General features: G+C 67.7%; 412 protein-coding genes, 3 tRNA genes, 2 other RNA genes, 3 pseudogenes and 1 riboswitch (1 of these 421 only partly in view). Of the genes and pseudogenes, 227 read left to right on the plus strand and 193 right to left on the minus strand.

The genetic code is table 11. From position 1 onward, the window contains the following. Window positions 1-91: 91 nt before the first annotated feature. Both pdxY and EDC22_RS00010 read right to left on the minus strand, forming a co-directional pair. Window positions 92-940, minus strand: a complete 849-nt coding sequence (gene pdxY, locus EDC22_RS00005; protein WP_132804564.1) for a pyridoxal kinase — start codon at window positions 938-940, stop codon at window positions 92-94. A 13-nt stretch (window positions 941-953) separates the two neighbouring features. Further along, on the minus strand, window positions 954-2,123 hold the full coding sequence (locus tag EDC22_RS00010; RefSeq protein WP_132804565.1) for an NAD(P)/FAD-dependent oxidoreductase: 1,170 nt from the start codon (window positions 2,121-2,123) through the stop codon (window positions 954-956). A gap of 152 nt (window positions 2,124-2,275) precedes the next feature. On the opposite strand from EDC22_RS00010, the gene EDC22_RS00015 reads away from it, so the two are divergent. The 8 genes from EDC22_RS00015 to EDC22_RS00050 all read left to right on the plus strand — a co-directional run bounded on the left by EDC22_RS00015 (window position 2,276) and on the right by EDC22_RS00050 (window position 8,997). Next, the gene (locus tag EDC22_RS00015; protein WP_132804566.1) at window positions 2,276-3,163 is read left to right on the plus strand and encodes an HpcH/HpaI aldolase/citrate lyase family protein; all 888 of its coding nucleotides are present in this window, start codon (window positions 2,276-2,278) and stop codon (window positions 3,161-3,163) included. Continuing rightward, on the plus strand, window positions 3,160-3,363 hold the full coding sequence (locus tag EDC22_RS00020) for a DUF1737 domain-containing protein (protein ID WP_132804567.1): 204 nt from the start codon (window positions 3,160-3,162) through the stop codon (window positions 3,361-3,363). Before EDC22_RS00015 ends, EDC22_RS00020 begins: the two co-directional genes overlap by 4 nt. Window positions 3,364-3,482: 119 nt before the next feature. Then, on the plus strand, window positions 3,483-4,535 hold the full coding sequence (locus tag EDC22_RS00025; protein WP_132804568.1) for a MaoC family dehydratase: 1,053 nt from the start codon (window positions 3,483-3,485) through the stop codon (window positions 4,533-4,535). 140 nt (window positions 4,536-4,675) lie between these two features. Then, window positions 4,676-5,074 carry a succinate dehydrogenase, cytochrome b556 subunit gene (sdhC, locus tag EDC22_RS00030; RefSeq protein WP_132804569.1) on the plus strand — a complete coding sequence of 133 codons (399 nt, stop codon included), beginning with the start codon at window positions 4,676-4,678 and terminating at the stop codon, window positions 5,072-5,074. Between the two features lie 7 nt (window positions 5,075-5,081). Beyond that, the gene (gene sdhD, locus EDC22_RS00035; protein WP_245499549.1) at window positions 5,082-5,468 is read left to right on the plus strand and encodes a succinate dehydrogenase, hydrophobic membrane anchor protein; all 387 of its coding nucleotides are present in this window, start codon (window positions 5,082-5,084) and stop codon (window positions 5,466-5,468) included. A gap of 1 nt (window position 5,469) precedes the next feature. Further along, on the plus strand, window positions 5,470-7,317 hold the full coding sequence (sdhA, locus tag EDC22_RS00040) for a succinate dehydrogenase flavoprotein subunit (protein WP_207903649.1): 1,848 nt from the start codon (window positions 5,470-5,472) through the stop codon (window positions 7,315-7,317). 16 nt (window positions 7,318-7,333) lie between these two features. Continuing rightward, window positions 7,334-8,194, plus strand: a complete 861-nt coding sequence (locus EDC22_RS00045; protein ID WP_132804570.1) for an FkbM family methyltransferase — start codon at window positions 7,334-7,336, stop codon at window positions 8,192-8,194. Between the two features lie 23 nt (window positions 8,195-8,217). Further along, window positions 8,218-8,997 carry a succinate dehydrogenase iron-sulfur subunit gene (locus EDC22_RS00050; RefSeq protein ID WP_132804571.1) on the plus strand — a complete coding sequence of 260 codons (780 nt, stop codon included), beginning with the start codon at window positions 8,218-8,220 and terminating at the stop codon, window positions 8,995-8,997. A 159-nt stretch (window positions 8,998-9,156) separates the two neighbouring features. Here the strand turns inward: EDC22_RS00050 and EDC22_RS00055 are convergent, their stop codons facing one another. The 3 genes from EDC22_RS00055 to EDC22_RS17835 form a co-directional block, all read right to left on the minus strand. Next, window positions 9,157-9,792, minus strand: coding sequence for a glutathione S-transferase family protein (locus EDC22_RS00055; protein WP_132804572.1), 636 nt, complete (start codon window positions 9,790-9,792; stop codon window positions 9,157-9,159). Between the two features lie 38 nt (window positions 9,793-9,830). Then, entirely contained in the window at window positions 9,831-10,358 is a 528-nt protein-coding gene (locus EDC22_RS00060) for a protease inhibitor Inh/omp19 family protein (protein ID WP_132804573.1), read from the minus strand. A 91-nt stretch (window positions 10,359-10,449) separates the two neighbouring features. Next, window positions 10,450-10,614, minus strand: a complete 165-nt coding sequence (locus tag EDC22_RS17835) for a hypothetical protein (RefSeq protein WP_165926731.1) — start codon at window positions 10,612-10,614, stop codon at window positions 10,450-10,452. A gap of 291 nt (window positions 10,615-10,905) precedes the next feature. Between EDC22_RS17835 and EDC22_RS00065 the strand changes: the two genes are divergently transcribed. After that, on the plus strand, window positions 10,906-11,490 hold the full coding sequence (locus tag EDC22_RS00065) for a GNAT family N-acetyltransferase (RefSeq protein ID WP_132804574.1): 585 nt from the start codon (window positions 10,906-10,908) through the stop codon (window positions 11,488-11,490). A gap of 153 nt (window positions 11,491-11,643) precedes the next feature. Here EDC22_RS00065 and EDC22_RS00070 read toward each other — a convergent pair whose 3' ends face one another. Both EDC22_RS00070 and EDC22_RS00075 read right to left on the minus strand, forming a co-directional pair. Next, a complete protein-coding gene (locus EDC22_RS00070) occupies window positions 11,644-12,531 on the minus strand; it encodes a phosphatase PAP2 family protein (RefSeq protein ID WP_132804575.1) in 888 nt (295 codons plus the stop codon). Next, complete coding sequence (locus EDC22_RS00075; protein ID WP_132804576.1) at window positions 12,528-12,800, minus strand: VOC family protein; 273 nt, start codon at window positions 12,798-12,800, stop codon at window positions 12,528-12,530. Before EDC22_RS00075 ends, EDC22_RS00070 begins: the two co-directional genes overlap by 4 nt. 150 nt (window positions 12,801-12,950) lie before the next feature. Here EDC22_RS00075 and EDC22_RS00080 point away from each other — a divergent pair, with 150 nt between their 5' ends. After that, window positions 12,951-14,735, plus strand: a complete 1,785-nt coding sequence (locus tag EDC22_RS00080) for an SRPBCC family protein (RefSeq protein ID WP_132804577.1) — start codon at window positions 12,951-12,953, stop codon at window positions 14,733-14,735. A gap of 298 nt (window positions 14,736-15,033) precedes the next feature. Then, entirely contained in the window at window positions 15,034-16,209 is a 1,176-nt protein-coding gene (locus tag EDC22_RS00085; RefSeq protein WP_132805078.1) for a type III PLP-dependent enzyme domain-containing protein, read from the plus strand. A gap of 445 nt (window positions 16,210-16,654) precedes the next feature. On the opposite strand, the gene EDC22_RS00095 is transcribed toward EDC22_RS00085, so the two are convergent. Together EDC22_RS00095 and EDC22_RS00100 are read right to left on the minus strand one after the other, a co-directional pair. Then, window positions 16,655-16,870 carry a cold-shock protein gene (locus EDC22_RS00095; protein WP_132804579.1) on the minus strand — a complete coding sequence of 72 codons (216 nt, stop codon included), beginning with the start codon at window positions 16,868-16,870 and terminating at the stop codon, window positions 16,655-16,657. Window positions 16,871-17,105: 235 nt separating this feature from the next. Continuing rightward, a complete protein-coding gene (locus EDC22_RS00100; RefSeq protein WP_165926760.1) occupies window positions 17,106-17,456 on the minus strand; it encodes a cupin domain-containing protein in 351 nt (116 codons plus the stop codon). A gap of 175 nt (window positions 17,457-17,631) precedes the next feature. Between EDC22_RS00100 and EDC22_RS00105 the strand changes: the two genes are divergently transcribed. Further along, the gene (locus EDC22_RS00105; RefSeq protein ID WP_132804581.1) at window positions 17,632-18,294 is read left to right on the plus strand and encodes an MBL fold metallo-hydrolase; all 663 of its coding nucleotides are present in this window, start codon (window positions 17,632-17,634) and stop codon (window positions 18,292-18,294) included. Between the two features lie 18 nt (window positions 18,295-18,312). On the opposite strand, the gene EDC22_RS00110 is transcribed toward EDC22_RS00105, so the two are convergent. Genes EDC22_RS00110 through EDC22_RS00120 form a run of 3 tightly spaced genes read right to left on the minus strand, consistent with a single transcriptional unit; the run spans window position 18,313 to window position 22,022 of the window. Beyond that, window positions 18,313-18,801 carry a MaoC family dehydratase gene (locus EDC22_RS00110; RefSeq protein ID WP_245499552.1) on the minus strand — a complete coding sequence of 163 codons (489 nt, stop codon included), beginning with the start codon at window positions 18,799-18,801 and terminating at the stop codon, window positions 18,313-18,315. 60 nt (window positions 18,802-18,861) lie between these two features. Then, complete coding sequence (locus EDC22_RS00115; protein WP_132804582.1) at window positions 18,862-19,977, minus strand: NADH:flavin oxidoreductase/NADH oxidase; 1,116 nt, start codon at window positions 19,975-19,977, stop codon at window positions 18,862-18,864. A gap of 53 nt (window positions 19,978-20,030) precedes the next feature. Further along, a complete protein-coding gene (locus tag EDC22_RS00120) occupies window positions 20,031-22,022 on the minus strand; it encodes a M3 family metallopeptidase (RefSeq protein ID WP_245499592.1) in 1,992 nt (663 codons plus the stop codon). A gap of 235 nt (window positions 22,023-22,257) precedes the next feature. Between EDC22_RS00120 and EDC22_RS00125 the strand changes: the two genes are divergently transcribed. Beyond that, window positions 22,258-24,369, plus strand: a complete 2,112-nt coding sequence (locus EDC22_RS00125; protein WP_132804584.1) for a 3-hydroxyacyl-CoA dehydrogenase NAD-binding domain-containing protein — start codon at window positions 22,258-22,260, stop codon at window positions 24,367-24,369. Between the two features lie 144 nt (window positions 24,370-24,513). Here the strand turns inward: EDC22_RS00125 and EDC22_RS00130 are convergent. Beyond that, window positions 24,514-25,218: pseudogene (locus EDC22_RS00130) on the minus strand (zinc-binding dehydrogenase); the annotation flags it as partial. A gap of 178 nt (window positions 25,219-25,396) precedes the next feature. Then, window positions 25,397-26,260, minus strand: coding sequence for a pentapeptide repeat-containing protein (locus EDC22_RS00135; RefSeq protein WP_165926732.1), 864 nt, complete (start codon window positions 26,258-26,260; stop codon window positions 25,397-25,399). 255 nt (window positions 26,261-26,515) lie between these two features. Between EDC22_RS00135 and EDC22_RS00140 the strand changes: the two genes are divergently transcribed. From EDC22_RS00140 to EDC22_RS00150, 3 genes are all read left to right on the plus strand, one after another. Continuing rightward, on the plus strand, window positions 26,516-27,532 hold the full coding sequence (locus tag EDC22_RS00140; protein ID WP_132804587.1) for an acyltransferase family protein: 1,017 nt from the start codon (window positions 26,516-26,518) through the stop codon (window positions 27,530-27,532). Between the two features lie 68 nt (window positions 27,533-27,600). Further along, on the plus strand, window positions 27,601-30,639 hold the full coding sequence (gene polA, locus EDC22_RS00145) for a DNA polymerase I (RefSeq protein ID WP_132804588.1): 3,039 nt from the start codon (window positions 27,601-27,603) through the stop codon (window positions 30,637-30,639). Window positions 30,640-31,021: 382 nt separating this feature from the next. After that, window positions 31,022-32,137, plus strand: a complete 1,116-nt coding sequence (locus EDC22_RS00150; protein ID WP_245499554.1) for a TRAP transporter substrate-binding protein — start codon at window positions 31,022-31,024, stop codon at window positions 32,135-32,137. A gap of 30 nt (window positions 32,138-32,167) precedes the next feature. Here the strand turns inward: EDC22_RS00150 and EDC22_RS00155 are convergent, their stop codons facing one another. Further along, a complete protein-coding gene (locus EDC22_RS00155) occupies window positions 32,168-33,556 on the minus strand; it encodes a leucyl aminopeptidase family protein (protein ID WP_132804589.1) in 1,389 nt (462 codons plus the stop codon). A gap of 284 nt (window positions 33,557-33,840) precedes the next feature. Here EDC22_RS00155 and EDC22_RS00160 point away from each other — a divergent pair, with 284 nt between their 5' ends. Beyond that, complete coding sequence (locus EDC22_RS00160) at window positions 33,841-34,620, plus strand: tetratricopeptide repeat protein (protein ID WP_132804590.1); 780 nt, start codon at window positions 33,841-33,843, stop codon at window positions 34,618-34,620. Between the two features lie 158 nt (window positions 34,621-34,778). Here the strand turns inward: EDC22_RS00160 and EDC22_RS00165 are convergent, their stop codons facing one another. Genes EDC22_RS00165 through EDC22_RS00180 form a run of 4 tightly spaced genes read right to left on the minus strand, consistent with a single transcriptional unit; the run spans window position 34,779 to window position 38,307 of the window. Next, window positions 34,779-35,498 carry a GntR family transcriptional regulator gene (locus EDC22_RS00165; RefSeq protein ID WP_132804591.1) on the minus strand — a complete coding sequence of 240 codons (720 nt, stop codon included), beginning with the start codon at window positions 35,496-35,498 and terminating at the stop codon, window positions 34,779-34,781. A gap of 50 nt (window positions 35,499-35,548) precedes the next feature. After that, window positions 35,549-36,832, minus strand: a complete 1,284-nt coding sequence (locus EDC22_RS00170; protein WP_245499555.1) for a TRAP transporter large permease — start codon at window positions 36,830-36,832, stop codon at window positions 35,549-35,551. Continuing rightward, window positions 36,829-37,281, minus strand: a complete 453-nt coding sequence (locus tag EDC22_RS00175) for a TRAP transporter small permease (RefSeq protein ID WP_132804592.1) — start codon at window positions 37,279-37,281, stop codon at window positions 36,829-36,831. Before EDC22_RS00175 ends, EDC22_RS00170 begins: the two co-directional genes overlap by 4 nt. Window positions 37,282-37,326: 45 nt before the next feature. Then, window positions 37,327-38,307 carry a C4-dicarboxylate TRAP transporter substrate-binding protein gene (locus tag EDC22_RS00180; protein ID WP_132804593.1) on the minus strand — a complete coding sequence of 327 codons (981 nt, stop codon included), beginning with the start codon at window positions 38,305-38,307 and terminating at the stop codon, window positions 37,327-37,329. A gap of 183 nt (window positions 38,308-38,490) precedes the next feature. Here EDC22_RS00180 and EDC22_RS00185 point away from each other — a divergent pair, with 183 nt between their 5' ends. The 3 genes from EDC22_RS00185 to EDC22_RS00195 are packed head-to-tail and all read left to right on the plus strand — an operon-like array spanning window position 38,491 to window position 41,896. Continuing rightward, complete coding sequence (locus tag EDC22_RS00185) at window positions 38,491-39,369, plus strand: SMP-30/gluconolactonase/LRE family protein (RefSeq protein WP_132804594.1); 879 nt, start codon at window positions 38,491-38,493, stop codon at window positions 39,367-39,369. 40 nt (window positions 39,370-39,409) lie between these two features. After that, window positions 39,410-41,143: an L-arabinonate dehydratase gene (gene araD / locus EDC22_RS00190; RefSeq protein ID WP_132804595.1), complete on the plus strand. Its 1,734-nt coding sequence runs from the start codon at window positions 39,410-39,412 to the stop codon at window positions 41,141-41,143. Between the two features lie 36 nt (window positions 41,144-41,179). Then, the gene (locus EDC22_RS00195) at window positions 41,180-41,896 is read left to right on the plus strand and encodes a ribonuclease activity regulator RraA (protein WP_132804596.1); all 717 of its coding nucleotides are present in this window, start codon (window positions 41,180-41,182) and stop codon (window positions 41,894-41,896) included. Window positions 41,897-42,097: 201 nt separating this feature from the next. Here the strand turns inward: EDC22_RS00195 and EDC22_RS00200 are convergent, their stop codons facing one another. The 3 genes from EDC22_RS00200 to EDC22_RS00210 are packed head-to-tail and all read right to left on the minus strand — an operon-like array spanning window position 42,098 to window position 43,919. Next, window positions 42,098-42,691, minus strand: coding sequence for a cysteine hydrolase family protein (locus EDC22_RS00200; protein WP_165926733.1), 594 nt, complete (start codon window positions 42,689-42,691; stop codon window positions 42,098-42,100). Between the two features lie 14 nt (window positions 42,692-42,705). Further along, window positions 42,706-43,341, minus strand: coding sequence for a GNAT family N-acetyltransferase (locus EDC22_RS00205; RefSeq protein ID WP_245499556.1), 636 nt, complete (start codon window positions 43,339-43,341; stop codon window positions 42,706-42,708). A gap of 14 nt (window positions 43,342-43,355) precedes the next feature. Then, a complete protein-coding gene (locus EDC22_RS00210; RefSeq protein WP_132804598.1) occupies window positions 43,356-43,919 on the minus strand; it encodes a hypothetical protein in 564 nt (187 codons plus the stop codon). Between the two features lie 142 nt (window positions 43,920-44,061). On the opposite strand from EDC22_RS00210, the gene EDC22_RS00215 reads away from it, so the two are divergent. Next, window positions 44,062-45,126: a LysR family transcriptional regulator gene (locus tag EDC22_RS00215; RefSeq protein WP_132804599.1), complete on the plus strand. Its 1,065-nt coding sequence runs from the start codon at window positions 44,062-44,064 to the stop codon at window positions 45,124-45,126. Window positions 45,127-45,299: 173 nt separating this feature from the next. Continuing rightward, window positions 45,300-45,920, plus strand: coding sequence for a L,D-transpeptidase (locus tag EDC22_RS00220; RefSeq protein ID WP_132804600.1), 621 nt, complete (start codon window positions 45,300-45,302; stop codon window positions 45,918-45,920). 78 nt (window positions 45,921-45,998) lie between these two features. On the opposite strand, the gene EDC22_RS00225 is transcribed toward EDC22_RS00220, so the two are convergent. The 5 genes from EDC22_RS00225 to putA form a co-directional block, all read right to left on the minus strand. Beyond that, window positions 45,999-47,117 (minus strand): DUF1513 domain-containing protein, encoded by a 1,119-nt coding sequence (locus EDC22_RS00225; RefSeq protein ID WP_132804601.1) that lies wholly within the window; start codon window positions 47,115-47,117, stop codon window positions 45,999-46,001. Further along, window positions 47,098-48,183 (minus strand): imelysin family protein, encoded by a 1,086-nt coding sequence (locus tag EDC22_RS00230; protein ID WP_132804602.1) that lies wholly within the window; start codon window positions 48,181-48,183, stop codon window positions 47,098-47,100. The genes EDC22_RS00225 and EDC22_RS00230 overlap by 20 nt, the downstream gene beginning before the upstream one ends. Beyond that, window positions 48,184-49,707, minus strand: a complete 1,524-nt coding sequence (locus EDC22_RS00235; RefSeq protein ID WP_132805083.1) for a di-heme oxidoreductase family protein — start codon at window positions 49,705-49,707, stop codon at window positions 48,184-48,186. It abuts the gene before it with no gap. A gap of 58 nt (window positions 49,708-49,765) precedes the next feature. After that, window positions 49,766-51,031: an imelysin family protein gene (locus tag EDC22_RS00240; RefSeq protein WP_132804603.1), complete on the minus strand. Its 1,266-nt coding sequence runs from the start codon at window positions 51,029-51,031 to the stop codon at window positions 49,766-49,768. 144 nt (window positions 51,032-51,175) lie between these two features. After that, entirely contained in the window at window positions 51,176-54,331 is a 3,156-nt protein-coding gene (gene putA / locus EDC22_RS00245; protein WP_132804604.1) for a bifunctional proline dehydrogenase/L-glutamate gamma-semialdehyde dehydrogenase PutA, read from the minus strand. A gap of 84 nt (window positions 54,332-54,415) precedes the next feature. Between putA and EDC22_RS00250 the strand changes: the two genes are divergently transcribed. Together EDC22_RS00250 and EDC22_RS00255 are read left to right on the plus strand one after the other, a co-directional pair. Further along, complete coding sequence (locus EDC22_RS00250) at window positions 54,416-54,907, plus strand: Lrp/AsnC ligand binding domain-containing protein (protein WP_132804605.1); 492 nt, start codon at window positions 54,416-54,418, stop codon at window positions 54,905-54,907. A 41-nt stretch (window positions 54,908-54,948) separates the two neighbouring features. Further along, window positions 54,949-55,143 carry a hypothetical protein gene (locus EDC22_RS00255; RefSeq protein WP_132804606.1) on the plus strand — a complete coding sequence of 65 codons (195 nt, stop codon included), beginning with the start codon at window positions 54,949-54,951 and terminating at the stop codon, window positions 55,141-55,143. Here EDC22_RS00255 and EDC22_RS00260 read toward each other — a convergent pair. Continuing rightward, on the minus strand, window positions 55,140-55,646 hold the full coding sequence (locus EDC22_RS00260) for a CYTH domain-containing protein (protein ID WP_132804607.1): 507 nt from the start codon (window positions 55,644-55,646) through the stop codon (window positions 55,140-55,142). The two genes, EDC22_RS00255 and EDC22_RS00260, sit on opposite strands and share 4 nt — an antisense overlap. Window positions 55,647-55,978: 332 nt before the next feature. Further along, the gene (gene ppk2 / locus EDC22_RS00265; RefSeq protein ID WP_132804608.1) at window positions 55,979-56,851 is read right to left on the minus strand and encodes a polyphosphate kinase 2; all 873 of its coding nucleotides are present in this window, start codon (window positions 56,849-56,851) and stop codon (window positions 55,979-55,981) included. 143 nt (window positions 56,852-56,994) lie between these two features. Here ppk2 and EDC22_RS00270 point away from each other — a divergent pair, with 143 nt between their 5' ends. The 7 genes from EDC22_RS00270 to phoB all read left to right on the plus strand — a co-directional run bounded on the left by EDC22_RS00270 (window position 56,995) and on the right by phoB (window position 64,621). Beyond that, window positions 56,995-58,308: an ATP-binding protein gene (locus EDC22_RS00270; protein ID WP_245499558.1), complete on the plus strand. Its 1,314-nt coding sequence runs from the start codon at window positions 56,995-56,997 to the stop codon at window positions 58,306-58,308. A gap of 187 nt (window positions 58,309-58,495) precedes the next feature. Further along, a complete protein-coding gene (locus EDC22_RS00275; RefSeq protein ID WP_207903651.1) occupies window positions 58,496-59,545 on the plus strand; it encodes a PstS family phosphate ABC transporter substrate-binding protein in 1,050 nt (349 codons plus the stop codon). 85 nt (window positions 59,546-59,630) lie between these two features. After that, complete coding sequence (gene pstC, locus EDC22_RS00280) at window positions 59,631-61,010, plus strand: phosphate ABC transporter permease subunit PstC (RefSeq protein WP_245499559.1); 1,380 nt, start codon at window positions 59,631-59,633, stop codon at window positions 61,008-61,010. Beyond that, window positions 61,007-62,299 carry a phosphate ABC transporter permease PstA gene (gene pstA, locus EDC22_RS00285; protein ID WP_132804609.1) on the plus strand — a complete coding sequence of 431 codons (1,293 nt, stop codon included), beginning with the start codon at window positions 61,007-61,009 and terminating at the stop codon, window positions 62,297-62,299. Before pstC ends, pstA begins: the two co-directional genes overlap by 4 nt. Before the next feature lie 40 nt (window positions 62,300-62,339). Beyond that, entirely contained in the window at window positions 62,340-63,146 is an 807-nt protein-coding gene (gene pstB, locus EDC22_RS00290; RefSeq protein WP_132805087.1) for a phosphate ABC transporter ATP-binding protein PstB, read from the plus strand. Between the two features lie 37 nt (window positions 63,147-63,183). Beyond that, a complete protein-coding gene (gene phoU / locus EDC22_RS00295; protein ID WP_132804610.1) occupies window positions 63,184-63,906 on the plus strand; it encodes a phosphate signaling complex protein PhoU in 723 nt (240 codons plus the stop codon). A 10-nt stretch (window positions 63,907-63,916) separates the two neighbouring features. Continuing rightward, window positions 63,917-64,621, plus strand: a complete 705-nt coding sequence (phoB, locus tag EDC22_RS00300) for a phosphate regulon transcriptional regulator PhoB (RefSeq protein WP_132804611.1) — start codon at window positions 63,917-63,919, stop codon at window positions 64,619-64,621. A gap of 189 nt (window positions 64,622-64,810) precedes the next feature. On the opposite strand, the gene EDC22_RS00305 is transcribed toward phoB, so the two are convergent. Beyond that, on the minus strand, window positions 64,811-65,329 hold the full coding sequence (locus EDC22_RS00305; protein WP_132804612.1) for a GcrA family cell cycle regulator: 519 nt from the start codon (window positions 65,327-65,329) through the stop codon (window positions 64,811-64,813). A 325-nt stretch (window positions 65,330-65,654) separates the two neighbouring features. Here EDC22_RS00305 and EDC22_RS00310 point away from each other — a divergent pair, with 325 nt between their 5' ends. Genes EDC22_RS00310 through EDC22_RS00320 form a run of 3 tightly spaced genes read left to right on the plus strand, consistent with a single transcriptional unit; the run spans window position 65,655 to window position 68,811 of the window. Further along, window positions 65,655-66,905 (plus strand): aspartate aminotransferase family protein, encoded by a 1,251-nt coding sequence (locus EDC22_RS00310; protein WP_132804613.1) that lies wholly within the window; start codon window positions 65,655-65,657, stop codon window positions 66,903-66,905. After that, entirely contained in the window at window positions 66,902-67,822 is a 921-nt protein-coding gene (argF, locus tag EDC22_RS00315) for an ornithine carbamoyltransferase (RefSeq protein WP_132804614.1), read from the plus strand. The genes EDC22_RS00310 and argF overlap by 4 nt, the downstream gene beginning before the upstream one ends. After that, the gene (locus EDC22_RS00320) at window positions 67,819-68,811 is read left to right on the plus strand and encodes an Hsp33 family molecular chaperone (RefSeq protein ID WP_425385499.1); all 993 of its coding nucleotides are present in this window, start codon (window positions 67,819-67,821) and stop codon (window positions 68,809-68,811) included. Before argF ends, EDC22_RS00320 begins: the two co-directional genes overlap by 4 nt. A 237-nt stretch (window positions 68,812-69,048) precedes the next feature. Here the strand turns inward: EDC22_RS00320 and argE are convergent, their stop codons facing one another. Continuing rightward, entirely contained in the window at window positions 69,049-70,188 is a 1,140-nt protein-coding gene (argE, locus tag EDC22_RS00325) for an acetylornithine deacetylase (RefSeq protein WP_132805088.1), read from the minus strand. A 236-nt stretch (window positions 70,189-70,424) separates the two neighbouring features. Between argE and EDC22_RS00330 the strand changes: the two genes are divergently transcribed. Continuing rightward, entirely contained in the window at window positions 70,425-71,741 is a 1,317-nt protein-coding gene (locus EDC22_RS00330) for an efflux RND transporter periplasmic adaptor subunit (RefSeq protein WP_132804616.1), read from the plus strand. Next, window positions 71,734-74,859, plus strand: a complete 3,126-nt coding sequence (locus EDC22_RS00335) for an efflux RND transporter permease subunit (protein ID WP_132804617.1) — start codon at window positions 71,734-71,736, stop codon at window positions 74,857-74,859. Before EDC22_RS00330 ends, EDC22_RS00335 begins: the two co-directional genes overlap by 8 nt. A gap of 7 nt (window positions 74,860-74,866) precedes the next feature. Here EDC22_RS00335 and EDC22_RS00340 read toward each other — a convergent pair whose 3' ends face one another. The 3 genes from EDC22_RS00340 to EDC22_RS00350 are packed head-to-tail and all read right to left on the minus strand — an operon-like array spanning window position 74,867 to window position 77,959. Continuing rightward, a complete protein-coding gene (locus EDC22_RS00340) occupies window positions 74,867-76,315 on the minus strand; it encodes a TrkH family potassium uptake protein (RefSeq protein ID WP_132804618.1) in 1,449 nt (482 codons plus the stop codon). 30 nt (window positions 76,316-76,345) lie between these two features. After that, window positions 76,346-76,738, minus strand: coding sequence for a Co2+/Mg2+ efflux protein ApaG (gene apaG, locus EDC22_RS00345; protein ID WP_132804619.1), 393 nt, complete (start codon window positions 76,736-76,738; stop codon window positions 76,346-76,348). A gap of 9 nt (window positions 76,739-76,747) precedes the next feature. After that, a complete protein-coding gene (locus tag EDC22_RS00350) occupies window positions 76,748-77,959 on the minus strand; it encodes an O-succinylhomoserine sulfhydrylase (protein ID WP_425385494.1) in 1,212 nt (403 codons plus the stop codon). Window positions 77,960-78,023: 64 nt separating this feature from the next. After that, window positions 78,024-78,102, minus strand: a riboswitch (SAM riboswitch). 78 nt (window positions 78,103-78,180) lie between these two features. Here EDC22_RS00350 and EDC22_RS00355 point away from each other — a divergent pair. Next, entirely contained in the window at window positions 78,181-79,296 is a 1,116-nt protein-coding gene (locus EDC22_RS00355; protein WP_281048243.1) for a 2'-deoxycytidine 5'-triphosphate deaminase, read from the plus strand. Between the two features lie 70 nt (window positions 79,297-79,366). On the opposite strand, the gene EDC22_RS00360 is transcribed toward EDC22_RS00355, so the two are convergent. Then, on the minus strand, window positions 79,367-79,981 hold the full coding sequence (locus tag EDC22_RS00360; RefSeq protein ID WP_132804621.1) for a TetR/AcrR family transcriptional regulator: 615 nt from the start codon (window positions 79,979-79,981) through the stop codon (window positions 79,367-79,369). A gap of 149 nt (window positions 79,982-80,130) precedes the next feature. Between EDC22_RS00360 and EDC22_RS00365 the strand changes: the two genes are divergently transcribed. Both EDC22_RS00365 and EDC22_RS00370 read left to right on the plus strand, forming a co-directional pair. Next, on the plus strand, window positions 80,131-80,760 hold the full coding sequence (locus EDC22_RS00365; protein ID WP_132804622.1) for an FMN-dependent NADH-azoreductase: 630 nt from the start codon (window positions 80,131-80,133) through the stop codon (window positions 80,758-80,760). Window positions 80,761-80,882: 122 nt separating this feature from the next. Further along, window positions 80,883-81,938, plus strand: coding sequence for a ligase-associated DNA damage response exonuclease (locus EDC22_RS00370; protein WP_132804623.1), 1,056 nt, complete (start codon window positions 80,883-80,885; stop codon window positions 81,936-81,938). Here the strand turns inward: EDC22_RS00370 and EDC22_RS00375 are convergent. Then, a complete protein-coding gene (locus tag EDC22_RS00375) occupies window positions 81,931-82,626 on the minus strand; it encodes a DUF938 domain-containing protein (protein ID WP_245499562.1) in 696 nt (231 codons plus the stop codon). The genes EDC22_RS00370 and EDC22_RS00375 overlap by 8 nt on opposite strands. Window positions 82,627-82,720: 94 nt before the next feature. Here EDC22_RS00375 and EDC22_RS00380 point away from each other — a divergent pair, with 94 nt between their 5' ends. From EDC22_RS00380 to EDC22_RS00395, 4 genes are all read left to right on the plus strand, one after another. Then, window positions 82,721-83,104 (plus strand): nuclear transport factor 2 family protein, encoded by a 384-nt coding sequence (locus tag EDC22_RS00380; protein WP_132804624.1) that lies wholly within the window; start codon window positions 82,721-82,723, stop codon window positions 83,102-83,104. 20 nt (window positions 83,105-83,124) lie between these two features. Continuing rightward, window positions 83,125-84,762, plus strand: a complete 1,638-nt coding sequence (locus EDC22_RS00385; protein ID WP_132804625.1) for a cisplatin damage response ATP-dependent DNA ligase — start codon at window positions 83,125-83,127, stop codon at window positions 84,760-84,762. A gap of 119 nt (window positions 84,763-84,881) precedes the next feature. Then, window positions 84,882-85,157 (plus strand): DUF6460 domain-containing protein, encoded by a 276-nt coding sequence (locus EDC22_RS00390; RefSeq protein WP_132804626.1) that lies wholly within the window; start codon window positions 84,882-84,884, stop codon window positions 85,155-85,157. A gap of 108 nt (window positions 85,158-85,265) precedes the next feature. Continuing rightward, entirely contained in the window at window positions 85,266-86,591 is a 1,326-nt protein-coding gene (locus EDC22_RS00395; protein ID WP_132804627.1) for an MATE family efflux transporter, read from the plus strand. Window positions 86,592-86,618: 27 nt separating this feature from the next. On the opposite strand, the gene arsC is transcribed toward EDC22_RS00395, so the two are convergent. The 3 genes from arsC to EDC22_RS00410 are packed head-to-tail and all read right to left on the minus strand — an operon-like array spanning window position 86,619 to window position 88,383. Further along, window positions 86,619-86,966: an arsenate reductase (glutaredoxin) gene (gene arsC / locus EDC22_RS00400; RefSeq protein WP_132804628.1), complete on the minus strand. Its 348-nt coding sequence runs from the start codon at window positions 86,964-86,966 to the stop codon at window positions 86,619-86,621. Next, complete coding sequence (locus EDC22_RS00405) at window positions 86,963-88,069, minus strand: quinone-dependent dihydroorotate dehydrogenase (RefSeq protein ID WP_425385500.1); 1,107 nt, start codon at window positions 88,067-88,069, stop codon at window positions 86,963-86,965. Before EDC22_RS00405 ends, arsC begins: the two co-directional genes overlap by 4 nt. Then, entirely contained in the window at window positions 88,069-88,383 is a 315-nt protein-coding gene (locus EDC22_RS00410) for a DUF952 domain-containing protein (protein WP_132804630.1), read from the minus strand. Before EDC22_RS00410 ends, EDC22_RS00405 begins: the two co-directional genes overlap by 1 nt. Before the next feature lie 198 nt (window positions 88,384-88,581). Here EDC22_RS00410 and EDC22_RS00415 point away from each other — a divergent pair, with 198 nt between their 5' ends. Both EDC22_RS00415 and EDC22_RS00420 read left to right on the plus strand, forming a co-directional pair. After that, window positions 88,582-89,223 (plus strand): LexA family transcriptional regulator, encoded by a 642-nt coding sequence (locus EDC22_RS00415; protein ID WP_132804631.1) that lies wholly within the window; start codon window positions 88,582-88,584, stop codon window positions 89,221-89,223. Window positions 89,224-89,317: 94 nt separating this feature from the next. Then, window positions 89,318-90,343: a thermonuclease family protein gene (locus EDC22_RS00420; RefSeq protein WP_132804632.1), complete on the plus strand. Its 1,026-nt coding sequence runs from the start codon at window positions 89,318-89,320 to the stop codon at window positions 90,341-90,343. Window positions 90,344-90,350: 7 nt separating this feature from the next. Here EDC22_RS00420 and EDC22_RS00425 read toward each other — a convergent pair whose 3' ends face one another. After that, the gene (locus tag EDC22_RS00425; RefSeq protein ID WP_132804633.1) at window positions 90,351-91,976 is read right to left on the minus strand and encodes a lysine--tRNA ligase; all 1,626 of its coding nucleotides are present in this window, start codon (window positions 91,974-91,976) and stop codon (window positions 90,351-90,353) included. Window positions 91,977-92,163: 187 nt separating this feature from the next. Here EDC22_RS00425 and EDC22_RS00430 point away from each other — a divergent pair, with 187 nt between their 5' ends. Continuing rightward, the gene (locus EDC22_RS00430; protein WP_245499563.1) at window positions 92,164-92,577 is read left to right on the plus strand and encodes a tellurite resistance TerB family protein; all 414 of its coding nucleotides are present in this window, start codon (window positions 92,164-92,166) and stop codon (window positions 92,575-92,577) included. A gap of 237 nt (window positions 92,578-92,814) precedes the next feature. Here EDC22_RS00430 and ggt read toward each other — a convergent pair whose 3' ends face one another. Continuing rightward, the gene (ggt, locus tag EDC22_RS00435; RefSeq protein WP_342635136.1) at window positions 92,815-94,548 is read right to left on the minus strand and encodes a gamma-glutamyltransferase; all 1,734 of its coding nucleotides are present in this window, start codon (window positions 94,546-94,548) and stop codon (window positions 92,815-92,817) included. 159 nt (window positions 94,549-94,707) lie between these two features. Between ggt and EDC22_RS00440 the strand changes: the two genes are divergently transcribed. The 3 genes from EDC22_RS00440 (at window position 94,708) to EDC22_RS00450 (ending at window position 98,357) form a co-directional block, all read left to right on the plus strand. Beyond that, on the plus strand, window positions 94,708-96,099 hold the full coding sequence (locus EDC22_RS00440) for a patatin-like phospholipase family protein (RefSeq protein ID WP_132804635.1): 1,392 nt from the start codon (window positions 94,708-94,710) through the stop codon (window positions 96,097-96,099). 69 nt (window positions 96,100-96,168) lie between these two features. Beyond that, window positions 96,169-97,533 (plus strand): aspartate aminotransferase family protein, encoded by a 1,365-nt coding sequence (locus tag EDC22_RS00445; protein ID WP_132804636.1) that lies wholly within the window; start codon window positions 96,169-96,171, stop codon window positions 97,531-97,533. Continuing rightward, window positions 97,530-98,357 (plus strand): beta-keto acid cleavage family enzyme, encoded by an 828-nt coding sequence (locus EDC22_RS00450; RefSeq protein WP_132804637.1) that lies wholly within the window; start codon window positions 97,530-97,532, stop codon window positions 98,355-98,357. The genes EDC22_RS00445 and EDC22_RS00450 overlap by 4 nt, the downstream gene beginning before the upstream one ends. A gap of 10 nt (window positions 98,358-98,367) precedes the next feature. On the opposite strand, the gene EDC22_RS00455 is transcribed toward EDC22_RS00450, so the two are convergent. After that, complete coding sequence (locus tag EDC22_RS00455) at window positions 98,368-99,477, minus strand: Glu/Leu/Phe/Val family dehydrogenase (protein ID WP_245499564.1); 1,110 nt, start codon at window positions 99,475-99,477, stop codon at window positions 98,368-98,370. Between the two features lie 255 nt (window positions 99,478-99,732). Here EDC22_RS00455 and EDC22_RS00460 point away from each other — a divergent pair, with 255 nt between their 5' ends. The 3 genes from EDC22_RS00460 (at window position 99,733) to EDC22_RS00470 (ending at window position 102,060) form a co-directional block, all read left to right on the plus strand. Then, the gene (locus EDC22_RS00460) at window positions 99,733-100,248 is read left to right on the plus strand and encodes a L,D-transpeptidase (protein WP_132804638.1); all 516 of its coding nucleotides are present in this window, start codon (window positions 99,733-99,735) and stop codon (window positions 100,246-100,248) included. A 76-nt stretch (window positions 100,249-100,324) separates the two neighbouring features. Then, window positions 100,325-101,014: a DUF1007 family protein gene (locus EDC22_RS00465; protein WP_165926734.1), complete on the plus strand. Its 690-nt coding sequence runs from the start codon at window positions 100,325-100,327 to the stop codon at window positions 101,012-101,014. Then, window positions 101,011-102,060 carry a nickel/cobalt transporter gene (locus EDC22_RS00470; protein WP_132804640.1) on the plus strand — a complete coding sequence of 350 codons (1,050 nt, stop codon included), beginning with the start codon at window positions 101,011-101,013 and terminating at the stop codon, window positions 102,058-102,060. The genes EDC22_RS00465 and EDC22_RS00470 overlap by 4 nt, the downstream gene beginning before the upstream one ends. A gap of 22 nt (window positions 102,061-102,082) precedes the next feature. Here the strand turns inward: EDC22_RS00470 and EDC22_RS00475 are convergent, their stop codons facing one another. Genes EDC22_RS00475 through nthA form a run of 3 tightly spaced genes read right to left on the minus strand, consistent with a single transcriptional unit; the run spans window position 102,083 to window position 103,744 of the window. Then, window positions 102,083-102,448 (minus strand): nitrile hydratase accessory protein, encoded by a 366-nt coding sequence (locus EDC22_RS00475; protein ID WP_245499565.1) that lies wholly within the window; start codon window positions 102,446-102,448, stop codon window positions 102,083-102,085. Further along, entirely contained in the window at window positions 102,435-103,094 is a 660-nt protein-coding gene (gene nthB, locus EDC22_RS00480; RefSeq protein WP_132804641.1) for a nitrile hydratase subunit beta, read from the minus strand. Before nthB ends, EDC22_RS00475 begins: the two co-directional genes overlap by 14 nt. Further along, on the minus strand, window positions 103,091-103,744 hold the full coding sequence (gene nthA, locus EDC22_RS00485) for a nitrile hydratase subunit alpha (RefSeq protein WP_132804642.1): 654 nt from the start codon (window positions 103,742-103,744) through the stop codon (window positions 103,091-103,093). The genes nthB and nthA overlap by 4 nt, the downstream gene beginning before the upstream one ends. A gap of 87 nt (window positions 103,745-103,831) precedes the next feature. On the opposite strand from nthA, the gene EDC22_RS00490 reads away from it, so the two are divergent. After that, window positions 103,832-104,506 carry a haloacid dehalogenase type II gene (locus EDC22_RS00490; RefSeq protein ID WP_132804643.1) on the plus strand — a complete coding sequence of 225 codons (675 nt, stop codon included), beginning with the start codon at window positions 103,832-103,834 and terminating at the stop codon, window positions 104,504-104,506. On the opposite strand, the gene EDC22_RS00495 is transcribed toward EDC22_RS00490, so the two are convergent. Further along, a complete protein-coding gene (locus tag EDC22_RS00495; RefSeq protein ID WP_207903655.1) occupies window positions 104,503-105,288 on the minus strand; it encodes a gamma-glutamyl-gamma-aminobutyrate hydrolase family protein in 786 nt (261 codons plus the stop codon). The genes EDC22_RS00490 and EDC22_RS00495 overlap by 4 nt on opposite strands. A 288-nt stretch (window positions 105,289-105,576) precedes the next feature. On the opposite strand from EDC22_RS00495, the pseudogene EDC22_RS00500 reads away from it, so the two are divergent. The 18 genes and pseudogenes from EDC22_RS00500 (at window position 105,577) to EDC22_RS00585 (ending at window position 128,058) form a co-directional block, all read left to right on the plus strand. Further along, a pseudogene (locus EDC22_RS00500) lies at window positions 105,577-106,677 on the plus strand (TRAP transporter substrate-binding protein). A 132-nt stretch (window positions 106,678-106,809) separates the two neighbouring features. Beyond that, window positions 106,810-107,340: a TRAP transporter small permease subunit gene (locus EDC22_RS00505; RefSeq protein WP_132804644.1), complete on the plus strand. Its 531-nt coding sequence runs from the start codon at window positions 106,810-106,812 to the stop codon at window positions 107,338-107,340. A gap of 1 nt (window position 107,341) precedes the next feature. Then, window positions 107,342-108,931 carry a TRAP transporter large permease gene (locus EDC22_RS00510; protein WP_132804645.1) on the plus strand — a complete coding sequence of 530 codons (1,590 nt, stop codon included), beginning with the start codon at window positions 107,342-107,344 and terminating at the stop codon, window positions 108,929-108,931. Next, window positions 108,928-109,704 carry an SDR family NAD(P)-dependent oxidoreductase gene (locus tag EDC22_RS00515; protein ID WP_245499566.1) on the plus strand — a complete coding sequence of 259 codons (777 nt, stop codon included), beginning with the start codon at window positions 108,928-108,930 and terminating at the stop codon, window positions 109,702-109,704. The genes EDC22_RS00510 and EDC22_RS00515 overlap by 4 nt, the downstream gene beginning before the upstream one ends. Window positions 109,705-109,780: 76 nt before the next feature. Beyond that, window positions 109,781-109,972, plus strand: coding sequence for a DUF3008 family protein (locus tag EDC22_RS00520; protein ID WP_132804646.1), 192 nt, complete (start codon window positions 109,781-109,783; stop codon window positions 109,970-109,972). A gap of 107 nt (window positions 109,973-110,079) precedes the next feature. Next, window positions 110,080-111,123 (plus strand): agmatine deiminase family protein, encoded by a 1,044-nt coding sequence (locus tag EDC22_RS00525; protein WP_132804647.1) that lies wholly within the window; start codon window positions 110,080-110,082, stop codon window positions 111,121-111,123. After that, window positions 111,120-112,283 (plus strand): YbfB/YjiJ family MFS transporter, encoded by a 1,164-nt coding sequence (locus EDC22_RS00530; protein WP_132804648.1) that lies wholly within the window; start codon window positions 111,120-111,122, stop codon window positions 112,281-112,283. Before EDC22_RS00525 ends, EDC22_RS00530 begins: the two co-directional genes overlap by 4 nt. A 22-nt stretch (window positions 112,284-112,305) precedes the next feature. Further along, entirely contained in the window at window positions 112,306-113,175 is an 870-nt protein-coding gene (aguB, locus tag EDC22_RS00535; protein WP_132804649.1) for an N-carbamoylputrescine amidase, read from the plus strand. 187 nt (window positions 113,176-113,362) lie between these two features. Further along, complete coding sequence (locus EDC22_RS00540) at window positions 113,363-116,866, plus strand: indolepyruvate ferredoxin oxidoreductase family protein (RefSeq protein ID WP_281048256.1); 3,504 nt, start codon at window positions 113,363-113,365, stop codon at window positions 116,864-116,866. Window positions 116,867-116,976: 110 nt separating this feature from the next. Next, on the plus strand, window positions 116,977-117,651 hold the full coding sequence (locus EDC22_RS00545) for a Crp/Fnr family transcriptional regulator (RefSeq protein WP_132804651.1): 675 nt from the start codon (window positions 116,977-116,979) through the stop codon (window positions 117,649-117,651). 383 nt (window positions 117,652-118,034) lie between these two features. Beyond that, a complete protein-coding gene (locus EDC22_RS00550; protein ID WP_132804652.1) occupies window positions 118,035-120,014 on the plus strand; it encodes an AMP-dependent synthetase/ligase in 1,980 nt (659 codons plus the stop codon). Then, complete coding sequence (locus tag EDC22_RS00555; protein WP_132804653.1) at window positions 120,011-120,805, plus strand: ABC transporter ATP-binding protein; 795 nt, start codon at window positions 120,011-120,013, stop codon at window positions 120,803-120,805. The genes EDC22_RS00550 and EDC22_RS00555 overlap by 4 nt, the downstream gene beginning before the upstream one ends. 12 nt (window positions 120,806-120,817) lie before the next feature. Beyond that, complete coding sequence (locus EDC22_RS00560) at window positions 120,818-121,774, plus strand: branched-chain amino acid ABC transporter permease (protein ID WP_132804654.1); 957 nt, start codon at window positions 120,818-120,820, stop codon at window positions 121,772-121,774. An 11-nt stretch (window positions 121,775-121,785) separates the two neighbouring features. Next, on the plus strand, window positions 121,786-122,865 hold the full coding sequence (locus tag EDC22_RS00565) for a branched-chain amino acid ABC transporter permease (RefSeq protein WP_132804655.1): 1,080 nt from the start codon (window positions 121,786-121,788) through the stop codon (window positions 122,863-122,865). A gap of 124 nt (window positions 122,866-122,989) precedes the next feature. Beyond that, entirely contained in the window at window positions 122,990-124,309 is a 1,320-nt protein-coding gene (locus tag EDC22_RS00570) for an ABC transporter substrate-binding protein (protein WP_132804656.1), read from the plus strand. Window positions 124,310-124,377: 68 nt separating this feature from the next. Further along, the gene (locus tag EDC22_RS00575; RefSeq protein ID WP_132804657.1) at window positions 124,378-125,226 is read left to right on the plus strand and encodes an ABC transporter ATP-binding protein; all 849 of its coding nucleotides are present in this window, start codon (window positions 124,378-124,380) and stop codon (window positions 125,224-125,226) included. 176 nt (window positions 125,227-125,402) lie between these two features. Beyond that, window positions 125,403-126,638 (plus strand): phenylacetate--CoA ligase family protein, encoded by a 1,236-nt coding sequence (locus EDC22_RS00580; protein ID WP_132804658.1) that lies wholly within the window; start codon window positions 125,403-125,405, stop codon window positions 126,636-126,638. Window positions 126,639-126,894: 256 nt separating this feature from the next. Continuing rightward, window positions 126,895-128,058 carry a hypothetical protein gene (locus tag EDC22_RS00585; protein WP_132804659.1) on the plus strand — a complete coding sequence of 388 codons (1,164 nt, stop codon included), beginning with the start codon at window positions 126,895-126,897 and terminating at the stop codon, window positions 128,056-128,058. 59 nt (window positions 128,059-128,117) lie between these two features. On the opposite strand, the gene EDC22_RS00590 is transcribed toward EDC22_RS00585, so the two are convergent. Beyond that, entirely contained in the window at window positions 128,118-129,632 is a 1,515-nt protein-coding gene (locus EDC22_RS00590) for a bifunctional metallophosphatase/5'-nucleotidase (RefSeq protein ID WP_245499567.1), read from the minus strand. 141 nt (window positions 129,633-129,773) lie between these two features. Between EDC22_RS00590 and hemH the strand changes: the two genes are divergently transcribed. The 3 genes from hemH (at window position 129,774) to EDC22_RS00605 (ending at window position 132,451) form a co-directional block, all read left to right on the plus strand. Next, window positions 129,774-130,838: a ferrochelatase gene (gene hemH / locus EDC22_RS00595; RefSeq protein ID WP_132804660.1), complete on the plus strand. Its 1,065-nt coding sequence runs from the start codon at window positions 129,774-129,776 to the stop codon at window positions 130,836-130,838. 104 nt (window positions 130,839-130,942) lie between these two features. Next, on the plus strand, window positions 130,943-131,974 hold the full coding sequence (locus tag EDC22_RS00600) for an SPFH domain-containing protein (RefSeq protein WP_132804661.1): 1,032 nt from the start codon (window positions 130,943-130,945) through the stop codon (window positions 131,972-131,974). Between the two features lie 27 nt (window positions 131,975-132,001). Further along, window positions 132,002-132,451 carry an NfeD family protein gene (locus EDC22_RS00605; protein WP_132804662.1) on the plus strand — a complete coding sequence of 150 codons (450 nt, stop codon included), beginning with the start codon at window positions 132,002-132,004 and terminating at the stop codon, window positions 132,449-132,451. 98 nt (window positions 132,452-132,549) lie between these two features. Here the strand turns inward: EDC22_RS00605 and EDC22_RS00610 are convergent, their stop codons facing one another. The 3 genes from EDC22_RS00610 to EDC22_RS00620 form a co-directional block, all read right to left on the minus strand. Beyond that, window positions 132,550-133,407, minus strand: coding sequence for an OmpA/MotB family protein (locus EDC22_RS00610; RefSeq protein WP_132804663.1), 858 nt, complete (start codon window positions 133,405-133,407; stop codon window positions 132,550-132,552). A 7-nt stretch (window positions 133,408-133,414) separates the two neighbouring features. After that, a complete protein-coding gene (locus EDC22_RS00615) occupies window positions 133,415-134,185 on the minus strand; it encodes a motility protein A (RefSeq protein WP_132804664.1) in 771 nt (256 codons plus the stop codon). 102 nt (window positions 134,186-134,287) lie between these two features. Then, window positions 134,288-135,301, minus strand: coding sequence for a KpsF/GutQ family sugar-phosphate isomerase (locus EDC22_RS00620; RefSeq protein WP_132804665.1), 1,014 nt, complete (start codon window positions 135,299-135,301; stop codon window positions 134,288-134,290). 196 nt (window positions 135,302-135,497) lie between these two features. On the opposite strand from EDC22_RS00620, the gene EDC22_RS00625 reads away from it, so the two are divergent. Next, the gene (locus tag EDC22_RS00625) at window positions 135,498-136,883 is read left to right on the plus strand and encodes an outer membrane beta-barrel protein (RefSeq protein WP_132804666.1); all 1,386 of its coding nucleotides are present in this window, start codon (window positions 135,498-135,500) and stop codon (window positions 136,881-136,883) included. Window positions 136,884-136,888: 5 nt separating this feature from the next. Here the strand turns inward: EDC22_RS00625 and galU are convergent, their stop codons facing one another. Next, window positions 136,889-137,773 carry a UTP--glucose-1-phosphate uridylyltransferase GalU gene (gene galU / locus EDC22_RS00630; protein WP_132804667.1) on the minus strand — a complete coding sequence of 295 codons (885 nt, stop codon included), beginning with the start codon at window positions 137,771-137,773 and terminating at the stop codon, window positions 136,889-136,891. Between the two features lie 109 nt (window positions 137,774-137,882). On the opposite strand from galU, the gene galE reads away from it, so the two are divergent. Together galE and EDC22_RS00640 are read left to right on the plus strand one after the other, a co-directional pair. After that, window positions 137,883-138,875, plus strand: coding sequence for a UDP-glucose 4-epimerase GalE (gene galE / locus EDC22_RS00635; RefSeq protein WP_132804668.1), 993 nt, complete (start codon window positions 137,883-137,885; stop codon window positions 138,873-138,875). Window positions 138,876-139,000: 125 nt separating this feature from the next. Then, window positions 139,001-140,314 (plus strand): SGNH/GDSL hydrolase family protein, encoded by a 1,314-nt coding sequence (locus tag EDC22_RS00640; RefSeq protein WP_132804669.1) that lies wholly within the window; start codon window positions 139,001-139,003, stop codon window positions 140,312-140,314. A gap of 328 nt (window positions 140,315-140,642) precedes the next feature. On the opposite strand, the gene EDC22_RS00645 is transcribed toward EDC22_RS00640, so the two are convergent. Both EDC22_RS00645 and gltB read right to left on the minus strand, forming a co-directional pair. Continuing rightward, the gene (locus EDC22_RS00645; protein ID WP_132804670.1) at window positions 140,643-142,067 is read right to left on the minus strand and encodes a glutamate synthase subunit beta; all 1,425 of its coding nucleotides are present in this window, start codon (window positions 142,065-142,067) and stop codon (window positions 140,643-140,645) included. 10 nt (window positions 142,068-142,077) lie between these two features. Then, window positions 142,078-146,694: pseudogene (gene gltB / locus EDC22_RS00650) on the minus strand (glutamate synthase large subunit); the annotation flags it as partial. A gap of 570 nt (window positions 146,695-147,264) precedes the next feature. Here gltB and EDC22_RS00655 point away from each other — a divergent pair. From EDC22_RS00655 to EDC22_RS00675, 5 genes are all read left to right on the plus strand, one after another. Next, a complete protein-coding gene (locus EDC22_RS00655) occupies window positions 147,265-147,570 on the plus strand; it encodes a BufA1 family periplasmic bufferin-type metallophore (protein WP_132804672.1) in 306 nt (101 codons plus the stop codon). 30 nt (window positions 147,571-147,600) lie between these two features. Then, window positions 147,601-148,512: an MNIO family bufferin maturase gene (gene bufB, locus EDC22_RS00660; RefSeq protein WP_425385495.1), complete on the plus strand. Its 912-nt coding sequence runs from the start codon at window positions 147,601-147,603 to the stop codon at window positions 148,510-148,512. Continuing rightward, window positions 148,496-149,284, plus strand: a complete 789-nt coding sequence (locus EDC22_RS00665) for an HvfC/BufC N-terminal domain-containing protein (RefSeq protein ID WP_132804673.1) — start codon at window positions 148,496-148,498, stop codon at window positions 149,282-149,284. The genes bufB and EDC22_RS00665 overlap by 17 nt, the downstream gene beginning before the upstream one ends. 14 nt (window positions 149,285-149,298) lie before the next feature. Then, window positions 149,299-149,865 carry a DoxX family protein gene (locus EDC22_RS00670; RefSeq protein WP_132804674.1) on the plus strand — a complete coding sequence of 189 codons (567 nt, stop codon included), beginning with the start codon at window positions 149,299-149,301 and terminating at the stop codon, window positions 149,863-149,865. An 87-nt stretch (window positions 149,866-149,952) separates the two neighbouring features. Beyond that, complete coding sequence (locus EDC22_RS00675) at window positions 149,953-151,011, plus strand: threonine aldolase family protein (RefSeq protein WP_132804675.1); 1,059 nt, start codon at window positions 149,953-149,955, stop codon at window positions 151,009-151,011. 143 nt (window positions 151,012-151,154) lie between these two features. Here the strand turns inward: EDC22_RS00675 and EDC22_RS00680 are convergent, their stop codons facing one another. After that, a complete protein-coding gene (locus EDC22_RS00680) occupies window positions 151,155-151,622 on the minus strand; it encodes an Hsp20 family protein (RefSeq protein WP_132804676.1) in 468 nt (155 codons plus the stop codon). Between the two features lie 409 nt (window positions 151,623-152,031). Here EDC22_RS00680 and EDC22_RS00685 point away from each other — a divergent pair, with 409 nt between their 5' ends. Continuing rightward, window positions 152,032-152,982, plus strand: coding sequence for an alpha/beta fold hydrolase (locus EDC22_RS00685; RefSeq protein WP_132804677.1), 951 nt, complete (start codon window positions 152,032-152,034; stop codon window positions 152,980-152,982). Between the two features lie 21 nt (window positions 152,983-153,003). Here EDC22_RS00685 and hisN read toward each other — a convergent pair whose 3' ends face one another. After that, a complete protein-coding gene (hisN, locus tag EDC22_RS00690) occupies window positions 153,004-153,792 on the minus strand; it encodes a histidinol-phosphatase (protein ID WP_132804678.1) in 789 nt (262 codons plus the stop codon). A gap of 105 nt (window positions 153,793-153,897) precedes the next feature. Between hisN and EDC22_RS00695 the strand changes: the two genes are divergently transcribed. Then, on the plus strand, window positions 153,898-155,196 hold the full coding sequence (locus EDC22_RS00695; RefSeq protein WP_132804679.1) for an MFS transporter: 1,299 nt from the start codon (window positions 153,898-153,900) through the stop codon (window positions 155,194-155,196). A gap of 329 nt (window positions 155,197-155,525) precedes the next feature. Here the strand turns inward: EDC22_RS00695 and EDC22_RS00700 are convergent, their stop codons facing one another. Next, a complete protein-coding gene (locus EDC22_RS00700) occupies window positions 155,526-156,419 on the minus strand; it encodes an N-formylglutamate amidohydrolase (RefSeq protein WP_132804680.1) in 894 nt (297 codons plus the stop codon). Window positions 156,420-156,602: 183 nt separating this feature from the next. Between EDC22_RS00700 and cpdR the strand changes: the two genes are divergently transcribed. Then, window positions 156,603-156,962 carry a cell cycle two-component system response regulator CpdR gene (gene cpdR / locus EDC22_RS00705; protein WP_132804681.1) on the plus strand — a complete coding sequence of 120 codons (360 nt, stop codon included), beginning with the start codon at window positions 156,603-156,605 and terminating at the stop codon, window positions 156,960-156,962. A gap of 84 nt (window positions 156,963-157,046) precedes the next feature. On the opposite strand, the gene EDC22_RS00710 is transcribed toward cpdR, so the two are convergent. The 7 genes from EDC22_RS00710 to EDC22_RS00740 are packed head-to-tail and all read right to left on the minus strand — an operon-like array spanning window position 157,047 to window position 163,175. Beyond that, window positions 157,047-157,994 carry a lipid A biosynthesis lauroyl acyltransferase gene (locus tag EDC22_RS00710; protein ID WP_245499568.1) on the minus strand — a complete coding sequence of 316 codons (948 nt, stop codon included), beginning with the start codon at window positions 157,992-157,994 and terminating at the stop codon, window positions 157,047-157,049. A gap of 37 nt (window positions 157,995-158,031) precedes the next feature. Further along, window positions 158,032-159,054, minus strand: coding sequence for a zinc-binding dehydrogenase (locus tag EDC22_RS00715; RefSeq protein ID WP_132804683.1), 1,023 nt, complete (start codon window positions 159,052-159,054; stop codon window positions 158,032-158,034). Between the two features lie 30 nt (window positions 159,055-159,084). Next, complete coding sequence (locus EDC22_RS00720; protein WP_132804684.1) at window positions 159,085-159,858, minus strand: SDR family oxidoreductase; 774 nt, start codon at window positions 159,856-159,858, stop codon at window positions 159,085-159,087. Further along, a complete protein-coding gene (locus EDC22_RS00725) occupies window positions 159,858-161,144 on the minus strand; it encodes a beta-ketoacyl-ACP synthase (RefSeq protein ID WP_132804685.1) in 1,287 nt (428 codons plus the stop codon). Before EDC22_RS00725 ends, EDC22_RS00720 begins: the two co-directional genes overlap by 1 nt. A gap of 40 nt (window positions 161,145-161,184) precedes the next feature. Further along, window positions 161,185-162,408, minus strand: a complete 1,224-nt coding sequence (locus EDC22_RS00730; RefSeq protein WP_132804686.1) for a beta-ketoacyl-ACP synthase — start codon at window positions 162,406-162,408, stop codon at window positions 161,185-161,187. After that, window positions 162,405-162,872, minus strand: a complete 468-nt coding sequence (locus EDC22_RS00735; protein ID WP_132804687.1) for a 3-hydroxyacyl-ACP dehydratase FabZ family protein — start codon at window positions 162,870-162,872, stop codon at window positions 162,405-162,407. Before EDC22_RS00735 ends, EDC22_RS00730 begins: the two co-directional genes overlap by 4 nt. Before the next feature lie 21 nt (window positions 162,873-162,893). Continuing rightward, window positions 162,894-163,175: an acyl carrier protein gene (locus EDC22_RS00740; RefSeq protein ID WP_132804688.1), complete on the minus strand. Its 282-nt coding sequence runs from the start codon at window positions 163,173-163,175 to the stop codon at window positions 162,894-162,896. A gap of 216 nt (window positions 163,176-163,391) precedes the next feature. On the opposite strand from EDC22_RS00740, the gene EDC22_RS00745 reads away from it, so the two are divergent. From EDC22_RS00745 to EDC22_RS00765, 5 genes are all read left to right on the plus strand, one after another. Then, window positions 163,392-163,466, plus strand: a tRNA-Val gene (locus EDC22_RS00745). Window positions 163,467-163,579: 113 nt separating this feature from the next. Further along, a complete protein-coding gene (locus EDC22_RS00750) occupies window positions 163,580-164,017 on the plus strand; it encodes a YqaA family protein (RefSeq protein WP_425385501.1) in 438 nt (145 codons plus the stop codon). Window positions 164,018-164,209: 192 nt separating this feature from the next. Then, on the plus strand, window positions 164,210-164,335 hold the full coding sequence (ykgO, locus tag EDC22_RS00755; RefSeq protein WP_132804690.1) for a type B 50S ribosomal protein L36: 126 nt from the start codon (window positions 164,210-164,212) through the stop codon (window positions 164,333-164,335). Window positions 164,336-164,488: 153 nt separating this feature from the next. Then, window positions 164,489-165,064, plus strand: a complete 576-nt coding sequence (locus EDC22_RS00760) for a tetratricopeptide repeat protein (protein WP_165926735.1) — start codon at window positions 164,489-164,491, stop codon at window positions 165,062-165,064. 78 nt (window positions 165,065-165,142) lie between these two features. Then, complete coding sequence (locus tag EDC22_RS00765) at window positions 165,143-166,156, plus strand: alpha/beta fold hydrolase (protein ID WP_132804692.1); 1,014 nt, start codon at window positions 165,143-165,145, stop codon at window positions 166,154-166,156. Here the strand turns inward: EDC22_RS00765 and pyk are convergent. The 4 genes from pyk to EDC22_RS00785 form a co-directional block, all read right to left on the minus strand. After that, window positions 166,143-167,579 (minus strand): pyruvate kinase, encoded by a 1,437-nt coding sequence (gene pyk / locus EDC22_RS00770; protein ID WP_132804693.1) that lies wholly within the window; start codon window positions 167,577-167,579, stop codon window positions 166,143-166,145. The genes EDC22_RS00765 and pyk overlap by 14 nt on opposite strands. Window positions 167,580-167,738: 159 nt before the next feature. Next, a complete protein-coding gene (locus EDC22_RS00775; protein WP_132804694.1) occupies window positions 167,739-168,218 on the minus strand; it encodes a DUF1036 domain-containing protein in 480 nt (159 codons plus the stop codon). Window positions 168,219-168,261: 43 nt separating this feature from the next. Continuing rightward, complete coding sequence (locus tag EDC22_RS00780) at window positions 168,262-169,560, minus strand: glycerate kinase type-2 family protein (protein ID WP_132804695.1); 1,299 nt, start codon at window positions 169,558-169,560, stop codon at window positions 168,262-168,264. Beyond that, window positions 169,557-170,477: a DMT family transporter gene (locus EDC22_RS00785; protein ID WP_245499569.1), complete on the minus strand. Its 921-nt coding sequence runs from the start codon at window positions 170,475-170,477 to the stop codon at window positions 169,557-169,559. The genes EDC22_RS00780 and EDC22_RS00785 overlap by 4 nt, the downstream gene beginning before the upstream one ends. Before the next feature lie 116 nt (window positions 170,478-170,593). Between EDC22_RS00785 and EDC22_RS00790 the strand changes: the two genes are divergently transcribed. From EDC22_RS00790 to EDC22_RS00800, 3 genes are read left to right on the plus strand one after another with little or no spacing between them, the layout of a single operon-like run. After that, complete coding sequence (locus EDC22_RS00790; RefSeq protein WP_132804696.1) at window positions 170,594-171,421, plus strand: N-formylglutamate amidohydrolase; 828 nt, start codon at window positions 170,594-170,596, stop codon at window positions 171,419-171,421. Between the two features lie 22 nt (window positions 171,422-171,443). After that, window positions 171,444-171,761, plus strand: coding sequence for a DUF1244 domain-containing protein (locus tag EDC22_RS00795; RefSeq protein ID WP_132804697.1), 318 nt, complete (start codon window positions 171,444-171,446; stop codon window positions 171,759-171,761). A 41-nt stretch (window positions 171,762-171,802) separates the two neighbouring features. After that, complete coding sequence (locus EDC22_RS00800; RefSeq protein ID WP_132804698.1) at window positions 171,803-172,057, plus strand: DUF2312 domain-containing protein; 255 nt, start codon at window positions 171,803-171,805, stop codon at window positions 172,055-172,057. Between the two features lie 121 nt (window positions 172,058-172,178). On the opposite strand, the gene mepK is transcribed toward EDC22_RS00800, so the two are convergent. The 3 genes from mepK to EDC22_RS00815 form a co-directional block, all read right to left on the minus strand. Next, the gene (mepK, locus tag EDC22_RS00805) at window positions 172,179-173,843 is read right to left on the minus strand and encodes a peptidoglycan L,D-endopeptidase MepK (protein ID WP_132804699.1); all 1,665 of its coding nucleotides are present in this window, start codon (window positions 173,841-173,843) and stop codon (window positions 172,179-172,181) included. A gap of 210 nt (window positions 173,844-174,053) precedes the next feature. Then, a complete protein-coding gene (locus EDC22_RS00810) occupies window positions 174,054-176,039 on the minus strand; it encodes a L,D-transpeptidase family protein (protein ID WP_132804700.1) in 1,986 nt (661 codons plus the stop codon). Window positions 176,040-176,157: 118 nt separating this feature from the next. Next, the gene (locus EDC22_RS00815) at window positions 176,158-177,666 is read right to left on the minus strand and encodes a sigma-54-dependent transcriptional regulator (RefSeq protein WP_132804701.1); all 1,509 of its coding nucleotides are present in this window, start codon (window positions 177,664-177,666) and stop codon (window positions 176,158-176,160) included. A gap of 216 nt (window positions 177,667-177,882) precedes the next feature. Here EDC22_RS00815 and EDC22_RS00820 point away from each other — a divergent pair, with 216 nt between their 5' ends. The 12 genes from EDC22_RS00820 to EDC22_RS00870 all read left to right on the plus strand — a co-directional run bounded on the left by EDC22_RS00820 (window position 177,883) and on the right by EDC22_RS00870 (window position 189,527). Then, entirely contained in the window at window positions 177,883-179,715 is a 1,833-nt protein-coding gene (locus EDC22_RS00820; protein WP_245499570.1) for a M3 family oligoendopeptidase, read from the plus strand. A 3-nt stretch (window positions 179,716-179,718) separates the two neighbouring features. Further along, the gene (locus EDC22_RS17840; protein WP_165926736.1) at window positions 179,719-179,895 is read left to right on the plus strand and encodes a hypothetical protein; all 177 of its coding nucleotides are present in this window, start codon (window positions 179,719-179,721) and stop codon (window positions 179,893-179,895) included. Window positions 179,896-179,912: 17 nt separating this feature from the next. Continuing rightward, the gene (locus EDC22_RS00825; protein WP_132804703.1) at window positions 179,913-180,821 is read left to right on the plus strand and encodes a heme-dependent oxidative N-demethylase family protein; all 909 of its coding nucleotides are present in this window, start codon (window positions 179,913-179,915) and stop codon (window positions 180,819-180,821) included. A gap of 33 nt (window positions 180,822-180,854) precedes the next feature. Then, window positions 180,855-182,231 carry an ABC1 kinase family protein gene (locus EDC22_RS00830; RefSeq protein ID WP_132804704.1) on the plus strand — a complete coding sequence of 459 codons (1,377 nt, stop codon included), beginning with the start codon at window positions 180,855-180,857 and terminating at the stop codon, window positions 182,229-182,231. Window positions 182,232-182,419: 188 nt separating this feature from the next. Then, complete coding sequence (locus EDC22_RS00835; protein WP_132804705.1) at window positions 182,420-183,046, plus strand: trimeric intracellular cation channel family protein; 627 nt, start codon at window positions 182,420-182,422, stop codon at window positions 183,044-183,046. A 242-nt stretch (window positions 183,047-183,288) separates the two neighbouring features. Continuing rightward, window positions 183,289-183,498, plus strand: coding sequence for a cold-shock protein (locus EDC22_RS00840; RefSeq protein WP_132804706.1), 210 nt, complete (start codon window positions 183,289-183,291; stop codon window positions 183,496-183,498). Between the two features lie 306 nt (window positions 183,499-183,804). Continuing rightward, window positions 183,805-184,077, plus strand: a complete 273-nt coding sequence (locus EDC22_RS00845) for an aa3-type cytochrome c oxidase subunit IV (RefSeq protein ID WP_132804707.1) — start codon at window positions 183,805-183,807, stop codon at window positions 184,075-184,077. 78 nt (window positions 184,078-184,155) lie between these two features. Further along, window positions 184,156-185,295, plus strand: coding sequence for a Re/Si-specific NAD(P)(+) transhydrogenase subunit alpha (locus EDC22_RS00850; protein ID WP_132804708.1), 1,140 nt, complete (start codon window positions 184,156-184,158; stop codon window positions 185,293-185,295). A 6-nt stretch (window positions 185,296-185,301) separates the two neighbouring features. Further along, window positions 185,302-185,748, plus strand: coding sequence for an NAD(P) transhydrogenase subunit alpha part 2 (locus EDC22_RS00855; RefSeq protein ID WP_132804709.1), 447 nt, complete (start codon window positions 185,302-185,304; stop codon window positions 185,746-185,748). A gap of 10 nt (window positions 185,749-185,758) precedes the next feature. Then, window positions 185,759-187,153: an NAD(P)(+) transhydrogenase (Re/Si-specific) subunit beta gene (locus EDC22_RS00860; RefSeq protein WP_132804710.1), complete on the plus strand. Its 1,395-nt coding sequence runs from the start codon at window positions 185,759-185,761 to the stop codon at window positions 187,151-187,153. Window positions 187,154-187,346: 193 nt separating this feature from the next. Continuing rightward, complete coding sequence (locus EDC22_RS00865; RefSeq protein WP_132804711.1) at window positions 187,347-188,627, plus strand: beta-1,3-glucanase family protein; 1,281 nt, start codon at window positions 187,347-187,349, stop codon at window positions 188,625-188,627. A 54-nt stretch (window positions 188,628-188,681) separates the two neighbouring features. Next, window positions 188,682-189,527 (plus strand): hypothetical protein, encoded by an 846-nt coding sequence (locus EDC22_RS00870; RefSeq protein WP_132804712.1) that lies wholly within the window; start codon window positions 188,682-188,684, stop codon window positions 189,525-189,527. Window positions 189,528-189,540: 13 nt separating this feature from the next. On the opposite strand, the gene EDC22_RS00875 is transcribed toward EDC22_RS00870, so the two are convergent. Beyond that, window positions 189,541-189,912: a cell division protein ZapA gene (locus EDC22_RS00875; protein WP_132804713.1), complete on the minus strand. Its 372-nt coding sequence runs from the start codon at window positions 189,910-189,912 to the stop codon at window positions 189,541-189,543. A gap of 39 nt (window positions 189,913-189,951) precedes the next feature. After that, window positions 189,952-190,236, minus strand: coding sequence for a DUF4164 family protein (locus EDC22_RS00880; RefSeq protein WP_132804714.1), 285 nt, complete (start codon window positions 190,234-190,236; stop codon window positions 189,952-189,954). A gap of 424 nt (window positions 190,237-190,660) precedes the next feature. Between EDC22_RS00880 and tkt the strand changes: the two genes are divergently transcribed. The 4 genes from tkt to EDC22_RS00900 are packed head-to-tail and all read left to right on the plus strand — an operon-like array spanning window position 190,661 to window position 196,025. Next, a complete protein-coding gene (gene tkt, locus EDC22_RS00885; protein ID WP_132804715.1) occupies window positions 190,661-192,679 on the plus strand; it encodes a transketolase in 2,019 nt (672 codons plus the stop codon). 50 nt (window positions 192,680-192,729) lie between these two features. After that, entirely contained in the window at window positions 192,730-193,740 is a 1,011-nt protein-coding gene (gene gap, locus EDC22_RS00890) for a type I glyceraldehyde-3-phosphate dehydrogenase (protein WP_132804716.1), read from the plus strand. Window positions 193,741-193,747: 7 nt separating this feature from the next. Then, window positions 193,748-194,956 carry a phosphoglycerate kinase gene (locus EDC22_RS00895; RefSeq protein WP_132804717.1) on the plus strand — a complete coding sequence of 403 codons (1,209 nt, stop codon included), beginning with the start codon at window positions 193,748-193,750 and terminating at the stop codon, window positions 194,954-194,956. Between the two features lie 43 nt (window positions 194,957-194,999). Next, window positions 195,000-196,025 (plus strand): class I fructose-bisphosphate aldolase, encoded by a 1,026-nt coding sequence (locus tag EDC22_RS00900; RefSeq protein WP_132804718.1) that lies wholly within the window; start codon window positions 195,000-195,002, stop codon window positions 196,023-196,025. A 199-nt stretch (window positions 196,026-196,224) separates the two neighbouring features. Here EDC22_RS00900 and EDC22_RS00905 read toward each other — a convergent pair whose 3' ends face one another. The 7 genes from EDC22_RS00905 to EDC22_RS00935 form a co-directional block, all read right to left on the minus strand. After that, window positions 196,225-197,253, minus strand: a complete 1,029-nt coding sequence (locus EDC22_RS00905; RefSeq protein WP_132804719.1) for a peptidoglycan -binding protein — start codon at window positions 197,251-197,253, stop codon at window positions 196,225-196,227. Between the two features lie 30 nt (window positions 197,254-197,283). Further along, a complete protein-coding gene (locus EDC22_RS00910) occupies window positions 197,284-198,336 on the minus strand; it encodes a flagellar motor protein MotA (RefSeq protein WP_207903657.1) in 1,053 nt (350 codons plus the stop codon). 109 nt (window positions 198,337-198,445) lie between these two features. Then, window positions 198,446-199,234, minus strand: coding sequence for an inositol monophosphatase family protein (locus EDC22_RS00915; protein WP_132804720.1), 789 nt, complete (start codon window positions 199,232-199,234; stop codon window positions 198,446-198,448). A 9-nt stretch (window positions 199,235-199,243) separates the two neighbouring features. Further along, the gene (gene efp / locus EDC22_RS00920) at window positions 199,244-199,807 is read right to left on the minus strand and encodes an elongation factor P (RefSeq protein ID WP_132804721.1); all 564 of its coding nucleotides are present in this window, start codon (window positions 199,805-199,807) and stop codon (window positions 199,244-199,246) included. 134 nt (window positions 199,808-199,941) lie between these two features. Further along, on the minus strand, window positions 199,942-200,862 hold the full coding sequence (locus tag EDC22_RS00925; RefSeq protein ID WP_132804722.1) for a tetratricopeptide repeat protein: 921 nt from the start codon (window positions 200,860-200,862) through the stop codon (window positions 199,942-199,944). Next, complete coding sequence (locus tag EDC22_RS00930; protein WP_165926737.1) at window positions 200,859-201,494, minus strand: thiamine phosphate synthase; 636 nt, start codon at window positions 201,492-201,494, stop codon at window positions 200,859-200,861. The genes EDC22_RS00925 and EDC22_RS00930 overlap by 4 nt, the downstream gene beginning before the upstream one ends. A gap of 79 nt (window positions 201,495-201,573) precedes the next feature. Then, window positions 201,574-203,427, minus strand: coding sequence for an ABC transporter transmembrane domain-containing protein (locus EDC22_RS00935; protein WP_132804724.1), 1,854 nt, complete (start codon window positions 203,425-203,427; stop codon window positions 201,574-201,576). 183 nt (window positions 203,428-203,610) lie between these two features. Between EDC22_RS00935 and rpmE the strand changes: the two genes are divergently transcribed. Continuing rightward, window positions 203,611-203,829: a 50S ribosomal protein L31 gene (gene rpmE, locus EDC22_RS00940; protein WP_132804725.1), complete on the plus strand. Its 219-nt coding sequence runs from the start codon at window positions 203,611-203,613 to the stop codon at window positions 203,827-203,829. Window positions 203,830-203,967: 138 nt separating this feature from the next. Here the strand turns inward: rpmE and rcdA are convergent, their stop codons facing one another. Together rcdA and EDC22_RS00950 are read right to left on the minus strand one after the other, a co-directional pair. Next, on the minus strand, window positions 203,968-204,510 hold the full coding sequence (gene rcdA, locus EDC22_RS00945) for a protease adaptor protein RcdA (RefSeq protein ID WP_132804726.1): 543 nt from the start codon (window positions 204,508-204,510) through the stop codon (window positions 203,968-203,970). A 341-nt stretch (window positions 204,511-204,851) separates the two neighbouring features. Continuing rightward, on the minus strand, window positions 204,852-205,043 hold the full coding sequence (locus EDC22_RS00950) for a DUF1192 domain-containing protein (protein WP_132804727.1): 192 nt from the start codon (window positions 205,041-205,043) through the stop codon (window positions 204,852-204,854). A 107-nt stretch (window positions 205,044-205,150) separates the two neighbouring features. On the opposite strand from EDC22_RS00950, the gene EDC22_RS00955 reads away from it, so the two are divergent. Further along, complete coding sequence (locus EDC22_RS00955; RefSeq protein WP_132804728.1) at window positions 205,151-206,155, plus strand: NAD(P)H-quinone oxidoreductase; 1,005 nt, start codon at window positions 205,151-205,153, stop codon at window positions 206,153-206,155. Window positions 206,156-206,387: 232 nt separating this feature from the next. Further along, window positions 206,388-207,071 carry a DUF1013 domain-containing protein gene (locus EDC22_RS00960; protein ID WP_132804729.1) on the plus strand — a complete coding sequence of 228 codons (684 nt, stop codon included), beginning with the start codon at window positions 206,388-206,390 and terminating at the stop codon, window positions 207,069-207,071. Between the two features lie 282 nt (window positions 207,072-207,353). On the opposite strand, the gene EDC22_RS00965 is transcribed toward EDC22_RS00960, so the two are convergent. Continuing rightward, entirely contained in the window at window positions 207,354-209,267 is a 1,914-nt protein-coding gene (locus EDC22_RS00965) for a propionyl-CoA synthetase (RefSeq protein ID WP_132804730.1), read from the minus strand. Window positions 209,268-209,434: 167 nt separating this feature from the next. Here EDC22_RS00965 and EDC22_RS00970 point away from each other — a divergent pair, with 167 nt between their 5' ends. Next, window positions 209,435-210,190 (plus strand): sulfite exporter TauE/SafE family protein, encoded by a 756-nt coding sequence (locus EDC22_RS00970; protein WP_132804731.1) that lies wholly within the window; start codon window positions 209,435-209,437, stop codon window positions 210,188-210,190. A gap of 123 nt (window positions 210,191-210,313) precedes the next feature. On the opposite strand, the gene EDC22_RS00975 is transcribed toward EDC22_RS00970, so the two are convergent. Further along, window positions 210,314-210,571, minus strand: a complete 258-nt coding sequence (locus tag EDC22_RS00975; RefSeq protein WP_132804732.1) for a hypothetical protein — start codon at window positions 210,569-210,571, stop codon at window positions 210,314-210,316. Window positions 210,572-210,597: 26 nt separating this feature from the next. Between EDC22_RS00975 and EDC22_RS00980 the strand changes: the two genes are divergently transcribed. Then, window positions 210,598-212,220, plus strand: coding sequence for an acyl-CoA synthetase (locus EDC22_RS00980; RefSeq protein ID WP_132804733.1), 1,623 nt, complete (start codon window positions 210,598-210,600; stop codon window positions 212,218-212,220). A gap of 18 nt (window positions 212,221-212,238) precedes the next feature. On the opposite strand, the gene EDC22_RS00985 is transcribed toward EDC22_RS00980, so the two are convergent. Both EDC22_RS00985 and EDC22_RS00990 read right to left on the minus strand, forming a co-directional pair. Further along, the gene (locus tag EDC22_RS00985; protein ID WP_342635137.1) at window positions 212,239-212,892 is read right to left on the minus strand and encodes a MarC family protein; all 654 of its coding nucleotides are present in this window, start codon (window positions 212,890-212,892) and stop codon (window positions 212,239-212,241) included. A 240-nt stretch (window positions 212,893-213,132) separates the two neighbouring features. Further along, window positions 213,133-213,315 (minus strand): DUF465 domain-containing protein, encoded by a 183-nt coding sequence (locus EDC22_RS00990; RefSeq protein WP_132804735.1) that lies wholly within the window; start codon window positions 213,313-213,315, stop codon window positions 213,133-213,135. 214 nt (window positions 213,316-213,529) lie between these two features. Between EDC22_RS00990 and EDC22_RS00995 the strand changes: the two genes are divergently transcribed. From EDC22_RS00995 to EDC22_RS01045, 11 genes are all read left to right on the plus strand, one after another. Further along, the gene (locus EDC22_RS00995) at window positions 213,530-213,736 is read left to right on the plus strand and encodes a YdcH family protein (RefSeq protein ID WP_132804736.1); all 207 of its coding nucleotides are present in this window, start codon (window positions 213,530-213,532) and stop codon (window positions 213,734-213,736) included. 130 nt (window positions 213,737-213,866) lie between these two features. Continuing rightward, on the plus strand, window positions 213,867-214,361 hold the full coding sequence (purE, locus tag EDC22_RS01000) for a 5-(carboxyamino)imidazole ribonucleotide mutase (RefSeq protein ID WP_132804737.1): 495 nt from the start codon (window positions 213,867-213,869) through the stop codon (window positions 214,359-214,361). A 102-nt stretch (window positions 214,362-214,463) separates the two neighbouring features. After that, on the plus strand, window positions 214,464-215,867 hold the full coding sequence (locus tag EDC22_RS01005; protein WP_132804738.1) for a hypothetical protein: 1,404 nt from the start codon (window positions 214,464-214,466) through the stop codon (window positions 215,865-215,867). A 4-nt stretch (window positions 215,868-215,871) separates the two neighbouring features. Further along, a complete protein-coding gene (locus EDC22_RS01010) occupies window positions 215,872-216,714 on the plus strand; it encodes a COG3904 family protein (protein WP_245499571.1) in 843 nt (280 codons plus the stop codon). Window positions 216,715-216,834: 120 nt separating this feature from the next. After that, window positions 216,835-217,965 carry a 5-(carboxyamino)imidazole ribonucleotide synthase gene (locus EDC22_RS01015; RefSeq protein WP_132804739.1) on the plus strand — a complete coding sequence of 377 codons (1,131 nt, stop codon included), beginning with the start codon at window positions 216,835-216,837 and terminating at the stop codon, window positions 217,963-217,965. A 134-nt stretch (window positions 217,966-218,099) separates the two neighbouring features. Beyond that, window positions 218,100-218,324, plus strand: coding sequence for a 30S ribosomal protein S21 (gene rpsU, locus EDC22_RS01020; protein WP_132804740.1), 225 nt, complete (start codon window positions 218,100-218,102; stop codon window positions 218,322-218,324). 97 nt (window positions 218,325-218,421) lie between these two features. Further along, window positions 218,422-219,324 carry a tetratricopeptide repeat protein gene (locus EDC22_RS01025; protein ID WP_132804741.1) on the plus strand — a complete coding sequence of 301 codons (903 nt, stop codon included), beginning with the start codon at window positions 218,422-218,424 and terminating at the stop codon, window positions 219,322-219,324. A 69-nt stretch (window positions 219,325-219,393) separates the two neighbouring features. Further along, window positions 219,394-219,554, plus strand: a non-coding RNA gene (ssrS, locus tag EDC22_RS01030) — 6S RNA. 42 nt (window positions 219,555-219,596) lie between these two features. Beyond that, window positions 219,597-220,205 (plus strand): 5-formyltetrahydrofolate cyclo-ligase, encoded by a 609-nt coding sequence (locus tag EDC22_RS01035; protein ID WP_245499572.1) that lies wholly within the window; start codon window positions 219,597-219,599, stop codon window positions 220,203-220,205. Further along, window positions 220,183-220,998: a TIGR00282 family metallophosphoesterase gene (locus EDC22_RS01040; protein WP_132804742.1), complete on the plus strand. Its 816-nt coding sequence runs from the start codon at window positions 220,183-220,185 to the stop codon at window positions 220,996-220,998. Before EDC22_RS01035 ends, EDC22_RS01040 begins: the two co-directional genes overlap by 23 nt. Before the next feature lie 113 nt (window positions 220,999-221,111). Further along, window positions 221,112-221,861 carry a YebC/PmpR family DNA-binding transcriptional regulator gene (locus EDC22_RS01045; protein WP_132804743.1) on the plus strand — a complete coding sequence of 250 codons (750 nt, stop codon included), beginning with the start codon at window positions 221,112-221,114 and terminating at the stop codon, window positions 221,859-221,861. Between the two features lie 266 nt (window positions 221,862-222,127). Here the strand turns inward: EDC22_RS01045 and tolB are convergent, their stop codons facing one another. The 8 genes from tolB to ruvC form a co-directional block, all read right to left on the minus strand. Then, complete coding sequence (gene tolB / locus EDC22_RS01050) at window positions 222,128-223,429, minus strand: Tol-Pal system beta propeller repeat protein TolB (protein WP_132804744.1); 1,302 nt, start codon at window positions 223,427-223,429, stop codon at window positions 222,128-222,130. Between the two features lie 47 nt (window positions 223,430-223,476). Beyond that, window positions 223,477-224,382 (minus strand): cell envelope integrity TolA family protein, encoded by a 906-nt coding sequence (locus EDC22_RS01055; protein ID WP_132804745.1) that lies wholly within the window; start codon window positions 224,380-224,382, stop codon window positions 223,477-223,479. Between the two features lie 9 nt (window positions 224,383-224,391). Then, window positions 224,392-224,838: a protein TolR gene (gene tolR / locus EDC22_RS01060; protein WP_132804746.1), complete on the minus strand. Its 447-nt coding sequence runs from the start codon at window positions 224,836-224,838 to the stop codon at window positions 224,392-224,394. A gap of 3 nt (window positions 224,839-224,841) precedes the next feature. Continuing rightward, window positions 224,842-225,546 (minus strand): protein TolQ, encoded by a 705-nt coding sequence (gene tolQ / locus EDC22_RS01065; RefSeq protein WP_132804747.1) that lies wholly within the window; start codon window positions 225,544-225,546, stop codon window positions 224,842-224,844. 208 nt (window positions 225,547-225,754) lie between these two features. Continuing rightward, on the minus strand, window positions 225,755-226,234 hold the full coding sequence (gene ybgC, locus EDC22_RS01070; protein ID WP_132804748.1) for a tol-pal system-associated acyl-CoA thioesterase: 480 nt from the start codon (window positions 226,232-226,234) through the stop codon (window positions 225,755-225,757). Window positions 226,235-226,377: 143 nt separating this feature from the next. Next, window positions 226,378-227,418, minus strand: coding sequence for a Holliday junction branch migration DNA helicase RuvB (gene ruvB, locus EDC22_RS01075; protein WP_132804749.1), 1,041 nt, complete (start codon window positions 227,416-227,418; stop codon window positions 226,378-226,380). Beyond that, window positions 227,415-228,029 (minus strand): Holliday junction branch migration protein RuvA, encoded by a 615-nt coding sequence (ruvA, locus tag EDC22_RS01080; RefSeq protein WP_132804750.1) that lies wholly within the window; start codon window positions 228,027-228,029, stop codon window positions 227,415-227,417. The genes ruvB and ruvA overlap by 4 nt, the downstream gene beginning before the upstream one ends. 243 nt (window positions 228,030-228,272) lie before the next feature. Continuing rightward, complete coding sequence (ruvC, locus tag EDC22_RS01085; protein ID WP_132804751.1) at window positions 228,273-228,785, minus strand: crossover junction endodeoxyribonuclease RuvC; 513 nt, start codon at window positions 228,783-228,785, stop codon at window positions 228,273-228,275. Window positions 228,786-228,884: 99 nt separating this feature from the next. Here ruvC and EDC22_RS01090 point away from each other — a divergent pair, with 99 nt between their 5' ends. The 5 genes from EDC22_RS01090 to ftsH all read left to right on the plus strand — a co-directional run bounded on the left by EDC22_RS01090 (window position 228,885) and on the right by ftsH (window position 234,838). Next, window positions 228,885-229,628 carry a TSUP family transporter gene (locus tag EDC22_RS01090; protein ID WP_132804752.1) on the plus strand — a complete coding sequence of 248 codons (744 nt, stop codon included), beginning with the start codon at window positions 228,885-228,887 and terminating at the stop codon, window positions 229,626-229,628. Between the two features lie 217 nt (window positions 229,629-229,845). Then, complete coding sequence (gene pal, locus EDC22_RS01095) at window positions 229,846-230,334, plus strand: peptidoglycan-associated lipoprotein Pal (protein ID WP_132804753.1); 489 nt, start codon at window positions 229,846-229,848, stop codon at window positions 230,332-230,334. A gap of 162 nt (window positions 230,335-230,496) precedes the next feature. After that, window positions 230,497-231,414 carry a tol-pal system protein YbgF gene (ybgF, locus tag EDC22_RS01100; protein ID WP_132804754.1) on the plus strand — a complete coding sequence of 306 codons (918 nt, stop codon included), beginning with the start codon at window positions 230,497-230,499 and terminating at the stop codon, window positions 231,412-231,414. Next, window positions 231,404-232,738: a tRNA lysidine(34) synthetase TilS gene (gene tilS, locus EDC22_RS01105; RefSeq protein ID WP_165926738.1), complete on the plus strand. Its 1,335-nt coding sequence runs from the start codon at window positions 231,404-231,406 to the stop codon at window positions 232,736-232,738. The genes ybgF and tilS overlap by 11 nt, the downstream gene beginning before the upstream one ends. Window positions 232,739-232,906: 168 nt before the next feature. Then, window positions 232,907-234,838 (plus strand): ATP-dependent zinc metalloprotease FtsH, encoded by a 1,932-nt coding sequence (gene ftsH, locus EDC22_RS01110; protein WP_132804756.1) that lies wholly within the window; start codon window positions 232,907-232,909, stop codon window positions 234,836-234,838. Window positions 234,839-235,012: 174 nt separating this feature from the next. Here ftsH and EDC22_RS01115 read toward each other — a convergent pair whose 3' ends face one another. Beyond that, complete coding sequence (locus EDC22_RS01115; RefSeq protein ID WP_132804757.1) at window positions 235,013-235,585, minus strand: response regulator; 573 nt, start codon at window positions 235,583-235,585, stop codon at window positions 235,013-235,015. 377 nt (window positions 235,586-235,962) lie between these two features. Between EDC22_RS01115 and glmM the strand changes: the two genes are divergently transcribed. Then, on the plus strand, window positions 235,963-237,306 hold the full coding sequence (gene glmM / locus EDC22_RS01120) for a phosphoglucosamine mutase (protein WP_132804758.1): 1,344 nt from the start codon (window positions 235,963-235,965) through the stop codon (window positions 237,304-237,306). A 7-nt stretch (window positions 237,307-237,313) separates the two neighbouring features. On the opposite strand, the gene EDC22_RS01125 is transcribed toward glmM, so the two are convergent. After that, window positions 237,314-238,477, minus strand: coding sequence for an aminotransferase class V-fold PLP-dependent enzyme (locus tag EDC22_RS01125; RefSeq protein WP_132804759.1), 1,164 nt, complete (start codon window positions 238,475-238,477; stop codon window positions 237,314-237,316). Window positions 238,478-238,680: 203 nt separating this feature from the next. Here EDC22_RS01125 and EDC22_RS01130 point away from each other — a divergent pair, with 203 nt between their 5' ends. Next, on the plus strand, window positions 238,681-239,460 hold the full coding sequence (locus EDC22_RS01130; RefSeq protein ID WP_132804760.1) for an outer membrane protein: 780 nt from the start codon (window positions 238,681-238,683) through the stop codon (window positions 239,458-239,460). Window positions 239,461-239,814: 354 nt separating this feature from the next. On the opposite strand, the gene EDC22_RS01135 is transcribed toward EDC22_RS01130, so the two are convergent. The 3 genes from EDC22_RS01135 to EDC22_RS01145 are packed head-to-tail and all read right to left on the minus strand — an operon-like array spanning window position 239,815 to window position 241,053. Continuing rightward, complete coding sequence (locus tag EDC22_RS01135) at window positions 239,815-240,231, minus strand: GFA family protein (RefSeq protein ID WP_132804761.1); 417 nt, start codon at window positions 240,229-240,231, stop codon at window positions 239,815-239,817. A 40-nt stretch (window positions 240,232-240,271) separates the two neighbouring features. Continuing rightward, window positions 240,272-240,736 (minus strand): SRPBCC family protein, encoded by a 465-nt coding sequence (locus EDC22_RS01140; protein WP_132804762.1) that lies wholly within the window; start codon window positions 240,734-240,736, stop codon window positions 240,272-240,274. Next, the gene (locus EDC22_RS01145) at window positions 240,733-241,053 is read right to left on the minus strand and encodes an ArsR/SmtB family transcription factor (protein WP_132805102.1); all 321 of its coding nucleotides are present in this window, start codon (window positions 241,051-241,053) and stop codon (window positions 240,733-240,735) included. The genes EDC22_RS01140 and EDC22_RS01145 overlap by 4 nt, the downstream gene beginning before the upstream one ends. A gap of 185 nt (window positions 241,054-241,238) precedes the next feature. Between EDC22_RS01145 and EDC22_RS01150 the strand changes: the two genes are divergently transcribed. The 6 genes from EDC22_RS01150 to EDC22_RS01175 all read left to right on the plus strand — a co-directional run bounded on the left by EDC22_RS01150 (window position 241,239) and on the right by EDC22_RS01175 (window position 248,005). After that, entirely contained in the window at window positions 241,239-241,910 is a 672-nt protein-coding gene (locus tag EDC22_RS01150) for a glutathione S-transferase family protein (RefSeq protein WP_132804763.1), read from the plus strand. 279 nt (window positions 241,911-242,189) lie between these two features. Next, window positions 242,190-242,942 carry an outer membrane protein gene (locus tag EDC22_RS01155; RefSeq protein ID WP_132804764.1) on the plus strand — a complete coding sequence of 251 codons (753 nt, stop codon included), beginning with the start codon at window positions 242,190-242,192 and terminating at the stop codon, window positions 242,940-242,942. A 347-nt stretch (window positions 242,943-243,289) separates the two neighbouring features. Beyond that, a complete protein-coding gene (locus EDC22_RS01160; RefSeq protein WP_132804765.1) occupies window positions 243,290-244,273 on the plus strand; it encodes a calcium/sodium antiporter in 984 nt (327 codons plus the stop codon). 285 nt (window positions 244,274-244,558) lie between these two features. Beyond that, window positions 244,559-245,734, plus strand: coding sequence for a phosphoserine transaminase (locus EDC22_RS01165; RefSeq protein ID WP_132804766.1), 1,176 nt, complete (start codon window positions 244,559-244,561; stop codon window positions 245,732-245,734). A 180-nt stretch (window positions 245,735-245,914) separates the two neighbouring features. Then, complete coding sequence (serA, locus tag EDC22_RS01170) at window positions 245,915-247,501, plus strand: phosphoglycerate dehydrogenase (protein WP_132804767.1); 1,587 nt, start codon at window positions 245,915-245,917, stop codon at window positions 247,499-247,501. A 126-nt stretch (window positions 247,502-247,627) separates the two neighbouring features. Further along, complete coding sequence (locus tag EDC22_RS01175; RefSeq protein WP_165926739.1) at window positions 247,628-248,005, plus strand: hypothetical protein; 378 nt, start codon at window positions 247,628-247,630, stop codon at window positions 248,003-248,005. 221 nt (window positions 248,006-248,226) lie between these two features. Here EDC22_RS01175 and EDC22_RS01180 read toward each other — a convergent pair whose 3' ends face one another. The 3 genes from EDC22_RS01180 to EDC22_RS01190 all read right to left on the minus strand — a co-directional run bounded on the left by EDC22_RS01180 (window position 248,227) and on the right by EDC22_RS01190 (window position 249,792). Continuing rightward, window positions 248,227-248,832: an SCO family protein gene (locus EDC22_RS01180; RefSeq protein WP_132804768.1), complete on the minus strand. Its 606-nt coding sequence runs from the start codon at window positions 248,830-248,832 to the stop codon at window positions 248,227-248,229. Window positions 248,833-248,850: 18 nt separating this feature from the next. Further along, complete coding sequence (locus EDC22_RS01185) at window positions 248,851-249,321, minus strand: copper chaperone PCu(A)C (protein WP_132804769.1); 471 nt, start codon at window positions 249,319-249,321, stop codon at window positions 248,851-248,853. A gap of 75 nt (window positions 249,322-249,396) precedes the next feature. Further along, a complete protein-coding gene (locus EDC22_RS01190; protein ID WP_132804770.1) occupies window positions 249,397-249,792 on the minus strand; it encodes a hypothetical protein in 396 nt (131 codons plus the stop codon). 201 nt (window positions 249,793-249,993) lie between these two features. Between EDC22_RS01190 and EDC22_RS01195 the strand changes: the two genes are divergently transcribed. Both EDC22_RS01195 and EDC22_RS01200 read left to right on the plus strand, forming a co-directional pair. After that, window positions 249,994-251,148: a zinc-binding dehydrogenase gene (locus tag EDC22_RS01195; RefSeq protein ID WP_132804771.1), complete on the plus strand. Its 1,155-nt coding sequence runs from the start codon at window positions 249,994-249,996 to the stop codon at window positions 251,146-251,148. After that, on the plus strand, window positions 251,145-251,906 hold the full coding sequence (locus EDC22_RS01200) for a sulfotransferase-like domain-containing protein (protein ID WP_132804772.1): 762 nt from the start codon (window positions 251,145-251,147) through the stop codon (window positions 251,904-251,906). Before EDC22_RS01195 ends, EDC22_RS01200 begins: the two co-directional genes overlap by 4 nt. A gap of 12 nt (window positions 251,907-251,918) precedes the next feature. Here EDC22_RS01200 and fliJ read toward each other — a convergent pair whose 3' ends face one another. After that, a complete protein-coding gene (gene fliJ, locus EDC22_RS01205; protein WP_132804773.1) occupies window positions 251,919-252,332 on the minus strand; it encodes a flagellar export protein FliJ in 414 nt (137 codons plus the stop codon). Then, window positions 252,329-253,681, minus strand: a complete 1,353-nt coding sequence (gene fliI / locus EDC22_RS01210; protein ID WP_132804774.1) for a flagellar protein export ATPase FliI — start codon at window positions 253,679-253,681, stop codon at window positions 252,329-252,331. Before fliI ends, fliJ begins: the two co-directional genes overlap by 4 nt. A 365-nt stretch (window positions 253,682-254,046) precedes the next feature. On the opposite strand from fliI, the gene ctrA reads away from it, so the two are divergent. Beyond that, on the plus strand, window positions 254,047-254,730 hold the full coding sequence (gene ctrA, locus EDC22_RS01215) for a response regulator transcription factor CtrA (protein WP_132804775.1): 684 nt from the start codon (window positions 254,047-254,049) through the stop codon (window positions 254,728-254,730). Between the two features lie 241 nt (window positions 254,731-254,971). On the opposite strand, the gene EDC22_RS01220 is transcribed toward ctrA, so the two are convergent. The 6 genes from EDC22_RS01220 to chpT form a co-directional block, all read right to left on the minus strand. Beyond that, on the minus strand, window positions 254,972-255,835 hold the full coding sequence (locus tag EDC22_RS01220; protein WP_132804776.1) for a CheR family methyltransferase: 864 nt from the start codon (window positions 255,833-255,835) through the stop codon (window positions 254,972-254,974). Next, window positions 255,832-256,899 carry a protein-glutamate methylesterase/protein-glutamine glutaminase gene (locus tag EDC22_RS01225; RefSeq protein WP_132804777.1) on the minus strand — a complete coding sequence of 356 codons (1,068 nt, stop codon included), beginning with the start codon at window positions 256,897-256,899 and terminating at the stop codon, window positions 255,832-255,834. Before EDC22_RS01225 ends, EDC22_RS01220 begins: the two co-directional genes overlap by 4 nt. A 163-nt stretch (window positions 256,900-257,062) precedes the next feature. Further along, window positions 257,063-257,428, minus strand: coding sequence for a response regulator (locus tag EDC22_RS01230; RefSeq protein ID WP_132804778.1), 366 nt, complete (start codon window positions 257,426-257,428; stop codon window positions 257,063-257,065). Between the two features lie 59 nt (window positions 257,429-257,487). Continuing rightward, window positions 257,488-258,015 (minus strand): chemotaxis protein CheW, encoded by a 528-nt coding sequence (locus EDC22_RS01235; protein ID WP_132804779.1) that lies wholly within the window; start codon window positions 258,013-258,015, stop codon window positions 257,488-257,490. Next, complete coding sequence (locus EDC22_RS01240) at window positions 258,012-260,780, minus strand: hybrid sensor histidine kinase/response regulator (protein ID WP_132804780.1); 2,769 nt, start codon at window positions 260,778-260,780, stop codon at window positions 258,012-258,014. The genes EDC22_RS01235 and EDC22_RS01240 overlap by 4 nt, the downstream gene beginning before the upstream one ends. Window positions 260,781-260,932: 152 nt before the next feature. Then, on the minus strand, window positions 260,933-261,610 hold the full coding sequence (chpT, locus tag EDC22_RS01245) for a histidine phosphotransferase ChpT (RefSeq protein ID WP_132804781.1): 678 nt from the start codon (window positions 261,608-261,610) through the stop codon (window positions 260,933-260,935). Between the two features lie 276 nt (window positions 261,611-261,886). Between chpT and cysQ the strand changes: the two genes are divergently transcribed. Further along, window positions 261,887-262,702, plus strand: a complete 816-nt coding sequence (gene cysQ / locus EDC22_RS01250) for a 3'(2'),5'-bisphosphate nucleotidase CysQ (protein ID WP_132804782.1) — start codon at window positions 261,887-261,889, stop codon at window positions 262,700-262,702. Window positions 262,703-262,709: 7 nt separating this feature from the next. Here cysQ and EDC22_RS01255 read toward each other — a convergent pair whose 3' ends face one another. Continuing rightward, window positions 262,710-263,312 carry a YHS domain-containing (seleno)protein gene (locus EDC22_RS01255; protein WP_132804783.1) on the minus strand — a complete coding sequence of 201 codons (603 nt, stop codon included), beginning with the start codon at window positions 263,310-263,312 and terminating at the stop codon, window positions 262,710-262,712. Between EDC22_RS01255 and EDC22_RS01260 the strand changes: the two genes are divergently transcribed. Beyond that, window positions 263,284-263,871: a DUF1134 domain-containing protein gene (locus EDC22_RS01260; protein WP_132804784.1), complete on the plus strand. Its 588-nt coding sequence runs from the start codon at window positions 263,284-263,286 to the stop codon at window positions 263,869-263,871. The genes EDC22_RS01255 and EDC22_RS01260 overlap by 29 nt on opposite strands. 118 nt (window positions 263,872-263,989) lie before the next feature. Then, on the plus strand, window positions 263,990-265,180 hold the full coding sequence (locus tag EDC22_RS01265; protein ID WP_132804785.1) for a coiled-coil domain-containing protein: 1,191 nt from the start codon (window positions 263,990-263,992) through the stop codon (window positions 265,178-265,180). A 27-nt stretch (window positions 265,181-265,207) separates the two neighbouring features. Here EDC22_RS01265 and EDC22_RS01270 read toward each other — a convergent pair whose 3' ends face one another. The 4 genes from EDC22_RS01270 to EDC22_RS01285 all read right to left on the minus strand — a co-directional run bounded on the left by EDC22_RS01270 (window position 265,208) and on the right by EDC22_RS01285 (window position 268,944). Continuing rightward, window positions 265,208-267,493 (minus strand): putative bifunctional diguanylate cyclase/phosphodiesterase, encoded by a 2,286-nt coding sequence (locus tag EDC22_RS01270; protein ID WP_165926740.1) that lies wholly within the window; start codon window positions 267,491-267,493, stop codon window positions 265,208-265,210. A 128-nt stretch (window positions 267,494-267,621) separates the two neighbouring features. After that, the gene (locus EDC22_RS01275; protein ID WP_245499573.1) at window positions 267,622-268,320 is read right to left on the minus strand and encodes a 2OG-Fe(II) oxygenase; all 699 of its coding nucleotides are present in this window, start codon (window positions 268,318-268,320) and stop codon (window positions 267,622-267,624) included. Window positions 268,321-268,412: 92 nt separating this feature from the next. Further along, a tRNA-Glu gene (locus EDC22_RS01280) sits at window positions 268,413-268,488 on the minus strand. 141 nt (window positions 268,489-268,629) lie between these two features. Then, entirely contained in the window at window positions 268,630-268,944 is a 315-nt protein-coding gene (locus tag EDC22_RS01285; RefSeq protein ID WP_132804787.1) for a hypothetical protein, read from the minus strand. 58 nt (window positions 268,945-269,002) lie between these two features. On the opposite strand from EDC22_RS01285, the gene EDC22_RS01290 reads away from it, so the two are divergent. Next, window positions 269,003-270,001, plus strand: coding sequence for an RluA family pseudouridine synthase (locus tag EDC22_RS01290; protein WP_132804788.1), 999 nt, complete (start codon window positions 269,003-269,005; stop codon window positions 269,999-270,001). Between the two features lie 129 nt (window positions 270,002-270,130). Beyond that, the gene (gene rpoH, locus EDC22_RS01295; protein WP_132804789.1) at window positions 270,131-271,021 is read left to right on the plus strand and encodes an RNA polymerase sigma factor RpoH; all 891 of its coding nucleotides are present in this window, start codon (window positions 270,131-270,133) and stop codon (window positions 271,019-271,021) included. Between the two features lie 55 nt (window positions 271,022-271,076). On the opposite strand, the gene EDC22_RS01300 is transcribed toward rpoH, so the two are convergent. The 4 genes from EDC22_RS01300 to EDC22_RS01310 are packed head-to-tail and all read right to left on the minus strand — an operon-like array spanning window position 271,077 to window position 275,636. Then, window positions 271,077-271,883 carry a carbon-nitrogen hydrolase family protein gene (locus EDC22_RS01300; RefSeq protein ID WP_132804790.1) on the minus strand — a complete coding sequence of 269 codons (807 nt, stop codon included), beginning with the start codon at window positions 271,881-271,883 and terminating at the stop codon, window positions 271,077-271,079. Next, window positions 271,880-274,507 (minus strand): bifunctional lysylphosphatidylglycerol flippase/synthetase MprF, encoded by a 2,628-nt coding sequence (mprF, locus tag EDC22_RS01305; RefSeq protein WP_132804791.1) that lies wholly within the window; start codon window positions 274,505-274,507, stop codon window positions 271,880-271,882. The genes EDC22_RS01300 and mprF overlap by 4 nt, the downstream gene beginning before the upstream one ends. A 17-nt stretch (window positions 274,508-274,524) precedes the next feature. Further along, on the minus strand, window positions 274,525-274,692 hold the full coding sequence (locus EDC22_RS17845; RefSeq protein WP_165926741.1) for a GNAT family N-acetyltransferase: 168 nt from the start codon (window positions 274,690-274,692) through the stop codon (window positions 274,525-274,527). A gap of 17 nt (window positions 274,693-274,709) precedes the next feature. Further along, window positions 274,710-275,636 (minus strand): aminotransferase class IV, encoded by a 927-nt coding sequence (locus EDC22_RS01310; protein WP_132804792.1) that lies wholly within the window; start codon window positions 275,634-275,636, stop codon window positions 274,710-274,712. A 366-nt stretch (window positions 275,637-276,002) separates the two neighbouring features. Between EDC22_RS01310 and EDC22_RS01315 the strand changes: the two genes are divergently transcribed. After that, entirely contained in the window at window positions 276,003-277,301 is a 1,299-nt protein-coding gene (locus EDC22_RS01315) for an aspartate aminotransferase family protein (protein ID WP_132804793.1), read from the plus strand. Window positions 277,302-277,388: 87 nt separating this feature from the next. Here the strand turns inward: EDC22_RS01315 and EDC22_RS01320 are convergent, their stop codons facing one another. After that, window positions 277,389-277,991 carry a GNAT family N-acetyltransferase gene (locus EDC22_RS01320; RefSeq protein ID WP_132804794.1) on the minus strand — a complete coding sequence of 201 codons (603 nt, stop codon included), beginning with the start codon at window positions 277,989-277,991 and terminating at the stop codon, window positions 277,389-277,391. A gap of 137 nt (window positions 277,992-278,128) precedes the next feature. Between EDC22_RS01320 and EDC22_RS01325 the strand changes: the two genes are divergently transcribed. Beyond that, window positions 278,129-279,973 (plus strand): adenylate/guanylate cyclase domain-containing protein, encoded by a 1,845-nt coding sequence (locus EDC22_RS01325; RefSeq protein ID WP_132804795.1) that lies wholly within the window; start codon window positions 278,129-278,131, stop codon window positions 279,971-279,973. Between the two features lie 4 nt (window positions 279,974-279,977). Here the strand turns inward: EDC22_RS01325 and EDC22_RS01330 are convergent, their stop codons facing one another. The 10 genes from EDC22_RS01330 to EDC22_RS01375 all read right to left on the minus strand — a co-directional run bounded on the left by EDC22_RS01330 (window position 279,978) and on the right by EDC22_RS01375 (window position 290,965). Next, window positions 279,978-280,769, minus strand: coding sequence for a MipA/OmpV family protein (locus tag EDC22_RS01330; RefSeq protein ID WP_132804796.1), 792 nt, complete (start codon window positions 280,767-280,769; stop codon window positions 279,978-279,980). A gap of 112 nt (window positions 280,770-280,881) precedes the next feature. Next, window positions 280,882-283,011 carry a flagellar biosynthesis protein FlhA gene (gene flhA / locus EDC22_RS01335; RefSeq protein ID WP_132804797.1) on the minus strand — a complete coding sequence of 710 codons (2,130 nt, stop codon included), beginning with the start codon at window positions 283,009-283,011 and terminating at the stop codon, window positions 280,882-280,884. A 110-nt stretch (window positions 283,012-283,121) separates the two neighbouring features. Then, window positions 283,122-284,498 (minus strand): sigma-54-dependent transcriptional regulator FlbD, encoded by a 1,377-nt coding sequence (gene flbD, locus EDC22_RS01340; protein WP_132804798.1) that lies wholly within the window; start codon window positions 284,496-284,498, stop codon window positions 283,122-283,124. 34 nt (window positions 284,499-284,532) lie between these two features. Further along, window positions 284,533-284,880: a flagellar motor switch protein FliN gene (gene fliN, locus EDC22_RS01345; protein ID WP_132804799.1), complete on the minus strand. Its 348-nt coding sequence runs from the start codon at window positions 284,878-284,880 to the stop codon at window positions 284,533-284,535. Beyond that, a complete protein-coding gene (locus EDC22_RS01350) occupies window positions 284,877-285,539 on the minus strand; it encodes a FliH/SctL family protein (protein WP_132804800.1) in 663 nt (220 codons plus the stop codon). The genes fliN and EDC22_RS01350 overlap by 4 nt, the downstream gene beginning before the upstream one ends. Before the next feature lie 13 nt (window positions 285,540-285,552). Beyond that, the gene (gene fliG / locus EDC22_RS01355) at window positions 285,553-286,596 is read right to left on the minus strand and encodes a flagellar motor switch protein FliG (protein ID WP_132804801.1); all 1,044 of its coding nucleotides are present in this window, start codon (window positions 286,594-286,596) and stop codon (window positions 285,553-285,555) included. Beyond that, window positions 286,593-288,236: a flagellar basal-body MS-ring/collar protein FliF gene (gene fliF, locus EDC22_RS01360; RefSeq protein WP_132804802.1), complete on the minus strand. Its 1,644-nt coding sequence runs from the start codon at window positions 288,234-288,236 to the stop codon at window positions 286,593-286,595. Before fliF ends, fliG begins: the two co-directional genes overlap by 4 nt. 325 nt (window positions 288,237-288,561) lie before the next feature. After that, a complete protein-coding gene (sciP, locus tag EDC22_RS01365) occupies window positions 288,562-288,837 on the minus strand; it encodes a CtrA inhibitor SciP (protein WP_132804803.1) in 276 nt (91 codons plus the stop codon). A 148-nt stretch (window positions 288,838-288,985) separates the two neighbouring features. After that, on the minus strand, window positions 288,986-289,639 hold the full coding sequence (locus tag EDC22_RS01370; RefSeq protein ID WP_132804804.1) for a flagellar hook assembly protein FlgD: 654 nt from the start codon (window positions 289,637-289,639) through the stop codon (window positions 288,986-288,988). A gap of 9 nt (window positions 289,640-289,648) precedes the next feature. Then, a complete protein-coding gene (locus tag EDC22_RS01375) occupies window positions 289,649-290,965 on the minus strand; it encodes a flagellar hook-length control protein FliK (protein ID WP_132804805.1) in 1,317 nt (438 codons plus the stop codon). A 545-nt stretch (window positions 290,966-291,510) separates the two neighbouring features. Here EDC22_RS01375 and mnmA point away from each other — a divergent pair. Both mnmA and EDC22_RS01385 read left to right on the plus strand, forming a co-directional pair. Then, window positions 291,511-292,704 (plus strand): tRNA 2-thiouridine(34) synthase MnmA, encoded by a 1,194-nt coding sequence (gene mnmA / locus EDC22_RS01380; protein WP_132804806.1) that lies wholly within the window; start codon window positions 291,511-291,513, stop codon window positions 292,702-292,704. 107 nt (window positions 292,705-292,811) lie between these two features. Next, a tRNA-Met gene (locus EDC22_RS01385) sits at window positions 292,812-292,888 on the plus strand. A gap of 340 nt (window positions 292,889-293,228) precedes the next feature. Here EDC22_RS01385 and EDC22_RS01390 read toward each other — a convergent pair. The 4 genes from EDC22_RS01390 to EDC22_RS01405 form a co-directional block, all read right to left on the minus strand. Then, window positions 293,229-294,269: a uroporphyrinogen decarboxylase family protein gene (locus EDC22_RS01390; RefSeq protein ID WP_132804807.1), complete on the minus strand. Its 1,041-nt coding sequence runs from the start codon at window positions 294,267-294,269 to the stop codon at window positions 293,229-293,231. A 45-nt stretch (window positions 294,270-294,314) separates the two neighbouring features. Next, window positions 294,315-295,682: an amidohydrolase family protein gene (locus EDC22_RS01395; RefSeq protein ID WP_245499574.1), complete on the minus strand. Its 1,368-nt coding sequence runs from the start codon at window positions 295,680-295,682 to the stop codon at window positions 294,315-294,317. A gap of 314 nt (window positions 295,683-295,996) precedes the next feature. Then, window positions 295,997-296,812, minus strand: coding sequence for an IclR family transcriptional regulator domain-containing protein (locus EDC22_RS01400; RefSeq protein ID WP_132804809.1), 816 nt, complete (start codon window positions 296,810-296,812; stop codon window positions 295,997-295,999). Between the two features lie 14 nt (window positions 296,813-296,826). After that, window positions 296,827-297,684, minus strand: coding sequence for a dioxygenase family protein (locus EDC22_RS01405; RefSeq protein WP_132804810.1), 858 nt, complete (start codon window positions 297,682-297,684; stop codon window positions 296,827-296,829). A gap of 173 nt (window positions 297,685-297,857) precedes the next feature. On the opposite strand from EDC22_RS01405, the gene EDC22_RS01410 reads away from it, so the two are divergent. From EDC22_RS01410 to EDC22_RS01435, 6 genes are all read left to right on the plus strand, one after another. Further along, window positions 297,858-298,670: a citryl-CoA lyase gene (locus EDC22_RS01410; protein ID WP_132804811.1), complete on the plus strand. Its 813-nt coding sequence runs from the start codon at window positions 297,858-297,860 to the stop codon at window positions 298,668-298,670. A 10-nt stretch (window positions 298,671-298,680) separates the two neighbouring features. After that, a complete protein-coding gene (locus EDC22_RS01415; protein WP_132804812.1) occupies window positions 298,681-299,826 on the plus strand; it encodes a CaiB/BaiF CoA transferase family protein in 1,146 nt (381 codons plus the stop codon). A gap of 92 nt (window positions 299,827-299,918) precedes the next feature. Beyond that, the gene (locus tag EDC22_RS01420) at window positions 299,919-300,998 is read left to right on the plus strand and encodes a C4-dicarboxylate TRAP transporter substrate-binding protein (protein WP_132804813.1); all 1,080 of its coding nucleotides are present in this window, start codon (window positions 299,919-299,921) and stop codon (window positions 300,996-300,998) included. A 24-nt stretch (window positions 300,999-301,022) separates the two neighbouring features. Further along, a complete protein-coding gene (locus EDC22_RS01425; RefSeq protein WP_132804814.1) occupies window positions 301,023-301,589 on the plus strand; it encodes a TRAP transporter small permease subunit in 567 nt (188 codons plus the stop codon). Beyond that, a complete protein-coding gene (locus EDC22_RS01430; RefSeq protein ID WP_132804815.1) occupies window positions 301,586-302,899 on the plus strand; it encodes a TRAP transporter large permease in 1,314 nt (437 codons plus the stop codon). The genes EDC22_RS01425 and EDC22_RS01430 overlap by 4 nt, the downstream gene beginning before the upstream one ends. 14 nt (window positions 302,900-302,913) lie before the next feature. Beyond that, entirely contained in the window at window positions 302,914-303,444 is a 531-nt protein-coding gene (locus EDC22_RS01435; RefSeq protein ID WP_281048257.1) for an NADPH-dependent FMN reductase, read from the plus strand. Between the two features lie 24 nt (window positions 303,445-303,468). On the opposite strand, the gene EDC22_RS01440 is transcribed toward EDC22_RS01435, so the two are convergent. Continuing rightward, a complete protein-coding gene (locus tag EDC22_RS01440; protein ID WP_207903662.1) occupies window positions 303,469-304,527 on the minus strand; it encodes a GntR family transcriptional regulator in 1,059 nt (352 codons plus the stop codon). 321 nt (window positions 304,528-304,848) lie between these two features. On the opposite strand from EDC22_RS01440, the gene EDC22_RS01445 reads away from it, so the two are divergent. Then, on the plus strand, window positions 304,849-305,931 hold the full coding sequence (locus EDC22_RS01445) for an Ldh family oxidoreductase (RefSeq protein ID WP_132804817.1): 1,083 nt from the start codon (window positions 304,849-304,851) through the stop codon (window positions 305,929-305,931). 189 nt (window positions 305,932-306,120) lie between these two features. On the opposite strand, the gene EDC22_RS01450 is transcribed toward EDC22_RS01445, so the two are convergent. The 17 genes from EDC22_RS01450 to EDC22_RS01530 all read right to left on the minus strand — a co-directional run bounded on the left by EDC22_RS01450 (window position 306,121) and on the right by EDC22_RS01530 (window position 325,851). Further along, window positions 306,121-306,900, minus strand: a complete 780-nt coding sequence (locus EDC22_RS01450; RefSeq protein WP_132804818.1) for an SDR family NAD(P)-dependent oxidoreductase — start codon at window positions 306,898-306,900, stop codon at window positions 306,121-306,123. A gap of 1 nt (window position 306,901) precedes the next feature. Continuing rightward, a complete protein-coding gene (locus tag EDC22_RS01455) occupies window positions 306,902-307,378 on the minus strand; it encodes a MaoC family dehydratase (RefSeq protein WP_132804819.1) in 477 nt (158 codons plus the stop codon). Between the two features lie 2 nt (window positions 307,379-307,380). Further along, window positions 307,381-309,378 carry an acetyl/propionyl/methylcrotonyl-CoA carboxylase subunit alpha gene (locus EDC22_RS01460; protein ID WP_132804820.1) on the minus strand — a complete coding sequence of 666 codons (1,998 nt, stop codon included), beginning with the start codon at window positions 309,376-309,378 and terminating at the stop codon, window positions 307,381-307,383. A gap of 7 nt (window positions 309,379-309,385) precedes the next feature. Further along, window positions 309,386-310,987 (minus strand): carboxyl transferase domain-containing protein, encoded by a 1,602-nt coding sequence (locus EDC22_RS01465; RefSeq protein ID WP_132804821.1) that lies wholly within the window; start codon window positions 310,985-310,987, stop codon window positions 309,386-309,388. Window positions 310,988-311,044: 57 nt separating this feature from the next. Next, the gene (locus tag EDC22_RS01470; RefSeq protein WP_132804822.1) at window positions 311,045-311,842 is read right to left on the minus strand and encodes an ABC transporter ATP-binding protein; all 798 of its coding nucleotides are present in this window, start codon (window positions 311,840-311,842) and stop codon (window positions 311,045-311,047) included. Window positions 311,843-311,869: 27 nt separating this feature from the next. Then, window positions 311,870-313,063: an ABC transporter substrate-binding protein gene (locus EDC22_RS01475; protein ID WP_132804823.1), complete on the minus strand. Its 1,194-nt coding sequence runs from the start codon at window positions 313,061-313,063 to the stop codon at window positions 311,870-311,872. 57 nt (window positions 313,064-313,120) lie between these two features. Continuing rightward, window positions 313,121-314,173 carry a branched-chain amino acid ABC transporter permease gene (locus EDC22_RS01480; protein WP_132804824.1) on the minus strand — a complete coding sequence of 351 codons (1,053 nt, stop codon included), beginning with the start codon at window positions 314,171-314,173 and terminating at the stop codon, window positions 313,121-313,123. Between the two features lie 3 nt (window positions 314,174-314,176). Then, window positions 314,177-315,076, minus strand: coding sequence for a branched-chain amino acid ABC transporter permease (locus EDC22_RS01485; protein ID WP_132804825.1), 900 nt, complete (start codon window positions 315,074-315,076; stop codon window positions 314,177-314,179). After that, on the minus strand, window positions 315,073-317,025 hold the full coding sequence (locus EDC22_RS01490) for an AMP-dependent synthetase/ligase (RefSeq protein WP_132804826.1): 1,953 nt from the start codon (window positions 317,023-317,025) through the stop codon (window positions 315,073-315,075). The genes EDC22_RS01485 and EDC22_RS01490 overlap by 4 nt, the downstream gene beginning before the upstream one ends. Then, window positions 317,022-317,813, minus strand: a complete 792-nt coding sequence (locus EDC22_RS01495) for an ABC transporter ATP-binding protein (RefSeq protein WP_132804827.1) — start codon at window positions 317,811-317,813, stop codon at window positions 317,022-317,024. The genes EDC22_RS01490 and EDC22_RS01495 overlap by 4 nt, the downstream gene beginning before the upstream one ends. 68 nt (window positions 317,814-317,881) lie before the next feature. After that, window positions 317,882-319,045, minus strand: coding sequence for an acyl-CoA dehydrogenase family protein (locus EDC22_RS01500; RefSeq protein ID WP_132804828.1), 1,164 nt, complete (start codon window positions 319,043-319,045; stop codon window positions 317,882-317,884). Between the two features lie 16 nt (window positions 319,046-319,061). Further along, entirely contained in the window at window positions 319,062-319,733 is a 672-nt protein-coding gene (locus EDC22_RS01505) for a TetR/AcrR family transcriptional regulator (RefSeq protein WP_132804829.1), read from the minus strand. Window positions 319,734-320,083: 350 nt separating this feature from the next. Continuing rightward, the gene (locus tag EDC22_RS01510) at window positions 320,084-321,997 is read right to left on the minus strand and encodes a CHASE2 domain-containing protein (protein WP_132804830.1); all 1,914 of its coding nucleotides are present in this window, start codon (window positions 321,995-321,997) and stop codon (window positions 320,084-320,086) included. A gap of 10 nt (window positions 321,998-322,007) precedes the next feature. After that, the gene (locus tag EDC22_RS01515; protein ID WP_132804831.1) at window positions 322,008-322,649 is read right to left on the minus strand and encodes a FecR family protein; all 642 of its coding nucleotides are present in this window, start codon (window positions 322,647-322,649) and stop codon (window positions 322,008-322,010) included. A 128-nt stretch (window positions 322,650-322,777) separates the two neighbouring features. After that, window positions 322,778-323,662 (minus strand): NAD(P)-dependent oxidoreductase, encoded by an 885-nt coding sequence (locus tag EDC22_RS01520; RefSeq protein WP_132804832.1) that lies wholly within the window; start codon window positions 323,660-323,662, stop codon window positions 322,778-322,780. Further along, complete coding sequence (gene ilvD, locus EDC22_RS01525; RefSeq protein ID WP_132804833.1) at window positions 323,659-325,386, minus strand: dihydroxy-acid dehydratase; 1,728 nt, start codon at window positions 325,384-325,386, stop codon at window positions 323,659-323,661. Before ilvD ends, EDC22_RS01520 begins: the two co-directional genes overlap by 4 nt. An 87-nt stretch (window positions 325,387-325,473) precedes the next feature. Next, a complete protein-coding gene (locus EDC22_RS01530; protein WP_132804834.1) occupies window positions 325,474-325,851 on the minus strand; it encodes an ArsR/SmtB family transcription factor in 378 nt (125 codons plus the stop codon). A gap of 238 nt (window positions 325,852-326,089) precedes the next feature. Here EDC22_RS01530 and EDC22_RS01535 point away from each other — a divergent pair, with 238 nt between their 5' ends. Then, entirely contained in the window at window positions 326,090-327,019 is a 930-nt protein-coding gene (locus EDC22_RS01535; RefSeq protein WP_132804835.1) for a 3-hydroxyacyl-CoA dehydrogenase family protein, read from the plus strand. A gap of 439 nt (window positions 327,020-327,458) precedes the next feature. Here the strand turns inward: EDC22_RS01535 and EDC22_RS01545 are convergent, their stop codons facing one another. Both EDC22_RS01545 and EDC22_RS01550 read right to left on the minus strand, forming a co-directional pair. Further along, window positions 327,459-327,932, minus strand: a complete 474-nt coding sequence (locus EDC22_RS01545; RefSeq protein ID WP_132804837.1) for a protoglobin domain-containing protein — start codon at window positions 327,930-327,932, stop codon at window positions 327,459-327,461. Between the two features lie 44 nt (window positions 327,933-327,976). Then, on the minus strand, window positions 327,977-329,308 hold the full coding sequence (locus tag EDC22_RS01550) for a globin-coupled sensor protein (protein ID WP_165926742.1): 1,332 nt from the start codon (window positions 329,306-329,308) through the stop codon (window positions 327,977-327,979). A 612-nt stretch (window positions 329,309-329,920) separates the two neighbouring features. Here EDC22_RS01550 and EDC22_RS01555 point away from each other — a divergent pair. After that, window positions 329,921-330,562, plus strand: coding sequence for a Crp/Fnr family transcriptional regulator (locus EDC22_RS01555; RefSeq protein WP_165926743.1), 642 nt, complete (start codon window positions 329,921-329,923; stop codon window positions 330,560-330,562). 64 nt (window positions 330,563-330,626) lie between these two features. On the opposite strand, the gene EDC22_RS01560 is transcribed toward EDC22_RS01555, so the two are convergent. From EDC22_RS01560 to EDC22_RS01570, 3 genes are all read right to left on the minus strand, one after another. Then, window positions 330,627-331,112, minus strand: coding sequence for a Ros/MucR family transcriptional regulator (locus EDC22_RS01560; protein ID WP_132805106.1), 486 nt, complete (start codon window positions 331,110-331,112; stop codon window positions 330,627-330,629). A gap of 216 nt (window positions 331,113-331,328) precedes the next feature. Further along, entirely contained in the window at window positions 331,329-332,018 is a 690-nt protein-coding gene (locus EDC22_RS01565) for a fumarylacetoacetate hydrolase family protein (protein WP_132804840.1), read from the minus strand. A gap of 81 nt (window positions 332,019-332,099) precedes the next feature. Next, a complete protein-coding gene (locus EDC22_RS01570) occupies window positions 332,100-333,554 on the minus strand; it encodes a hypothetical protein (RefSeq protein WP_132804841.1) in 1,455 nt (484 codons plus the stop codon). Between the two features lie 538 nt (window positions 333,555-334,092). Here EDC22_RS01570 and hmgA point away from each other — a divergent pair. The 11 genes from hmgA to EDC22_RS01625 all read left to right on the plus strand — a co-directional run bounded on the left by hmgA (window position 334,093) and on the right by EDC22_RS01625 (window position 347,564). Beyond that, window positions 334,093-335,400, plus strand: a complete 1,308-nt coding sequence (hmgA, locus tag EDC22_RS01575) for a homogentisate 1,2-dioxygenase (protein ID WP_132804842.1) — start codon at window positions 334,093-334,095, stop codon at window positions 335,398-335,400. A gap of 139 nt (window positions 335,401-335,539) precedes the next feature. Then, window positions 335,540-336,811: a fumarylacetoacetase gene (gene fahA / locus EDC22_RS01580; protein WP_132804843.1), complete on the plus strand. Its 1,272-nt coding sequence runs from the start codon at window positions 335,540-335,542 to the stop codon at window positions 336,809-336,811. Between the two features lie 39 nt (window positions 336,812-336,850). Next, window positions 336,851-337,801, plus strand: coding sequence for an MBL fold metallo-hydrolase (locus EDC22_RS01585; RefSeq protein ID WP_132804844.1), 951 nt, complete (start codon window positions 336,851-336,853; stop codon window positions 337,799-337,801). Between the two features lie 141 nt (window positions 337,802-337,942). Then, window positions 337,943-338,668 (plus strand): transcriptional regulator NanR, encoded by a 726-nt coding sequence (gene nanR / locus EDC22_RS01590; protein WP_132804845.1) that lies wholly within the window; start codon window positions 337,943-337,945, stop codon window positions 338,666-338,668. 116 nt (window positions 338,669-338,784) lie between these two features. Further along, window positions 338,785-339,720, plus strand: coding sequence for an HpcH/HpaI aldolase family protein (locus tag EDC22_RS01595; protein ID WP_132804846.1), 936 nt, complete (start codon window positions 338,785-338,787; stop codon window positions 339,718-339,720). Window positions 339,721-339,730: 10 nt separating this feature from the next. Next, on the plus strand, window positions 339,731-340,777 hold the full coding sequence (locus EDC22_RS01600; protein ID WP_132804847.1) for an NAD(P)-dependent oxidoreductase: 1,047 nt from the start codon (window positions 339,731-339,733) through the stop codon (window positions 340,775-340,777). A 69-nt stretch (window positions 340,778-340,846) separates the two neighbouring features. Further along, window positions 340,847-342,292, plus strand: coding sequence for an ABC transporter substrate-binding protein (locus EDC22_RS01605; RefSeq protein WP_132804848.1), 1,446 nt, complete (start codon window positions 340,847-340,849; stop codon window positions 342,290-342,292). A gap of 95 nt (window positions 342,293-342,387) precedes the next feature. Continuing rightward, on the plus strand, window positions 342,388-343,299 hold the full coding sequence (locus EDC22_RS01610; RefSeq protein WP_132804849.1) for a carbohydrate ABC transporter permease: 912 nt from the start codon (window positions 342,388-342,390) through the stop codon (window positions 343,297-343,299). Next, the gene (locus tag EDC22_RS01615) at window positions 343,296-344,123 is read left to right on the plus strand and encodes a carbohydrate ABC transporter permease (RefSeq protein ID WP_132804850.1); all 828 of its coding nucleotides are present in this window, start codon (window positions 343,296-343,298) and stop codon (window positions 344,121-344,123) included. The genes EDC22_RS01610 and EDC22_RS01615 overlap by 4 nt, the downstream gene beginning before the upstream one ends. A gap of 176 nt (window positions 344,124-344,299) precedes the next feature. Further along, complete coding sequence (locus EDC22_RS01620; protein WP_132804851.1) at window positions 344,300-345,409, plus strand: ABC transporter ATP-binding protein; 1,110 nt, start codon at window positions 344,300-344,302, stop codon at window positions 345,407-345,409. 175 nt (window positions 345,410-345,584) lie between these two features. Continuing rightward, window positions 345,585-347,564 carry a D-apionate lactonase family protein gene (locus EDC22_RS01625; RefSeq protein WP_132804852.1) on the plus strand — a complete coding sequence of 660 codons (1,980 nt, stop codon included), beginning with the start codon at window positions 345,585-345,587 and terminating at the stop codon, window positions 347,562-347,564. Window positions 347,565-347,747: 183 nt separating this feature from the next. Here EDC22_RS01625 and EDC22_RS01630 read toward each other — a convergent pair whose 3' ends face one another. Further along, window positions 347,748-348,431 carry a GntR family transcriptional regulator gene (locus EDC22_RS01630; protein ID WP_132804853.1) on the minus strand — a complete coding sequence of 228 codons (684 nt, stop codon included), beginning with the start codon at window positions 348,429-348,431 and terminating at the stop codon, window positions 347,748-347,750. A gap of 145 nt (window positions 348,432-348,576) precedes the next feature. Between EDC22_RS01630 and EDC22_RS01635 the strand changes: the two genes are divergently transcribed. From EDC22_RS01635 to EDC22_RS01655, 5 genes are all read left to right on the plus strand, one after another. Beyond that, complete coding sequence (locus EDC22_RS01635; RefSeq protein WP_132804854.1) at window positions 348,577-349,794, plus strand: winged helix-turn-helix domain-containing protein; 1,218 nt, start codon at window positions 348,577-348,579, stop codon at window positions 349,792-349,794. 161 nt (window positions 349,795-349,955) lie between these two features. Then, the gene (gene msrB, locus EDC22_RS01640; protein WP_425385496.1) at window positions 349,956-350,429 is read left to right on the plus strand and encodes a peptide-methionine (R)-S-oxide reductase MsrB; all 474 of its coding nucleotides are present in this window, start codon (window positions 349,956-349,958) and stop codon (window positions 350,427-350,429) included. Between the two features lie 5 nt (window positions 350,430-350,434). Then, on the plus strand, window positions 350,435-351,022 hold the full coding sequence (gene msrA / locus EDC22_RS01645; protein ID WP_132804855.1) for a peptide-methionine (S)-S-oxide reductase MsrA: 588 nt from the start codon (window positions 350,435-350,437) through the stop codon (window positions 351,020-351,022). A 159-nt stretch (window positions 351,023-351,181) separates the two neighbouring features. After that, on the plus strand, window positions 351,182-352,183 hold the full coding sequence (dusA, locus tag EDC22_RS01650; protein ID WP_132804856.1) for a tRNA dihydrouridine(20/20a) synthase DusA: 1,002 nt from the start codon (window positions 351,182-351,184) through the stop codon (window positions 352,181-352,183). Between the two features lie 25 nt (window positions 352,184-352,208). Continuing rightward, a complete protein-coding gene (locus tag EDC22_RS01655; protein WP_132804857.1) occupies window positions 352,209-353,036 on the plus strand; it encodes a sulfite exporter TauE/SafE family protein in 828 nt (275 codons plus the stop codon). A gap of 74 nt (window positions 353,037-353,110) precedes the next feature. Here EDC22_RS01655 and EDC22_RS01660 read toward each other — a convergent pair whose 3' ends face one another. Next, window positions 353,111-353,509: a MerR family transcriptional regulator gene (locus EDC22_RS01660; protein WP_132805108.1), complete on the minus strand. Its 399-nt coding sequence runs from the start codon at window positions 353,507-353,509 to the stop codon at window positions 353,111-353,113. Between the two features lie 359 nt (window positions 353,510-353,868). Further along, the gene (locus EDC22_RS01665) at window positions 353,869-354,912 is read right to left on the minus strand and encodes an AraC family transcriptional regulator (protein ID WP_165926745.1); all 1,044 of its coding nucleotides are present in this window, start codon (window positions 354,910-354,912) and stop codon (window positions 353,869-353,871) included. Between the two features lie 144 nt (window positions 354,913-355,056). On the opposite strand from EDC22_RS01665, the gene EDC22_RS01670 reads away from it, so the two are divergent. Then, entirely contained in the window at window positions 355,057-355,554 is a 498-nt protein-coding gene (locus EDC22_RS01670) for a PAS domain-containing protein (RefSeq protein ID WP_165926746.1), read from the plus strand. Window positions 355,555-355,573: 19 nt separating this feature from the next. On the opposite strand, the gene EDC22_RS01675 is transcribed toward EDC22_RS01670, so the two are convergent. The 3 genes from EDC22_RS01675 to EDC22_RS01685 form a co-directional block, all read right to left on the minus strand. Then, on the minus strand, window positions 355,574-357,073 hold the full coding sequence (locus EDC22_RS01675) for a phosphomannomutase/phosphoglucomutase (RefSeq protein ID WP_132804860.1): 1,500 nt from the start codon (window positions 357,071-357,073) through the stop codon (window positions 355,574-355,576). 133 nt (window positions 357,074-357,206) lie between these two features. Then, window positions 357,207-357,923: a retropepsin-like aspartic protease family protein gene (locus tag EDC22_RS01680; protein ID WP_132804861.1), complete on the minus strand. Its 717-nt coding sequence runs from the start codon at window positions 357,921-357,923 to the stop codon at window positions 357,207-357,209. Between the two features lie 71 nt (window positions 357,924-357,994). After that, a complete protein-coding gene (locus EDC22_RS01685) occupies window positions 357,995-359,524 on the minus strand; it encodes a sensor histidine kinase (RefSeq protein WP_132804862.1) in 1,530 nt (509 codons plus the stop codon). Between the two features lie 126 nt (window positions 359,525-359,650). Here EDC22_RS01685 and EDC22_RS01690 point away from each other — a divergent pair, with 126 nt between their 5' ends. From EDC22_RS01690 to EDC22_RS01710, 5 genes are all read left to right on the plus strand, one after another. Then, a complete protein-coding gene (locus EDC22_RS01690; protein WP_132804863.1) occupies window positions 359,651-360,166 on the plus strand; it encodes a thermonuclease family protein in 516 nt (171 codons plus the stop codon). A 59-nt stretch (window positions 360,167-360,225) separates the two neighbouring features. After that, on the plus strand, window positions 360,226-360,837 hold the full coding sequence (locus tag EDC22_RS01695) for a glutathione S-transferase family protein (RefSeq protein ID WP_132804864.1): 612 nt from the start codon (window positions 360,226-360,228) through the stop codon (window positions 360,835-360,837). Further along, the gene (locus EDC22_RS01700; RefSeq protein ID WP_132804865.1) at window positions 360,834-361,580 is read left to right on the plus strand and encodes an MBL fold metallo-hydrolase; all 747 of its coding nucleotides are present in this window, start codon (window positions 360,834-360,836) and stop codon (window positions 361,578-361,580) included. Before EDC22_RS01695 ends, EDC22_RS01700 begins: the two co-directional genes overlap by 4 nt. Before the next feature lie 9 nt (window positions 361,581-361,589). Beyond that, window positions 361,590-362,210 (plus strand): uracil-DNA glycosylase family protein, encoded by a 621-nt coding sequence (locus EDC22_RS01705; protein ID WP_132804866.1) that lies wholly within the window; start codon window positions 361,590-361,592, stop codon window positions 362,208-362,210. A 350-nt stretch (window positions 362,211-362,560) separates the two neighbouring features. Then, window positions 362,561-363,031 carry an Lrp/AsnC family transcriptional regulator gene (locus EDC22_RS01710; RefSeq protein ID WP_132804867.1) on the plus strand — a complete coding sequence of 157 codons (471 nt, stop codon included), beginning with the start codon at window positions 362,561-362,563 and terminating at the stop codon, window positions 363,029-363,031. A gap of 238 nt (window positions 363,032-363,269) precedes the next feature. Here EDC22_RS01710 and EDC22_RS01715 read toward each other — a convergent pair whose 3' ends face one another. Further along, window positions 363,270-364,139 (minus strand): NAD(P)-dependent oxidoreductase, encoded by an 870-nt coding sequence (locus EDC22_RS01715; protein WP_132804868.1) that lies wholly within the window; start codon window positions 364,137-364,139, stop codon window positions 363,270-363,272. Window positions 364,140-364,359: 220 nt separating this feature from the next. Between EDC22_RS01715 and EDC22_RS01720 the strand changes: the two genes are divergently transcribed. Both EDC22_RS01720 and EDC22_RS01725 read left to right on the plus strand, forming a co-directional pair. Further along, window positions 364,360-365,055 (plus strand): TetR/AcrR family transcriptional regulator, encoded by a 696-nt coding sequence (locus tag EDC22_RS01720; RefSeq protein WP_132804869.1) that lies wholly within the window; start codon window positions 364,360-364,362, stop codon window positions 365,053-365,055. A gap of 105 nt (window positions 365,056-365,160) precedes the next feature. Further along, window positions 365,161-365,676, plus strand: a complete 516-nt coding sequence (locus EDC22_RS01725) for a DUF2852 domain-containing protein (RefSeq protein ID WP_132804870.1) — start codon at window positions 365,161-365,163, stop codon at window positions 365,674-365,676. A 162-nt stretch (window positions 365,677-365,838) separates the two neighbouring features. On the opposite strand, the gene EDC22_RS18040 is transcribed toward EDC22_RS01725, so the two are convergent. After that, window positions 365,839-369,783, minus strand: a complete 3,945-nt coding sequence (locus EDC22_RS18040) for a hydantoinase B/oxoprolinase family protein (protein ID WP_425385497.1) — start codon at window positions 369,781-369,783, stop codon at window positions 365,839-365,841. A 64-nt stretch (window positions 369,784-369,847) separates the two neighbouring features. On the opposite strand from EDC22_RS18040, the gene EDC22_RS01735 reads away from it, so the two are divergent. Beyond that, on the plus strand, window positions 369,848-370,387 hold the full coding sequence (locus tag EDC22_RS01735; protein ID WP_165926747.1) for a winged helix DNA-binding protein: 540 nt from the start codon (window positions 369,848-369,850) through the stop codon (window positions 370,385-370,387). 9 nt (window positions 370,388-370,396) lie between these two features. Here the strand turns inward: EDC22_RS01735 and EDC22_RS01740 are convergent, their stop codons facing one another. Then, window positions 370,397-371,530, minus strand: a complete 1,134-nt coding sequence (locus EDC22_RS01740) for a calcium:cation antiporter (protein WP_132804872.1) — start codon at window positions 371,528-371,530, stop codon at window positions 370,397-370,399. 132 nt (window positions 371,531-371,662) lie between these two features. Between EDC22_RS01740 and EDC22_RS01745 the strand changes: the two genes are divergently transcribed. The 29 genes from EDC22_RS01745 to EDC22_RS01885 all read left to right on the plus strand — a co-directional run bounded on the left by EDC22_RS01745 (window position 371,663) and on the right by EDC22_RS01885 (window position 403,536). Continuing rightward, window positions 371,663-372,376, plus strand: coding sequence for a J domain-containing protein (locus tag EDC22_RS01745; RefSeq protein ID WP_132804873.1), 714 nt, complete (start codon window positions 371,663-371,665; stop codon window positions 372,374-372,376). Then, entirely contained in the window at window positions 372,373-373,302 is a 930-nt protein-coding gene (locus tag EDC22_RS01750) for a DMT family transporter (protein WP_132804874.1), read from the plus strand. The genes EDC22_RS01745 and EDC22_RS01750 overlap by 4 nt, the downstream gene beginning before the upstream one ends. A gap of 14 nt (window positions 373,303-373,316) precedes the next feature. Next, on the plus strand, window positions 373,317-374,057 hold the full coding sequence (locus EDC22_RS01755) for an N-acetylmuramoyl-L-alanine amidase (RefSeq protein WP_245499577.1): 741 nt from the start codon (window positions 373,317-373,319) through the stop codon (window positions 374,055-374,057). A gap of 248 nt (window positions 374,058-374,305) precedes the next feature. After that, entirely contained in the window at window positions 374,306-375,061 is a 756-nt protein-coding gene (locus tag EDC22_RS01760) for a lytic transglycosylase domain-containing protein (protein ID WP_245499578.1), read from the plus strand. A 68-nt stretch (window positions 375,062-375,129) separates the two neighbouring features. Next, an RNA gene (rnpB, locus tag EDC22_RS01765) (RNase P RNA component class A) lies at window positions 375,130-375,508 on the plus strand. Between the two features lie 386 nt (window positions 375,509-375,894). Then, window positions 375,895-376,380 carry a division/cell wall cluster transcriptional repressor MraZ gene (mraZ, locus tag EDC22_RS01770; RefSeq protein WP_132804875.1) on the plus strand — a complete coding sequence of 162 codons (486 nt, stop codon included), beginning with the start codon at window positions 375,895-375,897 and terminating at the stop codon, window positions 376,378-376,380. Further along, window positions 376,377-377,429 (plus strand): 16S rRNA (cytosine(1402)-N(4))-methyltransferase RsmH, encoded by a 1,053-nt coding sequence (gene rsmH / locus EDC22_RS01775; RefSeq protein ID WP_207903665.1) that lies wholly within the window; start codon window positions 376,377-376,379, stop codon window positions 377,427-377,429. The genes mraZ and rsmH overlap by 4 nt, the downstream gene beginning before the upstream one ends. Beyond that, the gene (ftsL, locus tag EDC22_RS01780) at window positions 377,426-377,773 is read left to right on the plus strand and encodes a cell division protein FtsL (RefSeq protein ID WP_132804876.1); all 348 of its coding nucleotides are present in this window, start codon (window positions 377,426-377,428) and stop codon (window positions 377,771-377,773) included. Before rsmH ends, ftsL begins: the two co-directional genes overlap by 4 nt. Next, a complete protein-coding gene (locus tag EDC22_RS01785) occupies window positions 377,770-379,500 on the plus strand; it encodes a peptidoglycan D,D-transpeptidase FtsI family protein (protein ID WP_132804877.1) in 1,731 nt (576 codons plus the stop codon). Before ftsL ends, EDC22_RS01785 begins: the two co-directional genes overlap by 4 nt. 54 nt (window positions 379,501-379,554) lie before the next feature. Then, window positions 379,555-381,009: a UDP-N-acetylmuramoyl-L-alanyl-D-glutamate--2,6-diaminopimelate ligase gene (locus EDC22_RS01790; RefSeq protein WP_132804878.1), complete on the plus strand. Its 1,455-nt coding sequence runs from the start codon at window positions 379,555-379,557 to the stop codon at window positions 381,007-381,009. Beyond that, window positions 381,006-382,427, plus strand: coding sequence for a UDP-N-acetylmuramoylalanyl-D-glutamyl-2,6-diaminopimelate--D-alanyl-D-alanine ligase (locus EDC22_RS01795; RefSeq protein WP_132804879.1), 1,422 nt, complete (start codon window positions 381,006-381,008; stop codon window positions 382,425-382,427). The genes EDC22_RS01790 and EDC22_RS01795 overlap by 4 nt, the downstream gene beginning before the upstream one ends. 34 nt (window positions 382,428-382,461) lie before the next feature. Beyond that, window positions 382,462-383,544, plus strand: coding sequence for a phospho-N-acetylmuramoyl-pentapeptide-transferase (gene mraY / locus EDC22_RS01800; protein WP_132804880.1), 1,083 nt, complete (start codon window positions 382,462-382,464; stop codon window positions 383,542-383,544). Between the two features lie 4 nt (window positions 383,545-383,548). Then, entirely contained in the window at window positions 383,549-384,949 is a 1,401-nt protein-coding gene (gene murD, locus EDC22_RS01805; RefSeq protein ID WP_132804881.1) for a UDP-N-acetylmuramoyl-L-alanine--D-glutamate ligase, read from the plus strand. Beyond that, complete coding sequence (gene ftsW / locus EDC22_RS01810; protein WP_132804882.1) at window positions 384,949-386,100, plus strand: putative lipid II flippase FtsW; 1,152 nt, start codon at window positions 384,949-384,951, stop codon at window positions 386,098-386,100. The genes murD and ftsW overlap by 1 nt, the downstream gene beginning before the upstream one ends. Further along, entirely contained in the window at window positions 386,100-387,263 is a 1,164-nt protein-coding gene (gene murG / locus EDC22_RS01815) for an undecaprenyldiphospho-muramoylpentapeptide beta-N-acetylglucosaminyltransferase (RefSeq protein ID WP_132804883.1), read from the plus strand. The genes ftsW and murG overlap by 1 nt, the downstream gene beginning before the upstream one ends. Next, window positions 387,260-388,699: a UDP-N-acetylmuramate--L-alanine ligase gene (gene murC / locus EDC22_RS01820; RefSeq protein ID WP_132804884.1), complete on the plus strand. Its 1,440-nt coding sequence runs from the start codon at window positions 387,260-387,262 to the stop codon at window positions 388,697-388,699. Before murG ends, murC begins: the two co-directional genes overlap by 4 nt. After that, window positions 388,696-389,616, plus strand: a complete 921-nt coding sequence (murB, locus tag EDC22_RS01825) for a UDP-N-acetylmuramate dehydrogenase (protein ID WP_132804885.1) — start codon at window positions 388,696-388,698, stop codon at window positions 389,614-389,616. The genes murC and murB overlap by 4 nt, the downstream gene beginning before the upstream one ends. Window positions 389,617-389,753: 137 nt before the next feature. Continuing rightward, window positions 389,754-390,674: a D-alanine--D-alanine ligase gene (locus EDC22_RS01830; protein ID WP_132804886.1), complete on the plus strand. Its 921-nt coding sequence runs from the start codon at window positions 389,754-389,756 to the stop codon at window positions 390,672-390,674. Continuing rightward, window positions 390,662-391,618 carry a cell division protein FtsQ/DivIB gene (locus EDC22_RS01835; RefSeq protein WP_165926748.1) on the plus strand — a complete coding sequence of 319 codons (957 nt, stop codon included), beginning with the start codon at window positions 390,662-390,664 and terminating at the stop codon, window positions 391,616-391,618. Before EDC22_RS01830 ends, EDC22_RS01835 begins: the two co-directional genes overlap by 13 nt. Further along, a complete protein-coding gene (gene ftsA, locus EDC22_RS01840) occupies window positions 391,615-392,931 on the plus strand; it encodes a cell division protein FtsA (protein ID WP_132804888.1) in 1,317 nt (438 codons plus the stop codon). Before EDC22_RS01835 ends, ftsA begins: the two co-directional genes overlap by 4 nt. A gap of 93 nt (window positions 392,932-393,024) precedes the next feature. Beyond that, complete coding sequence (gene ftsZ / locus EDC22_RS01845; RefSeq protein ID WP_132804889.1) at window positions 393,025-394,740, plus strand: cell division protein FtsZ; 1,716 nt, start codon at window positions 393,025-393,027, stop codon at window positions 394,738-394,740. Between the two features lie 317 nt (window positions 394,741-395,057). After that, window positions 395,058-396,002, plus strand: coding sequence for a UDP-3-O-acyl-N-acetylglucosamine deacetylase (lpxC, locus tag EDC22_RS01850; protein ID WP_132804890.1), 945 nt, complete (start codon window positions 395,058-395,060; stop codon window positions 396,000-396,002). A 184-nt stretch (window positions 396,003-396,186) separates the two neighbouring features. Next, window positions 396,187-397,005 (plus strand): outer membrane protein assembly factor BamD, encoded by an 819-nt coding sequence (locus EDC22_RS01855; protein ID WP_132804891.1) that lies wholly within the window; start codon window positions 396,187-396,189, stop codon window positions 397,003-397,005. A 7-nt stretch (window positions 397,006-397,012) separates the two neighbouring features. After that, the gene (gene recN / locus EDC22_RS01860) at window positions 397,013-398,683 is read left to right on the plus strand and encodes a DNA repair protein RecN (RefSeq protein ID WP_132804892.1); all 1,671 of its coding nucleotides are present in this window, start codon (window positions 397,013-397,015) and stop codon (window positions 398,681-398,683) included. Further along, on the plus strand, window positions 398,680-400,809 hold the full coding sequence (ligA, locus tag EDC22_RS01865) for an NAD-dependent DNA ligase LigA (protein ID WP_132804893.1): 2,130 nt from the start codon (window positions 398,680-398,682) through the stop codon (window positions 400,807-400,809). Before recN ends, ligA begins: the two co-directional genes overlap by 4 nt. Before the next feature lie 186 nt (window positions 400,810-400,995). Then, window positions 400,996-401,436, plus strand: coding sequence for a DUF3828 domain-containing protein (locus tag EDC22_RS01870; RefSeq protein ID WP_165926749.1), 441 nt, complete (start codon window positions 400,996-400,998; stop codon window positions 401,434-401,436). Between the two features lie 186 nt (window positions 401,437-401,622). Continuing rightward, window positions 401,623-402,522, plus strand: coding sequence for an AraC family transcriptional regulator (locus EDC22_RS01875; protein ID WP_132804895.1), 900 nt, complete (start codon window positions 401,623-401,625; stop codon window positions 402,520-402,522). A gap of 37 nt (window positions 402,523-402,559) precedes the next feature. Further along, entirely contained in the window at window positions 402,560-403,237 is a 678-nt protein-coding gene (locus EDC22_RS01880; protein WP_165926730.1) for an AzlC family ABC transporter permease, read from the plus strand. Continuing rightward, window positions 403,234-403,536 (plus strand): AzlD family protein, encoded by a 303-nt coding sequence (locus EDC22_RS01885; RefSeq protein WP_132804897.1) that lies wholly within the window; start codon window positions 403,234-403,236, stop codon window positions 403,534-403,536. The genes EDC22_RS01880 and EDC22_RS01885 overlap by 4 nt, the downstream gene beginning before the upstream one ends. 50 nt (window positions 403,537-403,586) lie before the next feature. On the opposite strand, the gene EDC22_RS01890 is transcribed toward EDC22_RS01885, so the two are convergent. After that, a complete protein-coding gene (locus tag EDC22_RS01890) occupies window positions 403,587-405,410 on the minus strand; it encodes an aminopeptidase P family protein (protein ID WP_132804898.1) in 1,824 nt (607 codons plus the stop codon). A gap of 248 nt (window positions 405,411-405,658) precedes the next feature. Between EDC22_RS01890 and EDC22_RS01895 the strand changes: the two genes are divergently transcribed. Continuing rightward, window positions 405,659-405,886, plus strand: a complete 228-nt coding sequence (locus EDC22_RS01895) for a hypothetical protein (protein ID WP_132804899.1) — start codon at window positions 405,659-405,661, stop codon at window positions 405,884-405,886. Window positions 405,887-406,032: 146 nt separating this feature from the next. On the opposite strand, the gene EDC22_RS01900 is transcribed toward EDC22_RS01895, so the two are convergent. Continuing rightward, on the minus strand, window positions 406,033-406,959 hold the full coding sequence (locus EDC22_RS01900) for a 50S ribosomal protein L11 methyltransferase (RefSeq protein WP_132804900.1): 927 nt from the start codon (window positions 406,957-406,959) through the stop codon (window positions 406,033-406,035). Window positions 406,960-407,036: 77 nt separating this feature from the next. On the opposite strand from EDC22_RS01900, the gene EDC22_RS01905 reads away from it, so the two are divergent. Further along, window positions 407,037-407,543 (plus strand): paraquat-inducible protein A, encoded by a 507-nt coding sequence (locus tag EDC22_RS01905; RefSeq protein ID WP_165926750.1) that lies wholly within the window; start codon window positions 407,037-407,039, stop codon window positions 407,541-407,543. Window positions 407,544-407,621: 78 nt separating this feature from the next. On the opposite strand, the gene rpsD is transcribed toward EDC22_RS01905, so the two are convergent. After that, the gene (gene rpsD, locus EDC22_RS01910; RefSeq protein WP_132804902.1) at window positions 407,622-408,239 is read right to left on the minus strand and encodes a 30S ribosomal protein S4; all 618 of its coding nucleotides are present in this window, start codon (window positions 408,237-408,239) and stop codon (window positions 407,622-407,624) included. 478 nt (window positions 408,240-408,717) lie between these two features. Here rpsD and EDC22_RS01915 point away from each other — a divergent pair, with 478 nt between their 5' ends. Next, on the plus strand, window positions 408,718-409,341 hold the full coding sequence (locus EDC22_RS01915; RefSeq protein ID WP_132804903.1) for a DUF1345 domain-containing protein: 624 nt from the start codon (window positions 408,718-408,720) through the stop codon (window positions 409,339-409,341). A 234-nt stretch (window positions 409,342-409,575) separates the two neighbouring features. On the opposite strand, the gene murI is transcribed toward EDC22_RS01915, so the two are convergent. Both murI and EDC22_RS01925 read right to left on the minus strand, forming a co-directional pair. Beyond that, window positions 409,576-410,385 (minus strand): glutamate racemase, encoded by an 810-nt coding sequence (gene murI / locus EDC22_RS01920; RefSeq protein WP_132804904.1) that lies wholly within the window; start codon window positions 410,383-410,385, stop codon window positions 409,576-409,578. 4 nt (window positions 410,386-410,389) lie between these two features. Then, the gene (locus tag EDC22_RS01925) at window positions 410,390-411,139 is read right to left on the minus strand and encodes an RNA methyltransferase (RefSeq protein WP_245499579.1); all 750 of its coding nucleotides are present in this window, start codon (window positions 411,137-411,139) and stop codon (window positions 410,390-410,392) included. Window positions 411,140-411,511: 372 nt separating this feature from the next. Here EDC22_RS01925 and EDC22_RS01930 point away from each other — a divergent pair, with 372 nt between their 5' ends. Further along, entirely contained in the window at window positions 411,512-412,723 is a 1,212-nt protein-coding gene (locus EDC22_RS01930) for an NADP-dependent isocitrate dehydrogenase (RefSeq protein ID WP_132804906.1), read from the plus strand. Between the two features lie 291 nt (window positions 412,724-413,014). Here EDC22_RS01930 and EDC22_RS01935 read toward each other — a convergent pair whose 3' ends face one another. Together EDC22_RS01935 and EDC22_RS01940 are read right to left on the minus strand one after the other, a co-directional pair. Beyond that, window positions 413,015-414,163 (minus strand): cyclic nucleotide-gated ion channel, encoded by a 1,149-nt coding sequence (locus tag EDC22_RS01935; RefSeq protein ID WP_132804907.1) that lies wholly within the window; start codon window positions 414,161-414,163, stop codon window positions 413,015-413,017. A 77-nt stretch (window positions 414,164-414,240) separates the two neighbouring features. Beyond that, on the minus strand, window positions 414,241-415,989 hold the full coding sequence (locus tag EDC22_RS01940; RefSeq protein WP_132804908.1) for a cation:proton antiporter: 1,749 nt from the start codon (window positions 415,987-415,989) through the stop codon (window positions 414,241-414,243). Between the two features lie 174 nt (window positions 415,990-416,163). Here EDC22_RS01940 and EDC22_RS17850 point away from each other — a divergent pair, with 174 nt between their 5' ends. Further along, window positions 416,164-416,340 carry a hypothetical protein gene (locus EDC22_RS17850; RefSeq protein ID WP_165926751.1) on the plus strand — a complete coding sequence of 59 codons (177 nt, stop codon included), beginning with the start codon at window positions 416,164-416,166 and terminating at the stop codon, window positions 416,338-416,340. 61 nt (window positions 416,341-416,401) lie between these two features. Here EDC22_RS17850 and EDC22_RS01945 read toward each other — a convergent pair whose 3' ends face one another. After that, the gene (locus EDC22_RS01945) at window positions 416,402-417,793 is read right to left on the minus strand and encodes a sensor histidine kinase (protein WP_207903666.1); all 1,392 of its coding nucleotides are present in this window, start codon (window positions 417,791-417,793) and stop codon (window positions 416,402-416,404) included. A gap of 306 nt (window positions 417,794-418,099) precedes the next feature. On the opposite strand from EDC22_RS01945, the gene EDC22_RS01950 reads away from it, so the two are divergent. Next, window positions 418,100-418,876: a Crp/Fnr family transcriptional regulator gene (locus tag EDC22_RS01950; RefSeq protein WP_132804909.1), complete on the plus strand. Its 777-nt coding sequence runs from the start codon at window positions 418,100-418,102 to the stop codon at window positions 418,874-418,876. Window positions 418,877-418,925: 49 nt separating this feature from the next. Here the strand turns inward: EDC22_RS01950 and alaS are convergent, their stop codons facing one another. From alaS to flgB, 9 genes are all read right to left on the minus strand, one after another. Further along, a complete protein-coding gene (gene alaS / locus EDC22_RS01955; RefSeq protein WP_132804910.1) occupies window positions 418,926-421,628 on the minus strand; it encodes an alanine--tRNA ligase in 2,703 nt (900 codons plus the stop codon). Window positions 421,629-421,789: 161 nt separating this feature from the next. Continuing rightward, window positions 421,790-422,869, minus strand: coding sequence for a recombinase RecA (recA, locus tag EDC22_RS01960; protein ID WP_132804911.1), 1,080 nt, complete (start codon window positions 422,867-422,869; stop codon window positions 421,790-421,792). Window positions 422,870-423,214: 345 nt separating this feature from the next. After that, entirely contained in the window at window positions 423,215-425,737 is a 2,523-nt protein-coding gene (gene cckA, locus EDC22_RS01965) for a cell cycle histidine kinase CckA (RefSeq protein WP_132804912.1), read from the minus strand. 55 nt (window positions 425,738-425,792) lie between these two features. Beyond that, the gene (gene flhB, locus EDC22_RS01970) at window positions 425,793-426,875 is read right to left on the minus strand and encodes a flagellar biosynthesis protein FlhB (protein WP_132804913.1); all 1,083 of its coding nucleotides are present in this window, start codon (window positions 426,873-426,875) and stop codon (window positions 425,793-425,795) included. Window positions 426,876-426,884: 9 nt separating this feature from the next. Beyond that, window positions 426,885-427,646 carry a flagellar biosynthetic protein FliR gene (gene fliR, locus EDC22_RS01975; protein WP_132804914.1) on the minus strand — a complete coding sequence of 254 codons (762 nt, stop codon included), beginning with the start codon at window positions 427,644-427,646 and terminating at the stop codon, window positions 426,885-426,887. 13 nt (window positions 427,647-427,659) lie between these two features. Further along, window positions 427,660-427,923: a flagellar biosynthesis protein FliQ gene (gene fliQ, locus EDC22_RS01980; RefSeq protein ID WP_132804915.1), complete on the minus strand. Its 264-nt coding sequence runs from the start codon at window positions 427,921-427,923 to the stop codon at window positions 427,660-427,662. A gap of 30 nt (window positions 427,924-427,953) precedes the next feature. Continuing rightward, entirely contained in the window at window positions 427,954-428,337 is a 384-nt protein-coding gene (gene fliE, locus EDC22_RS01985) for a flagellar hook-basal body complex protein FliE (RefSeq protein ID WP_132804916.1), read from the minus strand. A 23-nt stretch (window positions 428,338-428,360) separates the two neighbouring features. Further along, window positions 428,361-428,771: a flagellar basal body rod protein FlgC gene (flgC, locus tag EDC22_RS01990; RefSeq protein WP_132804917.1), complete on the minus strand. Its 411-nt coding sequence runs from the start codon at window positions 428,769-428,771 to the stop codon at window positions 428,361-428,363. An 11-nt stretch (window positions 428,772-428,782) separates the two neighbouring features. Further along, complete coding sequence (gene flgB, locus EDC22_RS01995; RefSeq protein ID WP_132805114.1) at window positions 428,783-429,142, minus strand: flagellar basal body rod protein FlgB; 360 nt, start codon at window positions 429,140-429,142, stop codon at window positions 428,783-428,785. Window positions 429,143-429,446: 304 nt separating this feature from the next. Here flgB and EDC22_RS02000 point away from each other — a divergent pair, with 304 nt between their 5' ends. Further along, entirely contained in the window at window positions 429,447-430,793 is a 1,347-nt protein-coding gene (locus EDC22_RS02000; protein ID WP_132804918.1) for a flagellar biosynthetic protein FliO, read from the plus strand. 1 nt (window position 430,794) lies between these two features. Next, a complete protein-coding gene (gene fliP / locus EDC22_RS02005) occupies window positions 430,795-431,562 on the plus strand; it encodes a flagellar type III secretion system pore protein FliP (protein WP_132804919.1) in 768 nt (255 codons plus the stop codon). A 153-nt stretch (window positions 431,563-431,715) separates the two neighbouring features. On the opposite strand, the gene EDC22_RS02010 is transcribed toward fliP, so the two are convergent. Further along, window positions 431,716-434,055, minus strand: coding sequence for an ATP-dependent helicase (locus EDC22_RS02010; RefSeq protein ID WP_132804920.1), 2,340 nt, complete (start codon window positions 434,053-434,055; stop codon window positions 431,716-431,718). Between the two features lie 152 nt (window positions 434,056-434,207). On the opposite strand from EDC22_RS02010, the gene ade reads away from it, so the two are divergent. After that, entirely contained in the window at window positions 434,208-436,001 is a 1,794-nt protein-coding gene (ade, locus tag EDC22_RS02015; RefSeq protein WP_132804921.1) for an adenine deaminase, read from the plus strand. A gap of 358 nt (window positions 436,002-436,359) precedes the next feature. On the opposite strand, the gene EDC22_RS02020 is transcribed toward ade, so the two are convergent. The 3 genes from EDC22_RS02020 to EDC22_RS02030 all read right to left on the minus strand — a co-directional run bounded on the left by EDC22_RS02020 (window position 436,360) and on the right by EDC22_RS02030 (window position 438,772). Then, window positions 436,360-437,052 (minus strand): ABC transporter permease, encoded by a 693-nt coding sequence (locus EDC22_RS02020; protein WP_132804922.1) that lies wholly within the window; start codon window positions 437,050-437,052, stop codon window positions 436,360-436,362. Further along, window positions 437,049-437,762: an ABC transporter permease gene (locus EDC22_RS02025; RefSeq protein WP_132804923.1), complete on the minus strand. Its 714-nt coding sequence runs from the start codon at window positions 437,760-437,762 to the stop codon at window positions 437,049-437,051. The genes EDC22_RS02020 and EDC22_RS02025 overlap by 4 nt, the downstream gene beginning before the upstream one ends. Before the next feature lie 233 nt (window positions 437,763-437,995). Next, entirely contained in the window at window positions 437,996-438,772 is a 777-nt protein-coding gene (locus tag EDC22_RS02030) for an ABC transporter substrate-binding protein (protein ID WP_132804924.1), read from the minus strand. Window positions 438,773-438,979: 207 nt separating this feature from the next. Between EDC22_RS02030 and EDC22_RS02035 the strand changes: the two genes are divergently transcribed. After that, complete coding sequence (locus EDC22_RS02035) at window positions 438,980-439,969, plus strand: MBL fold metallo-hydrolase (protein WP_132804925.1); 990 nt, start codon at window positions 438,980-438,982, stop codon at window positions 439,967-439,969. A 98-nt stretch (window positions 439,970-440,067) separates the two neighbouring features. Here EDC22_RS02035 and mobB read toward each other — a convergent pair whose 3' ends face one another. Next, the gene (mobB, locus tag EDC22_RS02040) at window positions 440,068-440,625 is read right to left on the minus strand and encodes a molybdopterin-guanine dinucleotide biosynthesis protein B (RefSeq protein ID WP_132804926.1); all 558 of its coding nucleotides are present in this window, start codon (window positions 440,623-440,625) and stop codon (window positions 440,068-440,070) included. Beyond that, the gene (gene mobA / locus EDC22_RS02045; protein ID WP_245499581.1) at window positions 440,622-441,305 is read right to left on the minus strand and encodes a molybdenum cofactor guanylyltransferase MobA; all 684 of its coding nucleotides are present in this window, start codon (window positions 441,303-441,305) and stop codon (window positions 440,622-440,624) included. Before mobA ends, mobB begins: the two co-directional genes overlap by 4 nt. A 159-nt stretch (window positions 441,306-441,464) precedes the next feature. Here mobA and apbC point away from each other — a divergent pair, with 159 nt between their 5' ends. Beyond that, window positions 441,465-442,625: an iron-sulfur cluster carrier protein ApbC gene (gene apbC, locus EDC22_RS02050; protein WP_132804927.1), complete on the plus strand. Its 1,161-nt coding sequence runs from the start codon at window positions 441,465-441,467 to the stop codon at window positions 442,623-442,625. 13 nt (window positions 442,626-442,638) lie between these two features. Here the strand turns inward: apbC and EDC22_RS02055 are convergent, their stop codons facing one another. Further along, the gene (locus EDC22_RS02055; protein WP_132804928.1) at window positions 442,639-443,841 is read right to left on the minus strand and encodes a lytic murein transglycosylase; all 1,203 of its coding nucleotides are present in this window, start codon (window positions 443,839-443,841) and stop codon (window positions 442,639-442,641) included. Window positions 443,842-444,363: 522 nt separating this feature from the next. On the opposite strand from EDC22_RS02055, the gene EDC22_RS02060 reads away from it, so the two are divergent. The 3 genes from EDC22_RS02060 to EDC22_RS02070 all read left to right on the plus strand — a co-directional run bounded on the left by EDC22_RS02060 (window position 444,364) and on the right by EDC22_RS02070 (window position 446,982). After that, window positions 444,364-445,308 carry a trypsin-like serine peptidase gene (locus EDC22_RS02060; protein WP_207903667.1) on the plus strand — a complete coding sequence of 315 codons (945 nt, stop codon included), beginning with the start codon at window positions 444,364-444,366 and terminating at the stop codon, window positions 445,306-445,308. A gap of 187 nt (window positions 445,309-445,495) precedes the next feature. After that, on the plus strand, window positions 445,496-446,467 hold the full coding sequence (locus tag EDC22_RS02065; protein WP_132804929.1) for a trypsin-like peptidase domain-containing protein: 972 nt from the start codon (window positions 445,496-445,498) through the stop codon (window positions 446,465-446,467). 128 nt (window positions 446,468-446,595) lie between these two features. Continuing rightward, window positions 446,596-446,982 (plus strand): carboxypeptidase-like regulatory domain-containing protein, encoded by a 387-nt coding sequence (locus EDC22_RS02070; protein ID WP_132804930.1) that lies wholly within the window; start codon window positions 446,596-446,598, stop codon window positions 446,980-446,982. Window positions 446,983-447,204: 222 nt separating this feature from the next. On the opposite strand, the gene EDC22_RS02075 is transcribed toward EDC22_RS02070, so the two are convergent. The 4 genes from EDC22_RS02075 to EDC22_RS02090 form a co-directional block, all read right to left on the minus strand. Continuing rightward, complete coding sequence (locus tag EDC22_RS02075) at window positions 447,205-448,485, minus strand: TRAP transporter large permease (protein WP_132804931.1); 1,281 nt, start codon at window positions 448,483-448,485, stop codon at window positions 447,205-447,207. Between the two features lie 3 nt (window positions 448,486-448,488). Further along, a complete protein-coding gene (locus EDC22_RS02080; protein WP_132804932.1) occupies window positions 448,489-449,046 on the minus strand; it encodes a TRAP transporter small permease in 558 nt (185 codons plus the stop codon). Between the two features lie 69 nt (window positions 449,047-449,115). Beyond that, a complete protein-coding gene (locus EDC22_RS02085; RefSeq protein WP_132804933.1) occupies window positions 449,116-450,105 on the minus strand; it encodes a sialic acid TRAP transporter substrate-binding protein SiaP in 990 nt (329 codons plus the stop codon). A gap of 170 nt (window positions 450,106-450,275) precedes the next feature. Beyond that, a protein-coding gene (locus tag EDC22_RS02090; protein WP_132804934.1) for a DUF423 domain-containing protein crosses the window boundary here: on the minus strand, window positions 450,276-450,564 show its 3' portion. It continues 86 nt past the right edge of the window; the window shows 289 of its 375 coding nt (coding positions 87-375); its start codon lies off the right edge, out of view — the gene reads right to left on this strand; its stop codon occupies window positions 450,276-450,278.

The raw sequence follows: 450,564 nt of genomic DNA on the forward strand, positions 1-450,564 counted from the left end.
CCGACACGGCGCGGGCGGCATAGGCCACACATCCCGACGCCGCCCGCGCCATGTCGGATCGCGAAAACCGCTTGCGCAACGTGACGGCATCTCACAGCTCCGAGACCTCCGCCTGGCCGAGCGGCCGGATGAACCGCGACTGCGCGGCGACGATCGCCGGCTCGTCGTCGCCCAGCCGACGTGTCGTTTCCAGCACGTCGTGGACGATCGCGGCGGCCGTTGCCGTGGCAGGGACGACATGATCGCCGTTGACAAGGCCGGAGAGGATCAAGCCCGCCATCAGGTCGCCGGTGCCATGAACATGGACATCGATCTTCGGGGTCTCGATACGGGTGACGCTGTCGGGCGTAACCACGAGGTTCGCCATTCTGTCCGGCCGACGGGGCGGAGCGGACGTGACGACGACGACCGGCGGGCCGAGCCGCCGCGCCAGATGGACGATCTCGGCGTCGCCCAGTTGCGGCGCCCGTCCGGTCCGGTCCGCGTCCATCAGTGCCACCAGCTCCGTCACGTTGGGGGTGACGATGTCGGCGATCGGCAGCAGATGGGTCCGGATGTCCTCGAGGATCTGCGCGGCAACGTAGAGCCGGCCAGCATCGCCGGCAACCGGGTCGAGCAGCAGCGGCAGTCCCGGCGTCATCGCGCGCGCCTGCGCGACGATGTCCGCCGCCGCGACCGCCTGCGCCGGATCGGCCAGATAACCGACCAGCACCGCATCGACAGGATGCGGGCGGGGCGAGCCGAGACCGTCGCGCCCGATGGCGGCAAGGTCGGTGATCGCGCTGCGGGCCGGCGCGGGCGCATGGCCGGGATGATGGGCGAGGACGACCGTCGGCAGCGACACCACCTCATGCCCGCGGCGCATCAGCGGGAAGGTCGTCGCCGCATTGCCGACGTGGCCACGGCAAACCCACGAGGATATGGTGAGGATCCGGCTCATCGCCCTCGGGCCTTCAGATCACCGCCAGCTCGCGCACGGGGCGTGCCTCGGCGATCCGCCCGTAGCCGAACACCGACAGATCGAGGGTCACGAAGCCGCCGTTGACAATGAGCTCGGCCACGGCGCGCCCGGCGCCGGGCGCCTGCTGCAGGCCATGGCCTGAGAAGCCGTTGGCGAAGATCAGGTTGGGAATGTCAGGATGAGGTCCGATCACCGCATTCTGGTCTAGCGCGTTGTAATCATAGTGGCCGGCCCAGGCGCGTTCCAGCCGAATCGCTTCAAAGGCCGGAACGCGCGTCGCCAGTGCGGGCCAGATCGTCTCCTCGAACAGCGCGTAGTCGACCTCGAGATCGTTCGTTTCAGGATCCTGGTCCTGCGGCGGCGATATTCCGGTGATGTAGACGTCGCCTTCGGGCCGCACCCAGACGCCGGACGTGTCGACGAGCAGTGGCATTCGCCCGACCGGCTCGCGGCAGCGGAACACGAAGACCGAGCGTTTGCGCGGACCGACCGGCAGAGTCGTTCCGGCGAGCGCGGCAATTGCGCCGGCCTGCGGACCTGCCGCATTGACAAGCGTTCCGCAGCCGATTGCGGTCCCGTCGGCAAGGACGACACCGGCGATCCGACCGTTCGAGCGATCTATGCCTACGACCTCCGCCTCGATATAGGACGCTCCTGTGGATCGGGCGCCGCGTCGCAGAAGGTGCAGGAGCGCATGGGCGTCGAACCAGCCTTCGCCGGAGCGACCGAGCGAGCCGAGCGCAACGCCCTCGGGCGACAGCCACGGGAACCGCCGCACCAGCTCGTCCGGTTCGAGCAGGACCACATCGGCGCCCTCCGACGTCTGCACGGCATGATTCGCCGCCATGATCGCGCGTCCAGCAGGGGAGGCGAGCAGCAGATAGCCCTCCTCGCGGAAGCCGATGTCGGCATCCTCGCCGAACCGGTTGCGAATCGAGCGCAGGAATTCCAGCCCGAACCGGGAGAGGCGGATGTTCTCGGGCGTAGAGAACTGCTGGCGGATCGAGGCGGCCGACAGGGTGGTGGCCGAGCGCGCGTATGTGGCATCGCGCTCGATGACGGCGACGGAGCCCCTGAAGTCCAGTTCGCCCTTCAGGAACCAAGCAATGGCGCTGCCGATGATGGCACCGCCGACGATCACCACATCATATCTGTCAGCCATATCTGTCAGTCGTCTCGAAAGCGCCGCGTCCGGTCGGCCGGCGCCGCGAGGTCAGGTCGGCCTCGTCTGGCCCGGCACATGCGACGGACGGTGGCACAAGCCGGATTGCCGGGCTAGTGTGCGCCGCGAAAAGGTGGAATGCGGAGGCAACAATGCACAAGCCGATCCGGCCGCGGCGCAGTGTCCTGTACATGCCCGGCTCGAATGCGCGGGCACTCGAGAAGGCTCGCTCGATCCCGGCAGACGCCCTGATCCTCGATCTGGAGGATGCGGTGGCGCCGGATCAGAAGGCGACAGCTCGAATCCAGGTCGCCGAGGCGGTCAAGGCCGGCGGCTATGGCGGCCGCGAGCTAGTCATCCGGATCAACGCACTCGATACCCCGTGGGGGGCGCATGATCTGACGACGGCGGTCAATGCGAGGCCGGATGCGATCCTCGTGCCGAAGGTCGAGACGGTCACCGACCTGCGGGAGGTGGCCATCAAGGTGCGTGCCGGCGGACATCCGATTGCGATCTGGGCGATGATCGAGACGCCGCGGGCGCTGTTGCGGATCAACGAGATCGCCGCCTGCGCCAACAATCCGGAAATTCCGCTGACCGTCTTCGTCATGGGCACCAACGATCTCGCCAAGGAGACCCGCGCCCGTCTCGTCCCGGGCCGCGCGCCGATGCTGCCCTGGCTGACGACCACCATCCTCGCGGCGCGCGCCTGCGGCATCGACGTGATCGACGGCGTCTTCAACGACTTTCGCGACATGGCGGGGTTCCGTGCCGAATGCGAGCAGGGCCGCGATCTCGGCATGGACGGCAAGACGCTGATCCATCCCGACCAGGTTGCGATCGCCAACGAGCTGTTCGGGCCCTCGCCGGAGGAGGTGGAGCGCGCCCGCGCGATCATTGCCGCCTTCGCCCTGCCGGAGAACGCCGGCAAGGGTGCGATCTCGCTCGACGGGCGGATGGTCGAATTGCTGCATGCCGAAATGGCCAGGCGCACCGTCGCACTGGCCGAAGCCATCAGGAAGCTGGAAGCCGCCGCATGATTCTCTATCGCTACCTTACCGGACCCGACGATTCGACCTTCTGCAAGCGGGTCTCCGCCGCCCTCAACAATGGCTGGAAGCTCTCCGGCAATCCGACGCTGACCTTCGACCCGACCCAGGACCGCGTCATCTGCGGTCAGGCGATCATCAAGGAGGTGCCGGGCGAGTGGTCGGAGGACATCACCCTGTCGGACTATTGAGGGCGCTGCAACCGCCACGTCGCCCCGATCCCGGACAACCGCTTGCGCGCCGTCCGGGATGATGAGGGTGACAGTCGGCGCCGCCACCAGCCAGTGACGACAGACAGGATCGAGATATCATGTTGAGAGCCAGCACCGGCAACTTCTTCGAGGACTTCGAAGTCGGGCAGCGGATCCGCCACGCCACCCCGCGGACCGTGACGGCGGGCGACGTCGCGCTCTACACCGCCCTCTACGGCTCGCGCTTCGCCGTGCAGTCCTCCGATGCCTTCGCCAGGGCGATCGGCTATCCGCACGCACCGGTCGATGACCTCCTGGTGTTCCACGTGGTGTTCGGCAAGACCGTGCCGGACATCTCGCTCAATGCCGTCGCCAATCTCGGCTATGCCGGCTGCCGCTTCCTGCATGCGGTCTATCCCGGCGACACACTGTCGGCGGTCTCGGAGGTAATCGGCCTCAAGGAGAACTCCAATCGCCAGACCGGCGTCGTCTATGTGCGCAGCCAGGGCTTCAACCAGCACGGCACCGTGGTGCTCGACTATGTGCGCTGGGTGATGGTCCGCAAGCGTGATGCGGACGCGCCAACTCCTGCGGCGGTTGTGCCGGAGGTCCCCGCCGCCCTCGCGCCGGACACGCTCGGGGACGCGGCACCCTATCTGTCCATCGGCGACTGGGACTTCGGTCTGTCCGGTAGTTCCCGCCGGTTCGCCGATTACCGCATCGGCGAACGGATCGACCATATCGACGGCATGACGGTCGAGGAGGCAGAGCACCAGCTTGCCACCCGCCTCTACCAGAACACCGCCAGGGTTCACTTCAACCAGCACAGCGAGGGACAGGGCCGCTTCGGTCGGCGGCTGATCTATGGCGGACACGTCATCAGCCTTGCCCGCGCGCTGTCCTTCAATGGACTGCAGAATGCCTTCCATGTCGCCGCCATCAACGGCGGGCGCCATGTCGGGCCGCTGTTCGCCGGCGAGACGGTCTATTGCTGGTCGGAGGTGATGGACATGGGCGAACTGCCCGGCCGCGACGATCTCGGCGCGCTCAGGCTGCGGACGGTTGCCACCAAGGACCGGCCCTGCGCGGATTTCCCCTTCACCGACGCCGACAACCGCTACGACCCGGCCGTAGTCCTCGACCTCGACTACTGGGTGCTGGTGCCGAGATAGCGGTGCGCAGGCCGCATGGCGACTGGCCGAGGCCCGCAACGGATACCCGCATGGACGCATTGCCTGAGGCGGTTGCGGGCTATAGAAGGCGGTGCTAGGCAACCGCCGTCCGACACGGCGGCGTACCGAAGCGGATGACCATGGCAGACGCGAATATCCGGGCCGCGCGGCCCCTATCTCCCCATCTCCAGATTTTCCGTCCCATCATCACGATGATGATGTCGATCTTCCACCGGATCACCGGGGCGGCGCTGTATTTCGGCATGGCGCTGTTCGCGATCTGGCTGGTGGCGGCCGCGAGCGGGGCGGACGCCTTCGACACGGTGAACGGCCTGTTGGGCTCGATCCTAGGGCAGATCGTGCTGTTCGGCTTCACCTGGGCGCTGATCCATCACATGCTCGGCGGCCTGCGCCACTTCGTCTGGGACTGCGGCCACGGTTTCGCGCTGAAGACGGCGAACGCGATGGCCTGGGCGACGCTGATCGGCTCGATCTCGCTGACGGTCGTGATCTGGATCGTCGGATATCTGGTGAAGTGAGGCGCAGATGAGCGCGAACATGCAAACCCCGCTGCGCCGCGTGCGCGGCCTCGGCTCGGCCCGTGACGGGACGGACCATTTCTGGAAGCAGCGTCTCACCGCGCTCGCCAACGTGCCGCTGGTGATCTTCTTCGTGCTGCTTGTCGTTATCCTCGCGGGTGAGACCTATCCGACGGTCGTCGCGACGCTGGGCTCGCCGGTCGTCGCGATCCTGCTGCTGCTGGCACTGCTGTCGGTAACGCTGCACATGCGGCTCGGCATGCAGGTGATCATCGAGGACTATGTGCACGCCGAAGGGCCGAAGGTGCTGCTGCTGATGCTCAACACGTTCTTCTGCGTCCTCGTCGGCGTCGCCGGTGCCTTCGCCCTTCTCAAGCTCGCCTTCGGAGGCTGACATGGCTGACACTGGCAAGAATGGCGGAAACGACGGCGGACCCGGCGCGCCGATGATCAACGGCCGCGCCTATCCGTTCATCGACCACACCTATGACGTCGTGGTGGTGGGCGCCGGTGGCTCGGGCCTGCGTGCGACGCTCGGCTGCGCCGAGGCGGGACTGAAGACAGCCTGCATCACCAAGGTGTTCCCGACGCGCAGCCATACCGTTGCAGCCCAGGGCGGCATCGCCGCCTCGCTCGGCAACATGGGGCCGGACGACTGGCGTTGGCACATGTACGACACGGTGAAGGGCTCCGACTGGCTCGGTGACCAGGACGCGATCGAGTATCTGTGTCGCCATGCGCCGGCGGCCGTCTACGAGCTCGAGCATTACGGCCTGCCGTTCTCGCGCACCGAGGACGGCAGGATCTATCAGCGCCCGTTCGGCGGCATGACCACCCATTACGGCAAGGGTACCGCACAGCGCACCTGCGCCGCCGCCGACCGTACCGGCCATGCCATGCTACACACGCTCTACGGCCAGTCGCTGCGCCATGCGAGCGAGTTCTTCATCGAATACTTTGCCATCGACCTGATCATGGAGGATGGCGCCTGCCGGGGCGTCGTCGCCCTGTGCATGGATGACGGCACGCTGCACCGCTTCCGTGCCCATCGCACCATCCTGGCGACGGGTGGCTACGGTCGCGCCTATTTCTCCTGCACCTCGGCCCATACCTGCACCGGCGACGGCAACGCCATGGTGCTCAGGGCTGGCCTGCCGCTGCAGGACATGGAGTTCGTCCAGTTCCACCCGACCGGCATCTACGGCGCCGGCTGCCTGATTACCGAGGGCGCGCGCGGCGAAGGCGGCTATCTGGTCAACTCGGAGGGTGAGCGGTTCATGGAGCGCTATGCTCCACACGCCAAGGATCTTGCCTCGCGCGACGTGGTCTCGCGCGCCATGACCATCGAGATTCGCGAGGGCCGCGGGGTGGGCAAGAACAAGGATCACATCTTCCTGCACCTCGACCATCTCGATCCGGCGGTACTGGCCGAGCGGTTGCCGGGCATCTCGGAATCGGCGCGCATCTTCGCCGGCGTCGATGTCACCCGCGAGCCGATCCCGGTGCTGCCGACCGTCCATTACAACATGGGCGGCATCCCGACGAACTATCACGGCGAGGTGCTGACCAAGATCGGCGACGACCCCGACGCGATCGTGCCCGGCCTGATGGCGGTCGGCGAGGCAGCCTGTGTCTCGGTGCACGGCGCCAACCGGCTCGGCTCGAATTCGCTGATCGACCTCGTGGTGTTCGGTCGCGCGGTCGGGCTGCGCTGCGCTGCAACGGTCGAACGCGGCGAGCGGCACCGCGACCTGCCGAAGGACGCCGGCCAAAATGCGCTGGAACGGCTCGACCGCTTCCGCTACGCCTCCGGCGGCACGCCGACCGCCCAGCTGCGACTGCGGATGCAGAAGGTCATGCAGACCAACTGCGCAGTATTCCGCACCGGCGAGGTTCTCGAGGAGGGCAAGCAGCTGATCCACGAGGTGTGGGCGGCCGGCGACGATATCCGCGTTACAGACCGCTCGCTGATCTGGAACACCGACCTGATCGAGACGCTCGAATACGACAATCTCATCGCGCAGGCGGTGGTGACGATGGAGGGCGCGGCGAACCGCACCGAGAGCCGCGGCGCCCATGCCCGCGAGGACTTCCCCGATCGCGACGACCGCAACTGGATGAAGCACACGCTGGCCTGGGCGGACCCGCATAGCCGGACGGTGCGGATCGATTACCGGCCGGTTCATACCTACACCATGTCGAACGACATCCAGTACATCGAGCCGAAGGCGCGGGTGTACTGAAGGGGGAGCCGGAAGCGTGGCGATCCTCGCGGTGGCGACCGGCCGACCGGACGCGCCGAGCGACTTCGGCAACCGCCGTTCCGGTGCGATGCAGCGTGCCCTCTGGCGTCTCGCCGATGACCGCCGGTTCGGGCCGCTCACGCGCGCCCGGCTGCGCATGCTGGTCGGCCGTCTCGCACCCGGCCCGTTCGACATCGAGGCAGAGGCGATCCGGTTGCGGGCCTATCCCGCCGAGAACCATTCGGATCGTGTGGCCGTTGCCCGCGGCCGGCTGCCCGATCGCGACGAGCGGGCGGCGATCGCGCCCTATCTGCCCGAGGGCGGCGTGTTCGTCGATGTCGGGGCCAATGTCGGGCTGTACAGCCTGTGGGCCGCTCTGCGCGTGGGACCGTCGGGCACGGTGCTCGCGATCGAGCCGCATCCGCAGACGGCGGAGCGTCTTGCGTTCAACATCGCGGCGAACGGTCTAGCCAATGTCCGTCTGCTCACGACCGGCATCGGTGCGGTAGCAGGAACCGCCCGACTGCATTCGAGCGCCGGCGGCAATGTCGGCCAGTCCTCGCTGCTCGAGGATGTCGCGTTCCGGCCGGATGGCGCCTACGAGATCGCCGTCCATCCACTGCTCACGGCGATCCGCGAGGCGGGGCTGACGCACCTCGATGTTCTCAAGGTCGATGTCGAGGGCTACGAGGACCGGGTGATCGTTCCCTTCCTCCGCGACGCCCCGCAGACGCTGCTGCCGCGTGCGGTGCTGGTGGAGACCGATGTCGCCGGATGTTGGGCGTCCGACTGCCTTGCCGCATTGCAAGCGCGGGGGTATGACGCCGTATTGAACACGGCAGCCAACGCCGTCCTCGCCCGAACCGGTCCAGCTTGAAGCATTCCCCGACAGGAGCCGACATGGTCCAGCTCACGCTTCCCAAGAACTCGCAGATCACCGAGGGCAAGGTCTGGGACAAGCCGGAAGGGGCGAAGAATACCCGCGAGTTCCGGGTCTATCGATGGAATCCCGAGGACGGCGTCAATCCGCACATCGATGTCTTCTACGTCGATCTCGACGACTGCGGGCCGATGGTGCTCGATGCGCTGCTGTGGATCAAGAACACCGTCGATCCGACCCTGACACTGCGCCGGTCCTGCCGGGAGGGCGTGTGCGGCTCCTGCGCGATGAACATCGACGGGATGAACACGCTCGCCTGCACCAAGGGCATGGACGAGATCGACGGTCCGGTGAAGGTCTATCCGCTGCCGCACATGCCGGTCATCAAGGACCTGGTGCCGGACCTGACCAACTTCTACGCCCAGCTCCGCTCGATCGAGCCCTGGCTCAAGACGGTGACGCCGGAGCCGGAGAAGGAATGGCGTCAGAGCCACGAGGACCGGGCGAAGCTCGATGGCCTCTACGAGTGCATCCTGTGCGCCTGCTGCTCGACCTCGTGCCCCTCCTACTGGTGGAACGGCGACCGCTATCTCGGACCGGCAGTGCTGCTGCAGTCCTATCGCTGGATCGTCGACAGCCGCGACGAGGCGACCGGCGAGCGGCTCGACAATCTCGAGGATCCGTTCCGCCTGTATCGCTGCCACACAATTATGAATTGCGCACAGACCTGCCCGAAGGGGCTCAATCCGGCCAAGGCCATCGCCGAGATCAAGAAGAAGATGGTCGAACGGCGCATCTAGCGGTGAATTCCCAGAAGGTTGTTCATCCGGCTCTGACCAAGGATGCTGAGGGTGTCGAAGCCTTGCATGTCTCGGAGAGAAGCCGGATGAACGTCCATCAGGATGCCCGACTGACGCCGAAGGGTGGGGAGGCCATGGTGCGGCGCGCGGCCGCCGGCCTCAGGCGCCCGGCAGCGGGTGTCCCGGCATCAGGTCATAGGGATGTCGCCAGCCCGGCAGTTCCCTGATGCGACCGAGCCACTGGTCGATCGTCGGATAGGCCTCGGCGAAATTGACGCCGATCTCGTCTTCGAAGAACAGATAGCCGCACAGCGACAGGTCGGCGATGGTGGCGCGCCGGCCGAGCAGCCAGTTGTTTTCGGCCAGGTGTGCCGCGAGCACGGAGAAGGCATTGGACATCCGGCCGCGGAAGAATTCGAGCACGGCGGGGTCGGGCTCCTTAACGAAGGTGCGCAGGAACCGGTAGGTCGCCGTATAGCTGGTCAGCTTGTGGTTGTCGAACAGCAGCCAGCGCAGCACATCGCGCCGTTCGGCGTCGTTGTGCCAGCCGAACTTGCCGGTCCTTTCCGCCAGATAGTCGAGGATGACGCCGGATTGGCTGAGCGTGACGTCGCCGTGCACCAGCACAGGCACCTCGCCCATGATGTTGAGGCGCCGGTATTCCGGCGTGCGCGTCTCGCCGTTGAAGAAATCGACGAAGCGCGATCCCCAGTCGCAGCCGGTCAGTTCCAGCATCAGCGCTGCCTTGTAGGCATTGCCGGACTGGGCGAAGCAGTAGAGATGGTATTCGGCCATGGCGCCCTCCCGGGCCGCGCGCCCCCGTGGGCGCGGTGTCAGCGGTTCATGGACACGGCGCCGCCCAGCTCGAGGCGGCCGTCGTAGCGGGTTGCGCCGGACTTCGCGAGGCGCGCGACCGGGTTGCCCTCGTTGTCCTTCAGCACGACCAGATTGCCCTCGATGTTCCAGGCTCCGACGCTCGTCAGTTCCGGCGAACTGCAGCCGCGCGTCGACGCGCGATAGCCGCCCGTCCAACTGGTCAGGGTCACGAACAGCTGGCAGTTGTCGCCGGGGCCTGTCAGGCCCCACTGCCCGAGAACCGCCTCCTGGGTCGGCGCTTCCTGCGCCGGCGGCAAGGCTGCGATCTGCGGCGGCGCAGCTGGCTGCTCCTGCACCTGTGGCAGCGGCTCCATCTGCTGTGGCGGCGGCATGGTCGGCTGGGCCGGCGGCAGAGGCTCAGCGAGCACCGCGCCGGTCGGTGCCGGCGGCAGCGGCTGCACGCGTTGCGACGTGCTGCTGCACGCGGTGACAGCCTGAAGAACAAGCCCGATGGCAGCCCACGTCGCCGCGATGCTGAGGCGCATTTCGCATTTCCCGCCGCAAGTCTCGACCGCGCCGAACCTACCCGGCATGACAGTTCACCACAAGCCCGAGCAGGGGCCGCGCCGGTCCCGGCTATTCCGGCAGCGCGTCGGGGGTCATGTCGGTCGGGCCGAGGCCGCCCGGCAGCGACTGCTGTGTGGCCGCCTCGCTGGGAGGCGGCGGGCTGCTGCCGTTGCACGCGGCAAGCGCGAGCATCGCGAGCGTCGCGGCGCACAGGCTGAAGATCCGATGGTTCATCCAACTATCCCTCGTGTCCAGGACGGAGGCGACGGCGCTGACGCCGGTCGGCCGACGGGTACGACCACGCGCACCTGCCCGAACTGACCGGCCCGGCTGGCCTGTCGCTGCCCGTGTCGGGGCCTTGTAGCGCCGGGGCGTTTCCGGAGTGTCAACACCAAGGGCGGGGCAAACCGCACCGGAAGGCCGCTCGCTGTGCATTTGTGCATTGCAACAGGCACACTTGAACATCGCTTGTGCGCCGCACAAATTCCTCTCGTTTCGGATCGGATCCCCCGAGGAGTCTGCGCCATGTCGCATTCTGCACCGCGGGAGGGCGTCATCCGGAGGGTCTTGGCCACGGAGCGGCAGGATTTCCGTGACCATCTGCTGCGCCTCGGGCGCGAAAGCCGCCGGACCAGGTTCGGCGGCAGCGTGTCGGACGCCTATGTCGCGGCGCATGCGGAGCGCGTTTTCGAGGGCGACGCTCTCGTCTATGGCTGGTTCCTCGACGGAATCATCCGTGCCGCTGCCGAGCTGCACCCGATCGGCCATCGGTTGAAAGCGACCGCCGAAGCGGCATTCAGCGTAGAGGAGCCCTGGCAGGACGGCGGCGTCGGGTCGGCGCTGCTCGGCCGGATCATGCGCTCGGCCCGCAATCGCGGCATCAGCCGGCTGGTGCTGAGCTGCCTGCCGGACAATGTGCGCATGCAGCGAATCGCCAACAAGCACGGTGCCCGGCTGGAATGGCAGGAGGGCGATGTAATCGGCTCGATCAATCCGCCGCTGCCGACGCCCTTGTCGATGTGGCGCGAGCTCCTTGACGAAAGCCACGGGTTCCTGACGGTCCTGTTCGATCCGCTGCGCCCGTCGCGGCCGCTCGAAGCCGCCGAGTAGCGGCCGGGAGATGCGGAAGCGGGCGGGCAGCCAGCCGGCGTGCAGGAGAGCGGGATGCCGAGACCGGCGATCACATCCATCATCAGTGCGCTGCGCGCCGCAACTCGGTCGGCTGTGCTGGCGAGGCGTTCCGTGACGGCCTCGTTGAGCAACTCAGTCCCGTGAATTCAAGGAAAGCCGGCTGTATTCGAGAACGGCAATCCCGGCGAGAACCCAGAAGCCGCCGACCAGGAAGCCGGCCGCGACATCACTGGCGTGATGGACGCTCAGATAGATTCGGCTGAAGCCGATCGCGGCGATCAGGATCGCCACCCAGTAGATCACCGCGAAGCGGCGGTGGCCGGTCGGCAGGCCGCGGGCGATCACATAGGCGATGATGCCGTAGACAGCCATCGCCCCGGTCGCGTGGCCGGAGGGGAAGGAGGGCGACCAGGCGACCACGTCAAGCTCGAAGTCCGGACGTCCCCTGTCGATCAGGAACTTGCCGGTCCATGTGGTCACCTGCGAGCCCGCCACGGTCACCCACACCGCGTGGATGCCCGCGGCTGGCCCGCGCGCCCACAGGAAGCCCGTCGCAACGATGGCGGCCGCCGTCAGGGTGGCCATGTCGCCGAGTTCGGTGATCCAGGTGAACACTGTGATCAGGTAGGGATTGCGATAGCTGGCGACGAACGCGGCGATGGCATCGTCGGCGGCGTCGATCTCGTAGGATTCGAGAACCTCCTCGACGAGGCCGGCGAACAGCAGCGCCAGGTAGACGGCCGCAGCCACCAGCAGTGTCAGGGCGAGACCGTCGAATCGGCGCGGCTCGACCCGGCGCTGCAGCCAGGACCACAGCCGCGGGAAGCGACGGGCCAGCCGCGCGCGGAGCGGCCGGGTCGGTCGCGCAAGACCACGGCCGGCGGCATAGGCGCGGACTGCCAGACGCCTGCCATGGCCGACGAGCCGCCATCCCAGCCAGTGCCCGAACAGGGCCGCGCACACGGCACCGCCCAGGACCAGCGCGGCGTCAAGGTTCGACAGTCCTTCCGGTGCGGTCATCTGGGGCGGCGGCAGTCGGCGTCGATGTCGCGTCCGTCCGGATCGAGGTCGAACGCTGGATGGTCGAACGCGGGATGGTCGTCGGGACGATCATGCGGCCGTTGGCGCGCGGCACCGTTGTCACGGCCGCTCGCTGCCAAGGCCAGCGCATGGACGGCATCGACCAGCGACCGGTTTGCAGCCGCGCCCGCAACCGGCGCCACGGCGCGCCCGCAGACTCGCCCTGAGCGGCCGGTGTCGGCGGCGACGAGTCCGATGTGGTCGATCATTGCGCGTCCCTTTGCCTCAGCGGCGCCAGCACGCCTGAGACTAGCCTGCCGGACGCAGGAGCGGGAGTGCCTGCCATAATGGTCTGCATTCTTGTCAAATGAACATTCGATCAATAGAATGACTGTTCAATAGACGGATGGGAAACTGCCATGCTCGACACGCCCGGCCAGCACGCCCGCACGCGTCTTTCGCAGGACGCGCGCCGGGAACAGCTCATCGATGCGGCGATCCGCGCCATCGCCGAAAATGGCCTGTCCAACGTCACCCTCAACAAGGTGGCGCGCCGCGCGGGCCTGACCGCCGGCATGGTCAATTTCCATTTCCAGTCCAAGCAGGAGCTGCTGCATGCCACTCTGGCGCGCATCGCCAGCGAATACCGCGAGGCGTGCGAGGCGGCCGTCGCGGCCGCCGGCACGTCGCCCGCCGCCGGGCTGATGGCGCTGGTGCGGGCAAGCTTCGATCCGCGTATTGCCAGCACGGAGAAACTTGCCGTCTGGTATGCCTTCTGGGGCGAAAGCCGGGCGCTTGACGACTACATGTCGATCTGTGGCGCCTCCGACCAGGCCTTCTACGAATCCGCCCGGGAGCTGATCGAGGCGCTGGCAGCGCAGATGTCGGCGACGGTGCACGCACGGGCCGCAGCCCTCGGTTTCTGCGGAATCATCGACGCTCTGTCGCAGGAGGCACTGGTGCAGCGAGATCGGTTCGACCGCGCCGAGGCGATCGAGACCTGCCGCCGCTATCTCGAGAACCTGTTCCCCGGCGCGTTCGGCGCGATCGAGCCGCTGTCCGCCGCGACACCGGCCGAGCCCGCGAGCGCGGAGGAGCAGGACTATCTCGACCGGCTGACGCTGCCGGCCTGGACCTACTGCGACCGTGACTTCAGCGCCCGGGAGGTGGCCCGGCTGCACCTGCCGGCCTGGCAGCTTGTCTGCCACATCAGCGAGATGCCGAAGCCAGGAGACTACGTGACGCTGAACGTGCTCGGCAGGCAGGCCGTCGCGATCCGCGGCGAGGATGGCGAAATCCGCGCCTTCCACAATGTCTGCCGGCATCGCGGGCACCCGGTGGCGCAAGGCCGCAGCGGCAATAGCGGCGGCATGCTGCGCTGCCCCTATCACGCCTGGTGCTACGACAACCGCGGCGTACTGAAGGGCATCGCCGCCTCACGGACCTTCCCCAAGCTCGACCGGAATACGCTGGGGCTGTTTCCGGTCGAATGCGAGGTGTTTCTCGGCTTCGTGTTCGTGCGCTTCGCTCCGGGCGGTCCCTCGGTCGCGGAGCGGTATGCCCCCTATCTCGAGGAGCTTGCCCCGTACCGCATCGAGGAGATGCAGCCGATCGCCGACTACTGGGAAGGCGCGGTGGAGGCCGACTGGAAGAACGTCTGGGACAACTACCTTGAAGACTATCACTTTCCGACCGGGCATCCCGGCCTGTCGGCCCTGATGGGCAAGGAGTACGACCGCGAGCCGGATTATCGGACCCGCACCATCCGCCTCAGCCATCGCCTGCGCGATAAGGTCGAGGGGTCGTGGGCAACCCGCATGTATTCCAAGGTGCTGCCGCCATGCGACCACCTGCCCGAGGGCCAGCGTCGGCGCTGGACCTATTTCTACTTGTTCCCCGCAGTGTCCTTGGAGACCTACCCGGATCTCGTGGATGTCTTCCATATCGTTCCGCTCGGTCCGGGCCGCTCCCTGCTGCGGTGGCGCGCCTATGGCCTGCCCGGCGCCGACCGCGCCCTGCGTGCGGCGCAGTGGCTCAACCAGCGGATCAACTATGCCGTCCATGACGAGGACAATGCGCTGATCGAGGCCGTGCAGCGGAACCTGGCGGGCGGCGTCTACCAGCGCGGCGTACTCTCCGACAAGGAGATCAACGTCAAGGCGTTTCACGACTGGATCCGCGAGGCGATGCCAGAGGCCCGCTAGGATCGCGCCGGTCGATGGTGCGGCCGGCCCGCCGTCGGGCGCGACAACCGGCCGCCGCAGGCGCAGCTGATGCCTCCTCGCGCGCGGAAAACCGACTGCGACCGGTCCGAACATTCCGCTCCGAGGGTTCTGGCGAGAGGCCCGGCGTGCTATCTCTCGGGCCGCACGACGGCCGGGCCGATCGGCTCCGACTGTCATGTGCCGGTCTTCCTCCGCTCCGGCAGGGGTCCCGTCCAGCGAGGTCGCGTTCATGGAGGCCACCGCACGCCCGCACCCCGGAGCTGCATTCGACACCGGCCTGCGCCGCTTTCCGAATGCGCGGGCGGTGGCGCTGGAGCTGTGGCCGGACGAGCCAGTCTACTGCTTCCGGCCGCAGGTGCTGGCCGCCGATGCCGAGGCGTTCCGCGCTGCCTATCCGGGTCGCACCGCCTATGCAGTCAAGACCAACCCGCATCCGCTGGTGCTCAACACGCTGGCGCGGATCGGCATCGATGCCTTCGACGTCGCCTCGCCGGCAGAATTCCGCATGGCCCGTCAGGCAGCGCCCGCTGCCGACCTCCTGTACATGCATCCGGTGAAGGCGGCGACCGCCATCCGCGAAGCGCTCACGGCCTATCGCATCCGCCACTTCTCGCTCGACCATGAAGGCGAAGCAGCGAAGATCCTGCGCGAGGCCCGGGGCGCGGGGGTGCCGGTCAGCGAGCTGACATTGTTCGTCAGACTGGCGACCAGAGGCCACGCGGCCTACAACCTGTCGCGCAAGTTCGGCGCGGCGCCCGGCCATGCGGTGGAACTGCTGCAGCGGGTGGCGCGGCTCGGCGCGCAGGCGGGTCTGTGTTTCCATGTCGGCAGCCAGGTCGAGGAGCCCGACGCCTATGAGCGCGCGCTGAAGAGCGCGCAATGGGTGCGTCAGCGCGCCGGTGTGCCGGTGGCTGCCCTCGATATCGGCGGCGGCTTTCCCGCCCGCTATGGCCACGACCGCCGACGCCCGGCACCGGCGGTGCCACCGCTCGCCCGGCTGATGCCGCGGATCGTCAAGGCCATCGAACGCTACGGCTTCGCCGACCTGCCGCTGGTCGCCGAGCCGGGCCGGGCGCTGGTCGCCCGCTCGCTGTCGGTGCTGGTCCGGGTGCTGCTGCGCAAGGGGCAACGGCTCTACATCAACGATGGCGTCTGGGGGAGCCTGTCCGATGCCTGGACCGGCAAGCTGACGCTGCCGGTGCATCTGATCCCGGAACCCGATCGGGCGCGGCCGGCAGGCGATCCCCGCAAGCACGCCGCCTTCCGGATCATGGGTGCCACCTGCGACTCCGTCGACATCCTGTCACGGCCGTTCTGGTTGCCGGAGACCGTTGCCGCCGGCGACTGGATCGAGGTCGGCCATATCGGTGCCTACTCGCTGTCGCTGCGCACCGACTTCAACGGGCTCTACCCCGATACCTTCGTCGAGGTGGAGAGCCCGTTCCGCAGCTGACCACCCCGTTTCCGGCTGGCCGCGCTCAGGAACGGCGGTCGCCCGACCGCCCCGCCGTCACCGGGCTCAGCCGCGACATCGGACAGGGGATCTCCGACATCGCCCAGGATGTGTTGTTTAAGTACGTGCCGCACGTGGCGACCCGACCGCGGATGCATGCCGTCTGGCCGATCAGGTAGGCGCGTCCATCGACCCGGCAGTAGCATTCCCCTCCGGCGGCATCAACCGGCATCCCGGCAGGCTGTCCCTGTCCGGCCCGCGCAGCGGGGGCGCCGGCGGTTTCGGCACCTGCCGCGCCGGCGAGCACGATACCCACCGTTGCGGCGACAGTGGCCGCAACCAGGTTTGCGCAGACGCGCCGTGCAGCCCGATCAGCTATCCCATGGTGCCTAGCCTAGCACGATCGGGCGCACTCGCGCAGCGAAAACGCCGCGGCGGTGCGCGATCAGCCGGCGACCTGCAGTTCGACCGCCTTGGGCCCCTTGCCGCGCTTGTCGGGCTGTGTCTCGTAGGAGATACGCATGCCCTGGTCCAGCGCCGGAATGCCGGAACGCTGCACGTCGGATACGTGGACGAACACGTCGCTACCGCCACCATCCGGCGAAATGAATCCGTAACCCTTGGATTGATTGAAGAATTTTACCGTGCCGGTCTGGCGCATGGAGGTACCTCTTCCGATTCCGCTCGGCCCGCAAGCCTGTCCGGGGGCCAGTTGTCCAGAGGCGAACGAGCAGAACGCAATCGGAAACGAACTTCCACATGCTGGCAATCAGGTCCGGAATGTAGTTTCATTTCCGGCAATCCGTCCGGCCACCTCTGCGTCAAAGGATGCCCAAGCCTCAGGACTTGGCAAGCGAAATTGAGATGACAGGTGGCTGTCGATTCGATTGGCGAGGTCAGGGCAAGCGGATCACGTAAACCTTGCGTGTGGTTTCCACCACTTCCCATGTGCCCACGAAGCCGGGACGGATGACCAGGTGGTCGCCCGGTCCGAAGGTCTGCGGCGCGCCGCCGTCGGCCTGGACGACGGAGCGACCTGACAGGATCGAGCAGAACTCCCACTCCTCGTAAGCGATCCGCCATTTGCCCGGCGTCGCCTCCCAGAGGCCGCTGAAGACCTTGCCGTCCGGCGTTTCCTCGAGGTTCCAGGTGGTGAAGCGCGGCGATCCGGACAGCACCCGTTCGGGTGGCGGTGCACCGTGGTCCGGCGTCACGGCGGCAAGGTCGAAGCGCAAGAGGTGTTCGATCATCGGTCCGGTCCTCGGCGGAGTGGCGGGCCATGATATGCCGCGCAGCGAGGTCCGTCGCCCTCTGCCTGCGCTGCGACGGGGCGATCAGGATTCCTGCCGGCTTCCGTCCGGACGCCGGATCGGCTAGGCATGGCCGGGAACCGCTGTTGCGATCCTTCGGTCGGGAGATCCCATGACAGGCGACACAACCTCGACGCTGCGGGCAGCCATCGTGCCGGTGACGCCGTTCCAGCAGAACTGCACGCTGCTGTTCGACGAGGCCAGCAGGCGTGGTGTCGTTGTCGATCCGGGCGGCGATCTCGACCGGATCGACGAGGCGATCGCCAAACTTGGCCTAACCATCGAGGGCATCCTTCTCACCCACGGCCACATCGACCACGCCGCAGGCGCCGACGAACTGCGCGAGCGGCTCGGCGTGACGATCACCGGACCGCACCGGGCCGACCGAATGTTGCTTGCGAACCTGTCGGCGCAGGGTGCCATGTATGGGATTATCGGTGCCCGCGACGTGGAGCCGGACCGCTGGCTCGAGGAGGGCGACACGGTGACGGTGGCGGGTCGTACCTTGGAGGTGCTGCACTGCCCCGGCCACAGCCCCGGCTCGGTGGTCTACTTTGATCGCGCGGCGCGGTTCGCGCTGGTCGGCGATGTGCTGTTCCGCGGTTCGGTCGGGCGCACCGATCTGCCCGGCGGCAGCTTCGAGCAGCTCTCCGAGGCGATCCACCGGAAGCTGTTTCCGCTCGGCGACGACGTCGTGTTCCTGTGCGGGCACGGACCCGGCGGTACGCTGGGCGAGGAGCGCCGCAGCAACCCGTTCGTCGGCATGGGCGCCTGAGCGGACGCCCGTCGCCGCTCAGCGCGCGGCGGCGGCCGCTTCTACCGCCGCGCGGGTGTACAGCATGTGCAGGCAGGCGAAGGTGAGGACCGTCTCGCCGCGCTGGTTCAGCGTTTCGTGGCGCGTGGTGACGACGCCCCTGTCCGGCTTCGACCGCGACGGCGTTACCGCCGCGATCTGAAGCCGCGAGGTCAGGGTGTCGTCGGGATGGACCGGTTTCACCCAGCGGATCTCGTTCATGCCCGGCGAGCCGATGATGGCGCGAGGCCACAGGCCTAGGTCGAAGAAAAGCCGCATCGACACGCTCAGCGTGTGAAGGCCGGACGCGATCAGGCCGCCAAAGGCGGAAGCGCGCGCCGCGTCCGGATCGAGGTGGAAGTATTGCGGATCGAACTGGCGGGCGAACGCGATGATGTCACCCTCGTTGATTGTCATGGCGCCGGTCTCGAAGCTCATGCCGGGGGCAAGGTCGTCGAGGCAGTAGTCGCCGGCGCGGCTCATGGTCATCGCTTTCCTGACGGATGGGGTACGGGACACCCGGGCATCCGGGTGCGTGATGGTGTCCGGCTATTCCGCTGCCTCGCGCAGCATCTGCCGGCCCGGCCAGGCGGCGGCCGACGTCCGGGCATATTGCGTCGGCAGCGCGATGTCGGCTCCGAGCGCTTCGGCGGCGCGCCAACCCCAACGCGGATCAAACAGCATCGCGCGGCCGATCGCCACCATGTCGGCCTTGCCGTCGGCGAGGATCGTCTCGGCCTGATGCGGATCGACGATCAGGCCGACCGCTCGGGTGGCAATTCCCGTCTCGGCCTTTACCTTGGCAGCGAACGGCACCTGATATCCGGGCGAGATCGGCACGCGGATCGTGGTGGTGATGCCGCCAGAGGACACACAGACATAATCGAGTCCGATCGCCTTCAGCCGGCGGACGAGCGCCACTGCGTCATCGGGCGTGATGCCCTCCTCGGACCAGTCGCTGCCGGTGATGCGCGCACCCAGCGCGATCCCCGGCCCTACGGCTTCGCGCACGGCCTCGGCCACCGACAGCGGGAAGGCCATGCGGCGCTCCGCATCGCCGCCCCAGTCGTCGTCTCGCCGGTTGGCGATCGGTGACAGGAAGGAGTGCATCAGGTAGCCGTGCGCCATGTGCAGCTCGATCATGTCGAAGCCGATCCGCTCAGCCCGGCGCGCGGCCTTGACGAACGCCTTGCGGATGCGGGCGATGCCGGCCGCGTCGAGCGGCTCGGGAACGTGCCAGCCCGGACCGATCGGCAGGGGCGAGGCGGCATAGGTCTGCCACGGATCCTCGCCGGCCGCGAGCGCGTTGCCGCCTTCCCACGGCCGCTGGGAGGAGGCCTTGCGCCCGGCATGGGCGAGCTGGATGCCGAATTTCGTCCCCGGCAGCGCCACCGAGCGGGCGGCGGCGATCACCCGGCGAAGCGCATATTCGTTCGCGTCGGAATAAAGTCCGACACACCCATGGGTGATGCGTCCGAGACGTTCGACCGCCGTTGCCTCGACGACCACCAGGCCCGCGCCCGACATGGCGAGCGTCATCAGGTGCTGCAGGTGCCAGTCATTCACCGAGCCGTCGTCGGCCGAGTACTGGCACATCGGCGGAACGACGATGCGGTTCGGCAGCATGACGGGACCGACCTTCAGTTCGCTGAACAGCACGGACATCGCGAGCCTCACGGCGGTGGCAGGATCAGCGGCGATATAGACCGGTTGCCGCGTCAGGCCAACCCGCGCTTTTCCAGCAGCGCCTGCGGACTCGGTGCCCGGCCGCGGAAGGCCCGGTAGGCTTCTGCCGGCTCCTTGCGGAAGCCGGCGGCGTAGACGTGGTCGCGCAGCCGGCGGGCGGTTGCCGGATCGAACACGTCACCCGCCTCCTCGAAGGCGCGGAAGCCGTCCGCATCGAGCACTTCCGACCACATGTAGCTGTAGTAGCCGGCTGCGTAGCCATCGCCGGAGAAGATGTGGGCAAAGTGCGGCGGACGGTGGCGCATCACGATCGCCTTCGGCATGCCGATGCGTGCGAGGCTCTCCGTCTCGAACCGGCCGATATCCAGTCCGGAAACCTCGCCGAGCAGGTGGAGCTCCATGTCGACGAGCGCCGAGGCGACATACTCCACCGTCGCGAAGCCCTGGTTGAAGGTGCGGGCGGCCTTGAGTCGCTCCAGCATCTGAGCCGGCATCGGCTCGCCCGACCGGTAGTGAACGGCGAAGCGTTCGAGAATCTCCGGTCGTTCGAGCCAGTGTTCGTAGAGCTGCGAGGGGAATTCGACGAAATCGCGTGAGACATTGGTTCCGGCGAGCAGCGGATAGGTGACATCCGACATCAAGCCGTGCAGCGCGTGGCCGAACTCGTGGAACAGGGTGCGGGCGTCGTCGAAGGAGAGCAGCGTCGGCTGTCCATCGCCGGCCTTGGCGAAGTTCATCACGTTTACGATGATCGGCCGGATGTCTCCGGCAAGCTTCTCCTGACCGCGGAACCCGCTCATCCAGGCACCGCTGCGCTTCGAGGGTCTGGCGAAATAGTCGCCGAGAAAGAGGCCGACATGGCCCCCGTCGGCGTCACGTACCTCCCAGACGCGCACATCCGGGTGGTAGCGGGGCAGGTCGGGCCGTTCCGTGAAGCTGAGGCCGAACAGCCGGTTCGCGGTATGGAAGGCCGCCTCGATGACCTTGTCGAGCTGCAGGTAGGGCTTCAGCCGGCCCTCGTCGAGATCGAACTCGGCGGCGCGCAGCTTCTCGGCGTAGTAGCGCCAGTCCCAGGCAGCGATCTCGAAATTGCCGCCCTCGGCGGTGGCAAGGGCCTGAAGCCGTGCCTGCTCGGCCTCTGCCCGCGCGCGAGCTGGCGTCCATACCGTGCGCAACAGGTCGAGCGCCGCCTCCGGCGTGCCGGCCATGGAGTCCGCCAGCCTGAAATGGGCGAAGCTGTTGTAGCCGAGCAGCTTCGCCCGCTCCGCCCGCAACGCCACCATCTCGGCGATGATGGCGCGATTGTCGGTTTCGCCGCCGCTCTCGCCGCGCCCGGTCCAGGCGCGGAACGCCTGCTCGCGCAGGTCGCGCCGCGCCGAATACTGCAGGAACGGCTCGATACTCGAGCGCGACAGGGTGATGACGTAGCGGCCGGGATGTCCGCGTTCTCCGGCTGCCTGGGCGGCGGCCGAGCGCAGTTCGTCGGGCAGACCGGCGAGATCGGCCTCGTCCAGCACCATTTCCCACGACTTCTCATCGGCCAGCACATTCTGAGCGAACTGCGTACCGAGGCTTGCCAGCCGTTCGGCAATCTTGCGGAGGCGCGCCTTGCTGGCCTCCGGCAGTGCGGCGCCGTTGCGGGTGAAGGCGAGGTGATACCGCTCCAGCACGCGCCGCGCCTCGGCATCGAGATCGAGCGAGCCGGCATCCGCCGCGAGCCTGTCGATCCGCCGGAACAGATCCTCGTTCAGGAACATGGCGGTGCGATGGCGCGCCATCAGCGGCGCGAGCTCGCGCTCCACCGCCTGGAGTTCGTCGTTGGTGTCGGCGCCAGCGAGGTTGTAGAAGACGGCGGCCGCCTGGCGAAGGGCGCGGCCGCTCAGTTCGAGCGCAGCGATAGTGTTGGCGAAGGTCGGTGGCTCGGGATTGCCCGCAATCGCCGCGATCTCGGCGTCGTGTGCGGCGAGAGCGGCCTTCAGCGCCGGGGCGAAATGTGCCGTCCGGATCCGGTCGAAGGGCGGCATGCCGAATGGCGTGTCCCAGGTCTCAAGCAGGGGATTCGTGGCGATGTCGTGGCTGGTCAAGGCGGTGCTCCAGTCGGGCTCTGATCGGTTGGCTGTCTCCATATAGGCGCGAACGGTGAGAGTCCCGAGCGGCGCGGCATTCAAACGCGCGTTGCAGAACGGCTTGCCTCAGCGCGGCGCTCGGCTATGAATGCCGGCCATCCGCGACAGGTCGGGCAAGACAGGGGAGACGTTCATGAGTTCCGTCGTCGACGTGCGCAGGGACGGCGACATCGCCGTCGTAACCATCGACAATCCGCCGGTGAATGCGCTCGGCCATGCGGTCCGCAGCGGTCTTCATGCGGCGATGCGGGAGCTGCGCGACGACGCCTCGGTCAAGGCCGTGGTGCTCGCCGGCGCGGGGCGCACCTTCCCCGCCGGGGCCGACATCACCGAGTTCGGCAACCCGCTGCAGCCGCCGGGTCTCGGCGAGGTGATCGAACAGATCGAGGCAATGCCGAAGCCGGTGATCGCCGCCCTGCACGGGACGCCGCTCGGCGGCGGCTTCGAGCTGGCGCTTGGCTGTCATTGGCGCGTCGCGGCGAAGGGCACCCGGCCGGGGCTGCCGGAGGTCAAGCTCGGCATTCTGCCCGGAGCGGGCGGAACCCAGCGCTTGCCGCGCCTGATCGGCCCGGTGGAGGCGCTGCCGATCATCGTCGGTGGCGAGCCGATCCCGGCCGAACGGGCCTTGCAGCTCGGAGCGATCGACGAGATCGCCGAGGGAGACGTGATCGAGGCAGCGATCGCCTTCGCGCGCAGGGTCCTTGCGGAGAAGCGACCGATCGTGCGCGTCAGCGAGCGCGAGGACAAGATCGCCGCGGCGCGCGCCGACCGGTCCGCCTTCGAGGCGGCTGCGGCGGAGGCCACCGCGCGGACCAGGGGGCTCGAGGCGCCGGTTGCCTGCGCAAAGGCGGTCGGATTCGCCATCGACCTGCCGTTTGCGGAAGGGCTGAAGCGGGAGCACGCGCTCTTCCTCGACCTCGTCAAGAGCGACCAGTCGAAGGCGCAGCGCCATCTGTTCTTCGCCGAGCGCGAGGCGGCCAAGGTTGCCGACATGCCGAAGGACACGAAGCCGCGGCCGGTTGTGCGCGCCGCCGTGATCGGCGCCGGCACGATGGGCGGCGGCATCTCGATGTGCTTCGCCAATGCCGGCATTCCGGTGACGATCGTCGACGCCACCGAGGAGGCTCTCCAGCGCGGCCTCGGCACCATCGAGAAGAACTACGGAATCTCGGTGTCGCGCGGCCGCATGAGCGCTGACGACCTGACGGCGCGCATGGGGCTGATCTCCGGCACCACCGACATGACCGCCGTCGCCGACGCCGATATCATCATCGAGGCGGTGTTCGAGGAGATGGAGGTCAAGCGCGACATCTTCGGCAGGCTCGACAGGATCGCCAAGCCCTCGGCGGTGCTGGCCACCAACACGTCCTATCTCGACGTCAACGAGATCGCGCGGGCCACGGGCCGGCCGGGCTCGGTGCTGGGCATGCACTTCTTCAGCCCGGCCAATGTCATGAAGCTGCTCGAGATCGTTCGCGGCAAGGCGACCGAGCCCGAGGTCCTGGCGACCGCGATCGACGTCGCGCGCAAGCTGAAGAAGGTTCCGGTGGTCGTCGGGGTCTGCTTCGGCTTCGTCGGCAACCGGATGCTGCGGGCGCGGTCGCTGGAGTCCGAGCGCTTACTGCTCGAAGGGGCAAGCCCGGCCCAGGTCGACAGGGCGCTGACCGATTTCGGCTTCCCGATGGGTCCCTTCGCGATGATCGACCTCGCCGGCCTCGACATCGGCTGGCGCATCCGAAAGGCGATGGGGCCGACTGCTGACGGCGGTCCGGCCCCGATCGCCGATCAGCTGTGCGAGATGGGCCGCTTCGGCCAGAAGACCGGCCGCGGCTTCTACATCTACGAGAAGGGCGCGCGTGGCGGGACGCCGGATCCTGAGGTTGCTGCGCTGATCGAGAGGACGGCGGCCGACATGGGCATCGTCCGGCGCGAGATCAGCGACGAGGAGATCGTCGAGCGGCTGATATACCCCATGATCAGCGAGGGTGCGAAGATCCTCGACGAGGGGATCGCCCAGCGGCCGGGCGACATCGACATCGTCTGGGTCAATGGCTACGGCTTCCCGGTGCGGCTCGGGGGACCGATGCACTGGGCGGACACGGTCGGTCTGGCGCATATCCGCGACCGGCTGCGGCACTGGGCGCAGTTCAATCCTGCGCTTCAGCCGGCGCCGCTGCTCGAGCGCCTCGCGGATGAAGGCCGCGGCTTTGCCTCGCTGCGCACGGGCAGGGACAAGGCAGCCTGAGCGGGTCGCAGCTTCGCCATGCAGGCGCGTGCGACGGGCCGCGCCTGCCGATCGCATCTTGCGGACGGCCGCGAGGCCGATCCGGGATCGGCAGAGGTGCCACTGGCGTCGCCTGTGGCGCAGGCCGGGGGCTGCTTGCGGGTCTCACGGCGTGATCGCGACCTTCAGCACGCCGTCGCGCTGGTTGGCGAACAGGTCGTAGGCGGCCTCGATGTCGTCGAGCCGGAAGCGATGGGTGAGCAGCGGCCGGGTGTCGAGGCGGCCCGAGGCGATCACCTCCATCAGCCGACGCATCCGCTCCTTGCCGCCCGGGCAGGGCGTGGTGACGATGGTATGGTCGCCGAGCACTGCGAGGAACGGCCCGAGCGGGATCTTGAGATCGCCGGAATAGATGCCGAGCGAAGACAGCGTTCCGCCCGGCCGCAGCACTCTCAGCGCCGCCTCGGAGGTCTCCTGCCGGCCGAGCGCCTCGATCGCCACGTCGACGCCTCGGCCGTCGGTCAGCCGCATGATCTCGTCGACGGGATCGACCCTGGTGAAGTCGAGGACGTGATCGGCTCCCATCCGGCGGGCGATCTCCATGCGGCCCGCGACGGCATCGACGCCGATGATCATCGTCGCACCCATCAACCGTGCGCCCGCGGTCGCGCACAGACCGATCGGCCCCTGCGCGAACACCGCCACCGTGTCGCCGATCTTGACGCGGCCGCTCTCGGCGCCCGCAAATCCGGTCGACATGATGTCCGGGCACATCGGCACCTGTTCGTGACCGATCGTCAGGCCCCTTGCGACGGGGTACTCGCCCTTGAGGATATGAACATCGGTTCCGCAGATGGTCGTGGTGGTGATGCTGGCTGGCGGCGCGGTCAACGGCAAGCGCGTGCACGGTGACTGGCCGGGACTTGCGCCGGCGCGCCTGTACGAGGGCAGCGACCTCAGGGCGACGACTGATCTGCGCGCCGTGTTCAAGGGCATCTTGGAGGATCATATCGGTGTGCCGAGGCGCCTGCTCGACATGACGGTCCGGTCATTCGCCGGCAGGCGCCGCGCTGCGGCAGGGAGCAATGGTCAGGCCCGGCGGCAGCCGAGTATCGGCATCACCGCAGGCGGTCGACAGACGGCTCTGGCGCAATCCCTTCGTCCCCGTCAGATCGGCACCGGAAAGGTTGGTGCGCTGCAGCGTCGTCTGGTCGAGATTGGCGCCGGCGAGGTCGGCGCCGGTCAGATTGGCGTGCGACAAGCGCGCGCCTCTGAGGTCGGCGTCAACGAACCGTGCGCCCTGGGCCTGTATCCTGTCGAGATCGGCCTGCGGCAATCGCGCACCGGTGAAGTCGGCGCCCGCTGCACGGGCGCGTTCGAGCCTCGCGCCGTCGAGCTTGGCGTTCCGGAAGACCGCGCCGGTCAGCACGCTGCGCTTGAGACCGGTATTGCGCAGGTCCGCGTCGCTGAAATCGGCGCCGGACAGATCGGCGCGGTCGAGGTCGGCATTGCGGATGTCGGCGTCGCGAAACACGGCGCCGGTGGCCCGACCCTTCTCGAGATCGGAGGCGAGCATCAGCGCGCCGGTGAAGTTCGCCCCGGCGACGTCGGCCTCCTCCATCTCGGCCCGCTGCAGATCGGCCTTGGCGAAATCCGCGTCGGGGAGACGCGCATACTTCAGGTCGGCGTCGCGCAGCACGCTGCGGGCGAGGCGGGCCTGCGGCAGATCGAGCTCGCGCAGGCTGGCAAAGCGCAGGTCGCATTGTTCACAGACACCTTCGACCCTCAGGCGCTCGATCATGGGGCCGGCGTCGGTGCGTTCACCTGTCTGGTCAGCCCAATCCGACCAGTAGAGCAATCCCCCTGCGATGACCACGAGCAGGAGGAACCCGATCAGGACGATCTTCTTCATGTCGCCATCCTGTTGCACGCGCGGCCGGCCGGTGGGCCGGGCGATGCCGGGATGCCTGCGAGAACATCCCGGCAGCGGACTATGCTGCGCCCGACGCTGCTGCGCCAGTGTCTGCATGGCCGCTGCGGTCATCGGGAGCGCGCCGGGCGCGGCGCGATATGCGGTGGTCGGCACGGCATGGCCTTGGCGCGGCACATGCACGGCGGGACGTGGCAACGCAAGAGCGTGCCGAACCGGAGCAAGGTGACCGTCCCGATGCGCTACACCGTTCCATCGCGGGTCGACTGGGTGGATATCGCCAAGGGCATCTGCATCATCCTGGTGGTGCTGATGCATTCGACGCTGGGCGTGGAGAAGGCCGTCGGGGCGGACGGCTGGCTGCACGGTCTGGTGGCCTTCGCCCGGCCGTTCCGGATCCCCGCCTTCTTCCTGATCGCCGGACTGTTCCTGGCTCGCCGCATCGACCAGCCCTGGCGGGCGTATGCCGACAGCAAGGTCCTGCACTTCGCCTATTTCTACGTGCTGTGGCTGGTGATCCAGTGCCTGGTCAAGTGCGGATTGGAGGCCGAGCGTTGGGATCTCGTGCCGCTGCACATGCTCGAGGGGCTGGTGCAGCCCTATGGCACGCTTTGGTTCATCTACATGCTGCCCGTCTTCTTCGTCGCGACCCGGCTGCTGCGCGACGTCCCGGCTCCCGTCGTGCTGGTCGGGGCAGCGATGCTGCAGATCGCACCGATCGAAACCGGGTGGCTTCCCGTTGACGAATTCGCCGACCGGTTCGTGTTCTTCTATGCGGGCCATGCGCTGGCGCCGTTCATCTTCCGGTTCGCCGAGACGGTGCGCAGCGACCATCGGCCGGCGGCAGCCGCGTTGTTGGTCTGGGCGGTGATCAACGGGATCGCCGTCTGGGCCGGTGTGGCGGGGCTGCCGGGCGTGGCGCTGGCGCTCGGGGCAGCAGGTGCCGCAGCGGTCGTCGCCGCTTCGGTGCTGCTGGTGCCGACCATCGCCGCCGTGCCGCTGCGCTATTGCGGCGCGCACTCGATCGTCATCTATCTGGCCTTCGTGCTGCCGATGGCGGCGACGCGAATCGCTCTGGTCACAACCGGCCTCGTGCCCGATGTCGGCACCATGTCGCTGATCGTCACCGTCGTCGCGGTCACGGGGCCGCTGATGCTGGAACGGATCGTGCGCGGCACCCGCCTCGACCTGCTGTTCGTGCGTCCGGCCTGGGCGCGGCTGGGAGATCGCCGGACTCTGGTGGCGGCTGAGTAGCGAGGTAGCGGAATAGCGGACGGCGAAGGGGGTCGCCAAGCCGGCCGGCTCGCGGCATAGTCGCGGCCATGCCAGAGACCCAACCCAACGCCCAGCCACAGCCGATCGGGCCCGGAGACCACCTGTTCCTGGTGGACGGATCGTCCTTCGTGTTCCGCGCCTTCTTCCAGTCGATGAACCAGGCTGCGAAGTACAACTATCGCTCCGATGGCCTGCCGACCGGCGCGGTGCGGCTGTTCTGCACCAAGCTGTACCAGTTCATCCGCGAAGGGGCGGTCGGCATCCGGCCGACGCATCTGGCCATCGTCTTCGACAAGTCCGAAGAGACGTTCCGCAAGGACCTCTATGCGGACTACAAGGCGAACCGGAAGGAGCCGCCGCCCGATCTGGTGCCGCAGTTCCCGCTCATGCGCGCGGCGGTGAGGGCATTCGGGCTCGAGCCGATCGAGAAGGCGGGATACGAGGCCGACGATCTGATCGCCACCTATGCCTGTCAGGCGGCGGCGGCCGGGGCGGACGTCCTGATCATCTCGGCCGACAAGGACCTGATGCAGATCGTCACGCCGCGCATCCAGTTCTACGATTTCGAATCCGGGACCAGGGGCAAGCCCGGCTATCGGCCCGAGCGCAAGATCGACGTCGCCGGCGTGATCGACTACTTCGGCGTTCCGCCGGACAAGGTTACCGACGTGCAGGCGCTGGTCGGTGACGCCTCCGACAACGTGCCCGGCGTTCCCGGAATCGGTATCAAGACCGCCGCGCAGCTGATCGCCGAATTCGGTGACCTCGAGACGCTGCTGGCGCGCGCCGGTGAGATCAAGCAGCCGAAGCGGCGGGAGAACCTGATCGCCCATGCCGACCAGGCGCGGATGTCGAAGGCGCTCGTGACCCTCGACTGCCATGTCCCGCTGGATGTCGATCTGGCAGCCTTGCGCATGCCCGAGATCGACGCCACCCGTCTCGTCGCCTTCCTCAAGGCGATGGAATTCACCACGCTGACCAGGCGGGTGGCCGAGGCCTACGGCATCGACATGGACGCCGTCGCGCCGGATCCCGACTATGCGGCGGGCGCCTACCGGTTCGAGATTGGGCGGAAGGGTTCTGGCGAGACCGGCACCGACGCGGACGCCGAGGCGGGGGCGGCGCCGGCGCCGGGCGGCGAGGAACCCGCCGGCGCGACGCCGCCCGGCACCGAGGCCGCGCCAGGGACGCCGGCGGCGGCGGCGGAGCGGCTGATCGCCGAGGCGCGGGCTGCGGCCTGGGACCGCTCCGCCTACGAGATCCTGCGCACGCGTACAGACCTCGAGCACTGGATCGGCATGGCGCGCGAGGCGGGAGTGGTCGCCGTCGACACCGAGACGACCAGCCTCGATTCGATGCGGGCCGAGCTCGTCGGCGTCTCGCTCGCCGTGGCGCCCGGCCGGGCCGCCTATGTGCCGCTCGGCCACACGGGCGGCGACGACCTCCTGGGCGGCGGGCTGCTGGCGGACCAGATCCCGTTGGCAGACGCGCTCGCCGCGCTGAAGCCGCTGCTCGAGGACCCGTCGATCCTCAAGATCGGGCAGAACATCAAATATGACATGATCGTGTTCGCCCGGCACGGCGTCGCAGTCGGGCCCATCGACGACACGATGCTGCTGTCCTACGCGCTGGACGGGGGCGTCAGCGGCGGCCACGGCATGGACGAACTCGCCCGCCGCTGGCTGAACCACACCTGCATCAGCTACGACGAGGTGACCGGCACCGGAAAGGCGCGGATCGGCTTCGAGCGTGTGGCGATCGACAAGGCGGCCGATTACGCGGCGGAGGATGCCGACGTGACGCTGCGCCTGTGGCGGGTGCTGAAGGCGCGACTGGTCGCCGAGCGCATGGTCACGGTCTACGAGACGCTCGAGCGTCCGATGGTCGGCGTCCTTGCCCGCATGGAACAGCGCGGCATCTCGATCGACCGGCAGATCCTGTCGCGGCTGTCGGGCGAGTTCGCGCAGGCGATGGCGGGACTGGAAGCGGAGATCCACGAGCTTGCCGGCGAGACGTTCAACCTCGGTTCGCCCAAGCAGCTTGGCGATATCCTGTTCGGCAAGATGGGGCTGCCGGGTGCCAGGAAGACCAAGACCGGCGCCTGGGCGACCGGCGCCGACATCCTCGAGGAACTGGCGGATGCGGGCCACGAGCTGCCCCGCAAGATTCTCGAATGGCGCCAGCTCTCCAAGCTGAAGTCCACCTATACCGACCTGCTGCCGGGCTTCGTGCACCCGCAGACCGGACGGGTCCACACCGACTTCGCGCTGGCGGCGACCACGACGGGCCGGTTGTCCTCGTCGGATCCCAACCTGCAGAACATCCCGGTCCGCACCGAGGCGGGCCGCAAGATCCGCCGCGCCTTCGTCGCTGCGCCAGGCTACCGGCTGGTCTCGGCCGACTACAGCCAGATCGAGCTGAGGGTGCTTGCCCACATTGCCGACATTCCGCAGCTTAAGCAGGCCTTCGCCGAGGGGCTCGACATCCACGCGCTGACCGCATCGGAGATGTTCGGCGTCCCGGTGGAGGGCATGGACCCGATGGTGCGGCGCCGCGCCAAGGCGATCAATTTCGGCATCATCTACGGCATCTCCGCCTTTGGTCTGGCCAACCAGCTCGGCATCTCCCGGGACGAGGCGCGCGACTACATCGCGCGATATTTCGAGCGATTCCCCGGTATCCGCGACTACATGGAGGCGATGAAGGCGCAGGCGCGCGACAAGGGCTTCGTCACCACCTTGTTCGGGCGCAAGTGCCACTATCCACTGAGCGAAGCGCGCTCGTCGGCGGAGCGCAGCTTCATGGAGCGCCAGGCGATCAACGCGCCGATCCAGGGCTCGGCCGCCGACATCATCCGTCGGGCAATGGTCCGCATCGAGGACCAACTCGATGCTGCGGGCGCCGAGGCGCGGATGCTCCTTCAGGTCCACGACGAACTGGTGTTCGAGGTGCCGGAGGACGGCGTCGAGGCCGCCCTGCCGGTGATCGTCCGGACGATGGAGACGGCGGCCGAACCGGCCGTTTCGCTGTCGGTGCCGCTCAAGGTCGACGCGCGGGCCGCCGGCAACTGGGAGGAGGCGCACTGAGGTGCGCCTGCCCGCTCGCCCGCCGGACAGTGTCTGCGCGCCGTGAGCCAGACCTCTGGCGATCTCGGGTTGCCGCGCGATGAACCGCGACAGCGTGCGGGCAGGCGTGCAGGCGTCGATGCAGGCATACCGCGTCTGGTCCGGGAAGCCGGCACTGGAAGGGGCCTCGGCCGTCGATGTGACTGAGGCTGCGTGGGGCAGGGCGCAGCGCCGTGGTCAAGCGGCGGCGCAGACAGGGCGCGGGTGCGCCGGCAGGACCAGGGCAGGCGGCTTCACCTCTGCGTTCGCGCAGCACGGCCATGCACCGCCTTGCGTTGATCGGTGCGGGAGCGCGGCTAGAGTAAGGGGGGCACGTCGCGTGCAAACAAGGGAGGAAATGCCGATGAGCGAACGGTCGACCTCGATTCCGTCCATGGATCGTCGCAGGGTCCTGGGTCTGGCCGGGGCCGGCGCGGCCGCGACTCTGACTGCCCCGGCCGTCGTGCGCGCCCAGGAACGGATCACCTGGACGATGCCGATCGCCTGGCCGAAGAACACGCCCGGCGTCGGCGTCAATGCGCAGCGCGTCGCCGACATGATCGGCGAGATGTCGGGCGGGCGACTGACCGTCAACCTGTTCGGTGCGGGCGAACTGGTGCCGCCGTTCGAGGTGTTCGACGCGGTGTCGCAGGGCACCGCCCAGATCGGGCACGGGACCGCCTATTTCTGGCAGGGCAAGAACCCGGCATTCCACTTTTTCACGGGCGTTCCTTTCGGACTGACGGCGCAGGAGCATGCCGGCTGGCTCTATTTCGGCGGGGCGCAGGAGCTGTGGAACCGTGCCTACGAGCCGTTCGGCGTGATCCCGTTCTACGCAGGGTCGTCGGGACCGCAGGCCGGCGGCTGGTTCGGCAAGGAGATCAACAGCCTCGACGATCTCAAGGGCTTCAAGATGCGGATCGCGGGGCTCGGCGGCGAGGTGATGCGCCGGCTGGGGGTGAATGTCGTGCTGCTGCCGCCGGGCGAGATCTTCGCGGCGCTGCAGGGCGGCACCATCGACGCGGCGGAGTGGATCGGGCCGTGGAACGATCTTGCCTTCGGTCTCTACAAGGTGGTCAAGTATTACTACATGCCGGCCTTCCACGAGACGGGGCCGGCCCTGGAGGTGATCGTCAACAAGGCAGCCTACGAGGCGCTTCCGGACGATCTGAAGGCGATTGTCCGACGTGCGGCGATGGCGGCTGCCGACCAGACCTTCGCCGATTTCACCTATCACAATGCCGAGTCGTTCGGCCCGATCCTCGAGCAGGCGGGCGTGCAGTTGCGGACCTGGCCGGACGACGTGGTGATGGCGCTGGCCAAGGAATCCGAAAAGGTGCTCGCCGAGCTCGGCAATGCCAACGCGCTGGCGAAGGAGATCTACGACTCCTTCGTCGCCTATCGCCGCAAGGCCGCCGCCTACGCCAAGGCGAGCGATCAGCGGATGCTGGAGATGCGTTCGATGGCGCTCGGAGTGTAGCGAACCGTTGCCCGCGGGGCCGCGGCCGCCTCAAGCGCCGAAGCGGTCGCGGATCATCGCGTACAGCGCACGGATCGTCTGCGCCTCGCCGCCCTCGGGCCGGGCGGGGCGGCTGGACTGGTTCCAGCAATAGGCGTCGAGATGCGCCCACGCTGTGCCGTCTCCGACGAAACGGCACAGGAAAATCGCCGCCGTGATCGCGCCGGCGAAGGGTGAGGCGCCGGCGTTATTGATGTCCGCCACCTTCGAATCGATCATAGACCCATAGGGGCGCCACAGCGGCAGCCGCCAAACCGGGTCGGCGACAGAGTCGCCGGCGCGCGCAATGGCCGCGGCGAGCCGATCGTCCGGACTGAACAGCGCCGGCAGATCGGGGCCGAGCGCGACCCGCGCGGCGCCGGTAAGGGTGGCGATGTCGATGACAAGCTCGGGCGACTCCTCGCAGGCGAGGCTCAGCGCGTCGGCGAGCACGAGACGGCCCTCCGCGTCGGTATTGCCGATCTCGACGGTCGTGCCGTTGCGACCGCGCAGCACGTCGCCCGGCCGGAAGGCATTGGCACCGATCGCGTTCTCCACCGCAGGGATCAGTACGCGCAGACGGACCTCGAGGCCCGCCGACATGATCATCGCGGCAAGGCCGAGCACGCAGGCGGCGCCGCCCATGTCCTTCTTCATCAACAGCATCGCCGCCGACGGCTTGATGTCGAGCCCGCCGGTGTCGAAGCAGACTCCCTTGCCGACGAGCGTCAGCTTCGGCGCGGTGGCCGCGCCCCAGGTCAGGTCGATGAGCCGCGGCGCCCTGTCGCTGGCACGGCCGACCGCATGGATCATCGGCAGCCGCGCCTCGAGCAGGGCGTCGCCGGTCGTCACCTCGATCGTCGCACCATGGCGGACGGCGAGCGCACGTGCGGCGGCCTCGAGTTCGGCCGGTCCCATGTCGTTGGCCGGTGTGTTGATCAGGTCGCGGGCAAGGTGGACTCCGGCCGCGATCCGCTCGATCTCGGCCGCATCGACACCGTCCGGAGCCACGAGCGAAACCCGCCCGGCGGTTGCCTTGCGATAGGTATCGAAGCGATAGGCACCGAGCAGCACCGCCAGCGCGGCGAGGGCGGCATCGTCGGGCGCGTTGGCGAACCGGTAGGTGCCGGCCGGCAGCTGGTCGACGAGCTTGCCAGGCAGCAGCGGCGTGCGCTCGATGTCGCCCGGCTTGCCGAGGCCGAAGAGGACGAGGCCGAGGCCGCCGTCGGTATCCGGCAGGAGCGCCACGCGGCCAGCCTTCGGCTCGAAGCCGCTTGCCCTCGCGAAGGCCCGCTGGGTCTCGGTCAGCTCCGCGAGACAGGCGTCGATGGCACCGGCATCGACAAAGCGGATCGGCACGGCGCGATCGGCCTCGGTCGGGGGCAGCAGGCGGTCGGTCATCGGCGGCTCCGGATCGGGAATCGTCTTCGGCCCGGACCCTAGAGCAAATCCGCGAGAGGTGGAAACCGGTTCTCGGTCAGGAATTGCGACGAAACAGGGGGTTAGGGAAGATCATCGGGCTTGCGGGACACTGACGGGCTCAGGGCAACCGACCCCACGACGACAGCCGGGTCTGGCGCCCGCAAGCCGCCGGCGCGGTGACTTAACCGACTGTTAGGGTTACCGGAGTATTGACGGCACGACAGGTCGGGTGATGCCCGGGCAGGTAGCGGACAAGGGTGTAGATGTCGGTGCGCGCGTATCGTTCGATGTTCACCTCGGTCGCGGTGCTGGCCGCGGCGCTGGCAGTTGCCGGCTGCAAGACGACTGGCGAGCACACCGGCTCGATCGGCAGGACGGCGCTTGCTACGGCGGAGCCGTCGCCCGAGCTGAAGCGGGCCGCCGAGCTGCAGAAGCGGTACGAACGCAATCCGAAGGACCCCGAAGCGGCACTTGCCTTAAGCGACAGCCTGAAGGCGCTCGGGCGCGACGCCGATGCGCTCGCGGTACTCAAGTCCGCGGCCGATGCCAATCCGTCCAACGCCAAGGTGCTCGCCGCCTATGGGCGCACCTCGCTGAAGCTGGGCAATGCCGGCGAGGCCAATGTCGTGCTGCAGAAGGCGCAGGCTGCCGGGGCGCAGGATGCCAAGGTGCTGTCGGCGCAGGGGGCTGCCCTCGACCAGCTCGGCAAGAACGAGGAGGCGCGCCAGCTCTATGCCCGCGCCCTCGCGCTGGCGCCGGACGATCCTGCGATCCTCAGCAATCTCGGTCTGTCCTATGCCCTGTCGAACCGCATCGGAGACGCCGAGGCGACGCTGCGCCGGGCCGCTGCGGCGCCCGGCGCGGATGCCCGGGTGCGACAGAATCTCGCTCTGGTGTTGGGCCTGCAGGGCAAGTTCGAGGAGGCAGAACGGATCGCGCGCCAGGATCTGCCACCCGAGGACGTCCAGGCCAACATGGCCTATCTGCGCAGCATGATGAGCAGCCCCGCCCGCTGGCAGAAGATCAAGGCGATGAACGGCTGAAGGCGGTTCACGCAGAAACCCTGTCGCCGCCGACGCCGCCCGTCGTCCGCGACGGGACATCCGGCATCATTCCGGACGGCGCAAGGCCGATCCGCGATGGGGCGGGCATCGCAGGCGTGCCGGCTCTGCCATCGCGCTGCTCGTCTCCGGGAAGCATCCTAGGCGAACAGGTCCGGATTGGCCTCGACGATCTGTGGCAGCCGCTCGATCGAACCGGACAGGTGGTGGCGCATGGCGCTCGCGGCGGCGTCCGGGTCGCCGGCCTCGATCGCAGCGACCACGGCGCGATGGCCGGCGAGCACGGACGCAAGCTTCTCGCGGCGCGGCAGATCGAGCGACCGCAGCCGGGCGAGATTGCCGCAGCGAGCGGTGATGTGCCGGTGCAGATTGGACTGTCCGACGCCCTCGAACAGCGCCTCGTGGAAGGCCTCGTCAAGCTGCTTGAACAGGGCGACCTGCTCGACGTCGTCGGCGAGCGCCTCCTGCATCTTCACCAGCCCCTTGACCTTGAGGATCGTCGCCGGATCGCCGATCTCGGCGAGCCGCCGGGCGACGTCGCGTTCGACCGCGGTGCGCAGGAAGTGCTCCTCGCGGATGCGGGCGATGCCGATCCGGGTGACGACCGTGCGCGACTGGGGGAAGGACACCACCAACCCGTCCTGCTCCAGCCGCAGAATCGCCTCGCGAACCGGCGACTGGCTGACGCCGAAGGCATCGGCGAGATCACCGCGCGACAGCGTGGTGTCGGGCGGAAGCTCGATGGCCACGATACGGCGCCGGATCTCCTCGTAGACGCGGGCAGAGGCCGGCACGTGCGAGGTCCGGACCGTTTCGTTCGTGAAGGGCAGGGCTCCGGGCCGGTGGGTGGTCTCGTTCATCTGATCCCGTTCGGCGGGCCGGCGGCGGGGTCGGCTGGTGATCATGGCGATTACATCAAGCTGCGCGGAAGATACAGCGCCAGCTCAGGAAATGCCGCGAGAATCACGAAGAACAGGATCATCGCCATGAAGAAGGGCAGAGATGCCCGAGAGAAGGTGCCAACCTTGCAGCCGAGCGCGCCGCAGACGGTGAACATGATCACGCCGACCGGCGGGGTCACGCCGCCGAAGTTGATGAGGGTGACGATCAGGATGCCCATGTGGATCGGATCATAGCCGGCGCCGACCAGCACCGGCATGACGATCGGGGTAACCAGCAGGATGTTGGCGGCGCCCTCCAGGAACATGCCGCTGATGATCAGAAGGATGATCACCAGGACGAGGATGAACACCGGATCGGAGGTCAGCGTCGTTACCAGCTCGGTGATCTGCTGCGGGCCGCGCTCGAGGGTGACGGCATAGCCGAGCACGGCGGCCATCATGATCAGCAGCATTACCATCCCGAGGTCGCTGACGGATCCGCGGAACGCCTCGTAGGTCCGGGCCCAGTCCAGTTCCCGGTAGACCACGGTACCGATGAACAGCGCATAGGCGACGAGGAATACGCCGGCTTCGGTGGCAGTGAAGAAGCCGAAGCGGAAGCCGACGATGAGGATCACCGGAAAGAGCAGCGACCAGACGCTGTCGAGGAAGCTGCGTGCAAGCTCCCGGCCCGAGGGAATCCGGTCGAGATCCGGCGCGTAGCCATGGCGTCTTGCGACGATCCAGGTGGTCAGCATCAGCACGCCAGTCAGCGCGATGCCCGGGAGGATGCCGGCCAGGAACAACCGGCCGATAGACACCTCGTTGATGAAGCCGAACAGAATGAGCCCGATGCTCGGGGGGATGGTCGCGGTGATGATCGAGCCGAAGGCGAGAATCGCCGCAGTATGGCCCTTCGAATAGCCCTGTTCGAGCATGCCGGGTCCGAGTACGCGGGATTCCATCGCCGCGTCGGCGACCGCCGAGCCGGAGATGCCGCCCATCATGAAGCTCAGCATGATCGACACCTGGGCGAGACCGCCCGCCATCCAGCCGGTCAGCAGGCGCGAGAAGCGGATCAGCCGCTCGGTGATGCCGGTCGCATTCATCAGGTTGCCGGCCAGGATGAAGAACGGCACCGCGAGCAGCGGGAAATTCTGCGTCGCGGTGACCATCTTCTGCAGCACCACCGTGGGCGGCATGGTACCGGTCATCGTGAAGACCGGAATGGCCGCAAGCGCCAGCGCGAAGGCGACCGGCAGGCCGATGACCAGGAAGGCGACGAACAGGCCGCCGATCAGAAGCAGCATCATGTCGTGCTCCGCCCGCGAATGGCCGCATAGAGCTGCACCAGCAGGGTCCGCAGCATCAGGACCAGCCCGAATGGCATCGCAGCGTGGATGTAGGAGGCGGGCATCTGGGTCGCGCCCACAAGGCTGCGATGCATCAGGGCCGTGTTGCGGAGCGAATGGAACAGCAGGAAGCCGAGCAGGCCGATCATCACCAGCAGATTGGCGATCGCCAGGATGCGTGCGGCGGCGGGTGATAGCCGGTCGAGCACCATCGACAGGCCGAAGTGGCGGTCCTGCTGGAGTGCAAGGTCTGCGGCGAGCATCACCAGCCAGACGAACATCAGCTGGGCAATCTCCACCGACCAGATGATCGGCGCGCCATAGGCCCGGGTTATCGCGGCAACGCCGACCAGGAGCACGATTGCCGCGAGCAGAAGGGCGGCGCAGGCAAATTCGACGCGCTGATACATCCGACCGCCCGGGTCCGCCCGTTGTCGCCTCCGTTCCCGGATATCCTATCGGCCGAGCACCGTCCTGACGATCTCCGCCTCCCTGGTGAGATCGAGCGTCTCATAGACGCCGGCAGCGGCCGCCTTGAATGGCGCAAGATCGACGTCGGCGACCGTGACGCCGGACGCGGCGATGTCCCCAAGTGCCTTCTCGCCAAGTTCAATGGTAAGGGCAGAGGCATAGCGACCGTTCTCGACGGCGAGATCGCGGATGATCTTCTGGTTGTCGGGCGAGATCTGGTCCCAGGCATCCTTGCCGACCACCAGCGCGGTGACGAGCTGGATGTGTCCGGTCTTGGTGACATTGCTGACGACTTCGTACAGCTTGGCGCCCCAGATGGCGGTCGGCTGGGCCTCGGCGGCGTCCAGTGTTCCGAGCTGCAAGGCGGAATAGACCTCGCCCCACGGCATCGGTGTCGGCTCAGCGCCCATCGCCCGGATCGTCTCGATCCACACCGGAGCACCAATGGTGCGCATCCTGAGCCCCTTCAGATCCTCCGGCGAGGCGACCGGCTTCTTGGTCAGCGTGTGGCGCGGGCCCTGGTACCAGTTGGAGGCAAGCATGACCAGGTTGGCCTTTTCGGCCAGCTCGTTGCCCCAGGCGATGTATTCCTCTGAGAGGGCGAACTTGTCGGCGTCGTCATACGTGTCGAACAGGAACGGTGCCGACATGATGGCAAGCGAGGGAACGAAGCTCGACAGGCGTGCCACGTCGGTGACGGTGCCGACATTGGCGCCGGCACGCGCCTGATCGAGCATTTCGGTCGTGTCGCCGAGCTGCGAGTTGTGGAAGACCTCGATGATCACCTCGCCGTTCGTGGCCTTCTCGACATCCGTCTTGAACTTCTCGAGGCCCTGTCCCATCGGGTCGGTGGGCGCAAGCACCGTGCCGATGCGCAGCGTCGTGGCAGCGGACGCAGGCGCGGCGAGGCCGATGGCGGCCGCGATGGCGGTGCATGCGAAGAGGGTCTTCAAACTGATGGTCATGCGTCTTCTCCCCGGAATGTGCGGCCGCAGCCCACTAACTGATATTTTAGTTGTATTGAGATACTACGTAGGCTAGCTGTAGTCTGTCAATGCGGAATCTGGCGGCAGCGGGTGCAGCGGCCCGGCCGGCGCGCCGGTCGAACCGCGCGCAACAGACGGGTGGACAGGGGGGATGCGGTCGGCATGACGGGCAATCTGCACTTCGAGGTCGTGTCGTCCGTGCGCGCCGCGCTCGGCGAGAGCCCCGTCTGGTGCGACCGCGGGACGGGCGTCTGGTGGGTCGACATCGACGGACACGCGCTGTTGCGCAGCCGCTGTCCGGGCGGGGAGACCGACAGATGGACGACACCGGAGACTCCGGGTTTCGTGGTTCTGACCGAAGCCGGATCTCCCGCTGTGGGCATGGAGAGCGGCATCTTCCTGTTCGACCCGGATACCGGCGGTTTCGAGCGGGTGGTGCCGCAGGGCACTGCCGGTCTGCGGTTCAACGACGCCACGGTCGATGCCGAAGGGGTTCTGTGGGCCGGTACCATGGCGATCGCCGATGCTGCTCCGGTCGGCACCGTGTACCGGATCGCGGCCGATGCCGTCGCCGCGCCGGTGCTGGACGGGTTCATCACGCCCAACGGTCTCGCCGTCGATGCCAGCCGCCGACGGCTCTATGTGTCGGACTCCCATCCCTCCGTGCAGACGGTTTGGACCTGCGATCTCGATGCGACCGGGCGACCCGGCCCGCCTGTGCCGTTCGTCGCGATGCACGCCATGGCCGGGCGTCCGGACGGCGCCTCGCTCGACCGGGACGGCAACTACTGGATCGCCGCCGTCGGCGGCGGCGTCGTTTACGTGTTCACGCCCGACGGCGCGCATCTCGATACCGTTGCCACGCCGTTCGCGGCACCGACCAAGATTGCCTTCGGTGGCCCGGATGCGGCGCTTGCCCTGCTCACCTCGAAGGGTGGGCCAGCGCCGGAGGGGGCGCTCGCCGTCGCCAGGCTGAGCGGAACGCCCTGGTCGGGGTGTGCACCGGCCCGCTGGCGGCTGAACGGCGGCAGGTCGGCATGAGCGTCGGGCAGGCGGGCATCGACGGGAGGAAGGCCAGGTCATGACGAGAAAGACGCCAGGCGAACTGCGCAGCGCTCGATGGTTCGCCCCCGACGATCTCAGATCGTTCGGCCATCGGTCGCGGCTGATGCAGATGGGGCTTGGCCCCGAGGACTGGGCGGGCCGTCCGGTGATCGCCATCATCAACACCTGGTCGGAAGCGCAACCTTGCCACATGCACTTCCGCGAGCGCGCCGCCGACATCAAGCGGGGTGTTCTGCAGGCCGGCGGCCTGCCGATGGAATTGCCGGCGCTGTCACTGTCGGAGAGCCTGGTGAAGCCGACCACCATGCTCTACCGCAACATGCTGGCGATGGAGACCGAGGAGCTGCTGCGATGCCACCCGATCGACGGCGTGGTGCTGATGGGCGGCTGCGACAAGACCACGCCGGCGCTGATCATGGGCGCAATCAGCGCCGGCCTGCCGATGATCTTCTTTCCCGCCGGGCCGATGTTGCGCGGCAACTTCCGCGGACAGTCTCTCGGCTCGGGATCGGATGCCTGGAAGTACTGGGACGAGCGTCGCGCCGGCAATCTCGGCGCGGAGGACTGGGCAGGGCTGGAGGGCGGCATCGCCCGGTCCTACGGCCACTGCATGACCATGGGCACCGCGAGCACGATGACCGCCATCGCCGAGGCGATTGGATTGACGTTGCCGGGCGCCAGTTCGATTCCCGCAGCCGATTCGGCCCACACGCGGCTCGCCAGCGCCTGCGGTCGGCGCATCGTCGAGATGGTCTGGGAGGACCTGCGGCCGGCGCGGATCGTCACCGCGGCGTCGGTCCGCAATGCGGCGACCGTTGCGATGGCGACCGGCTGCTCGACCAATGCCGTCATCCACCTGATTGCGATGGCGCGACGGGCAGGTGTCGCCTTGACGCTCGACGACCTCGACGGCATCGGCCGCACGACGCCGGTCATCGCAAACATCCGCCCGAGCGGCAGCCGCTACCTGATGGAAGACTTCTACTATGCCGGCGGCCTGAGGGCGCTGATGAACCGGCTCGGCGACAGGCTCGACCCCACCCCGCTGACGGTGTCGGGGCGGCCGATCGGGGAGACGATCGCCGGCGCCGAGGTCTACAATGACGACGTCATTCGCAGTCTCGACGATCCCGTCTATCCCGAAGGGGCGCTGGCGGTGCTCAAGGGCAATCTCGCGCCCGACGGCTGTGTCATCAAGCCATGCGCCTGCGATCCGGGGCTGTTGCGCAACGAGGGCCGTGCGCTGGTGTTCGACAGCTATCCCGAGATGAAGGCGGCGGTGGAGGACCCGGACCTCGACGTTGAGCCGACGGACGTGCTGGTGCTGCGCAATGCCGGCCCGCAGGGAGGGCCGGGGATGCCGGAATGGGGCATGCTACCGATCCCGACACGGCTGCTGCGGCGCAATATCCGCGACATGATCCGCATCTCGGATGCCCGGATGAGCGGGACGTCCTACGGCGCCTGCATCCTGCATGTGGCGCCAGAAGCATTCATCGGCGGCCCGCTCTGTCTGCTCAGGACCGGCGACATCGTGCGGGTCGATGTGCCGGCGAGATCGATCGACATGCTGGTCACGGAGGAGGAACTGGCCCGCCGCCGCGCTGCGTGGACGCCTCCTGAACCCTACTATCCGCGCGGCTACGGCCAGATGTTCGCCCGGCACGTGTCGCAGGCCAACGAAGGGTGCGATTTCGATTTTCTCGAGACCCGGCCCGGGGCGGACATCCCCGAGCCCGACATCTACTGACTGAGATCCTGATCCGATCCTGAACGGGACCCCGACATGACGCTCAAGCCTGAGACCCGCGCCCGCCTCGCAGGCGTCTCCTGTGCCACGCTGACCACGGCGCTGTTCAAGCGCGGCCTGCGCAACGTCTTCCTGCAGGATGTACGCCCCGTGGCGCCAAAGGGGCGCAACATGGTCGGGCCGGCCTTCACGCTGCGCTATATTCCGGCGCGGGAGGACCTCAACACGCTTGCCGTGTTCGAGGATCCGAATCATCCGCAGCGCCGGGCCGTCGAGACCTGTCCGGCGGGCCACGTGCTCGTGATGGACAGCCGCCGCGATCCGCGCGCGGCGTCGGCGGGCGACATCCTGGTGCGACGCCTCATGGTCCGCGGCGTTGCCGGCGTGGTGACCGACGGCGGCTTCCGGGACAGCCCGACGATCGCGCGGCTCGACATTCCCGCCTATCACAATCGCCCGTCGGCACCGACCAACCTGATCCAGCATCAGGCAATCGAGATCGACGGGCCGATCGGCTGCGGCGGGGTGGCGGTCTTCCCCGGCGATGTCGTGGTCGGCGACGACGAGGGGGTGGTGATCATTCCGGCGGCGATCGCCGACGAGATCGCGGTCGAGGCCGAGCAGATGACGCTGTTCGAGGATTTCGTCGCCAGCCGCGTCGATGCCGGCCAGTCGATCATCGGGCTCTACCCGCCGACCCGGCCCGAGACCCGCACGGCCTTCGAGGCCTGGAAGCGCGATCGCGGCCTCTGAGCGCGGCACTGCCGCCGCGCCCATGGTTGTTCAGGCACGCGCTGCGCGACGCGGGCGCCTTGCACCGCCGCCGGACGCAAGTCGGGCCGGGCCGCATCGGGCCGCCCCAAAAAGCCCCCGGCTCCGGACGAGGTCCGCCGGAGCCCGCTGGCTCCTGCGGGCCCCTCTCCGAAGCCGGGCGCAGTTGGGCCTGGCGGCACCCTATACAGCCAGGCTCGGCTTGCGTCCGGCGAACCGGGCAACGATCTCAGCGGTCGTCGCCACCTCGCAAAGCAATCCGGCGATCGCTGTCGCCACGTCGTGCACCTGTCCCTCAGACTGCTCGCCGAGTCCGCGGCTGGCGCTGGCATCTGCCACCAGCAGGGCACGGTGTCCGCGGTGATGAGCGTCGAACAAGGTGGCGAGGCAGTTGGTCTCGCAGGTCAGTCCGGCCAGCACGAAATCCGGCCTCGACAGCGACTCCAGCAAGGCGGCGAAGGATTCGTTCGCATAGCAGGAGGGCTGAGACCGCTCGAACACCATCTCGTGCGGCCACGGCCGGAATTCCTCGATCCATTCGGCGAACGGCGTCGCCCGGTTGAAGAACGGCTCGCGCTTGAGCAGACGGAAGTGAGCGATCGGGAATCCGCGCTTGCGGGCGAATTCGAGCAGCCGCATGCAATTGCCCGTCCAGGGCTGGCGATGCCGCAGTGCATGGGCCCGACCGTCGACGACATATTCCCGCTGCAGGTCGACGAACAGGAACAGCGGGGTCCCGAAATCGTCGGAGACGCGGGGAAAGCGAATGACGCTCATCGGGCCCTCCTCGGTCAGGCTGCTTCTCTGCCGTGCATCGGCGAGGTGACGGGACGGGCGACCGAGCGCTCGAGTACGCCCGGCTTGTGCCATTCGCCCTCGGGACGGATCAGCTCGTACGGGTCGCTGTCGAGGGTCAGCGGATCAGGGTGCGGTTCGACCTCGAGCAGCATCTCCGTATAGGAGTAGTCGGAGAAGACGAGCTTGCGGTTGTCGCCCATCGGCCTGGCGCCGAACCGGCTCCAGAACTTCACCAGCCGGTCCTGTGCATGGCCGTAGATCTGCGTGTAGCCCTTCTTGCGGGCGAGTTCGATGCCCGCCCAGACGATGTCGAAGGACAGGCGCGAATTGCGGAACTCGTGGCGCACCGCCAGGCGCTCGAGCTTGGCGAAGGAGGCGAAGAAGCGGGCGCGCAGGCAGGCGGCCGGTTCGTCTCCCATGTAGCCGATCAGATGCGTGGCGCTGAAGTCGTTGCCGTCGAACTCCTCCAGGTAGGGGCAGGTCTGCTCGCTCATGAACACTGCCGCGCGGATCGCCACCACCTTCATCATGTCGTCCAGCGTCCGGGCGACCTTGATGCCGTAGGGTTTGCGCGGGGCCTCGGGGTCGGCGTCCGATTGGCCATAGCTTGCATAGATGGGCGGTTTCATCCGAAGTCTCCCTGTTATTCGGTGTCCACCAGCCCGCTACCCCGGTTGGCGATGCGAACGTAGCGATGCAGGTCCGGAAAGCCCGAATGGACCGGCCGGAAGCCGAGATTGGCCATCAACCGGGCGCCCGGTACGGTCGTCGGAGGGGCGTAGAGGTTGGCGGTGGCATAGCGGTCCGCCTGGAGGAAGCGGCTGATCGCGCAGATGCCCGCAGAGGCCATGCCGGGCGCCACCACGGCCCACTTGTAGATCGCCGCTGGCGCCTCGCCGGTGCGCACCGTGAGGCTTGGATCGGGATAGCCGGTGTTGAACTCGCCGAGCAGCAGGGCCTCGAGGCCCTCCGCACTCAGATGCAGCATCGCGTAGACCCCGCGGGTCCGCCCTTCCGAACGGAACACCCAGGCGCTCTCGCTGTTGCGCGTGATCACGCGTGCCACCGCTTCCACGGCCGAGGCCAGCACCGGGATCTGACTGGTCGCGAAGTCGAGCAGGGCCGGGATCTCGTCGTGTCCCACCGGCGCGACCACCAGCCCGGGCCGGCTGATGCGCACCAGGTGATCGAACTCACGCCGCTGCATATTTGCACCGTCGTGATGTTCGGGCCCGATCGGCAGCCTCACGGGGCGAAGCATCGTTTACTCCAGCGGAAGCTATTGTAATTATGGTAGTATACGCGTGAGTACGCGGAAGCAGAAAATGTCGCAGAGGGATGATGCAAAAATGGAGCACCTGCTGCGGGACGCCGCGTTGCGAAACGTCTCCTGGGACGACGTGCGCATTTTCCTGATCTGTGCCGAGACACGCAGCTTCCGCAAGGCTGCAACGATACTCAAGGTAAGTTCGTCGACAGTGGTACGCCGCATCGACCGGCTCGAGCACAGCCTTGGCATCCTGCTGTTCCGGCGGATTCCCGACGGGGTGGTGCTGACCGAGGAGGCGCGCGCTATCGTCGATCATGCCAAGCGCATGGAGCTGGCGATCTACGACGTCTTCCGGCGGGTCGAGCCGCAGGATGCGACGACCCTCGGCGTGGTGCGCGTTTCGATCACCGAGGGTCTCGGAACCTATTGGGTGATGCCGCGCCTGGTACAGTTCCAGAGGCAGTTTCCGTTCCTGATCATAGACCTGCGCTGTGCGATGGAGAGTGCCGACGTGCTGCGCATGGAGGCCGACATCGCGATCCAGTTCGTGCGGCCAACCGCCCCCGAGCTCATCGTCAGCAAGCTCGGGCGACTGCATGTCTATCCGTTTGCAGCGCCGAGCTACTCGGAAATATACGGTCTGCCGAGGTCGGTGGAGGAGATGGCGCGACACCGGCTCGTAGACCAGGCGGCGCCGCAGCTCGACAGCGGCGCCTGGGCGCGGCTGCTGGGAGTCGAGGACGTCGAAGGAATCGTCTCGCTGAGGACCAATTCCAGCGCGGCGCTGCTCTATGCGGTCGAGAAAGGCGCCGGGATCGGCGCGCTGCCAAGCTATGCGCCCCTGCTCGGCGCGCCGGTCGTGCCGGTCGATATCGGCGTCCATCATTCGATGGACATCTGGATGACCTATCATCCTTCCGCGCAGCGGTTGAAGCGTGTCGGTCTTGTCACCGACTGGATCAGGAAGATCTTCGATCCCAAGGCGCATCCCTGGTTCCGCGACGAATTCATCCATCCGGACGCGCTCGGCGCCGCGCTGACCGCGGACGTGTCGGAGAACATCGGCGTCGGGTTCGCGGCCGCCGCCCCGCTCGCGGGCGAGGCGACCCGTTGGACGGGTCTGCCGATGCGGCGCAGTCGCTGACATTCCCGACAACCCCTGACATCGCCGGCGACGGGCGGGCAAGGCGCCGCGGATGGCTTCGACCGACCCTGCCAATCGACCGGATCTGTTGCCTTCAGGGCACTTTGCGGTGCAGCGACCGGTGGTATCAAATTGCCGAATCGGGCATCGCTCAGGCGATTCAGGGGTGGAACATGGACATTGGGACTGTCGAGGTATCCAGAGCTCATGCCGGTCTCGTGAACCGGCGGACGCTACTGCTCGGCGGACTGTCGCTGTCGCTGGCGGGCTGCACGGCCGAGACCATGGAAAGCTGGTCCTCCTATGCGTCGGCGGAGGGATCGCTCGATCCCAAGTTCCGGCGCACCCGTGTCCAGTACGCCACGCGCGAGAAGCCGGGCACCATCGTCGTCGATACCTCGAACCGGTATCTCTACGTCGTGGAGGAGGGCGGCATGGCGACCCGCTACGGCGTCGGTGTCGGCCGGGCCGGTTTCGCGTGGAGCGGCCGGGCGGTGGTTGGCCGCAAGGAGGAATGGCCCGTCTGGACGCCGCCGCCGCGGATGATCGCCCGCCAGCCCGAGCTGCGGAAATATGCCGGCGGCATGCCCGGTGGTCCGGACAATCCGCTCGGTGCGCGCGCGCTCTACCTCTATCGCGGCGGCCGTGACACGCTCTATCGTCTGCACGGCACCAACCAGCCGGCTTCGATCGGCCAGGCAATGTCGAGCGGCTGCATCAGGTTGCTGAATTCCGATATCGAGCACCTCTACGACCGCACGAAGATCGGAACGCCGGTGGTGGTGCTGGCCTGAGACGCGAGCCGCCTGACCCCCGGGGCGTTCGCGTCGGCTCACGCGGCGGCTGGTCTGCGGCCGTGACGCGCGCACGGATCAGCCGGCTGCAACCCGCCTGAGATGATTGTCCCAGCTCAGCGTCTGCGACGCGGACAGGATGCTGTCCGCCGCGCCGTCCGCGCCGGCCTCGATCAGGCGGCCGTCGCCCGAGGAGACGAGGAAGCCGCCGGGCCGCCGTGCCGGGGCGACGCCGCAGCCGTCGGCGATCTCGGTCGTCCCGAGGCAGTCGCCCGTTGCCGCGTCCCAATAGGCGACGATGCCGCCGCGCGGGCTCGACGTGGCGACGATGGTTCCGGAGGCGTCCACGGCGACGCTGCCGATGTAGTTCCGGAGGCGCCGCAGCACGTCGGGTGGTCCGGCGAACATCTCGATGGCATGGCCGCGGCGATGGCGGCCGACCAGCGGCGGCCGGTCGGCGTCGGAACCGTGATACTGGCCTCCGACCCAGACATGGCCGGCGGCGTCGACCGCCAGGTGGTGGAAGGCCAGCTTGTGCAGCGCTGGGTCAAGCCGGGCAAGCTCCAGCAGGTCTCCGGTCGCCGCGTCCACATAGGCGAGGGCCGGCGCCATCTCGTCGAGGTTGAGCGGCAGCTTGCCGTAGTCGGGATGCAGCAGCAGCCCGCCGTTGGCAATGCACAGCGTCCGACCGTCCGGCAGCAGCACAACCTCGTGCGGGTCCAGGCCGCCGCTGTCGAATTCGCCGATCCGCCGCAGCCCGTCCGCCGGATCATACAGGCCGAGCACGCCGCGTCCGCCAACATAGTCGTTCTCGGTGGCGACCAGCAGCCGGCCGCGGTCGGCGAAGGTGCCGTGACCGAAGAAGTGCCGGTCCTGCGCGGCGGCAACCGCCTGCAGCGGCGTCCGGCCGGTCAGATCGAACGCGACGGCGAAGCGCCCGGGCTGGCGCGCGAAGGCCACCGCGCCGGAGCCGTCCGGCCGCACCGCGAAGGAATGGCCGCGGTCACCGAGCGGTACCACCAGAACGTCGCGTCCGCGGCCATCGACCACCGCCACCTCGAACCGGCCGGCTGCCTTGCGCGCCGCGAGATAGCTCGGTGCCTCCGGTCCCTCCACGCCCCAGGCAGCTGCCGTCGACAGGCCCGCCGAGGCTGCCATCGCCAGGAACAGGCGCCGATCAATCGCCGTCGAGTGCATTGAAGCCGACCCTTGTCCCGAGCGCCGGGGCGAGCTGCTCGTTGACCGTATTGCGGATGCTGTTGAGAGCGATCACCGTATAGATCATCGCGGCCCGGTCGGGTCCGCCGGACACCGACTCGCCGACCGGTTCACGCAGGGTCTCGAGCGATTCGCGCGCCTTGCGCAGTTCGAGATCAATCGAACCGTCGATCCAGCGGCGCTCCGCGTCCAGCATCCGCGGAACGCCGATCGCGCCGTAGAAGGATGCGATCGCCCGCACATTGGTGGCAATCAGCTGCAGGGTCAGCCCGCTCCGCCACAGCGGGGCAAGCTTCGGATTGGCTGTCTCCGGCTCGCGCCCGAGGAATGGCGCGATCATTGCCTCCGAGAGGAACTGCAGCGCGGTCGTCATCGCCTTGAGACTCTCGGCGACGACCTCTTCGGCCGTCCGGTAGACCGCGCTTTGCGGACCGGGATGCGCGAACTCGCGGGCCGTGTCGGAGCCGGCCGCCCAGGCAGCGCGGATGTCCTCGGCTGTCTGGCTGAGATTGACGGCGATTGCCGCTGCGAAGCCGCACCGGAAGCGACCGGCCGGCTCGCCGGTCAGCAATGCGTCGGACCCAGTTCCGAACAGCACGAACTCCAGGGCGGGCAGGCCCTGCACGGCGACACTCTTGCCGCGCAAGGTTGCAGCGTCGAGAACGTCGGTGGAGCCCTTCGCCAGTATCTGCTCGAGCTGGCGGATCGTGACACCGCGAGGGTCCGGCCAGAAGAAGATCCGTTCGTAGCGGTTCTCCTCCACCAGCGGTCCGAAGCGCAGCACGGAGACCCGCGCCCAGGCGCCAACGGCATCGCCGAAGCGCTGCCGGGCGACCTCCAGCCGGGCCGCGCTCGGCTCGCGGCAGAGCAACTCGACGGCGCCGGAGACCGCGGCGGTCGCCGCGGCGAATTGCTGCGTGGCGGGCTGGATGTAGCGTTCGATGAGGCGATTGCCTATGTCGGACGTCTCATCGGCATGCGCCGCGCCGCCGCAGAGCAGGCAGGATGCGGTGACCAGCACGACCGAGATGACGTGACGAAGCACTTAGAGCGACTCCAGGAAACGGACCAGCGCGGCCCGATCGTCCGGCGACATTCTGACAACGGCATCCCTGGCGGCCCGCGCCTCGCCGTCGTGCCAGAGCACAGCCTCGAGCAAGGTCCTGGCGCGGCCATCGTGCAAGAAGCCCGCCTCCGGGCTCACAATATGGGTCAGGCCGATTCCCCACAATGGCGGCGTGCGCCACTCTCGGCCGGTCGCATCGCCTTCCGGGCGGCCGTCTGCCAACGATTCGCCCATGTCGTGCAGCAACAGGTCGGTGTAGGGCCAGATGAGCTGGAAGCGGTGAGCCGCGCGCGCCGCGTCGCGGCGGGTGACGTATTTCGGCCGGTGGCAGGCGGCACAGCCGGCCGCGTGGAACATTTCCTTGCCGCGCAGCACCTGCGGATCGTCGAGGTCGCGCCGTTCGGGCACCGCCAGATTGGCGGCGTAGAACACGACCAGATCGAACAGCTCGGCGGGCACCTCGTCATCGCCCAGATGGCGCTGGATGCCGGTCGGCATCGCCCGGCAAGCGGCCTGTGCCTCGGTGCAGTCGCCGTAGGGATCCGGTACGGCCGGGCTCGACAGTCCCATGTCGCCTGCGAAGGCGTGCGCGGACTGGCTGCGCACCGTCGGCTGGATCGCCTTCCAGCCGAATCGGCCGAGCACCACCTCGCCGGTCTCGGAGTCCCGCACCCAGTTCGGGCGGCCGGAAATGCCGTCGCCGTCCAGATCGTCGGGATCGGCGGCGGCGAGGATGTCGGACTCGGCAATCGCCTCCAGCAGTCCGAGGCCCAGCATCTGCTGGGCCACCCGCGGCGAGGTCATCACGTCCGCGCGCATCGGGCCGTAGCCGAGATCGGTCAACTCGAAGCGCGGCCTGCGCAGCATCACCGTCTCACCGCCCGACAGTGCTACCGGATGCTCATCCCAGGTCGTGCGTATGCGTGCCTCGGCCGGTATGCCCGGAACGGCGAAGTCCTGGAGCTGGGTTCCATAGACCGGTTCGGGAATGACGAGGGCGCGGCGCTCGGCGAGCATCGCCGTCTCGACGGCATCGAGCGGGGGTACGGACAGGCGGATCAGCATCGTCACCGCATCGTCGTCCGGTCCGTCCGGCGCATGACCGCGTCCATCCTTGAGGTGGCAGCCCTGGCAGGAACGGGCATTGAACAGCGGGCCGAGTCCGTCCGAGGCGAGGGTGGAGGAGGGCGCCGACACCCAGTCCTTGCGGAACAGGCCGTTGCCGACCTGGAACGCCTGCCGCTCTTCGAACGACAGATTGGCGGAGGGATGCGAGAAGATGTCCCGGTTGAGCATCTTGCGCACCGTCGCTGCGCCCGCGGGCATCCGCTCGAACGGCTCTGGCGCGGCGAAATCGGTGGCCGGCGCGGTGACCTTGCGTACCCGCGCGGCATCCTGCGGAGTCAGGTCGTCACGCTCCGCGGATGCGATCGCCGTCGCCGCGACGATCCCCGCCGCGACGATGGAGAGGGTGGCCAAGGCCGCAGCGACATGCCGGTGCATGGTCACGGGGTGTCGTCCATTGAGGCGGGCGTCGGCGACCGGCCGGCCCGCCTGCAATTCATTGGAACACGGCTTGCGGATTGTCGAGACTGTCGGAACCCTCGATCTCCACACCTGAGATATCGAGTGCGGCGATGATGCGCTCGATCGTGCGCGTCTGGTCGATCAGCGCGTCGATGGCCGCCTGGACAATGGCGTTGCCCTCCGCATTTCCCTCGCCGATCAGCTGGTCGTAGGCTTCGCCAGCATCGGCGCGATCGCGGATCACCTGCATCGCTGCCAGCGTGGCGTCGAGCTTGCTGCGCATCTCCGCGTCGAGCGCCGGATCGACCGCCTGCACCAGATCGGAGAGACTCGGACCCTCGACCATCGAGCCGTCGATCCGCTCGTAACGCCCCAGATAGACGTTCCGTATCCCGAGGACGTCGTAATAGTGCGAGTTGTGGGTGTTGTCGGAGAAGCAGTCGTGCTCCTCCTCCGGATCGTGCAGCATGAGGCCGAGCTTCATGCGCTCGCCGGCGAGCTCGCCGTAGGAGAGCGAACCCAGGCCGGTCAGGATTGCCGCGAGCCCGTCCCTGGGGTCACCGTCGAGGAGGGTTGCGCGTGCTTCACCACCCTCCTGCCAGTTGCCGACCATCTCGGTCAGGTCGCTGACCAGCAACTGGGACACCGCGCTCAGATAGTCGCCACGGCGCTCGCAGTTGCCGCCGGTGCAGGCGGTCCTGTCGTAATCGGTGTGGGGACGCTGGCCAGCACCCGGTCCGGTACCGTTCAGATCCTGGCCCCACAACAGGAATTCGATGGCGTGATAGCCGCTCGCGACGTTCGCCTCGATACCGCCGATCTCCTGCAGAGTCTGGGAAATGAGCTGCGGGGTGATGTCGGTGGCGTCGACGACGCGACCACCCACCGTGATCGACGGATTGGCGATGATATTGGCCGCGTAATATGCATTGGTATCGGATTCCGTGCCGTAGGAGGCGTCGACATAGTCGATCAGTCCTTCGTCGAGCGGCCAGGCATTCACCCGGCCCTCCCAGTCGTCGACAATCGGATTGCCGAAGCGGAAGGCCTCGGTCTGCTGGTAGGGCACGCGGGCGGCGATCCAGGCCTGCCTTGCCGCGGCGAGGCTGTCCTGCGATGGCGAGGCGAGCAGGTGCTGTACCGCGTCGTCCAGTGTCTTGGCGGTTTCGAGCGAATCCTCGTAGCCGGCGAGCGCGATGTCCGCATAGGTCTCCAGGACTTCCCGTATGTCGGCGGCGGCTGGCAGCGCGGCGAGGCTCCACAGCCCCCCGGCGACGAGCGTGATCGGAATCGGTCGCATGGCGTATCCTCGACGATGGTCGCGAAATGCTGAAGGATAAAGTCATATTTTCGCCGGAAATTCCCACCGCCGGGCCGTCATGTCAATGGCGGCGAACCGGCAACCGCTCACCTGCGTCAGGCTGTCGCCCCGGCGACCCCCCGGTCAGCCGCGATCGTCGCTGGCGGCGATCAGCGAGGCGTTGCCGCCGGCCGCGGCGGTATTGACCGAGATCACCTGCTCCTGCGCGAAGCGGGTGAGGTAATCAGGTCCGCCGGCCTTCGGGCCGGTACCGGAAAGTCCCGAGCCGCCGAACGGCTGGGTGCCGACCACCGCACCGATCATGTTGCGGTTGACGTAGATGTTGCCGATGGCGAGCGCGTCGGCAACCTGTCGGTGGACGGCGTCGATGCGGCTGTGGACGCCGAGCGTCAGGCCGTAGCCGGTCGCCGCGATCGACCGGATCACTCGGTCGAGCTCGCCGGATTTCCAGCGGACCACATGCAGGATCGGACCGAAGATCTCTTCGGTCAGCTCCTCCGCGGACCTCAGGGCGACGATGTGCGGCGCCATCCAGGTGCCGCCGGCCAGTACGCCTCCGGGCAGGCTGCCGGCGAACAGCACCTCCTGTTCGCGCTGCATGCGCGCGACATGGGCGGCGAGCCTGTCGCGTGCCTCGGCGTCGATGACGGGGCCGATATCGGTCGCCGGATCGCGGGGATCGCCGAGTTTCAGTTCCCGCGCGGCTCCGGCGATCATCTCGATCATCCGGTCGGCGACCTCGTCCTGCAGGAACAGGAGCCGCAGCGCCGAGCAGCGCTGTCCGGCGGATCGGAAGGCCGAGGTGATGACGTCGTCGGACACCTGTTCGGGGAGCGCGGTGGCATCGACGATCATGGCGTTGATGCCGCCGGTTTCCGCGATCAGCGGCACGATCGGTCCGTCCTTGGCGGCAAGCGCGCGGTTGATTCGCCAGGCGGTCTTGGTCGATCCGGTGAAGGCGACGCCGGCGACCTGGCGATGCGCGACGAGGTGCGCGCCGACAGTGCCGTCGCCGGGCACGAGATTGACGGCATTCGCCGGAATGCCGGCTTCGTGCATCAGGCGGACCGCGAGTGCCGCGATCAAGGGCGTCTGCTCGGCGGGCTTGGCCACCACGGTGTTGCCGGCTGCCAGGGCGGCGACGACCTGACCGGTGAAGATGGCCAGCGGGAAGTTCCACGGGCTGATGCAGACGAACACGCCGCGGCCGCGGTGGCGCCAGCGGTTGTCCTCGCCGGTCGGCCCCGGCATCAGGCGGTCGACGGTGAACAGGCGGCGGGCTTCGGCGGCATAGTAGCGGCAGAAGTCGACGGCCTCGCGCACCTCGGCCAGACCGTCGGCCAGCGTCTTGCCCGCTTCGACGGCAAGCAGCGCCATCAGACGGTCGCGGTTGTCCTCGTAGAGGCCGGCGATGCGGTCGAGCAGACGGGCGCGCTCCGCGGCCGGCGTGCGCGACCAGGACGCGAATCCGCATGCGGCTGCCTCGATGGCGCTGTCGGCTGCATCGGGAGCGGCGTCGAACGCGGTTCCCGCGACCGTATGGCCGTCGATCGGGCTCACAACCTTGCGCTCGAGCCCGCCGAGCGGGCGTGCGTCGACCAGCGGTTCGGCCGGCGCGGCGGGCAGGGTCGCAGCCGCGATACCGCGGGTCAGCGCGGCAAGCGTCGCCCGATGCCCGAACTCCAGGCCCCGCGAATTTGCCCGCGACGGGCGGTACAGATCGGCGGGAAGCGCGATGCCGGTGTGATGCACCGGATGGTCGGGGCCAAGGGCAGCGGCGGGCCGGACCAGCAGTCGCTCGACGGGGATGTCGCGATCGCCGACCATCGAGACGAACGAGGAGTTGGCGCCGTTCTCGAGCAGCCGGCGGACCAGATAGGCGAGCAGGTCCTTGTGTCCGCCGACCGGCGCGTAGACGCGGCAGGCGGCGGCCGGTCGCAGGATGGCGAGCGTCTCGTAGAGCGCCTCGCCCATGCCATGCAGGCGCTGGAACTCGAAGCCGCCGGCACCTCCGGCGATCTCGAGCACGGTGGCGACGGTCAGCGCGTTGTGGGTGGCGATCTGCGGATAGAGCCGCGGCCGGGCAGCGAGCAGCCGCGCGGCGCAGGCCACGTAGCACAGATCCGTGGCCGGTTTGCGGGTGAAGACCGGGAAGCCGTCGAGACCACGTTCCTGGGCGCGCTTCACCTCGGTGTCCCAGTAGGCCCCCTTGACCAGGCGGACCATCAGACGGCGGTCATGAGCCTCGGCTGCCTCGCGGATCCAGTCGATGACCTGCGGTGCGCGCTTCTGGTAGGCCTGGACGGCGAGACCGAAGCCGTCCCAGCCGGCGAGCGAGGGATCGGCCAGCGCCGCGCCGAACACGTCAAGCGAGAGTTCCAGCCGGTCGGCCTCCTCGGCGTCAACGGTCAGGTTGAGGTCGAAGTTCCTGGCCAGCCGCGCCAGCTCGATCAACCGGGGGACAAGCTCGCGCATCACCCGGTCGCGCTGCACCGCCTCGTAACGGGGGTGCAGCGCGGAAAGCTTGACCGAGATGCCCGGCCGTTCGGGCAGCGGCCGGTTGCCGGCCTTGCGGCCGATTGCGTCGATGGCGGCGGCGTAGGCGGCGAAGTAGCGTTCGGCGTCCGCTGCGGTGCGTGCGCCTTCGCCCAGCATGTCGAAGGAATGCCGCACGCCGCGGTTCTCTGCCGAGCGTGCCCGCGCCAGAGCCGCGCCGATCGTCTCGCCCAGCACGAACTGGTGACCGAGGACGCGCATCGCCCGGCGCGTCGCCGTCCGCACGGCCGGCAGGCCGAGCCGCTTGACGAGGCTTGAAAGGATGCCCTCCGGCGTCTCGCCCGGCTGCACGATGCGGCTCGACAGGCCGAGCGCCCAGGTCGAGGCGGAGACGAGCCAGGTGTCGCTGTGGCCCTCGTGCGCGGCCCAGTCGCCGGCGCCGAGCTTGTCCTCGATGAGGCGGTCCGCCGTCTCCGCGTCCGGCACCCTGAGCAGCGCCTCGGCCAGCACCATCAGCGCCAGGCCTTCGCGCGTCGACAGGCCGTATTCGCGCAGGAAATCCTCGACGCCACCGAGACCGCCGGAGCGCGCGCGGATCCCTTCGATCAGCGCGCGGGCGGTGTCGTCGATCCGATCCTCCGCATCCGGCGCCAGCCGCGTCTCCGCCAGCAACCGCCGCACCAGCGGTCCGTCCTCCGGTGCATAGGCCGCCGAAAAGGGAGCCGGGCCTGTTGCCTGAGCTGGCGGAGCGGGCGATTGCGAGGGGGTAACAGATGCTGACACGGTCGTCTCCGGAATTGCGCATTCAGCATCCTAGCAGCATTATCGCAGCGAATATCGCGGATATAGGAGGAAGCTGTCGAGCAAATGCCTACAAAAACCAGTATCAGTAGAGAATCCTCCGGACTCGATCGCCTCGACCGCCGTATCCTCTCGGTACTGCAGCTCGAGGGTCGGATCACCAATCTGGATCTCGCCGATCGCATCGGCCTGTCGCCGACCGCGACCGCGGAGCGCGTCAAGCGGCTCACCCGTGAGGGGTACATCCTCGGCTATTCGGCGCGACTCGACCCGCGCCTGCTCGGGCGCGGGCTGCTGGTGTTCGTCGAGGTCAAGCTGGACCGCACGACACCGGATGTGTTCAACATGTTCGCAGCGGCGGTCCGGCGGGCGCCGGAGGTGATGGAGTGCCACATGGTCGCCGGCGGTTTCGACTATCTGGTCAAGTCGCGCGTGGCCGACATGGCCGCCTATCGCCGGTTCCTCGCCGACGTCCTCCTGGCGATGCCCGGGGTGCGCGAGACGCACACATATGCCGTGATGGAGGAGGTGAAGGCGGAGGGGCCGCTTCCTATCTGAACGTTGCGGCAATCCGGCCGTCCGAGCCAAGGGAAAGCGCGATGACCAGGTCACCGAAGACGCCCACCGTCCCCGGAAGGACGCCGGCTGGCGAGAGCCCGTCCAAGCATCTCGACGAGCTTCTGGACGAAGGGCTGGAGGAAACCTTCCCCGCCAGCGATCCGCCGGTAGTGATCACGCCCGGGCACGAGGACAGTCCCACAGGGGATCCGGGCGAGGGCGGCAGCAACCCCTAGCCGGTCGGTGCGGCCGCTGCAGCCTTTTCGGCAGCCGACCAGCCGGCGAAGGGTCGCTCCGACAGATCGGCATTGTAGAAGCGGGCGTCACCGGTCACCTCACGGCCGAGCCAGTCCGGCAGCGCCACCTCGGGCGCATCGTCGGCAAGCTCGAGCTCGGCGATGAGCAGACCGGCATTGTCGCCGCCGAACACGTCGACGGTCAGCACTCCGGCCGTGCAGGGGAGCCGGTAGCGGGTTTTCTCGATCACCGATCCGCTTCGCAACGCCTCCATGGCGACGGCATCGGCGACGGGGATCGCATAGTCGAACTCGTCGCGGATCATGCCGGGGACGGCCGACTTGACGGTGAGCCGCGCCTCGACGGCGTCGATGATGCGGACACGAACCGAGACCCGCCCGGTCCGGGCGAGGTAGAACTGGCGGATCGCGACGGATCCGACCGCCTCGTCCCGCCAGCGCTGGTCGGCGATGAGGAACTTGCGCTCGATCTCCCTGGCCATTCGGGCCTCCTTGCGTGTCGCCGGGATCGGTCCCGCCGCGGACGGGCGGGGATGCTCAGCGCGCAGCACTGGCGCACGTAGCCCGCGCCGCGCCATGCATCGCCCGCCCCGTGCGTCTCGCGCCACTGCGCGATGGGCAGCATGAAGCCCGCCCGCCGGGGTGTCGCACCGATTGCAACGCCGATCGGCAGGACGGTGGCGCCGGTCGCGGCAGGGCTGGCCATCACGCCCATTCGCCGCGCGGCGGCGTTCCCGGCATCGAGGACGGCACTGATGTGCTCGACATGCGCTTCTGCCTCGAACGGTGCTGGCATCGGCCAGCGTCCTGACGGTCAATCACCCCGGTCGAGCAGGAACGCGGGTGCCGGCAGGACGATCTTCGGGTCTGGCACTCCGACCACCGACCCGTCCTTGTTCGGATAGTCGCACTCAACGAGCACGACCCGCAGGGCATTGAGGCGGGTGCGCATCTTGTCGTTCGCCCGGATCACGGTCCATGGCGCGTGGGCGGTGTGGGTGCGTGTCAGCATTTCGTCACGGGCAATGGTGTATGAATCGAACTTCTCGATCGCCGCCAGGTCGATGTCGGACAGTTTCCACTGCTTCAGCGGGTCGTGGCGTCGCGCGTGAAACCGCTTCAGCTGCATCTCGCGTCCGATGTTCAGCCAGATCTTGATGAGCTTGATGCCGTCCTCGACCAGCATCTTCTCGAAATCGCCGACGGTGCGAAGGAAATGCTCGGTCTGATCCGGCGTGCAGAATCCCATCACCCGCTCGACGCCGGCCCGGTTGTACCAGGACCGGTCGAACAGGGCGATGTCACCCCTGGGCGGCAGATGGCGGACATAGCGCTGGAAGTACCATTCGCCGCGTTCCCTGTCGGTCGGCTTCGCCAGCGCCACCACGTAGGCATGGCGCGGATTGAGGTGCTGGGTGAAGCGGGTGATCGTCCCGCCCTTGCCGGCGGCGTCGCGCCCCTCGAACAGCACCACCAGCCGCTCGCCGGCGTCGCGGGCGAAGGCCTGGTACTTCAGCAGTTCGATCTGCAGCAGCCGCAGCTCGCGTTCATAGTCCTTGCGCTTCATCCGCCTGGTGTAGGGGAAGCCGCCCGAGCGCAACGCTGCCGCCTCGATCCAGTCCGGCAGCTTCTCATCGTCGAGGGAGAATGCCTCCGCCTTGGGCGGCATGTTGCTGGATCTGGGCATCAGGGGCAGACCTCCGGGGACGCGACAGGAGTCGACAGTAGCCCGAAAATGCCCGGAACGACACGGGCCGGCCGAGGCTCCGGGTTGGCGTTGGCGGCCGGCCGGATTAAACGAGGCAGCGACTTGTGCGCTGACCGGAGCCAATGGCCGCGCCCGTGCGAATGTGCGTCGATCGATCGTCCTGGCGCGCTCTTGAGCGCCGTCTGCGCCACTCGCGAGCCGCGCTGGCGGTCACGGCGATCGCGTTCCTCGTGGTCTGGGCGGCTGGCGGTATCCACGGCGCCCTGGCCGCGGCCGCCTTCCTGGCCGTGGCGGTGGTGATCGTGCTGAGCCGCAGCGCCGATCCTGCGGTCGGGCCCTCCAATGCCGGTCCCGACCCTTCCGCAGATCCGGTGGCCGATTATGCCGTGGTGGCTCAGGGGCTGCCCGAGCCGTGTTTTCTCATCGACGGGGCCGGCAGCCTGGTGTTCCAGAACGAGACGGCGCGCCGCCTGTTCGGGCCGCTGCCCGTCGGACAGCCGATCACCTCGCTGCTGCGCGATCCGGATGTCGGCAGCGCGATCGCCGCGGCGCTCTCGACAGGGCAGCAGGCGACCGTCACCTTCTTCGAGCGGGTGCCGAACGAGCGCTGGTTCGAATTGCGGGTGACGGCGCTTGCGCGGCCGGGCGAGCCGCGTGACGCCAGGCGGGTGTTCCTGGTGCTGCTGCGCGATCTGACCGAGGCGCGCCGGGTGGAGCGGATGCGCGCCGACTTCGTCGCCAACGCCAGTCACGAGCTGCGCACGCCGCTTGCCTCGCTGTCCGGCTTCATCGAGACGCTGCAGGGTCCGGCGCGCAACGATCCGGCGGCGCGCGAGCGGTTTCTCGAGGTGATGGCCGAGCAGGCGCGGCGCATGTCGCGGCTGATCGACGACCTGATGTCGCTCAGTCGCATCGAGGTGAAGGCGCATGTCGCGCCGGAGACGATCGTCGACCTCGCTCCAATCGTCGAGCATGTCGTCGATGCCATGCTGCCGCTGGCCAATGATAGCGGCGTCGAGCTGGTGGTCGCGATCGGCGACAGGCCGCTGCCGGTGCGCGGCGACCGTGACGAGCTGGCGCAGGTTTTCCAGAATCTCGTCCACAACGCGATCAAGTACGGGCACGAGGGGAAGCGCGTCGAAATCACGGCACGGGCCGAACGGCGGATGCCCGCCAAGCCGGCCAGGGCAATCGTCACGGTGGTCGATTTCGGCCAGGGCATCGCACCGGAGCATCTGCCGCGCCTGACCGAACGCTTCTATCGGGTGGACACGGCGACGAGCCGCGCGAAGGGTGGCACCGGGCTGGGCTTGGCGATCGTCAAGCACATCATCGCCCGCCATCGCGGCCAGCTGACGATCGAGAGCGAGCCCGGCAAGGGCGCCGCGTTCAGCGTCGCGATCGACCTGGAAGATGTTCCGTCACAACCATCCTGAGATGGATATTTACGATACCTGTCAAGGCATTAGAACGACATTCAATTGTCATCCTTTGTTCGTATAAGCATCGCGATCGCCGCCTAAGGTTTCTGTACGCGGCCCCTTGGGGATATCCGGAGCGGAGCCGTGTTCCGCCGGCGAGGCCTGCCCCGCCGGCCCAACCGATCCTGACAGGGAGATCGTCGTGAAAGCAATTTCGTTCGCCAGCGTCGCCGCCACCGCGGCCACGGTGGCCCTTCTCGCGTCGCCGGCGTCGGCCCGCGACCAGATCCGCGTTGTCGGCTCGTCCACCGTGTTTCCCTACTCCCAGGCGGTCGCCGAGCAGTATGCCAACGCCACCGGTGCCAAGGCACCGGTCGTCGAGTCGACCGGCACCGGCGGCGGCATGAAGATCTTCTGCGGTGGCGTCGGCCCGGATCACCCGGACGTCACCGGCGCCTCGCGCGCGATGAAGAAGTCGGAATGGGAGCTCTGCGAGTCGAACGGCGTCGTGGACATCACCGAATTGCAGATCGGCTTCGACGGTCTGTCGATCGCCGTGTCGCGCAACAACACCTTCGACTGGGACCTCACCGAGGCCGAGATCTTTGCCGCGCTCGCCGCAGAGGTCGTGGTGGACGGCGAGATCAAGCCGAACCCCTACAAGAAGTGGTCGCAGATCAATCCGAACCTGCCGGACATTGACATCGTCGTGTTCGGCCCGCCGCCGACCTCGGGCACGCGCGATGCATTCGTCGAGCTTGCGATGCACGACGGCTGCAACGCCTATCCGGAGATCAAGGCGCTGAAGGACAGCAACAAGGACCGCTGGAACGAGGTGTGCTCGCGGATGCGGCAGGACGGACCGTTCGTCGAGGCCGGAGAGAATGACAATCTGATCGTCCAGCGTCTGAATGCCGACCCCAACGTGCTGGGCATCTTCGGCTTCTCGTTCCTCTACGAGAACCAGGACACGCTGAAGGACGTGAAGGTCGATGGCGTGGACCCGTCGTTCGAGACCATCGCCGACGGTTCCTATGACATCGCCCGGCCGCTCTTCATCTATGTGAAGAATGCGCACCGCGGTGTCATCCCCGGCCTGGAGGAGTTCCTTGCGGAATACGTCTCCGACGCGGCGATCGGCAAGGGAGGATATCTGGCCGAGCGCGGCCTGACCGTGATGCCCGACGACCAGATCAAGGAGATGCAGGAGCGCGTCCGGCAGTCCATCAAGATGAGCGCTCCGGCCTCCTGAGGCCCTGCAACTGCCTGCCGGACCGCGCCGTCCCGATCGGCGCGGTCCACTTCACGAATGCCCAGACCCCGGGCCGGAGGCTGTCGTGGCCGGTTACGCCTTCATCCTCATCCTGTTCATGTCGCTCCTCGCCTTCTACATCGGCAGGTCGGCGGGCAACCGTTTTCACGTGGCGGCTGGACGCGACACGCATTCGCTACCCGGTTACCACGGCGCCTTCGTGGCGGTGTGGGTGGGGATTCCGGTGCTGGTCCTGGTTCTGCTGTGGCTCGGGCTGCAGCGACCGGTCATCGACCAGCTGCTGATCGCCTCGCTTCCCGACGCGATGACGGCTGGAGCGGATCGGGCCCAGCTGAGCCTGTACATTTCCGAGATCCGCAACGTGGCGTCCGGGCGGATCTTCGCCGAGCCGACGGAGGCAATACGGATCGCCGCCAACTCCCTCGTCCGGTGGGAGGCGCTGGCGCGCTGGGCGATGCTCGTCGTCGCGATGGCCGTGATGCTGGTCGCGCTGATCATTGCCCGGTCCCGGCTGACGCCGCGCTTCAGGGCGCGCAATGCCGTCGAGCGCGTGCTCTCGGGACTGATGATCTTCTGCTCCCTGGTGGCGATCCTGACGACGCTCGGGATCATCGTCTCGCTGCTCTACGAGGCCTGGCAGTTCTTCCGGCTGGTGCCGGTAACGGAATTCCTGTTCGGTCTGAGGTGGGAACCGCAGATCGCCATTCGCGCCGACCAGGTCGCCGGACAGGGCGCATTCGGCGCGGTCCCGGTGTTCACGGGTACCCTGCTGATCGCCACCATCGCGATGCTCGTCGCCACCCCGATCGGCATCTTCACGGCGATCTATCTGGTCGAATACGCCAACGAGCGCACGCGCAAAATGGTCAAGCCGGTCATGGAGATCCTCGCCGGCGTGCCGACGGTCGTGTACGGCTTCTTCGCAGTGCTGGTTGTTGCTCCCGCCGTCCGCCAGACCGGCTCGCTGGTGGGGCTGGAAATCTCGCCGAACAGTGCGCTGACCGCCGGTGCGGTGATGGGCATCATGATCATCCCGTTCATCTCCTCGCTGTCAGACGATGCGCTGAAGGCGGTGCCCAGGGCGATGCGCGACGGCTCGCTGGCGCTGGGGGCGACGCGTGGCGAGACCGTGACCAAGGTGCTCCTGCCAGCCGCGCTGCCCGGCATCATGGGCGGTATCCTGCTGGCGCTCAGCCGCGCCATCGGCGAGACGATGATCGTTGTCATGGCCGCCGGCCTGATCGCTTCGCTCACCTTCAATCCGCTCGATTCGGTGACGACGGTCACCGTCCAGATCGTGACGCTGCTGATTGGCGATACGGAGTTCGACAGCCCGAAGACGCTTGCCGCCTTTGCGCTCGGCCTGGTGCTGTTCGCGGTGACGCTGTGCCTCAACGTCATCGCGCTCAGGATCGTGCAGAAATACCGGGAGCAGTACGAATGAGTTCCTCCGACGCAAGCCTCTCGGCGAGTTTCGACTGGTCGAGCCAAACCGCTGCCGCACGCCGGCGCAAGCGCCATGCGGCAGACCGGCGCCTCCAGCTCTGCGGCATCGCGGCCATCACCGTCGCGCTCGGGCTGCTGGCGGTCCTGCTGATCTCGCTGATCTCGAACGGCTATCGCGCCTTCGTGCAGACGATGGTGACCATCCCGGTCTATGTGAACCCGGACCATGTCAATGCCGACGACCCCGCCCGCGGCAATTACAGGGCCATCGTCGCGCAGTCGCTGCAGGCGCTGTTCCCGGACGTCACCGACCCGGCCGAGCAGCGGCTCCTGGGGCAGATTCTCACGAACAACAGCCAGTTCTTCGTGCGCGATCGTGTTGTTGCCGATCCCTCGCTGATCGGACGCACCTTCGAGCTGACGACGCCTGCGGCCGATCCATTCGACCAGCTCGAGAAGGGCGTCATCCGCCGCGACCTGCCGGAGAGCCAGCGTCGCGTCAGCGACCTGCAGATCGGCTGGTTCGACAAGCTGAAGGCCGAGGGACGGATCTCCACACCGTTCAACTGGGGCCTGTTTCTCAACGCCGACAGCCGCTTCCCGGAGCTTGCCGGCCTGTCGGGAGCGATCGTCGGATCGTTCTATGCGCTGCTTGTCTGCTTCCTGATCTCATTCCCGGTCGGGATCGCCGCAGCCGTCTATCTGGAGGAGTTCGCCCCGAAGAACCGATGGACCGACCTCGTCGAGGTGAACATCAACAACCTTGCCGCCGTACCCTCGATCGTCTTCGGCCTGCTCGGTCTGGCGGTGTTTCTCGGCTTCTTCGGGCTGCCGCGATCCGCACCGCTGGTCGGCGGCATGGTGCTGTCGCTGATGACGCTGCCGACGATGATCATCGTCACCCGGGCATCGCTGAAGGCGGTGCCGCCGTCGATCCGCGAGGCCGCGCTCGGCTTGGGGGCGTCGCGTCATCAGGTGATCACCGACCATGTGCTGCCGCTGGCGCTGCCCGGCATCCTGACCGGCACGATCATCGGGCTTGCCCAGGCGCTCGGCGAGACGGCGCCGCTGCTGCTGATCGGCATGAACGCCTTCATCACCGCGCCGCCCGGCGGCCTGCTCGATGCCTCGACGGCCCTGCCGACGCAGATCTTCATCTGGGCGGACAGCCCCGAGCGGGGCTTCGTCGACCGGACATCGGCGGCGATCCTGGTCCTGCTCGGTTTCCTGGTCCTGATGAACGGGATCGCCATCTTCCTGCGCCAGCGCCTCGAGCGCACCTGGTAGCCGGCGCTTCAAGGAGCACATGATGAACGACGCCGCAGTGATGGAACGTCCGGCACATCTGACGACGGTGATCCCCGACCCGGACATGAACCCGGTCAAGGTGGAGGCGCGCGACGTGTGCGTCTTCTACGGTGCCAAGCAGGCGCTGTTCAATGTCTCGATCGACATTCCGGAGCGGTCGGTGACCGCCTTCATCGGCCCGTCGGGCTGCGGCAAGTCGACGTTCCTCAGATGCATCAACCGGATGAACGACACGATCGACGGGACGCGCGTTACCGGCCGCATCACGCTCGACGGACGCGACATCTACGAGCCGAGCCTCGATGTCGTGGAGCTGCGCGCCAGGGTCGGCATGGTGTTCCAGAAGCCGAACCCGTTTCCGAAGTCGATCTACGACAACGTTGCCTACGGCCCGCGCATCCACGGCCTTGCGCGCGGCAAGGCCGAGCTCGATGCAGTCGTCGAGGCGAGCCTCAGGAAGGCAGGGCTGTGGAACGAGGTGAAGGACCGGCTGGACGACCCCGGCACCGGTCTGTCGGGCGGCCAGCAGCAGCGCCTGTGCATCGCCCGCGCGATCGCCGTCAACCCGGAGGTGATCCTGATGGACGAACCCTGTTCGGCGCTCGATCCGATCGCCACGGCCCGCATCGAGGAGCTGATCGACGAGCTCAAGGCCAACTACTGCATCATCATCGTCACCCATTCGATGCAGCAGGCCGCGCGGGTGTCGCAGCGCACCGCGTTCTTCCATCTGGGTAACCTGGTCGAGGTGGGGCCGACGCAGCATGTCTTCACCAATCCCAGGGACACCCGCACCCACGACTACATCACCGGCCGCTTCGGCTGAGGCAACGCCATCCTCCCGGGCGGCGCAGGAGAGGACCATGACCGAACACATCGTCTCGTCCTACGATGAGGAACTGCAGAAGCTTTCGCTGATGATCAGCCGCATGGGCGGCCATGCCGAGAAGCTGCTCACCGACGCCATCACGGCGCTCAACCGCCGCGACCAGGCGCTGGCGATGCGCACCATCGCGGCCGACGACGAGATCGATCGGCTCGAGCGCGAGGTGGAGGACCTTGCCATCCTGATGATCGCCAAGCGTCAGCCAATGGCACTGGACCTGCGCCAGATCATGGCGGCGATCAAGATCTCGTCGGATCTGGAGCGGATCGGCGATCTGGCCAAGAACATCGCCAAGCGGGCGGTTGCCGTGCAGTCCGAGCCGGGCTCGCGCCAGACCGTGCTCGGCATCGACCACATGAGCCAGATTGCGCTCGAGCAGCTCAAGAACGTGCTCGACAGCTTCGCCCGCCGCGATGTCGATCTGGCGTTGGAGGTCTGGGGACGCGATGCCGAACTCGACGTGATGTACACGTCGATCTTCCGCGAGCTCCTGACCTACATGATGGAGGATCCGCGCAACATCACCTTCGCCACGCATCTGTTGTTCGCGGCGAAGAACATCGAGCGGATCGGCGATCACGTCACCAACATCGCCGAAACGGTGGCCTATCTGGTGCGCGGCGAACCCTTGCTCGAGAAGCGGCCGAAGATGGACCAGTCCAGCTTCGCCACCGCCGATCTGCCGCAGACCGATGACTGAGCGGACGCACATGGCCAGGAATGCAAAGGTCCTGATTGTCGAGGACGAGGAACCGCTGACGCTGCTGTTGCGCTACAACCTCGAGGCCGAGGGCTATGCCGTCGAGTCGGTCGGCCGCGGTGATGAGGCGGAGACGCGCATCCGAGAGGTGACGCCGGATCTGGTGCTGCTCGACTGGATGCTGCCGGGCATCTCGGGAATCGAGCTGTGTCGCCGGCTGCGGGCGAGGCCCGAGACGGCAAACCTGCCGGTCATCATGCTGACCGCGCGCGGCGAGGAAAGCGAACGCATCCGGGGCCTGGCGACCGGCGCCGACGACTATGTCACCAAGCCATTCTCGCTGCCCGAACTGATGGCGCGGGTGAAGGCGATCCTGCGCCGGGCGCGGCCGGAGATCATCGCCTCGGTGCTGCAGGCCGGCGATATCGAGCTGAACCGCGAGACCCACCGCGTCCGCCGCGGCGGCCGCGAGGTGCATCTCGGCCCGACCGAGTTCCGGCTGCTGGAGTTCCTGATGCAGAGCCCGGGCCGCGTGTTCACCCGCGAACAGCTGCTCGACGGTGTCTGGGGACGTGACGTCTACGTCGACGAGCGCACCGTCGACGTCCATGTCGGCCGGTTGCGCAAGGCGATCAATCGCGGCCGCAAGATCGACCCGATCCGCACGGTGCGCGGCGCCGGTTACGCGTTCAACGAGCAGTTCGCCGCCAACTGACAGCCGGGGGGCGCGCGGTCGGCCATCCACCCTGAACGGGCGCACGGCGAGTCGAGCGGTGCGGCAAGTGCACACGACCGGCGCGGTCGCGCCTGTCTCATTCAAGCGGCTGCGTCACTTCTGCCACCGCCCTTCCGCGGCAGTCCGCGCCGCCCGGCGGTGCGAATGGCGGCGCGGGCGGCGATGGCCTCAGCGTCCGCGCCGCCGGTCTCCGGCCGGCTGGTAGGCGATGCGGCAGTGATGTTCGCAATAGGGCATGCCGGGTTCCGAACGACGACCGCAGAAGTAGAATTCGGCGCTGCCAGGATCGCCGACCGGCCATTTGCAGGTCTGCTCGGTCAGCTGCAGGATCGTGACCCGTTCCTCCGGCAGGATGAACAGCTCTTCCACCACCGCCGGCGCGCGGACCTGCACGACCACCTCCTCCTCCACCTCCTCGTCGAGCTCCGGCGACAGAGCGACCTTGAGGACCGTGTTGCCGATGACACGTGCCGCCGGGCGCGGCGGCAGCGAGGGTCGGCGCACCTTGCGCTGGCGGGGCGCCGCGGGTCGCGCCGCCTTGGCACGCCCCGAGAGCCCGAGCCGGTGAACCTTGCCGATCACCGCATTGCGGGTCACACCGCCCAGCTCGGCGGCGATCTGGCTCGCGCTCAGGCCGTCACCCCACAGCTTCTTGAGAAGTTCGACGCGCTCATCCGACCAAGACATTTCGCCGCTCCATATCGTCTGTGCGGACGGAATCCGGACCCCCGACGGAATCGCCCGACAGGCGAGCTCCCGCCCCTGCACCACAAATAGGTGATTCAACTGGTCCGCCGCACGAAATGTCGTATATCGACGGTTGAAGGCTACAATATGGGCGGACTCTCGGGCAACCCCGGCGCTTACCTTTCCTTAGCAATTTCCCCAGAAAGCGTCGGGGTGATTCGCGAATGCAACAGTGCCGGCCCGACGCCGCGGCCCGCGGTGTGCCGCCCGCCAGCAGGTCGCTGCAATTGACAGTGTCGGCCACGCAAATATTATGATCTGCATGATGCCGCCGTGGGAGGCGGCATTATTCGTTTCAGCATCAGGATCGACGACCGTGACGTCTGCGCTCTATCCGACATTCGCGCGGGCAGACCTTGCTTTCGAGCGGGGAGAAGGCGTGCGCCTGTTCACCGCCGATGGCACGGAGTACCTGGATTTCGCCAGCGGCATCGCGGTGAACTCGCTCGGCCACTGCCATCCGCACCTCGTCAAGGCCCTGACCGAACAGGCCGGCCGGGTGTGGCATGTCTCCAACCTGTATCAGGTGCCGGGGCAGGAGGAGCTGGCGCGACGTCTGACGGAGAATTCCTTCGCGGATGCGGTGTTCTTCACGAATTCCGGCGCCGAGGCGCTGGAATGTGCGATCAAGACGGCGCGGCGCTATCACTATGCCTCGGGGAGTCCCGAGCGCTACCGCCTGATCACCTTTGAAGGCGCGTTCCACGGCCGCACGCTGGCGACGATCGCCGCAGGCGGCCAGCCGAAATACCTGGAGGGTTTCGGTCCGGCGGTTGACGGCTTCGACCAGGTGCCGTTCGACGATCTCGATGCGGTCAGGGCCGCCATCGGCCCGCAGACCGCCGGGATCCTGATCGAGCCGGTACAGGGGGAGGGCGGCCTGCGGCCGGTGCCGTTTGCGACGATGCGGGCGCTTCGGGCGCTCTGCGATGAGCACGGTCTGCTGCTGATCGTCGACGAGGTGCAATGCGGCGTCGCCCGGACCGGGAAGCTGTTCGCCTATGAATGGTCAGGCATCGAACCCGACATCATGGCGCTTGCCAAGGGAATCGGCGGCGGCTTCCCGATGGGGGCCTGCCTGGCGACCCGCGAGGCGGTGAAGGGGATGGTGCACGGCGTGCACGGCACTACCTTCGGCGGCAATCCGCTGGCGATGGCCGTCGGCAATGCGGTGCTGGACGTGGTGCTGGAACCCGGGTTCATCGATCACGTGCGGGAAATGGGTCTCAGGTTCCGCCAGGGGCTGGCGCGGATTGCCGACGAGCATCCGGGGATCATCGAGACGGTCCGAGGCGAGGGCTTGATGATGGGCGTCAAGTGCCGTGTGCCCAACAAGGAGCTGGTTGCAGCGCTGCAGGCGGAAAGGTTGCTGTGCGTCGGTGCCGGCGACAATGTCGTGCGGCTGATGCCGCCGCTGATCGTCGAAGCGTCCGACATCGATGCGGCGCTGGATCGGATCGATGCCGCCTGCCGCGCCCTCGAGGCCGCGGCAGCGCTGCGGAGGGCGAGCGCATGAGCCGGACCTATCGCAATTTCGTCGATCTCAGCGAGATTCCTGCCGTCGAACTGCGGCGGATCATCGACGACAGCCGCCGGATGAAGGCCGACGGAGACGGGCGCGTGCCGCGGCTGGCCGGGCGAACGCTGGCCATGATCTTCGACAAGCCGTCGACCCGCACCCGCGTCTCCTTCGATGTTGCCATGCGGCAGCTGGGCGGCGACACGATCTTCCTGACCGGCAGCGAGATGCAGCTCGGCCGCGGCGAGACGATCGGCGACACGGCGCGGGTCCTGTCGCGCTATGTCGACGCGATCGTCATTCGCATCCTCGACCACAAGGCGGTGCGCGAGCTTGCCGACAACGCCACGATCCCGGTCATCAACGGCCTCACCCGCCTGTCGCATCCCTGCCAGGTGATGGCGGATGTGCTGACCTTCGAGGAGCACAAGGGTCCGATCGCCGGCCGTACCATTGCGTGGACCGGTGACAGCAACAACGTCACCGCCTCGTGGATCCATGCCGCAGCCCGGTTCGACTTCGCGCTGCGGATTGCCTCGCCCAAGGCTCTGGCCCCGCGTCCCGAGCTGATCGAGTGGGCGCGTGCGGAAGGGGCGTCGGTCACGGTCACCACCGATCCGTTCGAAGCGGTCGCCGGCGCCGACTGCGTGGTCACCGACACCTGGGTGTCGATGGGCGACAGCGAGCGGGAGCGCCGCCACAACATGCTGAAGCCCTATCAGGTCAACGACGCGCTGATGGCGGAAGCGGCGCCGGGAGCGATCTTCATGCACTGCCTGCCGGCCCACCGCGGCGAGGAAGTGACGGATTCGGTCATGGACGGCCCGCAGTCGGTGGTGTTCGACGAGGCGGAAAACCGGTTGCACGCCCAGAAGGGCATCCTGGCCTGGTGCTTCGGGGCCGGCGCGACCTGATGGCCTCCCGCCCGCCTGCGGCCGCGGTGCTTGATGCCGCGGCGGACGATTTCGTGCTCCCCTTCGCGGTGGACGGTCTGGACGTGCGCGGCCGGCTGGTCCGGCTCGGCCCGGCCATCGACACGATCCTCGCCCGGCACGGCTATCCGGACTCGGTCTGCGCGCTGATCGCCGAAGCCGCGGCGCTGACCATCCTGCTGGGCTCGACCCTGAAGACCATGGGTCGATTCATCCTGCAGACCCAGTCCGACGGGCCGGTGCGGCTGATGGTGGTCGATCTTGAATTGCCCGATCGGGTGCGCGCCTGCGCAAGTTTCGATGCCCGGCGCGTCGAGGCGCTCGAGCGCGCCGGCGAGGCACAGGCCGGCAACCTGCTCGGCGCCGGAAGTCTGGCCATGACGATCGATCCGGGGCCGCCGGCCTCCCGCTACCAGGGCATCGTGCCGCTCACCGGCGGCTCTCTGGAGGATGCTGCCCATCTCTACTTCAGGCAGTCCGAACAGATCCCCACCTCGGTTCGGCTCGCGGCCGCGCGAGCCTTCCGCTCCTCGCCCGACCGCGACCGCGGGCTGCACTGGCGGTGTGGCGGCATCATCGTCCAGCACCTTCCCGCGTCCGGCCCCGCGCGGATGGCGGATCTGCCGCCCGGCGACGCGCCCGAGGGGGCGGCGCTCGACCCGCAGCTCGAACCGGACGAATGGAGCGAGGCGCGGCTGATCGCCGAGACGGTCGAGGACCACGAGCTGATCGATCCCTCGATCACCGCCGGCCAGCTGCTCTACCGGCTCTATCACGAGCGCGGGGTTCGGGTGTTCGACCCGCAGGCGATCGTCGAGCGCTGCCGCTGCTCGCGCGAGGGCATCACGGCGATGCTGTCGACCTTCCCGGATGCTGACCGCGAACACATGGTTCGCGACGGCATGATTGAGGTGACGTGCGAGTTCTGCTCGACCCGTTACCGGATCGACCCAGCCAGCCTCGCGGGCTGAAGCTGCGCTCGCCTGCGCGGCGGTCGCGGAGGCCATCCGACCGTCCACCCCCGGTGACATTCCGGACCGCCTTCGGGCCGGGGCGTGAACGGGGTGGAGAGCCGATGGCGTCGTGGCATCCAGATCCCGATCCGTCGGCCATGCTTCGGCGCGGATGGGGCGGTGCGTGGGCCCGGCATGGGGGATGCCGGACTGGCACCCCGACTACGCCCCGACATGCGCGAGGACAGCCTGACCTCAGATGCCGGCGCGGGCGGTTTCCGCCAGGCGGGTCATGAAGGCGACGCAGGCGTCGATCTGCGCAGCCTCGATGTATTCGTCGGGCTGGTGCGCCTGGGCGATGTCGCCGGGGCCGCAGACGATGGTCGGGATGCCGCGTGCCTGGAACAGCCCGCCTTCCGTCGCATAGGCAACGGTCGAGGTGGTGTTGCGGCCGGTGAGCCGCATGGCCAGCGTCTCGGCGAGGGAACCGGGCTCGGGGGCAAGGCCGACGACGTCCACCTCGGTGATGGTGCGGATGTCGGTCGTCGCCGCGACCCGGCGCAGCTTCGGCAGCACCGTCTCGCGCGCGAAACGCTCGAACCGGGTCAGCAGGTCGCGCGCGTCCCTGCCCGGCAGCGAGCGCACCTCCCACAGAAACCCGCAATGAAGCGGCACGATGTTGTGGGCGGTGCCGCCCCAGATGCGGCCGACATGGACCGTCGTGTAGGGCGGATCGAAGCGTCCGCTGGGATCGCCGGCCAGGATCATGTCGTCGCGCATCCTGGCGATCTCGCCGAGCAGTTCACCGGCGGCAAGGATGGCGTTGGCGCCCCGGTCGATATGGGCGGAGTGGGCCTCGTGGCCGGTGATCTCGGTGCGGAAATCGACGATCGTCTTGTGGGCGTCGACGACGCCCATCCGCGTCGGCTCGCCGACGATCACCGCGGCCGGCATCGGCAGATCTGCGCCGAGCGCAGCGATCATGCTGCGCACGCCGGTGCAGCCGAGTTCCTCGTCATAGGACAGGGCGAGATGCACCGGGCTCGCCAGCGGCTTCTCCAGCAAGGTCGGCACCATGGCCAGCGCGGTGGCGACGAAGCCCTTCATGTCGGCAGTGCCGCGGCCATAGAGGCGGCCCGATCGTTCGGTCAGGGTGAACGGGTCGGTCGTCCAGGGCTGGCCGTCGACGGGGACGCAATCGGTATGACCTGAAAGCGCGATGCCGCCACGGTCGGTCGGGCCGATGGTCGCGAACAGATTGGCCTTGGTGCCGTCCTCGTTCGGTACCAGATGCGCCTCGATGCCGTGGTCTGCCAGGTAATCCCGGACGAACCGGATGAGCGGCAGGTTCGAGTTCCGGCTCGTCGTGTCGAACGCGACGAGACGGGCGAGCATCTCCTTCGGCGCGTAGATCGGGCCTGTCAATGGAAGATCCTGTGTCGTGTGACCGAGCCGGGATACTTAGCGACAAAGTCGCGCTCGTCAAACGTCTGTCCGATCCGATATATCTCCTGGAATGAATTGGGGATCGTCTTGGTCGGGGGCGCGATCGAACGAACCTTCAGGGACCGCCGGCCGTGAAGCCGCCTGAACATCAACCTGGTCTGCGTCCGGCCTGGACGGTGGGGCGAATGCTTGCCCTTGCCGTGAAGGGACTGTTGCCGCTCGCCGTGCTGGCCGGGACAGCCTGGGGTTACATGGTGCTGCAGGCCTCGAAGCCGCAGGTTCCCCACGCCGAGCGGCAGGAGCGGGTCTTCACCGTCGAGACCGTCGAGGCCGTCTACGCCAGCCATCGCCCCCGCATCGTCGCCTACGGAACCATCACGCCGGGCCGGCAGGTTGCCCTGCGCGCGCTTGTCGCAGGCGAGGTCGTGGCGATCGGCGAGGCGCTGCGCGAGGGCGGCAGCGTTGATGCCGGCGAGCCGCTCGTCTCGGTCGATCCGTTCCAGTATGAGGGGGCGCTCATCGAGGCGCGGGCCGACCTCCAGGAGGCGCGGGCGCGGCTGGCGGAGCGCGAGGCCTCGATCGGGCTGCAGCAGATTACCCTCGAAAATGCACGCGAGCAGCTGGCGATCGCCGAACGCGATCTCGATCGGGCGCGCACGCTGTCGCAGCGCGGTTCGCTTGCCCAGCAGTCGCTGGAGGCGCGCCAGCTTACCGTCGCGCAGCGACGGCTCGCCGTGCAGACCGCCGAATCGACGCTGGAAATCCAGCGGGCCCAGCGCGAACAGCTCGAAGCCCAGATCGCCCGGCTGGAATGGCGTGTGCAGCTGGCCGAACGCAATCTGTCGAACGTCGTGCTGAAGGCGCCCTTCAATGCCTATGTCGGCTCGGTCGCGGCCGAGGTTGGCAAGCTGCTCAGCGTCAACGACGTCGTGGCCGTTCTCGTCGCGCGCGACGACTTCGACGTCCGATTTGCGCTCACCGACGCACAGTATGGCCGGCTGGTGTCGGATGGCCTGCTCGGCCGTCCGGTGTCGGTGACCTGGCGGATGGGCCGGGAGAAGCGGACGCATCAGGCGACCATCGAGCGCATTGCACCGGAGATCGCCGCGCAGCGCGGCGGTGTCGACGTCTATGCCCGCATCGACACCGACTCGACACCGGCGCATCTGCGGCCGGGCGCCTTTGTCGAGGTCGAGCTCGACGACAGTACCTACGAGCGGGTGGTGCGCGTCCCCTCCTCGGCGCTCTACGGCACCGACCGCATCTACGTCGTCGAGGGCGGGCGGCTCGCCGGCCGATCGGTCGAGGTCGTCGGCTATGACGGCGCCGACCTGCTGATACGGGGGGAGGTCGCGGACGGCGAGCGCATCGTCACGACGCGCATCACCGGCGCCGGTGACGGGGTGAAGGTGCAGGAGCAGGCGTCCTTGCCGGCACCCGCCGGCGGGCGGGTACCGGCCGCGGAACATCAGTCGGCCGTGGAGCGCGACGACCATGGCTGACACGGACGTCGCCACGCCGATCCGCTTCTTCATCCGCCACCCGATAGCAGCCAACCTGCTGATGGTGATGATGCTGCTGTTCGGCGTCGTCGGCCTGACGAAGCTGAACACCCAGTTCTTCCCCTCCACCGAGATCCCCCGTGTCTCGGTCACGGTGTCTTGGCCGGGGGCGAGCGCGGAAGACGTGGAAAAGAACATCCTGCAGGCGATCGAGCCGGAACTGCGCTTCCTCGATGGCCTTGACCGGATGTTCTCCTATGCCCGCGAAGGAGCAGGCAGCATCTCGCTGGAATTTGCGCCCGGAACCGACATGCAGATCGCGGTCTCCGAGGTCGAGGCGGCGGTGAACGGCGTCACCACGCTGCCCGACGATGTCGAGACGCCGAAGATCCGGCGTTCGGTCTGGTACGAGGGCGTGGCCAGCATCGCGATTTCCGGCCCATTCAGCGAACAGGCGCTCAGGGCCTATGCGCGCGAGATCCGAGATGGGCTGATCGCTGCCGGGATCGACCAGGTGGAATTCACCGGCTTCCGCGATCCGGAGATATGGATCGACGTCCCCGAGCACGCCTTGCAGCGGCTCGGAATGACGCTCTCCGATATCGCCCAGCGCGTCGGGGCCGCGACCAGGGATCTGCCGTCCGGCACACTCGAGGGCACGGTCGAGATGCAGTTGCGCTCGCTTGGGCGCGATCCCGATGCCGCCGCGGTCGGGCAGATCGAGGTGGTCTCGCGGGAAACCGGCGAGAAGGTGCTGCTGCGCGACATCGCCTCGGTTGAGGAGACCTTCGAGCGCAACCAGATCATCGGCTATCACGAGGGCAACCGGGCGATCGAGCTGGCCGTGCAGCGGGCGGTCTCCGCCGACACGCTGACCACGGCCCGGATCCTCGAGGACTATATCGAGGCGATCCGGCCGACGCTGCCCGAAACGCTGCGGCTCGAGGTCTACGACGTGCGCTCGGACGCGCTGGTCGACCGCATCAACCTGCTGGTGAAGAACGGGCTGTCCGGTCTGCTGCTGGTCATGGCGGTGCTGTTCCTGTTCCTCAATGCCCGCATCGCCTTCTGGGTGGCGGCCGGGATCCCGGTGGCCATGTTCACGACGCTCGGCTTCATGTGGCTGACCGGGCAGTCGATCAACATGATGTCGCTGTTCGCGCTGATCATGTGCCTTGGCATCATCGTCGACGATGCCATCGTCGTCGGCGAGCACACGGCGACCCGATATGCGATGGGGGACGATCCGGTGATGGCATCGGAGCGTGGCACCGGCCAGATGATGTGGCCGGTGATCGCCGCGATCCTGACGACGCAGGCGGCGTTCTTCCCGCTGCTCATGATCCGCGACACCATCGGCCAGATCATGTACGCGCTGCCGATGGTGGTGCTCGCCGTCCTGACCGCGAGCCTGATCGAATGCCTGCTGATCCTGCCGGGACATCTGCGACACAGCCTGACTTCGATGCGGGCCGAGCCGGGCCGGTTTCGTCGGGCCTTCGATGCAGGCTTCGGATGGGTGCGCGACCGGCCGTTCCGCGCCCTCGTCGCCCTCGCCTTTCACTGGCGCTACGTGACCCTGTCGCTGTCGGTATCCGCCCTGGTTCTGGCGCTCGCGCTCGTGTCGGCCGGTCGCATCGGCTTCCAGTTCTTCCCGACGGCGGAAGCCGAGAACGTCACGGCGCGGCTGACCTTCGCGGCCGGGACGCCGGATTCTGAGGTGCTTGAGGGGGTCGGACGCGTCGAGGATGCGCTGCGCGAGGCCGAGCGCAGGCTCGGCGCGGCGCCGGGCGAACTGGTGGTGACGAGCTTCGCCACCATCGGCAAGGCCGGCCAGTCGCGCGGCATGAACTTCGCGGAGATCGCGGTGCAGCTCACCCTGTCGGAGGAGCGGGAGGTGCGCACCTCCGAAATCATCGCGGCCTGGCGCGAGGCCGTCCCGAGGATTGCGGGCCTCGAAAACCTTACCATGAGCGGCCGGCGCGGCGGTCCGCAGGGGCGCGATATCGACATCCGCCTGACTGGCGCATCCTCGGCGGTGCTCAAGCAGGCCGCCCTCGAGGTGCAGACCCTGCTGGCGACCTATCCCGGAGTCTCGGCGATCGATGACGACCTGCCCTATGGCAAGCCGGAAATCGTCATGGCGCTGAAGCCGCGCGGCGAGGCGCTCGGCTTCACGCCGCTCAGCGTCGGCCAGCAGGTGCGCGACGCCTTCGAGGGGGCGCTGGCGCGCCGCGTCCCGGCCGGCGAGGAGGAGATCGCGATCCGCGTGCGCCGTGACCGGCAGGTTGCCGGTGTCGGTGGCCTGATGGATCTCAGTCTGCGCTCGCCCAGTGGCGCGTTCGTGCCGCTGACGGAGGTGGTCGATCTCGAGGAGCGCCAGGGCTTCGCGGTGATCGCACGCATCGACGGCAAGACCACCGTTTCGGTAACCGCCGATCTCGATCAGGACGTGGTGACGACCGTCGAACTGGCCCGGGCGCTGGCCGACGGGCCGCTGCAGGCAGTCGCGTCGAAGTATGGCATCACCTACGAGTTCGCCGGCCGCGAGGAGGAGCGCAGGAACTCTTTCGCAGACCTGCGCTTCGGCGCGGTGATCGCGCTGGGAGCGATCTACCTGATCCTCGCCTGGATCTTCGCCAGCTACTGGCGGCCACTGGCGGTGATGACGATCATTCCGTTCGGCATCACCGGGGCGATCATCGGCCACTTCCTGATGGGCTTTCCGCTGACGATCCTGAGCCTGATGGGGTTGCTCGGCCTCGCCGGTATCCTCGTCAACGACTCGATCATCCTGGTCAGCCGGGTGGATGCGCGGCTGCGCAGCGGCGACCGGCTTGCCGAGGCCGCGATCGGAGCCTCCTGCGACCGGTTCCGGGCGGTGCTGCTGACCTCGCTGACGACCGTCGGCGGTCTCGTTCCGCTGCTGTTCGAGACGAGCCTCCAGGCGCAGTTCCTGCTGCCGATGGCTGTCACCATGGTCTTCGGGCTGTCGGTGGCGACGGCCTTCGTCCTGTTCCTGGTGCCGGCGGTGATCGGCGTCGGCGACGACATCGCGCGCGCGGCCGCCGCCTACATGCGGCTCGGCCGCCGGCCGACCGCGACACCGGCGGAATAGCCCGGTCTCAGCGCCGCCAGAACGCCGGAACGAACAGGATCAGGACGGTGAACACCTCGAGCCGCCCGACCAGCATCCCGGCCGCCAGCAGCCACTTCGCCGCATCCGGCAGCGGAGCGAAGGTGCCCGCCGGGCCGATGATCGGCCCCAGCCCCGGTCCGACGTTGGAGATCGCCGTCGCGGCGCCGGAGACGGCGGTGATCGTGTCGAGGCCGATGAGGCTGAGCGCCACGCTGAGCACGACGAAGCAGGCGAGGAACAGGAACAGGAAGCTGAGCACGGCCGCCGACACGTTGTCGGTCAGTGGCCGGCCGTTGTAGCGCTTGACGAACACGCCGGAGGGATAGGTGATGCGGCGTGCGTGCTGGCGGATGTTCTCGAACAGGACGACGACGCGGAACACCTTAATCCCGCACGAGGTCGAGCCGGAGCAGCCGCCGATGAAGGTCGCGGTCAGGAACAGGCCGGCGGCCAGCGGTCCCCACAGCCCGTAATCGACCGAGGCATAGCCGGTACCGGTCATGATCGAGGTCATGTTGAACAGGGCCTCGCGGAAGCGGGTAGCGGACGGATAGTCCATCTGCTGGCCTTCGGAGAGCCAGGCGAGCACGGCCAGCGTCAGCAGGATGGCGAAGAAGGCGCGCACCTGCTCGTCGCGGATCATTGCCAGCGGATGGCCCTGCACGGCCCGCACGTAGAGCAGGAAGGGCAGGCTGCCGGCGATCATGAAGCCGACCGAGATCCACTCGATCGCCGGTGAGGCGAAGTAGCCGATCGAGGCGTCCTTCGACGAGAAACCACCGGTCGCGACGGTTGTCATGGCGTGCATGATCGCATCGAGCAGGTTCATGCCGGCAAGGCCATAGGCGATCGCGCAGGCGGCGGTCAGCGCGATGTAGATGCCGGTCAGCGATCCCGAGATCTGGGTGGCGCGCGGCAGGATCTTGTCGGGGGTGTCGAAGGCTTCGGCCCGGAACAGCTGCATGCCGCCGACCTGCAGCATCGGCAGCACGGCGACCGCCATGACGACGATGCCGAGGCCGCCGATCCACTGCAGCAGCGCGCGCCAGAACAGGATGCCCGGCGGCGCGTGGTCGAGCCCGACGATGACCGTCGAGCCGGTGGTGGTGAGGCCGGACATCGCCTCGAAGAACGCATCGGCATGGCTGAGATCGAGTCGGGACCAGGCGAAGGGCAGCGCTCCGAACGCCGCCGCGACGATCCACACCGAGGTGGTCAGCACGAAGGCTTCGCGAAGTCCCAGCCGGGCGTCAGCGCCGCGGCAGGTCACCCACATGGTCACGCCGATGAACACCGTGATCAGCCCTGCGGCGACGAAGACGATCCAGTCGTCGTTGTCGTGAGCGATGTCGACGAGCGCCGGCACCAGCATGGCGCAACCCAGCGTCGCGAGAAACACGCCCATCACCAGGAAGATCGGCCGGAAATCGAGCACTATGTCCTGCGGGCTGTCCTGAGGTTGGGATCAGTTGATGGTGGGTTTGACGTAGGGGCTGTCAAGGGAGAAGGCCGGAATCGCCGCGTGAAAGCGTTCACCGCTGGCGGTCGCCATTTCGTAGCTGCCGGACATCATGCCGGAGGGGGTGGCAAGCGGCACGCCGCTGGTGTAGCGGAACGCCTCGCCCGGCCCGAGCACGGGCTGCTCGCCGACGACACCCGGTCCGCGCACCTCGAATGTCTTGCCGGACGCGTCGACGATCAGCCAGCGGCGGTTGATGAGCTGGACGGTTTCGGCGCCGGTATTGGCGATCTCGATCGTGTAGGTCCAGAAATAGGCTCCGGCATCCGGCGACGAGCGATCCTCGCTGAAGGCCGGCTCGACGGTGACGACGACACCCCGGGTTTCCGCGCGATACATGGCGGCAGTCTAGAGACTCGCGAGCCCCCGCGCGAGATCGCGTTCGAGATCGCGGGGATCCTCGAGGCCGATCGACAGGCGCAACATGCCGTCTGTGATGCCAAGCGCTGCCCGCGCCTCTGGCGTGAGGCGCTGGTGCGTGGTCGTCGCGGGATGCGTGACGAGGCTCTTGGCGTCACCGAGATTGTTGGAGATCTTGATGATCTGCAGGGCGTTGGCGACCTTGAAGGCGCCGGTCTTGCCGCCCTCCACCTCGAAGGCGATCATCGGGCCGCCGAAGGCCATCTGGCGGCGTACCACGTCGGCCTGCGGATGATCGTCGCGGCCGGGATAGATCACGCGGACGATGCCCGGCTGGCCGGACAGGAAGTCCGCGATGCGCGCGGCGCTGGCGCATTGGCGTTCGACGCGCAGCGCCAGCGTCTCGAGCCCTTTGAGCATCACCCAGGCGTTGAAGGGGCTGAGACTCGGTCCCGTGTGGCGGTAGAAATCCTTCAGTTCGGTCGCGACGAATTCCTCCGAGGCGAGGATGACGCCGCCAAGACAGCGACCCTGACCGTCGATGTGCTTGGTCGCCGAGTAGACGACGACATCGGCGCCATGGTGCATCGGACGCTGGCCGAGCGGCGTGGCAAAGACGTTGTCGACGACGAGCCGGGCACCGGCGTCGTGGGCGATGTCGGCGATCGCCTGAAGGTCGAGCACCTCGAGCGTCGGATTGGTGGGCGTCTCGAGGAAGAACACCTTCGTTTCGGGGCGCACCGCCGCCTTCCACTGCGCGAGATCCGTGCCGTCGACGAGCGTGCAGGGCACACCGTAGCGCGGCAGCAGGTCCTCGATGACGTAGAGACAGGAACCGAACAGGGCGCGCGAGGCGACGACATGATCGCCGGCGCGCAACTGGCAGAGCAGGGCCGCGGTGACCGCGGCCATGCCGCTGGCGGTGCCGCGCGCAGCCTCGGCGCCCTCGATCATCGCCATGCGCTTCTCGAACATGTCGACGGTCGGATTGGCGTAGCGCGAATAGATGAAGCCGCCAGCCTCGCCCTTGAAACGCGCCTCGGCAGCTTCGGCGCTGTCGTAGACGAAGCCGGAGTTGAGGAACAGAGCCTCCGAGGTCTCGCCGAAGCCGGAGCGCGTGGTGCCGCCATGGACGAGCAGGGTCTCGAGGCCGGGTGCCTCGCCGGGAGCGACGTGGGTGGCTGATGCGATGCGGTTCACGACCATCCTCCATGCTGGAGGGCCGGGAGACGAAAAAACCCGGATGGCCTTGTCGGCGCAACCGGGCTCGTTCGGCCCGGCCTTTTAGCGAGTTGTTTTACGTGGCTGCAAGCCGGCCGGCCCAAATCACCACGAACGGCGTTCTGGTACGCCGGTGCCGCCTTGGCGTCAAGCGCCGGCTCGGCTATTGGTGCCTTGGCTCGTGTCAGGGGACCGCGCGCTTGGGCGAAGAATCGGCGATCAATCCGGGCGACCGCGCCCCCGGCATCCTGCCGGCGGAGGCGATCCGGCGGATGGTGGCGAACCGGCAGATCATCGCCGGCGGCGATCTCGCGGCCGACCAGATCCAACCGGCGAGCCTCGATCTGCGGCTCGGCCGGACCGCCTACCGGGTCCGCGCCAGTTTCCTGCCCGGTCGGCGCCATACCGTGCAGGAGCGGCTGAAGCCGCTGATGATGCACCGGATCGATCTCACCGGCGGTGCTGTGCTCGAGACCGGCTGCGTCTACATCGTGCCGCTGCTCGAGGAGCTGCGGCTGCCCGGCCATATCGCCGCCGACGCCAATCCGAAGAGCTCAACCGGCCGCCTCGACGTGTTCACGCGGGTGATCGCCGACAATTCGCGCGCCTTCGACAAGGTCGAAGCCGGCTATCACGGTCCGCTCTACATCGAGATCAGCCCGCGGACCTTCCCGGTCCTCGTCAGGACCGGATCGCGGCTGTCGCAGATCCGGTTCCGGCGCGGCCATGCGGTGCTCGACGACGCGGCAACGCGGAGGCTGCACCTCGCCGAGCGATTGGTCGACACCGACGAGCCGGACATTTCCGGGGGCATTGCCGTCAGCGTCGATCTGGCGGGGCAGGGCGGGCTGGTCGGCTATCGCGCCAAGCGGCATACGGCGGTCGTCGATATCGACAGGCGGGAGGCCTGCGATGTGGCCGAGTTCTGGGACCTGATCGAGGCGCGGCCCGGGCGTACGCTGATCCTCGATCCGGACGAGTTCTACATCCTCGCCTCGAAGGAGGCCGTGCATGTGCCGCCGGCATTTGCGGCGGAGATGGTGCCGTTCGATCCGCTGGTCGGCGAATTCCGCGTCCACTATGCCGGTTTCTTCGATCCGGGTTTCGGTCATGCTGCGGCTGGCGGTCACGGCGCGCGGGCGGTGCTCGAAGTCAGGAGCCGCGAGGTGCCGTTCATCCTCGAGGACGGCCAGATCGTCGGGCGTCTCGTCTATGAACGGCTGACGGAGCGGCCGGCCAGCCTGTACGGCACCGACATCGGCTCGCACTACCAGGCGCAGGGCCTGAAGCTGTCGAAGCATTTCCGGGCGGGGTAGCCGGCCTCGGGGGACGCCGGTCTGCCACGCTAGCCGAGACGGCCGGCAGGCGCATCAGGCAGCGACGCGATCACGGCAGGTGTGAGGCGATCAGGTCGTCGCTCAGCGCGACGAAGCGGCAGGCGGGGCCGCGGTGGCCCTCGCTCTGGATGTTGACCCGCGCGCCCTCGAGCATCAGGAAGATTCCGTCGGCGACGAGTTCCGGATCGCGCAGTCCGGCCTCGCGGCACAATCGCAGCACATTCTGCCTGTGGCTGCGCTTGTGCGATTCGATCACCGCGCGGGCAGGATGGTCCGGTTCGGTGATCTGCACGCCGGCATTGGCGACGGCGCAGCCGCGCGAGTCGCCCGACGAAACGTCCTCGGCCATCCAGCGCACCCATTCGCGCAGCTGCGCCAGGGGATCGCCGGGATGGCGTGCCGCGATGCAGTCCCAGACCTTGGCATCCTCTTCGGCGACGCGGCGCAGATATTCCGCCACCAACTCGTCCTTGGAGGCGAAGTGGCGGTAGAGCGTCATCTTGTTGGTGCCGGCAGCCTCGGCAATCGTCTCGACGCCGACGGCACGGATGCCCTGGCGGTAGAACAGGTCGCGGGCGACAGCGAGAATGCGCTCGCGCGGCGGCACCTTGCCGTCTGCCGGGGGTACCGGTCCATGCGGCGCCCGGCTTGCCGATGTGCTCATCACGATCCTGCCGTTTCTCCCCGTCCGCAAATTCCGGGCATTGCCCTTGACAAGGGTGTTACCGGTCAGTACCTATGAGCCCGATACCGATCGGTAACATCCATATAGTCCACGACGTCCTTCCGGACAAGGAACCGCAGGAAGACATCATGCGTAACATCCTGTTCATCATCACCAGCCCGCGCGGCGCGGAGTCGCTATCGACGAAGGTGGCGCGCACGCTGGTCGACGATCTGAAGCGGGCCGCCCCCGGTACCACCGTTGTCACCCGTGATCTCGGTGCCGAGCCGCTGCCGCACCTTGAGGCGACGGCGCTGGGCGGGTTCTTCACGCCAGCCGACCAGCAGACTGCAGACCAGAAGGCGGCGGCCGCCCTGTCCGATACGCTGATTGCCGAACTGAAGGCCGCCGACACGATCGTCATCGCCTCGGCGATGATCAACTTCACGATCACCTCGACGCTGAAGTCGTGGTTCGACCATGTCACCCGCGCCGGCATCACCTTCCGCTACACCGAGGACGGCAGGCCGGAGGGTCTCGTCACCGGCAAGAAGGTGTACCTGGTCGTGGCCACCGGCGGCGTCTACAGCAAGCCGCCGCTCGACGCGATCGACTTCCAGACACCCTACATCAAGCACATGCTCGGCTTCCTGGGCATGACCGACGTCGAGATCGTGCGCGTCGAGGGGTCGATCTTCGGGCCGGAGGCGGCCGAGAAGGCGGTGGCCGAGGCGACCGCCGCGGTCAAAGCGTTGACGCGTGAGGCGCTGGCGGCCTGAGCTGCGGCCGTGAACGGCCGGCAGGCCCGGTGACGCCCGTCCTGACCTGTGATGTGACTGGCGCCCGGTCTGGCGACCGGGCGCATCCTTGTGCGGGGATGGTGCACGTGTAGGCTGGCGCGATGCGTCCCGACGACATCCTGACACCAACCCCGCGCGGCCTGTTCTGCCGTCCGGGCGGTTTCTTCATCGATCCGGTGCGGCCGGTCGATCGGGCGCTGATCACCCACGGCCATTCGGATCATGCACGGTCTGGCCACGCAGCCGTGCTCGCCACCGCCGAGACGCTGGCGGTGATGGCGGCCCGCTACGGCGAGGACTTCGCCGCCGCGCGCCAGACGGCGCGGATCAACGAGCCGGTCCGCATCGGCGACACGACCGTCTCGTTCCACCCGGCCGGCCACGTGCTCGGCTCCGCGCAGATCCTGGTCGAGGCGGGCGGCCTGAGGATCGTCGTCACCGGCGACTACAAGCGGGAGGCCGATCCGACCTGCGCCGCGTTCGAGCTCGTCGCCTGCGACGTGCTGGTCTCCGAGGCGACCTTCGGTCTGCCGGTATTCCGCCATCCGGATCCGCGCGGCGAGATCAGCAAGCTGATCCGCTCGCTGGCGCTGTTTCCCGACCGAACCCATGTTGTCGGCGCCTATTCGCTCGGCAAGGCGCAGCGGGTGATCGCGCTCCTGCGCGAGGCCGGCCACGACCGGCCGATTTACATCCACGGCGCGCTCGAGGCGATCTGCGCGCTCTACGAGCGGGCAGGCGTACGGCTCGGGCCGCTCGTTCCGGTGCGTGCGACCAGAGGCGATCTCGCCGGCGAGATCGTCGTGGCGCCGCCGGGCTCGACGGGCGATGTCTGGGCACGGCGCTTCGCCGATCCGGTCACCGCCCTTGCGTCCGGCTGGATGCGGGTCAGGGCGCGGGCGCGGCAGAACGGGGTGGAACTGCCGCTGGTCGTTTCCGATCACGCCGACTGGGATGACCTGACCCGCACGGTGATCGAGACAGGATGCGCCGAGCTGTGGGTCACGCACGGCCAGGAGGACGCGCTCGTCCATTGGGCGGAGACGCGCGGACTCGCCGCCCGGCCGCTGCGCCTCGTCGGCTACGAGGAGGCGGAGGCCGAAGGCGCTGGTCCCGCGTCAAAGGACCGGCGGCCAGAGAATCCGGCGGTCAGCTGACCGTTCCGCCCGCTCCAGGGTGGCGGACAAGCACCAGCACCGTGTTGTTGGCCGGCATGGCCATCACCTGTCGCAACGACAGGCCGCGGACCGCGGCGGCCTGTGCCACGTCTTCGGTGTCGCGGACGCCCCAGGCGGGGTTGCGGCGGCGCAGGCCGGCGTCGAAGCTGACGTTGGACTGAGACACGAAATCGCCCGAACGCGAGAAGCAGCCATAGACGAACAAGAGACCATCCGCCGACAGAAGCGCCGCGGCGCCGTCCAGGAGGCCCAGCGTTGCCCGCCAAGGCGCGATGTGCACGACGTTGATCGCCACCATCAGGTCGAACCGCTGGCCGAGGCGGCCGTGCCAGTCCAGCAGTTCCAGGTCGATCGGCAGCGGCGGCGCGAGGTTCGCAAGACCGCAATGCTCGCGCCATGCCGCGATCGAGGCAAGGCCAGCCGGGTCACGGTCGCTCGGCTGCCAGCGGGTCTGCGGAAAGGCCTCGGCGAAGGCCACGGCATGCTCGCCGGAGCCGCTTGCGAGTTCGAGCGCCTGCGCCGGCACGCGCCCGCCGAGCGCCGCGTGCAGCGCCTGCAGGATCGGTTCCCGGTTGCGTGCGGCCGCCGGCATGAACAGCCGCCCGCCCGCCGCGTCGTCCGAGGGCAGCCAGCCCATCGCGGGGCCTGAAGTCCCGGTTGCGGCCATCTTGCGTTCTCTCCGGATACCCGTCAGCCTTCGCCTGGGCGCGACCTGCCGGCCCGCCTGTCCCGTCTGAACCGCACGGAGCGTTGCGCACCCGATGCTTCCAGGACCAGAAGACGACATCGCCTCGCTGTTCGAGGATTATGCCGCCGGTTTCGACGACTTCGACGCCGACGAGATCGCCGATGCCTTCGCCTATCCCTGCATTATATGGCAGTTCGGCAAGGGCAATGTCTTTGCCGATCGCGACGAGCTGATGGAAAACATTGAGGCATTGCTCGACGTCTTCGAGCGGGAGGAGATCGCCCATTCGACGTTCCAGATCCTCGCGCTGTCGGTGAGCGGGCCGATCGCCATGGCAAGCCTGTCCTGGCGCCAGGAACGAGAGGATGGCGACGTCGCGCTCGCCTTCGTCTGCCACTACGCGCTGATGAAGGGCGAGGAGGGCTGGGGGATCATCCAGGTGGTCAACGAAAGCTGACCATCCGGACAGGATCCGACATGAACCGCTTCGCCGAACTGCTCGACCGGCTCTCCTACGAGCCGCGGCGGAACGCCAAGATCGCTCTGATGCGGGAGTATTTCCGGACGACGCCGGATCCTGCGCGCGGCCTTGCCCTTGCCGCGTTGACCGGCGAACTGCGCTTCCGCCATGCGAAGCCGGCGGTCATCCGTGCGCTGATCGAGGCACGCACCGACCCGGTGCTCTTCCGTCTGTCCTACGATTATGTCGGTGATCTGTCGGAGACGGTGGCACTGCTGTGGCCCGCGCAACGGAATGCCGCACCGGCCGATGCGCTGACATTGCCCGAGGTCGTCGCCACGCTCGGGTCGGCCGGCAAGGCGGATCTGCCGGCCCTGATCGCCGACTTCCTCGACCGTCTCGACGAGACCGGGCGGTGGGCACTCATGAAGCTGATCACCGGTAGCCTCAGGGTTGGCGTCTCGGCGCGGCTCGCCAAGACTGCGGTCGCGGCGCTCGGCAATCTCGACCCCGGCGAGGTCGAGGAAGTCTGGCACGACCTCGCGCCGCCCTACGAGCCCCTGTTTGCCTGGGCGCTCGGTGCGGCGGACAGGCCGAAGCAGACCAACCCGGTGCCGTTCCGCGCGCCGATGCTGAGTCATGCAGTGGACGCGGCGGAGCTGGCGCGGCTTGAGCCCGGCGAGCATGCGGCGGAATGGAAGTGGGACGGAATCCGCGTGCAGGCGGTGGCCGGACACGATGCGCGGGGGCGGCACCAGCGCCGCCTCTACTCGCGCACCGGCGACGACATCTCCGCGGCGTTTCCCGATCTTCTGGAGGCGCTCGACTTCGACGCGGCGATCGACGGCGAGCTGGTTGTCCTGCGCGGCGGCCGGGTACAGTCGTTCAACACGCTGCAGCAGCGGCTGAACCGCAAGGCCGTGACGGCCAAAATGCTGGCCGACCATCCGGCCCACATCATCGCCTACGACCTTCTCGCCGAGGCGGGGGAGGACCTGCGCGACCTGCCGTTTGCCGCCAGACGCGATCGGCTGCAGCGCTTTGTCGGTCGCATCGGAATCGGCCGGATCACGCTGTCGCCGCTGGTGCCGTTCAGCTCCTGGGAGTCCCTGGCGGATGCGCGCGCCGATCCGGCCGGCCACGGCGCCGGTGACGACGCGGCAGCCATCGAGGGCGTGATGATCAAGCGGCTCGACAGCCCCTATCTCGCCGGGCGGCCGAAGGGCCACTGGTGGAAATGGAAGCGCGACCCGCATGCCGTCGATGCCGTGCTGATGTATGCGCAGCGCGGACACGGCAAGCGCTCGTCGTTCTATTCCGACTACACCTTCGGCGTCTGGCGGCGGGGCCCCGGCGGGGACGAGCTGGTGCCGGTCGGAAAGGCCTATTTCGGCTTCACCGACGATGAATTGCGCCAGCTCGACCGGTTCGTGCGCACCCACACCATCAATCGCTTCGGACCGGTGCGCGAGGTGGTGCACGAAACCGACGAGGGGCTCGTGCTGGAGATCGCATTCGAAGGGCTGGCGCGGTCGAGCCGGCACAAGTCCGGCCTCGCCATGCGGTTTCCCCGGGTTGCCCGAATCCGCTGGGACAAGCGGCCGTCCGACGCCGACGGGATCGAGGTTCTGGAGGCACTGATCGGGGAGGCGTGAGCGGACCGGCTGCTCGTGCGTCGGACCCCGCCACCTGCCAGAAGGACGGTAGCCACTCGCAAATCGGCCGCCGATCACCTAAGTGAGAGACGTCCTGCGACCAACCGGAAGGGCGGACGATGAACGGCGCACTCAATCGGTTCTTCGGCGGGCCTCCCGGCTGGGTCATCGTGCGGCTCGTGATCATCTCGCTGATCGTCGGGCTGATCTTCTCGGGACTCGGCATCCATCCGCTCGACATCGTCCGCAACGTCCAGCGTCTGATCGAAGGCATCTGGAACATGGGCTTCGCGGCGCTGCAGGACCTGTTCGGCTATTTCGTGCTCGGCGGGGTCGTGGTGATCCCGATCTGGCTGATCCTGCGGCTAAGCAAGATGGGACGGAACAGCCAGTGATCCGATCCGCGATTTTGGCGGGATCCGCTTGACGGCCCTGCCGTCGTGGCTTCCTTCTGTGTGAATGCAACCTCGGGTTATATGGGCCCCGGTCGCGCGGGACAGCCAATGAGTCGCGTCCTGCCGTTCGAGGTTACCCATCGCAGCGTGCTTGCCATCGCGGTGCCGATGACGCTCGCCCATCTGTCGACGCCGCTGCTCGGTATCGTCGACACGGCGGTGATCGGCCGGCTCGGGCGCGCCGACCTGCTGGGCGGCATCGCGGTCGGCTCGGTGATCTTCTCGATCCTGTTCACGACCTTCAACTTCCTGCGAAGCGGCACGACCGGCCTGACGGCCCAGGCGGTCGGGGCGGGGGATGCCGTCGCGGAGACGGCCGCGCTCTACCGGGCGGGCCTGATCGGACTCGCTGCCGGCCTGCTGGTCATCGTCCTGCAGGCTCCGATCCTCGCCGTCTCGCTTGCCTCCATGGGAGCAAGCGGGGAGGTCGAGCGGGCGGTGTCGGTCTATTTCTCGATCCGCATCCTCGGTGCGCCGTTCGCGCTGCTGAACTACGCCATTCTCGGCTGGTTCCTCGGGCGCGGCCAGGCGGTCACCGGCCTCGCCCTGCAACTGCTGCTCAACTGTCTCAACATGGCGCTCAACGCCACCTTCGTGCTGTGGCTCGACTGGGGGGTGGCGGGCGTCGCCTGGGGAACGGTGATCGGCGAGGCGGTGACGGCGGTGTCGGGCGTCGCCCTGTGCGCGCGGACGCTGGCGCGCGGGTTCGGCATTCCCGGCCCGCTGCTGTTCGCGCGCGACGGGCTCATGCGAACCTTCGCGATCAACCGCGACATCATGGTGCGGTCGTTCTCGCTGTTGTTCGCCTTTGCGCTGTTCACGTCGGCCAGCGCCCGCCAGGGCGACGTGGCGCTGGCGGCAAATGCGGTGCTGATGAACTTCTTCCTGCTCGGTGGCTACTTTCTCGACGGCTTCGCCACCGCGGCGGAGCAACTCGCCGGACGGGCCGTCGGCGCGCGCTACCGGCCGGCCTTCTCCCGCGCCGTCCGGCTGACCTTCGTCTGGGGCGCCGGCCTTGCGATCGTCCTCAGCGCGGTCCTGCTGATCGGCGGCCCGCTGTTCATCGATATCCTGACCACCAACGAGGAGATCCGGCGCACCGCGCGGGTCTACCTCGTGTGGGCGGCGCTGACGCCGCTGCTTGGCGTCGCCGCCTTCGAGTTCGACGGGGTGTTCATCGGTGCGACCTGGTCCGACGACATGCGTAACATGATGCTGGTGTCGCTGGCGGCCTATGTCGTCGCCTGGCAGGTCGCCACGCCTCATCTCGGCAATCACGGCCTGTGGCTGGCGATCGCGGTGTTCCTGGTGGTGCGCGGCGCGACCCTGGCGCTGCGCTACCCGGTGCGGCTGGCGCGCACCTTCCCGGGCTGAGACCGGCGCGGGAGCGCGCGCCCGGCCTCACAGGATGGCCAATACCGCCTCCGGCGGCCGCCCGATCGCGGCACGGCTGCCGCAGATCACCACCGGCCGCTCGATCAGCATCGGATCCGCCGCCATCGCTGCAATGATCTCCGCATCGCTGCGGGAGGGATCGGCGAGGCCGCGCGCCTTGCAGGCCGGTTCGCTGCGGCGCAGCAGGTCGCGCGGCGCGAGGCGGAGCGCCGCCAGCACACCCCGCAGCGCCGCTTCGTCCGGCGGTGTCTTCAGGTATTCGACGATGACGGGCTCGACTCCGCGCGAGCGGATCAGCTCGAGCGTCTGCCGCGACTTCGAGCAGCGCGGATTGTGCCAGATGGTCACGGTCATGGTCGGGCTTCCCGCTGGCCGGCCGGATCGCGCGCGGCCCACTCGTCCGTTCCCGTGCCGACGGCCTGGCCCAGGCTGGAGAACCCCTCGCGCCGCAGGCGGCGGAGGAGATCTCGCTTGATGGCGCGGACGAGGCCGAGCCCCTCGTAGACGAGTCCCGTGTAGAGCTGCACCAGGCTCGCGCCGGCGCGCAGCTTCTGCCACGCGGTCTCGCCGGAATCGACGCCGCCCGCGCCGATCAGGGGGATTGCGGCGGGAAGCCGCTGACGCATGCGGGCCAGCTGCACGGTGGAGCGGTGAAACAGCGGCCGGCCGGACAGCCCGCCGGGCTCGCGGGCGCGCGGATCGGTCAGGCCGGTCCGCGCCAGGGTGGTGTTGGAGACGATGACGGCGTCGATGCCGTGCCGCGTCACCGCCGCGGCGATGTGATCGAGTTCGGTGTCGGCAAGGTCCGGGGCGATCTTCAGCGCCAGCGGGACGCGCCGGCCGATCAGTCCGGCCTCGGCGTCGCGCGCCGCCGACACGCGGCCGAGCAGGTCCTCGAGCGCGGCTTCGTGCTGCAGATCGCGCAGGCCCGGCGTGTTCGGCGAGGAGATGTTGATGGTCAGATAACCGGCATGCCGGGCGAAGGCATGGACCCCGGCGACATAATCGTCTGCCCGATCCGTCGAATCCTTGTTGGCGCCGATATTGATCCCGACGATGCCCTTGCCGGTGCGCATCAGCAGGCGGGCCAGCATCGCCGCGTGCCCCTCGGTATTGAAGCCGTACCGGTTGATGATCGCGCGCTCGGCCGGCAGCCGGAAGACGCGCGGGCGCGGATTGCCGGGCTGCGGATTGGGCGCCACCGTACCGATCTCGACGAAGCCGAATCCGAGGCCGAGCAGCGCGTCCGGCACCTCGCCGTGCTTGTCGAAGCCGGCCGCCATGCCGATCGGATTGGGAAAGCGCAGATCCCACAGGTCGACGGCGAGGCGCGGGTCGTCGGGTTCGGGCTCGGCGCCGACCAGTCCGGTCCTGAGCGCGGCAATCGAGAGGGCATGGGCCCGCTCCGGGTCGAGCGCCAGCAGCAGCGGGCGCGCCAGCGCGGCGAGGCCGCTGATCACGGCTGCGGCCCGATCGGCCCGGCCGAGCGCACCGCGCTCATCGGCAGCGGGCCGTAGAGATGCGGAAACAGCTCGCCGCCGCGCGAGGGCTCCCACCTCAACGCCGGGCCGAGTGCGGCCGCATCGACCGCCACTAGCACAAGGCCGGTCCGTCCCGCAAAATGCCGGGCCAGCGTTCCCTCGACCTGATCGGCAGCGGACAGGTGGATGAAGCCGTCCCTGATGTCGTCGGCATTGCCCAGATAGGCGCCGGCGGATTGGGCCTCCAGCCACTCCTCGCGCCCGCAGATCTTGTAGACTGTGTCGGTCATTGCGTGAGGACCGTATCGCCGCCCTGACCGTACGGCAAGCCGGCGCCGGATGGCGGCTGCCGTGCGACCCTTTCCTTGGCGCGGCCGCGCGAAGCGCTGGACATCTGTGAAGATCAGGCGATAATTCCTATATCGTCGGAAAATAGTCCGAAGAGGCCGATTCCGCAAACGTTCCCCGGACGGCCGGAGGCATCGATCATGTTGTCCCATCGCCAGATCTGGGCGGCGATCGACGCGCTGGCGGCGCGCCATTCGCTGTCCGTATCGGGGCTTGCGCGGCGCGCCGGGCTCGATCCCACGACCTTCAACAGGTCGAAGCGGACCGGCAGCGACGGACGGCTGCGCTGGCCCAACACCGAATCGATCGCCAAGATCCTCGAGGCCACCGGCTCGACGATGGACGAATTCATCGCGCTGATGCGCGAACCCGGCATCGATGAAACCCCCTACAGGTCGCGTTCGGTGCCGCTGATCGGGCTTGCCCAGGCCGGGGGCGGCGGCTTCTTCGATGACGGCGGCTATCCGGTCGGCAGCGGCTGGGACGAGGTGACCTTCCCCGACGTCGGCGACGAGCATGCCTATGCGCTGGAAGTGACCGGGGATTCGATGTTGCCGCTGTACCGGGATGGCGACCGCGTGATCGTGTCGCCCGGCGCCTCGATCCGGCGCGGCGACCGGGTCGTGGTCAAGACCCGCGACGGCGAGGTGATGGCCAAGGTACTCGCCCGAAGGACGGCCCGGACCGTGGAGCTGCATTCGCTCAACCCGGAGCACGAGAATCGCGTGCTCGGCGTCGAGCAGATCGAATGGATGGCGCGGATCATCTGGGCGAGCCAGTGACGGCGTCCGGCGCGGCGCGCTGCCGGTTGCGGAGGCGGTCGCGATCGGCGAGCATGGCGGCAGCGGCCACGACTGGTCTGGATTGATCCGCGGCATGATGCGTTCGTTCGGGTTCGGCTTGGCGTTGCTCATCGTCCTCGTGGCGAGTCTGTACGGAGTCGTGCTCAACGGCTTCGGCCTGTTCGCTCCGGAGGGGGGGAGGGGGCTGGCCGCGGTCTCCGAGCAGGCCGGCGATACCGCGCCCCAGCCCGCGCCGGTCACGCAGCCGGCACCAAAGCCAGAGCGCGACGCGCCGGTACCCGGACTTCTGCCGTCGGCATCGCGGGACCCGGATTCGCGGCGGGCCGCTCCGCTGACCCTGCCGCCATCGTCGGATACGCTGCCGCCATCACCGGGCACCGCCCCCGCCGCGACGGCCGGGAGCGCCCGGCCCGACGACGATCCCTTGCCGCCGAGCGGGCGCGTCGCCCGCAACGTGACCCCGCCAAACGTGCTGCAGCGTCCCACCGCCCGCTACGCCGAGCCCGCCAGCGAGACCGGCCCGCCTCCCGAGCCGGCTCGGCCGCGCCGCTTCCATCGGGTGGTGGTCGCCGATGCCGGGACGCTGAGGGCCGGCGACACGGTGATCCGGCTCGCCGGGATTGTGCCGGTCGGCGCCGATCAGACCTGTACCGATGCGAGCGGCCGAGAGTGGCCTTGCGGGCGAGCCGCCGCCGCGGCGCTGCGCATGCTGATCCGCAATCGTGCCGTCGACTGTGCGCTGATCGCCGAGCGCGACGGGGTGAGCGCCGCGACCTGCTCGGTCGGCCTGCAGGACATCAACGGCTGGCTCGTTGCGCATGGCTGGGCGGAGCCGGACGCAGACACCTACGCGGCGGAAGCGCAGGCCGCGCGGCGCGACCGGCGCGGCGTCCATGCCGCCGAATGGCGCGCCGGTGACGCGGTCACCTCCGGTGCGGCGTCGCTGTCGGCCTTCACGGCTCCGGAGCTGCCGCGCGACAGCATCCCCGGCTTGCCCGCTCCTCTCGCTCCCGACGCTGCGCAGTCCCGGCAGGCCCCCCGGTCCGCTGCACCGCCGGACGCTCCGGTCGACCTCGCACCTCCGGCGGTGCAGCAGTAGCCGCGCCCTATCCCGCCTCGTGCAGGCTGCCGTCAAGCGCGCGGCCGATCAGGGCTCGGGTCTCGGCGATTCCATACAGCGCGACGAACGAACCGAAGCGCGGACCCTGGCTCTGGCCGAGCAGCACTTCGTAGAGTGCGCGGAACCAGTCGCGCAGATTGGCGAAGCCGTGCGCCTTGCCGGCTTCGTAAACCTCGTTCTGGATCATCTCGGCGTCCGCTCCGTCGGGGAGCGCGGCAAGCCGGGCGGAGAGGTCGGCAAGCGCGGCGCGCTCGGTCGGGTCGGGGGCGCGGTACTGCTTGGTGGGCAACACGAAGTCGTGGAAGTAGTTGATGGCGTAGCCGACCAGCCGATCGAGCTCGGGATGATGTTCCGGCCGCGCGCCGGGCGCGTAGCGGCGGATGAAGCCCCACAGCACCGCCTTGTCCTCGGAGTTCGACGCGGAGACAAGGTTGAGCAGCATCGAGAAGGAGATCGGCAGGTCGACCGCGGGCGGATTGCCCGAGTGGATGTGCCAGACCGGGTTCTGCAACTGCTCCTCCGGGCTTTGCCGGCGATAGGCCTCCAGAAAGGCCAGATAGTCGTCGACATGCCTCGGGATCACGTCGAAATACAGCCGCTTTGCCTTGCGCGGCGACTGGTACATGAACAGCGCCAGGCTTTCGGGGCTGGCATAGCGCAGCCACTCTTCTATGGTCAGGCCGTTGCCCTTCGACTTGGAGATCTTCTCGCCCTTCTCGTCGAGGAACAGCTCGTAGTTGAAACCTTCGGGCGGCACGCCGCCGAGGACCCGGCAGATCTGGCTCGACAGCTTGACGGAATCGATCAGGTCCTTGCCGGACATCTCGTAATCGACGCCGAGCGCGTACCAGCGCATCGCCCAGTCAACCTTCCACTGCAGCTTGCAATTGCCGCCGGTGATCGGCTGATGGACGAGCTTGCCGGTTTCCGGTTCCTTGTAGACGATCGTTGCCGAGGCGAGGTCGTACTCGATGATCGGAACCTGCAGCACCTTGCCGGAATGCGGACTCACCGGAAGGAACGGGCTGTAGGTCCGGCGCCGCTCCTCGCGTAGCGAGGGCAGCATGATATCCATCACCTGATCGTAGCGCTCGAGCACGCGGATTAGCGCCTGATCGAAGCTGCCGCGGGTGTAGAAGTCAGTGGCGCTGGCAAACTCGTACTCGAAGCCGAACGCATCGAGGAAGGCCCGCAGCATGGCGTTGTTGTGCTCGCCGAAGCTCGGATATTCGCCGAACGGATCGGGCACCCTGGTCAGCGGCCGGTCGAGATGGGCGGCGAGCAGCTCGCGGTTGGGCACATTGTCGGGCACCTTGCGCAGGCCGTCCATATCGTCGGAGAAGCAGACAAGCCGGGTCGGCACCGTGTCGCCGGTCATCACCCGGAACGCGTGACGGACCATCGTGGTGCGCGCGACTTCGCCGAAGGTGCCGATGTGGGGCAGGCCGGACGGGCCGTAGCCTGTCTCGAAGACCAGCGGCTTGCGCGCGCCGACCTTCTCGCGCCGAACGATCAGCTTGCGGGCCTCCTCGAACGGCCAGGCGCGACATTCCAGCGCCAATTCGCGCAGGCGTGCGCCTGCCTCGCTTGCCTTCTCTACGAGTTCGCTCATGGTCGGATGTCCCGGCTGCGGCCCTTCTGCAGTCGGCCCGGACCCTATGGAGGAGCCCCGCCCGCGTCAATCGTCGAGGACGATCGGGGGTGGTGCCCGGGCCGGGCGCCCGCTTGGCGCTTGTCCGCCGCAAGGCGAGCGACTAGGGTCGCGCAGCTTCGACACCGATCAGCCGAAAGGACGCGACATGGCGAAAAAGGTCAGCCCGGAGGAGGCACTCATCTACATGATGGTGACGATGTCGGCTGCCGACCGCGCCATGACGGACAACGAACTGCGGCGGATCGGCGGCATCGTCCAGCGACTCCCTGTGTTCCGCGGCTTCGACATCGAGCGCCTGGTCGCCGTGGCGGAGGACTGCGGCGAGATCCTCAACGACGATGATGGCCTCGACGAGGTGCTGAGGGTCATCACCCAGTCGCTGCCGGCGCGGCTCTACGACACGGCCTACGCGCTTGCGGTCGACGTGGCCGCCGCCGATCTCGACGTCGGACAGGAGGAGCTGCGACTGTTGCAGATCGTCCGGGATCGTCTCGGTCTCGATCCGCTGGTCTGTGCCGCGATCGAGCGCGGCGCCCGTGCGCGGTTCAGGACCCTTTAGAGCGTGATCAGGTGAGGTGGAGTCCGGTTCACAGGTTCCATTGCGCGGCCAAACGAGAAGCCAGAGTCGGACCGCTTCAGTCTGGGGCGATCCGACCCGAGGTGCGGCGTACCGATCGGCGAGGACCCGCTCGGCGCGTCCATACGCCGTCCGGCGTCCGGGGTGCCGCCATCGGACCGTGACATGGGCTGCCGGCCATCGGATCGTGTCGCGGGCGCCCTGCCACCTGCCCGCCGGTCAGTCACCGAGCGCCATGCCCTCGCGGCGCGGGTCGCTGCCAGCCTCGATGCCGCCGTCGCGCACCACGATGATGTTGAGGCCGCTCGTCATCTCGACCTTCATCGGCGCGTGGCCGAGCGCCTCGAGCGCGGCAATCCAGTCATCGGCGCCGGAGATGCGCTCGATCTCGAACGGACCGTTGCGGGCCCCGAAGTTGAACATGTCGGCAGCGGCCTGTGGGTCGAGGCCCCAGTCGAGATGGGCGACGATCGCCTTGACGACATAGGGGATGATGCGGCTGCCGCCGGGCGAGCCGAGAATCATCCGCAGCCGGTCGTCCGGGCCGAACACGAAGGTCGGCGCCATGGACGAGCGCGGCCGCTTGCCGCCCTCGACCCGGTTGGCGACCGGCCGCCCGGCGTCGTCCGGCACGAAGGCGAAATCCGTCAGCTCGTTGTTGAGCAGGAAGCCGCGCACGAACAGGCGCGAGCCGAACGCCGACTCGATCGTCGTGGTCATCGACACCGCGTTGCCGTCGGCGTCGATCACGGTGATCTGGCTGGTGCCCGGTGCCTCGCGGGTCGTGTCCCGGGTTGGCGGCTCGGCCACACCCGGCGGCGTGCCGGAGTCACGAATGCCGCCGGCACGGACGGGATCGATCAGCGCGGATCGTTGCGCCAGATAACCCGGATCGAGCAGCCCCTCGGGCACCGCCACGAAGTCCGGATCGGCGACATAGTGGTCGCGGTCGGCGAAGGCCAGGTTCTCGGCCTCACCGATCAGGTGCAGGGCCTCCGGCGTCGGCACCTCGCCGAGATCGAACCGCTCCAGCATCGCCAGCGTCATCGCCACCGCGATTCCGCCGGAGGAGGGTGGGCCCATGCCGCAAACCCAGTAGAGGCGGTAGGGCGCGCAGACGGCGGGACGCTCGACGGCCGTATAGCCGGCCAGGTCGGCAGCGGTCAGATCGCCCGGGTTGCGCCAGGCATTGCGGACGGCGCTGGCGATGTCGTCGGCGATCTCGCCGCGGTAGAAGGCGTCGGGCCCCTCGATCGCGATCCGTTCCAGCGTCTCGGCATATTCGGGGTTCTGCCTCACCTCGCCCAGCAGCGGTCCGGCCTCGTCCTCGCCGAAGAAATAGTCCCGCGCTGCGGGGGAGAAGGCGGCCGGTCCCATCGCCGAGAGCAGTGCGGACAGCCGGGACGACACGCCGAAGCCGTGGCGGGCGAGCAGGATCGCCTCGTCGAACAGCCGCGCCCATGGTAGCCGCCCGTGCTTCTGGTGGACCGCGTACAGCATCGCCAGCGTGCCCGGCACACCCACGGACAGGCCGCCCGGCACCATGTCCGGCCAGCGCTGCGGCGTGCCGTCCGGGCTGAGGAAGCGGTCCGGGCGGGCGGCGGCCGGGGCCGTCTCGCGGCCGTCCCATGTCGTCACCGCGCCGGTTTGCGCATCCCAGTGCAACAGGAACGCGCCGCCGCCGATTCCGGAGGACTGCGGCTCGACGAGACCGAGCACCATCTGCGCGGCGATCGCCGCATCGACCGCGCTGCCGCCGTCGCGCAGCGCGTTCAGTCCCGCCCGGCTGGCCAGCGGATGCGCGGTGACGACCATTTGCCGTGTCGCGGTGGCCGGTGCCGCGGACCCGCCGGAATAGGTTGCCGGCTCCGGCGCGGCACGGCTGATCACGCCGGTCTCTTCCTGGGCGAGCGCCGGCGCGGCCGTCAGTGCGACCGGCAGCAGGAATGCCACAATTCCGGCGCCCAGGCGGGCGAGACAGCGCGACATCATCGCGGCACGGTGCGCCAGCGCGGCCGGCCGGTCAATGGCGCGGGCAGCGATTGCAGTCTGGGTAATTCCCCGCTGGTTGGCTAGATTGCGTGTGTTGCGCCGAGATTGCGGGCCGTCTGGATGTCGTATCGCGTACTGATCGTGCTGCCGTTCCTGCTGCTCACGGCCGGCTGCGCCGGGGTCATCGACAATGCTCCGATCAACGTGGCATTGGCCGAACAGCCGACCCTCGCCCGGGAGAAGGATCCCTCGCCGCGCATCGACGGCGACACGGCGGTCGCCCTGACTTTCTCTGGCGGAGGCACGCGCGCGGCAGCCTTTGCCCACGGTGCCATGAAGGCGCTGGCGGCCGTGCCGCTTCGCGATGAGCCCGGCAAGACGCTCCTAGATCGGGTTGCCTTCCTGTCCGGCGTGTCCGGCGGCTCGGTGGCGGCGGCCTACTACGCCTATCGCGGCCCGGCGGCGGTCACCGATTTCCGCGAACGCTTCCTGCTTCAGAACGTCGAGGCCTCGCTGCGGACGCGGGTGACGCCTGCGAACCTCGCGCGCGCCTTCGAGGGCGGCGTCAATGATCGCACCGGCCTGCCGCGCTGGCTCGACGAGCACCTGTTGGGCGGGGCGACCTTTGCCGACCTCGTCGACCGCGGCTACGCCATGCTCTGGGTGAACGCTTCGGACATCTACAACAGGAACGTCTTCATCTTCGACCAGCGGACCTTCTCCGTGCTGTGCAGCGATCTCGGCCGCTATCCGCTGTCGGAAGCGGTGGCGGCGTCGGCCGCCGTGCCGATCGCCTTTGCGCCGATCCTGATCCGCAACTATGCCGACCGCTGCAGCTGGCAGGAGCCGGCCTGGGTGGCAGACGTGCTCGGCACGCGCGGTGGCTCGGCGGTGCTGCGCGCCTATGCCGAGGCGCTCAGGCGCTACCGGAACGTCAAGCTGTTGCCGAACGTCTCGCTGCTCGATGGCGGCATCACCGACAACCTCGGCGTCTACGGCCTGACGGTGGCCCGCGAGACGGCGAGCGCGCCCTATCAGCCGATGCAGCCGGCCTCGGCGGTCCGCCTGCGCAACATGCTGTTCGTCGTCGTGGACGCCGGACGCGGCCCGGAAGGCGACTGGCCGCAGCGACCGAGCGGCCCGACCGGGACCGAGATCGCCATGGCGGTGGCCGACACGCTGATCGATGCCAACACGCGCAACACCTTCGATGCCTTCAACTCGGCCATGGAAAAGTGGCGGCAGGAACTCGTCGACTATCGCTGTCGGCTGTCGTCGGCAGAAGTGCAGCGGCTGCGAGGCACGTTGCGCGGCTGGAACTGCCGCGATCTCAACTTCCATGTGGTCAGGATCGGCTTCGACGGAGCCGAGCCGGCGCTCCGGGCGCGGCTCAACGCGATCAAGACGGCTTTCGTGCTGCCGCAGGATGAGGTCGATCTGGTGATCGAGGCGGCCGGACGGCTGCTCGCCTCCGATCCGGAATATCGCCGGTTCCTGTCGCGCCTCGATTGAACGACGCGGGACGGTGTACAACAGCTCGGCCCCGAGAACAGGGTCGCGATCGATCGCAGGGAGGTTCCGGTGACATCAGCGACGCACTCTTCCGTCCAGAGTCACGTGTTCCACCGCGACCTGAAGGCGCGCTATCCGGTCGCCGTGGGCGGCGAGGGCTGCTGGTTGATTGACCGGGACGGCAAACGCTATCTCGATGCCTCGGGCGGAGCGGCGGTTTCCTGCCTCGGCCACCTGCATCCGAAGGTGGTTGCGGCGATCCGCGACCAGGCGGGTCGGCTGGAATTCGCGCACACCGCCTTCTTCACCAACGAGCCAGCCGAGGCACTGGCCGACTGGCTGGTGGCCCGCGCGCCCGCGGGGATCGAACGGGTGTATTTCGTTTCGGGCGGCTCGGAGGCCAACGAAGCGGCGCTGAAACTCGCCCGCCAGGTACATGTCGAGCGCGGTGAACCGGGTCGCATCCATGCCATTGCCCGCCACCAGTCCTATCACGGCAACACGCTCGGCGTGTTGGCGCTTGGTGGCAATCCGGCGCGCCGAGCTCTCTACGAGCCGCTGCTGGGTCTGCCGGTTAGCCATATCGAGCCCTGCTACGCCTATCGCCACCAGGGCGAGGGCGAGAGCGAGGAGGCCTATGGCCTGCGAGCGGCCCGCGCACTGGAAGCGGAAATCCTGCGGCTCGGCCCGGAGACGGTGTCGGTGTTCTTTGCCGAGACGGTTGTCGGCGCGACCGCTGGCGCGGTGCCACCAGCGCGAGGCTACTTCCGCGAAATCCGCCGCATCTGCGACCGCTACGGCGTGCTGCTGGTGCTCGACGAGGTGATGTGCGGCATGGGCCGCACCGGCACGCTGTTCGCCTGCGAGCAGGACGGGGTCGTTCCGGACATGATCACCACCGCCAAGGGGCTCGGCGCCGGCCACCAGCCGATCGGGGCGGTGCTGGTCAAGGGCGCGCTGGCCGAGACGATCGAGCAGGCCGGCGGCGTCTTCGCCCATGGCCACACCTATATCGGCCACCCGATCGCCTGCGCGGCGGCGCTGGCGACCCAGCGCGTCATCGAGGCGGACGGCCTCCTGCAACGGGTCAGCGTGAACGGCGAGGCGTTTCGCGAAGCGCTCGAAGCCCGCTTCGGCCAGCATCCGCATGTTGGCGACATTCGCGGCCGCGGCTATTTCCGGGCGATCGAACTGGTCGCCGACCGCGACACGAAGGCACCGTTCCGGCGAGGTCTTGGCCTCGCCGCAAGGATCAAGGCGCATGCCATGGCCGAGGGGCTGGTCTGCTATCCGGGCAACGGCACCGCCGATGGCATCGACGGCGACCACGTGCTGCTGGCGCCGCCCTTCATCGCCTCCGACGAGGAAATGTCGATGATCGTCGACAGGCTGGCCGTCGCCGTCGATGCGGCGCTGGCGGACATCGCGGTATGAACGGTACGATCGTGATGGCTGCGCCGAACGGGGCGCGGCGGACCAAGGCCGATCACCCGAAGCTGCCCCTCACCGCGGCGGAGCTCGCCGCAGACGCGGTGCTGTGCCGCGATGCCGGCGCCTCGGTGCTGCATCTGCATGTGCGCGACGGCGAGGGGGCCCATTCCCTCGAGGCCGGGCTCTACCGGGAGGCGCTGGCCGAGGTGCGCGGCGCGGTCGGCGATGGCCTCGTGCTGCAGGTGACCACCGAGGCGGTGGGCCGGTACACGCCAGACGACCAGATCGCCCTCGTCCGCGCACTCGAGCCCGAGGCTGTCTCGCTGGCGCTGCGGGAGATCGCGCCCGCGCCGGACCGCGAGCCGGCCGCCCGCGACCTGTTCGCCTTCATGCGCGAGGCCCGCATCTGGGCGCAGGTGATTCTCTACGACCCGGCCGACATCGCCCGCTTCGTGGCACTGGCCGATGCCGGCTTGTTCGCGGTCGCTCGGCCGAGCGTGCTGCTGGTGCTTGGCCGCTATACGGTCGGACAGGTTTCCGATCCCGAGGATCTGACGCCGATGCTTGAGGCGCTGGCACCGGTCCGAGATGCGGTGTGCTGGTCGGTCTGCGCCTTCGGCGCGAAGGAAAATGCGTGCATGGCCCGTGCCATCGCCGAGGGCGGACACGTCCGGGTCGGCTTCGAGAACAATCTCCTCCTGCCGGACGGGCAGCGCGCGGCGAGCAACGCCGATCTCGTCCGGCTGGCTGCCGATGCGGCGGTTGCCGCCGGCCGGGCGCCGCTCTCGGCGGGCGAGGTGCGGGCGATGATCGCGGGCTGGTTCTGAGGTATCGGCCTCAGGCGCTGCGCAGCAGCGCGTCGCGGCCCGCCGCGATCCGCTCTTCCGCGAGCCGGTCGGCGACCTGCTCGGGGGACGCACCTTCGGCCTCGGCGCGCCGCAGGACCGCCGTCAGCGTGTCGCCGATCCGCGCGACCCGGTTCTTCATCGCGTCGGCGTCGATGCCGGGACGGTCCGGCGCGATCGCGATGACGCCGCCGGCATTCACCAGATAATCCGGCGCGTAGAGAATGCCGCGTGCGGCCAGCGCCAGTCCGTCGGCCGGGGTGCGGAGCTGGTTGTTGGCCGCGCCGCAGACGATTGCAGCGCGGATCTCGGGAATGGTCGACTCGTTGAGGCCGCTGCCGAGCGCGCAGGGCGCGAACACGTCGATGTCTGCGGCGTGGACGGTGTCGGCGGCGACGATGACGGCGTCGAGCCGGCGTCGTGCAGCCTCCACCTTCGCCGCATCGATGTCGCCGACGATCAGCCTGGCGCCGTCGGCGCGCACCAGCGCGGCGAGTCGGCTGCCGACATGGCCGAGCCCCTGCACCCCGACGGTCAGCCCCTCGAGCGAGGGTTTGCCCCATCTGTACCTGACGGCGGCGCGCATGGCGCAGAAGACGCCCCAGGCGGTGAACGGCGACGGATCGCCGAGGCCGGTCGCGCGGATGCCCCGGACATGGGCGGTCCGGCGTGCAACGACCTCCATGTCGGCATCGCTGACGCCGACATCCTCGCCGGTGATGTAGCGGCCGCCGAGACTGTCGACGGCGCGGCCGAAGGCCTCGAACAGGGCCGGCGACTTGTCGGTTGCAGGGTCGGCGACGATCACCGCCTTGCCGCCGCCGAGCGGTAGGCCGGCGAGGGCGTTCTTGTAGGTCATGCCACGCGACAGCCTGAGCACGTCGTCGAGCGGGTCGCCGCCGTCGGCATAGGCCCACATCCGGCAGCCGCCGAGCGCCGGGCCGAGCGTGGTGTCGTGAATCGCGATGATGGCCCTGAGGCCGGACTTCGACTCACTGAAGAAGCAGATCCGCTCGTGGCCATCGAAACTCGGATGCTGAAACGGCGTCATGATCCCGACCTGTTGCTTGCGCGACGCGACCAGGCGGCGGACGCCTGCCACGGCCGCGCGGCTCCTGCACTGTCGAAATTGTAACAGCATCCCCGGCAATGATTGTCCTTTCGCTTCGGTGCAGAGCGGCAATCGCGGAACAATCATGCTCAATATTCCGGAGTACTGAAATTTCCATCCTCCGACATCTGTGCAGGCCGACCGCCCGGTTCCGGGGTCGTTCGGCTGCGGTTGAAGAAATTTAACGCTGCGTGATCTCATAGTGTCGGGCGAATCAGTGCGAAACGCTGGCTGGGGAGTTCCGCCATGGCCTTCGATGAGGTGCGCCTGATCGGTGTGGCGCTGATGGTCGCCATTGTCACAGCAATTGCTGCCGGACGTTGCGAGGCGCGCGAGATCGTGGATGTCGCCGAGGATTACGAATACGGCACCATCGTCGTGAAGACCTCGGAGAGGCACCTCTATTATGCGCTCGGCAACGGCAAGGCGATTCGCTACCCGGTCGCCGTCGGCAGTCCGCAGAACCAGTGGTTCGGCACGACCTGGGTCAGCGACAAGCGCATCAACCCGACCTGGACGCCGACGCCGAGCATGCGGGCGCGCAACCCGAACCTGCCGAAGAGCGTGGCGGGGGGAGACAACAATCCGCTGGGCGTGCGGGCACTCTATCTCGGCTGGACGACCTACCGCATCCATGGCACCAACGCGCCAGGCTCGATCGGCCATGCGGTCTCGAACGGCTGCATCCGCATGCGCAACGAGGACGTGGTCGACCTCTACGAGCGGGTCCACATCGGCGCTCCGGTGATCGTCGCGCGCTGACATGGGGCGCGCGGCCGTTCGGGGCCGTCACGGTTTCGCCGGTATTGTCCTCTTGAACCGGGGACGGAGCGGGTGCATGGCAGGATCGAATTGCCACAATCCGGGAGGGTGGGTGCGCGGGGCCATGCTCGGCGTCGCGGCAGCGTTGGCGCCGGCCGCTGCCGCAGCGCATCCCCATGTCTGGGTCACCAGCAGGTCCGATATCGTTTTCGACCGTGCCGGCATGATTTCCGCGGTTCGGCACAGCTGGACCTTCGACGATGGATTCTCGGCCTATGCCTCCCAGGGTCTCGACGAGGACGGCGACGGGATACTGACCCGGGAGGAGCTGCAGCCGCTTGCTCAGGTCAATGTCGAGTCGCTGCACGAGTTCGAGTTCTTCACCTATCTCGGGCTGACAGATGTCGACGAGGTCTATGGCGCCTTCGCCGAGCCGGTCGACTACTGGCTCGATTATGACGGCCGCCAGCTGACGCTGCATTTCACCCTGCCGCTCAAGGAGCCGTTCGATCCGCGGCGCGGATCGGCGGCGATCGAAGTCTACGATCCGACCTTCTTCGTCGATTTCGGCCTGGCCGACGTCGATCCGGTGATGCTCGTCGATGCGCCGGACGGATGCTATCCGGAAGTCCAGCCGGCTGAAGGCTTCGATCCCAAGACGGCCGAGATGCTGGCGCGCATTCCGGCCGACGTGCGAGACCTGCCGCCGGAGCTTCTCGACCTGACCTCCGGCAATGCCAACACGATCAGGATCATCTGCCGATGACGGGCGGGCGCATGGCCGCAGTTGGTGCGGTGTTGATGACCGCTGTGCTCGTCGCCGATATTGCGTTGGCCAACCCGTTCGGAGTGGCGCGCCCGGAAGCTTCTGTCGCCGTCGCGACGGGCCCCTTCGCGGAGCTGTTCGGCTGGATTTCCGCGAGGCAGGCGGCCTTCTACCGCGAGCTGACCGGGCTGATCGCCAATCTGCGCACCGAACCGGCCGCCGGCTGGGTGCTCGTCGCACTATCGTTTCTCTATGGCGTCCTGCATGCTGCCGGACCGGGCCACGGCAAGGTGATCATCACCTCCTACCTGGTCGCGACGCGGCAGACGATGCGGCGCGGGGTCATGTTGTCCTTCGCCTCAGCTGTGGCGCAGGCGCTCACCGCGATCGCGCTGGTCGCGCTGCTGACGATCGCCCTGAAGGCGACCAGCATGGCGATGAACCGTGCGACCGGGCTCATCGAGATTGCGAGCTACGCGCTGATCACGCTGATCGGCCTGCGGCTGGTCTGGCTGAAGGGATCGGCGCTGGCGGCGCGGCTGCCGGTTGTTTCCCCGATCCGCGCAGCAACGGCTGGCGGCCCGCCGGTCGGCCATCCTGGCCATGGCGCCCACCACCATGGCCACGATCATCAGCACCATGATCATGAGCGGCAGGCGTGCGGCTGCAGCCATGCGCATTCGCCCGATCCGGCGACGCTCGGCGGACGGCTCACCCTGTCGAGCGCCTGGACGGCCGTGCTGGCGGTGGGCCTGCGGCCGTGCAGCGGCGCGCTGATCGTGCTCGTCTTCGCGTTCTCCCAAGGCCTCTTCTGGGTGGGGGTCGTCGCAACGCTGGCAATGGCGGTCGGGACGGGGCTGGCGGTCGCGCTCCTCGCCGGTCTCGCGGTCGGCGCGCGCGGCCTTGCCGCACGGCTCGCCGCGGGCGGCGGGGCTGCCGGATCCTGGGCGCTGGCGGGCGTGCAGACGCTCGAGCTGCTGGCGGCGCTCGCCGTGCTGGCATTCGGCACGTTGCTGCTGGGCGGCGCGCTGTCAGCAGGACTCTAGCGCGGTTTCCGACCACACAGATTCAGTCTCGCGTGCCGAGGGCGATCGGCCTGCCATGCGGGGTGGCGCGGGCGGCGCGGTCCCAGGCGGCCTCGCGCCTTGCGCGCTCGGCTTCGGGGATGAGCCCCTTGGCGTCGGTCATCTTCTCCAGCGCCGACAGCCATGCCAGATAATAGGCCTCCTCGCCGCAGGCCTGCGGACCCAGCGCGGCGATCTCGGCACCGAGCACATCGGCCCATTCGCTCCAGGTGAAGGCGCCGCGCGCCTCCAGCTCTACGGCGAGTGCGAAGGCCTCGGCGTGCCAGGGCTCGGCGAAGACAGGCCCATCGCGGTCGCGTGGGATCGCGGGGAGGGCGTCGAGCACGCGAACCACCTCAGGCCGGCTCAAGATAGGACTCCCACAGGTCGATGTGAACGCTGTCGCCGGCCGCGGCAGCTTCACCCCAGAGTTCGCGCGCCGCGAACCGGACCGAATAGAGCCATTGCGGCGCCTCGCCACGGCCGTGGGCATTGGAGTCCGGGAAGACGTGACAGCCCTGCACCCGCGCTACGGTGCCGGTCCGCCCGCGCGCATAGCGAGGCAGCCGCGTATGCCCCGCCGGGTGGAGGTTGCGGGCGCGCACGGCATCCCCCGGCGCGAAACGGGCCGGCCCCGCCGGTGCGCGGTCGGCCGGACCGCCGCGGGCCAGCACCGTCTCGACCATGTCGGCCGTCAGCACCTGCGGTATGGCGACCGGTGGAACGAGCGCGCGACCGGTTTCGATCTCCTCGCGCGTGACGAGGCCGCGGGCCATCATCAGCCTCTCCATGCCCGCCAGCCAGATCTCGTAATAAGAGGACGACAGGTACTGTGCCGGCGGCAGGCTTTCGCGGGCATGGCGCGACATGTCGATGTTCCAGCCGCCGGGCGTGGCCATCGCCAATGTCAGTGCGAAGGCGCGCCGTTCCCAGTCGGCATGGAACACCGGCTCGTCGGGCTCCGGCTGAACCGGGCCGAAATTCTGGAAGCCGCCGAGATCGTGCACGCCGTTCATGACAGGATCCCTCGGCGTGCGGCCTCCTCCGGCGACAGGGCCAGCCCGGTGCCGATCATCGAATCGCGGGTGACGAGCCTGGCAAGCCGGTCCTCGTCCCAGCCGTCGGTGCCGGCGGGGCGCTGCGGAATGACCAGATAGCGGATCTCGGCGGTCGAATCCCAGACGGTGATCGCGACCGTCTCGGGCAGGCTGACGCCGAATTCGGCAAGCACGCCGCGCGGATCGATCACGGCGCGGGCGCGATAGGGCGGCGACTTGTACCACACCGGGGGCAGTCCCAGCACCGGCCAAGGGTAGCAGGAGCACAGTGTGCAGACGACCAAGTTGTGCACCGTGTCGGTATTCTCCACCGCCACCATGTGCTCGCCCTGGCGGCCGACATAGCCGAGCGCGTGGATCGCAGCCGTCGCGTCGCGCATCAGCCAGTCGCGATAGACGGGATCGCTCCATGCCTTGGCAACCACCTTGGCGCCATTGCGCGGGCCGACCTTGTGCTCGTAGGTCTCGATCAGCCGGTCGAGGGCCGCCGGATCGACGTAACCCTTCTCCACGAGCAGGGATTCGAGTGCTCGCACCCTGATGGCGATCGGAGATAGTCCCGCGCCATGCTCGCGATCCTCGTCGTGGTGGTGATGGCCTTGCGACATCGCTGGCTCCCGCGGATGACCTGCGGCGATCCTAGACAGGGATGCCGGTCCGGACCAGACTTGTCGAAGCGTATCGAGGAGGCTGACATGCGGCTGGATGGAATCCGCGCCTGCGTCTTCGACGCGTATGGCACGCTGTTCGACGTCCATGCGCCCGTTGCGCGCGAGGCTTCAGCGCTTGGCGAGCGGGCCGAAGCGGTGTCGCGGATGTGGCGCGACAAGCAGTTGCAGTACACCTGGCTCAGGAGCCTGATGGGCGCGCATGCCGACTTCGCGGACGTTACCGCGGACGCGCTGGACTACGCGCTGAGCGCGCACGGCGTTTCGGACATCGCGCTGCGCGACAGGCTGCTTGCGCTCTACCGGACGCTGGATGCCTATCCGGACGCCGGGCCCTGCCTCGCTGCCCTGCGGGAAAGAGGATTGGTCACGGCGATCCTCTCCAATGGCACGCCCGACATGCTGGCTGCGGCGACCAGATCAGCGGGGATCGACGTCAGCCTCGACCATGTGCTCTCGGTGGAGGCAGTCGGCGTCTACAAGCCCGACCCGAGGGTCTATCGCCTCGCCGTCGAGGCGACCGGCATCCCTGCCGAACATATCTGCTTCGTCTCGATGAACCCGTGGGACGCCAGCGGCGCCGCCTGGTTCGGGTTCAGGTCGGTGCGGCTCAACCGGCTCGGCAGCCCGCCGGACAACCTTCCGGGCGAGCTGGCGGGCGAGATCGCCAGTCTCGCCGAACTGCCAGGACTGATCGCCTAACCGGCGCGCGACAGCGTGCGCCCTGCGCCGGACCGATGCGCGCGAACCGCCTCGCCGAAGGCCTCGAACAGGCGGCGGGAGATCGGGTCGCTGCCCGCCCAGTATTCCGGGTGCCATTGGACGCCCATCGCGAACGGGCTGCCGCGCACCGATACCGCCTCGATGACGCCGTCATCGGCCGTCGCCTCGACCTCGAGCCCGGTGCCGAGGCGGTCGAGGGCCTGGCGATGCAGCGAATTGACCATCACCGGCCCGGTGCCGACGATCGAGGCGAGGCGGCTACCCGGGCGGATGTCGACACGGTGGCGGATCGCGAAGCGCTCGTCCTGAACGGTCGAGTCCGGGGCGCGATGATCCATCCGGCCCGGGAGTTCCTGAATCTCGGTGACGATCGAACCGCCGAGGGCCACGTTCAGCTCCTGCATGCCGCGGCAGATCGCGAACAGGGGCAGGCCGCGATCGAGAGTCGCCCGAATCAGTGGCAGTGTGGTCGCGTCGCGGGCCTCGTCGAACGGTTCGTGGGCGGTCGTCGGCTCCACACCGTAGAGGGCGGGATGCACATTGGAGCGGCTGCCGGTGAGAAGCAGGCCGTCGACGCGGTCGAGGAGTGCGATGTAGTCGGCCTCGCCACCGAGAGCGGGAACGACGATCGGCAGCACGCCTGCGATTCGCACTGCAGCCTCCAGATACTGCGCGGCGACGCTGTGCCAGCGATAGCCTTCGAAGGTCTTCAGGTCTGCCGGGACGGCCACCAGGGGGCGATCGGACATCGAGGAACGCATGGAGAAATTCCCGCCGGGGTTACGCTGGGGCGCGAACAAGATTGGCCGGCTCGTCTGGTCGTCTGCCCAAAATTCGGGCTTGTCGGACCATCGGCCACCATCACCAATGAAGACCAAGGTCGAAGTGGCGCAGGCTTGTCTTGTTCAGTCGCCTGCGCTTTATATCGCCCACTACCGTGCGGCGATAGACCGGATGGTACGGATGGGGCCGAAAAAGCAAGACGAGGGGAGGCCGGGGTCCCGCCGCGAGACGTCAACGTCCATGAAATCCTTGGGAGGTGTACTTCGATGGACCGTCGTTCATTTCTGAAGAAGGCAGGTCTTACCGCCGGCGGTGCTGCGACGATCGCGGCCGCTGCGTTCCCCGCGCCCGCGATTTCGCAGGGTCGGCAGGAACTCAAGATGGTCACCACCTGGCCGAAGAACCTGCCGGGTCTTGGAACCGGCGCCCAGCGCGTCGCAGACCGCATCACGGCCATGACAGAGGGCCGCATTACCGTGAAGCTGTTCGCCGCCGGCGAACTGGTGCCGCCGTTCGAGTCGTTCGACGCCGTGTCCCAGGGTACCGCCGACATCTATCACGGTGCGGAATACTACTGGGTGGGCAAGCACAAGGCGTTCAACTTCTTCACTGCCGTGCCGCTCGGCATGACGGCGCCCGAACTCAACGCCTGGATCCACCATCTGGGCGGTCAGGCGCTCTGGGACGAACTGTCGGCCGGCTTCAACATCAAGCCGATGCTCGCCGGGAACACGGGCGTGCAGATGGGCGGCTGGTTCGCCAAGGAGATCAACAGCACCGAGGACATCAAGGGCCTGAAGTTCCGCATGCCCGGCATCGGCGGCGAAGTGCTGCGGCGTCTGGGCGCCAACGTCGTGGCGCTGCCCGGGGGCGAGATCTTCCCCGCGCTGCAGTCCGGTGCCATTGACGGGACGGAATGGGTCGGACCCTAGAACGACCTCGCCTTCGGCTTCTACAAGGTGGTCAAGTACTACTACTGGCCGGGCTATCACGAGCCGGGTTCCGGCTTGGCGATGGGCGTCAACAAGGGGGTCTGGGACAAGCTGACCGATTCGGACAAGGCGATCTTCCAGGCCGCTGCCGGTGCCGAGAACGACTACATGTATGCCGAGTTCATGGCCAACAACGGCACCGCGCTCGACACTCTGGTGAACCAGCACGGCGTCATCCTGAAGAAGTTCCCCGACGAGGTCTTCGATGCCTTCGGGGCGGTGTCCGAGGAGGTTGTCGCCGAGGTCGGGCAGGTGGACGATCTCGGCAAGCGGATCTACGAGAGCTATTTTGCCGCGCGCAAGGCCGTCGGCGGCTGGACGAGGATCTCCGAACAGCCCTACACGGTTGCCCGCGACCGGATCCTGGGCTCCTAACCGAACCGTGGAGACCGGACGGCGCGGCGGCGGATCGGCTGCCGCGCCGTTGCCATGTGAACCGACGCTCGGCAAAAAAGGTCCGGCCCGCACGGGACCAGACCCGCCGGGGGTCGCGTCGAGGGGGAACACATGCGTAGTCTTGCCGCCGCCATCGACGGCCTGAACGAGTATATCGGCCGGCGTGTCGCCTGGCTGACACTGTTCATTGTCCTGTTGCAATTCATTGTCGTCGTCGGGCGCTATGTCTTCGGCATCGGCTACATCTGGGCACAGGAAGCGATCATCTACATGTTCGGCTTCTTGTTCATGCTGACCGCAGCCTACACCCTCAAGCACGACGGCCATGTGCGTGTCGACATATTCTATCGCGAGGCCGGCCCGCGCACGAAGGCGTGGATCAATCTCGTCGGGTCGCTCGTCTTCCTGATCCCGGTCTGCGTGCTGATCTTCTGGGTCGCCTATCCCTACGTGATGCAGTCCTGGGCAATCCTGGAACGGTCGCAGGAGGCGAGTGGCATTCCGGCACGCTACCTGCAGAAGACCGCGATCCTGGTGTTCGCGGTGCTGATGGCATTGCAAGGGCTGTCGATGGCGCTGCATTCGATCCTCGCGCTGCAGGGCGACGAAACCGAGCTCGAGACCTTGCGGGCGGGGGGGTGACATGGCGGCGCTCGCACATCTGCTCGACATCCTGATGTTCGTGGCGGTCTGCATCCTGCTGCTGGCCGGATTCCCCGTCGCGTTCACGCTCGCCGGCGTCGCGCTGATCTTCGGTCTGCTTGGCTACCTGGCCGGCGTCTTCAGCCTCTCCTTCTTCATGGCATTTCCGCAGCGCATCTTCGGCACCATGATCAACGAGGTGCTGCTCGCGGTACCGCTGTTCGTGTTCATGGGGGTGATGCTGGAGCGCTCCAAGGTTGCCGAGGAGCTGCTCGAGACGATGGGCCGGCTGTTCGGCACGCTGCGCGGTGGACTTGGCATCTCGGTGTCGATCGTCGGCGCGCTGCTGGCGGCCTCCACCGGCATCGTCGGCGCCACGGTGGTGACCATGGGGCTGCTGTCGCTGCCGACCATGCTGCGCTACGGCTATTCGCCGCGCCTGGCCACCGGCTCGATTGCGGCGGCCGGCACGCTCGGCCAGATCATTCCGCCCTCGATCGTGCTGGTCATCCTGGGCGACCAGCTCTCCAACGCCTACCAGAAGGCCCAGCTCGACATGGGTATCTTCTCGCCGGAGACAGTCTCGGTCGGCGACCTGTTCGCCGGCGCGCTGATCCCCGGCCTGGTTCTGGTCGGCATGTATATCGTCTTCCAGATCGTGATGGCGATCATGAAGCCCGACTCCTCGCCGCCGATGCCGGCCGCCGAGGTCGGGACGGTCCCACTCAGCAAGATCCTGCACGCGCTGCTGCCGCCGGTGGTCCTGATCGTCGCGGTGCTCGGGTCGATCCTTGGCGGCATCGCCACCCCTACCGAGGCCGCCGCCGTCGGCGCCATCGGCGCAACGCTTCTGGCCGGCTACCGGTTGGCCGAGAACCGGCCGTGGCCGATCTATGTCGCCGGGCTGTCGCTGATCGGTGTACTGCTGCTCACCGCCAACATGGACCTGCGTTTCGCGCGGACGGTCATCCCGCCGGCCGACTGGGCCGGGATCATCGTCGCCGCCGTCCTGTGCCTGCTGGTCTTCTACGGACTGATCGTCGCGCTGGTGCGGATCCATCGAGGCGATGTCCTGGGACCGGTCATGCGTTCGACCACGCAGATCACCTCGATGGTCTTCGTGATCCTGATCGGGGCGGCGTTGTTCAGCCTGGTGTTCCGCGGGCTTGGCGGCGAGGAGATGGTGCACAGCCTGCTCAGCCAGATGCCGGGTGGCGCCCTCGGCGCGATGATCGCCGTCATGGTGCTGATGTTCATCCTCGGATTCTTCCTCGACTTCCTCGAGATCGTCTTTGTCGTCGTGCCGATCGTCGCACCGATCCTCCTGATGATGGAGATGCCGGACGGCAGCACGATGAGCCCGGTCTGGCTGGGCGTGATGATGGCGGTCAATCTGCAGACCTCGTTCCTGACGCCTCCGTTCGGCTTCGCGCTGTTCTACCTGCGCGGCGTCGCGCCGCGCAGCGTCAGGACGATGGATATCTACCGCGGCATCATCCCGTTCGTGTTCATCCAGGTTCTCGCGTTGATCGTGCTGTGGTATCTGCCCGAACTCGCGACCTGGCTTCCGACGGTGGTGTACGGCCGATGACGACTGCGATGACCTCCGCCGCCCTGTTCGATCTGACGGGCAGGACGGCGCTGGTGACGGGTGCCTCGAGCGGGCTCGGCTGGCGATTCGCCAAGGTTCTCGCCGCCAATGGAGCCAATGTCGGAATCGCCGCCCGGCGCACCGACCGACTCGCGGCGCTCAAGGCCGAGATCGAGGCGGATGGTGGTCGGGCGTGCGCCGTCGCGCTGGACGTAACCGACCTGTCGAGTATCGCGCCGGCCTTCGATGCGGTGGAGGCGGCGTTCGGGCCGGTCGACATTCTGGTAAGCAATGCCGGGGTCGCGGTCGAGGCGATGCTCGCCGACATGACGGCGGAGCAGTGGCGCAAGGTTCTCGACACCGATCTCGACGGTGTGTTCTTCACCGGTCAGGAGGCAATCCGCCGGATGTCGCGCTCGGGCGGCGGCTCGATCATCAACATCGCCTCGGCAATCGCCTTCCACGTCTCGAAGACGCTCGGCGCCTATGCCGTGGCCAAGGCAGGCGTCGTGCAGCTGACGAAGGCGATGGCGCTGGAGACGGCATCGGCCGGCATCCGCGTCAACGCCATCTGTCCGGGCTACATCGAGACCGAGATCAACCGCGACTTCTTCGCGACCGAAGCCGGCAGGACGATGATCCAGCGGCATGTGCCGATGAAGCGGCTCGGCGACATCGGCGATCTCGACGGCACGCTGCTGCTGCTTGCGTCGAAGGCCGGCTCCTTCATCACCGGGGCGTCGATCGTCGTCGACGGCGGCCTGGTGCTGTAGCGGTGGTCGATTCGCGGAACCTCCGGCACTGATGACGGGTTGTTCAACCGGGGGGCAAGCGAAGGAGGCGATGGCCATGCCCGCCAAATCGAAAGCCCAGCAGAAGGCGGCCGGAGCGGCCCTGTCGGCCAAACGCGGCAACACCAAGGTGTCGGAGCTGAAGGGCGCTGCCAGGCAGATGTACGATTCGATGAGCGAGGCGCAGCTCGAGGACTTCGCCGGCACGCGCCGCAAGGGCAAGCCCGAGCACGTCGCCGCCCGGCGCTGACGCCCAGTCAGACACCGTGCCGGCGCGGCGCGGCCATGCCGCCGGCAGGATAGGTGGAGCGGTGCGGCTGCGCTAGAACTGAGTTCCCCCGCGACGGAGCCTGCCCCATGTCCCCCGCCGAACTCGGCTTCCGAATGCCCGCCGAATGGTCACCGCACCGGCGCACGTGGATGGCCTGGCCGGTCAGCAGCTACATGCCCGAAGGTTCCGAGGGAGCGGTCGGCGCATACCGCGCCTGGGCCGCCGTCGCCAACGCCATCGCCGCCTTCGAGCCTGTGATGATGGTGGTTCCGCCCGGCATGGAAGAGGCGGCCCGCGCCTATCTCGAGGCTGGTGTCGGTATCGCCGTGACGCCGATCACCGATTCGTGGATGCGTGACATGGGGCCGACCTTCCTCATCGGACCCGGCGGCCGGCTCGGCGCGGTGGACTGGACATTCAACGGCTGGGGCGGACGTACCTTTCCCGAATGCGCGGGCGATGCCCTGGTCGCGCGGGCGATCGCGGACATGGCCGGCGCCGAGCGGTTTGCCTCCAGGCTGGTCAACGAGGGCGGCGCCATCCATGTCGATGGCGAGGGGACCGTGCTGCTCACCGAATCCGTGCAGCTCAATCCCAACCGGAACCCAAACTGGACGAAGGCCGAGGTCGAGGCCGAGATACACGGGATGCTCGGCACCACCAAGGCGATCTGGCTGCCGAAGGGCCTCGGGTCGGACAGTGGCGATACCGGCACCGACGGTCATGTCGACACGCTCGCCTGCTTTCTGAAGCCAGGGCTCGTGCTCGCGCATCGCCAGCCTGATCCGGCCCATCCGGACTTCGAGACGGCGCGGGAGAACCTCGCCATCCTGAGGGCATCGCACGACGCTGCCGGGCGGCGGCTCGAGGTCATCGAGGTCGATGCGCCCGCGCCCAGGACGACGCCGGCCGGCGATCCGCTGTCCCTGACCTATGTCAATTTCTCGTTCGTCAATGGCGGCGTCGTGCTGTGCGGCTTCGACGATCCGCAGGACGAGGTGGTAGCCGGACTGTTTGCCCGCCTGTTTCCCGATCGGCGGATCGTCCAGGTGCCCGCGACGCGCATCTTCGAGGGCGGCGGGGGCATCCACTGCATCACCCAGCAAGAGCCGATGGCCGTTGCCGGATGAGCCCGGCCACCCGCCTGCTCGTCGCCGGCTGCCTCGCGATGGTGGTGGCGATGGGCATCGGTCGCTTCTACTACACGCCGATGCTGCCGCTGATGCAGCGCGAATACGGCTTCGACGCGGCCGTTGCTGGCCTGATCGCATCGGCGAATTTCGGCGGGTACCTGGTCGGCTCGATCGCGGCGTCGATGCTCGCTCCAGGCGTGACGCGGGTGTGGGTGTTCCGGCTGGCGCTGATCGGCAGCGTCGCCACGACGGCCGCGATGGGTCTGACCGACAGCACCCCGATGTGGATCGCCTTGCGCACCCTATCGGGCATCGCCAGCGCGCTGGCGATGATCGCAGGGGCAGGAATGGTTGCCGAGGCGCTGGCGAAGATCGAGGAGCCCGGACGGATCGGCTGGTACTTCGGCGGCGTCGGGCTGGGCATTCTCGTTTCGGGGATGCTGGCACAATTCGCCGGCGGCCTGAGCGCCGCGCAGATGTGGCTGCTGGCCGGTGGCATCGGCGTGCTTCTGCTTCCCTTCATCTTCCGCGAACTCATCGAGCGGGAGCTGGAGCCGCGGCCGCACCGGGCCAGTGCCGGCCGGCGACGGCCCAGGCCGCTCAGGCTGTGGCCGCTGTTCGTCAATTATACCTGCGAGGGGCTGGGCTATTCCGTCTTTGCGACCTTCATCGTGGCGATCGTCAAGGCGAGGCCGCAGACCGAGGCGATCGGCGACTGGGTCTGGGTCGTGGTCGGCCTGGCGGGGCTGCCGAGCACGGTGCTGTGGACGGCTTTGGCCGAACGCTTCGGCTTCGCGGTGTCGCTGATCCTCGCCTATGTCGTGCAGATCGCCGGCGTGCTGCTCCCTGCGGCGAGCGGATCCGGACTGGCGGCGCTTGCGGCCGCAGTGATGTTCGGCGGCACGTTCCTGTCGATCACGGCCCTGACATTGCCGCTCGGTCGCCATGGTGCGGGCGGACGGGGCTTCGCGGTGCTGACGGCAGGCTTCGGCGCGGGGCAGATGCTCGGGCCGGTCATCGCCGGCTACATGGTGACGCTCGGCTATGGCTTCCGGGCTGCGCTCTACGGATCGGCAGCCGTACTCGCCTTCGGCCTTGCCGTGCTCATATATGGCGTCGTCACACGAACCGAGGCGCCGGGCGCGGTGGCGACCTGACCCGCCCGACCTGGAGGATGCCATGAGGACCGTCACCGTCGCCGCTACCCAGATGGCCTGCACCGACGTCATTGAGGAGAACGTCGCGCGCGCGGAGACCCTGATCCGCGAGGCAGCGTCGCGGGGCGCCAACATCATCCTGATCCAGGAGCTGTTCGAGGGCCCGTATTTCTGCCAGGACGAACTGCCCGAGCACTTCTCCCGGGCACGCCCTGCCGAGGGCCATCCGACCATACGGCGCTTCCAGGAACTTGCCGCCGAGCTCGATGTCGTGCTGCCGGTCAGCTTCTTCGAGCGCGCCAACGCCGCGCACTACAACGCGCTGGCGATGGTCGATGCGGGCGGGGCGCTGCTCGGCCTCTATCGCAAGTCGCACATCCCGCAGGGGCCGGGCTACGAGGAGAAGTACTACTTCAACCCCGGGGATACCGGATTCCGGGTCTGGGACACGAAATTCGGACGGATCGGCGCCGGCATCTGCTGGGACCAGTGGTTCCCCGAGTGTGCCCGGTCGATGGCGCTGATGGGCGCCGAGATCCTGCTCTATCCGACCGCGATCGGTTCGGAGCCGATCGATCCGGACTGGGATTCGATGCCGCACTGGCAGACCGTGATGTGCGGGCACGCCGGCGCGAACCTGATGCCACTCGTCGCCTCGAACCGGATCGGTACCGAGGCGGGACGCAAGGGAACCGCGATAACGTTCTACGGCTCGTCCTTCATCGCGGACTGGACGGGGCAGAAGGTGGCCGAGGCCGACCGCACCAGCGAGACCGTGCTGACGGCGAGCTTCGATCTCGACGACATCGCAGGCAGGCGTGCCGCCTGGGGCATCTTCCGCGACCGGCGACCGGACCTCTATGGACCGCTGATGACGCTCGACGGGCGTTAGCGACAGCGGACGCGGCAACCGGTGCGCCGGCGCCTCCTGCGAACCGTGGTCCCGACCGTGGTCGCACGTGGCCGGCGTGCTATGGTCGTGGCCACTGCATACGTCGAGCGATCTTTATAAGTCAGTCATACTGACCTATCATGGCCATTGCCCCATCCCGACCGGCCGCAGAACGCCGGCGGCAGGACTGCCGGGAGGAAATGCGATGACGCTGAAATCCGTCACCCTCGACGACAAGTACGATCTGACCAAGGACAGTGTCTTCGTGTCCGGCACCCAGGCGGTGCTGCGGCTCACCCTGATGCAGAAGGAACGCGACCGGCGCGCCGGTCTCAACACGGCGGGCTACGTCACCGGGTATCGCGGCTCGCCGCTCGGCAGTCTCGACCAGACGTTCGGCCGCGCAAGGACGCTGCTCGGCGCCAACGACATCGTCTTCCAGCCGGGCCTCAACGAGGATCTTGCTGCCACCGCGCTGTGGGGCACGCAGCAGGCCGAACTGCGCGGTGACGGTGCCTATGACGGCGTGTTCGGCATCTGGTACGGAAAGGGGCCGGGCGTCGACCGCTCCGGCGACGTCTTCCGCCATGCCAATCTGGCCGGAACCTCGCCGCATGGCGGCGTGATCGCGCTGATGGGCGACGATCACACATGCGAATCCTCGACCACCGCGCATCAGTCGGAATTCGCATTCGTCGATGCGATGATCCCCATCCTCAGCCCGGCCGGCGTCCAGGAGATCCTCGACTACGGCCTGCACGGCTGGGCACTGTCGCGCTATGCGGGGACGTGGTGCGGCATCAAGTGCGTCAAGGACACGATCGAATCGACGGCGATCGTGGACGGCCGCGTCGATCGCGTCGCGATCGTCACCCCCACCGATTTCCAGATGCCCGTCGGCGGCCTGAACATTCGCATCAACGATCACCCGATCCTGCAGGAGGCCCGCCTCCACGATTTCAAGCGCGATGCGGTCCTGGCCTATCTGCGGGCGAACAGGCTCGACCGGATCATCCTGCAGGGCGGGACGACGCCGCGGCTCGGCATCGCGACGCTGGGCAAGAGCTATCTCGACGTACGCCAGGCGCTTGAGGATCTCGGCATCGACGAGGTCAGGGCCGCCGCGCTCGGCATCCGGCTGTACAAGATCGCCTGCCCCTGGCCGCTGGAGCCCGAGGGGGCCCGTCGCTTCGCCGACGGTCTCGACATGATCATCGTTGTCGAGGAGAAGCGCTCGCTGGTCGAAACGCAGTTCAAGGAACTGCTCTACGGCATGGCGAACGCCCCGGTGATCGTCGGCAAGCACGACGAACAGGGCCGCACGTTGCTGCCGAGCAAGGGGGCGCTCGACCCCAACGATATCGCGATCGCGATCGGCGAGCGCGTGCTGCGCTTCGTCGATGATGCGGCGGTGGCGGCACGGCTCGCCGAGATCCGCAAGTTCCAGGCGGTGCTCGCCGAGACCCAGGACGTGGCGATCCGGACGCCATATTTCTGCGCCGGCTGCCCGCACAACACCTCGACGGTGGTACCGGAGGGCAGCCGTGCCTATGCCGGAATCGGCTGCCACTACATGGCGCAATGGATGGACCGGCAGACCGAGGGCTATACCCAGATGGGCGGCGAGGGCGCCAACTGGGTCGGCGAGGCGCCGTTCTCGAAGCGCAAGCACGTCTTCCAGAACCTCGGCGATGGTACCTACAATCATTCCGGCTATCTGGCGATCCGGGCGGCGGCGGCATCAGGGGTCAACATCACTTACAAGATCCTATTCAACGATGCGGTGGCGATGACCGGAGGCCAGCGCCATGAAGGTGGTCTGACGGTCGACCAGATTGCCCGGCAGGTGGCCGCGGAAGGGGCGCGGCAGGTCGTCGTCGTCACTGACGAGCCGGACAAGTATCCGACGGGTACGGCGTTTCCTCCCGGCACCACCATCCATCACCGCTCGGAGCTCGACGAGGTGCAGAAGAGCCTCAGGGAAGTGCCCGGGCTTTCGGTGCTCATCTACGACCAGACCTGCGCCGCAGAGAAACGCCGGCGTCGCAAGCGCGGGCAGTTTCCCGATCCGGCCCGGCGCATCTTCATCAACGAACTGGTGTGCGAGGGCTGTGGCGACTGCGGTGTCCAGTCGAACTGCGTCGCGATCCAGCCGGTGGAAACCGAGTTCGGCCGCAAGCGGCAGATCGACCAGTCGAGCTGCAACAAGGACTACTCCTGTTTGAAGGGATTCTGTCCGAGCTTCGTCACGGTCGAGGGCGGACGGCTGCGCAAGGGGGTGGGCCCGGCAGGGGTGCGCGGCGGCGATGTCGATGTCTCCGACCTGCCCGTGCCCGACCTGCCGCGGATCGACGGCACCTACGACGTGGTGGTGACCGGAGTCGGCGGCACGGGCGTCGTCACGATCGGCGCGCTGATCGGCATGGCGGCCTATCTGGAAGGCAAGGGCTGCGGCATCATCGACATGGCCGGCCTTGCCCAGAAGGGCGGCTCGGTGCTGACCCATCTCAAGATCGCCGATAGTCCGGAGGCAATCAGCGCGATCCGTGTCTCGGCCGGTGCGGCGGAGCTGGTGCTCGGCTGCGATATCGTCGTGGCGGGAACGAAGAAGGTGCTGGCCTCGGTGAGGCCGGGCCATACGGAAGTGGTCGTCAACACCCATGCCACCTATCCCGGCGACTTTGCCAAGAACGCCAACTTCACGCTGCCGATCGAACGGCTGAAGCGGGCGATCCGCGGGCAGGCGGGACAGGGACATGTGCACACGGTGGATGCCACGGGGCTTGCTACGGCGCTGCTCGGCGATGCCATCCTCGGCAACATCTTCATGCTCGGCTTTGCCTACCAGCTCGGACGGCTGCCGCTGAGCGCGGAGGCTCTGGAGCGGGCGATCGAGCTGAACGGCGTCGCGATCCGCGAAAACATCGCCGCATTCCGCTGGGGCCGCCGCGCTGCCGTCGATCCGGCCGGTGTCGAGAAGCTCGCCGAACCCGACAAGGGTGCCGATCCGGTGCACGACATCTCGGCCACGCTCGACGAGATGATCGAGCGCCGGGTCAGGTTCCTCACCGCCTACCAGGACTCCGCCTATGCCGGCCGCTACCGCGCACGGGTCGAGACGGTTCGCGCGGCGGAGACCGCGGCGATGCCGGGCGAGACGGCGCTCACCGAGGCCGTTGCGCGCTACCTGTTCAAGCTGATGGCATACAAGGACGAGTACGAGGTTGCGCGGTTGTATACGGACGGAACCTTCCTCAAGGCCGTGCGCGACACGTTCGAGGGTGACTACCGTCTGAAGTTTCACCTCGCCCCGCCGCTGACCAACAAGCCGGATCCCGCCACCGGCCGCCCGAAGAAGACGACCTTCGGACCGTGGATGATGACCGGCTTCCGCATCCTGGCTTCGCTGAAGCGCCTGCGCGGGACGCGGCTCGACATCTTCGGCTACAGTCACGAACGACGGACCGAGCGGCGGCTGATCGCCGATTACGAGGCGATGCTTGACGAGATCCTGGCCGGGCTGTCGCCAGCGACTCATGCAATCGCCGTCGCGCTCGCCTCGATCCCGGAAAAGATCCGCGGCTACGGGCCAGTCAAGGCGCGGCATCTCGCCGCGGCCAAGGCCGAAGAGGCCGCCCTGCTGGACAGTTTCAGGTCCGGCGGCGCGGCGGCTCGGCAGGCGGCAGAATAGTCCGACGCCACGATCCTGCCATCGCGCCGGCGTCTTGAGCATCCCCGCCGGCGGCGCGATACTCGCCGCCGCTGCCGCTCAGCGTGAATCCTGACCTCAGAGGAGATGCTGTGATCAGCCCGGAGCGACTGAACGAGATCGCCGTCTGGTCGCGCGAGCTGTCCGAGAGCGAGATGGATCGCGCCTGCCGCGGCATCACCGAGAGGCAGCTCCACGCCGGTGCCTATCTGTTCCACCGCGGCGACCGCTTCGATGCCTGGGCGGGGGTGATCTCCGGGATCGTCAAGATGAGCAATTTCACCTCCGGCGGAAAGGCGGTGAGCTATACAGGGCTCACCAAGGGCGGCTGGTTCGGTGAGGGCTCGGTGCTCAAGGACGAGCCGCGCCAGTACGATATCATTGCGCTGCGCGAGACGCGGGTGGCGCTGCTGAATGGGCCGACCTTCCGCTGGCTGTGCGAGAATTCCACGCCGTTCAACCGGTTCCTGGTGCGCCAGCTCAACGAGCGGCTGGGCCAGTTCATCGCGCTGCTGGGCCACGACCGTGGCTTCGAGGCGACGACACGGCTTGCGCGCTGTATCGCCTGGCTGTGCAATCCGGTGCTGTCGCCTGGTGTCGGAAACCGACTGGAGATCAGCCAGGAGGAACTCGGCCTGCTGAGCGGCCTGTCACGCCAGATGGCGAACCGCTGCCTGAAGGTGCTCGAGGAAGAGGGGCTGGTGCGCGTCGAGCCAGACGGGATCGGCATCCTCGATCTCGATGGGCTCAAGCATTTCGGCGAATAGTCGCAGGTCGCGGGCCATCCGGACTGTCGCACCACGCTGGCACAGTCGGCACATTCGCGGTGCCTTAAGGTGAAGCGCACAAGGTCGCACATGTCGGGGCGGACGAGGGCCGCATCTCCCGATGGTCCGCCAGCTCGCTGAGCGAGCGCTGATGACGGCGCGAACACACTCCGACACATCTAGATGACCGACGGCCGCCCTGTCTGTCAACTGGATGACGGCGCGTTGGATCCACATTTGCGACTGGTTGCGGCCGAAACGGTATCCCTTCAGCTCGATCGGGCCCTTCTGCTTGATCGGGGATGCCGGTCGGACGTAACGTCTAAGCAATACGACAAGCGCCGCGAAAAAGCGGCGCGGCCTTTCAGGTGGGGAAAACGCGGATGGCCGAAACCACTGTCGCATCCGTTGACGACACGTTTCCGAAGCTGTTGATCCGCAATGCCCGCGTTCGCGGCGCAAGACCCGCGATCCGGAAGAAGGATCTTGGCATCTGGCAGACCTGGACGTGGTCGCAGGTGCTGGACGAGGTGCGCGCCTTCGCGCTCGGTCTCGAGGCGTTGGGGCTGAGGCCCGGCGACAAGGTCGCGATCATCGGCTCGAACCGGCCGCCGCTCTACTGGTCGATCTGCGCCGCGCAGAGCCTTGGCGCGATCCCGGTGCCGATCTACCAGGACTCCGTCGCCGCCGAGATGGTGTTCGTCCTGCAGCACGCGGAGGCCCGCTTCGCCGTTGTCGAGGACCAGGAGCAGGTCGACAAGCTCCTGTCACTGTCGGGCGAACTGAGCCGGCTTGAGCACATCATCTACGACGAGGATCGCGGCCTCAAGGACTACGACCACAGCCGTCTGCATCCGTTCCGCGCGGTTCAGCAGATGGGGCGGGAGGTGCTGGCCAAGGACGGGTCGGCGCTCGCGCGCTGGGAAGCCAGCGTCGCCCGGGGCAAACCCGACGACCTCGCGGTGATCCTGTATACGTCCGGCACGACCGGCCAGCCCAAGGGTGTGATGCTCTCCTTCCGGAACACGGTGGAGGCGGCGCGCATCGGCTGCACCTTCGACCGACTGACCGATCAGGACGAGATCCTTGCCTACCTGCCGATGGCCTGGGTCGGCGACCACATCTTCTCCTATGCCGAATCCTACTGGTCGGGGTTCTGCGTGGCCTGTCCGGAATCGCCGGCGACGATGCTGTCCGACCTCAAGGAGATCGGGCCGACCTTCTTCTTTGCGCCGCCACGCATCTTCGAGAACATCCTGACGACGGTGATGATCCGCATGGAGGACGCCGGCGCGATCAAGCGGCGCATGTTCCATTACTTCCTGAAGGTCGCGCGGCGCTCCGGAGAGAAGATCCTGAACGGTGACAGCGTGCCGTTGGGCGATCGCCTACTTTACGCGATCGGCCACATCCTGGTCTATGCGCCGCTGAAGAACGTGCTCGGTCTCACCCGGATGCGGGTCGGTTACACCGCCGGCGAGGCGATCGGGCCGGAAATCTTCCGCTTCTACCGTTCGCTCGGTCTGAACCTGAAGCAGTTGTACGGGCAGACCGAGGCGAGCGTCTTCGTTACCGTCCAGCCGGACGGCGAGATCCGCGCCGATACCGTCGGCAAGCCGGCACCGGAAGTCGAGATCCGCATCGACGAGGCCACCGGCGAGGTGCTCTACCGCTCGCCGGGCGTCTTTGTCGGCTACTACAAGAACGAGGATGCGACGAGGTCCACCAAGACCGATGACGGCTGGGTGCATACCGGCGATGCCGGCTTCTTCGATCATGAGGGGCATCTGCGGATCATCGACCGGGCCAAGGATGTCGGCAGCCTCGCCGACGGTACGCTGTTCGCGCCGAAATACATCGAGAACAAGCTCAAGTTCTATCCGAACATCAAGGAGGCTGTCGCCTTCGGGAATCAGCGCGAATTCGTGACGGTGATGATCAACATAGACCTGTCGGCGGTGGGAAACTGGGCCGAGCGGAACAACATCTCCTATGCAAGCTACCAGGAGCTCGCAGGGATGGATCAGGTCTACGACATGATCGAGGCGCATGTGCGCGAGGTGAACCGTGATCTTGCGTCAGAACCGAAGATGGCGGGGTCGCAGATCCACCGTTTCCTGATCCTTCACAAGGAGCTTGACGCGGATGACGGCGAACTGACGCGCACCCAGAAGGTGCGCCGCCGCTTCATCGCCGAGCGATACCAGCCGCTGATCGACGCGCTCTACGGCGGAGCGAGCGAACAGGACATTGCGACCGAGGTAACCTTCGAGGATGGGCGGAAGGGCGTGATCCGGGCGCGGGTAAAGATCAGGGACGTCGAGACATACGGCCCGCTACTGCAGAAGGAGGCCGCGGAATGAGGGCTCCGAGCGATCAGGCAACGGGCGAACAGTTGCTGGCGGTCGAGAACATCTCGCTGTCATTCGGCGGGGTGAAGGCGATCCGCGACGTGTCCTTCGACATCCGGCGCGGCGAGATCCGCGCGATCATCGGCCCGAACGGCGCCGGCAAGACGTCGATGCTCAACGTCATCAACGGCTTCTATCATCCGCAGGAGGGCGTGATCACCTATCGCGGCAACCGACGGTCGAAGATGAAGCCGTACGAGGCGGCGATGCAGGGGATCGCCCGCACCTTCCAGAACGTCGCCCTGTTCCGCGGCATGACGACGCTGGACAACATCATGGCCGGGCGCACGCTGAAGATGCACCGCGGCTTCTTCTGGCAGTGCCTGTACTGGGGGCCGGCCCAACGCGAGGAGGTGGAGCATCGCCAAAAGGTCGAGGAGATCATCGATTTCCTCGAGATCCAGGCGATCCGCAAGACACCGGTCGGGCGGCTGCCCTACGGATTGCAGAAGCGGGTCGAGCTCGCCCGTGCGCTGGCGATGGAGCCGGAGCTGCTGCTGCTCGACGAACCGATGGCCGGCATGAACCTCGAGGAAAAGGAGGACATGAGCCGCTTCATCCTGGACGTGAACCAGCAGCTCGGCACGACGATCGCACTGATCGAGCACGACATGGGGGTGGTGATGGATCTGTCCGACCGTGTCGTGGTGCTCGATCACGGCGTCAAGATCGCCGACGGCACGCCCGATGCCGTCCAGTCGAACCAGGACGTCATCGACGCCTATCTCGGCGTCGCGCACTAGGGGGCTCGGACGATGGACCTTCTCTACCGCATCCTGGTCGACCCCTTCGTGCAGATGGCGGGGATGCCGGACTTCTTCCTGCAGGTGATCTGGGAGGGGTTCGTCGCCGGCGTCCTCTATTCGCTGATCGCTCTCGGCTTCGTGCTGATCTTCAAGGCTTCGGGCGTGTTCAACTTCGCCCAGGGCATTATGGTCGTTTTTGCCGCGCTGACCCTGGTCGGGCTCCACGCGCTCGGCCTGCCGGCCTATGTGGCGCTGATCCTTACCATCGCGGTGATGGGCGTGCTGGCGGTGGCGGTCGAGCGGGTGATCTTCCGGCACCTGGTCAACCAGCCCGACATCATCCTGCTGATGGCCACGATCGGCCTGACCTACTTCCTGATCGGGCTCGGAGAGTTCGTGTTCGGGGGCAATCCGAAGGTGATGATCACCGCGCAGCTCGGACTGCCGACCGGATCGACCGCGATCGACGTGCTCGGCGGGCTGGTCATCCTCCAGCACATTGACATCGCGGCGGCCGTGATCGCCATCATCATGGTCGCGACCCTGGGTGTGTTCTTCAACAAGACGCGGATCGGCCGCGCGCTGCGGGCGGTTGCCGACGACCACCAGGCGGCATTGTCGGTGGGCATCTCGCTCGAGCAGATCTGGGTGATCGTCTGGTTCGCTGCCGGCATCGTCGCGCTGGCGACCGGCATCATGTGGGGGGCGCGCTCGGACGTCTCCTTCGCGCTGGAGATCGTCGCCTTCAAGGCGCTGCCGGTGCTGATCCTCGGCGGCTTCACCTCGATTCCGGGCGCCATCGTCGGCGGCCTGATCATCGGCATCGGCGAGAAGATCGGCGAGATCTACTGGGGCCCGCTGGTCGGCGGCGGCATCGAGAGCTGGCTCGCCTACGTCATCGCGCTGATCTTCCTGCTGTTCCGGCCGCAGGGCCTATTCGGCGAGCGGATCATCGAACGGGTTTGAGGATCTGAAGCATGCTCTATCGCGAAGCCGGCCAGTTCAAAACCAGCTATGAAGCCGACCAGGCTGTCTTCCCGATCCTGCAGGATCGAATCGGGGTGATGGTCATTCTGGCGGTGGCGGTGGCGATCCCCTTCTTCGCCAGCAACTTCGTCCTGGCCTCGATCATGATCCCGTTCCTGATCTTCGCGCTGGCGACGATCGGGCTCAACGTGTTGACCGGCTATGCCGGCCAGCTGTCGCTCGGCACCGGCGCCTTCATGGGGGTGGGTGCCTATTCCTGCTACAAGCTGACGACCTTCTTCCCGGATGTGAACATCATCGTGCTGGTGCTGCTGTCGGGACTGTTCTCGGCGGGGATCGGGATGGTGTTCGGCCTGCCGTCGCTGCGGATCAAGGGCCTCTACCTGGCAGTGACGACGCTGGCGGCGCAGTTCTTCCTCGAATGGTGTTTCATCCGCATCCCCTGGCTCTACAATTACAACCATTCCGGCGCGATAGAGGTGCCCGAGCGGACCGGTTTCGGCGGCGTGGTGCTCACCGGGCCGGCTGCGACGCCGTTCGTGCGCTATTTCGTCGTGCTCGCCATCGTCGTGGCGATGACGATCATCGTGAAGAATATTCTCAGGGGAAGGATCGGTCGCAGCTGGATGATGATCCGCGACATGGACATCGCCGCCGAACTGATTGGCGTCAGACCTCTGGTCGCCAAGCTCTCCGCCTTCGCGGTGTCGTCCTATATCTGCGGCGTCGCCGGCGCGATGATGGTGTTCTTCTGGCTTGGCGCCGCGGAGGCATCGGCCTTCGCGATCAGCCTGTCGTTCCAGATCCTGTTCATGGCGATCCTCGGCGGGCTTGGCAGCCTGATCGGCTGCTTTTTCGGTTCGGCCTTCATCTGGGCGCTACCGGTGGTGCTGCGGCTGGTGCTGCCCTCGGTCGGTATCCAGATCGGAGCGGAAACCGTCGAGCATCTGACCCAGATGATCATCGGCGCGCTGATCATCTTGTTCCTGATCGTCGAGCCGCACGGACTCGCCCGACTGTGGCAGATCGCCAAGGAAAAGCTTCGCGTCTGGCCGTTCCCCTATGCCTGACGCACATCCGGCCGGCCGCTGGCGGCCGGCAGCCAAGCGGCACCGGGCATCGGACCAGGCCCGGGGTGCCGGGAAGACGTGGTCCACAACGACAAACGGCCATTGGCCATCTGGGAGGTACGACATGAGGTTGAGGAAATCCCTGTTGGGGATTGCCGCCATTGCCCTGGCGGGCGGCTTCACCGCCGAGGCCTATGCGCAGGATACGGTCTACATTCCGCTCCTGTCCTATCGGACGGGTCCGTTCGCCGGTTCGGGCATTCCGATCGCCAACGGCATGTCCGACTACCTGAATCTGCTCAACGAGCGGGACGGCGGCATCAACGGCGTCAGGATCGTCGTCGAGGAATGCGAGACGGGTTACGACACCCAGAAGGGCGTCGAGTGCTACGAGTCGGTGAAGGCCAAGAACCCACTGGTGATCAATCCGTACTCGACGGGCATCACCCTGCAGGTGATCCCGAAGGCCGCTGTCGACAAGATCCCGGTGCTATCGATGGCCTACGGCCTCTCCGCCTCGGCGATCGGCGAGGTGTTCCCGTGGGTCTTCAATCCGCCGGCAACCTACTGGGACGGCGCGTCGGCCATCATCAAGTATATTTCCGAGCGCGAAGGCGGTCTCGACAAGCTCTCCGGCAAGAAGATCGGCTACATCTTCCTGGACGCCGGCTATGGCCGCGAGCCGATCCCGCTGCTCGAGCAGCTCGCCAAGGATTACGGCTTCACGCTGCTGCAATATCCGGTTCCCGCCCAGGAGATGCAGAACCAGTCGTCGCAGTGGCTCAACGTGCGCCGTGACCAGCCCGACTACATGGTGATGTGGGGATGGGGCGCCATGAACCCGACCGCAGTCAAGGAAGCGGTCAAGATCCGCTATCCGATGGACAAGTTCATCGGCGTGTGGTGGTCGGGTGGGGACGATGACGCCCGCGCCGGCGGCGAACAGGCCAAGGGTTACAAGACGGTCAACCTGCAGGGTGTCGGCGACGGGTTCCAGGCGATCCAGGACATCAAGAAGCTGCTGGTGGACACCGGCAAGTCGCAGACACCTGCCTCCATGCTCGGCGAGAACCTGTACAACCGCGGCGTCTACAACTCGGTGCTGATGGCCGAGGCGATCCGCGTCGCTCAGGAGATCACCGGCAAGAAGGTGATCGACGCCGCCGACATGCGGATCGGTCTGGAGAATCTCGAAATCTCCGAGGAGCGCTGGAAGGAGATCGGACTGGAAGGTTTCGCGCCGCCGATCAAGGTCACCTGCACCGATCACAATGGCCACCATCCGGTCTACATCGCCGAATGGGACGGCCAGAAGTGGGTGCAGGTCTCCGAGTGGTTCGCGCCGATGACCGACGTCGTGCAGCCGCTGCTGGAAGCTGCCGCCAAGGAGTATGTCGCGAAGAATGCTCCCTGGCCGGCGCGCACCGAGGAATGCCGTCAGTAACGGCCGCTGGCGGGACCGCGGCATCGCGCCGCGGTCCCGCCGATGCCACCGATCACAAGAGGACGCCCATGAGCTCCGTTGCGGCGCAGCCCGTCCCGGCCACCCCTGCCATTGCCGAGCCGGTGCTGTCGGTGAACAACATCGAAGTGATCTACGACCACGTCATCCTTGTGCTCAAGGGGGTCTCGCTGACCGTGCCGGAGGGCGGCATCGTGGCGCTGCTCGGCGCCAACGGGGCCGGCAAGACGACGACGCTCAAGGCCGTGTCGAACCTGCTCAGGGCCGAGCGCGGAGACGTCACGAAGGGCTCGATCGTGTTCCGTGGCGAGCGGGTCGAGGCATTGTCGCCGAACCAGCTCGTGCGTCGCGGCTGTATCCAGGTGATGGAGGGCCGGCACTGTTTCGGGCATCTCACGGTCGAGGAGAACCTGCTGACCGGCGCCTTCACCCGCCGCGACGGCGCGGCGGCGATCCGTTCGGACCTCGAGATGGTCTACAGCTATTTCCCGAGGCTGAAGGAGCGTCGCCAGAGCCTGGCGGGCTACACGTCCGGCGGCGAGCAGCAGATGTGCGCGATCGGCAGGGCGATGATGGCCCGCCCGAAGATGATCCTGCTCGACGAGCCGTCGATGGGTCTGGCGCCACAGCTCGTCGAGGAGATCTTCGAAATCGTCAGGCAGCTCAACGGTAACGAGGGCGTCAGCTTCCTTCTCGCCGAGCAGAACACCAACATGGCGCTGAGATATGCAGGCTACGGCTACATCCTCGAGAATGGCCGGGTGGTGCTGGACGGTGATGCTGCGACGCTGCGCGAGAACGAGGACGTCAAGGAGTTCTACCTCGGCATCGGTGGCGGCGAGCGCCGCAGCTTCAGGGACGTGAAGAGTTACCGCCGGCGCAAGCGCTGGCTGTCATAGGCGCAGGTGCCGCCGCCCGGCTGGGCGCTCGCCAGCGGATGGCGGCCACCAGCACGTTCGCGGCAGAGCTCCACGTTGACCCCCGGATCAGCGGATGACGCTTCGGAATGATGGCAGAGCCAGATCAGTGCTCGGGGCAGCCGACAACATGCTGGACGGATGAGGAACCCAATCCCATGAACGACCATTTCGATTCCCTCGAGACGCGCGCGCCGGAAGAGCGCGAACAGGCGCTGTTCGCCGCATTGCCAGGTTTCCTTCGCGAGGTCATGCGCGCCGCGCCCGGCTGGGCGCGACAGCTCGAGGGAGTGAGTCCGGAGGAAATCACCGACCGTACGGCGCTATCGAAACTGCCAATCCTGCGCAAGAGCGAACTGCTCGGACTGCAAAAGGCACATCCGCCGTTCGGTGGACTGACGACCAGGGCACCCGGCGCGATGGCGAGGCTGTTCATGTCGCCCGGCCCGATCTTCGAGCCGGAAGGCACGGCCAGGGACTGGTGGCGCGCCGCACGGGCGCTGTTCGCCGCCGGACTGAGACCCGGCGACATCGTGCACAATTCCTTTGCCTATCACCTGACGCCGGCGGGCCACATGTTCGAGGGCGGCGCGCGCGCCCTCGGCTGTGCGGTGATCCCGGCCGGCATCGGCAATACCGAGATGCAGGTTGAGGCGATCGCGCAGCTGCGCCCGAAGGGCTATGCCGGCACGCCCGATTTCCTCAAGGTGCTGCTCGACAAGGCGGCCGAGACCGGCAAGGACGTCTCGAGCCTGAAGAAGGGGGTGGTGTCCGGCGCGGCCCTGCCGAACTCGCTGCGCGAGGAGCTGGCGGCGCGCGGCGTCGATGTGCTGCAGTCCTACGGCACGGCAGATCTCGGGCTCGTCGCCTATGAGAGTCCGGCTCGCGAGGGCATGATCGTCGGGGAGGACATGATCGTCGAAATCGTCCGTCCCGGCACGGGCGACCCGGTTGAGGACGGCGAGGTCGGTGAGGTGGTCGTCACCAGCTTCAACCCCGACTATCCGATGATCCGGTTCGCAACGGGCGATCTCTCGGCGGTGCTGCCGGGCATATCGCCGTGCGGTCGCACCAACATGCGGATCAAGGGCTGGATGGGCCGCGCCGACCAGCGCACCAAGGTCAAGGGCATGTTCGTCGATCCGGCGCAGATCGCCGACATCGCACGCCGCCATCCCGAGGCCAGCCGTCTGCGGCTGGTTGTGAGCCGCGCCAACGAGCAGGATGTGATGACGCTGAAGGCGGAGGCGGCCAGCGCCGATCCGGCTCTGGCCGAACGCCTGGCGGAGAGCCTGATGGCGGTGACCAAGATGAAGGGCGCCGTCGAACTGGTTGGTCCGGGTACGCTGCCCAACGACGGCAAGGTGATCGCCGACGAACGCAGCTATGGATGACCGCAGGCATCGCCCCGCCCGAATTTTGCCGCCTGGGCCGCCATAATGCTCGAGGCCGGGCGAGTTGCCGCCCGGCAGAGCAAAGCGTCCCCCGATGACCGATTCCAACCCATCCTTGCCAGCGGCGGCCGGCAGCGGTCGTGCCTGGCTGTTGTTCAGGCGCCGCCGAGAGCCTGCCGCCCGATCTGCCGGGCGTCGCCCCACGGGGCTCAGGCGCGGCCGGCTCGGCTCGCTGCTGGCGCCGATCGGAACGGCGATGGCGGTCCTGATCCTCGCCTTCGGATTCACCACGCTCGGCACCACCTGGTGGCTCGGTCTCGAACGCGACCGACTGTTCACGCGGTCGCCGCAGACCGACGACAGCGAAGCGCGCATCGGAACCGATGAAGCGATCCCGGAGACGGTCACCATCCTGGTGCGCGACGGCGACGGGCGGCTGGTGCGGCGCATCGCCGAACGCGACCAGGCCGACCGCTACCTCAACGAGGCGATCGCTCGGCTCGATGCGGCGCGCGATGCGGCCAAGGCACAGGCCCGCGCCGAGATCGATACCTTGTTCAGGCTGACATTCGCAGACCGGGACGCCGCCATCGACGACTATGCCGACTGGTTCTTCGCATGGAAGCGGCCTTACGTGGTGCTGAAGGAAGCGGTGGTCTCCGTCGTTGCGCACATTGCGGAGACTGGCGAATTCGAGCCGCTTGCGACGGCCGTCGAGCGTGACCTGCAGACCTATTTCATCCGCCACTACACGGAACGGGTGCTGAAGCCGAACTTCCGCGATCCGATGATCGCGGCCGGCTTTGAAGAGATCGCCCGCCGCGCCTTCGACCGCTGGCGGCAGGCGGTCGTCGAGGAGGATCTTCGTCTGCAGCTGTTTCTGCAGCAGCACACCTCCGGCTTCGCCGCTACCGACATGCCCGAGGCGATGAGCTCGCTGACGCTCGACTGGCGGTCGCAGTCGTTCAAGGCGCCGACACATCTGATGGACGACGCAACCTTCGACGGAGCGGTCTCGCTGGCGCTCATCGGTACCGGCGGCACGATCGGCGCCTATGCTCTCGGACCGGCAATCGAGAGCACGCTGGCCCGCTCGTTCGCCGGGCTCGGCCGGCGCTATGCCGCGGCATTCGGCGGCAGGATCGCATTGGCAGAGGCTGGCGCCGTGGCCGGCACGGCGGTGCAGCCCGTAGGCGGCACGGTGATCGGCGCAGTCGCCGGCGGCGCCCTGGGCTTTGCCGTGGATTACATGCTCGCGCAGGCCAGCGAGGCACTCGACCGCGACGGCTTCGTTGCCGCGAACCAGGCGGCGGTCACCTCGACAATCGAGACGTGGACAGCCACCCTTGCCGCGAGTACTGACCGGGCGATCGACCACTGGTTCGACCAGAGCCGGGCCGGGCTCGTCGCCGGTCGCTGAGGCGGACGCCCGTCCCTGGCATGCGGGCCCGGGCGTGGAGGTCGTTTCCGAGGCGCCCGCTACCGGATGGTGAGGCGGCCGGACGGGGCGGCGCCCGCGGTTCCCTTGGCGCGGACATAGGCCATGACCTCACTGGCCATCAGATTCCCGTCCGCGGCACTGACGATGACGGTTCCGTCGGCGAAGACGTTGTAACCGTCACCGCCACGATACATGAAATCGTTGGTCGCTACCCGGTAGGTGGCTCCGAGATCGAGGTCCGTCGCGCCGAACCAGATGCCGGTGACCCTCTGTCCGGGCGGGCGCGCAAGGTCGGCCGCGACGCGCAGTCCCGAGACATGGGGAAACCGCCCGCTGCCCTCTTCGACGGCCGACAGGCCGTTCTCGATGGCGGCCAGGATCTGGGCGCCGGTGAGTTCGACGACCACCGTCTTGTTGCCGAACGGCAGCTCGGCGAGAATGTCGCGGCGGGAAAGCTCCGTGCCGGCGGGGTACTGGCGGTCGCCGCGGATACCGCCGCCGTTGGTTATGGCGATATCGGCGCCGGTGGCTGCCCGCATGGCGTCCGCGACCAGATTTCCGATCGCCGATTCGCCACTGCGCACCGTCATGCGGCGACTGTCGAGTGGAATCGCGGTCACCCCCAGCGTGGCATCGAGCTCCGACGAGAGCTGAAGCTGCAATGCGGCGATCCGATCGGCGACCGCAGGATCGGGGGCGACGTCGGCGGTGTCGATGATCCGGAATCCTGGTTCCCACGCCACCGTCCGCTTGCCGTCACGCTCGCCGATCGCGACGGCAAGATCGACGATTGCCACCGTCTCGGCCTGGTCGCGGGATTCGGCGAGCACCGTCACGCCATCATAGACCACGCGCAGCTGATGGTCGTCGCCGGACAGCACCACGTCGGCCAACCGGCTGCGGAACAGGAGCATGTCTTCCCGGGCGTCGGCATGGACGGCCGCGACGATCAGGTCGGCGCCGGCCCTGCGCAGCGTGGCTGCCTCGCTCGCCAGTGCGTCCAGCATGCCGAGGATGCGCAGATCCTCGGGGCTCGCCTTCACGCTCGTCTTGGCGGTGGTCAGGCCGACGAACCCGACACGGACGCCATCCAGTTCGAGCAGCCGGGAGCGCTCGACACCCGGCAGGCTGCTACCGTCGGCACCCTGCAGATTGGCGCTCACCACCGGAAAGGTGGCCTCGGAGACCCGGCGCAGGAACACCGACGGGCCGAAATCGAACTCGTGGTTGCCGGGTACAAAGACGTCCGGGGCGATCTGGTTGAGAAGCTCGATGATATGCAGTCCCTGATCGAAGCCGGACAGAAGCGAGGGCGAGATGGCATCGCCGGCATGGACCACGACGACGTTGCGCCGTTCGGCGCGCTCGCGGCCGACGAGGGCTGCCAGTCGGGCGAAGCCGCCCCGCTCGGTACCGGTATCGATCGTATCGAGGTCGCTGGTGACGATCAGGGTGATCTCCACCCGCTCCGCCGCCTCAGCAGCGCACGGGCCGCCCAGCAGCAGGACGAGCACTGACAGCAGACGGGCAAGTCGGCGCGGCATTGTCCTCATCAGGCTTCTCCGGAACCGTCCGGCCGGATGTGAGTCCCCGGTCCGGGATCGCATCTTCCCGCGACGCCGCAGTCGCGCGCATACTCTTTTGGATTTCCGCGCGCCAGTTCATATGTTCGGCACAGGCAATGGACGAAGGCAATGCTCCAGACAAGATCTCCAGCGTCATTCGCCGGCACGGCGCGCGCGTTTCCGGCCGGACATCCCCGGGTCGCCAGTGGCAGGATCGGCGTGCTGCTGGTCAATCTCGGCACGCCGGATGCAACCGACTACTGGTCGATGCGCCGTTACCTCAAGGAGTTCCTGTCCGACCGGCGGGTGATCGAGACGCCGCGGCTGGTCTGGTGGCCTATCCTCAACCTTATCGTCCTGACCAAACGGCCAAAATCGAGCGGAGAGGCCTATGATCTGATCTGGAACCGCGAGAAGAACGAGTCGCCGCTGCGCACGATTACGCGCAGCCAGGCCGAATTGCTCGCTGGCCGGCTGGCCGACCTCGGCCCGTCGATGATGGTCGACTGGGCAATGCGTTACGGCAATCCGTCGATTGCTTCCGTGCTGGAGAGGATGGTGCAGGCGGGCTGCGAGCGCATCCTCATCTATCCGCTCTATCCGCAGTACAGCGCGGCGACGACCGCGACGGTCAACGACAAGGCGTTCGAGGCGCTGATGAAGATGCGCTGGCAACCGGCGGTCCGGACGGTGCCGGCCTATCACGACGATCCGGCCTATATCGACGCCCTGGCCGTCTCGCTGCAAACGCATCTGGACGCGCTGCCGTTCGAGCCGGAGGTGGTGATCGCCTCCTATCACGGCCTGCCGAGATCCTATTTCGAGAAGGGCGATCCCTATCATTGCCATTGCGCCAAGACGACGCGGCTGCTGCGCGAGCGGCTCGGCTGGGACGAGGAGCGGCTGATCATGACCTTCCAGTCCAGATTCGGCCGCGAGGAGTGGCTGCAGCCCTATACCGACGAGACGGTCAAGCGGCTGGCGCGCGAGGGTATCCGGCGGCTCGCCGTGGTCACGCCGGGCTTCGTCGCCGACTGCGTCGAGACGCTCGAGGAAATCGCCGGGCAGAACCGCGAGTTCTTCGAACAGGAGGGTGGCCAACACTTCGCCGCGATCCCCTGCCTCAATGACAGCGCCGAGGGAATGGACGTCATCGAGACCGTGGTCCGGCGGGAGCTGGCCGGCTGGGTGTGAGCCGCAGCGCTCCGTCAGGCCGGCGGTCTCGCCTTGTCGGTCGCATACCGGCATAGGACAATGCCGAACCGCGCGATTCTGACCGCTTTCGGGGAGATGGGCTGATGCCGTTGGGGCTCGATCTGGTTGCGATCGTCCTGGTTATCCTGCTGATCCTCGTCGTCTTGGCCGGGGTCAAGCAGGTACCTCAGGGCTACAATTACACCGTCGAGCGCTTTCGCAAGTACGCGCGGACGCTTCGCCCGGGGCTCGCCCTGATCGTCCCGTTCGTCGATCGGATCGGCCGGCGCATCAACATGATGGAGCAGTTCCTAGACGTGCCGAGCCAGGAAGTGATCACTCGCGACAACGCGACGGTGACGGTTGACGGCGTGGCGTTCTTCCAGGTCTTTGACGCGGCACGAGCGAGCTACGAGGTCGCCGACCTCGACAACGCGATCATGAACATCACGATGACCAACATCCGCACGGTGATGGGCTCGCTCGATCTGGATGAGCTCCTGTCGCAGCGCGACGAGATAAATGCGCGGCTGCTCAGGGTCGTCGATGCGGCGACCGAGCCGTGGGGCGTCAAGATCACCCGTATCGAGATCAAGGACATCAATCCGCCGCGCGATCTCGTCGACGCCATGGCGAGGCAGATGAAGGCCGAGCGCGAGAAGCGAGCCGCGATCCTCGATGCGGAGGGTGCGCGCCAGTCGGAGATTCTCAAGGCCGAAGGCGAGAAGCAGGCGCTCATCCTCGCTGCCGAGGGTCGGCGTGAAGCCGCCTTCCGCGACGCGGAGGCCCGTGAGCGCCTGGCCGAGGCCGAGGCCAGGGCGACGTCGCTGGTGTCGGAGGCGGTGCGCACCGGCGGTATCCAGGCCATCAACTATTTTGTCGCGGAGAAGTATGTCGGGGCGCTGAAGGAGCTTGCCGCCGCCCCGAACCAGAAGGTGATGATCTTGCCGGTGGAGGCGACGTCGGTCCTGGGGGCGCTGGGCGGTATCGGCGAGATCGCCCGCGAGGCGTTCGCTGCGGGCGGCGGACATGACGGGAGCCCGGGCGGCGCTCGGCGAGCCGCGCAACCGCCGGCCGCCCCGTCGGCGCGGCGCGACCAGACCGGACCGTGGGGATCGGGCGGTGATCCCGCCTGAGATTTCCGCTAGGGATTGCAGGCCGTCATGCTCGAGCTGATACACTCCCTCGGCCATTGGACCTGGTGGATCCTCGGTATCCTGCTGCTCGTTGCGGAACTGTTGCTGCCGGGCATCTACATGCTGTGGTTCGGCCTGGCTGCGCTCGCGGTCGGCGCCCTCGCCTTTGCGGTTGACGGCATCGGCTGGCAGGTCCAGATCGTCGCCTTCGGCGTCCTGTCGATCGGTGCCGTCGTTGTTTCGCGGCGACTGGCGCGCTCGCGGCCGGGCGAGGGCGACGCACCCTTTCTCAACGAACGCTCTGCCGCACTGGTCGGGCGAAGCTTCTATCTCGCCGATCCCATCGTCGGCGGTGCCGGTCGGATCGTTGTCGACGACACGCTGTGGCGCGTGCATGGGCCCGACCTGCCGGCCGGAACGCGGGTCAGGGTGGTCCGTGCCGAGGGCACTCACATCGCCGTCGAGCGGGATGGCTGAATCCGGCCGGCGCCGTCACGGGCGCCGCCATCCCGACGCCCGTTGCCGTGGCTCGCTGGGTGTGAACGACGTGCGTGGCCGATCCGTGACGGCCGCGGCTACGGATGGTAGTCCGGTGGCAGGGGTGGTTCCTCGGCGAGGAGTAATATCGTGATGCGGCGGTTTGCGGCCAGGAACGCATCCTCGGGGAACAGCGGCTCGGTATCGGCCTTGCCGGTCACGGCTGCGAAGCGGTTGTTGGGAACGCCGTACTCGGCCAGAATCGCGCGCACGGCGTTCGCCCGTTCGACCGACAGATCCCAACTGCCGCGGCCCGGCGTCTCCTCGGAGCGGTCGGCGCTGGTGTGGCCGGTGACCACGATTCTATTGGGCAGCTCGCGCAGCACCGGCGCCATCCTGGCCAGCAGCGCCCGGGTGCGCTCGTAGGGTTCGGAGGCGCCGGGAGGGAACATCGAGCGTCCATCCTGGTCGATGATCTGGACGTTGAGCCCCTCTTCCACCTCCTCGACGAGGATCTGCTCCGACAGCTCCATGATCTCCGGCATTTCCTGCCAGGCCTGGCGCAACGACGCCGCGGCCGTTGCGAACTGGCGCGGCTTCTCGATGTCGGTCTTGTCGATGTCGTGGGTGTTGGCCTCGGGCCCCTGCTTGGTGCGCAGGTCGTGGCGCTCGTCGGCGAAGTCGGCGTCCTCGGGCCGGCGGATCGTCTCGACGCTGCGCACATGCTCGCGCAGCGGAACGCCGTGCAGCTCGATCATGCCGCTACGCCGGGACTCCTCCTTGACGCCGAACGCGTCGCGCATCGACCCGGCGACAATCTGCAGCTTGCGCTCGTCCTGGATCGAGAAGGAGATGATCAGCACGAAGAAGCAGGCGAGCAGCGCCATCAGGTCGCCGAAGGTGACCATCCATTCCGGAACGCCGGACCCCTGGTTCTGCCTGCGCTGACGTGCCATGGATCCGTCAGGTCGCCATCGCCGCGAGTTCGTCGCGGTGCTTCTGCGGAAGATAGGCGACCAGCATTTCGCGGATCAGGGCGGGGCTCTTGGAGTCGCGGATCTGCAGGATTCCGTCGAGCACCAGCGTCTGATTGACCTCCTCTACCTTCGCCTTCAGCGCCAGCTTGTCGGCGATCGGCAGGGCGATCAGGTTGGCGATCAGGGCCCCGTAAAGCGTGGTCAGCAGCGCGATCGCCATGGCCGGGCCGATCGAGGAGGGATCGCCCATATTGGCGAGCATCTGGACCAGTCCGACGAGCGTGCCGATCATCCCGAAGGCGGGCGCGGAATCGCCGATCGCCTTGAAGATGCGCTGGCCCTCCTCGAGGCGTTCGAGGTTGAGGTCGCGCTCGCGCTCAAGCGATTCGCGGATGAACTCGGGGTCATAGCCATCGGCGATGTACTGCAGACCCTTCGCCAGGAATTCGTCCTCGGTCTCGGCGTTCTCGAGGCCGAGCGGGCCTTGCTTGCGGGCAATCTCGGCGAGCCTGGCAATCTCGTCGATCAGCTGGCGCGGTTCGGTCTTCTTGTGGGTGAAGGCGATGCGCCCGCCGAGCGCCAGCGCCGAGGCGATGCCGGTGATCGGAAAGCGGATCATGGTCGCAGCCATCGCTCCGCCGACCACGATCAGAATTGAAGGAATGTCGACGAACAGTCCGAAATCGCCGCCGACGAAGATGGCGGCGGCGACCACACCCGTGCCGAACAGGATGCCCAGTATCGTGGCGATATCCATGCACGCCCTCGATGGCGGACACGGCGGTGCGTGTCGCCTGTGCGATTGCTGACGGGCGGATCGTAGCCGGGCTTTCTAAGGAAACGCTAAACGCGAACCACCTCAGGCGACGCCGGCGCGCAGCAGATCATGCACGTGGACGATGCCGACCGGGCGGCCGTCCTCGACCACGAACAGCGCGGTGAAGGGCCGCTCCCGCATGTTCATGATCGCCAGCGCCTCGGACGCCAGGATGTCGGGCCCCACGGTTGTCGGCTGCACCGTCATGATGTCCCGTGCCCGCAATTCGAGGAGGTCACGGCTCATGTGGCGGCGCAGGTCGCCGTCGGTGATGATGCCGGCCAGACGCCCGTCGGAGTCGACGATGCCGAGGCAGCCGAGACTCTTCTCGGTCATGACCACGATCGCGTCGGCCATCGAGGTGTCGGGCGTGGCAATGGGCAGGCGATCGCCGGTATGCATCAGATCGCTGACCAGTGTCAGCTGGGCGCCCAGCTGGCCGCCGGGATGAAGCTGCCGAAACTGCTGGGCAGTGAAGCCGCGGCTGTCGAGCAGCGAGATTGCCAGCGCATCGCCGAGCGCAAGCTGCATCAGGGTCGAGGTGGTCGGTGCCAGGCCGTGCGGACAGGCTTCCCGCGCGCGCGGCAGCGTCAGCACGACGTCGGCGGCCCGCGCCAGCGTCGAATCGCGATTCGAGGTGATCGCCACCAGCGGCACGCGGAAGCGCTTCGAATAGTCGACGATGGCCCGCAGCTCTGCCGTCTCGCCCGACCATGACAGGGCAATGACCACATCCTCGCCCGGCGTGATCATGCCGAGGTCGCCGTGGCTGGCTTCCGAGGGGTGGACGAAGAAGGCCGGCGTCCCGGTGGACGCCAACGTCGCGGCGAGCTTCTGGCCGACATGGCCGCTCTTGCCCATGCCAGTCACGATCACTCGGCCGCGCGCGGCGCGCAGCAGTTTCGCGGCGGCGGTGAAGTCCGCTCCGAGCCCGTTGCGCAGGGCCGCGAGAAGCTCGGCAAGACCGGCCTGCTCGACCTCGAGGGCGCGCAGGGCGGATTCCAGCAGCCGTGCGTCGGACGCGGGATGGGAGGCGAATGACTTCAGGGCGACCATGATCCTCCGGGGCCTCGCAAGTACATCGGCATCACAAGGCGCAACGCCATCGCATAGCACATTTCCGCTGCCGGGCGCAGGGGTGGCTTGGGGCGCGCGCTTAAGCTGCTGTTAACCATGATCTGCCTAGGCTCGTCACAGCTCCGAAAGGCCGCGCTGCAGCGTTCCCGGATCGACAGCACGGGGTTCGCGGTCCGTGATCACCACCCGCTACTGGACATCTTCGGCCGCATTGTGGCTCGCGACCGCGGCCGCGCTGTGGGCGGTGCCGGCCCACGCCCAGCCGGCGCCCGAATTCGAGGCGGCGCTCAGGGGCGCAGCCGATGATGCGACGGTGACGGGTCTCGAGGCCGAGGCCGACGAGAATGCCTGGCTTGCCGACAGCGCGCTGGAAGGCATCCCCGGTCCGCCGGTGCGCAGCCGGATCATCGAGGACGAGGATCCCTACGCCGCCCTCGGCATCCGGCTTGGCTCGCTGCTGCTCTATCCCTCGATCGAGGGCTATCTCGGCCATTCCAGCAACGTCTATTCGGAGACGATCGACCCGATGTCGGGCGGCTATTACCGGGTGGTGCCCGACCTGGTTCTCGAATCCGACTGGTCGCGGCATTTCCTGCGCGGACGCATCTCCGCCGATCACGAATCGTTCTTCGACCATCCGGGCGAGACGACCACGGCCTTCGATGCGGAGATCGAGACGCGGGTCGACGTGACGTCGAAGGATCTCCTCGGCTTCCGGGCCGCCTATTCGATCACGCCGGAGAGCCGTGGCGACCCCAACGTGCCGCAGGCCGTGGTCAATCCGCCGGATTCGGAGCTCGCTGAGATCGAGGCTAGCTACAGCCACCGCTTCGGCCGGGTGGAAATGGCGATTCGCGGCGGCATTGCCCGATCCAGCTATGACGATGCGGTGCTTGTCGACGGCACGGTGGTCGACAATTCCGACCGCAACTACCGCGAATACGCAGGCGCCCTGCGCACCAGCGTGGACATGGACGAGGGACGGCGCGCCGTCTTCGTCGAGGTTGGCGCCAATCGCCGCAAGTATGATCGCCGCTTCGACGACAACGGTATCGAGCGCGGTTCGCGCGGCTACGACGTGCTCATCGGCGTCGCGTTCGAGCAGGGCGAGCCGCTTTCCGGGGAGGTCGGGATCGGCTACCAGAACCAGATTCAGGACAATCCGGGGCTGCCGGACATTCGCGGCCTGATGATCCGCGGCTCGCTGGTCTGGCAACCGACGGCGCTGACCACCGTCACGCTCGACGGCTCGATCCTGCCGGAGGAGGCGACGCTCGATCCGACCGCTTCGGGCGCCAGGGTCTACACAGTCGATCTCGGCGTGCGCCATGCGCTCAGGCGCAACCTGATCGTCTCGGCCGGGGCCGGCTACTCCGAATCCCAGTACATCGGATCGGACCGGGTGGAGCGCGACTACGTCGTGACCGCCGGCCTCGAATACCTCGTCAGCCGCTGGCTGTCGTTCAAGCTGAAAGCCTCGCACAGCCGCTATGATTCCAACGTTCCAGGCGAGGACTACGACGAGACGCGGGTCGAGGCCGGCATGCGCCTGCAGCGATAGCAAGGCTATCGGGGAGGGGAGAGCAGTTCGGCGATCGAGGCGCGGAATTCCTCGGCGATGTCGGGCCGCGCCAGCGCGTAGGCGATGTTGGCAGTCAGGAAACCGATCTTCGAGCCGCAGTCGAAGGTGCGGCCGGCAAAGCGGTATCCGTGGAAGGGCCGGGTTTCCATCAGGCGGATCATCGCGTCGGTGATCTGGATCTCGTCGCCGGCACCGCGTTCCTGCCGCGCGAGGATCGGGAAGATCTCCGGTTCGAGGATGTAGCGTCCGGTAATGATGAGATTGGAGGGTGCGGCTTCCGGTTTCGGCTTCTCGACCATCGCGCTGATGGTGAAGGTGCGCGGGCCCCGATCCTCACCGACGCCGACGACGCCATAGCTGCCGACCTTGCGGGGATCGATCTCCTCGACCGCGATCAGGTTGCCACCGCCAAGATCCTCCCAGGCATCGACCATCTGCTTCAGGCAACCCGGCTCGGCCTGGATCAGCACGTCCGGCAGCAGCAGTGCGAACGGCTCGTCACCGATCAGGTCGCGGGCGCACAGCACGGCGTGACCGAGTCCGAGCGGCGCCTGCTGGCGCGTAAAGCTCGTCGTTCCCGGTCCGGGGAGGTCGGCCTCGAGCTCGCGCAGCTCACGTGTCTTGCCACGCGATCGCAGCGTCATCTCGAGCTCGACCTGCTTGTCGAAGTGGTCCTCGATGACTCCCTTGTTGCGTCCGGTGACGAAGACGAAATGCTCGATGCCGGCAGCGCGCGCCTCGTCGACGACGTGCTGGATCAGCGGGCGGTCGACGACGGTGAGCATCTCCTTGGGCATGGCCTTGGTCGCCGGCAGGAACCTGGTCCCGAGCCCGGCGACAGGAAATACTGCCTTTCTGATCTTCCGCATGTATCGACTGGCGTCCCTGACAAATGTGATCTGCGAGGCAGCCGGTTACACCACATAAAGGCATTTGGGCCAATAGTGCGAGCAGCGTTGCTGCAAGAGGCGAGGGACGATGTCGGTTCTGGTCACGGGCGGCGCCGGCTATATCGGCAGCCACATGGTTCTGGCGCTTCTCGACCGAGGCGATGACGAGGTCGTGGTCGTCGACAACCTCTCGACCGGGTTCCGGTGGGCGGTGGCAGCGCCCGCCGAGCTGGTGGTGGCGGACGTCGGCGACATCGAGGCGATGATGCGACTGATCGAGCGGCGGTCCGTCGACGCCATCATCCATTTCGCCGGGTCGATCGTCGTGCCGGACTCCGTCGTCGACCCGCTCGGCTATTACCTCAACAACACGGTCAAGTCGCGGGCGCTGATCGAGGCGGCGGTGCGCTGCGGGGTCGAGCACTTCATCTTCTCCTCGACGGCCGCGGTCTATGGGATGCCGGAGGTCAACCCCGTCGGCGAGGCGGCCCATCTGGCGCCGATCTCGCCATATGGCAGCTCCAAGCTGATGACCGAGACGATGCTGAAGGATGCTGCCGTCGCGCATCCGCTGCGCTATGTGGCGTTGCGCTACTTCAATGTTGCGGGGGCGGATCCGGCCGGTCGCTCCGGGCAGTCGACACCGCGGGCAACGCATCTCATCAAGGTCGCCTGCGAAGCCGCGCTCGGCAAGCGGCCGCGGCTCGAGGTGTTCGGGACCGACTATCCGACCCCGGACGGCACCTGCATCCGCGACTATATCCACGTGAGCGACCTTGCCAGGGCTCATCTATTGGCGCTGGACCGGTTGAGGGCCGGCGCCGGCAGCATGGTGCTCAACTGCGGCTACGGGCGCGGCTACTCGGTGCTCGAGGTGATCGATGCGGTGAGGCGGGTCTCTGGCGTCGATTTCACCGTAGATCATGCCGCGCGGCGGCCCGGCGATCCGGCGGCCCTGGTCGCCGCGGCGGACCTGATCCGGTCCGAACTCGGCTGGCGGGCTGAGCGCGACGAACTCGACGTGATCGTGGCGGATGCGCTTGCCTGGGAGCGATCGCTGTCCGGGCGCCTCTCCGCCTGAGCCCCGCACGCGGCGCCGCGAGGGTTTCCTGCCGGACGCAGCGCCGCTATTCTGCAAGCCACGTCGACGCACGTGCGATCCGCCCGGCGACGACGGTCACCGTCTACGGCGCCACGAGGTTGCCGATGCGCCTTGCCCTTGCCGCTCTTGTGATCGCCACCGCGCTGGCGGCTCTCGCCCCGGTCGCGAGCGGGACGGCCCATGCCGAGGGCGTGCCGATGGCGCAGAACAGGGATCCGATCGGTTCGTTCTTTCGATCGCTGTTCGGCGGACTGACGCGTCAGGCGCCGAGCCGCCAGCTGCCGCAGCAGCAGTCCAACCAGCCGCCGGCCGGGGAGCATCCGGGCAGTGCAGCCTCCCAGCCGCGCGCACCGAAGATCGTGTCCGTGCAGAAGGACCCCGATGCCAAGCGCGTGGTCGTGTTCGGTGACTTCTTCGCCAGCGGGCTGCAGTCCGGTCTCGATGACGCCTTCATCGAATCGAGCGCGGTACGCATCGAGGGGCAGAGCAACCCCAGTTCGGGCCTGGTGCGCCGCGACCATTTCGACTGGCCGGCGGCGATCCGCGCCTGGCTGAACGATCCCGAGAAGTCGATCGACGTTGCGGTCGTGTTGATCGGCGGCAACGACCGCCAGGCACTGCGCGATTCCTCAGGTGAGCACGCGCCCCGCAGCGAGCGCTGGCGCGAGCTCTATGTCGAGCGGGTTGACGAGGTGATGAAGCTGTTCGTTGACCGCAAGATACCCCTCTACTGGGTGTCGCTGCCGCCGGTGGCGTCGGCCCAGCTCAGCCAGGACTACGGCTATTTCAACGACATCTACCGCGAGCGCGCCTATCGTTACGGCGTCGAGTTCATCGACATCTGGAACAGCTTCGTCGACGAAAACGGGCGCTACACAGCGGTGGGGCCGGACGTCAACGGCGAACAGAGGCAGCTGCGCGCCGAGGATGGCCTGCACCTGACGGGACCCGGCAACCGCAAGCTGGCGCATTTCGTCGCGCGGGCGATCCGCCGCGACTTCGGCCGAGACGGTGGTCTGTTCCTGGCGCTGCCGCAAGGGCAGGCAGGTCCGCAGCCATTCTTGCCGGGCGACGAGCTGCTGCGCACCGGGATCGGCGACGTCGTGCCGCTGAACGGCCTGCAGGGAACCGGCGTCTCGCTCGCCGGCGGTTCCGAGCCATCACCCAAGCCACCTGAGGAGTCCGCCTACTATCGCGTGCTGGTGGTCGGCGACATCCCGCAGGCGAGACCCGGCGGTGCCGGCGATTTCACCTGGCGGGAGGGGCGGCGCCAACCGGCCCTTGTCGCACCGCAGGCCGCCCCCTCGAACGATTTCGAGCTGACGCCCTACGACTATTTTCCCGGACGGGCCGCGCCGCCGGTCGCTGTCGAGCGCGCCTCCGATGCAGGCGGTGTCCTGTCGACCGGAGGAGGCTGAGCCCGGCCCGGGGGCTGCAATGCGGCACTGCCGCGGGATCCCGATCGCGTCGTACGGGCGTCGGAGCCAGCAAGCCGATGCAACCGTCACCGCCATCGACCCGTCAACACACATCAACCCGTCAACACAAGGGCTGATCCGGGATCGGTAGGGTCGCCGCATCCGCGTTGGCGCTCGCGGCGTTCCATTCCCGGTAGGCGCTCCGATTACCGCCCTGCGGCTTCACCTGCGCCGTGGATGACGGCTGCCTGTGCCGGAGCCGCCGGACCCCGACGGCGGCGGTGGCGCGTTGACGGGGATGGCCCCCGGACGGATCGACCCGGTACGGCTATCGCGGCAGGCTTGTCTCGCCCATCAGCGACTCGTCGATCGCGGCGGCGGCCTGGCGGCCTTCGCGGATTGCCCAGACGACGAGGGACTGGCCGCGCCGCATGTCGCCCGCCGCCCAGACATTGGGCAGGGAGGTGAGGTAGCTCACGGTATCGGCGCTGACATTGCCGCGTGCATCGAGCGCAGGTCCGAGCTCCTCCACCAGACCCTCATGCACCGGACGGGCAAAACCGATGGCGATCAACACAAGGTCGGCCTTGATGTAGAAGTCCGTCCCTTCGATCGGCCGGCGCTTGTCGTCGACACGCATGCAATGGACGCGGCGGATGTGCCCCTTGTGACCTTCCAGGCCGATGGTGGCGGCGGAGAATTCACGTTCGGCGCCCTCGGCCTGGCTCGAAGAGGTCCGGAACTTGGTCGGCCAGTAGGGCCATACCAGCAGCTTGTCCTCCTTCCTTGGCGGGATCGGCCGGATGTCGAGCTGCGTCACAGACACGGCGCCCTGGCGAAAGGCGGTGCCGATACAGTCGGAGGCGGTGTCGCCGCCGCCGATGACGACGACATGCTTGCCGCCGGCCAGGATCGGTGCCTCGCGGCTGATGTCCTCGCCGCCGATCCGGCGATTCTGCTGGACGAGATAGGGCATGGCAAAGTGCACGCCCTCAAGGTCCATGCCTGGCAGGGCCGGGTCGCGCGGATGTTCAGCCCCGCAGGCGAGCAGCACGGCGTCGTGGCCATCGACCAGCTGCCGGGCAGGAATATCGACACCGATATTGGCGCCGTAGTGGAACACCACACCCTCCGCCTCCATCTGGGCGACGCGCAGGTCGATATGGTGCTTCTCCATCTTGAAGTCGGGAATGCCATAGCGCAGCAGGCCGCCGGCCTTCGGCTCGCGCTCGTAGACGTGAACCTCGTGGCCGGCGCGGGCAAGCTGCTGGGCCGCCGCCAGCCCGGCCGGGCCGGAGCCGACGATGGCGACCCTCTTGCCGGTCTTGCGGGCGGGCGGCTGCGGGCGGACCCAGCCCGATGCGAAGGCGCGATCGGCGATCGCCTGCTCGATCGACTTGATGGATACCGGGATGTCCTCGAGGTTGAGTGTGCAGGCTTCCTCGCAGGGCGCCGGGCAGATGCGCCCCGTCACCTCCGGGAAGTTGTTGGTCGAGTGCAGGTTGCGCGCCGCCTCCTGCCAGTCGCCGTGATAGACGAGATCGTTCCAGTCGGGGATCTGGTTGTTGACCGGGCAGCCATGTGGTCCGTGGCAGAACGGGATGCCGCAGTCCATGCAGCGGGCCGCCTGGCGCCGCACCTCGCTCTCGCTCAGCGGGATGACGAACTCGCGGAAGTGGCGGATGCGGTCGGAGGCCGGCTGGTACTTCTGGTCCTGCCGGTCAATTTCGAGGAAGCCTGTCACCTTGCCCATCGGATCCTCCTCACTCAGCCGCCATCACGGAGTCGCGCTGCCGCTCCATTTCGCGAAGCGCGCGGCGATACTCGATGGGCATGACCTTCACGAACTTCGGACGATAGATGTCCCAATGCTCCAGGATCTCGCGCGCCCGGGTCGAACCGGTGTAGTGCAGATGCTTGGAGATCAGCTGGTGCAGACGCTCATTGTCGTGGCGGGTCATGTCGGCGGTGACGTCGACGCGGCCCTGCCATTCGATGTCGCCGCCGTGATGGTGAAGACGCTCGAGCAGATCGTCCTCCTCGGCGACTGGCTCGAGATCGACCATGGCGAGGTTGCAGCGCTTGGAAAAATCGCCCGAGTCGTCGAGCACATAGGCGACGCCGCCCGACATGCCGGCGGCGAAGTTGCGCCCGGTCTGCCCGATCACCACGACGACACCGCCGGTCATGTACTCGCAGCCATGGTCGCCAGTGCCCTCGACGACGGCGACCGCACCCGAGTTGCGGACGGCGAAGCGCTCGCCGGCAACGCCCCGGAAGAAGCACTCGCCCTCGATGGCGCCGTACAGGACCGTGTTGCCGACAATGATGGACTCCTCCGGCACGCAGGGGCTCGCATCCGACGACCTGACCACGATGCGTCCGCCGGACAGACCCTTGCCGACATAGTCGTTCGCCTCGCCGACAAGTTCGAGCGAGATGCCGGCGGCAAGGAATGCGCCGAAGCTCTGGCCGGCGGTGCCCTTCAGCCGCACGACGATGGTGTCTTCCGGCAGGCCCTCGTGTCCGTAGCGCCGTGCCACCTCGCCAGACAGCATCGCGCCGACCGAACGGTCGGTGTTGTGAATCTCCCGCTCGATCACGACGGGGGTCTGGGTCTCGAGCGCCGGGCGGGCGGCGGCGATCAGGTCGCGGTCGAGAACGTTGTCGATGGGATGGTTCTGCCGCTCGCAGTGGCGGATCGCCACGCCCTCGGGAACCTCGGGCTTGTAGAAGATGCGCGAGAAATCGAGGCCGCGGGCCTTCCAGTGGTCGACCAGCGGACGGGTGTCGAGCATGTCGGACTGGCCGGTCAGCTCGGCGAGGCGCCGGAAGCCCATCGCCGCCATCAGTTCGCGCGCCTCCTCGGCGACATAGAACAGGTAGTTGATGACGTGTTCGGGCGTGCCCTTGAAGCGCTTCCTGAGGACCGGATCCTGGGTGGCGACGCCGACCGGGCAGGTGTTGAGGTGGCACTTGCGCATCATGATGCAGCCAGCGGCGATCAGCGGCGCGGTGGCGAGGCCGAACTCGTCGGCGCCGAGCAGCGCACCGATGACGACGTCGCGGCCGGTACGGATTCCGCCGTCGACCTCGAGCCGGACGCGGCCGCGCAAGCGGTTCTCGACCAGTGTCTGGTGCGTCTCCGCGAGGCCGATCTCCCACGGGCTGCCGGCGTGCTTGATCGAGGTCAGCGGGCTTGCTCCGGTGCCGCCGTCATATCCGGCAATGGTGATATGGTCGGCGCGCGCCTTGGCGACGCCGGCGGCAACCGTGCCGACGCCGACCTCCGAGACCAGCTTGACCGAGATGTCGGCCGACGGATTGGTGTTCTTCAGATCGAAGATGAGCTGCGCCAGATCCTCGATCGAATAGATGTCGTGGTGCGGCGGCGGCGAGATGAGGCCGACGCCCGGCGTCGAGTGGCGCACCTTGGCGATCACCGCATCGACCTTGTGGCCGGGCAACTGGCCGCCCTCGCCGGGCTTTGCGCCCTGCGCCATCTTGATCTGGATCTGGTCGGCATTGACCAGATACTCGGTCGTCACGCCGAACCGGCCCGAGGCGACCTGCTTGATCGCGGAGCGCTTCGAATCGCCGTTGGGCAGCGGCACGAAGCGTTCCGCCTCCTCGCCACCCTCGCCGGTGTTCGAGCGCCCGCCGATGCGGTTCATCGCAATCGCCAGCGTTTCATGCGCCTCCTTGGAGATGGCGCCGAAGGACATCGCCCCAGTCGAGAAGCGCTTGACGATCTCCGACGCCGGTTCGACCTCCTCCAGCGGCACCGGCGAGCGGCCGACCTCCTCGGCCGAGCGGATGCGGAACAGGCCGCGGATCAGGCAGCGCCGCCCGACCCGCTCGTTCATCAGATCGGCATATTCCTTGTAGGTTTCGTAGGAGGACCGGCGCACCGCAAGCTGCAGAGTCGCGACCGTCTCCGGCGACCACAGATGCGCCTCGCCGCGGTTGCGCCAGGCATAGTCGCCGCCGATCGCAAGGGCGGACTGCAGCACCGGATCGTCGCCGAACGCCTCGCGATGGCGACGCATCGTCTCCTCGGCGATCTCGTCGAGACCGACGCCCTCGATGGTGGTCGCCGTGCCGAAGAAGAAGCGGTCGACGAAAGCGGTCGACAGGCCGACCGCGTCGAAGATCTGCGCGCCGCAGTAGGACTGGTAGGTGGAGATGCCCATCTTGGACATCACCTTGAGGATACCCTTGTCGATCGACTTGATGTAGCGGGAGACCACCTCCTGCTCGTCGACCTCCTCGGGGAACTCCTTGCGCATCGCCGCCAGCGTCTCGAAGGCGAGATAGGGATTGATCGCCTCCGCGCCATAGCCCGCCAGCACGCAGAAGTGGTGCACCTCGCGCGCCTCGCCAGTCTCCACCACGAGCCCGACCGAGGTTCTCAGGCCGCGCCGGATCAGGTGGTGGTGCACCGCCGCCGTGGCGAGCAGCGCCGGGATCGGCACACGGGTCGGGCCGACGAGACGGTCAGACAGGATGATGATGTTGAAGCCCTCGCGCACCGCGCGCTCGGAACGCTCGCACAGCCGGTCGAGCGCGGCCGCCATGCCGCCGGCGCCATGTTCGACCGCATAGGTGATGTCGAGCGTCTGGGTCTGGAACTGGTTGTCGGCGATGTCGCCGATCATGCGGATCTTCTCCAGATCCTCGTTGGTCAGGATTGGCTGGCGCACCTCGAGCCTCTTGTGGGTCGACAGTCCCTCGAGATCGAAAAGATTGGGGCGCGGGCCGATGAACGACACCAGGCTCATCACCAATTCCTCGCGGATCGGGTCGATCGGCGGGTTGGTGACCTGGGCGAAGTTCTGCTTGAAATAGGTGTAAAGCAGCTTCGGCTTGTCCGACAGTGCAGAGATCGGCGTGTCGGTACCCATCGAGCCGACGGCCTCCTGACCGGTTATGGCCATCGGTGCCATCAGCAGCTTGAGGTCTTCCTGCGTGTAGCCGAACGCCTGCTGGCGATCGAGCAGGTTGACGTTGGTGCGCGGCGCCGCCGGCGGCACTGGCGGCAGGTCCTCGAGCACGATCTGGGTGCGTGCCAGCCACTCCCGATAAGGGTGGGCGCGGGCCAGCTGAGCCTTGATTTCCTCGTCGGAGATGATGCGACCCTGTTCAAGGTCGATCAGCAGCATGCGGCCGGGCTGCAGCCGCCACTTGCGGATGATCTTCTCCTCGGGGATCGCCAGCACGCCCATCTCCGACGCCATCACCACCCGGTCGTCGTCGGTGACCAGCCAGCGCGCCGGCCTCAGTCCGTTGCGGTCGAGGGTCGCGCCGATCTGCCGTCCGTCGCTGAAGGCGATCGCGGCCGGCCCGTCCCACGGTTCCATGATTGCCGCGTGATACTCGTAGAAGGCGCGGCGTTCCTCGTCCATCAGCGGATTGCCGGCCCAGGCTTCAGGAACGAGCATCATCACCGCATGGGCGAGGCTGTAGCCGCCGCGGGTCAGGAATTCGAGCGCATTGTCGAAGCAGGCCGTGTCGGACTGGCCCTCGTACGAAATCGGCCACAGCTTGGAGATGTCGTCGCCGAACAGCGGCGAGGATACGCTCGCCTGGCGTGCCGCCATCCAGTTGACGTTACCGCGCAGCGTGTTGATTTCGCCGTTGTGGGCGACCATCCGGTAAGGGTGGGCGAGCTTCCAGGACGGGAAGGTGTTGGTCGAGAAGCGCTGATGCACCAGCGCCAGTGCCGATTCGAACCGCGGGTCGCGGAGGTCGGCATAGTAGGCGCCGAGCTGGTTGGCGAGGAACATGCCCTTGTAGACGATGGTCCGGGAACTCAGCGAGACGATGTAGAAGCCGTTGTCGACGCCGCCGGTCTGCGCGTAGATCGTGTTGGAAATGACCTTGCGCAGGATAAACAGGCGGCGCTCGAAGGCCTCGCCCGCCTCGACCCCGGCACCGCGGCCGATAAAGACCTGCCGGTGTACCGGTTCGCTGGCGACGATCTGGGGGTCGGACGACAGGCAGGAATTGTCGCACGGCACGTCGCGCCAGCCGAGGAACACCTGACCCTCGTCGGCGATGACCTGTTCGACCACCGCCTCGCACGACCGGCGCAGCTCCGCATCGCGTGGCATGAAGACGAAGCCGACAGCGTAGTCGCCCTTGGGCGGCAGGGCGAATCCCAGCCGGTCGGCCTCGTCGCGGAAGAACCGATCGGGAAGCTGAATGAGCATGCCGGCACCGTCGCCGACCAGCGGATCGGCGCCCACGGCGCCACGGTGGGTGAGATTGACGAGGATCTCGAGGCCCTGCTCGATGATCGAGTGGCTGGCGATGCCCTTCATCTGCGCGACGAAGCCGACACCGCAGGCATCGTGCACGCGCGACGGATCGAACAGGCCTTTGGTCGCGGCACGACCGCTGGTCCGCAGCATCGCCGCCGGCACCGCAACTGTCGTGTCCGCGCTCATGTCGTCGCTCCCCTGTATCTGCGCCGCCGGCCGATCCCGGTCCGGCGCATCCGTCTCCCGGCTGACCGGCGCTGCCGCCGATCGACCCCGGATCGGTTGTCAATTTGCCGATAGGCCCGGCCAGAGTGCCGAGGCAGCCGTCGCATCGAGGCGCCGGACATGCCACCAGGCCACCGGACGCCACCTCCCGACATTATCCTTGCCCGCGCTCCGCCACCAAGGCTCGACGCGGAATTGGGTCAGTATAGCTGTCCTATCTCTCGGGGCAAAATGCCAGATTTGGACGAAAGCCGCAAGGCCGTCCAAGACCGATTGTTTCGCAGGATAGCGCGCCAGCGACACATCCGGAAATTCCGGGCCGCGAATCGATCAACGGGGCTTCACGGAAATGCCAGGAATGTCGGGTTGCCGTAACGGCGTCTTGATTTGGGGTTGAAGCGCGAGAAAAGCGAAAGTCGCGCTGCGATCACCAGCCGATCGCACGTCAATGGGAGTGAGAGCATGAAGCCTGCCAAGACCCTGTCCATGGCGAGTGCTGCCGCAGTCGCCGGCGCCTTCGCCGTTGCGGTGACGGCGCTCGCCGCCACGACGGCTGCCGCCCAGGAGCGCGAGAAGTGCTTCGGGGTGGCGCTCAAGGGGCAGAACGACTGTGCCGCGGGTCCGGGGACCACCTGCGCCGGCACCTCCAAGGTCGACTATCAGGGCAATGCCTGGAAACTGGTGCCCAAGGGGACCTGCGAGACGATGGTGCTGCCGGACGGCCGCCAGGGCAGCCTCGAGCCGCTGTCTCGCGATCTGCCGAGCTAAGGCACGGCCGCAGCCGGACAGCGTGGGAGAATGGCGGCGATGCATGGCGCGGCGCTCGATCGGGCGGACAGCCTCGAGGCCGTTCCGGCCCGGGCAGGCGTGGGGCTCAAGACCTGCCATGTCGCAACGATCCTGCGGGATCGGCCGGACATCGGGTGGTTCGAGGTCCATCCCGAGAACTACATGGGCGCCGGCGGCCCACCGCATCGCCACCTCGCCGCCATCCGCGAGTGCTATCCGCTGTCACTGCACGGCGTCGGCCTGTCGATCGGGGGCGCCGGAGAGCTCGATCGGGACCATCTCCGGCGCCTGGGCGATCTCGTCCGGCGCTATCGACCGGGCCTGTTCTCCGAACATCTCGCCTGGTCCAGCCATGACGAGGGCTATTTCAACGACCTGCTGCCGCTACCCTACACCAAGGAAACGCTGCAGCGGGTGGCCGAGCACGTCGAGCAGGTCCAGGAGGCACTCGGCCGGCGGATCCTGATCGAGAACCCCTCGACCTATGTCCGCTTCGCCGTCTCGGACATGAGCGAGATCGCATTCCTGACGGAGCTGGTCCACAGGACCGGCTGCGGCCTGCTGCTGGACGTCAACAACGTGCATGTGCAGGCGACCAATCACGGCTTCGACGCCGCCGCCTATATCGACGCCTTTCCGGTCGCGCATGTCGGCGAGATTCACCTCGCCGGCCATGCTCACGAGACGGATGATCTCGGTGAGGCCCTGCTGATCGACACGCACGACCGGCCGGTTGACAGCATCGTCTGGGATCTGTTTGCGCGTGCGGTCGCCCGCACCGGGCCCGTGCCGACGCTGATCGAATGGGACGCCGATGTGCCGGACTGGCCGGTTCTGCACGCCGAGGCGAAACGGGCGGAGGCGATCATGCGGGCGTCATCCTCGGTGACCGCGGGGGCGATCCATGGTTTCGCTGGCTGACATTGAGCGCGACTTCGCGGCGGCGATCCGCGATCAGGACCTGCCGCCGCCGCCGGGCACGCGAGGCCGTTGCGGCGAGATGCCGTCGCGGCGCTTCGCGATCTACCGCAACAACGTGCATGTCAGCCTGATCGAGGCGCTTGCCGCCACCTTTCCTGTCGTCGCGCGCCTTGTCGGGGAGGACTTCTTCCGGGCCATGGCGCGGGCCTATGTCGGTGAGCAGCTGCCGCGAACGCCCGTGCTGATTGATTATGGTGATGGTTTTCCCGATTTTGTCGAGCGGTTCGCGCCAGCCCGCCAGCTTCCCTATCTTGCGGATGTCGCCCGGCTCGAATGGGCCCGAAGCCGCGCCTACCATGCCGCTGAGGCAACGGCGCTGACCACGACGGATCTTGCGGCCATCCGTCCGGAGCTGGTGCCGACGGCCCGCCTCGGCCTGCACCCCTCGCTTCGGATCGTCTCGTCCGACTGGCCGGTGCTCGACATCTGGGAGACCAACAGCCACGACGCGGTGGTTCGGCCGGTTGACCTGTCGACCGGCGGCGTCGACGTGGCCGTTCTGAGGCCCGACGTTCAGGTGGAACTGCACCGGCTGGCGGCGGGCTGGCGCACCATGCTGGTCCGTCTGCTGGAAGGAGCGCGCCTCGCCGACGCCTGGGAATCTGCGGCCGCGGCGGATGACATCGACCTGGCGGCGTTTCTGGGCTGGCTCATCGCGGCCGGGGCGATCACGGAGGTGGCCATGGCGGACGGAGCGGAGAGCCGTCGGTGACCGGGACAGGGTTGATGAAACTTGCGGCCGGACGCTCGCTGCTCGCGCGATTGCGTGCCCTCGACCGTCGGCTGAAGACGTCCACCGTCGCCTGGGTCCTTGCGCCGGTTCAGGTCGGCCTGCGCGCGTGGATCTTCTTCGGCCTTCCCTTCTTCATGTCCGGGCTTACGAAGTGGGAGACGTTCCCCTTTCTCAAGCCGGTCGCCGCGGCCTGGAACGGGGCGCCGCAGCTCGCAGGTGGCGCTCTCTACCAGTTCACCAATGTCTGCGAGTTCTGCTTCAACATCCGGATCTGGGGCACCGAGGCGGAACCGCTGGTGCACTGGCGACTTCCCTTTCCGGCAACGATGGCGGCACTGGCTGGTATCGGCGAGCTGCTGCTGCCCGTGCTCGTGCTGGTCGGTCTGGCGACCCGGCTCGCGGCACTGGGGCTCCTCGCGATGACGCTGGTGATCCAGCTCGTGCTGCCCACTGCGTACCTGATCCACGGGATGTGGGCGCTGAGCCTGATCGCGGTGATCTTGCTCGGTCCGGGGATGATTTCGCTGGATCATCTGCTGGCACGCCTCGTGCGTCGCTGAGTGCGCCTTGGCCCATACGCAAATGGGGTGGTCCGGCGGCCCGGTCCGAGGCTAGGCTCTGCCGTCTTGGTCAGGGAGCAGGGCCGCATGAACTTCGCAAGCGACAACACGGCGGGCGTTGCCGCGCCGATCCTCGAAGCGATTGCCGAGGCGAGCGCGGATTTCGCCGGCTCGTATGGCGGCGACCGCTGGACGGCGGCGCTTTCCGCCCGGATGGCGGAGGTGTTCGAGGCGGACGTCGCAGTGTTCCCGGTCGTCAGCGGCACAGCCGCCAACATTCTGTCGATGGCGGCGATCGCGCGTCCATGGTCGGGCATCCTGTGCAGCCACGACGCTCACATCATGACCGACGAATGCGGTGGCGCCGAGATGCTGACCGGGGGGGCGAAGCTGTACGGGATCGACGGGCGGAACGCGAAGATCGATGTTGACGTGCTGTCGCGGCGGCTCGAGACCTGGCCCGGCGGCGTGCCCCACCACGTGCAGCCCGCCGCCATCTCGATCACCCAGGCGAGTGAATACGGAGCGGTGTGGACACCGGAGGAGGTCGGCGCCATCGGAGCGGTCGTGCGCAGGCATGGTCTGCGACTGCACATGGACGGCGCGCGTTTCGCCAATGCGGTCGCGGCGCTCGGATGCGCACCGGCCGATGTCACCTGGCGGGCCGGGGTCGACATATTGTCGTTCGGTGCGACCAAGAACGGCGCAATGGCAGCCGAGGCCGTGATCGTCTTCGACAGGGCGCTGGCGGACTCCTTGCCCTTCCTGCGCATGCGCACCGGGCATCTCCTGTCCAAGAGCCGGTTTCTTGCCGCCCAGCTTCTGGCCTATCTGGACGGTGGCCTCTGGCTTGAGCTGGCGCGCCACGCAAACAGGATGGCGGCGCGGCTCGCCGCTGCCATCGAGGCGACGCCGGCCGCGCGGCTGGCGGCCCCCGTGGAGGCCAATGAGGTGTTCGCCTATCTCTCGGCGTCAACCGACCGGGCGCTTAAGGCGGCGGGCTGCGCCTACCATCACTGGACCTCGGGCATTCCCGATGCCGCCAATCCGCCGCGCGAGGGAGAGGTGCTGTGCCGCTTCGTTGCCTCCTTCCAGACCAGCGATGCGGAGGTCGGCCGGTTCGCCGAGATCGTCGGGGCCGGGTAGGGCGTCGCCGGACCTTCAATCTTCGCCACCTCGACGTTGGGTCAGGGGAAGGTGCGTAGACGGCAGAACGGGCAGCCGACATGCTGCCGAACGAAAGGCGCCCCGACCGGGTCGGGGCGCGCAGAAGCTATCGGGCAGCCGCGTCAGGCGGCCTTCTGGTCGATGACCTTGGCGGTCCTGCCGCCGGTCGAGATCTCGATGGTGCGGGGCTTCAGCGCCTCGGGGATCTGCCGGACCAGGTCGACATGAAGCAGGCCGTTCTCGAGCTCGGCGCCACGAACCTCGACATGGTCGGCAAGCTGGAAGCGGCGCTCGAAGCTGCGCTCGGCGATGCCACGATACAGAACCTCGCCGCGCTCCTTGCCCTCCTCGGCGACCTTCTCGCCACGGATGGTGAGGGTGTTCTCCTTGACCTCGATGTGGAGATCCTTCTGGCCGAAGCCGGCCACCGCCATCGTGATCCGGTAGGCGTTCTCGCCGGTGCGCTCGATGTTGTAGGGCGGATAGCTGGACCCGCCGTTATCGACGTTGGCCAACTGGTCCATCATCGAGAACAGGCGGTCGAAGCCGACAGTCGAACGGTAGAGCGGGGAAAGATCGAAGTGACGCATCGCATATCCTCCTTCAGAAGCGACATGGCGGCCCGCCATTCTGGCCGGGCCTTCCGTCCGCGCACCCTCAGCCGGCGTGCGCGGCGTGGATGTGGGGATCGGATGGTCATCGGTCAAGACCTGCAGAGGGATGCCGATGAACGGCAGATGAACGGCGGCTTCGGGTAGCGTTCAGGCGCCATATGGAAGTGTCCCGGCACTGGCTTGCGGACGTCGCAACAGCCCCCGGGGCGTCCAGGCCAGGGCCGGCGGTCCCCGATCGGGGGCCGCCGGCTCCCACCCTCTCGGCCGCTCCGTCTCGGGCATGTCCTCAAGACCGCGCGCTTCCGGGCGGGGCGCTCGCGCTGCTATAAGGGCGCATGCCGCGCCGAGCGGCCCCGCCAACGAGATTCTCCAGACCCCGGCCCGCATGGACCTCGTCGCCATTCCCGAGAACCCCGTGCCGGAGGGCGCCGTAAGCGGCGAGGTGATCACCAGCGACGGCATCCGGCTGCGCTGGGCGCGCTGGCCGGCGGCGGCGGCGACGCGCGGAACGGTCTGCGTTTTCCCGGGGCGCGCCGAATTCATCGAGAAGTACTTCGAGACCATCGAGGAGTTGCGTCAGCGCGGCTTCGCCGTCGCGGCGCTGGACTGGCGCGGACAGGGCGGCTCGCAGCGTCTGCTCAGAAACCCGCGCAAGGGGCATGTCGACACGTTCGAGGAATACGACCGGGACCTGTCGGCCTTCATGACCCGGGTCGTGCTGCCCGATTGTCCGGCGCCATACTACGCGCTCGCCCATTCGATGGGCGGCAACATCCTGCTGCGCAACGCGCAACGCAGTCCCGCCTGGTTCGAGCGGCAGGTGCTCAGCGCGCCGATGCTGACCCTCCACCGCAGACTGGTGCCGGGCCGCCATGTGTTCCGGGTCGCGGAGATCCTCGGGCTGGCGGGCTTTGGCGATGCGTTCGTGCCCGGCGGTGGGGCGACCCATGCCGGAACGATGATCTTCAGGAACAATCCGCTCACCTCCGATCCAGTCCGATTCGCGCGCAACGCGCTGGTGGTCGAGAAGGCGCCGTGGCTTGGTCTCGGTTCGCCGACGATCGCCTGGCTGGTGGCAGCGGGTGCCGCGATGGCCGAGGTGATGGACCCGGATTTCGCCGAACGGGTGCGGGTTCCGACCCTGGTGCTGGCAGCTGGCGATGATCGCATCGTCTCGTCGCGGGCGATCGAGACGCTCGCCTTCCGCCTGAAGACCGGCTCACACCTGATGATCCCCGGTGCCCGCCACGAGCTGCTCCAGGAGCGCGATGCCATCCGGGCGCAGGTCTGGGCGGCCTTCGACGCCTTCGTGCCGGGACAGCCGGTCTTCGCCTGAGACGGACGGCGGTTCATCGGTTCAGCGGTTGAGGATCTCGAGCGCGGCGGCATGGATGCGCGGGTCCCCTGCGGCAATCACCGGTCCGCCTTCGTTGGCCGAGCCACCGTCCCAGCTTGTCAGCACCCCACCCGCGGCCTCGATGATCGGGATCAGCCCGACGACGTCGTAGGATTGCAGGCCCGTCTCGACGACCAGATCGATCTGCCCCGCCGCCAGCATGCAGTAGGCATAGCCGTCGGCGCCGTAGCGGGCGAGGCGGACAGCACGCTCGACAGCATCGTAGCGCTCGCGCTCGCCCGGACCCGTCATCAGCGCCGGCGTGGTGGTCATCAGCGTCGCGTCGGCCAGTGCGGCGCAGGCCCTGGTGCGGATCGGAACCTCCTGGCCGAACCGGTTGCGCATGCGTGCGCCGGCGCCCACCGCGCCCCAGAAGCGGTCGCCGACATAGGGCTGGTCGACGAGGCCGAAGACCGGCGTGCCGTGCCGCCGCAGCCCTATGATCGTCGTCCACAGCGGGATGCCCGACACGAAGGAGCGGGTGCCATCGACAGGATCGACGACCCATTGCCAGGTGCCATTCCCGGGCAGTGCTCCGAACTCCTCGCCGAGGAAGCCATGGTCCGGCCGCTCGCGCAGGATGATCTCGCGAATGGCGAGCTCGGCGTCGCGATCGGCGGCGGTGACGGGATCGTAGGCACCCTCGGCCTTGTTCTCGACCGTCAGTCCGGAGCGGAAATAGGGCAGCGCGGCGGCTGCCGCGGCATCGGCGAGCCGGTGGGCGAGCAATTCGATTTCGGTGTCGGACATATGCGCTGCACGGGGTTGTCGGAATCTCGACATCGGCTATAGGACGAGCGTGCAGACGCCGCAATCGCCGAAACAAGAGCGCGCCGCGGTCGTCAGGAGGACGCGATGCGAGGAGACCGGGTGTCCGGCGCCGGCCCGGCGCAGGGCGCGGTGACGGTGCAGGCCGCGGCCGCGCTGGTCGGCGCGCTGTGCGCGATCTACCTGGTCAGCCAGTTCCTGCGCAATTCGGTCGGCGTTATCGCGCCGAACCTGGCGGCAGAGCTGAACCTGTCGCCGGAACAGCTTGGCATCCTGTCGAGCGCCTTCTTCCTTTCCTTCGCGGTGGCGCAGGTGCCGCTCGGCGCGATGATCGACCGCTATGGCCCGCGCCTGTGCATGATCGCATCGGTCGGGCTTGCGGTCGCCGGCTGCGGACTGTTTGCGGTGGCCGACACGCTGACCGAGCTGACGGCCGCGCGCGTGCTGATGGGGCTCGGTTGCTCGAGCTTCTTCATGGGGCCGCTGACCATCTACACCCGCTGGTTTGCCGCCGACCGCTTCTCGACGCTGACCGGTCTGCAGCTCGGCATCGGCACCATGGGAACACTGTTCGCGACTGCGCCGCTGGCGATGTCGGCAGAGGCGTTCGGCTGGCGCGCCACCTTCGTGTTCGTCGGCGTCGGCGCGGCGGTGATCGGCGTCCTCGTGGCGCTGGTCGTGCGCGACCACCCGCCTGGCGCTGCCGAGGACTGCCACCAGCCGGCCAGTCTGGCCGAGAGCTTCGCAGGGCTTGGTGAGGTGGTGCGGGTGAAGGGCTTCTGGCGACTGTTCGCCATCCAGTTTGCGGGCTATTCGACCTTCGTTGCCGTGCTCGGCCTGTGGGGCGGTCCGTTTGCGACCGACATTCTCGGCTTCGACCTGAAGGAGCGCGGCAACATCCTGTTCGCGATGGCAGCCGCGCATATCGTCGGGCTGTTCGTCTGGGGTCCGACGGACAGATGGTTCGGCCAGCGCCGGTTGCCAGTCACGCTCGGCGTGTTCGGCACGGCCGCGATCTTCGCCGCGCTTTGCCTCGTCGGCGACCGCGGTCCGGTCACGGCCTATGTGCTGTTCATGCTGCTTGGATTCGTGGCGGCGTTCACGCCGGTGCAGACCGCCCACGGTCGGGCACTGTTCGACCAGCGGCTGGTGGGTCGGGGCATAACGCTTCTGAATGTCGCGACGATCGGAGGGGTGTTCGTCACGCAGGCAATCACCGGCGCGATCATCGGCGCCTTCCCCGCCACCGAATCGGCATTGGGCCCGGTCCGTCCGTTCGTCGCCTACCAGGCTGCGTTCGGGTTCCTCGCCCTGATGATCCTGCTTGCCTGGTTGGTCTACTGGCCGGCGCCCGATCCGAAGATCCGCCGCGGAGGCGAGGGCTGAGGCGTCCAATCCGGCGTCGCAACGCGCCGGATTCACTCGGAAACAGCCTGAATCTGCCGGAATCAGCGGATGCAGGCTGGGCGCATGGCTGATCTGCGCAAATGCAGAGCTGAATCCTTGACTTTTTTGCGCTGCAACTCCATATTGCTGCAGTGCGGTATCGCCCTGCCGTTTCGCGATACCGCGGCCCTCCTTGGGCGTTTCCTCCCTAGACTTGGGCCGTCCGACAGGGCGGCCCATTTTTCTTTCCGCTGCCTGCCGTCTCCGTCGCGCCATGCCGCCGGCGGGGGCCGACCGGCAGCGGGGCTCGGTTCCGCCTGAAAGAGTTCCTATTCCGCCGCCTGGCGGCCGGGGCGCAGTGCCTCCGCCGAGATCGACATCAACCGGCGGCACAGATGGGTGATATCCGCCATCAGCCAGGCAAATCCGCCGGCGCGGATGTAGCGCGTCTCATCCATGTAGAGCGCCCGGTTGATCTCGATCTGCAGCGCGTGGACGCCGGTCGCCGGACTGCCATAGGTCTCGGTAATGAACCCGCCCGCATATGGCTTGTTGCGGGCGACCGTATAGCCGAGGCGCTGGAGCGTTTCTTGGGCGACGTCGGTGAGGATCGAGGCGCAGCTCGTGCCGTAGCGGTCGCCGAGCACGAAATCCGGTCGGCGGCGGGCTTCCTGCGTCATGCGAGCGGACGGCATCGAGTGGCAGTCGATGACCACGGCGGTGCCGAACAGCCGGCGCGACTGCTCGACGAGTTGGCGAAGGGCGCGATGGTAGGGCTTGTAGTAACGTTCGATGCGGTCGAGTCCTTCGGCCACGCCGATCGGCCGTCGGTAGATCTCGGCCCCGTCGGCGACGATGCGTGCGATCGTGCCGAGGCCGCCGGCAACCCGCATCGACCGGGTATTGGCGAAGGAGGGCAGGCGTCCGTCGAACATCGCCGGATCGAGCTCGTAGGCTTCGCGGTTGACATCGACGAAGGCGCGCGGGAAGCGCGCCTGCATGAGCGGCGCGCCGAGGCCGACGGCCCCGGAGAACAGTTCCTCGACGAAGCTGTCCTCCGAGCGGCGCAGTGTCATCAGGTCGAGCCGCGAAGCGGCGAGGAAGCTGCGCGGATAGATGCGGCCGCTGTGTGGCGAATTGAATACGAACGGGCTGAGCGTGCCGCCCTCGGGGGCGGTGATCAGGAAGGGTGGGGAAAGCTCCGGTTCGGGAGGTGTGGCCATCGTCCGTGGCGCCTTTGGCATGACCGGACGACTGTGCCAAGAACACCTGGCGCTGTCCATGCCGGGCTGCTTCGCCGCCTGGCCGGCTTGTCCACACGGCGGCGCGGATTGGTGAAATCTTTACATCGACTGCTATTATCTCGCGCCGAGGGATCATCGACTTCAATCCGGGGGCTGCCGCCGATGAGCAAGATTCTCCTTGCCGAGGACGACCACGACATGCGCCGATTCCTGGTGCGCGCGCTGGAGAATGCCGGCTACGAGGTCGTCTCCTTCGACAACGGGCTCAGTGCCTACGACCGGCTGCGGGAGGAATCGTTCACGCTGCTGCTGACAGACATCGTCATGCCGGAGATGGACGGCATCGAGCTGGCGCGGCGTGCGACCGAACTCGATCCCGATCTCAAGGTCATGTTCATCACTGGCTTCGCAGCGGTCGCCCTCAATCCGGACTCGAATGCGCCGAAGAACGCCAAGGTGCTGTCGAAGCCCTTCCACCTGCGCGACCTCGTCAATCAGGTCGAACGCCTGCTGGCGGCGTGAGGCCGCGCGCGACCGCCGAGGCAGGACGGGCCGGTCCTGCCGGGATGGGACGCGGCCGGAGTCGTCGAATCCCCGGCTAAGCGTTCACATCCGCCAGCGGTTGTGCAGCCAGAGCCACTGGCCGGGGTGTTCGCGCACCCAACCCTCGACAATCCCGTTGATCACTTCCATCGCCTTCTCGGCATCGATCAGGCCATCGGCGTCGCGCGGCAGGTCGATCTCGTCGGTGAGGTCGAGGCGGAAGCGGTTGTTCGGCAGGCGCACAACCCTGACGCCGTGCACCGGGCAGTCGAATCGACGCGCGAGGCGGCCGAGGATCGGATTGGTCGGGGCGGGGCGGCCGAAGAAGTTGATTCTCAACCCCTTGGTCAACCGCTGGTCGACCAGGAGCCCGAGATGCCCCCCCTTGGCGAGAACATTCGACATGGCGAAGGCAACCGCCTGTCCCGATCCCGCCGCAAGCAGTTCGCCCATGGTGCCGCGGCGGATCTTCAGCAGGCGCTGCGCGACATAGGCGTTGTTCGGCGTGCGGTAGACGGCAGTGACCGGCAGGCCGTGGCGCGCGGCGCAGACCGCCGGCAGCTCCCAGTTGCCGAGATGGGCCGTGAAGATGATCGCCGGCCGGTCGTCGTCGCGCAGGCGGTAGAAATTGTCGATCCCGGTCGCCTCGATGCGGCCGGGCGGCTTCGTCTCGTCGAAATCCCAGATCTCGTCGAGATGCGGATATTCCGCCGCGGTGCGGCCGAGATTGTCCCAGACCTCGGCAAGGATCGCCTTGAGCTCCGCCTCGTCCTTCTCGGGGAAGGCGTGACGCAGGTTGTCCATGCCGACCCGGTTGACCGGCAGGAGCGGCCCGAAGGTGCGGGCGATCCAGCCACCCATGTTGCTTGCACGGTCCGGCCCGAGCAGTCGGACCACCCGGAACAGGCCGATCGCAATCGTGGCGACGATCCAGTCCACCACTGGCCCGAGGATGCGGCCAATCCGCCATTTCAGGAGGAACAGGCGGCGTTGCAGCGGTGTCATCTGCATCGTCCCGTCCCGGTCCGCTACCGTGCCCGCCCGCCGCTCAGAGGCGCACCACGATCTTGCCGAACACCTTGCGGCTTTCGAGCCGGTCGAGGCCGACGGCGAAATCGGAGATGTCGAGTTCGGTGTCAATCACCGGCAGGATCCCGGCCGCCATCTTGTCGAGGCTTTCGGCCATGTTGCGCATCGAGGAGCCGAACGAACCGAACAATTTGAGCTGCTGCTGGAATAGCTGATAGAGGTTGATCTGGGTGGTGACTCCCGATGTCGACCCGCAGGTGACAAGGCGCCCGCCGCGTTTCAGCGACAGCATCGACCCTGCGAAGGTGTCCGGTCCGACATGCTCGAACACGACGTCGACGCCCTTCTTGGCCGTGAGCTTGCGGGTCACGTGCTCGAACCGCTCCTTGCGGTAGTTGATGACGTGATCGGCGCCGAGCGCCTTTGCCTTCTCCGCTTTCTCGTCGTCGCCGACGGTGGTGATGACGGTCGCTCCGATCGCCTTCGACATGCGGATCGCCGCCGTGCCGATGCCCGATCCGCCGGCGTGGACGAGAATCGTCTCGTCGCCCTGCAGCCTGGCATTGTCGAACAGCATGTGCTGAACCGTGCCGAATGTGATGGGCGCGCAGGCCGCATCGATCCAGCTGATGCCTGGCGGCACCGGCACGGTCAGCCGCGCCTGGGTGTTGAGCAGGTCGCGGGCGAAGCCGTCGACGTGGAAGCCCATGATGCCGGCGACATTCTCACACAGATTGTCGCGGCCCTCGCGGCAGGCACGGCAGCTGCCGCAGGTGAGCGCGCCATAGAGCGCCACCTGGTCGCCGACAGCGCGGTTGGTCACGTCCGCTCCGACGGCGACGATCTCGCCGGCCGCCTCGGCGCCGACCACGAGCGGCAGCTTGCGCTTCGCGAAGGCCATGCCGCGCCAGCCCCAGACGTCAATATGGTTGAGCGCCACCGCGCGGATCCGGACCTGGACCTCGCCGGGTCCGGGTGGTGGCGGGTCCGGCTGTTCGATCAGATCGAGAGTGCGGTCGGAAACGAGCGTGAGGGCGCGCATCGGAAGCCTTCGGTGTCGCGGATCGGGCAGTCAGCGATGCACCGGCATCGCTGCGGTGAGGCCGCCGTCCACCGGGACGACGGCACCGGTGATATAGCTTGCTGCCGGCGACAGGAGGAAGGGCACGATGGCCGCGATCTCGTGCGGCGTGGCGAATCTGCCGACCGGGATCTGGCCTTCCATCTTCTGCCGGTAGTCGGCATAGGGCGCCATCATGTCGGTGTCGATGAAGCCGGGCGCGATGTAGTTCACGGTGACGCCGCGCTTTGCCGTCTCCATCGCCAGGGTGCGGGTGTAACCGAGGATCGCCGCCTTGGAGGCGGCATAGGCAGCATTGCCGATGCTGCCGCGCAGCGCCACGACCGAGCCGACCACGACGATGCGCCCGGCCCGCGCCCGCGTCATCCGCCGAACCACCCCTCCGGCGAGGCGGGTGAGCGACCAGAAGTTGACCTGCATGCACTGCTCGGCGCGGGCCTGATCCATCACCGCCGCGAGGCTGTCATAGGGCAGGCCGGCATTGTGGACAAAGCCGTAGAACGGCGCCTCGTCGTCGAGTGCTGCGACGAAGCCCTCGACCGCAGTGCGGCTCGCGAGATCGAGCGGCCTGGCCTCGATCGCGGCCTGCGGGTACGCCGCGGCGAGCTCGGCGACCAGCGCCTCGGCGGGCGCAGCCGAGGCGTTGTAGGTGAACAGGACGTCGTAGCCTTCCCCGGCGAGCGTCTCGACGATGGCGCGGCCGAGGCCGCGGGCGCCGCCGGTAACGAGGACCCGACGGCGTGCGCTCGTGTCCGCCGCCGCCATCAGGCCGGCTCTCCGGCGAACACCAGACAGACATTCTGGCCGCCGAAACCGAAGGAATTCGACATCGCACGCCTGACCCTGGCATCGCGGGCGACGTTCGGCACCACGTCGAGCGGAATCGCCGGGTCGGGGATGGTGTAGTTGATGGTCGGTGGCACTCGGCCCTCGGCGATGGTCATCAGGGTGAACACTGCCTCCACCGCGCCGGCAGCCGAAAGGGTATGCCCGATCATCGACTTGTTGGAAGAGATCAGCACGTCCTTCGCCCGGTCCGCGAACACGGTCTGAACGCCAAGGCATTCCATCTTGTCGTTCTCCGGCGTGCCGGTGCCGTGGGCGTTGATGTAATCGATATCCGCGGGCGTCACGCCGGCATCGTCCAGGGCTGCCGTGATGCAGCCGACGATGGTGTGGCCGTCCGGGTTGGAGCGGGTGCGGTGGAAGGAATCCGCGCATTCTCCCGCGCCCTCGACGACGCCGAGGATACGGGCGCCACGCGCCCTGGCATGCGCAAGGCTTTCCAGAACCAGCGCCCCGGCGCCTTCCGCCATGACGAAGCCGTCGCGGTTCTTGGAGAATGGCTTGGCGGCGGCCTCCGGCGGATCGTTCTGGGTCGACAGCGCGGACAGCAGCGAGAAGCGGATCAGCGCCTCGGCCTGGATCGAGCCGTCGGTGCCGACCGACACCGCCGCATCCGCCTCGCCGCGGCGGATCGCCTCGACGGCAAGCTGGATCGCGGTTGCGCCGGAGGCGCAGGCGGTCGACAGCGAGATCGGCGAGCCCTTGGTGCCGAACCGGTCGGCGAGCGTCTCGGCGACTCCGCCGAACAGGAAGCGACGATGCAGATCGGGCCGGCCGCGATGCGCCGCTTCGAGCAGGACGTGATAATCGTACGGGCCGTCGTGTGGCACGGAACGGGCGAGTTCCTCCCGCTGCGGCCACTCCATCTCGACCGGCGCCACCGCCAGGAACAGTGGTCCCGGGAAATCCCCGGCAGAGCCGATTGCGGCCTGCTCGATCGCTTCCTCCATCGCCATCTCGGCCAACCGCTCGGAGAGCGCCGGCGCACAGAACGGCTCGACGGAGACGAAGTCGATGGTCCCGCCGATGGTGGTCCGCAGGCCGTCGACCGGAAACCGGCTGATGCGGTGGATGCCGGACATGCCGGCGGTCAGCGCCTTCCAGTTGTCGTCGCGACCGCGTCCAAGCGATGTGACGAGCCCCATGCCGGTGACGACCACCACAGGCCGTCCCTTGCTGTCGAGATACCTGCCATTGCCGCTCATGCAGCGTGCTCCCGATTGGCCCGGCCCGAACCGGCCGTCGCTAGCCGGCCGGAGCGACGAGCGCCATGCCTTCGCCGCGCCAGTGGCCCCACTGGGTCACCAGGACCCGATCGATCGGAGCCGAGCCATCCGCCTCGCAGCCGCTGTCATCGAGCGGGGCAAAGAGCATTCCGTGTGACACGGCCAGCGCGGCGAGCGCCACGAGTGCGGGAAACTGAGCCTCGAGGCCATGGCCGATGATCGAACCGACTGCCCTGATCGGAATGTGGTTATCCGCGTGCCTGAGGCTGGTCAAGAAGACCTGCTCCTCGCTGGTGGCGGGCTGTGCTCCAGTCGCGCCGCTGAACACGGCAAGACGTTCACCGCCGGTCAGGCCGGACACGAGCTCGTCGAACTGTCGCCGTGCGATGGCGGTCGCCTCTCCCGGGCCGCGCCGGCAGCGGCCGGCCCTGACGCCGTCGAGGCGCGCGACCGGCGTGGCGCCGCGCTGGGCCGCATGGGCGGGGGATTCCAGCACGAGGAAGGCTCCCATCGAGCCGGTGACCAGGCCCCCGCCGCGCGACAGGCGCTGCCAGACCGGCAGCCAGTCCTCGCGCCAAAGATAGTTGCCCAGCTCGAACAGCAGCAACATGTCGAGCCGCTCGGCATTGTAGGAGCCGCCGACGAGGCAGATCTCGCTCTGACCGGACGCGACGCGGGCATGGGCGGTCCGGACCGCGTCGATGCCGGCTGATTCCTCGCCCATGAAGGTGCGTGAGGAGCCGGTCACCTTGTGGACGATGGAGATGTTGCCGGCGAGCAGGTTGGGCAGCTGGGCCAGAAACAGCGTCGGCCTGAGATCACTCGACAGCCGCTCGTTGATCAGCCGGCCCGGATCGCTGGCGGCGAGAATATCGGTCAGGAGCGCGCTGTCGACGGCGATGTCGCGCTCACCGCCGCCGGCGGCGACGATCATGTCGGTCCGCGACAAGATGTCGGTCCGATCCTTTATGCCGGCATTGTCGAGCGCCATGCCGGCGGCATAGGTGCCGATCCGCTGCCAGGCCTCCATCTGACGCTGGTCGCCGCGCTTGGGGATCTGTCGGTCGAAATCGAGCTGGACGAGCGGATGCACCGGATAGGGGGCGAACCGCTCGCGGTCGACCACCGGTCTCGGTCCACCGTCGGCCTTCAGCGCGGCCCAGTGCTGATCGAGCCCCTCGCCGAGCGACGAGACGAGCCCGATCCCCGTGATCAGAACGTCGCGGTGCGGGGCTTCGCTCATCCCAGCAGCTCTCGCGGATAGCCGAGGCGGGTTGCGTTCTCGAGCATCATCTGCCGGAAGTCGGGGGTGGGAAACGGCATCACGCGAAACGTCAGCCTGGACTCGCAGATCGGCTTGCCGGCGCGCTTCACCTTCACCGAGGTCATCGCGAAGCCTGAGCCGTCATGCTCCAGCATGGCCTCGATGTCGAGTACGTCGCCGGGCTCGACGAAGGCACGGAACTTCGCCTCGCGCACCCCGGCCAGGAACGGCATCCGGTCGAAGCGGTTGGCGGTGAGCACCGCATAGCCAGAGGTCTGTGCCATCGATTCGACGAGCAGCACGCCTGGCATCAGCGGGTGTCCGGGGAAGTGCCCCTCGAAGATCGTGCTCTCGGTCGGGACCTGCGCCTCGGCGCGCAGCCGACCCTCGGAGGGCCAGACCTCGACGATGCGATCAATCAGCTGGAAGTATTCGATCCGCATGCGGGTCGGTGCCGGCCTCGGTCAGGCGGTCTTCGCGGCGATCAGCTCGTCGATCCGGTCGCACAGGTTCTTCAGGACGAAGTACTGCTCGGCCGACGCCTTGCCCTCGTTGACCTCCTGGGTCCACTGCTCGAAGGGCATCTTGATGCCGAAGGCCTTGTCGATGGCAAAGGCGACGTCGAGGAAATCGAGGCTGTCGATTCCCAGATCGTCGATGACGTGGCTGTCTGGCTTGATGTCGTCACGCGGAATGTCGCACGTTTCGGATATGATGTCGGCGACCGTGTCGAAGGTGGACGACATGAGTACTCTCCAATGGTGGTCGGCGGCTGGGCCCAGAACAACAGGCAAATGCGGTCGCCGCCGCACCCCGCGGCCGGCCGGCGCCTCTTGAGGTTTGCCCGATCTAAACGAGGCGGACGCCGAGTGCAACGGTCTGACGACACGCGCTTGCGCCCGGCGCCGGCACCGGCTATATGCCAGAACCGTTCGCCGGCCACCAGACCCGCGCCGGACGACGGGCGCGTAGCTCAGCGGGAGAGCACTACGTTGACATCGTAGGGGTCGCTGGTTCAATCCCAGCCGCGCCCACCATTCGCCGGATTGATGCCAGGCAGGACCCCGTCTCAAGGCTGCGTCATCGGCGAGACTGATCCCGAACCGCAGCGTGATCGGCCCGGACGGCTGCGCGCGCGATGATCGTGGCCGTGGAAGATCTCGTCTCGCTGTTGGGGCTGTTCGTCGTCGCCCTCGTCGCGGCCACCCTGCTCCCCGCCCAATCGGAGGTCGCGCTGGCTGGCTTGCTGGCCGCGGGCGACCAGCCTGTCGTCGCGCCGGTGATCATGGCGACCGCCGGCAACGTCGTCGGATCGACCCTCAACTGGCTGCTCGGCCGCGGGATCGAGCAGTTCCGCAATCGGCGCTGGTTCCCCGTGAGCGAGCGCGCACTGCAGCGGGCCATAGGCTGGTATGGCCGATGGGGCCGCTGGAGCCTGTTGCTGAGCTGGGTGCCCGTGGTCGGCGATCCGCTGACCCTTGCCGCCGGCGTCCTGCGCGAGCCGTTCTGGAGCTTTCTCGCGCTTGTCACGGTCGCGAAGGCCGGACGATACATGGTCGTGACCGCCGCCACTCTGGGTGTCCTGTGACGACGGTGATCCCGATCCGGGCCGGGTGCTGCCGTCCGGCGTCGGGTTGGCCCGGCCCCGAGGCCGCGTTGACAGGCACGGGGGGCGCCGGTATGGTCCGCGGGAAATTCGGGATCGGCCGTCGCGGCCGGTCTTTTTCGTTTGTCAGTACCTGCGCGGCGCGGCTTCGCGCACCGACTCCGGATCAGGACGATGAAGATCAGGAACTCGCTCAAGTCCCTCATCAAGCGGCACCGCGGCAACCGCATCGTACGTCGCAAGGGACGCGTGTACATCATCAACAAGACCAACCGCCGCTACAAGGCGCGACAGGGCTGAAGCGGCAGGCATGTCCTAGGTAGCCTGCCGGACGGTCGATCACGACGTCGGGAGGCGTCTTCGCCGGGCATTGACCCGCCGTTGGCGCTGCCCCATGCTTGCGCCATGCCCTCGACGTTCACACGCTGCTGTCCGCGCCTCGGCGCAGCCCGCGTGGCCGCTGGCCTGATAGGCGCTCTCCTCCTGTCGGCGTCGGTCTCGGCCGAACCTGAGACGACCGGGCCCGGCATCTCCGCTCCCGTCAGCCCCGCAGACATCGCCGAGACCTTGCTCGACCAGCTCGCCGCTGCCGAGGACGAGGCGACGGCAAGGGCGCTCGAGACGCGCGTGCGCGAAATCTGGCAGCGCTCCGGGAGCGACACCGCCGACCTGCTGCTCGGGCGCGCGGGAAGCGCGTTCGAGCGCGAGGACTATGCCCGCGCCCTGCAGTATCTCGATACCATCGTGGCGCTTCGCCCCGACTTCGTCGAGGCCTGGAACATGCGGGCGACCGTCTACTACATGCTCGACGAGTACGACCTGTCGATGTCCGACATCGAACGGGTGCTGAGCCTCCAGCCCCGTCACTTCGGTGCGCTGAGCGGCCTCGGGATGATCTTCCGCGAACTCAATCAGCCCCGCGAGGCGCTCGAAGCGTTCCGCAGGGCATTGGCAGTCAATCCATTCCTCGAAAACGCCCGAACGTCTGTCGATCGGCTCGAGGTCGAGGTGGAGGGACGGCCGATCTGACGCCCCTCCGGGCATTGTCGGGCCGATGGACCTTGGCATAGTCTCCTTGCCGACACTGCTGGCGGATGGGTTTCCCATATGCGCATGATCCTCGCCGGGATTGCGGCAGTCGCGGTGCTGCTTGCTGGGTTCTGGATCTATACGGCGATCCGTGCCGACAGCGTTGCCGCCGAGTTTGCACCGATCGGAAAGTTCGTCCGCATCGATGACGTTTCGTTGCACTATGTCGACGCCGGTGTGTCGGACGGTCCGGCCGTCGTGCTGCTGCACGGGGCATCGAGCAATCTGCGCGATCCGATGCTCGCGCTCGGCGACCGGCTGTCCGGCCGCTACCGGGTCGTGGCCGTGGACCGGCCTGGCAGTGGATGGAGCAGCCGCGGCAAGAACCCCGATGTCGCGCTGGCGTCAGTGCAGGCCGAGTACATCGTCGGGCTGCTCGACGCGCTCGGTATCGACCGCGCGATCTTCGTGGCGCATTCCTGGAGCGGCGCCCTGGCGCTGGAACTGGCGCTCGATCATCCGGAGCGGACGGCGGGCCTGGTGCTGATTGCGCCGGTCTCGCATCCCTGGCCAGGCGGCATCAGCTGGTACTACACGACGGCGACGCTGCCCGGCATCGGCTGGGTGTTCGTCCGACTGCTGCCGTTGCCGCTCGGCGAGATGATGCTGGACGGCCTTGTCGCGGCGGCCTTCGAGCCGCAGACGCCGCCGCCGGACTATCCCAGGCGCGCCGGTGTCGAGCTGGTCCTGCGGCCGGAGGCGTTTCGTGCAAATGCCCAGGACGTCGTGCGTCTGCTGGATTTCGTGACAGCGCAATCGCCGCGCTATGGCGAGGTCGCCGTACCGACGTCGATCCTGGTCGGCAATGCCGACAGGATCGTCTCGCCTCGCTTCCACAGCCGGTTGCTGGCCGAGCAGATTCCGGGAGCCAAGCTGATCACCTTCGACAAGGTCGGGCACATGGTCCATCACGCCGCGCCCGAAGCGGTGGCCGCGGAGGTCGACAGGGTCGCGGCAGCGGCGGCCGCCGGCGGCGGGCAGCGACCGGCCGATGACGGGCGGAGGCCGGCGGTAGAGGCTAGACCCCGCTGAGGCTCTCGCCACCGACGAAGGCGATCCGCAGCATGTTGGTGGCGCCCGGAGTTCCGAACGGAACGCCGGCGGTGATGATGATGCGCTGGCCGGGGCGGGCGAAGCCTTCCTGGTAGGCGATGCGGCAAGCGCGGTCGACCATGTCTGTCTCGTCGCGGGCATCCTCGGTCAGCACGCAGTGGAGGCCCCACACCAGCGCCAGGCGCCGTGCCGTCGCGGTGCTGGGCGTCAGGGCGACGATGGGTCGGTTCGGTCGTTCGCGGGCAGCGCGCAGGCCGGTCGCGCCTGACGAGGTATAGCAGACGATCGCCGGCAGGTTCAGCGTCGCGGCGACCTCGCGGGCCGCCGAACTGATCGCGTCGGGTCCGGTCGGCTCCGGGTCGGTGCGCTGGGCATGGATGATGTTGGGATAGTTGGGGTCGGCCTCCACCTTCTCGGCGATGCGGCTCATGGTGGCGACAGCCTCGACCGGATACTTGCCGACCGCCGATTCCGCCGAGAGCATGATCGCATCGGCGCCTTCGAAGACGGCGGTGGCGACGTCGGAGACCTCGGCACGGGTGGGAACCGGCGCAGCGATCATCGATTCCAGCATCTGCGTCGCCACGACCACCGGCCGGCCGGCGCGGCGGCAGGCCCGGGTGATCTGCTTCTGCACGCCCGGAACCGCCTCCAGCGGCATCTCCACGCCGAGATCACCGCGCGCCACCATCAGTCCATCGGCCATCTCGATGATCTCCGCCAGCCGCTCGACGGCCGAAGGCTTCTCGATCTTGGCCATCACATAGGCGCGGCCGCGGACCATCTTGCGGGCCTCCGCCAGGTCCTCGGGCCGCTGCACGAAGGACAGCGCCACCCAGTCGATGTCGAGATTGAGGGCAGCCTCGAGATCGGATCTGTCCTTGTCGGTCATCGCGCCGAACGGCAGCACCGTGTCGGGCAGGCTCACCCCCTTCTTGTTCGACAGCCTGCCGCCGACCTCGACCTCGCAGTCGATACGCTTCGGCACCGCCTCGACCACCTTCAACCGGATGCGGCCGTCGTCGAGCAGGATCCGGTGCCCAGGCTCGACGGCCCGGAAGACGGGCGGATGCGGCAGGTAGACCCGATGCACGTCGCCGGCCTTGCGGGTGGTGTCGAGCGCGAAGCGCGCGCCGGCGGCGAGATCGACGGCGCCATCGGCGAAATCGCCTATCCTCAGCTTCGGACCCTGCAGGTCGATCAGGATGCCGATCGGCCGGCCGAGCTCCGCCTCAACTTCGCGGATGCGTCCGTGCAGCGTCTTCAACAGCGCATGCGAGGTATGGCTCATGTTGATCCGGAACACATCGACGCCCGCCTCGAACAATGCCCGGATGCGTTCCGGGCTCGAGGACGCGGGACCGAGCGTGGCCAGAATCTTCGCGAAGCGCCGACGTCTCATCTCAATCCCGCCCTGTCCCCTTGCGCCGGTTCGAAGCCCTGTTGTGCGACAGCTCGTGCGGCCACGGAAGCCCGTGCCCCCGGAAACCGTTACCGAGCCGCTGAAATAGTCTTATGACGAATCGGAGAGATCGGCCACAGGCCGCGTCCGCCGCCGCGATCAGTCGCCGCCAGTGCCGTCCGAGGCCAGATTCGGATCCTGCAGCTGAACCGTCCAGCTCGACTGTTCGTGCGTGTCGATCTCGAAGAAGCCGGTGCGCTGGTAGCCGCGTTCCTCGCAGCGCTCGATGCCGCGGATCGTGAACATCTGATCCTGGGTGCACATGTAGGCCTCGCCGGCCCACTCGCCGCCGTGGTCGTAGTCGATCGCGTAGATGTAATAGTATCGCGACGCCAGGTTGCCGCGCAGGATCGTCTCGCAGGTGTTCGGGCCGACGTTCCACCAGCCCTCGGTCGCCCAGCCTTTCTCGTCCTTGTAGCCGATCGACAGGCCGATGCGGCCGGGTGTGGTGTTGCAGACGCGGAAATCCGCCTCGGCCTCGGCGGAGGCGCCAGCGAGCAGGCAGGCAGCGACCGCGATGGCCGCCAGAAGCCGCAGGGTACCGGTGGTGTGCCGTCGGATCGTTGTCGAACGTATCATTACGCCGTTGATCACGCGCCTTGCCCCGGCGCGGAAGTTGGTCTCAACCCTCGCGCCTGTCAACGATGACGGCGCGCAGATCGTTGACGTTGGTGTAGGTCGGACCGGGCACCAAGAGATCGCCGAGCGCCTCGAAGAACCCGGTCGAATCGTTGTTGTCCAGATATGCGGCAGGATCGAGGCCGCGGGCTGCCGCCCGTCGCAACGTGTCAGGCGTGACCATCGCGCCGGCCGGATCGCTCGCCGCGCCGCCGCCGCCATCGGTCCCATCGGTATCGCCGGCAATGCCCCAGATGCCGGGAGCGCCGCCGAGCGCGATGGCCAGCGACAGAGCGAACTCCTGGTTCGGGCCGCCGCGTCCGCTGCCGCGCAGAGTAACCGTTGCCTCGCCGCCCGAAATGAGAGCCGTCCGGCGACCCTCGGCGGCGAGCCGCAGCGCGTGGGCCGCGTGGGTGGCGCCCAGTTCGCGCGCCTCGTCCTCGAGGTCGCAGCCGAGGACGAGTGTCTCGAAGCCCAGCGAGCGGGCAGCCGACTCCGCCGCCGCCACGGCCATCGCCGGGGTCGCGACCAGCCGGTATTCTGCCGTCGACAGGCGCGGATCGCCTGGCTTCGGGGTCTCGTTGCGCGGATCGAGGAGGGCGGCGGCGACGCCCGGATCGGGATCGATCCGGTAGCGGTCGAGCACCTCCCTCGCCTCCTCCAGGCTGGTCGGATCGGCAACGGTCGGGCCCGATGCGATCGCGGCCGGATCGTCATGCGCGACGTCCGAAATCGCCAGCGTCAGCACCGGCGCCGGCCAGGCAGCGGCGGCGAGGCGGCCGCCCTTGATCCGTGACAGATGCCGGCGGACCGTGTTGATCTCGCCAATCCGCGCGCCGGAGCGGAGCAGGGCGCGGGTGAGGGCCTGCTTGGCCGCCAGTCTCACCCCGTCCGTCGGAGCGATCCAAAGGGCAGAGCCGCCGCCGGACAGCAGCACCAGCACGAGGTCGTCGGGACCGGCGCTGCGGGCGAGCGATAGCGCCTCGCCCGTCGCCGCCACGCCGGCATCGTCCGGCACCGGGTGGCCGGCCTCACGCATCCGGATGAGCCTGGTCGGACGGCCGTAGCCGTAGCGGGCGACAGCGGTGCCGACGAGACGATTCGCCGGCAGGCCGAGATCGTCGAGATAATGGCGCTCGGCGGCCACGGCCATGCTGCCTGCTGCCTTGCCGGCGGCAAGCAGGACGATCCGCCCCTTCGGCGGCGGTGGCAGGTGCGGCGGCAGACAGGTGTCGGGATGGGCGGAATCGACCGCCGCATCATAGAGTGCGCGCAGGGCGGCACGGAGATCGGGTGTCGTCATGCTCGGGCCGATCTGCGCGGGCGGCGCGGGCGGGCGATCCAGATTCCGGCGAAGATCGCCGCGCTGCCAAGCGCCTGCAGCCAGGTCAGATGCTCGCTGAGCACCAGCCAGCCGAACAGCGCGGCGGCGACGCCTTCGAGGAGGATCACCACCGAGGAGAATGCGGCGGGCAGCGTGCCAAGTGCCACCGCCAGCAGACCCTGGCCGCCGACGTGACTGACCAGGGCCAGCGCCGCCAGCATCATGACGCCGGTCATCGACGAGGGAAACAGCGTCGGCTCCAGGACGAGTGCGATTACCAGCAGGATCGCGGCCGTGACGCAGGATGACTGGAAGATCAGCCGGCCCGCGCCATAGTGCCGTCGCGCCGGCCGCACCGCGAGGATGTAGGCGCCAAAGAAGGCCGCGGTGATCAGACCGTAGGCATCGCCGAGCAGATGGGAGGGTGCGAAGCTGTAGCTCGATCCTAGCAGGAAGCCGGCGCCGACGACACCGAGGCCGAGACCGAGCACGACCTCGCGTCCGACCGCCTCACGCAGCACCAGCCAGGACCCCGCCACGACCATCACCGGGGCAAGCGCGGCAAGGAAGGTCGCATTGGCCACCGTGGTGTTCATGATGGCGAGGTGCCAGAAGAACAGGTCGCCAGCGAACAAGGCACCGACAACCACGACGCTGCGGCCGAACCAGGGCGCATCGGCCGCCGTGCTGCGCGCGTCGAACTGCATCCACGCGTAGAGCGCGGGCAGCGCCAGCGCCACCCGCCAGAACGCGCTGGCAAAGGGACCGACCTCGGCAAGGCGCACGAAGACCGGCGAAATCCCCATGGCGAACGCGCCGAGGACCAGCGCGCCGAAGGCGAGGGCGGCGGCTCTGCCGTCCTGTGTCCCGACGTCGGTTTCCGCCATTCCGCTCATGCCATCTCCGCCGTCCGCGCATTGCCGGAGCCCGCACATTGCCGTCGGCCGCGCTATGTCCTAGAAGAGCGCACTCCATAGGACAACGCGCCGTTTCCGTCACGCAGATTCGCCAGATGCCTCAAGCCGTAGAGCGCCGCCCCGACACGGCGGCGCAAACAGCGCCGACGGAGCCGACACTGGCGTACGAGACGATCCCGGGCGATCCGGCAACCGGCTGGCTGCTGGTGTGCGACCATGCCAGCAATTGGATACCGGAGCGCTATGCGGGCCTTGGCCTGCCGCCGGAGGAGCTTGAGCGCCATATCGCATACGACATCGGCGCGGAGGGTGTGACCCGGCGGCTGGCTGCGCGGCTGGGTGCACCGGCGGTGATGTCGCGATTCTCGCGACTGCTGATTGATCCGAACCGCGGCGACGACGATCCGACACTGGTGATGCGGCTGTCGGATGGTGCAGTCGTGCCGGGCAACGCCCGCATCGACGCGGTTGAGCGGAACTATCGCATCAGGACGTTCTACGATCCCTACCACCGGGCGGTGACGGCGGCGATCGACGCCGCACTTGCCGCCGGCCATCCGCCCGCGATCGTATCCATCCACAGCTTCACGCCGTTCTGGCGCGGCGTGCGCCGGCCCTGGGAGATCGGCATCCTGTGGGACGAGGATCCGCGTCTGGCGGTGCCGATGATCGAGCTGCTGCGTGCCGACCGGTCGCTGACGGTGGGCGACAACGAGCCCTATTCCGGACGCCTCAAGGGCGACACGATGTATCGCCATGCGACGCTGCGCGGCCTTGCCCATGCGCTCATCGAATACCGGCAGGACCTGATCGCCGATGCCGAGGGCCAGGCGCACTGGGCGGCGCGGACGGCAGCGGTGCTCGAACGTCTTGCCGGACGCGAGGGGCTGCACGACATACGACCCAGAGCATCCGCGCAGTAGGCCGCGGCAGATGGAGCGTGCGATGAGCGAGATCGACGAGACGGTTCGAACCGAGCTCGAGGCGGCGGCGTTCCGCAGGCTGGTCGAGCATCTCAGGGCGCGGCCGGACGTGCAGAACATCGACCTCATGAACCTGGCCGGGTTCTGCCGGAACTGCCTGTCGAACTGGTATCGCGAGGCCGCCGAGGCACGGGGTCTCCAGATCGACCGGGAGGCGAGCCGCGAGATCATCTACGGAATGCCTTACGCCGAGTGGAAGGCGAAGTATCAGACCGAGGCGAGCGCGGATCAGCAGGCTGCCTTTGCCCGCAGCCAAGCGGCAAGCCACAAGGATCACTGACGGCCGCCGTGGCGGCCATTGCAATTGGAACGGAGGGATGAATGAGCGAGGTCGAGGCCGTCGCACGCGACCAGTTGCGTTCGATCGTTCAGAGGATCGAACGGCTGGAGGAAGAGAAGAAGGCGCTCGCCGACGATATCCGTGACGTGTATGCCGAGGCGAAGGCCAACGGCTTCGACACCAAGGCGTTGCGCACGGTGGTCCGCCTGCGCAAGCAGGACGCGGCGGAACGCCAGGAGCATGAGGCGATCCTGGCGACCTATATGGTGGCGCTTGGCATGGTCGCTGGCGAATAGCGCCGCGGCGGCCGGCAGCACGACATCGGCAAGAATAAGGGCGGCCCGCAGGCCGCCCTTTCTGTTGGCACCCTTTTTGTTGGCACCCTTTTTGTTGGCAAGGACTGTCGCGACCGGGCCGTCAGTGCAGCCGGGTCGGCGGGGCGAGGACCGGCAGCGGTAGCGGCAGCGCCGCCACCACGAAGCGGCGGGTCGGTACCGGCGCGACCGCCTGTCCGACGAACCGCCGGGCGGGAACGGCCATTGCGGCGGGATCGCCGAAGCGGTTCTCGATGACCGGTGCAGTGAGGGCGGTCAGGCTGCCGAGGTCGGTCTGGTCAGGGTGGCGCAGCGTGACGAAGACGGAATCGCGCAGGCAGGTGCCAGCGGCCAGGTAGGGCCGCATCGCCGCGGGTCTGTGGTCGATCGCCACCAGCACCGGCCGCCCGGAGGGAATCGTCTCGATGCCGGTGAAGGTCGTGGCGAAGGGCGCCAGGTCTGGTGTGCCGGTCGCGGCGAGCGCGGTCGCTGCGCCTGTCGATCCGGTCTGGATATCGCCCGCCGTGGACTCGACCAGCGCGGTGAGCTGGCCTGCGCCGAGATCGGGCGGCGTCGGGCGCTCGCGCGGCAGCATGGCGATTGCCACCGGCAGCGGGTTGGCGGGCGCTTCGAGGACCGGCTTGGCCATCGGCAGCGGGGCAGTGGCGCCGATCGGGGCCGCGGCCGCAACGGCTACCGCCACGGGCGCCGGTGCGTCAGGCCGCAGTCGCGGCAGCGGCACGTCGGCAAGGATCGCCGCAGGGGCAGGGAGCGCCGCCGACATTGGCGGCGCCACCGGCTCACGTGCTGTTTCGGCGGGCTGCACCGAAGCCAGCACCACGGGCACCTGCGGGAGGGGCGCCCGCGGGACCGGCGCGGGAACGGGCGCCGCAGGGACCGGTGCGGCGCTGCCGGTCGAGGCAGCCGCCGGTGTACGCGTGGCAGCGGCGGCTTCCTCGTCGCCGTCCTCGCCGGATTCGAACAGCGCGGCGAACAGGTTCCTGCCGCCGCTACGCGAGGAACCGGCCGCCAAGGCCGCCGCCTGAGCGATCGGCACCGAGGGATCGAGGCGAGGGAAGTTCATCACCATCTGCTGGCGACCGTTCGAGGTCACCGCCGCGGTCCGCGTCGCGGCGCTTCGCGACAGTTCCGCCACGGCCTGGTTGTAGCCGGGCATCGGCTTGCCGTCCGAGGGGATGTGGACCGTCTTGCCATCCGGGAACAGCTTGGCGAGCTGCTGGCGCGTCATGCGCGGCCAGTGACGCGGATTGCCGGTGTCCAGATGGACAAAGGGCGATCCGGAGGTCGGATAATAGCCGACGCCACCGCGCTGGTACTTCAGCGCGGTCTCACGCAGCGTCTGCAATGGCACGTCGGGGAGGTAGAAGTCGAGCGCGCGGCCGGACATGTGCAGGCTCGACTGGGCGACGCCGCTCGAGCGGGAGCGAAGCGTGGCGTTGGTCACCGGCGAACGGTAGCCGGACAGGACGTGGATCGGCGCCTTCGAGCCGACCGCCTGCCGCACCTCCCAGATCAGATCGAGCAGCGCCGGATCCATCGTCGTGGACTCGTTGCGGCGCCAGTCGCGCAGGATGTAGTTGATCTTCTTGAGGCCTTCGGCGTCGTACCGGCCGTTGCGCTTGAACGTCACGGTCAGCGTCTCGCCGGTGTGGATCTGCTTGAAGGACAGCGTCCTGTCCTGCGCATGGGCCGGAGCGACGACCATCGTCACCGCCGCGACACTGGCCACCAGGGCAATTGCACGCACGAATCGACGCGCAGTCCCCGCCCCCGTTGGATTGCTGTCCCTCAATGTACCCCGCCCGAGGTTGCGTCTCTCGTACCGGCCGCGACACCCCCCAGGTGGACCGACCGGCAGATCATCGGCCTGAATGGTTAAGCCGATGTTACGAACTCTGTTATGGTCTGATCATGGCGTATTTTTGCCGGATCGCCAAATTTCTGCCTGCGCACGTTCTCAACTGCCAAGCCCCAGGCCAGTCTTCATCGTCTGGTCATGCCCGTAGATGTCCGGTCGCTTCTGGACTTCGCCAGCCTCGTCGACCCACACCGTGAAATAGGTTAGGTGCACCGGAACGTGCTTGCGCAGCGGCAGCGAGCCGTTCTCGCCGCCCGCGATCAGCCGCTTGATGCGCTCGCCGTTGAGCTGCTCCTCGCCGGCCAGCAGCGCGTCGGCGAAGGCGACCGGCTGGTCAACCCGCACACAGCCGTGGCTGAAGGCGCGGACCGAGCGGTTGAACAGCGTCCGCGTCGGGGTGTCGTGCAGGTAGACGGCATGCTTGTTGGGGAACATGAACTTGACCCGCCCGAGCGCGTTCGCCTCGCCCGGCGGCTGACGGAACCGGAACGGCATGGTCTCTGCGTTCCACTGGCTCCAGTCGATCGAGCGCGGATCGACGATCTGCTCCTGCGGGCCGCCGGTGTAGATCACCTGCAGGCCCCGCCGCTCGAAGAAGCCCGGATCCCTGAGGATCTCCGGCATCATCTCCTTGGCGGCGATCGAGCGCGGCACGTTCCAGTAGGGATTGACGTCGACGTACTGGATGGCGTCGGAGAAGATCGGCGTCTGGTTCTTCGGCGTGCCGACGATGACGCGGGTCTCGAAGCTCACCCGACCGCCGTTCATCACCCGCAGACGGTATTCGGGAATGTTCACCCAGACATGCAGTTCGCCCATGTCGCGCGGCAGCCAGCGCCAGCGCTCCATGTTGACGAGCACGTCGGCGACGGTGACCTCGGCGCCGCCATTCAGCCCGATCAGGGTCTGCGGACCGACGACGCCGTCCACCTCCAGCGTCGCGCGCTGCTGGAACGCCTTCACGGCCTCCACCGTCGCCTCGTCATAGACGAGCGCCGCCTCGCCCTCCACCGGCTGGAGGCCGAGCCGGCGACGCAGCAGCGGCACACGCTCGTCGCTCATGCCGGGCTTGATCGACGGCCCATCCGGGATCGTCAGCGTGGTGGTTGAGGCCGTGTGGTCGCGTAGCTCGGCCAGCAGCCGTTGCAAGGCAGCAAAACCGGGATGCGGCGGGTTGAAGCCTTCCAGATAGGCGACCTTGTCGCTTGCCTCGGCGAGCCCAGTGAGCACCTGGGCGGGATCGGGACGCGTCGGCCTGGCGGTGACCAGATCGCCCAACGCGGTGGGCGGCATGATGCCACCCTGAGCGTCGGCGGCGAACTTCAGCGCGGCCCGGGTCAGGGCAATCTCGGCTTCCGCCAGTGCGGCCGGTGTGGCAGGCGCGGCGATGCCGATATCGAGGGGCGGAAGATCGTAGCGGGCCGGGTCGAGGCCGTAGGCATCGGCGCGCGCAAGACGGTGGATGACGGCGCGGCCGCTGCCGGTGAACCGGCCGCCGGCGAGCCACAGCGGGGTGTAGCCGCGCCGGTCATAGAAGGTTGCCACGACGGCGAGCGGGTCCTTGGCCTTGCCCTTTGTCGGCGCCAGCAGCTCCTTCAGCGCGACACTGGTCGGATCGGGCGTCGGCAGGGCGGACGGCTCGGCCGAGGCGGCCGGTCCGGCCGCGGCCACAGGTGGTTCCGGATCGCCGGCCGCTGCAGCTTCGGGGGCGGCTGCCGGGGGCTCGGCAGGGGCAAAATCGGCGAAGGTCGGCTCCTCGTCCCGTGTGGTGCGGAGGGCGGCAGTCGACGGCAAGGCGGGCGGCAGGACCGGCGTCTCGCCCTCGATGAATTCGCCCGGGGATCCGGACAGCGCGTCATTGTCCTGAGGCTCGCCGGCCGGCACTGCAGCCGGGCGCTCCGGGGCGGGTCGGGCTGGCCGCGCCTGGCGCGGCGGTTGTGCGGGCGCGCCGGGGGCGATGGCCGGTGCGGTCAGGGGAGCCGGCTGCAGGACGACGTCGACCTCGCGCGCAGCACTGGCCGTGCCGCAGAGCAGCGGGACGGAGGCAAGGGCCAGTCCCACGAGACCCAGGCGACGCACGATCACAAAACGCGTCTGATTCGCTCCGCGCATCCTGCACATTCCGCAGAGGTAGTCGAATTCTGCCGGCGATGCCAGCGTCGTGGCCGGTTGCTGCGACCGTTCGCGGCTGCAGGGCCGCGGACTACTCGGCAGCGTCGAGCTCCAGCTCCTTCATCCTCCGGTACAGTGTCGAGCGACCGATGCCGAGCTTGCGAGCAACTTCGCTCATGCGGCCCCGATAATGCTCGAGGGCGAAACGAATGAGATCAGCCTCGATTTCCTCCAGCGGCCTGACGTCGCCGTCCTCCGACAGGAGCGGAACGGCCGGCACGGGCGGCGGCGCGTAGACGGGCTCGGCCGGGGCCGTCGCCACCGGGGCGGCGGCATCGGCGGCGGCCTGGGCCGGTTCGGGCGCAGGATCGAAGGTGCGGACCGGATGCGGGCGTGGCCTCGACACGTCGATCTCGTCGATCTGGGCGACGATCTGCGGGAAGTGGTCGACATCGAGCTCCGGTGTGTCGGCGAGCACCACCGCACGGAACACGACGTTCTCGAGCTGCCGGACATTGCCTGGCCAGCTGTAGCGCTGCAGCAGGGCCAGCGCCTCGGGCGTGATCGTCTCGATCTTCTTGCCTTCCTCGGCGCTGAACCGCGTCAGGAAATGGCGGGCGAGCAATGGCACATCCTCGCGGCGCTCGCGCAGCGGCGGCACCAGGATCGGGAACACGTTCAGCCGGTAGTAGAGATCCTCGCGGAACCTGCCGAACCGGACCAGGTCGATCATCGAACGGTTGGTGGCCGAGATCAGCCGGATGTCGACCTTCACCGGGCGACGGGCGCCGACCGGGTCTACTTCGCCCTCCTGCAGGGCGCGCAGCAGCTTGACCTGCGCCCCGGGGGGCAGTTCGCCGACCTCGTCGAGGAACAGGGTGCCGCCATCGGCCTCGACGAACTTGCCGATGCGCCTGTCGGTCGCACCGGTGAAGGCGCCCTTCTCATGGCCAAACAGCGTCGATTCCACCAGGTTCTCGGGGATCGCGCCGCAGTTGACCGCGACGAACGGCTTGCCGGCGCGGCCGCTGGAACCCTGAATTGCGCGCGCGATGAGTTCCTTGCCGACACCCGACTCGCCTTCGATGATGATCGGGATATTGGAGCTTGCCGCGCGCTCCCCGAGCGAGATCACCCGCTGCATCGCCGGTGAGCGCGTGATGATGTCGCGGAAGGTCAGCGTCCCCTCGATGCGGCGCTTGATGCGGGCGATCTCGCCCTCGAGCGCATTCACCTTCAGTGCATTGCGGATCGAGATCTCGAGGCGCTCGGGACTGACCGGCTTGACGAAGAAATCGACCGCGCCGGCCCGCACCGCACTGACCACGGTGTCGATGCCGCCATGGGCGGTCTGCACGATCACCGGACGGTAGATGCCATCCTTGCGCATCCTCTCCAGCGTGCCCATCCCGTCGAGATCGGGCATCACCAGGTCGAGGATGACCAGCACGATCTCCTCGGACCGCGGCCCCGTGAGTGACTGAATGGCGGCGTCGCCGGTCTCCGCGCTGATCGGCTCGAAGCCGAACCGCGTCACCGCCCCTTCCAGGATCCGTCGCTGGACCGGGTCGTCATCGACGATCAGGATGCATTCTGCCATGTCTACTCCGGGCCGAAGGCCACCTGTGGTCGGTGGGGCCAGTTGCCCGGCATTGTCGAGAGGCTGGGTAAAGGGTGCCTTAAGCCGATCTAACACATTCGCCGATCGCAATCCGCCGGCCGGGCTTCCTTGCGGCGGCCGGACCGGTCGGTAATATCGCGGCGATCGCTAAGGCCGGTCGTCGGGCCGGACGCCATGTCGCGGAGGAGACACTTGATGCGGGTATGCAGTACCGCTGCGGCGGCAGGCGCGGGCGACGAGTCACCGGATCTGGGGCCGTTGCCGGTCTGGGACCTCACCGACCTCTATCCGTCAATGGATGCTCCCGAGGTGCAGGCCGACCTGGAGCGGGCGCTGGCCGATTCGAGGGCGTTCGAAGCGAAATGGAAGGGCCGGCTCGCGGAAACGCTGGCCGGTGACGGTGGCGCCGAGCGGTTGGCCGGTGCGGTGCGCGAGCTGGAGGCGCTGCAGGATCTGATCGGACGGATCGTCTCCTATGCCGGGCTGCAGCATGCCCTGGACGTCTCCGACCCGAAGCGGGCGAAGTTCTATGGCGACGTGCGGGAGAAGATCACCAATGCCAGCGTGCATCTGCTGTTCTTCCCGCTCGAGCTCAACCGCCTTGACGACGGCGCTCTGGAACGGGCGATGGAGAATCCCGCGCTCGGCCATTACCGACCCTGGATCGAGGAGGTGCGCAAGGAGAAGCCCTACCAGCTCGACGACAGGCTGGAGCAGTTGTTCCACGAGAAGTCGATCACCGGGCGGGCTGCCTGGACCCGGCTGTTCGACGAGACCATGGCCTCGCTCCGCTTCGTCGTGGACGGTCGGGAGCTGACGCTCGAGCCCACGCTTAACCTGCTGCAGGACAGTGACGAGTCGAAGCGGCGCAAGGGTGCCGAAGCGCTGATCGCGACGTTCAGCAGACATCTGCCGACCTTCGCGCTGATCACCAACACGCTGGCCAAGGACAAGGAGATATCCGACCGCTGGCGCGGCTTCGAGGATGTCGCGGATTCTCGCCACCTTGCCAACCGCGTCGAGCGCGAGGTGGTCGAGGCGCTGGTCGAAAGCGTGCGTGGGGCCTATCCGAGGCTGTCGCACCGCTACTATGCGCTCAAGGCGCGCTGGTTCGGCAAGGACAGGCTCGAGTTCTGGGATCGCAATGCGCCGCTGCCCCGCGTCGCCCAGAAGACCTATCGCTGGGAGCAGGCACGGCAGACGGTGATGGGCGCCTATGCCGACTTCTCGCCGGAAATGGCGCGGATCGCCGAGCCGTTCTTCGAGAAGGGCTGGATCGACGCGCCGGTGAAGCCCGGCAAGTCGCCCGGTGCCTTCGCGCATCCGACCGTCCCCAGCGCCCACCCCTACGTGCTGCTCAATTACATGGGCCGGCCGCGTGACGTGATGACGCTGGCGCACGAGCTCGGTCATGGCGTGCACCAGGTGCTGGCCGCGCCGCAGGGGCCGCTGATGGCCCCGACTCCGCTGACGCTGGCCGAGACGGCGAGCGTGTTCGGCGAGATGCTGACCTTCCGCCGGCTCCTGTCGGAGACCGCTGACCCGAAGGCGCGCAAGGCGCTGCTCGCCGCCAAGGCGGAGGGCATGATCAACACGGTGGTGCGGCAGATTGCCTTCTACGTGTTCGAGCGGCGTATCCATATCGCCCGCCGCGAGGGCGAGCTGACGGTCGAGGACATCTCGACGATCTGGCGGGAGGTGCAGGCCGAGAGCCTCGGGCCGGCGATCCGGCTCGGCGAGGGGTACGAAACCTTCTGGTGCTACGTGCCGCACTTCATCCATTCACCGTTCTACGTCTATGCCTATGCCTTCGGCGACTGCCTGGTGAATTCGCTCTACGCCATCTACGAGAGGAGCGCCGAGGGCTTTGCCGAGAAGTATTTCGACATGCTCAGGGCCGGCGGCACCAAACATCACTCCGAGCTGCTGGCACCCTTCGGCCTCGATGCCCGCGACCCGGATTTCTGGCGCATGGGCCTCGGCGTCATCGAACGGCTGATCGACGAACTCGAGGCGATGGAGGACTGACCCGTGCCGATCCTGCTGATCCTGATCCTCGCGCTGATCATCGCCCAGGTCGGATTCTGGAACACGCTCGGCTCGATCCTCGGAGCGATCGCGATGATCGTGCTCCTCATGGTGCTTGCCGCCGCCGCGTTGGCGCTTCTCGGAATGATCCTGTACGGGCGGACGCGCAGACGCTTCTGAGATGTCCGAGGCGCCCGGTGGAACTCGCCCACACCCCCTATGACGGCTCGCGGCAGCCCTTCTCGATCGGGCTGAAGCCGCTCGATCTTGCGGACTGGATCGAGCCGGACGAGCACCTTGCCGCCCATCTCGACGAGAAGGAACGGCTGTTGGCCGAGCGCCGCAACGTCGTGTTCCGCGAGGAGGTCGAGACGCGCACGGCGCAGGGCGAGGTGCTGACGCTTCTGGCAAACCATCTGACCACACGCTTTCCGGACCTCTACCGACGCCGGGATGCGGCCATCGACGTCGTCCCGGCAGGGCGGAGCGTCGATCTGGAGGACGATCTGCCGCCGCTGCTGACCGCCTCGCGGCTGGTGCAGGAGGATCTCTGCCTGATGCGGGCGTCGCCGGCGGGCTACCGGCTGGTCGCAGCGAGCCTGTGCTTTCCCTCCGCATGGTCGCTTGCGGAAAAGTTTGCCCGGCCGATGAGCGAGATCCACAAGGCCGTGCCGCACTATGCCGAGCGGCTCGGGGCGCGCGTCGACCGCATCTTCGACAATCTGAAGGTCGATCAGCCGGTCTGGCGGCTCAACTGGTCGATCTACGCCGATGACGACCTGCATCATCCGGAGTCCAAGGAGCGGCCACGCGACTGGTTCGCAGGGGAGGGTATGCCGCGGGCATTCATCCGGATCGAGCGGCAGACCCTCAGGCGTCTGCCGGCTTCGGGCGACATCCTGTTCACCATCAAGGTGCATGTCGATCCGTTCGAGGCGTTCCGCCGTCATCCCGACGGCGCCCGGCTGGCGGCCGGACTGAAGGCCCAGATTCTGTCGCTTGACGAAGCGCAGCTGAGCTACAAGGCCTTGCTTTCCGATCGCGACCGCATCGTCGCCGCCCTCGATGCGATTGCGGCATCGCCTGCGGCGATCGGCGCGGGGTGACCTTTCCCGCCCTGAGGCCCATATGATCGTCGCATGAGCGGCCAGGACAGCGAACGCAACCGGTTCACCGCCCGAGCGCGGCGCTATGCGCGCGTCGGTACCAATGTCGGCCCGATCGCAGCCAAGGTCGCCGGCCGCCGTCTGTTCGGCCGTACCGGCGACCGCGAGAAGGGTGCCCTCGAACTGGCTGCCGCACTCGGTGGGCTGAAGGGACCGATCATGAAGGTGGCACAGCTAATCGCCACCATCCCCGATGCACTTCCGGCCGAATATGCCGTGGAGCTCGCCAAGCTGCAGAGCCAGGCGCCGCCGATGGGCTGGAGCTTCGTCAAGCGCCGCATGGCGGCCGAACTTGGCGGCGACTGGCAGGATCAGTTCGCTGCGTTCGAGCGCGAGGCGGCGGCCTCGGCCTCGCTCGGCCAGGTGCATCGCGCCACCGCGCGCGACGGCACGCGGCTCGCCTGCAAGCTCCAGTACCCGGACATGCAGTCGGCGGTGGAGGCCGATCTCGCCCAGCTCGAGATGCTGTTCGCGATCCATCGGCGGATGGATCCGGCAATCGACACCCGCGACATGGGCACCGAGATCGCCGCGCGCATCCGCGAGGAACTCGACTATCTGCGCGAGGCGGCGCACATGCGGCTCTACCGGGACATCCTTGCCGGCGAGACCCTGATCCGCGTCCCCGAGGTGCGGGCCGAGCTGACGACGCAGCGGCTGCTGACCATGACCTGGCTGGACGGCTCGCCGATGCTCGCCCACAAGGAGGCCGGCCTTGAGGTCCGCAACCGTCTTGCCACGGCGATGTTCCGGGCCTGGTGGTATCCGTTCAGCCATTACGGCGTGATCCACGGCGATCCGCACCTCGGCAACTACACCGTGTTCGAGGAAGCGGGCCAGCCCGCGGGCATCAACCTGCTCGACTATGGCTGCATCCGCGTGTTCCCGCCCGCCTTCGTCGGTGGCGTGGTCGATCTCTACGAGGGGCTGAGGCAGGACGATCCCGCCCGGGTGGTGCATGCCTACGAGACATGGGGATTCAAGGGGCTCACGAAGGATCTGATCGAGATCCTCAACATCTGGGCGCGGTTCATCTACGGGCCGCTGCTCGAGGACCGGGTGCGCAGGATCGCCGAGGGAGTCTCGGCGGCCGAATATGGGCGCAAGCAGGCATTCGAGGTGCACAAGGGGCTGAAGGAGAAGGGGCCGGTTCGCGTGCCGCGCGAATTCGTGTTCATGGACCGGGCCGCGATCGGCCTCGGCGCGGTCTTCATTCACCTGCGCGCCGAACTGAACTTTCACCGGCTGTTCAACGAGACGATCGAGAGGTTCGATCTCGCCGCCGTCGGTGCGCGGCAGGCTCGTGTGCTTGCGGCGGCCGGTGTGCCGGCGGATGCGGGTACGCGTTGAGCCGCGCGCGTCCGGCGCCTGTCCGGACGTGCAGGTTCCGACAGCGCGGCGGACTCTCGGCCTGGCGCATCCGGCGGGCGCTGCGTCAGGATCGGCGGAAACGGCCGTGGCCTGCTGTACCCCGCGCGCCGCGGCGATATGCTCACGCCGGCTGCGGCGTCGCCCGCGGTCTCAAGGGGGAGCCTTCGATGAGCGAGCAGATCCTGCATGCGGTCTTTCTGGTGGCCATTACGGCCGAGGCGATGACCGCCGCGCTGGCGGCTGGCCGGCGCAGCATGGACTGGTTCGGCGTTGCCATGCTTGGATCGATCACGGCGCTGGGCGGGGGGTCGATTCGTGACGTGCTGCTCGGCCATTATCCGCTGACATGGGTTGCGCATCCCGAATACTTGGTGATCACCTCGGGCGCGGCGCTGGCGACGATTGCGATTGCGCGCATCGTCCATCGGCTGCGTCACGCCTTCCTGCTGCTGGACGCCATTGGGCTCGTGGTGTTCACGGTGATCGGCTGCAACATCGCGATGGCGATGGACCAGCCGCTGCTGATCGTCATCGTCGCAGGCATGATCACCGGCTGCCTCGGCGGGGTGCTGCGCGACGTCCTGTGCAACGATGTGCCGCTGTTGTTCCGCAGTGAGCTCTACGCGAGCGTCTCGGTGGTGACCGGGGCGATCTATGTCGGCGGCACGCGCTACGGCCTGCCGCCCGAGGCGGTCATGCTGACGGCGATGACAATTGGCCTGACGCTCAGGCTTCTGGCCCTGCGCTACAACTGGAACATGCCGACATTCGTCTACACCCGGGATCTGCACTGATCCCTGGCAATGCAACGCTTGGTCGCGGGCCAGCCGCTGCACGGATGGTGCCGTTTCGGGGTCAGATTCGCGTTGCATTCACCGTCGTCAGCGCCTATGTTCATCCAGTTCGAGCTTGCAGCCTGACTTGCTGGCCTGCCCCCAAAGGGTTTTCCTTCAAGAAATCGCTCAATTCGGATGTCGGTCGCGCGATGGTCGCGCGGCCCGTTGCGCATTTGTGCGCTTTGTTAAAGGAAACGACGATGTCGACTGGTACCGTGAAATTCTACAACGCCGACCGTGGCTATGGCTTCATTCAGCCCGACGATGGCTCCAAGGACGTCTTCGTCCATGCCACCGCGCTGGAAGCGGCGGGCATGCGCGGCCTGTCCGAGGGGCAGAAAGTGTCCTTCGAGGTCAGGACCGACAGTCGCAGTGGCAAGCTGGCGGCCGCGAATCTGCAGGCAGCCTGATCGGCAGCATCGCTGCCGCACGGCCTGGTGCCTTTGCCGAGGCCCGGCGATCCTCGATCGCCGGGCCTTGTTCATTGCGGCCCGGTTCATCGCAGCCGGTTCATCGCAGCACTTGTCTTCCCATGCCTGCGGCGATCGGTCGGCCTGCGCCCGGTCTGGCCCGCCCTGGTTGCCGCGGCCGCAGCCTCGCGGTCGGCAGCTTCCTTGGCAGGACGCAACGCCTGCGATCGCGCCGCATTGCCCTCGCCCGCTGCTCTGCTATAAGAGCGCCTGATCCGAAAACCTCTCCATACGCGGGGGACGAGAATGGCGAGCCAAACCGAATCGAGCATGGATTACGAGGCACATCGGGAGACCTATGCCGGCTTCGTCCATCTCACGGTTCTCGGCACGGCCTTCTGCGCCGTGGTGGTGATCATGCTGGCCATCGGCGGCGTCGGTGGTTCTTGGGGGCTGGCCGCGCTCGGCATCGTGCTGGCGATCATTGCCACGGCGGTTGGCGCGATGGCGAATGGCTCGGTGATTCCGCTCGTCGCGACCACGCTTCTTATCCTCGTTCTCAAACTCCTGCTCGGCTAGGCCACTGACGAAACGGTCGTGGTGCCCGTGTCCAGCGCACGGGTGAGCGGTGTCGGACGAGCCCAGGTGGAGGGGCGCATGAAGATTGCCGTCGTCAGCGAGACCGACACGTCGGAGCCGCGCGTCGCGGCGACGCCGGAGACGGTCAGGAAGTTCGTCGGCCTGGGCGCTGACGTTTCGGTTCAGGCCGGTGCCGGCGTACGCTCGAGCATCCCGGACGAGGCCTACAAGGAGGCCGGCGCCACCGTTGCCAAGACACTGGACGCGGTTCTCAAGGATGCGGATGTCGTCCTGAAGGTCCGTCGCCCCGTCGCAGCCGAGCTGAAGAAGCTCAAGCCCGGGGCTGCCGTGATCGGGATGATGGATCCTTACGGCAACGAGGCTGCGCTCGCCGAAATCGCCGCGACCGGGGTGGTCGCCTTCGCGATGGAGCTGATGCCGCGCATCACCCGTGCGCAGGTCATGGACGTACTGTCGAGCCAGGCCAATCTCGCCGGCTACCGCGCGGTGATCGACGCCGCCGCCGAATTCGACCGGGCGTTGCCGATGATGATGACCGCGGCAGGCACCGTGCCGGCCGCACGCGTGTTCGTGATGGGCGCCGGCGTTGCCGGCCTGCAGGCCATCGCCACCGCCCGCCGGCTCGGCGCGGTGGTGACCGCGACGGACGTGCGCCCCGCGGCGAAGGAACAGGTCGAGTCGCTGGGGGCCAAGTTCATCGCCGTCGAGGACGACGAGTTCCGCCAGGCCGAGACCGCCGGCGGCTATGCCAAGGAGATGTCGAAGGAGTATCAGGCCAAACAGGCCGAACTGATCGCCTCGCACATTGCCAAGCAGGACATTGTCATTACCACGGCGCTGATCCCCGGTCGGCCGGCGCCGCGACTGGTGTCGTCGGCGATGGTCGCGTCGATGAGGCCGGGTTCCGTACTGGTCGATCTGGCCGTCGAGCGGGGCGGCAACATCGAGGGCGTCGTGCCCGGCGAGGTGGTGACCGTCAATGGTGTGAAGATCGTTGGCCATCTCAATATGGCCGGGCGGATCGCGACGACGGCGTCGAGCCTCTATGCCCGCAACCTGTTCGCCTTCGTCGAGACGCTGATCGACAGGGAGAAGAAGGCGCTCGCCATCAACTGGGACGACGAACTGGTCAAGGCGACGGCGCTGACGCGCGACGGCGCCGTTGTGCATCCGTCCTTCATTGCCAAGGGGGAGTAGTCCGAGATGACGCCGGAACAGGCTGTCGAGCGCGCCGAGAAGCTCGCCGATATAGCCCGCAAGGCCGCGGAAGCGGCCGAACGGCATGCCGAGGCGGTGGCCCAGTCGGTCGCTGCGGCCGCGCATGTGACGACCGGGGCGGGGATAGATCCCTTCGTCTTCCAGCTGTCGATCTTCGTGCTCGCCGTGTTCGTCGGCTACTACGTGGTGTGGTCGGTGACGCCGGCGCTGCACACGCCGCTGATGTCGGTGACCAACGCGATTTCCTCGGTGATCGTCGTCGGCGCGCTGCTGGCGGTCGGCGTCTCCGCCGCCGGTGCCCTCGACAGCAGTGGTCCACTGTGGGCCAAGACGCTCGGCTTCATCGCGCTGGTACTCGCGTCGGTGAACATCTTCGGCGGTTTCCTCGTCACCCAGCGGATGCTCGGTATGTACAAGAAGAAGAGCAGGTGAGGACAGGGCGATGAGCGCAGATATCACCGCCATCCTCTACCTGGTCTCCGCGGTCCTGTTCATCCTGGCGCTGCGGGGCCTGTCGAACCCGGAGACCTCCAGGCAGGGCAACATCTTCGGCATGGTCGGCATGGCGATCGCCATCCTCACCACGCTGTTCCTGGCCAGGCCGACGGGTTTCGGCACGTGGGCGCTGATCGTCGTCGGCATCGCGGCCGGCGGCGGCGTCGGCGCCACCATCGCCCGGCGCATCCCGATGACGGCGATGCCTCAGCTCGTCGCGGCCTTCCATTCACTGGTTGGCCTGGCCGCGGTGATGGTCGCCGCGGCGGCGCTGTATGCGCCGCAAGCCTTCGGCATCGGCACGCCGGGAGCCATCCACGGGGCGAGCCTCGTCGAAATGTCGATCGGTACCGCGATCGGCGCGATCACCTTCACCGGCTCGATCATCGCCTTCCTGAAGCTCGACGGACGGATGAGCGGAAAACCGATCATGCTGCCGGCCCGGCACCTGATCAACATCGCCCTGGCGGTCGCGATGGTCGTGCTGGTGATCGCCTTCACACGCACGGAGAGCCACGCGGCATTCTGGGTAATCACGCTGATCGCGCTCGCCTTCGGCATCCTGCTGATCATCCCGATCGGCGGGGCCGACATGCCGGTGGTGGTGTCGATGCTCAACTCCTATTCGGGGTGGGCGGCGGCCGGCATCGGCTTCACGCTCGGCAACACCGCGCTGATCATCACCGGCGCGCTGGTAGGCTCGTCGGGCGCCATTCTCAGCTACATCATGTGCAAGGGGATGAACCGGTCGTTCATCTCCGTGATCCTCGGCGGATTTGGCGGCGAGTCGGCCGGCCCGGCCGGTGGCGCCGAGCAGCGACCGGTGAAGCAGGGATCGGCCGAAGACGCGGCCTTCCTGATGAAGAACGCCAGCAAGGTGATCATCGTGCCGGGCTACGGCATGGCGGTCGCCCAGGCGCAGCACGCGCTGCGCGAGATGGCCGACAAGCTGAAGGCGGAAGGCGTCGACGTACGCTATGCCATCCACCCGGTCGCCGGGCGCATGCCCGGTCACATGAACGTGCTGCTCGCCGAGGCGAATGTCCCATATGACGAGGTGTTCGAACTCGAGGACATCAATTCCGAGTTCGCCCAGGCCGACGTCGCGTTCGTGATCGGCGCCAACGACGTGACCAACCCGTCGGCGCGAGACGATCCGTCCTCGCCGATCTACGGCATGCCAATTCTCGACGTCGACAAGGCGAAGACCGTGCTGTTCGTCAAGCGCTCGCTCGCCTCGGGATATGCCGGCATCGACAATACCCTGTTCTACAAGGACAACACGATGATGCTGTTCGGCGACGCCAAGAAGATGGTCGAAGAGATCGTCAAGGCGTTGTGAGGCACGTTGCGGCCGGCGGCCGGGATTTCGGTCGCCGGCACGCTGCCGAGATCCGGGGGCAGGGCTGGGGCGCTGACGGGCGGATGTCCCGATACGGCCGGATCCGGTAACGGAAACTTATGCTTCCCCGCATATATTGCGCCCTCGATGCGGCGCTGTGCATGGGGCATGGTGTCCTTGCAAGGGGGGCAGCATGTCCGGGCTCGAAGCGCTGCGCTGGTTCGCGGCGGCAATCCTGGCGGCAATCGTCGCAGTTGCCGGCCAGAATGAGGCCGAAGCGGCCAACAATCTCGGCCTGAAGACGTTCCCGTTGACCATCGTCAACAATTCCGGACTGGCCCAGGACATGTATGTCTATATCTGGGCTCAGTACGACAACAAGTACTACTATATCTCGAACGTCCAAGGCGACATGACGCAGTTCAGGTCGACGAAAGGCAGGTTCGCCAGTTTCGGGATCAATGCCGGGACTGCGAAGCGCTTCGTGGTACAACTGCCTCAGCTGTCAGCGGCCCGCGTGACGATTTCCTATGACAAGCCGATGCAGGTCCTGGTGTCGGCCGCAGGGGCGCCGTCGACGCCGATCGGCTGGTCCAAGTCGGACCCCAACCTCGACACGCTGTTCGACTGGTTCGAATACACCTGGGCGGATGTCGCTCCCGGTTCGCTTCCGGCGCTTCCGGCCAACTCGACCAGCCTCAATACCAATGCGACGCAGGTCGACATGTTCGGGCTGCCGATGATGATCCGGATGACCGGTGTCGATCCCAACAACAAGCCGCAGACGACGGCGGCGGGCTTCAGCACGCCCGACGCGCGCCGCAGCATCGTGACGGCGATGGCCAGGGCGCCGACGCCCTGGCGCAATCTGGTGGTGAGGAACGCTGGCGGGTTCCCGGTCCGGGTGATCTCCCCCTACAATGGTATCAACTTCGGAACCTTCCCGCAGAACCAGCTCGCGCCCTACATCGCCAAGGTCTGGAGCCGATACGTGAAACCCGGCCTCACGGCCACCACGAACGCCACCGGCGTCAAAGCAATCTTCACCGGACGCATCCAGGACGGCAATCTGGTGTTCAGCATTCCGGCGGTTGCCGGACAGACCGTCACTTTCGCCAAGCCGACCAGCCAGATGGCCTACGAGGGATATCTCGGAACGGTTCCGGTCGGAGCCGGTCCCACCCTGCAGGCACAGGCCGCACAGCTTGCCACCTACGTCCAGGCTGCGCTCTTGCGCTCGACCATGCTGACAGTGCCCGACGTCAGCTCCTGCCCGGGCGTGAAGGCCTACTACGTCAACAATCCCATCAACTGGTATTCGAAGATCATTCACAAGTATGCCTACAGGAATCAAGCCTACGGGTTCGGCTGGGACGACAACTGCAACCAAGCGTCAGACTACACGGTGTTCAATCCGAAGCGCGTTACGCTCATCATCAACGCCATCGTTCCTCCGAAGAAGGCGGCGCACTAGGGTTGTTCTTCATGCTGCCGTCGGCGCCGCGCCGGCCGGCGGCGCGGCAAGGCGTTGAGCGCGGACCAGAATCGGGTCGGGCCCCCCGAGCAGACGGACTTCTTCGCCCGGGCGACCGGCTATCCCTATTCCCGGCACCTCTGCCCGGTCCTTTTCGATCCGGCCAGGGGAACGCATCCTGCCGAACTGATCAGGCTCGGCGAGCAGGGCGAGGCCGTGCTCGAGGGCCTGGCTCGCCCGATACCTGTGCACGCCGCGACGGTTCGAATCGGTGCGCGGATCGTCGTGATCGAGAATGCGGTGGTTGTGATCGCGGCCGGATCGAACGCGTCGCCGCACCAGCTCCAGCGCAAGTATGCCGGTCGGGCGGATGCGCGCCCGATGCTCGTGATGCCCGCCATCGTACATGGGGCCTGCAGCGTCTATTCGGCCCATGTGACCGCTTACGGGTCGATTGCCGCGACGCTTCATCCCGATCCCGCGGGGAAGAACGGGCTGCACGTGCTGGTGATGCCGGTGACCGAGCTCGCGCCCATGAACGCGACCGAATCGCTCGGCATCAACTATGTCCTGGCGGCGCCCACAGGGGTTTCGGCGGATGTTGGCGGGCACCGCATCGCGCGGCCGCTCGCCTATGTCTCGCGGCGCGGCGCCCTGACGATCGACGGCCGGCCGGTGCGGCTGGTCGAGCTCGACGGGGGTGCCGGGGCGCGACCGGCCGCCAGCCAGATCGAGATGCTGAACCGGGCGCGGCGCCTGATGGAATGGCAGGGACCGCTGGAGGCATTCGTTGCGGCGATGATCGCCGATCCTGACTATCGCCGGGCGGTGACGTCTCGCCTCGCGGCCGACGCCGTGCCATGGCATCTCGATGGGAGCGAGGTGCTGGCCGGATGTTGAGCGGGACGGCGGCTCAGTCCTCGGCGGGCGCTCCGTTGAGCGCAGCGGCGAGCCGTTCGATGCGGCTAGCGGTCTCGTCCAGGGTGGCGGCCATCCGCTCCTGGGAGTCGGCGAACTGATCGGCGGCAGCCGCCCTCGCCTGGCGCAGGGTCTCCACCTCAGCTTCGAGTGCATCGAAGCGACGGCGCAGCTCGCCGAGCTCGTCGCCCATCTCCATCGCCGCCATCAGCAGCAGACGCATGTCGCCAACTTCGCCGAAGCTGGTCTTGTAGCGCTCGATGCGGGCGTCGATGTCGCGCGCGAGGTCGATCAGGATCTGCTCCTGGCCCTCGTCGCAGCCCATCCGATAGACGCGACTGTTGATCGAAATGGTCACCTGAGGCATCGTAACCAGCTCTCCGCCAGCGCCAGGACCGCCCGCACCTCAGGCCCCGTCCGTATCGAGAATGGCCCGGATCGTGTCGACGGCGAAGTCGAGCCGTTTCGAGACTGCACCGGTCGTTGCCTCCAGCCTGGCGACGCGCGCCTGCGCCCGGTCGAGCTCCTGGGCGAGGCGGGAGCGGTCATCCGCGAGCACGCTGAGCTCCGCTTCGAGGGCGGCGAGGCTGCGATCAGTCTCCTGGCGCCGCCGCACGGCGGCTTCCAGAGCGTCGAGTGCCAGGGCGAGACGCCGCTGCGCCCGCTCCAACGGGTTGGAGTCGACATTCATACACGGCCTCCCCGTCCGCCGCGCCAGGTTGGTCACCGTTCGGCCAAAGCCGACCGGTTCCCCAGTCGCATACCGATCAGCCGAACAGAAATCCCAAAGGGTCAACGGATTAGCAGCAAGACATTAGGCTTCGGTGCAAGCACCGGTCAACCGTGCATCCGTGCCACGCCGCGCGCCGGCGCGCCTGACCGCCGCGCGGCCGGTCTGCGGCGGCCATCCAACGGGCTGCCGCATCGGTGGCGACGGCGCCGCAGCTTGATTGACTCGTGGCGGCGAGGTGCTATTCATCGCCGCGCTTCGCGGAACGGGGGCTCGCCCCGTCCCGTCGGACATCGCCGGGAGGCACTTCATCGCGGGCAGCGAAATCCCGATCCACCGCCTCCATGACACACAGCAAAGGTGCCGGCTGGCCCATCGGATCCGGATGACAGAGAAATCCGCACAGGTCGATCACCGCGCGATGGCCAATGCGATCCGCGCGCTCGCCATGGACGCCGTCGAGGCCGCCAAGTCCGGGCATCCCGGTATGCCGATGGGTGCCGCCGATATTGCGACGGTGCTCTTCTCCCGATTTCTGAAGTTCGATCCGAAGGCGCCCGACTGGGCCGACCGCGACCGCTTCGTGCTGTCGGCGGGGCACGGGTCGATGCTGCTCTACGCGGTTCTGCATCTGCTCGGCTACGAGCAGATGACCATCGAGGAGCTCAAGCGGTTCCGCCAGCTCGGCAGCCGCACCCCCGGTCATCCGGAGTATGGTCACGCGCCGGGTGTGGAGACGACGACCGGGCCACTCGGCCAAGGGCTGGCCACGGCTGTCGGAATGGCCATCGCCGAGCGCCACCTCAATGCCGAGTTCAGCGACGACCTGGTCGATCACCGAACCTACGTGCTGGCCGGCGACGGCGACCTGATGGAGGGCGTGAGCCACGAGGCGATCGGACTGGCCGGCCATCTGAAGCTCTCACGGTTGATCGTGCTCTACGATGACAATTCGATCTCGATCGACGGAGCACTCGATCTGGCGGAATCCGGTGACGCGCTGAAGCGCTTCGAGGCGGCCGGTTGGCATGCGGTGCGCATCGACGGGCACGATCCCGAGGCGATTGCCGCCGCCATCGAGGCCGCGCAGGAGTCCGACCGTCCGTCGCTGATCGCCTGCCGCACGATCATCGGCTACGGCGCACCGAACAAGCAGGGCACGGCGGCGACGCATGGCGCGCCGCTGGGTGCGGAGGAGGTTGCCGGTGCCCGCAAGGCGCTCGACTGGCCCTATCCGCCCTTCGAGATACCGTCCGCTGTCCGCGACGCATGGCGGATCGCCGGACTGCGCAGCGGACAGGCGCGGCGGGCCTGGGAGAAGCGGCTGGCGGCCGTCGACCGCGAACGGCGCGGCGAATTCGAACGTCGCCTGCGTGGCGAACTGCCGGTGGACCTGGCCACCGCGATCCGCGAGATCAAGGAGCGTTTTGCCGCCGAACGGCCCGATCACGCCTCGCGCAAGGCGTCCGAAATGGTGCTGAGCGCGATCAATCCGGTGGTTCCGGACACCGTCGGCGGGTCGGCGGATCTGACCGGATCCAACAACACGCTGACGCCCGGTCTCGGCATTTTCTCAGCGAAGAACTACGCCGGTCGCTACATCCACTACGGGGTTCGCGAGCACGGCATGGCGGCGGCGATGAACGGCATGGCGCTGCACGGCGGCGTCATCCCGTACGGCGGCACGTTTCTCGTGTTCTCCGACTACAGCCGCCCGGCGATCCGGCTCGCCGCCCTGATGGGCATCCGCGTCATCCACGTGATGACGCACGATTCGATCGGGCTCGGTGAGGACGGACCGACCCATCAACCGGTCGAGCATCTGGCCAGTCTCAGGGCAATGCCCAACCTGCTGGTGATGCGTCCCGCCGACGCCATGGAGACCGCCGAATGCTGGCAGCTGGCGCTCGAATCGCGCGCAACACCGAGCGTGATCGCGCTGACGCGCCAGAACCTGCCGGCCGTGCGGCATGCATATTCCGACGAGAACCTCTGCGCGCGCGGCGCCTACGAGCTGGTTCCGGCCTCGGGCAACGCCATGGTCACGGTGTTCGCGTCTGGTTCGGAGGTTTCGATCGCGATCGCGGCGCGCAGCGTGCTGGAGCGCGAGGGCGTACCGACCCGGGTGGTGTCGGTGCCGTGCTTCGAGCTGTTCGAGGCGCAGCCGCCGGAATACCGCAGGGCAATCCTCGAGGGCACGCCGGTGCGCGTCGCGGTCGAGGCGGCGGTGGGGTTCGGATGGGAGCGGTTCCTGGGTCGCGATGGCGGATTTGTCGGGATGACCGGCTTCGGGGCGAGCGCACCCTACAAGCAGCTCTACGAGCATTTCGGGATCACCGCCGATGCCGTTGTGGCGGAAGCGCGCCGGCGGCTGGCGGCACTCGATCAGGCGATCGAGCCCTGAGCCGCTGACGGGCGGCGACGGATCGGCAGGACAGGACGGGAGACGACGACATGGCTGTACGGGTGGCGATCAACGGCTTCGGACGCATCGGCAGGCTGGTCCTGCGCGGAATCATCGAGTCCGGCCGCAAGGACGTCGTTGTGGTCGGCGTCAACGACCTCGGACCGGTCGAGACCAACGCACACCTGCTGCGCTACGACAGCGTGCACGGCCGCTTCCCCGGCGAGGTCAGGGTGTCCGGCGACACCATGGATGTCGGCCAGGGACCGATCAAGGTCACGGCGATCCGCGACCCGAAGCAACTGCCCTGGAAGGAGCTGAACGTCGATGTCGCGCTGGAGTGCACCGGCGTCTTCACCGACCGTGACAAGGCGGCGATGCACCTTGAGGCCGGCGCCAGGCGCGTGCTGGTCTCGGCGCCCGCCACCAATGCCGATCTGACCGTCGTCTACGGGGTGAACAACGACAAGCTGGAGCCAGGCCACAAGGTCGTCTCCAACGCCTCCTGCACCACCAACTGCCTCGCTCCTGTGGCCAAGGTGCTGAATGATGCGATCGGCATCGAGAAGGGCTTCATGACCACGGTGCACGCCTATACGGGCGACCAGCCGGTGCTCGACACCCTGCACAAGGATCTCTACCGCGCCCGCGCCGCCGCCATGTCGATGATTCCGACCTCGACCGGTGCGGCCAAGGCCGTTGGCCTGGTGCTGCCGGAGCTGAACGGCAAGCTCGACGGCGTCTCGGTGCGGGTGCCGACGCCGAATGTGTCGATGATCGACTTCAAGTTCGTCGCCCGGCGCCAGACCAGCGTCGAGGAGGTCAATGCGGCGATCAAGGCGGCGGCCTCGTCGAACACCCTGAAGGGCATCCTCGCCGTTACCGACGAGCCGCTGGTCTCGATCGACCTCAACCACAACCCTGCCTCATCGACCTTCGCGCTCGACCAGACCAAGGTGATGGACGGCAATTTCGTCCGCGTTCTGTCATGGTACGACAACGAGTGGGGCTTCTCGAACCGGATGGCCGACACCGCTGTAGCGCTCGGCCGGCTGGGCTGATCCGGCCGTGGCCTCGTTCCGGACGCTCGGCGATATCGACCCGGCCGGCCGCAAGGTCGTCGTCCGGGCGGATCTCAATGTGCCGGTCCGCGACGGCAAGGTCGGCGACCCGACCCGCATCCAGCGAGCCGCGGAGACGATCCGCGCGCTCCTCGACAAGGGGGCGGCGGTGCTGGTGCTGTCGCACTTTGACCGGCCGAAGGGCAAGGTCGTGCCCGGGATGTCACTGAGACCGATCGCGGCGGAGCTCGAGAAGGTCGTCGGCCGGCCAGTGCGATTCGTCGACACCGACTGGCGTGACGGCCGTGCGGCCGCCGCCGCAGCGGCGGCGAAGCCCGGCGATGTGCTGCTGTTCGAGAATACCCGCTTCCACCCCGGTGAGGAGGACAACGACGACGCCTTCGCCGCGCAACTCGCCGCCCTCGGCGAGCTGTTCGTCAACGATGCCTTCTCTGCCGCGCATCGTGCCCACGCTTCGACCGAGGGGATAGCGCGGCATCTGCCGGCCGTCGCCGGCCTGACGATGGCCGCTGAACTGGCGGCGCTGGAAAAGGCGCTGGTCGCGCCCGAGCGACCGGTGATCGCGATCGTCGGCGGCGCCAAGGTCTCGACAAAGATCGACCTTCTCGAGAATCTTTCGACGAGGGTCGACCAGCTCGTCATCGGCGGCGGCATGGCCAATACATTCCTTGCCGCGCGGGGCCACAGGATTGGCAAGTCGCTGTGCGAGGCTGACAAGCTCGAGACCGCCCGCAACATCGAAGGCGCCGCGCGCAGGGCCGGCTGCGAGATCGTGCTGCCGGTCGATGTGGTCGCCGCCAAGGCGTTCGAGGCGCATGCGCCACACCGGGTGTGCGGGCTCGACGAGGTGGCCGACGACGAGATGATCCTCGACATCGGTCCGCGCACGGTCGCCGACCTGGAGCGCCGCCTGGACAGGGCGCGGACGGTGGTCTGGAACGGGCCGTTTGGCGCCTTCGAGCTGGAACCGTTCGACGCGGGGACCAATGCAGTCGCCCGGATCGTGGCACGGCTGACGGCGGCCGGGCGACTGCTTTCGGTGGCCGGCGGCGGCGACACGGTGGCCGCCCTCAACGCGGCGGCTGTCGCGGACGACTTCTCGTTCGTCTCGACCGCCGGTGGCGCCTTCCTCGAATGGCTCGAGGGCAAGCCGCTTCCCGGCGTCGAGGCGCTGCGGCCGCGTCAGGCGCGGTAACCGATCGAGTGCAAACGACAAGGTAGGGAACGAAGGTGCTGACATGAGCGAACGTCTCGAGGATATCGCCCAGGCCTTGGTGGCGGACGGGAAGGGCATTCTCGCCGCCGACGAGAGCTCGGGCACGATCAAGAAGCGGTTCGATTCGATCGCGCTGGACTCGACCGAGGAGAACCGGCGCGACTATCGCGAGATGCTGTTCCGGTCGCCGGCGATGAAGACGGCGATCTCCGGCGTCATCCTCTATGACGAGACGCTGCGCCAGAAGGCTGCCGACGGCACGCCGCTCGTCGATCTCATCAAGGCCGCCGGTGCGGTGCCGGGCATCAAGGTCGACAAGGGCGCCCAGCCGATGCCCGGCTTTCCGGGCGAGAAGATCACCGAGGGACTCGACGGCCTGCGCGGACGGCTCGAGGAATACCACAAGCTCGGCGCCCGCTTTGCGAAGTGGAGGGCGGTGATCGATATCGCGGACGGCATTCCGACCTGGGGCTGCGTCAAGGCCAATGCGCACGCGCTCGCCCGCTATGCGGCGCTGTGCCAGGAGGCCGGACTCGTGCCGATCGTCGAGCCGGAGGTGCTTATGGACGGCCCGACTGCGAGCCACGACATCGACCGCTGCTACGAGGTCACCGAGTGGACCCTCAACACGGTGTTCGATGAGCTGTTCGAAGCCCGCGTCATGCTGGAGGGCATGGTGCTGAAGCCGAACATGGTGATCGCCGGCAAGAATGCCCCCAAGCAGGCGAGTGCTGCGGAGGTGGCCGAGAAGACCGTGCGCTGCCTGAAGTCGACGGTTCCCGCCGCGGTTCCCGGCATTGCCTTCCTGTCGGGTGGTCAGTCGGACGAGCAGGCGACCGAGAATCTGTCGCTGATGAATGCGATGGGGCCGCTGCCGTGGAAGCTCACCTTCTCCTACGGTCGGGCGTTGCAGGCTGCTGCGCTGAAGGCGTGGGGCGGCAAGCGGGAGAACGTCGCTGCCGCCCAGCGCGCCTTCGATCATCGCGCCAGGATGAACGGACTGGCGGCCAAGGGCCTGTGGCGCGCCGACCTCGAGACGGCCGCCTGAGGTCAAGGGGGGCGGCCGGCTGCTGCCCATGTCCCCGCAGTTTGCCTTCCCGGGCGCGTCATCCCGGTCAAACCGGCAGCCGCGCCGGGGTCAGGGCGCTTCGACCGTGGCCGGCGTTGCCTGCGGACCCCGGACCGCTCTGGGGGTCGTCCGGAGTGACGGGATCCGGCAACGGGATGACCGGCGGCTGCCGCTGCCTTCAGCGTTCGGTTAGCTTCAGCTCGATGCGGCGGTTGGCCTGCCAGGCGGCCTCGTTATCGCCGGCCTCGAGCGGATAGTTGTCGGCGAATCCGGCGGCGACGAGATGCTGCGGGTTGACGCCCTTGTCGATCAGGTAGCGCACGACCGAGATGGCCCGCGCGGCCGACAGCTCCCAGTTCGAGCGGAACCGCGGCGAGTTGATCGGGCGTGAATCGGTGTGCCCGTCGACGCGGATGACCCAGCTGATCTCCGGTGGGATCTCCTTCTCGAGCTCGAGGATCGCGGCTGCCAGCTTGTCGAGCTCGGCGCGGCCCGCCGGATTGATCTCGTCCGAACCGGAGGGAAACAGCACCTCGGACTGGAAGACGAAGCGGTCGCCGACGACGCGGATGTCGGAGCGCTGGCTGAGGATCTCGCGCAGCCGCCCAAAGAAGTCGGAGCGGTAGCGCGACAGTTCCTGCACCCGTTGGGCCAGCGCCACGTTGAGCCGCCGGCCGAGGTCGGCGATACGCGCCTGGCTCTCGCGGTCCCGCGATTCCGAGGCTTCGAGAGCATCCTCGAGCGCGGCGATCTGGCGGCGCAGCGCGGAGATCTGCTGGTTGAGGATCTCGACCTGGGCGAGCGCACGCTGGCTGATGCGCTTCTCCGCGTCGAGCTCGCTCGCAAGTTCGCCGATGCGCCCCCCGGCGCTCTCGGCATCGCCGGCCTGTTCGGCAAGAAGGCCGGAGAGCCGCTCGCGCTCGCTTTCCGAGGCCATCAGGCTCGACTGGAGCATCGCCAGCTGATCCTCGATCGAACGCTTGGTCGCCCGCTCCATGGCCAGAAGCTCGGTCAGCTCGGCGATCTGGCTGTTGAGGCGGTTGAGGACAGAGTCGCGGCCGGAGATCTCCTGGCTCAGGAAGAACTGGGACAGCACGAACACCGACAGCAGGAAGATGAAGACCAGCAGCACATTCGTCAGGACGTCGACGAAGCTCGGCCAGTAGTCGATGCCGCCGCGCCGGCGTCCGGTTCTCGCAAGTGCCATCAACAGCCTCCGCGGCGCGTCACGATCGCCTCAAGCCTTCTCGCGGTCGGCGAGACGGGCCAGCAGGTCATGGATCTCGTTCTGGCGGTCAGCCTGTGCCTCGACCCATTCGCGGATCATCTTCTGCTCCGAGCGCATGTGCTGGACAAGGCCCTGGATTCCTTCGGCGAGATCGGCCATGGCGGCCGTCGCCGCCCGGCTCGAGCCGCCTTCGCTCATGGCCTGGGCGAGCCTGTCCATGGATTTCTGCAGTTCGCGTAATGCGGCCTCCGACAGGGCCGGGACTGGCGGAGGGGCTGTCGCCGCAACGGTGGGCGGGACATAGGCCGCGATCTCGCGCGCCGGCTCGGCCCGTACCTCGCCCTCGGTGATCTCGGTCACCGAGGACAGCCAGTCCTCGAGATCGTTGTAGAAGCGGTTCTGCGCCTGCCCGGCCTGCAGATCGAGGAAGCCCAGCACCAGCGATCCGGCGAGGCCGAACAAGGAGGACGAGAACGCGGTGCCCATGCCCGACAGCGGCGCCTGCAGGCCGGCCTTGAGGTCTTCGAAGATGACGCCGGTGTCGCCCGACCCCACGTCGAGCGACTGGATCGTCACGGCGACCGAGCTGACGGTCTGCAGCAGGCCCCAGAAGGTGCCGAGCAGGCCGAGGAACACCAGAAGCCCGGTCAGGTAGCGCAGGATGTCGCGCGACTCGTCGAGACGCATGGCGATCGAATCCAGGATCGAGCGCATGGTCGCCGCCGAGATCGCCATGCGGCCGACCCGGTCGCGCAGCAGTGCCGCCATCGGGGCAAGCAGCACCGGCGGACGCGAGACCTCGAGGCCGGGATCGGCGAGGCGGAAGTCGTTGACCCAGGCGACCTCACGGAACAGGCGGAATACCTGGCCGATGGCCAGCACGATGCCGATCAGCAAGACGCCGAGGATCAGGCCGTTGAGGCCAGGGTTGGACCGGAATGCCGCGTAGGCCTGCGGGAACAGGATCGCGACGATGAAGCCGACGATCACCAGGAACACGATCATCCGCAGCAGGAAGACCTGCGGGCTGGCCAGCTTGTGGGGGTCGTGTCTGCGCGCCATCGGCTCCCGGATGATCACGGCGACGAATCGCGCCGCCTGTCCAACGCGAATGCGGACTGAACGTTACCGTTCCCTCGCCGTCATGTCCAAGCATGACGTAAAGGACGAATCAGGCGGCGGCGAGACGATCCGCGAGAAGGCGGTGGATGTCGGGATTGGCGGCCAGCACCGAACCTGTGTCGATCGGCGACCCCTTGCCGGAAATGTCGCTGACATAGCCGCCCGCCTCCGAGACGATCAGCATGCCTGCGGCGATGTCCCAGGGGCTGAGGCCGCACTCGAAATAGCCGTCGAAGCGACCCGCGGCTACCCAGGCGAGGTCGATCGAGGCGGCACCGGAGCGCCGTATACCGGCGCTGCCGGCCATGACCTGACCAAGTTCGCGCAGGAAACGCGCATGCTCGCCGCGGCCCTGGTGCGGAATGCCGCAGGTGATGACCGCCTGGTCGAGGCTGCGGCGCTGGGCGACGCGGATGCGCCGGTCGTTCAGATAGGCGCCGACGCCCTTCTCGGCCGTGTAGAGTTCGTTCATGACCGGGTTGAAGACCACGCCGGCGATCACCTCGCCATTGCGCTCAAGCCCGATCGAGACGGCAAACAGCGGGATGGCGTGTAGGAAGTTGGTCGTGCCGTCGAGGGGGTCCACCAGCCAGCGGTGGTTCGGATCGGTGCCCTCGATGGCGCCGGATTCCTCCATCAGGAAGCCGTATCCGGGCCGCACCCGCGACAGCTCCTGGTGCAGGATCTTCTCGGCGCGATGGTCGGCTGCGGATACGAAGTCGCCCGGGCCCTTCAGGGAAACCTGAAGGTTTTCGACCTCGCCGAAATCGCGCGCCAGGCTGCGGCCGGCCTTCATCGCCGCCTGCACCATGACGTTGAGGAGTGCCGAACGAGGCATCGCAGGCGATCAGTCGGCGCGGCGGACGTAGGTCAGTTCTGACGTATCGACGACGATCTTCTCGCCGGCGGTGATGAACGGCGGCACCAGCACGCGCACGCCATTCTCCAGCCGGGCCGGCTTGTAGGAGGAGGCGGCAGTCTGGCCCTTGACCACTGGATCCGCCTCGACGACCTCCAGCGTGACGTGCTGCGGCAGGGTGATGCCGATCGGGCGGCCGTCATACATTTCCAAGGTGACGGTCATCCCGTCCTGGAGGAACGCGGCCCGCTCGCCGACGAAATCCTGAGGCAGTTCAAGCTGCTCGTAGGTGTCGGAGTCCATGAAGATCAGCATGTCATCCTGGGCATAGAGAAACTGGAAGTCCTTCTGGTCGAGGCGGACCCGTTCGACGGTCTCGTCGGAGCGGAAGCGCTCGTTGAGCTTGGTGCCGTCGATGAGGTTCTTCAGCTCGACCTGGTTGAAGGCGCCGCCCTTGCCGGGCTTTACCGCCTGCGTCTTGACGGCCGCCCAGAGGCTGCCCTTGTGCTCGATCACGTTGCCGGGGCGGATTTCGTTGCCGTTGATCTTCATGGGTGAGTGGCTCTTGCGTGGCTCTTCCGGTCGCGTACCCGCCGTCATCGGAGGTGTTTGTGCACCGTCCGGACCGAGCGTCGCACCGAAGGGATTGAACGGCGCGGGTGTATCAGACCTTCAGGCGGGAAGCATCAGAAAATCGCGCCGCCGGCGGAGTAATGCAAGCGCGCGGCCCACTGGCGAATGCGCTCCTCCGCCTCCTTGCGCTGCTCGGGGCTGATCGACGCGATGAAACCGTCGAGCCAGGCATCGCTCGCTCCGGCGGAGCGGGCGAGCAGATGCCACTTCGTCGCCTCGACCGGGTCGGCCTCGACGCCGAGACCATTGGCGTAGAGCCGGGCGAGCCGGTTCTGTGCCACCGGATTGCCCTTGTCGGCGGCGCGCTTGAACCACTTGATCGCCTCGGCTTCGTTCGCCGCCACGCCTTCGCCGCGAAACAGCATGATGGCGAGCTCTACCTCGGCGAGCGCCATTCCCGCTTCCGCCGCCCGCTGCATCCAGCGCAGCGCCTCGGCGGGATCGCGTGGCACACCTTCGCCCTGGGCGTAGAGCAGGGCGAGGTTGTACTGCGAGGGAACATGGTCGTGCTCGGCCGCGAAGCGCAACAGCTCCGCCGCCTTGGCGAGGTCGCGCGGCCGTGAGCGCCCGGCAATGTAGATCAGCGCGAGGTTGTAATGGGCCTCGACATGGCCCTTGGCGGCGGCCGCCTCGAACCAGCCGGCCGCCTTTTCCTCGTCCTTCTTTGTGCCTTCCCCGCGCGCGATCATCAGCGCCAGCGCGAACTGTGCCTCGCGATTGCCGGCGACCGCGGCCTGACTGTACCACCACAGCGCCTGGTGCAGGTCGCGCGGCACGCCGAGCCCTCGCGAATACAGTTCGCCGAGCAGTGTCTGGGCAGCCGAGTCGCCCTTCTGCGCCCGGTCCAGCGCCTCGCGGAAGGCGGTCAGATAGTAGCCGCGCTGGTAGGCCCCGTAGGGGATGTCCGGCTCGGCGGCGCTCGCCGGGCCAAGCAGCACCAGACAACCGATCGCGCCGAGCGCAATCAGCCTCATGCGGCGACCTCGCGCGCCCGTGTGCACAGGGCCTGCGCGCGCCGCAGCGCGTCGGCCGCCCCGCGGGGATCGCTCCAGACGAGGTCGCGCAGCGCGAGGAAGTCGGCGCCAGCCTCGACTGCTTCGGCGGCCTGCGTCCAGTCGTCGCCTGCCAGGGCGACGCAGGGCAGTTCGAACAATTCCGCCCACCAGTCGACCAGGGTGTGTGAAGCCGGAATGTCCTCGACCGGGTCGAGCCGGCCGAGGAACACGTAGTCGGGGTTCTTCTCGCCGAGCACCATGGCGGCGTGCCGGGTTATGCAGTCGCCCGCACCGACGATCATATCGGGCTTCAGCCGCCGCAGCGCACGTTCCAACGCCTCCGGACCCTCCGTGACATGCACGCCGTCGGCGCCGGTCTCGCGGGCGAGGTCGACCTGGTTGCGCAGCAGGAAGGCCGCACCCCGCTCCTGGACGATCGGACACAAAACGTTCGCCGCCTGGCGCCAGACGGCGGGATCCTGCGTCGCAAGATCGAGCATCACGGCCGCCACGTCACCGCCGGCGAGCGCATCGCTGAGCACGGACGCGAAGGCCGCGGGGAGGAGATCCGTCGGGGTGACAAGAAACAGGCGGGTACGGGTGTCGACCATCGACGCAGCATGCTGCAAAGCTGGTAAATAATCTCGTACCCGTATGTGCCGATTGCGGCAAGACCGGGGCTGGCCGCCTTCAGCCGCCCGCCGCGCCGCGGCCGACGGCGGCCCGGTGGCCTGCCCTGAGTTCGGCATCGACCTCGAACTGCAGGCGGGCGAGGCGCGCATAGAGGCCGTCTTCGGCCGTCAGGCTTCGATGGGTTCCCTGTTCGACAATCCGGCCGCGGTCCAAGACGACAATCCGGTCGGCCGACAGGATGGTTGACAGCCGATGGGCGATCACCAGGGTCGTGCGGCCACGCATCAGGCCTTCCAGCGCCTGCTGGACGAGCGTCTCGCTCTCGGCGTCGAGCGAGCTGGTCGCCTCGTCGAGGAGGAGTATCGGCGCGTCGCGCAGAATGGCGCGCGCGATGGCGATGCGCTGGCGCTGGCCGCCGGACAGTGTCACGCCGCGCTCGCCGACGCGGGTCAGGTAGCCGTCCGGCATCGCGGTGACGAACTCCGCGACGCGTGCCGCCGCCGCGGCCGCGCGAACCTCGTCGTCGCTCGCCTCTGGCCTGCCGTAGCGGATGTTCTCGGCGATGGTGCCGGTGAAGATCAGTGTATCCTGCGGGACCACGGCGATGCGCTGGCGGATCGCGCGCGGATCGGCGTCCGGGAGGGCGATGCCGTCAATCCGTATCGTCCCGGCCTGGGGATCATAGGCGCGCAGAAGCAGGTGGAACAGGGTGCTCTTGCCGGCGCCGGAGGGCCCGACGACGGCAACTGTCTCGCCCGGTTCGACCTGCAGGTTGAAATCGGCGAGAGCCGGCTCGGCCGGCCGGGCCGGGTAGCTGAACGTCACGTTCTCGAAGGCTACGGCCCCGCGGGCGGGTTCCGGCAGCGGCACGGGCGCTGCCGGTGCTGCGATGGCAGGTTGTTCGTCGAGCAGTTCGGCCAGCCGCTCGGCCGCGCCAGCCGCCTGCTGCACCTCGCCCCAGACCTCCGAGATCTGTCCGAGCGCACCGGCGGCAAACACCGCGTAAAGCACGAACTGGCCGAGTGTGCCCGGCGTCATGCGCCCGGCCAGAACCTCGTTGGCGCCGTACCATAGCACCGCCACGACGCTGCCGAAGATCAGGAACAGTGCGACGAAGGTCAGCGCGGCGCGCGCGGCCGCGCTGACGCAGGCGGCCTGGAAGGCGTCCTCCACGGCGGCTCGGAAGCGGCGCGACGCGAACGGCTCGTTGGTGAAGGCCTGCAGGATGCGAATTCCGCCGATGTTCTCGGCTGCGAAGGCGCTCGCTTCGGCGAGCGTGTCCTGCGCCGCGCGCTGGCGCCGTCTGACCGCCCGCCCGAAGCCGACGAGCGGCAGGACGATCACCGGGATCGCCAACAGCACCAGCGCGGACAGTCGCGGGCTGGTGACAACCATCAGCGTCGCTGCCCCGACCCCGAGCACCAGGTTGCGCAGCGCGACCGATACGCTCGAGCCGACCGTCGCCTTTATCTGTGTGGCATCTGCGGTCAGCCGGGAGACGAGCTCGCCGCTGCGGGCGCGGTCGAAGTAGTCGGCGCTCAATCCGATGATCCGGTCGAACACGGCCGTCCGCACATCAGCGACGACCCGTTCGCCCAGCCAGGTGACCAGGTAGTAGCGCGCCGCACTCGCTGCGGCGAGCAGCAGGGCGATCACCACCAGCATGGCAAAGTACTGGTTGACCATGAGGCTGGAGTCGCTGGTGAAGCCGTAGTCGATCATCCTGCGCACGGCCTGCGGCACCGCGAGCGTCGCGCCGGCGGCGATGACCAGCGCGATCAGGGCCAGGACCACCGTGCCGCGATAGCGCGCGACGAAGGGCAACAGCATGCGCAGCGGCGCCAGCGACCGGCGCCGCCGTCGCGACGCCGGCGCGTCGTCCGCGAAGATGGCCGGATCCTCTGCGCGCATGCGGATATCCGCTCCCGACAGGTTCGTCGGCGGAACATGCCCCAGTGGGGCGGGGCGAACAACCCGCAGCATGCGCGCGCTTGAGTCGCACGGCGATCCGCGATATAGGCGGGCCGACTTCACCGTCATCGGCATGACGACATGCGGCGCCGTGATCGGCGTCGGCACGAAAGGTTTCGAGCCATGAAGAAGGGCATCCACCCCGACTACCACTTCATCAAGGTGGTGATGACCGACGGTACCGAATACATGACCCGCTCGACCTATGGCGAGGAGGGCACGGTGCTCAATCTCGACATCGATCCGACCACGCATCCGGCATGGACCGGGGGCGGGCAGCACCTGGTCGATCGCGGCGGGCGCGTGAGCCGCTTCAAGAAGAAGTTCGAAGGCTTCATCTGAAGCTGGACGCCTGCGGTTTCCGCCTCTCGCGGGCAGCAGCAGACATGAACAGGCTCCCGACCGCCGGCCGGGAGCCTGTCGCGTTCTGCGCCAATGCGTTCCGGAGGTGCGTCCGGGGGCGCCGGAGCGGCCCGCCGATCAGCTCTCCACCTGGCCGAAGGCCGAACGCAGCCGGTCGATCTGGCTGAGCGCAGGGCTGTTGCTTTCCGCGGCGCGGTGGCGTCCCTGAAGCTGCCGGTCGAGGTGACGGACGCGTGCCTGCAGGCGCAGGCTGCGCTCGAGCAGGACCTTCAGGCCTTCCGGCAGTTCGTCGAAGCCCGCGGTGCGCTCGTGGTCCTCGGCGTGATCGAGGCGGACCTTGTTCTTTTCCTCAGCCGCCTGCTCGAAGGTGAGCTCGCCCTCGTTCACCGCGCGCTGCAGCAGCAGCCAGGAGGCCATCTGCATCAGCCGGGTGGTGAGCTTCATGCTCTCGGTGGCATAGGCGAGGCCGCCGGCGCGGCTGAGTGCGCGCGATTCCGCGCGGCCGGGCCCGTCGAGATAGTCGGCCGTTTCCTCGAGCAGCCCCATGCCCTCGCGGAACAGTGCGAGGAAATTCTGCGAGGTCGCCATTCGCTCGGCAAAGGAAACGGGGTCGCCGGGCTCTGCGCCGGTGTTCGCCATAGTGGAATGCTCTTCGGTCATGCCTGTCCCTGTCGTTCCGTTCGGGGCCGCCGCTCGTGCCGGGATGGACCGATCCATGCCGTGCCGAGACAGTGCTGCCCGGTGCGGGTCCGACCTTGCATGCGCGGTGCCAAACGCCACACGCCCCGCACGGCCGCCAACCGAGGGCCGATATTGTGACGGCAGAGACGGTCCCGAGCAATGCCGAAAAAGAAAAAGAGCCGCCGTGGGGCGGCTCAGTTGGTTAACAGGGAGGCGTCAAACAGAGTGGACAGGAGCCACTCGAAATCCAGAAGACTGGATAACACGACATTTACCGTGAAAAGCCTAACGAATGGTTAACCGCGACGGGTGCCTGTGCATCAGGGTCGGGAGAACAGGTTCTCGGCCGCCGAGCGGGTCGAATCCTTTGCGGAGATCTCCGCCTCGATCCGGATGATCTCCGCGCGTAGCAGTTCGATGCGCTCGCGCAGCTCATGCAGCGACAGGGCGGTCAGGTCGCAGCCGATCTCGTGTGCCACCGGCCGCCTGGGGCGCGGTTCCTCCTCGAACATGGTGCTTCTCCCTGTGTCCGGGTCATGCCGGGACTCTAGTCCGGCCTCGTGGCGGTTGTCACGACGCTGGCCTGCGGCTATGTCCCGGCAGCCACAGGGAGGCCGCGATGACCGACATGCCGGACACCATGACCGCCATACAGATCGCCGCGCCCGGCGGCCCGGAGGTGCTCATCCCGGTCGACCGCCCGGTGCCGCGACCCGGTCCCGGCGAACTTCTGGTCCGCGTGGCTGCCGCCGGCGTCAACCGTCCCGACGTGCTGCAGCGCCAGGGCGTCTATCCGCCGCCGCCGGGAGCCTCCGACATACCCGGGCTGGAGATCGCCGGAACCGTCGTCGCGATGGGGGAGGGCGTGTCGCGTTTCGGGGTTGGCGAGGCGGTCTGCGCGCTCGTCGCCGGCGGTGGCTATGCGGAATACTGCACGGTTCACGAGACCAACGCCCTGCCGGTACCGGCCGGCCTGTCGATGGTGGAGGCCGCGGCGATTCCCGAAACCTTCTTCACGGTATGGACCAACGTCTTCGACAGGGCCGGGCTCGAAGCGGGCGAGACGTTCCTTGTCCACGGCGGCTCGAGCGGCATCGGCACGACAGCGATCCAGCTCGCCAGAGCGTTCGGTGCGACCGTGTTCACGACAGCCGGCAGCCCCGACAAGTGCGCCGCCTGCGCGCGCCTCGGCGCCGATCATGTGATCGACTACCGTCAAAGCGACTTCGTCGAGGTCGTCAAGCAGATGACCGGCGGACGCGGCGTCAATGTAATTCTCGACATGGTCGGCGGCGACTACGTCGCGCGCAACTACGACGCCGCCGCCGAGGACGGCCGCATCGTTCAGATCGCCTTCCTGCGCGGGGCGAAGCCGACGGTAGATCTGAATGCGCTGATGCGCAAGCGGCTCGTCCATACAGGCTCGACGCTGCGGCCGCGGTCAGTTGCGTTCAAGGCCGCGATCGCCCGCGCGCTGGAGGAAAGGGTCTGGCCGCTGATCGAGTCCGGAACGGTGAAGCCGGTGATCGATTCAATCTTTTCCCTGCGTGATGCGGCCGCGGCGCAGGCTCGCATGGATGGCGGCCAACACATCGGCAAGATCGTCCTGCAGACCGGGCTGTGAGCGGGTCGTCGCTGCGCGGACGCGGTGATCCCCCCGAACGGCCAGGTTCGTCGCAATCGTTGACAGGGAAGCGGCGTCGGCATCTGCGGGAATTGCTCTGGAGCCGGCCGGAAAGCCGCGCAACCCGTTTGCGTCGCGTCGCGAACGCCCCTATATAGACGGCATCCCCGTACAATGTTGGAAGCGTCCGGGGCTCCCCGCCATATGGCGGTGGAGCGCAAGGGAGAGATTTATGGCGAACACATTGCTGATGCCCAAGGCGACCGCGATCTGGCTGGTCGACAACACTTCGCTGTCCTTCAAGCAGATCGCCGAGTTCTGCGGGCTGCACGAGCTCGAGGTCAGCGCGATCGCCGATGGCGAGGCGGCCCAGGGCATCAAGGGTGTCGATCCGGTGCTTACCGGCCAGCTCACCCGCGAGGAGATCGAGCGAGCGCAGAAGGATCCGAATCACAAGCTGAGGCTTGCCGAACCGAAGGTGCGCATCCCTGTCGCCAAGAAGCGCAAGGGGCCGCGCTACACGCCGGTGTCGCGCCGCCAGGATCGCCCGAACGCGATCCTCTGGCTGGTGCGCAACCATCCCGAACTGAAGGACGCCGCGATCATGCGGCTGGTCGGCACGACCAAGGCGACGATCGCGTCGATCCGCGAGCGCACCCACTGGAACGCCGCGAACCTGACGCCGATGGACCCGGTGACGCTCGGGCTGTGCTCCCAGATCGACCTCGACATGGAAGTTCAGGCAGCCGCGAAGGATCGGCCGCCGGAACTCGCCGAGGGGCCGCGCCTGCTGTCGCCGGAGGAGAGCGTCGGCTACACCGCGCCGACCGATCCGGCCGGCGACGAACTCGATCCCGACGCGATCTTCGCCAAGCTGAAGTCGATGAGGGGCGAGAACGTCTCGTCAGAGGACTGAGTTGGTCGGAGAGGCGGCGCGCCCACAGCTCGAGACCGGCACGCCGCCTGCCACATCCACACCGCCACGTGTTCCATCTGAACCGGCGGCCATCAGAGCCCGTCCTTCAGCCCAATCGCAACGCCGGGCACCGGGATCTGGGCGCCTACGCGGTCTTCCCCCGTCGCCATGCGATCCCGGATCGGCCTGGCGGCCGACCGGGATGACGCCAGCGATCAGGCGCCGGGCGGGACTCTCGCCACGACACGGCCGCCGTTGCACCGTACAGATCGACTGCCGCTGTCACACCGCCCTGGCGATGCCGCGCGCCTTCAGCGCCGCGCCGATCTCGTCGAGGATCGCCGGGTCGTCGATGGTGGCGGGCAGCCGGTAGTCCTCGCCGTCGGCGATCGAACGCATCGTCCCGCGCAGGATCTTGCCGGAGCGGGTCTTCGGCAGGCGGCCAACGGTGATGACGATCTTGAACGCGGCGACCGGTCCGATCTTGTCGCGCACGAGCTGCACAACCTCCTTCTCGATCTCGGCTACGTCACGGTTGACGCCGGCCTTCAGCACGATGAACCCCGCCGGCACCTGGCCCTTCATCGCGTCGCTGATGCCGATCACCGCACATTCGGCGACATCGGGATGGCTCGCCAGCACTTCCTCCATGGCGCCGGTGGACAGACGGTGGCCGGCGACATTGATGATGTCGTCGGTGCGGGCCATGATGTAGAGGTAGCCGTCCTCGTCCCGGTAACCCGCATCGGCGGTGGCGTAATAGCCGGGAAATTCCTTCAGATAGCTGTCGCGGAAGCGCTGGTCGTTGCCCCACAGCGTCGGCAGGCAGCCGGGGGGCAGCGGCAGCTTCACGCAGATCGCGCCCATCCTGCCGGGCGCCACCTCGTTGTGCGCCTCGTCGAGGACATGGATCTCGTAGCCGGGCATCGGCACGGTCGGAGAGCCGTACTTCACCGGCAGGGTGCCGAGCCCGACCGGATTGCCGGCAATCGCCCAACCGGTCTCGGTTTGCCACCAATGGTCGATCACCGGCACGTTCAGCATCCGTTCGGCCCACTGGACGGTGTCGGGGTCGGCCCGTTCGCCGGCGAGGAACAGGGTGCGGAAGCCGGAGAGATCGTACTTGCCGATCAGCTTGCCCTGGGGGTCCTCCTTCTTGATGGCGCGGAAGGCGGTCGGTGCCGTGAACAGGGCGGCGACGCCGTGCTCGGCGATGACGCGCCAGAAGGTCCCGGCATCGGGCGTACCGACCGGCTTGCCTTCAAACAGGATGGTGGTGCAGCCGTGCAGCAGCGGGCCGTAGACGATGTAGGAATGGCCGACGACCCAGCCGACATCCGAGGCCGCCCAGAACACCTCGCCGGGCCTGATGCCATACAGGGCATGCATCGACCATTTCAGCGCGACCATATGGCCGCCATTGTCGCGCACCACCCCCTTGGGCTGGCCGGTCGTGCCCGAGGTATAGAGCACGTAGAGCGGATCGGTGGCGGCAACGGGGACGCACTCGGCGCGTTCACCGGTTGCCTTCGCCGCGGCGACCGACGCCGCCCAGTCGAAGTCGCGGCCCTCGATGAGCGGGGCGGCCTCCATCGGGCGCTGCAGGATCAGACATGCGTCCGGCTTGCTGGCCGACAGTGCGATGGCCTCGTCGAGCAGCGGCTTGTACCTGACGATGCGGCCCGGCTCGATGCCGCAAGAGGCCGTCAGGATCATCTTCGGCTTGGCGTCGTCGATACGGGTTGCGAGCTCGCGTGCCGCGAACCCGCCGAACACGACCGAGTGAATCGCGCCGATCCGCGCGCAGGCCAGCATCGCGACGGCGGCTTCGGGGACCATCGGCATGTAGACGATGACGCGATCGCCCTTGCCGACCCCATGCTTCAGGAGAACCGCAGCCAGGGTCGCGACCTCGGCTGTCAGCTCCTCGTAGCTGAAGCGGGCCGTCTGTCCGGTGACGGGGCTGTCGTAGATCAGCGCCGTCTGGCTGCCGCGGCCCTCGGCGACATGGCGGTCGAGGCAATTGTAGGCGGTGTTGCACTCGGCGCCGACGAACCAGCGGCCATAGACGCCCAGATCGGGATCGAACGCCCGGTCCCAGGGTTTCGTCCAGACGAGATCGCGGGCGGCTTCGGCCCAGAATCCCTCCGGGTCGCGGCGCCATGCCTCGTACACCTCGTAATACCGGCTCGACATTCCACGGCCTCCCTGCCGTCGTGCGCGCTATCCGGCGCGTCTTGTCCGATGCCGGGCATTCTGTCCTTGTGCCATCGCAATGCAAGCGCCGCGACACGCTACTTTCGTCAGAACGGCCGGGACCTTATAAGCGCGGGGCCGCGCGAGGCGGCGGGCGGGCCGGGCTGATGATCACCGATCCATGGTTCTATGTTGCCGCGGTGCCGGGGATTCTGCTGGCCGGCATGGCCAAGGGCGGATTTGGCGGCGCGCTCGGCATGCTCGCCGTGCCGCTGATGGCGCTGGTCATCCCTCCGGTGCAGGCGGCGGCGATCATGCTGCCGATCCTGATCGTCATGGACCTGGTGGGATTGATTGCCTGGCGCGGCACCTTCGACCGGCGCGCGGTCGCGATCGTGCTGCCGGCGGCGCTCGTCGGGGTGGCCGTCGGATGGGCTACCGCGGCCTGGGTGACGGAAGCGCATGTCCGGTTGATCGTCGGCATCGTGGTGGTGCTGTTTACCCTCAACCACTGGTACGGCGGTGCAGCGGGCCGCGAGCCGCGGTCGCACAACCGCCTCAAGGGCTGGTTCTGGGGGGTGGTGTCCGGCTTCACCAGCTTTGTCAGCCATGCCGGTGGGCCGCCGTTCCAGATGTACATGCTGCCGCTCAGGCTCGATCCGAAGCTGTTCGCCGGAACCGCCATCCTCGTGTTCTCCGTCGTCAACGCGGTCAAGGTCGTTCCCTACTTCTTTCTCGGCCAGTTCTCGACGGAAAACCTCTGGACCTCGGCAGCGCTGCTGCCGCTGGCACCGTTGGCGACACTTGCCGGGGTCGTGCTGGTCCGGCGCATCCGGCCGGAGATGTTCTACGGCATCACCTACATGGTGCTGTTCGCGATCGGGCTGAAGCTGATCGGGGACGGCCTGAGGGTGTTGGTCTGACACGCGACGGGCGCGAACGACATCGTTCAGGAAGGGGTGCGGGCAACCCCGGATTCGTCGAAATTCATGCGCACAAGGGTCAGACGGGGCGCGCAGCGATTCTCGAACAAATCTCTCGCGGCCTCATTCGCCGATGATCGCTCCTTCCCAACGACCAGCCGCATTCCGGCGCTGCACGTCTGGCGGCGTCACGATCCTCTTCGCCTCAAGGAAGCCGACCATGGTGTTCGACACCATGATCATGAAGTCGACGAACCGGCGGTTTGAGGCCGCCGACACCAAGGTGACGACGAACGGCGGGTCCGGGGGCCAGCAGAATGTGGGGCCGATCGAGCAGGCGGCGACTCCGTTGCCGATACCCGGAGCTGGCGTTAGCGTCACGGCAATGTCGCTTCGGGGGAAACATCATGAGCGCCTACGACATCGGCCTCGACAAGAATGCCGCCAACTACCAGCCGCTGACCCCGCTCAGCTTCCTCGAGCGGGCGGCGTCGGTGTTTCCCGACCACACGGCGATCATCCACGGCGACAGCCGGACCTCCTACGCGGCGTTCTATGCGCGTGCCCGCAGGCTCGCCTCGGCGCTGGCGCAACGCGGCATCGGCAAGGGGGACACCGTCTCGGTGATGCTCGCCAACACGCCGCCGATGCTGGAGGCACACTACGGCGTGCCGATGACGAAGGCGGTGCTGAACACGCTCAACACGCGGCTCGATGCAGCCGTCATCGCCTTCACGCTCGATCATGCCGAGACCAAGGTGCTGATCACCGACCGGGAATTCGCGCCGACCGTGGCGGAGGCCCTCAAGCTCGCAAAGGTACGTCCACTGGTGATCGACTACGACGACCCGGCGTTTCCGCAGTCCGGTGCGCGGCTCGGGACGATCGACTATGAGGCGTTCCTGGTGGAGGGCGATCCTGCCTATCCCTGGCAGATGCCGGACGACGAGTGGGACGCGATCAGCCTCAACTACACTTCCGGCACCACCGGCAACCCCAAGGGTGTCGTCTACCATCACCGCGGCGCCTATCTGCTCGCGCAGGGCAACGTCATCACAGGCTCGATGCCGAAGCACGCGGTCTATCTGTGGACGCTGCCGATGTTCCACTGCAACGGCTGGTGCTTTCCCTGGACTCTGTCAGTCATCGCCGGCACCCATGTGTGCCTCAGGCAGGTGCGGCAGAAGGCGATATGGGACGCGCTCGCCGACCACCGCGTCACGCATCTGTGTGGCGCGCCGATCGTCATGGCCACCATCCTGAACGCCGCCGACGAGGACAAGCGCCGGCTCGACCACACGGTCGAATTCTTCACCGCCGCCGCGCCGCCGCCTGAGGCGGTGCTGGCGGCGATGGCCGAGAACGGCTTCAACGTCACCCATCTCTACGGCCTGACCGAGACCTATGGTCCGGCCGTCGTCAACGAGTGGAAGCGCGAGTGGGATGCGCTCGACGGCCCGACCCGTGCCGCGCGCAAGGCGCGGCAGGGGGTGCGTTACCTGCCGCTGGAGGCGCTGAGCGTCCGCGATCCGGACACCATGCGGGAGGTACCGGCCGACGGCGAGACGATCGGCGAGGTGATGTTCCGTGGCAACGTCGTGATGAAGGGGTATCTCAAGAACCGCAAGGCGACAGAAGAGGCCTTCGCCGGCGGCTGGTTCCATTCCGGCGACCTCGGCGTGATGCATCCCGATGGCTACATCCAGCTCAAGGACCGCTCGAAGGACATCATCATCTCGGGCGGCGAGAACATCTCGTCGATCGAGGTGGAGGATGCGATCTACAAGCATCCGGCGGTCCAGGCCGTCGCCGTCGTCGCCAAGCCCGACGAAAAGTGGGGCGAGACGCCGTGCGCCTTCGTCGAGGTGCGACCTGGCCACGAGGTGACGGCCGAGGACATCATCGCCTGGTGCCGCGCGCGGCTCGCCCATTTCAAATGTCCGCGCCATGTCGTGTTCGCCGAACTGCCCAAGACCTCGACCGGCAAGGTGCAGAAGTTCGTGCTGAGAGAGATGGCAAAGGGGGTTTGAGGTCGCAGTTCCGCGTCGCTACCCCATCGCCGCCCGAACATAGACCGCCGCCGCCTTCAGCACGTTGTCGACCGCGACGGCCGCCAGGATCAGGCCCATGACGCGGCCGAGGATGTTGGCGCCGGCGGCGCCGATGACCCGGCTGATCGGGTTCGCCGCCAGCAGCGCCAGCCACAGCACGAACAGCACGGCGAGCAGCATCGCCACGGTGTCGGCCTGCTGCATCGGTGAATAGCGGTCATTGTCGGTGAGCAGGACCACGGCGAGCATCGCCCCGGGACCGGCAATTGCGGGGATCGCCAGCGGGTAGACGGCGACCGATGCGTCGGGGTCCGCCGGGGCGCTCATCTCCTGCGCTTGCTGCGGCTTGGTCTGGCCGAACACCATGTTGAGCGCGAACAGGAACAGGACGATGCCGCCGGCGATCTGGAACGAGTAGAGCGGAATGCCGAGCGCGCCGAGCAGAAGCTGGCCTGCGATGATGAAGAACATCAGCACGGCGGCGGCGATCAGCACCGCGATCGTGGCGAGTTTCCTGCGGCGTGCGGCCGCCATGCCGGGAGTGAGGGCAAGGAAGATCGGGACGGTGCTGACCGGGTCGAGAACGACCCATAGCGTCGCCAGGTTGGTGACGAAATCCTGCCAGGACAGATGTATCAGGGTAGCCTCCAGTCAGGCCACCGATCGCCGCATGGCGCCCCGCGGGGCCCGCCCGGCGCGAGGAGACCGCACCCAGCCGGAGCCCTCGCAAAGCATAGCCTGCTTCACCGCGAGTTGCGACGCCTGGCGACAACAGCAAGATGTCCCGACCTCGCCGAGGCGACGGGCGGAGACAGGCGGTCCCGCGGGTCGAACCCCTCGGCCACCGGGCCCGACCGGGCCGGTGGCAACCTCCGCGAGGGGGCGTCGCGGCTAGTGCAGCGAGACGCGCTCCAGACGGATCCGCTCGATCTCCTCCTTCAGACGCAGCTTCTTCTTCTTCAGTTCCGAGACACGGACCGTGTCTGCATATGGCCGGGCCATCTCTTCCTCGATCGACCGCTCCAGCGCCCGATGCTTCTCGACAAGCTCTGCCAGATGTGCAGCGACGGACATCGCCAATCTCCCCTGATGCCGCAACCAGGACGTCGACAGTGTGACACATGGGCAGACCCTTGTCGAACTTCCAGGGGGGATCCGCACGGCGATGCTAACGAATCGCTGGATCGGTCCGGGGTAGTCGCGATACGGGACGGTGCGCCTCGCCGCGGCGCGTCAGCCGTGCTATTCTTGCGCAGCTTCCCCATTCTGACTGCAGGCCCGGAACGAGATGACGGACGACGACGAGGCCGCCATACGCGATCAGCTCGCAAACCTGCGACAGGAGCATCGAGACCTCGACGCGGCCATTGCCGCACTGGAAGCTTCGGTTGTCCGGGATCACCTGCAGATCAAGCGGCTGAAGAAGCGCAAGCTGGCGCTGAAGGATCGCATCACCCATCTGGAGGACCGCCTGACACCCGACATCATCGCCTGAACGGCGAGGGGGTCGGCAGTCCCCGGTTTCCACATCAATCCGAATCATTTCGGCGGCGGGACGCGACGGACCGTTCGTCTTGCTCCCGGCTGTGCCCTCGCTATACTCCGGCGCTTTCCCGAGGGATCAGATGGAATCGGCCGCAACGCCCGTCGCGATCATCATGGGCAGCCAGTCGGACTGGGCGACGATGCGGCATGCGGCGGAGACGCTCGAGGCGCTCGGCATCGCCTACGACGCGCGGATCGTCTCGGCGCACCGTACCCCGGAGCGGCTCTACGCCTTCGCCCGCGGTGCGCGCGACGCCGGTTTCAAGGTGATCATCGCCGGGGCCGGCGGAGCGGCACATCTGCCGGGCATGACGGCGGCGATGACGCCGCTGCCGGTGTTCGGCGTCCCCGTCGAATCGAAGGCGCTCTCGGGCCAGGACAGCCTGCTGTCGATCGTGCAGATGCCGGGCGGTATTCCGGTCGGAACGCTGGCGATCGGCAAGCCCGGCGCGATCAACGCAGCGCTGCTGGCCGCCGCGGTACTGGCACTGGGTGATCCGGCGCTGGCGAAGCGGCTGGACGCCTGGCGTGCGGCACAGACCGCTGCCGTCGCCGAACGACCGAGCGAGGACTGAGGCCGGTCCGCCGGGGTCACATTCCGGCCCGATTGTGTAAAAGATTCTTCTTGCTCGCCGGGTGGCCGATGTTCGGCCTCCGCGCCATCGGAGTGCTCGTCCATGTCGAACCCCCTGCGCGACGGCGTCGAATCCCTCGAGCTGACCACCCAGCTCACGCTCGGTGTGCTGGCGCTGGCGAGCGGCGTCTATACCTATCTGGGTGTCCGCGACCTGCTCGATGGCAATGCCGCGATCGTGTTCTTCGCCGCGATCATCTACTCCGCGGCGGTGTCGGTCGGCATATATGCGTTCTGGACATTCCTGATGCGCTTCACGCCGCATGTGCGCGACATGAAGAGCCGCGTCATGCTGTTTGCCGCGATGCTGCTCGGCTCGGGGATGATCATCGCGATGTCATCGTGGCTGAACGCCGCGGCGCTCGCCGGCTCGGCGGCGCTGGAGCAGCATCTGGCGACGACGCTCAAGGCCTATACCCGCGATCTCGACCGCGCCCACAACGCGGCGCTGGCGACGCAGAGCCTGTTGCCCGACATCCAGATGGCCTCGACCCGCTTCGCCCGCCTGGCCGAGGCCGAGCGGGAGGGCTCGCTCACCGGGACCGCCGGCTCGGGCACCGTGGTCCAGCTGCTCAGCCAGATGTCGGTGCAACTCGACGGCCTGCGTCAGCAGGTCGTGGAGTCGGGCGAGAACGTCAAGGAGCTCTATGCCGAAGGCGGTGCCCGCCTTGCGAAGATGCGCGAGCTGGTTTCGGGGGAAGGGCCGGTCAGCCGGCGCTCCGATGCCTTCGCCACCGAGGCGACCGCACTGCTCGGCATCATCGCGGCGCTGCAGCAGACCTCGGTCGCGGCGTCGGTGAAGCGTGCGGCGCAGGATCTCGCCGCCGGCTTCATCGCGCCGGTGGCGGGCGGCCGCAGCGCCGATCTCGCAGAGCGCCAGACCGCCGTGGTGAGTCGGGTGGAGGAGGCAGTCGCCGCGCAATCGCGGGCGCTCGCCGAGGCTGCCGACGAGATCCTGACCGCGCCGCAGATCGAGCCGACCCAGTTCCAGCCGCTGTCCACCGCCGAGGCCGTGTTGCTCTACGGCGGCGATTTCATTCCGAGCTGGGCCGGCGCAATCTCGATCGACCTGATGCCGGCTGTGCTGGTGCTGATACTCTGCGTCGTCTATGCGGTGATCCGCCGCGACGGGGTGCAGCTGCCCGACGCCACCACCATGACGGCGGCCGAGATGATGGCCGCGCTGCGGTTCGTCCGGGAGCTGGAGCGCGAGCAGGCGGCCACCATGCCGCTGGCGCCGGACACGCCGTCGGTTGCCAGCGCGGCAGGGGTCGCGAGGGATGCGCCGGCAGACGCCCCGGCTGCGGAGTCGGCCCGTGTGTCCGGACCGGGAGCCGCTGAGGGCAAGGCAGTCGCCGACATGTCCGCAGATGCCGCCGTCCAGTCGAAGTCCTCTGAACCGAACGTCACGCCGCTGGCGAGCGCGCGCGGCATCGCGAAGGACTGAGCCGATGACCGGATCACGGGAACTCCGGTCCCTGTCGGGCGATGCGGATGAAACCGCGGGCCGGGATTCGGGCAAGCCTCCCGTTCGCGCCGATGCCGCGGTGCTGCGTTATGCCTTTCTGGTGCTGCTGGCTGCAACGGTGCTGGTGCTGGGGCTCGACTACCGCGAACTGCGCGAGCAGGCCGCCACGGAAGCGCCGCCTGTCGAGCGTCGTGCCGACCTGCCGTCCGGGCCGCTGCCGCCCGCCCGCCCGAACCAGGGCCCGAATCTGCCCGATGCGCCGGATGGTGCAGCGGCCGTGGCGATGACGTTCGAGCTGCTCGGCGACGGGCGGCTGATGGCAACCGGCAGCATCGTGGCCGGTACGGCCGAAGCGTTCGCCGCCGAGATCGGCAAACGCGGTTCCTACGTGAAGACCGTCGTGCTGGCCTCGCCCGGCGGCTCGGTGGCGGATGCGCTGGCGATGGGTCGGCTGATCCGCGAGAAGGGCTATGCAACCGAAGTCGAGGCGGGTACCTACTGCGCCTCGTCCTGTCCGCTGGTGCTGGCGGCGGGGACCGAGCGGCGCGTCGGCGCGTCGGCGGCCGTTGGCGTGCATCAGGTGTTCAGCTGGGCCGACGACCCGGCGGCGCGCCGGGCGACGATGGCCGATGGCATGGCTCAGGCGCAGCGCATTTCCGCCGAGTGCCAGCGCTACCTGGCGAGGATGGGAGTCGATCCGCAGGTCTGGGTGCATGCGATGGAGACGCCCAAGCACACGTTGTTCTATTTCACGCCGGACGAACTGGTGAGTCTCAGGCTGGCGACGTCGGCGGCCGGGGCGACGGTGAGCGCCGCTTCCCGCTGACGCACAGCCATCGGCGCCGGCCCGTTGCGGTGCCGGGCCGGGGCTTGCTACGAACCTGCTGCAAGGTACCGCATCCATGCGGTGCCGGATCCGTCTACAGCGCAGCGCACGGACCAGCCGATGACCGCCGACCCCCTTCCTCCCGGCTCCACGATCGGAATTCTCGGTGGCGGCCAGCTTGGCCGGATGCTGGCAATGGCCGCAGCACGGCTCGGGCTGAGGACGCATGTCTATTGCCCCGATCCCGACAGTCCCGCCTTTGACGTGGCCGCGGCGCGGACGGTTGCCGCCTACACGGACGAGACCGCGCTCACGGCCTTTGCGGCCGGCTGCGACGCTGTGACATTCGAGTTCGAGAACGTGCCTGCCCGCACGGTCGAGGTGCTGTCGGCGCGGTTGCCGACTCGGCCTGGGGCGCGCTCGCTTGCTGTTTGCCAGGACAGGCTCGAGGAAAAGCGGCTGTGCGCCGCGCTCGGGATCGCCACCGCGGACTGGCTGCCCGTCGATGATGCGGAGGGCGCGCGTGCGGCGGCGGCGACGCTCGCCCGGCCAGCGATCCTGAAGACCCGCAGGCTCGGCTATGACGGCAAGGGCCAGGCGTGCGTGGACGGACCTGAGGCTGCGGAGGACGCCTTTGCCGCGATCGGCGGGGCGGTCTCGGTGCTGGAGGCGAGGGTGCCCTTCGCCTGCGAGGTCTCGGTCATCGGCGTGCGCGCCGCAGATGGCGCGTTTGCGGCCTATGACGTCACCGAGAACGAGCACGAGGCCGGTATCCTGCGCACCAGCCGCGTGCCGGCCCGCATCGGTGAGGAGACCGCGGCGGCGGCGCGCGCCATTGCCCGCCGCATCGCCGATGCGCTCGGCCATGTCGGCGTGCTCGGAGTCGAGATGTTCGTCCTGCGCGAGGGCAATTGCGAGAGCCTCCTGGTCAACGAGATTGCCCCGCGCGTCCACAACACCGGTCACTGGACGATCGAGGCCTGTCCGGCGAGCCAGTTCGAGGCGCATGTGCGGGCTGTCGCCGGCTGGCCATTGCCATCGACGCGCCGCGTGGCCGACGCCCGGATGACCAATCTGATCGGCGCCGATGCCGAGGCGTGGGCCGAACTCGCGGCGGAGCCCGGTGCGGCCCTCCACCTCTACGGCAAGCGCGAGGCCCGTCCGGGGCGCAAGATGGGCCATGTGACGCGGCTCGGTCCGACGGCCGATCCCACCCGTCCGTTGACGGTCGGCGAAGTGGACTCGGCCTGAATTCTCTGGTATCTGCACCGCCGATTCCGCTCGCGCCCGGTCCGGGTCGCGAGCTTGATCTGTCCGCTGGCCCGGCGTGGCGGGGCAGCGACAGGCGACAGCAAAGCTCGTCAGGTCAGAGGAAAGGTCGACGCGTGCAGGTCATCGTTCGCGAAAACAACGTGGATCAGGCGCTCAAGGCGCTCAAGAAGAAGATGCAGCGCGAGGGCATCTTCCGCGAGATGAAGCTCCGGAACTTCTACGAGAAGCCGTCGGAGAAGAAGGCACGCGAGAAGGCCGAGTCGATCCGCCGCGCACGCAAGCTGGCCCGCAAGCGCGCCCAGCGCGAAGGGTTGATCCCCGGCAAGCGCAAGCGCTGAGCAGGCGTTCCGCGGGCGGATCAAAGCCGCCCCGATGGCGCCTTGCATCCTATTGTTGCCGCAAAGCGCGGCTAGCCGGGTCGGCATTCCGGTACAGATGATGCCAACCGCGCGCCCCATGCATCCGATCTCCTCGGCGATCCCTCGTCTGATCCTGCTCGGCGCAGCAGCTCTGGCGCTTGCCGGCGGTGGCTGTCAGACCATGCCCGGAGAATCCTTCGCCTCGGCGGATCCCGGCACCTTTGCCGGTGCCTCGGTGAACATCGCCTCGCTGTCCGAGGTGATCGCCCGCAATCCGAATGACGCCAGCGCCTACAATGTTCGTGGCACCGCCTATGGTGCGTCCGGGCGCTATCAGGAGGCGATCCGCGACTTCGACAAGGCGATCGAGCTCGATCCGCGCTTCCACCAGGCCTATGCCAACCGCGCGCTGGTCTATCGCCAGCTTGGCCAGTTCGACCAGGCGCTCAAGGATTACGACCGGGCCATCGCCAACGATCCGCGCTATGCGCCGGCCTATATCGGCCGTGGCAACGTCTATCGCCACAACGGCCAGATATCGCTGGCGCTTGCCGACTTCGACCGCGCCATCCGCCTGCAGCCGGACGATCCGCAGGGCTATCACAACCGCGCGCTGATCTATCAGAGCCGCGGCCTGCACAATTTCGCGGTCGAGGATTTCACCACCGCCATCGGCCTCAATCCGAACGCGCCGGAACCCTATCACGGCCGCGGCATCTCGAATGCCGCGCTCGGCAACTACGACGCCGCACTCGAGGATTACGGGCGTGCGCTCAACTTGAACGTGCGCTATTTCGAAGCCTGGACCAATCGCGGCATCGCCCTCGAGGCAAAGGGCGATTACCGCCAGGCGGTGGATGCCTACAACCGCGCATTGTCGATCAACCCGGGCTATCAGCCGGCCAAGGACGGCCTGGCGCGCCTGCGCACCAAGGTGCCTGGCAGCAGTGGCAGCCTGTTCGGCTCCCGCGCGGGGTAGGTTCGTCCGTCGGGGATCTTGCGCGATCGCCTCTGGTCAGCGGCAGATTCGATCATTAGATTTCCCCCAGCGGGGCTGCCCGGCCCGACAGGAGACTCAAATTCCCCGGGGCCTTATCGATCTCGAAGGGAGCTGTCCCTGGTTGAGCCCGTGGGCTCTTTCATACGGCGCCCACCTACTTGTGTAGGTTCCCGGGATCGAAGTTCTCCATCGGCCGCGGCGGCTCCGCCAGACCCTCGGCGCTGTTTCCTCGCTGCTCCCGGATCCGGCAGATGATCGACCCGACCTCGCTGAAGCGGCGGCTGCGGCTTGTCGGGCGGGCCCGACGGAGCAGGCTGTCACAACAGGCCCGCCGCCGCGCCGCTGCCGAGGTGGCGGGCTATGCGGGCCTTATCGCGATGCTGGCGCAGCGGCGCACCGTGTCCACCTTTGCCGCCTTCGGCGACGAACTCGATACGGCGCCGCTGACCGCGGCCCTTGTGCGGCAGGGCTGCCGGCTGGCGCTGCCGGTCGTCGTCGGGCGGGGCAGACCGCTCACCTTCCGGCGCTGGCGTCCCGGCGATCCGGTTGGCACCGGACCGTTTGGCATCCGCCAGCCGCTCGATACCGCGCCGGAGGAGCAGCCCGGGCTGCTGCTGGTGCCGCTGCTGGCCTTCGATCAGCGCGGCTTCCGCATCGGCTACGGTGGCGGCTTCTACGACCGGACGCTGGCCGCGGCACGCGCCGAGCGCAAGATCCTGGCGATCGGGCTCGGCTTCGCCTGCCAGGAGGTGGCCCGCGTGCCGACGGACCGCTACGATCAGCCGGTGGACATGATCCTGACGGAGGCAGGACTGGTGCAAGCGATTGGACGGTACCGTGCGGCTCCTGTTCCTCGGTGACGTCGTCGGCCGTGCCGGCCGTGAGGCGGTCTGCGCCCGTCTGCCCGAGCTGATCGACCGGCTGTCGATCGACTTCACCGTCGTCAATGGCGAGAACGCGGCCGGTGGCTTCGGCATTACCGAGGCGATCCATGACGAGTTGATCGGCGCGGGGGCGGACGCGATCACGACCGGCAACCACGTCTGGGACCAGCGCGAGGCGCTGGTATTCATCGAACGGGCGCCGCGGCTGCTGCGGCCGGTCAACTTTCCGCCCGGCACACCCGGAGCCGGTGCCGGCCTGTTCGAGGCGCGCGGCGGGGGCCGGGTGCTCGTCATCAGCGTCATGGGCCGGATCTTCATGAACGCGATGGACGATCCGTTCGCCGCGATCGAGCGCGAGCTCTCTGCCTGTCCCCTCGGCGAGGCTGCCGATGCGGTCATTCTCGACGTGCATGCGGAAGCGACGTCCGAGAAACAGGCGGTGGGCCATTTCGTGGATGGCCGGGCAAGTCTCGTGGTGGGCACCCATACCCATGTGCCGACCGCCGACCACCGGGTGCTGAGCGGGGGGACCGCCTTCATCTCCGATATCGGCATGTGCGGCGACTACGACTCGATCATCGGCATGGAGAAGGATGAGCCGCTCAGGCGCTTCCTGACCCAGATTCCGGGCGGACGTTTCGAGCCGGCGCTGGGCGAGGCGACACTCTCGGGGGTGGTGGTGACCACGGATGACCGGACGGGGCTTGCCACTGCCATCGCACCGCTGAGGCTCGGTGGCCAACTCGCGGAGACCTGGCCGCAGATCTGACGCAGCCGCCCGGCGGCAGTGGATTTCCGCGCTTCCCGCGCCTATAAGCGCAGCATTCCAGCGGGTTCGCCCGACGCGCAACCCGCCGTCGCGCGAGACTATCGAGGAATGCCATGGCAGGACATTCACAGTTCAAGAACATCATGTACCGGAAGGGGGCGCAGGACGCGAAGCGCTCCAAGCTGTTCTCCAAGCTCGCCCGCGAGATCACGGTGGCGGCGAAGTCCGGCCTGCCCGATCCCAACATGAACCCGCGCCTGCGGCTGGCGATCCAGAACGCCCGCGCCGAAAACATGCCGAAGGACAACATCGAGCGGGCGATCAGGAAGGCCGAGGGCGGCGAGTCCGAGAACTACGAGGAGGTGCGCTACGAGGGCTACGGACCGGGTGGCGTCGCCATCATCGTCGAGGCGCTGACCGACAACCGCAACCGCACCGCCAGCGTTGTGCGCGCCGCCTTCACCAAGCATGGCGGGGCACTCGGCGAGACCAACAGCGTCGCCTTCATGTTCGACCGGGTCGGCGAGATCGTCTATCCGGCTGCGGTCGGTGATCCGGACACGGTTCTGGAGGCGGCGATCGAGGCGGGCGCCCTGGACGTCCAGAGCGACTCTTCCGGCCACGTTGTCACCTGCGCCTTCGAGGATCTCGGTGAAGTGGCGAAAGCGCTCGAGGAGCGGCTCGGCGCAGCGGACTCGGTGAAGCCGACCTGGAAGCCGAAGACGCTGACCTCGCTCGACGAGGAGAAGGCGAGCTCGCTGATGAAGCTCATAAACGTCCTCGAGGACGACGACGACGTGCAGAACGTATACGCCAACTTCGAGGTCTCGGAGGAGGTGCTTGGCCGGCTGACGGCGGCCTGAGGCGCTGCGGTCCGCTGTCCCTGTTCGCTGCCGACCCAGGCCGCATCACTCCGGTCATAGCGCGCACGGCCGCGCGGGGCCCATAGCGGGATGCCCGTGCACCGATGTCCTGCTATCCGGATCCCGGATCGTGTCGGCGTCCGGGATGACGAAGGCGGGGAGGCTGTGAGATGCGGCAATGTCGTCTGCCGGGTCCGATCCGGGAAAGCTGAAGATGTCCTGGCCAGCCCGCCCGGTCAGTTGAGCGCCAGTCAGTTGAACCGCGGTCAGTTGAGCAAGGGCGACCAGGCCGGATCCGACGCAAAGGAAGGTGTCGGCACGCGGATCTCGTTGTAGCCGGTAAGGTCCACCGACCAGATCTGCGGACCGCCTGCGGCCCCCGGCGTTTCGCGGAAGAACATCAGTACGCGCCCGTTCGGCGCCCAGGTCGGACCCTCGTTGTGGAATCCGGAGGTCAGGATGCGCTCGCCCGACCCGTCCGGACGCATCACGCCGATGGCAAACTGGCCGCCAAGCCGCTTGGTGAAGGCGATCAGGTCGCCGCGCGGCGACCAGACCGGCGTTGCGTAGGCGCCCTGGCCGAAGCTGATGCGCTGCGGGTTGGAGCCATCTGCATTCATGACATACAGCTGCTGGCTGCCGCCACGGTCGGACTCGAACACGATCTGGCGTCCGTCGGGAGAAAACGAGGGGCTCGTGTCGATCGATGGCGTGTTGGTCAGCCGCGTCGTGCGCCGGCTCCTCAGGTCCATCACGTAGATGTTGGCATTGCCGCCCTGCTCGAGGCTGAGCACCACGCGCTGCCCGTCCGGCGAGAATCGCGGCGCGAAGGTCATGCCCGGAAAGTCGCCGACCACTTCGCGCTGGCCGGTTTCGATGTTGAGCAGGTAGACACGCGGCACCTGGCCGTAGGGCTGCGAAACGTAGGTGATCTCCTGACGCGACGGGCTGAAGCGCGGATTGCGGATGATCTCGTCGGGCGAGTTGGTCAGATAGCGCACATTGGCGCCGTCCTGGTCCATGATCGCCAGTCGCCGGACGCGGTTGGTCTTCGGCCCGGTCTCGTCGACGAACACGATGCGTGTGTCGAAATAGCCCTTCTCGCCGGTGAGCCGCTCGTAGATCGCATCGGAGATGATATGGGCGACCCGCCGCCAGTTCTCCGGCGTGGTGAAGAACTGCTGGCCAGTCATCTGCTGGCCGCCGAACACGTCCCAAAGGCGGAATTCCGCCCGCAGCCGCCCGTCCGGCTGGCGTGTCACGCGGCCGGTGACCAGCGCCTGCGCGTTGATCACCCGCCAGCTGCCGAAATTGGGCATCGCGTCGAAGTCTGGCCGTTCGATGAAGGCGGCGGGATCGACGGGCGCAAACAGGCCCGAGCGGCGCAGATTCGCCGAGATCACGTCGGAGATCTGCCTGGCGAACTCGGGATCGCCACCGAAGTCCGGTATGGCGATCGGTAACGGCTGGATGTTGGCTTGCGTGATGTCGATCTCGATCTGCGCATGCGCTGCAGGCGCAGCGAGTGCGGAGACGGTCACTGCAATGGCACAGAGGAAAGCTCTCATGGGCTCCGCTCGGCTGGGAAGGTTCGGGACAGACGGGACACTCGCAACTACCCGCCCATCAGCTCCCTCGGATCGAAGGTCAGGTTGATCTGACGCCACGTATCGTACTTTTCGGGTGGCAGATAGTAGGGCTGGCACCGGTTGACGGCGCGCATCGCGGCCTCGGCGGCAATCATGAAGATGTGATCGCCGGACGGGTTCAGCAGCCGCGGCGGCATTGCCAGCGAACCGTCGATATTGAGCTCCATGCCGATGCGCACCTGCAGCTGCCCGGCCTCGAGCACGCCCACCGGCGGGCTCCAGCAGCGGGCGATCTGCTGACGCAGCGCGTCGATCTCGCTGATCGACAAAGTGCCGGTGCCGCCGGAGGCGACCCCGTAGGCGGGGTTCACAGAGGCGGTCCGTACCGGAGCGCCGCCACCGGAATCGGGGATCTTGTTGAGCAGCGCGGCGATGTTGTCGGCGTCGAACTTGCGCTCGGGCCTGGCCGGCTGCGGCGTCGGCGGCTTCGGCTTGGCGGCGACCTTCGGCTTGACCTTCGGGATCGGCGCATCGGCCAGCGGCTGCGGCGCGGGCTCCTCGGCCGCCTTCGGAGCGGGCTCAGGCAGCGGCGGCGTCTCGGCGGCGTCTGGCACTGCCGCCGTGCGCAACGGTGCCGGCTCGGGGTCCGGCGCTGGCGCCGGTTCCGGAGCGGCAGCGGTCTCCTTCGGCGGTGCGGGCTTCGGCTTCTCCACCACCTTGTCAGCCTCCGGCATCTCGGCGGCGGCCGGCGGCGCCTCGCGGTCGCCGTCCTTCGTGCCGGCGGTCAGCTCGGTGAACTCGGCGACGGTGAGGATCTCGATCGGGATCGCCGGCTGGGATCTGGTCTCGAACGGGCTTGTCCCGAAGGCGATCAGCCCCCAGCCGATGATCAGCGCATGTCCGGCAGTGGAAACGGAGAGTGCGGCGCGCATCCGACGGCCTCAGCGTTGCCCCTGCTCGATGTCGGTGACGAGCGCGATGCGCCGGAAGCCGGCCTGGTTGAGCCGTCCCATGACGCGCATCACCGTCCCGTAGTCGACCGTGCGGTCGCCGCGCACGAAGACCCTCTCCTCGACGCCTCGTTCGGCGATCGCCGTCAGCTTCGGCACCAGTTCCTCGACCGTGATCTCGGTGTCCTGCAGGAACACCCGCCCCTGGTTGTCCACGCTGACGGTCAACGGTTCCTTCTGGCCCTCCAGCGGCTTGGCCTGGGTCTCGGGCAGATCGATCGGTACGCCGACGGTCAGCAGCGGCGCCGTGACCATGAAAACGATGAGCAGGACGAGCATCACGTCCACGAACGGCGTGACGTTGATCTCGCTCATCGGCCGGTATCGGCGACCGCGCCGGCGACCGGCGCCACCGTTCCCCGCGAGGCTCGCACCCATGGCTCAGCTTCTCTCGTCCAATTGCCGCGAAAGTATGGCGCCGAACTCGTCGGCGAAGCCCTCCAGACGAGCGATCAGCTTGCTGACGTCATTGGAGAACTTGTTGTAGCCGATCACCGCCGGTATCGCCGCCAGCAGACCGAGCGCGGTGGCGAACAGCGCCTCGGCGATGCCCGGCGCGACCACCGCCAGACTGGTCGATTCCGATGCCGCGATCGAGGTGAACGCGTTCATGATCCCCCACACCGTGCCGAACAGGCCGATGAACGGCGCGGCCGAACCGACTGTGGCGAGGAACAGCAGCCGGCTCTCGAGCCGAGTCGACTCGCGCGAGATGGTGACGTCCATCACCTTCTCGATGCGCGACTGCAGGCCGAGCAGCGACAGGGCGCCGGTCTCGTGGCTGCGCTTCCATTCGCGCATCGCGGCGACGAACAGTGCGGCCATCGCGTGGTTGGGACGGGTCGCCAGCGTGCGGTAGAGCTCGTCCAGCGAGTGGCCCGACCAGAACACCTTCTCGAACTGGTCCATCCGAGCCCGCGCCCGACGATAGGCAAAGGTCTTCTCGATGATGATGGCCCAGCACCAGATCGAGGCCATGACCAATCCGATCATTACCAGCTTGACGACGATGTCCGCCTGCAGGAACAGCGACAGCATCGACAATTCGCCCGGCGCATGCAGGCCTGTCGACTCCAGCGGCGTCATTAGCTGACCCTCTTCCGATCCGGTCTCGTGGACATGATCCGCGCCTGCCCGGCCGCGGACGCAGACTCCCTGTCCGGGATGATGCCGGCGGGCAGCTGCGAAAACGTGTTGCAAAGCAACATCTGGTCGCGGCCGAATATGTCAAATCAAGGGCCGGACATCGGCCCGACCCCTCCTACACCAAGCATTCGCTATGGTTAAGGCTCCGTTACGGGCTGTTGTCGGCGACATCCCCGCGGCTCTCGCCGAGCACCCGGCGCAGCTCGGGCGGGATCCGCCTCGCGCGCCCGTCGCGCGTCACCAGTGCCACCTGCACATCGGCTGAGACGAGCAAGGTATCGCCCCGGCGGATCTCCTGGGCGAGGATCATCGAGGCGCCGCGCATCTCCTTCACACGGGTCACCACCTCGACCACGTCGTCGATCCTGGCCGGCCGCTCGAAGGAGATCGTCATGCGCCGGACGGCGAAGGCTACCGGATCCCTGCCCTCGAACAGCTCGGCGTGATCGGCGCCGGACAGCCGCATGAAGTCCGACCTGCCGCGCTCCATGAAGCGGAGGTAGCTGGCGTGGTAGACGACACCGGAGAAGTCGGTGTCCTCGAAATAGACCCGCACCGGCAGGATGTGCCGGCCCTGGACGATGCGGCCCGCAAGGTCGGGCCAGGCTGTGTCGGCAGTGCTGTTCATGGCGCCCTTATGCGACGGGAGCGGGACGCCTGTCGACTGCCCCGTCCAGGCCTTCCTGCGCTGGCGCGCCACCGTCCGGCGCTGCGGTGCGACCGCGGTTGCCGATCACATCCGCGTCCGATCCTCGCGCAGGCTGCCGCCCCTCACGGCTCGGCGTCGTCGGCGAACAGCCCCATCTGCGGGGCGAATTCGCTCGGCACGGCAAGGCCCATGTGGCGGAAGGCATGCGGGGTGAGCAGGCGGCCGCGCGGCGTGCGCTGCACGAAGCCTTGCTGGATCAGATAGGGCTCGATGATCTCCTCAATCGCGTCGCGCGGCTCGGACAGTGCGGCCGCGATCGTCTCGATGCCAACCGGGCCGCCGCCGAACTTCATCGCGATGGTCGACAGATAGCGCCGGTCGAGGCCATCGAGGCCGAGCGCGTCGACCTCGAGCTCGATCAGCGCCCGGTCGGCGATCGCCCGGTCGATCCTGCCACTGCCGACGATCATGGCGAAGTCGCGCACACGCCGCAGCAGACGGCCCGCCACCCGCGGCGTTCCCCGCGCGCGGCGGGCGATCTCCATCGCCCCGTCGTCAGCGATGTCGATGCCGAGCACGCGGGCGCCGCGTCGCACGATCAGTTCCAGTTCCGCCTGATTGTAGAAATCCAGCCGCACCGGAATGCCGAACCGATCACGCAGCGGGGTCGTCAGCAGCCCGGAGCGGGTCGTCGCCCCGATCAGCGTGAATCGGGCGAGATCGATCCTGACCGACCGTGCCGCGGGCCCCTCGCCGATGATGAGATCGAGCTGGAAGTCCTCCATCGCCGGATAGAGGATCTCCTCGACCGCCGGGTTGAGCCGGTGGATCTCGTCGATGAACAGGACATCGCGCTCCTCGAGATTGGTGAGCAGCGCGGCGAGATCGCCTGCCCTCGCGATTACCGGCCCAGAGGTGGCGCGGAAGTTCACGCCGAGTTCGCGCGCGACGATCTGGGCGAGCGTGGTCTTGCCGAGTCCGGGCGGGCCGGCGAACAGCACATGGTCGAGCGCCTCGCCGCGTGCGCGCGCCGCCTCGATGAAGATGCGGAGATTGTGCCGCGCCTGGGCCTGGCCGACGAAACTGTCGAGCGTCTGCGGCCGGAGCGAGGCATCTGCCTCATCCTCGATCCGCTCTCCCGCATCGATCAGGCGATCGCTCACCGCGCCAGTTCCTTCAGCCCGAGCCGGATCAGCGTTTCGGCGGTGGCGTCCGCGCCGGCCGTCTTAAGCGCGATGGCGACGGCCGCGCCCGCCTGCGCCTGACCATAACCGAGATTGACAAGCGCCGACACCGCGTCGCGCGATGCGCTGGGCAGGCGCTGGTCGCCGATCTCGTTGGCAACCTTCGCGAACGCGGCATCGAAGCCGCCGACTGTCGGCGCCTTGTCGCGCAGTTCCGTGATGATGCGACCCGCCACCTTCGGCCCGACGCCGGGGGCGCGGGCGATCATCGCCTTGTCCTGCATGGCGATGGCATTGCCGAGATCCGCGACCGACAGCGTTCCGAGCACTGCCAGCGCCACCCGCGACCCGACTCCCTGCACGGTGATCAGCAGCCGGAACCACTGCCGCTCCGCCTCGCTCAGGAAGCCGTAGAGGCGGATGTGATCCTCGCGGATGAAGGTCTCGATGAACAGCGTGGCCGCCTCGCCGGGATGAAGCGCGGCGAGCGTGCGCGTCGAGCAGGTCGTCACGTAGCCGACCCCACCGACATCAATGATCGCCCAGTCCTCGCCGAGCGAGTCGACGGTGCCCTTCAGCTTGCCGATCACCGTCGCGCTCGCATGGACGAGGACTCGTCTCCGGATGTCGTCGGGGCTTCGTCGGCCGGCCTGTTCATCATGATGGCTGTCGGGCTCTCCGTCACGGTGACGTCAACTCCGATGCCGGACGTGAACCCGCAGCCGGCGCGCACGCATTCCGGGATCGTCACACGGCCTATTGTCGACACTTGCATGGCTACAATTCCCTGCAGGGATTCCTAGGCGCGATGGCGTGAACAAGTCAAGAACATCTCATCCGGCCAGCGCCTTGGCCAGCACCCTTGACGCCCGGTGATGAGCGTGTGTGACGGCGATCGCGAGCGCGTCGGCCGCGTCGTCGCTATCGACCCGCGCCTTCGGCAGGAGAACCTGGATCATCATCCGGATCTGCTTCTTGTCGCCGTGGCCGGTGCCGATCACCGTCTTCTTGACGAGGTTCGGTGCGTATTCTGCGACCGGGAGTCCGCGCGAGGCCGGAACCAGCAGGGCGATGCCGCGCGCCTGGCCGAGCTTCAGGGTTGCGGCGGCGTCGCGGTTGACGAAGGTCTGCTCGACGGCGGCCTCATGCGGCGCCTGCGCGTCGAGGACCGCACACAGCCCCGCATGGATCTGCAGCAGCCGCTCGGCGAGGCCGAGCCGCTCGTCGGAGGTCACGCACCCGGCGCCGACGAAGGCCAGCGCATTTCCTGTCAGGTCGAGTACGCCCCAGCCGGTGCGTCGCAGGCCGGGGTCGATGCCGATGATGCGAATCGTGGACGCTGCCATGCGCCGATCTAGCCCCATGCATGCCGGCAAGACCAGCGCGGCAGGCGCTCGGATGCGCTATGCTGGCGCCTCACCTGATCCGTGCTCCGCGCTATCCGCATGCTTCCTGATTCCGCAACCCTGGTGGCGATCGTGGCGGTCGCACTGGCCGGCTTCGTCGGCGGCTTCGCCGGCTTCGGTGGCGCGATGATCTTCATGCCGGTGGCGAGTGCGCTGATCGAACCGCGTGTGGCCGCCGCCTCATTCCTGGTGACCAGCACCGTACTTATGATGCCGCTGGTCTGGAGCGCGATGCGCATCTGCGCATGGCGCACCGTACTGCCCGCCTCGATCGGCGCGACGCTTACCGTACCGCTGGGGGCGGCGGTGCTGGCGATCGGCGACCCGGTGGCCATCCGCTGGGCGATCAGCGCGGTAGTGCTCGGACTTCTCGCGCTGATGATGTCCGGCTGGCGCTATGCCGGTCAGCCCGGACCGGTGGTCGCGACCGGCGTCGGCGGCGTTTCGGGGCTGCTCGGTGGCCTCGCCCAGATCGCCGGGCCGCCGGTCATCGTGTTCTGGATGAGCGGCCCCAACACGTCGGTCACGGTGCGCGCCAACCTGATCAGCTTCTTCACAATCGTCAGCGCCTCCTCGTTCGCAGCCTATGCCTGGAACGGCTTCTTCACGGTCGAGGCGATGCGCCAGACGCTGATGCTGGCCCCGGCCTACGGCATCGCGCTGTTCCTCGGGGCTCGGATGTTCCGGCGGGCGAGCGAGCGCGGCTATCGCAGGCTCGCCTATGCGATCATTGCCACGGCCGCGGTCAGCAGCCTGCCTTTGCTCGACGGCCTGCTGCGCTAGATGTTCGGAGTCTCCAGGTCGTGCAGCTTCTCCGGAGCAGGTGCACGGCGTGTCGAACCTTGACAACAAGGTATCGCGCCGGGCACTGCAGGTGCGTCGGACCTGCCGTCCGGACTGGGGGCGAGGGGGCGTTAACCACGTTTCGGAACGAGCGGTTAAGGAAAACCGCCTAGGTAAACCGTACGTGTATCCGGTCCAGTCGAGGGAGTTTGCCGGAATGTCAAGTTTCATGGTGATGGGCCGGGGCGTGCGCCTGATGGCCTTGCTTGTCCTGGCGCTTGTGGTTGCGGCCTGCGCCCAGAAGCAGCAGCAGCCGGGGGTCGGTAACGTTACCCCGGGCAGCGCGCAGGATTTCGTCGTCAATGTCGGCGACCGCGTGTTCTTCGAGACGGACTCCGTCACGCTGACCGCCCAGGCGCAGGACACGCTCCGCCGTCAGGCGCAATGGTTGGCGCTGTATCCATCCTATACGATCACCGTGGAAGGTCATGCCGACGAGCGAGGCACGCGCGAATACAATCTGGCACTCAGCGCCCGGCGCGCGCAGGTGGCGCGCGACTTCCTGGTCGCCCAGGGCGTCCAGCCGATGCGCATCCGCACCGTCTCCTACGGCAAGGAGCGGCCGGTCGCTGTCTGCGACAACGAATCCTGCTGGTCGCAGAATCGTCGCGCCGTCACGGTGGTCAACAACGCGCCGGGGAGCTGATCGGCGCGCTGGCGCGGCGGCCCGGCGCTGCCTCGTGACGGATGGTCGGCCCGCCCCTGGTGGCGGGCCGAATTCCTTGCGGATGCGCCAAACTTTGGTCCCAGTTGCGGCTATGGTATCGGCCGATTTCAGCAACATCCGACCCGGACCGGTCCGATCACCATGTCGTTCATCCTTTCCGACCGCCTGACCTGTGCGGCGGCAGTAGCGCTCGCGATGATCGCCTTGCCGCCCGCTGCGCTCGCCCAATCCGGCTACGATCCGGCGAGCGCCGCCAACATGTCGCTCAGGATCACCACGCTCGAGGACCAGATCCGCCAGCTCAACGGGCAGGTCGAGCAGCTCACCTTCCAGCTCCGGCAGATGCAGGACATGATGCGGCGGATGTCGGAGGACACCGAGTACCGGTTCCAGGAAATGGGCCATGGCGGCGTTCCGGCGAACGCACCGTCGGTCGCCGGCCAGCCGCATGTCATGCAGTATCCGCAGCAGCCGTCCGGCCAGCCGCAGATGCTCGGTCAGGGACTTGGGCAGGCGCCGACGGGTGCTCCGGTCCAGGGCGCGGGACAGCCGCTCGACCTGTCGCAGGCGCTCGGTCAGCCGGGCACGCTCGGGCTCGGCCAGCCCGGCCAGCAGGGCCAGATCCTCGGCGCGCCGCCACAGCCGCTCGGTGCACAGCTCGTCGCAGCTCCGACCGACAGCCCGAAGGACGCCTACGATCTGTCCTATGGCTATATCCTGCGCGGTGAGTTCGACTTGGCCGAGGCGAGCTTCCGTGACTTCCTGACACGCTTCCCGGGCGACGAACTGGCCGGGAATGCCCAGTACTGGCTGGGCGAGTCGCTCTACGCGCGCGGCAACTATCGCGATGCGGCGGACGCGTTCCTGAAGGGCTTCAACAACTATCCCGATAGCGCCAAGGCGCCCGACAGCCTCTACAAGCTCGGCATGTCGCTGAAGGAACTCGGCCAGACCGATGCGGCCTGCTCCACCTTCGCCGAGCTGCCGCGTCGCTATCCTCGGGCGCCGCAGGCGGTGCAGGAGCGCGCCCGCAGCGAAATGCAGAAAAGTGGCTGCTGAACCCGGATCCGATGGCTTCCGGCGGGACTTCAGTCCGATCTGTCCGGCCGAGGCGGAACAACTGCTCGCGCCGCTCGCCGAACTGCCGGCGCTGGCGCTCGCCGTGTCCGGTGGCCCCGACAGCCTGGCGTTGATGCGGCTCGTCGCGGGCTGGCGGGCCGGCCGCGCGAAGCCTCGGGTTCTGGTGCTTACCGTCGATCATGGTCTCAGGGCGGAGTCGCGCGCCGAGGCCGAGCGGGTCCAGCTGATGGCGCAGGCGGCAGGGCTGCGCCACGAAATCCTGACCTGGGAGGGCGATAGGCCGCGTCGCGACATCCAGTCGGCGGCCCGTGCGGCAAGATATCGGCTGATGGCCGAACGATGCCATCAGCTCGGGATCGGCGATCTGGCGACGGCCCATCATCTCGACGATCAGGCCGAGACGCTGCTGCTGCGGCTCGCCAGGGGCTCCGGCGTCGACGGACTCGCCGCCATGGCCTTCCGCTCGATTCGCGAGGGACTGACGATTCACCGGCCGCTGCTCGATGTGCCCAAGTCGCGCCTCGTCGCGACGCTCGCGGCAGCTGGCGTCGCCTGGAGCGAGGATCCGTCCAACACCGATCCCGCCTTTGCGCGGGCGCGGTTGCGCGCGCTGGCGCCGGCGCTCGCCGCCGAGGGCCTGACCCCACGCCGTCTCGCCGACACCGCCCGGCGGATGCGCCGGGCCCGCGAAGCCCTTGAATCGGCAGCCGCCGCGCTGACCAGGGAATCTGTCAGCGTCGATCGGGCAGGCTTCTGCCGGATCGTCGTGGACCGGCTCGGCGCAGCGCCGGAGGAGATCGCGCTGCGGGTGCTCGCGCGGTTGGTGATGGCGATCGGCGGTGCCGACTATCCGCCGCGGCTCGATCGGCTCGAGCGGCTGCATGGCTGGCTTGCGGCGGGCGGCGCGCAGCGAGGCGCGACGCTCGCCGGCTGCCGATTCGTGCGCGCGGGGGCGCATGTGCTGGTGATGCGCGAGGAAGGGCGCACGGGGCTGCCAGAGGTGGCGCTCGGACAGGCGGCCGCACTTGTCTGGGACCGTCGGTTCCGGATCGCTGCGTCAAGTTGCCCCGTACCGGTGACATCGGTGCTGGTGAAGCCGCTCGGCCGCGCCGGCCTGGCGGTGCTGAAGGCGGAGGGCCTCATGCGCCCGATCCCGGCGCTTGCCGCCCGAACGACACCAGCGCTCTACGACGGAGAGCGGCTCGTCGCCGCGCCGCTGGCGGCAACCGGTGGCCCCTTTGCGCCGGCCTGGCTCGAGGTCTCCTTCCTTGGCGCGACGCGGTTTGCCGGGGGAGGGCATTGAGCAGCAGAGGCAACCCAGCCGGGACACGGAGCGTTTACGCCTCGCTGCGATAAAGTGACGTGGCTCATTGGCAAGGTTGCCGCAGCTGCCTATCTTAACAGTCGAAACGTCCCGGCGGACCAGGTCCGCCCGGCCGCTCCGAGGCCTCACCGGTCAGTCAGGACACGAATGAACGCCAATTTCCGGAACTTCGCCCTGTGGGTGATCATCGGTCTCCTGTTGATCGCCCTGTTCAACCTGTTCCAGAGCCCGAGCCAGCGCGCGGCAACGAACGAGATCAGCTATTCGCAGCTGCTGTCCGAGGTCGATCAGGGGCGGGTGCGGTCCGTTACCATCGCCGGGCCGCAGGTCAGCGGCGTCTTCAACGATGGCCGCACCTTCCAGACCTATCTGCCCGACGATCCCAACTTCATAACCCGGCTCGAGGACAAGGGCGTGGCGATCAGCGCCAGGCCGCCGACCGACGACGTGCCCTCGCTCTTGGGCGTGTTCGTCTCGTGGTTCCCGATGCTGCTGCTGATCGCGGTGTGGATCTTCTTCATGCGGCAGATGCAGGGCGCCGGCGGCAAGGCGATGGGATTCGGCAAGTCCAAGGCGAAGCTGCTGACCGAAGCGCACGGGCGCGTCACCTTCGAGGACGTCGCCGGTGTCGACGAGGCCAAGGAAGATCTCGAGGAGATCGTCGAGTTCCTGCGCGATCCGCAGAAGTTCCAGCGGCTCGGCGGCCGAATCCCGCGCGGCGTCCTGCTCGTCGGACCTCCCGGTACCGGCAAGACGCTGCTTGCCCGCGCCATCGCCGGCGAGGCGAACGTGCCGTTCTTCACCATCTCCGGCTCTGACTTTGTCGAGATGTTCGTCGGCGTCGGCGCCAGCCGTGTGCGCGACATGTTCGAGCAGGCCAAGAAGAACGCGCCCTGCATCATCTTCATCGACGAGATCGACGCCGTCGGCCGCCATCGCGGCGCGGGGCTCGGCGGCGGCAACGACGAGCGCGAGCAGACGCTGAACCAGCTGCTTGTCGAGATGGACGGTTTCGAGGCGAACGAGGGGATCATCCTGATCGCCGCGACGAACCGGCCGGACGTGCTCGATCCGGCGCTGCTGCGGCCGGGCCGCTTCGACCGCCAGGTTGTGGTGCCCAACCCCGACGTCATCGGTCGCGAGAAGATCCTCAAGGTGCATATCCGCAAGGTCCCGACCGCACCGGATGTCGACATAAAGGTGATCGCGCGCGGCACCCCCGGCTTTTCCGGTGCCGACCTTGCCAATCTGGTCAATGAGGCGGCGCTGCTGGCCGCCCGCCGCTCGAAGCGGCTGGTGACGGCTGCCGAATTCGAGGATGCCAAGGACAAGGTGATGATGGGCGCCGAGCGCCGGACCCTGGTGATGAGCGAGGAGGAGAAGCGCCTCACCGCCTACCACGAGGCCGGCCACGCGCTGGTCGCGCTGCACATGCCGGCCTCCGATCCGATCCACAAGGCGACGATCATTCCGCGCGGCCGCGCGCTCGGCATGGTGATGCGGCTGCCGGAGCGCGACCAGGTGTCGCTGACCCGGGCCAAGTGCTACGCCGATCTCGCCGTGGCAATGGGCGGCCGCGTCGCCGAGGAACTGATCTTCGGCCACGATAAGGTCACCTCGGGCGCTTCCGCCGACATCCGCATGGCGACCAAGCTCGCCCGGGCAATGGCGACCCAGTTCGGCATGTCCGACAAGCTCGGGCCGCTGATGTATGGCGAGAACGAGGAAGAAGTGTTCCTCGGCCATTCGATTGCCCGCCAGCAGCACGTCTCAGACGAGACTCAGAAGCTGGTCGATCAGGAGATCAGGAACTTCGTCAACACGGGCTACGAGACTGCGAAGAAGGTGCTGACCGAGAATCTCGAGGATCTGCACACGATCGCCAACGGCCTGCTGGAATACGAGACGCTGTCGGGCGAGGAGATCCGCAACCTGCTCGACGGCAAGCCGCCGATCCGCGATGCCGAGGTCGACACCGGGTCGCGGCCAAAGGCCTCCGCGGTGCCGACCGCCGGCAAGCCGAAGCGCTCCGGCGGCGAGTCGGAGGCGGGCGGCATGGAACCGCAGCCACAGGCCTGAGGCGGACGCCGGGATCACCGCCGGAGGCGGTTCGCACCGGACCGAAGCGATCCGACGCCGGCGTCTCGTCTGGCTGCGATCAAACCGGTGAACCGGACTCCATGTCACCAGATCACGCTTCAGGGACGGCCCGTTCGGGGGCCGTTCGCCTGTTGCGGGGCGGCGTCAGCCGTCTCAGCCGATCTCGAGGTAGGTCTGCCGGGTTCTCGCGTTGATGAGGAGGCTGCTGCCGCTGCGGCGGTCGGCGCCCAGATAGGTTGCCATTGCGCCGCGGCGCCGGTCCGGGCCGAAATAGGACGGGGTTGCAACGAAGCCGCGGCGGTCGAAGACGATGCTTTCGATGCGCTGGTAGAGGGCCTTGGCACTGAACGGGAAGGCGAGGAACTCGTCGATGCCGGTGTCGCGGGCACGCAGCACACGCTCGCGGGTGACGTTCGCCATGACGATGATCATCGGCAGGAACGGATCTGGGAAGGAATGGCGGTTGCGCACCGCCGCGGCCAGCGCCAGCGAGGACGACAGGCGACCGATCGCGTTGATGATGAGGATGTCGGGCTGGCTGGCGGACAGCTGCGCCAGCGTCATCGGATCGCAGGCCTCGCCCACGATGCCCATGCGGCGCATCTCCCATATCGCCAGCACGTCGCGCAGTAGCGGCGCGATCGAGGGATAGCTGTCGACGAGGCCGATCGAGGTGTTCCTGAGTTCGGCCAGCGGTCGCAGCGGGGCGGTCTTGCGATCGAACACGACGTTTCCCGCGAGCCGACAGCCCCGGAGCGCTGATCCGGGGATGCCGATGTGACCCGATACGGCGCCAGACTAGCCATGTCAGCATAAGCGGGCTTTTCGCGCGCCGTTGCAATTTGCAGAAAGCTCGATGGATCGGCCACCACCTGTTCCCGGTCGCCCCCTTGGCGTTCATGCCGCCGCGCGGCAATGCCGGCGCCTGGCGGTAGACTTTCCTCCGGATCCGGGACTGCAACATTCGCTCATCAATTTTGAACCTTTCTGCCGTAGGGTGCGGCCATAATGCCGCCCGGATCGACGCCGCCAGTGCCGCACGGCCCGAGGCGTCGAGTCGCTGCGGGCCGTCGTGGAGGTCTCGTGAGACGGGGAGTGCGCCGATGAGCAACAGCTATTTCGGGACCGACGGGATTCGCGGCCTCGCGAACCGCTATCCGATCACGCCGGAGATCGCGCTCAAGGCCGGTATGGCCGCCGGTATCGCCTTCCGGCGCGGCACCCACCGGCACCGGGTGGTGATCGGCAAGGACACGCGCCTGTCGGGCTACATGATCGAATCCGCGCTGGTCGCCGGTTTCACGTCGGTCGGGATGGACGTGTTCCTGCTGGGGCCGATGCCGACGCCGGCGGTCGCGATGCTGACCCGGTCGCTGCGGGCCGATCTCGGCGTGATGATCTCGGCCTCGCACAACCCCTATCATGACAACGGCATCAAGCTGTTCGACCCGGAAGGCTACAAGCTGTCGAACGGCACGGAGGATCAGATCGAGACCCTTATCGACTCCGACATGAGCGAATACCTTGCCGCCTCCGCCGCACTGGGGAGGGCCAAGCGGATCGAGGGTGCACACGCCCGATACATCGAGTTTGCCAAGCGCACGCTGCCGCGCGACCTGCGGCTCGACGGGCTCAGGGTGGCGCTGGATTGTGCCAACGGCGCCGCCTACAAGGTCGCCCCCGACGCGCTGTGGGAGCTGGGCGCCGAGGTGGTGACGCTCGGCGTGGAGCCGAACGGCTTCAACATCAACAAGGGTTGCGGCTCGACCGCACCCGACGCGCTGTGTCGCAAGGTGCACGAGGTGCGTGCTGACATCGGCATTGCGCTCGACGGCGATGCCGACCGCGTCATCATCGTCGACGAGCGCGGACGGATCGTCGACGGTGACCAGCTGATGGCTGTTGTCGCGCAGTCGTGGCACGAGGACGGCCGGCTGTCGAAGCCGGGCATCGTTGCCACGGTGATGTCGAACCTGGGTCTCGAACGGTATCTCGGCTCGATCGGCCTCGAGCTGGTGCGCACGCCGGTCGGCGACCGCAACGTGCTCGAGGCGATGCGCGATCAGGGGTTCAACGTCGGCGGCGAGCAGTCCGGCCACATCATCCTGTCGGATTTCACCACGACCGGCGACGGGCTGGTGGCGGCGCTGCAGCTCCTCGCCGTGGTTGCCAGGTCGGGCAAGCCGGTCAGCGAGGTCTGCCACCGCTTCGAACCGTTGCCACAGGTGCTGCGCAATGTGCGGTACCGTGGCGGCCGGCCGCTGGAGTCGAAAGACGTGCTTGCGGCGATCGAGGAGGCCAGGGATCGGCTGGCCGGTGCCGGACGTCTCGTCATCCGTCCCTCCGGCACCGAGCCGGTGATCCGCGTCATGGCCGAGGGCGAGGATCAGCGGCTGGTCGAGGCGGTCGTCGGCGACATCGTCGAGGCGCTGCAGGGCGCGGCGTAGGGTTCCCCTACAGCGCCCGGACCAGCGCGTCGAAGAAGCGCTCGACGTCCTCGTCGTCATTGTAGAGGTGCGGCGTGACGCGGATCGAATCGCCGCGGACGCTGACGAAGACCTGCTGCGCCGCGAGCTTCGCCAGCAGGCCTTCGGGCACGCCGCCGGGTCGCCTGATCCCCAGGAAGTGTCCGGCGCGGCAGTCGTCGGGAAGCGCGGTGAAGCCGAGGCCGGCGGCGCGCGCGGCGATCGTACGGTTGCGCGCGGCCAGCGTCGCGGCGATGCGCCGCACGTCCCAGCCGAGGATCTGCTCGAGCGCGGCGACCGCGACCGGCATCAGGTGGAAGGACGATCGCTCGCCCATGTCGTAGCGGCGCGCGCCGGGCTGATAGTCGTCGGCATACTCGACGAGGCGGGCGAAATCCTCAGAGCCGGTCCGGATGATCCAGTTCTCCTCGATCGGCCTGCCATTCTGCCGGTGCGGCGCGGCGTAGAGGAAGCCCAGTGAATAGGGGCCGAGCAGCCACTTGTAGGCCGCCGCGACCATGAAGTCGGGCTGCACCGCTGCCACATCGAAAGCCAGGGCGCCGGCGGACTGGGTGAGGTCGAGCACCAGGGCGGCGCCGTGGGCGCGGGCCAAGGCGCCGACGCGCACCAGATCGACGAGCGAGCCGTCTGTCCACAGGCAATGGGGCAGTGCAAGGATTGCCGTCTGCCCGCCGATCGCTGCCGCGATCGCCGATGTCCAGTCGATACCCGGACCGGCCACGGCTTCCGCACGCCGGACGATGCGCAGGCTCGCCCCGCTGTCGGCCGCCTTGCGCTGCCAGGCGTAGACGTTGGACGGGAACTGGTCCTCCAGCACGACAATCTCCTGACCCGGTTCGACGCGCAGATTCGCGGCCGCGACGGCGATGCCGTAGGAGGCGGACGGGACGATCGCGATGTCGCCCGGTGAGGCGCCGACAAGGCGCGCGAACAGGGCGCGGGCGCGCTCGGAGTCGGAGAAGAAGTCGCGCGGCGTCAGCTGCCACGGCCGTGCCTTGCGACGAAGGCCGGCCTCGCCGGCGGCGACAGCGGCAGTCATCAGCGGCGACATGTAGGCGCAATTCAGCCAGGCAATTTGGCGCGGCAGGTCGAACAGGCTGCGCTGGCAGTCGATCGGGGAGGGGGCGGTCATCCGGGTATCCAGTGCGGTGTGTCCGGCAGGTCTGGATCGTGAGACTGTGCCGAAGCGGGACTCAGCGATCACAAATGGTTACCGGGACTGGTTAAGCGACGTGGTTAAGCCGCATTTAACGATTCGCCCGGCATTCTCCCGACGAGCCTAGTCATCATCGCGTCGTTGTCACGCGGCGGCGCCAGTTCGGGAGCTATCGACCCATGCGCGCAGTTCGTCCTCTGATCCTCGGCCTTTCTGCCACAACGCTGCTCGGTGGTGCGTCCGCCCTGGCCGCCGACATGCCGGCCCCCTATTTCGAGCCGCTGCCGGAGGCGGTGGTCGGCGGCTGGTACCTGCGCGGCTATATCGGCATGACCAACCAGTCGGTCGACAAGATCGACAATGTTCTGTTCGCCGCGCCAGCGGTGTTCCAGTTCCTCGATTCCGGCGGCTTCGATTCCTCGCCGTTGTTCGGCGCCGGTGTGGGCTACCGGTTCAACGACTGGATCCGCGTCGACGTCACCGGCGAGTATCGCGGCAAGGCCGCTTTCCGCGCGCTCGACCGCTATGACATCACCGGCGACGGCATCTGGGACGGCACCAACGACTACAGCGCCTCGAAGAGCGAGTGGCTGTTCCTGGCCAACGCCTATGTCGATCTCGGCACCTGGTACGGCATCACGCCCTATGTCGGCGCCGGCATCGGCACCTCGCGCAACACGATCAGCCACTTCCAGGACGTCAATGTACCCAACAACGCGGTTGCCTATGCCGGTGACAGTTCCAAGTGGGACTTCGCCTGGGCGCTGCACGCGGGCGTCGGCTACGAGGTGACGCCCGCCTTCACCGTCGATCTCGGCTATCGCTACATCAATCTCGGCGACGCCCAGAGCGGCGACCTGATCGCCTCCGACGGTACCAACGTCATCTACAATCCGATGTATTTCAAGGACATCACCTCGCACGACGTCTATCTGGGCGTGCGCTACGCGTTCAACTGAGTCAGGGGCAACCGAGGCAGGGGCCGGCCGGCGGCCGCTTCGTCTTTCGCTCGGATGGTGCGAGGGCGAAGTCCGCCCCTCCGGGGCGCGCCGCGGCGTCGCGGCGCGGTGCTGTCAGGGGCATTGTCCTCGCCATCCCACCCTCTTCATGCCCGGGCCTGTCCCGGGCATCTCCTGCCCCGCCGCGAGATTGCCGGGTCGAGCCCGGCAATGACGTTAAGGGGGAGACGACGTGCCCGATCGGGGGCGACGTCGGAGCGGAGGCGGCGACGTGCCCGATCCAGGAGCCGCTGCGGGGCGCATTGGCGCTGAACCTGCGGGAACTCCGGCCGGAGGCGGCAGCGCCGGCGGGCCTCAACCGGCCGGCATCTTCTCGAACGTCGCCAGTGAGGGATCCAGCCGGTCCCATGCGTGTGCGCGCATGCCGTAGGTGACCACCTGCGGTTTGAACATGGCCGGGTCGTCGAGGCTCGAGGCGTGGACCGTGAACAGGTCCGGCATCGCGGCGAAGGTCAGGTAGACCGGCGTGCCGCAGGTCGGGCAGAAGGCATGGGACTTGACGTTGCCGCTGTCGGCGATGATGTCCCAGGTCTTCGCCTCGCCCGTGAGCGTCACGTCGGCGCGCCGCGGGAAGGTCAGGTAGGATCCATGGCCCGTGCCGCTTCGCTTCTGGCAGTCGAGGCACTGGCAGTGGTTCTCGAAGATCGGTTCGCTGCGGGTCTCGTAGCGGATCGCGCCGCAGGCGCATGCGCCGCTGTAGAGCTTGGTCATCGTTGTGCTCCGTCGGTTCGTGTCGCGGTTCCTGCCTGGCTCAACCCGTCTTCGGCTTGGCGAAGACGTCGAGGCCGCGGCCGGTCTCCAGGAAGGACTTGAGGCTGGAGAGGACCACCGGCCAGCCTCTGGAGATGCCGCTCGCCATGGCGCTTCCGGCCTCGAGTTCATCGTGGCTGACGGTCAGGCGGACCATGTCCTCGTAGGCCTCGATCGCGAACGTCACCCGGCTGTGGGCGGCCGGGTCGTCGGCCTCAGCCGGGCTTGCCCAGCTGATGACGAGACGGGTCGGCGGAGAGGTCTCGATGACATTGCCGACGAGCTGGACCGTGCGCTCGTCGTTGGCGCGGACGTGCTGCCACGTCGATCCGGGTTTCCAGTCGGAGACGTTCTCGTGGCCCCAGTAGCGCCTGGCGAGATCGGGTCTGGTGATTGCCTCGAAGACTTTCTCGGGTGTCGAGGCGATGTAGGTCACGTAGACGAAGCTGGTGGTCGACTTGGTCATTGCTTGTCTCCTTCGAGGTCCTTCTTGAGGTCATGCAGCAGGCCGAGCCGCTGATGTTCGAACTTGCGCACCCACCGCTCGTAGACCTCGTGAAGCGGGACCGGGTTGATGAAATGCAACTTCTCGCGACCGCGCCTGACGGTGCTCACCAGGTTGGCCGTCTCCAGGATGCCGAGGTGCTGGGTGACAGACTGGCGGGCCATCTCCAGGTTCTCGCAGAGCTGCCCGAGCGTCTGGCCGTTCCGCTCGTACAGTAGGTCGAGCAGCTTCCTGCGCGTCGGGTCGGCCAGCGCCTTGAATATCCTGTCGTCGTCCATCGGGCTCGTTCGCATGCTCGTGGTCTAGATATGCAGGCAAATACCTGCATGTCAAGCGCAGGCGTTTGCCTGCATGTCGGCGGTGCTTCCGCCCGCTTCGCAGCGACGGTAGCAATAGGAGCCTTCGGAGGCGGGGGTGGAGGCGAACCATGGAGCAGTCCCGCGCCGAAACGGAGGAGGCAGGCATGTCGACGACATCCGACAATCGCTCCACCATCACTGTCTTCGAGCGGTCACCCGATCGCGGTCGGGGCTTGGCGCGCGACATGCGGGTCCGCTGGGTGCTCGAGGAGGTGGGGCAGCCTTACGATGTCCAGCCTGTTTCGTTCAGCCAGATGAGGGAACCCGCCTATCGGGCGCTGCAACCCTTCGGACAGATCCCGACCTACCAGGACGGCGATCTGGTCCTGTTCGAGTCGGGCGCGATCGTTCTGCATATCGCGGAACGGCATGTCGGGCTGCTGCCGGGAGATGCGAGCGCACGGTCACGCGCGATCGTGTGGATGTTCGCGGCGCTCAGCACGGTGGAACCGCCGATCGTCGATCGCGAGATGATCGGGTACTTCGAGCGCGAGGAGGGCGGGAACGCGAGGCGCATCGCGCTCGCCGACGATCGGGTCCGCCTGCGCCTGGGCGATCTCTCCCGCAGGCTGGGCGATACCGCCTGGCTCGATGGCGCGTTCAGCGCCGGCGACCTGATGATGGTCGACGTGCTGCGCAGGCTCGGCGGATCAGACCTGCTGGGCGAGTTCCCCAACCTCACCGCCTATGTCGCCCGTGGTGAGGCGCGACCCGCATTCGGGCGCGCCTTCGAGGCACAACGCGCGCTCTTCATCGCCGCCTCGCCGGGCGGGTGAAAGCCTGTCGCGGACCTGACCTGGCCATCAGTCCAAGCGATGCAGGTCGTGGCCGGCCGGGTAGGGCGCGGCGATGCCGCCGTGCGGAGCGTTGCGCCGCGATGTTGCGCCTGCGCAACGGCCGGTGGCGGATCGCAAGCATCCGGGCGGTAACAGGTAAATATTCGTGGTTAAGGAACGTGGTTAAGCGACGTTTAACGAATGGCTCCGCATAGTCCGTCCCGAACGTAATCGCCTGCTGCGTGAGTCTCTCCGGCGGGCAGTCTTCGGAGCACGGCCATGGACTATCCGAAAATCCTCCTGGGCGCCGCCGTGGTGGCGCTGACCGTGACCGCCGGCAGCGCGCGGGCGGCAGACATGTTCGAGCCGCCGATGATCGAGCCGCTTATGCCGGTGGAATACGGCTCCAACTGGTACCTGCGCGGCGACATCGGCTACAAGGCCTATACCGACCCCTCGGGCAGCTATTCGTCGCTCGGAACCGGGCTCATCGGCTTCTACGACACCAGCCTCGACGACAGCTGGCTGATCGGCGCGGGCTTCGGCTACCGGTTCAACCCGTGGTTCCGTACGGACCTCACCGTCGACTACGAGTTCCCGTCCGACTTCACCGGCAAGGCGCCGTGCTTCGTCTGCGGATTCCCGGGCTATTCCACCGAGTCCGCCAAGATCTCGGCCTGGACGGTGCTCGCCAATGCCTATCTCGATCTCGGCACCTGGCAGGGCATCACTCCCTATGTCGGCGCCGGCATCGGCGGATCCTACGTCAAGGTGGCCGACTATGTCGGGCTCAATCCGCCACTCGTGTTCCCGATCGCGACCATGGGCGCGACGGAATCGAAGTGGAACCTCGCCTGGGCGGCGATGGCGGGCGTCAGCTATGACGTCACCCCGAACTGGACGCTCGATCTCAACTACCGCTACCTGTCGCTCGGCGATGTCCAGACCACCGATCAGGTCGGCGGCCTGATCGACATCAAGGACATCGCCGCGCACGAAGTGCGCCTGGGTGTGCGGTTCTGGATCGACTGAGGCGGCGCCGCGCCGCGATCTGCGGGGGACGGCCGCTGGCGGTGGCGGCCTGAACCGCATCCGAATCTCCGCGCAAAGGCCTTGCCATCCCGACGGGCTGGTCGTGGCCAGCCGTGACGGAAGCCGTACGCCGGTGCGGTCTGGTTCGCACCTGCCGTGGGGTGTCTGCTGACGCGCCGCACCGACAACGCGCTCCGCGCCGACGACACCGACATCCGTCTCCGGCCGGGTGACGCCATTGCATTGCGGCGATCGGCATCCCACCTCTTGCGCTACCCGGCCGCGGACGGTTCTCCTCCAGCCTTCGCTCGAGTTCCGATCATGTTCTGCCTGCGAGATTCCGTCCCTTGATTCTCAGCATCCTTCTCCTGGCCGGTGGCCTCGTACTGCTGTTCGCCGGCGGTGAACTTCTCGTGCGCGGATCGGTCCGTCTGGCCGTCGGTCTTGGCATCTCGCCATTGGTCATCGGTCTCACCGTGGTCGGCTTCGGGACCTCGACCCCGGAACTGGTGACCTCCGTGCAGGCGGCGCTGCGGGATACCCCGGGCATCGCGATCGGCAACATCGTTGGTTCGAACATCGCCAACATCCTGCTGATCGTCGGACTGTCGTCCCTCGTCTATCCGATCGCGATCGATTCGCGCGGCCTCAAGCGCGACGGCGCGATCATGCTGGCGGTCGCCGTCGTGTTCGCGGTGCTGTCGGCGGTCATGCCGCTTGGCAGGGGCATCGGGCTGGCGCTTCTCGCGGCCCTCGTCGTCTATGTGGCCGTCATCGTGCGTATCGAGATGAGGGACGCGCGGAGCGAGCACGGGGCGATCTTCGACAAGGCGCGGGCGCTCGAGGAAGTCGATCCCGAGCTCGATCCCGAACGGCCGCAGCCGCATTCCCCGCTGGTCTCGCTCGGCCTGTGCCTGATCGGACTCGCGCTTCTCGTCGCAGGCGGGCATCTGCTGGTTGACGGCGCTGTCGACCTGGCGCGCGGGCTCGGGATATCGGAAACGGTGATCGGGCTGACGATCGTTGCGGTGGGAACCTCGCTGCCGGAGCTCGTCACCTCGCTGGTGGCGGCGTTCCGCAGGGAGGCGGATGTCGCGTTCGGCAACATCGTCGGGTCCAACATCTACAACATTCTCGGGATCGGCGGTGCCACTGCCGCCATCTCGCCTCTCACGGTGCCGCAGGACATCGTGACGTTTGACAATATCGCGATGACTGCCGTCAGCGCCGTCCTGCTGCTGGTCGCCTGGACGGGCATGCGCATCAGCCGCGTCGAGGGAGCGGCCCTGCTGGCCGCCTATGCAGGCTACGTCTATCTGATCTGGCCCTGATCGGGTACGCCGGTTGCCATCTCGTCCGGGAGGGCGCGCATGGTGACACGACGGGCATCGGTCGGCCCCCGCGCCCGGCCCATCGGTGCGCGGCCCGCCGCGACCGTCTAGGATATTGGCTCTGTGTCCGCCTGCACCATGCGGCGTGCGCCACGCCGGCGATGCCGGCCGTCCTGCCGGGGGCGCATCGAACGACAAGAACTTGCGCGGTCTCCACGTTTTCGCTAAGCCCGTTCGTGGGACACCCCTCCCCAACGAGGGGCTTCTATCTGGAAGGGTAGGCTGATGACCACACCGCAGAAGCCGGCCGCGCGGCCGGTCACTCCCCATTTCTCCTCTGGTCCCTGCGCGAAGCGGCCCGGCTGGTCGCCCGACGTGCTGGCGGCTGCGCTGGTCGGGCGGTCGCACCGCTCGAAGCCCAGCAAGGCCCGCCTCCAGGCTGCGATCGACCTGACGCGCGAGATCCTCGAGGTTCCCGCTGACTACCGCATCGGCATCGTGCCGGCCTCCGATACCGGGGCCGTGGAAATGGCGCTGTGGTCGATGCTCGGCGCCCGTGGCGTCGACATGCTCGCCTGGGAGAGCTTCGGCGAGGGCTGGGTCAGCGACGTGGTCAAGCAATTGAAGCTCGCCGATGCGCGTGTCCTCAAGGCGGCCTATGGCGACCTCCCGGACCTGACGCAGGTCGATTTCGACCGCGATGTGGTCTTCACGTGGAACGGCACCACATCCGGGGTGCGGGTGCCCGATGCGGAATGGATTCCGGCCGGCCGCGCCGGCCTGACCATCTGCGACGCGACGTCGGCCGCCTTTGCCCAGCGGCTGGACTTCGCCAAGCTCGATGTCGTCACCTTCTCCTGGCAGAAGGTGCTGGGCGGGGAGGCGGCGCATGGCATGCTGATCCTGTCACCGCGCGCGGTCGAGCGGCTGGAGAGCTACACGCCGGCCTGGCCGCTGCCGAAGATCTTCCGGCTCACCAAGGGCGGCAAGCTGATCGAGGGCGTGTTCAAGGGCGAGACCATCAACACACCGTCGATGCTGTGCGTCGAGGACTACATCGACGCGCTCGCCTGGGCGAAGTCGGTTGGAGGGCTCGACGGGCTCGTCGGCCGCGCCGACGCCAACGCGGCGGCGCTCGATGCCTGGGTTCGGCGCACGCCTTGGGTCGCCCATCTCGCGGCTGTTCCCGCCACACGCTCCAACACCTCGGTCTGTCTGGTGTTCGCCGATCCGGTGATCGCGGCGCTGTCCGCCGACGCGCAGTCCGCCTTCGCCAAGCGCCTCGCCGGGCTTCTCGAGGAGGAGGGCGTCGCCTTCGACATCGCCCACTATCGCGATGCGCCGGCAGGGCTGAGGATCTGGTGCGGTGCGACGGTTGAGACCACCGACATCGAGGCTCTCACCGGCTGGCTCGACTGGGCATTTGCCATCGCAAGGGGCGAACTGGCCAAGGCGGCCTGAGGGTTCATCGGCCATCCCCTCCGCGTCATCGCGGAAGCCGCGAGGCGGCTATCCGGGAGCGGGACACAGCGACGGTCGCGCGGTTCCGATCCCGGCGCTGCGGCCCGTTGACGGGAGGCACGACTGGTCGAGCCCATCCCTTTCCATCTCTCACACACGCAATGCAATGGATATCGGCCCATGGCTCCCCGCGTACTGATCTCCGACAAGCTGTCCACCGCCGCCGTGCAGATCTTCAGGGATCGCGGCATCGAGGTGGATTACGAGCCCGAGCTCGGCGCCGACAAGCAGGCGCTCGCCGAGCGCATCGGGGCCTATGACGGCCTCGCCATCCGCTCGGCCTCTAAGGTCACCGAGAAGGTGATCGCCGCTGCCGACCGGTTGAAGGTGATCGGCCGGGCCGGCATTGGCGTCGACAATGTCGACATTCCTGCCGCCACCCGCAAGGGCATCATCGTGATGAACACGCCGTTCGGCAATTCGATCACCACGGCCGAACATGCCATATCGCTGATGCTGTCGCTTGCCCGGCAGATCCCGGCGGCCGACGCGTCCACGCAGGCCGGCAAGTGGGAGAAGAACCGCTTCATGGGCGTGGAGGTGACTGGCAAGACGCTCGGCGTGATCGGCTGTGGCAATATCGGCTCGATCGTCGCCGACCGGGCGCAGGGCCTCAGGATGAAGGTAATCGCCTTCGATCCGTTCCTGGCGCCCGAACGTGCCATGGAACTCGGCGTCGAGAAGGTCGAACTCGACGAGCTGCTTGCCCGCTCCGACTTCATCACCCTGCACACGCCGCTCACCGACAAGACCCGCAACATCCTCTCGGCCGAGACGCTTAAGAAGACCCGCAGGGGCGTGAGGATCATCAACTGCGCGCGCGGCGGCCTCGTCGACGAGGTCGCGCTGCGCGAGGCGATCCTGTCTGGCCATGTCGCGGGCGCGGCGTTCGACGTGTTCTCGGTGGAACCCGCCACGGAGAATCCGCTGTTCGGCCTGCCCAACGTCGTCTGCACGCCGCATCTGGGCGCCTCGACGACCGAGGCGCAGGAGAATGTCGCCCTGCAGGTGGCCGAGCAGATGGCTGACTATCTGCTCACCGGGGCAGTGACCAACGCGGTGAACATGCCCTCCATCAGCGCCGAGGAAGCGCCCCGCATGCGGCCGTTCGTGACGCTGGCAGAACAGCTCGGCTCCTTCGCCGGCCAGCTTACCGAAACCGCGATCGAGGCGATCCGCCTCGAATTTGCCGGGGACGTCGCCGAGATGAACACGCGGGCGCTGACGGCGGCGGCTGTAGCCGGACTGCTGAGGCCGCTGTTGCAGGATGTCAACATGGTCTCGGCGCCGGCCATCGCCCGAGAGCGCGGCATAGCAATCGAAGAGGTGCGCCGCGAGCAGCAGGGCGCTTACGAGAACTACATCCGTCTGACCGTGAAGACCGAGCGCCAGGAGCGGTCGGTGGCCGGCACCGTGTTCTCGGACGGCCGGCCGCGGCTCATCCAGATCAAGGGCATCAACATGGAGGCCGAACTCGGTCCGCACATGCTCTACGTGACCAACGAGGACAAGCCCGGCTTCATCGGCGCGCTCGGCATGACGCTCGGCCAGGCCAACGTCAACATCGCCACCTTCAACCTCGGCCGACAGACGCGCGGCGGCGATGCGATCGCGCTGGTGGAGATCGACGAGCCGTTGAGCGAGGCAGTGCTCGAGCAGGTCCGGCGGCTGCCCCATGTGAAGCAGGCGAAGCCCCTGGCGTTCTGAGCGCAAGCGGGCCGGGTGACGGGCGCTGCCTGCCCGCTCGGTCGCAGCCGCAATTCCGATGGCAGCCGGGCGAAATTCGCGTACAGTCGCCGCTGTCGTCGATTCCGGCGACAGCGGGGGGATTTCATGACACGCGCATGTTCTCGGCTGGGTTTCGGGGCCTGTCTCGTTCTTGCCATCATGCTCGCCGGGCCGTCCTCGGCGCAGACTGTGCGGGAAGGCACCTACAACGTCTACGGCACCAATCCGGATGGCTCGAGCTACAGCGGCACCGCGACGATCACGCTGGCCAGCGAAACGACCTGCATCATCGAGTGGGAGACCGGGGACACGGTGTCGGAGGGCATCTGCATGCTGTTCGACGACACCTTCGCGGCAAGCTACATCCTCAACGACGAGATCGGGCTCGCCGTCTACCGGGTGAAGGGAGACAGCGTGCTCGAAGGCGCGTGGACGATTACCGGCCAGGACGGCGCCGGCACCGAGATGCTGTCGCGTCGATAGAGCGAGTCCCGGAGTTCGGATACTGGCTATCCCTCTGGAATTGCGACGAACCTGACGGATGGGAGCGGTTCATCGCATCCGCGAGGCAGTGAAACGCGCAGGCCTGTCCACCTGCAGTCCTCGCGATCGAGGGCGGCGGGCGGGGACCCGTGTCGCCCTGTCCCGGGCCGTGCCGAGCCCGGTGCGAGGGCGGGACCTCGCGCCGGCCGCACCGTGTACGCTCAGCCGTCGCCGATGAGACGCTTGAGCTTGCCGAGCGCCATCTCGTCGCTCTCGCCATAGGCGATCGTTCCGACGAACCGGCCGGTCGCGTCCATGAGATAGACCGTCGCCGTGTGGTCGAGCGTATAGCCGCCGTCCTGCTCGACCTTGCGGACATAGACCCGGAACGCCTTGGCTATGGCGTCGATCTGCTCCTGGCTGCCGGTCAGCCCGATCATCCGCTCGTCGAAGGCCGACATGTACTCGGCCAGCGCGTCGGGCGTGTCACGGGCGGGATCGACGCTGACAAAGACGACGTTGAGCCGGTCGGCATCGGCACCGAGCTCGGCGAGCCAGGTGGTCATCTCGTACAGGGTCGTCGGGCAGACGTCGGGGCAGTGGGTGAAGCCGAAGAAGTAGGCGGTCGGCTTGCCGAGGAAATCCTTCTCCGTGACCGTCGCGCCGCGGGTGTCGACCAGCGTGAACGGCCCGCCGACGGAGGCGATGCCGCCGCCGTCGCGGGTGCCCAACAGCTCGTCACGGAACTGACCGGACACTAGCAGGTAGAGAGTGGCCGCCGCGACCAGCAGCACGGCGATCCAGGCGGTCCAGCGTACGACCTTCATGCGGCGGCCCTCCGTGTGTCAGTGCATGTGGGCCGGGGCCTGCTTGGCCCCGACGCCGGTGGCAACGAACTCGACGGTGATTTCGCCGGCCTTCTCGAACATGAGCGTTGCCGGAATCCTCTCGCCTTCCCTGAAGCCCTCGGTGACGTCCATGAACATGACATGATAGCCGCCGGGCTTCAGTTCGACGCTTTCGCCCGGTGCAATTTCGAGACCGCCTGCGACTTCACGCATCTTCATGATGCCCTCCTGCATGGTCATCTCGTGGATCTCGCCGCGGGCGGCGCGCGGTGAGGTGAGGGCAATCAGCCGGTCCGCTTCGTTGCCGGTATTGGTGATGACCATGAAACCGCCACCGACCTTGGCGCCGGGCGGCATGGCGCGGGTCCAGGGGGCTTCGATTTCGATCGAACCGATCCTGTAGTCATGGGCGATGGCCGCGGACGTCACGGCGATGACGAGCGCGGCGGCGAGCGTTGCAATACGCATGTGGACTTCCCTTTAGCCTGAAGCGGACGTCGGGTCCGCGATCCGAACAAGTGCCGGGTGCCCCGGCAGGCTGGTTCAGACCGGCTGTGCGGGAGGAGCCCGTATCGCGCCCGGCCCGTGCCGGATACCGCTGCCCGCAAACTGGTCCGGCGGAATCGGATCGCCGCGGCGCCCATCGCCTGGACCGAGATCGGCCGCCGGGCCGGCGCCAACGAGCACGGCCGGTGCCTGCGGGTGCGCGCAGACAATGCAGCACGGCAGGTCATGCCGTTCGGTTGCCGGATCATCCGCGGCGACGCGCGCGAAGCCCTCGTCGGTGCAGATGATCACCGTACCGTCGGCGAGGCGGGTCGTTGCGAGCGGCGGGTGCAGGCCGGCGAGCGCGAACAGGCTCGGCAGCATCAGCGCAAGCACCGCCAGCATCGCCAGCGGGCGGCGTTCGCGGAAGATCGGGTCTATGGCGCCACGCAACAACACGGATCCATTGTAGTGCACGCGAGGCCGGATGGGGAGCGACACTGTGGCGCAGCGGCCGAGCAGGCCGGTCCGCAGCGGGCCGCGCGCAAGGCGGCTGTGCATCCTCGCCGCTTGCGATATCGGCGCGGGGGCGCCAATCTCACGGTCGACAGGAACATGCGGCAGCGACAGCTACCGCGGCGGGGAGGGTGCGGCATGGACGAGATTCGCGTGGCGACGTTTGCGGGGCCGGGCGAACCCCCGATCATCCGCACGGTGCCGCGGCCGAAGGTACCGCCGAAGGGCGCGCTGATAAGGATCGGCGCGTGTGGCGTCTGCGGCACCGACCAGCACATCCTCAAGGGCCACTGGCCAAAGCCGCTGCCCTGGCCGTTCACGCTGGGTCACGAGCTTGCCGGCGAGATCGTCGAGATCGGCGAGGAGCTGACCGAGGATTTCATGGGCAAGCCGTTGACAGTCGGCTCGCGGGTGATGCTGCCGCCGCTGATGCCGTGCGGCTCGTGCTACTACTGCGTCCACTATCCCGAGACCGCCAACAAGTGCCTGACGCCGGTCTATTACGGGCGCTACCTCGGCTTCGACAAGCCACCGCACCTGTGGGGCGGCTTCGCGGAGATGGTCTATGTCGATCTCGGCGAATTGCCCGGCACCAAGATATACCGGCTGCCCGATGACATGCCCTATCTGCTCGGCTCGCTGTCCGAGCCGCTGACCTCCTGCATCCGAGCCTTCTCGCGCGCACAGCGGATCGGCGCCTTCCCGTGGGGAGCGACCGTCGTCATCCAGGGCACGGGGCCGATCGGCATTCTGGCGATTGCCGCGGCACTCGAGATGGGCGCGGGCCGCGTGATCGCGGTCGGCGCGCCGGAGGACCCGCGTCTCAGACTCGCCCGCGAGTTCGGCGCCGAGGCGACGGTCGATATCGAGAAGTTCAAGACACCGGACGAACGGATCGCGGCGGTGCGCGACATCGTCGGGGGATTCGGCGCCGATCTGGTGATGGACTGCTCGGGCCATCCGAGCGCCGGGCCGGAGGGCATCGAGTTCCTGCGCGACGGCGGTACCTATGTCGAGATGGGCCAGTTCACCGACGCCGGCTCGATCGAGACCAACTGGCACCGCATCTGTACCAAGGATCTCAACGTGCTCGGCTCGTGGGCCTTCACCGCCAACGACCTGGCGCTCGGCGTCGCCATGCTCGACAAGGCGCGCGACCGCTATCCCTGGCGCAGGATGCAGACGCTCTATCCCTTCGACGAGGACGGCGTGACGCGCGCCGTCGCCGACGCGATGGCGATGCGCACGGTGAAGTCGACCATCATTCCCAACCCGGACCTTGCGGACGCATGAGGGCACAGGGACCCGAACCGGTACGGATCGCGATGTGGTCCGGGCCGCGCAACATCTCGACGGCGATGATGCGCTCGTTCGGCAACCGGCCGGACACGCATGTGGTGGACGAGCCGTTCTATGCCGCCTATCTGGCGATGACCGGGATCGACCATCCGATGCGCGAGGAGGTCATCGCCGCCGGCGAGACGGACTGGCGCAAGGTGGTGGAGCAGCTGACCGGCCCGCTTCCTGACGGCCGGACCGTGCTCTACCAGAAGCACATGACGCACCACATGCTGCCGGAGATCGGCACCGACTGGCTCGACGCGATGGTGAACGCGTTCCTGATCCGCCGGCCGGAGAACGTCCTCGCTTCTTATGTCCGCAAGCGCGAGGCAGTTACGTTCGATGACATCGGCTTCGCGCGGCAGGGCGAGCTGTTCGACCGGGTTGCGGACCGGCTCGGCGCGGCGCCACCGGTGGTCGATGCCCACGACATCCTGTGCGACCCGCGCGGAGTGCTGTCGGTGCTGTGCGAACGGCTCGGCGTGGCGTTCAGCGAGGCGATGCTGTCCTGGCCGCGCGGCTTCCGGACCACTGACGGGGTCTGGGGCGCCCATTGGTACGAGGCGGTCGCGGCCTCGACGGGATTTGCGCCGCCGGGGCCGGAGATCGCCGATCTGCCGCCACACCTGCTGCCGATCGCCGAGAAGGCACGTCCGATCTACGAAAGCCTGGCACGCTACAGGATCCGCGGTCGCGACGCGGCAGCGTGAGGCGCGCGGCGCTCAGGCGCCGCGCATGTGCAGTGTCAGGCCGATGCCATCCATCTCGGACTGGGACCGTTTGATCTCGGCCTGGCGGTCACGCTCCTGATTGCGCTCCTCCAGGAGCTCGACCTTCTTCAGCTCCTGGAAGGCCTCCGCCAATTCTTCGCGGGCCTCCTCGAGCTGCTGCTGCAGGCCAGCCACCGAACCGCGCAGGTTGTCGCGGCGCTGCATCGCCGCCTTGGCGAAGGTCGGATAGGCGAAATGGGTGACGTCGGTGATGCCGACCCGGCGCTCTTCCTCGGCGATCTGCCGGTCGAGCTCGTCGGCCATCCGCTGGAAGTCGGCGACCATCGTCTCGATCTGGGCCACCTTCCGGCGCTTCTCGTCAACTTGGAACCGCTTGAGACGGATGAGGTTGTCACGCGATTTCATTTCTGGATACTCCCGCGAACATTGGCGTCGTCCTCACCTGATCCAAACACGATCCGTGCCAGCCGCGCGTAGCCCTCGGCGATGGTGGTCGTCTCGCCCTTGGCCTGGGCAAGGAATTCCTCGAGTGCGTCGTGCCGTGCGATCGCCTCGTCGACGGCAGCATCTGCACCGCGGCGATAGGCGCCGAGCCGGATCAGTTCCTCCATGTCGCTGTAGGTCGCCATGAGCTGGCGCGCCTTTCGGATTGCCGGCAGGTAGTCGGGATCGGCCGAGCCGGGCATCGTGCGCGAGACCGACTTCGAGACGTTTATGGCAGGAAACCGCCCACGTTCGGCGATCGCGCGCTCCATGACGATGTGGCCATCGACAATGCCGCGGACCGCGTCGGCGATCGGCTCGTTGTGGTCGTCGCCCTCCACCAGCACGGTGAACAGCCCGGTGATCGATCCCCGACCGGCACCGGGGCCCGCCCGCTCGAGCAGGCGGGGCAGTTCGGTGAAGACGGTTGGCGTGTAGCCCTTGGCGGTCGGCGGCTCGCCGCCGGCCAGACCGATCTCGCGCTGTGCCATCGCGAAACGGGTGAGCGAGTCGATCAGGCACAGCACATCGCGGCCCTCGTCGCGGAAGTACTCGGCTATGGTCATCGTCAGCCAGGCAGCCTGACGCCGCATCAACGCCGTTTCGTCCGACGTCGCCACGACCACCACGGCGTTCGCCAGTCCTTCGGGCCCGAGATCATCCTCGATGAATTCCTGTACCTCCCGACCGCGCTCGCCGATCAGGCCGATCACCGTCACGTCGGCGGCGGCCTGGCGCGCCAGCATGGAGAACAGCACCGACTTGCCGACGCCGGACCCCGCGAAGATGCCCATTCGCTGGCCACGGCAACAGGTCAGGAAGGTGTTGATCGCGCGCACGCCAAGATCGATCGGCGCGCCCACGCGGGAGCGGGCATGGGCCGGCGGCGGCAAGGCCCGCAGCGGCGCAGGGGCGGGACCGGCAGGGATCGGTCCCTTGCCGTCGATGGGCTCGCCGTGGGCATTGATGACGCGGCCGAGCCAGCCCGGCCCGGGCCGCACCACGGCGTCCTCACTGACCAACACGGCCCGGCAGCCCATGCGGACCCCTTCGAGTGGTCCGAAAGCCATGCAGATCGCCCGGTTGTCACTGAAGCCGACGACCTCGCACAGCACCGGTCGGTCGCCGGCATCGTCGATCCTGATGCGCGAGCCTATGCGCATGGCCTGCAGCGGCCCGGCGATCTCGATCAGCAGGCCACGCACGGTCGTGACGCGGCCAAACATCTCGGTGTCCTGCAGCGCGGCGATCTCGTCGATCAGCGCCCTCACGTCCCCACCCCCTTCGAGCCGTCTGCTAACGATTCGTTTACGGCTCCCGACAATAATTTCGGTAAACCCCTTAAGGGCACGTAAACCAACCCCGCGCGGGGCAGGTCGGTCGAGCGGCGAGTCGATAGAGTCGCTTGACGGAGTTTCTTCATTTCAGATCTTAAGACCTATGATCCAATTTTCGTTGGGAATCTCAGGTATATGGACTGAAATCCGAAGACGGCTCATGGGGCATGGTTGACGGAAAAGAGGTTTTGTTAACCAATGGGGCATAGGCTGCGATTCGCGGCAACCAGTAGGTTGCGTACCGGTCGCCCGCGATCGCGGGGCGCCCTGCCCAGAAAGGCATGCGGAAGGGGATTGGCATGCGAGTTCTGCTGATCGAGGACGACAGCGCGACCGCGCAGAGCATCGAGCTGATGCTCAAGTCCGAGAACTTCAACGTCTATACGACGGACCTCGGCGAGGAAGGCATCGACCTCGGCAAGCTGTACGACTACGACATCATCCTGCTCGATCTGAACCTGCCCGACATGAGCGGTTACGAGGTCCTCAAGACCCTGCGCGTGTCGAAGGTGAAGACGCCGATCCTGATCCTGTCCGGGCTCGCCGGCATCGAGGACAAGGTGCGCGGCCTCGGCTTCGGCGCCGACGACTATCTGACCAAGCCGTTCCACAAGGACGAACTGGTCGCGCGCATCCATGCCATCGTGCGCCGCTCCAAGGGACATGCGGAATCCGTGATCGAGACGGGTGACCTCAGGGTCAATCTCGATACCAAGACCGTCGAGGTGAACGGCCAGCGCGTGCATCTGACCGGCAAGGAATACCAGATGCTGGAGCTCCTCTCGCTGCGCAAGGGCACGACGCTGACCAAGGAAATGTTCCTCAACCATCTCTATGGCGGCATGGACGAGCCGGAGCTGAAGATCATCGACGTCTTCATCTGCAAGCTGCGCAAGAAGCTGTCCGCGGCGACCGGCGGCAAGAACTACATCGAGACGGTCTGGGGTCGCGGCTACGTGCTGCGCGATCCGGAAGTCGCCTGACGAGACTAGCCCCCCCTTTCCCGGTGCTGCGCTTCGGCAGCAGCACCCGACGATAGCCCCGCACGGTGCGGCGGCTCGCTGTTTCGTGACCGACGCATTTCGCGCTTGCCCGTCCAAACCCCTGGCTGGCACGATCTGCGACCTGTCCGGCGTCTTCGCGGATCGGCTTCGCCGTCCGGGATGACGCACGCAGGCCGCGTCCGCGCTCGCGCCAAGGGCGTGGATGCTGCCAGAACGCCGATCAGGCGCTGCGCATGGTGGCGGCGAGGGGGGCGATCGGCACGACCTGGGCCCCGGGGGCCGCGATCTGGTAGAGGCCGCGCTTGTCCGGCACCGGCTGGAAGCGGTCGGTGAGGCCGACTACGGTCTCGGCCGCGCCAAGCACGAGATACCCGTCCGGCTCGAGTATGCCGGCGATGCGGCCAAGAACTTCCGCCTTGGTCTGCCGATCGAAATAGATCAGGACATTGCGGCAGAACACGATGTCGAAACGGCCGAGGCCGGCGAAGCTGGACAGGAGGTTGAACTTCTGCCAGCGCACCATGCGGCGGATCGTGGGGTCGAGCTCCCAGACATCGCCCTTCTGACTGAAGTACTTGACCAGGAGCTGGATCGGCAGGCCGCGCTGCACCTCGAACTGGCTGTACGTACCGGCCTTGCCCCGCTCCATCACGCTTTCCGCGATGTCGGTGGCGAGGATGTCGACGCGCCATCCGTTGAGCCGCGAATCCTCGCGAACCATCAGCGCCAGCGAGTAGGGCTCCTGGCCGGTCGAGGCCGCGGCGCACCAGATCCGCAATTCGCGTCGCGCAGCGCGCGCCTGCAGCATGCGCGGCACCATGACGTCGCGGAAGTTCTCGAACGGAACCCGATCCCGGAAGAACGAGGATTCATTGGTCGTCATCGCCTCGACGACCGCATATTTCAGCCTGGCATCAGCGGACGTCCGGATTGCGTTAATCAGCGCCGTCAGGTCGGCCAGGCCCGCGCGCCGCGCAATCGGCGTCAGCCGTGCCTCGACCAGGTAGCGCTTGTCGTCGGCGAGATCGAGACCGGACTGGCTGCGCAGGAAATCCCGGAGGAAACTGAAATCCTGGGGCGTCATGTGCGGAGTCCCATGAGCAGTTGCGATACACGGCCGGCAATCTGGTCGAGCGGCAGCACCGCGCTGCAGACGCCGGCTCTCGCCGTGGCGCCCGGCATGCCCCAGACGACACTGGTGGCCTCGTCCTGGGCAAGCACGGTGCCGCCGGCCGTGGCGATGGACCGCGCGCCATTGGCTCCGTCCTGTCCCATGCCGGTGAGGACCAGGGCGAGCGTCGCCGGGCCGTAGACGGCAGCCGCCGACGAGAACAGCGGATCGACGGCTGGACGGCAAAAGTTGACCGGAGGTCCGTCGTCGAGGCGGATCCGTGGTTCCGCCCCTCCCTGGACCAGCATGTGATGTCCCCCCGGCGCGACATATATGCGACCGGCAACGATCGGCTCGCCGTCCCTGCCTTCTGCGGCCGGCCGTCCCGATGCCTTGGCGATATGCTCGGCCAGGATGCCGGTAAAGGTCGGCGGCATGTGCTGGGTGATGAGAACCGGAATGCCGCCGAGCTTGCCGCCGAGTTCTTCCATGAGCCGGGTCAGGGCGGGCGGGCCGCCGGTCGAACTGCCGATCACCAGCACGCGCGGCCGTACCGACGAGGCCGGGCGCAGCGTGATCGCCACATCCGGCCTGACCGGCGTCGGAACACTGACCTGTGCAGCCTGAGTCTTGCGTGCCAGCCCCGGCCGCGGCATGCCCAGTGCGCGGATCTTGGCGAGCAGCTGCTGGCGGAAGTCGTCGGCCGAGACCAAGCCGTGCTGGCCTTCCGGCTTCGGCAGGTAGTCGCGGGCGCCCAACGACAGCGCCTTCAGGCTGATCTCGGCATTGCGGCGTGTGAGGGTGGAGGCCACCACCACCGGGATGCCCGGCTTCTTGCGCAGGATCAGCGGCAGCGCCGTCATCCCGTCCATCTCCGGCATCTCGATATCGAGAATGACGATGTCGGGATTTGTCTCGTCGATTGCCTCGACCGCGGCGCGGCCGTTGCGTTGCAGGGACACGACCTCGATGTCGGGCGCCTCGGCGAGCCAGCGACTGACAAGTCCGCGCACCACGGCGGAGTCATCGACGACCATGACCCGTATCGGCGCCGAGGTTGTTCCCGATATGTGCGGCGCGCTCGGCGCGGGATTTGGCATATGGTCACTCACTGCACGGTCGCCCGGGCCCGACCACCGGCCACGGGAACCACTCACTCACAAACCAGAAGCCGCCGCTCCGAGTGACGGTGACGCACCCTCAGATCAGTCCGGCCTCGATGAACTTCGCCTCGACGATGTCACGGTCGAACGGCTTCATGATGTATTCGTTCGCCCCGGCCTTCAGCGCCTTGGCGATCTGGGCGATGTCGTTCTCGGTGGTGCAGAACACCACCTTCGGCTGATCGCCGCCCGGCATCTGTCGGAGCTTCGAGAGAAACTCGAAGCCATCCATGACCGGCATGTTCCAGTCGAGCAGGATGGCTTCCGGCATGTGACGGCGGCAGGCCTCCATCGCCACGGCGCCGTCCTCAGCCTCGCCGACGGCGAACCCCATGTCCTCTAGAATCCGCCGCGCGACCTTCCGGATGACACTCGAGTCATCGACCACAAGACATTGCTTCATGGGTCTTTCTCCGGCTTCACGTCCTGCCGACACTCTATTCGCGGTTGCCTGTGAAAGGGTTACGCGGCGAGTGAATCCGACTCCATCTCGAGAATGCGCTCCACATCGAGGATCACCAGCAGGCGGCCCTCCAGCCGCTGGACACCAGCCGAAACCCGGACCCAGCGCGGATCGAGATTCACCGGGTTGGGTTCGATTCCGGAGATCGGCAGTCGCAACACGTCGCCGACCTCGTCGATGACAAGACCGTAGGACTCGCCGCCATGTTCGATGCCGACCGCCATCGGCGACTGGGTGCGTTCGCCACCCGGGATGTCGAGACGCCGGCGCATGTCGATCGCGGTGACGATCCTGCCGCGCATGTTGAGTACGCCGGCGATCTCGCGGCGCGCCAGCGGCACCGGCGTCATGCCGGTGAGGCGGAACACGTCGTGGACACGCTCGATTGGCAGTCCGAACAGCTGATTGCCGATCGTCACGGTAATGTAGTCGCGTGTCGCCGTGTCTCCGAGATCGACGCTGGCGTCGCGCTCCTCGCCGTGCTCGCGGGCCGGTCGCAGGGATCTGGTATTGCTCGGATGTGTCATGCAGCCTCTCCCATCGGGCGGGCCAGCTCCTTGAGGGCAGCCAGCAGCCCGGCCCGATCGAACTTCGCAACATAGTCATGGAAGCCCGCCTGGCGGCCGCGCTCGATCGCCTCGGGCGTGGCGTGCGAGGACAGGGCGATGACCGGCACGTGCTTCCAGCGGTTGCTCGAGGTCAGGCGCTGGGCGAACTCGTAGCCGTTCATCTCCGGCATCTCGATGTCGCTGACGACGACATCGACGTGCTCGCCCGCCTCGAGGCGGCGCATCGCCTCGACCGCGCTCTCGCAGACAATCGTCACGTAGCCGGCGGACTTCAGTACCGGCGTGAGCATGTTGCGGAAGAAGGCACTGTCGTCGACGAGCATGATCTTCATGTCGTGCCTGGCGAAGCCCATCTCCTTGCGGTGGAACCAGTCGGCGAAGGCGAGTGGCAGGTAGTGCGCCACGTCGAGGATCTCCGTCGCCGCGCCGCGGATCACCGCCGAACCGAGCACACCGTTGGATTCCGATGAGATCTCGATATCGAGCCGGTCATCGACGATGTCGACCACCTCGTCGATGACGAGGCCCATCGAGCGTCCGCCGTCGGTAAACACGATCATCGGCTGGGAGCCCTCGGTGCGGCGCTCGACGGCATCGTTGACGTAGACGAGCGGCATCAGCCGGCCGCGATACTGCACCAGGCTGCGGCCGTTCGTGTGCTCGATACGCTCGACATCGATCTCCTCGAGACGGGTGATGAGCGAGAGCGGCACCGCCTTCGGCGTCTGGGAGCCGGCGCGGAACAGCAGCAGCGAGATGACCTCTTCGCGCGAGGCGGCCTGGTCACCTTGCTCCTGGTCCTTGGCCTCGCTGGCGACGTCGGTGCGGACCTGGCGCGCGATGCCGTTCGGATCGACGATCATGATCACCGAGCCGTCGCCGAGAATGGTGTTGCCGGAGAAGGCCGAGATGCCGCGCAGCTTGCTTGACATCGGCTTCACCACGATTTCCTCGGTGTGGAACACCGCGTCGACGACGATGCCGAAACGTTGCGATCCGACCTGGACGACAACGATGAAGCCCTCGGCGTCGCCGGTTTCGCCCTTGCCGGGGAGGCCGAGCACGTCCGACAGCCCGACCAGCGGCAGCAATTCATCGCGCAATCTGAGGACGGGTGTATCCTTGATCCGCTCGATCTTGGTGACCGATCCCGAGCCGGTGTGGACCAGTTCGACGACCGCCAGCTGCGGGATGGCGAAGCGCTGTCCGGACGACTCGACGATCAGCGCCGAAACGATCGCCAGCGTCAGCGGGATCTTGATGGTGAAGACCGAGCCTTCGCCCTGCACCGACTTCACGTCGACCGTGCCGCCGATCAGCTCGATATTGGTCTTCACGACGTCCATGCCGACGCCGCGGCCGGAGACGGAGGTCACCTTCTCGGCGGTGGAGAAGCCGGCGTTGAAGATGAAGCGGTGCAGCTGCGCCTCGCTCATCTTCTCCAGTTCGGCCTCGGTCGCCAGACCACGTTCGAGAACCTTCTGGCGGATCTTGGCACCATCGAGGCCGCGGCCGTCGTCGGCGATCTCGATGATGATGTGACCGCCTTCGTGATAGGCGGACAGTCGGATCTTGCCCGTTTCCGGCTTGCCCGACGCCTTGCGGACCGCCGGGGTCTCGAGCCCGTGATCGGCCGAGTTGCGCACCATATGGGTGAGCGGATCCTTGATCAGCTCGAGCACCTGACGGTCGAGCTCGGTCTCGGCGCCGACCATCTCGAGCTCGATCTGCTTGTTCAGTTCGATCGCCAGGTCGCGGACAATGCGCGGCAGCTTCTGCCAGGCGTTGCCGATCGGCTGCATCCGCGTCTTCATGACGCCCTCCTGCAGCTCGGCGGTGACGTTGGACAGCCTCTGCAGCGGAACCTTGAACTCGGAATCCTCGTGCCGCCGGACGATCTCCAGGAGCTGGTTGCGGGTCAGCACCAGTTCGCTGACCGTGGTGATGAGGTGCTCCAGGGTGTCGACGGCAACACGGATGGTCTGCGACTTGACCGCGGCGTCGCCGCGTCCGCTCTCGGCATCCTCGCGCGGCCGGCGGCCGGCAACGGCCGAGGCAGCGCCGTCGGATGCCTCGCTGATCGACACGACATTGTCTGCGGTTGCGGGTGAGGCGGTCGGCTGAGGGTCAGGCGCGGCCGCACTCGCCTCGGCGACCGCCTCGGGCACCACGGGCAGCGGTGCCTCCACCGGCGTCTCGCGAAACGCCCGCTCCAGCTCGTCCAGCGAGACCTCACCCGGCCTAAGCTCGCGCTCGAGCACCTGGTAGATCAGCGAGCCGCTTGTCGTGGCGGGTGTCGCCGCGGCCTCGATGGCGGCGGCGGGCGGCGCGGCTGGGGTCTCGGCGGTGTCGCCGACCGCCATCGCTTCGAGGCGGCTGATGACGTCGGTGTCCGAGCCCGGCGGTTCCTGGCCGGACTCGGCCAGACCAGCGATGATCTCCTTGATCCTGTCGATGGACTCAAGGATCAGCGTGACCGCTTCCGGGGTGACCGGAACGCCGTCGCGGAACCGCCCCATGACCGTTTCCGCAGCGTGCGCCAGCGCCTCGAGGCGCGGCAGGCCGAGAAAGCCACAGGTTCCCTTGATGGTATGAACGAGGCGGAAGATATTGTCGAGAATTCGGGCGTTGTTCGGTTCCTGCTCGAACTTCACGAGCTCGACGTCGATGATCTCGAGGCTCTCGTTCGTCTCGGTCAGAAACTCGCTGACGAGGTCGTCCATTGCCAGCCCTTCCTGGTTCCCAGTCGTCGCAGTGGTGCCGTCCTGCCACCAGGGCGCACTTTGCGACAGGGACCGTTAATTTTGGCTGAAATGGACGGGAGTGCTTATCCGGCCCTCGATCGGCCCGGTCCGGTCACCGCTCGAGCCGGCCGTCAGGCCGCAGGTCCGGCCTCGATGCGAACGATGCCGTCACCCGGTTCGAGCCGGACGTCCATGCCGATCGAACGGGCCAGCCGGTAGGTGTAGTAGGGTTGGATCGAATGGGCATCGAGGCGCCCGTGCGGCACCCGGCCGCCGAACACCTGCCGCGCGGTCTCGGGGATGCTGGCATTGATGCCGGTCGCCGCCAGCGAGAACGTCACCCTGTCGCCGTCGGCGGCCATGCCCACGCTCACCTCGCCGCCGCGCGGGATGGTGGCGACGGCGACCATCACCAGGTTGACCAACAGCTTCACCTGGTCCTTCGGCAGCGCCGCCGGTGGCAAATCCCACTGGATGCGTGCCTTCTCGCCCTTGTAGAGGTTCTCGGTCAGACGGCGTGCGTCCTCGAGCGGGAAGCGGTCGCCAGCGGCCCCCATCGCGCCGAAGGCGAGCCGGGCGAACTGCAGGCGTGCCGATGCCTTGTCGGCATTGTTACGGATGATGTCGAGCGCCATCTGACGCATCGACTCATCCTTCTCGTCGTCCAGCACCTCGAAGCCGTTGGCGATCGCCCCGACCGGACTGATGATGTCGTGGCACAGGCGGCTGCACATCAGCGCGCCGAGCTCGAGGTCGCTCGGCACAGCCTCGTCGGTCAGGTCCTGTTCGGTCACGGCTCGTTCAGTCATCGGATGATGCCCCGGCAGTCCGGTATGCGAATCGGCAGAGTCCACCCTGCGGGCGAGTGATACATCCTGAGGCGGGGGGCGACAACCGAGGCGAGGACGAGCAAAGGCTTGCCGACGCGCAGGGCGGCGTCGCGATCCTACCGGCTCCCTCCGGCGCGCCCCCGGCAGCTCGAGGTCTTGCGATGCGGCGGACTGTCCGCAGCACGGCCGATCTGGTAAGTCGCGACCGATCGCACATCGGCAACAGGCACGGCAGGCGGACGGATGCAGGATCAGATGACCGGAAGGGCGGCTGCGCTGCCGACCACGCGGGCGCTTGCGCTTGCGGCAATCGCGCTAGAGGCCGGTGCGGCGATCCTCGACGTGTACGCAAGCGACTTCGCGGTCGGGCACAAGGACGATGCAAGTCCCGTCACCGAGGCCGACGCGCGGGCGGAGGCGATCATCCTGAAGCGGCTGGCGGAGTATCAGCCGGATGTGCCGGTGATTGCGGAGGAAGCGGCATCGGCCGGGCAGGTGCCGGCTGTCGGCGACCGCTTCTTCCTGGTCGATCCGCTCGATGGAACCAAGGAATTCGTCCGCCGCAACGGCGAATTCACCGTCAACATCGCGCTGATCGAGGCGGGCGTGCCGGTGGCGGGAGTCGTTTATGCACCGGCATTGGGCATGATGGCGGTAGGCGACCGGCAGCACGGCGCTTTCGAGGCGACTCTGACGCCGGATACGGACGTTCGGCAGGTGCGATGGCGGCCGTTGCGGACGCGCGACGTTCCCGCCGCCGGACCGGTGGCGGTCGCCAGCCGATCGCACCGCGGCGAGGAGACAGAGGCATTTCTTGCCCGGCATGGCGTGGTCGATACCACCAGCGCCGGATCATCCCTGAAGTTCGTGCTGGTCGCACGCGGCGTGGCCGATCTCTATCCCCGTCTCGGGCGGACGATGGAATGGGATACGGCGGCCGGGCAGGCGGTGCTGGAGGCGGCCGGCGGTATCGTGCTGACCCTCGATGGGGCTCCGCTCGGATACGCCAAGCGCGAACGCGGCTTCGACAATCCGCATTTCGTCGCGTGGGGCCGTCCCCCCGCCGCGTGAACACCGGTCAATGTCGGAATATGCTTGCGCTCGTCTGCGCCGCCTGCGCGAGGAAGGTATCCGGATCGGTCGTGAACAGCTGGCGGTTTGCCTCCGTGTGAAACAGCACCAGGCGATTGCGGTAGATGATCCAGAAGTTCGGATCACCCTCGGCGGCATATCCGCGCGCCAGAGCGACCGCGCAATACCCGCCGAACAGCGGCGCGTAGACCGTGGGCGCCTCGAGGAACGCCTGGCGGTTGCCGTCATTGGCGAAGCGCCAGGTCACGCCCGCCCAGTCCGCCTCGTAGTCGCGGCCCTCGCGCGGTTGGCCGTCGGCGAAATAGGCGACAGGATCGTAGCCGAAGATCGCAAAGCCGGTGACCGCATCGGTGACGACAGGTTGTGCTGTGGCCGGCGCGAAGGCCATCGCCAAGGTCAGCAGAATCGCGCCGAGGCTGCGTCGACCCCATGAAGACACAATTTTAACCATCGGTTCGCAAGTATCCGGGCCTAGGGCGAGGCGAGTTTCGCGCGCGGTCGTTAACGCACGCGAAACGTCGTCGGGGGTCGCCGGCCGCTTGTCGACGGAGGGACTATCCATGACCCAGACACGACGTTCGCTGATCATCGGAGTTGCGGCGCTGGCCGCCGGCTCGCTGGCGCCCGTCCGGCTGATCGCCCAGGCCGGGAATCCGAACGCTCCCAGCTCCTATACCATCGACGAGATCATCGAGGAGGGGCATTCGTTCTTCGGATCGGTCTCGCAGGGGCTTGCCCAGGCGGTGGAATACCTGTTCAGCCGGCAGGGACGGCCGAATGGCTACGTCCTCGGCGAGGAGGGCGGCGGCGCCTTCATCGCCGGCCTGCGCTACGGCGAGGGCAGGCTGAACACCAAGAATGCCGGAACTCACAAGGTCTACTGGCAGGGACCATCGATCGGGTGGGACATCGGCGGAGACGGCGCCCGGACGATGATGCTCGTCTACAACCTCGAATCGGTGGACGATCTCTACCGCTACTATGGCGGCGTCAACGGCTCGGCCTATCTCGTCGCCGGATTGGGCGTATCGCTCTATTCGAACCGTAATATCTACGTCGCCCCCATCCGCAGCGGCGTCGGAGCGCGACTTGGCCTGAACATCGGCTACCTGAAGTTGACGCGGGAGCCGACCTGGAATCCGTTCTGACGCACTCGACGCTGGTATGTTGCCGGACAAACAGTTAGATTTCGCCGCGTCCGCCTGTGGCGTGCGGCCACGGTGACAGTGATGTGATGCGCGCCGGGCTGGCGCGCAGGTCGGCACGATGATCGAGAACCTCGTCGTCTTCACACTCGGTGCGCTGGTCGCACTGCTGGTCGTTCTGCTCATCGCGCCGACGCTGTTCCGTCGGACAGCGCGGCTCGCCGAGCGACGGGTGCGGGCCACCGCCCCGCTGACGATGGCCGAGATCCGGGCCGAACAGGATCTGATCCGGGCCGATCATGCTGTCGCGCTGCGCAAGGTCGAGATCCAGCTCGACCGGCTGAAGCGTGCTGCCGTCGCCGGTCAGATCGAGCTCGGCCGCCGCGAGGCGGAGGTGCGCGAGCTTCAGACCGAGCTGCAGGACCGCCGCCAGCTCGTCGAGGAGCTCGAGAACCGTATCGAGGACATGTCCTCGACGATCCTGGCGCTCGAGAAGCATATCGCCGAGCAGACGGTCGCGCTGAAGGAGAAGCAGCAGGCGATCTCGGTGGCCAACGACAATTTTCGCGCCAAGGCAGCGGAGCTCGAGGAAGCCCGCGCGGCGGGCCAGGCGGCGCGCGAGGAGATCGCCAGCCTGAAGCGTGCGCTCGAGACGGCGGAGGGTCGCGTTGGCGAACTGCGCGCGGCGCTCGCGACCAAGTCGGTCGAATCCGAAGGAAACGCGTCGGAGGTCGACGAGCTCACCGGGATTCTGAAACAGCGCGACCGGCTCATCAGCGCCCTCAAGCGGCGCGTGTCCCGGCGCAGGGACCTGTCGCGCGAACGGCGGCGGCGGGCGATGGAGCTGGCCGGCCTGCTGGCGGCCCAACGCGAGCGTGTGGCTGAGAAGACCTCCGCGCTCTCGGCGGCGGAGCTCAAGCGGATGCAGCTCGAGGAGGAGATCGCCAGGCTGGGCCGCGAGCGCAGCGAGCTGAAGAGCCGCATCGCCGATCTCGAGGCGAAGCTCGAATACCGCGACCGCGAACTCGCCCGGCTCAAGGTCAAGGACGGTGGCGAAGCGACGGCGGCGCGCGCCGCTGCGCAGGCGCAATTGCGCGACAACATCAACGATCTTGCCGCCCGCATCACGCGGCTCGCCATGCAGTCCGGCAACGAGGGGATCCGCACGATGGTCGAGACGGGTGCCGAGCCGCTCCAGGAGACCGAGGCCCCCGGCGGCGGCAAGGGTCCGTCGCGGCGCGGCCGCACGACGGCCGGGCGCGTGCCGGTTGCCACCCGGGTGAAGGAAGCCGACCTGACACCGGGAGAGTAGCGGGAAACGTCAGGCGGTGGACCCGGCTCAGATCGCCGACGCTTCCGCCGCCGAAGCCTTGAGGCGCGCTGCGAATGTCTCGACGGTTTCGGGCCGGGCCAGCAGAAACCCCTGGACAAGCGCGCACCCGGATCTTGCGAGCGCCTCGAGCTGCGCCGGCGTCTCAACGCCCTTGGCCACGACCTGAACGCCCAGTTCGCCGCCGAGCCGGATGACGGTGCGGATGATGGCGAGCGTCTGGGGATCGCGGTCGATGCCGTCGACGAAGCTCCGATCGATCCTGATGAAATCGATGGGAAGGTCGCGCAGGAGCGCCACGGAGGTCTGCCCAACGCCGAAGTCGTCGATCGCGGTACCGATCTCACGGGCCCGCAGTTCGGCGAAGATCGCCCGCAGCCGCTGCGGATCGCGGACCGCGACACCTTCGGTGATCTCGATCACCAGGCGGTTCCGCAGCACGGGGTATCGCGCCAGCAGGCGGTCTATGCCGTCGAGGTAGTCGCGGCTGTCGATGGTGATCGGCGAGGTGTTGACCATCACCCGCGGCACCGCCAGATCCGCGCCAGTCCAGCGGGTCAGGATTTCGCCGACCCTCGCGATCACCCACATGTCGATGCGCGCGATCAGGCCGCGGCGCTCGGCGACGGGGATGAACTCGGACGGGGGAATGTCGCGGCGGGTGCGCAGGTTGCGCCATCTGAGCAGTGCCTCGGCCGCGACAATTCGCTGCCCCGCACTTGCAAACAGCGGCTGCAGCGCCAGTTCGAACTCGTCTCCGGCGATCGCCCGGTTGATGTCGAGCGCAAGGACGCGCTCGTCGAGATCGCGCTCGGCGAGGGCCCGCGTGAAGAAGGCATAGCCGCGCCCGCCGGCGTTCTTGACCGAATAGAGAGCGAGGTCGGCATAGCGCAGCGCCGTCTCTGCGTCGGTCGTGTCGCGGGGCAGCCCGGCGATGCCGATGCTGATCCACACATGCACCTCGGTGGTGCCGATGTTGAACGGCTGTTCGATGGCGGCAAGGATGGCCTCGGCAAGCAACGTCACCTCGACGACTGCGAGGCCGGACGCAACGATCGCGAACTCGTCGCCGCCGAGCCGGTAGAGCTGGCAGCCATCGGGGCGCAACGCGTCGATCCGCTGGACCAGCTGCCTCAGCACCGTGTCGCCGGCGGCATGGCCGTACTGGTCGTTGATCGGCTTGAAGCCGTCGAGATCCATTGCCATCAGCCAGCAGGGCTTGCCGTCGGACGCCGTCCGCTCCGCCGTCTCGATCGCGTCGACGAACGCGGCACGATTGCGTGCGCCGGTCAGCAGGTCGCGGCGGGCGAGGAAGTCGATCCGGCGTTCGGCTTCCTTGAGCTGGGTGACGTCGATGAAGGTCAGGATCGTCTCGCCGGCGGCCGTGAGGGGGCCCGACGTTTCGGATGTCCTGACCAGCACATGGCAGGCCCGGCCGTCGCTGCCGGAGATCGTCAGGTTGCCGAGCCCGTCGTCGAGCCGCTGGCGGTCGAACGGGCCGAAGCCCTGCACCCGTTCGGAAATGAAGCTGCGCGCATCGACACCAACGAGGGCGGTCACGTCATCGAGCCCGAACAGTTCCAGGAGCTTGCCGTTGACGAACAGGGTCCTGCCGTTACCGTCGAAGTGCCAGATGCCCACCGGCAGCGTCTCGGCGACACTGCGGAACCGCGCCCGCTCGCGTTCGGCCGCCGCGTTGGCTTCATGCAGGGCGGTCACGTCTATGGCGACGCCGACATTGGCGCCGCTGACGGTGCGGATCTTCTGTACCCGCAGCCAACGCCCGTTCGGGTAGAGACGGTCGGACGCCTCGCCCGTCGCCTCATGGTGGCGGCGCAACCGCTCACGCAGCTCGCGCTCGAGCTCTTCGCCGGACATCGTCGTTTCGAGCGTCGCGCGGACGAGTTCGGCGTAGCGGATCGGAGCCTTGAGCTTCGCGAAGGCGCCGGCGTGGGCGTCCTGATAGGACTTGTTGCACGCGATCAGTCGGTCCTTTTCGTCGTAAAGCGCGAAGGCGGACGGCGTGCTCTCGATCGCCTCCCGGAAGAAGCGCACGAGACGGGACCGGTAGAGGTTGGTCGGCAGGTAGACGAGCATGCCGACGACCACCAGCGTCGCCAGCACCAGCGCCGCGCCGGGTGGGATCGCATGACCGAGCGCGATGACGAGCAGCAGGCAGGCGACCGCCAGCGCGACCGTCATGAACAATGCGTCGGCAATCGACAGTTGGCGCGCCGCGCCATAGACGCCCATGACGGCGTCGGCTACAGGGCGCAACCAGTGATATCTGCCCATTCGGCCTGCCTCCGCCGGGCCGGCTTGAACCATCGGCAGGTATGACAGACCGCGCCTTAGATTGGCTTAAGCGGCGTAGTTAACGATTTGCCTCGCGCGGTCGCGATCGCCGGCCACGGGTGTGCCGATCAGACGGGCTGGTCCGGAAAGGCCAGTTCGTGCCGGTTCCGCCATTCCGGCCCGACATAATTGATGATCAGCGAACGCCGGATGCCGGGAATCGGCCGCTTTTCGAAACCGTGCCACGTGTTGCTGGCAGGCACGAACACCATTGACTGGTTGAAGGCTGCCGGCGAGCTGCCGACATGGGTGTGTCCGGGATCATCCTCGTAGATGTCCGTGCCGAGCGTTTCGGCACCGGGCAGGTCGATCAGGTAGTGCAGGAAGGTGATGCGCTTGGGGCCGATGTCGGTGTGCGGCTCGAGCCAGAAGCCGTCGCGGTCCTGGGCGTACTCGATGCGCAGCGAGGAGCCGGCAAGATTGGCGCCGGTTACCTCGGCGATCGCCGCGACCGTTTCGGGATGCTGCAGCGCCTCGGCAATGGCCGCGCACAGGGGATGGGCGGCCTGGTTCTCCTGCGAGAAGAAGATGCGCGTCGAATTATGGGTATCGCGCTTGCCGCCGGTATCGTCGATGATGGGCGCTGGAAACGGCAGCCGCGCCACGGCACGGGCGGTCGGTTCCGGCATCGTGTCGGTCAGCACCCAGTGACGGTAGGGGGTCAGACGTCGATCGGAGTCCCTGAAGGATCTGATGATAGAAGCGCGGATTTCCTCGGCCGAGTTCGGGGCCGCCACGGCGATGCTCTGGGCGCTCGAATAGTTCATGTCGTGCTTTCCGGTGTCGTGATGAACATGCGGGGCGGCGCCGGACCCTGGCGGCGGCTGGGAATGGCCCGCACCGAATTTCTCGGTTTCGCTGGCGCCCCCTAGGGGACTCGAACCCCTGTTTCCGCCGTGAGAGGGCGGCGTCCTGGACCGCTAGACGAAGGGGGCGACGCTCGCGACGATCGCGTGGTGGCACGATATAGACCGGAAGCGAGGGGCCCGCAAGGGCGGTGGTGCGCCGAAGGGATAGCCCTGCCGGGTCCACCGACGGTCCGCGGGTAGCCGGACGTGGTCGCCGGCCGCCGAAGGCTATTCGCCGGAGATAACGTTGAGGATCCGCCCCGACCTGAGATCGACCACGACGACGGCAAGTCCCTCCGGGCGCTTCAGGACGAGTGCGAGGCGGTTGCCATCGGCCCATGTCGACACCACCTCGCTGTCGGCACCGAACAGCTGTGCCACGTCGACCGGCAGCACCGTCGCTACCGTGGCCGGCTCGGGCGCGGGGCCTGCCGAAATGCGACCTATGATGGTGACGAGCACCACCACCAGACCGACGACGATGAGGGCGCCCATGCCTGCCACCGCGATCTTCAGGAAGCGCACATTCCTTTGAGACCACATTGGTGGCAGATCGGACAGGTTGCCGGCGGGATCGGAAGTGGTGGGATCGGGAGACGGCATGGCTCAGGATGTTGAGGAAATCTCGCTGAGGGTTCCGGACTCAAGATCCGGCGATCGGATCGACCGGGTGCTCGCCGGGCTCGTCGCCGACATGAGCAGGGCGCGCCTCCAGACACTGATCAGGGACGGGCAGGTTTCCGTCGGCGGGCGGACGATAGTCGAGCCCAGATACAGGGTCAACGCGGGTGACCTCGTCCATCTGCGCATCCCCCCGACGCAGCCGGCAATCCTGCAGCCGGAGCCGATCGCCCTCGAGATCGTCCACGAGGATGCCGATCTCATCGTGATCAGCAAGCCGGCGGGACTGACCGTGCATCCCGGCGCCGGCACGCCATCCGGGACGCTGGTCAATGCGCTGTTGCACCACTGCGCCGGCAGCCTGTCCGGCATCGGCGGGATCGAGCGGCCCGGTATCGTCCATCGGCTCGACAAGGATACTTCCGGCCTGATGGTGGTCGCCAAGACGGATGCGGCGCACCGCCATCTGTCGGCGCAGTTCGCCGACCACGGCCGCACGGGCGACCTCGAGCGCGGCTATCTGGCGATCATCTGGGGCGCGCCGGAGAGGCGACGCGGTACCATCGACGCGCCGCTCGCGCGCTCGCCGCAGAACCCGGAGAAGATGGCCGTGCGGCGCGGCGGGCGCGAAGCGATCACCCATTTCGAGGTCCTCGACACATACTCCGACCCGGAGGGGCGGCCGCTGGCGAGCCTGATCGAATGTCGACTGGAAACGGGCCGCACCCACCAGATCAGGGTACATCTGGCCCATATCGGCCATCCGCTGCTCGGAGACCCGGTGTATGGCGGCGGCTTCCGGTCCAAGGAGCGGTTGATGAGCGAGCGCCAGCGGCAGGCACTGGCGGGTCTTGGACGGCAGGCCCTGCATGCCTATCTATTGGCGTTGAGGCATCCGTCGCGCGACGAGATCCTGCGTTTCGAGAGCGACCTGCCCGGCGAGATGCGGTCCCTGGTCGACGCGCTGACGGAAACTTGAGGGCCGGGGGACGTTTTTCAGACATAATCGGCGTCTCGAATGATGGCCCTGTGGACCTGATTCCATGGGACCTGCGGAGCTTGCCGCCCGGATCGGGGGCCGACCGCAGGGGCCGCACGAGGAGGAATGATGGCCAATATCGCACTTCCCGCAGTTTCCGCGGAGGGCGGGCTTTCCAGGTATCTGGAGGAAATCCGCCGCTTCCCGATGCTGGAGCCCGACGAGGAGTTCATGCTCGCCAAGCGCTGGCGCGAGCATGGCGACCGCGAGGCGGCGCATCGGCTCGTGACCAGTCACCTCAGGCTGGTCGCCAAGATCGCCATGGGCTATCGCGGCTACGGTCTGCCGATCGGCGAGATCGTGTCGGAGGGCAACGTCGGCCTGATGCAGGCCGTCAAGCGCTTCGATCCCGACAAGGGCTTCCGCCTCGCCACCTATGCGATGTGGTGGATCCGCGCCGCGATCCAGGAGTACATCCTGCGCTCCTGGAGCCTGGTGAAGATGGGCACCACGGCGAACCAGAAGAAGCTGTTCTTCAACCTCCGCAAGGTGAAGGGCCAGATCGCGGCCGTTGACGAGGGCGACCTGCGGCCCGACCAGGTGTCGGAGATCGCGACCCGCCTTGGCGTCACCGAGGAGGACGTGGTGTCGATGAACCGCCGTCTGTCGGGTGACGCCTCGTTGAACTCGCCGGTGCGCGCCGACGGTGACACCACCAGCGAATGGCAGGACTGGCTGGTCGACGAGGCCGCGAACCAGGAGTCCGAGCTCGTCAGGTCGGAGGAACTCGACAACCGCAAGCGGATGCTGGCCGAGGCCATGAATGTCCTGAACGAGCGCGAGCGCCGGATCTTCACTGCGCGCCGTCTCGAGGAGGAGCCGCTGACGCTCGAGCAGCTGTCCGAGGAGTTCGGCGTCTCGCGCGAGCGTGTCCGCCAGATCGAGGTGAGGGCCTTCGAGAAGGTCCAGCGCGCGGTTACCCAGGCCGCCCGCAAGCTGGAGGCCGGTGCATCGGCCTGACCCATGCGGTGGATGCCGGTTGGCAGTGCGGGCGAATCCGCCCGCCGCCGGACTCTCAGACCAGCACCTTGTGGCGCGCCACGGGAATGCCGGCGCGCACCCGGGCGAGATAATCGAAATCGAGCCGGGCCGCACACCAGCCGATCACGTCGGAACACTCGGCGATCTTGGCACCCCAAGGATCCACCACCATCGAGTGCCCATAGCACTGGCGGCGACCGCCGTCGTGCGAAAACACCTGGCCGCAGGCGACGACATAGCTCTGGGTCTCGATGGCGCGGGCGCGCAGCAGGATCTCCCAGTGGTCCTTGCCGGTCTGCAACGTGAACGCGGCGGGCACCATCATGACCTGAGCTCCTGCGGCGGCGAGCTTCTGATACAGCTCGGGGAAGCGCAGGTCGTAGCAGATCGAACAGCCGATCCTGACCCCCTCGCAGTCGTAGGTGACGATCTCGCTGCCGCCGCGCATCGTGTCGGATTCGCGGTAGGTCATGCCGCCGGGAACTTCAACGTCGAAGAGGTGGATCTTGCGGTAGCGGGCGACCTCGTTGCCGGCCCGGTCGAACACGACGGTGGTGTTGTAGCTCTTCTCGCCGGCAGCCTCGGCCATGCTGCCGGCGTGGATCCAGATGCCGTGCCGGCGCGCCTGCTCCTGCATGGCGCGGTAGGCCTCCCCGTCCGGAAAGGTCTCGGCATTGGCGCGGCGGCTCTCGGCATTGCCGCCCATGTAGGCGAAGGTTTCCGGCAGCAGCACGAGGTCCGGCCGATCGTGCCTGACCGCCTGCTCGATCAGGGAGATCGCCTGGGCGATGTTGGCGGCCTTGTCGTCCTGGCTGTTCATCTGCAGCGACGCGACCTTCATTGGCCTTGCTCCTCGGTTGCGTTGGACCGTTCAGCGCGGCGAGCACGCTGCGCCGCACCGATGTGGCCCCGGGAGATCAGCAGCGCGCAGTCTAACAGTACGTGCGGCAGGGCAAAGCCGCCGGGCAGTGCAATGTAGCGTGGCGTCCAGATCGGGTGGAACTTGTCCTTGTAGGCCCTGAGGCCGGTAAAGTTATAGAGGCTCGCGCCGTGCGTGAAGATGAAGTTGCCGACCTTGTGCCAGGTCGGCGCCAGCCGGTGCTGCTCGAAGCCGGCGAGCGGCGCCATGCCGAGCCCGAACCACTGGTAGCCCTCAGCCTTGGCCGCAAGCATCAGCTCCGCAAACAGATAGTCCATGGTGCCGTAAGGCGAGGAGCGGCGGTGACGCATCAGGTCCACGGACAGTTCGACGCCGGCGATGCCGGAGCGCCAGATGTTGGCGAAGGCGACGATGCGTGATCCGGCGCGGACGAGGGCGATGTCGAACTCGCGAAGGTAGTGCTCGTCGAAGCGACCCAGTGAAAAGCCCTTCTCGGCGCCGGGCTTGTTGGCGAGCCATTCGTCGGAGACCTCGCGCAGCTCGGGCAGGAGTGCCGGCACGGCGTCGCGCGGCACGATCTCGAAGGATGCTCCGGCGCGGGCAGCACGGCGTACCGCATGGCGGAAGTCCCGGTAGCGGGGCTGGTCGAGCGAGAAGTCGGCGAGCCGGACGCGGGCCTCCTCGCCATACTTCGTAACGGTCAGGCCGAGATCGAGCAGCATCGGGATGTCGTCCGGGCGCACGCTGTAGAAGACCGGCAGGCCGGCACAGGATTCGACCAGCTCGCGAAACTGCCAGGCTGCCTCCATCCGCCCGTCCGGCGTACCGACCGGCGCGCCGAGCGCGATCCAGCTGCGACCCCGCACCTGATACATGACGAAGGCCTGTTCGTCCGGGGTGAGCAGGATCCGCTTGTCGCCGAGCAGCACCGCGTTGACACCGGGATCGTCCGACAAAGCGATCAGTCTGCGCACGGCGGGTGTGACCGGCGAGACCGGCGATCCCGGCGGCGTCGTCGGCGTCAGTAGGCGCCAGACCAGGAACAGCAGCGCAGCCGCTGCCAGCAACGCCATGGCGCGGAGGAAACGGGGTGCATCGCCGTCCCAGGCGAATGCCCAGGTCGCCTCGGCGCCATAATCCTGATGGCGGTAGGAGAAGAAGCCGAACCAGGCCGCGATCACCAGGATCGCGCCGATCGCGGCGACCCAGGCCGGCGTGTAGCTGCCGGCCGCAAAGCCGGAAGGGCGGCGAAACGCAGGCTTCGCAGCGGCCAGCACGGCCAGCGCCACCGCCAGCAGGATCGCTTCCTCCCAGGCAAACCCCTTGAGCAGGACCGCGACGATGGCGACAGCCAGCATCGCCACCGCCATCCGCCAGGCGATGGCGAGACGGCGGGCGAGGCCGCGCGATACCAGGATCAGCACCAGACCGGCAATCGAGGCGGTCAGGTGCGACAGCTCTGCCAATGGCAGCGGCACGACATGGCGCAGCAGCCAGGCTCGGTCGGCCGGCACCGGCGCTGCGGCCGAGAAGACCAGCACGGCGCCAGCCAGAAACGTGCCGGCGGCGAGCACCGTCGGGGCGATCGAACGCAGCGCCAATCCGCTCGCCTCGCCGATCCGCAGCAGTCGGCTCGCCCCCGACCGCACTGCGCCGAACACGACGAGCCCCCCGGATATCGCCAACGGCAGCAGGTAGTACAGGATCCGGAACAGCAGCAGTGCGGCGAGCAGCCCGGCCTTGCTCTCGTTGGGAACGCTGAGCAGCAGGACGGCCTCGATGACGCCGAGTCCGCCCGGTACGTGGCTCGCCACCCCCGCAGCAAAGGCGGCCACCGTCAGCGCCGCAAAGGCGAGAAAGCCGTAGGGCAGATCGACCGGAATGAGCAGGTAGAGCGCCGCCGAGGTGATGAACACGTCGATCGTGGCAATCGCGAGCTGGGCCAGCGCGATCGGCAGGCGTGGCACGGGGATCGCGAAGCGCCACAGGGTGACCGGCTTGCCCCACCACCAGGCAAGGGCGAGATAGATCGTGATCGCGGCTGCCGACAGGATGCCGACCGTCTCGACCAGATGTCGCGAGACGCCGATCGCCGCAGCGAGTTCGTCCGGCCGCGCCAGGCCGGCGATCGCCAGCACGCCGCCGGCCCCGAGGAAGAAGGGCACGTGCGAATAGACCGTGATCAGCGCGATGTCGGAAATCGGCAGTCCGAGCGCGGAATAGGCGCGGTAGCGGATCGAGCCGCCGGTCAGCAGCGCGAAGCCGAGATTGTTGGAGAAGGCATAGGAGGTGAAACCGGTGAGCAGAACCTGCGCCGTCGGCAGGTGCCTTCGGATCACCCGGAGTGCCATCCAGTCGTAGCTGGCAAGGCACAGATAGGCTGCCGCGACGAGCAGCAGCGATAACGGCACGGCGGCCGGTGGCACGGCATAGACGGCTGCCCGGATCTCGGAGACATGCACCTCCTCGAGCTGATCGCGCAGGATCCAGACCGCGACGCCAGCGATCGCGACGGTGAGGACGGCGACCGCGACCTGTCGAGGGTCAACGGCCTTCAGGCGCGACAGGATCGACAGGCCGGTCATGCCGTTCGGTCGGGCGGTCAGGCGAGGACGTCGCGCCGTCGGGGATTGCGCTCGAACGTGGCCTTGGCGAATGGGCACAGCGCGACGATCCGGAACCCCTTTGTGCGCGCGTCCTCGACGACGCGGGCGACATGGCGACCGTTGGTCGCGCCGTCCTCGAGCGTGATCACGGGGGAGTCGGCCATGCTCGTGCCTTTCGCGCTCAGGCGCGGCGCACCGATTCGCGCCGCGCCAGGTCCTTGTACAGTGCCGAGAGGCGGCGGGTGACGGGGCCTGCCCTGTCGCCGTCGTCCGGCGGCGTTCCGATGATCCGCCCGTCAACCCGATGCACGGCGGTCAGGCCGGCGAATGTGCCGGTAACGAAGGCTTCGTCGGCGCCATAGACGTCGGTCAGCGAAAAGCGCTTCTCGCGGACGACGATGCGGTGCTCGCGGCACAGCCGGATCACGTTGGCTCGGGTGATGCCGCCAAGGCAATAGAGCCCGTCGGACGTCCACACTTCGCCGCCGCGCACGATGAAGAAGTGAGTCGAGTTGCAGGTTGCGACCGCCCCGTCCGGATCGAGCATCAAGGCTTCGTCAGCGCCGGCCTTGGCCGCCTGGATGCAGGCGAGGATGCAGTTCAGCTTGGAGTGGCTGTTCAGCTTCTGGTCCTGCATGTCCGGCGCGGTGCGTCGGACATGGACGGTGAACAGGTCTATGCCGGCCCGCTTCTTCGCCTCCGAAGCGATCTTGTATTCGGGAATGATCACGATTGTCGCAGGCCCGATGGTGACGCGCGGGTCCTGGTAGGGGGTCTTCTTGATCCCCCGGGTCACCATCAGCCGGATATGCACGCCATCCGTCATGCCGTTGGCGGCAAGGCAATCAAAGATGCGTGCCGCCAGCGCCTCACGGGAGAGTCCGATATCCATGTCGATCGCCTTCGCGCCCTCGTAGAGCCGCGCCAGATGGGCATCGAGAAACGCGATCCCGCCATCGACGACCCTGAGCCCCTCCCAGATGCCGTCGCCCAGGATGAAGCCGGAGTCGAACACCGAGACCACGGCCTGCTCGCGCGGAACCAGTTGGCCGTTGACCGATATCAGGATCGAGGCGTTGCGGGGATCGTCTGCGTAGTCGTGGGTCATGGACGGGTGCCCGAGAGGATCGGGCCGGGAAGGTAGGCCGCGGGGGGGAGAATGACAACGCCTCTTCCTCCCGAGCGTGGCAGAAGCGGCCACTACCGGCCGTCGCAGGCATCGACGGCGTGCGTTGCCGCGCCTGCACCCGCGCCGCCACCGGAACATGCTGGTGCGTCCTGCGCGCGGCTGGCGGTTACCCGAGGGCGGGCGTTGTGCCGCCGTCGGCCGCACCCGCCTCATGAGGGGGCTGACGACGGGTGCGTCGTGCGGCTTTAGGACTGCCGTGGCCGGACTCCCGGCATGCCACCGTCCGGCTTCCCCGGATGCGGTGAGATGTCCTAGTGTGTCGTTACCCCGACACCGGAGAAGAGCATGGCCGAACCCCGCATCGACGAGAACCTGATCCGCTATGGTTCCGCGTTCAGCCCGTGGCTGATCGAGAAGGCACGCGGTTCATATGTCTATGACACCGAGGGGCGGGCGATCCTCGACTTCACCTCCGGCCAGATGTGCTCGACGCTCGGTCACAACCATCCGAAGATCGTCGAGGCGGTGAAGAAGGCCTGCGACGGGGCGATCCACCTGTTCTCGGGGATGCTGAGTCCGCCGGTGGTCAAGCTGGCGGCGCGGCTCGCCGAGATGCTGCCGGGCAGGCTGTCGCGTTCGATCTTCCTGTCGACCGGCGGCGAGGCCAACGAGGCGGCGCTGAGGATGGCGAAGCTGCATACCGGCGGCTTCGAGGTGATCGGACTGACCGGTTCCTGGCACGGCATGACGGGCGCGGCGGCGGCCTCGACCTATGTCGCCGGCCGGCGTGGCTACGGGCCGGCGACGCCGGGCAACATGGCGATCCCCGCGCCGAACGCGTTCCGCTGCCCGATCCGCCACTGCAAGGGCACCTGCGACACCACCTGCCTCGACGTCGGCTTCGACATGGTGGACGCGCAGACGACCGGCGCGCCGGCCGCGGTTCTGGCCGAGCCGGTGCAGTCCTCGGGCGGTGTGATCGTGCCGCCGCAGGGCTATCTGCCAAAGCTCAAGCAGAAGTGCGAGGAGCGCGGCATGCTGCTGATCCTCGACGAGGCGCAGACCGCGTTCGGACGGCTCGGCGCCGACTTTGCCTCGGATATCTTCAACGTCGAGCCGGACATCCTGACCGTTTCCAAGACGCTCGGCGGCGGGCTGCCGCTGGCGGCCGCCTGTACCACGCCGGAAATCGAAGACGATTGCCATTCCAAGCGGTTCCTGCATGTGACCTCGCACGTGTCCGACCCGCTGCCGGCTGAGGTCGGTCTGGCCGTGCTGGAGGTGCTCGAGGAGGAGAACCTCAACGAGCGGGCGCGGGAGACAGGCGCCCATCTGAAGGCCGGTCTCGAGTCGCTGATGCAGAAGCACGAGGTGATCGGCGATGTGCGCGGCATGGGCATGCTCTATGGCGTCGAACTGGTGAAGGACCGCCATTCGCGCGAACCGGACCCGGAGCTCGGTCAGGCGATCACCCGCCGGTGCATGGAACTCGGCCTGTCGATGAACATCGTCTCCGTGCCGGGCAGCACGATGTCCGCCGTCTGGCGGATCGCCCCGCCGCTGACCGCCACGACGCAGGAGATCGACCTCGGCCTCGAGATGCTCGACCAGGCGGTCAGCGAGGTCGTTGCAGGGCGGGGATAGGGATCCGACCTCACGGGGTCCCATATCAGCGGCGCCGACCCTGGCCCCTGCGAAGGACCGCGTCCGCCGTCATCCCGGACTGACCGGTCAGCCGATCACCGGCACATGCGGGGCCACCTCGCGCGGCAGCACGCCTGTCAGTCTGGGATCGGGAAACATCTCGATCTTGCGCGCATAGGGCACGAAGCCGGAGCGCAGATAGAACGGCAGGGCGGCAGGATGATCGAAGGTGCAGGTGTGCAGCCAGAACCGGGCGACGCCGGGACGGAAGGCGAGCTCGATGGCGCGATCCATCAACCAGCGGCCGACCCCGCCTCCCATCACCTCGGGGACCACCCCGAAGAAGGCAAGCTCCACCGACGGCAGGTCGCGGAAATCCAGTTCGAGGATACCGACGGGTTCACCGCCCCGCATCGGGATGTAGAGCTCGACGGCCGGATCGGCGAGCGTGGCGCGCAGCCGGTCATCGTCGAGCCGCAGGCGGGAATTCCACAGCCAGTCGGCCCCGACGCGGCGGAACAGGTTCCGGTAGACGTCCGGATCGGGTGCGGTGACGCGCCGCAGCACCGGCGGATCGGCAAGTGTGGGCGCGCGCGGGGCGGCCGGTTCGCGCATCTCCAGAAAGGTGGCCACCGCCGCGACATGATCGCCGGGCAGGTCGGTGTATCCGTCGAGGACGAGCTCGGGCATGCGCCACGCGATATATTGGTCAGGTCAGATTGGCAACGGATTCCGGGACATTGGAGAATCTCCATGACCATTGCGATATGATCGGCCGACGAGGCGGGACGGCCGGGACGGGCTGCGGCGCCCGGAGCGGCTGACGGATGCGCAAGATTTCCATTCGCACATTGCTGGCGCTGTCCACCGGCGGACTCGTCCTGGTGGCGACGATGACGGTGCTGGTGATCGCCCTGCAGGCGAGCAGTACGAACACGTTCGAGCTTCTGAACCAGCGCGTCACACTCGTTCTCGACGGCATCGAGACCGAGGTGCGCAACAAGCTGGATGGCGCGAGCGCGGTCGTGGATGGGCTCGCCCTTCAGGCGGCCGAGGTCGATCTTGCGACGGATGCTGGCCAATGGACGGACACGATGAAGGTCGTGCTCGCCACGTCGCCGGAGATCGAGGTGCTGCTGTACTGGGACCGCAATCTGGTCCGCCATGGCGTCGCCCGTGCGGCCGCGGGCCGCATCGTCACCATCCCCGTCCTCATCGAGAGCGACTCGAGACTGCGCAATGACCTGGCGGCGCTCGAGCCCGGCGAACCTCCCACCTGGGGCGATCCGGTCAACGAGAATGGGATCACCTATGTCAATGTGGTGACACGTCTGGCGACCCCGCGGTCCGATATCGCGTTCATCGGGGCGGCGGTGTCGCTCGAGCACTTCTCGCGATTCGTTGCGGAAATCGGGGAGCGGTATGGTGCGACCGCGTTCATGCTGTACGGCGAGCAACATCTGCTGGCGCATCCCGGAATCGTCTCGGAGGGCGATCGCGGCCGGCTTCGGCGCGGCATCATTCCCCGATCCGAGGCCAATGATCCCGTCATCGCCAATCTCGACAACGGAACCGAGAGTGGGCGCCTGGCCGTCACCGCACGCGAACAGGGCGTGCAGGTGCGCCGGGTGGAGGCGGCGGGCGCGGAGTATGTCGTCATGTACCGCTGGCTGTTCGGCTACGGACCGCAGCCGATCGCCGTCGGAGCCTACTATCCGAGCCAGGAGTTCGCCGACACTGTCCAGCGCCTGCTGATGTCCGGTATCGCCGGGCTGGTCGTCGTGGTGCTATCCGTGATCGCGGCGATCGTCATCGGCGGCTTCATCGCCCGTCCGATCCGTCGCCTGGCCGGGACGGCAGCGGCGGTCGCCAGGCTCGATCTTGCCAGCGTGGAGCCGGCTCAGTCCAGCCCGATCGCCGAGGTGCACGACCAGGCGCGCGCCTTCAACATGATGCTCGATGGGCTCAGGGTGTTCGAGACCTATGTGCCGCGGCAGCTCGTCCAGCGCCTGATCGCCATCGGCAATCACCGCCAAATGGCCTCGCAGTCGCGCGAACTGACGGTGATGTTCACCGACATTGCCCGTTTCACCGAGATCGCCGAGCGGATGGGGGCGGAGGAAACGGCGGAATTCCTCAACCGGCATTTCGGCATCCTGGCCGACTGCATCACCCGCGAGGGCGGCACGATCGACAAGTATATCGGCGATGCGGTGATGGCCTTCTGGGGTGCCCCGGATCGGATGGACGATCACGCCGCCCGCGCGGTTGCCGCTGCCCGGGCGATCGCCGCGGCGATCACTGCCGACAACCGCCGCCGGGCCCACAAGGGTCTGAAGCCGGTGCGGGTCCGCATCGGCCTGCATTCCGGGCCGGCGGTCGTCGGCAATATCGGCGCGCCGGGCCGCGTCAACTACACCATCGTCGGCCCGACGGTGAACGTGGCGCAACGGCTCGAGTCGCTGGGTCACATGCTCGACGCGGGCGAGGATGTCACCATCCTGATGAGCGCGCAGACCGCGGAACTCGCAGCCGTCGGCGATGCCGGCGAGGCGATGGGGGCCTTCCGCCTTGCGGGCGTCCCGCACGAGGTCGAGGTGGTCCGGCTGCGCAGCGCCGACGCGCCGCATCCGCAATTGACGGGAACGGTACTGGTGCCGGCGCGGATCTGAAGACTCAGTCGAACAGATCGAGATCGATGCGATAGCTGATGCCGGCGCCGACCGTGACCTGGTTGCGGCTGCCCCCGATCTCGATGATGGGCGATTCGCCTGCGTCTGACAGAAGGTAGGTGTAGCTCGCCCGAGCGTGCAGATCGACCTTGTCGGTCAGCGAGTAGGTCGCCTGGCCGGTGATCCCGACGCTCTTGAAGCCGCTGCCGGCGTCGTAGACCGGCAGGCCGGACAGCAAGGCCTGTGCCGGAGTGACCGAGAAATAGGTGTCGAAATACTCGGAATCCGCAAAGGTGATCTCCGGCCCACCGCGCAGTTCCAGCCGGTCGGTGGGACGCAGGATGCCATACGCCACCGCCTCGCCGACAATGCCGTCGTGGCCGCCGAAGCCGCGCCGGACGGCCAGAAGGGCGCCCCAGTGCTCCATTTCATAGGCGCCCTTCAGTCCGAGCTCGACCGCCGCATCGACATCGCCGAGGCCGACCAGTACCGGATCGTCGAACTGCTCTCGCTTGGACACGACATTGAACGACGGGCCGATGGAGAAACCGAGCCGCTGGCCGCCGAACTCGCCGATCCCCGGCAGCCGGAGATATTCCAGCGAGACGATCGGCCAGGGCACGACATTGTAGCTGTCGGAGCCCTCCCACTCGGGCTGCACGATGCCGCCGATGCCGAGCCGGACCGACAGGTCGGTGCCCGGCGCCGACCCGGCCAGGGGCGCCTCCTGGGCAGAGGCGGCCTCCAAGAACAGGGCGCCGGCAAGCGCCGCCGTCATTGCCAAGCGGATCGACATGTGGCTCGTCGTCCCCAGGAGCTTCGTTCGGGCGGACGATAGTCCGCATTCGGTCGCCCCGTCACTACGAAATCCCGACGTCCGTGGATTGGTCGCCACCGTGCCTCATCCGCTAGACCGCGCCGATCGTCTTCAGCTTGGCGCGCGGATGCACCTCGTTCTGGGACATGACGGTAGTCTGGGCGCGGAACCGCTCGATGATGGAGCGAACATAGGGCCGCGAGCCGGGGCTGGTCAGCAGAACCGGGATCTCGCCCTTGCGGGCCGCCTCCTCGAAGCGGTCGCGGACGGTCGAGATGAAGGACTGCAGCCTGGAGGGCGCCATGGCGAGCTGCTTGTCCTCGCCGTCGCCATGCAGCGATTCCAGGAAGGCCCGTTCCCATTCGGGCGAGAGCGCGATGATCGGAATGTAGCCGCCGGGCGCCTGGTGCTGGGCGCAGAGCTGTCGGGCGAGTCGCGAGCGGACGTGCTCGGTGATGAGTCGCGTGCTGCGCAGCGTTCCCGCGACTTCGGCGATGCCTTCGAGGATCGTCGGAAGATCGCGGATCGAGACGCGCTCCTCCAGAAGCGTCTGAAGCACGCGCTGTATGCCGGTGATGGTGATCTGCGAGGGCACGATGTCGTCGACCAGCTTCTGCTGTTCCTTGGGCAGCTCCTTGAGCAGCTTGGAGACCTCGCCATAGGAGAGCAGCTCGGCCATGTTGCTGCGCACCAGTTCGGTCAGATGTGTCGAGACGACCGTCGCCGGATCGACGACGGTGTAGCCCTTCAGTTCCGCTTCGCCGCGCAGCGCCTGGTCGATCCAGGTCGCCGGCAGCCCGAAGGTCGGCTCGGTGGTGTGGATGCCGGGCAGCTGGACCTGGCCGCCTTCGGGGTCCATCACCATGAACTGGCCCGGATAGACGGTTCCGCGTCCGGCCTCCACCTCCTTGATCTTCACGACATAGGCGTTCGGCTCGAGATGCATGTTGTCGAGCAGACGCACCGGCGGCATCACGAAGCCCATGTCTGCGGCGAGCTGGCGGCGCAGCGCCTTGATCTGGCCGGTCAGCCGGTCCTCGCCGTCGGCCCCGTTGATCAGCGGCAGCAGCGCATAGCCGATCTCGATCTTGACATCGTCGATGGCGAGCGCGCTTGCGATGGGCTCATCGGATGCGCCGGCCTTGCTGGCGTCGGCGTCCGGACGGGCGGCCGCGCTCGCGGCATCTGCCTCGCGACGCTTCTTGCGGGTCATGTGCCAGGCGAGGAAGCCGGTGCTAGCGGCGAGCGCCAGGAACGGCAGCATCGGCATGCCGGGCAGCAGCGCCATCACCACCATGACGAAGGACGACATGCCCAACGCCTTCGGATAGCCGGACAGCTGGTCCATCAGCGCCTTGTCGGCCGACCCGGTGACGCCGGCCTTGGACACCAGCAGGCCGGCGGCCGTCGAGACGATCAGCGCCGGGATCTGCGAGACAAGGCCGTCGCCGACGGTGAGCAGCGTATAGGTGGTCGCCGCCTCGGCCAGGCCGAGCCCGTTCTGGGCGACGCCGACGATCATCCCGGCGATGACGTTGATGAAGGTGATCAGCAGGCCGGCGATTGCGTCGCCGCGCACGAATTTCGAGGCGCCGTCCATGGCGCCGAAGAAGGTTGACTCGTCTTCTAGCTTCTTGCGGCGGATGCGGGCCTCGTTCTCGTCGATGAGGCCGGCCGACAGGTCCGCATCGATCGCCATCTGCTTGCCGGGCATGGCGTCGAGGGTGAATCGGGCGGCGACCTCGGCGATGCGGCCGGATCCCTTGGTGATGACCACGAAATTCACGATCACCAGGATCGCGAAGACGATGATCCCGATGACGAAGTTGCCGCGCATCACGAAGTTGCCGAACGCCTCGATCACGTGGCCTGCGGCGTCGGTCCCTTCGTGGCCTCGCGCCAGGATCAGTCGGGTCGAGGCGAGGTTCAACGCCAGCCGCAGCATCGTGGCGATCAGCAGCACCGTCGGAAATGACGAGAATTCCAGCGGCGCATGGATGAACAGCGCCGTCATCAGGATCAGGACGGAGAAGGTGATCGAGATCGCCAGGGCGATGTCGAGAATCACCGGCGGCATCGGCAGGATCAGCACGACGAGGATCGCGATGACGCCGAAGGCGAGTGCCAGATCGCCGCGCTTGAGAGCCTCGATGACCGCTGAAACGGACGGAAGTCCCAGCACGCGTCGCGGCGTCTCGACGCCGGCAGTGGTGTCGGTCATGTGCTCCCCTGCGGCCAGAAGCTCACCCCGGCAAAATCTGCCGGTCGTATGGTTAGCGAGTGGTTAACGGCGGCGGTCCTTCGCCCGTGTTGCGCCTCCGCACCGGATCTTCAGCGCATCGCCATCCTGGTCTCGCCGGGCCCGGGGATCCGGTAGCCCTCATCCGAATACAGATGTAGCTTGTTGCGCAGGGTACGGATCGAAATGCCGAGAATGTTGGCGGCGTGTGTCCGGTTGCCCAGGCAATGGTCGAGGGTGTCGAGGATGAGATCGCGCTCGACCTCGGCGACCGTCCGCCCGACAAGGTCGCGGGTGACGGCTTCCGCCGCGCGTGCCGCGTGGGCGGCGGGGCCGCCATCGGGCCTGCCGATCATCGCATCGAGCCGCGATCCGTCCGGAAGCCTGAGCGCGTCGGCACCGATCTCGAGGCCGGTGGCGAGCAGCACCGCCCGATGGATGGTGTTCTCCAGCTCGCGGACGTTGCCCGGCCAGCGGTTGAGGACGAGCTGGCGCCGCGCATCCTCGGCGAGCGGTCGCAGTGGCAGGCCGTTGGCTTCGGCATAGCGGCGGGCGAAATGCTCGGCGAGGGCTAGGATGTCGGCCGGCCGCTCGCGCAGCGGCGGGATCTTCAGGTTGACCACGTTGAGCCGGTAGAGCAGATCCTCGCGGAACGCACCCTGGCGCACGGCCTCGGCCAGATCGCGGTTGGATGTGGCGATGATGCGGATGTTGACGGGCACCGGCCGTCCGCCGCCGACCCGGTCGATGATCCGTTCCTGGATCGCGCGCAGCAGCTTGGCCTGTAGGCGCACGTCCATCTCGCTGATCTCGTCGAGCAGCAGCGTGCCGCCGTCGGCTTCCTCGAACTTGCCGATGCGGCGCGCCACCGCGCCGGTGAAAGCCCCCTTCTCGTGTCCGAACAGCTCCGATTCGAGGAGCGACTCTGGGATCGCCGCACAATTGATCGAGATGAACGGCTTGTCGGACCGTTTCGACTTGCGATGGACATGCTGGGCCAACACCTCCTTGCCGGTGCCGGACTCGCCCGTGATCAGCACGCTCGCGTCGGAAGGCGCGATCTGTTCGGCCAGCTTGACGACCGCGGCCATCGCGTCGTCACGGTAGACGAGCGCCTTCGAATCATCGGCGACGGCCGCGAGCACCGCTGCGATCAACTCGGGGTCGGGCGGCAGCGGGATGTATTCCTTGGCGCCGGCCCGAATCGCAGCCACCGCCGCGCGCGCATCGTTCTCGGTGCCGCAGGCAACGATCGGGACGCAGATGCGCTCGTGCTCCAGCTGCTGGATGAGCTGGGCGATGTCCATCGAAACCTCGACCATCAGCAGGTCGGCGCCGCGCCCGGCCCGCAGGGCCCGCATCGCCTCCTCGATGGTGTTCGCATGCAGGACCTTGGCGCCGCGATCCATCGCGATCCGACTGGCCGTCGTGAGCTGGCCGCGCAGCGAGCCGATGATCATCAGCCTCATCGCATCCTCCCTTTCCTACACTGCCCCCCGACGCTCAGCCGCGGTCATTCTTGATGATCTCGGTCATGGTCACGCCGAGCCGCTCGTCAACGAGGACTACCTCGCCGCGGGCTACCAGGCGGTCGTTGACATAGATGTCGATCGCCTCGCCGACCTTGCGGTCGAGCTCGATGACCGCGCCGGACTTGAGCTTGAGCAGTTCCGAGACCTCGAGCCGCGAGCGCCCGAGCACGGCTGACACCTTGACGGGGACGTCGAACACCGCCTCGAGGTCGGCGGCCGAATGCTGTGTCGCCTCGTCCTGCGGCAGATCGCCATCCGGCTCGACGGGAGGTTCGGCGTTGTCGATGTCGTCGAAGGGGCTGTCGGGATCGTTGCTCATCGGTTTTCATCCTGATCGCGGGCGGCACTTCGGGCGAGGTAGCGTGCTGCCGCCTGCTCGATGGCCTTGGAAATCGCGGCGCTGTCGCGGACTATGCCGCCGTCGGCCCAGTCGATCCGGCCGTCGCCCTCGGCGATCTCGGGATCGGCGAGCACGACGATGCGGCCTTCAAATCCCGACTGGGTGGCAATTGTCCCGATCCGCTGGCGCAGGTCGTCGGCAATCGTCTCGCTGACACGAACGACGACATGCGGCACATCGCGAAGGTCGGACAGGCTGTCGCGCAGCATCCTCTCGACCTCCGCATGCGGCATCGCGGCCACAAGCGTCCGGGCGAGGCGGCCGGCGGCGGTGAGCGCCAGCTCCACGGCGGCGGACTCGATGCGGGCGCGCTCGGCTGCGGCCGAGCTGATCAAACGGTCAAGTTCGGCGACGAGCGTCTCGGCAGCCCGGGCGGTCTGCGCGGCGATCGCCTCGCTCGCGGCCCGGCGGCCCTCGGCGAGCCCTGCGGCATGGCCCTCGGCGCGGGCCCGCTCGACGGCGGCGTCGAGCATCGCCCGGTCGATCGCCGGAGCGGTCGGTCGCACAGGCTCGACGTCGAGCGCAAAGATCTCGTCGAAGAGGTAGGGGGCGGGCTTCACGGCGGTCTGGCGCTGCATCTTCCCGAATGCCTCAGTAGATGAGCTCGTCCTCGCCGCGATTCTTGGAGATCATGATCTCTCCCTTCGCGGCGAGGTCCTTGGCGAGGTTGACCATGCGCGCCTGCGCCTCGTCGACGTCGCGCAGGCGGACGGGGCCCATCACCTCCATGTCCTCCTTGAGGATGCTGGCGGCGCGCTGCGACATGTTCGACAGGAAGAAGTTGCGGACCGTCTCGTTCGCGCCCTTCATCGCGATGGCAAGCTTGTCCTTGTCGACGTGCCGCAGCAGTGTCTGGGCACTGGCGTTGTCGAGCCGGGCCAGGTCCTCGAAGGTGAACATCAGCGTCTTGATGCGTTCGGCGGAGTCGCGATTGATCTCCTCGAGCGCGGTCATGAAGCGGGACTCGGTCTGGCGGTCGAAATTGTTGAACACCTCTGCCATCAGCTCGTGGGCGTCGCGGCGCTGGGTCTTGGCGAGGTTCGACATGAACTCCATGCGCAGGGTCTGCTCGAGACGATCAAGGATCTCCTTCTGCACGGATTCCATCTTGAGCATGCGGTTGATGACCTCGAGGGCGAGATCCTCCGGCAGGATCGCGAGGACGCGCGCGGCATGCTCGGGACGAATCTTCGACAGCACCACCGCGATGGTCTGCGGGTATTCGTTCTTCAGGTAGTTGGCGAGCACCGTCTCCTGGACGTTGGAGAGTTTCTCCCACATGTTGCGCCCGGCCGGGCCGCGGATTTCCTCCATGATCAAGGAGACCCGCTCCGCGGGAAGGAACTGCTGCAGCAGGCGCTCGGTCGAATCGTAGTTGCCGACCAGGGCCCCGGCGTGGCCCATGTCGAGCACGAATTCGACCATCAGCTTCTCGACGATCTCGGTGCTGACCTTGCCGAGCTTCGACATGGCGATCGAGATCAGCCGGATTTCCTCGTCATCGAGCTGGCGCCAGATCACATCGCCATGCTCACGGCCGAGCGCCAAGAGAAGAACGGCGGCACGTTCCGTTCCGGAGAGGTCGTCGACCGAGCTGGGGACGCGCAGTTCGGGGGTGCGGAGCATTGCCTTCATGACGCAGCCGGTGCGTGGATCCAGTTGCGGATGATGTTGAGGGCCTCGGTCGGATTCTGATCGATCAGTTCACCGACCTTGCGCAGCGACGATTGCTGCACTTCGCCGATCTGCTGGGCAAAATCGATGGCATCCTCGGTAGGCGAGGGTGGCAGTGCCAGGCTGGTGCCGGCCGGCCCCTCGAGCTGCGCGACGAGGCCAGGCGCCTCGGCGTTGGCGGTCGCCGGTGCCTCGAGGGCGATTGGCGCCGTGGCCTCCGGCGAGAGGATACGGCGCACCAGCGGCCGGGCGACGAACAACAGCACCAGCAGGGCGACGAGGAACAGGACGCCGAGTTCCACGAGCCGCATCAGTTCGGCGGAAGACAGGGCCGGCAGGAAGGACGTCTCCTCCTCCGTGGGAATGCCCCTGGGCCCTTCGGCGAAACGCAGGTTGGCGATCTCAACGGTGTCGCCGCGCTCCTGGTCGAAGCCGACCGCCGACCGCACCAGCGCCGCCAGTCGGTCGAGCTGCTCCTGCGGGCGCGGTTCGTAGACCAGCTCGCCGTTGGCGTTCTGGGTGTAGATGCCGTCGACCACCACGGCGACCGAGAGGCGACGGATACGACCGGGCTCGATCACCTCGGTCTTGGTCGTGCGGGAGATCTCGTAGTTGGTGACCTCCTCGCTGCGACTGGTGTTCTCGCTGGCCATACCCGCCGCCTCGGCATTGGCGCCGGGAAGCTCGTTGCCGACTGTCACGCCGCCATTGTCGGCCGGCTCGGTGACGTTCGAGGTCTCCTCGCGCAGCTGCGAGGAGCGTACGACGCGGCCATCCGGATCGAACTGGTCGACGGTCTGGGTGACGCGATTGTGCTCGAGCTCCGCGGTAACCTGCACCCGGACACGGTCCGGTCCGACGATGCTGGCCAGGATATCCTCGATCTGGCTGCGCATCTTTGCCTCGATGGCCTGTCGGCGATTGTCGAGCACCAGAAGCGAGCCCGCATCCGCGTCGCCATCGCCGTCGGCAAGCAGCCGACCGGCCTCATCGACAATCGCGACGCGGCCCGGCGTCATGCCCTCCACGGCGGAGGCGACAAGATGCCGGATCGCCCGGATCTGCGTCTCGCTGAGCGCGCCGCGTGTCTTCAGCACGATCGAGGCGCTTGGCGGCACCGTGTCGCGGGCGAACAGTCGCCGCTCGGGAATGACCAGATGCACCCGCGCCGACGCGACGCGGTCGAGGGCCCGTATCGTCCGAGCCAGCTCGCCCTCCAGCGCGCGCAAGTGGTTGATGCCCTGCACGAAGCTGGTTGCGCCGAGCGTGTCGCCGCGGTCGAAGATCTCGTAACCGACACCGCCGCCGGAGGGCAGGCCGGATGAGGCGAGATCCATGCGCAACCTCAGCACGTCCGGCTCGGGTACCAGTACCGTGCTGCCTTCGTAGCGCAGCTCATAGGCGATGCCGCGCCGCTCGAGTTCGCGCACCACCGCGCCCGAATCCTCGAAGTCGAGGTCGGTGTAGAGCGGCACCATCTTCACTGCGGACAGATGGATGATGAGGAAGGCGAAAAAGCCGATCAGTGCAGCGGCGACAGCCCCCATGGCAGCAAGCCGGGCGGCGCCGAGCGACTTCAGGAATTCTAGCCCCACCTGCACGTTGCCGTAGCCTGTTACGCTGACGATTGTCTGACCGGGAATCGGCGCTTGCACCGACGCGACGCGACCGCGACCCGGCAAGAATTTCCCACCGCATTCCTAAACAAGTGATTAACGCGGCAGCGTCGGGAGCTCGCTTCCGGTTCGGAATGGCACAGTCGGGGCGGGACGGGAGGGCGCGAACGTAAGCCTTCGATTAACGAGGGCAGCAGATGCGGCAGGGTCAGAACGGCAGGGATGGTGGCGGACGCGCATGCGAAGACGCCGGCCTGGGGGGCCGGCGTCGAAGTCGTCACATCTGATCAGACGTAGCAGTCGGGTCGCGTCAGTTCCGGTACTGCTGGACGCGGGTCGCGCGCAGGCCGGGCAGGCCGTACTTGTCGATCGAGTGTTGCCAGCTCAGGAATTCTTCGACGGTCAAGGTGTAGCGCTCGCAGGCCTCTTCGAGACTGAGAAGGCCACCGCGAACGGCCGCGACCACCTCAGCCTTGCGCCGGATAACCCACCGCTTGGTGTTCTTCGGCGGCAGGTCGGCGATCGTGAGCGGGCTGCCATCTGGCCCTATCACGTATTTCGCCCGCGGCCGGTACTGATCGGTCATCGATACTCTCACACACTCAACTGACCAACACGTGTGAGAGCGTAAGCAGGTCGACTTAAGATTTGGCTAAAGGGATGGTGGGTATTTTCTTAACAATCTCAACGGACTGGCTTCAATTTGAGACAAAGTGATTGACCAATCCTTCTCGTCAGCCGAGCACGGCCCGGACATCGCTGAGCCGGATTCCGTACTCGCCGACGATGAGAATCGGCTCGGTGCCGGTGAAATCGACCCCGTCGATAATGGCCGCCACCTCGACGACCGTCTGCAGAGGCTCGCCCTTGTCGTTGGTGGCTTCGACGGTCAGCGTGTACTTGCCATCGGGCAGCTGGTTGCCGTCGCTGTCGCGGCCCGTCCAGACGTAGTCGTGGCGTCCGGCTGAGATCTCCTTCGATTCGGTCCAGACCACCTTGCCGTTGGCGTCACGGACGGTGAAAGTGGCGTGGGTCGCGCCGGAGGCTGCCGCATAGCTCCACTCGGCCTTGCCACCCTTCAGGTCGGTAGTGGTGGATTCGACCATCACCCGTTTGCCGATGAAGGCCGCCGCCTGGGTGGCCGTCTGCGCGGCAGACAGCTGGATCATTGCCTCGAGGTTGGCATTGGCCTTGATCTGCTGCTCGACGCCGGAGAACTGGACCAGTTGCTGGGTGAACTGGTTCGTATCAAGCGGATCGAGCGGGTTCTGATTGCGCAGCTGCGTCGTCAGCAGCGAAAGGAACGTATCGAAATTGTCAGCGATCGCCGCGCGGTCGGTCGCCGAGGAGTAGCTTCCACCGATGTTCGACAGGGCACTCAGGTACATGGCGTCACCTCATATTCTGAGATCCAGTCCGCCGGCGTAGGACAGGCGCTGGGGGAGGGGGGCGGGATTGGTGGGGTCTGCCGTCGCGTCGGGGCTGGCCTCGGCCGGCGTGGCACCGGTGCTCTGCTGGTCGCGGCCGCCGTGCGACTGTGCGAAGGACGACTGGTCGCGGAGCTCGTACTGGATGCCGCCCTCAAGCTTGAGCCCCGACGCATTCAGCGCCCGCTCCAGGCCTCGGGAATCGCGCAGCAGCGCGTCCAGAGTGTCAGGCCGGTCAACCAGCATGTGTGTCCTCACCTGACCGTCGCGACCGAATTCCAGGCGGACCTCGACACGGCCGAGCTCGGGCGGATCCAGCTCGATTTCGAACCGGTTCGCCCCGTCAGCGGATTTCTGGGCTATGCGCAGCGCGATGGCCTGAACGTCGGGGCGGGCGGCGACGGCACCAAGATGACGCAAGGTCGTTTCGAGATGCGTTCCGTCCCGGCCGGGAACGAGCGAGACCGCGCCGCCATAGGCGTGCAGCGTGGAGAGGCGCGAGGTCGTCGGATCGGCCTTGGCGTCGTCAGCGGGTGCGGCCGTGGCCATTGCGGCAAGCATGTCGGCTGGCACCCGGATCGCCGGTTGCGCGGCATCGGGCTGGCGCATCTCGGGTGACGCCGCCGGAGAGGCGGGCGCCGACGCATGCGACGGTCGGGACGGGACAGGCTGTCTGTCCGGCTTCTGCCGCGTCAACAGACGCGCCAGTTCGCTGTCGTCGTCGGCAAGAGGCAGCAGCGCGACGTCCCGTGACGTGGCCTGAGAGGGCAACGAAATGTTGCCAGCGGACCGAGGCCGGCCGGCCGGATCGGCATCTGAGTTCCCTGCCGGATCGCCTGCGGCAAGTGCCTGGTCTGTACCCGTCCCGGCGCTCTGGAGCGGCTGGGCTGCGGGCGGCGCGGCAGCGTCAGCCGCGCCACCGGCCGTATGCGACGCCGATTGGGCCATCGACATCGCCTGGGCTTGCCGATCGGCGGCGGACGCCAGCTGTGCTGCCGCATCGGCGACTGTGCGTGGAGGCACGGGTGCCGCAAGCGCTGCGGCCGAACCCATGCCGGCCGATTGCACAGGCACCGGATCCGACGCTCCGGGTACGGGACCGGTGATCTGGCCGGCATTCTCGTTCAGGGCAGCTGATCGACCGTCGGCGGGCGGGACTTTCCCGGCGAGAGCTGGCGCCTGTGCCGACGCAGCCGCTTGTGATGCCGCCGCGTCCGGATCGCCGGCCTGATCGGCCGCCAGGGGTGCCAGGAGTGCCAGAGGTGCCAGAGGCTCGCCCAGCGGCATGGCCGGCGTCGCGACCGTATCGGTTGCGGTCGGGACTGCATCGAGCGGGCCCGATTGCGCCGATGGATCCTCGATGTCCTTGCCCGTCGCGGTCGGGCCCGTCGCGGTTGGGGATGCGCTCATCGCCGCCAGAACAGCCGCGAAATCCGATCCGTTGCCAGCGACAGGCTGGCCGAGGATGCCGAGCAGTCCTGTGTCGCGTCGGCTTGCCGCGCGCGCATCGGCGCCCGGCTTGAACTGGGTTGCAATGACAGATGCAGCGTCGCCCATATACACGCCCTAGTCGAACGCGAAGGTCTCGGATTAAGCGAAGCAAGGATCGGGCCACGAAAAAGATCCATATGTTGCAGATATTTGGGTCGGGCCGCCGGGATCTGGCCGGCAAGTCTTGCCGACTTCCCGGTTGAACCTTGCCGGTCGACCCGGCGGTGATCTCGATGAGCCGGGCCAGCCGGCCCTTGCCATCGGCAGGGGAGGTCCTATGATTCGGGCGGTTCGCCCCGGCGCGAGGTCGCTGCCGTATCCGTTCACCGAAGCTTGCCGCCATGCAGAATTCGCTCGACCTGCCCGGACGCCCGCAGGATACCCGCGTCGTCGTTGCCATGTCGGGCGGTGTTGATTCCTCCGTGGTGGCCGGCCTGCTGAAGAGGGAGGGCTACGACGTCGTTGGCGTGACGCTTCAGCTTTACGATCATGGTGAGGCGGAGCATCGCCCCGGCGCCTGCTGTGCCGGTCAGGACATCTACGATGCCCGGCGGGTGGCGGAGACGCTCGGCATCCCGCATTATGTTCTCGATTACGAGCGCAGGTTCCGCGAGGCGGTGATCGACGCCTTCGCCGACAGCTATCTGGCTGGGGAAACGCCGATCCCCTGTGTCGGCTGCAACCAGCAGATCAAGTTCCACGATCTCCTGGATACCGCGCGCGATCTCGGCGCGCAGGCGCTGGCGACGGGCCACTACATCGCGAGCCGTGCGCTGCCCGGCGGCCGGCGGGCGCTCTATCGCGCACGCGATGAGGAGCGTGACCAGAGCTATTTCCTGTTCGCGACCACACAGGACCAGATCGACTTCCTGCGCTTCCCGCTTGGTGACATGCCGAAGTGGCGCACGCGCGAGATCGCGCGCGACCTCGGGCTGACGGTCGCCGACAAGGCCGACAGTCAGGACATCTGCTTCGTGCCGACCGGCCGCTACACGCAGATCATCGAGCGACTCAGGCCGGGCGCGATCGAGCCGGGCGAGATCGTGCATCTCGATGGCCGAGTGCTGGGCCGGCACGACGGCATTGTCCATTTCACGATCGGGCAGCGCCGCGGTATCGGCGTCGCGATCGGTGAACCTCTCTACGTCATCGACCTCGATGCGAAGACACGCCGGGTACTGGTCGGCCCGCGCGAGGCTCTCGAGACGCGCCGCGTCGCGTTGCGGCAGGTGAACTGGCTCGGCGACATGCCACTCGGCGAAGGCAGCCACGAGGTATTCGCCAAGGTGCGCTCGACTCGGCCGCCGCAGCCGGCCCGGCTGGTCGTGACCGAGGGTGGAGTCGAGGTGGACCTGCTGGCCGGAGAATACGGCGTGTCGCCCGGTCAGGCCTGTGTCTTCTACGAAAGCTGCGAGCCGCAGAGCAGGGTTCTCGGCGGCGGCTGGATCGCTGCCGCCCGGCCGGCCGTTGCCCTTGCCGATGCGATCGGCCAGGCACGCCGCATTCCACGCGCGGCGGCTGCCGGTTCGGCTTGACACCCTTCGGGGCCGATCCTTATATCGGCCTCGCCTGCCGGCCGCCGGCGCGAGTCCGGAAACCGGACCCGTGTGAATCGCCGAGTTCGAGGCGGACCGGGCATCGGGGCGGAGTAGCTCAGTTGGTTAGAGCAGCGGAATCATAATCCGCGTGTCGGGGGTTCAAGTCCCTCCTCCGCTACCAATTCCGCTGAGGCAGTCGATCGAGGAACCCACGCCACGCGGATCCGCTTGATCGCTGCTGCCGGCCCGTGTGCGGCCCTGCCGGGGCCGGAGGAGGCGGACGGCGCGAGCACCAGACCCTCAGCGCCGTATTTGCTGATGATCGACCTGGCGGATGGGCGCCGGATGAACATCGCCGCCACCGGGCGACGGAGCCGAGGGGCGGCAGGCTGCCGTGACCGACGAGATCGACTCCCGCGAGAGTGCGCTTGCGCCGGCTCGTGCTGCTGGCATCGAAGCCGCGCAGGCCTGGCCGGTGCGGGCAGGCGGCGAGCGGCGGCGGCCGCCGGTCGGAATGATCGCTACGATGTCAGTTCGGCGCGAACGATCCTCGCGCCTTCGACCATCGCCACCATCTTGCCGTAGGCGACGTTGCGCGGCAGGTACTTCAGCCCGCAATCGGGGGCCACGACGATACGGTCAGCCGAGACATGTGGCAGTGCCCGGCGTATGCGGGCGGCGACCGTCTCGGGCGTCTCGATCTCGTGCGTCGACAGGTCGAGAACGCCGAGGATGATGCGCTTGTCGGGCAGGGTCTCGAGGATCGAGCAATCCAGCTTCGACTGTGCGGTCTCGATCGAGACGGCGTTGACCGGCGAGTTGGCGAACTCTGGGAGGAAGGAATAGCCCTCCGGCCGTTCGTGGATGATCGCTGCATAGCCGAAGCAGATGTGGACGGCGGTCTCGCCGGTGATGCCGTCGAGCGCCGCGTTCAGCGCCGCCAGGCCGTAGTCGCGGGCCTGCTCGGGGCGGGCCTGCATGTAGGGCTCGTCGATCTGGACGATGTCGGCGCCGGCAGCGAACAGGTCGCGGATCTCCTCGTTGACCGCACGGGCATAGTCGAGTGCCATTTCGGCGGGATCGTCGTAGAAGTCGTCCTGGGCCTGCTGCGACATGGTGAAGGGCCCCGGAACCGTCATCTTGATCCGTCGGTCGGTGTTGGCGCGCAGGAATTCGGTGTCGCGTACCTGGACGGCATGCTTGCGGCGGATCCTGCCGACCACCCTCGGAACCGGGTTGGGGTGGCCGGAGCGGTCGAGCGCGGTCCCGGGATTGTCGATGTCGACGCCCTCGAGCGCAGTGGCGAAGCGGTTGGAGTAGCTTTCGCGGCGCATCTCGCCGTCGGTGATGATGTCGAGCCCGGCACGCTCCTGGTCGCGGATCGCCAGCAGGGTGGCGTCGTCCTGGGCCTGTTCGAGCCATTCGGGGGCGACGCGCCACAGCTCGCGGACGCGCACGCGCGGCGGGAAGCGGCCGGCCAGATTGGCCCGGTCGATCAGCCAGTCCGGCTGGGCGTAGGAACCGACCAGGGAGGTCGGCAGCAGCGTTTCGATCGTCGCCATGCTCTTCGTTCTTTCCGTCTCGTCTCGCGTCGAATGGATCGTTCGTCAGGCGCGGAACAGGTCGCGGTCGATACCGGCGGCCTCGAACAGATAGTCGCGGCTCGCCTCCAGTTCGCCGCGCAGCCTGTCCAGATCCACATCGAGGAGCGTGCCGCGCCATTTGCGGATCCGTCCGGCGACCATCACCGTGTCGACATTGCTGCGCTCCATCAGCGTGACCACGGCGCCGGGGACATGGTTGAGCGGCGCCACGTTGATGGCAGTCGCGTCGAGCAGCACGATGTCGGCCTCCTTGCCCGGCGTCAGGCTGCCGACCTTGTGGTCAAGCTTGAGCCCGCGCGCGCCCTCGAGGGTGGCCATACGGATCACGTCGCGCGCAGTCAGCAGGTCCGGCAGGTTCTCGCCGCCGCCGAGCGCCGCCTCGTTGACGAAGGCGCGCTGCAGCGTCAGCGCGGCACGCATCTGGGTGAAGGGGTCGGCAGTCATGGTGCACTCGACGTCGGACGACAGGGAAGGCTGCAGTCCGACATCCAGCGCCTTCTGGATCGGCGGCATGCCGTGCCGCATCACCATCTCGATCGGCACCGACAGGGAGACGTGCGCCCCGGCGTCGGCGGCCGCCTTCCAGCCGAGGTCCGACATGCCGGTCATGTGGATGAAGATGTTGTCGGGGCCGAACCGGCCGGCCCGGGCCAGTTCGTCGAATATCGGCGCCATGCCGAAGGTGCCGACGACATGCAGGGCGATCGGCAGCGCCAGCTCACGGCCGATCTCCCAGGCGCGCTCGTAACCCGGCAGGTAGATCTCGCCGCCCATCGCCATGGTCAGGAGCTGATCGTCGGAGGCGAACGCTTCCGATCGGAGCCGGCGCGCGTCATCGGGATATTTCGTGCGGTCTCCCCATCCCTCGAAATAGCCGAGGACGGCGCGCCGCCCGGCGTCCCTCAGGGCCTGGACAGCCGCATCGGAATGTTCGGGCGAGTGATGGATCTGCGAGACGTCCATCACTGTCGTCACGCCGGCGTCGAGCTGGGCGAGGGAGCCGTACAACTCGTTGATGTGGACGTCGGAGGGGCGATAGACGAGCGAGAACTTCTGAAGGACGTGCTCGTAGTAGTTTATCGCGCTGTGCGGATGGCCATCATTGATGAGGATGCCGTCGGCCAGGAAACCGCGCAGCGCGGTCTCGAACTGGTGGTGATGAGTGTCGACGAAGCCCGGCATGACGATCATGCCGGCCGCGTCGAGGATCTCGGCGTCGCCGGCATCGAGCATCGGTGCGACTGCCTCGATGCGTGATCCGTTCACGAGGACGTCGCCCACCGCGAAGTCGCCGACATCCGGGTCGAGGCTCAGAACGTGGCCACCGCGGATCAGCAGTCGTCGGCCACGCTCGCCCGTACCGGCCGGCATCGGTCCGGAGCGGACGCGAGGCGCGGCCGGGCCGTCAGCGGCGCCGCCGGCCGCACCCGATCCTTCACCCGGGGCCGAGACGATCGTCGACTGGCAGATCCCGCACATCCCTGCATTCCTCCCGGTGGATGCCGGTGCCGCTCGGCCGCCGGCGTCGGATGTCTTCTGTCGCGGCGCGCCGGTTGCGAGGTCACCGCAACAAGCGATCCGATATTTCGCTGTGCGAAAATTCGTTCACTTCAATCGTGCGTCGTTCCAGCCGGCGAGTCAATCAGTGACGGGCGGTACAGACCGGGCCGGCGGTGCCGGTCGGCTCAGCGCACACCGATGATCGACTCCAGCACCGGATAGCGCGACAGGGTCTGGGCGATCCGCGCGGCCGAGGCGCGCAGTTCCTGCAGCCGGTTCTTCACGAGATCCTCGGCGGTGACCATGCCGGAGTAGCCGGACGAATTGAGCGCCGCGATGGTCCTGCCGGAGGTGCCGCGGATCGGAACCGCCAGCGCGGTGATGCCATAGTCGAGCTGGTCGACGGTGGTGGCGTAGTTCTTGGCGCGCACGTCCTCGATGATCGCCTTCAGCTCCGCCTTGTCGACGACGGTGCGATTGGTCAGTGCGACGGGGACGACATCGCGCAGGTAGCAGTGGAACGCCGCGTCCGGCAGGCCGGCGAGCAGAACGCGTCCGAGCGAGGTGGCGTGGGCCGGGTAGCGGGCGCCGACCACGGCGGTCGGCCGGCGGGCGCGCTGCTCGGAATAGTGGGCGATGTAGAGCACATCGTGGCCCTCCAGCGTGGCGACCGACGAGGCGTCCCCGAACATCCCGACGAGCCGCGTCAGCTCGGGCTGCAGCACCTCGTCCACGCGCGCCGAGAAGTAGAACGCGGAGCCGAGACTCATCACCTTCGGGCGCAGGTGGAAGCGCTTGCCGGTCTGACCGACATAGCCCAATGCCTGCAGCGTGATGAGGCTGCGCCGGGCGGCCGCGGGGCTGAGTCCGACCCGTCGCGCAACCTCGCTGAGCGTCATCTCGGAGTGGGCGGAATCGAAGCTCTCGAGGATCGACAGGCCTCGTGCGAGAGCCTCGACGAACTCCGCGGGGCGTTCGTCCTCCGTGCTCCGGTCGAGCATGCAGCAGACCTTCCTCAATCGCCAGGGGCGAGGGTGAAGTCGAATTTTATCATCGCATCCGGCCTGCGCTCCAGTGGCAGGTCGGCGACCAGATCCGGCTTGTAGGGCTCGATGCGGGCGATCAGCGACTTGCGAACGCCGAACACCGCGTCGTTGTCGATGTATTCGGTGTTCTCGAAAAAGACCTCGGTGACGATGCTGCGCATCCGCTCGGCGCGGATCATGTAGTGCAGATGCGCGGCGCGCCAGGCGTGGCGGCTGCCGGCCCGCAACAGCTCGCCGACCGGGCCGTCATACGGAACCGTGTAAGGCTTCGGCAGCACCGTAGTGTAGTAGTAGCGGCCCTCGGCGTCGGTCTCGAAGACACCGCGCAGGTCGTACTTGTCCTGACCGGCCTCCTGGATCGGATAGGTGCCGGAGCCGTCCGCCTGCCAGGTGTCGACGATGGCCCCGGCGATGGGGTGCTTGAGCGTGTCGCGGACGACACCGTGGCAGAGCACGGTAACGCCTTCGCGCGATCCGGCCAGATCGGCACCGAGCGGCTTGCGCGGGGCATCGTCCAGATAGAACGGACCGAGGTTGCTGTTCTCGGTGGCGCCGCCGCGCGTGTTGATCATGTCGACCAGCGCAGACCATCCGAGCACGTCGGACAGGAGAATGAACTCGTGGCGGTCGGGCGTGGATATCTTCCCGCAATCATACAGGAAGGTCAGCACCCGCATCCACTCCTCGTGGGTCAGGTTCGTCTCGCGCGTGTAGTCGTGCAGATGCTGGATCAGGTTGTCGAGCAAGAACCGGAAGCGGGATCCCTCCTCGGCCTTGAAGCTCGCCTTCACCGCCTCGGTGATCGTGAACTGGTTGATGTCTCGCATCCGAATCGTCCTCCCGGTCCCGACATGCCGGCATGCCCGCCGAAACGGCAGTGCCACGGTCTTGACAGCACGGTAGTTCAGAGCATAGTTTCCGACAAGAGAAAAAATTTTCGCTATACGAATATGCGGGGTAGGCCCCAGGGGCGGGGCAGAACCCCCGGGCAGGAGAGGCGATGCGGATCGGCAAGCAGGATCTGGCCTTCACGGCGATCGCGACCTCGGATGCGCACACGATTACGGTTCGCGGCCATGACCTGTGCTCCGAACTGATCGGTCGCATCGACTTCACCGACTATTTCTGGCTGCTGGTCATCGGATCGCGGCCCGACGAGCGGCAGCGGGCGATCACCAATGCCTGTCTGGTAGCGATTGCCGAACACGGTCTGGTGCCGAGCGTTCAGGCCGCGCGCATGACGCTCGCCGCGGCGCCGGAGGCGTGGCAGGGCGCGATGGCCGCCGGTCTGCTCGGCATGGGCACGGTGGTCGCCGGCAGCTCGGAGACGGCCGGCCGCTACATCGTCGAGGTCCTCGAGGCGAGCCGCAGGTCCGACCTCAGGACGGCCGCGCGCGAGAGTCTCGAGGCGCTCAAGGCCTCGCGCAGCAAAGTGCCGGGCCTCGGACATCCGCAGCACAGCAGCGGCGATCCCCGGGCCGACACGCTGCTCGCGCTCGCCGACCGGCTCGGCGTCTCCGGCGAGCACGTTGCCTGTCTTCGGACGATCGCCGATCTTGCCCCCGGCATCATGAACCGGCCGTTGCCGATCAACGTGTCGGGAGCGATCCCCGCGCTGATGCTTGACGCGGGATGGCCCGTCGACGCCATGAAGGGAATCCCGCTGCTGGCCCGCGCGGCCGGACTCGTCGCCCATCTGTACGAGGAATCGCAGCGCTCGATTGGCTTCATCATGTCCCATCAGGCGGATTCCGCCATCGCCTATGACGGCCCCCCGGCCGGTGCGTCGGCGACCGCTACCGGCAGCGAATGAGGCAGCGCCCGTGACGAAGATCCTGACCGATTTCCGCGTGATCGAGATGGGCACCTACATTACCGGGCCCGCTGCCGGCATGCATCTGGCCGATCTCGGCGCGGATGTGATCAAGGTGGAGCGGCCCGGTCAGGGAGATCCGTTCCGCGCCTTCAAGGGCGGGCTCTATTCGCCGCATTTCCAGACCTACAATCGCAACAAGCGGTCGATTGCGCTGGACACCGCCAAGCCCGACGACCGGGCGGTGTTCCACGACCTGATCCGCACAGCCGACGTCTTCATCCAGAACTTCCGTCCCGGGGTGGCCGAGCGGCTCGGCGCCGGCGCGGAGGAATTGCAGCGGATCAATCCGCGGCTCGTCTATTGCGCGATCACCGGGTTCGGCCAGAGTGGCCCGGCGCGCGACCGTCCCGCCTACGACACCGTCGCCCAGGCGGCGAGCGCCTATCTGCGTCTGCTGACGCCGCCGTCCAGCCCGCGCGTCATCGGTCCTGCAATCGCCGACGCGGTGACCGGCCACTATGCGGCGCTGGGCATCCTCGCGGCGCTGCTCGAGCGGTCGAAGACCGGCAAGGGACGGCGTCTCGACATCTCGATGCTCGAGGCGATGTGTCACTTCAACCTGGACAGTTTCACCCATTATTTCAGTGTCGGCGAGGTGATGGGGCCGCTCAGCCGGCCGATGGTCTCGCAGTCCTACACCTTCGCCTGTGCCGATGGAAAATGGATCGCGATCCATCTGTCCTCGCCGCAGAAGTTCTGGGAGGGGCTGGTCGCGGCCGTCGAGCGGCCGGATCTGCTGACCGACGAGCGCTTCGCCGAACGGCTGAACCGCATCAAGCACCAGCAGGACCTGATCGACATCCTGACACCGATCTTCGCGACGCGGACGCGCCAGGAATGGTGCGACATCCTGCTCGAACATGAGGTGCCGCACTCGCCGGCCTACGATTCGAACGAGGCGCTGGAGGATCCACAGGCCCGGCATCTGCAGATCGCGGTCGAGGCGACGCATCCGACGATGGGCCCCTTCAAGACCGTCAGGCCGCCCTACAACTTCGATGGCGAGGCCGATCTCGAGGTGCTGCCGCCGCCGACGCTGGACGAACACGGCGAGCAGATCAGGGCGGAGCTCGCCCAACGTCGGACCGCATAGACCGAATGTGTGACCAAGACGGGCGGCATGACCGTCCGGCCCGACTGCGAACGCCCGCCAACATCAGGGCACCCAACGAGGGAGGAGCACGAATGAGGAAACTGACCGGTCTGCTGCTGGCGAGTGCGCTCGCCATTCCGTCGATGGCCTACGGGCAGGAAACGATCCGGCTCACCGTCGCCTCGAGCCATCCGACCACGATTCCGTGGATCGGCATGATCCAGACCCATTTCATGCCCGAGGTCGATCGCCGTCTCGCCGAGACCGGCAACTACAAGATCGAATGGCAGGAAGCGTTCGGTGGCCAGCTCTACAAGGCCAATGCCACGCTGACCTCAGTACAGGAAGGCATTACCGACATCGGCTGGGTGTTCTCCTATCTCGAAGGCGCCAAGATGCCGATGAGCCAGATCACCGCCTACACCCCGTTCTCCACCAACAACGTGCCCGCCCAGCTCGACACGATCGTCGAGCTGTTCGAGAAGTTCCCGGAGTTCAGGAACGAGTGGGAGCAGTACAATCTCGTCTTCCTCGGTGCCACCGGGTCCGACAGCTACGACCTCTACACCAAGCGGCCGATCGCCTCGCTCGATGACCTGAACGGCATGAAGATCTCCGCGCCGGGCGTGCTCGGCACGTGGCTGCGCGGCCTCGGCGCCAACGCCGTGGACGGAGCGCTGACGACCTTCTACACCGACATCCAGACCGGCGTTTCGGATGGTGTCCTGTCGCTCGCCCTCGGGGTGTTGCCGACCAAGATCTACGAGGTTGCTCCGCACATCACCCGCGCCGATGTCGGGGTGGTGTTCTCCGGCGGTCTTGCCATCAACCGCGACAGCTGGGACGCACTTCCCGAGGAGGTGCAGCAAGCGCTGCTTGCCGCCGGCGCGTTCTATTCGAAGGCGCACGCGCAGGATCTGATGGACCGTCACGAGATGGCGCTGAAAAAGATCCAGGAGCTCGGCGCCAGCCAGAGCACGCCGGTGACACTGACCGTCATGTCGCCGGAGATGCGCAAGGAATGGGCCGACCGACTGCCCGATCTCGCCGGCGAGTGGGCAGCCGACGCCAAGGCGCGCGGGCTTCCCGGCGACGCGTTTCTCGCCGCCTACATGGATGGCCTGCGCGCGCGGGGCGAGAAGCCGCTGCGCGACTGGGGCGCGGCGGAATAGTCGTGGCCTGCGGCGGCGCCAGCAATGCCGACGCACGCTGACGGTCCCGGCGGCGGATCCGGCCGCCGGGAGACGTTCCTCGCCCGGCTGTGGACCCGCGGCGTTGACGGGCTGGCTGTCGTCGGCACGCTGATGATCGTCCTGCTGATGATCATGATTTGCGCGGACGTTGTCGCACGGAACCTCCTCGGCGGCTCGCTGCCGCTGATTTCGGAGCTCGGCGCGCTGACGCTGGTAATGATCGTCTATCTTCAGCTGGGTGCCGCGGTGCGCAATGACCGGATGGCGCGCACCGACATGTTCCTGACCGGCCTTGCCCGCACCCGGCCGCGCGCCGGTGCAGTCCTGTCCGGATTGTGGGATCTCGCCGGAGCGGCCGTCTGCGTCGGCATCGCCTGGTCGACGCTCGGGATCTTCCAGCGCGACTACGCGCATGGCGATTTCATCGGCGTCACCGGCGTCCTCACCCTGCCGACCTGGCCGTTCCGGATGCTGATCCTCGTCGGCATCACGGCTGCCATGGCGCAGTTTCTGGTCAGTGCGGCGGGCGCGTTCCGGCGGGCTGCCCGGCGGGCGGAGGGCAGACCATGAGCGGCGTCGAGATCGGCGTCGCGGCGATTGGCGCACTCATCGCCTTCATCGTGCTCGGGATGCCCATCGGCATCGCCATGATCGTCGTCTCGTTCGTGGCGGTGGCCTTCATCCGCAACGAGACGGTCGCGCTCAGGATGATCGGCTCGGTCGCCAACGACAGCCTGGAGGAATATCTCTACGCCGTGGTGCCGCTGTTCGTGCTGATGGGGCTGCTCGTCACCGTCTCGGGCGTCGGCAAGGACACCTTCGACGTCTTCGAGCGCCTGCTGCGGCGGGTGAAGGCCGGTCTCGGCATCGCGACCGTCTTCGCCAATGCCGTGTTCGCCTCCATCACCGGCATTTCGATCGCCTCGGCGTCGGTCTTCGCCCGCGTTGCGGTGCCGGAGATGACGCGGCACGGCTACACCCGCCGCTTTGCCACCGGGGTGGTTGCCGGCAGCTCCGTGCTGGGCATGCTGATCCCGCCCTCGCTGCTGATGATTGTCTATGCGGTGCTCGCCGAGGAATCGGTTGGACGCATGTTCCTCGCCGGCATCGGTCCGGGACTGCTGCTGGCCGCGCTGTTCTCTGCGACGGTGATGCTGATGGCGCTCTGGTCGCGGCGCTCGGTGTTCGAGCGCGATGCCGATACGCGCGACATCGCGCCGCTGCCAGTGGCCGCGCTCGTGTCGAAGGGCACGCCGATCCTCGTCCTGGTGACGCTGGTGCTGGGCGGGCTGTATGGCGGATTCCTCAACCCGACCGAGGCGGGGGCCGTCGGCGCCTGCGGTGCGCTGGTGATCGCGCTCCTGCGCCGCTCGCTCGATCCGGGACGCTTCTGGGCGCTGCTGGTCGAGACCGGGCAGGTGACGGTCTCGGTTCTGTTCCTGATCATGGCAGCCACCTTCTTCAGCCGGATGCTGGCGATGTCGGGGCTGCCGACGGCGCTGGCCCAGGCGCTGCTCGGCGAGGCCATCGGACCCTATGGCTTTCTGCTGATCTTCCTGGTGCTGATCATCGTCATGGGGTTCCTGATCGATTCGATCTCGATCATGCTGATCCTGCTGCCGATCGCGCTGCCGGTCGCGCGCGAAGCGGGATTCGACCTGATCTGGTTCGGCGTCCTCACGGTGGTCGCCGTCGAGATCGGGCTGCTGACACCGCCCTTCGGGCTCTCGGTCTACACCATCAAGACGGCGCTGGGCGACCGCAGCCTGGGGGTGGGCGAGGTGTTCCGCGGCGCCGCCCCCTTTGTCCTGGCGATGGTCGTCGGGCTCGCACTCATCGTGGCGTTCCCGCCGATCGCGGTGTGGCTGGCACGGCTCTAGGATTCGCCGACATGATGCATCTTCTCTGCCTTTCCGGGAGCCTCCGGGCAGCTTCCGCATCGTCCGCCGTCGTGGCGACACTCTGCGAGCGGCTGCACGGCGTCGCCACGACCAGCCGGTTCGATATCGGTGCGCTGCCGCACTACAACGCCGATCTGGAACCGCCGCAGGCGGTGCTGGCGCTGAAGTCGGAGATCGCCGCGGCAGACGGTCTGGTGATCGTCACACCCGAATACAATTACAGCGTTCCCGGCGTCCTGAAGAACGCCATCGACTGGGCCTCGCGGCCCGCCTATGCCTCGGTGCTCAAGGACAAGCCTGTGTTCGTCGCCTCGGTTTCCGGCGGCGCGCTCGGCGGTGTCCGGGCGCAGAGCCATCTGAAATACATCCTCGCCGGGACGCTGGCGCGGGTCTTCGTATGGCAGGAGGTCATCGTTCCCCACGCCAACACCAAGGTCGTCGACGGACGGCTCGCCGACGAGGCGATCACCGCGTTCCTGCTGGACGGCATTCGCGCCTTCATCGGCTCGATCGCGCGCGGTTGAGGAGCCTGTCGTCGGGCTCCGCCCTCAGGGCTCCAGCCGTTCGAGATAGGGCAGCGGATCGGGCCTCGCCTGGCTGACGACGGCATCGACGCGGGCGATGGCGCGGATATGCGAGATACGCAGGTGTTCGCGGAGGGCGGCGGCGGCCGCGTCGATGCGGCCGGCCTCGAGATGGGTGACGATGTCGAGATGTTCGGGCAGGATCGGTTCGCGCTCGAACAGCCGCGGCGTCCAACGGTACAGGAACCGGTGGGCAATCAGCAGCGACTGCTGCAGCGTGATCGCCTGCATGAGTGTCCGGTTGCCGCAATGGCCGAGCAGTTCGACATGCAGCTCCTCCTCGAGTCGATCGAGCGTCGCGCCGCTGATGGTCTCGGCCTCGGCAATCGCTGCCTCCAGATTGAGTCGTAGCCGCGTCGCCAGGCCCCCCGGCAGCCGCGGCGCCGCCTTGACCAGCGCCACCGGCTCGAGAATTGCGCGCAGCTCATAGAGTTCGCCGATGTGCTCCGGCGACAGCGCGGGGGCATACCAGCGCGAGCGTTCGTCCTTGCGAATGACGCCGCGTTGCTGGAGACGGCCGAGCACGTCGCGGGCGACCGTGCGGCTGACACCATAGAAGCGCGCCAGCTCCGCCTCGTTGACGCGCCACGTGGCGAACGAGATGCGGGCGATGATCTCGTTCTCGACCTCGCCATAGATCCGCTCCCAGCTCGACAGCGAGACCAGGCGGCTGTCGCCGGCGGGCGTCGCGCCGGTCCGATCGGCGGCGTCGATGACACGGGCCGCGGCGGCCGGAGCCTGCAGGACCACGTAGCCGCGGCCCTGCGCCTTGGCGACCCGGCCCCGCCGTTCGAGTTCCTTCAGAGCACGGCGGGCAGGCGCCCGGCTGATGCCGAACTGGGCGGCGACGAGCGATTCGTTGAGACGCGAGCCGGCCGGTATCGTGCCATCGGCGATCTGGTCGGCGAGAATGCCGAAGGCGCGCTCGTAGAGACGCGGCGCAGCGCCGGACGGACCGGTCGGCTCCGGCGCCGTGTCGTCGCAACCACGCCGATGGGCCATGCCGTCACGCAGTGCCGTCATGTCGACCGTCAGCCATCGGTTTGTTCGGGCGGCATTTTCTCTCCCCGGGAGTCGGCCCGATTTCTAGAGCATTTCTCGGGCAAGGGGAAAGTCCGGGAAAGGACCGAGCCGCCGCCTCCCACCGGAACCGACGCATCGCACGGATTGTCCGGAGCGAAAATTATGTATACTGCACACACTGGACATCCATGGTGGCCCGCGAATGGTGCGCGCGGCCTGTTCGGGAGAGTAGGACATGATGCCGGCAGGCGCGAACTGTCCGCACGGCAGCGACATCAATCCCATGGGGTGCGTGCCCGCGCCCATTGCGGATGATCCGGCATGATCGACACGGCGTCCATACCGGAGGGGCCCGTGGAGCTGCGCGCCGGTTCGGAGCGCCTCGCGCGCTTCTGCCGCGAGGTGCTGGCGGCGGCGGGGGCGGATGCGGCGAGCGCGGAAGCAGCCGCGCGGGCCATGCTGCACGGCTCGCGGCTCGGGGTCGACAGCCACGGCGTCCGCCTTCTGCCGCACTATGCCGCTGCGATCGCCGGCGGCCGGGTCAACGGCAGGCCTGCGATGCGGCTCGTACGCGAATGGGGGGCGGTGGCGACCCTCGATGCCGATGACGGCCATGGCGCGCTGGCGGCCTATACGGCCATGGACCATGCGGTGCGCATCGCCGAAGCCATGGGCATCGGTGCCGTCGCGATCACCCGCAGCTCGCATTTCGGGCCGGCCGGCGCCTATGCCCTCGCCGCGGCCGAGCAGGGAATGCTCGGGCTTGCCACCTGCAATGCCGACAGCCTGGTGCGGCTTCACGATGGCGCTGCGCGATTCCACGGCACCAATCCGATCGCTTGTGCCATGCCCGTTGCCGGGGAGGAGCCGTGGCTGCTCGACATGGCGACGAGTGCGATCCCCTACAACCGCGTCAAGCTCTACCGCAGTCTTGGCCGGGAGCTTCCCGAGGGGGTCGCCTCAACGGTTGCCGGGGAGGACACCGTGGATGCCAGCCGCGCCGAAATGCTGGCCCCCCTCGGCGGAGCCTTCGGATACAAGGGCGCGGGGCTGGCCGGGCTCGCCGAGATCTTCAGCGCGGTGCTGACCGGGGCCGGGCTCAGCTTCGAGCTGCAGCCGATGAACGACCCGGACATGTCGCGGCCGCGTGGGCTCGGAGCCTTTGTCATGGCGCTGCGTCCGGACGCCTTCATCGAGGGCGACAAGGTGGCGGCCCGGATGCGGCGCTATCGCGATGCGCTGCGCGCCTCGCCGGCGCGGCCGGGCGGCCGGGTGATGGCGCCCGGCGACCGCGAGTGGGACGAGGCACATCGCCGCGACAGGCTCGGCATTCCGCTCGACCCGGATACGGTCGCGGCCTTCCGGTCGCTGGCGGAGAGGTACGCGGTCAACCTGCCATTCTGAGAAGCGATTGGCCGGCACCGCTCCGAGAGCGGCCTGCCAGGACCGCCATTCCGGACGGCCGGCAGGCCGATCCGGGACAGGGAGGGCAGCAGCACAGGCCGGCAACGCGTCCCAAGTCTGGTGGTGCGGCTTCGCGTTCGGACGGGCTTGACGGTGCGTGGGGTGCGGATCGCGACCGCCGCTTGAACGTCAGATCGCCGAGATTCCGCCGTTGATGCTGATCGTCTGGCCGGTCATCCGGGCCGAGGCAGGGCTCGCCAGATGCACCACCATCGCCGCCAGATCATCCGGTTCGACCACGCCGAGGCTTGCCAAGGTCTCGGCCTTGCCGAACAGCCGGCCGCAGAACGGATCGGCCATCAGACGGTCGTAGAGCGGCGTGCCGCGCACGATGCTCGGTGTCAGGCAGTTGACCCTGATCCCGGAGCGCTTCGCCTCGTTGGCCATGCCGCGGCCGAACATCACGATTGCGGCCATCGCCGCGCCGATCACCGTTTCGCCCGGCGTGGCGATCTTGGCCGCGTCGGAGGCGAACAGGATGACCGATCCGCCGCCGCGTGCCATCATGTGCGGCAGCACCGCGCGGGCCGGCAGCACGATGCCGGCGACAATCATCTCGATGGTCGGCATGATATCTGCGATGTCGATCTGGTGCAGCAGCCGCGGCATCGGCTCGCCGCCGCCGGAGGAGACCAGCACGTCGATACCGTCCATCTCCGCCGCTGCGGCATCGGTCATCGCCTGCACGGCGTCAGGGTCGCGTGCATCGCAGCGGCGGAAGGCGATCCTCGCCTGCGGAAACCGTTCGGCGAGCGCCGCACGGGCCGCCTCGCCGCGTTGCTGGTTGCGGCCGACGATCGTCAGCCGCGGCAGGCCGGCGGCAAGCAGTGCGGCGGCACTGGCATGGCCGATGCCCGCCGTGCCGCCGACAACCAGCGCCGAGCTGTCGGAGAGCGCCCGGGCCGCCACCTCAGGCCACCTGTGTCCCGGTCTCGGCCACCGGGCGCTTGCGCATCAGTGCCGCGCGATCGCACGAACCGCAGTTGACGCCGTCCTGGTTGAACACCTCGTGGCGGAGCGTGACGATTCCTTCGCCGGGCCGGGTCTTGCTCTCGCGCTTGTCGAGAACGGTTGTGCGGACGTGGATCGTGTCGCCTTCGAACAGCGGATGGGTGAACTTCACGTCCGTCATGCCGAGATTGGCAATGGTGGTCCCGAAGGTGGTGTCGTTCACCGACATGCCGACCATCAGGCCCAGCGTCAAAAGACTGTTGACCAGCGGCCTGCCCCAGACGCTGTTCGCCGCCGCGTGCGAGTCGATGTGCAGCGGCTGCGTGTTCATCGTCAGGAGCGAGAACCACTTGTTGTCGGTCTCGGTGATGGTGCGCGTCCACTCGTGATTGAACACCATCCCGACCTCGAATTCCTCGAACCACAATCCCGCCATTGCTACTCCTCCGATTGGTGGGAGATCTCGACCAGCACCGCCTTGGCTGCCACCGTATCGCCGACCGCGCAATGGATGGCCGCGATCCGGCCGGCGACGGGTGCCGAAAGGGTGTGGACCAGCTTCATTGCCTCCATGGTCAGTACCGGATCGCCCTCGGCAACCATGTCGCCGGTGCGGACCGGGATGGCGGTGACGAGGCCGGGCAGCGGCGCGATCAGCATCCCGTCGGCGTCGGCGGCGGCCGCGGAGCGAACGGTGACGTCGATCGCCGGCGTGATGCGCGCCGCGATGACCATGCCATCGTGCGCAACGTGCAGCAGGTCGCCATCGGCGACCGCCGTCACCGGCCTGCCATCGATCACGATGTCGCCAGAGCGCGGAAGATGACCGAGGGCGATCGTCCGGCCGTCGATCAGTGCAGTGAATCCCCCGACCCCGCAGGCCATGTCGAGGGTCGCCTCGCCGAACTCGTCCTCGAGCACGAGCTCGAGGCAGGCGGGCCGGCGCGCGCCCATCACCCGGAAGCCGTCGCGCCGTGTCCATGGCGTGCCGCCGTCCGGCAGGTTCAGCGCCCAGATCGCGCAGGCAATCGCCCGCAGGTGCGCCAGCTTGCCGGCGTCCGGCCGCCAGCCGTCGGGAAAGGTCTCGGGCAGGAAGCGGGTCGTCACCTGGCCGGCGGCGAATGCCGGACGCGTGGCGCAGTCCTTCAGAAACGCCTGGTTGGTGGCCGGGCCGAGCACGGCAAGGTCGGCGAGGCCGCGTTCAAGCCGCGCGAGCGCAGACGCCCGGTCGGGGCCGTGGGCGATCAGCTTGGCGAGCATGCTGTCGTAGTGTAGCCCGATCTCGGTACCGGCCGCGATCCCGGTGTCGAAACGGATGCCGGCAGGGGCCGAGACCGCGACGAAGCGGCCGATCGCCGGCTGAAAGCCGAGATCGGGGCGCTCGGCGGCAATGCGCGCCTCTATGGCATGGCCCCTTGCTCGAATCTGGTCCTGGGCCAGCGGCAGCGGCAGTCCGGCGGCGACGAGCAGCTGCCACTCGACGAGATCGACACCGCAGATCGCCTCGGTGACTGGATGCTCAACCTGCAGACGGGTGTTCATCTCGAGAAAGTACGGACTGTCTCCTCCAGCCTCCATGATGAACTCGACGGTGCCGGCCGAGCTGTAACCGATCGCCCGGCAGAGCCTGAGCGCCGCCTCGAACAGCCGGGCGCGCGCGACGTCCGGCACGTTTGGCGCCGGTGCCTCCTCGAACACCTTCTGGTTGTTGCGCTGGACCGAGCAGTCGCGCTCGAACAGGTGGACGAGGTTGCCGTGGCTGTCGCCGAACACCTGCACCTCGAGATGACGGGGGCGGGCGATGAACTTCTCGAGCAGGACCGCATCGTCGCCGAAGGCAGAGCGGGCTTCGGTCCGGGCCTGCTCCAGCGCGGGGGTGAAATCCTCCGGCCGCTCGACGAGGCGCATGCCGCGCCCGCCGCCGCCGGCCGAGGCCTTGATCAGCACCGGGTAGCCGATCCGCTTTGCCTCGGCGGCGAGACGGTCCGGCGACTGGTCGGCGCCGTGATAGCCCGGCACCGTCGGCACGCCGGCGGCGATGGCGATGCGCTTTGCCTCGATCTTGGAGCCCATCGCGGCAACGGCGTCGGCCGAAGGTCCGACGAAGACGATCCCGGCCGCCTCGCAGGCACGGACGAAGCCGGCATTCTCCGACAGGAAGCCGTAGCCCGGATGGATGGCGTCGGCACCGGCCGCGTGGGCGGCGGCGAGGATCGCCGGACCCGCAAGATAGCTGGCGGTGGCGGGCGGCGGCCCAATGCGGTGCGCCTCGTCGGCGAGGCGGACATGCAGGGCGCCGGCGTCGGCGTCGGAGTAGACAGCGACGGTGCGCAGGCCAAGGCGCCGGCAGGTGGCAATGATCCGACAGGCGATTTCGCCGCGATTGGCGATCAGGACGGTGCGGATCGGGCGTGGGGCGGTGGCGAACGGACTCATGCCGGCATCACATCCTGTAGACGGGGCGCGGGCCCGGTTGCGGCGGCTGCATCGCTCCGACCGCCAGGCAAAGCGCCAGCACGGTGCGGGTATCGCGCGGGTCGATGATGCCGTCGTCCCAGATGCGGGCGGTGCAGTAGTAGGGATCGGATTTGGTCTCGAACATCGCGCGCAGCTCCGCCTCGTAGGCGGCCAGCTCCTCCTCGGTGGCGGGATTGCGCGAGATGGAGGCCCGACGCAGGTCCATCAGCACCGAGGAGCCGACATCCGGGTTCATCCCGCCGAGTCGGGCATTCGGCCACATGAACATGAAGCGGGGCCGGAAGCCGCGTCCGCTCATGCCGTAATTGCCGGCACCGTAGGAGCCGCCGGTGACCAGGGTGTAGCGCGGCACCCGGGTGTTGGAGACGGCATAGACGAGCTTGGCCGAATGCTTGGAGATGCCGCCGCGCTCGGCGTCCGAGCCGACCATGAAGCCGGTGGTGTTCTGCAGGAACAACAGCGGAACGTGGCGCTGGTCACACAGCTCGATGAAGTGGACGGCCTTCAGCGTGCTTTCCGAGAACAGCACGCCGTTGTTGGCGATGATGCCGACCGGCAGCCCCTCGATGTGGGCGAAGCCGCACAGCAGGGTATCGCCGTAGAGCGGCTTGAACTCGTGGAACTCGCTGCCGTCGACGATGCGGGCGACGATCTCACGCTGGTCGAAGGGGCGCGACAGGTCGGCGCCGACGATGCCCGGGATCTCGGCGGGATCATAGAGCGGCGGGCGGGGAGGGCGGATGTCGCCATGGAGGCGCTGCGGGAAGCTTAGCGCACCGACCATGTCGCGCAGCTTTGCGATCGCCTCGCGCTCGTCGGCGGCATAGTGGTCGGACACGCCGGAAACGGTCGCGTGCATGAAGGCGCCGCCGAGCCGGTCGCGGTCGACGATCTCCTTGATCGCCGCCTTGACGATCTGCGGACCGCCGAGATGGACCGAGGCGTTGCCGGCGACCATGACGAACTCGTCGGCCAGCGCAGGGATGTAGGCGCCGCCGGCGGTGCATTCGCCGAACACCGCGGCAAGCTGCGGCAGGCCCTCGGCGGACATGCGGCACTGGCGGTAGAAGGTGCCGCCGAAATGCTCCTGATCAGGGAAGACGTCCTCGAGGTTCTGCAGGTTGGCGCCGCCGCAATCGACCAGATAGACGACCGGGAGGCGGTTCTCGATGGCAATATCCTGGGCACGGATGTGCTTGCGGACGGTTTCCTTGAAGAACGATCCGCCCTTCACCGTGGCATCGTTGGCGATGATGACGCAGGTGACGCCCCGGATGGTGCCGATGCCGGTGACGATGCCGGCCGACGGCAGCGAGTTGTCATAGAGCCCCCACGCCGCCAGCGGCGACAGTTCGAGGAATGGCGTCATCGGATCGACCAGCAGGTCGATGCGCTCGCGCACCAGGATCTTGCCGCGGGCATGATGGCGGGCGATCATCTTCTCGCCGCCGCCGCCCAGCGCCCATTGGTATTTTGCCTGCAGGTCGGCGATCAGCCCGTCATAGACCCGCCGGTTCTCGCGGAAGGCTGGATCGTTGACGTCACAGCGGCTCTCAAGCACGGCCATCGGGTACCCTTTCGCTCGACATTGCAGCCGACCATGCGGGGCGGGCAGGCAGGCCCTTCATCCCAGCCACCGCTTGCGCCGGCGGTAGTGCTTGACCTCGCGAAAATTCCGGCGGCGGTCCTCGCCGGAGAAGCCGAGGTAGAATTCCTGGACGTCCTGGTTGGACTCGAGCTGGGCGCGTGGACCGTGCAGCACGATCCGGCCGCCGTCCATCACGTAGCCGTAGTCGCACTGGGCGATTGCCGCGCGCGCGTTCTGCTCGACAAGGAGCACGGTCAGACCCTCCTCGCGGCGGATCCGGCCGATGATCTGGAACAGCTGCTCGACAAGGATCGGCGCCAGCCCCATCGACGGTTCGTCGAGGATCAGGAGCTTCGGCCTGGCCATCAGCGCACGGCCGATCAGCAGCATCTGCATCTCGCCGCCGGACAGATAGCCGGCGGTCCGCTTCATCAGCGCAGGCAGGCGCGGGAAGTAGTGGAAGACCCGGTCGAGATCGGCCTTCACCGCCTTCTGGTCGGCGCGGCGATGGGCGCCGACCATCAGGTTCTGCTCGACCGTGAGATGCTCAAGCACCTTGCGACCCTCGAGCACCTGGACGATCCCGCGACCGAAGATCTCGTAGGGATCGCCATTGGTGATGTCCTCGCCGTCGAAGCTGATCCGCCCGGCGGTCACCTCGCCAAGATCGGCGTGGAGCAGGCCGGAGATCGCCTTGAGCGTCGTGGTCTTGCCGGCGCCGTTGGAGCCGAGCAGCACCACCATCTGTCCGTCCGGCACCTCCAGATTGGTCGAGCGCAGCACCTGGATGACGCCGCCATAGACCACGTCGACATTGCTCAGGGTCAATCCCATCGCCTGCTCCCGCTCAGTATCCCGCGCTCACCACTTGGTCAGCTCGGGCACGTCCATCCAGTCCTCGCCGAGCGGCTTGATCTCGCCGCCGACCACGATCTCGGCGGTCGACTTGATCTTGCCGATGGGGAAGGGCGCGGAGGTGTCGAAGTCGACGGTCGGCAGGGCGCCGAGCAGGTCGGCCTCGGTGAAGGTCCCGTCCAGCAGCGCCTGACGCATCGCCTCGCCGGTGACGTTGTCGGCGCCGACGGTCTCGATCGCCTTCTCGAGGACGCGCAGCGCGAGGATCGCCTGGGCCGCGGACTGGGCGGTGATGGTGCCCCATTCGCCATCCTTCTTGTTGGCTTCGAACACGTCGCGGATCGGCAACTCGGCCTTTCCGGGCGCGGCGAACGAGAACGCCGACATCGAGCCCTCGAGCTCCGACAGGCTGATTCCCTTCGACACTTCGGCAAGACCGTTGTGGGTCGACATGACGATCGGGATGTCGAGGCCCAGCTCCTGCAGCGCCTTGGCGACCGCGATCACCTGGGCTGTCGTGCCGCCGACCAGCAGCACGTCGGGCTCCTTCTCGGCCAGGGCGCGGACATTGCTCGTCACCGAAACGGGGGAGGCTTCGACCCACTGGGTATCGACCAGCTCGAAGCGGTCCGGATAGGTCTCGGCGAGATGCTTGATGCCGTTCACCTGATCGACGAAGCCGGCCAGCGTCTGGGTCGAGACGGCACCGATCCTGAGCTTGTCGCCCTTCCTTTCCTGGAGATGGGCGAACAGGCCGGCGAACTCGTGGCTGTAGGTCGGTCGGATCGAGTAGTGCCAGCCGTCGGGCGTCCACACGAGGCCGACCATCGCCGTGCCGATCAGCATCGGCACCTTGTCGTCGGGAAGACGCTTCATCAGCGTGGTGAGGTCGGGCGATCCGAAACCGAGATGCAGGATCGGCTTGTCGGAGGCCAGGATCGACGGCCAGGTGCGCGCGATCACCGCCGGATCGTAGCGCATGTCATAGATCTTGACGTTCACCTTGACGCCGAGGCCTTCGCCGACCTCCCTGTTCCACCAGTCGACGATGGTGTTGATGCCCGACATGGCGTTCGGCATCACATCGGCGAAGGGGCCGGAATAGTCGGCGCTGGCGCTCATCACGTATTCGGCGGATGCCGCCGGCAGGGCGGTGGCGGCAAGGAAGGCCGCCGCGAGTGCCGTTCGTCTCAGGGTCATTGCAGTCCTCCCGGGTGATGGGCCTTTGCGGCCCGATTGAGCTCCGGCCCCCCGCCGTCAGTTGCGGGGGAACGGCCAGAGCTGGAACGCGGCCCGCAGCACCGCCCATCGGTGTGCGAGGCCGCGCGGCTCGAAGATCAGGGCGATGAGGATGGCGGCGCCGAGCGCCACCGAGGTCAGCGCGAACAGCATGCCGCCGCTGGCGGCACCGCCGGCGTGCAGGATCGCGGTCGCGCCCCAGTGCAGGCCCTCCTGCACAGCCGTGATGAAGACGACACCGAGGATGGCACCGACCGGGCTGTGGATGCCGCCGACGATCAGCATGCCGAGGTACCAGACCGAGTCGAACAGGGTGAAGCTGTCCACCGTCACGAACTGGAGGAAATACGCGGTGCAGGCACCCGCGACACCGGCGAACAGCGATCCGGCGAAGAAGGCGAGGATCTTCATCTTCAGCACCGGGATGCCCATCACCTCGGCGACGATGTCGTTGTCGCGCACCGCCATCAGCGCGCGGCCGAAGCGCGAGCGCGGCAGGTTGAAGGCGGCAACCGTGAGGATGGCGACGAGGATCAGCGCGAAATAGTAGAGCTGCGTCGGGCTCGACAGCCGGATCCCGGCGATGCGCAGCGGCTCGACCGGCATGCCGACGAGTCCGCCGAGCCAGCTCGACGGCAGCGCCAGGATGATGATCGGGAACATCACCTGGGCGGCAAGCGTGGTCAGAGCCAGGTAGAAGCCCTTCACCCGCGCGGCCGGCAGCGCGAACAGGATCGAGACGAGCCCGGTGATGACGGCGGCGAGCGGCACCACCACGAAGACCGGGAGCCCGTAGCCGGACAGCTTGGCGGCGGCAAAGGCGCCGATGCCGACGAAGGCCGACTGCGCGATGTTGATCTGGCCGGCCATGCCGACGGTGGCGAACAGCCCGTAGACCGCCATCAGCGTGATGAACATGTGGGTGAACACGCCGAGCAGGTAGTTGCCGGCGAACTGCGGCATGACCAGCAGCAGCACGACGAGGGCTGCCGCCCAGATCTGCGCGCGGCGGGTCTTCAGAATGCGCGCCTCTGCGGCGTAGCGCTCGAAATGGATTCCGGTCGGCAGCATTGCTCAGAGCCTCTCGATCTTCTTCCAGCCGAACAGGCCCTGCGGACGGATCAGCACGACGGCGACCATGACCAGGTAGGGCAGGATGCCGGAGGCCGCGCCGTTGGTGTGGGGGTCGAGATAGGTCATGGCGAGCGCCTCGCCGACGCCGATGATGATGCCGGCCAGCGGTGCGCCGCGGATCGACTCGAGCCCGCCCAGCAGGGCGACGGGCAGGGCCTTGAAGCCGATATGGGCGACCTCCAGCGAGACGATGCGGCCGGACAGCAGCACCACCGCGCCGCAGGTCGCGACGATCGCGCCGAGGATCCAGGCGATGGCGATCGCCGCGCGCACCGAGATGCCGAGCGACAGCGCGGTGTTGTGGTCCTCGGCGACCGCCGCGAGCCGGAGGCCGCGTCTGGAACGGGTGAAGAACAGATGCAGGGCCATGGTCAGCGCGACGGTGAACAGGCCGCCGATCATGAGCCGCGTGTTGATCAGGAACGGGCCAAGATTGAAGGCGCCCTCGGGCAGGATGACCGGGAAGGAGCGGGTCTCGGCGGTCCAGATCAGCTGTGCGGTGCCGCGCAGCAGGATCAGCAATGCGATCGAGGCCATGAAGATCGCGAAGGCCGGCTGGCCGATCAGCGGGCGGAAGACGAAGCGCTCGAGTCCGACGCCGAAGGCCACGCAGGCGCCGATGGTCAGGGCGATGGCAACCAGCAGCGGCATCTCGTAGCCGATGGACCTGAGCCCGAGCGTGAAGGTCCACAGGAACAGCGCGCCGAACACCAGCACCTCGCCCTGGGCCAGGTTGATGATGCGGGAGGCGCGGTAGATGACGACGAAGGAGATCGCGACGAGCCCGTAGACCAGGCCGACGAGCGCACCTTCGATGAGGATCTGGATCAGCTTGATCATTGTCCTGCCTCGATGCGGTTGAGCGCCACCTCGGCCTTCAGCAGGCTCGTCGAGCCGTCCTGGTACTTGACCTCAATCTCGGTGGTCAGCGTGTCGTCGCCCCGGTACAGGGCCTCGATCATCGCCGCGTAGCGGGCATGGATGTGCTCGCGGCGCAGCTTGCGGGAACGGGTCAGCTCGGCCTCGTCGGCGTCGAGCTCCTTGGGCAGGTTGGCGAAGGCGGTGACGCGGGCGCCGGGATCGACCAGCGCGTTGACCCGCTCGATCACCCTGGCGACCTCGGCGCGGATGGCCGGCAGCTGGCTCAGCTCGGGGAACGTGCCGAAGGCGAGCCCCTGCATCTCGGCGAAGCGGCCGGCAATCTGGGCGTCGATGTTGACGAGCGCCACGACCCTGTCGCGGGTCTCGTCGCCGATGACGATGGCATCGCGGATCATCGAGGCAGCGCGCAGATGGTTCTCGATGAACTGCGGCGGATAGGTCTGTCCGCCCTTGAGCCGGCGCAGGTCCTTCAGCCGGTCGAGGAAGATCAGTTCGCCAGTCTCGTCGACGCGCACCGCATCGCCCGTCTCGTAGCCCTCCTCCGCCCGGCCCATCGCGCGCGTCGCATCGGCATCGTCGAGATAGCCGGAGAAGGCGAGAACCTTGAGGCGCAGCTGGCCCTTCTCGTCGACCCAGCCCTGCATCGGGCCGGTGATGGTCGGGTCGGAGGGCATGAACGAGCCCATTGTGCCCGGGTTGTTGCTGCCGGGCCTGTGGGTCGAGATCAGGCCGAGTTCGGAGGATCCGTAGAGGTTGCCGAGCGGTACGCCGAAGGCGCGGAAGCGCTCGAACAGTTCGGCCGACAGACCCGATCCGCCCGACAGCACGGCGCGCGCCCGGGTCAGCCCGAGCAGGTCGCGGATGCCCTTGAGCACCAGCTGATCCGCCAGCGGCCAGACGACAAGACGATGGATCGCGCCGCCCTCGCCGCGCATCCGTGCCAGACCCTGGCGGAGACCCCAGTGGTAGAGGCGTCGGCGCCAGGGACCGGCGTCCATCATCCGCGCCTCGACGTCGGAGGCCTGCATCTCCCACTGGCGCGGCGTGAACATGAGGAACTGCGGCCCGATCTCGCGCAGGTCGCGCTGGATCGTCTCGGGCTTCTCGGCAAAGTGGACGACCATGGGTGCGAGCAGCGGCAGGGCAATGCCGAAGAACTGTTCGGCTGCCCAGGCCGGCGAGATATACGAGAGGTAGTTGCCGCCGGGCCGGACATCGAGCGCGCCCATCAGACGGTAGGCGTTGTCGAGCACGAAGGCGTGCGACAGCATTGCCGCCTTGGGTCGCCCGGTGGTGCCCGAGGTGTAGCAGTAGACGGCGACGTCGTCCTGGCGGCCTCGGGCGATCTCGGCATCCACCCAGGCGTCGGACTCATGTTCCGTCCCGGCCTTGCGCAGGTCGCGGTCGGCGATCAGCCGGGGCTCGGCGTAGTCCCAGAGGCCGCGCCCGTCCACGAAGACGATGCGACGGATCGCGGGCGTCGCAGGCAGGCACGCGAGGATCTTGTCGACCTGCTCCTGATCCTCGCCGAGCACCATTGCCGCGCGCGAATGGGCAAGCGCATAGCCGAGCTCGTCCACAGTCGCGTCCGGATAGACCGAGACGGTGATGGCGCCGATCGACTGGGCGGCGAGCTCGTAGATGAACTGCTCCTCGATGTTCTCGGAGATGAAGGCAAGCACCTCGCCGCGCTTCAGGCCGCAGGCGGCAAGGCCGCGCGCGACACCGCGCACCTCGTCATGAACCTGGCGCCAGGTCTTCGAGCGCCAGATACCGGCCCGCTTCGACTTGAGCGCCGCCCGTTCGGGAAAGTCTCGGGCATTGTCGGCGAGAAGCTGCGGCAGGGTGCGGCCCTGCGAGGTGCGGGCGGTCTCGACCGGCTCGGCGCGGATGACATGGAAGCTCATGCGGAGCCTCCGCCGAGATAGGCGGCGATCACGCGCTCATCGGCGCGGATCTCGGCGGGCGTGCCGCAGGCGATAACCTGGCCGAAGTCGATGACGGTGATCCGGTCGGAGATGTCCATCACGACTTCCATGTCGTGCTCGACGAGGACCACCGGGATGCCGAGGCCGTCGCGGATGTCGAGGATGTAGCGGGCCAGATCACCCTTTTCCTCGGCGCTCATGCCGGCCATCGGCTCATCCATGATCAGGATCTTCGGATCGAGCGCCAGCGCCCGGCCGAGATCGACGCGCTTGCGCATCCCGTAGGCCATGTCGCCGACGAGGGCGTGGCGCAGCTCCTCGAGTTCCAGGAACTCGATGATGCGCTCGGCCTTCGCCGCGAAGGCCTCCTCCTCGGCGCGGACCCGGCCCCAGTAGAGAAGGGCGGAAAACAGACCAGTCCGCATGCGTGCGTCATAACCGGTGAGGATGTTCTGGCGCGCGGTCATCGAGGGATAGGTCTGGATGCCCTGGAAGGTGCGCGAGATGCCAAGCGCGGCGCGCTTGTGAGGGACGAGCGCGGATATGTCTTGGCCACAGAAGCGCACCGCGCCGGACTGGGGCCGGTAGAATCCCGACAGGCAGTTGAGCAGGCTCGACTTGCCGGCCCCGTTCGGGCCGATGACAGCGTGGATCTGGCGCGGGGCGACCCTCAGCGAGACGGACTTCAAGGCTTCCACCGCGCCAAAGCGCAGGCAGAGCGCATCCGCCTCCAAGACTGCCGCCGCAGGCTCGTCGCCTGATTGCATGGGCACACTTCCCCCCATACGGCGCGCCCGTGCGGCGCGCCGTCAAAGCCTCTTGTTGTCGTGGGCGGCTACTGGAACGTGACGTCCAGTCCGCATTCGCGCGCGATCAGCAGCGTCTGGATCTGCGAGCTGCCATCGCCGATCGTGCAGATGCGGTTGTCGCGCAGGTATCGCGATACTGGGCAGTCATCCATGAAGCCCCAGCCGCCATGCACCTGGATCGCCAGGTTGGCGACTTCGGAACCGGTCTCGGTGGCATGCAGCTTGGCCATTGACAGCGCCATCAGGTCGTCGCGACCCTGATCGACCAGCCAGGCGGCGCGATAGGTGACGAGCCGGGCGCTCTCCGTCTTGAGCGCCATCCTGGCGATCATGTCCTGGACGAGCTGCAGCCGGCCGATGCTGCCGCCGAAGGCCTGACGTTCCTTTGCATATGCAATGGAATGATCGAGACTGGCCTGGGCGAGGCCGAGCGAGCAGGCTGCGAGAAACAGCCGGGCGGCCTGGTAGCCCTTGTGCAGCACCCAGCGGCCGCCATGTTTCTGGCCGACGATGTCCGCGTCGGTGAGGCGCACATCGTCAAGGAACAGCGGCCGGGTATCGGAGGACTTCCAGCCCATCTTCCGGTACTTCTCGCCGCGCGTGTAGCCGGGAGCGTCGTTGGGGACGAGGAACAGCGTGTACTGCTTGCGCGCCTCCTCCTTCGGGCTCGAGACGCATAGCACGAGGGTGAAGGAGGAGATGTCGGTGCCGGGATTGGTGATGTAGGCCTTCTCGCCCGAGATCGACCACTGGCCCTCGGCGACCTCGGTGGCGCGCGTCTTGAAGCCGGCGGTCCAGCTTCCCGCGTCGGGCTCGGTGCCGGCAATCGAGCAGATCTTCCTGCCCGCGACAATGTCCGGCAGCCATCTGCGCTTCTGCGCCTCGGTTCCGAAGCGGGCGACGGTCAGGCCGGTGGCCATCGACACCATGGCCGAGACCGCAAGCGACTGGTCGGCACGGGCGACCTCCTCGAGGGCGAGCACGGCCTCGAAGACCCCGAGGCCCATGCCGCCCAGCTCCTCGGGGAACGGGATCGACATGACTCCGAGCTCGCCCAGACGCTGGAACAGGTCGGTCGGAAACACACCGTCCCGATCGAGCTGTTCGGCCCTCGGCGCGATCTCGCTCTGGGCGAAATCGCGCACATTGGCCTGCAGCGCCTTCTGGTCGGGGGTCAGGTCGAAATCCATGGACGTCCTCCGGTCGTCAGTCTTTCGGATGCTCGAACGGCACCGTGGTCTTGTGGATCGCGCCGCTGAGCGCGGCGACGGGCTTGGCGGCGAGACCGCGTGTCGCCATCTCGATGAGCGCGTCGGCGACGTCGTCGGCGGTCCAGGGGCCGTCGGGGTGGTACCACTTGGTGACCCAGTGAACGGCGCCAAGCAGCATGAACATCGCCAGCTTCGGATTGACGGGCAGGATGCTGCCGTCGCGGATACCTTCCTCGACGAGGCGACGCATGCGCTTCTCGAAGGCATCACGCAGCGCGATGATGCGCTTGGCGTCGTCGCCAGTCAGCGCGTTCTCCTCGAGGATGAGGACGGGTACGCCCATCGCGCCGATCATCTCGCGCAGGTAGCCCTTCATCCCGATCTGGATCTTCTCGAGGCCCGTCCGGCCTTCCGCCTCGCCGCGGTCCATGCACTCGCGGGCGATCTCCATCGCCTCCTCGTGACAGGCGTAGAGCAGCTCGTTCTTGTTGCGGACGTAGCGGTAGAGGGCGGTCTTGGTAACGCCGAGCCGCTCGGCGACATCGTCGAGCGTCGTGCCGTGGCTGCCGCGCCGGTTGAAGACCCTGGCGGCCTCGCGAATGATCGCCTTGCGCTTGATCTCGAGCTGCTGCTCGCGATCGGGAACGGCGTTCGCCCAACGTGACATTGCTGCCCCTCTCCGGTTCCGTGTCGACTTCGGCTGCCCGAAGGCGACGAACGGCGAACCGTTGTCAATCTTATAGCTAGACACTCACAAAAATGTCCAGTCGTTTTTGTGAATGATGAGTAACTTTCGATAATGAGGATTCGGAAATGCCGCGCGTGCCATACCGGCCAGGCCTGTCCGGGGAGCAGGGGCTGGCGTCGCAGCGGATCGGCCGGCTCGATGCGGGCCGAGCCAGCACCTTCGGCACCGACAAGGGCGGCGATCGCAAGCCGCCCCGCGCCAGAACTGCATGGTTCGCGATCGCGTCGGTCGTGCCGCGGGCGGGCAGGTCACGATGGTCATTCGGACCGTCAGGCGTTGCCGGACAGCTCCCTGCCGCCCTGCCAGAGCCAGATGCCAATCGAGCGGTCACGGCCGCGCAGCCGCGTACGGGGCGCCTTGCGGAATCCAGCCCGGGCGCGCTCGCCGGCGGCTGCGACGCCCGCCTCGATGAGCTGGTCCGAGACGATCGCCGTCGTATCGTGCTTGCGGGTCAGGGCCTGCAAGCGGCTCGCCACATTGACCGTATCGCCGGCAACGTCGACCTCCCGCCGCGATCCGGCCGCGATCAGACCGAACGACACCGGGCCGCAATGGGCGCCGAAGCGAATGTCGAGCGACTCGCCGGCAGCGGGCGAGCGCGCGGTCGCCAGCGTCTCTCGAACGAAGTCCAGGGCCCGCGCCGGGGCGGCCACGTCCCTGCCGGGCGCGCCGAACAGCAGCATTCCGCCGTCGCCGAGCGACTTGACGAGAATGCCGCCATGGCGCTCCGCTGCCTCGGCGAGGAGGGCGAGCGTACGGCTCATCAGGGCGTGCACGGCCTCGGGCGCGGCGGATTGCGCGACCTCGGTGAACCCCTTGAGGTCGGCAAACACGACCGTGCAGATGATTGTCTTTGGACCGGCATGCTGGTCGAGTTCGGCGGCGAGCGCGCTGAGGACCGGTGCAAAGGCGGCCGTCTCGCGAATGCTCGACAATTCCTGCTGGCGCCGACGGCCGGTCGAAGCCATCGACCAGGTGGCAGCGAGCGCCACTGATGGCGCGACGGCGAGGGGCGGGATAGGCAGCGACAGCAGGACGCCGCTGCCGGTGAACAGGGCCTGCACGATGACCAGCCAGCCAGCGGTTGCGATCAGGGCGAGGGCGATGCCGGCGACGAGACCGCTCGCCAGCACGAGCCAGGACGACAGCCATGCGAGCAGAAAGGCGGCTGCAAACGAGGCGGCGACCGACCAGGCCGGTTGATACAGAACCCGTCCGCTGAGAATGTTGTCTGTAACCGTCGCGAGCAGGTCGGTGCCCGGCAGGGCAACGTCGAATGGACTGCGGAACTGATCCCCAACGCCTGCCGCCGTCACGCTGATGAAGGCGATGCTGTCGCGCAGGATGTTGGTCTGCGACGAACCGTCGAGCAGATCGCGGGCCGCGATGCGCGCAAAGGTGTCGGCTGGCCCGTAATGATTGACGACGAGGCGATCCAGGTCGTCGAGTGGCAGGCGCGTCTCGCCGATGTCGAGGAACGCGCCGAGCCAGAGCACCATGTCCGATCGACGGACGCCGAGAGCCCGCGCCGCGACGACGGCCGGCAGGAAGGGGAAGTAGTGTTCCCCGAACCGGACGGCCATCTCGGCGTGGCTGACGCCGCCGGTCTCGGAGCGGACGACGTTGACATGACCGTATCCCGCCGCATCCAGGAACGGCGCATCGGGCAGGACCACGCCGGAGGGATGTGGTACGCCCGTCCGCAAGCCCCGCCCCTGCCGGACCACGGCGAATGCCGATGCGATGACGGGTGCGGGAAGCTCCGGCGGCGGCGTCGTACCCTCCTGAAACAGAAAGGCGACCGGCAGAAGCACATTGCCTGCTTCGGAGATCGCCCGCGACAGGCTGGCGTCGGCGGCGGGGCTGGTCAGCCGCGAGGCCGGCAGCAGGATGTCAGGCACGATCAGCCGGGCGCCGGCGGCTTTGGCCGACCGGATGATCTCGGCGAGGACGGTCCGGTCGAGGGGAAAGCCCCCCATGGATTCAAGAGTCTTGTCGTCGATGTCGATGAGCACGATCGGCGCGGCGGGCCGCAGCGGTCCGCGAAGCCGAAACTGTGCATCGAGTGCTGTGTCCTCCAGAACGGCGAGAGGGGCATTGGCCGGGACGGTCGCCAGGACCGCGGCCAGCGCCGCCGCGATCGCGAGCGCGGCGGAGGCGAGGCCGGCCCGTATCGGGGTCAATGCCGCGCCTTCATTGCATGTTCGTGCGTTCGTCTATCGAGGCGATGCGGGGCGCACTCCATTTCGTCGGCGCGTCCGGCATGATCAGTACAGCGGAATTGCCGGGTGACGGCTTGATGTCGATGCCTTCGCCTTCGGTGAGTTCGACCGTCATCGCAGCGGATGCCGGCGAGACCGCGACGCGCCCGGCCCAGACGAACACCGCCATCCCGGCCGGGGAGGCCTCGACGAAGAACCGGGTCGAACGCACGGCAGCGACTCCCATGCCGGTGCGGACCTCGAGTCGGCGCGCCTCGGGGCTGGGCGCGGCCAGAACCCGCACGGCACCGCTGACCAGGTCTATGATCCCGGACAGGAAACCGTCCGGGCTTGCCGGAACGAGCTCCGCCATCGACACCGCGGTGTCGGCGGCGAGTGTCACCGTCGAGCCGTCGACGAGCTCGACCAGCACCTTGCCGTCGGCACCGGACCGGATGTTCGCCGCACTGTCAACGGCCTGGCCGACGAACGCGGGCGCGATCGTTCCGGCCTGCACGATCTCCACCTCGCCCTGGACCCGCACGATCGTTCCGACCGTCACCGCAGCCGCAGACGCGCACGATCCCGCCATAAGGCCGGCAGCGACCAGCGATGTTGCGATGGGACGTCGCATCTTCGATCTCCTAGACGTTCCGGCACCAGGGGCCGTCCGAGCCGGTCGCAGCGCAGGCCGCGGCTACGCAGCCGGACAACCACACGCATCATAGGCGCTCCGGATTTCCGTAGCGAGACCGTGCTGTTTCAGTTGCGTTTGCCTGCGTCGCCGCTCAGAACCTCAATCAGCGCGGCGATGTCCGAGTCCGCCAGTCCATAGCGTGCGGTCGCACGATACAGTTCGGCTGCCAGCGAGGACATCGGCAGCACGGCATCGACCTTGCGGCCAGCCTCCAGGACGGCATCGAGATCCTTCAGCATCAGTCGCGAGGAGCCGATCGGTCGCGAGTAGTCGCGGGCCGCCATGCGGGGCGCGAACAGGCGGAACGGTGCGGAATCGGCGAACCCGCCGGCCAGCGCCTCGGTCAGGCAGGTCGCATCGATGCCGGCGGCCTCGGCGAAGGCGATTGCTTCAGCGACGACCGCGATGGTGCAGCCGGAAATGATCTGATTGACGAGCTTGGTCACCTGGCCGGCGCCGACCGGTCCCATATGGGTGAAACGGGCACAAAGCGGCGCCACCAGCGGGCGAACGGCCTCCACATCTGCCGCAACGCCGCCTGCCATGATCGTCAGGGTTCCCTGCTCGGCTCCGGGGACACCACCGGAAACAGGGGCGTCGATCCAGGCTGCGCGGGTGGCCTCGGCGATGCGGGCGGCGATGATCCGGGTCCGGTCCGGCGAGATCGTGGAGAAATCGACGATCCGCTTCAGCTGTCCGGCCTCCGCCAGGCCCGCCGGACCCAGCACGACGGCCTCCACTGCGTCCGCGTCCGTCAGGCAGAGAAACACCGCATCGGTCTCGCGGGCGGCTGCCATCGGGGTTTCCGCGATCCGGGCGATGTTGCGGAACGGTACCGTCTTCTCGCGGCTGCGGTTCCAGACCACGAGGTCCGTTCCGGCCTCGGCCAGCCGCCGCGCCATCGGCGCACCCATCAGGCCCAGTCCGAGGAAGGCGATCCGGGGTCTCATGCCTCGGGCTCCTCGATCGGCCATTCTGCGGCACCGTCATGGGTGACCGCGCCGAGATGCGCGGAGCCGACCTGGGCGGCATATTTCTGCAGGACGCCACTCAGCTTCACCCTGCGTGGCCTCGGCGACCAGGCGGCGCGTCGGCGCGCGATCTCGGCGTCGTCGACCAGCAGGTCGATGCGGCGCGCCAGCGCATCGATGCGTATGCGGTCGCCGGCCTCGACCAGTGCGAGCACCCCACCGGCCGCGGCCTCGGGACTGACATAGCCGATGCACATGCCGCGCGTCGCGCCCGAGAAGCGTCCATCGGTGACCAGCGCCACCTTCTCGCCCATGCCCTGGCCGTAGATGACGGCGGTCGGACCGAGCATTTCGCGCATGCCGGGACCGCCCTTCGGACCCTCGTTGCGGATGATGATGACATCCCCTTCCGCGTAGGCCCGCCTGCGGATGGCGGCCATGCACTCCTCCTCGCTCTCGAAGACCCGGGCCGGTCCTTCGTGGACAAGGGTCTTCAGACCCGCGACCTTTATCAGCGCACCGTCCGGAGCGAGGTTGCCGCGCAGCACGATCACGCCGCCATTCGGCGAAATCGGGTTGTCGACGGACCGGATCACCTCGCCATCGGGGGGCGGCGCGCCCGCCACCTCCTCGGCCAGCGTGCGGCCGGTGACCGTCATCGCCGTTCCGTCGATCGCGCCGGCGCGGATCAGTTCCTTGACGATGACGGCGACACCGCCGACCGCATGGACGTGCTGGGCGTAGTAGCGGCCGCCCGGCTGCAGGTTGCCGATCAGCGGCGTGCGCTCGAAGACGGCCGCGGCATCGGCCAAGGTGAAACGGATACCGGCTTCATTGGCGATCGCCGGAATGTGCATCGCGGCGTTGGTGGAGCCTCCCGTCGCCGCGACGATCGCGCAGGCATTCTCGAGGCTCGCGCGGGTGATCATGTCGCGCGGCAGCGGGCCGCCATTGGTCAGGATTTCCATTACCAGCCGGCCGGCGCGGCGGTTCAGGCCCCGGCGCGCGGCATCGACGGCGGGCAGCATGGCAGAGCCCATCGGTGCAAGGCCCAGCACCTCGGCGACCATTGCCATGGTGTTGGCGGTGAACTGGCCGGGGCAAGCGCCGACCGTCGGCAATGCCGCGCGCTCCAGCCGGTCGACCTCGTCGCGACCGATCGTCCCGGTCATGGCGCTGCCCACCGCCTCGTAAGCGGTCAGGATCGAGACGTCCTTGCCGTCCAGCGCACCGACCAGTGCGGCGCCGCCGTAGACGAACACCGACGGCACGTTGAGGCGGACCATCGCCATCATCATTGCGGGCAGGTTCTTGTCGCAGCCGCCAAACGCCACGAGCCCGTCATAGGCATGGGCCCGCATGACCAGCTCGACCGAGTCGGCGATCAGTTCGCGCGATACCAGCGAGCATTTCATGCCCTGGTGGTTCATGCTGATGCCGTCGGAAACGGATATGGTCGTGAACGAGCGCGGCGTACCGCCGGCCTCCGAAACACCGGCATGGGCGTCGGCCGCCTGGATGTCCAAATTGCCGACACACGGGGTCGTCTCGCCGAAGGTGGAGACGATGCCGATGAAGGGCCGGGCGATGTCCGCGTCGGAAAGACCCATGCCCCGCATGAAGGCCCGGTGCGGCGCCCTGTCGAGGCCGTCGGTGGTGATGCGCGAGCGCAGTCGGCGCCCGGCTGGCCGGTCTGACGTCATCGCAATCTCCGCTGGCGGACGAGGCGCGATCCGGTGCAGGCGACAGCGCCGAGCATGGCTTCGAAACGGCGGCCCTGCGTCTGCATGTCAGCGACGATCGAGGGCAGGGGAGCAGAACAGTTCGTGCAGGGCGGTGATGATCTTGGCGACCTCCGCGTCGGCAATCCGGTAAAATATCATCCGGCCGTTCCGGCGGGTCGTCACCAGATTGTCGGCGCGCAGGCGTGCGAGCTGCTGGGAGACGGCCGCCTGCGGGAGTGTCAGCATCCGCTCGAGGTCGGAAACGGACCGTTCGCCATCCGCAAGCAGGCACAGGATCAGCAGTCGGGTCTCGTGCGACAGCGCCTTGAGCAACTCGCTCGCCTTGCGCGCCTGGACCGCAAACGCCTGCACTTCCTCAGGCGTCGACGGAAGCCTGATCTCGTCGCCGGTCGCGGCCGCGGGAGTCGATCTGGATACCGGCATGGGCGACTCGGCCAACCTGATGCTATGTCCTGCTCGCGGCTGCAAATTATCCGATCCGGACCTGCGCGCAAGCCACGCCTTCTCATATGCTTAGCGCAACATATGCTTGGCGTGACGTGGCGACGACCGGAACTTGGGCGACGGTGCGCCCGGCGCGCCGGCGGCAAACGCGGCAATTGAGCGGGGCGATCGCGGCCGAATTGCGTCGGGGCGGGAGCGGTTGATCGGGAGAGCCGGCATGGCGGTCGACATTGCAGTGGTCGGTGCGGGGCTCATGGGGCACGGCATCGCCTATCTGTTCGCGCGGGCGGGCCACCGGGTGAGGGTCCACGACAGCTCACCGGCCGTGCTGGCCTCGCTGCCGCACCGTCTCGCCGGCATCGCCGATCTCTTCGGCGATGATGCTGCGGTCTGCGCGCGGATCAGCCCAGGATCCGATCTTGCGGCGACGGTCGCCGGTGCCGGGTTCGTGTTCGAGGCGGTTCCCGAGATCGTCACGCTCAAGCAGGAGCTGTTCGCCGACCTCGAACGCCTGACGGACCGGGACTGCATCCTGTGCTCGAACTCGTCGGCCATTCCGACGGGTACCATCGCGGCGAAGGTGCACGACCGGAGCCGGGTGGTGGGCACGCACTTCTGGAATCCGCCGCATCTCGTGCCCCTCGTCGAAGTCGTGCAATCCGGGCCGGAGACGCTGGCGGCCGTCGAGACGGTCATCGCGCTGCTGAAAGCCGCCGGCAGACATCCGGTGCACGTGCGCCGCGATATTCCCGGCTTCATCGGCAACCGCCTGCAACATGCGCTGAAGCGTGAGGCGATCGCGCTCGTAGCCGCCGGGGTCTGCGACGCCGAGACCCTCGATGATGTCGTCAAGTACGGCTTCGGCAGCCGGCTCGGTGTGCTCGGCCCGATGGAGCAGTCGGATCTGGTCGGGCTCGACCTGACCCGCAACATCCACGAGACGCTGATGCCCGATCTCGACCGCACCGACCGGCCGCACCCCTATCTCATCGAGCAGGTGGAGGCGGGCCGGCTCGGCATGAAGACCGGCGAGGGCTTCCGCAAGTGGACGCCCGAAAGCGCCGAGGCCGTGCACCGACGGCTGCGCGAGGCGCTGATCGCGGGTCTGCGCAAGACGTCGCCGGCGCACGACGACCCCGATCGCTGATGCCGTTTGCCAGGCCGGAAGCCCTTGCTTAGGGCGAGCCCGAGGCTCCGGTTCCGGGCAGATCGCCGTCGCATGACGGGAAGCAGTCCATCCTCAAGGCAGACCCACGTCACTGATCGACTCGTGGGCAGATCGCGCTGCGCGCCGTGCCGTCATGATGCTGATCCGCGTTGGAAGGCCACGGACTCTCCGGAGTTGCACGGCTTGGCACGCGCCTCGCCTCTCCGCTGGTCAACGCTTCTCCGGGCGAGAGAGGGCAGGGATGAGCGGCGCGGCACCCGAGGGTTTCATGCGCCGCTCGGTCTGCAGGGCCGGGTCACCGGCTCGCATCTCACCTCGATGCAGTCGATGGACAGCTTCTGCGCCGCGCACCGTGACCGCTCCCTGTCGCTTCGGAAGGGGGGCACCGTGCCGCACCGGCCATGCACGCATCGGACGACTACTCGATCAACTCCGCATCGTAGGCGGCGAGCGTGAAGCTCATGTCGACGGCGACGGACTTGAGCAGCGCCATCCGCGAATGGCGCGCGGCGCGGAGGCGACCTGCCTCGCAGTCTCTGAGTGCCTCGATGAACAGCGTCAGCAGCCGCATGTAGGAGAGGACGAAATCCGACGGCGAGACGTGATGCTGACGGTGGCGCAGACCGATCAAACGCGCCACCTGCTCGGGGTTGTCCGCCTGCGCGCCACCAAAGACCCGGCTCCAGTGGCGCTTCTGGCTTTCGATGAGGCGGGCGACCTGGGCGTCGGACAGCCTGGGCATGAAGCCGGTCCGGCGGATGTCGGCGTAGAACGTGGCAAGGATCGTGTCCAGCGACGGTTCGATGACCTTCCAGGCGCGGGCCGCCTCCCGGCGATCGGCGTCGCTGATATCGAGAAAGGCCTCCACATCTGGCCGCGATGGCATGTCCATGTCGGTTCGATCCCAGTGCTGTCCGTCGGAGCCGTGACTTCCCGTCAGGCCGCGCGCACGTCCTGAAAGAAGGCTGCCATATGCAGCCCGATCTCGTCGGCGCGCGCGGCGAGGTCGCCAGCAGCCGCATGTGCCGCCGCCGCGCCCTCGCTTCCCTCGCGCGCGGTGTGCGACACACCGGTTATGCCCTCCGACACCTCGTTGGTGCCGGTGGCCGCATCGTGCATGCTGCGCACGATCTCGGCCACGGCACTGCCCTGCTGTTCCATCACGGCGGCGATTGCGGCGGTGATTTCGTCGATGCCGCCGATCGCCCCTGCGATCGAGTCGGTCAGACTCGCGGCCTCATCGGTCGACTGCTGGATGCCGGAGACATGTGCGGCGATCTCCTCGGTCGCGCGAGCGGTCTGCCCGGCAAGCGACTTGACCTCGGCGGCGACGACGGCAAAGCCCCGGCCCGCCTCTCCCGCCCGCGCCGCTTCGATGGTCGCATTGAGGGCGAGCAGATTGGTCTGGGCGGCGATCTGGTTGATGAGGACGACGACGTCGCCGATGCGCTGCGCCGCCTCCTGCAGCCCGCGCATCTGCCGCGAGCCGCGTTCGGCATCGGCGCGGGTCGCGGCGGTGGTGGCGCGCGAGTCAGCCACCCGGCGCGAGATTTCGGCAATCGACGCGGATATCTGCTCCGCTGCAGCGGCAACGGTGCGGACGTTGGTGTTGGCCTCCTCGGCGGCGGCAGACACCGAGCGGGCGAGGCCTGCCGTCCGGTCGCAGCCGGTCTCGATCTGACGGGCAGTCTGCTGCATGCGCTCGGCCGCGTCGCGCATCGCCGCGATCGCCGACTGCATCTTCGTCTCGAAGGACGCAATCGCCGTATCCACGCGCGTCTGCCGCGCCGCCCGTTCGGCCAGCACGGCATCCTGGTAGACCGATATGGCGAAGTCCATGTCGAGCATGACGGCGGTGACGATCGCGCGCGGCAGGTCGGCACGTCGCGCCGGGCGCAGCCAGCTGGTCCGCAGTGCGAGATCGAGCAGGGCGACGAGGACGAAGCAGTAGCCGCCGATGTACCAGCGTGGTTCGAGGCCGATGCGCTGGTGTGCCTGACCGATCGCGCGCACACCGGCGACATAGGTCTCGTCGAACTTTCCCGAGAACAAGCGTTGCCAATGCTCGATCTGCGCCCGCTTCAGGCGGTTCTTCTGCGCCCCTATGAGGGTTGCAATTTCCGGAAAACGGGCAAGGTGGGCGTAGAAATCATCGAGAATGCTCGGCAGCGCCGGTTCGACAACCGGCCAGAATTTCTGCAGGGCGGATCGCACATCATCGTCGAGTCGCAGGAATGCGATGCGACAGGGATCTTCGTGATCTCGCATCGGTCTAGGCTGATTTGAGTCTCGTTGCATTGTGTGCCTCCATCGACAGGATCGAGGCCTCCCCCGCTTGCTTCACGGATATCGAACTTGTTTCGCACCTTTCACGCGAACGAATCGGCGCTTTGGAACTTATAAGTGTAGATTTCCATTATTCGATATCATGCCGAGAATTTTGACGGCAGAGTATTAAACTTTGGATGTGCCATTCGCATCTGCATTGTTAATCCAGATTAACCATAATCAGCCGTGACGCCGATTGCAGCATTCATCGCATTCGGCAAATATGTCGCCAGACACCGTGCGACGGCCAAATGCCTTCGGGGCGTGGGTGAGGCGCGCATGGACAGAGCCCGATCCGGCTCGACTGACACGAGAAACCAGGGAAAGGTGAGGGAAGGCCGAGGCCGTTACCCGGGGGAATTCGTTCCAGCCTGCAGAATCCGAGTGGACCATGCCGACGCGGCACGCCGCGCTGGCTGTCCGTCTGCGGCGTGGTGCCGGGCTTGGAGATCAGCTGAAATGTCGGGGTCCGGAGACGTATCGCCATTGCCACCCTGCAATGCCTGTCCCCTGAGCGAGGTCGGGACGTGCAGGGCACTCCGGGACATCCTGATGGACCGCCGGCGCAGCGGGCCGGGAGCGGTGCCCAAGTCTTACCATCAGGCGCGGGCCAAGCGGATTGTCCTCAGCGCGCGCGAGACCGCGCATGACGTGTATGTGCTGTGCGCGGGCTGGGCGAGCCAGTTCGTCCGACTGGCGGACGGCCGGAGACAGATCGTCGGACTGCTGGCGCCGGGAGACGTGTTTGCCGACAGTGCCGTGTTCGGCATCGTGATCGGCCATGCCATCCAGGCGCTGACCGACGTCGCCTACACCCGCCTCGACGCGCGCGCGCTCAGGCAACGAGTGTCCGAGGAGCCGGAGCTGCTGGCCGTGTTCGCCCGTGCCTGCCTCAAAGAAAAGCAGGAGCGCGAGGCCCTGGTCGTCGATCTCGGCCGCCGCTCGGCAGAGGAGCGGATCGCCCATCTGGTGCTGCGGATCATCGCCCGGCTGGCGTCGCTATCGGTGATCCGCGACGAACGCTATCCCTGGCCGCTGCGCCAGCAGGACGTCGCCGATGCGACCGGACTCACGCCGGTCCATGTCAGCCGGACGCTGGCCGAGCTGCGCAAGGCGGGCATCATCGACATCGCACGTTCGACGCTGACCGTGATCGACCGAGAGAAGCTCGAGAGCATCGGGCGGCTCCGCTGAGGCGCCGCCCCACCTGCCCGGCGTGCCGCAACTCGAGACGTTGCTGCGGCGTCCGTGCGCCCGGCTATTCGCCCGCCGCTTTGCGACGGCTGCGTCCGGTGCCGGTTGCCTTCGACGCGCGGCCGCGACCGGTCTTCGGCGCGGCGGCGGCGTCGCGCTTCTGGCCGAGCCCGATGCTCTTGGCGAGCTGGGAACGGGCTTCGGCATAGGCCGGCGCGACCATCGGATAGTCAGCCGGCAGACCCCACTTCTCGCGATACTGCTGCGGGGTGAGGCCATAGTGGATTGCCAGATGACGCTTCAGCGTCTTGAACTTCTTTCCATCCTCGAGACAGATGATGTAGTCGTTGGTCACCGATTTCTTGATCGGTACGGCGGGAACCAGTGGCTCCGGCGCCGCGACGGGCTTACCGAGGCCGGACAACGCCATGTGCACGTCGCGGATAAGATTTCCGAGATCCGCAGCGGCCACGGTATTGTTGCTCACATAGGCAGCGACGATCTCTGCTGTCCGCTCGACCGCGTCGAGCTTGTCGTTCGTGTCATTCATCCCAAGTACTCCTGCCGGATGGCGCGCGGCCATTCGCCGCCTGTCTAGACCAAAGCGATTGGAAAAATCTACACAACTTCTGCTGAAGTTGCGATTTCGATGATCGTTCAGGCTGCAATAGCGGCAAAAATATGGCTAGACTTGCAGGCGCGCAAAAGTCAGCCAGCAAGCGATGCTCTGACCCGAAGGAAAGCATTCGGCCTGAAGATGCGGGCATCAACCGATCGAAATCTCGATACGGCCAACCCCTTCGATCTCGCCAGTGACCCGGTCGCCCCGCTCGATCGGGCCAACCCCTGCCGGCGTGCCTGTGAAGATGAGATCACCGGGACACAGGGCCATGGCTTGCGAGGCAAGGGAAACGATTTCGGCAACACCCCAGATCATTTCCGACAGATCGGCATCCTGCCGCACCTCGTCCCCGACCGCCAGAGTGATCCTGCCGCGGGAGGGATGGCCGGCTCGTGCGACCGGCCGGATCGGTCCGCAGGGCGCCGACTGGTCGAAACCCTTGCTCCAGTCCCAGGGACGCCTCAGCCTCTTGGCCTCCTCCTGGAGGTCACGACGCGTCAAATCGATTCCCGCGGCGTAGCCGTAGACATGCTCGTGTGCGAGGCCTGCGGGGATGTCGGAGCCGCCGCGGCCGATAGCGACGACAAGCTCGATCTCGTGATGAAGATTCGTCGTCAGGCCGGGATAGGGCACGGTCGCGCCGCTGTCGACGACGCAGTCGGCCGGCTTGAGGAAGAAGAAGGGAGGTTCGCGGTCGGGATCGTTGCCGAGCTCGCGGGCGTGGGCAGCGTAGTTGCGGCCGACGCAGAGGATCCGGCGCACCGGGAACCGTTCACGTGTCCCCTCGACGGCGACGCTCGGGGGGGCGGGGGGCGGAAACACGAAGTCTGTCATCGCTCGGTCATCCAGCGTCATGGCGGGCGGCCCCGACATAGCGGCTCCGGCGGCCCGCGTCACCAGGGCGAGGCACGGTGATCATCCGGGCAGAAGTCCTACCAGCAGCGCCGTCATGATGATCATCACCGTGGCGGCGAATGCGCCGTTCCAGCGTACCCCGACCTCGAAGCTGGAGCGGCCGATCATGGAGGCGGTCATGACGAGGCTCGTGTTCATCGGCGAGGTCAGCACCGTGCAGGCCCAGCCGGTGGCAATGGCAAAGAGGATCGCCTCGCTGGGCAAGCCGGGGATGTGGATGTTCGCCGCGGCGCCAGCCAGGATCGCGGATGTGACCAGCGGATCGAGACCGAGGAACGCCAGCCCGACGACGATCAGCGACAGGAGGCTCGCGAAGACGCCCGGAGGCAGCGCCAGTGTCGCCAGTACGGCCTGCGTCGCCTCGCGCGGCACCAGCGCGACCATCGACACGCCGAGAAAGCCAGAGGCGGCGAAGACGGCGAGTTCGTTGGCATAGTCGGGATAGCGGGCGATGCCTTCGCGACGGATCACCGACGCGCTTGCCGTGACCGGTGCCGGATGCTTCTGCGCCAGATGGGAGCCGATCGCCCAGAGGACCGAATAGACCGGCACGATGACGAGCAGGACGGTCTGGAACGGCCGACCCGTGGCCAGTTCGGCCGCCCAGGTGATCGCTGCCAGCAGCACGACATGCCCGACCACGATGGCGAGCGCGCGCCAGCCGCCGGGTTCCCGCGGTCGCGTGGTCGGCCGCGGCGCGGGCGGGCGCTGCAGCTGGTCGAACAGCCAGCCGAGCGCGATGAACCCGACCGCGCAGGCAAGTCCGATCGGCAGGATGTCCGCCCAGCGGACGTCTGGGAGCAGGGTCAGCAGCAGGTTAAGTGAGATGCCGAGCGGCGACCAGAAGATCACCGCGGCGAAACCGCGCAGCACGGCGGACGTCATGCGCCGCTCGCGCCAGTGCACGATGCGGGCATCGCCGCCAGCAGCTTCGAGCGTGTTGGCGCGCTTGGTCATGTCGATCAGCAGCGCCAGACCGCCGATGTTGAACAGCACGCCGAAGGCGTTGCCGCCGAAGGAGAGCGCCACATAACGTCGGCTGGGCGGCTGATTGACCAGATGCCGGCCGGCGATGGCGATGCTCTGCGACGCCGATGCCGCCGCCCGCAGCAGGCTCAGCATGGCGATCAGTGCCGGCAGGTAGGCGGTTCGGCTGGCCGCGCCCGAATAGATCTCCCAGGCTCTGTCCGCGATCCAGGCCCATGTCGCGACGGCGAGGCAGATGCCGAACAGGACCTTGGCATTCACCATCAGCCGGGGCCAGCACAGCGCGAAGTAGACGCACAGAACCGGGACCGCGGCGAGGGCGGCGACAGGCAGGCCGCCGATCACGTCGGCCAGCACCAGCAGGGTTGCGACGGTCAGGCAGATGGCGGCGGCGCGATCGGCGCGCGGGCGTGGCGTCGGCGCGGCCAGTGGAGCATGTTCGGCGTCCTCCACCTTCAGCGGCGGCACGTCGTTCGGATCCCGGAAAGCTCGCGGCGGGTTCGCCACCGCACCCACAGTCTCCCCCGATGCTTAGCATCACGATGACGTCGTGACATCCGGAACCCCGGCAGGGCTGCCATGCAGGCGCGGCATTGCCGTCAGGGGAGAGAAAGTCGACGCCGAGCAGATCGGCGGTGGCATCGCTCGCATGCTGAACGGGCGCTGCCTCATCGGCGCTGTCCGTTGCCCGAAGCGATCCGGCTCGCCCGGCCGCGCGGCGCGATGGATGCGTCCGGGATCGCTTCCGTCGACGGTGCGGGACCGGCCGGCGACCGCGCGCCCGCACGCCTTCATCTGCGCTTGCACGCGCGGTCCTGTCGCGATCCCGCGACGAAGATCCAGCCATGATGGCCGCGTCGTTGACAATTGTTGCAAATGAAACAGAATCCTCCCGGCACGGCAGAGTTGAACAGGTACCCCGGCCGGCGGCCGCGGCCGCCCGATCATGCCGCCCCGATCGAGCGGTTCCGCTTGTGCCGCCCGAGAGAGCCGCAGGGAGAACGCCATGACGCTTCACTACATGCCCGGCTTCGGCAACGACTTCGAAACCGAGGCGCTGCCGGGCGCGCTGCCGCAGGGCCAGAACTCGCCGCAGCGCTGCGCCTACGGGCTCTATGCCGAGCAGCTGTCCGGCTCGCCGTTCACCGCCCCGCGCGAATCGAACGAGCGCTCCTGGCTGTATCGGATCCGGCCCTCTGTCAAGCACACCGGGCGGTTCGCGCGGATCGACCTGCCATACTGGAAGACGGCGCCGCACATCGTCGATCATGGGCTGCCGCTCGGCCAGCTGCGCTGGGATCCGGTGCCGATCCCCGACGAGCCGCTCACCTTCCTGACCGGAATGCGGACGATCACCACGGCCGGCGACGTCTACACCCAGGTCGGCATGGCGGCACACGTCTACCTGGTCACGGCGCCGATGGTGGACGAGGTGTTCTACAGCGCAGATGGCGAGCTGATGATCGTACCACAGACCGGCCGCCTGTCGCTCTTCACCGAACTCGGTCTGATGGAGATCGGCCCAGGCGATATCGCGGTGGTGCCGCGCGGCATGAAGGTCAAGGTCGCGCCGCTCGGCGGCCCGTCACGGGGCTATGTCTGCGAGAACTACGGCGCCAAGTTCACACTGCCGGGGCGCGGCCCGATCGGCGCCAACTGCCTCGCCAACCCGCGCGACTTCAAGACACCGGTCGCCGCCTTCGAGGATCGTGACACGCCTCATCGGCTGGTGGTGAAGTGGTGCGGGGGCTTCCATGCGACCGAGATCGGCCACTCGCCCCTCGACGTGGTTGCCTGGCACGGCAACTATGCTCCCTACAAGTACGATCTGAGAACATTCTCTCCGGTCGGGGCGATCCTGTTCGACCACCCCGATCCGTCGATCTTCACGGTGCTGACCGCCCCCTCCGGCGAGGAGGGAACGGCGAATGTCGACTTCGTGATCTTTCCCGAGCGGTGGATGGTGGCCGAGCATTCGTTCCGGCCGCCATGGTATCACCTGAACATCATGTCGGAGTTCATGGGTCTGATCTACGGACAGTACGACGCCAAGGAGCGCGGTTTCGTGCCGGGTGGCATGAGCCTGCACAACTGCATGCTGCCGCACGGGCCGGACGCCGACGCCTTCGAGAAGGCGAGCACGGCGGAACTCAAGCCGGTGAAGCTGACCAACACGCTGGCCTTCATGTTCGAGACGCGCTTTCCCCAGCAGCTCACCGAATTTGCCGCGTCGCTGCCGACGCTGCAGGACGATTACCTGGACTGCTGGAAGGGGATCGCGAAGAAGTTCGATGGCACGCCGGGGGTGAAGTAGGGTCTCGGGGGCAGGATCCCCGTCATCGGGGCCGAGCAGGGTGCGCGCCGGGATCGGGATGGCACGACCCTCGTTGTGTCCCGATCCCGGGCCGGCCGCTGGCCCGACGGTATGGCGGAAGGAGAGGAAGCCATCGAGAATGCGAAGCTGGGTCGAGAGCGCCAACGATCCGCAGGGCGATTTCCCGCTTGCGAACCTTCCCTACGGCGTGTTCAGCCGCGAGGCGGACGAGCCGCGCTGCGGGGCGGCGATCGGCGACATGATCGTCGATCTGGCGGTGCTGGAGGGGGTCGGGCTCCTGGCGGCCGGGGCAGGAGCCCCGGTGTTCGCGAGCGGGCGGCTGAACCCATTCATGGCGCGCGGGCCAGCGGTGTGGAACAGCGTCCGCGGCCGACTGACCGAGCTGCTTGCCGAGGGCGGCGACCGGGCGGTGCGCGACAACCGCGATCTGCGCGCCCGGGCACTATCGCCGATGACGGCATGCCGGATGCACCTGCCGTTCGAGGTCAGCGGCTTCACGGACTTCTATTCGAGCCGTCACCACGCCTTCAATGTCGGCTCGATGTTCCGCGGGCCGGAGAATGCGCTGCCGCCCAACTGGCTGTCGATTCCGATCGCCTACAATGGTCGCGCGTCGACCGTGGTGGTGAGCGGTACCGGCATCCATCGTCCGCTCGGCCAGATGAAGCCGCACGGGAGCGACGAGCCGGTGTTCGGTCCGTCGCGCCGGCTCGATTTCGAGCTGGAACTCGGCGCGGTCGTTGGTGTGCCGAACCGGATGGGCCAGCCGGTGACAGTGGCTGAGGCCGATTCCATGATCTTCGGCTACGTGCTGCTCAACGACTGGTCGGCGCGTGACATCCAAGCCTGGGAGTATCAGCCGCTCGGACCCTTCCAGGCCAAGGCCTTCGCCACCTCGATCGGCCCGTGGGTGGTCACCAAGGCAGCGCTCGAGCCGTTCCGGGTTCCGACCCCGCCGCGCGAGCGGCCGCTCCTGCCCTATCTGCGCGAACCGGGGCCGATGCTCTACGACATCAGGCTCGAGGTGCTGCTGCAGCCGGCAGGCGCGCCGGCGGCGACCACGATCAGCCGGACGAATTACCGCGAGATGTACTTTTCGGCCGCCCAGCAGCTGTGCCATCACGCGGTCGGCGGCTGCCTGATGCGCACCGGCGATCTGCTCGGATCGGGCACGATCTCGGGTCCGACACGCGACAGCCGCGGCTCGCTCCTCGAACTTTCCTGGGGAGGCCGGGAGCCGCTGAGGCTCGACACCGGCGAAACGCGCAGCTTCCTCGAGGACGGCGACACGGTGACGCTCGTCGGTCGTGCGCAGGCAGATGGCTGCCGGATAGGCTTCGGTGAATGCACGGGCACGATCCTGCCGGCGGTCGTGGAGCCGGACTGGTAGGACGAACATCGCCCGCAACATCAACCGCGGAGAACCCTTATGGCCAAGACCTTTGCCTCGGTCGGCGATCTCGCCGAGAAGACGATCTCCTTTACCGAACTCGGCCCCGGCCTGCATGCCTTCACCGCCGAGGGCGATCCGAACACCGGCGTCATCGTCGGTGACGATGCGGTGATGATCGTCGACGCACAGGCGACACCGGTGATGGCGCAGAAGGTGATCGAGCGGGTGCGCTCGGTAACCGACAAGCCGATCAAGTACGTGGTGCTGAGTCACTACCACGCGGTGCGGGTGCTCGGTGCCTCGGCTTACGGCGCAAGCGAGATCATCGCATCGGAGAAATGCCGGGCCATGATCCACGAGCGCGGCCAGGAGGATTGGGAGTCCGAGTACGGCCGGTTTCCCCGGCTGTTCGAGGCCGCCGACTCGATCCCGGGGCTGACCTGGCCGACCATGACCTTCGAGCGCAGGATGACCGTCTATCTCGGCAGCCGGCGGGTGGATCTGATGCATCTCGGCCGGGCACACACCGCCGGCGACATCGTTGCCTGGGTGCCGGACGCCGGCGTCATGTTCTCCGGCGACATCGTCGAGTATCGCTCGGCCTGCTATTGCGGCGATGCCCATTTCGGCGACTGGCCGGCTACCCTCGATGCGATCGCCGCGCTGAGGCCGAAGGCACTGTCGCCCGGTCGCGGCGACGCGCTGATCGGGGAGGCAAAGGTGGCCGAGGCGATCGCGCTGACCCGCGACTTCCTCACCTCGACCTACGCGCCGGTGGCGGCTGTGGCCGCGCGCGGCGGCTCGCTCAAGGAGGCCTGGGAGGCCTGCCGCGCCGCCTGCGATCCGAAGTTCGCGGACTATGCGATCTACGAGCACTGCCTGCCCTTCAACGTGGCGCGCGCCTATGACGAGGCGCTCGGCATCGACACGCCGCGCATCTGGACGGCAGCGCGCGACCGCGAGATGTGGGCGGCGCTGCAGGGCTGACCTCCGCAGGCTTGTCCGCGGCAGGGCGCGCGCAGGCCAGCCGCCTCGATCGGGTGAGGCGCCATCGGGTCCGCGCCGCAGGGGGCGTCCGAGCGGACGCGCCCCTTGCCCGCTTGCCGAAAGGGGAGCATTCTCACTGGTATGACGACCAGGGATGCGCCCAGGCGACGGCGGAAGCTGTCCGACCAGGTGCAGGAGCGACTGCTGGAGCTCATTCAGTCGAGCGCCATGGCGCCCGGCGACGAACTGCCGTCGGAGCGCGAACTGATGCAGGCGTTCAACGTCGGGCGGCCGGCGGTGCGCGAGGCGATGCAGAGCCTGCAGAGCCGCGGGCTGCTGGAGATCCGTCACGGTGGCCGGGCGCGGATTGCCGAACCGTCGATCGGGCGCATGGTCGAGCAGATGGGCGAGACGATGCGCCATCTGCTCACCCATTCGCCGGCGACGCTGGAGCATCTCAAGGAGGCCCGCGCAACCTTCGAGCTGGAAATGGTCAGGCTCGCCGCCCGGCGCCGGTCGGAGGGCGATCTTGCCCGGCTCGCCCGCATTCTCGAGGCCGCCGACTCGGTCCGCTCCGACCCGCCGCGCTTCATCGAGTATGACGGGCAGTTCCATCGCGAGATCGCCGCGATCAGCGGCAATCCGATCTTCGCGGCGCTGTCGGAGGCGCTGTTCGGCTGGCTGTCGCACTTCCATGTCGACATGGTGCGCGTGCCAGGCGCCGAGCAGCTGACCCTCGGCGAACACCGTCTGATCGTCGAGGCGATCGCCGCGCGCGACCCCGACCAGGCGGCGCGCGCCATGCTCGACCACCTCAATCGTGCCAACAGCCTGTACCAGCGGGCCTTTCCGGAGGTTCGGGCGTAATGGCGCGCCAGGCAGTGGCTGTCCTTGCGGCAGCTTCGTGAGTGGTATAATCTGATCACAACAAAGAAATGCGCGCCGCGGCCCGAACCGGGGCGATGTCGAGGGAGACGCCAGGGATGCCATTCGAGTCGATGCGGGAGATGGCCCGCACGCGGTCGCTGAAGGTCGGTCACTTCGTCGTCGAGTTCGCGACGCCAGGGATCGGCTATGTGCTGAGGAATGCCGGCTGCGACTTCGTGCTGTTCGATACCGAGCATTCCGGCTTCCACACCGAGACGATCAAGACGGCGCTGCGCTTCTTCGAGGCGGCGCGGGTGCCGGCGATCGTACGGGTGCCCTCGAAGGAGTATCACCACATCGCCCGGGCGCTCGATATGGGTGCGGAGGGGCTGATGGTGCCGATGGTCAACGATGCCGCCGAGTGTCGTGCCATCCTCGACTGCATGAAGTACACGCCGAAGGGCAGGCGCGGCGTCGCCCTGTCGGTCGCGCACGACCACTATTCCGGCGGGGCCGTGATGGAGAAGCTCGCCGCTGCCAACGAGCGCACCGTGCTGTTCGCGCAGATCGAGACGGCGGCCGGCGTCGAGAATGTCGAGGAGATCGCCGCCACCGAAGGGGTGGACTGCGTGTGGGTCGGTCATTTCGACCTGTCCTGCTCGCTCGGCATTCCTGGCCAGTTCGACCATCCGAAATTCAAGGACGCGATCGCCAGGACGATCGCCGCGGGGCGCAAGCACGGGAAGGCCGTCGGCCGCCTGGTACCGGACACGGCGACCGGCATCGCGCTGTTCAAGGAGGGTTTCGATTTCGTCTGCTATTCGGGCGATGTCTGGGTGTTGCAGCAGGCACTGACGTCGGCGGTGAACGAGATCCGGGCCGGTTGCGGCAAGGGCGCGGCGGGTAGCGTTGCGAAGGCAGCGACAAAGGCGACGAAGACCGCGAAGCCGAAGGCGGCGGCCAAGGCCACGCCTGCCGCCAGGCGTGCGAAGGCGCGAGCGTCTGCCGGGCGCAAGGGCGTCGCCAAGGCCGGTACCGGGAAGCGCGGGTGAGGATCGCGCGATGGAGCGTTTCCGGGTCGCTCTCTCGGGGGACTTCCGCAGGGCGGACGGCAGTCCGACCTATCCGAGTTTCGATCTGACGCCGCTGACCTCCGATCCGCGGATCGAGACGGTCTGGGTGGATCCGGTCGATGGCGTGATCCCCGCCGCGGGTCTCGAAGGCTGCCATGCCCTGATCCTGCTGATGCCGCGCTTCGCACGTCAGTCGGTCCCCTCGGGAAATACGCTCGCCATCGTTGCCCGCTTTGGCGTCGGTTACGACAATGTCGATCTCGCCGCCTGCGACGAGCATGGAATCGCCGCGGTGATCACGCCGGACGGCGTGCGTCGGCCGGTGGCGGTGTCGGTCATCACCTACATACTCGCCCTGTCGCAGAAGCTGCTGGTGAAGGATCGCCTCTGCCGCGCAGGGCCGGAGGGCTGGGCGAAGCGGTCCGATCACATGGGCGAGGGCCTGGTCGGCAAGACGCTCGGCCAGCTCGGCCTCGGCAATATCGGGGCGGAAGTGTGTCGGCTGGCGAAGCCGTTCGACCTGAAGCTGATCGCCTATGATCCCTACGCGAACGTCGCGCTGGCGCGGGAGCTCGGCGTCGAGCTCGTCTCCGAGGAGGAGGTGTTCCGCCGCTCGGATTACCTGTCGGTGTCGATTCCGCTGTCCGAGGCGACGCGCGGCTTCGTCAATGCGGCGCGGCTGAAGCTGATGAAGCCGACCGCCTATCTTATCAACACCGCGCGCGGGCCGGTCGTCGATCAGAAGGCGCTGTATCGGGCGCTGACCGATGGGACGATCGCCGGCGCCGGGCTCGACGTGTTCGAGATCGAGCCGGCTCCGGCCGACGAGCCGCTCCTCAAGCTCGATAACGTCATCGTCACGCCGCACTCGCTGTGCTGGACCGATGAATGCTTTGCCGGCAATGGCGCCGCCGACATCGCCGCCGTGCTGGCGGTGATGAAGGGCGAGACGCCGCGCGGCATCGTCAATCGCGGCGTCGTCGACTCCCCTGCCTGGAAGCAGCGTCTGGCCGAGTTCGGGAGGCGCTTCGCCTAGTCACGGGTCTTGCAGTCTCGAGAACGACCGGACCGCGATGCACGGCCGGAACCACGGGAGGACCAACCTATGGATAGACGCAGATTCCTCGTATCGGCCTCGGCGCTGGCCGGCGTATCGGCATTCGGTCTGCCACGGATCGCCAATGCCGAGGCGGCCAAGACGGCGGTCGAGGCCGCCAAGCAGTATGCCGGGACCGAGATCAGCATCGTCTGGGAGGCGGGGCTGCAGTCGCTCGACCCGCTCAACTTCTCCGGACCGCTGTGGGAGAAGGAGACCGGCATCAAGGTCAAGGTCATCGAGGTGCCGGTGGCCGAGATGTTCACGAAGATCCTGCAGGAGCACCGGGCCGGCACGGGCGCCTATGACGCGCTGAACGTGATCCCGTCGTGGATGCCCGATCTCGTGCGTGCCGGTGCGCTCGAGGATCTCGATCCGTATGTGGACAAGTACGGCTATCGGGAGGAACTGAAGACGATCGCGCCGGTCTACCGCGACAATCAGATGATGGTGGATGGCAAGATCTACGGCCTGCCGGACGACGGCGACGTGTTCGTGCTCTACTACCGCAAGGACATTCTCGGCGATCCGAAGATCCAGGCCGCCTACAAGGAGAAGTACGGCACCGACCTGCCGGTGCCGCCGAAGACCTGGCAGGAATTCGATCAGGTCGGCTCGCTGATCACCGAGGTGACCGGCGGCAAGCCGTACGGGGCGGCGTTCTTCCGCGAATCCGCCTACGGCAATTTCATGTTCCAGGAGCGCTTCCGTGCCGAGGGCGGCAGGTTCTTCGACGAAGAGACGATGAAGGCGACCATCAACTCGCCTGCTGGCGTCAAGGTTCTCACCGACTGGGTGGCGGAGAACAAGTGGATGCCGCCCGGCGTGGAGACGTGGGGGTTCGTCGAGAACCTCGCGGCCTTCCTCCAGGGCGACACGGCGATGACGATCTCCTGGCCGCCCTACGGCCGCTGGGCGGCAGGCTACGGCACCGACGAGCAGGCGCTGTCCTGGGTTCCGAAGTCGCAGATCGCCGGGAAGGTCGGCTATGCACTTACCCCCGGCGGACATCCGCAGCTCGCCGCCGGTTTCGCGCTCGCCGTCTCCTCGTCGTCGCGCAAGAAGGACCCGGCCTATCTGTTCATCCAGTGGCTGAACTCTGCCGAGATCAGCCTGGAACGCGTGAAGCTGCCCTACGCGTTGCGCGATCCGTTCCGCGAGAACCATTTCGCCTCGGAGGATTACAAGAAGCTCTGGCCGGACGCGGCCGAATATCTCGCCGCGCTCGAGGCGGGCGCCGTCAGCGGCCTGCTCGACCTCTCGGTGATCCAGACCGACCGCTACGAGGAAGGTCTCCGGCAGGCGATCTCGCGGCTGTGGGCGGGTGAGGATCCGCAGAAGATCCTCGACGACACGGCGGCCGCCTGGGACCAGATCACCGAACGGATCGGCGTGGACAAGCAGCGCGAGGCCTACAAGGCCTGGGCTTCGAAGCCGAACGCATACCCCTCGTGACCTCGGCGCACCTCGTCGGCCGCTTGCCCGATGCAGGCGGCCGACCGCCCTTGTTGCGAGGCGGGCAGGCAGGCAGGTGAGCGGATGACGACGCAATGAGCGCCTCGGCAGTCGACAGCGCCGTGGGCGTGCGGACCAGCGGGTTCGCCGACCGCAACTTCAAGTATCTGATGATCGCGCCGGCGGTCATGGTGATCCTGCTGATCGGACTGTTCCCGGTCGTCTACACGCTGATCATCAGTGTCCAGAACCTGACGATGATGGACGAGGACACCTCGTTCCACGGCCTCGTCCATTATCGCGCCGTCCTGACCGACCTCAGGTTCTGGGAGGCGCTGGCCCATACCATGATCTTCGTGGCGATCGCCCTGCCGCTGGAACTGATCCTCGGCCTCGCGCTCGCTTACCTGTTCCTGGAACGGATGCCCGGACGGCAGATCTTCGTGGCGCTGCTCGTGCTGCCGGTCGTCACCTCGCCGATCATCGCCGGGGCGACCTGGCGGCTGTTGTTCGACAACCGCTTCGGTCCGATAAACCAGGTGCTCGGCTGGATTGCCGGCGAGCCGGTGACGATCCTGTGGACGGTCGATCCGAACTTCGTCTATCCGGCGATCCTCATCGCCGAGGTCTGGCAGTGGACGCCGTTCATGTTCCTGCTGCTGTTCGCGGCGCTGTCGAACGTCGACCAGAGCCAGCTCGAGGCAGCCGAACTCGACGGTGCCGGCTTCTGGCGGCAGTTCCGGCTGATCGTGCTGCCGGCGATCTGGCCAGTGATGGCTATCGCGGTGCTGATCCGCGGTCTCGACCTGTTCCGGCTGTTCGACGTGGTCTGGGCGCTGACCCGGGGCGGGCCGGGGACGCGCACCGAGACGATCTCGATCTATGCCTATGTCAAGGGTTTCCAGCAGTTCGAGACGAGCTTCACGGCGGCGATGGCCTTCATGGTCATCGCCATCCTCGCGATCTCCGTGACGCTGATCCTGCGACGCATGGAGATCGACCGATGATCCGGGCCGACCGCGGCGGCGGACTGGCGCTGCGCTATGTGGTGGCGACCGCGGTGACGGTCGTCTTCCTGTTCCCGATCTACTGGCTGGCGATAATCTCGTTCAAGACGCCCGACGAGATCTTCGCCTATCCACCGGTCTGGTGGCCCGAATCGATCCAGTGGGCGAACTATGCGGTGCTGTTCATGGACGGCGACGCGGTGACCGTCTGGAACAGCCTGGTCATCGCCTCGGTCTCGACCGTCTGCGCGATGATCCTCGGCACCATGTGCGCCTATTCGATCGCCCGCTTCCGGACCGGCGGCAACCTGTTCTCGGACTGGGTGCTGTCGAACCGGATGATCCCGCCGATCGTCATCGTGTTCCCGGTGTTCCTGCTCTACGTGCGGCTCGGCTGGGTCGACACATATGTCGGGCTGATCGTGCTCTACACGGCCTTCAACCTGCCCTATGTGATCTGGATGATGCGCGGCTACATCCAGGACATTCCGCTGGAGCTCGAGGAATCGGCGCTGGTCGATGGCTGCACCCGCTGGCAGGTGTTCCGCAAGGTGGTGTGGCCGATGGCGCGCGGCGGGCTGTTCGCGACCGCCGTCTTCACCTTCGTGTTTGCCTGGAACGAGTTCATCTTCGCGCTGGTGCTGACGCGCTCGAACGTGACGACCTTTCCGGTGCAGGTCACCCACTATTTCGGCGGGCAGTCGAACTTCTGGGCGAAGATCGCGGCGATGAGCATGCTTGGCACGATCCCGATCTTCATTGCGGTCGCACTTCTGCAACGCTTCCTGGTGCGGGGCATCTCGCTCGGCGCGGTCAAGGGGTGAACATGGTGCACTGGCATCCCGCCGCACTCCACCCTCATCCCGGCCGCAGCGGATCGGAGAGCCCGGCCCGGGAGCCGAAAACCGGTCGAGGCTCTGCCCGCCCGATCCCGGCACGGCCTTTGCGGCCGTCCGGAATGACGGGGTGCGGATGCTGGTCAATGGATCGCGAGGCATAGATGGCGCGTCTGGAAATCCGTGGCCTGAGGAAGAACTACGGCAAGGTCGAGGCGCTGAAGGGCATCGACCTCGACATCGCCGAGGGCGAGTTCTGCGTGTTCGTCGGCCCCTCCGGATGCGGCAAGTCCACGCTGCTGAGAACCATCGCCGGACTGGAGGACATCAGCGCCGGTACCATCCGCATCGACGGGGAGGTGGTCAACTCCCTCAGACCACGCGACCGCAACATCGCGATGGTGTTCCAGAACTACGCGCTCTACCCCTATCTCAATGTCTTCGAGAACATCGCCTTCGGGCTCAGGGCGCGCAAGGTACCGGACGCCGAGGTCCGCCTGCGCGTCGGCAAGGCGGCGGAGATGCTGGGCATCACGGCGCTGCTCGACCGAACGCCGCGCCAGCTGTCCGGCGGCCAGCGCCAGCGCGTTGCGATCGGCCGGGCGGTCGTGCGCGATGCCCGGCTGTTCCTGTTCGACGAGCCGCTGTCGAATCTCGACGCCCAGCTGCGCGACGGGATGCGCGCGGAGATCAAGCGGCTGCATCAGGAGATCGGCAAGACGACGATCTACGTCACCCACGACCAGATCGAGGCGATGACGCTGGCCGACCGGATCGTGCTGCTGCGCGACGGGGTGATCGAGCAGCAGGGCGCGCCGCTCGATCTGTTCGAGCGGCCGGTGAGCCGGTTCGTGGCGGGCTTTCTCGGATCACCGCAGATGAATTTCGTGCCGGCGAAGCTGGAAGCCCGGGATGGCAGGCTGTCGCTTGCCTTCGACGAGGACCGGTGGCTTCCGCTCGACCGAGCCCGCGCCGCCGCCTACGATGCCTGGCGGGGCCGCGACGTCATCTTCGGCGTCCGCCCGGAGCATATCAGCCGCGGCGGCAATGGTGCTTCGGAAACAGCGTCGCAGCCGCGGATTCCTGTTCTCATCGACCTCGTTCAGCCGACCGGTACGCGCACCTATGCCCAGTTCCGCCTGAACGGTGTCGAGGTCACGGCGGAATTGCCCTCGCACTGGGTAGAAAGCGCCGGAACCCGGGTCGAGCTGGCCGTGGACATGTCGCGCATCGTGCTGATCGACCCCGGGACGCAGAAGGTGATCGCGGGATGAGGATGGTGGCCGTCGCAGACTTGCCGGACCACACTTGCCGGGTCATCGCGGCCGGGCGGAGCAAGACCTTGGATTGGAACGCAGTAGCCGTCGTCTTCGCCCGATCCCGGATCGGCCTGTCAGCCGTCCGGGGCGACGCGGACTGGGACGAGCGCAACATCTCGGACGGATGCCCATGACACCTTCCCGATCCATCAAGCTGTTCGGCACCGAGCAGCCCGTCGGCGCGACGACCGTGCTGAGCGCGGGCGCGCTGCGTGCGACCCTTGAAGCGGGCAACCTGCGCTACATCACCGTCGCCGGGAAGGAGGCGCTGCGCGCCATCGCCTTCCTGGTGCGCGACCGCAACTGGGGCACCTACAATGCGGACATCAGCAATCTGTCGATCGCCCAGGATCAGGACGGGTTCGAGGTGACCTATGACGCGGTCTGCAAGGACGCATCGCAGGCGCTCGCCTATTCGGCGCGGATCGTCGGCCGGCCGGATGGCACCCTGACCTTCGCGGCGAAGGGCGAGGCGCTCACGGATTTCGTGACCAACCGGACAGGTTTCGTCGTCCTGCATCCGCTCGATGGTGTCGTCGGCCACCCCGTCAGGGTCGAACATACCGATGGCCGGATCGTCGACAGCCGCTTTCCCGAACAGGTCGACCCGGCCTGCCCGTTCCAGGACATCCGTGCGCTCAGCCACGAGATCATGCCGGGCGTGACGGTGACCTGCCGGATGGAGGGCGACGCCTTCGAGATGGAGGATCACCGCAACTGGATGGATGCCTCCTACAAGACCTATGTGCGGCCGCTGGCGCTGCCGTGGCCCTACACGATCGCAAGGGGCGAGCCGATCGACCAGAAGGTCACGCTGAAGCTGGAGGGACGACCCGCGGCGGCCGCCGGAGGCGCTGCGGCGTCGGGCGAACAGGCGACGGTGACCGTCGGCGGACGCAGCGGCACGGCGATGCCGGCCATCGGGCTTGCCGTTCCGGCCGAGCACGCGGCGGCCGCGTTGGAGAAGGCCGACATGATCCGCCGGCTCGGACCGGCCTTTCTCGTCTGCCATTTCGATCCCCGCAAGGGCCATGGCCGCGCGGAGATGGCGACGTTCGCCAGGCTCGGGGAGGCGACCGGGGCGGAGCTGGTGCTTGAAGCCGTCGTCCCCTGCCTCGACGCCGAAGGCAGGCCGACCGCCGATCCGGCCGTGCTGAGGCGCGACATCGCCGCGATCCGCGATGCCGCGGCGGGAGTGGCGTTCGCGCGGGTCGCAGTATCGCCCGCGTGCGATCTCAAATGCACGCTGCCGGGCTCGACATTCCCGCCGGCGCCGGGCTGGGCGGAGCTCATCGAGGCAGCGCGCGACGCCTTTCCCGGCACCAGTGTCGGCGGCGGCATGTTCAGCTACTTCACCGAGCTCAACCGCAAGCGGCCTCCCGCCGGACTGCTCGACTTCATCTGCCATACCGGCTCGCCGATCGTGCATGCCGGCGACGACGTGTCGGTGACCGAGACGCTGGAGTCGCTGCCGTCGATCTTCGGCTCGGTCAGGGCCTTCGGCGGCGGCAAGCCGTACTGGGTGTTCCCGACCGCGATCTCGATGCGCGACAACCCGTATGGTGCAGCGCCGGCCGAAAACCCGGGCAACATCCGCCAGGCGATGAATCGAGTCGATCCGCGCGAGCGCGGCCTCCTTGGCGCGGCCTGGTATGCCGGGTTTCTGGCCCATGCGGCGCGGGCGGGCGTCGATGCGGTGACGCTCGGGGCGGTCGCCGGACCGGCCGGTGTCGTCTATGTACGGCAGGACCACGCCCAGCCCTGGTTCGACGAGGCGCGCCCACCGGCGATGCCGACCTACTTCGTGGTGGCCGGGCATGCCGCGATGCGGGGCAGCGCGGTGCTCGACACCATGTCGAGCCGGCCGCGCGACATCCAGGCGCTGGCGGTCATCCACGACAACGCAACGACGCTATGGCTCGCCAACCTCACCGGACAGGACAGGCGCGTCACGGTCGAGGGGGTGTCAGGACAGGCGACGGCACGCATCCTCGACGAATCGACCTTCGAGGCCGCCTGCCGCGATCCGGCGACGCTGCCCGAGATCGGGGTCGATCCCAGGGCGATCGGCCTCGCCCCCTATGCGGTCGCGCAAATCCGATTCGGCTGAACGGGCGGCGCTGCGACCGCGCCAATCATGACGGTCTCGCGCCCCCATCCCCGCGTCAGCCACGACGTCGCGGTCGCGGCGATCCGGGATCGGCAGGGCAGGGCGGCCGTTTGGAGGCAACTCCATCCTGGCTCTACGTGCTTGCCGGGCTCCGGTCGGGATGACACGAGTTCTTCGGACAGTTCATTGCAGCAGCTTCCGGATCACGCCGCAGCCGATGTCGATGTCGCGGACGAGGCTGTCGCGCACGCCGGCGACGTCGCCGGCTTCCAGCGCGCGCATCAGCGCCTCGTGCTCGGTGTTGGTAACCGGCATGGCACCCGCCTTGCCAAGCAGGTTGAAGTAGGGGCTGATCTGGAGCCAAAGCGACTCGATGATGCGATCCAGCGTCGGCGATCCGGCAACCGAATAGATGCCGAAGTGGAAGGCACGGTTTGCCCTCAGGAACGTCTTGGCGTCACCTTCTGCGACCGCGCGCGTCATCTCGGCGAGGTGGCCGCGCAGACCCGCAAGGCGTGACGCATCCATCCCCGCGACCGCCCACCCGGCAGCGAGCGGCTCGATCTCGCGGCGCACGCGATGCAGGTCGTCGAGGCGGGCGGCGGAAAGCGGCGGTATGCCGATCGACCGACCGGAGACGACGGTCAGCACATTTGCGGCAGCCAGTCGCTTCAGCGCCTCGCGCACGGGCATCGCGCTGGTGCCGAACGTGTCGGCCAGTCCCTGGATGGTGACGAGCTGGCCCGGCGCGATCGCCCCGTCGAGGATGAGATCGATCAAGCGGCGGTAGACCTCGTCTTGCAAGGTCTCGCGGGAGATCGGGCTCGCGTCCGGCAGATCGAAGCGACGTACTGTTGTGCCGGCCATCCGGACCTCTCTCTGGATGTGTCACGCCTCATCCATACGCCTCCGCGCGCGGCCTGAACAGGCCGCAGCATCTTGCAGCAGGTGGTCGGCGGCGGCGGGAATCCGCTAGGCTCGGCGCGCTGTGCCCGCACGCCAGGCGATTGTCATGCCGTATAGCCCTGCTGCTCGCGACCGCATCTCGCCGAAGACAGCGCGCCGCATCGCGCTGGCTGCGCAAGGCTTCGCCGAACGGCGGCCGGCAGCGCGCGTTGCGTCCAACCATCTGGCAAAGGCGATCGACCGGATCGGGCTGATCCAGATCGATTCGGTCAACGTGCTGGTGCGCTCGCATTACCTGCCGCCCTTCTCGCGGCTCGGCGCCTACGACCGCGACCTGCTCGACCGGCACGCCTACCGCCGGCGACGGCTGTTCGAATACTGGGGCCATGAGGCGTCGCTGCTGCCGGTCGCGCTCCACCCCCTGATGCGCTGGCGCATGGCGCGGGCGCGCGCCGGCGAGGGGATCTACAAGGGACTCGCCCGGTTCGCCGCGGAGCGGCGCGACTTCATTGATGCCGTGCTTGCCGAGATTGGCGAACGGGGACCCCTCGGCGCTGGCGAGATCAGCATTGCGGGCCGGTCGAGCGGGGGCTGGTGGGGCTGGAGCGACGGCAAGCTGGCGCTCGAATGGCTGTTTTGGGCAGGTCTGGTGACGACGGCGAGGCGGCGCAATTTCGAACGGCTGTACGACCTGCCGGAGCGCGTCCTGCCTGGCGACATCCTGGCGGCGCCGACGCCCGACGAGGCGGATGCCCGGCGCGAGCTGATCCGCATTGCTGCCCGCTCGCTCGGGATCGCCACCGAGCGCGACCTGCGCGACTACTTCCGGCTGCCGGTGGACGGCACCGCCGAGCGGATCGGCGAACTGGTCGAGGCCGGCGCGCTCGTGCCGGTCACCGTTGCTGGCTGGAAGCAGTCGGCATTCCTCGATCCGACCGCGAGGTTTCCACGCAAGGTCGAGGCGCGGGCGCTGTTGTCGCCGTTCGATTCACTGGTATGGGAACGTGACCGGGCCGAGCGGCTGTTCGGCTTCCGCTACCGCATCGAGATCTACACGCCAGCCGAGAAGCGGGTGCACGGCTACTACGTGTTGCCGTTCCTGCTGGGCGAGACCCTGGTTGCCCGCGTCTGCCTCAAGGCCGACAGGGCGACGGGTGTCCTGCGGGTCAACGCCGCCCATTGCGAGGCCCATGCGGTGCCGGAGGTGGTCGCCGGACCGCTCGCCGACGAACTTCGCGGGATGGCCGCCTGGCTTGGTCTAGCGGACGTCGCGGCGGAGACCACCGGGGATCTTGCTCCCGCGCTGAGGTCGGCGCTTCGCTGAGTGCTCGGCCTCAATGTGCGGACGGCTGCGAGTCCGCGTCGCGCCGCGCGGCCGGTCGGTCGGGGTTGCTCAGCGCACGAATGTTTGATCCGCCGCGACCGCAACGTGGCAAGCCGGGCGGCCGTGGCTTTCGTAATGTCTCCCGAGATCGGAGGCGAGCGTTGATCAGCAGGCGACATTTCTGTGCCACCGGGTTCGGCGGGCTCGTCATGCTCGCCCTTGCGGTGCGGCCGGCCGCGGCATTTGCGGTAACGAAAAGCGATGCCGAGTGGCGCCGCGTCCTGACGCCGGAGCAGTACCGTGTCCTGCGACAGGCGGGCACCGAGCGAGCCTGGTCGAGCCCGCTCGGCAAGGAGAGGCGCGCCGGCACCTATCATTGCGCTGGCTGCGACCAGGCGCTGTTCCCCTCGCAAACCAAGTATGACAGCGGCACGGGCTGGCCGAGCTTCTATGCGCCGATTGCCGGTGCCGTCAGGACGAAACCCGACCCCGGCATCTTCGGCACGCGCACGGAAGTCCATTGCAGTCGCTGCGGCGGGCATCTTGGGCATGTCTTCGACGACGGCCCGCCGCCGACGGGCAAGCGCTACTGCATGAACGGCGTCGCCATGCTGTTCCGACCGGCCGGGGCCTGATTGTCATGCAACTGCCGCGCTGGCTTCTCTCCGGTCTCGCGGGCCTGATCCTCCTGGCGCTGCTTGCGCTCCCTCCCGCCGCGCGGGCGGCGGAAGCGGTGTTCGCCGGCGGCTGCTTCTGGTGCATGGAGGAGCCTTTCGACCGTATCCCCGGCGTCGTCTCGACCACCGCCGGCTATATCGGCGGCCATCTCGCCAACCCGACCTATCAGCAGGTGACGACTGGTACGACGGGCCATGTCGAGGCGGTACGGGTCGTCTATGACCCGGCCCGCGTCTCCTACGAGACGTTGCTCGACGTGTGCTGGCGCAATGTCGATCCGTTCGACGCCGGAGGCCAGTTCTGCGACCGGGGCAGCCAGTACGCCAGCGCCATCTTCGTGCGCGACGCCGATCAGCGGCGCGCCGCCGAAGCGTCCAGGCAGGGCATTGCCAAGCGGTTCGGCAAGCCGGTCGCGACGACGATCCGCCCTGCGGCAACGTTCTATCCGGCCGAGGACTATCATCAGGATTACTACCGGACCAACCCGCTCAAGTACAAGTTCTACCGCAGCCGCTGCGGCCGCGACGCGCGCCTCAGGGCGCTCTGGTAATCGAGGCGAGATTCGCAGGCCCCTCGCCTCGCCGGCCCTGCGCGATGACGCCGCCCGCACCCTGCCTGTCCTCGGGGCGGACGAGGACGATCGCACGCGGCTTGATCATCCTCCGGCACTTGCGCAATAGATCGGGCTCCAACCGGGCCCGTACCGCTGATGACCTTTGCATCGCCGCAGGAGTGGCGTTTCTGCGTCGCCCCGATGATCGACTGGACCGACCGTCACTGCCGGTTCTTCCACCGGCTGCTGACGCGGCGTGCCCGGCTTTACACCGAGATGGTGACGGCGCCAGCGATCCGGCACGGCGATCCCCGGCGCCTGCTTGCCTTCAGCGGCGCGGAGCAGCCGGTCGCCGTGCAGCTTGGCGGCTCCGATCCGGCCGAACTCGCCGAGGCGGCTCGGATTGCCGAGGGGTTCGGCTATGTCGAGGTCAACCTCAATGTCGGCTGCCCGTCCGACCGGGTCCAGTCCGGGCGGTTCGGCGCCTGCCTGATGGCCGAGCCCCTGCTCGTGGCGCGCTGCGTGGCCGCGATGAAGGCGGCGGTTTCGGTTCCGGTGACGGTGAAGTGCCGGCTCGGCATCGACGATCAGGACATCGAGGCGTCGCTCGATGCGTTCGTCGCCGCCGTCCGCGATGCCGGGGCCGATCTGGTCATCGTGCATGCGCGCAAGGCATGGCTGCATGGGCTCAGCCCGAAGGAGAACCGCGAGATCCCACCGCTCGATTACGGGCGTGTGCATCGCCTGAAGCAGGCATTTCCCCGTCTGCCTATCGTCATCAATGGTGGCATCGGTTCGCTCGACGAGGCGCTCGTTCAGCTTGCCCATGTCGATGGTGTCATGCTCGGGCGGGCCGCCTATCAGCGTCCCGGCCTGCTCGCGGAGGTCGATGGCCGCCTGTTCGGCGAGGCAGATCCGCAGAGCGATCCGGTCACCGCGGTCGAGGCCTATGCCGAATACGCCGCCGCGATGCATGCCGGCGGCGTGCCGCTGCACCATCTCACCCGGCCACTGCTCGGCCTGTTTCACGGTGCGCCCGGCGCGCGCCTGTGGCGCCGGATGCTAAGCGTCGACGCGCAGCGACCCGGAGCCTCCACCCGTCTCCTCCACGAGGCGCTGTCGATGGTGACGGCCGCCGCGCGGTCGGACGCCGCCTGATTGCACGCCTCGGAGGAACAGCGACATGCAGATCGTCGCGTCGAATGGCGAGTTGCTCGCACTCGCCCTGGCCCTGATCGCCTCCGGCGCCATTGCCGGGGTTCTCGCCGGCATGTTCGGCATCGGCGGCGGCGCGGTGATCGTGCCGGTGCTCTACCAGTTCCTGCTGATGCTCGGCATCGAGTCCGGCATCTGCATGCATGTCGCCATCGGCACCTCGCTCGGCATCATCCTGCCGACGTCGATCCGCTCCTACCTTGCCCACAAGGCGAGGGGCGCGGTCGACATGGAGCTGCTGCGAAGCTGGGTCGTGCCGGTCGTCATCGGCGTCGTGATCGGCTCGCTGGTCGCCAACTACGTCTCAAGCGCGGCGCTGCAGGGGATCTTTGCCGCCATCGCAGTGGTGATCGGTCTCAGACTGATCGTCGGCATCGGCAGCATGCGACTGGGACCCGACATCCCGGGCCAGCCCTGGCGCAGTGTCATCGGCGTTGTGATCGGCGTGCTGTCGACGCTGATGGGCGTTGGTGGCGGCGTGCTCAACAATACGGTGATGACGCTCTACGGGCGAACCATCCACCAGGCGGTGGCGACGTCCTCGGGGCTGGGCGTGATCATCGCCATCCCCGGCACGATCGGTTTCGCCTGGGCCGGATGGGGCAATCCGGGTCTGCCGCCGTTTTCGGCAGGCTATGTCAACGTGCTTGGCGTGCTGCTGGTCATGCCGGTCACGTTGATCGTCGCGCCGATCGGGGTGCGCATTGCCCACGCCCTGGACAAGCGCAAGCTCGAGGCCGGATTCGGCATATTCCTGCTGATCGTCGCCGCGCGGTTCATCTGGGACCTGATCTGATCGCCTCGACGCAATCGCCCGCCGGACGGCGGGCGATGCGCAGGCCACGGACGACCGGTTGCCGACGGCCGGTCTCAGGCAGCGCGGCCGAGCTTCGCCTTCAGATCGGCGATCAGGAGCAGTGCTTCCTGGGTGTAGTCGTGGATGCGCGCCTTCTCTTCGGTCAGCGCGTCGAGACGAGTCAGCATCTTGTCGAGCATGCGTTCGGAGCGGGCCGGATCATTCGCCACATCGTTGCCGACGCCCAGGATGTCGCGGATGTCGTCGAGCGGCATGCCGACCTTCTTGCACTTGGCGATGATCTCGAGGCGCTGGCGATCGGCGGCCGAGTAGAGGCGGCGGTTGCCGGTGCGGCGCGGCCGGATGAGACCCTTTTCCTCGTAGAAGCGCAGCGCCCGCAACGTGAAGCCGAATTCGCGCGCGATCTCGCCGATGGTGAAGTGCGTACGCACGGTTGTCGGTGCGGAGCCCATGTCGGTGGCGCCTTGAAGTCTGACCGCGCCGCCGCGGTTACCGTAGTCTTCAGTCAATTCGAGCCTCCAAAGCCAAGGATCCAGCTGGCGACGCAGTCGCCTGGATCGTGAGATCCGCCTTCCCCCGCTGAGCGAATGTGATGAGTCCGCCGCCGCCCGCGACGACATGTGGGCGCCGTCCAACGCCGAACGGCCCGAACATGCCGACATTCCGTTCCCCAACCGAGAATGTCGTGCATGCGCAAGCGGCTGTGTCATCGTCCTTTTGTCACATGAACCAAACGCGGACCTTATCCCGGTGCGCCATTCTTTTATCCGGGAGCTCCGCGGCTGCAAGGCCGGAACCGACTGACCACGATTCAATCGTCGTCGCGCCGGTCCGTCGTCAGCTTGCGTCGCACCTCCGCCGGGTTCTTGCCGAACCAGCGGTAGGAGGCTCGCGTGAAGGCGCTGGGAGCCGAGAATCCCAGCCTGTAGGCGATTTCGGAGAGTCGCAGGTTGCGGTCCTCGAGGTAGCGCCTGGCCAGCATCCTGCGGGTGTCGTCGACCAGCTCCTGGAAGCTGGTACCGGCGTCGGCCAGTTTGCGTTGCAAGGTGCGGGTGCTGACGCCGAGACGTCGGGCCAGTCGATCGATCTGGATGCCTTCCTCGCTGGGCAGCGACCAGACGATCTCCTCGCGTGCGCAGGTGATCAGATCGGTGGCTTCTCCCCGCTCGGCGAGCTGTCGGTCGAGCAGCTGCCGGGCGATCTTGTGTACGACCGGATCGGCGCCTTCAATCGGCAGCGACAGCAGATCCGCCGGGAACGCGATCGAATTGCCCTGCTGGACGAAGGCGATCCGTCGGCCGAACAGACGGCGGTGCGCATCCTGGCTGCGCGGCGGCGGACGCTCGATGGTCGCACTGGTCGGCCGCCAGTTCGGACCGACGATCCATCCGACATAGCGAACGAGCAGGACCGCGGAGAAGTCGCAGAGCTGGGCGCGATGGACGATCAGCGGCGAGAAGGTCCATTCGACCGTCGCCTGGTTATCCTCGACGGTGAGCTGAAAGCCGGTCACGTCGATGCGGGTGCGGATGTAACGGATCAGCGTGAGCAGCGCATCGCGCAGCGTCGGCGCGTTGCGCATGGCATAGGTGAGGGCACCGCTCAGCTCGCCGGAAACGCGATCCGCGAGGCGCAGCCCGAAGCAGTCGTCGTCGGTCGCCACCGCGGCCAGTTCCAGCAATCGGGCGAATTCGGCGAGGCCGACGAAGGCGTCCTCGCTGACCGCGGCGACCGGATCGAGGCCGGCGGCCCGGGCGATCTGGGCAAAGTCGAGCCCCTTTTCCGCCAGCACGGGCGGAAGCCCTGCCAGGAGGCCCGTCGCCACCCGCAGTCGCTCCGTGAGCGGTCCGCTCATCATTTCGATCCTGCCGCTACGGAAAACAATTTGGCGCCAAAAGCGAAGTGGGGCAATGCTGCGCGCGCGTCAGAACGGATATTGTGAGCGCCGGAGCGATCGTTCCGGCACCAAGAGACCGACACAGCGCTGGGGGCAATGCGCATGCGACCGGAATTCAAGGCCACAGTGCTGCCGGACTCCGCGGACGATTCGCTGGTCATCGCCTATCGCCGCTGGTGCGACCTCGTGTCTTCGGGGCGTTTGCCAAGCCTGTCGGACATGCTTGCGCACGAAACGCTCCGCGATCATCCGGGCCTTGCCATTATCGAGGTGGAGTGGCGCGACGTCGGCAAGCCGCGTTTCCGCTTCGGGCGGACGGCGGTGCTGGCGGAGGCGTTCGACCGGGACGGCGAGGGCTATGCCCTCGACGAGATGGTGACGCCCGACAGCTATCCGGGCATCGAGCGCACCTACCGAATCGCGCTGGACGAACGGCGGGGCCACTACTGGATCCGCACCATCGTCACCCGGCAGGGCGACATGCGCAGTTTCGAGCGCCTGCTGCTGCCGCTGTCCGAGGACGGGCACACGGTGGAGCGCCTTCTCGGCCTGTTCGTCCGGCTGAAGGAGGGCGACAGCGACGTGGCGGAGGCGATCTGAACGCGCCCCTCCGGGCCGGTCAGATCTTCTGATTGTACGCCCCGACCTCGGCCTGGGCCGACAGATACTCGTCGATCTCCGCGAAGATCGCCCGCATGTTGGCCTCGGAGGTGGGGCTCTCGACCACCACGACGAGCTCGGGCTTGTTGGAGGAGGCGCGCAGAAGGCCCCAGGTTCCGTCTTCCAGGACGATGCGGATTCCGTTCACCGTGACCAGGTCGCGCACGGCCTGACCGGCGATCGGTTCGCCCGATCTCGCGCGGGCGGTGAAATGTGCGACGGCGCGCTCGACCACCTCGTACTTCACCTCGTCGGCGCAGTGCGGGCTCATGGTCGGTGACTGCCAGGTGCGGGGCAGCGATCTGCGCAGGTCGGACAGCCGTTTGCCGGGATTGCGGTCGAGCATCTCGCATACCGCGATGGCCGCCACCAGGCCGTCGTCGTAGCCGCGCCCGACGGGAGCGTTGAAGAAGAAGTGTCCCGACTTCTCGAAACCGGCCCGCGCGCCGAGTTCGTGCACCCTGCGCTTGATGTAGGAGTGTCCGGTCTTCCAGTAGTCGACCTTGACGCCATTCTGCCGAAGCACCGGGTCGGTCATGAACAGGCCGGTGGACTTCACGTCGACCACGAAGGTCGAGCCGGGGTGGAGGCTCGACAGGTCCCGGGCGAGCAGCACGCCGACCTTGTCGGCGAAGATCTCCTCGCCGGTGTCATCGACGACGCCGCACCGGTCACCGTCGCCGTCGAAGCCGAGCCCCACGGCCGCGCCGCTCTGTCTGACCGCGTCGGCGATGGCGTGCAGCATCGCCATGTCCTCGGGATTGGGGTTGTAGCGCGGGAAGGTGTAGTCGAGCGTGCAGTCGAGCTCGACCACCTCGCAGCCGATCGCCCGAAGCACCTGCGGCGCGAACAGGGCGGCAGTGCCGTTGCCGCAGGCGGTGACCACCTTGAGCGGGTGATCGAGCTTCCTCGTCCCGATCAGGTCGGCGATGTAACGCTCGCCGAAGTTCTCGACAAAGACGTAGCCGCCGCCGTCGCGGGTGACGCCGGAGCCGGACAGGACGATCTCCTTCAGCCTCCCGATCTCGTCCGGGCCGAAGGTGAGCGGCCGCTCGGCGCCCATCTTGACGCCGGTCCAGCCATTGTCGTTGTGGCTAGCCGTCACCATCGCGACCGCCGGCACGTCGAGGGCGAACTGGGCGAAATAGGCCATCGGCGATACCGCCAGACCGATATCGTGGACGCGGCAGCCCGCCGCCATCAGCCCGTTGGCCAGCGCCAGCTTGATCGACTGCGAGTAGGACCGGTAGTCGTGACCGACCACGATCTCCGGCTTGACGCCGCGCTCGTGCAGATAGGTGCCGATGCCAAGACCCAAGGCCTGGGCACCCATCAGGTTGAGCTCGGTGCCGAACAGCCAGCGGGCATCGTACTCGCGGAAGCCGGTCGGCTTGACCAGGGGGGTCTGTTCGAACTCGGGGGTATTCGCGGTGGCGGTCGCGATCGGCTTCGGGAACATGATCGATCCGTTCGATTGGGACAGGGAATGCCGCCGTTCTAGCCGGGAGAGGCCGGTCATCCAAGTGCGGAGCCCGCCGACGAAGCCGGACGGCCTGACCCGTTCAGGGCGTCCGCCGGCCGGCATCGGCGTGTCAGCCGCCGATACGCAAGGTCATCTCGTCGCCGCGCACCTCGTAGGAGCCGAACCGGTCGAGGACATTGACGCCGAGCAGATTGTCGTCGAGCGTGCCGGGCGGCGCGACATAGGCCCGCAGGTTGCGCAACTCCACCGGACCGATCTGCAGACGTGCGATGGTCACCGGCGCCATGAAGGCCTGGCCGTTGGCGGTCATCACCGGCGCAGTGTAGCGCAGCGCGGCCGGATCGAAGCCCGCCGCGCGGGCGGTCTGCGCCGACAGGGTCAGCACGCTCGCGCCGGTGTCGATCAGGAAGGTCGCGGCGGCTCCGTCGACCGTGCCGCGCACCGCGAAATGCCCGTTGGAAGCGCGGCGCAGGGTGATGACCTGGCGGCCGAGCGGGTCGGTCGATGTGACGGGGTAAGCGGGAATCAGCTCTCCGACGACACGTCCTGCGATGCCGGCGAATTCCATCCGGTAGCTGTAGAGGAGAACCAGACCGAGCAGCAGCGCGATCCAGATGCTGGCCTGCCGCAGCGCGGTGCCGGCGTCAAAGGCGCGGCTGGTGACGACGCCGGCACCGACGATCAGCAGCAACGCTGCCAGATAGGCCAGACGGCCGAACTCGTCGGTTGTCAGGCTGCCGACGGAACCGGCCGAATGCCGCACGATCAGAATGACCGCCGCAACGCCGAGGAGAATGAGGCCGAGCCAGCCATAGCGGCGTCGCATGCCGGGCGCGTCTCCATGTGGATTTCGGGAGCGAAGCGTAGCATCCGCCGGGGCGCCGCTTCAAACCGGCATCAGGCAGCGGCGCGGCCCTTCGCGGCTTCGCGCGTCTCGCCGTCCGCAATCGGCGGCAGCGGCTTCATGACCCGGTGACGCGGGAAGGTGACGATGACCTCGGTGCCCTCGCGCAGGCGCGAGCGGATATCGAAGCGCCCCCCATGCAGTTCGACCAGCTTCATGACGATCGGCAGGCCGAGGCCCGATCCCTCCTCGGCATTCTTGCTGGCCAGCGATCCTCGGCCGAAGGTCTGCAGCACGGTCGGGATTTCCTCCTCTGGAATGCCCGGACCGGTGTCCCGGACGCTGAGATATTGCCCGCCGCCGGCCGTCCAGCCGACCGTGAGCACGACCCTGCCGCCATTCGGCGTGAACTTGATGGCATTGGTGAGAAGGTTGAGCACGATCTGCCGCACCGCGCGCTCGTCGGCCCAGATCTTCGGCAGGTCGCGTTCGAAGTTCTCCTCGATGGTGACGCCGCGCTGGTCGGCCCTGAGCTTGAGCAGGTGATGGCAGTCGGCGACCGTGCCGGGCAGCGACACCGCCTCTTCCGACAGTTCGTAGCGGCCGGCCTCGATGCGCGACAAATCGAGGATCTCGTTGATCAGGTTGAGCAGATGTTCGCCGCTGCGGTGGATGTCGCCGGAATATTCCTTGTAGGCGGCGACCTGATGTGGCCCGAGGATCTCGTCCTTGAGCACTTCGGAGAAGCCGAGAATGGCGTTGAGCGGGGTGCGCAGCTCGTGGCTCATGGTGGCGAGGAAGCGCGACTTGGCGAGGTTGGCTTCCTCGGCGCGCCGGCGCGCCTCGTCCGACAGGGCGCGGGCATGCTCGAGCTCGGCGATCAGCGCGTCCTTCTCGGCCCGCAGGCCGAGCATGGCGAGTTCGGTGGTATGGAACTGGCGGGCGAGAATGATGAAGAACACCTGGGCGCCGACCGCCAGGCCCGCCATCGCCATGTAGTGAACCTCGCCCAGCAGCGCAAAGCGCAGCACGATGGCGCCGGTGATCGGCAGGGTTCCGACGATGGAGGCGAGCGGCAGGTTGCTGGCCGTCACCGTGCGCATCGCCAGGATGACGATCAGCACCGCAAACATGAAGATCAGCGGGGCCGTGTCTCCGGGCGGCGTCGACAGGAAGGCAATCGTGCCCCACAGCACGCCGTTGAGGAATTCGGCTGCGTAGAACCGACGCTGCCACATATGGGCGCGGACCTTGCGGCTGTCGGTGCCTTCGTACCGGCGGCACAGATAGGTGAGGATGCCGTTGCCGATCAGCACGCCGGACAGCCACAACGCGCCCTGTGACCATGGAATCCATAGCGTCGTCATGCCGGCGATGATGATCGCCACGAGCGGCACGACGAGCGCGATGCCGGTCTGATTGCGCGCATAGGCGAGCAACAGTTCGTGATCGAAGGCGGGATGGATGCCGGTCTGAGAGGTCAGCTGGTCGCGCGCCCGCCGGATCCGCGCGGAGACGCCCCGCCGGCGCTCGCGGAGCTCATCGGACTCCGGTCCGGTCCTCGGCTCTCCGGTCGGTGACATCGCAACCCTTGGCACACTGCACGCATCCGCCGCAGGGAAAGTGGCGGCGAGACCTGACCGTTCTGGGACAAAATCCTTAAGATCATGCTTCCGGCGAGAGAGCGTTAACCGTGGGAGGTCGATTCGGTGCGACGCCGCAGGACAAGCCGCCTGACGAAGATCGACGAGCTGATGACGGCGGCGGTGATCGTCTCGCTGCTGCTGATTGTTGTCGTCTACGTTCCGTCGGATCGGCCGCGCAGCTACTATGGGCAGGCCCGGGTCCTCGACGGCGACAGCCTCGTGGTGGGCGTCGTGGAGACCCGGCTGCGGGGCATCGACGCGCCGGAGCGCGACCAGACCTGCGTCCGCGACCGCGAGCGCTGGGCGTGTGGCGAGGCGGCGACGCTGGTGCTGCGCGAGCTCATCGCCGGCCGGCAGGTAGCGTGCGAGGGCGCGGGCCGCGACGACTACGACCGGGTGCTGGCGGTCTGCCGGGTCGGCGACCGTGAACTCAACCGCGAGATGGTCGCGCGCGGATTTGCCGTCAGCAACGGCGACTATGCCATTGAGGAGGCGGCGGCGCGGGAGGAGGGTGCCGGTCTGTGGGCGGGCGAGTTCGACCGGCCGGCGGCGTGGCGGCGGCAGCGCGCCGACCCATGACGGCAGGCGCGGATGCCGGTATGTAGCCTGAGGGCAGCGGCTTTAGGGACAGCGATGAGATGAAGCTCTATACCTGCAGTCGGGCGCCGAACCCGCGCCGCGTCAACATCTTCATGGCCGAGAAGGGGATCGACATTCCCCGCATCGAGCTCGACATCATGGCGCTCGAGCACAAGACGCCCGAATTTGCGGCGATCAACCCGATCCAGCGCCTGCCGGTGCTCGAACTCGACGATGGAACCCACATATCCGAATCCGTCGCGATCTGCCGATTTCTCGATGAACTGCATCCCGAACCGCCGCTATTCGGGACGACAGCGCTGGAACGGGCGCTGGTCGACATGTGGCAGCGCCGGCTCGACCTCAATTTCCTGGCGGCGATCGCCCACGCCTTCCGGCATGTCCATCCGGCGATGGCGCCGCTCGAGCAACCCCAGATCCGGGAATGGGGCGAGGCGAACAGGCCGAAGGTGCTCGAATTTCTCGGGCTGATGGACAGGGAAGTTGCGGAACGCGAATTTGTCGCGGGCGACCGGTTCACCATCGCCGACATCTCGATGCTTGTTGCCGTCGACTTCATGAAGGTCGCGCGCCTCGCTGTCCCGACCGACTGCGCGCATGTCAGACGCTGGCATGGCACGGTCTCCGCCCGTCCGAGTGCGGCTGCATGAGCATGACCCTCACGGTGGTCGGTTGCGGCGACGCCTTCGGCTCGGGAGGCAGGCTGCACACCTGCTTCCATCTCGATTCGGGTTCCTCTCGCGTGTTCGTCGATTTCGGCGCGACCTCGCTGTATGGCCTCAATCGGCTCGGGTTCGACACGTGCGCCGTCGATGCGGTCGTGCTGTCGCATCTGCATGGCGACCATTTCGGCGGTCTGCCGTTCCTGCTGCTGCACAGCCAGTTCGTCGCCTGCCGGGATCGGCCGCTCGTCATCGCCGGGCCGCCGGGGGTCGAGGCGCGGGTGCGCGCCGCCCAGGAGGTGATGTATCCGGGTTCCTCGCGCAACGAGCTCGGCTTCGATCTGATCTTCCGCGATCTGCCGGTCGGCGGCCGGACGGAAGTGGCCGGCTTCGGCGTCGAGACCTTCGAGGTCAGCCATCCCTCCGGAGCGCCGGCGCTCGCCCTCAGGCTTTCCGGCGGTGGGCGCACCTTCGCCTATTCGGGCGACACGGGGTGGACTGAAACCCTGATCGACGTGGCGCGTGGCACCGATCTGTTCGTTTGCGAAAGTTACGCCTTCGAGAAGCCGATCCCGAATCACGTCGAATATGTCGACATCCGGGCCGCGCTCGGGCGGATCGCGAGCGGACGCATCATGCTGACCCATCTGGGACCGGAGGCGCTTGCACGGCGCGGCGAATTCGAACCGTCGATCCTCGTTGCCGAGGACGGCATGGTGATCGAGGTGTGAGATCGGCGCGTGCCAACGGACGGCGAGCTCGAACAACTCGTCGCGAGGATCCGCGCCTGCCGGATCTGTGTCGAGGCGCCGGCGGGGCCGCCGCTGCCGCATGAACCGAGGCCGGTCGTCCGGCTGTCGTCCTCAGCGCGGCTTGCTGTCTGCGGGCAGGCACCCGGAACGCGGGTCCACGCGACGGGCATTCCGTTCAACGATCCATCGGGCGAACGGCTGCGCGACTGGATGGGGATCGGCCGGGACGTCTTCTACGACATCTCCCGCGTCGCGGTGGTGCCGATGGGCTTCTGCTTCCCCGGACAGGACAGCCGCGGCGCCGACCTGCCGCCCCGCGCGGAATGCCGGGCAGCCTGGCACGACCGGGTGTTCGCGGCGATGCCGCAGCTCGAGCTGGTGCTGGCCATCGGCCAGTACGCCCAGGCCTATCATCTCGGCTGCGGTCGCGCGTCGCTGACCGAGACCGTCCGGAACTGGCGGGCGATCTGGGACAGCGGGCGCCGGCCGCGCGTCCTGCCGCTGCCGCATCCCTCCTGGCGCAACACCGGCTGGCTCAAACGCCATCCCTGGTTTGCCGCAGAGGTGCTGCCGGTGCTGAAGGCGGAGGTTGTCCGGCTGACGGCGTGAGCGGCTGGGCGACCGCTGGGTCCGCCGCTCAGCCAAGGGCGGCGGGACCGAGCCGACGCGCGGACAGGAGCGCAATCGCGCCGAGGCGTTGCACGAGTCGCGTCAGCAGGCTCGACGGACGGTTGCGGCTGGGTCGGTCCTTCGCCTGTCGTGGCATGTCGCGCCTCCGTGCCAATTGCCGGCGCAGACGCCGGCCGCCGGACGGAATATGGGTCTCAGGCGGCAGGCCCGGCAAGGCGCCAGGCTGGACATTCTGGAAAAAAAATCTATGCTTTCGGCCATTCGGGATTCTGGATCCAAATGATCCTCGAAAATTTCATCCGAATGGAAACCCATTCTGAAGGCGCCCCATGCTCGACCGCATCGACCGCAAGATCCTGGCGATCCTGCAGGAGGACTGCACCATGCCCGTCGCCGAGATCGGCAAGCGTGTCGGGCTGTCGACGACGCCATGCTGGCGGCGCATCCAGAAGCTCGAGGAAGAGGGGGTGATCCAGCGTCGGGTCGCGCTGCTCGATCCGAAGAAGGTGCGCGCCGGCGTAACCGTGTTCGTGGCGATCCGCACCAACCAGCACGCCGAGGACTGGCTGGCAAAGTTCGCTGCGGCGGTCAACGACTTGCCGGAGGTGGTCGAGTTCTACCGGATGAGCGGCGAAGTGGATTATCTGCTGCGCGTCGTCGTCCCCGATATCGAACGCTATGACGCCTTCTACAAGAAGCTGATCAGCCGGGTAGCCCTGAGCGACGTGTCGTCGAGCTTCGCGATGGAGCAGATCAAGTTCACGACTGCCCTGCCGCTGGAATTCGCGGCGGAAGCGTAGCGCCGGGCTCGGGGAGGCGGCCTCGAGCGTGCCTGATCCGAGGCTGCCGACTGCCCCATTCGTCCCTGTGGTTGCAGGGGCCCGATCCCACGGCTGCCCCCATGCAGGCCCGTCGTCCCGGATGGCCGTCGCGACGCCCGGGTCGCGGCCGGGCACGACGGCAAGAGGCTCGTGCGTCCCCGGCGCCGGGGGCGCTGGCAACCGCCATGTCGCGCCGCGGCGGGCGCGACGGAGCCGCCTACCTCTGCAGCCGCGCGATCAGGCTCGACGTGTCCCAGCGGTTGCCGCCCATGCTCTGGATGTCGGAGTAGAACTGGTCGACCAGCGCGGTCACGGGCAGGTGCGCGCCGTTGGAGCGGGCCTCGTCGAGGCAGATCGATAGGTCCTTGCGCATCCAGTCGACCGCGAAGCCGAAGTCGAACTTGCCCTCGCTCATCGTCTTCCAGCGGTTTTCCATCTGCCAGGACTGCGCCGCACCCTTGGAGATGACGCCGATCACCTTCTCGACGTCGAGACCCGCCTTCATCGCCATGTGGATGCCTTCGGAGAGGCCCTGGAGGAGTCCGGCGATGCAGATCTGGTTGACCATCTTGGTGAGCTGGCCGGCGCCAGAGGGGCCCATCAGCCCGACCATCTTTGCGTAGGCCTTGATAACCGGTTCGGCCCTGGCGTAGGTTTCGGGATCACCGCCGACCATCACCGTCAGCGCGCCGTTCTCGGCGCCGGCCTGGCCGCCCGAGACGGGCGCATCGAGGAAGCCGATACCGAGTTTGTCGGCGGCCGCCTTCAGTTCACGTGCGACATTGGCCGAGGCTGTGGTGTTGTCGATGAAGATCGCGCCCTTCTTCATGCCGTGGAAGGCGCCGTCCGGGCCGGTCGTCACCGCACGCAGGTCGTCGTCGTTACCGACGCAGGCGAACACGAAATCGCATCCCGCCGCCGCCGCCTTCGGGGTCGGTGCGGCCGTGCCGCCGTGCTGCTTCACCCACTGTTCGGCCTTCGCGGCGGTGCGGTTGTAGACGGTCAGCTCGTGTCCGCCGCGCGCCTTCAGGTGTCCCGCCATCGGATAGCCCATCACGCCGAGTCCGATGAATGCGACCTTCGCCATGTCCTCAAGCTCCCTCTCGCGTCCACATGCGGGTGTCAGGGGTTTCAGGGTATCGGCGTTTTAGCGTATCGGGCCGGGTCGGCAAACCGGCGGCCCCGGAACAACTGCTTGCCGGCGGGCAGGCCTGCCGATCGCGGCATTCCGTTACGGTGCGGCGGCCCGCCGACGTCCCGGGGGAGAGGTGCTTCCGGTCTGCGTCAAGCTCTGTCAGGATGAGCACATGCGACACGGACCTACACCGGGCGCCGCTCCGGGCAGCGAGGGGCAGGGCGGCAGCCCGTGGCTTGCGCGTCGTCGCGGCTATCACCACGGCAATCTCGCCGAGGCTCTGATCGAGGCGGCGCGCCGGCTGATCGCCGAGCATGGGCCGGCCGGGTTCTCCCTGAAGGATGCCGCGAAGCTCGCCGGCGTCAGCCCGGCGGCGCCCTACCGCCACTTCAAGGACCGAGCGGCGCTGATCGCCGCCGTGTCCGATCGGGGCTTCGATCTGTTCGCCGAGCGCCTGCGGACAGCAGCGGCATCGGCAGCCGATCCGGCGACCGCGTTCAACCGGCTGGGCGAGGCCTATCTTGCCTTCGCCGCCGAGGAGCCCGGCTACTACGCTGCCATGTTCGATGCGGGTGGAGCCGTGCGGGCTGACAATGACGCCGGTGCAGGTGCCTTCCGCATCCTCGTTGATGGTCTCGTCCGGGCATATGGCGCCGATGCCTTCGGCGGCACCGATCCGCGGCTGGTGGCGCTGCAGGTGTGGGCGCTGTCGCATGGCGTCGCCACGCTGGCGGCCGCCGGGCGCCTGCCGCACGGGCCGGGTGTTCCGACCGCGGCCGAGGTACTGTCGCGCGGTGTCGAGGCGCTGGTACGGGGCGCCTGCACCCCGGCGCCGGCCGGGAGCGAGCGCGACGGCCCTGCGGCCTGACCCGGCCCGGACCGGCGACCGCAGGTTGTCTGACGCTTGCCCCTTGAACGGCGCCTTGCGCCCGACTATGTAAATTTTGTTCACATTCCAGACGGAGGTGCCGCCATGGCGAGTGGTGCGAGTTGGGCTGACGCGTGGGGACCGGGTGTGACCGCCGGGCCGCCGCGTGCAACCGCGGGCAAGGGTCTCGTGCGGGATCCGGACGGCCGGCGCTGGAAGGGCTGGGAGATCGCCGCGGTCATCCTCGGCTTTCTGATCTTCTGGCCGATCGGCCTGGCGTTCCTGGTGTTCAAGCTGTGGGGAGGGCGTGCGATGGCGTGGAAGCGCGAGCACGGACACGAATTCTCATGGGCCTGTGGCCGCCGCCATCGTTCAACCCGTGACGGACTGCGGGCCTCGACCGGCAATTCCGCCTTCGAGGAGTACAAGGCCGCCGAGCTCGAGCGGTTGGAGAGGGAACGCCAGCGGCTCGCCGACGAGCAGCGCGCCTTCGGCGAATTCCTCGAGGAACTGAAGCGCTCCAAGGACCGGGAAGAATTCGACCGCTTCATGGCGCGCCGGCGCGAAGCCCGTTCCGATGGCCCGCGCCCCGACGAGACCGGCGGTCCCGCCACCGCCTGACGTCTCCGATGGCCGTGGCGGCCGTCAGGCCGCCGCGTCTTCCGACCTCCGACTTCGGGCCGTGCATCCCGCGATGCGCGGCCCGGCCTGCATCCGCGCCCAGTCGAACCCGCCGACACGTCGTCGTCGTCGAGCCGCTGAACCGGAGTTGGCTTCACCTGATCACGTCTGGGCCCGACCGTAACCCCCGCCGCTGGGGGTCTGGATGATGATCGCATCGCCGGCCGCGCAGACCGTCTGGTCGCAGCCCTGGAGCGGCTCTACGATGCCGTCCCTGCGGCGGACCCAGTTGGCACCGCATTCGCCGGGCGAGCCGCCGTCGAGCCCGAAGGGCGGCACCCGGCGGTGACCGGTGAGCAGCGAGACGTCCATCTCCTCGAGGAACCGGATGGTGCGCACCGTGCCGTCGCCACCGTTCCACCTTCCCCTGCCGCCCGATCCGCGGCGGATGTGGAAATCCTCCAGAATGACGGGATAGCGGGTCTCCAGCACCTCGGGGTCGGTCAGGCGAGTGTTGGTCATGTGGGTATGGACGGCGGACGTGCCGTCGAAGCCGGGACCTGCCCCTGAGCCGCCGCAGATCGTCTCGTAATACTGATAGGTGGCGTTGCCGAAGTTGAGGTTGTTCATGGTCCCCTGCGCAGCCGCCATTGCGCCAAGCGCGCCGAACAGCGTATCGGTCACCGCCTGGCTCACCTCGACGTTGCCCGCGACCACGGCAGCCGGGAACTTCGGTGCGAGCATGCAATCCTCGGGTATGATGATCTCGATCGGCTTGAGGCAGCCCGCATTCATCGGGATGTCGTCGTCGACCATGCAGCGGAACACGTAGAGCACCGCCGCCCGCGTCACCGGCTGCGGCGCGTTGAAATTGGACGGCTGCTGTGGAGAGGTTCCGGTAAAGTCGACCGTCGCCGAGCGGGCCGCCTTGTCGACGGTGATGGCGACACGGATCACCGTGCCCTGATCCATCTCGTACGCGAACGAACAGTCGTGCAGCGCGTCGATGAAGCGGCGGACGCTCTCCTCGGCATTGTCCTGCACATGGCGCATGTAGGCCTGCACCACGTCGAGGCCGAAATGTGCGACCATCCGGCGCATCTCCTGCACGCCCTTCTCGTTGGCGGCGATCTGGGCGCGCAGATCCGCAATGTTCTGGTCGGGGTTGCGGCAGGGCCAGGGACCGGAGGTGAGGAGCTCGCGCAGCGCCTCCTCCTGGAACACGCCACGCTCGACGAGGCGGAAATTGTCGATGACGACGCCCTCCTCCTCGATCGAGGTGGCGCGCGGCGTCATCGACCCCGGCGCCTTGCCGCCGACATCGGCGTGATGTCCACGCGAGGCCACCCAGAACAGGATGTCGCCCGCCGCCATCCCCTCCCTTTCCTCCTCCGCGTCGGCCGCGTCGCCATTCCGGCTTGCCGCTTCACCCGCGCCGGGAGGACGGTTCGTGCGGGAGTCGGCGAATACCGGCGTCACGACGGTGATGTCGGGCAGATGCGTGCCGCCGTTGTAGGGGGCGTTCAGCACGAAGACGTCGCCGGGCCGGATCACCGGGTTCTGCTCGATGACCGCCATCACGCTCCGGTCCATCGAACCCAGATGCACCGGCATGTGCGGGGCGTTGGCGATCAGCGCGCCGTCCGGGGCGAAGACCGCGCAGGAAAAGTCGAGGCGTTCCTTGATGTTCACCGAGTAGGCGGTCTTCTGCAGGGTGACGCCCATCTGTTCGGCAATCGACATGAACAGGTTGTTGAATACCTCCAGCATCACCGGATCGGCATCGGTGCCGATCGCGACGCGCTTCGGCAGGGCGACGACGCGGCGCATCACGAGGTGCAGCTTGGGTGTGATCTCTGCCCGCCAGCCTGGCTCCACGACGATGGTGTTGTGCGCCTCGACGATCAGCGCCGGGCCGTCCACCGACTGGCCGGCCTGAAGCCTTGCCCGACCATAGACGTGCGCGTCGTGCCAGGCGCCGCCCGAGAAGAACCGCGTCGCGGCAACCGGCTCGGCCGGGGCAGAGCTGACCGGATGGTCAGGTTCCTCGCGCCGAGCCCCGCCGCCGGCACTCTCCACCTCGACCGCCTCGATCACGATCGCCTTGCCGGGGGTCACGAAGCCGAACTGCTGGCGGTGGGCGGCCTCGAAGGCGGCGGTCATCGTCGCCGGGTCGGCGAGATCGACGACCAGCGGCGTGTCGGTGCCGGCATAACGCAGATGCGCCCGGGCCACGGTCGTGGCCTGGTCGGCGGCGATGCCCTGGGAGGCGAGTTCGGCAAGCGTGTCGGCGGTCAGCCGGGCGGCGACGGCCTCCACTTCGGCCATGACGCTGCCCGTCGGATGTCCGTCCCCGTCATCCTGGGCGGCCTCCTCCGTCTCTTGCGCGGCATCGCGGACGGCCGCGGGCCGTTCCGGCATCGGGAGGTGTCCGTGGTCATCCTCGCGATCTCCCGATCCAGCCCCTTCGCTGCACCGTGGGCGGAATGACTCGGTGGAGGGGACGCGCGATGGCAGTTCCCGCCCGATCGCCTGGGTGCGGTTGGCGCGGATATCGGCCAACCCCATGCCATAGGCGGACAGGATGCCGGCGAGCGGATGGATCAGCACCGTCTTCATGCCGAGCGTGTCGGCGATCAGACAGGCATGCTGGCCGCCGGCGCCACCGAAGCAGGCCAGCGCATAGTCGGTGACGTCATAGCCGCGTTCGACCGAGATCTTCTTGATCGCATTCGCCATGTTTTCGACGGCGATCTTCAGGAAGCCTTCGGCGACCTGCTCGGGCGAGCGGCCGTCGCCGATCTCGGCAGCCAGCGTCGCGAAGGCCGCACGCACCGCCTCGAGGTCGAGCGGCTGGTCGCGGCCGGGTCCGAAGATCCTCGGAAAGAAGTCGGGGCTGATCTTGCCGAGCATCACGTTGGCGTCGGTCACCGCGAGCGGTCCGCCGCGCCGGTAGCATTTCGGTCCGGGGTTGGCGCCGGCAGACTCCGGCCCCACGCGGAAGCGCGCGCCGTCGAAGTGCAGGATCGAGCCACCGCCGGCCGCGACGGTGTGGATGTGCATCATCGGCGCCCGCATCCTGACCCCGGCGACCTCGGTCTCGAAGCTGCGCTCGAATTCGCCGTCAAAGTGCGACACGTCGGTCGAGGTGCCACCCATGTCGAAGCCGATGATCCTGTCGAACCCGGCCATCCGGCTGGTCTCGACCGCACCGACGACGCCGCCGGCCGGGCCGGACAGGATCGCATCCTTGCCCTGGAACAGGTCGGCCGCCGTCAGTCCGCCATGCGACTGCATGAACATCAGGCGGGGCGAGGCATCTTCCCCCTCAGCAGGGAGTTTGCCGGCAAGACCGGCGGCCCGACCTGTCGTCCGTTCGCCCGCTCCGAGCTCGGCCGCCACCTGGTCGACATAGCGCCGCAGGATCGGCGAGAGGTAGGCGTCGACGACAGTCGTGTCGCCGCGGCTGACCAGCTTGATGAGCGGCGCCACCTCGTGGGAGACCGAGACCTGTGTGAAGCCGATCGCGCGGGCGAGCGCGGCAAGCTCGCGTTCGTGATCGGGATAGCGGTAGCCATGCATCAGCACGATCGCGCAGGCGCGGATGCCGTCGGCGAAGGCCGCCTCCAGTTCCACCCGTGCGGCGTCGGCATCGAGCGGTACCAGAACCTCGCCGTCCGCCTTCAGCCGCTCGTTCACCTCGACGACACGCTCGTAGAGCAGTTCCGGCTTTATGATGTGACGATCGAACAGGCGTGGGCGGGCCTGGTAGCCGATCTCGAGCGCGTCACGGAAGCCGCGGGTGATGACCAGCAGCGTCCGGTCGCCCTTGCGCTCCAGCAGGGCGTTGGTGGCAACCGTCGTGCCCATCTTGACCGTGGCGATCCTGCCGGAGGGAATCGGCTCGCCGTCGGCAAGGCCGAGCAGGTCGCGGATGCCCTGGATCGCGGCGTCGCGATAGGCCTCGGGATTCTCGGACAGCAGCTTGTGGGCGAGGATCTGGCCGTCCGGGCGGCGCGCCACGATATCGGTGAAGGTGCCGCCACGGTCGATCCAGAAATCCCACTTCGCCGCCGTCACCCCGATCTCCCCCGGATCACCTGCCACGTTGCAAACATCGACGAATCGTCGATAAAATGTCAATGTAGATTCCGACCGACAGGATCCGACGATGCCGGAGATGCCGCCGCACGACACCGCCGCCGGTGGTCTCGGACCGATCGTTTCCTCCGCGCATCTGGCTGCCGGTGCCATGCCGTCGCTGTCGGAATTCGAGTTCGGGCTGATCCTCGCCTCGCATGCCTTCCATCGCTGGATGGTTCGCTGCATGCAGGCGGCGGGCGTCGAGGGCCTGTCCGCCTTCGACGTGCTGGTGCTGCATTCCGTCGCTCACCGCGATCGCCCGAAGAAGCTTGCCGACATATGTCTGGTCCTGAATGTCGAGGACACCCACCTCGTTACCTACGCGGTGCGCAAGCTGGAGGCGCAGGGCCTCGTTGTCAGCGGCCGGGCAGGCAAGGAGAAGACCGTCGAGATCACCGAGCGTGGCGCTGCCGCCTGCCGGCGCTACCGCGAGATCCGCGAGGGACTGCTGGTGCGTGCGGTGGGCAGCGTCGGCTTCGACGAGACGGCGCTGAGCAACATCGCGGCGCAGCTTCGCGCGCTGTCCGGTCACTATGATCAGGCGGCCCGCTCGGCGGCGTCGCTGTAAGGGCTGGCGCTACGGATCGAACAGCAGCAGGACGTAGACCGCGAACAGGACGAGGTGCACCGCGCCCTGCAGCACATTGGTGCGCCCGCCGCCGAAGGTCAGCATGCAGGTGATCAGCGTCAGGATCAGAAGCATCGTCTCCTCGCCCGGCAGGCCGAGCGTGACATGGATGCCGAGATACAGGCTCGCCGCGAGCACGGACGGGATGGTGAGCCCGATCGTCGCCAGCGCCGAGCCGAGCGCGATGTTGACCGAGCGCTGCAGCCTGTTGGCGACGGCCGCCTTGAGGGCACCCATCGATTCCGGCGACAGCACCAGGATCGCCACCACCACGCCGCCCAGCGCCATCGGCGCTCCGGCAGCCCGGATCCCGTCCTGCACGATGTGCGCGAGCTGTTCGGTCAGCACGATCACCGGCAGGATGGCGAGCAGCAGCAGCAGCACGTGATAGCCGGTCGAGCGTGCCGCGGCCGCCCGGGTCTCGTGCTCGGCGAATTCCGGCTCCTCGTCGAATTCCGCATCCCCGCCGGGTTCGTTGGCTGCAGGATCGCGGAAGAAGCCCGCGTGGCGGATCGTCTGGATGCCGAGGAACACGATATAGAGCAGCAGGATCAGCACCGCGAACACGCCCGCCTGCAGGGACGACAGCGTCGGCCCTGCGGTCGAGGTGGTGAAGTTCGGCAAGACGAGCGCGATCATCGACACCGGCATGATGACCGCCAGGAACGCCCGCGCGCCTTCGAGGTTGTAGACCTGCTGGCTGTGTCGCAGGCCACCGAGCAGGATGCACAGGCCGGCAACGCCGTTCAGCGTGATCATCAGCACGGCGAAGACGGTATCGCGGGCGAGGGTGTTCTTGTCCGGCCCGTCCAGCATGACGACGATGATGAAGGAGACCTCGATCACCGTCACAGCCATGGTGAGTACCAGAGTTCCGTAGGGCTCACCGAGACGGTGGGCGATCTCCTCGGCGTGGCGGACGACGGTGAAGGCTCCCCACAGGATGATCGGGAACAGGATGGCGAACAGGACGAATTCCAGTATCGGCCCCGCAGCAACGATACGCTCGCCGAGCAGAAGCAGCAGCCCGACGCTGATCCAGCCGACCGGAACCTGCAGTTCGCGCCGCAGCGTCGCCAGCATCCGCTCCGTCCTTCCGCCGAATCCCGCCTCCGGATCTCGCCCAGCTATGGCATGCACGCAGCGCGGGGCTCAAGCCGCAGGGTGCGCAAGGGCGGGATCGCCAGTCCGTTCCGACTCCCATAAAGTCGCGCCATGAGCATCTGGGGAAAGATCGGGGGCGCGGCGGCCGGGCTTGCCATCGGCGGGCCGCTTGGTGCGCTGCTCGGCGCCATCGCCGGACACATGTTCTTCGACCGCAACCGCCAGCCGGTACCTGGCCAGCTGCAGGTCGCCTTCACCATCGGGGTCATCGCGCTGGCGGCGAAGATGGCCAAGGCCGACGGGATCGTCACCGAGGACGAGGTACGAGCCTTCCGCAAGGTATTCCAGGTTCCCGACAGCGAGGCGGCGAACGTTGCCCGCGTCTTCGACATCGCCAAGGGTTCGACCGAGGGCTACGAAGCCTATGCCCGCCAGCTCGCCGAACTGTTCAGGGCCGAACCGGACATCCTCGAGGACATCATCGACGGACTGTTCCACATCGCCAAGGCAGACGGGGCGGTGCACGCGCGCGAGCTCGACTTCCTCGAGGCCGTCGCCACGACCTTCGGGTTCGATGCCGCCGCCTTCGCGCGGATCCGGGCCCGGCACATCCTGCCGGACAAGGAGGACCCGTATCTGATCCTCGGCGTCTCGCGGGAGGATTCGAGCGAAGAGATCCGCCGCGTCTACCGCAAGCTGGTCGCAGACAATCATCCCGACCGGGCGGTGGCGCGCGGCCTGCCTGAAGAGTTCGTGCGGATCGCCACAGACAAGCTCGCCCGTATCAACGACGCCTACGAGCAGATCGAGCGGGAGCGGCGGTGACGGGGACACCAGCGCCGCGCCCGGAGCGCGTGCATGACCGGCTCGGCGCGCGCGACATCCTGCTGCTCCTCCTGATGCAGACAGTTTGGGGCGGCAGCTTCGTGCTGACCAAGCTCGGCATGGAGGAAATACCGCCGATCCTGTTCGTCGCCCTCCGATTCCTGATCGTCTCGGTGCTGCTGCTGCCGTTCCTGCGCTGGCACCCCGGCCAGATGGGGAACGTCGCCGCGATCTCGTTCTTCACCGGCTCGGTGCATTTCGGGCTGATGAACACCGGCCTCGCGCTGGCCGACGACGTCGCGCCGGTGGCGATCGTCATCCAGCTCGGCGTGCCGTTCTCGACGCTGCTGTCGGTGATCGTCCTGCACGAACGGCTCGGCATCTGGCGGATCAGCGCGCTGCTGATCGCCTTTGGCGGTGTGCTGATCGTCGGTTTCGACCCGGCGGTGTTCCGCTATCGCGATGCGCTCATCATGGTGGCACTCGCCGCGCTGATGATGGCGATCGGCACGATCTTCATGCGGCGCGTGCGCGGCGTGCCGGTCTACGACATGCAGGCCTGGATCGCGATCTTCGCATGGCCGCCGCTGCTGGTCGCGACACTGGTGCTCGAGGGCAATCCCGGGCCCTACCTGGTGGCGGCAGGCGTCAAGGGCTGGTCGGGCATCGCCTGGGTGGTGATCGGCACCAGCCTGATCGGACACGCTGCCTATTTCTGGATCATGCAGCGGCACGAGGTGGGGCGGACGGCGCCGTTCATGCTGCTTGCCCCGATCCTCGGGGCAGCCGGCGGAGTCGTGTTCCTCGGTGATGACATCACCTGGCGCATGGTGCTCGGCGGGGCGCTGACGCTCACCGGGGTGCTGGTCATCACCTTGCGGGAAGGTCGCGCGAACCGGCCGCCGAAGCTCGGCGGACCGGCCTGAGGGAGGGCGAGGCGGTGCAGGTCGAGATCCGCGAGAGCCCCAATCACGACGCCCGGCCGACGGATCTTCCCGTGGACATCCTGCTGCTGCACTACACCGGCATGGTCTCGGCCGAGGCGGCGATCGCGCGGCTGTGCGATCCGTCGGCGAAGGTGAGCTGCCACTGGCTCGTCGACGAGGACGGCCGGATCGTGCGGCTGGTCGGCGAGGAGCACCGCGCCTGGCATGCCGGCGTGTCATGCTGGGCCGGCGCGACCGACATCAACGCCCGCTCGGTGGGCATCGAGATCGTCAATCCGGGCCACGAGTTGGGCTACCGCGACTTTCCCGACGCCCAGATCGGCGCGGTCATCGCGCTTGCGCGCGAGATTCTCGCCCGACATCCGATTCCGCCGGAACGGGTGCTGGCCCATTCCGACGTGGCGCCCGCGCGCAAGATCGATCCGGGCGAGCGGTTCCCCTGGGAGCGGCTGCACCGGGCCGGCATCGGTCACTGGGTCGTGCCGGAACCGATCACCGACGGGCCGGTTCTGAGGCCGGGCGATCGCGGCGCGGCGGTGGCCGCCCTGCGGCGCGACCTTGCGGGCTACGGCTATTGCTTGGCCGCCGGCGAACTCTACGACGCGGCGACCGAGATGGTGGTCGCTGCCTTCCAGCGGCATTTCCGCCCGGCGCGGGTCGACGGACAGGCCGACGCCTCGACGCTGCGCACGCTCCAACGACTCTGCTCGACGCGCGCCACCCCGTCCGGCTAGTGGCCTCACACCATCCGTCTGCCCAATTGATGGGCATGCCGCACGGGTGTGCGGGGTAGTTCAAATCTGTTTCATCGAAGTAACAATAAAGCCGTTCGCGTTATCGGGCCTGCAACGATCAATACTGAAGGCGGCAATCTTCCAGAAATGACCCCGATCCTGCCCGATTTGCTTCGGGTTGTCGCCAAATTTCACCCTTAGCCGGCCCGCCTGCTTCGAAGAGAGACGTCAGCAGGAGACTTTCCACGATGACGACCACGAAAGCTGCGAGCCGCGGTGCGATGGCGCTCGTCCTGATGCTGGGAGTTCCGGTCGTGGCCGCCGAAGCGGGCGTGCGGTACGAGGACGCGTCCTTGCCGGTCCCTGCCGGTTCGATCCAGGCCGGAACGACCGGGCGGGGCGAGGCGGTGACGGTCGTGGTGCGCGGACAGCCCGGTGCTTCGACCGCGGGATTCTCCGGGCGACCGTCGGGGCTGATGCCGAAGGTGGCCGGTGGCCGCACGGCAGCGGATCCGTCGATGCCGCTGGAAGCCGCGTTGCCGGACGAGGCGGCCCAGGCGGGATCCGGCCGGGCCGACCGCGACGCGCAGGCAACCGCTGCCGCGCAGACGGCACGGCGCGGCGGCCAACCCTATGCCGATCACATTGCCCGTCACGCTCGGTCAGCCGGCGTGCCGGTGGAGCTGGCGATGGCAGTCGTGCGCATCGAGTCGAACCATGATCCGCGGGCGCGCGGCCGGGCCGGCGAGATCGGCCTCATGCAGATCAAGCCGCAGACGGCTCGCGGCCTCGGCTTCTCCGGGCCGGCGGCGGCGCTCTACGATCCGGACACGAACTTGAAGTGGGGGATGAAGTATCTCGCCGGGGCTTACCGGCTGGCCGGTGGCGACACCTGCGGCACGATCCTGCGCTACCAGGCCGGGCACGGCGCCAGGCGCATGACGGCGGCGGCGAGCGCATATTGCGGCAAGGTCAAGCGCCATATGGCGGGGCAGCGCGTCTGAGCGGCTCGCCGGCAGGCAGCGCGGCGGGGCCTTGACCGGGTGCCGCCGCATGCCTTTATTTTGGCCGGCCAGTCGGCCGGACGGCCGCTGCCCTCGGGCAGAGGAAAGTCCGGGCTCCACGGAGACACGGTGCCGGGTAACGCCCGGCGGGGGCGACCCCAGGGAAAGTGCCACAGAGAGCAGACCGCCCCGGTCCTGCATGGGCCGGCGGCAAGGGTGAAAGGGTGCGGTAAGAGCGCACCGCGCGACCGGCAACGGGAGCGGCACGGCAAACCCCACCGGGAGCAAGACCGAATAGGGACGGCACGGGTTCGCCCAGGCGGGTCTCCGCGCCGCCGTCCGGGTTGGTTGCACGAGGCGTCCGGCAACGGGCGTCCCAGATGAATGGCCGTCACGCGGGGCTTCGCCTCCGCCATACAGAACCCGGCTTACAGGCCGGCTGGCACCTTCGATCCTTGAGGGCCTGCCGCTCCCGGCGGCGGGCCTTCGTCATCGGCGCGCCCGGGCTGCCGAAAGGTGCGGCGGGATCCATTGAAATCCATGAATATCAACAAGATGCGCTCATCAACGGGTTCTTAATCCGGCTGGGTAAGACTTCGGCAAGGTTAACCGTCCACACCCTGTCGATCCCACGTCGATACATTGACCCCCATATGTGCCCATGATATCCCAAATCATCCCAAGCATCGCGCCTGGGATGACCAGGTCGCCCTGGGGCGGCCCGGTCCGTCGGGACATCCGGACGTCACCGGATCGGAGCGTGGGGTCGCGCGTCCGTCCGAGGCGGCGGACCTGTTCCAGCGACTGGTCAGAGGATGGAGTCGAGACTTCCCATGGACCGGTTCGTGTCGACCTTCACGAACAGGATCGACTCCAAGGGGAGAGTCTCGGTTCCCGCGACGTTTCGGGCGGTTCTCGCCCGCGACGGGTTCGAGGGGCTCTACGCCTATCCGGCGCTCGGCGTTCCTGCCGTCGACGCCGGCGGCCACAGGCTGGTCGAGGAGATCAACGGTCTGCTCGACAGGCTTCCGGCCTATTCGGACGAACGCGATCAGCTGGCTGCCGCGCTCTATGGCGACAGCGAGATCCTCAGGCTGGACTCGGAGGGGCGGGTGGCGCTGCCCCAGCGACTCCTGGATTGCGCCGGTATCGGCGAGCGCGTGTCGTTCGTCGGGCTCGGCCACAAGTTCCAGCTCTGGGAGCCGGACCGCTTCGCCGCCCACCAGTCGGAGGCCAGGACGAAGGTGCGCGAGCTGAAGCAGTTGCTGAGTGGCATGCCTCCAGCGGGAGGCGGTCGATCGAGTGGAGTAACGGAATGATGGCGGGCCGCGGCTCACCGACTGGAGATGCCGCTGGCGGACCGGCCCGCCACGTTCCGGTCCTGCTCGCGGAGGCGCTCGAGGCATTGGCGCCGCGCGACGGCGGCGTCTATGTCGACGGCACCTTCGGAGCGGGCGGCTACAGTCGGGCGATTCTCGCGGCGGCCGATTGCCGGGTTGTGGCGATCGACCGCGATCCGGCAGCCATCGCGGCGGGCGCGGCAGCCGTCGCGCAGCATGCCGACCGGTTGATCCTGGTCGAGGGGCGCTTCTCCCGGCTCGACGAGATCGCGGTGTCGGCCGGGTTCGACGCGGTGGACGGCGTCGCGCTGGACGTCGGCGTCTCCTCGATGCAGCTCGACGAGGCGCAACGTGGCTTCTCGTTCACCCGCGACGGTCCGCTCGACATGCGCATGGGCGGCGACGGGCCGAGCGCCGCCGACATCGTCAATTCCATGGACGAGGCCGATCTGGCCCGGCTGATCTTCGTCCTCGGCGAGGAGCGCCGCTCGCGCGCGGTCGCACGCGCCATCGGCCGCGCCCGCTCCACGCGTCCGATCGAGACGACCGGCGAACTCGCCGAGATCGTCGCCCGTGCCGTCGGCCCCAGCCGCGACGGCCGCAATCCGGCGACCCGGACGTTCCAGGCGCTGCGCATCTACGTGAACGGCGAGCTGTCGGAGCTGGCCGAGGGCCTGTTCGCCGCGGAGCGGATCCTCAGGGCGGGCGGCCGGCTGGTCGTGGTCACCTTCCATTCGCTGGAGGACCGCATCGTCAAGCGGTTCCTGGCCGATCGTGCGCAGGCGACGCGGCCCTCCCGCTACATGCCCGATCTGCCGTCGGCGCCGCCGACCTTCCGGCTGATAACGCGCGGCGCTGTCACGCCGGGCGAGGCCGAAACCGAGGTGAATCGGCGGGCACGCTCGGCGCGGCTGCGCGCCGCCGAGCGGACCGATGCCGCCGCCCGGCCGGGAAATGCCACGGATCTGGGCGTACCCGACATCGCGGTTGCCGGCGCTGCGGTCCATCGCGGGAAGCGCCTGCAATGACCCGAATCATCGGACTACTCGCCATTCTGCTGGTGGTCGCCGCCGCCGTCGGCCTCTACCGCTTCAAGGACGAGGCGCGCGACCAGGCGCGGCACATCGAACGTCTGCGCGCCGCGATCGCGGCCGAACGCGACACGATCGCGGTGCTGCGAGCTGAATTGAACTATCTGGATCAGCCGGCCCGCATCCAGCAGCTCGCCGAGCGCTATCTCGATCTCCAGCGCCTCGACGTCCAGCAGATCTCCGTGATCGAGGCGTTGCCGATGCGCCCGATCGATCTCGGTCCCGGTGTCGAGGGACCGCTCGGCGGCTTCGCCGGTGGCGAGAACAGGGTCGTGCAATGAGTTCCGCTTATCTTCCCGGCCTCGGCTTCGCGGCGCCCCGCACCGCCACCCGCGATCCGGCTGGCGCCGAGACGGCCCGGCTCGACAGACAGGCACGGGTCCGTCTGATCCTCGCCATCGTCGCCTTTGCGACGATCTATGCGGTGATCGCGGGTCGGCTGGTGGTGCTGGCAAGCCTGACACCGGCGAGCCCGGTGCACTATCTGAGCCCGGGCGAGCAGGTCAGCCACGCGCGTCCGGAGATCCTCGATCGCGTCGGCAATGTGCTCGCCACCGACATCATGGTGCCCTCGGTCTACGCCGAGCCGGTGCGCATCGTCGACGTCGACGAGACCATCGAGAAGCTGACCACGGTCCTGCCCGATCTCGACCGGACCGACCTGCGGCGCCGGCTTACCAGCGGCCGCGACTTCATCTGGATCAAGCGCGAGATCTCGCCCGCCGAACGGGCGGCGATCCACCGGCTCGGGATCCCCGGTATCGGCTTCACCGAGGAGAACAAGCGGGTCTATCCTGCCGGAGCGATCACCGGGCACGTCGTCGGGCTGGTCAACGTCGACAATCTGGGCATCGCCGGGTACGAGAAGCATCTCGACGTCGCCTGGCTCGGCGCGCTGCACCAGGCCGGTCTCGCCCATACGGCGCGGCTCGAGCCCGTCACGCTGTCGATCGACCTGCGTGCGCAGCATGCGGTGCGCGACGAGCTCATCCGGGCGATGGACACCTTCAAGGCGAAGGCGGCAGCGGCGACGGTGATCGACGTGCATACCGGCGAGATCCTCGCCATGGTGTCGCTGCCCGACTTCGATCCGCAGCGGCCGTCCGAGGCGCTGGAGCCTGACCGGATCAACCGGATGACGACCGGCGTCTACGAGCTCGGTTCCGCCTTCAAGGCGTTCACCACGGCGATGACCCTCGACACCGGGCGGTTCGACCTGAAATCGACGTTCGACGCACGCTCGCCGATCCGGGTCGGCGGCAACACGATCGGCGACTACCACGGCAAGAACCGCATCCTGACCATCGAGGAGATCTACATCCATTCCTCCAATATCGGCACTGCGCGCATGGCGCTGGCGGTCGGCATCGAGGGACACAAGGAATTCCTCCGCAAACTGGGATTCTTCGACCGGCTGGAGACCGAGCTGCCGGAGAGCGGGGCGCCGCTCTATCCGAAGGTCTGGCGTGAGGTCTCGACGATGACCATCGCCTTCGGCCACGGCATGTCGGTCTCTCCGCTGCAGGCCGCCGCCGCCTCGGCGGCGCTGGTGAATGGCGGCAAGCTGATCCCGCCGACCTTCGAGCCGCGCAGCCGCGAAGCCGCCGACCGGCTGGCCCGCCAGGTGATCTCCCCGCAGACCAGCGACATGATGCGCTACCTGATGCGCCTGAATGTGGTAAAGGGAACCGCCAAGAAGGCGGACGTGCCAGGCTACAGCGTCGGCGGCAAGACCGGAACGGCGGAGAAGGTCGTCAACGGTCGCTATTCCGGCAACAAGGTGCTGACGACGTTCCTGAGCACGTTTCCGACCACCGATCCGAAATACGTGGTGTTCGTGATGCTCGACGAGCCGATCGGCACCACCGAGACGCACGGCTACCGCACCGCTGGCTGGAATGCCGCCCCGACCGCCGGACGGATCATCGGCCGGGTCGCACCGATCCTCGGCGTTCCCCCGGAATTCGCCCCGATCGACGGCGAGGAGCCGCTGACGGTGTCCTACTGACAAGAGATCCGCGGCGACAATGACTGCGCACATGACCAGATGCCGGCACGAGACATGGAGCTCCGCGAAGTCCTAGAGGAAGTCGATGCGATCCCCGAGGCGGCGCGCGGCCTCGCGATCCGCGGTCTGACTGCCGACAGCCGGGCGGTCGAGCCGGGCTGGCTGTTTGCCGCGATCGCCGGCAGCCGCACCGACGGTGCCCGGTTCGTTGCCGATGCCGCACGGCGCGGTGCGGCCGCGGTGCTCGCCGCCCGCGATGCCAGGATCGAAGCCGACATTCCGGTGGTGCGGGTCGCCGATCCGCGCCGCGCGCTGGCGCGTGCCGCAGCCCGCTTCCATCGCGGCCAGCCGGCCACGGTGGTCGCCGTCACCGGGACAAGCGGCAAGACCTCGGTCGCGGCCTTTGCGCGGCAGATCTTCGCGGCCGCCGGACAGGCCGCTGCAAGTCTCGGAACCCTCGGCGTCGTCGCGCCGAAGGGTTCGGTGTACGGATCGCTGACCACGCCCGACCCGGTCGAACTGCACCGGCTGCTGGCAAGGCTCGCCAGCGAGGGCGTGACGCATCTGGCGCTGGAGGCGTCCAGCCATGGTCTCGACCAGCGTCGCCTCGACGGTGTGGATCTCGCGGCCGCCGCCTTCACCAATCTCGGCCGCGACCACATGGACTACCATGCCACGGTCGAGGACTATCTGCGCGCCAAGCTGAGACTGTTCGCCGACCTGCTGCCCGAAGGCGCGCCGGCGGTCATCGATGCCGACCGGCCGGAATCCTCGCGCGTTGCCGAGATCGCCGCGCGGCGGCGGCTGCCGCTGATCTCGGTCGGGCGCGCGGGGGCGACGCTGCGGCTGGTGACGGTCGAACCGGACGGCTTCCGGCAGATCCTGACCGTCGAGGTCGACGGCCAGCGTCACAGGGTGTCGCTGCCGCTGGTCGGCGGCTTCCAGGTCTCGAACGCGTTGGTCGCGGCCGGGCTTGCCATCGCCGCGGGGACGCCTGTCGGTAGCGCGCTTGGTGCGCTCGAATCGCTCAAGGGCGCGCCGGGGCGGCTGGATCTCGTCGGGACGACGGCGCGAGGCGCCATGGTGTTCGTCGACTACGCCCACAAGCCCGATGCGCTCGCCCAGGCGTTGCAGGCGCTGCGGCCCTTCGCGAGGGGGCGGCTGCTGGTGGTGTTCGGCGCCGGCGGCGACCGCGACCGCGGCAAGCGGCCGCTGATGGGCGAGGCCGCCGTCGCCAATGCCGACGTCGTCTACGTGACCGACGACAATCCGCGCAGCGAGGATCCGGCGGCGATCCGTGCCGAAATCCTTGCCGGAGCGCCGGACGCGATCGAGATCGGCGACCGGCGGACGGCGATCGAGACAGCGATTGCCGGGCTCGGGGCGGGGGACATCCTGCTGGTCGCCGGCAAGGGCCACGAGACCGGCCAGATCATCGGCGACCGTGTGCTGCCATTTTCGGACCATGAAGTCGTGGCCGATGCGCTCGCACGGGAGACCTCGGCATGAGCGCATTGTGGACCTCAGAGGCATTTGTCGCAGCAACTGGCGGCCGCACCGTCGGGCGCGTGCCCGACATTCGCGGCATCTCGATCGACAGCCGGACGCTCGATCCGGGCGATGCCTTCTTCGCGATCCGCGGCGACCGGTTCGATGGGCACGACTTCGTGACCGCGGCAATCGCCCACGGCGCGGTCGTCGCCGTGATCGACGAGCAACATGCCGCAGCCCTTTCAGGTGCAGGCGCGGCGCTGGTCGTCGTGCCCGACGTGCTGGAGGCACTGCGCCGCCTCGGCATGGCGGCGCGGAGGCGGACCGGCGCGCGGATCATCGGCGTCACCGGCAGTGTCGGCAAGACCGGGACAAAGGAGGCATTGCGCCTTGCCCTGTCGCGTTCGGGCAGGACACATGCCTCGGCGGCCTCCTACAACAATCACTGGGGAGTGCCGCTGTCGCTGGCGCGGATGCCGGAGGCGACCCGGTTCGGCGTGTTCGAGATGGGAATGAACGCGCCCGGCGAGATTTCAGCTCTTACGCGGATGGTTCGGCCGCAGATCGCCATCATCACCACCGTGGAACCGGTCCATCTGGAATTCTTCGGGAGCGTCGAGAAGATCGCCGACGCCAAGGCGGAGATCTTCGAGGGGCTGGAGGCTGACGGGACAGCCATCCTCAATCTCGACAATCCCCATTTCGCGCGCCTCGCCGATGCGGCGCGGGCGCATGGAGCCCGCGTCGTCACCTTCGGCGCGGCCGCGACGGCGGACGTGCGCCTGGTGCGGGTCGCGCTGCATCCCGACTGCTCCTGCGTCACGGCCGAGCTGTTCGGCCGTGAGGTCACCTACAAGCTCGGCGCACCGGGCCGCCACCTTGTAGGCAACAGCCTGGCGGTGCTCGCCGCGGTCGATATGGCCGGCGCCGACCTGGCGCTGGCCGCGCTGGCGCTCGCCGATCTGCGGGCACCGAAGGGCCGGGGCGCCCGCTTCAGGCTCAAGGTCGGGGAGGGTACGATCACCGTCATCGACGAAAGCTACAACGCCAATCCGGCCTCGATGCGCGCGGCCCTGGCGCTGCTCGGCCAGACGCAGCCGGGGCCGCGCGGCCGGCGCATCGCCGTGATCGGCGACATGCGCGAGCTCGGTGCGGCGGCCGACGATCTGCATCGGGCGCTCGCCGTGCCGCTCGCCGAAGCCGGTGTCGATCTGCTGTTGGGGGCAGGGCCGCATACCCGAGCGCTCTACGAGGCGGTCGATCATCGCCATCGCCACGTCTGGGCGCTCGAGTCAGAGGGACTGCGGGACGAACTGCTCGACCTGGTGCGGCCGGGCGACGTGGTGATGATCAAGGGTTCGCTTGGCAGCCGCATGGGGCCGCTGGTGGAGGCGCTCAGGCAGCGCTTTGCCCCCGTCGAGCAGGGTGCGGCATGACTGGCGACGGGGCGATACGGGGGCGGGCGGGCTGATGTTTCACATCCTGGGCGGTTACGGCGACCTCGTGCCGCTGTTCAACGTGTTCCGCTACATCACCTTTCGTACCGGCGGGGCGATGATGACGGCGCTCGTCTTCGTGTTCCTGTTCGGGCCGGCGATCATCCGTACGCTGCGCTTGCGGCAGGGCAAGGGCCAGCCGATCCGCGCCGACGGGCCGCAGGGGCATCTGTCCAAGCAGGGCACGCCGACCATGGGCGGTCTGATGATCCTCACCGGCCTCGTGTTCGCCACGCTGTTGTGGGGCAACCTGACCAACCCCTATGTGTGGGTGGTGCTGCTTGTCACGGTCGGCTTCGGCCTGATCGGTTTCTACGACGATTACCTCAAGATCAAGCGGACGTCGTCGAAGGGATTCGGCGCACGCGAGCGCATCCTGCTCGAGATCCTGATTGCCGCGATCGCCGTCTATGCGGTCGCACGGATCGGCACGCCCCCGTTCTCGACGTCGCTCGCCTTCCCCTTCTTCAAGGAATTCGTGGTTCCGCTCGGTTGGTTCTTCGTGCCGTTCGGAGTCTTCATCATCGTCGGCGCAGGCAACGCGGTGAACCTGACCGACGGGCTCGACGGGCTCGCCATCGTGCCGGTGATGATCGCGGCAGGCTGCTTCGGGGTGATCTCCTATCTCGTCGGCAACGCGGTGTTCTCCGAATACCTGCAGATCCATTTCGTTCCCGGCACCGGCGAACTGGCGGTGCTGTGCGGGGCGATGATCGGGGCCGGTCTCGGCTTCCTCTGGTTCAACGCCCCGCCCGCCTCGATCTTCATGGGCGACACCGGTTCGCTGGCACTGGGCGGCATGCTCGGCGCCATCAGCGTCGCCATCAAGCACGAGATCGTGCTGGCCATCGTTGGCGGCCTGTTCGTGCTCGAAGCAGTCTCGGTGATCGTGCAGGTGGTGTCGTTCAAGCTGTTCGGCAAGCGCGTCTTCAAGATGGCGCCGATCCATCATCACTTCGAGCAGCTCGGCTGGAAGGAGCCGCAGATCGTCGTCCGGTTCTGGATCATCGCCGTGGTTCTGGCCCTGATCGGGCTGTCCACGCTGAAGCTGAGATGAACCGATGATCCCGGTCACCACCTTTGCGGGCAGGCGGGTCGCCGTCTTCGGGCTGGCCCGTTCCGGGCTCGACGCGATGCGGGCGCTGATGGCCGGCGGCGCCGTGGTGACGGGCTCGGACGATTCCGCGCCGCGCGCAGCGGAGGCGAGCGCGCAGGGTTTCCCGATCACCGATCTCGCCGAGGCCGACTGGTCGGGGTTCGACGCGCTGGTGCTGTCGCCGGGTGTTCCGCTGACCCATCCCGCACCGCACTGGACGGTGCGGCGGGCCGGCGAGGCCGGCGTCGAGGTGATCGGCGACACCGAACTGTTCTTCCGCGAGCGCGCCGCGCGTGATCCTGCGGCACCCGTGGTGGCGATCACCGGCACCAACGGCAAGTCGACGACGACCGCCCTGATCGGCCACCTGTTGCGTGCGGCAGGCCGCGACGTGGAGGTCGGCGGCAATATCGGCAAGGCGGTTCTGGGGCTCGCCCCCTTCGCGCCCGGTCGGGCCTACGTGCTGGAACTGTCCTCCTACCAGATCGACCTGACGCCGACGCTGCAACCGACGGTCGGCGTGCTGCTGAACGTCACGCCAGACCATCTCGACCGGCACGGCAGCCTCGAGCATTACGCTGACGTGAAGGCGCGGATCGCCGCGCATGGCGGGGTGACGGTCATCGCCGTAGACGACGAATTCACCCGCGCCATCGCCGATCGGGCGGACGCCGCAGGGCGCAGGGTGGTGCGTGTCTCGGCCGAGCGCAAGTTGCGCGATGGTGTCTTCGCGCGTGGCAGTGCGATCGTGCGCGCCGAAGGCGGCGCCGAAACGGTCGTCGCGGATCTTGCCGGCATCGGTTCGCTGCGCGGCAGTCACAATGCCCAGAACGCGGTCGCAGCTGTCGCGGCGGTTCAGGCGCTCGGCGTCGGCGATGCTGCCATCGCCGCGGGGCTGGGCACCTTCCCGGGCCTCGCGCACCGCATGGAGCTGGTCGGTCGGCGTGGCAGGGTGCTGTTCGTCAACGACTCAAAGGCCACCAACGCCGAAGCCGCCGCCCGCTCGCTGGCGAGCTTCGAGGCCATCCACTGGATTGTCGGCGGCCGTCCGAAGAGCGGCGGCATCGAGAGTCTGCGGGCATTCTTCCCCAGGATCCAGGCCGCCTATCTGATCGGCGAGGCGGCTCGTGATTTCGCGCGGACGCTCGGGTCCGATGTGCCGCACCGCCAGTGCGGCGACCTGGCGACCGCCGTGGGCGAAGCCGCCGCCGCCGCTGCCGCCGATCCTGCGGCGGAGCCGGTCGTGCTGCTGGCGCCGGCCTGCGCATCCTTCGATCAGTTCCCCGATTTCGAGGCGCGCGGCGACGCTTTTCGCCGTTTGGTGGCTGCCCTGCCGGAGGGCGACCGAGGGCGGGAGGCCGTCTGATGTTCGCCAGGACCGATGAGCGGCCGATCGCGCGCTGGTGGTGGACGGTCGACCGCGTTCTGCTCGGCGCCGTGCTGCTCTTGGTCGTCGGTGGCCTGGTGCTGTCGCTTGCCGCCAGCCCGCCGGTGGCGCAGCGGCTCGGACTGGACAGCTTCCACTTCGTCAAGCGCCACGCGGTCTACGTGATCCCGGCGCTGGCGGTGATGTTCTCCGTTTCGCTGCTTGCGCCGCGCCAGATCCGTCGACTCGCACTCGTGGTTTACCTGGTCGGCCTGGTGCTGCTGGTGCTGACCCTCCTGTTCGGCGCCGAGGTCAAGGGCGCCCGGCGCTGGTTCTCGTTCGCCGGCATCGCCATCCAGCCCTCCGAATTCGTGAAGCCGGCCTTCGTCGTGCTGGTCGCCTGGGCGTTCTCGGAGCGGCTGAAGCGTCCCGACATGCCCGGCAACCTGCTGGCCATCCTGATGCTCGCGGCCTTCGCCGGCCTTCTGGTGCCGCAGCCGGACTTCGGCCAGACGATGCTGGCCGTGCTGGTGTGGGGCGCGATGCTGTTCGCCGCCGGGATGTCCTGGATCTGGATCGCCGGCCTCGGCGGTCTCGGCGCGGGGGGCATTATCGCGGCCTATGCGACGATACCGCACGTACGCGGGCGCATCGACCGCTTCCTCGATCCGGAGGCCGGCGACACGTATCAGGTCGATACGGCGATCCAGTCCTTCGTGCGCGGCGGGTGGTTCGGCCGCGGGCCGGGCGAGGGAACCGTCAAGCACAGCCTTCCCGACTCCCACACAGACTTCATCTTCGCGGTGACGGCGGAGGAATACGGCATCATCGTCTGCCTGATCCTGGTGGCGGTATTCGCCTTCATCGTGCTGCGTGGGCTGTTCCATGCCCTCAGGGAGCAGGATCCCTTCATCCGGCTGGCGGTGACCGGCCTGATCGTGCTGTTCGGCATGCAGTCGGTGATCAACATGGCGGTGAACCTGCATCTGATGCCGGCCAAGGGCATGACGCTGCCGTTCATTTCCTATGGCGGTTCGTCGATCATCTCGCTCGGCTACGCGATGGGCATGGTGCTGGCGCTGACGCGCCGGCGCCCGCAGTCCGAGCCGGTGCTCTACGGTTTCGCCTATGCCGGGGGAGGGCGCGGCTGATGGCGGAGGTCACCCCTCCCGCGGGCCTGTCCGGCAGGGGACTCATCCTGCTTGCCGCGGGCGGTACCGGCGGGCACCTGTTTCCCGCGCAGGCGCTGGCAGAAGTGCTGATCGCGCGCGGCTGGCGTGTCGATCTTGTCACCGACGAGCGCGGCGACCGCTATGGCGGCAGGTTCCCCGCCCAGGCGATCCACATCATTCCGGCAGCGACGGTGAGGGGCGGCAATCCGCTGACCTACCTGAAGACCGCCGCGATCCTCGGCCTCGGCGTCGTCCGCGCCATGCTGCTGATAGGCAGACTGAAGCCGAAGGTGGTCGCCGGATTCGGCGGCTATCCGACGCTCGCTCCCGTGCTGGCCGCCTCGCTGCGCGGCGTGAAGTGCCTGATCCACGACCAGAACGCCGTGATGGGACGCGCCAACCGGATGCTCGCCGACCGGGTGGACGTGGTGGCGACCAGCTTTCCCAAGGTCCACATGCTGGGCGAGGCGAATGCGGCCAAGGCGGTGCGCACCGGGGCCCCGGTCCGTGCCGCGGTGCTCGCGGCCGTCTCGCCTTACGAGCCGCCGGTGCCGGGCGGCGAATTCCGGCTGCTGGTGTTCGGCGGCAGTCAGGGGGCGCGCATCTTCTCCGACGTCGTGCCGGGCGCCGTTGCCCGTCTCGACGAGGCCAAGCGCGCCCGGCTGGCGATCGTCCAGCAGTGCCGCGAGGAGGATATCGAGCGGGTGCGGATGGCCTATGCGGCGATCGGCGTCGAGGCGACGCTGGCGCCGTTCTTCGCCGACCTGCCCGAGCAGATCGCCCGGTCGCATCTGGTCATCTGCCGGTCGGGCGCGAGCACGGTGGCCGAGCTGGCGGTGATCGGCCGCCCGTCGATCCTGGTGCCGCTGCCGCACGCGATCGACAATGACCAGCTGCTCAACGCCACCGCGCTCGCTCAGGCGAAGGGTGGCTGGCTGCTGCCGCAGCCCTCGTTCACGCCGCACCGGCTCGCCGACGAGCTCGCCTCGCGCATGGAGTCGCCCGAGGCGCTGGCGGCCGCCGCGGAGGCGGCCGCCGCAGTCGGCAATCCGCATGCGGCCGCCACCCTCGCCGACGTCGTGGAGGCGCTCGCCGACGGCCGCTCGATGCCGGCGAGCGCGACTGGAGCCGTTCCCGCATGAGACCGCCATCCGAGACAGGGCCGATCCACTTCATTGCCATCGGCGGTATCGGCATGAGCGGAATCGCCGAAATCCTTCTGTCGCTGGGCTACGCCGTGCAGGGCAGCGACATCGCCGACGGCGCCAATCTGCGTCGGCTCGCGGCGAAGGGGGCGCGCGTCTTCGTCGGCCACGCAGCGGACAATCTCGGCGAGGCCCGGGTCGTCGTCGTCTCCACAGCGATCAAGCCGGACAATCCCGAGCTCGTGGCAGCGCGGGCGCGGCGCATTCCGGTCGTCCACCGCTCCGAGATGCTGGCCGAACTGATGCGCCCGCGCCGCGGCATCGCAATTGCCGGCACGCACGGCAAGACCACGACGACGACACTGATGGCGACGCTGGCGGAGGCGGGCGGGCTTGATCCGACGGTCGTCAACGGCGGCATCCTCAACGCCTGGGGCACCAATGCGCGGCTCGGATCAGGCGACTGGATCGTCGTCGAGGCCGACGAGTCGGACGGATCGTTCCTCAGGCTGCCGGCAGAGATCGGCATTGTCACCAACATCGACCCCGAACATCTCGACCATTTCGGCACCTTCGACGCCGTCCAGGCGGCATTTCGGGCCTTCGTCATGCACCTGCCGTTCTACGGCTGCGCGGTGATGTGCATCGACCATCCGGTGGTGCGCCAGGTGGCAGCCTCGGTCGGGGACCGCGAGATCCTCACCTATGGCACGAGCGAGGATGCGATGGTGCGTCTCGTCGACCTGAGCGAGACGCGCGGCGGCACCCGGTTCGCTGTCGAGTTCCGCAGGGCGACCGGGCGCGATCGCAGCATCGTGGATCGCATCGGCGACATCGTGCTGCCGATGCCGGGGGCGCACAACGCCCTGAATGCCACCGCAACCATTGCCGTTGCCCGCCGACTCGGCATCGCCGACGACGCGATCCGCGCGGCGCTGGCGGGATTTGCCGGCGTCAAGCGCCGCTTCACCCAGACGGGCGAATGGAATGGCGTGCGGATCTTCGACGATTATGGACACCATCCGGTGGAAATCGCTGCGGTGCTCAGAGCTGCGCGCGGTGCGGCCGATGGCCGGGTGATCGCGCTGATGCAGCCGCATCGCTACACGCGTCTGTCGAGCCTGATGGCCGACTTTGCAACCTGCTTTTCCGACGCCGACACGGTGTTCGTCGCCGATGTCTATGCTGCCGGCGAGACGCCGATCGCCGGCGCCGATCGCGACGGGCTGGTCGCGGCGATCCGCGCGGCAGGTCATCGGGACGTGCGCCCGCTGGCAGGACCCGAAGCCATCCCCGGCGAGATCGCCGCCATTACCCGACCCGGAGATCTTGTCATCTTCCTTGGCGCCGGCTCGATCACGCAGTGGGCCCATGCGCTGCCGGGCCAGCTTGCCGCCATCGCGCGGACGGGGACGACGGAGGCGCAGGGATGAGCTTTCCCGATATCGTGTCCGAGCTGAAAGCGCAGGCGCCGCAGACGCGCGGACGACTCGTGGCCAACGCGCCGCTCGCACCGATCACCTGGTTCCGCGTCGGCGGGCCGGCTCAAGTGCTGTTCACGCCCGAGGACGAGGCGGACCTTGCCTATTTCCTCGGCTGCATTGATCCCGACCTGCCGGTCGTCGTCATCGGACTGGGGTCCAACCTGATCGTACGGGACGGCGGCGTGCCCGGGATCGTGATCCGTCTCGGCCGCGGCTTCGGCTGCATTGCGATCGAGGACGGCTACCGGCTGCGTGTCGGTACCGCGGTCCCGGACGTCAAGGTGGCGCGCGCGGCGGCGGAAGCGGGCATTGCCGGGCTCGCCTTCCTCCGCGGCATCCCCGGCTCGATCGGCGGGGCACTCAGGATGAACGGCGGCGCCTATGGCGGCGAGACGGTGGACGCGCTGATCGAGGCGCGGGCCGTCGATCGGGCCGGGCGTGTGCATGTCGCGCCGAAGGCAAGCCTCAACATGACCTACCGCCATTCCGGTGCGCCCGACGACTGGATCTTCACCGAGGCGCTGTTTGAGGGTCGTGCCGGCGATCCCGCCGAGATTGCCGCCGAGATGGACCAGATCACCGAACGGCGCGAGGCCTCGCAGCCCATCAAGAGCCGGACCGGCGGCTCGACCTTCAAGAATCCTCCCGGCGGCAAGGCCTGGCAGCTGATCGACGCGGCAGGCTGCCGGGGGCTGACGATTGGCGGCGCCCAGGTATCGGAGAAGCACTGCAACTTCCTGATCAATACCGGCGCGGCGACCGCCGCCGATATCGAGACGCTCGGCGAGACGGTCCGCGCGCGGGTGAAGCAGACGAGCGGCATCGAACTCGACTGGGAGATCAAGCGGATCGGGGTTCCGGGATAAGGGCCGGCGCCGGCGGCCGCGCGGCGGGGCCTCGTGCTCGCCCCTCCCTGCCGGGGCGGGGGGCGCGTCATCGAGCGGTGCGCGTGAGCAACCCGGCGGGGCGCCGACGCCGGATCGGCAATCGGGGGACGAGGGACATGGCAAAGCATGTTGCGGTTCTGATGGGAGGGTGGTCGGCCGAGCGGCAGGTCAGCCTTGCCTCGGGCAAGGCCTGCGCCGACGCGCTCGAGGCCGAGGGCTACCGGGTCACGCGCATCGACGTCGGCCGCGACCTCGCCGCGCGGCTTGCGGAGGTCAGACCCGACGTCGTCTTCAACGCGCTGCATGGTCCCTATGGTGAGGATGGCACGGTGCAGGGAATGCTCGAGATCATGGGGCTGCCCTACACCCATTCGGGCGTGCTCGCCTCGGCGCTGGCCATGCACAAGGAAAAGTCGCGGATGGTGTTCAAGGCGGCCGGGATTCCGATCGCGGAGGGCAAGGTGGTCCACCGGCTGCGCGCCGCCGAGAGCCACGTCCTTCCGCCGCCTTACGTGATCAAGCCCGAGGCACAGGGCTCCAGCGTCGGCGTGTTCATCGTTCGCGAGGACCAGGAGCACCCGCCACAGGAGCTCTATGCCGAGGATTGGGCCTATGGCGATCACGTGCTGGTGGAGCGCTATGTACCGGGCAAGGAGCTCACCTGTGCGGTGATGGGCGATGTCGCGCTGGGCGTCATCGACATCGTTCCGGCGCAGGGCTTCTATGACTACGACGCCAAATATGCCCCCGGCGGATCGATCCACATCCTGCCAGCCAGAATTAAACCGAAAATTTACCAAGAGGTGCAGAAGCTGGCGCTGAGGGCGCATCAAGCGCTCGGCTGTCGCGGAGTGAGTCGAGCGGATTTCCGGTACGACGACCGCGCCGACGGGGTGACGGGTCTGGTGTGCCTTGAAGTCAACACGCAACCGGGGATGACCGAGACCTCGCTGGTTCCGGAAATGGCGGCACATGCCGGTCATTCCTTCGGCGATCTCGTGCGATGGATGGTGGAGGACGCATCTTGCAATCGCTAGGCGGTGGCCTGCGGCGGATTTCGGACGGTGGAGCGGGGTCGCAGGGCGGCCGCCGCACAATCGTCTATGCGAACCTGCCGCGACGGCGCCGCTGGATCTCGCCGCTGGGGCGGCTCGCTGCGCGGCTCGGCGGCTGGCGGCCGCCCGCCCGGTCGGGCGTTTGGGGGGCAGCGGCGTTCCTGCTGGCGACCGGCGTTTACGGCACCGTTCTCGGCGATCATGTCAGCGCCGTTCGCCACGGCGTCTTCGTGGCAGTGGACTACCTGACCGCACGCAGCGGCTTCGCCATCAGTTCGGTGGTGATCACCGGCCAGAAGGAGGTCAACGAGCGCGACGTGCTGCGCGCGCTCGAGATCGGCGAATCTACGTCGCTGCTGGTGTTCGATCCGCACTGGGCGAGACGCCGACTCGGCGAGATCACCTGGATCAAGGATGCCTCCGTCCAGAAGCTGTTTCCGGGCACGCTGGTCATCGACCTCGCCGAGCGCGAGCCGTTCGCCCTGTGGCAGATCGGCGGGATCGTCTCGCTGATCGACCGTGAGGGCAAGGTCATCGCGCCGCTGACCGAGGAGCGCTTTGCCGGCCTGCCGCTCGTCGTGGGCTACGGCGCCAACCGTCAGGCCGAAGCGCTGATCGATATGGTCAACCGCCATCCCGGACTCGCCGCCCGGTTCCGAGCCGCCGTGCGGGTCGCCGACCGGCGGTGGAACCTGCTGCTCGACAATGGCATCGAGATCCGCCTGCCGGAAACCGGTGTCGAGGAGGCGCTCGCCGGGCTGGCCGACATCGACAGGCAGCAGGGTCTGCTGGCCCGGGACATCATCGCCGTAGACCTCCGGCTCGCCGACCGCCTGGTGGTTCGCCTGTCCGAACAGGCGGCGATGCAGCGCAAGGCGGCATTGAAGTCGAAGGATGTTCAGAAGCGGCGGGAGTCGAACACATGAGCGCCCGCACAAGCGACTGGCTTCCGAGGGCCCGGCCGGTTCCGCCCGGACGGTCGCAGACGGTCGCCGTACTCGACATCGGCTCGACCAAGATCTGCTGCCTCATTGCCCGACTGCGGCCGCAGCGCCAGGCGGTCGAGCACACCGGCCGCAGCCACGCCATCGAGGTGGTCGGTGTTGGCCATCAACGTGCCGTCGGCGTGAAGCGCGGCGCCATCGTCGACATGGAGTCGGCCGAGCGCTCGATCCGGATGGCCGTCGACGCGGCCGAACGGATGGCTGGCGTCACGGTCGAGAGCGTCATCGTCAACGTGTCGGCCGGGCGCCTGGCCAGCGAACATTTCTCGGCAAGCGTCGAGGTCATCGGCGAATCGGTGACCGACGGCGACATCGGCCGGGTGCTCGAGGCCGGGCGCACCCACACCGTGCAGCGCGACCAGGTGGCGCTGCATTCGCTGCCGATCGCCTTCTCGCTCGACGAGGCGGGCGGCATCCGCGATCCGCGCGGCATGGTCGGCGGCCGGCTCGGCATCGACATGCATGTCGTGACCGCCCAGGCGGCGCCGGTGCGCAATCTCGTGCTGTGCGTCGAGCGCAGCCACCTGGCAGTCGAGGCGGTGGTGGCAAGCCCCTACGCCTCCGGACTTGCGGCCCTCGTCGACGACGAGCTGGAACTCGGGTCCGCCTGCATCGATCTCGGCGGCGGCACCACCACCTTCGGCGTGTTCGCCTATGGCCGCTTCGTCTGCGCCGATGCGGTGGCGCTGGGCGGCCATCATGTCACCATGGACCTCGCCCGCGGCCTGTCGACCTCGATGGAGGCGGCGGAGCGGATCAAGACGCTCTACGGCAGCGCCATCGGTGCGGGATCGGATCATCGCGACACGATTTCGGTGCCGCTGGTTGGCGAGCGCGACCACGCCGGCACCAACCATGTGCCGCGCAGCCAGGTGACCGAAATCATCCGGCCGCGGGTCGAGGAAATCCTCGAACTGGTGCGCGACAGGCTGGCGGCAACGCCGTTCAGCGCGCTCGCCGGCCGTCGCGCGGTGCTGACCGGAGGCGCGAGCCAGCTGCCGGGCCTCGTCGACCTGGCCGAGCGCATCCTCGGCTACAAGGTGCGGATCGGGCGCCCGCTCGGCGTCGACGGACTGCCCGAGTCGGGCCGCAGCCCGGCCTTTGCCACCTCGGTCGGGCTTTTGGTCTATCCGCAGCTTGCGGCGATCGAAAGCCATCAGTCGCGGCCGCGCGTGGTGCGGCCGGGCGGCGGCTATCTGGCGCGTGTCGGCAACTGGATACGCGACAGCTTCTAAGGGGTCAGAGGCCGCAGGGGGGGCGGCCGGACTGGGACAGGATGCCCGCGACGGGCGCAACGGGACGAGTACAGAGGACGCGAGGGTGCTGCCATGACGATCAACCTCAAGATGCCGGATCTGACCGAGCTGAAACCCAAGATTACCGTGTTCGGCGTCGGCGGCGCCGGCGGCAATGCCGTGAACAACATGATCGACTCCGGTCTCAAGGGCGTCGACTTCGTGGTGGCCAACACCGACGCCCAGGCGCTGACGATGTCGTCGGCCGAACGCATCATCCAGATGGGCGTCGCCATCACCGAGGGGCTCGGCGCCGGGTCGCAGCCCGAGGTCGGCCGCGCCGCTGCGGAGGAATGCATCGACGAGATCAACGACCATCTGTCCGGATCGCACATGGTCTTCATCACCGCCGGCATGGGCGGCGGCACCGGCACCGGCGCGGCTCCGGTCATCGCCCAGGCGGCCCGCGAGCACGGCATCCTTACGGTCGGTGTGGTCACCAAGCCCTTCGACTTCGAGGGCAGGCGCCGCATGCGCGTTGCCGAAGCGGGCATCGAGGCGCTGCAGAAGCAGGTGGACACCCTGATCGTCATTCCGAACCAGAACCTGTTCCGCATCGCCAACGAGAAGACGACCTTCGCCGAAGCCTTCGCAATGGCCGACCAGGTGCTGTATTCGGGCGTCGCCTGCATCACCGACCTGATGGTCAAGGAGGGCCTGATCAACCTCGACTTCGCCGACGTGCGGGCGGTGATGCGTTCGATGGGCAAGGCGATGATGGGCACCGGCGAGGCGACCGGCGACAAGCGCGCGATCCAGGCGGCCGAGGCCGCGATCGCCAATCCGCTACTCGACGAGACTTCGATGCGGGGTGCGCGCGGTCTGCTGATCTCGATCACCGGCGGCAACGACCTTACCCTGTTCGAGGTCGACGAGGCGGCCACCCGTATCCGCGAGGAGGTCGATCCCGACGCCAACATCATCCTCGGGGCCACCTTCGACGAAAGCCTCGAGGGCATCATCCGGGTTTCGGTGGTGGCAACCGGCATCGACCAGTCGGCTTCGGTCGCCGAGCGCGCTGCCGAGGCCTCGATCAGCGAGCTCACCCAGCGTCTGAAGGAACGCACCACCGTGCGCAGGCCCGCCGAGGTGCCGGTGGCGACGCCAGCCCCCGAAGCAGTGGCGGCAGTCGCTGCGGCGGTCGCGCCGCAGCCGGCGACCGAAATCCGCTCCATGCCGCAGGTTCCCCCGGTACAGCCGCCGGCGCCGCAGCCGGTCGCCGCCCGTACTCCCGCCAACCATCCCGGCGGCGTGCAGCTGAGCCGCATGGAGCCGCCCGCCGCCCCGCCGATCCCGGCGCCGATGCAGGCGGCGGCACCCGAGTCGGCGCCTCACCTGGAGAGCGAATTCGTTCCGCCGGTGGCCGAGCAGCCGGAGCGCCGCCAGCCGCGGATGCCGCGCATCGAGGATTTCCCGCTGATCGCCCAGAACGAGATGCGCGCCAAGGCCGCAGCCGAGTCGGCCGCGCCGCAGGAGACCCGCCGTCCGGGACTGTTGCAGCGAATCGCCTCGGGTCTGAGCCGGCGCGACGAAGCCGACGATTCGTCGCTCGCCGCGCAGCCGGTGGCGCCGCCACGCCAGGTTGAACCGGCGATGTCGGACTATGCGCGCCGTCCGGCCCGACCGGCCGCGCCGGAGGGGCAGCAGCCGCGGCATGCGCCGCAGGTTGCCGCCGCGCCGCGGCGGCCGGCCGCACTCGACGACGATCAGTATGAAATTCCTGCGTTTCTGCGCCGTCAGGCGAACTGACGCGAGGCGGTCCGACCGCCCTGTTCCCGGGGCGAACGGCGCCCCGGGAACGCCGGCCAGCGTATCGGCCGAAAGCTTCGTGTAACCGTAACAGTGCGTAAAAAACCGTGATTTGGCCACGTTGTGCGCCGCCGCTAATAATCCCCGTGGACATCGGGGGTCCAGCGAACAGGTTTCCGATCATGTCCCGAACCGGCCAGGCGTCCGAGCGGCGCTTGGCGCAGGGGCCGGTCGTGCATGTCGGATCGTTCGGATGGACGCAGGCCTGCCGTAGCGATGGGGATCGCGACGGTGCGGCCAAGGGAAGCTCGGAACAGATGCAGGCGCACTCGCAGACGACGATAGGGGATCGCGTTTCGCTGAGCGGAGTGGGGGTGCATAGCGGTACGCCCTCGTCGATCACGCTGCATCCGGCCGAACCGGACACCGGCATCATCTTCCTGAAGAATTCGGACAGCTCCGTGTGCGACATCGAGGTTCCGGCGTCGCATCGCTGGGTGGTGGCCACGTCGCTCAGCACGGTTCTCGGCAGTGACGAGGCCGGATCCATCGCCACCGTAGAGCATCTGCTCGCCACCATCAGCGGCATGGGCATTGACAACGTGCTGGTCGAAGTGGACGGGCACGAGGTGCCGATCATGGATGGCAGCGCCGAGGCCTTCGTCGAGGCGATCGCCCAGGTCGGGCTGCGCCGCCAGCCGGCCCGCCGGCGCTACATCCGCGTGCTGGAGCCGGTGCGCGTGGCGATGGGCGAGTCGGTCGGCGAGCTGTTGCCGTTCAACGGGCGGCGTTTCGAGGTCGAGATCGACTTCGCAGACACCATCATCGGGCGTCAGGCCTATGTCTTCGATCTCGACTCCGGCGATTTCCGCCGCGAGTTGGCCCGCGCACGCACCTTCGGCTTCGTCGACAGCGTCGAGCAGCTCTGGGCGAATGGGTATGCGCTTGGCGCCTCGCTGGACAACACGGTGGTGATCGGCGACGGTGTCGTGATCAATCCCGAGGGCTTGCGCTTCGCCGACGAGTTCGTCCGCCACAAGGCGCTCGATGCGATCGGTGACCTGACGTTGGCCGGCGGTCCGATCCTCGGTCTCTACCGCTCCTATCGCGGCGGCCACAAGCTGAACTGCGCCATCGTCGAGGCGCTGTTGTCGCGCGATAGTGCCTGGGAATGGGTGGAGATGCCGGTCCGGCGGGAGGCCGTCCAGGCCGATGTCGAGGCATTGCTGCCGGCCGCCGTCTACGGCGCGGACGTCGCCTGATGTCGCGCCGCGGCGGCGCCATGAATTCGCTCGATTTCGAGGCGAGCTGAACTGGCCTGGATGCCCGCCTTGGGGTAAAGTCCGCGGCCGTGGCCGGGGTCCGGCCTCGGGTTGTGGCAGCACGCAATCGGAAGCGAGTCAGGGTTTGCGTAAGACCGGTGGATACGCGCGCACGGCGCTTCGGATGACGGTGCTCCTCGCCGTCGGCCTGTCGCTCGGCGCCTGCAAGACGCTGTTCTCCAAGGACGAGGACGAGTTCGCGGTCATCCAGGAGGAACCCGCGGAGACGCTCTACAATGAGGGTCTGCTGCTGGCGAATTCGGGATCCTTCGTCGCCGCGGCCAAGAAGTTCGACGAGGTCGAGACGACGCATCCCTATTCGGAATGGGCGCGGCGGGCGCTGATCATGTCGGCCTATTCCAACTTCGAGGCGCGGCGTTATGCGGAGGCGATTCGCTCGGCTCAGCGCTACGTGACCCTCTATCCCGGCAGTGATGATGCCGCCTACGCGCAATATCTGATCGCCGAATCCTATTACGCGCAGATCCCCGACATCGGCCGCGACCAGGAGCGGTCGGAGAAGGCTGCGATCGCCTACCGCGAACTGCTCGAGAAGTATCCGCAGTCCGAATATGCCGCCGAGGCCCGGCAGAAGCTGGAAGTCGCCCGCGACCAGCTTGCCGGAAAGGAGATGGAGGTCGGCCGCTACTATCTCGGCCAGGGCCGCTATCTGGCCGCCATCAACCGCTTCCGCACCGTCGTCACCGACTACCAGACGACGCGGCACGTGGAGGAGGCGCTGCTGCGGCTGACCGAAGCGTACTATGCGCTGGGCCTCGTCTCGGAAGCACAGACGGCGGCCGCCATTCTCGGTCACAACTATCCCGACAGCGAATGGTACAAGGATTCCTATGCCCTGCTCGCCACTGGCGGCTATTCGCCGAACGAGAACAAGGAGTCCTGGCTGAGCCGGGTCTGGCGCAGGACCACGGGCACGCTGTGAACCGGCGATGCTCGCCGCCCTGTCGATCCGCGACATCGTCATCATCGATCGGCTGGAGATCGCGTTCGGGCCGGGACTGAGCGCGTTGACCGGCGAGACCGGCGCAGGCAAGTCGATCCTGCTCGATTCGCTGTCGCTGGCGCTGGGTGGGCGGGGCGACGCGTCGCTGGTGCGGCGCGGTGCCGAGCAGGGACAGGTGGTTGCGGCGTTCGACCTGCCACCCGGCCATCCCGCTTTCGAGGTGTTGCGCGCGCAGGGGCTCGACAGCGACGGAGAGCTGGTGCTCAGACGGATCCAGACTGCTGACGGCAGAACCCGTGCCTATGTCAACGATCAGCCGGCCAGCGTCCAGCTTCTCAGGACGCTCGGCGCCCTGCTGGTCGAGATCCACGGTCAACACGACGACCGGGCGCTGGTCGATCCGGCCGTGCACCGGCGCCTGCTCGACAGCTTCGGCGGGCTGGAGGCCGATGTTGCCGCGCTCGGCGGTCTTTGGGAGAGGCGCCGCCGCGCCGAGGCCGAGCTTGCCGCGGCGCAGGCCGAGCACGAGGCGGCGGCGCGCGACCGGGATTATCTCGCCCATGCGCTCGAAGAACTCGACGCGCTGGCGCCGCAGCCGGGCGAGGAGGCGCATCTTGCCGACCGCCGCCAGGTGATGATGCAGTCGGAAAAGCTCGCCGAGGAACTGTCGGAGGCGGCCCAGTCGCTCGGCGGCAGCACCTCGGCGGTGCCGCTTCTGTCGGCGGCGCTCAGGCGGCTGGAGCGACGCGCGGCTCAGTTTCCGGCGCTGCTTGGTCCGACCGTGGCCGGGCTGGAGGCGAGCCTCAACGCACTCGAGGACGCGCGCCTCGCGGTGGACCGGGCACTCGCAGAGATCGCCTTCGATCCGCGTGAGCTGGAGGCGACGGAAGAGCGGCTGTTCGCCTTGCGGGCGGCCGCTCGCAAGCACCAGGTCCCCGTCGACGGGCTTTCGGCTCTGCGCGAGCAGATCGCCGGCCGTCTCGCCGCGCTCGAGCTCGGCGGCGAGCGGGTGGCGGCCCTGGAGACGGCTGCGGCCGAAGCCGCTGCGGCCTATGATCGCGCCGCGACGCTCATCAGCCAGAAGCGCATCAAGGCGGCGAAGGCGCTCGACCGCGCCGTCATGGCCGAGCTGCCTGCGCTGAAGCTCGAGCGCGCCCGCTTCGAGACGCGGATCGAGACGGCCGACGGCCAGGGCGGACCCGAGGGCCGCGACAGGGTCGAATTCTGGGTACAGACCAATCCCGGCAGCCATGCCGGTCCGATACTGAAGGTCGCCTCCGGCGGCGAGCTGTCGCGATTCCTGCTGGCGCTCAAGGTGGCGCTTGCGGAGAAGGGCAGCGCCCCGACGCTGGTCTTCGACGAGATCGACACCGCGGTCGGCGGGGCGGTGTCGGATGCGATCGGTGTCCGGCTCAGGCGTCTGGCCGAGAAGGTGCAGGTGCTGACCGTGACGCATGCCCCGCAGGTCGCGGCGCGCGCCACGAGCCACCTGCTGATCCGCAAGGAGCCGGTGAAGGGCGGCGATGTCGTGACCCGCGTCGACCCTCTCGATCCGGGGCGGCGGCGCGAGGAGATTGCCCGAATGCTTGCCGGCGCGACCGTGACCGACGAGGCGCGGGCGGCGGCGGGGAGGCTGCTGGAGGGTATGCGGACATGAGCGTGCCTGCCCAGAACCGGGGCAAGCCCGTCGCCGAACTCAGCCGCGAGGAGGCCGCCGCCGAGCTGGAGCAGTTGGCGCACGAGATCGCCGCGCACGACCGTCGCTACTACCAGGAAGACGCGCCGATCATCTCCGATGCCGAGTATGATGCGCTGAGGCAGCGCAACGCCGCCATCGAAGCCGCATTTCCCGATCTCGTAAGGCCGGATTCGCCAAGCCTCAGGATCGGCGCCGCGCCGTCGGAGAAGTTCGCCAAGGTGCGGCACAAGGTGCCGATGCTGTCCCTCGACAATGCCTTCGACGAGGACGACGTGGCGGCCTTCGTCGAGCGGGTGCGCAGCTTCCTCAACCTGCCGGCCGAGACCGAGATCCTGTTCACCGCCGAGCCGAAGATCGACGGGCTGTCGATCGCGCTGCGCTACGAGAACGGCCGCTTCGTGCAGGCGGCGACGCGCGGCGACGGCGAGGAGGGCGAAGACGTCACCGCCAATGCCGCGACGATCGCCGACGTACCGAAGCGGCTGACGGGCGATGGCTTCGGCGCGGTGTTCGAGGTGCGCGGCGAGGTCTACATGAGCCATGCCGACTTCGAGGCGCTGAATGCCCGCCAGGAGGCCGAGGGTGGGCAATTGTTCGCCAATCCGCGCAACGCGGCTGCCGGTTCGCTGCGTCAGCTCGATCCGAAGATCACTGCCGCACGGCCGTTGCGCTTCTTCGCCTATGCCTGGGGCGAGGCGGACAGGCTGCCCTCCGACACCCAGTGGGGGGTCTACGAGGCGTTCCGGTCGTGGGGCCTGCCCACCAACCCGCTGATGCGGCGCGTCCGCTCGGTCCCGGAGATCATGGCGTTCTACCGGCAGATCGAGGCCGACAGGGCCCGCCTCGGCTACGACATCGATGGCGTCGTCTACAAGGTCGACCGGCTCGACTGGCAGCGCCGGCTCGGCTTCCGGTCGCGCTCGCCGCGCTGGGCGATCGCCCACAAGTTCCCGGCCCAGAAGGCGATGACCGTGCTCGAGGACATCGAGATCCAGGTCGGCCGCACCGGGGCGCTCACCCCGGTGGCCAAGCTCAAGCCGGTAACGGTCGGCGGCGTCGTGGTGCGCAATGCGACATTGCACAACGAGGACGAGATCGCGCGCAAGGATGTGCGCATCGGCGATACGGTGATCGTGCAGCGGGCTGGCGACGTCATCCCGCAGATCCTCAGCGTCGTCCTCGAGAAGCGACCCGAATGGGCGGTGCCCTTCGTCTTCCCGACCACCTGTCCGGCCTGCGGCAGCCATGCGGTGCGCGAGGTCAATCCCCGCACGGGCAGGGAGGATGCAGTGCGCCGCTGCACCGGCGGGCTCGTCTGTCCGGCGCAGGCGGTCGAGAAGCTGCGCCATTTCGTCTCGCGCAACGCCTTCGACATCGAGGGGCTCGGCGAGAAGCAGATCGCCGCGTTCTTTGCCGACGGGCTGATCCGCACACCGGCCGACATCTTCACGCTCAAGGCCCGCGACGCGCAGGCCGAAACGAAGATCGCGGATCGCGAGGGCTGGGGCCCGACCTCGGCCGCCAAGCTGTTCGCGGCGATCGACGCACGGCGCGAGATCGACCTCCACAGGTTCATCTATGCGCTCGGCATCCGCCATGTCGGGGAGACGAATGCGAAGCTGCTTGCCCGTCACTACGGCACGTTCGAGGCATTCCGTACCGCCATGAAGGCGGCCGGTGCGGGCCCGGAGTCGGAGGCCTGGCAGGACCTTCTGGCGATCGACGGGATCGGCGAGACGGTCGCCGAGGCGCTGGTGCAGTTCTTCGGCGAGCCGCACAACGAGGCGGCGATCGACGCCCTGCTCGCCGAGGTGAGGCCGAAACCCGCGGCTCAGGCCGGCAGCGTCGACTCGCCGGTCGCCGGCAAGACCGTCGTCTTCACCGGCGCGCTCGAGCGGATGACTCGCGACGAGGCCAAGGCGATGGCTGAGCGGCTCGGCGCCAAGGTGGCCGGATCGGTATCGTCGAAGACCGATCTGGTGGTCGCCGGCCCGGGCGCGGGTTCGAAGCTGAAGAAGGCGGTGGAGCTCGGCATCGAGGTGATCGACGAGGACCAGTGGTTCGCACGGGTCGGGCAGGGATAGAGCCTCTGCCGGCTTCTGAACGCCGGGTTGACGGCCGACCGACACTTGTCGCGACGGCTCTCACGGACCATTGACCGCGCTGCACTCGGTGCCGTTCCGTCCGGATGCGGGATATGCCAAAGTCCGCCCGCTGGTGGCGCAACCTGCGAGCGGGGATGTGGCATGCAACCCTTCCGACTTATTGTCGTGATCCTTTTCTATCTCAACGCCCTGCCAGTGATGGCGCAATCCGGCCCCGAGACGATCGTCAAGGATATTTACGACACCTATTCCGGCCCCGGTCAGATCGGGCTGTGGCCGTCCGATCCCGGTCCGCGCGCGATGTTCTCGGCACGGCTGCGGCCGCTCTTGGAGAAGGACTACGAGCGTGCCGAGACCGACGGCATCGGTCTCCTCGATTTCGACATCTTTGTCGACGGCCAGGATTTCGACCTGTCCGACGTCGAGATCGGCAGGGCCGCGGTGTCGGGCGACCGGGCCACGGTCGAGGCGCGGTTCCGCAACTTCGGCGAGCCGAAGCGCATCGTCTACGGCTTCGTCCGGGAAGACGGCGCCTGGAAGATCGACGAGGTGTCGTCGCCGGACGGGGAATATCCCTGGGCGCTGTCGGAGCTGCTGTCACGCTAGCGGCAGCGCAGCGGCAAGGCCGGCGGCATTCCGCCGTCGATTCCGGACAGGGCCGGACCGGGCCGGCTGCTGCCGCACCATCCTGCCGGGCAGCTTCGGGCCGACCTCGCTTGCCCTGATGCCTTGCCGCGGCGGCAGCAATCCCGTTCAAGACGCAATGGCCGGCGGCTGCTAAGGTCCGGGGCGATGGAGACGATCGAACAGGAAAGGGCGCTGTCGCTGGGCGGCCTCACCGAAGGTGAGCGTGCCGATTTCTGGCGTGCGCGCAGCCGCGGCCTGGGGGCAGGCGAGGGAATGGAGTGCCTGGCGGCACGCTTCACCACGCATCGCTACGTGCCGCACACCCACGAGACCTACGTCATCGGCACCATCGTCTCGGGGTGCGAGACCTTCGTCGTGCGCGGTGCGCGGCGCTTCGCCGGACCGGGCTCGTTCTGCGTGATCAATCCGGGCGAGGTGCACGACGGCGAACCCTATGGCGAGGGCTATGCCTACCGGATGACCTATCCGGCGGTCGGGATGGTGCGCGCCGTCGCCGAGGAAGTGACCGGGCGCAAGGTCACCGCGACGCCGTTCTTCCGGGCGCCCGACATCTACGATCCGGAGATGGCGGCGCTGTTCGTCGCCGCCCACACGGCGCTTGCGGGCGAGGACATGCTCGCCGGTGACCAGCGCTACGTGGCGATGCTCGGCATCGCGCTCATCAGGCATGCCGACATCGGCGGGCCGGCGCGGCTCGGCCGTGAGCCGGGGCCGGTGGCGCGGGCGAAGGCCTGGCTCGAGGCGCATATGGCCGAGGACGTGGACCTCGCCAGCGTCGCGGCCGTGGCGGGCCTCAGCCGCTTCCATCTGATCCGCGCGTTTCGCAAGGAAACCGGACTGACGCCGCACGCCTGGCTGACCGACCTGCGCGTGCGCCGCGCGCGGCGCCTGCTCGGCGAGGGTATCGCGCCGGCGGATGTTGCACAGGCCTGCGGCTTTGCCGACCAGAGTCATCTCACCCGCGCGTTCAAGGCGCGCGTCGGCACCACGCCGGGGCGCTTCCGTGTCGAGGTCAGGGGCGAGGCCGCTGCCCGTGCAGCCTGATCGCCGAACGCATCTCCAAACAGAATTCCGCGACGGGGTGATCGCTGTCGTTCCCGCCTGCGTCGCCGTCGTGCCGTTCGCCCTGCTGCTCGGCGCTCTGGCGCATCAGAAGGGCCTGTCGGTGCCAGAGGTCGTGCTGATGTCAGGGCTGGTGTTCGCCGGGGCCTCGCAGTTCGTCGCCCTCGATATCTGGGCCGATCCGGCGCCCTGGCTGATGGTCGCCGTCTCGGCGCTGATGATCAACTCCCGCCATCTGCTGATGGGTGCCTCGATCGCGCCGAAGATCGCGCATTTCCGCTCCGGCGCGAGCTATCTCGCCCTGTTCCTGATGGCCGACGAGGTCTGGGCCTTGTGCGAGCGCAGATCGGGCGAGCGGCCGATCGCGTTCGCCTACTGGCTGGGCGTCGCCGTCCCGCTCTATCTCAACTGGGTCGGCTGGACCGGGCTCGGCGCCGCGCTCGGCGCGGTGTTCACCGATCCGGCTGCGTTCGGCTTCGACTTCGCCTTCACCGCGATGTTCCTGACGATCATCGTCGGGCTGTGGCGTGGCCCCTCCACCGGGATTGCCATCGCCGCCAGCGCCGCAACCGCCTCGCTGGTCTACCTCACCGTCGACGGCCCCTGGTACATCGCCGCCGGCGGCATCGCCGGTGCGCTGGCCGGCGCGCTGTTCTCGCCGCGGATCGCGATGGCCGCCGCGGAGGCAGGCGAATGAGCCTCGATCCGATGACGCTCGTCGCGATCCTCGCCATGGCGATCGCCACCTACGCGACCCGCATCGGCGGATGGCTCGCAGTGCGCCGGGTGGTGCCGACGGGGCGGGCGCGGGCGGGGCTTGAAGCGGTGCCGGGAGCCGTGCTCGCTGCCGTCATCGCACCAATGGCGATCGCGACAGGCCCGGCCGAGACCCTTGCTGCGGTCATCACGGTCATCTGCAGCCTGAAGCTGCCACGCCTCGTCTGCGTGGCGATCGGCGTCGGCGCCGTGGTCGGACTACGCGCTGTGCTGGGTTAGCGCGAGCCGGCAGGTCGTCGGCCGTTTCCGCCAGCGTGGCCAGCCGGCGGTCAGGCCCTTGCCAGCGGCCGTGTCGCGGCGATCAGCCAGTCGCGGTCCTTGCCCTCGAGCAGCGGCCCGATCGTGGTGGCGACACGGGCGTGATAGGCGTCGAGCCAAGCGATCTCCGCCGGGGTCATCAGGCTGCAATCGACCAGTCGGCGGTCGATCGGGGCGAGCGTCAGCGTCTCGAAGGACAGCAGCCGCCGCTCGCCGCCCGGCACCTGCTCGGGCTCACGGACGAGTTCGAGATTCTCGATCCGGATGCCGTACTGCCCCGTGCGGTAGTAGCCCGGCTCGTTGGAGATGATCATGCCGGGCTTGAGCACCGCGTGACCGGCCTTGGCAATGCGCTGCGGCCCTTCGTGAACGGACAGGAAGCTGCCGACGCCGTGGCCTGTGCCATGGTCGAAGTCGAGCCCGGCCTGCCAGAGCGGATAGCGCGCCAGGGTATCGAGCTGGGCACCGGTCGTGCCCTCGGGAAAGCGGGCGGTGGCGATGGCGATATGTCCCTTCAGCACGAGCGTGAAATGCCGCCGCATGTCGGCGCTCGGCGTGCCGACGGCCAAGGTGCGGGTGATATCGGTGGTGCCGTCGACATACTGGCCGCCGGAATCGATCAGGAACAGGCTGTCCGGCTCGATCCTCCGATTGCTGGCGGTGGTGACCCGGTAGTGGACGATGGCGCCATTCGGCCCGGCGCCGGCGATGGTGTCGAAGGAAATCTCCTCGAGCTGCCCGGTCTGCATGCGAAACCGCTCGAGCTCGGTCGCCGCGGCGATCTCGTCGAGACGGCCGCCCGGTGCCTCGCGGTCGAACCAGGCCAGGAACCGGCACATGGCGACGCCATCGCGCAGATGCGCCGCCCGGGCGCCGGCGATCTCCGCCTCGGTCTTCGTCGCCTTGAGGATCAGACAAGGGTCCTCGGCTTCGATGATTCGAGCACCTGCGGTGGTGAGCCGGTCGGCGATGCGCCGGGCGGTGGTCTGCGGATCGAGCCTGACACTGGCGCCATGCCGGGCGATTGTCGCCAGCACTGCGTCCATCTCGTGCGGCTCGGCGATGTCGGCAATCGCTTCGACATGGGCGCGCGTCTCGTCGGTGAGCTTGCGACTGTCGATGAGCAGGGTCGGACGGTCGCTCAGCGGCACCACGGCAAAGGCGAGCGGCACCGGCGTGTGCGGCAGATCGCCACCACGGATGTTGAACAGCCAGGCGATCGCATCGGGCTGGGTCAGCACGGTCGCGTCGGCGCGTGAGCGGGCGAGTGCGGCGCGGATATCGGCGAGCTTGGCGGCCGCGCTGCGCCCGCTCAGCGACTCTGGGTGGATGCGGACGCGGCCGAGCGGCGGCGCGGGCCGGTCGGCCCACACCCTGTCGAGCGGATTGTCCTCCGTGGCGACGATCTCGGCGCCGGTCGTCCGGGCAATCTGCTCGAGGCGGCGGGCACCAGCCATCGTGTGCAGCATCGGGTCATAGCCGAGCCGGGCGCCGGCCCAGAGATGTTCCTCGAGCCACTTGTCCCAGCCGTCCTCGATCAGGTGGCGTGGCTCGAAGACCTCTGTGTCGACCTGATCGCGGACCTGCAGGGTGTAGCGGCCGTCTACGAAGATCGCGGCGCAATGCTTCAGCACGATCGCAAGTCCGGCCGAGCCGCCGAAGCCGGTCAGCCATTTCAGCCGTTCCGAGGACGGCGCGACATATTCGCCCTGGTGTTCGTCGGCGCGGGGGATGATGAACCCATCGAGGCCACGGCGCGACAGCTCAGCGCGCAGCATGGCGACTCGCTGCGCACCTCGGGACGGGTCTGCGTCTGCGTCGAAGCTCTGGAACATCATCGTTTCCTATTCGCTCACCGATCCGTGTTCAATCGCCACAGTCGTCGGGACAAGACCGGTCCATCGGCTCGCCATCCGACGCCTGCTCTGTGTTGGCGCATGAAACGCGAGCATCATCGCCCAGAATTTGCGCATGCAGAAAAGCAGGGCAGTCATGTCCTGACGGCGCTTCACAACAGGTCAGCATAGCTTACCTTTCTCTCCAGAACGGCGTTGGACGGAACCACCAGCCAACGGAGACGAACATGGCGACCACCACCACTTTCTCGCCGGCCCATGTCGGCACGGCACGGGCTCCCGGCCGCGGTCTCTTCACGCGCATCCTGCAGCACATGATCCGCGCGCGCGAGGCCGAGGCTCGGCGCCGCGTCGCGTCCGTGCTCTATACCCACAGTGACGAGACCCTGAAGACCATAGGGCTCACCCGCGAGGAACTGGCCCGCTGGCATTCCGGGGCCGCCGACCAGGAATAGAGGCAGTCCCTGCCGCTTGCGGACGGCATCGAGGCGAAGAGGCCGGTTCGCCGTTTCTCATCCTCCCTGAATCTTCTCATCCTCCCTGACTGTTGCCCCGGGCCGGCTCTCCGCCGCCCGGGTTCTTCTTGGGGCGGGGGCGGCGATTACCTGGCTTCAAGCCCCAGCGTCATCCAGCCGTCGCGCACGATACGGAACAGGACGACGCAGTCCTGCGCCCGGTAGGCCGCCTCGACTTCGCGGCGCTGCCCGACGAGCAGGCCGGACAGCACCACCGCCGCGCCCGGCGCCATCAGCGGCCTGAGGCGCGGCGCCAACGCCACCAGCGGCCTGGCGAGGATATTGGCGATCACCAGGTCGTAGGGTTGACCGGCACGCACCAGCGCGCAGTCGGCACCGTTTGCCCTCACCACCCGCACCAGCCCGGCGGCGCCGTTCTTCACCAGGTTCTCGCGCGTCGTTTCGACCGCGATCGGATCGATGTCGGTGGCGACCACCGGCACGCGCAGGGCTCGTGCGACGGCGATCGCCAGCACGCCGGTTCCGGTACCGATGTCGAGCGGGCGTCGGATTCGGCGCTGTTTCAGCAGGCGGCCAATCGCCATCAGGCAGCCGAGCGTCGTGCCGTGATGACCGGTGCCGAAGGCAAGGCCGGCCTCGATCTCGATGCCGATGGCATTGGCCGGGATGCGGTCGCGGTCGTGGCGGCCATGGACAACGAAGCGACCGGCCCGTACGGGGGGAAGCGCCTCGAGGCTCTCCTTCACCCAGTTGCGGTCGGCCAGTGCCTCGATCTCGATCGCCAGTCGGCCGGCATCGCTTGCGAGTGCGCGGGCGAGTACTGCCCGCAGAGCTGCTTCGGTGGGCTCGTCGGTGTAATAGCCTTCGGCGAACCAGCCCCGCTCGGTCTCGACCAGACCGGCGGCCGTGGTCTCCGGCTCGAGCGCCAGGCCGAGCGCATCGCAGATCAGGTCGGCCTCGGCCTCGTCGCGGGCCTTGATGCGGACGCGGTAAATGGCAGTTCTCCCGAATTGCGGCGCCAGGTGGCGCGGGCGATGGACAGGGCTGCGAATATGCCTATCGTCGCCGGCTTGTCATGGAGTTTCCGCACGAACCGCGGAGCCTGCGACGAACGGGAGACCTGCGGCCAATGGACAACGCATCGCGGCATCTGCCGGCGCCGGTCGTCGGCCCCAGCCGGCTTCTGCCGCTGCTGCTTGTCGTCGCCGCCGCCGTCGTACTCGCGACAGGGCTGGCGCTCCCGGCGGTTGAATTGCGCCGCTTCCTGATGTTCACCGAACGCCACGCGCTGATCGGCATCGTCGTGACGCTGATGCGCGACGGCGAATGGTTCCTCGGCAGTGTGCTCGGCGCGGTCTCGGTGGTGCTGCCGGCGCTCAAGCTTGCGGCGATGTCGGTGGCGGCCGCCGCGATTGCCGCCGGTCGGCGGCCGATGCCGGCGGCGATGTACTCGATCCACCATCTCGGCCGCTGGTCGATGCTGGATGTTCTGGTCGTGGCGCTGGTGGTATTTGCGGTCAAGCGATCCGGTCTGGCTGGCGCCGCCGCCTTGCCCGGAATCTCACTGTTCGCGCTGTCCGTGATGATGTCGATCGCCGCTGCCTGGCTGATCGAGTGGGAGACGCAGCGAACCTAGCAGCCTCTCATCCGACCCTTCCCAAAACAGACGGGCCGCCCGGAGGGCGGCCCTGGAAAGCGGTTCGGCGCGGCCGGGTCAGCGCGAATAGAACTCGATGACCAGGTTCGGCTCCATCATCACCGGATAGGGGACCTCGGACAGGCCCGGTACCCGGGTCAGGGTCGCCGTCAGCTTGTTATGGTCGACGTCGAGATAATCCGGCACGTCGCGCTCGGTGCTGGCGGTCGACTCGATGACGACGGCAAGCTGCTTGGAGGATTGCTTCACCTCGATCACGTCGCCGACCTTGCAGCGGTAGCTCGGGATGTTGACGCGGCGGCCGTTGACCTTGACGTGGCCGTGGCTGACGAACTGGCGTGCGGCGAAGACGGTCGGCACGAACTTGGCGCGGTAGACGATTGCATCGAGCCGGCGCTCGAGCAGCCCGATGAGGTTCTCGCTCGAGTCGCCGCGCAGGCGCAGCGCCTCGTCATAGATCTTGCGGAACTGCTTCTCGGTGATGTTGCCGTAATAGCCCTTCAGCTTCTGCTTGGCGCGCAGCTGGATGCCGAAGTCGGACGGCTTGCCCTTGCGGCGCTGGCCATGCTGGCCGGGGCCGTATTCACGACGGTTCACGGGGCTCTTCGGGCGGCCCCAGATATTCTCGCCCATGCGGCGATCGAGCTTGTGCTTCGCCTGTATGCGCTTCGACATCGCTTCTGACCTCAATATGTCCGCGAATGCGTGACGTCTCGAATATGACCCGCTCCTCCTCTGCCGTTCGAACGGCCGACAGACGCATCGGGCAGGCGCCCGGTACGCCGCGGAGGCGGAAATGCAGACGCGGACCCAACGGCCCGCGCGCGAGGTCAGATACACCCGCGGGGAGGGCGTGTCAAACCGGTGCCACGGGGACGCGTCAGACCGGTGCCGCGCGGGTCCGGTCGCTTGCCGCCCCGATGCAAAGCCTGCAAGCTGCCGCATGACAGCCCCGCGCGGAGCGAGCGCCGATGCCGCGAACGCCCACTGATGAATGCCATCTGGTTCATCGGATCGGCCGGCTGCGTGCAGCGGTGGCGGGGCCGATTGACGGAATGGTCGTTGCCGTCAGCCTGACCGTCGTGGTCGCCGACGCAGGATCGGGGCGGACGGCGATGCTGGCGCCGGTGTCCCGGTTCGGTGTCGTCGTCGAATGACCATCCAGCACCCCCGCTTTCTCGCCTTCATCGGGATCTTCGCCATCGTGACCGGCGGGGCGCTGGCATGGCTGCCGATCGAGGAAGCGGTCATCCTCGGCTTCGATGCGGCGGCGGCCGTCTTCATCGCGCTGGCGCTGCGGCTGTGGATGGTGGACGCACCGGAGGACGCCCGCGCCCGGGCTGCGCGCGACGATGGCGGACGCGTGCTGCTGATGCTGACGGCGGCGGCTGTGCTCGCGGCGATCCTGCTCGCGCTCGGCCGCATGATCCTGCAACGCAGCGGGCTCTCCCCATTGGGCTTCGGCATCGTCGTCGGCACGCTGGCGCTCGCCTGGGTATTCTCCAATCTCGTCTATGCCTACCACTACGCCCATCTCTACTACGATCAGGCGGAGGCTGGCGATGCCGGCGGGATCGTCTTTCCGGAAGGCGGCGAACCGGTGTTTGCGGATTTCGTCTATTTCGCCCTGGTGATCGGCATGACCTGCCAGACAGCCGATCTCGACATCTCGTCGCGCCGCATCCGCCGTGTCGCCACGGCGCATGGACTGTTCGCCTTCTTCTTCAATCTCGGCGTGCTCGCCCTGACGGTCAACGTCCTCTCCAGCGTGCTGTGAGATGCCATGCCAGCCGCGCAGATGATCGCCGCGATCAACGTGTCAGAGGCCAGCATGGGTCGGATGCCGATGGCGAGATGTCGTCGATCGCGGTCCCATCAGGCGGCAACCGCAGGCTGAAACCGCCGATCGACGCCCGCATGCCTGACGGCGGCATGTGTCTGCGCAACCGGCCTCATGCATGGTGGCCGGATCGAGCGCCGCCATCCTGTCGCGATATGTCATCGCGGCGGCTCAGGCCGCCGGAATGTCGATCGTCAGCTTCTCCGGTGCCGACAGTCCGAAACGGGCGAGCAGTCTGCCGAGTCTCGCGGCATCGTCCGGCAGCGCAGTGAACAGCGCCGCGCCTGGTCCCGCCGGCGTGCGCTCCGCGACGCCTCCGAGCAGACTCGCGGCCCGCCGCGCGATCGCCGGCGCCGGGTCGATCCAGTCGACCGGCCAGGGGGCAAGGCGCTCCAGTCGGTCGAGCACCAGCGGATAGTGGGTGCAGGCGAGCACCACCGTGTCGGTGCGCTTAGCCCCCTGCTTCACGAAGGCCGGGGCGATCTCCTCGACAATGGCGTCGTCCGGCACCGGCTCGCCGCGCAGCGCGGCTTCGGCGAGGCGTGCGAGCCGTGCCGCGCCGACCAGTGTCACGTCGACATGGAAGGCATAGGTGTCGATCAGCGCGCGCGTGTAGTCGCGCTTCACCGTGCCCGGCGTCGCCAGCACGCTGACCAGTCCCGAGGTTGTCCGTGCAGCGGCCGGCTTGATCGCCGGAACGGTACCGACGAAGGGAAAGGCGAACTCCGCCCTGAGCGGCGGCAGCACCAGGGTCGAGGCGGTATTGCAGGCGATCACGGCGAGATCCGGCGGGTTTTCGGCCGCGAGCCGGCGGAAGATGGCGATCGCCCTCGCGATCACCTCGGTCCCGGCAAGATCGCCATACGGAAAGCGGTCCGTATCGGCGACATAGGTGATCGCGGCATCGGGGCGGGCGGCGCGGATCTCCCTCAGCACCGAGAGGCCGCCAAGACCGGAATCGAACACGATGATCCTCGGCATCGCTTCAGGCCTTGTGTGCCCGCCGGACCTTGAGTTCGCTCAGCGCCCGGACCACGCCCCTCAGCGAGCGCACCTCCTGGTCGGTCAGTCCGGCCTTGAGGAAGATCGTCCTGAGGTTGCGGACCATCACCGGCCGCTTCTCCGGCGGATGCAGGTAGCCGGCGGCGTCGAGTTCCGACTCGAGATGCTCGAACAGCCGCATGACGTCCTCGCGGGCGGCGCGCCGTGGCAGAGCGGCGCGCGGGCGGCCGCTCTCTCCGCCGCGCGTGAGGAACCATTCGTAGCCCATCAGCAGGACCGACTGGGCGAGGTTGAGCGAGGCGAAGGCCGGATCGGTCGGGAAGGTGACGATGGCATCTGCCAGTGCCACGTCGTCGTTGCCTAGGCCGGCCCGCTCGCCACCGAACAGGATCGCCGCACTGTCGCCGCCGCCGATGCAGGCGGCAAGCTGGGCCGCCGCCTCGCGGGGGCGGAGCACCGGCTTCGCCATCTCGCGCGGCCGCGCGGTGGTGGCGAGCACCAGGCCGATGTCGGCGATCGCCGCGCGCGCGGAGTCGTAGAGACGCGCCCCGTCGATCACCCGGTCGGCACCGGAGGCAGCCGCCCGCGCCGTCTCGCTCGGCCAGCCGTCACGCGGATTGACGAGGCGCAGGTCGGCGAGGCCGAAATTCGCCATGGCGCGCGCCACCATGCCGATGTTCTCGCCGAGCTGCGGCGCGACAAGAACGATCGCGGGGGACGGGGCGACAGTCACGCCGGAATCTCCGCAGATGGTGGCGATGGCAGCTCGTCGCGCCATTGCAGCGTGACACCCATCATGCCCGGCCCTGACCGAGGCCTCGACGAGGCGTCGGTGTGGCCGCGACGCGGCTCCGTCGTTCCGAACTGCGCACCTGCTGGAACCAGGGATGAACCGCATCCGCCATCCCGGTCGGCTGCAGGTCGATCCCAGCTCGGCGCTCCGGCCGGGATGAGGCACGAGCCGGCCCTGATGCGAGGTGCGTCCCCGGCTTTGATCCCGACCGGGGGGATGCTATAGGGGCCGCAACCCACCGGCCGGCGCGCCGAACGGCGGCGCGACGGCGCATGTCCAGACCCGAACATTCCCATCCGAGGGGCCCAATCCATGGCGAAGATCAAGGTCGATAACCCGGTCGTCGAACTCGACGGCGACGAGATGACCCGTATCATCTGGCGGCTGATCAAGGACAAGCTGATCCATCCCTATCTCGACATCGACCTCAAGTACTACGACCTCGGCATCGAGAACCGCGACGCGACCGACGACAAGGTGACCATCGAGGCCGCCGAAGCCATCAAGAAGTATGGCGTCGGCGTCAAGTGCGCCACCATCACGCCAGACGAGGCGCGTGTTAAGGAATTCGGGCTGAAGGCGATGTGGAAGTCGCCGAACGGTACCATCCGCAACATCCTCGGCGGGGTGATCTTCCGCGAGCCGATCATCTGCCGCAATGTGCCGCGGCTGGTGCCGGGCTGGACAAAGCCGATCATCATCGGCCGCCACGCCTATGGCGACCAGTACCGCGCCACCGATTTCAAGGTGCCGGGCAAGGGCACGCTGACGATCTCCTTCGTCGGCGAGGACGGCTCGAGGATCGAGCACAAGGTGTTCGACTTCCCCGGCTCGGGTGTCGCGATGGCGATGTACAACCTCGACGACTCGATCCGCGATTTTGCCCGCGCGTCGATGAACTACGGGCTGGCACGCGGTTATCCGGTGTACCTCTCGACCAAGAACACCATTCTCAAGGCCTATGACGGCCGCTTCAAGGACCTGTTCCAGGAGGTGTTCGACACCGAGTTCGCCGAGGCGTTCAAGGCTAGGGGCCTCACCTATGAGCACCGGCTGATCGACGACATGGTGGCCTCGGCGCTGAAGTGGTCGGGTGGCTATGTCTGGGCGTGCAAGAACTACGACGGCGACGTGCAGTCCGACACGGTGGCACAGGGCTTCGGCTCGCTCGGCCTGATGACCTCGGTGCTGATGACGCCGGACGGGAAGACGGTGGAGGCGGAGGCCGCGCACGGCACGGTGACGCGCCATTACCGTCAGCACCAGAAGGGGCAGGAAACATCCACCAACTCGATCGCGTCGATCTTCGCATGGACGCGCGGCCTCGCCCATCGCGCCAAGCTCGACGGCAACGAGGAGCTGGCGAGGTTCGCCGCGACGCTCGAGAAGGTCTGCATCGATACGGTGGAGGCCGGCTACATGACAAAGGATCTGGCGCTGCTGGTCGGCCCCGATCAGAAATGGCTGACCACGACCGGCTTCCTCGACAAGGTCGCCGAGAACCTTCAGAAGGCGATGGGCTGAGCCTCTGGCGTCCATACCGCGATGGCGAGATCGGCATCCGCTCTGGCCTCGCGGAACGGCTGGCAGGGTAAGAGGCGCGGAGCGGGGGCTTGAGGTTCCCGCCCAGAGTCCGGACTTGATCCGACACGCGACCGACCGGCCCATCGAGGGCCGCTCGGTTGACCCATCTGCCCGTCTCTCGCGTCAAAAGCGGCGAAGGAAGCGGGTCGGCAACCGCCGAATGCTTACGGCCGCTTGTCGCCGTGGCGCGGGCAGGACCTGCCGACACTCCAAGATGTGGGGGACACCCGCTCAACCGACCTCGTAGACCGAAACCCCGGCCAATCGCCCTGCGAGGCCCGGCACCGCGGCAACGAGGCTGTCGAGGTCGTCGCTGTCGAGGACCAGCAGGCGGGTTTCCTCGATGGCGCGCACCAGCGCATGGAGATGCGGATGATCGTCCTCGCGTGTCTCGCCGAAGGCGCTGCCGGCGGCCAGGCGGCGGGTCCCCATCGCGGTCTCGATGACAATCGCGCCGGAGATCACGAAGAACACCGCGCGCGGCATCCGTCCGCGCGGAACGATCACCTGGCCGGCATCGGCGGCCCGCGCCTTCAGGCGCGGGATGATCTCCGCCAGCGTCGCCGCGTCGAGATCGGCAAACATCGGCACGCGCGCCACCATGCCCCAGGTCACCATGAAATGCCGGCGCCGGATCACCTCGATGAAGGAGGAGGCGACGATGCCGACCGGCAGCGCCAGCAGGAAGATGCCGGCGATCATGGTCAGCCCGGCGACGATCCGCCCGGCACCGCTGAGTGGCACGACGTCGCCGTAGCCGACGGTGGTGATCGTGACGACCGCCCACCACATCGCCAGCGGGATCGAGCCGAACTTGTCCGGCTGGGCGGGACCTTCCAGCTCGTACATGGCCGTGGCGAAGATCACGATGCCGCCGCACATCACCACGAAGCAGGCAAGCAGCGCGTGCCGCTCCGCGCGTACCGCCTCGAGCAGCGAGGCAAGACCAGGCGAATAGCGTGCGAGCTTGAAGAACCGCAGCAGCCGCACCAGCGCCAGCGCGCGGATGTCGGTCGGATACAGATGCATGATGGCGAAGGGCAGCAGGGCGGCCAGATCGACGATCGCCGCCGGCGACATGGCCCAGCTCAGACGCGCTTGCAGCGGGTTGCGCCCACGCAGTCGCGGGCTCTCCACGCAGCTCCACAACCGGAGCAGATACTCGCCCCCGAAGACCACGAGCGAGATCACCTCGATCATCCTGAAGTCGTAGGGAAAGGCATGGCGGAAGCGGTCGTCGGTGAGAAGGATCGCCGCAACCACGTTGACGACGATCAGTGCGACAATGCCACGGAACACCCAGGCGGTCGTCGGATCGTCCGGGTCCTCCCGCTCGAGGATGTCGTGAACCCTGCGGCGCAGCGCGTTCGGCGCGTTCATGCCTTCCCCCGGTCGGACACCGACTCGTCTGGCCGGCAGCCCTTCGGCGAGGCTTCTATCACGCCGGTGCGCGGCGGTCAGTCGAGCTGGCGCTGCACACCCGTGTCGGCGTCGCCCTGTTCCTCGTCGTCGAGCAGGCGCTCACCCTCGCGGATCGCCTTGCCGCCGATGCCGAGCAGCTCGACCGCATAGCCGGCCGCGTCCGAGAACGGCAGCAGCACCACGTCGGCGCCGAGGCGACTGAACTGCCGCATCTCGCTCAGATCGTGACAGCGCACCGCGATCCGCCCGGCGAAGCCCGCCTTGCGCAGCGAATCGATCAGCGAGATGCGGCTGTCCTGATGCGCGATACCCTTGCCGAGTGCCGGTGTCGCCACCACCACCCAGGAGGCGGTGGCCAGCGGCAGATGGGCGACGAATTCCGGATCCTCGGCATCGCCATAGATCGCATGCCGACCGTGCCGACGCCAGCGCTGCACTGCTTCCGGATCGAAATCGACGCCGAGCACGGACAGTCCCCGCGTCTGGATGGCGCGCCCGATGGCGGCGCCGTAGCGCCCCAGGCCGAACAGGATAATGTCGTAAGCCCCGACCGTCTCGTCCTCCTCGAGCGCCAGCTCGCGCACCGGGTCGCGCCGCTCCAGGAAGCCGAGCCAGGGCTCGAAGAATCGGAACAGCGGATGGGAATAGATGATCATGTAGGTGGACAGGGTGATCGTGATCAGGCCGACCAGGGTGACGAGGCCGAGCGCCTCTGGCCGCACATGGCCGATCGCCAGGCCCATCGCCATGAAGATGAGCGAGAACTCGCTGATCTGGGCGACGGTCAGACCGGCGAGGAAACCGGTGCGCTTGCGGTATCCCATGTAGCCCATGATCGCCATGACGATCAGCGGATTGCCGACGAGCACGAACACCGACAGCACAAGCGAGCCGAGCACCTGGTCGCCGAGTATGTCGAGATCGAGCCGCGAGCCGAGACCGACGAAGAAGAACAGCAGCAGGAAGTCGCGCAGGCTCGACAGCCGGGTGCCGATCGCGTCGCGGTAGGAGGTGGAGGCCAGCGCGACGCCGGCGAGGAGGCCGCCGAGTTCCTTGCCGAAGCCGAAGAAATCCCCCAGCGCAGCGAACAGCACCGCCCAGGCGAGCGAGAACGTGACCAGCAGTTCGGGCACCCGCGCGACGAGCCGGACCAGCCGCTCGGCCAGGTAGCGCGAGAACAGCAGTACCAGCCCGACCATCACCACGCCACTGGCGATGACGCCGACGATGCCGAGGCCGGACGGACTGTCGCCGGCGCCGACTCCGATCGCCGACAGCGCCACCATCGCCACGACGACGGCGATGTCCTGGACGATCAGGAAGCCGAGCGCGATGCGGCCATGCAGTGAATCGAGCTCGCGCTTGTCGGACAACAGCTTGACGATGATGATCGTCGAGGAGAAGGTCAGCGCCACCGCAACATAGACGCTGGTCAGGGCGTCGAGCCCGAGCGCGAGGCAGATCAGAAAGCCGACGACCGAGGTGAAGATCACCTGGCCGAGCCCGGTCGCCAGCGCCACGCCGCCGAGATTGCGGATGATCGTCAGGTCGAGTTTCAGCCCGACGAGGAACAGCAGCGCGGCGATGCCGATCTCGGCCAGGAGGTCGATATGCTCGGCGGAATGGACGACGCCGAGAACGTCGCCGCCGACGATGATGCCGGTGGCGATGAAGGCAACGATCAGCGGCTGGCGCAGCAGCAGGCCGACGATGCCCACGGCGGCCGCAACCGCCAGAAGCAGTGCCAGCTCGTGGAACACGTATCCCTCGCCAAGTTCCGGCATCATCGCTCCCCGCCCGGTGTCGCCCCCCTACATAGCCGTCGGCGCATTGGCGCGGGAAGTCGGAACAGGCCTCGATGGACGCGCAAGGCCGCTCGACACCCAGATCCGACCGCGGCGCAGCGCCGTATCCCGGCCATCGAAGATCGGATGACTTGCGCAGCAGGAACGGTTCCCGTGAAGGTCCTGGCAGCAGTACTGATCCTCAGTTCCGGCGGATGGCTGTGGCTGCCCGGCGTGGCACAGGCGTCGGCCTGCAAGGCCGGCGAGACGCGCTTCAGGAACGGCATCTTCTGGACCTGCGTCTGTACGACGTCGGGCGGCCAGACGTCCTGCGGCTGGACGGCGGACTGACTGGCTTGGCAGCCGGTCTAGTCCGGACGAGGCGGTCCCGCGTGGCGAAGCGGGCTGCGTGTCAATGGATGATCGCCGATACGGGGATGTCGATCCTGAAGCGCAGTCCGGCAGGGTTCCAGTCCTGCTCGATGCGGGCGCCGAGCTGGCCGGCGGCGACCCGCTGCGACAGCTGGCTGCCGAAGCCGCTTTGCGCGGGCGCGGCCGCGATGCGCGGCCCGTTCTCTTCGAGCCAGTTCATCCGGAAGGTATCGCCGTCCGCTTCGCAGTTGATGCGGAGTTTGCCGCCGGGCACCGACAGCGCGCCATACTTGACCGCATTGGTCGCCAGCTCGTGAATGACCAGCGCCATGGCGGTCGCCGCACGCGGGCCGATCGGCACGTCGCCGCCATCGACCGATATCCGGCCATCGCCGTCGATCTGATAGGGCTTCAGCAGGGCCGCGATCAGCCCATGCACGTTGGCGGCCTCCGGCGCGGCGGATTCCGGGCCGTGCGGACGCACATAATCGTGTGCGCGGCCGAGTGCGGCGATGCGGGCGCGGATCGTGTCGGCGAAGTCCCGCGCCTGCGGAAAGCCGCGCGCGGTGATCGAGATGATGCCGCCGATCACCGCGAAGATGTTCTTGATCCGGTGCGACAGCTCGTGCGCGATCAGCTCTCGCTGTTCCTCGGCGGTCTTCAGGTCATGCACGTCCGTGCAGGTGCCGTACCAGCGCACGATGCGTCCGTCGGCGCCGCGCACCGGCTGGGCGCGGCCGATCACCCAGCGATACTGTCCCGAGCGATGGCGCAGCCGGTACTCGATATGATACGGCTCGCCGGTCGCCAGCGAATGGCGCCAGACTGCCCAGGCCCGTTCCTGGTCCTCTGGATGGAACATGCCGTTCCAGGCCTCGCCATCGGTCGAACCCGGCGGGACGCCGGTGAATTCGTACCATCGGGCGTTGTAGTAGTCGTGATAGCCGTCCGGCCGTGTCGACCAGATCATCTGATCGATCGAATTGACGATCGCCTCGAGCCGCCTCTGGCTGTCGACCTCGGGGGTGTCACTGCCCTCCAGCGCCGCCATTGCCCGCTTGCGCTCGGAAATGTCGCGCGAACTGCTGACCATGCGCAGCGCCTTGCCGCGCGCGTCGAGGATCGGTGCGACGGACACGTCCCACCACTTCGGCGCGCCCTTCGCGGTCGGACAGAACGCCTCGAACCGGCTCGCGATCCCCTGGCGTGCCGCCTCCACGGCGCCGCGCACCAGCGCGGCGGCATCAGCCGGCCACAGCTCCCACCACAGCCTGTCGGCAACGTCGGTGAAGTCGTCGATCTCCATGAGGCACAGGCCGCCAGCATTCATGTAGCTGAGCCGGCCGTCGAGCTCGACGACCTTGATGCAGTCGCGCGAGGCATCGAGCACCGAGCGGAAGAAGGTCGGGTCGCAGGCCAGCAACATGGACATTCCAGACGTGCGCCGCCGGACCCGGGCCCGGGGCTGAGGTTTCGGACAAAGAGGAACCGGCGGTGGCGTGCCGGCGACGGGCGAGGGCGGGCGCCGGCCTCGTGCGCGTGGCGCACTCCCCCCGGGTCGGCTCTCGCTGCTTCCCGTCCATCTGCCCAAGAAGCCCTTGTGCATCCGCGCCGGGCTGAATTCTGCGCGCGATGTGACTCCCAGTATACATGGAATGTCGGGTTTGTCTGTCCACTAGTGAACGATTTCCGCCGCTGCTCGTTTCCCCGCGGTACGATTCTCGCGGGACGGTTTGCAATGCAGCGACGCATCAACCAGTTGGAGACGGACTCGTCGGCAAGCAATCTCCTGCGCTGTCTGGCCGATGCGGATGTCGATCTGTTGCGCCCGGGCCTCGAGACCTGGCAGGGCAGCGCCGGCGACGTGCTCTATCGGCCGGGCGACGTGGTGCGCTTCGTCTACTTTCCCTGCGGGCCGAGCCTGGTCTCGTTCCGCATCGAACTGGCGGACGGCCGCGCTGTCGAGACGGCGCTGGTCGGGCGAGAGGGCGCCGTCGGCGGCATCGTCAGCCGCGGCAGGCTGCCGGCCTATGCGCGTGCCGAGGTGCAATCGGGTGGCAGTTTCCTGCGCATGCTGACGGTTGATCTCGAGGAGGCGAAGATGCGCTCACCGACCTTGCGGCACTTCTTCGCCCGTTACGCCGACTGCCTGCTGGCGCAGGTATTCCAGACCACAGCCTGCAATGCCGGCCACAGCATCGAGCAGCGCACCGCCAAATGGATCCTCGCAGCGATCGACCGGACGGGCGATCACGAAATCCCGCTCACCCAGGACCAGCTCGCGGGCATGCTCGGCGTCGGCCGCAGCTACATCAGCCGCGTGCTCTCGGCCCTCAAGGCACGCGCCATCCTGACGCCGCGGCGGGGGCGACTGATCGTCAGTGACATGCATGGCCTGAAGATGCTGTCATGCGACTGCAACGACATGGTGCGGCGGCATTTCGACGAGGTTCTCGCCGGCGTCTATCCCCGCGGCGACGACGCCGCGCCGGCGCATTCCGACTGTTCCGGCTGAAGCATGCCCGGCACCGCCGTCCCGCTGCCACGGTCGTCGTTTCTGCCGGCTATGCCCGCGCGGCGACATCCTCGATGGCCGCCCGGATGGCAGCCACGGCCGCCTCTGCCTTCGCGCCGTCGGGGCCGCCGGCCTGGGCCATGTCGGGCCGCCCGCCACCGCCCTTGCCGCCCAGTGCCTCGGCACCGGTGCGGACCAGATCGATCGCGCTCAGACGCGCGGTGAGATCGTCGGTGACGCCGACGACGAGGCCGGCCTTGCCGTCCTCGCTGACGCCGACGATCGCCACCACGCCGCAGCCGACCTTGCGCTTCGCATCGTCCGCCAGACCGCGCAGATCCTTCGGCTGGACGCCGGCGACCACACGGCCGAGGAAGCGGATGCCGCCGACCTCGACGATCTCGGGACCGGACGTCTCGCTGCCGCCGATCGCCAGCTTGCGGCGGGCGTCCGCCAGTTCGCGCTCGAGCCGCCGGCGCTCCTCGATCAGCGTCCGCAGCCGGGTCTCGACCTCGTCGGGGGCGACCCGGAGTTCGGCCGCGATGCCGCGCAGGCGGCGATCCTGAAGCCCGAGATACCGGCGGGCAGCATCCCCGGTCAGCGCCTCGAGCCGGCGGACACCGGCCGCGACCGCGCCCTCCGACACCACCGCCACCAGGCCGATGTCGCCGGTGCGCGCCACATGGGTGCCGCCGCACAGCTCGATCGACCAGGCGCGGTCCGCCCCGGATCCATCCGACGCGCTGGCAGGGTCGGCCAGCGGCGGCTGCCGCCGCCCCATTGACACGACGCGGACCTCGTCGCCGTACTTCTCGCCGAACAGGGCCATGGCGCCCGAGGCGATCGCCTCGTCGACATCCATCAGCCGCGTCACGACGGGATCGTTCTGCAGCACCGCGGCATTGGCGAGATCCTCGATGCGCTCCATCTCGGCCGCCTCGACCGGCTTGGGATGGCTGAAATCGAAGCGCAGCCGATCGGGCGCGACCAGAGATCCCTTCTGCACGACATGCTGACCGAGCACCTGGCGCAGCGCCGCGTGCAGCAGGTGGGTGGCCGAGTGGTTGGCACGGATCGCGGCGCGGCGGGCATGATCGACCTCGAGCGCGAGCGGCTGGCCGATCTCGATGCGGCCGCTCTCGAGCCGTCCGACATGAGCCCACAGCGCCCCGAGCTTCTTCTGGGTATCCGTGACCGCGAACAGCGTGCCGGCCGAGCGCATCACGCCGGTATCGCCGACCTGGCCGCCCGATTCGGCATAGAACGGCGTCTGGTTGAGCAGGATCACACCCTCTTCGCCGGCCGCCAGTGCGGCGACCTCGACACCGTCCTTCAGGATCGCGGTAACCACACCTTCGGCCGTTTCGGTGTCGTAGCCCAGGAATTCGGTGGCGCCGAGCCGGTCGCGCAGGGCGAACCAGACCGCCTCGGTGGCGGTCTCGCCGGAGCCCGCCCAGGCGCGGCGAGCTTCCTCGCGCTGGCGCTGCATGGCCGCGGCGAAACCTTCGGTATCCACCGCGATGCCGCGCGATTTCAGTGCATCCTGGGTGAGATCGAGCGGGAAGCCATAGGTGTCGTAGAGCTTGAAGGCGATGTCACCGGCGAGCCGATCGCCGGCCGACAGGTTCTCGGTCGCCTCGTTGAGCAGGGCGAGACCGCGGGCAAGGGTGTGGCGGAAGCGGGTCTCCTCGAGCTTCAGCGTCTCGGCGATCAGCGCCTCGGCGCGGTGCAGCTCCGGATAGGCCCGCCCCATCTCGGCGACGAGGACCGGGACGAGGCGCCACATCAGCGGCTCGCGGGCGCCAAGCAGCTCGGCATGGCGCATGGCGCGGCGCATGATCCGGCGCAGCACGTAGCCGCGACCCTCGTTGGAGGGCAGGACGCCGTCGGCGATCAGGAAGGCGGCGGCGCGCAAATGGTCGGCAATGACGCGATGCGATGGCCTCGCGGTGCCGGTCGCCGGTACGCCGGTCAGCTCGACCGAGGCCTCGATCAGGCGGCGGAACAGGTCTGTGTCGTAGTTGTCGTGGGTACCCTGCAGGACGGCGGCGATCCGCTCGAGCCCCATGCCGGTGTCGATCGACGGACGGGGCAGCGGGATGCGCTCGTCGCGGGTCACCTGCTCGAACTGCATGAACACCAGGTTCCAGATCTCGATGAACCGGTCGCCGTCCTGATCCGGGCTGCCGGGCGGGCCGCCGGGAATGTGGGCACCGTGGTCGAAGAAGATCTCCGAGCATGGGCCGCACGGACCGGTGTCACCCATCGCCCAGAAGTTGTCGGAGGTGGCGATGCGGATGATCCGCTCCTCGGGGAGCCCGGCGATCTTGCGCCACAGGCTGAAGGCCTCGTCGTCCTCGGCGTAGACGGTGACCAGCAGGCGGTCGCGAGAAAGCTCGAATTCGCGGGTGACGAGGTTCCAGGCCAGTTCGATCGCGAGCGGCTTGAAGTAGTCGCCGAACGAGAAGTTGCCCAGCATCTCGAAGAATGTGTGATGACGGGCCGTGTAGCCGACATTGTCGAGGTCGTTGTGCTTGCCGCCGGCGCGCACGCACTTCTGGGCGGTGACGGCGCGCGAATAGGGGCGATGCTCGGCGCCGGTGAAGACGTTCTTGAACTGCACCATGCCGGCATTGGTGAACATGAGCGTCGGATCGTTGCGCGGCACCAGCGGGCTGGAGGGGACGATCTCGTGGCCGTGCCGGGCGAAATAGTCGAGGAACGCGGAACGGATCTCGTTGACGCCGGTCATGGCGGAACACCTGTGGACGTTGGACGAAGCTGCAGCCGATGCGGCCGCGGGCGGGGCCGTTTTACCGACGGCCCGGAACCCTGTCCACCGCAGGGGTACATGGCGCAACGCCCGGCGCATGGGCCGGACACAGACGCAGCGCGCGCGCCGCGCGCGGCCGCTCAGCCGTCCAGGGCCGCGTCGTAATCCTCGTCGCCGCTGCTGCGGGCAGGTGGAACCACCAGGCCGGCATTGGCGCGGATCGCCGCCTCGATCCTATCGGCGATCTCCGGATTGTCGCGCAGGAACTGCTTGGCATTCTCGCGACCCTGGCCAAGCCGCTGGCTGTCGTAGGAGAACCAGGCGCCCGACTTCTCGACGACACCGGCCTTGACGCCGAGATCCAGCAGTTCGCCCGTCTTGGAGATGCCCTCGCCATACATGATGTCGAACTCGATCTCCCGGAACGGCGGCGCCAGCTTGTTCTTGACCACCTTGACGCGGGTCTGGTTGCCCACCACCTCGTCGCGATCCTTGATCGCGCCGACGCGGCGGATGTCGAGACGGACCGAGGCGTAGAACTTGAGCGCGTTGCCGCCGGTGGTCGTCTCGGGGCTGCCGAACATCACGCCGATCTTCATGCGGATCTGGTTGATGAAGATCACCATGGTGTTGGAGCGCGAGATCGAACCGGTGAGCTTGCGCAGCGCCTGGCTCATCAGCCGAGCCTGCATGCCCGGCAGCGATTCGCCCATCTCCCCCTCGAGCTCGGCGCGCGGCGTCAGCGCGGCGACCGAATCGATCACCAATACGTCGATCGCGCCCGAACGCACCAGCGTATCGGCGATCTCCAGTGCCTGCTCGCCGGTATCGGGCTGCGAGATCAACAGATCATCGACGTTCACACCGAGCTTCTTGGCATAGGTCGGATCGAGCGCGTGTTCGGCATCGACGAACGCGCAGATGCCGCCGCGCTTCTGCGCCTCTGCCACCGTATGCAGCGCGAGCGTGGTCTTGCCGGAGGATTCCGGCCCATAGATCTCCACCACCCGGCCGCGGGGCAGGCCGCCGACACCGAGCGCGATGTCGAGGCCGAGCGAGCCTGTGGGGATGGTCGCGACTTCGACAACCTTGCCGTCGCGGCCGAGCCGCATGATCGAACCCTTGCCGAAGTGGCGTTCGATCTGCCCCAGGGCAGCCTCGAGGGCCTTGGTCTTGTCCATGCCGTCTCCTTCGACGAGGCGCAGCGGGGTGTTGGCCATGTGCAGGGTTCCTTATTCCACGGGGAGGACCGGATGCGCAACGGCCTGAATGTACCTGTTTTGTTCATGGAACACAAGCGGAACATTCGTCCACTCTGCCGGAGGTCGCGCGGACCGGGCTGTGTGGTGGCGCCCTCGGGCGGCGGGGCGGCGGGGGCCGCCGGAACGGCGCATCGAGGACCGTCTCAGGGGCTGGTACGCCTGCTGATCACCACGTCAAGGCCGTGGTCAGGGTCGTTCCCGCAGAGGCCGCAGCGCGTCATGTCGCTCTGCGGACGTCGCCATCCCGGTGCCGATCCCGAGACGTCCGGGACGTCGGGGCATCGGCCGCCATGGCGCGGTTCCTCAGGTCGCCAGCACCTCCTTGACCGTCGCAGCGAGCTCCTTGAGGTTGAAGGGCTTCGGCAGGAAGGTGAACTTCTCACCGCCCTCGAGGTTCTTGCGGAAGGCATCCTCTGCATAGCCGGAGACGAAGATGATCTTCAGCTCCGGATTGCGCTTGCGCACCTCCTTGAGCAGCGTCGGGCCGTCCATTTCCGGCATGACGACGTCGGAGACGACGAGATCGACATTGCCGTCGTGCTCGTCCATCAGCTCGAGCGCGGCGGCGCCGGTGTCGGCCTCCAGCACGGTGTAGCCACGCGAGGCGAGTGCCCGCGCGGCGAAGGCGCGAACCGATTCCTCGTCCTCGACCAGCAGGATGGTGCCGCGCCCGGTGAGGTCGCGTGGCGCCTCGGGCGCAGCATCGCGGCGCTGCACCGCCTCCTCCGGCATCGGCTCGTGGCGCGGCAGGTAGATGCGGAAGGTGGTGCCCTTGCCTGGCTCGGACTGCGCGAAGATGTGGCCGCCGGTCTGCTTGATGATTCCGTAGACGGTCGACAGGCCGAGCCCGGTGCCCTTGCCCACCTCCTTGGTGGTGAAGAACGGATCGAAGATCTTCTCCAGCACCTCCGGTGTCATGCCGGTGCCGGTGTCGGTGACCTCCAGCAGCACGTATTCGCCGGGGGCGATGGTGGTATCGCCGAGCTTCTCTGACTGGGCGCGGTCGACATTGCGGGTGGCGATCGTCAGGCGCCCGCCATCCGGCATCGCGTCGCGGGCGTTGACGGCAAGGTTGATCACCACCTGTTCGAGCTGGTTGAGGTCGGCCTTCACGAACCAGAGGTCGCGGTCCTGCTCGAGCCGCAGCTCCACCTTGGCACCGAGCAGCCGGGCCAGCAGCACCTGCAGATCCGACATCACCTCGCCCAGACGCAGCACCTGCGGCCGCAGCGTCTGCCGGCGCGAGAATGCCAGCAGCTGCCGCACCAGCCCAGCGGCGCGGTTGGCGTTGTGCTTGATGTTCATGATGTCGTTGAACGAGGGGTCCGTCGGCCGGTGATTTGCAAGCAGCAGGTCCGAGAAGCCGATGATCGCCGTCAGCACGTTGTTGAAGTCGTGCGCGATGCCCCCGGCGAGCTGGCCGACCGCCTGCATCTTCTGGCCCTGGGCGAACTGGCCCTCGAGCGCGCGCTGCTCGGTGATGTCGAGCGCGTAGATGATCGCCGCCTCGCCGTCGCCGTCCTCGACCGGGCTGATGAAGAAGCGGGCGATCCGCCCGGACTCGCCCGCAACCTGCGCGTCCACCGGCTTCACGTCGGCCCGGCCGGCGAAGGCCGCCTCCAGCGCCGCCGACAGCGCCTCGCGGTCGCGCTCGCCGATGCAATCGAGGATGGTGCGGGCGCCCGGCCGGCCGGACCCCGCGAACATCCGCGCGAAGCCGGCATTGGTGCGCTCGATGCGCCCGTCACGGTCGATGGTGGCGATCGCCAGCGGCGTATTGTTGAAGAAGCGGGCGAAGCGCACCTCGGCGGCCCGCAGCGTCTCGGCGACGTCGCCGCTTCCCGGGCTGCGGTTGAGCACGAGCGTGCGGGATGCCCCCGGCCGTCCCTCGCCGTCGAAGGCGACCCGGTGCAGCAGGCGGACCGGCAGCGACTGGCCGTTGCGGCGCACCAGATCGAGGTCGATCGTCTCGGTGCGCACCTCTCCGGGCGCCGGCTCGACATTGCGGATCAGGGCGGCGCCGTCGCCGGAGATGATGCGGTCGAGGGTCAGGGTGGAGGTCTCGGCCTCGGCGATGTCGTAGCCGAGCCAGCCGGCCAGCGTCGCGTTGAGATAACGGATGCGGCCGTCCGGATCGGCGGACAGGAACCCGGCCGGAGCGTGGTCGAGGTTGTCGATCGCCCGCTGCAGCTCGCGGAACACGTCCTCCTGGCGGATGCGGTCCTGGGTGATGTCGGCGACCTGCCACAGCATCTCGCGCCGGCCGCCGGCGAGAGGCTGGACGCGGATGCGATACCAGGTCGCGATCCGGCCGGCGCCGTCGCGCGCCTTGCGCTCGATGCGGATCTCCTCCTCGGCCCTGCGGCCGGCGGCGGCTGCCTGCGACAGCCGGTAGATCGCCTCGGACGCCTCCGCATCGCCGGCGAAGGCCCGCTCGACGCCGCGCACGTCCTCGGGGCGTTCGGCCTCGGTCAGCCTTCGGTAGGCCGGGTTGGCATAGATCACGCGGCCGCCGCGGGCGGTCACCAGCAGGCCCTCGTTGAGTTCCTCGAGCAGCCCCTTCGACAGGAGGTCGCGCGGCGTCCGCTCGCTGAAGCGCAGCACGCCGACGGCGGCGGCGAACAGCGAGAACACGCCGACCACGGCAAGGAAGGCGAGAAGCCCCAGGATCAGCGGCCGGGCCTCCTCGCGCCCCATCAGCGCGAGCGCCACGGCGATGGCGATGAGTGCCGCGGCAAGCAGTACCACAAGGCCGATCGAGCCGTCCTTCTGCGGCCTGTCCGCCGACGCCTCGCCGGCCACGGGTTCCATACGCGTGTCGGTCATGCTCCGACCTGCCGCCCCTTGTCGTCCGCGTCCGGAATTGCACTCCGGGGTTCCATCATGGCCGATTCGTCCGCCAGGCTGCCCGGGCCTTCATCTGCATAACGTAGCCGATGATCTGCGCAACAGCCTTATAGTGCTCGGGGGCGATCTCGGCGTCCACATCGACGGCGGCGTGCAGGGTGCGGGCCAGCGGGGGGTTCTCCACGACGGGAACGCCATGCTCCTCGGCGATCTCGCGGATACGCAGCGCGATCCGGTCGACGCCCTTGGCCACGCACACAGGGGCGTTCTGGCCCGTCGTGTATCTGAGCGCCACGGCGTAGTGGGTCGGGTTGGTGATCACCACGGTGGCTTGCGGCACTTGCGCCATCATGCGCTTGCGGCTGCGCTCGGCGCGCACCTGGCGCAGCTTGGCGCGGATCATCGGATCGCCTTCGGCCTGCTTGTATTCGTCCTTGATCTCCCTCAGCGACATGCGCTGACGCTGGTACCAGGAGTGGTGCTGCCAGGCGAAATCGAGACCGGCAACGACGGTCATCACCGCGATCACGCCGGCGAGGAGCTTGAGCGCCAGGGCCTGTACGACGGTGAGCAGGTCCGCCGGATCGAGAGTCATCAGGGTGTCGAGCCGGTCGCGGTCGGGCCAGACGATGAGGAACATCACTGCCGCGACGATGACCAGCTTGAGCAGGCCCTTGACGAAATTGACCAGGCTCTGGGCCGAGAACAGCCGCTTGAAACCGGCCAGCGGCGAAATCTTCGAGAGCTTCGGCGTCACCGGATCCAGCGACCAGACCAGCCGGTGCTGGATCAGATTGCCGGCCAGTGCCGCCGCGGCGAGCACGGCAAAGGGGATGCCGATCGCCGCCAGCGTGGCCAGGATGACCTGGACGAACAGCCCGCGCGTATCGGGTGCCGAGAGGCTGATTGCGCCGAGATTGCCGAGCATCCCTCCGAAGTAGCCGGCCAGCGTCCCTGCCATGCCCTGGGCGAAGGCGAGGATCACCAGCGTCGCGCCCGACAGCACGAACCAGGTATTGATCTCCTGGCTCTTGGCGACGTCGCCCTTCTTGTGCGCCTCCTCCAGCCTTCGCTGGGTCGGGTCTTCGGATTTCTCGGCGTCGTCCTGTTCGGCCATGATGCGAGACTACCGCACGATCAGGGGCTCGAGCGCGCCGGTCACGTAGCCGAGGAACCAGGCCATCATGCTGCCGACAAGCAGTGCCAGCATCAGGAATCCGAGCATGATGTTGGCCGGCATCGCCAGGAAGAAGATCTGGATCTGCGGCATCAGGCGGGACAGGACGCCGAGCCCCAGATAGAAGATGAGCCCGAAGACGATGAACGGCGCGGCCATCTGCAGGCCGATGCGGAACGCGCCGGCAAGCGCGGCGATCGCCAGCCGTGCGGCATCACCGGTCGGCAGCGCTCCGCCCGGCGCGAACAGCACATAGCTGTCGCGGATTGCAGCGATCAGCAGGTAGTGCAGGTCGGTGGCAAAGATCAGCACGATGCCGAGCATCGACAGGAAGCTCGAGAACAGAACGGCCTGGATGCCCTGCGTCGGATCGACGTTCTGGGCGAAACCGAGACCGACCTGGAAGGCGATGGTCGAGCCGGCGATCTGCGAACAGACGGTGATGAAGCGGGTGAGCAGGCCGATCATGAAGCCGATCGCCAGCTCGATCGCCAGGAGTCGCAACAGGCCGCCGAAGGTGGACGGCACAGCCGGATAGAGGTCGAAGACGACAGGATAGAGGACGAGCGCAAGCCCGAGGGCGAAGACCAGCCGCATCCGCACCGGAAACGCGGACTCGCCGAGCGCCGGCATCAGCATCAGCATGGTGCCGACCCTTGCGAAGATGAGCATGTAGGCCATCGCCATCGCAGGCAGCACGTCGACCTGCATGGATCGTGTCCGCCTATCCCGCTGCCATCCGTTCGGCGAGCCGCAGCATGAAGCCGTTCAGCGCCTCGCTCATGAAGGGCAGCGCCACGATCAATGCCAGGAACATGGCGATGATCTTCGGCACGAAGACCAACGTCATCTCCTGGATCTGCGTCAGTGCCTGGAACAGCGCCACGACGAGGCCGACGCCGAGGCCGACCAGCATCAGCGGCGCTGAGACCTTGATCAGCGTCCAGATCGCGTCGCGGGCGACGTCGAGCACTTCGGGGCCGGCCATCGCCGCTGTCCTCCGGCTGCCGCGACGGTCTCAGATCGGCATCCGCATGATCTCCTCGTAGGCCGCGATCACCTTGTCGCGGACCGAGATCATGGTCTCCAGGGCAAGCTCGGTCTCTGCCACCGCGGTCACCAGACTGACGGCGTCGGTGCTGCCGTCGAGCGCCTTCAGGCTGGTCTGTTCCGCAGCGTGCCCCTGCGCCGACAGGCCGGTGATCTGGTCGGCGAGCATCGAGCCGAACTCGAATTCGGCGCCCGTCTTGGCGACTGCGGCGGGGCTGGTGACCCGGGCGTAGTCGGCGAGGATGGATCCGAACGCAGGTTCGGCGCCGGTGTTGGCGGGCTGGACGGGACTGGCGCCGCGAGCGATGTCGGCGGCGGCAGAATAGGCCTTGGCGGCAAGCGCTGGGGTCATTTGCTGTCTCCGGTTCTCTGTCGTCAGGCCCGCAGGATGTCGAGCGTGCGCATCAGCATGCTTCGGGCGGAGCGGACCACGTTCAGGTTGGCCTCGTAGCTGCGCTGGGCCTCGCGCATGTCGGTCATCTCGACGAGCGTGTTGACGTTGGGCAGTTTCACGTAGCCGTTGGCGTCGGCGGCGGGGTGGCCCGGCTCGTAGCGCAAGGTGAACTCGCTGCGATCGAGCCGCGTCCGGCCGGGCTCGACGACATTGGCCTGCAGCTCACGGTCGAAGGTGGACTTGAAGCTCGGGATCTGCCGGCGATACGGGTCGCCGCCAGGATCGAGTGCCGTCGAATTGGCATTGGCCAGATTCTCGGAGATGACGCGCATCCGCGCCGACTGGGCGCGCAGCCCCGAGGCAGCGATCTTCATGCTCTTGATCAGATCCATCGTGCGGGTCCTCAGGCGCGTCGCCCAAGTGCGGTCTTCAGCAGTCCGATGCTGCGGCTGTAGAGGCTCGTCGCCAGCTGATAATCGACCTGGGTCTGCGTCACCTTCATCATTTCCTCTTCAAGGACGACCGAATTGCCCGTTGGCCTCACCTCGAAGGTTGCAACCTTCTCGTGGCGCCAGCGCGGATCGTCGCCAGCCGACACCAGATGCGCCGGATCGGTGCGCGTCGGCACGATCTGGGCGGGCGTCGGGACGGCGTTTCTGCGCGGTACCTCGAAGGCGGCGAGGTCGCGCGCCCGGTAGCCAGGCGTGTCGGCATTGGCAACGTTCTCGGCGAGCACGCCCTGCCGCGTCTGGAGCCATTGCATGCGGCTCCTGATCGCGGCGAGAAGCCCGATATCGGAAATCAACGCCCTTGCTCCTGTGCCTCGTCGATGCTCCAGCTCGCATCGGGACTTGCACTGCCGACGCAGTAGGCACAGATTGCCGATCCTGTGGTTAATGATCCGTTAATCACGTTAACCCTTCGCTAATCATCGCGAAGGTGGTTCTCGTGGCGTGGGCGGGGTCACCGCCCGTGCGCGTTAACGGTTTGTTAGCCTTGTGGCCGGCAAGTTTTGCCGGGGGATGTTAAGGGTTGCGGCGTAGTTCGGCGGAGAGGAGGCGCGTGCGATGGAATGGCTTGAAGGGATGTTGGGGGTGACCCTCAACACGTCGGCGAAGTTCATCATCGCCTTTGTCTTCGTGCTGCTGCTGATCTCCTTCACCGCCTGGGTGATTCGGACGGTGGCCGGCGGACGTATCGCGTTTCGCGGCGGCCTGCGCGCCCGCCAGGACCGGCTGGCGGTTGTTGATGCGACCCCGGTTGATGCCAAGCGCCGCCTGATTCTCGTGCGCCGCGACAATGTCGAACACCTGATCCTGATCGGCGGGCCGACTGATGTGGTTGTCGAGGCGGCGATCGGAGCGGCCGGCTATGCCGCTTCCGTGCCGGAGCGCTCGCGGGCGCCGGAACCGGAACCGGCGCGGCCGGCGCCACGCGCTGCCGAACCGCCGCGTCCGATTCCCCGCCCGGCCGAGCCGACGGTGCCGCCGCGCCTGTCCGACACGGTTGCCCCGCGTGCGCCGCGCGGGCCGATCGGCGATCGCGCCGAGCCGCCGGTGCCGCCGCGCCCGGCCGTCCCGCCGCGGACGGCTGCCACGGTGCGTGCGCCGGTATCGGCGCCGGAGCGTGTCGGCCCCGCCGCCGCGGCCGGCGCAGCGCAGGAGTTGCCTGCAACGCCGCTGCGACCGGCGGCATCGCCCCGGCCCGCCGCCCCGCCGCCCGCTGCGCCAGCGCCTGCTGCGGCGACTTCTGCTGCCCCGACGCCTGTCGTTGCTCCGCCACCATCACCTGCGCCGCAGCCCCAGGTGGCTCCGACCGCGGAGCATCCCGAGCCCATGCGCCCGGTCGCGGAACAACGGTCTGCGGTGGAGCGTCCAACCACCGAACGGTCGGCCGCACCGGTCTCGCGCAGCGCGCCCTCCGCCTCGGCCCCGCCGCCTCCATCGGCGCCGCCTCCCTTGCGCGCCTCGGTGGCGCCACGCGGTCCTGCGGCCATTCATGAGCAGGAACCGCGGGTCGAGTCCCGGGCCGAACCGGCGCCCGCCGGCCGCGAGGCCCAGCTGGAGGAAATGGCGCAGCGGCTGGAAGCCGCGCTCAAGCGGCCGCTCGCCTCTGCGCCGCGGCCAGCCGCCCGCCCGGACGCAGGGTCGGCGGCCTCACCGCGACCGGCCGCGCCCGAACGGCCGCCGCTGGAGCGCCCCCCGCTCGAACGACCGGTGCCACCGCCCCCCGTCCCGACTGCCGCCGCCCCGGCCGGTACGTCCGGTGACACCGAGTTCGACCTGACGGCCGCCCTCGCCGCCGAACTCAACCTGACGCCCGAAGCGCCGCTGCCGCGTGACGAGGCCGAGGGCGAGGCGCAACGCCCGACCGACGTCAACATTTACGAAGAGATCATCAGACGGGACCGCTGACATGCGCGTTCACCGGCTCGCCCGCCGCGCCTTCCTCGGTGCGGCGGTCATGGGGGGAGTCTGGCTGGTCCTGGCGATCTCCGCCGGATCGGCCGGCGCGCAGTCTATCAACATCGAGCTCGGCGAGGGGGCCGGCCTTACCGAGCGGGCGATCCAGCTCGTCGCGCTGATCACGGTTCTCAGCCTCGCGCCGTCGATCCTGGTGATGGTCACCTCGTTCACCCGGATCGTGGTGGTGCTGTCGCTGCTGCGGACGGCCATCGGCCTGCAGACCGCGCCGCCGAACTCGGTGATGATCGCGCTCGCGCTGTTCCTGACCGCCTACATCATGGCACCGGCATTCCAGACCGCCTACGACGACGGCATCCGCCCGCTGGTCGATCAGGAAATCGAGATTGACGAGGCGTTCCAGCGGTCGGTCGCGCCATTCCGGACCTTCATGCTTGGCCAGGTGCGCGAGAAGGATCTGGCGCTGTTCTCCGACATGGCCCAGGCCGAACAGCCGGCCAATCCCGAGCAGGTTGAGCTGCGGGTACTGATCCCGGCTTTCATGATCTCGGAGCTGCGCCGCGCCTTCGAGATCGGCTTCCTCTTGTTCATTCCGTTCATCGTCATCGACATGGTGGTCGCCTCGATCCTGATGTCGATGGGCATGATGATGCTGCCGCCGATCATCATCTCGCTGCCGTTCAAGCTGATCTTCTTCGTGCTCGTCGATGGCTGGAGCCTGGTCGCCGGCAGCTTGGTGCGCAGCTTCGGGATGGGATAGGGCAGTGCTCGCGGGGCCGCCCTCCTCGAACCTGCGCCATCCCTCGAGCTTTGCAGGCTGCTCGTCGGTACCGGGAGGACTGGCCGGCGAATCGGATGCGCGCACCGGTCCGGCCCTGCGGCGGCAGGCCCGACGGGCTCGCGGCCGGACCGCTCAATGCCGTTCGACGAATGAGTCGAGCACGCGCTTCGGGCCGGAAGTCTCGAAATCGACGGTGAGCTTGTTGCCATCCACTGCGGCGACGCGGCCGTAGCCGAACTTCTGGTGGAAGACGCGCTCGCCGACCGCGAATGCCGAGGGCGGCCCGGACGAGCGGGCAAGGATTTCGCCCTCGATCATCCTCGGTCCGCGCCTCTCGGGACCGCCGCGCGGATCGGCCCGCCCGCGATTTCTCTGGGCCCGCTGCCAGCCGGGGGTGGCGTAGCTGTTGGCGAAGGGCGCGCGGTCGTCGAACCGGCTCCAGCCCTGGCTCGCCTGGCTCGTCCTCAGCGAACCGGTGTCGATCACCTCGACGTTGCGCTCCGGCAGCTCGTCGAGGAAACGCGAGGCGATGGTCGATTGCCACAGGCCGTGAATGCGCCGATTGGTCGCGAAGTACAGTTCGGCGCGACGTTTGGCGCGGGTGATGCCGACATAGGCGAGGCGGCGCTCCTCCTCCAGCCCCGCGCGGCCGTTTTCGTCGAGTGAGCGCTGGTGCGGAAACAGACCCTCTTCCCAGCCGGGCAGGAACACCGTGCCGAATTCGAGACCCTTGGCCGCATGCAGCGTCATCAGGCTGACCTTCTCGCCGGTATCGTCCGACTCCGCATCCATCACAAGCGCGATGTGTTCGAGGAAACCGGTCATCGACTCGAACTCCTCCATCGAGCGGAGAAGCTCCTTGAGGTTTTCCAGCCGGCCCGGCGCATCCGGCGAACGATCCTTCTGCCACATGTCGGTGTAGCCGGATTCCTCGAGGATCAGTGCGGCAAGTTCGGCGTGGGGCAGAAGGTCGAGCTGGCCGCGCCAGCGCGCGAAGCAGGCCAGAATGTCGCGCAGCGCGGCGCGGGCGCGCGGCTTCAGTTCCTCAGATTCGGTCAAGGCCACCGCTGCCTGCATCATCGGGATGCCTCTGGCGCGGGCGACATCATGGATGACGCGGATGGTGGTGTCGCCGAGCCCTCGGCGCGGCGTGTTGATGATCCGCTCGAAGGCAAGGTCGTCGGCCGGCTGCACGGTCGCGCGGAAATAGGCGATCGCATCGCGGATTTCCGCGCGTTCGTAGAAGCGCGGCCCGCCGATCACCCGATAGGGAAGCCCGAGGGTGATGAAGCGATCCTCGAACTCGCGCATCTGGAACGAGGCCCGCACGAGGATCGCCATGTCGTCGAGGCTTTCACCGGCGCGCTGGAGACGCTCGATACGCTCGCCGATCAGGCGCGCCTCCTCCTCCGAATCCCAGGCGCAGGTGACGGTCAGCTTCTCGCCGGTCTCGCCCTCCGAACGCAGCGTCTTGCCGAGCCGGCCCTCGTTGTGGGCGATCAGGTGCGAGGCGGCCTCGAGGATATGCGTTGTCGAGCGGTAGTTGCGCTCCAGCCGGATCACCACGGCGCCGGGGAAGTCCTTCTCGAAGCGGAGGATGTTGTCGACGTCGGCACCGCGCCAGCCGTAGATCGACTGGTCGTCGTCGCCGACGCAGCACAGGTTGCGCGACCCCTGCGCCAGCAGGCGCAGCCACAGATATTGGGCGACGTTGGTGTCCTGGTACTCGTCCACCAGCATGTAGCGGAACCGGTCGTGATAGTCGGCAAGCACGTCCGGATTGTCGCGGAACAGCCGGATGGTTTCGAGCAGCAGATCGCCGAAATCGACCGCGTTGAGGATCTTCAGGCGCGCCTGATAGGCCTTGTAGAGCTCGTCGCCGCGACCCGCGAAGGCGTGGGCATCGCCCTGCGGCACCTTGTCGGGTGTGAGGCCGCGATTCTTCCAGGCGTCGATATGGGCGGCGAGCTGGCGGGCCGGCCAGCGCTTCTCGTCGATGTCCTCGGCCTGAAGGATCTGCTTCAGGAGACGGATCTGGTCGTCGGTGTCGAGGATGGTGAAGTCGCGCTTCAGACCGACCAGCTCGGCGTGGCGGCGCAGGATCTTGACCCCGATCGAGTGGAAGGTGCCGAGCCAGGGCATCCCCTCGACCGATTCGCCGATCAGCGCGCCGATGCGCTGGCGCATCTCGCGGGCGGCCTTGTTGGTGAAGGTGACGGCGAGGATCTGGCCGGGCCGCGCCTTGCCGGTGGCAAGAATGTGGGCGATGCGTGTGGTCAGCACCCGCGTCTTGCCGGTCCCCGCCCCGGCGAGCACCAGCACCGGTCCGTCCAGGGTCTCGACCGCCTGGCGCTGCTCCGGGTTGAGTCCGGCAAGGTAGCCCGGTCCGGCCGACGCGCGTGCCCGCGCCGCGATGCCGCCGGGGGCGGGCGCGGGCAGGTCGTCGCGGCTTGTGGTGCGGGTATCGGCCATGACCTGCAGGGGGTGAACAGGTGATTCGACGGAGATTGATCCTAGCCGAATATGCGGCGTCGGCGCGGCGCTGCCTATGTTTGCGCAAGAGGGTTGCGCAGAAGCGCTGAGTTGGCCTTCCCTTGCTTCCTGTCCGTAGCCGAGGAGCTGACATGTCACCCATACGTCCCTGGAGCGAGGTCGCGCCGCGGCTGGTCGACGTGGCCACGGGGCGCGCGCCGGCCGATCTGGTGATACGCGGCGGGCGCTGGGTTAACGTGCATACCCGCGAGGTGATCGCCGCGACCGATATCGCGGTCGCCGAGGGGCGCTTCGCCTATGTCGGTCCCGACGCCTCGCACGCTGTCGGCGGCGAGACGAGGATCATCGAGGCAGACGGCGCCTACATGGTGCCGGGTCTGTGCGACGGACACATGCATGTGGAAAGCGGCATGGTGACCGTCACCGAATTCACCCGTGCGGTGATTCCGCACGGCACGACGACGATGTTCGTCGATCCGCACGAGATCGCCAACGTGCTTGGCCTGAACGGCGTCCGGCTGATGCACGACGAGGCGCAGGCGATGCCGGTCAATGTCTTCGTGCAGATGCCGAGCTGCGTGCCGAGCGCGCCGGGGCTGGAGACCGCAGGGGCCGTGCTCGGACCCAAGGAGGTGGCCGAGGCAATGACCTGGCCGAACATCATCGGGCTCGGCGAGGTGATGAACTTTCCCGGCGTTGCGGCGGGCGATCCGAAGATGCTCGCGGAGATCGCCGAGACGATGCGGGCGCGCAAGACCGTCGGCGGCCACTATGCCTCGCCCGACCTCGGGCTGATGTTCCATGGCTATGTTGCCGGCGGACCTTCCGACGATCATGAGGGCACCCGGCTCGAGGATGCGGTGGCGCGGGCCCGCCAGGGCATGAGCGCCATGCTGCGGCTGGGCTCGGCCTGGTATGATGTCGCTGCCCAGATCAAGGCGGTGACCGAGATGGGGCTCGATCCGCGCGGCTTCATCCTGTGCACGGATGACAGCCATTGCGGCACGATCCTCAACGAGGGCCACATGAACCGCGTCGTGCGCCACGCCATTCAGCAAGGCTGCCCGCCGATCGTGGCGATCCAGATGGCGAGCCTCAACACGGCGGCGCATTTCGGACTTGCGCGGGAACTCGGCTCCATCGCGCCGGGCCGTCGCGCCGATCTGATCCTCACCACCGACCTGCCGACCCTGCCGGTCGATCTGGTGATCGGCCGTGGCGTGGTGCTCGCCGAGCGGGGGCGGCTGTTGGCCGACATTCCAGCCCATCGCTATCCGGACTTCGCCCAAGGTACCGTGCGGCTCGCCCGCCCGATCACCGCCCGCGACTTCGACATCGCGGCCCCGGCCGGTGCCAACACCGTGACGGCGCGCGTCATCGGTGTGGTCGAGAATCAGGCGCCTACGAGGGCGCTGCAGCGCGAACTCGTCGTCGAGAGTGGCCTGGTTGCGGGTGATCCGGCACAGGACGTCTGTCAGATCGCGCTCGTCGAGCGGCATCGTGGCACCGGCAAGGTGGTCAACGGATTCGTGTCGGGCTTCGGCTATGACGTTCCCTGCGGCGTCGCCAGCACGGTGGCGCACGACTGCCACCACATGATCGTGGTAGGCACGTCCAAGGAGGACATGGCGCTGGCGGCGAACCGGGTGGCGGAAGCGGGCGGCGGCGTGGCGGTGTTTTCGCAGGGCCGGCAGCTCGCGCTGGTCGAACTCGCCATCGCCGGCCTGATGTCCGTCGATCGGGCCGAGACGGTGGCCGACAAGGCCGAGCGGCTGGTGGCGGCGATGCGTGCGTGCGGCTGCAGGCTCAACAACGCCTACATGCAGCATTCGCTGCTGGCACTGGCGGTCATCCCCGAGCTCAGGATCTCGGACAAGGGGCTCGTCGATGTCAGGACATTCGAGCTGACCGATCTGTTCGTGTGACGGTGGGGGAATTGCATCCGACCCGGGGGCAGGCTCCACTTCGGACGGCGCCCGGAGCCCCCTCGTCATCGCAGACGGAGCAGGCGTAGCCGACAGGGTGCCTTCGGACTGGGAACGGTGGTCCTCGCCGCCACGCTTGGTGGGGCTCGACCTCGGCCTGGTGGGCCGAGGGCGGCGGCTTCATCGGCGGTGGCGGCAGGCGCGGTCGCCCGTGCGGCGACGTCTGCCGCACCCGGCGTCGGGCAGGCCCGGACCCACGCCGCCGCGGCCCTGCCGGCGACGCCCTGTCCTGCCGATCACCGATCGACGGGCCGTTGACCCGCCGTCCGCAATTGCGGGAGTGGTATCGCGATGCCGCCTAACGCGCCAGTCTGAGATGTCGCGTCAGGCGTTGTTCGATGCGGTTCCAGATGCGGCGCAGCGTCTCGACCATGATCAGGTATAGAACGGCGGCCCACAGATAGACCTGGAAGTCGAAGGAGCGGGCGAAGGCGAGCCGGGTCGCGCCCATCAGATCGAACACGGTGATGACGCTTGCGATCGCCGAGCCCTTGATCATTAGCACCACCTCGTTGCCCAGCGGACGCAACGCGATGATGTAGGCCTGCGGCAGGATCACCTTCAGGTAGATCACCGGCATCCGCAGGCCGAGCGAGAGCGCCGCCTCGGTCTGGCCGCGCGGCACCGCGAGGATCGCGCCGCGCAGGATCTCCGCCTGATAGGCCGAGGTATTCAGCGTGAAGGTGAAGGCGGCACAGTAGAAGGCGTCGCGGAAGAACCACCACAGGCCGACGGAGTCGAGCTCGACGCGGAACTGACCGGCGCCATAGTAGACGAGGAAGACCTGCGCGAGCAGCGGCGTGCCGCGGAAGAAGTACACATAGGCGAAGGCGATCCAGCGCAGAACCGCGATCCGCGAGATGCGTGCCAGCGCGACCGGAAAGGCGATCAGTCCGCCGATGACAATCGAGAGTGCGACGAGCTGCACCGTGACCCAGAGCCCGTCCAGCATCCGCGGTCCGTAGCGGGCGAGCAGGTCGAGGTCGATCATGCAGCCCTCCGCTCGCCGCGCGCCGCCCAGCGCTCCACCCAGACGATGCCGATGCTCGAGACGATCGAGAACATCAGGTAGATCATGCAGGCGACGAGATAGAAGAAGAACGGCTGCTTGGTCGCGCCCACCGCGACGTTGGTCATGCGCAGCAGGTCGTTGAGCGCGATGATGGACACCAGCGAGGTGTCCTTGAGCAGTACCAGCCAGAGGTTGGCGATGCCTGGCAGGGCATAGCGCCACAGCTGCGGAAAGGTCACCAGCCGCAACGTCTGGAATGGCGTCAGCCCGAGCGCACGGGCGGCCTCGATCTGGCCCTTCGAGATCGCCCTCAGCGCGGCAAGGAACACCTCGCTCGAGAAGGCGGCGAAGACCACGCCGAGCGCGATCATGCCGGCAACGAAGCCGTTGATCTCGACATAGGTCTCGGCGAACACGTTGACGAGCTTCTGCAGCGCGATCTGGCCGCCATAGTAGATGATGAACAGCGTTAGAAGCTCGGGAAGGCCGCGGAACACGGTGGCGAACGCGTCGCCGAAGATCCTGAGCGGGGCGTGGCTTGAATCGCGCGCCAGCGCGATCAGGAACCCCAGGAAGAGGCCGAGAGGCAGGGTTGCGACCGCAAGCCGGATGGTCAGCCAGGCGCCCGCCGCGATCTCGTCGCCCCAGCCGTCAGGCCCGAACTCCAGCAGTGCGAACAGGTCCGCCATTCCCCCTCATCCGGACCGGCGCCGTGGGGGCGCCGCCACAACCCAGTCACGCCGGCCGGGGCATGCGCCACAGGCTTGGATCAGGGCGCCTTGCCGTTGACCGCCGTACCGTCCCGATCCCGGATCGGCCCGAAGGCCGTCCGGGATGACCGAGAGGCGGTGCGACGGGCGTCGGCGCGAACTGACGCCGCCGGGCACCGGGCTGCACCCGGTCCGGTATCGGCCCGCTCCGATCAGTATATCGAGAAGGGGAAGTACTTCTTGTTGATCTTCTCGTAGGTGCCGTCGGCGAGGATTTCCGCCAGCGCCTTGTTGAACATCTCCTTCAATTCGGGATCGTCCTTGCGCACGGCGATGCCGGCACCGATGCCGAAATACGCCTCGTCGGTGAGCTTCTCGCCGACGAATTGGCAGCACTTGCCCTCTTCGGTCGACTCCAGCCAATCATACAGAACGAACGAGTCGGCGAGCACCGCATCGAGACGACCGTTGGCGAGATCGAGGTTTGCTTCGTCCTGGGTGGCATAGAGCTTGATGTCGGAGTCCGGATACTCGCCCTCGAGATAGTTCGCGTGGATCGTCGCCGACTGGGCGCCGAGCGTCTTGCCCTTCAACGCTTGCGGCGAGATGTCGGTGATGCCGCTGTCCTTGCGGGCGACGAAATTCGCCGCCGAGCCGTAATACTTGTCGGTAAAGTCAACCACCTTCAGGCGTTCTTCGGTGATCGACATGGAGGCGATGATGGCGTCATACTTGTTTGCCAGCAGCGCCGGAATGATGCCGTCCCAATCCTGCGCGATCAGCTCGCACTCGACCTGCATCTTTTCGCAAAGGGCCTTGGCAATATCGACGTCGAAGCCCTGAAGCTGGTTGTTGGAATCGAAGAAATTGAAGGGCGGATAGGCGCCCTCGGTGCCAATGCGGACCTTGGTCCATTCCTTGGCGGACGCCGTTCCGGCCGCCAGCGCGACGACGGCGGCGACGACGGCGAGACGCACGAATTGACGCATCGGATTCCCTCTGATGGTTCTTGACGTGGTTAGGCAGTCCGGTTCCAGCTCCGTCCTTGCGGACGGCGTGCACCATCTTCCCACCAATATTCATTGACGCGCAACCGTGTGCATGGCGTGCCGGATGTCAGCCTCGCATGCGAATGTCGCGCCGGCTGTGCTAGTCTGCCGCAGGAACGGCGGGTTTGGGTACGGAGCTGTAACGGAATGGAGTTGACGAGGCGAAACTTGCTTGCGGCCTGCGCTGGTGGCCTGGCACTGGCTGCCGGCCTCGGGCTGGCGGATGCGCGGCGGCGGCCTGCTGCCGCGGCGCAGCCGCGCGCCGCGCACCAGGTTCCGGGCATCTACCGGCTGTCGATCGGCGACGACATCGAGGTGACGGCGCTGCTCGATGGCTACATCGACCTCGGCACCAACCTGTTCCGCGGCGCGCCGGAGGAGGAAGTCCGCCGCCTGCAGGAGGCGGCCTTCGTGCCGGTCGGCCCCGCGGTGCGCAGCGGCGTCAATGCCTTCGCGGTGAATGCCGGCGGCAGGCTGGCGCTGATCGACGCGGGCGGGCGCAATCTCCTTGGCCCAACGCTCGGCCGCCTGCCGGGCAACCTCAAGGCGGCGGGGATCGACCCGGCCGCGGTCGACCTGGTCGTCGCCACCCATCTGCATCCCGACCATGTCGGCGGACTGGTGACCGGTGACGGCGCGGCGGTCTTTCCGAACGCCGAGCTCGTCGTGCATGAGGCCGACTGGAATTTCTGGACCAATGCCGACCTGATGGCCAAGGCCAACGAGCAGGGCAAGATGTTCTTCCAGGCCGCCCAGGCCGCCATCACCCCCTATGCCAAGCGGACGCGGTTGATCGGCGACGACGAAGAGGTGATGCCCGGCCTGCGCTCGATCGGGCTGCCTGGCCACACGCCGGGGCATACCGGCTTCGTCGTCCACTCCGGACCCGATACCCTGCTGATCTGGGGCGATATCGTGCATTCGGCGCTGTTGCAGGTCCCGCATCCGGACTGGTCGATCGCCTTCGACATCGGTCCGGACCTGGCGGTCGCGACCCGCCGGAAGGCCTTTGCCATGGCGGCGAGCGATCGGCTGCTGGTCGCGGGCATGCACCTGCCGTTTCCCGGCATCGGCCGGATCCTTGACGAAGGCGGGGTCTATCAGTACCAGCCGGAACCCTGGCGCTTCGAGCCCTGAGCGGTGTCTTCCCCCAAGAGCGACCGGTCCACGACGCTGGCGGACCTGTCGCGGTCGTGGCTGTTGCCGTCGCTGGCGCGCAGATGCATCGGCACCGGTCAGCCTTGCGGCCCGCCAACCTGACCGGTTCGGATGGGATCGCCGGCGAGCGCCGCGGCAAGGCCGAGATGCCCGGCGATGAAGCCGGCGATCCCTGCAACGTCGTCGAGATGAAACACAGGCAGACCGCCGCCGTCGACCGGGAAGTCGGCTGCGATGGCGACGATGGTCGGATCCTCGGCGCTCAGCGGCGTCGCCTTGCGGCCGGCCTGCCGGCGACATTCGATCTTGGGGTGGCGCTCCCGCTTGTAGCCCTCGATCAGCAGCAGGTCGGCCGGCGCCATCCGCGCGACGATATCCTCGAGGCGGGGTTCCGCATCCTCGCGCAGTTCATGCATCAGCGCCCAGCGGGTCCCGGAGATGAGGGCGACCTCGGTCGCGCCGGCCTCGCGGTGGCGGAAGGAATCGGTGCCCGGCACGTCGATGTCGAAGGCATGATGGGCATGCTTTACCGAGTTCACCCGCAGGCCGCGCCCGACGAACTCGGCGATCAGGCGGGTGACGAGCGTGGTCTTGCCGGAGTTCTTCCAGCCGGTGACGCCGAACACCGGGGTCATCGGGAGAGCTCCTCAGCCAGAACCTCGGCGACGTCGATGTCCTCCGGCGTGTTGACGTTGAAAAAGGGGTCGATCTCGATCCCGTCGACCACCGGACCGCGGAAGATCACCTCGACATTTGGATGGCGGTGCACCCACACCAGCACCTTGCGCAGGTCCTCTCCACGGATCGCCGCCTCGAGATCGTCGGCCAGCATGACCGGCCACAGGCCGAATACCGGATGCACCCGGTCGCCCGACCTGGCGAGCGCGATCATCGTCTCGATATGACCGGCGGCGCCGACCAGCCGTGCGACGAGATCGTCCGGGAAGAATGGCGTGTCTGTGGCGACCGTTACCACCCAGCGCGCCGACGGCGCGTGCCGCTCGGCCCAGCGCAGACCGGCGAGGATGCCGGCGAGCGGGCCGAGATGGCCGGGTAGCGTGTCGGCGACAACCGGGTATCCGAAGCCCGAGAACCGGGCGGGATCGCCGTTGGCGTTGATGATGACCCTGCCGACCTGCGGCGCGATCCGGGTGATGACCCGTCCGACCAGAGACGTGCCCGCGATCTCGCGCAGCGCCTTGTCGCCACCGCCCATCCGCCGCGACAGTCCGCCCGCGAGTATGCAGCCGACCGTCATCGACGCCCAGCGGGCATTGTCGTTGATGAAACTTTCGTCCTGGCCGGTAATGCTCATGCATGGGCTCCGCAGGGCCGTCCTATTGACGTGATGGGCCGATCCGCACCGCCGTCCCAGCGCGCTGTCCCGTCCGCGGGTTTGACCGCAGCCGCGACCGGATTAGATAGTCGGCAAGCCGGGGCGACGGCAACCGGCGTCATCGGACAGCGGGGCGATATGGCACTCAGCAAGGACACCGTCCTCGAGGCGTTGCGGACGATCGGCGGGCCGGATCTCTCCGGAGACATCGTCTCGCTCGGCATGGTCTCGGAGGTCGTCATCCACGGCGGGCGCGTCTATTTCGCGCTGACGGTCGATCCGGCGCGGGCGCGGGAACTCGAACCGCTGCGCGAGGCGGCCGAGCGGGCTGTTGCAGCCTTGCCAGGTGTCGAGAAGGCGATGGTCACGCTCACCTCGGAGACCGCGGCGGGACGGTCCGTGCCCCCGCCCGCACCCCAGCATCGCGGCCATCCGCATCCTCATTCCCATCCGCAACCGCAACCGCCGCGTCGTCCGGCGCCGACCCGCCAGGCGGTGGCGGTGCCGGGCATCCGCCACATCGTTGCGGTGGCGTCCGGCAAGGGTGGCGTCGGCAAGTCGACCGTGGCGGTCAATCTTGCGCTTGGCCTGAAGCAGCTCGGTCTGAAGGTCGGCATGCTCGATGCCGACATATACGGGCCCTCGCAGCCGCGGCTGCTCGGCGTCAGCGGCCGGCCGCAAGCGGTCGAGGGCAGGGTGCTCAGACCGCTAGAGGGCCACGGGCTGAAGGTCATGTCGATGGGCTTCCTCGTCGAGGAGGACACCCCGATGATCTGGCGCGGGCCGATGGTGATCTCGGCGCTGACCCAGATGCTGCGCGAGGTCGAGTGGGGCACGCTCGACGTGCTGGTGGTGGACATGCCGCCGGGGACCGGGGACGCCCAGCTCACCATGGCCCAGCAGGTGCCGCTGTCGGGGGCAGTCATCGTCTCGACGCCGCAGGATCTCGCGCTGATCGATGCGCGCAAGGGCATCAACATGTTCCGCAAGGTCGACGTGCCGATCCTCGGCATCGTCGAGAACATGAGCTACTTCCTGTGTCCCGCCTGCGGTACGCGCTCGGACATCTTCGGTACCGGCGGTGCCCGCAGGGAGGCAGAGCGACTCGGCGCCGCGTTCCTCGGAGAAGTGCCGCTGCACATGGCGATCCGCGAGACCTCGGACGCCGGCCGCCCGGTGGTTGCGACGGAGCCGGACGGAACGCACGCGCGGATCTTCGTCGAGATCGCGGCGAAGGTGCAGGCCGCCGTGGAGGGAGCCGCCGGTCGCCCCGCCCCGAGGATCATCGTCGACTCCTGAGGCCCCCCACACACTACCGCAGACGCTGGATCAGCTCCGGGGTCGGGTAGGAATCGGCCGGCAGGCCGAGCTGCATCTGGACGGTCTTCACTGCGGCGCGGGTGCGCTCGCCGAGAATGCCATCGACCTTGCCGACGTCGTGACCGCGCGCTGCGAGCAGCTTCTGGAGGTCGATGATCTGGTTGCGCGACAGCGCCGGCGCGTTGCCGCGGGCGACCTTCGGCGCGCCGGCAAGGCGGGTTGCGAGATAGGCGGCCGTCGTCGCATAGACGAGCGACTGGTTCCACTGCAGGTACACATCGAAATTCGGATAGGCGAGGAAGGCCGGTCCGTTGCGGCCCATGGGCAGCAGGAGCGAGGCCTGCAGGCCGTCGGCCGGCAGCGGCGACCCGTCGGCGTAGGTGACACCGAGCCGGGCCCACTCCGCGCGGGAATGGCGGATGGCGATGTCGGCCTGATCCCAGGGAAGGGCGGTGGGAACCCTGACCTCCTGCAGCCAGGGCTCGCCCGGCCGCCAGCCATGGGCGCGCAGCAGCGCGGCGCAGGACGCGAGCGCGTCGGCCGAGCTCCTGATCAGGTTGCGCTTGCCGTCGCCGTCGAAGTCGACGGCGGTGTCGAGATATTCCTTGGCCATGAACTGGGTCTGGCCGATCTCGCCGGCCCAGGCGCCACGCATCTCGCCAACGGTCAGATCGCCGCGCTCGACGATCAGCAGCGCGGCAATCAGCTGTTCGCGGAACAGCTGCGGGCGTCGGCAGTCATAGGCGAGGGAGGCGAGGGCAGTGATGGTCGGGAAGTCTCCGTTGTTGGCGCCGAAATCGGTCTCCAGCGCCCAGAACGCCACGACGACGGGCCCCGGTACCCCGAACTGCTGTTCGATGCGGTCGAACATCGCCTTCCTCTCGGCGAGGTGGCGCGCGCCGTGTTGCAGCCGGTAGGAGTTCACCATCCGGTCGGAGAATTCGAGGAAGTTCTGCGAGAACACCCCCTGACCGCGGTCGCGGTTGACGATCGACTGGTCGAACCTGAGGGCCGGTGCCGCAGCCTGCAGGGTCGCCGCCGAGACGCCTCTGGCCATCGCCTCGGCCTTGACGCCCTCCAGCCACTGGCTGAAGCTCGCGCCGCCATGACAGGACGCTGCCCGCGCCTCGCCGCGAGCCGCCACCATGGCGACCGCCACCACCGCGATGGCGATCAGACGATTGCATCCACGCATCCAGACCTCCGTGGCATCCTGCGGATTCGACCGGTGCGGAGTGTGGTGGCCGGTCAGGGCGGTTTCAAGGCGCGCCGGACGTGGTGGCCTGGTGCGGTCGGCGATCGATGCAAGAGGTGGGTATCGGCCGGGCAATACTGGTATCGATTGCCCGGTGATGACAAGCTGCCGTTACGTAAACCATCTGTATTCGCTCGCCGCCTGATCTGTCGCCAGGGTTGTGATGACACCCGCTGACAGATTCCGATCTGCCCATGAATTCCGGAGGCGAGATGCTGGGCATTGGCGATATTGATGCCTGATGACCTCAATATTTGAAGTATTGTCCATCCGATCATCAGCATCCCGACCCGTTAAACTACGACTCGTCCAGATTGTCGTGATCTGATAATTCTTGCTGTGCCATCAGTCTGCGGGTGGGCCCGGCAGGACTCGTCGGGCATGGCGCCGCTTTGCGCGGCGTGTCGGGAGGGTTGTCGGGAGGGTGAGGCAGTCGCGCCCTCTCGCATTTTGGAGGAAGGCATGCGTTCTGAAGCATTGGGACTTCTGGTCGGGGCGACACTCGCAATCGTAGCGACCAGCGGGCCGGTTTCGGCCCAGCAACTTGACCGCTCCGTGTCGGACGACGGACTTGGCCTGCAGGCTTCAGCGGCCGGAGGCGTCTCCGGCACCATGGTCACGGCCTTCGCGGGTACCGGCATCGCGCTGCCGGACGCGGATGTCGCGGCGGAGTCGGCGGCGGAGGTATGGGCGCTTTGGGCGCTTGAGCCGAAGACGGCGCCGCTCGGGCGGGAATCGATCATCGGCGCCGACAATCGCGTCCTCATCAGAAATACGAGACAGTTCCCATATCGGGCGATGGTGCTGATAACGTTCGAGAGTTCGCGCTGCACCGGATGGATGATCGGCGCCGACACGGTGGCGACGGCCGGTCACTGCGTGCATTCCGGCGGCTCGTCGGGGCGCTGGTACCAGCGCAGCACCTACCGAATCTATCCCGGCCGCAACGGCAATGCGAGCCCGTACGGCTCCTGCACGGCCAAGCGGCTCTATTCGGTCAACGGCTGGACGAGGAACGGGGCCGACGATTTCGACTATGGTGCCATCAAGCTCAACTGCACGGTCGGCAACACCGTCGGCTGGCTGGGCTTCTTCTGGCAGACGGCAACGCTCACCGGTCTGCCGACCATCATCTCCGGCTATCCGGGCGACAAGCCGCTGACCCAGTGGCGCAGCACCGACAAGGTGCGGGTGACGCAGCAGCGGCGGGTATTCTATAGGAACGATACGGTCGGCGGGATGAGCGGCTCGGCCGTCTATTACAATCGCTCCGGCTGCGGCAACTGCGCGATGGCGATCCACGCCTACGGCGTCTACGGCAGCCCGCCGTTCAGCAACAACAATCACGGCACCCGCATCACCAAGGCGGTGTACGACAATCTGGTGACGTGGCGCAACGCTCCCTGATTACTGTCTGACTCAGGTGCGGCCGGGGAGCGCCCCCGGCCGCTGCGATCGCGCGGCGTGGCGGTCACCGATCACCATCGGCGAGGGTATCGCGGGTTGATCAAGCCGGATCAGTGGCTAGAGTGTCCCGGTTGACGTCGACTTCAGGGGATTCAGGTCCCTCTGCGGCCAGACGGGGAGAACGCCGATGCCGGGTTCGCGATGGCTCGTCCTGCTCGCCGCAACCTGCCTTGCTGCAACCTGCCTCGGTGGGGCGATCACGGCGACGGCCCAGAGCCTCAGCCGTTCGGTATCCGACGACGGGCTGCCGCGAGTGCTGGCCTATCCGCAATCGGGCCGGATGCTGCCAAGCCATCCCGGCACAGGTCGGCCGGCCGCCGCCACCGGTGGCGCGGGGCAGGCGGAGTTCGGTGCGAGGGCAGAGACCGCGCAGGAGGTGTGGGCGCTGTGGGCGCTGCAGGGCGTCGAGCCGCCGGTCGGGCGTCAGTCGATCATCGGTCCCGACGAGCGTATCCGCGTGCGCGAGACGACGGCGTTTCCATTCCGTGCGACTGTGCTGATCACGTTCGGCGCCGGCCGCTGCTCGGGCTGGCTGATCTCACCGGATACGGTCGTCACGTCGGGCCATTGCGTGCATTCCGGCGGACCCTGGGGAGATTGGTACGACAGGAACTCTTACATGATCTATCCGGGCCGGGACGGGCCGCGCGCGCCGTTCGGCTCGTGCTCGGCGCGGAGGCTCTTCTCGGTGGTGGGCTGGACCGAACGGGGCCGCGACGATTTCGATTACGGTGCCATCAAGCTCAACTGCACGATCGGTTTCAGCACGGGCTGGTTCGGTCTGTTCACTGCATCCGGCTCGCTTCAGGGGGTGCCAACCCGGATCGCCGGCTATCCGGGCGACAAGCCGTTGACCTTGTGGCGCAGCAGCGGCCGGGTGACGGTCTCGCAGCCGCGGCGGGTGTTCTACCGCAACGATACCGTTGGCGGCATGAGCGGTTCGCCCGTCTATTACCAGCGTGCGGGCTGCGGCTTCTGCGCCATGGCCGTGCATGGCTACGGCATCTATGGGCGGCCGCCTTTCAGCACCAACAACCACGGCACCAGGATCACCGCGCAGGTGTTCCGCAATCTCGATGCCTGGCGTCTGAATCCGTAATCGGCGGCGCTTGTGGACGTCCGACTTGTCCGACGGGCAGGCTCGGATAGGATCGAGCTGCCGTGCGACCGGCCCTTGGTCCGGCAGGGCGATTGGGCCGCGCCGGCGGGGCAGAGGAGCGCAAGCAGATGACGTCGGCCATTCGTGCGATCTGGCTGGTGGCGTTGATCCTGATTGCGATGCCGTCTGCCTGTGCGATGTGGAACGAAGATGCGCCGGTTTCCGACGATCATGCGGGCGCGCCCGCCGGCATGCGGCAGGGCGCGACGGGGATGGTCGTCGATGCCGCCGGCAAGCCGGTCGCCGGCGCGATGATCGCCGTGCGATCGCTCGACATGCCGGCGCGCCCGGTCCCGGAGATTGCGGTTCTGTCCGGCGAGGACGGCCGCTACGCGTGGCCGCTGCCGGCGGGGCGCTATCAGTTCGCCGCGCTGGTTGGCGGCCGTACCGGCCCCGCCGTTGCGGTCAGGGTTCCCGATGGCGGCATTGTCCGGGTCACGCTCACCGCCCCATAGCACCAACCGCCAGCACGTTCGACCCCGGCACGTTCGACCCCGGCACGTTCGACCATGGTTCCGCAAGCCGCGTCAGCGTCCATCGCCGATCGGGGAAGGTCGTGCCGGCCCTGCCAATGGGCACCGGTTCTCTTGCGCTCGCTGCGAGGGTTCGACCGGGACGACGGCAGGTGGCAGGGATGGTCACCACACATATGGCCCCATCCCTCGGATCCCCAGCCGTCAGCGGTAGATCAGCGTCGGCAGCCACATCGACAGGCCCGGGATCAGCGTCACCAGCAGCAGCACGGTGACGAGCGGCACCAGGAACGGCGCGGTGGCGACGACGCAGCGCTCGAACGGCAGCTTGGCGACGCGGGACAGCACGTAGAGCACCATGCCGATCGGTGGCGTCAGCAGCCCGATCATCAGATTCAGCACCATGATGACGCCGAAATGTACCGGATCGACACCGACCTTGACGACGACCGGTAGAAGCACCGGCACCAGGATGGTGATCGCCGCCACCGTCTCCAGGAAGCAGCCGACCACGAGCAGGATCAGGTTGATCAGCAAGAGGACGATGATCGGATTGTCCGAGATGGTCAGGATCAGCGCCGCGAACTGCTCGGTGACCCGCGTCGAGGTGAGGATCCAGGCAAAGATCGAGGCGCCGCCGACGATGAACAGCACCACCGCCGTGGTCTCGATGGTGTCGAAGGAAACCCGCAGGAACCGCCGCCAGGTCAGTGTCCGGTAGATCACGAGGCCGAGGAACAGCGCCCAGAAGCAGGCTGCGATTGCCGCCTCGGTCGGCGTGAACAGGCCGAACAGGATACCCCCGACGATGATCACCGGCGTGAGCAGCGACAGGAAGGCGCGCGCGAAGGACTGGCCGAGCACCGAGATGCGGAAGGCCTGGTCACGCGGATAATTCCGGATGCGCGCGTAGATGAACACCATCACCATCAGCGCCAGCGCCATCAAGAGCCCCGGGATGAAGCCCGCCGCGAACAGCTGGCCGATCGAGGCGCCGGCCATGACGCCGTAGATCACCATCGGCAGCGACGGGGGAATGATCGGCCCGATGGTCGAGGAGGCGGCGGTGACGCCGACTGCGAAGCCCGGGTCGTACTTGGCGTCGCGCATGGCCTTGATCTCGATCGAGCCGAGACCGCCGGCGTCGGCGACCGCGGCGCCCGACATGCCGGCGAAGATGACCGAGGCGCCGATGTTGACGTGGGCAAGCCCGCCGCGCATCCAGCCGACCAGCGCCTTGGCGAATTCGAAGATGCGCTCGGTGATCCCCGCCGTGTTCATCAGGTTGCCGGCGAGAATGAAGAAGGGGATTGCCAGCAGCGGAAAGGAGTCGACGCCGTTGATGACGCGATGCATCACCACAACGTCCGGGACGCGACCCGACAGCAGGATGTAGACGGCCGACGAGCCGATCAGCGCCACCGCCACGGGGAAGCCCAGCAGGATCATGCCGAGCAGCAGGACGAAAAGAAGGGTGAGCAGCATCGGCTATTCCATGCTCGGGGCGGTTTCGGCGGGCCTGTCGGGATCGATCAGGCGGCTGGTGCCGGTACTCACGTGGCGCCAAAGCGTGATCAGTGCATAGACCGTCATCGCCATGAAGCAGACTGCCACGATCCAGTAGACGAACGCCTTGGGAATATCGATCGAGACCATGAGTCCGTTGGTCCGCTGCGCAAGTCTGGCAGTGATCCATGCCATGTAGGCGTAGAAGCCGCAGCAGACGGCATCGACCGTATACTGCAGGATCTTGCGGACCGGGCGCGGCATCCAGCGGTAGAACACCTCGACGGCGATGTGACTGTCTTTGCGGGTCGCCATCACGCAGCCGATGAAGGTGACGCCGATCAGCAGATAGCGGGCGATCTCCTCTGTCCACCCGAGCGAGCTGTTCAGCACGTAGCGCGTGAAGAACTGGAGAAACACCACGAATGCCAGTATCCAGAACACGACGAGGACGATGCTGTCGTCCCATCGCAGGTCGGACAGGTCGATCTCCTCGTCGTCCGGGTCGGCAAGGTCCGGGCGCGGGTCAAGCGTTGCCATGACGGGTTGCGTCCGATCGTCGGGGATGGGGAGGCGGCCGACCGGCGGCCGCCTCGTAACGGATTCGGTCTACTGGATCGCCTGAAGGCGATCGTAGATCGCCTTGTCCCAGGTGGCGTCGGGGCCGTTGTGCGCCGGGATCACCGCTTCGCGGAACGGCGTGCGATCGACCTCGATGACGGTCTTGCCCTGGGCGCGGAACCAGTCGGCCAGCTCCTTCTCCTTCTTGATGATGTCGTCGGTCGCCTTGGCGGCTGCCTCCTTCAGCACCTCGACCAGGGTGTTGCGGTCGGCCTCGTCCATCGAATCCCAGGTCGGGCCGCCGATGATGGTCAGAAGCGCGTCAGTGATGTGGCCGGTCAGGACGATGTAATCCTGGACCTCGTAGAACTTCTTGGCCTCGATGGTCGGCAGCGGGTTCTCCTGCGCATCGACCACGCCCTGCTGCAGGGCCAGATAAACCTCGGCAAAGGCGATCGGCGTCGGGTTGGCGCCCACGGCCTTCGGGAACATCATGTAGATCGGCGCGTCGGGTACCCGGATCTTGAGATCCTTCATGTCGGCCGGGCTGTTGATCTCCTTGTTGGAGGTCACATGCCGCTCGCCGTAGTAGGTCATCGCCACGACATGGTTGCCGGTCGCATCCTTGTAGCCCTGCGCGAGCTCGTCGAACAGGTCGGAGTTGCAGAAGGCGTTCCAGTGGTCGAAATCCCGGAACATGTAGGGCGCGCCGCCGATGGCGAGCGGACCGTAGGAGCGGCCGGCGAAAAGCTGGCCAGTGTAGATGATGTCGACGGTACCGAGGCCGAGCCCCTCGTTGATGTCGGATTCCTTGCCGAGCGAGGAGGCCGGGAACACCTCGATCGTATAGCGCCCGTCGGTACGCTTGTTGAACTCGTCCGCCGCCCACACCGCCCAGGTGTGATAGGGCTCGGAGGTCTCGTAGACGTGCGCCCACTTGAGCGCCGTCTGTGCCATCGCGCCGCCGACCGCGAGGGTCAGGATCGCGGCGGAGGACACGAGTCCGGTCAGAAGTCTGCGAGCGAAAGCTCCTTGCATGCGCTGTCTCCCTCAGTGCCGTGAGCGGTTTTGGTAATGTGTATACGTGGTCCACAAGGATGGTGCGATCCGGCCGATCGCGCAAGCCAATTTGTACGATGAAAGATCGCCGGCAGCTGGCCGCGTGCCGGCGGCCGCGGCGCCCGCCCGAATCGGATCGCGAACCGGTCTCAGGGACGCCGGCGGCGGATGGTCAGGGCGGCGAGCGCGAGCAGCAGCCAGCCGATGATCGTCAGTGTTCCGCCGGCCGGCGCCGCCATCGGGGCGAGCCTCAGTCCGTAGAGCCCGCGCAGGGCAAGATCGACCGAGAACAGCAAGACGCCGATCGCGATTGCTGCACCCGCCAGGCCGACCAGCCGGGGCGCGGGAGACAGGGACAGCGATAGCGCCACCAGGGCAGCGAGGGCGCCCGCATGCATGATCAGGAACGGTCCGACGACATCCAGATGGGCAATGCCG

Source organism: Tepidamorphus gemmatus (assembly GCF_004346195.1).
GTDB lineage: Bacteria > Pseudomonadota > Alphaproteobacteria > Rhizobiales > Tepidamorphaceae > Tepidamorphus > Tepidamorphus gemmatus.

Excerpts from the sequence above, each read along its gene's own strand:
- pdxY (WP_132804564.1), bottom strand. The coding sequence starts at position 940 with ATGAGCCGGATCCTCACCATATCCTCGTGGGTTTGCCGTGGCCACGTC.
- EDC22_RS00010 (WP_132804565.1), bottom strand. The coding sequence starts at position 2,123 with ATGGCTGACAGATATGATGTGGTGATCGTCGGCGGTGCCATCATCGGC.
- EDC22_RS00015 (WP_132804566.1), top strand. The coding sequence starts at position 2,276 with ATGCACAAGCCGATCCGGCCGCGGCGCAGTGTCCTGTACATGCCCGGC.
- EDC22_RS00020 (WP_132804567.1), top strand. The coding sequence starts at position 3,160 with ATGATTCTCTATCGCTACCTTACCGGACCCGACGATTCGACCTTCTGC.
- EDC22_RS00025 (WP_132804568.1), top strand. The coding sequence starts at position 3,483 with ATGTTGAGAGCCAGCACCGGCAACTTCTTCGAGGACTTCGAAGTCGGG.
- sdhC (WP_132804569.1), top strand. The coding sequence starts at position 4,676 with ATGGCAGACGCGAATATCCGGGCCGCGCGGCCCCTATCTCCCCATCTC.
- sdhD (WP_245499549.1), top strand. The coding sequence starts at position 5,082 with ATGAGCGCGAACATGCAAACCCCGCTGCGCCGCGTGCGCGGCCTCGGC.
- sdhA (WP_207903649.1), top strand. The coding sequence starts at position 5,470 with ATGGCTGACACTGGCAAGAATGGCGGAAACGACGGCGGACCCGGCGCG.
- EDC22_RS00050 (WP_132804571.1), top strand. The coding sequence starts at position 8,218 with ATGGTCCAGCTCACGCTTCCCAAGAACTCGCAGATCACCGAGGGCAAG.
- EDC22_RS00055 (WP_132804572.1), bottom strand. The coding sequence starts at position 9,792 with ATGGCCGAATACCATCTCTACTGCTTCGCCCAGTCCGGCAATGCCTAC.
- EDC22_RS00060 (WP_132804573.1), bottom strand. The coding sequence starts at position 10,358 with ATGCGCCTCAGCATCGCGGCGACGTGGGCTGCCATCGGGCTTGTTCTT.
- EDC22_RS17835 (WP_165926731.1), bottom strand. The coding sequence starts at position 10,614 with ATGAACCATCGGATCTTCAGCCTGTGCGCCGCGACGCTCGCGATGCTC.
- EDC22_RS00065 (WP_132804574.1), top strand. The coding sequence starts at position 10,906 with ATGTCGCATTCTGCACCGCGGGAGGGCGTCATCCGGAGGGTCTTGGCC.
- EDC22_RS00070 (WP_132804575.1), bottom strand. The coding sequence starts at position 12,531 with ATGACCGCACCGGAAGGACTGTCGAACCTTGACGCCGCGCTGGTCCTG.
- EDC22_RS00075 (WP_132804576.1), bottom strand. The coding sequence starts at position 12,800 with ATGATCGACCACATCGGACTCGTCGCCGCCGACACCGGCCGCTCAGGG.
- EDC22_RS00080 (WP_132804577.1), top strand. The coding sequence starts at position 12,951 with ATGCTCGACACGCCCGGCCAGCACGCCCGCACGCGTCTTTCGCAGGAC.
- EDC22_RS00095 (WP_132804579.1), bottom strand. The coding sequence starts at position 16,870 with ATGCGCCAGACCGGCACGGTAAAATTCTTCAATCAATCCAAGGGTTAC.
- EDC22_RS00105 (WP_132804581.1), top strand. The coding sequence starts at position 17,632 with ATGACAGGCGACACAACCTCGACGCTGCGGGCAGCCATCGTGCCGGTG.
- EDC22_RS00110 (WP_245499552.1), bottom strand. The coding sequence starts at position 18,801 with ATGACCATGAGCCGCGCCGGCGACTACTGCCTCGACGACCTTGCCCCC.
- EDC22_RS00115 (WP_132804582.1), bottom strand. The coding sequence starts at position 19,977 with ATGTCCGTGCTGTTCAGCGAACTGAAGGTCGGTCCCGTCATGCTGCCG.
- EDC22_RS00120 (WP_245499592.1), bottom strand. The coding sequence starts at position 22,022 with ATGCCGCCCTTCGACCGGATCCGGACGGCACATTTCGCCCCGGCGCTG.
- EDC22_RS00125 (WP_132804584.1), top strand. The coding sequence starts at position 22,258 with ATGAGTTCCGTCGTCGACGTGCGCAGGGACGGCGACATCGCCGTCGTA.
- EDC22_RS00135 (WP_165926732.1), bottom strand. The coding sequence starts at position 26,260 with ATGAAGAAGATCGTCCTGATCGGGTTCCTCCTGCTCGTGGTCATCGCA.
- EDC22_RS00140 (WP_132804587.1), top strand. The coding sequence starts at position 26,516 with ATGCGCTACACCGTTCCATCGCGGGTCGACTGGGTGGATATCGCCAAG.
- polA (WP_132804588.1), top strand. The coding sequence starts at position 27,601 with ATGCCAGAGACCCAACCCAACGCCCAGCCACAGCCGATCGGGCCCGGA.
- EDC22_RS00150 (WP_245499554.1), top strand. The coding sequence starts at position 31,022 with ATGAGCGAACGGTCGACCTCGATTCCGTCCATGGATCGTCGCAGGGTC.
- EDC22_RS00155 (WP_132804589.1), bottom strand. The coding sequence starts at position 33,556 with ATGACCGACCGCCTGCTGCCCCCGACCGAGGCCGATCGCGCCGTGCCG.
- EDC22_RS00160 (WP_132804590.1), top strand. The coding sequence starts at position 33,841 with ATGTCGGTGCGCGCGTATCGTTCGATGTTCACCTCGGTCGCGGTGCTG.
- EDC22_RS00165 (WP_132804591.1), bottom strand. The coding sequence starts at position 35,498 with ATGAACGAGACCACCCACCGGCCCGGAGCCCTGCCCTTCACGAACGAA.
- EDC22_RS00170 (WP_245499555.1), bottom strand. The coding sequence starts at position 36,832 with ATGATGCTGCTTCTGATCGGCGGCCTGTTCGTCGCCTTCCTGGTCATC.
- EDC22_RS00175 (WP_132804592.1), bottom strand. The coding sequence starts at position 37,281 with ATGTATCAGCGCGTCGAATTTGCCTGCGCCGCCCTTCTGCTCGCGGCA.
- EDC22_RS00180 (WP_132804593.1), bottom strand. The coding sequence starts at position 38,307 with ATGACCATCAGTTTGAAGACCCTCTTCGCATGCACCGCCATCGCGGCC.
- EDC22_RS00185 (WP_132804594.1), top strand. The coding sequence starts at position 38,491 with ATGACGGGCAATCTGCACTTCGAGGTCGTGTCGTCCGTGCGCGCCGCG.
- araD (WP_132804595.1), top strand. The coding sequence starts at position 39,410 with ATGACGAGAAAGACGCCAGGCGAACTGCGCAGCGCTCGATGGTTCGCC.
- EDC22_RS00195 (WP_132804596.1), top strand. The coding sequence starts at position 41,180 with ATGACGCTCAAGCCTGAGACCCGCGCCCGCCTCGCAGGCGTCTCCTGT.
- EDC22_RS00200 (WP_165926733.1), bottom strand. The coding sequence starts at position 42,691 with ATGAGCGTCATTCGCTTTCCCCGCGTCTCCGACGATTTCGGGACCCCG.
- EDC22_RS00205 (WP_245499556.1), bottom strand. The coding sequence starts at position 43,341 with ATGAAACCGCCCATCTATGCAAGCTATGGCCAATCGGACGCCGACCCC.
- EDC22_RS00210 (WP_132804598.1), bottom strand. The coding sequence starts at position 43,919 with ATGCAGCGGCGTGAGTTCGATCACCTGGTGCGCATCAGCCGGCCCGGG.
- EDC22_RS00215 (WP_132804599.1), top strand. The coding sequence starts at position 44,062 with ATGGAGCACCTGCTGCGGGACGCCGCGTTGCGAAACGTCTCCTGGGAC.
- EDC22_RS00220 (WP_132804600.1), top strand. The coding sequence starts at position 45,300 with ATGGACATTGGGACTGTCGAGGTATCCAGAGCTCATGCCGGTCTCGTG.
- EDC22_RS00225 (WP_132804601.1), bottom strand. The coding sequence starts at position 47,117 with ATGCACTCGACGGCGATTGATCGGCGCCTGTTCCTGGCGATGGCAGCC.
- EDC22_RS00235 (WP_132805083.1), bottom strand. The coding sequence starts at position 49,707 with ATGCACCGGCATGTCGCTGCGGCCTTGGCCACCCTCTCCATCGTCGCG.
- EDC22_RS00240 (WP_132804603.1), bottom strand. The coding sequence starts at position 51,031 with ATGCGACCGATTCCGATCACGCTCGTCGCCGGGGGGCTGTGGAGCCTC.
- EDC22_RS00250 (WP_132804605.1), top strand. The coding sequence starts at position 54,416 with ATGCCTACAAAAACCAGTATCAGTAGAGAATCCTCCGGACTCGATCGC.
- EDC22_RS00255 (WP_132804606.1), top strand. The coding sequence starts at position 54,949 with ATGACCAGGTCACCGAAGACGCCCACCGTCCCCGGAAGGACGCCGGCT.
- EDC22_RS00260 (WP_132804607.1), bottom strand. The coding sequence starts at position 55,646 with ATGGCCAGGGAGATCGAGCGCAAGTTCCTCATCGCCGACCAGCGCTGG.
- ppk2 (WP_132804608.1), bottom strand. The coding sequence starts at position 56,851 with ATGCCCAGATCCAGCAACATGCCGCCCAAGGCGGAGGCATTCTCCCTC.
- EDC22_RS00270 (WP_245499558.1), top strand. The coding sequence starts at position 56,995 with ATGGCCGCGCCCGTGCGAATGTGCGTCGATCGATCGTCCTGGCGCGCT.
- pstA (WP_132804609.1), top strand. The coding sequence starts at position 61,007 with ATGAGTTCCTCCGACGCAAGCCTCTCGGCGAGTTTCGACTGGTCGAGC.
- pstB (WP_132805087.1), top strand. The coding sequence starts at position 62,340 with ATGGAACGTCCGGCACATCTGACGACGGTGATCCCCGACCCGGACATG.
- phoU (WP_132804610.1), top strand. The coding sequence starts at position 63,184 with ATGACCGAACACATCGTCTCGTCCTACGATGAGGAACTGCAGAAGCTT.
- phoB (WP_132804611.1), top strand. The coding sequence starts at position 63,917 with ATGGCCAGGAATGCAAAGGTCCTGATTGTCGAGGACGAGGAACCGCTG.
- EDC22_RS00305 (WP_132804612.1), bottom strand. The coding sequence starts at position 65,329 with ATGTCTTGGTCGGATGAGCGCGTCGAACTTCTCAAGAAGCTGTGGGGT.
- EDC22_RS00310 (WP_132804613.1), top strand. The coding sequence starts at position 65,655 with ATGCCGCCGTGGGAGGCGGCATTATTCGTTTCAGCATCAGGATCGACG.
- argF (WP_132804614.1), top strand. The coding sequence starts at position 66,902 with ATGAGCCGGACCTATCGCAATTTCGTCGATCTCAGCGAGATTCCTGCC.
- argE (WP_132805088.1), bottom strand. The coding sequence starts at position 70,188 with ATGCTCGCCCGTCTCGTCGCGTTCGACACGACGAGCCGGAACTCGAAC.
- EDC22_RS00330 (WP_132804616.1), top strand. The coding sequence starts at position 70,425 with ATGCTTGCCCTTGCCGTGAAGGGACTGTTGCCGCTCGCCGTGCTGGCC.
- EDC22_RS00335 (WP_132804617.1), top strand. The coding sequence starts at position 71,734 with ATGGCTGACACGGACGTCGCCACGCCGATCCGCTTCTTCATCCGCCAC.
- apaG (WP_132804619.1), bottom strand. The coding sequence starts at position 76,738 with ATGTATCGCGCGGAAACCCGGGGTGTCGTCGTCACCGTCGAGCCGGCC.
- EDC22_RS00360 (WP_132804621.1), bottom strand. The coding sequence starts at position 79,981 with ATGAGCACATCGGCAAGCCGGGCGCCGCATGGACCGGTACCCCCGGCA.
- EDC22_RS00365 (WP_132804622.1), top strand. The coding sequence starts at position 80,131 with ATGCGTAACATCCTGTTCATCATCACCAGCCCGCGCGGCGCGGAGTCG.
- EDC22_RS00370 (WP_132804623.1), top strand. The coding sequence starts at position 80,883 with ATGCGTCCCGACGACATCCTGACACCAACCCCGCGCGGCCTGTTCTGC.
- EDC22_RS00375 (WP_245499562.1), bottom strand. The coding sequence starts at position 82,626 with ATGGCCGCAACCGGGACTTCAGGCCCCGCGATGGGCTGGCTGCCCTCG.
- EDC22_RS00380 (WP_132804624.1), top strand. The coding sequence starts at position 82,721 with ATGCTTCCAGGACCAGAAGACGACATCGCCTCGCTGTTCGAGGATTAT.
- EDC22_RS00385 (WP_132804625.1), top strand. The coding sequence starts at position 83,125 with ATGAACCGCTTCGCCGAACTGCTCGACCGGCTCTCCTACGAGCCGCGG.
- EDC22_RS00390 (WP_132804626.1), top strand. The coding sequence starts at position 84,882 with ATGAACGGCGCACTCAATCGGTTCTTCGGCGGGCCTCCCGGCTGGGTC.
- EDC22_RS00395 (WP_132804627.1), top strand. The coding sequence starts at position 85,266 with ATGAGTCGCGTCCTGCCGTTCGAGGTTACCCATCGCAGCGTGCTTGCC.
- arsC (WP_132804628.1), bottom strand. The coding sequence starts at position 86,966 with ATGACCGTGACCATCTGGCACAATCCGCGCTGCTCGAAGTCGCGGCAG.
- EDC22_RS00410 (WP_132804630.1), bottom strand. The coding sequence starts at position 88,383 with ATGACCGACACAGTCTACAAGATCTGCGGGCGCGAGGAGTGGCTGGAG.
- EDC22_RS00415 (WP_132804631.1), top strand. The coding sequence starts at position 88,582 with ATGTTGTCCCATCGCCAGATCTGGGCGGCGATCGACGCGCTGGCGGCG.
- EDC22_RS00420 (WP_132804632.1), top strand. The coding sequence starts at position 89,318 with ATGATGCGTTCGTTCGGGTTCGGCTTGGCGTTGCTCATCGTCCTCGTG.
- EDC22_RS00425 (WP_132804633.1), bottom strand. The coding sequence starts at position 91,976 with ATGAGCGAACTCGTAGAGAAGGCAAGCGAGGCAGGCGCACGCCTGCGC.
- EDC22_RS00430 (WP_245499563.1), top strand. The coding sequence starts at position 92,164 with ATGGCGAAAAAGGTCAGCCCGGAGGAGGCACTCATCTACATGATGGTG.
- EDC22_RS00440 (WP_132804635.1), top strand. The coding sequence starts at position 94,708 with ATGTCGTATCGCGTACTGATCGTGCTGCCGTTCCTGCTGCTCACGGCC.
- EDC22_RS00450 (WP_132804637.1), top strand. The coding sequence starts at position 97,530 with ATGAACGGTACGATCGTGATGGCTGCGCCGAACGGGGCGCGGCGGACC.
- EDC22_RS00460 (WP_132804638.1), top strand. The coding sequence starts at position 99,733 with ATGGCCTTCGATGAGGTGCGCCTGATCGGTGTGGCGCTGATGGTCGCC.
- EDC22_RS00465 (WP_165926734.1), top strand. The coding sequence starts at position 100,325 with ATGGCAGGATCGAATTGCCACAATCCGGGAGGGTGGGTGCGCGGGGCC.
- EDC22_RS00470 (WP_132804640.1), top strand. The coding sequence starts at position 101,011 with ATGACGGGCGGGCGCATGGCCGCAGTTGGTGCGGTGTTGATGACCGCT.
- nthB (WP_132804641.1), bottom strand. The coding sequence starts at position 103,094 with ATGAACGGCGTGCACGATCTCGGCGGCTTCCAGAATTTCGGCCCGGTT.
- nthA (WP_132804642.1), bottom strand. The coding sequence starts at position 103,744 with ATGTCGCAAGGCCATCACCACCACGACGAGGATCGCGAGCATGGCGCG.
- EDC22_RS00490 (WP_132804643.1), top strand. The coding sequence starts at position 103,832 with ATGCGGCTGGATGGAATCCGCGCCTGCGTCTTCGACGCGTATGGCACG.
- EDC22_RS00495 (WP_207903655.1), bottom strand. The coding sequence starts at position 105,288 with ATGCGTTCCTCGATGTCCGATCGCCCCCTGGTGGCCGTCCCGGCAGAC.
- EDC22_RS00505 (WP_132804644.1), top strand. The coding sequence starts at position 106,810 with ATGCGTAGTCTTGCCGCCGCCATCGACGGCCTGAACGAGTATATCGGC.
- EDC22_RS00510 (WP_132804645.1), top strand. The coding sequence starts at position 107,342 with ATGGCGGCGCTCGCACATCTGCTCGACATCCTGATGTTCGTGGCGGTC.
- EDC22_RS00515 (WP_245499566.1), top strand. The coding sequence starts at position 108,928 with ATGACGACTGCGATGACCTCCGCCGCCCTGTTCGATCTGACGGGCAGG.
- EDC22_RS00520 (WP_132804646.1), top strand. The coding sequence starts at position 109,781 with ATGCCCGCCAAATCGAAAGCCCAGCAGAAGGCGGCCGGAGCGGCCCTG.
- EDC22_RS00525 (WP_132804647.1), top strand. The coding sequence starts at position 110,080 with ATGTCCCCCGCCGAACTCGGCTTCCGAATGCCCGCCGAATGGTCACCG.
- EDC22_RS00530 (WP_132804648.1), top strand. The coding sequence starts at position 111,120 with ATGAGCCCGGCCACCCGCCTGCTCGTCGCCGGCTGCCTCGCGATGGTG.
- aguB (WP_132804649.1), top strand. The coding sequence starts at position 112,306 with ATGAGGACCGTCACCGTCGCCGCTACCCAGATGGCCTGCACCGACGTC.
- EDC22_RS00550 (WP_132804652.1), top strand. The coding sequence starts at position 118,035 with ATGGCCGAAACCACTGTCGCATCCGTTGACGACACGTTTCCGAAGCTG.
- EDC22_RS00555 (WP_132804653.1), top strand. The coding sequence starts at position 120,011 with ATGAGGGCTCCGAGCGATCAGGCAACGGGCGAACAGTTGCTGGCGGTC.
- EDC22_RS00560 (WP_132804654.1), top strand. The coding sequence starts at position 120,818 with ATGGACCTTCTCTACCGCATCCTGGTCGACCCCTTCGTGCAGATGGCG.
- EDC22_RS00565 (WP_132804655.1), top strand. The coding sequence starts at position 121,786 with ATGCTCTATCGCGAAGCCGGCCAGTTCAAAACCAGCTATGAAGCCGAC.
- EDC22_RS00570 (WP_132804656.1), top strand. The coding sequence starts at position 122,990 with ATGAGGTTGAGGAAATCCCTGTTGGGGATTGCCGCCATTGCCCTGGCG.
- EDC22_RS00575 (WP_132804657.1), top strand. The coding sequence starts at position 124,378 with ATGAGCTCCGTTGCGGCGCAGCCCGTCCCGGCCACCCCTGCCATTGCC.
- EDC22_RS00580 (WP_132804658.1), top strand. The coding sequence starts at position 125,403 with ATGAACGACCATTTCGATTCCCTCGAGACGCGCGCGCCGGAAGAGCGC.
- EDC22_RS00585 (WP_132804659.1), top strand. The coding sequence starts at position 126,895 with ATGGCGGTCCTGATCCTCGCCTTCGGATTCACCACGCTCGGCACCACC.
- EDC22_RS00590 (WP_245499567.1), bottom strand. The coding sequence starts at position 129,632 with ATGAGGACAATGCCGCGCCGACTTGCCCGTCTGCTGTCAGTGCTCGTC.
- hemH (WP_132804660.1), top strand. The coding sequence starts at position 129,774 with ATGCTCCAGACAAGATCTCCAGCGTCATTCGCCGGCACGGCGCGCGCG.
- EDC22_RS00600 (WP_132804661.1), top strand. The coding sequence starts at position 130,943 with ATGCCGTTGGGGCTCGATCTGGTTGCGATCGTCCTGGTTATCCTGCTG.
- EDC22_RS00605 (WP_132804662.1), top strand. The coding sequence starts at position 132,002 with ATGCTCGAGCTGATACACTCCCTCGGCCATTGGACCTGGTGGATCCTC.
- EDC22_RS00610 (WP_132804663.1), bottom strand. The coding sequence starts at position 133,407 with ATGGCACGTCAGCGCAGGCAGAACCAGGGGTCCGGCGTTCCGGAATGG.
- EDC22_RS00615 (WP_132804664.1), bottom strand. The coding sequence starts at position 134,185 with ATGGATATCGCCACGATACTGGGCATCCTGTTCGGCACGGGTGTGGTC.
- EDC22_RS00620 (WP_132804665.1), bottom strand. The coding sequence starts at position 135,301 with ATGGTCGCCCTGAAGTCATTCGCCTCCCATCCCGCGTCCGACGCACGG.
- galU (WP_132804667.1), bottom strand. The coding sequence starts at position 137,773 with ATGCGGAAGATCAGAAAGGCAGTATTTCCTGTCGCCGGGCTCGGGACC.
- galE (WP_132804668.1), top strand. The coding sequence starts at position 137,883 with ATGTCGGTTCTGGTCACGGGCGGCGCCGGCTATATCGGCAGCCACATG.
- EDC22_RS00640 (WP_132804669.1), top strand. The coding sequence starts at position 139,001 with ATGCGCCTTGCCCTTGCCGCTCTTGTGATCGCCACCGCGCTGGCGGCT.
- EDC22_RS00645 (WP_132804670.1), bottom strand. The coding sequence starts at position 142,067 with ATGGGCAAGGTGACAGGCTTCCTCGAAATTGACCGGCAGGACCAGAAG.
- EDC22_RS00655 (WP_132804672.1), top strand. The coding sequence starts at position 147,265 with ATGAAGCCTGCCAAGACCCTGTCCATGGCGAGTGCTGCCGCAGTCGCC.
- bufB (WP_425385495.1), top strand. The coding sequence starts at position 147,601 with ATGGCGGCGATGCATGGCGCGGCGCTCGATCGGGCGGACAGCCTCGAG.
- EDC22_RS00665 (WP_132804673.1), top strand. The coding sequence starts at position 148,496 with ATGGTTTCGCTGGCTGACATTGAGCGCGACTTCGCGGCGGCGATCCGC.
- EDC22_RS00670 (WP_132804674.1), top strand. The coding sequence starts at position 149,299 with ATGAAACTTGCGGCCGGACGCTCGCTGCTCGCGCGATTGCGTGCCCTC.
- EDC22_RS00675 (WP_132804675.1), top strand. The coding sequence starts at position 149,953 with ATGAACTTCGCAAGCGACAACACGGCGGGCGTTGCCGCGCCGATCCTC.
- EDC22_RS00680 (WP_132804676.1), bottom strand. The coding sequence starts at position 151,622 with ATGCGTCACTTCGATCTTTCCCCGCTCTACCGTTCGACTGTCGGCTTC.
- EDC22_RS00685 (WP_132804677.1), top strand. The coding sequence starts at position 152,032 with ATGGACCTCGTCGCCATTCCCGAGAACCCCGTGCCGGAGGGCGCCGTA.
- hisN (WP_132804678.1), bottom strand. The coding sequence starts at position 153,792 with ATGTCCGACACCGAAATCGAATTGCTCGCCCACCGGCTCGCCGATGCC.
- EDC22_RS00695 (WP_132804679.1), top strand. The coding sequence starts at position 153,898 with ATGCGAGGAGACCGGGTGTCCGGCGCCGGCCCGGCGCAGGGCGCGGTG.
- EDC22_RS00700 (WP_132804680.1), bottom strand. The coding sequence starts at position 156,419 with ATGGCCACACCTCCCGAACCGGAGCTTTCCCCACCCTTCCTGATCACC.
- cpdR (WP_132804681.1), top strand. The coding sequence starts at position 156,603 with ATGAGCAAGATTCTCCTTGCCGAGGACGACCACGACATGCGCCGATTC.
- EDC22_RS00710 (WP_245499568.1), bottom strand. The coding sequence starts at position 157,994 with ATGCAGATGACACCGCTGCAACGCCGCCTGTTCCTCCTGAAATGGCGG.
- EDC22_RS00715 (WP_132804683.1), bottom strand. The coding sequence starts at position 159,054 with ATGCGCGCCCTCACGCTCGTTTCCGACCGCACTCTCGATCTGATCGAA.
- EDC22_RS00720 (WP_132804684.1), bottom strand. The coding sequence starts at position 159,858 with ATGGCGGCGGCGGACACGAGCGCACGCCGTCGGGTCCTCGTTACCGGC.
- EDC22_RS00725 (WP_132804685.1), bottom strand. The coding sequence starts at position 161,144 with ATGAGCGGCAATGGCAGGTATCTCGACAGCAAGGGACGGCCTGTGGTG.
- EDC22_RS00730 (WP_132804686.1), bottom strand. The coding sequence starts at position 162,408 with ATGAGCGAAGCCCCGCACCGCGACGTTCTGATCACGGGGATCGGGCTC.
- EDC22_RS00735 (WP_132804687.1), bottom strand. The coding sequence starts at position 162,872 with ATGCGGATCGAATACTTCCAGCTGATTGATCGCATCGTCGAGGTCTGG.
- EDC22_RS00740 (WP_132804688.1), bottom strand. The coding sequence starts at position 163,175 with ATGTCGTCCACCTTCGACACGGTCGCCGACATCATATCCGAAACGTGC.
- ykgO (WP_132804690.1), top strand. The coding sequence starts at position 164,210 with ATGAAGATCAGGAACTCGCTCAAGTCCCTCATCAAGCGGCACCGCGGC.
- EDC22_RS00765 (WP_132804692.1), top strand. The coding sequence starts at position 165,143 with ATGCGCATGATCCTCGCCGGGATTGCGGCAGTCGCGGTGCTGCTTGCT.
- pyk (WP_132804693.1), bottom strand. The coding sequence starts at position 167,579 with ATGAGACGTCGGCGCTTCGCGAAGATTCTGGCCACGCTCGGTCCCGCG.
- EDC22_RS00775 (WP_132804694.1), bottom strand. The coding sequence starts at position 168,218 with ATGATACGTTCGACAACGATCCGACGGCACACCACCGGTACCCTGCGG.
- EDC22_RS00780 (WP_132804695.1), bottom strand. The coding sequence starts at position 169,560 with ATGACGACACCCGATCTCCGTGCCGCCCTGCGCGCACTCTATGATGCG.
- EDC22_RS00785 (WP_245499569.1), bottom strand. The coding sequence starts at position 170,477 with ATGAGCGGAATGGCGGAAACCGACGTCGGGACACAGGACGGCAGAGCC.
- EDC22_RS00790 (WP_132804696.1), top strand. The coding sequence starts at position 170,594 with ATGCCTCAAGCCGTAGAGCGCCGCCCCGACACGGCGGCGCAAACAGCG.
- EDC22_RS00795 (WP_132804697.1), top strand. The coding sequence starts at position 171,444 with ATGAGCGAGATCGACGAGACGGTTCGAACCGAGCTCGAGGCGGCGGCG.
- EDC22_RS00800 (WP_132804698.1), top strand. The coding sequence starts at position 171,803 with ATGAGCGAGGTCGAGGCCGTCGCACGCGACCAGTTGCGTTCGATCGTT.
- EDC22_RS00815 (WP_132804701.1), bottom strand. The coding sequence starts at position 177,666 with ATGGCAGAATGCATCCTGATCGTCGATGACGACCCGGTCCAGCGACGG.
- EDC22_RS00820 (WP_245499570.1), top strand. The coding sequence starts at position 177,883 with ATGCGGGTATGCAGTACCGCTGCGGCGGCAGGCGCGGGCGACGAGTCA.
- EDC22_RS00830 (WP_132804704.1), top strand. The coding sequence starts at position 180,855 with ATGAGCGGCCAGGACAGCGAACGCAACCGGTTCACCGCCCGAGCGCGG.
- EDC22_RS00835 (WP_132804705.1), top strand. The coding sequence starts at position 182,420 with ATGAGCGAGCAGATCCTGCATGCGGTCTTTCTGGTGGCCATTACGGCC.
- EDC22_RS00840 (WP_132804706.1), top strand. The coding sequence starts at position 183,289 with ATGTCGACTGGTACCGTGAAATTCTACAACGCCGACCGTGGCTATGGC.
- EDC22_RS00845 (WP_132804707.1), top strand. The coding sequence starts at position 183,805 with ATGGCGAGCCAAACCGAATCGAGCATGGATTACGAGGCACATCGGGAG.
- EDC22_RS00850 (WP_132804708.1), top strand. The coding sequence starts at position 184,156 with ATGAAGATTGCCGTCGTCAGCGAGACCGACACGTCGGAGCCGCGCGTC.
- EDC22_RS00855 (WP_132804709.1), top strand. The coding sequence starts at position 185,302 with ATGACGCCGGAACAGGCTGTCGAGCGCGCCGAGAAGCTCGCCGATATA.
- EDC22_RS00860 (WP_132804710.1), top strand. The coding sequence starts at position 185,759 with ATGAGCGCAGATATCACCGCCATCCTCTACCTGGTCTCCGCGGTCCTG.
- EDC22_RS00865 (WP_132804711.1), top strand. The coding sequence starts at position 187,347 with ATGTCCGGGCTCGAAGCGCTGCGCTGGTTCGCGGCGGCAATCCTGGCG.
- EDC22_RS00875 (WP_132804713.1), bottom strand. The coding sequence starts at position 189,912 with ATGCCTCAGGTGACCATTTCGATCAACAGTCGCGTCTATCGGATGGGC.
- EDC22_RS00880 (WP_132804714.1), bottom strand. The coding sequence starts at position 190,236 with ATGAATGTCGACTCCAACCCGTTGGAGCGGGCGCAGCGGCGTCTCGCC.
- tkt (WP_132804715.1), top strand. The coding sequence starts at position 190,661 with ATGACAGAGAAATCCGCACAGGTCGATCACCGCGCGATGGCCAATGCG.
- gap (WP_132804716.1), top strand. The coding sequence starts at position 192,730 with ATGGCTGTACGGGTGGCGATCAACGGCTTCGGACGCATCGGCAGGCTG.
- EDC22_RS00900 (WP_132804718.1), top strand. The coding sequence starts at position 195,000 with ATGAGCGAACGTCTCGAGGATATCGCCCAGGCCTTGGTGGCGGACGGG.
- EDC22_RS00905 (WP_132804719.1), bottom strand. The coding sequence starts at position 197,253 with ATGGCACTTGCGAGAACCGGACGCCGGCGCGGCGGCATCGACTACTGG.
- EDC22_RS00910 (WP_207903657.1), bottom strand. The coding sequence starts at position 198,336 with ATGGCGCGCAGACACGACCCCCACAAGCTGGCCAGCCCGCAGGTCTTC.
- EDC22_RS00915 (WP_132804720.1), bottom strand. The coding sequence starts at position 199,234 with ATGCCTCGTTCGGCACTCCTCAACGTCATGGTGCAGGCGGCGATGAAG.
- efp (WP_132804721.1), bottom strand. The coding sequence starts at position 199,807 with ATGAAGATCAACGGCAACGAAATCCGCCCCGGCAACGTGATCGAGCAC.
- EDC22_RS00925 (WP_132804722.1), bottom strand. The coding sequence starts at position 200,862 with ATGAGGCTGATTGCGCTCGGCGCGATCGGTTGTCTGGTGCTGCTTGGC.
- EDC22_RS00930 (WP_165926737.1), bottom strand. The coding sequence starts at position 201,494 with ATGGTCGACACCCGTACCCGCCTGTTTCTTGTCACCCCGACGGATCTC.
- EDC22_RS00935 (WP_132804724.1), bottom strand. The coding sequence starts at position 203,427 with ATGCGCGCAGAGGATCCGGCCATCTTCGCGGACGACGCGCCGGCGTCG.
- rpmE (WP_132804725.1), top strand. The coding sequence starts at position 203,611 with ATGAAGAAGGGCATCCACCCCGACTACCACTTCATCAAGGTGGTGATG.
- rcdA (WP_132804726.1), bottom strand. The coding sequence starts at position 204,510 with ATGACCGAAGAGCATTCCACTATGGCGAACACCGGCGCAGAGCCCGGC.
- EDC22_RS00950 (WP_132804727.1), bottom strand. The coding sequence starts at position 205,043 with ATGTTCGAGGAGGAACCGCGCCCCAGGCGGCCGGTGGCACACGAGATC.
- EDC22_RS00955 (WP_132804728.1), top strand. The coding sequence starts at position 205,151 with ATGACCGACATGCCGGACACCATGACCGCCATACAGATCGCCGCGCCC.
- EDC22_RS00960 (WP_132804729.1), top strand. The coding sequence starts at position 206,388 with ATGGCGAACACATTGCTGATGCCCAAGGCGACCGCGATCTGGCTGGTC.
- EDC22_RS00965 (WP_132804730.1), bottom strand. The coding sequence starts at position 209,267 with ATGTCGAGCCGGTATTACGAGGTGTACGAGGCATGGCGCCGCGACCCG.
- EDC22_RS00970 (WP_132804731.1), top strand. The coding sequence starts at position 209,435 with ATGATCACCGATCCATGGTTCTATGTTGCCGCGGTGCCGGGGATTCTG.
- EDC22_RS00980 (WP_132804733.1), top strand. The coding sequence starts at position 210,598 with ATGAGCGCCTACGACATCGGCCTCGACAAGAATGCCGCCAACTACCAG.
- EDC22_RS00990 (WP_132804735.1), bottom strand. The coding sequence starts at position 213,315 with ATGTCCGTCGCTGCACATCTGGCAGAGCTTGTCGAGAAGCATCGGGCG.
- EDC22_RS00995 (WP_132804736.1), top strand. The coding sequence starts at position 213,530 with ATGACGGACGACGACGAGGCCGCCATACGCGATCAGCTCGCAAACCTG.
- purE (WP_132804737.1), top strand. The coding sequence starts at position 213,867 with ATGGAATCGGCCGCAACGCCCGTCGCGATCATCATGGGCAGCCAGTCG.
- EDC22_RS01005 (WP_132804738.1), top strand. The coding sequence starts at position 214,464 with ATGTCGAACCCCCTGCGCGACGGCGTCGAATCCCTCGAGCTGACCACC.
- EDC22_RS01010 (WP_245499571.1), top strand. The coding sequence starts at position 215,872 with ATGACCGGATCACGGGAACTCCGGTCCCTGTCGGGCGATGCGGATGAA.
- EDC22_RS01015 (WP_132804739.1), top strand. The coding sequence starts at position 216,835 with ATGACCGCCGACCCCCTTCCTCCCGGCTCCACGATCGGAATTCTCGGT.
- EDC22_RS01025 (WP_132804741.1), top strand. The coding sequence starts at position 218,422 with ATGATGCCAACCGCGCGCCCCATGCATCCGATCTCCTCGGCGATCCCT.
- EDC22_RS01035 (WP_245499572.1), top strand. The coding sequence starts at position 219,597 with ATGATCGACCCGACCTCGCTGAAGCGGCGGCTGCGGCTTGTCGGGCGG.
- EDC22_RS01045 (WP_132804743.1), top strand. The coding sequence starts at position 221,112 with ATGGCAGGACATTCACAGTTCAAGAACATCATGTACCGGAAGGGGGCG.
- tolB (WP_132804744.1), bottom strand. The coding sequence starts at position 223,429 with ATGAGAGCTTTCCTCTGTGCCATTGCAGTGACCGTCTCCGCACTCGCT.
- EDC22_RS01055 (WP_132804745.1), bottom strand. The coding sequence starts at position 224,382 with ATGCGCGCCGCACTCTCCGTTTCCACTGCCGGACATGCGCTGATCATC.
- tolR (WP_132804746.1), bottom strand. The coding sequence starts at position 224,838 with ATGGGTGCGAGCCTCGCGGGGAACGGTGGCGCCGGTCGCCGGCGCGGT.
- tolQ (WP_132804747.1), bottom strand. The coding sequence starts at position 225,546 with ATGACGCCGCTGGAGTCGACAGGCCTGCATGCGCCGGGCGAATTGTCG.
- ybgC (WP_132804748.1), bottom strand. The coding sequence starts at position 226,234 with ATGAACAGCACTGCCGACACAGCCTGGCCCGACCTTGCGGGCCGCATC.
- ruvC (WP_132804751.1), bottom strand. The coding sequence starts at position 228,785 with ATGGCAGCGTCCACGATTCGCATCATCGGCATCGACCCCGGCCTGCGA.
- EDC22_RS01090 (WP_132804752.1), top strand. The coding sequence starts at position 228,885 with ATGCTTCCTGATTCCGCAACCCTGGTGGCGATCGTGGCGGTCGCACTG.
- pal (WP_132804753.1), top strand. The coding sequence starts at position 229,846 with ATGTCAAGTTTCATGGTGATGGGCCGGGGCGTGCGCCTGATGGCCTTG.
- ybgF (WP_132804754.1), top strand. The coding sequence starts at position 230,497 with ATGTCGTTCATCCTTTCCGACCGCCTGACCTGTGCGGCGGCAGTAGCG.
- ftsH (WP_132804756.1), top strand. The coding sequence starts at position 232,907 with ATGAACGCCAATTTCCGGAACTTCGCCCTGTGGGTGATCATCGGTCTC.
- glmM (WP_132804758.1), top strand. The coding sequence starts at position 235,963 with ATGAGCAACAGCTATTTCGGGACCGACGGGATTCGCGGCCTCGCGAAC.
- EDC22_RS01125 (WP_132804759.1), bottom strand. The coding sequence starts at position 238,477 with ATGACCGCCCCCTCCCCGATCGACTGCCAGCGCAGCCTGTTCGACCTG.
- EDC22_RS01130 (WP_132804760.1), top strand. The coding sequence starts at position 238,681 with ATGCGCGCAGTTCGTCCTCTGATCCTCGGCCTTTCTGCCACAACGCTG.
- EDC22_RS01135 (WP_132804761.1), bottom strand. The coding sequence starts at position 240,231 with ATGACCAAGCTCTACAGCGGCGCATGCGCCTGCGGCGCGATCCGCTAC.
- EDC22_RS01140 (WP_132804762.1), bottom strand. The coding sequence starts at position 240,736 with ATGACCAAGTCGACCACCAGCTTCGTCTACGTGACCTACATCGCCTCG.
- EDC22_RS01145 (WP_132805102.1), bottom strand. The coding sequence starts at position 241,053 with ATGGACGACGACAGGATATTCAAGGCGCTGGCCGACCCGACGCGCAGG.
- EDC22_RS01150 (WP_132804763.1), top strand. The coding sequence starts at position 241,239 with ATGTCGACGACATCCGACAATCGCTCCACCATCACTGTCTTCGAGCGG.
- EDC22_RS01155 (WP_132804764.1), top strand. The coding sequence starts at position 242,190 with ATGGACTATCCGAAAATCCTCCTGGGCGCCGCCGTGGTGGCGCTGACC.
- EDC22_RS01165 (WP_132804766.1), top strand. The coding sequence starts at position 244,559 with ATGACCACACCGCAGAAGCCGGCCGCGCGGCCGGTCACTCCCCATTTC.
- serA (WP_132804767.1), top strand. The coding sequence starts at position 245,915 with ATGGCTCCCCGCGTACTGATCTCCGACAAGCTGTCCACCGCCGCCGTG.
- EDC22_RS01175 (WP_165926739.1), top strand. The coding sequence starts at position 247,628 with ATGACACGCGCATGTTCTCGGCTGGGTTTCGGGGCCTGTCTCGTTCTT.
- EDC22_RS01180 (WP_132804768.1), bottom strand. The coding sequence starts at position 248,832 with ATGAAGGTCGTACGCTGGACCGCCTGGATCGCCGTGCTGCTGGTCGCG.
- EDC22_RS01185 (WP_132804769.1), bottom strand. The coding sequence starts at position 249,321 with ATGCGTATTGCAACGCTCGCCGCCGCGCTCGTCATCGCCGTGACGTCC.
- EDC22_RS01195 (WP_132804771.1), top strand. The coding sequence starts at position 249,994 with ATGGACGAGATTCGCGTGGCGACGTTTGCGGGGCCGGGCGAACCCCCG.
- EDC22_RS01200 (WP_132804772.1), top strand. The coding sequence starts at position 251,145 with ATGAGGGCACAGGGACCCGAACCGGTACGGATCGCGATGTGGTCCGGG.
- fliJ (WP_132804773.1), bottom strand. The coding sequence starts at position 252,332 with ATGAAATCGCGTGACAACCTCATCCGTCTCAAGCGGTTCCAAGTTGAC.
- ctrA (WP_132804775.1), top strand. The coding sequence starts at position 254,047 with ATGCGAGTTCTGCTGATCGAGGACGACAGCGCGACCGCGCAGAGCATC.
- EDC22_RS01220 (WP_132804776.1), bottom strand. The coding sequence starts at position 255,835 with ATGACGCCCCAGGATTTCAGTTTCCTCCGGGATTTCCTGCGCAGCCAG.
- EDC22_RS01225 (WP_132804777.1), bottom strand. The coding sequence starts at position 256,899 with ATGGTCGTCGATGACTCCGCCGTGGTGCGCGGACTTGTCAGTCGCTGG.
- EDC22_RS01230 (WP_132804778.1), bottom strand. The coding sequence starts at position 257,428 with ATGAAGCAATGTCTTGTGGTCGATGACTCGAGTGTCATCCGGAAGGTC.
- EDC22_RS01235 (WP_132804779.1), bottom strand. The coding sequence starts at position 258,015 with ATGACACATCCGAGCAATACCAGATCCCTGCGACCGGCCCGCGAGCAC.
- EDC22_RS01240 (WP_132804780.1), bottom strand. The coding sequence starts at position 260,780 with ATGGACGACCTCGTCAGCGAGTTTCTGACCGAGACGAACGAGAGCCTC.
- chpT (WP_132804781.1), bottom strand. The coding sequence starts at position 261,610 with ATGACTGAACGAGCCGTGACCGAACAGGACCTGACCGACGAGGCTGTG.
- cysQ (WP_132804782.1), top strand. The coding sequence starts at position 261,887 with ATGACCGGAAGGGCGGCTGCGCTGCCGACCACGCGGGCGCTTGCGCTT.
- EDC22_RS01260 (WP_132804784.1), top strand. The coding sequence starts at position 263,284 with ATGACCCAGACACGACGTTCGCTGATCATCGGAGTTGCGGCGCTGGCC.
- EDC22_RS01255 (WP_132804783.1), bottom strand. The coding sequence starts at position 263,312 with ATGATCAGCGAACGTCGTGTCTGGGTCATGGATAGTCCCTCCGTCGAC.
- EDC22_RS01265 (WP_132804785.1), top strand. The coding sequence starts at position 263,990 with ATGATCGAGAACCTCGTCGTCTTCACACTCGGTGCGCTGGTCGCACTG.
- EDC22_RS01270 (WP_165926740.1), bottom strand. The coding sequence starts at position 267,493 with ATGGGCAGATATCACTGGTTGCGCCCTGTAGCCGACGCCGTCATGGGC.
- EDC22_RS01275 (WP_245499573.1), bottom strand. The coding sequence starts at position 268,320 with ATGAACTATTCGAGCGCCCAGAGCATCGCCGTGGCGGCCCCGAACTCG.
- EDC22_RS01285 (WP_132804787.1), bottom strand. The coding sequence starts at position 268,944 with ATGTGGTCTCAAAGGAATGTGCGCTTCCTGAAGATCGCGGTGGCAGGC.
- EDC22_RS01290 (WP_132804788.1), top strand. The coding sequence starts at position 269,003 with ATGGCTCAGGATGTTGAGGAAATCTCGCTGAGGGTTCCGGACTCAAGA.
- rpoH (WP_132804789.1), top strand. The coding sequence starts at position 270,131 with ATGGCCAATATCGCACTTCCCGCAGTTTCCGCGGAGGGCGGGCTTTCC.
- EDC22_RS01300 (WP_132804790.1), bottom strand. The coding sequence starts at position 271,883 with ATGAAGGTCGCGTCGCTGCAGATGAACAGCCAGGACGACAAGGCCGCC.
- mprF (WP_132804791.1), bottom strand. The coding sequence starts at position 274,507 with ATGACCGGCCTGTCGATCCTGTCGCGCCTGAAGGCCGTTGACCCTCGA.
- EDC22_RS17845 (WP_165926741.1), bottom strand. The coding sequence starts at position 274,692 with ATGGCCGACTCCCCCGTGATCACGCTCGAGGACGGCGCGACCAACGGT.
- EDC22_RS01310 (WP_132804792.1), bottom strand. The coding sequence starts at position 275,636 with ATGACCCACGACTACGCAGACGATCCCCGCAACGCCTCGATCCTGATA.
- EDC22_RS01315 (WP_132804793.1), top strand. The coding sequence starts at position 276,003 with ATGGCCGAACCCCGCATCGACGAGAACCTGATCCGCTATGGTTCCGCG.
- EDC22_RS01320 (WP_132804794.1), bottom strand. The coding sequence starts at position 277,991 with ATGCCCGAGCTCGTCCTCGACGGATACACCGACCTGCCCGGCGATCAT.
- EDC22_RS01325 (WP_132804795.1), top strand. The coding sequence starts at position 278,129 with ATGCGCAAGATTTCCATTCGCACATTGCTGGCGCTGTCCACCGGCGGA.
- EDC22_RS01330 (WP_132804796.1), bottom strand. The coding sequence starts at position 280,769 with ATGTCGATCCGCTTGGCAATGACGGCGGCGCTTGCCGGCGCCCTGTTC.
- flhA (WP_132804797.1), bottom strand. The coding sequence starts at position 283,011 with ATGACCGACACCACTGCCGGCGTCGAGACGCCGCGACGCGTGCTGGGA.
- flbD (WP_132804798.1), bottom strand. The coding sequence starts at position 284,498 with ATGAGGCTGATGATCATCGGCTCGCTGCGCGGCCAGCTCACGACGGCC.
- fliN (WP_132804799.1), bottom strand. The coding sequence starts at position 284,880 with ATGAGCAACGATCCCGACAGCCCCTTCGACGACATCGACAACGCCGAA.
- EDC22_RS01350 (WP_132804800.1), bottom strand. The coding sequence starts at position 285,539 with ATGCAGCGCCAGACCGCCGTGAAGCCCGCCCCCTACCTCTTCGACGAG.
- fliG (WP_132804801.1), bottom strand. The coding sequence starts at position 286,596 with ATGAAGGCAATGCTCCGCACCCCCGAACTGCGCGTCCCCAGCTCGGTC.
- sciP (WP_132804803.1), bottom strand. The coding sequence starts at position 288,837 with ATGACCGATCAGTACCGGCCGCGGGCGAAATACGTGATAGGGCCAGAT.
- EDC22_RS01370 (WP_132804804.1), bottom strand. The coding sequence starts at position 289,639 with ATGTACCTGAGTGCCCTGTCGAACATCGGTGGAAGCTACTCCTCGGCG.
- EDC22_RS01375 (WP_132804805.1), bottom strand. The coding sequence starts at position 290,965 with ATGCCGCTGGGCGAGCCTCTGGCACCTCTGGCACTCCTGGCACCCCTG.
- mnmA (WP_132804806.1), top strand. The coding sequence starts at position 291,511 with ATGCAGAATTCGCTCGACCTGCCCGGACGCCCGCAGGATACCCGCGTC.
- EDC22_RS01390 (WP_132804807.1), bottom strand. The coding sequence starts at position 294,269 with ATGGCGACGATCGAAACGCTGCTGCCGACCTCCCTGGTCGGTTCCTAC.
- EDC22_RS01395 (WP_245499574.1), bottom strand. The coding sequence starts at position 295,682 with ATGCCGGCCGGTACGGGCGAGCGTGGCCGACGACTGCTGATCCGCGGT.
- EDC22_RS01400 (WP_132804809.1), bottom strand. The coding sequence starts at position 296,812 with ATGCTCGACCGGAGCACGGAGGACGAACGCCCCGCGGAGTTCGTCGAG.
- EDC22_RS01405 (WP_132804810.1), bottom strand. The coding sequence starts at position 297,684 with ATGCGAGACATCAACCAGTTCACGATCACCGAGGCGGTGAAGGCGAGC.
- EDC22_RS01410 (WP_132804811.1), top strand. The coding sequence starts at position 297,858 with ATGCGGATCGGCAAGCAGGATCTGGCCTTCACGGCGATCGCGACCTCG.
- EDC22_RS01420 (WP_132804813.1), top strand. The coding sequence starts at position 299,919 with ATGAGGAAACTGACCGGTCTGCTGCTGGCGAGTGCGCTCGCCATTCCG.
- EDC22_RS01425 (WP_132804814.1), top strand. The coding sequence starts at position 301,023 with ATGCCGACGCACGCTGACGGTCCCGGCGGCGGATCCGGCCGCCGGGAG.
- EDC22_RS01430 (WP_132804815.1), top strand. The coding sequence starts at position 301,586 with ATGAGCGGCGTCGAGATCGGCGTCGCGGCGATTGGCGCACTCATCGCC.
- EDC22_RS01435 (WP_281048257.1), top strand. The coding sequence starts at position 302,914 with ATGCATCTTCTCTGCCTTTCCGGGAGCCTCCGGGCAGCTTCCGCATCG.
- EDC22_RS01440 (WP_207903662.1), bottom strand. The coding sequence starts at position 304,527 with ATGACGGCACTGCGTGACGGCATGGCCCATCGGCGTGGTTGCGACGAC.
- EDC22_RS01445 (WP_132804817.1), top strand. The coding sequence starts at position 304,849 with ATGATCGACACGGCGTCCATACCGGAGGGGCCCGTGGAGCTGCGCGCC.
- EDC22_RS01455 (WP_132804819.1), bottom strand. The coding sequence starts at position 307,378 with ATGGCGGGATTGTGGTTCGAGGAATTCGAGGTCGGGATGGTGTTCAAT.
- EDC22_RS01460 (WP_132804820.1), bottom strand. The coding sequence starts at position 309,378 with ATGAGTCCGTTCGCCACCGCCCCACGCCCGATCCGCACCGTCCTGATC.
- EDC22_RS01465 (WP_132804821.1), bottom strand. The coding sequence starts at position 310,987 with ATGGCCGTGCTTGAGAGCCGCTGTGACGTCAACGATCCAGCCTTCCGC.
- EDC22_RS01470 (WP_132804822.1), bottom strand. The coding sequence starts at position 311,842 with ATGGGATTGACCCTGAGCAATGTCGACGTGGTCTATGGCGGCGTCATC.
- EDC22_RS01475 (WP_132804823.1), bottom strand. The coding sequence starts at position 313,063 with ATGACCCTGAGACGAACGGCACTCGCGGCGGCCTTCCTTGCCGCCACC.
- EDC22_RS01480 (WP_132804824.1), bottom strand. The coding sequence starts at position 314,173 with ATGCTGCCGACCGGAATCCATTTCGAGCGCTACGCCGCAGAGGCGCGC.
- EDC22_RS01485 (WP_132804825.1), bottom strand. The coding sequence starts at position 315,076 with ATGATCAAGCTGATCCAGATCCTCATCGAAGGTGCGCTCGTCGGCCTG.
- EDC22_RS01490 (WP_132804826.1), bottom strand. The coding sequence starts at position 317,025 with ATGAGCTTCCATGTCATCCGCGCCGAGCCGGTCGAGACCGCCCGCACC.
- EDC22_RS01495 (WP_132804827.1), bottom strand. The coding sequence starts at position 317,813 with ATGCAATCAGGCGACGAGCCTGCGGCGGCAGTCTTGGAGGCGGATGCG.
- EDC22_RS01500 (WP_132804828.1), bottom strand. The coding sequence starts at position 319,045 with ATGGATTTCGACCTGACCCCCGACCAGAAGGCGCTGCAGGCCAATGTG.
- EDC22_RS01505 (WP_132804829.1), bottom strand. The coding sequence starts at position 319,733 with ATGTCACGTTGGGCGAACGCCGTTCCCGATCGCGAGCAGCAGCTCGAG.
- EDC22_RS01515 (WP_132804831.1), bottom strand. The coding sequence starts at position 322,649 with ATGCGACGTCCCATCGCAACATCGCTGGTCGCTGCCGGCCTTATGGCG.
- EDC22_RS01520 (WP_132804832.1), bottom strand. The coding sequence starts at position 323,662 with ATGAGACCCCGGATCGCCTTCCTCGGACTGGGCCTGATGGGTGCGCCG.
- ilvD (WP_132804833.1), bottom strand. The coding sequence starts at position 325,386 with ATGACGTCAGACCGGCCAGCCGGGCGCCGACTGCGCTCGCGCATCACC.
- EDC22_RS01530 (WP_132804834.1), bottom strand. The coding sequence starts at position 325,851 with ATGCCGGTATCCAGATCGACTCCCGCGGCCGCGACCGGCGACGAGATC.
- EDC22_RS01535 (WP_132804835.1), top strand. The coding sequence starts at position 326,090 with ATGGCGGTCGACATTGCAGTGGTCGGTGCGGGGCTCATGGGGCACGGC.
- EDC22_RS01545 (WP_132804837.1), bottom strand. The coding sequence starts at position 327,932 with ATGGACATGCCATCGCGGCCAGATGTGGAGGCCTTTCTCGATATCAGC.
- EDC22_RS01550 (WP_165926742.1), bottom strand. The coding sequence starts at position 329,308 with ATGCGAGATCACGAAGATCCCTGTCGCATCGCATTCCTGCGACTCGAC.
- EDC22_RS01555 (WP_165926743.1), top strand. The coding sequence starts at position 329,921 with ATGGACCGCCGGCGCAGCGGGCCGGGAGCGGTGCCCAAGTCTTACCAT.
- EDC22_RS01560 (WP_132805106.1), bottom strand. The coding sequence starts at position 331,112 with ATGAATGACACGAACGACAAGCTCGACGCGGTCGAGCGGACAGCAGAG.
- EDC22_RS01565 (WP_132804840.1), bottom strand. The coding sequence starts at position 332,018 with ATGACAGACTTCGTGTTTCCGCCCCCCGCCCCCCCGAGCGTCGCCGTC.
- hmgA (WP_132804842.1), top strand. The coding sequence starts at position 334,093 with ATGACGCTTCACTACATGCCCGGCTTCGGCAACGACTTCGAAACCGAG.
- fahA (WP_132804843.1), top strand. The coding sequence starts at position 335,540 with ATGCGAAGCTGGGTCGAGAGCGCCAACGATCCGCAGGGCGATTTCCCG.
- EDC22_RS01585 (WP_132804844.1), top strand. The coding sequence starts at position 336,851 with ATGGCCAAGACCTTTGCCTCGGTCGGCGATCTCGCCGAGAAGACGATC.
- nanR (WP_132804845.1), top strand. The coding sequence starts at position 337,943 with ATGACGACCAGGGATGCGCCCAGGCGACGGCGGAAGCTGTCCGACCAG.
- EDC22_RS01595 (WP_132804846.1), top strand. The coding sequence starts at position 338,785 with ATGCCATTCGAGTCGATGCGGGAGATGGCCCGCACGCGGTCGCTGAAG.
- EDC22_RS01600 (WP_132804847.1), top strand. The coding sequence starts at position 339,731 with ATGGAGCGTTTCCGGGTCGCTCTCTCGGGGGACTTCCGCAGGGCGGAC.
- EDC22_RS01605 (WP_132804848.1), top strand. The coding sequence starts at position 340,847 with ATGGATAGACGCAGATTCCTCGTATCGGCCTCGGCGCTGGCCGGCGTA.
- EDC22_RS01610 (WP_132804849.1), top strand. The coding sequence starts at position 342,388 with ATGAGCGCCTCGGCAGTCGACAGCGCCGTGGGCGTGCGGACCAGCGGG.
- EDC22_RS01615 (WP_132804850.1), top strand. The coding sequence starts at position 343,296 with ATGATCCGGGCCGACCGCGGCGGCGGACTGGCGCTGCGCTATGTGGTG.
- EDC22_RS01620 (WP_132804851.1), top strand. The coding sequence starts at position 344,300 with ATGGCGCGTCTGGAAATCCGTGGCCTGAGGAAGAACTACGGCAAGGTC.
- EDC22_RS01625 (WP_132804852.1), top strand. The coding sequence starts at position 345,585 with ATGACACCTTCCCGATCCATCAAGCTGTTCGGCACCGAGCAGCCCGTC.
- EDC22_RS01630 (WP_132804853.1), bottom strand. The coding sequence starts at position 348,431 with ATGGCCGGCACAACAGTACGTCGCTTCGATCTGCCGGACGCGAGCCCG.
- EDC22_RS01635 (WP_132804854.1), top strand. The coding sequence starts at position 348,577 with ATGCCGTATAGCCCTGCTGCTCGCGACCGCATCTCGCCGAAGACAGCG.
- msrA (WP_132804855.1), top strand. The coding sequence starts at position 350,435 with ATGCAACTGCCGCGCTGGCTTCTCTCCGGTCTCGCGGGCCTGATCCTC.
- dusA (WP_132804856.1), top strand. The coding sequence starts at position 351,182 with ATGACCTTTGCATCGCCGCAGGAGTGGCGTTTCTGCGTCGCCCCGATG.
- EDC22_RS01655 (WP_132804857.1), top strand. The coding sequence starts at position 352,209 with ATGCAGATCGTCGCGTCGAATGGCGAGTTGCTCGCACTCGCCCTGGCC.
- EDC22_RS01660 (WP_132805108.1), bottom strand. The coding sequence starts at position 353,509 with ATGGGCTCCGCACCGACAACCGTGCGTACGCACTTCACCATCGGCGAG.
- EDC22_RS01665 (WP_165926745.1), bottom strand. The coding sequence starts at position 354,912 with ATGAGCGGACCGCTCACGGAGCGACTGCGGGTGGCGACGGGCCTCCTG.
- EDC22_RS01670 (WP_165926746.1), top strand. The coding sequence starts at position 355,057 with ATGCGACCGGAATTCAAGGCCACAGTGCTGCCGGACTCCGCGGACGAT.
- EDC22_RS01675 (WP_132804860.1), bottom strand. The coding sequence starts at position 357,073 with ATGTTCCCGAAGCCGATCGCGACCGCCACCGCGAATACCCCCGAGTTC.
- EDC22_RS01680 (WP_132804861.1), bottom strand. The coding sequence starts at position 357,923 with ATGCGACGCCGCTATGGCTGGCTCGGCCTCATTCTCCTCGGCGTTGCG.
- EDC22_RS01685 (WP_132804862.1), bottom strand. The coding sequence starts at position 359,524 with ATGTCACCGACCGGAGAGCCGAGGACCGGACCGGAGTCCGATGAGCTC.
- EDC22_RS01695 (WP_132804864.1), top strand. The coding sequence starts at position 360,226 with ATGAAGCTCTATACCTGCAGTCGGGCGCCGAACCCGCGCCGCGTCAAC.
- EDC22_RS01700 (WP_132804865.1), top strand. The coding sequence starts at position 360,834 with ATGAGCATGACCCTCACGGTGGTCGGTTGCGGCGACGCCTTCGGCTCG.
- EDC22_RS01710 (WP_132804867.1), top strand. The coding sequence starts at position 362,561 with ATGCTCGACCGCATCGACCGCAAGATCCTGGCGATCCTGCAGGAGGAC.
- EDC22_RS01715 (WP_132804868.1), bottom strand. The coding sequence starts at position 364,139 with ATGGCGAAGGTCGCATTCATCGGACTCGGCGTGATGGGCTATCCGATG.
- EDC22_RS01720 (WP_132804869.1), top strand. The coding sequence starts at position 364,360 with ATGCGACACGGACCTACACCGGGCGCCGCTCCGGGCAGCGAGGGGCAG.
- EDC22_RS01725 (WP_132804870.1), top strand. The coding sequence starts at position 365,161 with ATGGCGAGTGGTGCGAGTTGGGCTGACGCGTGGGGACCGGGTGTGACC.
- EDC22_RS01735 (WP_165926747.1), top strand. The coding sequence starts at position 369,848 with ATGCCGGAGATGCCGCCGCACGACACCGCCGCCGGTGGTCTCGGACCG.
- EDC22_RS01740 (WP_132804872.1), bottom strand. The coding sequence starts at position 371,530 with ATGCTGGCGACGCTGCGGCGCGAACTGCAGGTTCCGGTCGGCTGGATC.
- EDC22_RS01745 (WP_132804873.1), top strand. The coding sequence starts at position 371,663 with ATGAGCATCTGGGGAAAGATCGGGGGCGCGGCGGCCGGGCTTGCCATC.
- EDC22_RS01760 (WP_245499578.1), top strand. The coding sequence starts at position 374,306 with ATGACGACCACGAAAGCTGCGAGCCGCGGTGCGATGGCGCTCGTCCTG.
- mraZ (WP_132804875.1), top strand. The coding sequence starts at position 375,895 with ATGGACCGGTTCGTGTCGACCTTCACGAACAGGATCGACTCCAAGGGG.
- rsmH (WP_207903665.1), top strand. The coding sequence starts at position 376,377 with ATGATGGCGGGCCGCGGCTCACCGACTGGAGATGCCGCTGGCGGACCG.
- ftsL (WP_132804876.1), top strand. The coding sequence starts at position 377,426 with ATGACCCGAATCATCGGACTACTCGCCATTCTGCTGGTGGTCGCCGCC.
- EDC22_RS01785 (WP_132804877.1), top strand. The coding sequence starts at position 377,770 with ATGAGTTCCGCTTATCTTCCCGGCCTCGGCTTCGCGGCGCCCCGCACC.
- EDC22_RS01790 (WP_132804878.1), top strand. The coding sequence starts at position 379,555 with ATGGAGCTCCGCGAAGTCCTAGAGGAAGTCGATGCGATCCCCGAGGCG.
- EDC22_RS01795 (WP_132804879.1), top strand. The coding sequence starts at position 381,006 with ATGAGCGCATTGTGGACCTCAGAGGCATTTGTCGCAGCAACTGGCGGC.
- mraY (WP_132804880.1), top strand. The coding sequence starts at position 382,462 with ATGTTTCACATCCTGGGCGGTTACGGCGACCTCGTGCCGCTGTTCAAC.
- murD (WP_132804881.1), top strand. The coding sequence starts at position 383,549 with ATGATCCCGGTCACCACCTTTGCGGGCAGGCGGGTCGCCGTCTTCGGG.
- ftsW (WP_132804882.1), top strand. The coding sequence starts at position 384,949 with ATGTTCGCCAGGACCGATGAGCGGCCGATCGCGCGCTGGTGGTGGACG.
- murG (WP_132804883.1), top strand. The coding sequence starts at position 386,100 with ATGGCGGAGGTCACCCCTCCCGCGGGCCTGTCCGGCAGGGGACTCATC.
- murC (WP_132804884.1), top strand. The coding sequence starts at position 387,260 with ATGAGACCGCCATCCGAGACAGGGCCGATCCACTTCATTGCCATCGGC.
- murB (WP_132804885.1), top strand. The coding sequence starts at position 388,696 with ATGAGCTTTCCCGATATCGTGTCCGAGCTGAAAGCGCAGGCGCCGCAG.
- EDC22_RS01830 (WP_132804886.1), top strand. The coding sequence starts at position 389,754 with ATGGCAAAGCATGTTGCGGTTCTGATGGGAGGGTGGTCGGCCGAGCGG.
- ftsA (WP_132804888.1), top strand. The coding sequence starts at position 391,615 with ATGAGCGCCCGCACAAGCGACTGGCTTCCGAGGGCCCGGCCGGTTCCG.
- ftsZ (WP_132804889.1), top strand. The coding sequence starts at position 393,025 with ATGACGATCAACCTCAAGATGCCGGATCTGACCGAGCTGAAACCCAAG.
- lpxC (WP_132804890.1), top strand. The coding sequence starts at position 395,058 with ATGCAGGCGCACTCGCAGACGACGATAGGGGATCGCGTTTCGCTGAGC.
- EDC22_RS01855 (WP_132804891.1), top strand. The coding sequence starts at position 396,187 with ATGACGGTGCTCCTCGCCGTCGGCCTGTCGCTCGGCGCCTGCAAGACG.
- recN (WP_132804892.1), top strand. The coding sequence starts at position 397,013 with ATGCTCGCCGCCCTGTCGATCCGCGACATCGTCATCATCGATCGGCTG.
- ligA (WP_132804893.1), top strand. The coding sequence starts at position 398,680 with ATGAGCGTGCCTGCCCAGAACCGGGGCAAGCCCGTCGCCGAACTCAGC.
- EDC22_RS01875 (WP_132804895.1), top strand. The coding sequence starts at position 401,623 with ATGGAGACGATCGAACAGGAAAGGGCGCTGTCGCTGGGCGGCCTCACC.
- EDC22_RS01885 (WP_132804897.1), top strand. The coding sequence starts at position 403,234 with ATGAGCCTCGATCCGATGACGCTCGTCGCGATCCTCGCCATGGCGATC.
- EDC22_RS01890 (WP_132804898.1), bottom strand. The coding sequence starts at position 405,410 with ATGTTCCAGAGCTTCGACGCAGACGCAGACCCGTCCCGAGGTGCGCAG.
- EDC22_RS01895 (WP_132804899.1), top strand. The coding sequence starts at position 405,659 with ATGGCGACCACCACCACTTTCTCGCCGGCCCATGTCGGCACGGCACGG.
- EDC22_RS01905 (WP_165926750.1), top strand. The coding sequence starts at position 407,037 with ATGGACAACGCATCGCGGCATCTGCCGGCGCCGGTCGTCGGCCCCAGC.
- rpsD (WP_132804902.1), bottom strand. The coding sequence starts at position 408,239 with ATGTCGAAGCGCATACAGGCGAAGCACAAGCTCGATCGCCGCATGGGC.
- EDC22_RS01915 (WP_132804903.1), top strand. The coding sequence starts at position 408,718 with ATGACCATCCAGCACCCCCGCTTTCTCGCCTTCATCGGGATCTTCGCC.
- murI (WP_132804904.1), bottom strand. The coding sequence starts at position 410,385 with ATGCCGAGGATCATCGTGTTCGATTCCGGTCTTGGCGGCCTCTCGGTG.
- EDC22_RS01930 (WP_132804906.1), top strand. The coding sequence starts at position 411,512 with ATGGCGAAGATCAAGGTCGATAACCCGGTCGTCGAACTCGACGGCGAC.
- EDC22_RS01935 (WP_132804907.1), bottom strand. The coding sequence starts at position 414,163 with ATGAACGCGCCGAACGCGCTGCGCCGCAGGGTTCACGACATCCTCGAG.
- EDC22_RS01940 (WP_132804908.1), bottom strand. The coding sequence starts at position 415,989 with ATGCCGGAACTTGGCGAGGGATACGTGTTCCACGAGCTGGCACTGCTT.
- EDC22_RS01945 (WP_207903666.1), bottom strand. The coding sequence starts at position 417,793 with ATGTCCATGTTGCTGGCCTGCGACCCGACCTTCTTCCGCTCGGTGCTC.
- EDC22_RS01950 (WP_132804909.1), top strand. The coding sequence starts at position 418,100 with ATGCAGCGACGCATCAACCAGTTGGAGACGGACTCGTCGGCAAGCAAT.
- alaS (WP_132804910.1), bottom strand. The coding sequence starts at position 421,628 with ATGACCGGCGTCAACGAGATCCGTTCCGCGTTCCTCGACTATTTCGCC.
- recA (WP_132804911.1), bottom strand. The coding sequence starts at position 422,869 with ATGGCCAACACCCCGCTGCGCCTCGTCGAAGGAGACGGCATGGACAAG.
- cckA (WP_132804912.1), bottom strand. The coding sequence starts at position 425,737 with ATGACCGACACGCGTATGGAACCCGTGGCCGGCGAGGCGTCGGCGGAC.
- flhB (WP_132804913.1), bottom strand. The coding sequence starts at position 426,875 with ATGGCCGAACAGGACGACGCCGAGAAATCCGAAGACCCGACCCAGCGA.
- fliR (WP_132804914.1), bottom strand. The coding sequence starts at position 427,646 with ATGCAGGTCGACGTGCTGCCTGCGATGGCGATGGCCTACATGCTCATC.
- fliQ (WP_132804915.1), bottom strand. The coding sequence starts at position 427,923 with ATGGCCGGCCCCGAAGTGCTCGACGTCGCCCGCGACGCGATCTGGACG.
- fliE (WP_132804916.1), bottom strand. The coding sequence starts at position 428,337 with ATGACCCCAGCGCTTGCCGCCAAGGCCTATTCTGCCGCCGCCGACATC.
- flgC (WP_132804917.1), bottom strand. The coding sequence starts at position 428,771 with ATGGATCTGATCAAGAGCATGAAGATCGCTGCCTCGGGGCTGCGCGCC.
- flgB (WP_132805114.1), bottom strand. The coding sequence starts at position 429,142 with ATGCAATGGCTCCAGACGCGGCAGGGCGTGCTCGCCGAGAACGTTGCC.
- EDC22_RS02000 (WP_132804918.1), top strand. The coding sequence starts at position 429,447 with ATGGAATGGCTTGAAGGGATGTTGGGGGTGACCCTCAACACGTCGGCG.
- fliP (WP_132804919.1), top strand. The coding sequence starts at position 430,795 with ATGCGCGTTCACCGGCTCGCCCGCCGCGCCTTCCTCGGTGCGGCGGTC.
- EDC22_RS02010 (WP_132804920.1), bottom strand. The coding sequence starts at position 434,055 with ATGGCCGATACCCGCACCACAAGCCGCGACGACCTGCCCGCGCCCGCC.
- ade (WP_132804921.1), top strand. The coding sequence starts at position 434,208 with ATGTCACCCATACGTCCCTGGAGCGAGGTCGCGCCGCGGCTGGTCGAC.
- EDC22_RS02020 (WP_132804922.1), bottom strand. The coding sequence starts at position 437,052 with ATGATCGACCTCGACCTGCTCGCCCGCTACGGACCGCGGATGCTGGAC.
- EDC22_RS02025 (WP_132804923.1), bottom strand. The coding sequence starts at position 437,762 with ATGGCGGACCTGTTCGCACTGCTGGAGTTCGGGCCTGACGGCTGGGGC.
- EDC22_RS02030 (WP_132804924.1), bottom strand. The coding sequence starts at position 438,772 with ATGCGTCAATTCGTGCGTCTCGCCGTCGTCGCCGCCGTCGTCGCGCTG.
- EDC22_RS02035 (WP_132804925.1), top strand. The coding sequence starts at position 438,980 with ATGGAGTTGACGAGGCGAAACTTGCTTGCGGCCTGCGCTGGTGGCCTG.
- mobB (WP_132804926.1), bottom strand. The coding sequence starts at position 440,625 with ATGACCCCGGTGTTCGGCGTCACCGGCTGGAAGAACTCCGGCAAGACC.
- mobA (WP_245499581.1), bottom strand. The coding sequence starts at position 441,305 with ATGAGCATTACCGGCCAGGACGAAAGTTTCATCAACGACAATGCCCGC.
- apbC (WP_132804927.1), top strand. The coding sequence starts at position 441,465 with ATGGCACTCAGCAAGGACACCGTCCTCGAGGCGTTGCGGACGATCGGC.
- EDC22_RS02055 (WP_132804928.1), bottom strand. The coding sequence starts at position 443,841 with ATGCGTGGATGCAATCGTCTGATCGCCATCGCGGTGGTGGCGGTCGCC.
- EDC22_RS02060 (WP_207903667.1), top strand. The coding sequence starts at position 444,364 with ATGCGTTCTGAAGCATTGGGACTTCTGGTCGGGGCGACACTCGCAATC.
- EDC22_RS02065 (WP_132804929.1), top strand. The coding sequence starts at position 445,496 with ATGCCGGGTTCGCGATGGCTCGTCCTGCTCGCCGCAACCTGCCTTGCT.
- EDC22_RS02070 (WP_132804930.1), top strand. The coding sequence starts at position 446,596 with ATGACGTCGGCCATTCGTGCGATCTGGCTGGTGGCGTTGATCCTGATT.
- EDC22_RS02075 (WP_132804931.1), bottom strand. The coding sequence starts at position 448,485 with ATGCTGCTCACCCTTCTTTTCGTCCTGCTGCTCGGCATGATCCTGCTG.
- EDC22_RS02080 (WP_132804932.1), bottom strand. The coding sequence starts at position 449,046 with ATGGCAACGCTTGACCCGCGCCCGGACCTTGCCGACCCGGACGACGAG.
- EDC22_RS02085 (WP_132804933.1), bottom strand. The coding sequence starts at position 450,105 with ATGCAAGGAGCTTTCGCTCGCAGACTTCTGACCGGACTCGTGTCCTCC.